This window comes from Croceibacterium xixiisoli, assembly GCF_009827305.1.
Taxonomy (GTDB): Bacteria; Pseudomonadota; Alphaproteobacteria; order Sphingomonadales; family Sphingomonadaceae; genus Croceibacterium_C; species Croceibacterium_C xixiisoli.
Genome location: NZ_WTYJ01000001.1, coordinates 282634 through 736744 on the forward strand (window position 1 = coordinate 282634; position 454111 = coordinate 736744).

A 454111-nucleotide genomic window follows, 5' to 3' on the forward strand; every position below is an offset into this window, starting at 1 on the left:
GGACTGGCCATGCGGCACGATTGGCCATAACTTGTCCAGATCGGCGCCCAGCAGCGGCGATTCCATCGTGCGGCGGCGGGCGTTCATCCAGTTGACGTTGCCGCGCACGGTGTTGATTTCACCATTGTGCGCGATCAGCCGGAACGGCTGCGCCAGACGCCAGCTGGGGAAGGTGTTGGTCGAAAAGCGCTGGTGCACCAGACCGATGGCCGAAACGCAATCCGCATCGCGCAGATCGTCGTAGAAGCTGCCGACCTGGGTGGCCAGCAGCAGACCCTTGTACACCACCGTCCGGCTGGAGAAGCTGGGCATGTAGAGTTCGGTCAGCGACGGCATGCCGTGCTTTTCGGCTAGCGCTTCCAGCGGGTTCTGCGTCTGCTTGCGGATCACGATCAGCTTGCGTTCGAACGCGTCCTGATCGGGGCAATTGTCGCCACGCGCGATGAAGCACTGGCGGATCACCGGCATGGAGGCGAGCACCGCCTTGCCCAGACCTTCCTGGCAGGTCGGCACATCGCGCCAGCCGATCAGCGTCTGGCCTTCCTTGGCGATGAACTTTTCAAACTGTTCGGTGATGAAATCACGCGCGGCGCTATCCTGTGGCAGGAAGCACATGGCCACGGCATAATCGCCCGGCTGCGGCAGGGTCAGCCCCGCACCATCCGCCCATTTGCGGTACAGCGGATCGGGGATCTGCATCAGAATACCGGCGCCGTCACCGAGCAGCGGATCAGAACCGACCGCGCCACGGTGATCAAGATTGGCCAGAATTTCCAGAGCCTGGGTTACGATCGCGTGGGTTTTGACGCCTTTAATATGGGCAAGAAAGCCTACACCGCAGGAATCGTGTTCGTTACGCGAATCATAAAGCCCTTGTGCTTCCGGGTATCCGTTCAATGTCGTCTTCCTGTCTCCGCCCCACCAAAAATCGCACCTCGCGACCGGTCTAGCACGGCAACGAAGCGCGACTCATCACTCTGGAAGGGCATTCAAAAATGTCGCGAGGGTCCCCCATGGCGACAGGAAGCTGTTTTTGCAAGATCGCGCTGCGCCATAGCCCGTCAAAAGGACTGCAGCGTGACACTCATGCAGCACCGCTCAAACGGCGCAGGGTTTCCAGCGCGCCGCGCAGGGCATTTTCGGATTCCGCGCTGTGTTCGCGCGGATTGCCGGGATTGGCAGAACGCGGCGGATCGAACAGGCGGCCGGTGTGGGTGGGGACAGCCTGATCATCATCACCGCTGGTCGGGGCGCGGAACGACTGGCGCGAATTTTCGCTGTCATTGCCGAATGGGCTGCCGAAATCGTCGTCATCGGTGTCCGGCTGTTTGGCGCGGACGAATTCCTGCAGCCGTGCGGTGAAGGCATTTCCTGAATTGAGAAGCGATCCGAGACGGCCTTCGCCCTGGCTGTCTTCTGCAGCACGACCACCCGGTGCCGGCTCGGCACTGTTCATGGCGTTCTTGAGAAATGGCAGGCTGAACGATTCGACGAAGGCCTGCGCGTCATCCTCATCATCGTCATGATCATGGGCGGCAAAGCTGCGGAAATAGCTGGGCGGCTCCGCCTGGCGCAGCGCGCTATCGTATTCATCCGCTTCGGCAAAATCGGTCAGGTCGAACGGGCGTTCCCCCGCATCGGCCACGGAACCGCCCAGCGCCTGTTCGGGCCCGTCGGAAAATTCGCGCGGCAGATCGCTCGGGAAGGACAGGGGCTGGGCTGGTGCGGGGCTGGCCGGCTTGGGCGAACCACCGAAATAGGCGGCCATGGCCTGCGCAGCCTCTTCGGCGGCAGCGGCTTCGACGTCGTCGACCAGGGCAGAGGTACCGGCGAGCGAAATCGGCGGAATGGCGGTGGCAACTGCGGCGCTCGCCGTGCGTCCGGCCAGTTCACGCCGGCGCGCGATCGATGCAGCAAGGCGGTCGACCAGTTGCCTGGTTGCCATATCGTTCAGCGAAGACGGGGTGCTTTCCTCGGAATCGCGTGCGGTCATTGAAACATCCTCTTGCCAGGCGGTCTCTGCCGGCATGGTATTGCCATCAAACTCAGGAGAATCGCGCAACTCTGCGACGACATCAGCCTGTGGCGCGACGTCCGGCGCATTGGCGAAGGGCGGCATCGACATGTCGTGCTGATCGTTCATCATACGGTTTGTATCGTCACCGGCGGGAACATCGTCCGCCAGACCCAGCCCGAACCCGATCCGGTCGTCATGCATATGGCTGTCCGGGCCGGCTTCACCGGGGAGCGGCACGGCGTCGAAGAACTGCGATCGGGGCGCGGCATCCTGCATGGCCAGCGGCCGCTTCCGCCCGGTCGATCCATCGCCGTCGAATCCGTCCTCGCCCAGTTCTTCATGGGCGCTGATTGGCTTGCGCCCGGTGTCAGAGGGGCGCAGCCGTGCCAGCATGGCGGGATCGGTGCTGTTTGAGACAATCCGCCGGGCGATGGCAAATCCGCCTGCTGCCCCAGCCAGGGCGGCGATGATGGCGATCACCCCACGCGTCGTGAAATCGATGGGAGGGGCAAGCGGCGAGAAGACACTGGCAATGCCTGTCGCCTCGAACACGGAAACATAGAGCGCAGCGGGCAGGATCAGGCTGCCCAGGCCCAGCAGCACGCCGAACCAGATAGCTACGACAAGCGGGAAGGCCGGGTGTCTGGTGACCGTTTGCTTCGTGACAGGCGACTTTGTCGATGCTGTCATCTTGGTGATGAGCTTGTCGATGACGGTCATTCCTACCCCTGTATCTGCTCCGCAAGGCCCAACCGGGTGCCGCTCAGGCGGCAGCCGCAGGCAGGCGACGGTTTCCATCCTGTTTTGACAGGACTTGGTAAACGTCCTGATAACGCCGGACGTTCCGGGCCCAATCGTGGTTCTGCGCCACATGTTTACGGGCTGTATCACGGATGGACGCCCATTCGCCACGCCTTGCCAGCAGTCCCGCGAGCGCGTCTGCGCAGTCTTCGGGCGAATCGGCGGTAAACAAGGTTCCGGTTACGCCATCGGTGATCAGTTCGCGGTGCCCGCCCACATCCGATGCTGCAACCAGCCGACCCTGGGCCATGGCCTCCAGTGGCTTCAAAGGCGTGACCAGATCGGTCAGGCGGCTGGCCTTGCGGGGATAAGCCATGATGTCGCACAGCGAATAATAGCGCTCCACTTCAGCATGTGGGACGCGCCCGACAAAGCGAATCGCATCAGCCGCCGGCGATGCCTTGGCCTGCGCAGCCAGTGCGGCCTCCATCGGGCCGCCGCCGACCATCAGCAGACGCGCCCCGGGCTGTTTTCGCAACAGGCTGGGCATGGCGGCGATCAGATCGTCCAGCCCTTCGTAATCATAGAAGCTGCCGATGAAGCCGATGACCGGTCCGTCACCCAAGCCCAGTTCGGCCGCCAGCGCCGCGTCGCGGGCGAGCGGATCACCGAACAGCGTCAGATCGACGCCATTGGGCATTATGCCGATCTTGCCCGGCGGCACACCGCGGTCGATCAGATCGTCGCGCAGCCCGCTGCAGATCGTCATCACCGCATCGGCACCGGCCACCACCCGGTTTTCCAGGCTGCGGGTCAGGCGGTAGCGCAGCGATCCTTCGTGTGTGGTCAGGTTGCCGACGGCGGCATCTTCCCAGAAGGCGCGGATTTCATAGACCAGCGGAATATTCAGCCGGCGGCTGGCGCGCAAGGCGGCCAGGCCGCAGAGCGCGGGCGAATGGGCGTGCAGCACATCCGGGCGCCAGCTGTGCGCGAGCTTGACGATCGCATCGGCCAGCAGCTGGATCTCACGCCATTCGCGCAGGCCCGTGGGCCCATTGGCGGTGCCGCGCGTGCGGTGGAATGTCAGCCCCTCGGCGGTTTCCTGATCCGGGCCGGCGGCCGTGTGGCGCAGCGAGGTGATCCCGCGAATCTCCAGCCCGTCCGCCTCCTGCGCCTTGAGTATCGCGCGGGTACGGAACGCATAGCCGCTGTGCAGCGGGAGCGAATGGTCGAGAACGTGCAGGATCCTGTTCATCATCTGGTGTTTTGCCACAGCAAGCTTAACGCCGCGTCAACCGCGCTCTGCCAATAGGGTACCACCGGCTGCAGGAACGGGCCCCGCCTTGATCGACTATTTCACACTCGCGCTGACACATGGTCTGATGCTGATCGCCATCTGGCGGTTGGCGTTCCGCGCGGATCTGGATGCCGATGACGGGACGGACAGCCCGCGCGCAAAACCATGGATGCGCGGGCGCCCTGCCAGCGCAGGAGAACGCGCTGCCACCGCGCGGGAGCGCACGGACGATGCTTGATCTCGCGCTGCTCGGTTTCATCGGCATCCTGCTGCTGATGGGTTTCAAGCGCCCGTTCTTCTGGGTGCTGACCTATATCTATATCGACATCGTCGTCCCGCAGAAGATCGGCTGGGGCCTGGTGCAGACGTTTCAGCTGTCGATGATCGCCTTTGTCGCGGCGTTCTGCGGCTGGGTGTTTCTCGATTCGAAAAAGGGCAGCCGCTTCACCATGGTGCAGGGGCTGATCGTCGTGCTGCTGCTCTATTGCGGCATGACCACGGTGATGGCCGCCTATCCCGAAGCGGCCTGGGCCAAATGGAACTGGGTGTGGAAGGCGCTGATCTTTGCCGCCTTCCTGCCGCTGACCCTGCGCACACGGTTGCGGATCGAGGCGGCGGCGCTCATCATGGTACTGGCGATCGCGACCATCATCATCAATGGCGGGATCAAGACTGTCGGTGGTGGCGGTGGCTATGGCACGCTGCGGCTGCTGGTGCAGGAAGATTCGGGCCTGTACGAAGGGTCGATCCTGTCGACGGCGGCGATCGCAACCATTCCCGTGGCGCTGTGGCTGGCCCGGCATGGCACGATCTTCAAGCCAGACTGGCGCGTCTGGGGATTTACCGCCGGGCTGGTGTTCGCCTGCCTGCTGATCCCGGTCGGCACTTCGGCCCGCACCGGGCTGATCTGCATCGGGGTGATGCTGATCATGATCATGCGGTCGGTGAAGAACCGCGCGCTCTATGCCGCGGGGGCCGGGCTGGCGCTGATGGTGGCGATTCCCTTCCTGCCGGCCAGCTTCACCGAACGCATGGGCACCATCCAGAACTATCAGGGGGATCAGTCCGCATCGACCCGGGTGGAAGTGTGGAAATGGACCTATCACTACGCCCTCGCCAATCCGCTGGGCGGCGGGTTCGATGCCTATCTGGGCAACAGCTTCACCTACAACACCCGCAAGGTGACCGGCACCCCGCCCAATGTGACCGTCACCTATGAAGAGGTGGTGGAAAATTCGCGCGCCTATCATTCCTCCTATTTCGAAATGCTGGGCGAACAGGGCTGGCCGGGCCTGTTCATCTGGTTGCTGCTGCAGGGCACTGGAGTGTGGCAGATGGAGCGGCTGCGCTGGCGTTTCGCCGCGCGCGAAGGGGGCAAGGAAGGCTGGCAATGGGGCCTGGCCACGGCGCTGCAGCAGGCACAGATCATCTATCTGGTCGGGGCGGCCTTTGTCGGCATCGCGTTCCAGCCTTTCATCTTCATGCTGATCGGCCTGCAATGCGCCTTGTGGAGCTATGTCCAGAGGGTCGAATACGCCCCGCGCAAGGCCAATTTCCATCGCGGGGCGGTCGCAGGTGAAGGGGGTCCGGCCGGCGCCGATTGAGGCGTCCGGCATGGCTCGACTTCGGCTGCGCTGCGCGCAATAAGGCGCGCGATGGGAACGCAGCCGGCACTCAGCATTGTCGAGATCCTCGGGATCGCCACCAGCATCAGCCTGCTGGCCGGCTGGCGGCTTTACTTCGTGGTGCTGGTCACCGGCATTGCCATGCGCACGGGACTGGTGCCCCTGCCCGAACACCTCGCTTCGCTGCAGGTGCTCGGCAATCCCTGGATCATGGCCGTGGCGGCGATCGGGGCGTTCTGCGAATTCTTCACCGACAAGATCGCCTGGATGGACAGTGCGTGGGACGCGGTGCACACGCTGCTGCGCCCGGTGGGCGGGGCGCTGCTGGCCATGGCGGTCATCGATCCGGCCGATCCGACGACCCAGGTGCTGGCCGTGCTGCTGGGCGGTGGCGGCGCGCTGTTGTCGCATACCGGCAAGGCCGGGGTACGGGCGATCGTCAACACCAGCCCCGAACCGATCAGCAATGTCGGGGTGTCCCTGATAGAGGATGGTTTGATCGGCGTGCTGATGGTGCTGGCCTTCACCTTCCCGGTGCTGGCCGCGCTGGTGGCGCTGTTCATGGCCGGACTGGCCATCGCGCTGATTTTCATCGCCCGCCGGGTGGTGCGCCGCCTGATGGGCACCCCCCGTAAACGCCCACCCGATCAACCCATCTGACCGGGTAGGTTGGCTGACCGGCATCGCGCCCTGATGGCGGATGCCGGTGTCACCGCAATCAGGCGGGTTTGGCCGCGCGGCTGTGGGTGCGCATCCAGTCTTCGACAACGGGTGCGATGCGGTTGCGCCATTTGCTGCCGTTGAAGATGCCATAATGGCCGACATCGGCCGCCAGCAGATATTGCTTCTTCGCTTCGGGCAGTTCCGGCGTCAGATCCAGCGCGGCGCGGGTCTGGCCGATGCCGGAAATATCGTCCCGCTCCCCCTCGATCGCCAGCAGCGCGGTGTCGCGGATGGCGCCCAGGTCGATCGGCTTGCCGCGATGGACGAAGACGCCGCGCGGCAGCGAATGTTCCTGGAACACATGCTCGATGGTCTGCAGGTAGAATTCCGCCGTCATGTCGCAGACGGACAGATATTCATCATAGAACTTCTTGGTCGATGCCGCGCCTTCCTGATCGCCCATGGTGAGATGCTTGAACATCTCGTAATGGCTCATCATGTGGCTCTGCAGGTTCATCGAAATGAACCCGGCAAGCTGCAGGAAACCGGGATAGACCTGCCGGCCCGCCCCCGGATTGTTGAACGGCACGGTGGCGATGACATTGTTCTTGAACCACGAAAGCGGCCTGTTCATCGCCACATCGTTGACGCTGGTCGGGCTGGCGCGGGTGTCGATCGGCCCGCCCATCATCGTCAGACTGGCGGGGCGGCACGGATCCTGTTCCGCGCCCATCACGGCGGCGGCGGCAAAGGCCGGCACCGACGGCTGGCACACCGCCAGCACATGGGTATCCTCGCCGATGAACTGCAGAAATTCGATCAGATAATCGATGTAATCGTCCAGATCGAACTGCCCGACGGAGGTGGGCACCATGCGGGCATCAGCCCAGTCGGTGATCCACACCTCCTGATTTTCCACCATCCGTGCCACGGTACCGCGCAGCAGCGTGGCATAGTGTCCGCTCATCGGTGCGACCACGAGCAGCTTGGGCGCATCGGCGGGCAAGCCTTCGCGGCGGAAATGGCGCAGCGCGCCGAATGGCTTGTGCAGCACCACCGTTTCGGTGACGGGCCAGGCCTTGCCGTCCATCTGGGCTTCGGTGATGTTGAATTCCGGCTTGCCGCGATCTTCATAGAGATGGCTGAAAACATTCAGCGCGCTGGCGACCATCGGGCCGAGCCCGAAATAGCCCATCGGCAGGGTCGGGTTCGACAGCAATTGCGCCCCGATCGCGGCCCATTTGCTGGCGCTGCCGAGAAGCGAGCGTTGCATTTCATAGGCTTGGTACAGCACGATGTGTTTCCCTTGTGACTGCTGTGGCCCGCCGTTACCGGCGTGGCGACCTTGCTGGCCGATGTGGTGATTACCATGCTGCAATGCAACAAAACAGTTTCGGTGCCAATCCGCTTCATTCGGCGGCGCTGATCGGCTAACCGCGCGCCATGGCTCGTGCACCCTCAAAACCTCAGGTCGAACCCGCAACCTCGCTGGGGCCGCTGGCAATGATTTTCCGCGCCGCGCGGCGCTACCCCGGAATGGTGGTGCTGGCTGGCTGCGCGCTGGTGGTGACGGCGGCGGCGACGCTGGCGATTCCGGCCGGTTTCCGCCTGATCATCGACCGGGGTTTTGCCGAAGGCAGCAATCCGGAAGAAATCGGCCGCTGGTTCCGCTATCTGCTGCTGATCGTCCTGGTGCTGGCCGCCGGCACAGCCTGCCGGTTCTATTTCGTCAGCATTCTGGGCGAACGGGTGGTGGCCGATATCCGGCAACAAGTGCAGGACAATCTGCTGCGGCTGTCGCCGGGTTTCTTCGAGGAAAACAGCCCAAGCGAGATTTCATCGCGCATGACGGCCGATACCGGCCAGATCGAACAGGTGGTGGGCACGACCATTTCGGTCGCCCTGCGCAATGCGATCATGGCCGTGGGTGGCACCGTCTATCTGCTGTTCCTGGCCCCGCAGTTGACCCTGCTGCTGGTGTTCGCGGTGCCGCTGGTGCTGATCCCGATCGTGCTGTTCGGGCGCAAGCTGCGCAAGCTGTCGCGCGAAAGCCAGGACCGGGTGGCCGAAATCGGCGCCCAAACGACCGAAGTGCTCGGCGCCATGAAAGTGGTCCAGGGTTTCAACCAGGAACCGCGTGAACGTGCGCGCTTCAGCGCCGCTGTCGAACACACATTCGCCACCGCACGCCGGCGCATCACGCTGCGTGCGGTGATGACCGGGGTGGTGATTCTGTTCGTGTTCGGTTCGATCACCGCGCTGATGTGGCGCGGCGCGCTGCAGGTCGCCGAAGGCACGCTGTCGGGCGGCACGATCGCTGCCTTCGTGGTGACCGGGGTGCTGGTGGCCGGGGCGCTGGGTTCGCTGACGGAGGTCTATGGCGATCTGCTGCGCGGCGCCGGTGCCGCCAGCCGACTGGCCGAACTGCTGCATGAAAAGCCGGCGATTGCCGCGCCGGCCCGCCCGCTCGACCTGCCGGTGCCGCCGCGCGGGGCGCTGGCGTTCCAGGGGGTGACCTTCCGTTACCCCACCCGGCCCGAAGCCGCCGCGATCACCGATTTCACCCTGACGATCGAGCCGGGCGAAACCGTGGCCATCGTCGGCCGTTCGGGGGCGGGGAAATCGACCATCTTCCAGCTGGCGGAACGTTTCTATGATCCGCAGGCCGGCACCATTCGCATGGATGGCGTGCCGCTGGTGCAGGCTGACCCTGCTGCCGTGCGCCAGCGCATGGCGCTGGTCCCGCAGGAAGGGATCCTGTTTGCCGCCAATGCGCGGGACAATCTGCGCTATGGCGCGTGGGACGCATCCGAAGAGGAAATCTGGGAGGCTGCACGGGCCGCCAATGCCCATGATTTCCTGCGTGCGCTGCCGCAGGGGCTGGACACGTTCCTGGGCGAAGGCGGGGCGCGGCTTTCGGGCGGGCAGCGGCAACGGCTGGCCATCGCCCGCGCGCTGCTGCGCGATGCACCGATCCTGCTGCTGGATGAGGCGACCAGCGCGCTCGACGCGGAAAGCGAACGGCTGGTGCAGCAGGCGCTGCAAACGCTGATGCAGGGCCGCACCACGCTGGTGATCGCCCATCGCCTGGCCACCGTTCGTGCGGCGGACCGGATCGTGGTGATGGATGCCGGCCGCATCGTCGAACAGGGCCGTCATGCCGATCTGGTGGCGGCCGGCGGCCTCTATGCGCGCCTCGCCTCGCTGCAATTCGACGAGACGCTGATCTAGCGCGCGTCATGGACAACAGGGATCAAACGCTGGCGGAACTCGGCTGGACCCGCTTTTTCAGCGAACAGCTGTCCGCCGAAGAGGCGGAGCACTGCAGCCCCTTTCGTGTGATGGCGGTCCATCGCGGGGCCATCGATGTTGCGGGCGAAAGGGGCACGCTGTCGGTATCACCCTATATTCCCGGCGCCCTGCCGACCGACAACCATCCGACGGTGGGGGATTGGCTGCTGATCGACCGCGCCACCGCGCAGCCGGTGCGGGTGCTGGATCGCATGAACCTGTTCAAGCGGCGCGCGCCTGGCGATCCCCGCCGCGAACAGATGATCGCCGCCAATATCGACACGCTGTTCATTGTTGCTTCCTGCAATCAGGATTTCAGCGTTCCCCGGCTCGAACGCTATCTGGTGCTGGCGCGGGAAGTGGGCGTGCCCCCGGTGGTGGTGCTGACCAAGATCGATCTGACCGACACGCCCGAAGATTTCGCCGCCGCCGCCCGCGCGATCGAACCGGGCCTGCGGGTCGAAACCGTCCATGGCCGCGATCCGGCCAGCGCTGCGGGTCTGGCCGCCTATTGCGGCCTGGGGCAGACCGTTGCGCTGCTGGGCAGTTCGGGCGTGGGCAAATCCACGCTGGTCAACACGCTGCGCGGGTCGGACAGCATCGCCACCCAGGCCATTCGCGCCAGCGATGACACCGGCCGCCACACCACCACCGTGCGCCAGATGCACCGGCTGGATCACGGCGGCTGGCTGCTCGACACCCCCGGCATGCGCGAATTGCAACTGGCAGAGGCGGATACCGGCATTGCCGAGGTGTTCGACGATCTGATCGAGATTGCGCAGGATTGCCGCTTTTCCAATTGCGCCCATGATCGTGAACCCGGCTGCGCCGTGCGCGCCGCCATCGCCGATGGCACGGTCAGCCAGGAACGCTACACCCGCTGGCGCGAACTGACCGCCGAAAACACCGTCACCCCCACCTATCCCAAACGCCGCCGCTGAATTGCCCGGCGCCCGTTTTTTGCCCAGGATTTTACCCATGCTGACCACCATCATCCCCACCGCCGTCTTCAAGGATAATCTCGCCCAATTGCCGGCGATCGATGGCCTGCAGCGCGTCGATCTGGTGGATGGCAGCGGGGCGGTGGTCGCCAGCATTGAAAACCAGCCGGGCAAGCAGGGCTCGCTGGCGGTGTACAGCTATCTCCAGCAGGCCTTCGGCACGCTCGACGCAGCTGCTGCCGATCATGGCCTGGCGATCTTTGCCGAACATACAGCCGACGCCCGCAACCGCCCGGGCGCCCACCCCAATGTCGATCGCTTGCTGGCTGTCGCTGAGGGCGGTGAAACGCTGGGCATCGAAGTGGTGCCGGAAGATGCGTCAATTGCCTGACACAGATGCCAAACGGCTGCGCGCCTTGCAGGATGCCTTGATCACCGGTGAAGCATCGGCCGATGCCCCGCCGTTTCGATTTTGAGGCATTCAAGGCGCGCAAGCGGGCCGAGTGGCAGGGCGGGTAACACACTGAGCGGTCTGCAGCGGGCCTGATCGCCGCGGTCGCCTGGGCTGCCCCAAATCGACCAAGTAACAATTGAAACCGACGAGCGGTCTTGGCACGGCGGTCGGCGGCGCTATTGCTCGCCGATTGACTGACCGGGGTTTGCGCCACGCCTGAGCGCGCCCCGGCCGAAAATGTCCCACGGACTTTCGTGAAGAAGGAAAGGTCGCCCCTCATGATCCGCCCCATCCTCGCTGCCGGTGTTTCCGCTTTGGTGCTGGCGCTGGCCCAGCCCGCGCTGGCCCAGAATGCGCCAGCCGCCGCCCCGGATGCTGCCGCCACCCCGGCCACCCCGACGATGAATTTCGGCACCTGGGGTTTCGATCCCGCCTCGCTCGATGCAGCGGTGAAGCCGGGCGCGGATTTCAACCAGTATGTCAATGGCAAGTGGATCCGCGACAATCCGATCCCGCCCGAATATTCCCGCTTCGGCGCGTTCAACCTGCTGAATGAAAAGTCGGTGGCGGATGTCGAGGCCCTGGTGCAGGAACTGGTCGCGTCCAAGCCTGCTGCCGGCACGCAGCAGCGCCGCATCGTCGATGCCTATCAGTCCTTCCTCGATACCGCAGCGATCGACGCGGCCGGCCTTGCCCCGGCCAAGCCCTATCTGGACCGGATATCCGCTGCACGGGATCTGACCGCCCTGGCAAAGCTGTTTGCCGAACCGGGCATGCCGGGCATGATCGGCGCCGGTGTCACCGTCGATTCCAAGGATCCCAACAGCTATATTGTGTCGATCGGTTTCGATGGCATGGGCCTGCCCGATCGCGATTATTATCTGGAGGACAGCCCGCGGAACCTGGAAATCCGCGCCAAGTACAAGGAATATCTGACCTTCCTGCTGGGCAAGGCCGGCTCCGCCAATCCGCAGGCCGATGCCGAAGCGGTCTATGCTTTTGAGCATGAGGTGGCGAAGCTGGAATGGGATCGCACGCTGCTGCGCAATCCCGAACTGCTGTACAACAAGCTGGACCGTGCCGAAGTGCTGGCGCTCGACAGCGGCTTCCCCATGGCGGAACTGCTGGCGGCGGGCGGCTTTGCCGATGTGACCACCTTCCTGGTACCGCAGTTGCCCCCGTCGGCGGAAAAGGCGCAGGAACTGGGCCTGTCGGCCGAAGACCAGGAAAAACTGGGCGGCGGCGCGCCGGAAATGATGCGGCTGCTTGGGCGTACCGATCTGGCGACGCTGAAGGCCTTCATGGCCGCTCGGTTCCTCAGCAACAATGCGTCGGTGCTGCCGAGCGAAATCGATCAGGCCAATTTCGCCTTCTACGGCACCTTTCTCAATGGTCAGGAAGAACAGCGCCCGCGCTGGAAGCGCGCCATCGCCGCGACCGAGGGGCAATTGGGCGAACAGATCGGCGCGCTCTATGTCGAACGGCATTTCTCCCCCGCCAGCAAGGCGGCGATGGATGAGCTGGTTGCCAATTTGCGCAAGGCACTGGGCGCCAGCCTGCAGGAAAACAGCTGGATGACCCCGGAAACCAAGCGGGAAGCGATGGCCAAGCTGGAATCCTTCATGCCCAAAATCGGTTATCCGGCGGAGTTCGAAACCTATGAGGGGCTGGAAGTGCGCGCGGGCGATCCGCTCGGCAACCGTATCCGCTCCACCGCCTGGAACATTGCCGACAACCGCGCCAAGCTGGGCAAGCCGGTTGATCGCAGCGAATGGTTCATGCTGCCGCAGACGGTGAACGCCTATTACAATCCCGATTTCAACGAAATCGTCTTCCCGGCGGCCATTCTGCAGCCACCGTTCTTCGCAGCGTCAGCCGATCCAGCGGTCAATTACGGCGGCATCGGCGCGGTGATCGGCCATGAAATGGGCCATGGCTTCGACGATCAGGGCGCAAAGAGCGATGCCACCGGCACGCTGCGCAACTGGTGGCAGGAAGAAGATCTCGCCCATTTCAGCAGCCTGGGGGACAGGCTGGCCGCGCAATACAGCAGCTATTGCCCCTATGACGATGGTACCACCTGCGTGAACGGCCGCTTCACCCTGGGCGAAAACATCGGCGATGTCGGCGGGCTCAGCCTTGCCTATCGCGCCTACCGCATGTCGCTCAATGGCCAGGAAGCGCCGGTGATCGACGGGCTGACCGGCGATCAGCGCTTTTTCCTCGCCTGGGCACAGGTGTGGCGTTCCACCCAGCGCGAAGCCGCCGGGCGTCAGCGGCTGCTGACCGATCCGCACAGCCCGGAAGAATTCCGGGTCAATGGTGCGGTCCGCAATCAGGATGCCTGGTACAAGGCATTCAATGTGCAGCCCGGCGATGCGCTCTATCTGGCGCCGGAAGAGCGCGTGCATATCTGGTAAAGTGACACCGCCCGATCGGGTAAGGGACAAGGCGGCGGGGTGGCTTCACTTCGCCGCTTTTTCCTTGCCCGGCGCCGCTGCGCTCATTCCACAGGCGGTTCATTCTCCCACGCGGTGGCCCGCCCCTGCGGAACCATCCGCCCCTGCTGGGATTGTCCCTCTGTTGCAGCCAGAAGGATGCGTCATGGGCCTGGTATTTCTGATCGTTGTGGGGGGCGTCCTTGGATGGCTCGCCGCAATCGTCACGAGATCCGAAAGCCTGGGGGGCATCCTGCGCAACGTGCTTGCCGGCATCGCCGGCGCATGTCTGGCCGGTCTGGTTATCAACCCCCTGGTCGGGGCGGGTAGCCTGCTTGAAGGTGGTTACAGCGTCAGCGCCCTGCTGATTTCCCTGCTGGGGTCCATCCTCCTGCTCGTGCTGGTCAATCTCTGGCGCGGGGGTGTGCCCAACATGGTGCGCCCGCCGCATAGAACGAACGAGGCAGACTATCGGAAGAGGTCTGACGTTACAGCACAAGGGGAAGGTCAATGAAGAAGCTTATCACAATCGCATCGGCATCGCTGCTCGGCCTGGGTCTGGCCGCTTGCGACAGCCCGGCAGAAAACGCCGTGGAAGACCAGGCAGACGCAATGGAAGAAAATGCAGAGGCCCAGGCTGACGCGATGCAGGATGCCGGCCAGATCACCGAAGCGCAGGCTGATGCCATGGAAGATGAGGCCGAAGCCAATGCAGACGCCATGAAGAACAATGTCGATGCCGTCGACCCTGCCGGCCCGGCGTCGGCCACTCCGGCAACGACTCCGACGACCACGCCGTAATCGGGCGGTTCCGTCAGGAACAGACAATGGGCCGGGTTGCCGCAAGGCGTCCCGGCCCTTCTCTTTTGCGCGTTCAGGTCGGCCTTGCCCCGGATGGTCGCCCGCCGCGCAGATGATATTCCTGCGTACCGCGGTGCAGCACATCATCCACATCGATCAATGCGGCATTGGCATAGGTAAAGCCGGGCGCCAGGCTGCGATAGAGCCGGTCGAAATCCCGTTCCACCGTCTGGTGATAAAGATCGGCGAAGCTGTCGATCACGAAATAGGTCGGCTGCAGATCGGAGATGACATAATCCGTACGCATCACACGATCGACATTGAGCATGATGCGGTTGGGTGACTGGCCATCAAGCGCAAACACCGCTTCCTGCGGGCCGGACAGGATGCCGGCGCCGTAGATGCGCAGCCCCTCTGCCTCTTGAATCAGGCCAAATTCCACCGTGTACCAATAGAGTGCGCCGAGCGCCTTGAGCCGGTTGTACCGCATGGCTTTCCACCCGGCCCGGCCATATTCCTGCATGTAATCGGCAAACACCGGATCGGTCAGCATCGGGACATGGCCGAACACATCGTGAAACACATCGGGTTCTTCGATGTAATCGAAGCTGGCGCGGGTGCGGATGAAATTGCCGGCCGGGAAGCGGCGGTTGGCCAGATGCCAGAAGAACACATGATCGGGGATCAGCATGGGCACTGGCACCACGCTCCACCCGGTCAGCGCGCCGAGTTCGGCGGAGAGGCGGGCAAATTCCGGCACGCCGCCGCGATCCAGCCGCAGCTTCTCCAGCCCGGTCATGAAGGCGGAACAGGCCCGGCCGGGCAGGATATCCGTCTGCCGGGCGTAAAGAGCATCCCAGATGGCGTGATCGTCGGGCGAATATTGCCGCTGGGCAGCCTCCACCCAATCTTCCGCCAGATGGGCGGGGCGGCGGAGCGGCGCGGTGAAGACCCCCTCCGAAACCTGGGGCAGGATGCCGAAATTCTCGGTCAGGGCGATGGGCGTGGCCATGGTTTCAGGCGAAACAATACCACGGCGCCTGCCCCGGATCAAACCGGGCGCTCTGCCGGCGTCAGTTCGGACTGGGTGCGGGCGCGAGTGGCTCGGTCGCTGCCGTGTCGCCGGGCGCCGGCGCCGTTCCATCGGCGGCGGGTGCTTCCAGCGTCTCTTCGGGCAGGCGCTGCGAATCGAGCATGGCGGCGGCTTCATCCAGCGCGCGGGCTTCGCCTACGGTCACTCCGCCCGGGCCTGGATCGGCATCATTGCTGCAGCCTGCCAGCAACAGGGGCAGCATGGCGACCGCCAGCAGCTTTGCGGCCAGCTGGGGTGTGGCGGGTTGGCGCGATGCACAACCCGCCACGGAAAAATGGCGAAACGCCTGGATCAACGGGCAGCTTCGGCAGCGCGCGTGGCCGATTCTGCGGCTGCGGCGGCCGCTTCGGCGTCGGCAGCGGCTGCAACGGCAGCGTCAGCGGCCACTTCGGTCGAATCCTCAGACGTCGTGTCTTCGGTCGGGGCAGCCGATGCGGCGGTCGCGGCATTGGCGACGGCGTCTGCGTCCGAGACCGGTGCGGGCGTGCCGGCCATGGCTTCGTCTGCGGGCATTTCGACATTGTCGGCCATTGCTTCCGACGAAGCATCGGTGGTGTCGCCGCAGGCTGCCAGGGTCAGGGCGGCCGATGCGGCCAGGGCGGTGAAGGCGAGCTTCTTCATGGTGGGCGAATTCCTCTAGAGGCGCTGCTGCGCCGGTTGAATGCAGCGTCGGCCCGGGGCCGCATCTGCTGCGCGCGGGAGGTTAGCCGACCCTGCCGCGCAGGGGAATTGCAAAACCGTGCTGTCTTCGGTTCACCCGGCGGCCGTGATCTGCCACAGACCGGTCGATGGATGAACTGCTGACCGATAACGCCGCGCCGCGTGCCGCTCTGCGCCGCATTTTCGGTTTCGATGCCTTTCGCGGGGTACAGGAACAGGTCGTCACGCGCGTGCTGGGTGGGCAGTCCACGCTGGCGGTGATGCCCACCGGGGCGGGCAAATCGCTGACCTATCAATTGCCGGCCGTCATGCTGCCGGGCACCTGCGTGGTGGTGTCCCCCTTGATCGCGTTGATGCATGATCAGCTGCGTGCGGCCCGCGCCAATGGCATTCGCGCGGCCACGCTGACCAGCGCGGACGCCGACTGGCGCGAAACCATGGACCGCTATCGCGCGGGCGAGCTGGATCTGCTCTACATCGCCCCGGAACGCGCCAGCCAGCCGCAGTTCCGCGATCTGCTGCAGCAATCGCCGGTGGCCTTGTTTGCTGTCGATGAAGCGCATTGCGTGTCCGAATGGGGGCATGATTTCCGCCCTGATTACCGCCAGCTGCGCCCGCTGCTCGATTCCTTCCCCGATGTGCCGCGCCTGGCGCTGACCGCCACGGCCGATGCGCATACCCGCGCCGATATTCTGACCCAGCTGGGCATCGGCGATGACGGGCTGATCGTTGCCGGGTTCGACCGGCCCAACATCCAGTACAATATTCTCCACCGGGACAATGGCCTGCGTCAGCTGACGCAATTGCTGACCAAGCATGCCGGGCCGGGGATCATCTATGCCTCCACCCGGCGCAAGGTGGAGGAATTGTCCGAACGGCTGGCGGCGGTCACCCGGCGCGAAGTGCGCCCCTATCACGCCGGGCTTTCATCAGAGGATCGGGCTGCCAATCAGGCGGCCTTCGTTGCCAGTGAAAACATGGTGATGGTGGCGACGATCGCCTTCGGCATGGGCATCGACAAGCCCGACGTGCGGTTTGTGGCCCATGCCGGCGTGCCCAAATCGATCGAGGCCTATTATCAGGAAACCGGCCGCGCCGGGCGCGATGGCGATCCGGCGGTGGCGGTGATGCTGTGGTCCGCCGGCGATTTCGCCTTTGCGCGGCAGCGGCTGGGCGAGCTGGAGGAGCGGCGCCAGCCGGGCGAGAGGGCGCGACTGGATGCGCTGGCCGGGCTGGTGGAAACACCCGCCTGCCGCCGGGCGCAGCTGCTGCGCCATTTTGGCGAGAACCCGCCCGAAACCTGCGGCAATTGCGACAATTGCCTGGATCCGCCGCGCGTGATCGAGGTGACGGAACTGGCCCGCAAGCTGCTGTCTGCCGCCTATCGCACCGGGCAGAGTTTCGGTTTCGGCCATTTGCAGAAAGTGTTGACCGGCGCCGATGACGAACGCGTGCGGCAGCGCGGGCATGACCAGCTGAGCGTGTTCGGCATTGTCGAGGCGGAAGAGGCGCGCCTGCTGCAGCCGCTGGCGCGGGCGCTGCAGGCGCGCGGATGCCTGGTGACGACCGAGCATGGCGGGCTGGCCCTGGGGGCGGATGCGCGCGCGATCCTGAAGGGGGAAATGCCGGTGGTGATTGCCCGGCCGCCTGGCGGGGGCAAATCGCGCGGCCGCGATCGCGGGGCCAATCCGGACGGCGATCCGCTGTTTGAAGCGTTGCGCGCATTGCGGCGCGATCTGGCGGCAGAGGCGGATGTGCCACCCTATGTGGTGTTTCATGATGCAACGCTGCGCGAAATGGCATCGCGCAAACCGCGCGATCTGGATGAAATGGGCACCATCAGCGGCATCGGCGTGCGCAAGCTGGAAGCCTATGGTGAGGCGTTTCTCGAGGTGATCGCCCGCCACTGAGCGGCCCCCATGAATGGGGCGGCCACCACAACCGGTGCAGCCGACGGGAAGGGGGTGCAGACCCGCCGGCTGCGCCCGCCACAGGGGCGGGCAGGCATCATGCGCCGAAACGCACATGCCCATCTTGCCTGGGCCATCGGCCCGGATCGTTGTTTCAAAACCCGCTCTGAAAAATCGTTCATCGGAGCTGCCGTGCCGCGCCTGGGGCAGAGGGACTGGGGGGTACTGGACCCGGCGCAGCATCGGCATCTCCGATACGGTCCGGCTCTGCAGTGTGGGCCTGAGGGGGGAGGCTGACACCGCGATGCGAGCCCGGCCCGCACCCGCAAGATGGGTGCCCGCACCCCCATTACAAGGCCCGTTGCGCGGAATCATTTTTCGATATAATAATGATATCATATTTATATCAGGAGGAGGATCGCGATGTCTGACGGCAGAACCGCCATGACCCCCAGCCAGGAACGGCCGGCACACAGCTTCAATGGTTATCTGGCGCTGCTGCTGGGGCTGGCCATGGTGGTGTTCGTGGTGTGGCGCATCATCAGCTTCAATCTTTACGGGCCCAGCGCGATAGGTGGGGTGATGGTGGTGCTGGCTGCAGTGGTGGCTCTGCTGATCATGCCGGGGTTCTTCATGATCCAGCCCAACACATCGGCCGTGATCACGCTGTTTGGTGCCTATCGCGGAACAGACCGGACGGCCGGGCTGCGCTGGGTGTGGCCGTGGATGATCCGGCGCAAGGTTTCTGTCCGGGCGCACAATCTCCATTCGGAAAAGGTGAAGATCAACGATCTGCGCGGCAATCCGATTGAAATGGCATGCAATGTCGTCTGGCGCGTGCGCGACACGGCGCAGGCGGTGTTCGATGTGGATGATTACAAGGAATTCGTGAACATCCAGATCGATGCCGGCCTGCGCACGGTCGGTTCGCGTCACCCCTATGACGATATCGAGGAAGGGGAGGTGACGCTGCGTTCCAATGGTGAACAGATCAATCATGAACTGCGCGTCGAACTCAACGATCGGCTGGCCGCGGCCGGCATCCATGTGGACGAAGCGGGGCTGACCCATCTGGCCTATGCCCCGGAAATCGCCGGCGCGATGCTGCGCCGGCAGCAGGCAGAGGCGGTGATCGCCGCCCGGGCCAAGCTGGTGATGGGGGCGGTCAGCATGGTCGACATGGCGCTGGCCAAGCTGTCGCAGGATCAGATCGTCGAACTGGACGATGAACGCCGCGCGGCCATGGTCAGCAATCTGATGGTGGTGTTATGCGGAGAGCGGGAGGTGAACCCCGTGGTCAATGCCGGCACGCTATACCAGTGAACTGCGCAGCCGATAGCGATTGCGCCTGACCCATGCCGCAATCCGACAAGAAGGCTTTTGCCCTGCGGCTCGACCCCGCGCTGCACGCGGCGATCGAGCGGCTGGCGGCGCAGGATCTGCGATCGGTCAATGCAGAGATCGAAGTGCTGCTGCGCGAAGCCCTGGCCCGGCGGGGGATAACGCTGGCGGCCGCCCGCGGTGCCCGGCGTGGCCGGCCGCCGGGCGGAGGCGGGGAACAGGCTTAGCGGCTCGTTAACCCCGGCCGCCTATAGCGGGCCTCATGCATGATTCTGCCTCGCATCTGCCGGCCCGCCGTTTCACGCTCCTGTCCGGGGCGATTGCCGCCCTGGCGGTGGCGGTTATTCCGGCAGGCGGCGTGCTGGCGCAGGATCGGGCACGCCCCTTCACCGTGATCGAGACCGGGCGCAGCTTCGACCGGTTGCAGCAGGCGGTGGATGCCATCGGAAACGGCCAGGGCACGATCGCGATCGCACCGGGCCGTTACAACCAGTGTGCGGTGCAGGAAGCAGGGGAAATCGCCTATCTCGCGACCGAGCCGGGCGCGGCGGTGTTCGACAGCACGATCTGCGAAGGCAAGGCGGCGCTGGTGCTGCGCGGGCGCAATGCCGATGTGGCCGGGCTGGTGTTCCAGAACATGCATGTGCCCGAATACAATGGCGCCGGCATCCGGCTGGAACGCGGCAATCTGACCGTGGCGCAGAGCTGGTTTCGTGACAGCCAGCAGGGCATCCTGACCGCCGCCGACAGCAATGGCCAGATCGTGGTCGATCGGTCCACCTTCACCCGGCTGGGCACCTGCGAGGGATCGGGCGGCTGTGCCCATTCGATCTACACCGGCGATTACGGCCATCTGCGCGTGACCCGCAGCCGGTTTGAAGAGGGGCAGGGCGGCCATTATGTGAAGAGCCGTGCGGCCCGGGTGGATATCGCCAGTTCCAGTTTCGACGATGCGCGCGGGGCGCAGACCAATTACATGATCGACTTGCCCGGCGGCGCCGTGGGTCAGATCAGCAACAACCGTTTCGTCCAGGGGCAGAGCAAGGAAAACTTCTCCGCCTTCATCGCCGTCGCGGCGGAAGGGCGCGCCCACCCCAGCACCGGGTTGGCGATCGTGTCGAACGATGCGCGGCTGGCCCCCGGGGTGAACCGCGAAACGGCCTTCGTGGCCGATTGGTCGGGCGATCAGCTGGCGTTGGGCAGCAATGATCTGGGCCCGGGCCTGCGCACATTCGAGCGCCGCTGATCGGGTGCAAGCGGCCGGAGGTCGGCCCGCTTAAACAAGCCGAACAATTTCCTGCAGAGTGACAGGCAGCCGGCAAAACGGACTGAGTGCCTCCGTTATTAACCTCAAAGTTAATTGATAATATTTGTAAAATTTCAAATATTGCAGCGCGTGGTACTGGCTGGTTACAGCTTGTTAAGTACCCCTTCCTACATGGTTAGCCGTTCAATGGGGGTTATCCGATGGGGTTGCGGCAGGCTTTTTCTCGATTGGTTCAGGACAGGTCGGGTGCCACGCTGCCGATGATGGCGGTCGGGCTGATCCCGGCGCTCGCGGCAATTGGTTCTGCGGTCGATGTCGGGCGGATCTATATGGTCCGCGCTCAGATGCAGGCCGGGGTGGATGCCGGCGCCATGGCCGGGGCGCGCTCCTTCGGCCTGACCGACCAGCGCGTGGAGCAGGTCGACAATTACTTTTACGCCAATGTCCCCACCGGATATCTCGGCAGCGCCGAAATGGATCCGGCATCGGATTTCCAGACGGTCCAAGGCGTCAACCGGGTGAAGGTGGACGCGGTCACCGATCTGCCGATGGCCTTCATGAAAATCTTCGGCTTCGGCACGGTGCAGATCGCCGTCACGGCCACCGCCGAGATGCAGCCCAAGCCGCTCGAAGTGATGGTGGTGCTGGATAACACCGGTTCGATGGAGGAAAAGGTTCCCGAGGGCACGACGCGTATTTACGCGCTTCAGCAGGCCATGCTCGATTTCAACAACATCCTGCATCAGGGTCAGGACAGCCGGGCTGACCTGGCCATGGGCTATGTCACCTATACGGTTACGACCAATGTGGGCGCGGTTCTGAACAAATACAAAATCCCGGTCGCTCAGCGTGACGGTTTTACCAATGTTGCAGCCTATGGCGGCGATCCGGCCCTTGGGTGGATGGGGTGCGTGGAAAACGATCCGACCGTGAGGGATTTGGGCACCGATCCGACCACCATCACGCCGGGCGCCTTCGATGTGGACAAGGTTTTGCCGGGGGAGGATGGCCGACCTGGCGTCAGACCCTATCATTTCCCGCCTTCGGCGCAGACAAAAACGGGAATGGGTGGCTGGTTCATTACGCCGCAATTGCCGGCGAACTATCAGCCCATTCATACCAGATCCGAAAAAGGCAACGGTCGCCGCAACAATCTTTACCGTTTGCAGCCGCTCAACGCGACAGGCACATTGGGGCAAACATTGGCGAATACGGCTGCCTATCGCCAGCATTTCTATGATTATTATATCGGGCTGAACTACCAGAATTCCAGTCAGACTGACGATGTCATTGTTCGTGAATCGGATGGCGGCTATTACAAGCCGGGCGATGCCGCCGCCTGGAAGGTTGATTATTCACGCATTCCCTACATGACCTCCACGACTTACTGGGACACACCCAACGGCAACTACGGATATCCCGCGCAGGGGCGCAATCTGGGAATGCCCACTCCGAACTGGCAATGCCCCAGCGAGGCGATGGACATTCAGTATGGGCGCTTGAAGAAGGATTATGATGATTACATCAACGTGGACAATCATGCGTTGATGCCCGCGTCGGGCACACTGCATCATATCGGTATGTTGTGGGGATATCGGTTGCTGACCCGCGACGACATATTCACCCGAACCAATCCCGTCCCGTCGGAAGAACCGATCAAGGCGCTCGTCTTCATGACCGATGGCGAAACCCAGGCTGCTGGCGAAAGCGCGTGGTACGGCGCTTATGGCGCCTTGCGTGACAGGCGGATCAGCACGTCCGACACCGCCGGTGCCTTCAAGAATCAGGTCATGCGCCGCTTCGCGCGGGTGTGCGAGAATGCCAAGCGGGACAATATCCGAGTTTACATCGTTTCACTGATGAAGGGGAGCGATGACGCCAATCCGGTCTTTCGTGCCTGTGCCGGCTCCAACTATCTGCAGACCAGTAACCAGACGCAGATCCAGAACGCTTTCCGCCAGATCGCGGTCGATCTGGTCGATCTCCACCTGACACAGTGAGGGGCGCCATGTTTCGCAGATTGCGCAGGGATACGCGCGGCGTATCGGCGGTGGAATTCGCCATGCTGGCGCCGGTCATGATCATGCTGATCACCGGCACGATCGAGGCCGGGCATTACATGATGGTCAAGACGGCGCTGGAAGGGGCGGTGAATACTGCCGCGCGCGACAGTGTTGCACGGATGACGCTGGATGAGGACGCCCGCGACACGCGCATGCGGGCGCGCATCACCGATCTGATGTCCCCCTATCAGACGGCGCAGGGGCATTCGATGTCGATTGCCACCACGGTCTACAAGACCGTGGGAGACTCCTATCCGGAGGCGTTTGAGGATCTGAACGAAAACGGCGTCTATGACGAAGGCGAACCGTTTCATGACCGCAACGGCAATGGCGTGCGTGATGACAGTGTACCGGTGGCAGGGAGGCTGGGCGATGTCGGGGATGTCGTGCGCTTCACCGTGGTCTATCCGATTGAACCCTATTTTGCGCTGATGCGTCCGATCTTCGGCGAGCGCATGGACATGCGCACCAGCATCGTCACCCGCAACGAACCGGAAAAAGGGGTGGCGACACCATGATGCGCTTTCGATCTCTGCGCGCCCTGCGCCGTTCCACCCGCGCGGTATCCGCCGTGGAATTCGCCCTGGCGCTGCCGCTGTTCATCGCCGTGATCGGTTCGGGAATGGAAATCACCTGGCTGATCCTGACGCATATGAAGGTCCAGCGGCTGGCGAACATGTCGGCCGATCTGGTGGCGCGGAACGGGGCGTCGGAAAACCCCCTGTCCGAAGTGCAGATCTACGACATCATGTCTGCGATGGATGTCGCGGCGGCCCCGCTCGACGTTCGTGGCAATGGCCGGCTAATCATATCGGCGGTGCTCGGTGAAGATTCCAACAATGATGGCCAGCCTGATGTGAACCGGATCAAATGGCAGCGCTTCGATGGCGGCCTGACCGCCGCGCCGCGCGTGATCGGCTGCGTCGGCAGCAGCACCGTTGCGGCATCGATCGGGCGACAGCTCAGGCTGGCGGAACCCCTGTTCCATGCACAGGTCAGCTACAGCTATCAGCCGTTCTTCACCGGTGAGATGATGCGCTGGTTCGATATTCCCACCACCATCACCCGCACCGCCAGCTATCGCGGGCGCGGCGCGATCTATCACCCGGTGCTGAGCGTCGAAGGCTTCCCGGCCAAGAGCAATTGCACCTCTGCCAACGGGCTGTAACTGCCAAGGGGCAGCCCCGCCGCCGATCAGATCAGCAGGTGCCCGGCGTGATCGCGCTTGGTATCCAGATAGCGGCTGTTGTGCGGATTGGCCGGCAGTTGATGGGGCACGCGTTCAGCCACGGTCACGCCGGCTGATTCCAGCACGGCAACTTTCTGCGGGTTGTTGGTCAGCAGCCGGATGGATCGGGCCCCGATCAGCCGCAGCATCGCCGCGGCCACGCCGAAATCGCGGGCTTCCTCGGGCAGGCCAAGCCGGCGGTTCGCTTCCAGCGTGTCGAACCCCTGATCCTGCAGGCGATAGGCCCGCAGCTTGTTGATCAGGCCGATCCCGCGCCCTTCCTGCCGCAGATAGAGCAGCACGCCCCAACCACCATTGGCCGCTTCGCGCGCCATCGCAGCCAGCCCGGCGTCCAGCTGCGGCCCGCAATCGCATTTCAGGCTGCCCAGGATATCGCCGGTCAGGCATTCGGAATGCAGCCGCACCAGCGGCTGGCGGTCGCCGTTCTGGCTGCCGATGATCAGCGCGACATGTTCGCGCGTGTCGTTGATGCTGCGGAAGGCGATGATCTCCGCCTCCTCGCTCGCCGCGATCGGCAGGCGCGCGCGGGTGGCGATCACCAGCTGTTCGGGGTCGCGCAGCGCCGCCGAATCGCCCGCGGCAAAGGGCAGCGGCTCGCTGACCGAAACGGGATCGACCAGGAAGGCGGGCAGGATGCCGGCGATCCGGGCCAGTTCCATCGCCTCGGCCGCTTCGGCCCGCCAGGGCAACGGTTCGGCAGTGAAGGGCCCCTTCAGCGGCCAGGACAGATCCAGCGTCGGATCGGCAATCGCCTGGGCGGTGGTCAGATCGATCGGGAATGTCGCACCGATCAGCACCGGTGATGCCGAATCGGTGGCCGGTTTCTGATTGCCCAGCTTCAGTGTCGCGGCGCGCGCGGCAGAAATGAGCATGCGCCGCGATTGCACATCGCCCGGTGCCGTTTCCACCGGCAGCAGCAGGGGCGCCGATGCGCCATCGGGAACGGCGATCAGCGGCCAGCCATGGCGCAACCCGTCAACGGCCTGGGCGGCGCGGCGGGCCGGGGGCGCGGGCGGAAGCGGGACGGGGCTGCCCGAACTCAGAGTGTAAACTCCGTGATCAGGGGCACGTGGTCGGACGGCTGGGTCCAGTCGCGGGCATCCTCGATCACGCGGTGACCGGTCGCCTGCCGCGCCAGATCGGGGGAGGCCCACATGTGATCGAGCCGCCGCCCGCGGTCGCCCACGCGCCAATCCTTCGCGCGATAGCTCCACCAGGAATAATAGCGGTCGGGCGCGCGGATGTGCTCGCGACCAATATCGGTCCAGCCATGCGCATCCTTGAACCGCTGCAAGGTTTCGACCTCGATCGGGGTGTGGCTGACCACCTTGAGCAGCTGTTTGTGATTCCACACATCCGATTCGAGCGGCGCGACATTGAAATCGCCGACGATCAGCGTGGGGCGGTCGATCTTGCCGGCCCATTGGGTCATGCGTTCGAGGAAATCGAGCTTCTGCCCGAACTTCGGGTTGATCAGGCGGTCGGGTTCGTCGCCGCCGGCCGGAATATAGACATTCTCGATAATCACATTGCCGCCCGGACCGAGCAGTTCGACGCCGACATGGCGGGCTTCACCATTGTCCTGCCAGTCGTGGCGGGAAAAGGGTTTCAGCGGAATGCGGCTGACCGTGGCGACGCCGTGATATCCCTTCTGCCCGTGCACGGCGAAATGTTCGTACCCGAGCGCACGGAAGGTTTCATAGGGGAACTGCGGTTCCTGGCATTTTATTTCCTGCAGGCACAGCACATCGGGTGCTTGTTCCGTCAGGAATTTCTCCACCAGCGGCGCGCGCAGGCGAACGGAGTTGATGTTCCAGCTGGCGACAGAAATCGTGGGTGTGACCATGGCGGGGAGATAGGCGGCGATGCCCCGGGCGGCAAGCACGCAGGCGAGGTGATTCGCCAAGCGCCGGAGAATCGAAAACCCCCGTCCCGGGGGCATTGGGACGGGGGTTCCGTTAAGCGTTCGTCACGCCTTGCAAGCCGGCATGTGAGCGTATGGGGCAACAGGGGGGAAACCCACTCGCTCGCTGACTTGCCCAAGCACACTATGACCAGACGGCTTGCTGGTAAATGAATGAGGAACTACGCCCCGTCGCAGCCCATAAACGCCTGGGCGCTGAACCGGTCATCCCGGGCGACGATTGGCGGGCCGCGGGTCGCGATAACGGAAAGTGCTGTCAGGAACGGACAGGCCATACTGATGATTGGACAGCCGCACTGTGGTGCGCTGATTCTGTGCATCCAGCGCCACCCAGCTGCTCAGTTCCAACCCGCCGGGCGCACCGGCCTTGGTCACGAACACCAGGGTAATGATGCCATATTCCGGTTTGGACGGATCGCGCACCTCGATGCTGTAGACGCCGGCATTTCCGGTCGGCAGCAGCTTGCCGAAGCGTTTCACATCGCGATTGGGATCGAGCAGGGCACCGAGCGGAGAATTGCTGATCGGCCAGCGCTGCAGCTGCTGCACGTCATAATCCGCCAGCGTCAGCGACTTGCCGTCGGACACGACCAGCATGTTGACGCCGCGCGCATATTCGAACCGGATCTTGCCCGGCTGTTTCAGTGTCAGCACGCCGCTGACGGTCTGGCCGTTGCGATCGGTCTGGGTGAAGTTCGCGCGCATGGTAGTGATGCCGCGCAGGGCGGCAACCACGCGATCAAGCGGATCCGCCTGGGCGGCGGCCGGGGGCGCGAAAAGAATGGCTGCGCCCGGCACGGCCAGGGCGAGCGCTCCGGCGGTGGCGGCGCGGAGCGGAAGGGCGGAGATGAGCTTGATCAAACGCATGCTCCGACGCCTATTGCACAAGTATTGAACCAACGGTGAACCCGGCCCGGTGGCCGGGTTCATGTTATCCGCAGTCTGCTTACTTGATCTTGCCTTCCTTGAACTCGACATGCTTGCGCACGACCGGGTCATACTTGCGGAAGGTCATCTTTTCGGTCGTGTTGCGCGGATTCTTCTTGGTCACGTAGAAGAAGCCGGTGTCGGCCGTCGAGTTCAGACGGATCTTGATGGTTGCTGGCTTCGCCATGGTCTCAGTTCCAGATTCGCTATGGGCCGGTAGCCCGAAAATAACACGGGCGACGCGCGCGGCGCCGCCCTACCGGCGGGCCAATGCGATAGGACACCGCAAAAGTCAATGCTCGCCCGCACCCCTTTGGCAGCAGGCCGGCGGGCTTACCAGTCCACCTTGCCGCGTCCCGCCTTCACGGTGGAGCGCCGGGTTTTGGCATCCACGCGGCGGGCTTTCGCTGCCTTGGACGGTTTTGTCGGGCGGCGCTTTTTCGGAACGATCAGGGCCTCCCGGATCATGTCGATCAGCCGATCGCGCACTTCCTGACGGTTGAACAGCTGGGACCGTGCGCCCTCGCTCCGCAACACCAGCACGCCGTCGCGTGTCATCCGCGATCCGGCAATTTCCGCCAGCCGATGCTTGACCACATCGGGCAGATTGGGGGTCCGCGCGACATCGAATCGCAGCATCACCGCGCTGTCGGTCGTGTTCACATGCTGGCCGCCCGGCCCGGAAGAACGGGTGAAGGATTCTTCCAGCTCATCGCTGTCGATGGCGATATAGCGGGTGATCGGAATGGCTACCATCGATCCGGCACCGAATCATGCGTGAAGGAGTGGCCCGAAACCGGCAGGGAATTGTCCTTCCGCGTCATGTCCGGGCCACCACGTCAGCCATGGCGAATCAATCTTCGCTGTCCGCTGCCTGATCGGCCACGTCCGGTTCGGCAAAACCGCCTGCCGGTTCGGCAAAGCCCAACGCGCGCATGTCGGCGGGCAGAATCGCATGGGCGATCACGGGCTCCTTGCCCTCCCGCTCGATCCGCAGGCCGGCGGCGTGCAGCATGGTGCGCTTGATCCGCGCGCCATCGGGGCCCTTGGGGCCGGCACCATAGACCGGATCGCCCAGCAGCGGGATGCCGATGCCGCTGGCGGCATGGACGCGAATCTGATGGGTGCGGCCGGTTTCGGGGCGGAATGCCACCAGTGCCAGCCCGGCTTGCACTTCGATCAATTGCCAGTGGGTAACGGCCGGCTTGCCCTTTTTGGCCGGAATCATCCGCCAGCCGGCCTCTGCGCTGCTGATCTTGCTCAGCGACAGCGCCACGGTGCCTTCGGTCTGTTCGGGCACGCCCGCCAGCACGCCGTAATAAAGCTTGCTGACCTGCCGTTCCTCGAACGCGCGGGAAAAGCGGGTCAGCGCCTTGGGGTTGCGGGCCAGCAGCAGGCAGCCGGAGGTATCGGTATCGAGCCGATGCACGGCCACCGGTTCACGCTGGAACCCCAGCCGGAGCGAGGGGAACTGCGCATCGAGCGAAGGACCACCGGCGCGCGGCTGTTCCACCGGCAGGCCACCGGGCTTGTTGATCACCAGGGCTTCGGCATCTTCGAACAGGATCGGTATCATGACAGGGCCTCTGCAATTCGCCGCAAAGCTTCTGCCAGAACGGCTTCGTCGGCGGCGAAGCTGATCCGGAACCCGTCTTTCCCGCCAAACGCGCTGGCGGCGACAACCGCCACCCCATGTTCGAGCAAATGCAGCGCCAGCGCATTGTCATCCCCGAACCGGTCCATCAGCGGGGTGGCATCGATAAAGCAGTAGAATGCGCCATCGGGCTGCGGCGTCGACAGGCCGGGGATGGCGTTGATCGCCGTCACCACCAGATCGCGCCGGATGCGGAACCGTTCGCGCCATTGCACCAAGAAATCCTGCGGCCCTTCGAAGGCGGCGGCGGCGGCGGCCTGGCTGATGGAGGTCGGGTTGCCGCTGGCATTGCTCTGCAACCGGCCCATCGCCTCGATCAGCCAGGCAGGGCCCGTGGCAACACCGATGCGGAAGCCGGTCATCGCATGGCTTTTGGAAACGCCGGACACGGTCAGCACGCGATCGGCCAGATCGGGGCAGACGGCGGCAAAGCTGCTGTGCGGTTCGTCCGAATAGATCAGCGGGGAATAGATATCGTCTGCCAGCACCAGCACCTGCGGATGGCGGCGCAGCACATCGCCGATCCCTTCCAGCAGCTTGCGCGGATAGACCGCGCCGGTGGGGTTGCCCGGGCTGTTGAGCAGTAGCCATTGGGTGCTGGGGGTGATCAGCGCTTCCAGATCGGCGGGATCGAAACGGAACCCGTGATGGGCATGGGTGATCAGCGGCACCACGCTGCCCCCGGCAAAGCGCACCATCTGCGGATAGCTGACCCACCAGGGGCTGGGCACGATCACCTCGTCCCCCGGACTCACCGTGGCGGCAAAGGCTTCGAAAATGGCCTGCTTGCCCCCGGCGGTGACGATGATGCTGGCCGGATCGGCGGTGATGCCCAGATCACGCTGGAAATGCAGCGCTGCCGCCCGCTTCAGTCGGGCGGTGCCGGTGACCGGAGTGTAGCGCGTATCGCCGGCATCGAGCGCTGCCTTGGCGGCATCGATCACATGCGCGGGCGTGGGGAAATCGGGTTCGCCCACGGACAGCGAAATGATGTCCCGCCCGGCTTCACGCAGTTCCGTCGCGCGATCGGTCATGGCGGTGGTCGGGGATGCCTGGATCCGCTTCAGCGACTGGCTCAGATGTTGGTGGCTCATGATATCACCTCGGCGCGCATCAGCCCGCGCACGGCATTGCCGAGGAAGAAGCCCCCGGCCAGATTGGCTGTCTGCAGATCGTCCAGCGTCAGTTCCGCCTCCACCGCACGGCCATCTTCCAGCATCTGCCAGCGCAGCACGCCCGGCAGCAGCCCCAGATGCGCGGGCGGGGTCAGCAGTGTTCCGTCGCGTTCGATGAAGATATTGGTGAAGCTGCCTTCGGTTACCAGCCCATCGGGCCGCACCAGCAACGCCTCCCCCGCGTCCTGTGCCTTGGCCACGGCCAGCGCCTGTTCGTAGAAACTGCGGTCGGTGGTCTTGTGGCGCAGGCGCCAGTCACCCGAAACCACGGGCAGCGGCAGGGCGATGCAGCGGATCGGCCCGTCGGCCGGGGCGGGCAGGGGCACGCTTTCCAGCGCCGTTTCGCCGCTGCGCGCCAGCAGCAGCCGCACCTTGGCCGGCTGATCCAGTTCGAAGCACAGCGCCTGGATGCGGTTGCGAATATCGTGCCGGTCGAAGGCGAAGCCCAGTTCGCCCGCGCTCGTCTTCATCCGTTCGAGATGCTGTTCCAGCAGCGGAATGCCGTCGGCCGGGTCGAAGCGCATCGATTCGATCAGATCATGTCCACCGGCCGCGCCGCGGGCAAAGCCGCCCTTCACCAGACATTCGCGCCATTCGGACAAGGCTTCGCTGTCGGCCACGATCGCGCCGCCCACGCCCAGCACCGCCTTGTGCCGCTGATTTTCCCCCGGGGTCAGGTGAATGGTGCGGATCGCCACGTTGAAGGCCGCATCGCCATTGCCGTCGATCCGCCCGATCGCACCGCAATAGGGCCCGCGTGCATCGCGTTCGACCTCGTCGATCAGTTCCATCGCGCGGATCTTGGGCGCCCCGGTGATCGAACCGCAGGGGAACAGCGCGTGGATCATGTCCATCGCGCCCAGCCCGTCCTGCAATTGCGCCCGCACCGTGGTCACCATGGTGTGCACGGTGGGATAGGTTTCGACTTCGAACGGTTGTTCCACCTGCACCGATCCGGCCACGGCCACGCGGCTCAGATCATTGCGCATCAGATCCACGATCATCAGGTTTTCGGCCCGGTCCTTGACCGATGCGGCCAGTTCCTGCGCCAGGGCGGCGTCTTCCTGATCGGTCCGGCCGCGCGGGCGGGTGCCCTTCATCGGCTTGCACTTGGCTGCCCGGCCGCGCAGGCTGAAGAACAGTTCGGGGCTGAAGCTGAGCAGCCAGTTGCCGCCGTCGAAGATCAGCCCGCCATAGCCGGCGTTGGAACCGGGGCGCATGGCGGCATAGAGCGCCACCGGATCGCCGCGCGCCGGCCCGGCCAGCGGCATGGTCAGATTGGCCTGATAGATATCGCCCGCATGGATCGCATCCTGCAGCCGGTCGAACACATCGCAATAGCCGCCGATCGACAGCTGCGGTTCCAGCGGCCCGATGCTGGCAGGGCCGTCGGCGCTGTCGCCCGCCCGTGTGGCCAGCCATTGGGGCACATCGGCTGCCGCAATGGTCTGCACGGCGTCGAACAGGCCGAACCACACCAGCGGGCCGGTGCTGCCGCTGCGGCCCGATGCCAGCGGTTCCAGCTTTGCTTCCAGCGCCAGCCCGGCTTCATAGGTCAGATAACCGGCCAGCGTGCCGCCGCTTTCGCGCCGCGCCGCCTCTGCTGCGGCCAGCACCGGGGCGACATCTTCGGGCCGGTGGGCGATGAACAGCGCGCGCGGGTTTTCGAACAATTGCGCGTCGCTGGCGCCCTGCGCGCGCGCATCGTCAAGCAATACGAAGGGTTCGGTGGGTTCAGCTCCGGCCATTCGCCCCGCTCTATAGCCAAAATGCCATCTGTCCATGTCCTGCTGTGCTTTGCCCCGCCGCTATCGCTTGACCGGGCGGCTGCTGCTGCGCCAGATCGGCGCCGGTATCGACCTGGTGCGGGAGTGACGAATGGGCGAGATTTTCCTTGGCCTGGGCAGCAATGGTGAACGGCAGGTCCTCAATCTGAAGCGGTCCAATCGTCACGGGCTGATCGCTGGTGCCACCGGTACCGGCAAGACGGTGACGCTGCAGGGCATTGCCGAAAATTTCTCTGCAGCCGGCGTGCCGGTATTCGTGGCCGATGTGAAGGGTGATCTGGCGGGCATTTCCATGGCCGGATCGCCGGCGTTCAAGAATGCGGCGGCGCTGGAATCGCGGGCCAGGGAACTGGGCATCGATGATTATGCCTATGCCGACAATCCAGCGGTGTTCTGGGATCTCTATGGCGAACAGGGCCATCCGATCCGCACCACCATCAGCGAGATGGGGCCGCTGCTGCTGGCCCGGCTGCTCAATCTGAACGACACGCAGGAAGGCGTGCTCAACATCGTCTTCCGCTATGCCGATGAACAGGGCCTGCTGTTGCTCGACATGGCCGACCTGCAGGCGATGCTGGCCTATACGGCGGAAAATGCCGCAGAACTGACCACCCGTTATGGCAATGTCAGCAAGCAGTCGGTCGGCGCGATCCAGCGGCAACTGCTCAGCCTCGACAGCCAGGGCGGGGCGATGTTCTTCGGCGAACCGGCGCTGGAAATCGAGGATTTCCTGAAGGTCGATGATCAGGGGCGCGGCTATATCAATGTGCTCGCCGCCGATCGGCTGATGCGCAGTCCGAAGCTTTACGCCACCTTCCTGCTGTGGCTGCTGGCCGAATTGTTCGAAGTGCTGCCCGAAGTGGGCGATCCGGAAAAGCCGAAACTGGTGTTCTTTTTCGATGAGGCGCACCTGTTGTTCGACGATGCGCCCAAGGCGCTGCAGGACAAGATCGAACAGGTCGTGCGCCTGATCCGGTCCAAGGGCGTGGGGGTCTATTTCGTTACCCAGAACCCGATCGACGTGCCGGAGGAAGTGGGCGGCCAGCTCGGCAACCGGGTGCAACATGCGCTGCGTGCCTTCACCCCGCGCGACAAGAAGGCGATCAAGGCGGCGGCGCAGACCTTCCGCATCAATCCCGATCTCGATGTCGAAACCGCGATCACCGAATTGAAGGTGGGTGAAGCGCTGGTGTCCACCCTGCTGGATGACGGTGCCCCCTCGATCGTGCAGCGCACGCTGATCGCCCCGCCGCGTTCGCGGCTTGGCCCGGTCACGCCGAAGGAACGCGCGATCATCCAGTCGATCAGCCCCTTCGCCGGCAAGTATGACACGGTGGTCGACCGGGAAAGCGCCTTTGAGGTGATCCAGCAGAAGATCGCCGATGCCGCCGCCACCGCGCAGGAAGTGGAGGCGGAAGGGCGCGAAGAAGTCGGCCGGCGCGAACGCAAATCGACCTCGATGTGGGATGGGTTGGGTGGTCAGGTGGCCAAGGCTGCCGTCGGCGCCGCCGCATCGAGCGCGGGCACCATTATCGCGGCCAAGGTGCGCGGCAAGACATCCACCTCCAGCCCGGTCACCCGCGCCTCCACCGCAGCGGCCGGCACGGTGGCGGAAAAGATCGGCAAGGCGATCGGCATTCCGGGGCTGGGCAGCTTTGCCCGCAATCTGATTGGCGGGTTGATGCGCTGAGCCCCCTATAACTGCGGGTAACTGCGGGCTCAGCGCGGCATTATTCCAGCGGCAGGCGGATCTCTGCCAGCAGGCCCTGCACCGTGCCATCTGCGGTGCGGCGGTTGGCCAGCACCAGCGTGCCGCCATGCTGTTCGGCGATCGCGCGGGCCAGCGTCAGGCCCAGCCCGGCGCCGCCGGTTTCGCGATTGCGCGATGCCTCGCCCCGGGCGAAGGGTTCGAACATGGCGGCAATGTCATCATCGGCAATGCCACAGCCGTCGTCTTCCACCTTGATCACCGCCATGTCGCCTTCGCGAGCGAGCGAGATCCGCGCGCTGCCGGCATAGCGCAGGGCATTTTCCACCAGATTGCGGATCGCCCGGCGCAGCGATGTCGCGCGCAGCGCCAGCGCCATGCGCGGGGTGTCGCCCAGCTCCACCGGCTTGCCCATGTCTTCATATTCTTCGATCACGGAGGCGACCAGCGCGGCCAGATCGGTGCGTTCCAGCGTGCCGGTGGGCCGGCCGATGCGGGCGAGCGAGAGAATATCGTCGAGCGTGCGGGTGATGTTTTCGATCGTGCCGGCCATCCGGTCGCGCTCGATCGGATCTTCGACCGATTCGATGCGCACGCGCAGGGCGGCCAGCGGGGTCTTCAGATCATGCCCGATCGCGCCCAGCATCACGTCCTTTTCATTGATCAGCGCGGCGATGCGCCCTTCCATGGCGTTGTGCGCCACGATCAGCCGGCGGGTATCTTCCGGGCCTTCCGGTTCAAGCTGCCCTTCGGTGGCGCGGGTTTCGGCAAAGGTTTCCAGCCGCCTGGTCAGCGCCGCGATCGGCCGGGTGATGCGCCGCAGCAGCAGCGCCAGCCCGCCGACCAGCACGATATAGAGCAGCAGGGTCTGGATCAGCAGGGAACCGAGGTGGCGCGGCTGGCTGCTTTCCAGCGGTACCCGCGCCACGGAAAAACCGGTTTCGCCGGCGCGGCGCAGGCCGGCCACCAGCATCGGGCCGTTCGCCCATTCGGGCGGATCGCGCCACAGGCGCCGTTCGCGCAGCCGCCCCTGCACATAGCTGTCGGCAGAGGCCATCCGCTTGATCACCACCAGATCGACCGGATCGATACCCTGTTCCAGCAGCACCGCGCGCAGGGTTTCTTCCCGCTTGGTATCGCGTTTCTCGCCCGCGCGGACCGGGCTGACCGGCGTGCGTTCGACGCGCAGCCGCAGCCAGCGGCGCTTGCTTTCATCGCCGGGGAAACGCGAATCGCGCTGCCGGTAATCGATGCGCGGATCGGCCACCAGTTGAAAGGCCAGCCCATTGGCGGCCTGCAGATCACGCCGCTGTTCGGCGGCGCGATATTGCAGCACGACAGACAGGGTTTGCGCCACCAGCAGCGCCAGCGCCACCGACAGCAGCATCTGCCCCAGCAGGCTGCGGGGTATCAGGAACTGCGTGATCCGTCGCACTAGCCTTGCTCTGCCCCTCTGTCCGTGTTGGTCCGCCGAACATCGGCGGCCAGCCGGTAACCGCCGCCCCATACGGTCTGGATCAGCTTGGGGTCGCGGCTGTCGGTTTCCATCTTGCGCCGCAGCCGGCTGATCTGGTTGTCGACCGCGCGATCGAACAGATGCGCCTCCCGCCCCTGCACCATGTCGAGCAGGCGATCGCGATCCAGCACCTGGCGCGGGTGGTCGAGGAAGGCGACCAGCAGGCGGAATTCGGCGGAGGAAATCGGCACCACCGTCCCTTCGGGATCGGTCAGCCGGCGCTTCAGCGGGTTCAGGTGCCAGCCTTCGAATTCATAGCAGGCGTCTTCTTCGGGCGCGGGCGGCGGTTTGACCGCCCGGCGCAGCACGCTGCGGATGCGGGCGACCAGTTCGCGCGGTTCGAAGGGTTTGACGACATAATCATCGGCGCCGATTTCCAGCCCGACGATCCGGTCGGTCGCTTCGCCGCGCGCGGTCAGCATGATGGTGGGGATATCCTTCGCCTCCACCAGATGGCGGCACAGCGACAATCCGTCCTCGCCGGGCATCATGATGTCCAGCAGCACCAGATCGGGCACGTCTTCCAGCAGGGCGGAACGGGCCTTGGCCGCATCTTCCACCGCACGCACGGCAAAACCCTGGCGGGTGAGATACTCCGCCAGGGGTTCGCGCAGGCTGGCTTCGTCGTCGACCAGCAACAGCCTGATTTGGTTTGTGTCGTTCACGGGCAGCTTAGCTGGCGCTCGGCGCAGGTCGGGGCGCACGCTCACCACGCGGGCCGCGTTCCGGGCGTTCGGGCCGGGCCGCCTTGCGCTCGGCCTGCGTCAGCACGCCGTTGCGATCGGTGTCCGCCTGGTCGAACCGTGCCAACGCGGCAGCCACGAATTCGGCCTGGGTCATGCCGTCCTTGGCACCCGGGCCGGGGCCAAACATGCCGAACCCGCCGCCGCGATGACCGCGTCCACGCCGCCTTTCGGCGCGCTGGCCCGGTTCACCCTGCGGGCGTGCTTCGGCACGTTCCGGGCGTTCGGGGCGGGTGGTGAATTCGGCGAAGCTGATGGCGCCGTTCTTGTCCGCGTCCAGCCGGTCGAACCGGGCGCGCTGGCGCACCTCACGATCGGCGGCATCGATCTTGCCATCCTTGTTGGCATCCATGCGGGCGAAGGTGGCGGTGGCGCGTTCCTGCACCTGCGCGCGGGTGATGTCGGCGCCCGGCGCGGGGCGGGCGGGGGCAGGCCCTTGAGCGAATGCTGCGCCGCCGGCCATGAGGGTGGCACCGGCAGCCAGCGAAAGAATGATGATCTTGCGCATTACCAAAGAACTCCGTTGGGTTCGTTAGAACAACGGGGCGCCGTCCAGAAGGGGGGAGGAGGAGGTTCGGCGCCCCGTTGCCCTTGAAATGGGTTCTAAACCCGCAATGTCGCAGGGGTTTGCCGTGATCGGGGAAAAGTGTCGCAAAGTGTCGCGTCCGGCGCCAGTCGTTCATCTGGCGGCAAAATCCGGCGTTACCGGCCCCGTAACAGCGCCTCGATGCAGGGAATCAGCGTGGCCGGTGCTGCGTGTCGAGCCCGGCGGTGATGAAAATCGCCTCGGCAAAATCGGCCACATCGGCCGTGTGCCACACCCCCGGCGGATTGATGGCGTATTGCCCCGGTCCCAGCTTGGTGCGGCGCACTTCGTCATCGATCTGCTGGATCAACGTGATCTGCCCGGCGGTGCAGATTACCACCTCTGCTCCCGCCGGATGCATCTCCCAGCCGGTCCAGTCTTCGGTGAAGCGATAGGATGACACCAGCCGCCCTTCCGCTCCGTCCGCCGCATGGCGCTGCGCATAATCGCCATACCAGTCCATCGCCCGCTCATCGCGCGGGAAGGCGGGCTGGGCCACGGCGGTGGCACCCAGTCCCAGATGGATCGGGAAATCCTCCAGCCGGGGCGGGGTGCCGCTCATCAGATCGCCGCGCAGGCGGTTTCGAGCCAGGCCAGCGCTTCGCCTTCCAGCAGCGGCGCCAGCAATTGGCGGACATCGGCGTGATAGGCATTGAGCCAGGCCGCGCCTTCGGCCCCCAGCAGATCGCGATCGATCAGCGTGGTGTCGATCGGCACGAAGGTCAGCGTTTCGAACCCCAGCGCCGCATGTTCGGCCCCACCAATGCCGCGCGGTTCGACCAGCACCAGATTTTCGATGCGGATGCCATATTCGCCGGCTTTGTAATATCCCGGCTCATTGGACAGGATCATGCCCGACAGCAGTTCCTGATCGGTGCCGGCCTGGCCGCCGCGTGATTTGGCGATCCGCTGCGGCCCTTCGTGCACCGCCAGGAAGGCGCCCACGCCATGGCCGGTGCCATGGGCATAATCCACGCCCGCCTGCCACAGATATTGCCGCGCCAGCACGTCCAGCTGGGCGCCGCTGGTGCCCGGCGGGAAGCTCTGCCGCGCCAGGGCGATATGGCCCAGCAGCACGCGGGTGAAGCGGTCCTTCTGCTCGATGCTGGGTGCATGCGTGCCATCGGCCGAACCGATCCACACCGTGCGGGTGATATCGGTGGTGCCGTCGCGATATTGCCCGCCCGAATCGACCAGATAGATGCTGCCCGGATCGATCCGCAGATTGCTGGCTTCATCGACCCGGTAATGCGGGATGGCGGCATGGGGCCCGGCGGCCGAAATGGTGTCGAACGACAGATCGACCAGCAACCCGGTTTCCTCGCGGAAAGCCTGCAGCCGGGCGGCGGCGGACAGTTCGCTTTCGCTGCCGTGGGGCGCGGCTACCGACAGCCAGTGCAGGAATTTGACCACCGCTGCGCCGTCGCGTGCCTGCGCGTCGCGCTGGCCCTGCTGTTCCACCGGGTTCTTGCGCGCCTTGGGCAGGATGGTGGGATCGCGTTCGGCCACCACATTGGCCCCGGCGGCAGACAGCGCCTGGATGATCGCCGCCACGCCGAAGGCCGGATCGACCGCCACGGTCTTCCCACTGAATTCCGCCAGCGCCGCTTCGAATTCTCCGCGCGGGCGCACGCGCACGGCATTGCCCAGATGCTGCAACAGTTCGGGTGTGGTCTTTTCCGGGGCGATGAACAGATCGGCGGTGCCATCGGCACGGGCAATGGCGAAGGCCAGCGCCACCGGCGTGCGGTCGACATCGGCGCCGCGGATGTTCAGCAGCCAGGCGACCGAATCGAGTGCGGAAATCACCGCCGCGTCGAATTCCTTGTCCTTCAGCCATTCGGCGACATCGGCGCGCTTTTCCGCGCTGCTGCGCCCGGCCAGCGCATCATCCTGCACGAAGGCCACAGCGGGGGAGGGGGCGGGTTGGTCTTCCCACACCGCATCAATCGGATTGCCATCGACCGGCACCAGTTCCCCGCCGGCGGCGGCGATGCGTTTCGATGCGGCATGCACCCAGCCGGCAGTGTGCAGCCAGGGATCATAGCCGATCCGGGCGCCAGCGGCGGCATTCTTCGCCAGCCATGCGCCGATATCGTCCTGAGGGATGGATCGGTAATCGAACAGGCGTTCATCCACCTGATCGCGTACCTGGATGGTGTAGCGGCCATCGACGAAGATCGCCGCCTTGTCCGCCAGCACGGCTGCGGCGCCGGCCGAACCGGCAAAACCGGTCAGCCAGGCCAGCCGTTGGGCATAGGCGCCGACATATTCGCTCAGATGTTCGTCAGCGATCGGAATCACGAAACCATCGAGCTTGCGGCGCGCCAGTTCCTTCCTCAGCGCATCCAGTCGGGCTTCGTGAGTTTGCATCAGCATGTTGCGGTCCTTTCTCCGCCACCATAGATGCGGGGGATGGACGATACCACCATCAAGGCTCAGCCTGCCGCATCCGCCCCTCTTTCCGCACCTGTGGCGAAGAAGCAGGCGTCCAGCGTCACCCATCACAACATCACCGTCACCGATGATTACGCCTGGCTGCGCGATGCCGGCTATCCGGATGTGTCTAACCCCGAAATCCTGACCCATCTGGAGGCGGAAAACGCCTGGTTCGAAAGCGCCATGGCACCGCAGCAGGGGCGGATCGACGCGCTGTTCACCGAAATGCGCGCCCGCATCAAGGAAGCGGACAAGTCCGTCCCGCAGAAGGATGGCGATTTCCTCTATTGGATCGAATTCGAAGAGGGCGCCGAATACAAGAAATGGTGGCGCCGTCCGGTCGGCGCGCCCGATGATGGCAGCGCCGATTTCCTGATGCTGGACGAAAATGCGCTGGCCGAAGGGAAGGACTATTTCCGCCTCGGCGCGATTTCGACCACCCGCGATGGCCGGCTGCTCGCCTATGCGGTGGATGACAATGGCTCCGAACGGTTCACCGCGCGCATTCTCGATCTGACCACCGGGCAGCATTTGGCCGATGAAATCCCCGGCACGCTCTCGGGCCTGATCTGGGTCGCCGATGACAAGGGGCTGATCTATTCGCTGGCCAATGAACAATGGCGCACGGACAATGCCCGGCTCCACTGGCTGGGCCAGCCGATCGATCAGGACGTGGAGCTGTTCCATGAAGATGACGAAGGTTTCCGCGTGTCCGCCGGGCTTTCCGCCAATGAAAAATGGGTGGTCATCGGCACGGGCGACCATGAAACATCCGAAGCCTGGCTGATTCCCGCCGCCGATCCGCTGGCGACGCCGCTGCTGGTGCGCGCGCGGGAAAAGGGCGTGGAATATGACGTCGATGAACGTGACGGCGTGCTCTACATCCACACCAATGACGACCATGAAAACTTCCGCCTGGCCACCGCGCCGCTGGCGCAACCGAGCGAATGGTCGACGCTGATCGCCGGGTCGGACGAATTCTACCTGACCGGTGTCGAACTGTTCCGCGATTTCTATGTCGTCGACGGCCGGCTGGGCGGGCTCGATCAGATCCAGATCCGCTATTACGACGATCCCGCGCGGATAGAGCCGATCACCTTCCCGGAAGAAAGCTATACCGCCGGCATGGGCAACAATCCCGAATGGGATCAGCAGGTGCTGCGCGTGTCCTATGAAAGCATGATCAGCCCGGCCAGCAGCTATGATTACGACGTGGCCACCGGCGGGCTGACGCTGCTCAAGCGGCAGGAAATCCCCTCCGGCTACGATCGCGATCTCTACGCCACCGAACGGCTGGAGATCATTGCGCGCGACGGCACGTCGATCCCGGTCAGTGTGATGTATCGCAAGGATAGAAAGCGGGAAGGCCCGCTGCATCTCTATGGCTATGGCGCCTATGGCATCTCCATCCCGCCGGGCTTTTCCACCACCCGGCTCAGCCTGGTCGATCGCGGATTCGCCTACGCCATCGCGCATATTCGTGGCGGCGACGATCTGGGGCGGGCCTGGTACAAGGCGGGCAAGCTGGAACGGCGCACCAACGCCTTCAACGATTTCGTCGATGTCGCGCGCGGGCTGGTCGAACGCAATTACACCGTTCCGGGGCGGATCAGCATTTCCGGCGGGTCCGCTGGCGGCGAACTGATGGGGGCGGTGATCAATTCCGATCCCGATCTGTGGGGCGCGGTCGTGGCCCATGTCCCCTTCGTCGATGTACTGGCGACCATGCTGGATGCCTCGCTGCCGCTGACCCCGGGCGAATGGCCCGAATGGGGCAATCCGATCGAGGATCCGGCCGCCTTCGACCTGATCCGCAGCTACAGCCCCTATGACAATGTCAGCGCCCAGGCTTACCCGCCGCTGCTGGTGACGGCCGGGCTCAACGATCCGCGCGTCACCTATTGGGAACCGGCCAAATGGGTTGCGCGCCTGCGTGAGCTGAAGACCGACGACAATGTGCTGCTGCTCAAGACCAATATGGGCGCGGGCCATGGCGGCAAGTCCGGCCGGTTCGAAAGCCTGAAGGAAACGGCGGAGGAATTCGCCTTCATCCTGTGGCAGCTCGGCATCGATCAGTGAGCAGCCGCTTTTCCCTCTCCTTCACCGCACAGCCTGACGACATCGACGTCAACGGCCATGTGAACAATGCGGTGTGGGTGCGGTGGATGGAAGATCTCGCCACTGCGCACTGGATGGCGGATGCCGATCCGGCGCATGTGGAGGCCTATGTCTGGGTCGTGACCCGGCACGAGATCGACTATCGCGGCAATATCGGCCCGGACGAAACGGTGGAGGGGGTAACCGAAATCCGCGAGCCCCCCACCGGCGCCCGCTTTACCCGCCATATCCGCTTCACCGACAATTCCGGGCGCGAGCTGGTGCGCGCGCAGACGCAATGGGCGATGATCGATCGCGCCAACGGCCGGATCATGCGGGTCCCGGCCGAGGTGGCGGCCCCGTTTCTGCCGGAATAGCGGTGGGCGGCGATTCAGAACGCGCCCATTTACAACACCCGCTCAGCCTGAGCCCGTCGAAGGCCACGCGCCGACATTGGCGAGCAGGTCCGTGGCGCAACCGTTGGTGGCTGTCCTTCGACGGGCTCAGGACGAGCGGATGAGGAGCTGACCGGTTCGGGGAAGTGTCCGGTCACCCACCAACCCACCTCCGCTCAACCGATTGCCTGATCCACTGGCAGCAGCTTGTAGCCCAGCTCATGCGCCACCGCCGGATAGACCACATGGCCGTCATGCACATTCAGCCCGGCGGCCAGATGCGGATCGGTGCGCAGCGCCGTGCGCCAGCCAAGCCCGGCGATCTGCAGCGCATGGGGCAGGGTGACATTGTTCAGCGCATAGGTGCTGGTGCGCGCCACGGCGCCCGGCATGTTGGCGACGCAATAATGCACCACGCCATCGACCACATAGGTCGGATCGTCATGGGTGGTGGCGCGGCTGGTTTCGAAGCAGCCACCCTGATCGATCGCGACATCCACCAGCACCGCGCCGGACTTCATCGATCGCACCATGTCTTCGGTCACCAGCTTGGGCGCCGCCGCACCGGGGATCAGCACCGCGCCGATCACCAGATCGGCTTCGGCGACCGCCTCTTCCAGATTGGCGTGATTGGAAAAACGCGTCTTGGCGCGGCTTTCGAAATGGGTGCCGACGCGTTCCAGCACATCGGGGCTGCGGTCCATGATGGTGACATCGGCGCCAAGCCCGGTGGCCATCTGCGCGGCGTTGAAGCCCACCACACCGCCGCCGATCACCAGCACCTTGCCCGGCATCACCCCCGGCACACCGCCCAGCAGCACGCCACGCCCGCCATGCACCTTTTCCAGCGCGGTCGCGCCGGCCTGGATGCTCATGCGCCCGGCCACCTGGCTCATGGGTTTGAGCAGCGGCAGCGTGCCGCCCGGGCCGGTGACGGTTTCATAGGCGATCGCGGTTACCCCGCTGTTGACCAGATCGGCGGTCTGTTCGGGGTCGGGGGCCAGATGGAGATAGGTGTAGAGAATCTGCCCGGCATGCAGCTGCGCGCGCTCTTCGGCTTGCGGTTCCTTGACCTTCACCACCATTTCGCATTCGCGGAAGATCTCGGCCGCCGTATCCACGATTGTGGCACCGGCGGCAAGGTATTGATCATCGCGCGCGCCGATACCCATGCCGGCGCCGGTTTCGACCCACAGCTGGTGCCCGTGGCGGACCAGTTCGCGCACGCTTTCCGGCGTCAGGCCGACACGATATTCGCGGTTCTTGATCTCTTTCGGGCAGCCGATCAGCATGGTCATCATCCCTTTGTCGTATCGTTTGAAACCTGTTTGCCCGATTCCCGGCCTTTTGGAAACGGCAGACCGGGCCGGGCCGTTCCCCCGCATCAAGCCCGGATCATGCCGCGCGCGGGCTCAGCAGGCCAGCGCCCATTCGCTGGTGATCCCGATTGCCGCCAGGAAGGCCGGATCATGGCTGACGATCAGCAGGCCGCCGTCATATTCCGCCAGAGCCGCTTCCAGCGCTTCGATGGCTGCCAGATCGAGATGATTGGTCGGTTCATCCAGCATCAGCAGCCAGGGCGGATGGGCGCCGCCCATGGCGCAGGCGAGCCCGGCGCGTAGTCGCTCTCCACCTGACAATGTGCCCACCAGTTGCAGCGCGTCGCGATTGCGAAACGCGAAACGGGCGCAGGCGGCATGGGCCGCCTCTGCATCCAGATCCGGATGCAGGCGGCGGAAATTGGCGACGATGCTGTGTGCCGGGTCGAGCAGGCCGACATGCTGATCCAGCAGGGCAATGCGCCCCTCCGCGCGTTGCAGCCTGCCGCCATCGGCTTGCGCCTGGCCCGCCGCCAGCCGCAGCAGCGTGCTCTTGCCCGCGCCATTGGGCCCGGTCAGCGCCACCCGCTCTGCCCCGCGCAGGGCGAAGCTCCAGGGGCCCAGCAGGCGGCCGGGCTCCTCCACAGCCAGCCCATTTTGGCTGGCTCCCTTGCCGGCGGCAATGGTTACATCGTCCAGCGTCAGCAGGGCGGCACCCGATGGAACCTGTGCTGACGGCAGATGCATGGTCAGCGGGGCGATCACCTCCACCCTGGCGCGCGCGGCATCGCTGCGGGCTTCCGCCTCTTCCAGCAGCCGGGTGGATGTTCGTTCCCCCTGCGCGCCGCTGTTTTCCGCCCGTTCGGCCATGCGGCCCAGCAGGATGCGGGGTTCGGATTTCTTCGCCGCAAAGGCGCGTCCGGCCTTGTCGCGCCGGTCCTTGGCTTCGCGCCGGTACTGGGCGTCGCGCTGTTCCCCGCGCAGGGCGGTCTGTGCGCGGTCGCGTTCCTGCTCCGCGCGGGCAAGACGGGCATCGCGCAGCGCGGCGAATTCGGACCAGCCGCCACTGACGATATGGGTGCCGATCGGGGTGATCTCGACAATGCGGTCCATGGTTTCCAGCAGCGTGCGATCATGGCTGGCGATCAGCACGGCGCCCGGCCATTCGGCCAGCACGGCCTGCACCATGGCCCGCCCGGCAGCATCGAGATTGTTGGTCGGTTCATCCAGCAGCAGCAGATCGGGCTGCGCGATGATCAGCCCGGCCAGGCCCAGGCGCATGCGCTCCCCGCCGCTGAAACTGTCGATCGGGCGGGTGAGCAGACCATCGGCCGCCAGACCGAGCCGGTCGAGTGTCGCCGCTATGCGCGCTTCCAGCGTCCAGTCTGCAGCGTCGAAATCCGCCGCGCTGCCGGCGCCTTGGGTGATGCGGTCCAGCACGGCCAGTGGTTCAGCCAGGCCCAGCGCGTCGGCGGCGCTCAGATCCTCGGGCCAGTCCTGCCGCAACAGGCCGACTGTGCCACTGCAGGCGATGCTGCCGGCGGCGGGCAGACCCTGCCCGGCAATCTGCCGCAGCAGGGTGGATTTACCGGAACCGTTGCGGCCAACCAGACCCACTCGCTCCCCGGCGGAGAGCGACAGCGACAGGTCGGAAAATAAGCGGGTGCCTTCAGGCGTGGTGACGGAAAGCGAATCGATCGTGAGCAGGGCAGACATGGGATACCGTGATGACAGCAGGGACGATGGGCGTGTTGGCGATCGTCCTGATGTTCACGGTGGCTGCTCCTTGCTGCTTGAGGGGGCAATTTAGGGGGCGGCGGCGCAAATGCAACCGCCGCCCTGCCTGGCGATTATTGCGTCTTGAACAGCGTCAGATCGATGGAATCGCCCACCGCCTTGAGCCCGGCGTCGCTGCCATGCAGGAAATCCCCCATGTGATAGCCATTGCGCATGGCGCGCGGATCAACCGGATCGGCAAAGGCGGTATCGAACCGGACAATCCCGTCGAAGGCGCCGGAATTCAGGATCCAGTGGTTGATCGCCTGCCGTGCGGCTTCGCCCGCCTCGGTCCAGTAACCGGCACCCTTGTAGGGTCCGATCGGTGATGCGATCACCTTGATCCCCTTTTCATGTGCGCGGGCGATGATCTGCTTATAGCCGGCGATCATCTGTTCCACGTCGATCTGCGGCTGATCCAGCCCCGGCAGTTGCGGTTGGCTGGGGCCGCGTGCGCCATAACGGTTGCCGATGTCGTTCACCCCTTCGAACAGGATGATGTAGCGGACATTGGGCAGGCTCAGCACGTCTTCGTCGAAACGGGCCAGCGCCGCTTCCCCCATGCCCGGGCTCAGCACGCGATTGCCGCTTATCCCGGCATTGGCGACCGCCCAGTTCTGCCCGGCGGCATGCAGCCGGTTGGCCAGCACATCGGGCCAGCGGCGATTGGCTCCGGCGGTGGAGCCGACCCCGTCAGTGATCGAATCACCAAAGGCAACTATTGTGCCGGGGGAGGTGGCGGAATCGACCTCAACCGTGGTCAGGAAGGCGCGGTATTGCGCCCGAGCCACCGGCTGGAACGACTTGCCGACAAAATTGCCCGGGGGCGAAACGGCCAGTTCGTCCAGCCCGGTCAGATGGCAGGTGCAGGGCCCGGTCGATCGGGGCAGATAGATGTCCACCCGGATGCGCGACAGGGCCGGCAGCGGCAGGTTCACCGTGTCACTGACGAAGGGCGATCCCCGCGGGATCACCGCGCTGCCCCGGCCGCCAAACTGGAGCATATGGGCAGAGCCGGCGATTTCGGCCCCCTTGTCATCGATCCGCACGACCCGTGCCTGGCCGATTTCCAGCGGCCCGGGGCCATAGCGGTTGCTGAACCGCAGCCGCAGCCTGTCCCCACCGGCACTGACCCGCAGCACCTGGGTGATCGTGGCATTGTTCCATGAACCGGCGGCAAACTGCCCCTCGCTGGCAATCGGGGCATGGGGTGCCGCCGTCCAGGCGGCGACCCAGCGCGCCTGCGCCGGGGTGGCAAGCGCGGCGATTGCGGCCGCAGCGGCCATGAAAAATCGGACCATCGGCATCATCCCTCCCCGCGCGAATGTCTGTCGGCAGGCCATCCTGGCCGATCCGCCCCGCGCCTGGCTTCGTTTATTTCCTGTCAGAGCGGGTTGCCGTCGCGATCGCGGTAGATCTCGCGCCGGCCGACATGGTTGGACGGGCCGACCAGGCCATCCTCTTCCATGCGTTCGATCCATTTGGCTGCCGTGTTGTAGCCCACGCCCATCTGCCGCTGCAGCCAGCTGCCCGACGCCTTCTGCGCTTCGAACACGATCTGGCACGCCTGGCGATATTTGCGTTCTTCGGGATTGTCCGACGCGGTCAGATCATCCTCATACAGATACCCGCCGTCCTCCGGCTCTTCGGTGACCGAATCGATATAAACCGGCGATCCCTGGCCGCGCCAGTGATCGGCCACGGCCTCCACCTCCTCGTCGCTGACGAAGGGGCCATGCACGCGCTTGAGCGCCCCGCTCGACGGCTTGTAGAGCATGTCGCCCTTGCCCAGCAGCTGTTCAGCGCCCTGTTCGCCCAGGATGGTGCGGCTGTCGATTCGGCTGGTCACGTGGAAGCTGACGCGGGTGGGCAGGTTGGCCTTGATGACGCCGGTGATCACATCGACGCTGGGGCGCTGCGTGGCCATGATCAGATGGATGCCGGCGGCGCGGCTCTTCTGGCTCAGCCGCTGGATCAGCACCTCGATTTCCTTGCCGATGGTCACCATCAGATCGGCCAGTTCGTCGACGATCAGCACGATCTGGGGCAGCACTTCGTAATCGAGCTGTTCCTCCACGGCCAGCTCGTCACCCGTTTCCGGATCGAACCCGGTCTGCACCCGACGGCCGAGCGGCTTGCCCTTGGCCTTGGCGGCTTTGACGCGTTCGTTGAAGCCGGTCAGATTGCGCGCGCCGATGCTGCTCATCATGCGATAGCGGCGCTCCATTTCCTCGACCGCCCATTTCAGCGCCCGAACCGATTTCTGCGGTTCGGTCACCACGGGGGACAGGAGATGCGGAATATCGTCGTAGCTCTTGAGCTCCAGCACCTTGGGATCGATCAGGATCAGGCGGCATTCGCTGGGGGTGAAGCGATAGAGCAGCGACAGCAGGATGGCATTGAGCCCGACCGACTTACCCGAACCCGTGGTACCGGCGACCAGCAGGTGAGGCATGGCCGCCAGATCGGCCACGATCGGCTCGCCCGCGATATCCTTGCCCAGGATGATCGGCAGCCCGCCCTTGTTGTCGGCAAAGGCGGCGCAGGCCACCAGCTCGCGGAAACTGACCATCTGCCGGTCCGCATTGGGCAGTTCGATGCCCATCACCGTCTTGCCCGGAATGGACGACACGCGGGCGCTGATCGCGCTCATGTTGCGGGCAATGTCTTCGGCCAGGCCGATTACCCGGCTGGCCTTGATCCCCGGCGCCGGTTCCAACTCGTACATCGTAACCACCGGGCCCATGCGGACGGCGGTGATTTCGCCCTTCACGTTGAAATCGTCGAGCACATTTTCGAGCAGGCGGGCGTTCCGTTCCAGCGCCAGCTTGTCCAGCTTGGGCGCATTGTCGACCGGGATTTCTTCCAGCAGGTCAATGCCGGGCAGTTCGAAATCGGCGAACATGTCCTTCTGCTTGGCCGGTGACGCTTGCGCCGGACGCGGGGGGCGAGACGGATCGGTAATTTCGGGCGTGCGGCGATTGCTCTCCACCGGTTCGCTCTCGATCACCTCCGATGCGTTGTCAGCGCGTGGCGTGCGCTCCTTGCGCGCACGTGGCGCGCGCACCGGCGCGTCATCTTCGTCATCATTGCGGCGCGCAGAACGCCGCAATGTGCCCGGCAATGTCAGCAACTGGGCCCAATCGAGCGCGAACACCCGGCCTGCCAGACCCAGCCCGCCCAGCAGCAAGGCGCAGGCGCTCACCAGCACCGCCCAGCTCTGTGCCGCCTCCGGCAACAGCCCGGCAACGCCCTCTATCGCCCGCGCGCCCAGCAGCCCGGAAAGCCCGCCCAGCGATGCCGGCAGGCCGCTGCCCGCCTGGTCGAAAGCCAGCGACATGAAGGTGGCCAGCATCAGCATCGCCAGCAGCAGCAACCCCACGGTGCGCCACCAGCGGGCTCCCTCCGGCACCTCCTCATGATCGGCCTGGCGCCACAATTTGCGTGCGAAAGCATAGAGTAACGGCACCAGCAGCACGGATACGATGCCGAAGGCGACCAGCGCACTGTCAGCCACCCAGGCGCCCGCGCGGCCCATCCAGTTGGACACTTGATCGCCGGCAGCGGTGGAAGGAGACGGGTCCGTCTGGCTGTAGGACACCAGCGACAGGGCCAGGAACACCATGGCCGCAAACAGCAGCGCGGATGCCAGCAACTGCCCGGCACGACCCAGCGCCCGGCGGAAAGTCGCCCGCCAGTCTGCCGGATACGCCTTGACGATGGCGCGCGATGCCATGTGTTTTTCCCCTGAGTTCGTAGGGCGCCATAATCGCTGCCGGGCGCCGCCCCGTCAAGAATCCCGACAGGCCAGCCCGTCGATCGCCGCCCAACCGTGCCCGCGGAGCCGCCGGGCGCTGACCGGCGTCATCCCACCCAGTGCGATCACCGGCATCTGCGCGCGCCGCGCCAACAGCCTGAAACGCAGCACGCCCAGAGTTTTGCCACCCGGATGCGATCGCGTCGGGAATACCGGGGACAGCAGGATCGCCGCGGCACCAGTCCGATTGGCGGTGGCAATGTCCGGCAAACCATGCGCGGTCGCCAGCCGGTTGGTGGAGGGAAGAGGTGGGCCATAGCTGCCATGCGCACCCCAGCGCCGCGCCTGTTGCGGGGTTCCAGCCAGAAACACGGCAATCCCCCGCGCCGCGCATATCCGCGCAAGCATTTGAAAACGCGCCCGGCGTTGCGCATCGGGCAAATGGTAATGGCGAAAGATGAAGCCCGCCCCGCGCGGCAGGCGGCGCAGCGCCCGTTCCAGCCCGGCATCATTGCGCGCATCGGAAATCAGCCACAGATCGGGCAGGGATAGAGACGGGGTCTGGCGCCGGAGCATGGCATCGCTATAGGCGCCTGCCATGAAAAGCGCAGCCTCCTCGCTCGAACAGGTCCGCGAAGGGATCACTCATGCCTGCAGCATCGCCGGGCGCCGTCCGAACGATGTGACGCTTGTGGCGATCAGCAAGACCCAGCCGATCGACGCGATTGCCCGCCTGCTGGAGCAGGGGCAGCGCGTGTTTGGCGAAAATCGCGTGCAGGAAGCCGAAGCCAAATGGCCGGAACTGTGCGAACGCTGGGATGATGTCGATCTGCATCTGGTGGGGCAGTTGCAGTCCAACAAGGCGGATGACGCAGTCGCCCTGTTCGATTGCATCCATTCGCTCGACCGGCCCAGCCTGGTGACGGCGCTGGCCCGCGCGATGGACAAGGCCGGGCGGCAGGTGCCGTGTTTCGTGCAGGTGAATATCGGCGAAGAAGAGCAGAAGGGCGGCTGTGCGATTGCCGATCTGCCGGCGTTGCTGGATCAGGCGCGGCAGGCCGATGTTCCGGTGATCGGGCTGATGGGCGTGCCGCCGCTCGATATCGAACCGGCGCCGTTCTTCGCCTTCCTGGACAAGCTGGCCAGCGATAACGGGCTGGCCGGGCGCAGTTATGGCATGAGCGGGGATTATGAAACCGCGATCATGCTGGGCGCCACCCATGTGCGGGTCGGCACCGCGCTGTTCGGCGCGCGCGGCTAATGGACGGACGCCATCCCTGCGAACAGGGGACGGCGTCAAACGATCAGGCGGTGTGAAGCACGCCGCGATAGGCGGTATCTTCCAGCGTCTGGCCAGCGCCGCGCGCCACGCAGTTGAGCGGATCGTCGGCACGGAACACTGGCAGGCCTGTTTCATCGGCCAACACCAGTTCCAGCCCCTGCAGCAGCGATCCGCCGCCGGTCAGCACAATGCCGCGTTCGATGATGTCGGCGGCGATTTCCGGGGCGGTGATTTCCAGCGCCCGGCGCACGGTTTCCACGATCTGGCCGACCGATTCGGACAGCGCCTCCACCACTTCACCCTGGGTGATGATCTTTTCGGTGGGCACGCCACGCACCACGTCGCGGCCGCGAATGCGCGCGTCCATCTGCGGTGCGTCGGGCATGATCGTGGCGGCGCCGATTTCCTTCTTCACCCGTTCCGCTGTTGCTTCCCCGATGACGAGATTGTGATTGCGGCGCACGAAAGCGGCGATGGCATCATCCATCTGGTCGCCGCCGGTCCGGGCCGACAATGTAACGGCCATGCCGCCGACCGAGAGCACGCCGACCTCGGTCGATCCGCCGCCGATATCGACCACCATCGATCCAACCGGTTCGATCACCGGCAGATCGGCGCCGATGGCCGCCGCCATGGCTTCATCGATCAGGAAGACCTTGCGCGCGCCGGCGTTGGATGCTGCATCGCGGATCGCGCGGCGTTCCACGCTGGTCGATCCGGCGGGCACGCAGATCACGATTTCCGGGCTGCCGCGCATCCGCAGGCCGACATTGGTGCGCGCCTTGGCGATGAAATGCTTGAGCATTTCTTCCGCGATTTCCAGATCGGCGATCACCCCGTGGCGCAGCGGGCGGATGGTTTCGACCTTGTCCGGCGTCTTGCCCATCATCAGCTTGGCATCGTCGCCCACGGCACGAACGCGCTTGATGCCGTCGATGTTTTCCAGCGTCACGACCGAAGGTTCAGCCAGCGCGATACCATGACCCTTTACATAGACGACGGTGTTCGCCGTGCCGAGATCAATGGCCAAATCTGCTGTCTGAAGCGGAAGGAAACTCAGGAAAGACATTCGATACTACCTGCTGATGTAACGCGCCGGTGCGTTGTTGTGGCGATTGGTGCCGGTTGCTGTCTGCCAGATTAACAAGTGGCGGGATCGGGCGGGACGTCGATGACAGGTGCAATGCCCCCGCCAGAGTGAGCCGTGCCTGATCGGGCCCAACGTCTGATCAGGCTGCTTCGGCCTCCGCCGTTTCGCTCGCGGCCTTTAGCAGGGCTTCCTTGACCTGCGCCAGCCGTGATTTGGATGTCACCTTTCCACCCAAGAGATCAGTGACATAAAAAGAGTCGACCACCCGTTCGCCGAACTGGGTGATATGCGCCGAATTGACCATCAGACTGCATTCGAACAGCGTACGCGCCAGCCGGTTGAGCAGCGCAGGCCGATCGCGGGCATTGACCTCTATCACCGTGAAGCTGCGCGACGCGTCATTGTCGACGAACACTTCGGGCTGCACATCGAAGCTGGCCGCGCGGGGGCGGGCAAGCGGACGCTTGGCCAATTGCGGCACCAGTTCGATGCGGTTGGCGATGGCATCGCGGATGGAGATCTTGAGTCGTTCCAGCTGCTGATCTTCGCGGAACGGCTGGCCGACCGGATCCTGCACCAGGAAATTGTCCACCGCCTTGCCCGCATGGGTGGTGTGGATGCGCGCATCGATGATGTTCGCGCCGGCCAGATGGATAGCGCCGGCAATGCGATAGAACAGGCCCGGATGGTCATCGCCGATAACGGTCACGAGGGTGGCGCCGCGTTTGGGATAATAATGCGCGTGAATGCTCAGCCGGTCCTGCAACTGCTTGGCTGCGGCGTAATGCGGCAGGTTCAGCGCAATCACGTCTTCGGGTTCGGACAGCCAGAATTCATCGTCGAACCGGCTGTCGAGCTCATCGATCAGATGGCTCAGATCGCCGAGCATCTCGGCCACGCGAGCACGCTTGGCCGCCACGCGATGGGGCCGGCCATGGGCATTGTCACCCAGCCGCATGCGTTCTTCGGCGGCGAGATAGAGATCGCCGAGCAGCTGGCGTTTCCAGCTGTTCCAGATTCCCGGCCCGACGGCGCGGATATCGACGATAGTCAGCACCATCAGATGTCGCATCCGTTCCAGATTCTGCACCTGGGCGACGAAATCGTCGATTGTTTTGGGATCAGCCAGATCACGCTTGAAGGCCGTCGCGCTCATCAGCAGATGATAGCGAACCAGCCAGCTGACGAGCTGGGTTTCCGCTTCGTCCAGACCGAAACGGGGGCAGAGCGTCAGGGCTATATCGGCCCCCAGTTCCGAATGATCGCCGCCGCGCCCCTTGGCGATGTCATGCAGCAGGGTGGCGACATAGAGCACCCGGCGGCTGGCCAGCTTGGGGATCAGTTCGGTGGCGAGCGGGTGATCCTGCGTCAGTTCGCCGCGTTCGATCCGGCCCAGTAGGCCGATGGCGCGGATCGTATGTTCGTCCACCGTATAATGGTGGTACATGTCATACTGCATCTGCGCGTTGACCTTGCCGAAATCCGGCACGAAACGGCCGAAAACTCCGGATTCATTCATCCAGCGCAGTGCCGTTTCCGCGTCCCGCCGCCCGGTCAGCAATTTCAGGAACAGGGCGTTGGCGCGCGGATCCTTGCGCAGCTGGTTGTCCACCAGCGTGGCATCGCGTCGGATCACCCGCATGGTGGCCGGGTGGATTTCAAGCCCTTCTTCCTCGACGATCTGGAAGATTTCAATCAGGCGCACGGGATCTTGCGCGAACCAGCCATCGGTCGGCGCGCGCAGCCGCCCGTCCATCACGCGATAACCCTTGTAGTCGCGGGCGCGGCGGCGGAACGCGGCCAGCAGGCCGGTGGGCCGGCGGCGTTCGGCCATCTGTTCATCGATATGGGCCAGAAATACGCCGGTCAGATGGCCGACATGCTGCGCCTGCATGAAATAGAACTGCATGAAGCGTTCGACCGCGCTCTTGCCCGGACGATCGGCGAAATGCATGCGGGTGGCCACCTCGCGCTGCAGGTCGAAAGTCAGCCGGTCTTCGGCGCGCTTGGTGATGGTGTGCAGATGGCATCGCACCGCCAGCATGAAGTTTTCCGCCCGGCGAAAGCTGCGATATTCCTTGGTGGTGAGCAGGCCGACCTCGACCAGATCAGCCGCGCTGCGCACCCGGTGAACATATTTGCCGATCCAATACAGCGTCTGCAGATCGCGCAGCCCGCCCTTGCCGTCCTTCACATTGGGTTCAACGACATAGCGGCTATCGCCCATCCGCTTGTGCCGGGCATTGCGTTCTTCCAGCTTCTCGGCGACGAATTTGGCGCCCGAACCGGCCACGACTTCGCCCCAGAAGCGCTGGCTGGTTTCATCGAACAGCGCCTCGTCACCCCAGAGGTAACGCCCTTCCAGCAGGGCGGTGCGGATCGTCAGATCGCTCTTCGCCATGCGGACCATTTCATCGACGGAACGGCTGGACTGGCCGACCTTGAGGCCCAGATCCCACAGGTAATACAGCAGCGCCTCGATCACCTGTTCGCACCAGGCGGTGTTGCGCGCCGGGGTGATGAAGGCGATGTCGACATCGGAATGCGGCGCCATCTCGCCCCGGCCATAGCCGCCGACGGCGATCAGCGTCAGCCGTTCGCCGCTGGACCGGTTGCCCACGGGATAGACATCGCTGATCACATGATCGTGCAGCACGCGGATCAGCTGGTCGATCAGGAAGGCATAGCCGCTGGTGATCTCATGCCCGGCGGATGGTTTTTCCTCCAGCCGCTGTTCCAGTTCGCGCCGCCCATCCTCCAGCGCCTGGCGAACCAGCGCGAGCACATCGGCGCGGGCTTTTTGCGCGCCCTTTTCCCCCACGACCCCGGCAATCGCTTCGGCGAGGCGGCGGCGATCGATCACGGCGCGCTGGTTGGGGATTCTGAGAACGCTCACCCTATCCACATAGAACCTGCACCGCAGGTTGCAATCATCGCCCGGTTGCCGACTGCCCCTTTGCCATGGGCGCCGTTCCGTGCCAAAGGCGGCGCCTCAAGCGGGAGCATGCCTGACGATGTTGGACCTGATAGCCGCCGGTGCCGGTGAAGTGATCCGGTGGGAAGACCTTGGCCTGAGAAACGGCATCGATCTCGGCTTTTTCACCCTGCGGTTCTATTCGCTGGCCTATCTCGCGGGGATTTTTCTCGGCTATTGGCATTTGTCGCGGATGATCCGGGAACCTGGCAGCCCGATGGCGCAGCGTCATGCTGACGACCTGTTTTTCTATTGCACGCTGGGCATCATCATCGGTGGCCGGCTGGGCTATGCCACCTTCTACCAGCCGGAACTGTGGGGCAGCACCGACATCTTCAAGCTGTGGGAAGGTGGGATGAGCTTCCACGGCGGGCTGATCGGCACCACGCTGGCGATGATCTTCGTCAGCTGGCGCAACAAGCTGAGCCTGATCCGCGTGGGCGATTATGTCTCGGTCAATGTCGGGTTCGGCATGCTGTTCGGCCGTCTGGCCAATTTCGTGAACGGCGAACTGTGGGGCCGCCCGGCCGGCCCGGACGTGCCCTGGGCGATGATCTTCCCCTCCGATCCGCTGGGCCTGCCGCGCCACCCGAGCCAGCTGTATGAAGCCGGCTTGGAAGGTTTGCTGGTGATGGTGGTGATGCTGGCGCTGTTCTGGCGCACGACCGCCCGGTTCCGGCCCGGCCTGCTGGTCGGCGTGTTCGTGACCCTAATCTCGCTGGGCCGCTTCACGGCGGAGTTCTTCCGTTCGCCCGATGTGCAGCTGGCAGAATTCGCGGCGCGTACCGGGCTGAACATGGGGCAATGGCTCACCATTCCGCTGATCCTGGCGGGTCTGGGGCTGGTGGTGTGGGCGCTTATGCGTCCGCCGCTCGTGGCCACCACGCCGCCGCCCGCCCCAGAACCCTCCTCAGCATGACCGCCTCGTCGCCGGGGAAACCCGGCGATCCGCGGCTGCAGGCCAATCTGGGCGATGTGTTCCGCCGGCTGATCGCCAACACCGGACCGATCAGCCTGATGCATTACATCGCCGAATCCAATGCCCGCTATTATGCAGGCAAGGACCCGCTGGGGGTCTCCGGCGATTTCATCACGGCGCCGGAAATCAGCCAGATGTTCGGCGAAATGATCGGGTTGTGGCTCGCCGATCTGCATGGCCGCGCCGGATATTCCGGGCTGATCCATTATGTCGAGCTGGGGCCTGGGCGCGGCACGCTGGCGGCGGATGCGCTGCGGGTGATGCGCCGGTTCGGCCTGGATCCGCAGGTCCATCTCGTCGAAGGATCACCAGCCCTGCGCGCGGCGCAGCGCCAGGCGGTGCCGCAGGCGCAGTTTCATGACGATCTGTCCGATGTGCCCGATGATGCGCCGCTGCTGATCGTGGCCAATGAATTCCTCGACGCGCTGCCGGTGCGCCAGCTGGTTCGGGCAGAGGCAGGCTGGCGCGAACGCATGGTGGCGCTGAAGGATGGCGAATTCGTCTACGCCGCCGGATCGCTGCCGATGGATGCCGCCGTGCCCGACCATCGGCGCGAGGCGCCGATCGGTTCGATCATCGAAACCAGCCCCGCCGCTGCAACGGTGGTGGGGGAAGTCTCCGCCCGGCTGGTGGCGCAGGGCGGGGCCGCGTTGTTCATCGACTATGGCTATGCCGAGGAACGCTTCGGATCGAGCTTACAGGCCGTGCGCGCGCATGAGAAAGTCGATCCCTTCGCCGCTCCGGGCGAGGCGGACCTGACTACGCTGGTCGATTTCGCCGCCGCCGCAGAAGTAGCCCAGGCAAAGGGCGCGCGCTGGCTGGGTACCAATGGCCAGGGCGCCTGGCTGCGCGCTCTGGGCATCGAACAGCGGGCGCAGACGCTGACAGCGGGTGCGCCGGACCAGGCTGAGGCGATCGGCGTGGCGCTGAGCCGGCTGGCGGCCGATGATCAGATGGGCGAATTGTTCAAGGTGATGGGGCTGGTGGCGCCGGGATGGCCCGATGGGGCGGGGTTTGCCTGATTAAAGCGGGGGCGTGGCGCGCCCACCCCCGGCCCCTCCCGCAAGCGGGAGGGGAGCGAGATTTGGTCTGCGTAGCGGGGTGGGCCGAAGAAGCCGGAATTTTGCGCGTTCTGGATGGTCGTCTTGGTTCAATTCAGTTGCAGGGCCGCGTCGTGATCCTGTCCGGGTCCGAGGATGCGATGCACAAAGATGCCATGCTGCTCAACGGAATACAGAATCCCGTATCCCTTGTGGGATCGCCGCCTGATGCCGTGCTGTTCGTAGCGCGGCACCAGCGGGAAAGCGCGGGGGATTTCGGCAAGGCGCTTTATGGTATCACGCAGTTCGCCAACGAATGAGATGGCGCGCGCAGGGTTGTCTTTTTCTATATGGTTGGCGATGCTCTGGAGATCACGTCTGGCCCGCGAGGACAGGGTGATTGTCATCGGTTTGCGTTGCCATTCGCCTTCTGAATGTCGGTGACGAGCGTTTCAAAAACCTCGTCGAGATCGTGACCGCCCCCATTTTTCATTTCCTGAAGGCTTTCGTCTATCGACGCATCAAGATCCCTGAGCCAGCGTTCTTCATGGGCGATCGTGTTCTGGTCACGGCGGATCAGGTCGCGCACATAGTCGCTGATGCTGGCGTATTGGCCGTTTTCGATGCGGTCCTGCACGAAGTCCCGCATGGGATCAGGAAGCGATATGTTCATGGTAGCCATGGGGCAAAACCTCCGAGAGGCTATCATATGGCAAAAATTGCCATGATTTTCAATCTGGGTTGTTGTTGATCTGGACAGGCGGAAATTGAGCATTGTTCGGGCGCGGGGGTGGGCTGTTGTGGCGGACGTCAGCCCCGCCTCAGGCTGAAAGCGCGGCCTTGGCGATTGTCAGTTCGCAGATCATTCCGTCCGGTTCGAAGCTTCGTTGCCAACTGCCTTGCAACTGGCCGGTTATGCTCATTTCCACCAGGCGCGAACCGAAGCCATTGCTGACATCCTGCGGCGGGGGTGGGCCGCCGCTTTCCTGCCAGCGCAGGAGCAGCATGTCCGGGTTATCATCCCCGCCATCCCGAATGGTCAGGTCGATCACGCCGTCTTCGGCCGACAGCGCGCCATATTTGGCCGAATTGGTAGCCAGTTCGTGGAACACCAGCGCCAGCGGGGTGGCGGCGCGGGCGGCGATGGTGACGTCATCGCCATGCACGCGAACGCGCGATTCCCCGCCGCTGCCATAGGGAATGAACAGATCGTCCAGCATGCCATGCAGGCTGTTGCGGCGTTGCCCCTCGTCCGGACGGACATAGTCATGCGCCCGGCCCAGCGCGCGAATGGAGCCGTTCACTTCTTCGCTGAAGGCGCGGAATTCCGGCTGCTTGCGCGCGGAGAGGGAGATCAGCGCGGCCACAACGGCGAAGATGTTCTTGATCCGGTGGGATAATTCGCGCGCCAGCAGGTCGCGATGTTCGGCCAGGCGATGGATATCGTCGATATCGGTTGCTGTTCCGAACCAGCGGACGATTGCGCCGCTGTCATCCCGCACCGGTTCGGCGCGGGTCATCATCCAGCGATAGCTGCCATCGGCCCGGCGCACGCGATGTTCGCATTCATAGGGCTGCCCGCTGGCGAGCGAGGCCTGCCACAGGCTGTAGGAGCGATCGAAATCTTCAGGGTGGACGTGCGTGCCATAAAGATAGGTGGCACTGCCGGTGAATTCGATCAGCCGGCGGTTGAAGTAATCGATATTGCCCTGATTGTCGCAAGACCAGGCGATGGCCGGCATGGAATCGGCCAGCGCCCGCAACTGGTGCGTGCTGCGCTGTTCCAGCCGCGCCGTATCCAGCTCGTCACGCCGGCTCCACAGCCGCCGCATTGCGGCCTGGGCCAGCACCGTCAGCGCATTGCGCTGCAGATCGGTCAGCCCTGCGGGGCGCGGATCGGTGTCGATCACGCACAGTGCCCCCAGCGCCGCCCCTTCGGCAGACAGCAGCGGCTGGCCGGCGTAAAAGCGGATATGCGGTTCGCCGGTCACCAGCGGATTGGTGGAAAATCGGCCATCCTGCGTGGCATCGGGCACCTCCATCACGGCGGCCTGCATCATCGCATGGGCGCAGAAGGATGTGCTGCGTGGGGTTTCTTCCACCGCTATCCCCACCCGGGCCAGAAACCGCTGCCGATCCTGTTCGACCAGTGTGATCATGGCGATCGGCGCATGGCACAGATCGGCCACCAGCCGCACGATCGCGGTCAGTTCGTCATCATCGGCCAGCGCATCGGGATCGTGTTTGCGCAGCACTGCCACGCGCTCATCATCCCGTGACCAGGAAGCGATGGGCGTGGCCAGTCCAGGCCAAGGGGAAGGATCGGGGGTTTTCAAATATGCTCTCCGTCCGGTGCAGTAGATTATTACAGTTCAATGCGGAAGCAAAAGCGATGCGGTGACAGGGAACAGATTTCCGCTGCAACCGGTTTCCGCCAATTGCAGCAGGCGCTATGTTCGTCCGCGAGAGGAAGCCGCCATGAAAGCAACGCCGGAATTCGATTTCGCCCTGGGTGACGATGCGGAGATGATCCGTGACACCGTGGCCCGCTTTGCCGATGAAGAGGTGGCGCCGCTGGCCGAGGTGACGGATCGTGAAGACCGCTTTCCCCGCGCGCTGTGGCCGGCGATGGGTGATCTGGGGCTGCATGGCATTACCGTGGCGGCTGAGGATGGCGGGCTGGGGCTCGACTATCTGGAACATGTGCTGGCGATCGAGGAAGTGAGCCGAGCTAGCGCCTCCATCGGGCTGTCCTATGGGGCGCATTCCAATCTGTGCATCAACCAGATCGCGCGCTGGGGCACGGCCGAACAGAAGGCCCGCCATCTGCCCGCGCTGATCGATGGCCGCCATGTCGGGGCCCTGGCGATGAGCGAGCCCGGCGCCGGATCGGATGTCGTATCCATGAAGCTGCGCGCCGACCGCACCGACGGCGGCTGGCGGCTGAATGGCACCAAATTCTGGATCACCAATGGGCATGAGGCCGATGTGCTGGTGGTCTATGCCAAGACCGACCCTGCCGCCGGATCGAAGGGGATCACCGCCTTCCTGATCGAGCGCGATTTTGCCGGATATCGGCCGGGTCAGAAAATCGGCAAGCTGGGTATGCGCGGATCGCCGACCAGCGAACTGGTGTTCGAGGATTGCCATGTGCCCGACAGCCATGTGCTGGGCGCCGTCGGCGGCGGGGTGAAGGTGCTGATGAGCGGGCTGGATTATGAACGCGCGGTGCTGGCCGGCGTGCAGATCGGCATCATGCAGGCCTGCCTGGATGTCGTGATCCCCTATCTGCGCGAACGGCAGCAGTTCGGCCAACCGATCGGCAGCTTCCAACTGATGCAGGCGAAGGTGGCGGATATGTATGTCGCGCTGCAATCGGCGCGGGCCTATACCTATGCCGTCGCGCGTGCCTGTTCCGCCGGGCAGACCACGCGCTTCGATGCGGCGGGCGCGATCCTGCTGGCGAGCGAGAATGCATTTCGCGTGGCCGGGGAGGCGGTGCAGGCGCTGGGCGGGGCGGGTTACACCACCGATTGGCCGGTCGAACGCTATTTGCGCGATGCCAAGCTGCTGGACATCGGCGCCGGAACAAACGAGATCAGGCGCATGCTGATCGGGCGTGAGCTGATCGGCCTTTAATGAACAAGCCCCGGCACAACAGGGGCGTGGCCAATATGGGGGAATGATGCTGCGGAAATTGGCTCTCGCATGCAGTGCGCTGATCGGTCTGGCGGCCATGCCGGCGCAGGCGCGCACGGACCGGATCACCGTGCATGGCGTTTCGCTGGAAGGAAATCTGGAGGGGAACTCACCCGATCGCCAGGTGCTGGTGTTCCTGCCGCCCAGCTATGACAGCGCATCGGACCGGCGTTTTCCGGTGGTCTATTTTCTGCATGGCTATTTCGCCGATGCCGACAAATATGATGCGCAGGTGCAGTTCCAGCAGGCGGTGGATGAAGCCGCTGCTGCCGGCAACGAGATGATCGTGGTGGTTCCCGATGCCTTCACCAAGTTCAAGGGCGCGATGTACAGCACATCGGTGACCACCGGCGATTTTGAAGGCTTCGTGGCGCGCGATCTGGTCGGCCATATCGATGGCACCTATCGCACGCTGGCACAGCCGGAAAGCCGGGGCCTGTCGGGCCATTCGATGGGCGGTTACGGTACGCTGAAGATCGCGATGAAGCATCCGGGCGTGTTTTCCAGCATCTATGCCATGGCGCCCTGCTGCCTGGCGCCATCGCCGATCACGGCGGAACAGGCGCAGGCGGCGTCGCAGCTGACCGATGCCCAGATCGCCACCGCCGGTTTCGGCGAAGCGGCCGCTGCTGCATCGCTGGCGGCATGGGCACCCGATCCGCACAATCCGCCCAACTTCATTGCCGCCGGGCCGGATGATGCCCTGCGCACCGCGCGGCTGCATGCCAATTCGCCGCTGGTGCTGTTGCCGCAATATGTGCCGGTGCTCAAGGCGTTGACGGGCATTGCCATCGATGTCGGCGACAAGGATTTCCTGCTGAAGGATGACACCTGGATGCATGAGGAACTGACCCGGTTCGGGGTGGCCCATGATTGGGAAATCTTCGATGGTGATCACGGCAGCGGCGTGACGCCGCGGTTCCGCAGTGAGCTGCTGCCGTTCTTCCAGCGCCACCTGAAGCGCTGAACAATTGATATAAAACAAGCGTTTGTTGCGCATCAAAAAGAGGGAAGATGTCGATGTTGAAGAGATGGATAGCCGGTTCCGCCCTGCTGCTGGGCGTGCTGGCCGCGCCGGTGCAGGCACAGAATATCACCGCCCCGGCGCCGCCGGTGCCGGCCGGGATCACCGTGGAAGCGGTGAAGGTTCCGGGCCCGAGCCTGGAAGGCAATCTGGAAGGCAATGCCACCGAACGCGAAGCGATGGTCGTGCTGCCGCCGAGTTATGGCAAGGAACCCAACCGCCGCTATCGCGTGGTCTATTACCTGCATGGCTTTGCCATCGATGCGCGCAATTTCTTCAACTTCATGCATGTGCCCGAAGCGGTCGCCCATTCGGCGACGCGCGGTGAAGAATTCATCGTCGTCATTCCCGACACGCTGACCAAGATGGGCGGCAGCATGTATGCCAGCTCCGTCACGACCGGCGATTTCCGTGCCTTCATCGCCAAGGATCTGGTCGGCTATATCGACAGCCATTATCGCACTATCGCCAATCGTGGCGGGCGCGGGCTGGCCGGCCATTCGATGGGCGGCCACGGCACCTGGGTCGTCGGCATGAGCTACCCCGATGTGTTCGCCGGGCTCTATGCGCAGAATGCCTGCTGCATCAGCCCGCGCACCGAAACCGTGGAATCGGCGCAGGCGATGGCTGCCGTGCCGTTCGATCATGTCGATGCCGCCGGCTTCGGCATGCGCGCCGGGCTCGCCTCCGCCGTGGCCTGGGCCCCCAATCCGCAGAACCCGCCCTATTATGTCGACTTCCCCATTCGCGATGGCGCGGTCGATCCGCTGGTGATCGCCAAATGGGCAAACAATTCGCCGGTCGCGATGGTCCCGGCCCATGTCACTGCCCTGCGCAGCTTCCGTGCGATCGGGCATGACGTCGGCGACAAGGACAGCCTGCTTCGCGATGACACGATGATGCATGAAGAACTCAACCGCTTCGGCATCAAGCATGACTGGGCCGTCTATGATGGCGACCACACCAACCGGATCGGCCAACGGTTCGATGAAGTGGTGCTGCCCTTCTTCGCTCGCATCCTGGACAAGGAATGATCGCAAGATGAGCGCACCGGTCCTCTCCAGCGCGCTCGACCGTGACAGCCCGGACAGCCGGGCACGGTCGGCGCACAATCGCGCGCTGGCAGAGGATCTGCGCAATCGGGTGGCCGCCGCCGCGCGTGGCGGCCCCGAAGACAGCCGGCAGCGGCATGTCGCCCGGGGCAAGCTGTTGCCGCGCGACCGGGTCGAACATTTGCTCGATCCGGCATCGCCCTTCCTCGAAATCGGGCAGCTGGCGGCGAACGGGCTTTATTCCGATGAAGTGCCAGGCGCCGGGGTGATCGCCGGGATCGGCCGGGTTTCCGGGCGATTGTGCATGGTGCTGGCCAATGATGCGACGGTGAAGGGCGGTACCTATTTCCCGCTGACCGTGAAGAAGCATCTGCGGGCGCAGGAAATCGCGCAGGAAAACCGCCTGCCTTGCCTCTATCTGGTGGACAGCGGCGGGGCCAATCTGCCGCATCAGGCGGAGGTGTTCCCCGATCGCGACCATTTCGGGCGCATCTTCTACAATCAGGCGACTATGTCCGCCCGGCGCATTCCGCAGATCGCCTGCGTCATGGGCAGTTGCACCGCGGGTGGGGCCTATGTCCCGGCGATGAGCGACGAGACGGTGATTGTGCGCGTTCAGGGCACGATCTTCCTGGCCGGGCCGCCGCTGGTGAAGGCAGCCACAGGCGAAGAGATCAGCGCGGAAGATCTGGGCGGGGGAGATCTGCATGCGCGCAAATCGGGCGTGGTCGATCATCTGGCGGATAGCGATGCCCATGCGCTGACCATCCTGCGGGACATCGTCAGCAATCTGGGCGCGCGCAGCCCGGCGGTGATCGAGCGCCGCGATCCCGAACCGCCCCGCTATGCCGCCGAAGATCTCTATGCGATCATTCCGGAAGATGTGCGGGCGCCCTATGATGTGCATGAGGTGATCGCCCGGTTAACCGATGGCAGCCGGTTTCAGGAATTCAAGCCGCTGTTCGGCAGCACGCTGGTGTGCGGTTTTGCCCATATCTGGGGCATGCCGGTGGCCATTCTGGCCAACAATGGCGTGCTGTTTTCCGAAAGCGCGCAGAAGGGCGCCCATTTCATCGAACTGGCGTGCCAGCGCGGCATTCCGCTGCTGTTCCTGCAGAATATCTCCGGCTTTATGGTTGGCGGCAAATATGAGGCGGAAGGGATCGCCAAGCATGGCGCCAAGCTGGTCACCGCCGTTGCCACCGCGCAGGTGCCCAAGATTACGGTGGTGATTGGCGGCAGTTTCGGCGCCGGCAATTACGGCATGTGCGGGCGGGCCTATTCCCCCCGCTTCCTGTTCACCTGGCCCAATGCCCGGATCAGCGTGATGGGCGGGGAACAGGCCGCCAGCGTTCTCGCCACCGTGCATCGCGATGCGGGCAATTGGTCGGCGGAAGAGGAAGAAGCGTTCAAGGCGCCGATCCGGCAGAAATATGAAAGCGAAGGCAATCCCTATTACGCCACGGCGCGTTTGTGGGATGACGGGGTGATCGATCCGGCGCAGACCCGCGATCTGCTGGGGCTGGCGCTGGGCGCCTGCCTGGAAGCACCGATCGCAGACACGTCGCAGTTCGGGGTGTTCCGCATGTGATGCATGGTGCGGATCCGGGGGGGATCCGCAATTCGGGGCCAGCGGCCATCCACCGCGCAGTCTGGCGGCGCTTGATTTGTTGCGCGATTCCCGCTTTCGCTCCCGGAGTGTCACACGGCAATCAGGATCGCCCGCTATCCTGGATTGCCCGGGCGCGGGCGCGCCCTTCAGGAAAGAATTACCATGGCCGAACTCAACGCCGATATTCACGACCAGATCTCGCAACTGGGCGAAGAGGGCAATATCCGCGCCGACTCCGGCGATTACACCCGTGCGCTGGGCCTGTTCGGGCAGGCCTGGGAATTGCTGCCCGAACCGAAGAAGGATTGGGAAGCCGCCACCTGGGTATTGGGCGCGATCGGTGACATCAGTTTCCTGAACGGCGATTATGCCGCCGCGCGTGATGCGCTGCGCGGATCGCTGGAATGCCCGGATGGGTTGGGCAATCCGTTCCTGCATCTGCGGTTGGGCCAGGCCCTGTTCGAACTGGGCGAGGAAGATGCAGCCGCTGACGAATTGATGCGCGCCTATATGGCCGGCGGGGATGACATCTATGAAGATGACGATCCCAAATATCTGGCCTTCCTGCGCACCCGCGCGGATATCGACTGAGCGATCACCCGGTTCAGCGGGCAGGTGGGCCCTCCATGGCATAGCCGTGGAGAAACATGTCCACCGCTTCGCCGACTTCGCGGTCGATCGCCTCGGCCGAAATATCGGGGTCAAGCCCCCACATGCTGTGCATGAACAGGCGATAGATGCACAGATGGTGCAGCTGCGCCGAGGCGCGCAGACTGTCGACCGGGCGCAGTCTGCCGGCGGTGATCTGCCCATCGAGATAGGCGGCCAGCACCTTGTGCCGGCGCAGCGGCGCATGTTCGTAGAAAATCCGGCCGATTTCGGGGAAGCGCGACGCCTCCGCAATGACCAGGCGGAACAGCGTGGCGATATTGGATGACAGCATGGTGCGGAGGAATTCCGTGCCATAGCCCAGCAGTGTCTGACGCAGGTCGGCTTCGGGCTTGAGCGCGCTGATCGGGCTGAAATCACGGATCCAGACCTCCAGCGCCTCGGCAAACAGCTCTTCCTTGGACGAAAAATAGCTCCACAGCGTGGTCTTGGATCCGCCCAGTTCCGCCGCAATCGCCGACATGCTGGTCGCGCCATAGCCATATTCGGTGAAATGCCGCTGCGCCACCGCCACTATGGCGGCGCGCCGTTCCTGCCGCCGCGCCGCGCGCTTGCATTCGATCGGGTCGGTTTTGGCCTGCATGATAAAAAATGTACTCTCCAGTACGGTACCCTTGACTCAATCCCGGCTCAGGCGCAAGGGCGCAATCGTACTGAGGAGTACGGTTGAGTGACACAGAGACTCGTCCTGATATCGGTGCTGGCGCTGGCCGCCTGTGCGCCCGTGCCGGGGGAAATCGCCCGGCTGCAGCCCGTTGAAAACCTGGCCGCGCGGCACAGCCTGGCCACCACCGCGCCCGCCGCATGGCCGGGCCGGATCTGGTGGACCGATTATGGCGATCCGCAGCTGGCGGCATTGATCGAGGAAGCACGGGCCGGGTCGCCCGATATTGCCGCGGCGACAGCCCGAATGCGCCAGGCCGATGCGCTGGCCCGGCAGGCAGGTGCGGCTTTGCTGCCCACGTTGGGGGTTGCAGCCGATGTCGGGCTGAACAAGCAGAGCTATAACAATGGCATCCCGGCCGATTTCGTCCCCAAGGGCTGGAATGATACCGGCCGCCTCTCGATCAATGCCGGTTTCGATCCCGATCTCTGGGGCCGCAACCGCGCCGCGCTGGCCGCCGCTACGTCGCAGGCTCAGGCTGCGGCGGTCGACCGGGAACAGGCATTGCTCATGCTGTCGACCGGGATTGCCGGCGCCTATGCCGATCTGGCGCAGCTGTTTTCGCAACGCGATCTGGCCGAACGGACGCTGGCCATTCGCGATGAGGCGGTGAAGCTGACTGGCGACCGCGTGACCATCGGACTCGACAATCGCGGGGTGATGCAACTGGCGGAATCGCGCCAGTCCAGTGCGCGCATGGAACTGGCCGCCACCGATGAAGCGATCGCTCTGACCCGCAACCGCCTGGCGGCCTTGATCGGCGCTGGTCCGGATCGCGGGCGCGCCATCACGGCACCCGAGATCGCCGCCTTCCAGCCGCATGGCCTTCCAGCGCAGATTGCGCTCGATCTGGTCGGGCGCCGGCCCGATATCGTTTCGGCGCGGCTGCGGGCAGAGGCGGCCACGGCGCAAATCCGCAGCGCGCGGGCGGCATTCTATCCCAATATCAACATCGCCGGGCTGTTCGGGCTGCAATCGCTGGGGCTGAGCAATCTGTTCGATGGCGGATCGACCTATGGCTCGGTCGGGCCGGCCTTGAGCCTGCCGCTGTTCAATCGCGGGGCGCTGACCGGGCAATTGCGCGGGGCGGAGGCCGGGTCGGATCTGGCGGTGGCCAATTACGACGCCACGCTGGTGGCCGCCGTGCGCGAAGCGGCCGACGCTGCGGCGTCGATCGGCAGCCTGGAACAGCAGCTGGCCCATGCGAAGACCGCGCTGGCCGGCGCCAATGGCGCGCATGACATCACGCTGCAACGCTATCGCGGCGGGCTGGGCACCTATCTGGACGTGCTGGCGGCCGAAGATGCGGTGATCGCCGCCCGCCGCGCGGTCGCGGATCTGCAGGTGCGCGCCTTCACCCTCGATATTGCTCTGGTCCGCGCGCTGGGCGGCGGATTTGCGGAAGCTTCCCTTCATCAGGCGCAGATCGCGCAAACAGGACATGATCATGGCTGATCAGACAATCCCATCGGGCAATGCGGACGCGACGGAAACCGGCGCGAATTCGGGGCTGCGGCGCCGGCTGTTCATCATCTTCGCGGTGGTGCTGACGCTGGCCGCTGCCATCGTGCTGATCTGGCAGCTGGCCTTTGCCGGCGGGTCGGTATCGACCGACAATGCCTATGTGAATGCAGAGGTGGCGCAGATTACCCCGGCGGTGGCCGGGCCGGTGGCGCAGGTGCTGGTGCAGAACACCGCCGAGGTGAAGGCCGGCGATGTGCTGGTGCGGATCGATGATGCCGATGCGCGGATCGCCTTGGCGCGGGCCGAGGCGGAGCTGGCCCGGGCTGAACGTGGCTATCGCAACACCGCGCAGACCGGCGAATCGTTGCTGGCGACGGCCGATGCGCGGGCATCGGATATTGGCGCGGCCCAGGCGCAATTGCGCGTGTCGCAGGCCAATTTCGACCGGGCGAAGGTGGATTACGATCGGCGCAAGACATTGTCGGAAACGGGCGCAGTGTCGGGCGATGAGCTGACCGCGGCGACCAATGCGCTGCGCAATGCCCAGGCCAGCCTGGCGCTGGCGCAGGCGCAGGTGACGCAGGCCCAGGCCAATCGCAGCGCCGCCCAGCGGCAGGCATCGGCCAGCCTGGCGCTGACCCGGGGCACGACCGAACAGTCGAGCCCGGAAGTGCTGGCCGCGCGGGCCGCGCGGGATCAGGCGCAGCTGGATCTGGACCGGACCGTGATCCGCGCGCCCTTCGATGGCGTCATCGCCCAGCGACAGGTGCAGGTGGGGCAGCGCGTTGCGGCGGGAACCCCGATGATGACGCTGGTTCCGCTGAACCGGCTCTATGTCGATGCCAATTTCAAGGAAGGCCAGTTGCGCAATGTGCGCCCCGGGCAGACGGCGGAAATCACGTCTGACCTCTATGGCGGCGATGTGGTCTATCATGGCCGCGTGGTCGGGCTGGGCGGGGGAACCGGTTCGGCCTTCGCGCTGATCCCGGCGCAGAATGCCACCGGCAACTGGATCAAGGTGGTGCAGCGCCTACCCGTGCGGATCGAGCTCGATCCCAGGGAACTGGCCGCCCACCCGCTGCGGGTAGGCCTGTCCATGGATGTGCGTGTGGATGTTCGCGCGGATGTGAGCGGCAAGTGAGCCGCGCCGTCACAGGCAAGGCTGCCGGCCCTGCCACCCGGCCTGATCATGCAGAACCGGAACCGCTGTCCGGCGCGCGGCTGGCGATGGCGGCGCTGGTGCTGGGGCTGGCCAATTTCATGGTGCTGCTCGATTCGACCATTGCCAATGTCAGCCTCGCCCATATTTCCGGCAGCCTGGGCGTATCGTCGAGCCAGGGGACGTGGATCATCACCTCCTACGCCGTGTCCGAAGCGATCTGCGTGCCGCTTACCGGCTGGCTGGCCGGGCGGTTCGGCACTGTGCGCACCTTCACCTTTGCGCTGAGCGGCTTCACGCTCTTTTCGGTGCTGTGCGGCCTTTCATCCACGCTGGGCATGCTGATCGCCTGCCGTGTGGCGCAGGGATTGTGCGGCGGGCCGCTCATGCCGCTGTCGCAAACGCTGCTGCTGCGGATCTTCCCGCGGGAGAAAGCGGGTCTGGCGATGTCGGTCGCCGCGATGACCACCATCGTCGCGCCGATTCTGGGGCCAATCCTGGGTGGCACGATCAGCGACGAATGGTCCTGGCCATGGATCTTCTTCATCAATCTGCCGCCGGCTGCGCTGTGCCTGTTCGGGGTGATGACCCTGCTGCGCCGCTATGAAACGCCCACCTTCCTGCGCCGGGTCGATCTGGTCGGACTGGCGATGCTGGTGTTCTGGGTCGGCTGTTTCCAGATCATGCTCGATCTTGGGCGCGAACATGACTGGTTCGGATCGCCGATTATCATCGGCCTGGCGGTGGCGGCCGGCATCGGCTTCGTCGCCTTCCTGATCTGGGAACTGACCGATGATCAGCCGATCGTGGATTTGCGGGTGCTGCGCCATCGCGGGCTGGCCCCGGCCACCATTGCGCTCTCCATCGGCTTCGGCACCATCTATTCCTCGGTCGTGGTGGTGCCGATGTATCTGCAATCGGTGATGGGCTACACCTCCACCTGGTCCGGCTATGCCATGTCGGCGATGGGCATGTTCGCCATTTTGCTGGCCCCGATTGCCGGGCGATCGGGCAAATGGATCGATATGAGGATCACCGCCTGTTTCGGCCTGATGTGGCTGGGGGTCGTGTCCTATTTCCGCGCGGAATGGAGCGTCGGGCTGGAATTCTGGTCTTACACCTGGCCGCAATTGCTGCAGGGGCTGGGTACGCCGTTCTTCATGATCGGGCTGATGACGCTGGGGCTGGCGACGGTGCCGCCGCGCGATACCGCATCGGCGGCCGGGCTGATGGCTTTCGTGCGCACGCTGGCGACCGCGCTTGCCACCTCGATCATCACCACCCAATGGGCCGATGGCACGCAGGAAGCGCGCGCGCATCTGACCGGGCTGGGCACGCAGGATAGCAGCTTCATGGATCAGATGATGGCCATGGGCATGAGCCTGCAACAGGCGCGCGGCGCGCTGGCGCAGCTGTTGGAGCAGCAGGGGGCGGCGATTGCCGCGAACCATCTGTTCATGGAAACGGCGGTGCTGTGCATTCTGGCGGCCCAGCTGATCTGGCTGATCCCCAAGCCGAAAATGGGCGCCCGTCCGGCAGCGCCCAGCCATTGAGGCAGAGGGTGTGCGGGCGGGGCTGGTGTCAGCCCCGCCCGCCCGCCATCATTTCGCGGCGGCGTCGATTTCCGGACCCCAGGGATCCTTCAGCGCCACGGCCTGGCCATTGCCGGCAAAATCCAGGATCTCATCCTTCGCGCGGTCATAAGCCGGCCAGACCGGCAGGCTGGCGCCATTGGGATTTCCGGTCTTCACGAAATTGACCAGATAGGCGCTGACCGTGCGGCCCACGCCATTGTCGCGTGCGGTGGTGCGATCTTCATATTTGATCGCCTGGGTATCGAAGAAGAAGGGGATCTCGCTGGCATGGCCGGCCCCTTCCTGTGCCGGGGCCCCCGCCGGTGCGGCGGGCGGGTTTTCCGCGACATAGGAGAAACGATAGGCATAGACCGGCACGCCCTGGCCCGAAATGACCCCGGCCATGCTGCGCGCCCCGCCGACCATCACCCCGGTGCGCCCGCCGATATCGGCGCTGGTGGCGCCAATCATCATCGGCACGCGGCGGAACTGGCCAGCGCGATAGGCGGCGCCGGCATCCACCGCCACCTTGCCATCGGCGAAGGGGCTGGCGAAGGTGCGGGGGCCGGCAGACGGTGCAAACAGCGCCATCATGCTGAGCCCGTCGGTCACCTGATCGGCGCTGAGCGCGCGCAATTTGGTCAGCGCCTGCGGATCGCTGGCGGCAATGCCGAATTTTCGCGCGAAGGCATCGCCCACCGCCTCGGTCGTGGCGAGCGTGGACCCGCCCATGCCGCCGCCATCGCCGCCGGACATGACCACGGCCCGCTGAAACAGGCCCTCCGTCTGCGGAGATGTGACCAGCGCATGGACCGACATGCCGCCCGCGCTTTCGCCGATGATGGTGATATTGTCCGGATCGCCGCCGAACGCCGCGATATTCTCGCGCAGCCAGCGCAGCGCGGCGAGCTGATCCATATAGCCATAATTGCCGAGCGCGCCCTTATCCGCATCGGCACTGGTGAGCGCGGGATGGGCGAAGGTGCCGAACCGGCCGACGCGGTAATTGGCGCTGACGAACAGCACGCCCTGCTTGGCCAGTTCCGCGCCGGAATAGGTGGGCGGGGATGCGCCGCCATTCACGAAGCCGCCGCCATAAATCCAGAACACCACCGGCAGCTTGCCCGTGGCGCCGGCCGGGCGCCAGACATTGGCATAGAGGCAATCTTCCGCCGGCGGCGTGCCGAGCGGTGCGGCATCGCTGGGGAAGGGGATCTGCATGCAATCATTGCCATAGCTGCCGGCATCGCGAACGCCGGTCCAATGCGCGGCCGGCTGCGGCGCGCGCCAGCGCAGATCGCCCACCGGCGGCGCGGCAAAGGGAATACCTTTCCAGCTGATCACGCCATCTTCGGCGCGGCCCTGCAACTGGCCGCTGTCGATGGTGACCTGCGTTTGCTGAGTGTCTTGGGCCAGGGCCGGGGCGGCCAGGCAGGCGACGGAGGTCAGCGCCGCCAGAGGCAGGATATTGCGCATTGTCGTTCCACTCCCTTTGGCACGGCCGGGGATGTCCCGGTCCGTGCGCATTGCGGCGGATATGGCTCAATACGCGATGGAGCGAAAGCGATTGGTGGGGCGGATCCGGCTTGGTGACTATCGCTCTGGTGGCGACTGGCCGGGGCGCTTGGGCCACAGTGCCGAGTGAATGAAGCCTCGAAGGAACCGCTCAGATCGGCCAGGTCTCACGCCGGTAGGCGGAATCCCAGAACATCCATTCGTAGCGCGTGGCGTTGCGGAAGGCGGTCGCCATGACGGCGCGGGTTGCCGGGGTGGCGTTGTCGGCGGCCTCGTCCACCAGCGCGCGAACGCGATCGGTTGCTTCACCGAAGGAGGGAGCGGCGTAGGTGTCGATCCATGCTGCGTACGGATTGGGAGAGGCAGCCCGCGGCTTGATCTCGCAGCCGACTTCCCAATAAACCCAGAAGCAGGGGAGGATGCCCGCGATCAGTTCCTCGTAGCTGCGCGTTGCGGCAAGGCTGGCGAGGTAGTTGGTGTAGCCAAGGCATGCGGGCGTCGCCTCAGCCTGCCGAACCATTTCGGGGGTGACGCCGAACTGTACGAAAAAGGCCTGGTGCAGCGCCTCTTCCACCTGCACCGCGACCTTGGCCCCGTCCGAGAATTCGAGGCGTCCCGCAGACGTGGGCGCGCGCGCGGCCGCGATCGCCAGCACGCGGGCATATTCGGCAAGGTATAGGCTGTCCTGCAGCATGTAATGCCGGAAGCTTTCGGGCGGCAGCGAGCCATCGGCAAGCTCCGCAAGGAAGGGCTGGGCCAGGATCGCACGGCGCAGCGGGGCAATTTCCTGCCAGATCGTGTCGCAGAAGCTCATGGGCTGGTAGTCCTTAGAAGCGGCGTGTGGCGCCGACGCCGAACTGGCGGCCGGGGTTGATCGTGAAGCTGTCGAACGGGCCGTTGGGGCCAAGGCCGAGGAGCAGCGGCAGTTGCTGCTGGCCGAAAGCCGAGATCGCCCAGCGCTTGTCGAAGAGATTCTTCGCCCAGATCTCCAGGCCCCACGGACCGAGATCGATACCGACCCGGCCGTCCACCGAAGTGTAGCCCGGGGTGTGCAGGATATTGTCGATCTCGAAGTCCACGCGCGAAACATAGGCGACGCTGAGGCGCGCATCGACCTTGGCGGGTCCGGCGTCGCCCTGCCAGCCAATGCCTCCGTTCAGCGTCCAGTCGGGCGCATTGGGCGTGCGCTTGCCAGTCAGGTCGACGATCAGCGGTTCGCCGGGTTCGGACGTGGGGTTTGGTGTGGTGTAGTGGCCCACACGGCTGCGCGTCCATGCGGCGGCGCCATCGACGCGGAAGCCGAGACCGAGTTCGGCCTGCGCCGAGGCCTCGAGCCCGTGGACGTTGACCTTCGGCACAGAGAGGACCACCGAATTGCCGAGGAAAACGGTGTTCTGGAAATTGCTGTAGTCGGTGACGAAGCCTGCCAGCGCCAGGCGAACGCGCCCGTCGGCCAAGCGGGCCTTGATGCCGGCTTCCAGCGATTCGACGGTTTCGGCCGCGAAATTGGCGGTCCAGATGTCCGATGCACCGGGAAGCGGGTTGAAGCCCCCCGACTTGAAGCCGATGCTGCCGGTGACATAGGCGGTGAAGTCCTGCGTCGGATGCCAGGCGAGCGAGACCTTCGGCTGCCACTTGTCGAAAATCTGCGCTCGGCGGGCATAGGTCGTCGCGGTTTCGGTGCCGACCGTATCCTCCTTGCGATCGTCGCGGTCATAACGAATGCCCAGCGTCGCTTCGAGCGTGGGCAGCACATCATAGTTGGCCTGGGCGAAGAGGCCGATCTGATTGGACCGCGTCTCGGCGCGCTGCGGTTCGGCGCCGAACAGCAACGGGCCGAGATCGTCGGTCCGGTCGCGCTCAAGCCGCTGGAAGAAGAAGCCCGCGTGCCACCGCAGCGGCCCGGCCGCTTGCGAGGTCAGGCGCAATTCGCTGGTCCATGCCTCGATATCGACCGGTTGAGAGATGGGCTGGATACCGTCCGGGAACAGCGGCAGGCCGTCCAGCGTGACGGGGGTATCGGGGCGGAAGTCCAGTTCCTCCACGAAGTCCTTGTGGTAATGGTCGTAACCGCCCGACCAGCTGAGCATTAATGTGTCGCCCAGTTCCTGCTCGATGGTCGCCTGCGCGCCCCACCAATTGCGCGACGCGCGGCCCTCGAAATCGCCCTGGGGGTCGGTCAGGATCGCACCCGAGAGGCGGCCGCCATTGCGCCCGGTCACATTCTCTGACGAGATATACGCCGCGCCGCCTTCTTCATTCGCCCAGCCGAAGCGCAGCTTGAGCGCGCTTGTCTCGGAAAGCGCGATATTGGCTTTCAGGCGCAGGTTTCGGCTGGTGAACCCGTCCACCTTCTTGCCGAGATAGCTGTTGCGGATGAACCCGTCGCTGTCGCGGAAGGATCCGGCGAGGCGCAGTTGCACCCTGTCCGATACGGGTGCGTTGATCACACCGTCCGCTGTCCAGGTGAAACCGTTACCCACCCCGACCGACGCCATGCCGCCTGCCACCTCGGTGGGGTCGTTCGTGGCAATGTTCACCGCGCCGCCCGATGCCGATCGGCCGAAGAGCGCGCCCTGGGGGCCTTTCAGAATTTCCACGCGCGCCACGTCATAGGTGCGCAGCGTGAATAGCTCGGAATCGGGCAGGGCCAGCCCGTCCACCACATAGGCGATCGACGGCGACTGATTGCGGTTGGTGGAAACGCCGCGCACCGTGATCATGTTGGTGCCGGGGTCCTGATCGTTGATCATGAACACGCCGGGCGTTTCGGCGATGAAGTCGTCGATGGTGGTCAGTCTGCGGCGGGCGATGTCGTCCGGCGTAAACACGGTCACGCTATCGGGCACCGCGATCTGCGCCTCGGGCCGACCGCGCGCGGTGACGATGATGGCGTCTTCAGCGGGCGCTTCCTCAGCATAGGTCGGGGTGGGCATGGCCATGAAAAGGCCAGCGCCGAGTAGCGTGAAAACCGCAGGCGAACGAGTGCCTTCGCTTCGCATGGTCCCTATTCCTCCGCCGGCATGAACCGGATCAGGTTCGCGGGTTTGCAGACTGGACGCTGGAATGCGCCGCGATCCGCCTCTCAGCCCTGACAGCGCCAGGACACCCCGTGGGTTGATGATGTGGGCGCGCGCTTAGGAAAACGGTGCGCCCACGTCAATCACAGCCGACAGCCGTGTGGTGCGTGCGCTGTGGCGATCATGTTGCCATGTCGAGCACTTCAGGTCGGGTGTTGGCCAGAAATGCCGCCGATATTCCGGACTTGGCACAATCCGCCAATAGGGCCGCATAGCTGCCAGGAACACCGGCTCGCGATCTTCCTTCAGCAACTACGCAGTCCTCATTCCTCCGGAAGGCGACGCTTCCCCAAACCGAAGAAACCCGCCCCCTCGCAGCCTCTCAAACGTCCAGATTGGCGACGTTCAGCGCGTTCTGCTGGATGAAGTCGCGGCGGGGTTCGACCACGTCGCCCATCAGGCGGGTGAAGATCTCGTCGGTGACGTCCGCGTCTTCGACCTTGACCTGCAGCAGCACGCGATTGTCCGGGTCCAGCGTGGTTTCCCACAGCTGTTCGGCGTTCATTTCGCCCAGGCCCTTGTAACGGGAAATCGACAGGCCCTTGCGGCCATTGGCCATCACCGCCGCCAGCAGCTGGCTGGGCAGGGTGATCATGCCGTCGCCGGCGACGGCGCGGGTGGCGGGGGCGTTTTCTTCCTCGGCCGGGGTGTCTTCGGTGGCGACGGGTTCTGGCTCAGGCTCGGGCTCTGCCGTGCCGCGCGTCAGGCGCGATGGCGCGGCGTAGATATCGCCCATGTCCTGGGTCAGCTTGTGCAGCTTGCGCGCCTCGGCGCCGACCACGAAGCCGGCGTCGATCAGATGGGTGTCGGTGACCCCACGCCACAGCCTGTCGAACCGCAGCGTACCATCATCGGTGACGCGGGCGGACCAGGCCGCTTCGCTGTCACCCAATTGCAGCTGGGCCGCCGCGCGGGTGAGGGCTTCATTGCGCTGCTCGGTCGTGAAATCGGGATCGAGCGCGCGGGCCAAGGCTGCCGCTTCGATCACCACGGGATCATATTTGCGCGGCACGAAGCCCATCAGGCTCTTCAGCCGCAGCGCTTCATCCACCAGCGCCTGCAGATCGGGGCCGCTGCGCGCGCCGTGGGTGGTTTCCAGGATGCGGCCCTGCAGGCCGGCCTCCACCAGATAGCGATCAAGCGCGGGCTGATCCTTGAGATAGACCTCGCTGCGGCCCTTGCTGACCTTGAACAGCGGCGGCTGGGCGATGAACAGATGCCCGGCCTTGATGATTTCGGGCATCTGGCGATGGAAGAAGGTCAGCAGCAGCGTGCGGATATGCGCGCCATCGACGTCAGCGTCGGTCATGATGACGATCTTGTGATAGCGTAGCTTGTCCAGCGTGAATTCGTCACGCAGGCCCGTGCCCATCGCCTGGATCAGCGTGCCGACTTCCTTCGATCCGATGATCCGGTCAAACCGGGCGCGTTCCACGTTCAGGATCTTGCCGCGCAGGGGCAGGATCGCCTGATACTGGCTGTCACGCCCGCTCTTGGCTGAACCGCCGGCGGAATCACCTTCGACCAGGAACAGTTCGCACAGCGAGGGATCGCGCTCGCGGCAATCGGAGAGTTTGCCCGGCAGGCTGGCGATATCCATCGCGCCCTTGCGGCGGGTAAGCTCGCGCGCCCGCTTGGCGGCTTCGCGCGCGGCGGCAGCCTCGATGATCTTCTGAACGATTTCCTTGCCGTTGGCCGGGTTTTCTTCCAGCCATTCGGTGATCTTCTCACCGATCAGGCTTTCCAGTGGCTGGCGCACTTCGGAACTGACCAGCTTGTCTTTCGTCTGGCTGCTGAATTTGGGATCGGGCAGTTTCACGCTGACGATGGCGGTCAGGCCTTCGCGCATATCCTCGCCGGTCAGCTGGACCTTTTCCTTCTTCATCTGGCCCGTCGTTGCCGCGTAATTGTTCAGCGTGCGGGTCAGCGCGGCGCGGAAGGCGGCCAGATGGGTGCCGCCATCCCGCTGCGGGATGTTGTTGGTGAAACACAGCACGTTTTCATAGTAGCTGTCGTTCCATTCCAGCGCGACATCGATGCCAATCCCTTCCTTTTCCGCGGAAACGGAAATGGGATCGGAAATCAGCGCCTGTTTGTTGCGGTCGAGATATTTCACGAAGGCCGCAATGCCGCCTTCGTAATAGAGATCATGCTCGACCGGCTCATCATGCCGGAGATCGCGCAGCAGGATGTGGACGCCCGAATTGAGGAAGGCCAGTTCGCGATAGCGGTGTTCCAGCTTCTCGAAATCGAATTCGGTGACGTTCTTGAAGGTTTCGGTCGATGCCTGGAAGGTGACGCGCGTCCCCTTCTTGCCCGGGGCATCGCCCTTAACCACCAGCGGGCCGACGGCATCGCCGTTTTCGAACCGCATCCAATGTTCCTTGCCATCGCGCCAGATGGTCAGTTCCAGCCATTCGGACAGCGCGTTCACCACCGACACGCCCACGCCGTGCAGGCCGCCCGATACCTTGTAGGCATTGTCTTCGCTGGTGTTTTCGAACTTACCGCCGGCGTGCAGCTGGGTCATGATAACCTCTGCGGCAGACACGCCTTCTTCCTTGTGGATGTCCACCGGAATGCCGCGGCCATTGTCTTCCACCGAAACGGAACCATCGGGGTTCAGTTCGATCAACACCAGATCGCAATGGCCGGCCAGCGCCTCGTCAATCGCGTTGTCGGACACTTCGAACACCATGTGGTGCAGGCCCGATCCGTCATCCGTATCGCCAATGTACATGCCAGGGCGCTTGCGCACGGCGTCCAGGCCTTTGAGGACCTTGATCGATTCCGCGCCATAGCTGTTCTGATTGACAGCCGGGGTGCTGGCGGGAGTGCTGGATGCTGGGGTGGCGTCGGAGGGCGTGTTTTCGGGTGTCGTCGTCATGCACAGCATATAGGCACAAGCCGGCGATAGCCCAAGCGAAATGGGCAGCTTGTACACAGATGCCACCCGCTGATGCCGCAACGAAAAACGGCCGCCCGATGGGCGGCCGTCTGATCATTCATATCGGCTGTCGTGGATCAGAAAGTCCAGGCCATCGGCAGCGGATAGGAACCAGCATTTTCGACATATGCGTTGAAAACGCGCTTGAAAAAATTGACCATGGTGTCCTCCTTGTTGGTCGGGCACCTTACGAAAGCATCCTGGTGTTCTGTTGTTTGACCGCCCTATGATGTGCGCAAGATAATTAGGCAAATGCGAAAACATCTATCGCTGTTGCAGATTATGCAACACCATGAGGCGGTCGTTAATTATCTGTTATCGTTGGCAATCAGAGGGCGCTGGCAACCTGCACCGGGGCGCCGGTGTAGGCCAGCTGGCCCTGCACGGCGGTGCGGGCTTCAGCCTTGCAATCTTCCCAGGACTGCATCGCCTTCAGGTCGCGGATGTTGGGGCGCTTGCACACCGAATTGACGGCGGCGGAAATGCGGGCTTCCAGCGTGGCGCTGCCAGCGGCGCTCGACAGGTTCAGGTCGGCGAAGGGCACGGTCACGGTGGCGGGAGCTTCGGCAGCAGCGGCAGGAGCGGCGGCGAGGGCGAAGAGAGCGGCGATTACGAACTTGCGCATGTGAAAATCCTTCGGCTGTTTGTGGCAGCCTTTCGCGATCATCCCGTTTTTTGTTGTGCCATCTTTGTGTGCGCTGCAGCAAAATGCTGCAATCGCGAAAAATGCTCCGGGTGTTGCGCATTATGCAATCATGCCGTCACAATGATGCAATCTTCTGCCGATCAGCAGTGCAGAAGAGGAATTTTGCGCTTTTTACGCTCTGCAGCGGCTGGACAGCCATCCGGCGAAACGCCTAACGCCCCCGCATGGACGCCCAGAACATTCCCGATTCCATCCTCATTGTCGATTTCGGCAGCCAGGTCACCCAGCTCATCGCCCGCCGTGTGCGCGAAGCCGGTGTCTATTCCGAAATCGCCCCCTTCACTATGGCGGAAGAAGCCTTCCACCGGATGAAGCCCAAGGGCATCATCCTGTCCGGATCGCCCGCCAGCGTGCCCGAAGACGGCAGCCCGCGCCCGCCGCAGGTGCTGCTTGACAGCGGCGTGCCGATTCTCGGCATTTGCTATGGCCAGCAGGTCATGACCCATCAGCTTGGCGGTGAAGTCCGCCCCGGCCATGAAACCGGCGAAGGCGGCGAATTCGGCCGCGCCTTCCTGACCGTGACCGAGGATTGCGCCCTGTTCAACGGGCTGTGGCAGGTCGGCGAACGCCACCAGGTGTGGATGAGCCATGGGGACAAGGTTACCCGCTTTGCCGAAGGTTTCCGCATCGTCGCCACCAGCGATGGCGCCCCCTTCGCCGTGATCGCCGATGAAGCGCGCAAATATTACGGCACCCAGTTCCACCCCGAAGTGGTCCACACGCCCGACGGCGGCAAGCTGCTGGCCAATTTCGTGCGTCATGTCTGCGGCTGCGCCGGCGACTGGACCATGGCCGAATTCCGCAAGACCAAGATCGAGGAAATCCGCCGCCAGGTCGGCAGCGGGCGCGTGATCTGCGGCCTTTCGGGCGGGGTCGACAGCGCGGTGGCCGCAGTGCTGATCCATGAAGCGATCGGCGATCAGCTGACCTGCGTTTTCGTCGATCACGGGCTGATGCGCCTGAACGAGGCAGAGCAGGTCGTCACGCTGTTCCGCGATCATTACAATATCCCGCTGGTCCATCTGGACGCGGAGGAAAAGTTCCTCGCCGGTCTGGCCGGGGTCACCGATCCCGAAGCCAAGCGCAAGTTCATTGGCAAGGCCTTCATCGATCTGTTCGAGGAAGAGGCGAAGAAGATCGGCGGCGCCGATTTCCTCGCGCAGGGCACGCTCTATCCCGATGTCATCGAATCGGTGTCCTTCACCGGTGGGCCTTCGGTCACGATCAAGAGCCACCACAATGTGGGCGGTCTGCCCGAACGGATGAACATGCAGCTGGTCGAACCGCTGCGCGAACTGTTCAAGGATGAAGTCCGCGTGCTGGGCCGTGAACTGGGCCTGCCGGAAATCTTCGTCGGCCGTCACCCGTTCCCCGGGCCTGGCCTGGCGATCCGCATCCCGGGCGAAGTGACCAAGGAACGCTGCGACATTCTGCGCAAGGCCGATGCCGTCTATCTGGACGAAATCCGCAAGGCCGGCCTCTATGACGCCATCTGGCAAGCCTTCGCCGTGCTGCTGCCCGTGCGCACCGTGGGGGTGATGGGTGATCACCGCACCTATGACAGCGTCTGCGCCCTGCGCGCCGTGACCAGCACCGACGGTATGACGGCGGATATCTATCCGTTCGATCCGTCGTTCCTGTCCAGCGTCTCCACGCGGATCGTGAATGAAGTGCAGGGCATCAACCGCGTGGTCTATGATTTTACCAGCAAGCCGCCGGGCACGATCGAGTGGGAATGAGCCGCGCAGGAGCGAGGCGTTTATCTAAGCGGTTGATGCCCGTTATCTAATGTTCGCCTGATAGCTGGTGGCCATTAGCGAGACATGCGCTTCCAGAGGTGGTCGTAATTCAAACGCCTGTGGTTCCCTGGCGAAGTTCCACAGGCGCATAAGCCGCCAATCTTTCTTGCGTTCAGTTGCCACTGCCAGTTCATTACGCGTGATATGAAACGGCGTCCGTTCCCAACCGTTGGTTGTTTTAACTTCGATCAATCTGTCGCTGCCGTCGGTGTCGAAGCTCAGAATGTCATAGCCTGCACCATCGCCATCGACATGCGAAACCCAGCGGATACGCTTGGCGAGATCGGTTCGACCGGCGGCAAGCAGCTGGGCATGTTCATGAGAAAGAACGCGCTCTTCGCCTGCACGACCTAAGGCCCGGTTGCGGGCATCGCGCTCTGCCACATCATACTTTCTGGCGATGGCGGCCATTTGTTCGAGTTCGGCTGGCGGCGGGGTGTTGCTGTGCGTCGGAGGGGGGCCGATCCAGAGGAGCCCCTGTTCGTGCAGTGTCGATGACGATGGCTGCATTGCAATTCGCGCCGCTGGCGCGAGCCATTCTGGATGATGATTGAGCCAGCGTACTACTGCGTCAACGAGCGTTGCCTGGAAGTTGAAGGCCGGTTTGTAGCCTGAAATCCAGTCTTCCCCGAGGCCTTTGAGCACAGCGCTGATGTTCTGATGCTTGTATTCTATCGAGCCACGAGGACGATCGATTGCCGCCTGCAGTCGGCGGTTATGTTCGGCCTTGCTGTATGGGCGGCCGCTTAGATCATTGGCCAGCATGGCAAAATAGTCAGCCACGATTGCATCGTTCTGCGCGTCTGACCAATTACCTGCCATGGTGACTGGCCGAATTCACGACAACAACTGCGCCGGAATGCCAAGCACCGGCCCCGCATCGGCCAGTCGCACATCGAACGTATACAGGGTAGCGCCATGCTCCGACGCGACGGCAAGATGCAATGCATCGCCGGCACGCAGCCCCAGGCTGTGCTGATCGGCACATCTGGCAGCCATCCGAAACTGCGCGCCGGTAACGCTCAGCACGGTGAAACTGTCCGTGATCAGCCTGTTGAACATGGCGAGCGCCGCCGCGCGCTGCTCCAGATCTATCTGCCCTGTCCGCAGCTTGATGGCCATGGCGGAAGACATTTCGGTGATCGTCCAGTCACTGATCAGCAGTTGTTCCGGATCCTGTTCCGCCAGCCAGGCTTGGGCACGCGGTGTCATCGCCTCATTGGAGAGCGACGCGACGATCAGGGACGTGTCGAGATAGAGCATCAGTAGCGATCATCGTCGCGCATCGAGCGGACAAGATCGGCAGCATCCCGAGATTGCGGGGGCATCGCTGCCGTCACGGCGCGCAGCAAGGCGGCATCGATCGGCTTGCGCGGACTGGTCACGGTGGTGAGCCGCGCAACCGCCCTGCCCCGGCGGGTGATATCGATCGAATCGCCGGCTTCGACGCGGTCGAGCAATTCGCTCAGATGCGCCTTTGCTTCCGCCAGATTGATCGCATCCATTGCACGCTCCTGACCATGTAGCTGGTCATATAGCCGATCCGGCCGCGCAATTCCATCTGTCACGCCTCAAAACGGGCGAGCGGGTGGGGCGGGGTGCGTTTCAGGAACAGGGTCAGCGCCAGACCGGTCAGCGCGGCCCACAGGCACAATCGATACCCGTCGGCGATGGCCAGCACATGTGCCTCGCGGCTGACCGTCGCCGCCAGGGTGGCCAGGCTTTCACCCTTCACGAGCGCGGCCAGGCGCGGCAGGTCGATATGCAGGCCGATCGCGGTCGCATGGGCGGCTTCCTGTTTGCGCAGGAAGGTCGATACCATGGCCAGCCCGAATTCCGGCCCGACGATCCGCACGATCTGGATATAGGCGGCCAGATTGACGAGCTCTTCCCGCCGGGAATTGGCGATGGCGAGCGCGATGAATGTCAGCAGCACCGCGCCATTGCCCGCGCCGATCAGCGCGCTGGCCAGGGCAAAATCATCGCCGCGCCACAAATGGGTAACATCGGCCCCCAGCCAGCACCCGGCCATCACCAGCACGAATCCGCCCGCCAGTGTCAGGCGCAGATAGCCCCGGCGAATGGTCCAGATGCTGAGCGGGATCACCGCGATCTGCACCGCATCGATCCAGAACAGCGCGGCGCCCGACTGCACCGCCTTGAGGTGGCCGATGGTGGCCAGGAAGCCGGGGATCAGCAGCGATGTGGCCACGGTGGTAAAGGCGAAGCAGAGGGATATCGCGAGCGCGAGGAAGACATTGTGCTTCAGCATCGTATCGGGATGCGCAAAGGGCAGCGGAGACAGGAACTGCCAGATCACCGCCCCGGCCAGCAGGATCAGCCCGCCCGCCAGCAGTACCACGATGACGCCGGATTCCAGCCAGTCGAGCCGGTTGCCCTGATCCAGCCCGGTAAAGATCAGCGTCAGCCCCAGGCAGAACATCGCCACCTCCCCCTTGTTGGTGCGGGCCCAAAGGCTGTCTTTCATCGGCTGGCGGGCAAAACTGACATGGGCCAGCAGCAGGAACGCGACGCCAAGGGCAGTGCCCAGCCAATAGATCGCCTGCCAGCCGAGCGTTTCGACCATCCATCCGCTGGATGACACGCCGCCATGCAGGGCAAAGGTCAGCCGGGCGGAATAAAGCCCCAGGGCGATCAGCCAATAGCGCGGTGGCAGATTGGCGAAGATCAGCGCCAGAGCGGCCGGCACGAAGCAACCCAGCGCCACGCCCATTGTCAGATGCAGCGCAAACACCATCCAGGGCGCGGTCGCCAGCGGGGCCAGTAAAGTGGAAAGGACGAAGGCTCCGCCCGCCATGCCCAGAACTGGCCTGGGGCCGAAGATCGCCACCGCCATGGGGATGGCCGGGGCAGTGATCAGCTGGGCGGCATTGGTGATGGTGCTCAGCCAGGCGCCTTCATCGATGCTCAGCCCATAGGCGCCCCGGATGTCGGCCAGGGCGATCCCGAAACTGCGGGTGAACAGGCTGGTCATCAGCGCGCCCAGCACCATGGTGATCGCGGCGCCGATGGGCCAGGATCGGGCCGGGGCGGACAGCATGGGCGCGCTGAACAGGCCGACCCGCCGGATGGCGCCGGTCGATGTCACCGGGTGATGATCCGCGTGGTGGCGGACATGCCGGCCCGCAGGCGCGCGGCGAGTGGCTGATCCGGCAGCAGGTCGATCCGCAGCGGCACGCGCTGGGTGACCTTGGTGAAATTGCCGGTGGCATTGTCGGCCGGGATGGCGGCGAAGGTGGCGCCGCTGGCCGGGGCCAGCCGGGATACGCGGCCATGCAGCACCTCACCGGGGTAGCTGTCGATGGTGATATCCACCTGCTGGCCCGGCGCGATCCGCGAAAGCTGGGTCTCCTTGTAATTGGCGACCACATAGGGCGGCGTCTCCGGCACGAAATTGGCCACCGCCGTGCCCGGTGCCAGCAGGCTGCCGGGCTGCACATGCCGCTGGCCGACGATCCCGTCGGCCGGTGCGATGATGCGGGTGAAGGACAGCGCGATCCGGGCCCGGGCCAGTTCCGCCCGCGCGGCCAGCACATCGGCCTGGCGCTGTTCGCGCGTGCCGGCCAGCACATCGAGCTGGCGGTTCTGCAATTCGACGGCGGCAACACTGCCCGCCTGGGCGGCGCGGATGGCGCCCGCATTGGCCCGGGCGCTGTCCGCCTCCTGCCCGGTGACGGCGCCGGTGCTGGCAAGGGCGGCGAAGCGCTGATCGTCCGCTTCGGCCAGCTGCAATTTGCTGCTGTCGCTCCGGGCATTGGCGCGGGCCTGGGCAACCATGGCGCGCTGGGCGGCCAATTCGTTCGCCAGATTGTCCAGCGTGGCCTGCGCCCGCGCCAGCGCGGCCTCGGCCCGCAACACATCGGCGCGAAACTCCTCATCCTCCAGCTGCACCAGCAATTGCCCTTTGCGGACATGCTGGAAGTCGGAAAACGCCACCGTGCGCACATAGCCGGCCGCGCGCGAATCGAGCACCACGGCATCATTCTGGATGGAGGCATTGTCGGTAACCTGGATGGCCCGGTCCGCCTCGAACCGGCCCCATTGGCCGGCAATCACACCGATCGCGATGAGGACCAGAGCGATGATGATCCAGGGGGCGAGGCGGATCCAGCCGGGTTGGGGGGTGGCGGTGTCGGGAGCGGGCGGTAGGGAGGACATAGGGCTTGTTCCGGGGCGCAAGGGGGTCAGACACCGCCGCCGAGGGCGCGCACCAGCGCGACATCAAGCTCGAAACGGCGGGTTTGCAGGCGATTGACGGTCGATCGGGTGGCGATGACCATGTTTTCGGCCGACAGGACGTTGATGTAGTTGAGCAGGCCGCCGCGATAGCGGGCGGAGGCGGCGGTATAGGCCGTTTCGGCAGCCTCCTGCGCCGCGAGCGCATGGGCCAGCTGATCCTCCAGCGAGCGCAGGCTGGCCACGATCCGGGCGGTTTCGCCCAGCGCATGCAGCAGCGTCTGGTTGTAGACAACGACCGCCTCATCATAATCGGCTCTGGCTCCGCGATATTCGGCCTGCAGCGCCCCGCCGTGGAAAATCGGCAGATGGATCGCCGGGCCGGCGCTGCCCGCGATCGAACCGGCATCGAAAATATGATCCAGCCCCAGGATCTGGGGCCCGATAAAGGCCGACAGATTGATGCTGGGGTAGAATCCGGCCCTGGCCTGATCGATGGCCGCCGCTTGTGCTTCGACACGCAACCGCGCCGCGCGCAGATCGGGGCGCCTGCCGATCAGATCGGCCGGGATTTGCGAAGGCAGGCCAAAACCGGGAAGCTCCGGTTCCGCCGGCCTGCCGATGCGCAGCCCCTGATCCGGCCCCTGGCCGGTCAGTTCGGCGATTTCCAGCCGGGTCAGGGCGATGGCCTCTGTGGCTTGAACCAGTTCGAGCCGTGCGGTTTCGGCGGCGCTGCGGGCCTGGGCTTCGGATGCGAGCGTCTCCAGCCCCTGTTCGCGGCGCTGCGTGACCAGCTGTGCCGTTCGGTCACGCGCGTCCAGCGTGGCGCGGGCGAGCGCTTCTTCCCGCATTTCACCCAGCAATCCGGCATAGCTGCCGGCAATCGCAGTGGTCAGCAGCAGGCGCGCCTGCGCCCCTTCGGCTCTGGCCGCTTCCGCCGCGGATGATGCGGCGGCGATTGCGGCCCGGTTGCGGCCGAAGAAATCCAGCGTCCAGTCCAGGCTGAGCCGAACGGCGGCGGCATCGTTCACCCCCTTGGGCACCCCGCTATAGGGGACGCCATTCCAATAGCTGGCCTTGGCCTGGGCGAAGGAGGCACCGGCATCGATCTGCGGCGCATTGGCGGACCGGGCGTTGGAGATGCGTGCCTCGGCCCGGCGGATGCGCGCCTCCGCCACAGCCAGCGTTGGAGCATGGGCAATGCCCTGCGCGATCAGCGCGTCCAGCTGGCTGTCGCCATAGCGATGCCACCATTCGTCGGTCGGCCATTCAGCCAGCGGAGCGGCCAGCGCCTGATCGGCATCGAACTGCTGCGGCTCTATCACGCGCTGCGCCGGGTCCAGCTGGGGCACGGCAACACAGCCGCTCAGCAAAAGGGGTGCCAGAAGGCGCAGGGTTCGGCCAAGGTATGGAGTTGCGGCCTCATCCGGAGCGCTGTTTGCTCGCAAACCATGGGCCGTCCACGCTGAAAACCTGTGCGGGGAACGGGCGGTCCACCCGGTATGGCGATGCATGGTCGATCCGTATATTCGATGAATTGAGGGGAATGCTGGCCGATATCTTCTTGGCCCGCTGCAGCAAAACACCGTCTTGGTTTCTCATCATGCCGTTTGGGTATAATGGGATGGCGAAGGAGCTACCGGGGTGGACGTCAAGAAACTGCGCTATTTCGTCACGGTGGCCAGCGAGCGCAGCTTCACCGCCGCGGCCGCCCGGCTCAACATGAGCCAGCCGCCGCTGAGCCGGCGCATCCAGGAAATCGAGGAACAGCTCGGGGTGCCGCTGTTCAATCGTGACAGCCGGCCACTCACGCTCACGCCGGCCGGGCGGCTGTTTCACGAACAGGCGCTGCAGGTGCTGCAGCGGGTGGACGAAATGGCCGGCACGATGAAGCGTTTCGTGCAGGCGGAACGCCCTCGCTTCGTGCTGGGGCTGATCCCGTCAGGCTTTCACGATCGCTTGCCGGAGGTGATCCGCCGCTATCAGCAGCTGGCGCCCGATATCGATTTTGTCCTGAGCGAGATGAGCAGCCTGGAACAGGTGCTGGCGTTGAAGGAGGGGCGGATCGATGCGGGGCTGGGGCGCATGCGGGTCGAGGATGCGGGCATCCAGCGGGAGGTTCTGCGGGAAGAAGAGGTGCTGGCCGCCATGCCGCCGGCCCAGTCTGCTGAGGGTCAGGCCGGCGATCCGGTCAGCCTTGCAGAGGTCGCCCGCCATCGGGTGATCCTCTATCCCCGCGATCCCCGGCCCAGCTATGCCGACTCCATTGTGTCGATCTTCCGCGATGTCGGCATCCAGCTCGATCGCCCGATCGAAGTGCGCGAAGTCCAGACCGCGCTGATCATGGTCGCCGCCGGAATGGGCGCTTGCCTGATCCCCGCTTCGGCGCGCCGACTGGTGCATCCCGAAGTGATCTGCCGCCCGATCCGCCCGGCCGTCACATCCCCGGTCGTGCTCAGCCATCGTCGCGACGACACCTCACCGCAACTGGCGATGTTCATCCGCACCCTGGCTGAACTCTATGGCGAATGGGGCTATGCCAGCCCGATCCTGACGGATTGGCAATAGCGGCTTTCCAGAATGCGCGACTGGCAAAAACCCGTGGCTGGCCTATGCCGCCCGATGACGCCAGTCGCGGCCGGTCAGCAAGAGTTTGTGCGTGTTGGAAAATTCGAATGGGATCGATCGTGCCACGCCCGGGGAACATGCGGTGACACGCGCCTTTCCCCCTGCCGCCAGCTGGACCTCCGCCCTGATCGCCGCGGTGATCGGCTTTGGCGGGACGGTCGCCCTGATTGTGCAGGCGATGCGGGCGCTGGGGGCCAGCGTCGAACAGACCGGATCATCGATCACCGCGCTGTGCCTGGGCATTGCCGTGGTCGGCGCCCTCCTGTCCTTGCGCTTGCGCATGCCGATCGTGCTGGCGTGGTCCACGCCCGGGGCGGCGCTGCTGGCGGCGGGCGTGCCGGGCACCAGCTGGTCCGATGCGGTGGGCGCCTTCATCATCAGCGGGCTGATGATGGTGCTGCTCGGCGCGATTCCGGCACTGGGGCGCTTGGCGGAGAAAATTCCCGCCTCGGTCGCATCGGGCATGCTGGCGGGGATCCTGCTGCCGTTCTGCCTGGCGCTGTTTCAGGTCGCCAATGCCGATCCGCTGTTGACCGGCGTGGTGGTGGGGGTGTTCCTGATCGCCCGGCTGCGCCTGCCGCTCTATGCCCTGCTGCTGGTGCTGGTGGCTGTGGCCGCGCTGACGCTGCTGCGGGGGCAGGTGTCGGCCCTGCCCGATGGCGCGGTGTTCGGCGTGCTGGCGCCCGTCGTCCCCTCGCTCAGCCTGGCCAGGGTGATGAGCATTGCCGTGCCGCTGTTCCTGGTCACGCTGATGGCGCAGAATCTGCCCGGCCTCGTGGTGTTGCGCAGTTCCGGCTATGATCCGGGCGCCAGTCCGCTGCTGATCGGGACCGGGCTGGCGACCGCGGTGCTGGCCCCGTTCGGCGCGCATGCGGTCAATCTGGCCGCGATCACCGCGGCGCTCTGCACCAGCGATCAGGCCCACCCGGATCGCGCGCGGCGCTGGGTGGTCGGCATGCTCTATGCCGGCTGCTACCTGTTGCTTGCGTTGTTTGCACCGTTGCTGGTGCGGTTCTTCCTGGCCTTGCCGCATGATGTGATCGCCGCGCTGGCCGGGGTGTCAGTGATCCCGGCCCTGATCGGCAGCCTGGAAACCGCGCTGGCGCAAAAGGGCGAACAGGATGCGGCGATCGTCACCTTCCTGGCGGCAGGTTCCGGGTTGACGCTGTTCGGCCTGGGCGGCGCGTTCTGGGGCCTGATCGCCGGCGTGCTGGCGATCATGGCCAAATCGCTGTTGCAGCGGAAGGGTGCGACAGGCAGCTAGGTGCTGCACATGGGGCCAACGCAAAATGCGGGCCGTTGGGAGAGAGATTGATGAGGGTCTGGCTGGCTGCAGCGCTGATGCTGGGAGTTCCTGCGGGGGCGCAGGGGCAATCGAGCACAGCGCAGACCGAACCCGAGGTCACGATCAGGGATTGTCCGGAAAATCGCTATTGCACGCCCGAACGACAGGCAGAACGGCGGCGCGTGTACGACAATGCCGAAGCTGAGGCGCTGGCACGTCGGCAAGCGACCTTGCGACGGGTCAGCTTTATCGATCGCAATGGGAAGGACATGGTCTCGATTGGTTTTGTCCGGGAGCCTGGGCGGACCCCCTATGTCGAAGTGCATACGCCGCGATTTGACAATGGAATCGAACCGGAACCGCTTCTCGCCAGTCTTTCAGACAGCAATTGGCGGCGCATTGATGCGTTGCTTTGGGAATTCCGGCAGTTGCCCAAGCCATCGCAGTTGCAGGACGATAGCGGAGTCATTCGGGTGTGTGCTGACGGCCTGGGCGTTTTCATCGAGACAGTGGATGAATTGCCCGCAAAGCGCGCATTCGGCCAGCCTTGGGCTGGCGTGCGAGTTGAACGGCAGGCCGACCACAGTTGTAACGGCGGCGCAATGATCGTCTATGCTGGCATACTGGCTGATCTGGCATTCGATCATTTCCCGGAATGCCAGAGTTTGCCTGACGTTAGATATGGTGCGTCAAACACCTTGAGACTGTGTCACAGTTTCTTAGGGGATCGGTTAGCTGCTGCAGAAGCCTATCACTTCATGAAGCAGCATGGCTATTTCGAGAAGTTACCGGCGGGACAGGATCAGGGAACCCTGTTCGCTGACGCGTCATCAGACAGTTTCGCGCGATTCCGTGACGAGATCGGCGAACGCAGCGTCAACCTGTGGAAGGTGCATGGGCTGCATGCCGACAAGGTCGAGATGATTGCCAATCTAACCGAGCATTTCTGGGGTGCTGCGGCGCGCGAACTGGGCGGAAATGAAGATGCCGGCAGCATGCGGGTCGCGGAGATGACCCTGCAAATGGTTCGAACGGACAGCGGATTTCGTATTCATTCCTACACGATCGGAGAAAGCCGGCTGATCCATTTCGAGGAGTAACAAGCCAAATCCAGCCGCGATGTCTCAACGTTTGACGAAGCCCTGATCGGTCAGGGTCATCTGATCCAGATCGAGCCCGAACCGCGTGGCGCCTTGGCGTGCGGCGGCGGCAACCTGTTGCAGGGCGGCCGGATCGCTGGCGGCGTGCGCGATGGCCGATTCCATCAGCGCCCCCTGGATCAGGCAGGATTCGGCAATCTCCTGCTTCGCGCTGTCGGGTATTCCCTCGACGCCCAACTGCTCCATGGCCCGCGCCGCCTGCTGGCGCACGGCGGCGACCTGGGTGGTGGTCGGTTCTGCGGCTTGTCCGTTCACCGCGCTCCACGCCATGATCCAATAGGCGGTATAGGCATCGGCCACATCATTGGTCGAAAGCCCCAGGGCGCGCAGCGGCGGGGTCATCCCCGCGATCAGATCCTGCGAAGCGAACAGCTGTTCCAGCTGGGTGGCCTGCGCCGCATCCACTTCGCGGGTCTTGCTGACCATCTGTGCCTGCACCGCCCGGCGGGTTTCGGCCGAAGGGGTGAAGCGGAAACCGGCAGCATCGGCCGGTGTGCGGCTTTGGCTGGCACGGGGCACCGCCGCGTTGTTGCCGGAAGCGCCAGACCCCTCGCGGGCAGCCTCCATCACGGCATCTTCCATGGCGTAGATGCCCATGCCGGTCATATCCACGGCGGCACCGGCATCCCAGTCCTGAGCGCCTGCCGGCATGGCAAAAAGCATGAGCGATGCGAACGCGACATATGATCTTTTCATGCGACCTCCGGCGTTGATCCGTTGAGGGATCATAACCCGGTCCGGGCGATGGCGCAGCCGGGCAAGCTCGGTTGAGGCCACTTGCCATCGCGTATTCGGCGCAAATCGTCGCAGTCACCCGCTCCTATGCCGCGCCAGATGCAGCCGGTCCTCCAAAGTCGAACACAACACGGCCAGCACCATGCCGATCACCGCGCCGGCCAGCGTGTCCGCCACCCGTTCGGGCACCATGGCGGTGCCGTGCACATGCGGGGCGGCCAGGAAGGTCATCAGCAGGGCCATCGGCGTCACCAGGATCTGGCCGAAGGCGTAATTGCTGCCGATCACGATCTCCGTCACCAACTGGATCACCACCAACAGGCCGATCACCGCCCAGACGGAGGGGGATTGCGCCAATATCGCCCAGACGATCAGGGCGCCGACCATGGTGCCGGCCATGCGTTGCAGCGCGCGGTTCATGCTGATGTGCAGATGGGTGCCCTGCATCACGGCCACCGCGCCCATGGCGGCCCAGGCCGGGTGGGCGGCGCCGGCGGCGTACACCGCAAAGGCGGCGATGCCCGCGCCCAGCGCGATTCGCGCCGCCACCAGCAGATGGCGGGGCAGGGGCCAGACCGGGTCGGCGGGGAAGGGGGCATCGGGCGATGCCTGCTGCCGCCAGCGTTCGGTCGCCGCGCACACGGTCCAGGCCAGCAGCGCGGCGGCGCCGGTGGCGGCGGTGCGCTGGGCGATCACGCCCCAGGATTCCATCGATCCCGGGGCACCCATGCAGGCGCTGGCGGCAAAGATGAAGATCAGCGATCCGGGCGGGCCGAACTGCCCGCGCGTGGCGATGAAGAAGAACGCGCCGGATGCCAGCGCCAGCAGGGCCAGCTGCAACACCGGGCCCGCTCCGGCCATCACGGCGGCGGACATCAGCAGCACGGCCAGCGTCTGCACCAGCGCGGCATGCAGCACGATCCGTTCCCGCCGCCCGGCCGGGGCGAAACGGCCGAACAATGATGCCAGCGCGCCCAGCGCGGCAAAGCCGATCAGATGTGGCCAGGGGGATAGATGCGCCAGCGGCAGGGCAATGGCCACGGTCAGCGCCGATTGCACCCCGGCGAGCGCGGCATTGCGCAGCGATGGCTGGCGCGCCACCACCATGCTTTCCCGCAATTGACCTGACCCGAGCAGGTGACGCGCGGCATCCAGCCGCCGGGTTGCGGGCTTTGATGAGGGGTCCTTCACGCCTCCTTCCCCTCGGCTTCGATGGCGGCGAGCCGCGCATCGATCCGCGCAAAATGCGCGAGCATGTCGGACAGGTCCGCGTCGGCAAGATCGGCCAGCATCACCTCTTCCCCGCGCAGCAGGGCGGCCCGGATCTCCGCCACGCGCTGCTCGCCCAGTGGCGTGAGATGCACCAGCCGGGCGCGGGCATCGCTGGCCGACACGCGCCGTTCGACCAGCCCCTGCCGCGTCAGAATGTCGAGCAGCCGCACCAGGCTGGATCCGTCGATCCCCACCAGCGCGGCCAGTTCCTTCTGTGTCAGCCCGCCTCCCGTTTCATGCAGATGCACCAACGGCACCCACGTCGCATCGGTCAGCCCAGCCGCCGCCAGATGCGCATCGATCGCCCGGCGCCAGCGGCGGGCGAGCAGGGAAAAGCGCATGCCGAAACGGGCGCGAGGGGAATCGGGAGGTACTGTCATACAGGCCATATAGATTATTTAATTTGATTTGCAATTCAAAGTAATTTGCTTGGATTGTGTGGCTCGATGCAATCGCATAGCTTCGCCTCATGCGCTTAATCCCTGCGATCTGCCTCGCTTCCGCCCTGATCCTGCCGGCGTGTTCCGGCCAATCCGATTTTCCGGAGGAACCGCTGGCAGAGGCGCGGCAGAGGCAGGGCGCCAATGTCACCCGCGAATTGCGCCAGGCGGGCGAGGCGGAGGTGCCGCCGGCATCGGTGCTGCAGCTGGTGCATTACCCCTCCGCCGTGGGTGACATCTCCGGCTATCTTTCCCCGCCGCCCGCCGACGGATCGCGCTGGCCCGCGATCATCTGGATCAGCGGCGGTGATCTTTCGATCGGGGATGTCTTTTGGCAGAGCCAGCCGGCAGACAATGACCAGTCGGCCAGCGTGTTTCGCGATGCAGGGATCGCGACTTTCTATCCCTCGCTCCGCGGCCTGAACGGCAATCCCGGCCAGAATGAGGGTTTTTATGGGGAGGTGGATGATGTCATCGCCGCTACCCGCTGGCTGCGCCAGCAGCCGGGGATTGATCCGGACCGCATCTATCTGGGCGGGCACAGCAGCGGCGCGACTTTGGTCTTGCTCGCGGCGGAAATGGCCGATGAATGGCAGGGCGTCTTCGCCTTCGGCCCGGTGACCGATCCGCGTCTGTATGGGGAGAATGTGCCTGTGCCCATTGCCGAGGATGACAGCCAAGGCGCGCTGCTGCGCCAGCCGCTGGCCTGGCTGAAGGATATCCGTTCGCCCACCTTCGTCATCGAAGGCACCGGGCAGGGCAATATCGACGAACTGCAGACGATGGCGGCGGCGAGCAGCAATCCGCACCTGCATTTCGTCGAAGCGCCCGATTGCGATCACTTTTCCGTGCTGCAACCGGTCAGCCGACTGGTGGCGCAGGCGATCAGCGCCAATCAAACCGCGTCGCTGGCCCAGTCTGGCGCGCTGGCGCATCGCTGCCAATGACGGACACAGCATCTCTGGTCGATCTGCCTGCCTATTGCGCGCGCATCGGCTATCGCATCCCCGAACATGGCCCGCTGGAACCCACGCTCGATGTGCTGCGCGTGCTCCATGCCCTGCATCCGGCGGCAATCACCTTCGAGGCGGTGGATGTGCTGCTTGATCGCGGGGTCGATCTGGCGCCGGCAGCGGTGGACGCGAAGCTGATCGGGGCCGGGCGCGGCGGCTATTGCTACGAACAGAACGGGCTGCTGCTGCGCGTGCTGCGGCAGATCGGCTTTTCGGTTGAAGGGCTGCTCGCGCGGGTCAGCTGGATGGCGCCGCCGGAAACGCCGTTGCGGCCGCTCACGCATATGGCGCTGCGGGTGACGATCGATGGCGTGCCCTGGCTGGCCGATGTCGGTTTCGGCGGCTGCGCACCCACATCGCCGCTGCAGCTGGACAGCGATGAACCGCAACCGACCGCGCATGAAACCTTCCGCTTGCAGCGGGTCGAGGGCGATTATCAGCTGGAGGTGCTGCTGGGTGACCAATGGCACAGCATGTACCGCACCGACGGGCTGCGCCAGCATGCGGTCGATTACGAACTGCCCAATTGGTACACCGCCACCCACCCCACATCGCGCTTCCGCCACCGGCTGATCGTCAGCCGCGTCACCCCGCAGGAACGGTCCTCACTGGCCGGTGCACGGCTGACCGTGCGCACGCCCGATGGCGGCAGCATCCGAAGCTGGCTCGATGCCGCCGGGATCGAACACGCGCTTCGGGATCGCTTCGGCCTGCCGGTGGCAGCAGACTGGGCGCCGATGATCGCTCGCGCGGCGCAGGATCGGGAAGACGCATAAATCCGGGCAGGGATCGATGGGGGAGAACTCCGATCAATCTGCGGGCGGAGATCGAGATCCTGCGGCTGCATCACAAGATCGATACGCTGCTGATTGCCCGGCTTGACGAACTGGCGGCGCAGCAGGCGGAGATTATCGCCCGCCTGCCGCGATGATTGCTACCAGGCGAAACCGGCCTTCACCGCCCGCTTTTCCGCCGCAGTGCTCTTGCGCCCCAGCACTTCATTGCGGTGCGGATAGCGGCCGAAGCGCGCGATCATCGCATAATGCGAGCGGGCGAAGGGCGCGCCATAGAGCGGGCCGAGCGCGGTGAAATAGCGCAGGCTGAGCAAATGATCGGCAATGTTTTCGCTGTGCATCAGCGGCATGGCCAGGAATTGCCGTTCGCGCGGGGTCAGCGCCTTGTCCCACCCCCGCCGCAGCACGCCATGGGTGATGGCCCGCGCCAGCGGATCGGTGGCGAAGGCCTGCGCCGTGCCGCGATGCAGATTGCGCGGCAACTGGTCGAACAGCAGCACAGCGGCCAGTGCGGTGTGTGGGTCGCTCAGGAAATCGGTGGCTGGGCTCGATTTCAGCATCGCCAGATCCCGTTCGAACCTCTGCCGCAGCATATCGTCCACTTCTGGCCCGGAACCGAACCAGTCGGCCGGGCGCAGCTTGTGGAACCAGAAATGCAGCAGTTCAGCCGCCCAGCGGCGTTGTACCGGGGCGGCCAAACTCAGTCAGCCTTGGTGTAGGGGACGAAATCCTGCAGGAAGACTGCGCCGGACACGAAGCCGTTGTAGCGATCGACCGTGCGCGTCACGTCATGGCGGCAAAGCTGGCTGCCGAACCGTTCGATGATCGGCACGTCATTGCCGTTCAGCGAATTGGGATTGTTCACCCGCGCGACATAGATCGTTTTTCCTGCGTCATAGACCAGCCCGACGCGATCGATCACCTGCAGGCGATTGTCGCGCATGGCGGGAATGCAGGATACCGGTGTGCCGGCCACGCGCCCTTCGAGCATCTGCGCCAGCCGTGCTTCGCCACGTTCGGCGACCGATTGGGCCGATGCCGCCAACGGAGCGGCCAGCATGGTCATGCCGGCAAGGCCCAGGGCGATTGATTTCATCACTTTGTTTTTCATTGCCACTCTCCAGTGCAGGGCACTTCCATCGCACAAACAGGCTGAACCGAGCCTTGCTGGCGAGGAGCCGTGTTGACGAACAGGCAATGCTTAGGCGGTGATGACCGCCCGTTTCCGCAATCAGGCGACGCTGGCGTCGCCCGGAGCAGGCAAATCACCGGTGCTGGCTTCGTCGATGCCGCGTTCGGCCGGGCCGCCCTTCAGCACGAAACGGCGATCGCAATAGCCGCAATCAACATAGCCGGTTTCATCGATCTGCAGATAGACGCGCGGATGCCCCAGGGCCGCCGGGCGATAGCTGGTGCCACCGCGAATGGCACCAGCGCCGTCACAGGATACCCGTGCGGTGGTGACGATGGTCGTTTCCGGGTTGAATGCCGGATCGGCGGCGCGGGCTGCAGGCGAAGTGGTCATCGCCCGCGCTTCTATCGCTGGGCCGCGATTCCCGCAACATGCCAGCTGCGCCTGCTCTGTGATGGGCGCCGGGTGTGGCCGATGGCCCACGCATCACAGCCCCCTTTACCTGCGGCGCGCGCAAGCGCAGTAGGCGCGCCATGAACGACACGCCCATCGCCATCGAAATCAGCGACCTGGTCAAGCAATATGCCGCCGCCGGCGATGCCCCGCCGAAACGGGCCTTGAAGGGCGTCAGCCTGACCATTCCCGAAGGCGGTATCTTCGGCCTGCTCGGCCCCAATGGCGCCGGCAAGTCCACCATGATCAACATCATGGCCGGGCTGGTGGTCAAGACATCGGGCACGGTTCGCATCTGGGGCCATGATATCGATCACGATCCGCGCAATGCGAAGCTGTCGATCGGCATCGTCCCGCAGGAAATCGTCTTCGATCCCTTCTTCACCCCTTACGAGGTGCTGGAAAACCAGAGCGGCATGTATGGCATCGCCCGCGCCCTGCGCCGGTCCGACGAATTGCTGCGCGCCGTGCATCTGGCGGACAAGCGGGATGCCTATGCCCGCACGCTGTCGGGCGGGATGAAGCGCCGGCTGCTGATCGCCAAGGCCATGGTGCATTCGCCGCCGATCCTGGTGCTGGATGAACCGACCGCAGGGGTGGATGTGGAACTGCGCCGCCAGCTGTGGGAACTGGTCAGCGAGTTGAACGCCGAAGGGGTAACGGTGGTGCTGACCACCCATTATCTGGAGGAAGCGGAACAGCTGTGTGACCGGATCGCCATCATCAACCATGGCGAAGTCGTGACCAACAAACCGACCCGCGAACTTGTGGGGATGATGCGCGAAAAGATCGTCTCGATCACGGTTGATCGCGACATCGCCATACCGCCGGCGGCCGAGGCGTTCCTGCGCAGCGAAAAGGTGGCCGACCGGGTGCTGGAAGTCACCTATGACAAGGACCGGACCAGCGCCGGGCAGGTGCTGGCGCTGGTGCAGCAGCAGGGCTATGCGATCGAGGATGTGACCACGCGGGAAGCCGATCTGGAAGATGTCTTCGTCAAGCTGACCAGCGCGGTGCAGCAGAACGGCTGATTCTTCGCCTCTTTTCATTGGCGCGCGGGCGCGTCATGACAGGGGCATGACGGAATTCAGCACAGACGTTCTCATCATCGGATCCGGTGCCGCCGGGCTGACCGCCGCGCTGACGCTGGCGCAGCAATGCCGTGTCACCGTGCTGGCCAAGGGGCCGCTGACCAGCGGATCGACCGCCTGGGCCCAGGGTGGCATTGCCGCCGTGCTGGATGCCGGCGATACCTTTGCCGAACATATCACCGACACCATGATCGCCGGCGCCGGGCTCAACCGGCGTGAAACGGTCGAATTCGTGGTCGAACGCGCGCCCGAAGCGATCCATCGGCTGGCCGATCTGGGCGTGCCGTTCAACACCGACGGGCCCAATCTGCATCTCACCCGCGAAGGCGGCCATTCGCACCGCCGCATCGTGCATGTCGATGATGCCACCGGCTGGGCAGTGCAGGCCGCGCTGCTCAAGGCGGCGGAAGAAAATCCCAACATCACCCTGCTGCCGGATCGATCCTGCATCGATCTGGTGACCGGCCGGCATGAAGAACGCTATTCGGGTTCGGGGCGCGTCTGGGGCGCCTATGCGCTCAACAGCGTGACTGGGGCTGTCGAAACCTTCACCGCGCGCGCCACGATCCTGGCATCGGGCGGGGCGGGCCGCGTCTATCAGTTCAGCACCGCACCGCGCGGCGCCACCGGGGATGGCATCGCCATGGCCTGGCGGGCGGGGGCGCGGGTGTCCAACATGGAAATGATGCAGTTCCACCCGACCTGCCTGTACAATCTGGACGTGAAGAACTTCCTGATCACCGAAGCGGTGCGGGGTGAGGGCGGTCAGCTGATCAATCCGCGCACCGGCAAGCGGTTCATGGAATTCTACGATTCCGAACGGATGGAACTGGCCCCGCGCGATGTCGTCGCCCGTGCCATTGATTCTGAAATCAAGCGCTTCGGCCTCGATTATGTCCATCTCGACATCAGCCATATGCCGGCCGATTTCGTGCGCGGGCATTTCCCCACCATCCATGAAAAGCTGCTCGGCCTGGGAATCGATATGACGACCCAGCCGATCCCGGTCGTGCCGGCGCAGCATTACACTTGCGGGGGGGTGTTGATCGATCTGGCCGGGCGGACCGATCTGCCCGGTCTGTGGGCGGCGGGCGAATGCACCGAAAGCGGGCTGCATGGCGCCAATCGCCTCGCATCGAACTCGCTGCTCGAATGCTTCGTCTTCGGCGAAGCGGCGGCCAAGGACATTCTGGCGCAGTGGCAGGGGCTCAATACCCCGCCCGCGATCCGCGCCTGGGATGAAAGCCGGGTGGCGGAACCCGATGAAGAGGTGATCATCAAGCAGAACTGGACGGAAATCCGCCGGTTCATGTGGAACTATGTCGGCATCGTGCGCACCACCAAGCGGCTGGAGCGCGCGGCCCACCGGATCAAGCTGCTGGATGACGAGATCGAGGACTATTACGGCCATTTCCGCGTCACCACCGATCTGATCGAGCTGCGCAATCTGTTGCAATGCGCCGAATTGATCGTGCGCAGCGCGCTGAAGCGGCACGAAAGCCGCGGGCTGCATTTCACGCTCGATTATCCGCAGACCAAAACGGAGGCGCGCGACACGGTCCTGGTGCCCTGATCACCATCAATCGATCGCCTGATCGCAGAGCGTGCTCATTCCGATTGACGATGTAAGAATGATTCGCAATATCATGTTCCATGTGGAAAGGTATGGCGATGCATTCGAAATATGTCTCCGTGCGGGCGTACTGATCCGTGGCGATATGGCAGGACCAAGCGCCGATCTTGTTTCGCCGCCCGCTGACCACCAGCTGCGGCAGCAATTGCGCGGGCAAGGGCGGCTGTCGCGGGCTCGGCGGCCTTGGACTGGCGCTCAGCCTCGCCCGGCAGGATAGGCCCTGCCCCATGCCCAAACCTTCGCGAATGGATAATGCCATGCTGCTGACGATCCCCAACGTCCTGACTGCAGATGTCGCCCGGACGGTGCGCGATCGCGTCAATGCGAGCCGTACCCTGAATGTGCCGCTGGACATGCATCAGCGCGGGGCAGCGGAAACGGGCCAGACACATGACGATGGTTGGCTCGTCCGTTCGATCCAGGCGGAACTCACGACCGCGCTGATGGACAATGCCGCCTTCCTGTCGGCAGCGCTGCCGCATTCCTTGCAGGAACCGCGGTTCGAACGCTGTTGCGTGGGCGAAGTGCCCGGCCCGCATCGTCGCCCCCTTGCAACCACAACGGGCGGCCCGCGCGGGGATCTGACCGCCACGCTGTTTCTCACAGATCCGGAAGAATATGACGGCGGGGAGTTGGAGGTGGAGGGCAGCTTCGGCCGGCTCGGTTTCCGCCTGCCGGCTGGTCATATGGTGCTGTTCCCGACCGACAGCCGCCATCGCACCACTCCGGTCACGCGCGGAGAACGCGTGTCATGCAGTTTCGCGGTCCAATCCCTGGTGGGTGACCATTCGGCGCGCGAGACCTTGTATGATCTCGATCGGACGGTGCAGGCGCTGGGGGCGGAACGCGGCAAGGGCGATGTCCATGTGCTGCGTTTGGCAGGTATTCACTACAGCCTGGTGCGTCGCTGGGCCGAAGCGTGAACGGATTGTAACGAGTTCGCCCGCTCTGCCCATCACTGGGTAGCCCTGCGAAACCGAAGATACAGAAAACAAACGACATGTCGTTCCGGGCCCGGATGCAGGTCGCCCGAAGGCTGCGCAATGGGTTGAATTAGCCCCAGACCGCAGCAAATCCCGGCGTCGCGCATGTGGCAGTTTTTTTCATCAGCTCATTTTCTGGCTTGCGGTCCGCGCCAACCCAGCTTTGCCCGCGCGCCGCACTGTATTGGGTGGGTAAGGCACCGACGACATGGCTGGGTTTTGCGTTCAATTGCGCACCAACACTCTTGCCAGCGAGTCGATGGCGATTCACTATGGGTATGGCGGCATTGCTCGGGGTACCCACAAGACCTAGATTTATTCGCGGCGGGAACGAGGTTTCCAGCAGGCGGGAGTCAAGGGCTGTGTCGGGTCTTTCGGCACGGCCCCGGCAACAAGCGGGGGAAAAGTTTCTCACCGCTCAGGCATGCAAAAGAGTAGGCTGGTTTTTCGCCCGCTGATTCGAACACATGCAGAACATCAGCTGTGGTCCGCCATGCCGGGCCGTATCGAACAGGGGTTGCGCACTATGGATTTTCGGAACGGGGACGATGCGGCAATGAGCCTTGGCGACAGCGATGTGGCGACACCGGTGATGGTGGCGAATCCGGAACAGGATACGGCTATGGGCATGGGTCAAAAGGATGCGGGCAGTGATGGTCTCGTGGCTGCGGGCGCCGCTGGCGCCATGGCCAAGGCGATGACGGCCGCTGCGCCGAAATCGGATTCCAAGACGGTCAATCCGCGCCGCTTCACCATCCGCACCAACACCGACCGCGATGCGCTGCTGACCGATTTCGGCAAGGACACGCTGATCGATCGCTATCTGCTGCCGGGTGAGAACTTCCAGGATCTGTTTGCGCGCGTCGCCGATTGCTATTCCGATGATGAAGAGCATGCGCAGCGGATCTATGATTACATTTCCAGCCTCTGGTTCATGCCCGCCACGCCGGTGCTGTCCAATGGCGGCACCAATCGCGGCCTGCCGATCAGCTGCTATCTCAATTCGGTCGACGACAGCCTGGAAGGCATCGTCAACACTTGGAATGAAAACGTCTGGCTCGCCTCGCGCGGCGGCGGCATCGGCACCTATTGGGGCAATGTGCGGGGGATCGGCGAACCGGTTGGCCTGAACGGCAAGACCAGCGGCATCATCCCCTTCGTGCGCGTGATGGACAGCCTGACGCTGGCGATCAGCCAGGGCTCGCTGCGGCGCGGTTCGGCGGCCTGCTATCTCGATGTCAGCCACCCGGAAATCGAGGAATTCCTCGAAATCCGCAAACCTTCGGGCGATTTCAACCGCAAGGCGCTGAACCTGCACCATGGCGTGCTGCTGACCGATGATTTCATGGAAGCGGTCCGTGCGGGCAAGAGCTTCCAGCTCAAATCGCCCAAGGACGGTTCCGTGCGCGGCGAAGTCGATGCGCGCAGCCTGTTCCAGAAGCTGGTCGAAACCCGCCTCGCCACGGGCGAACCCTATATCGTGTTCTCCGACACGGTGAACCGCATGATGCCCAGCCATCACCGCGAACTGGGCCTCAAGGTTTCCACCTCCAACCTCTGTTCCGAAATCACCCTGCCGACCGGGCGCGACCATCTGGGCAATGACCGTACCGCGGTCTGCTGCCTCTCGTCGCTCAACCTGGAAAAATGGGAAGAATGGAACGGCGACAAGCGCTTCATCGAAGATGTGATGCGCTTCCTGGACAATGTCCTGCAGGATTATATCGACCGCGCGCCAGAAGAAATGGCCCGCGCCCGCTATTCCGCCATGCGCGAACGCAGCGTCGGCATGGGCGTGATGGGTTTCCACTCCTTCCTTCAGATGAAGAACATCGGCTTCGAAAGCCCGATGGCGAAGGTGTGGAACCTCAAGATGTTCAAGCACATTCACCAGAAGGCGAATGAGGCGTCGATGGTGCTGGCCGAAGAACGCGGTGCCTGCCCCGACGCGGAAGATGTCGGTGTGATGGAACGCTTCAGCTGCAAGATGGCGATCGCACCGACCGCGTCGATCAGCATTATCTGCGGCGGCACCAGCGCCTGCATCGAACCGATCCCGGCCAATATCTACACCCACAAGACCCTGTCGGGATCCTTCGTGGTGAAGAACCCCTATCTGGAAAAGCTGCTGCGCAAGAAATCCAAGGATTCCACCAATGTGTGGAACTCCATCCTGGAGAAGGGCGGATCGGTCCAGCATCTCGATTTCCTGACGGTGGAGGAAAAGGCCACCTTCAAGACCAGCTTCGAAATCGATCAGCGCTGGCTGCTCGAATTCGCGGCCGATCGCACCCCCTTCATCGATCAGGCGCAGAGCCTGAACCTGTTCATCCCGGCCGATGTCGACAAATGGGATCTGATGATGCTCCATTTCCAGGCATGGGAACGCGGCATCAAATCGCTCTATTACCTCCGGTCGAAGAGCGTGCAGCGCGCCGGTTTCGCCGGTGGCGTGGAAGCGGACAACACCCCCGACGCGGCCAGGTTCGAACTGGCGACCGCCGACGGGCAGACCGATTACGAGGAATGCCTCGCCTGCCAGTAAGGCGGATGTGCGGAACACCCGGCGGGTCGGCGATTGCCGGCCCGCTTTTTCATGTGCACCGGGCCCGCCACCGGATGGGAATGCTAAACAATCCTTAAGCAGATCAGTGGCATGGTCGCCGCATGAGCAATCGCGACCGCATCCAGAACGGGCAATACGGTACCACACCGATCGGGCTGGCCAGCTATGTTGCGGTCTATATTCTGCAACTGGCCTGGCTGGCGGCGGGCGCGTTTCTCTACTGGCGCGCCACCTGGCCCAGCAGCTGCCTGCCGCATGATCTGATGCAGGTCTATGTCTGTTCCGAAGAGCTGGCGCAGAAACGCGGCTGGGCCGAAACGGGCCTGGCCATCTGGCTGTGGATCACCCCCCCGATGGTGCTGCTGACAGTGTTCCGCTGGTTCAAACGCCCGAAACGGTGATTTGCGGCTTGATAGACGCTGCGTTCTGGCAAGTTTGCGACGTGACGCTGGGTGGTCCGACCCACCAATCCGATCAGCCAATCCATCCGTCGCAAAGCGCCTTTATCCCCGCCGAATCATCAATTCCGGCCTTCGAATTGCCGCGATATCTGCCTATGGAGGTCGTTCGAAATTTGCCGGAGACCACCAGATGTCGTTGCTCGAAGCTCGCAAGACCTACAAGCCCTTCGAATACCCCTGGGCTTACGAGTTCTGGAAGCGTCAGCAGCAGATCCACTGGATGCCCGAAGAAGTGCCGCTGGGCGAAGACTGCCGCGACTGGGCGCAGAAGCTGTCCGCGCATGAACGCAATCTGCTGACGCAGATCTTCCGCTTCTTCACCCAGGCCGATGTCGAGGTGCAGGATTGCTACCACGAAAAATATGGCCGGGTGTTCAAGCCGACCGAGATCAAGATGATGCTGGCGGCGTTTTCCAACATGGAAACCGTGCACATCGCCGCCTATTCCCACCTGCTCGACACCATCGGCATGCCGGAAAGCGAATATGGCATGTTCCTCGAATATGAGGAGATGAAGGCCAAGCACGATTACCTGCAGGAATTCGGCGTCGATTCGGATGAGGATATCGCCCGCACGCTGGCGATGTTCGGCGGCTTCACCGAAGGGCTGCAGCTGTTCGCCAGCTTCGCCATGCTGATGAACTTCCCGCGCTTCAACAAGATGAAGGGCATGGGGCAGATCGTCAGCTGGTCGGTGCGCGACGAATCGCTGCATTGCGAAGGCATCACCCGCCTGTTCCACGCCTTCTGCGCGGAACGCGGCTGCCTGACCAAGGCGGTGAAGGAAGACATCATCGATGCCTGCCAGAAAACCGTGCGGCTGGAAGATGCCTTTATCGATTTGGCGTTCGAGGCCGGCCCTGTACCGGGCATGACGGCCAAGGAAATCAAGCGTTACATCCGCTATATTGCCGATTGGCGCCTGGGCCAGCTGGGGCTGCCCTCCGTCTATATGGTCGAAGATCACCCGCTGCCCTGGCTCACCCCGCTGCTCAACGGCGTGGAGCATGCCAATTTCTTCGAAACCCGCGCCACCGAATATTCCAAGGGCGCCACGCGCGGCAATTGGCAGGATGTGTGGTCCAGCTTCGACGCGCGCAACAAGGCCAAGACCGCGCCCGCCAACGAGGTGTCGAACGAAGGCGAACCCGACATGTTCGGCGTGACAGGCATCCAGGCGGCAGAGTAAACCGCCCCCGCCCGGAGCGGCCGAATCTGAAAGGGGATCGGGATATGCGTGCTATGCATTGTCTGGCGGTGGCGGGGCTCGCGGCTGCGCTGGCCGCGATCCCCGTGGTCGCCGCCGGTCAGGATGCCCCCGTCCGCACCCCGCCCGATCTGTCGCGTTTCCTCTCCTTCGAATCGCAGATGGAACCGGCGGAGCTGGATCAGGCGGTGCGCGAAGCCTCCGCCCATCCGCTCGGCAGCATGGAAAACCCGATCCGCGCCGAAGGGCCGCCGGGGCAGCGCGCCTATCTCGAACGCCTGCGCTGTGGCGATGGCACCGCGCCCGCCTTCAAACGGCAGGGCAGCGGCGGGCCGTCACCCTTTGGCGGGGTGATCGATTATTACGCCGTGCAGTGCCAGGAACAGATGATCCAGTCGCTGGTCATGGACATGTATCACCCCGGCTATCGCGAACGGCGGCCGGTGCCCGGTTTCACCATCCGGCCGGCCGAATAGGCGCGTCTTGCCAGGGCGGAACCTTGACGCCCTTACCACCGTTCCCATGTCGGAAAGATACCGATCGGGAGCATCCCCATGCGTAACGCAAGCGAAGTCGCCGCCATGTCCTGCCCAGTCTGCCGCGTGCCCCTGGCGATGAGCGACCGGCAGGGGATAGAAATCGATTATTGCCCGCAATGCCGGGGCGTCTGGCTCGATCGCGGCGAACTCGACAAGATCATCGAACGCAGCGTGCCGCAGGCGGTGCCCTATACCGAACAGCCGGCGCAGCGCGCGCCGCAGCCCTCCGCACCGTTGCATGGCAGCGGCAATGGCGATCCATGGCGTGCCAGCAACATGACCCATGGCGGCTATGGCCATGGCGATCACGACGGCTATCGCAGCAAGCCGCACAAGAAGCGCAAGAGCTGGCTGGAAGAAATCTTCGACTGATTCTGCCCTGCTGGGCGTCTATTTGCCCACGAACATGAAACCCGCCGCCGCCATGATGCAGGCGAAGGCGGCGGCATGGCGCCAGCTGAGCGCTTCGCCCAACACCGTCACCATGAAGATGCCGAACACCGTCAGGGCAATGGCTTCCTGCGCCACCTTCAACTGGCCGGCAGACCAGCCATCGGCAAAACCGATGCGATTGGCTGGCACGGCCAGGCAATATTCCACCCCGGCCAGCAGCCAGCTGATCAGGATCACCCAACCCATCGGGCGCGCATTGGCCACCTCCGGCCCGCCCTTCAGGTGCCAATACCAGGCGGCGGTCATGAAGATGTTCGACAGCGTCAGGAGGATCAGCGTGGGCATGGCGGCTGTCTTGCCCTGACGCGCGCCGGCGGCAAGCGGGAAATTGCCGGTCCGATCATGGAACCGGTTCATGGATCGCGATGTTGCGCAGCATAGGGCGACCTGCAACATTGCTGCGCTCGCCCCGACCAAGAAGGAGAAGGCCCATGCCCGCGATGTCCACCCTTACCCGGATTGCCCTGCCGCTGCTGGCGGTATTGCCGCTTGCCGCCTGTGGCAGCAGCGAGCCGGAGCCCGCCAATCTGGAACCGGATATCGAGGATATCAGCGGTGGCGAAATGGTCGTTACCGAAGAAACCCCGGCGGTGCCGGTCGATCTGCCCGAAACGCCGATGACGCCGGCGCCGGACGCAGCGCCCGACGCTTCGGCCAGCGCAACGACGGCTCCCTAAGCGCGGGGATCAAGGGGTGGCGCGGCGGTGGCCGCCTGTCAGCACCAATTGCCGCGCCGGCCACCCCATTCTTCTGCCAGGCCTTCGCGCACCAATATGGCGCCGATACTCTCACCCCCACGCGTGACGATGCGCAGCAACCGGTCATAACGGTCGCGATCCCGCCCACTGGTTTCCAGGGTAAAGGGGCCTTGGTTCAGCAATTCCTGCAGCCGCGCCGTGGCCCGCGCGCCCAGTTCCGCCTCGGCCGCGCAGCCCGGTCGCCCGGTTTCCGGCGTGTTGATATCGGCGATGCGGATCTTGTCCCCCTGATACCAGAACGTATCGCCATCGACGATGCAATCGATCCGGGGCGATCGGCTGCACCGGACAAAGCTCGCCTGTTCGCTATCGGCAGAGGGCGCCATCTCCGGGGCGGAATCGGGGATGACCATATGCGGCAGGGTGATGCTGAAACGGTCTGGAAACAGCAGCATGGCGACCATCAGCATGACGCCCATCAGCAGCATGACGGGGTGGAAGGGGGCAGTGGTGCGGCGGCGCGGCGCAGCTTTGCGCCGTCCGGCCCGGCGGGGCGCGGCGGAACTCATGGGATCTCCGGGGATCGGCATGGTCAACGCAGGTTCAGCGCCGGACCAGCATGTTGCGGGGCACCAGCAGAGGCTATGGCCGTTGCGGTGTGTCGGGCCCGCTATTCAGCTGTGGCCGATGATGGGAGTATCCAATGAAGATCTATGCCCGGTCCCGCGCCGTTCTGCCGTTTTTGGTCGGTGGGCTGTTGCTGGCGGCACCCGCTGCCGCCTGGGCCTGCTCCCCGGCGCCTGGCTATGCGGTGCCGACCAATCTGGAACTGGCGGGGCAGGCCGATACGATCCTGCTGGCGCAAGTCACCGGCAGCACCGGTGATCCGGATGATCCGTCAGCGGCCGGCATCACCATCCACCCGATCGCGGCGATCGAGGGCAGTCTGCCCGATGGGGATATCTCCCTGTCCGGCATGCATCTGACCCGGGAAAGCGGCGCCCCGGGGCTGCTGAGCAACCCCTATGATTTTACGGAAGCGCACCCGTCGGCCTTTTCCGGCGCCTGCATCCGGCGCGAATTCCCTGCCGGCACGACCGTGCTGTTTTTCCTGAACCTGCCGACCAATGGCGCATGGCAGCCTGCCGGCGGCCCCTTCAGCCGTTGGGCTGAAGATGTCCCCGCGCCCGATGCGCCCTGGGTCCGGCTGGCGGAAACCTATGCCCGCGCCGCGCGCCTGCCCGATGAACAGCGCGTGCCCATGCTGGAGGCGGCACGCGATGCCCTGCTCTCGCAGGAAGATGATCCGGTCGCGCAATTGATGGCTGCCGATATCACCCGGCAGCTGGCGGGCCCCAACAAGCCCTTGAGAGAGGCCCTGCCGTCCGTCGACTGACGCGGGAATTCAGGCCCGGCAACGGGAACCATCCTGCCGGGCCGATCGTCCATCCGTTGGACTTCAGAGCGGTTTTCGATCCGATTGCATCGGATCGCCGCTCTAATTCCCTTTGTTTGCCGCGATTTCCGAGTCAGCAGGTGATTCCACCTGCTTAGAAATCGCTCTAGTGAAAGGAACTTCTCATGCGGGATACGACCATCGAAGACCGTCGGAACGAACTTCGCACCCTGCTCGCCAATATTGACGCGCATCCGGAACGCGACTGGACGGAAGAACGCAAACGCATCCTCGTCCTCAAGCAGATGGTTGCAGACGAAGACGCAAAGGTCTGACCAAAGACCGGGGCGCCGGGCCGGTTGCGGCCCGGTTCCCTCAATCCTCGGCCGTCTCCCTGTCCACCGGATAAGGGGGCAGCGGCACCAGGGAAGTGAACTGCTCGGTCAGCGGCTTTTCGCTCAATCGGGGCCAGTCGATCTTTTCCACCGGCACCTCGACATGCGGCAAGCGGTCCAGCAAATCGCGGATCAGCGTCAGCCGCCCATGCCGCTGATTGTTGTAATCCACCACTGTCCACGGCGCATGGCGGGTATGGGTGGCGGCGAACATCGCCTCGCGCGCGATCGTGTAATCGGCATAGCGGCTGCGCGCGGCGGCATCGATGGGTGACAGCTTCCAGCGCTTGAGCGGATCGGCGATCCGTTCGGCGAAGCGTTCCTCCTGGCTCTCCTGGCTGCAGCTGAGCCAGTATTTGAACAAATGGATGCCATCTTCCACCAGCATCTGTTCGAAGATCGGCGCCTGATCCAGAAACGTCTGTACCTGCTCGTCGCTGGCAAAACCCATCACCCGTTCCACCCCGGCGCGGTTGTACCAGCTGCGATCGAACAGCACGATCTCGCCGGCTGCGGGCAGATGCGGCACATAGCGCTGGAAATACCATTGGCTGGATTCCCGTTCGTTCGGCTTGGGCAGGGCCACCACCCGGCACTGGCGCGGGTTCAGCCTTTCGCTGATCGCCTGGATCGTGCCGCCCTTGCCGGCGGTATCCCGCCCTTCCAGCAGCACGCAGATCCGTTCGCCCCGCGCATTGGCCCAGCGCGCCATGGAAACCAGTTCCAGCTCAAGCGGCTCGATCAGCGATTCATAGAGTTTGCGCTTCATGCCCGGCTCCGTTCTGCCTCGTGGGAACTGGCGAGCCTACATTGTTGCGCTTCACAGTGCGAGACGCCGCTTTGCAGCGCCCGGCGGACCGGCTAAGGCCCCGGGCATGAGCGCCACCCAGGACAAACAGATGCTCGCCAAGGCGGAAACGCTGATCGAGGCCCTGCCCTATCTCCAGCGTTATGCTGGCCGCAGTTTCGTGGTCAAATATGGCGGTCACGCCATGGGCGATCCGGAGGCGGCGCGCGATTTCGCCGAAGATATCGTCCTGCTGCAAACGGTCGGGATCAATCCCGTGGTCGTGCATGGCGGCGGGCCGCAGATCGGCGCGATGCTCAAGACGCTGGGCGTCGAAAGCACTTTCATCGATGGGCTGCGCGTCACGGACAAGCGCACCGCCGAAGTGGCCGAAATGGTCCTGTCGGGTTCGATCAACAAGGAACTGGTCAGCTGGATCGCGCAGGCCGGCGGCAAGGCGATCGGCATTTCAGGCAAGGACGCCGGGCTGGTCACCGCCAGCAAGGTCAGCCGCACGGCCAAGGATCCGGACAGCAATATCGAACGCGTGGTCGATCTGGGCTTCGTGGGCGAACCGGAAGAGGTGGACATCACCATCCTCGAAACCGTCAGCCGGGCCGGCATCGTCCCGGTCATTGCGCCGATTGGCGTCGGGCGGGACGGACACACCTACAACATCAATGCCGATACCATGGCCGGCGCGATCGCGGCGGCGCTGGGTGCGGCGCGGCTCTTTTTGCTGACCGATGTTCCCGGGGTGCTGGACAAGCAGGGCGAACTGCTGACCGATCTGACCCCGGCCGGCATCGCCCGGCTCAAGGCCGATGGCACCATCAGCGGCGGCATGATTCCCAAGCTGGAAACTTGCACCCGCGCGGTGGAGGCCGGCTGTGAGGCGGCGGTCGTGCTCGATGGCCGGGTCGGCCATGCGATGCTGCTGGAATTCTTCACCAGTCGCGGCGCAGGCACTCTCGTCCGCGCAGGTTGAACGACGCTTGAAGCAAACCCGCCCGCCCGTTTAGGGTGCAGGGCGCAGAATAAGGCCAGTCATCGGTGTTGATCCAGACTCTCGTTCAAATCATCGGCTATCTGATCTCTGTGATCATGGTGCTGGTGATCGTCCAGTTCATCGTCAGCCTGCTGGTGGCGTTCAATGTGGTCAGCTTCCACAATCAATATGTCGCGGCGATCTATCGCGCGATCAATGTGCTGCTCGATCCCTTGCTGACTCCGATCCGGCGGGTGCTGCCTGATACCGGGGCGATCGATTTTTCCCCGCTGGCGCTGATCGTGGTGCTGAATATCATCAACATCATTCTGGGCAGCCTGATCTGATGTTGCGGTCGGCCAGGCGTGCGGCGGCGATATCCCTCCTGCTGCTGACGCTGGCCGGATGCGCTTCAGGGCCCAAGCCCCGCAATGGCCCGCCCTTGCGGCAGACGGCCAATGCCAGCGCGGTGATCGCGCGCGAATTCGGCTTTGCCCGGGCGGCGCAGGATCGCGGTCTGTGGGTGGCCTTCAGCGAATTTTCCGCACCCGATGCAGTGGTGTTCGTGCCCGATCGCGCCCGTGCACAGGATTGGGTGAAGCGCCGGGCAGAACCGGCGCAGCGGCCCCGCTGGCAACCGCATTCGGTGTGGAGCAGCTGCGATGGCTCGCTGGCGGTGACGCATGGCGGCTGGCAGGCGGGCGAGGCCGGGGCGCAGGGTCGCCAGGGTCAATATGTCGTGGTCTGGCGGCGCGATGGTTCGGGTGGCACCTATCGCTGGGTGCTGGAACTCGATGGTGCGCTGGCTCAGCCTTTGATCGCGCCCGAAATGATCACCGCACAGGCGGCCAGTTGTGTCCGGATCGACGAGGACGGCGCCGGCCGGATGCCGCCGCCCCGCAAGGGCGCCCAGGGCAGTCGCAACAATCCGACGGGGCCGGGTGAGGATCCGCTGGTCGCGCGTGATGGATCGCTGTCGGTCAGCTTGGAAAGTGCGGCAGGCGGCGGGCAGAATGTCCGGGTGATGTTCATGCGCGACGGCGCCCCGCAAGAGGTGCTGTCCGTCCAACTGGCCGGCAGCGGCATGGGGGCGCGATGATCGAACTGTTCCTGTCTGCCTTCGTCACGCTGTTCGTGGTGATCGATCCGCCCGGCTGCGCGCCGATCTATGCCGGTCTCACCAGCGGCGCCAGCCCGCAGCAGCGCCGGGCCATGGCGCTGCGCGCCTGTATGGTGGCCGGGGCGATCCTGGTGGTCTTCTGCCTCTTCGGGCAGCAATTGCTGGGCGCGCTGCATATCGAACTCAACAGTTTCCGCATCGCCGGCGGCATCATGCTGTTCATGATCGCGATCGACATGGTGTTCGAAAAACGCACCCAACGGCGCGAAGAACGCGCGGAAAAGATCATCGGCACGCCTGAGGTGGAAGATGTCTCGATCTTCCCCATGGCCATGCCGATGCTGGCCGGGCCGGGCGCGATTGCCTCGGTCATGCTGCTGCAGAGCACGGCCGATGGTCCGATGGGCACGGTGGTGGTGCTGTCGGCACTGGCATCGGTGCTGCTGCTCACCCTGCTGGCGCTGGTCGCGGCCAGCCCGCTGATGCGGATCTTCGGCGCGCGGGTGGAGGCGGTGATCACCCGGCTGCTGGGCGTGCTGCTGGCCGCGCTGGCCGCACAATATGTCGTCGATGGCCTGCGCGGCGCCTTCGGCGTCTGATCGTCGTTCCGCTTACTGCAGCGTCACTCGTTCCTCATCGGGGTCGCCCCGGCCGAAGAACTGCATCAGCTGCACCAGCAATTCGCAGCGCGTGGGCAGGTCATTGGCTTCCAGCAACGCCTGCTTGGCCGCTGCGTCGAAGGGCGCGATCTGGCTCATGCCATTGACCAGCGCCACGTCATCCAGCCGGGCGACCGAATCCCATTCGACCGAATAGCCCTGCCGATCGGCAAAACGGCGCGATTCCTGTTCCAGCCCGGCGCGCTCGATCATGCTGAGCACTTCGTCCTCGGGCTCGGGCAACAGCTCTGCTTCGATCTGGCGAAACGGCGTGGTGACAGCAATCTCGCGCAGCATCCGGAACCGTGATTCGCCGGTCAGGATGATATTGTAACGCCCGTCCTCCAGCGCCTCGACATCTTCAATCCGGCCGATGCAGCCGACATCGAACAGCGGGGCACCCTCGCGCGCGGATTGCGGCTGGATCATCGCGATCTTGCGGTCGCGCGCCAGCGCGGAACCGACCAGTTCACGATATCTCGGCTCGAAGATATGCAGCGGCAGCTGCAGGCCGGGGAACACGATGGCCCCGGCCAGCGGAAAGATCGACAGGCGGGTGATTTGCGCCATGCCGATCAGCCGAACAGCAGCAGGGACAGCCGCCGCCGCTGGGCGGATACCCAGGGATCTTCCATGCCCACCGCCTCGAAAATCTGCAGCAGCTTGGTCCGTGCGGCCGCCTCGTTCCAAGCCGGATCGGTGCCGACCATATGCAGCAGCACATCGGCTGCTTCGTCGCGGGCGCCCGCGGCAAATGCGGCCTGGGCGAAGGCGAACTGCGCCTCCATATCCGCCGGGCGTTCGGCGGCGGCGGCACGCAGATTCTGCAATTCGCCGGCATCCACGCCGCTTTCGGCCAGGGCCAGCGCGCTGGCAGCCTTGGCGATCGCCGGATCCTTGCGCAATTCCTCGGGCAGGGCGCTGAGCACGGTCTGCGCATCCTCCGGGCGGCCGACCGCGATCAGCGCCCGAATCAGGCCCGAATGTACTGCCAGATCCTCATCCGCCATCTGCGCCAGCTGACCGAAGATCGACACGGCACGTTCACCATCGCCTTCCGCCAGGGCTTCCTCACCCATGGCGATCAGCGGGGCGATATCCGGCGCCGCTTCTGCTTCGCCGCCGGCCGATACAGGCAGTTGGGCCAGCAACTGATCCAGCATCTGCTTCAGCTGCGATTCGGTTCGCGCAGACGTCAGATCGGCCACCGGCTGCCCCTGGAACATGGCATAGACGGTGGGGATGGATTTGACCTGGAACTGGCTGGCGATGAATTGTTCCTCATCGACATTCAGCTTGGCCAGGATCACGCCCTTGTCCGCATATTCGGCGGCGACCTTTTCCAGCACCGGGGTCAGCGCCTTGCACGGCCCGCACCATTCGGCCCAGAAGTCGAGGATGACCAGCTTGTCGCGCGAAGGTTCGACCACATTCTTGCGGAAACGGTCGACTGCCTTCTGCTCTTCCAGATTCAAGCCCATGCTGGCCAAGGGAACGCTCCTCTCATGACATTAATGCGCGCCAATGTGGCGGTTTGCGCGGATTTGTGAAGGGTGAAGCACAATCTTCGCTTTATGTGATTTTTCTTCTTGCCGACCCCCAGGACCGATGCTAGTGGCGCGCCTCCCCACCGGAACACTCCGGTAAACGCCAAGTGAGCGGGCGTAGCTCAGGGGTAGAGCACAACCTTGCCAAGGTTGGGGTCGAGGGTTCGAATCCCTTCGCCCGCTCCATCGGCTTTCATAATGGAAGCCTCGCAAGCCGTTGGGATGACGGCCCTGCACATGTCCATAACCCTTGATCTCCCTTTGGAGATCACTTTCTTTCGAAGAAGGCGGCTGTTTTTGCCACACTGCCCTCTGGCATCGGCTTTTTTCTGGTCTGAATATAGCCGGCCTCGGCCATCACTTCCGCAACCAGCGTGCCAGCCCAGGATGTCGTGTCGTGGCCTCCGTATTGCGAGCCAAGAGCTGCGCTGAGCATGGGGTCAACGCCAGCCATCGCAGGATGCCCCTCAGTCGATGCCTTTATTGCCGCCTGCTTGCCTTTATCTGACCTGATGATTTGCTCGATTTCCTGAATGATAGGGTGATCTCGCGGAAGTCCCCCGCCAGTACGAACCAGGAGATCGTGTTCGAGCATCAAATCGATTATTGCTTGGCCTGCCGGCGTCCCACTCGTGCGGGCATTATGGAACAGAGTTTCGCGCTTTTCAGGAGATAGAGCCTCAATTTTTTCTTTAGTCCATATCATCATGTTCACCCTGAAAGGCTAATTGATCAGAACTGCCAGATCTTACGCATTTTCGATAGACGCAGAAAAATTAATCCAGCGCATCCGAAACACAACATCCATCGCGGCTGATATTCAGGTCCAATGGTGTTTGGCTCACCACCATCCAAATCCATTATCTTTATTTCACACTAACGACCCATCTCGTACCTGGGCAAGCTGCTGCACCCGGCGCCGAAGTTCAGGCAGCACTTCCTGTTCGAACCACGGGTTCTTGGTCATCCATCCGCGCGATCGCCAGGATGGATGCGGCAGCGGAAAATATTCCGGCAGATAATCGCGGAAGGCGCGCACCCGATCGGTCATGCGGCCCGATCCCAGCACATGATCCTGCGCATAGGTGCCCACCAGCAGGGTCATCTCTATGCGCGGCAGCTGTTCCAGCAACGCCTCACGCCACAGGGGCGCGCATTCCCGGCGCGGCGGGGCATCGCCGCCGCTTGCCGCCCGCCCGGGATAACACAGGCCCATGGGGATGATGGCCACGCGCGCCGGATCCTGAAAATCCGCCTCGGCAATCCCCATCCAGCGGCGCAACTGCTCCCCCGATGCGTCGCTGAACGGAATGCCGCTGTCATGCGCGCGTGTACCCGGTGCCTGCCCGGCGATCAGCAGCCGGGCCGTGGCGGAAGCTTGCAACACAGGCTTGGCCCCCAGCGGCAGATCGGCACAGGCCTGGCAGGCGCGAACCTCCTCCAGCAAAATCCGGAGCCGCTCGGGCGAAGCGCCATCCTGGGGTGATGCGGGCAGCGGTGTTCGCGACGTCGGCATCGATCGCATATAGGAAGGCAACAGCCCGTGCGAAGACAAGCGCTCGAATTGCCGCCGGTTGCGCCAGCCATCACCCTCCACCGGTGCTCCTCGTCAAGCCGCCGCCGCGATCCCGGCCGCCACGCGTCGGTCGAAGCTGTCCCACACGCTGTTCCAGTCGCCCTTGGTGGCGACCTTGGAATATTCCGTCGCCCGCGCCTCGAAGAAATTGGCGTGTTCCACCCCGTTCAGCAGCGGCTGCAACCAGGGCAGCGGATGATCGCTGATGTTGTAGATCGGCTTCAATCCCAGCTGCCGCAACCGCCAGTCCGCCACGAAGCGGACATAGGCCTTGATGTCGGCGGCGGTCATCCCTTCCACCGGGCCCATCTCGAACACCAGATCGACGAAGGCCTCTTCGATCCGCACCGTCGTCTGGCAACTGTCATGGATGTCCTGAATCACCGACGGCGTCAGGCAATCGCGTTCGGCGCAGAATGTGTGGAACAGCTGCATGATCCCTTCGCAATGGAGCGTTTCGTCGCGCACGCTCCAGGTCACGATCTGCCCCATGCCCTTCATCTTGTTGAAGCGGGGGAAGTTCAACAGCATCGCAAAGCTGGCGAACAGCTGCAGCCCTTCGGTAAACCCGCCGAACATCGCCAGGGTGCGGGCGATATCCTCGTCGCTGTCCACCCCGAAGGTGGCCAGATAGTCATGCTTGTCCTTCATCTCCTTATATTCCAGGAACATCGCATATTCGCTCTCGGGCATGCCGATGGTGTCCAGCAGATGGCTGTAGGCCGCGATATGGACGGTCTCCATATTGCTGAAGGCGGTCAGCATCATCTTGATCTCGGTCGGCTTGAACACCCGGCCATATTTCTCGTGATAGCAGTCCTGCACCTCCACATCGGCCTGGGTGAAGAAGCGGAAGATCTGCGTCAGCAGATTGCGCTCATGCGGCAGCAGCTTGTTGGCCCAGTCGCGGCAATCCTCGCTCAACGGCACCTCTTCGGGCAGCCAGTGCATCTGCTGCTGCTTTTTCCAGAAGTCGAAGGCCCATGGATATTCGAAAGGCTTGTAGATCTTGCTGGCGTTGAGAAGCGGCATCGCCTGTCTCCGGAATGGGATGGTGTCCGGCCCCGCACCAATCCAGGCTGGCGGATCGATGCGGAACCGGACGGGATCCCATGGCTAGGGCGGGATCACCGCCCCATCCTGCACAAAACGATCAAAACACCACATCTTGCCATGATTCGCTGATCGGAATACCTGATGTGGTATCATGCCCATCCAGCACACCGATCCGGACATGGCCGTTTTCACCGCCGGGCAGACGCGCGGCATCGCCGGTTTCGCCGCGCGGGACATCCTGTGCGCCAGCGATGCTTTGGGGTGGACCCGGCTGCATGTCTCGCATCAGCGGGAATTGCCTTTCAGCGGCTGGTTTGCCGAAAGCGCGGATCATCTGTTCGTGCTGCACCGGCAGGGCACGGCGCTGGTCGATCTGTCCTGCGGGCCCACCCGCCTCAGCGGCGCGGTCGGGCCGGGCGCCATGTCGGTCCTGCCCGGCGGGGTGAAGATCAGGCTGCGGCTGCATGGCCCGCTGGAAACCGTGCATCTGTCGCTGCGGGGCGGGGGTGCGCCCTCCGCCGATAACGGCGCTCGGCCCACTCCCACACCCACTCCGGCGCCGGCTCTGGGTCAGGCCAATCCGGCGCTGTTCCAGCTGACCGATATTGCCGCCGACATGATGTATGTCGGTTGTGGTGACGGGCTGGCCGGCAGCGTTGCCCGCATGCTGTCGGCAGAGCTGGCCGATATGCCGCACCGGCACCCCGCAGCACGCTTCACCGCCCGCCAGTTTCACGATGTCTATCGCTTCATCCGCCAGCATCTGGATCAGCCGCTGCGGCTGGAAGATCTGGCGCTGGTCGCCTGCACGAGCACCGTCCACTTCGCCCGGCGTTTCCGTGAAGCGACCGGCTGGTCACCGCACCAGTTCCTGATCGGGCTGCGGCTGGCGGTGGCGCGCGGCCTGCTCAGGGGCGCGGATCCGATCGCCCAGATCGCTGCCCAATGCGGCTTCTCGCATCAGGAACACATGACCCGGCTGTTCCGCCAATGGCTGGGCATCACCCCGGCGGCCTGGCGGCGGCGTATCGCCTGCGCCGGTTGATTGCTGCCTAGAGCGATTTCCAAGCAGGTGGAATCACCTGCTGACTCGGAAATCGCGGCAAACAAAGAAAATAGAGCGGAGATCCGATGCAATCGGATCGGAACCCGCTCTAAGCGCTTAAACGCTGCTGCCATCGGTCGCACCCGCCCGGCCGCGCCGCCAATAGGGGACCACCAGCTGGTCGCCTCTCGCGATGCCGGCCTGCTTGCAGAGGTAATCGCGGATCGCCTGCGCGGCGGTGAACTCGGCCCCAACCCAGGCAAAGCGGCGGATGTCGTTGGGCGGCAGGGATATCGCCCGGATGGCGTTCAGCAACAGCTCGGTGGTTCCTGCCGCCGCGCCATCGCGATGGAGCCATTGCAGCGCAACACCGGGCGGCGGCTGCAGCGCTTGTTGTTCTGCGGCATCGGCGATTTCGATCACGATCTGGCCGTGCGCATCTGTCGCCATGGCTTCGATCATGCGGCCGATGGCCGGCAGGGCAGTCTCGTCCCCGGCAATCAGGTGCCAATCCGCCGGAGCCAGTCCACGCCCGCCGGGGCCCAGAATGCCGACCATGTCCCCGGGTTGCGCCGCAGCGGCCCAGCTGCCGCCGGGGCCGCCATCGTCATGCAGCACGAAATCGATATCGATCCGCCCGGCCACCGAATCGATGGCGCGGATCGTGTATTTGCGGTTCACCGGCTTGCAATCGACCTGGCGCACGCGTGCCTTGCCGCCGCTTTCCAGGGTCAACCATTCCGTCCGCGATGCGCCCGGGGGCGGGATCAGCAGGCCGATATGCAGATGCGCTTCGGTGGCGAAGGCCTCAAGGTGGCTGCCGGCAAAGCGCACCCGTCGCATATGCGGGGACAATGCTTGCGTGCCCATGACGCGCAAGGCAGTGAAGCGATTGAGGTCCGCTACCGCCGGGGGTGAGTCACCAGCCGTGTCGGACGGGGTAGCCATAGGGCGGCCCTTGCACATATGCGAATGGTTCGCAACATGTGCGCGCTGTGGTTGCTAGCTCAGCCTTGCAGCATTTGTCCAATCCGGCCCTGCCAATATTCGGCCTCCTCGCGGTGGGCGAAATCGCACATCTCCGCCACCGGCCATTGCGGCAGGCGCCACCGCAGGATCGGATAGGGGCCATCCTCGCTGTCGCGCATGATCAATTCGGGCGGCTGCATGCCGGCGAAGGGGTAGCAATCCCGGCGGCGATACACCGGCCCGCGCATGATGCGGGTGATCTCGCGCCGCTCTGCATCGATCCTTAGCTCGGTCGCGCTGGACAGGCCGATCAGGATGAAAACGCAGCCGATCACCGGCGGCACCGCGATGCACAGCACCACCACCAGCAGCGTAGGTGACCACTGGCTCCAGTCGGCATGGATGATGAAGGGAGCCGGGATCACGGTGGCGATCCCCAGGCCCAGAAACACGGCAAATATGCGAAGCATCAGCGGCAGCGGCTTCTGCAGGACGATGATGCTGTGCCGATCCTCGCTGATCATGCCCGCCTGATAGCAGGCAAAGGTAAGCGAATTGCCTTCTCAGGCTGGTTCGGCGGCGATCACATAATCATGCCCATGGCTGATGCTGCCCTCGCGCGCGATATGGTCCAGCGCCGCTTGGCGCAGTGTCTCGCCACTGGCGCGCAGCGCGCGGGCCAGATTGCGGTCGGCCAGTCCTTCCAGCCGGGGCAGGCACATGTCGATCTGGCTGTTCACGAACCGCGCCTTGTAACGGATCGGAAAGCGCTGCGCCGCCAGCACCTTGAAACCTGACGCCTCCAGATGATCGGCCACCCATTCGGCCGGATATTCGCGATAGGGCTGATCGTCGCTCAGCAGCAGGCAGGAATCGCGATAGCGGCCAATCTGCCGCACCAGCCTGGCCGCCGGGTCATCGGCCGGTTGGTTCACATAGGGCGCCAGGCCGATGAAATAGAGCCGGCTGCCGGTCAGCGGCCGCAGCCGGGCCAGCAGTCGGTGCTGATAGAAGGGGGCAAAACCCTCGATTGCGCCCAGCAGATAATCGGCCAGCACCGTGTCATAGCGCTCATCGGCCAGCAGCGCGGGATCGGCCCAATTGCCCAGCACGATCCGGTCCTGTGGTCGCCGTACCCGCTCCACCGCATCGCGCACCTGCATGGCATGGCGCTGCGCCCCGCTGACGGCGGTCCAGCGCTCGGTCGTCAGCCCCGCCACCCAGCCTATCGAATTGGTACCGGTGCCGGCATCCAGCAGGCTGCCCCAGGGGCGGTCACCCTGCAGGCTTTCGATATAGCGAAACAGGGCGGACGGCTTGCGTGCTGATGCAATTGCCGGGGCCGGGGTGGCAGTCATGCAAATCCTTCAAAAAGGGGGAGGGCGCGATTGCGCGCGCCCTCCAACCTCATTCACCGATCAGAAGTTGGTGCGCAAACCGAACACCACATTCCGGCCCCGCAGTGGCGACGCGTTCTTGATGAAGGATGCGTGGTTGAACGCCAGCTCATTGGTCAGATTGGTGCCGCGCACGAACAGTTCGGCATTGGCGACCGGGCCCAGATCGGTGCGCCAGGCCAGCGTGGCATTGACCATGTTATACCCCGGCGTGCGGGTTTCGAACTCGGCGATGTCGCCCTGTTCGAACACGCGGTAATATTCGACATCGCCATGCAGCGGGCCCCACTGGCCATCGGCGCGGGCCCCCAGCCGGGCGGCCGGAATGCGCGGCAGATTGCCCAGATCGTCCTTCAGCTTGGCGCGGACATAATCGCCAAACACGGTGACGCCGAAATCGGGGGTGATTTGCTGGCGGATTTCGCCATCCACGCCCGTGAAGGTGGCGTCGGCGGCGGTGTAGCGGATCAGGCGGAAATCCTCGAACTGATCCAGCGTGTTGGCGAAGATGTAATTGTCGAATTCCTGGTGATAGGCGCCCACGGTGAAGGTGGTGTTGCCCGCCGTCTTGCGGAATGTCAGATCCACCGACTTGCCGGTTTCGGTCTCCAGCGTGGCCGTGCCCAGCTCATAGGTGTTGGTCGCCAGATGCACGCCGCGGGCATAGAGTTCCTGCACATTGGGTGCGCGCTGCGACCGGGCGAGCGACAGGGCCAGCGAATAATCGCCGCCGATATCCCACACCGCCGCACCGGAAAAGGAGAACGGCCGGTGATCCACCCTGCGATCCAGCGTGGTTTCGATCGTCTGCCATTCCTGCCGTGCGGCCAGTTCGAACCGGACCGGGCCCGCCTGCAGCGTTTCCATCAGGAACACCGCAGTGTTGCTGGTTTCGCTTTCCGGCAGGAAGGCTTCGGTGCCGATTGCGCTGAAATCGCTGCCCGAATGCTGGAACCCGATGACCCCGCGCAGGCCGGCGATGGGCTTGTGCGCGATTTCCAGCCGCAGATCATGCGCGGTATTTTTGAAGGTGGTGGCCACTTCATCATGCTCGATTTCGTCATGCACGTAATCGGTGAAGGACAGCCGCAGCCGTGCGCGTTCGATGCCGGGCAGGACATCGCGATATTCGCCGCGAATGTCGAACCGGTCGCTGCGCAGCTTCACGAAGGGGATTTCGTCATGTTCATGCTCATGATCGTGGTCGTGATCATGGTCGCCATCGTCATGGCTGTGCGATCCGCAATGCAGGCTGCTGCCATGCGGATGGCAGGATTCATAATCATGTGAATGGCCTGGCAGGCCGTATTCGCTGTTCTGCCTGGTGTAGGCCACACCCAGATAGCCCTGCGATCCCACCCAGGATGCGCCCGCGCTGAAGGTGGATGTTTCGTTGTAGGATCCATCGACATGCCGTTCGCCGAAGCTGTTGGGCACGCGGTAATCGTCCGAACTGCGGTGGACGCCTTCCACATGGAACGCCAGCGGGCCGACCCCGGCGGTGAGCCCGCCGACCAGCGACCGTTCGCTGTCGCCCGTGCCGATCCGCCCTTCGGCCACGCCGGTCAGGCCGTTTTCCGGCATGGTCGTGGGCACCTTGTCATCCAGCAGATTGATCGCCCCGCCGATCGCACTGCCGCCGAACAGCAGGGCGGACGGGCCGCGCAGAACCTCGATCCCGCGCAGCAGCAGCGGTTCGGTGGTGATCGCGTGATCAGGGGAAATCGCGGCGGCATCCTGGATATTGGACCCGTCGGACAGCGCCTGCACGCGCGGCGAAGTCTGCCCGCGCACCACCGGCCGGCTCGCCCCGCCGCCGAAATTGTCCGAATTCACGCCCGGCAGCCCGGCCAGCGTATCGCCCAGCGTCGCCTGCCGGCGGTGGACCAGATCGTCCTGCGTCAGCGTGATCACCGGGGTCGCGGTTTCGCTTGCCGTCTGGTTGAGCGCCGTCGCCGTGACGACAATGGGGGCTTCACCCTCGCGCGTCGCATCTTCGGCATGGGCGAACTGCGGGATCATGGCCGATGCGGAAACGGCGGAGAGGAGAAGAACACGAATTTTCACAAATGGCCCCTTTGAAACATCAGGTGACGGCCTCATATGATACAGTATAACATCGCTCAAGGGGCAATATCGATGAATGGCGTGAATCCTGCAAACCGTGACAAATTGGCCAATCGACGGACAAATATGGTCGAAGGCGCTGCGGTTTCCGCTTCGCTGTTGTGTTTGCTGCACTGCATTGCCCTGCCGCTCCTGCTGTTGCTGCTGCCGGGCATGCTGGGGCTGTTCGCCCAGTCGGAAGCGTTCCATTTTGCCGCGCTGGCGCTGGTTATCCCCTCTGCTCTCGCCGCCTTCGCGCTGGGTTACCGCCGCCATCGCAAATTGCTGCCGCCCCTGCTTGGCGTGATCGGCGTCGCCAGCCTGGTCGCAGCGCTGCTGCCGGGGCAGGCGGAGGGGGCCGAAACCCTGATCACGGTCATGGGCAGCGCGCTGCTGGTCGCCGGCCATGCGCTGAACTGGCGCCTTCGTGCGCAGGCAGCGCGTTCTCCTGCGCACTGATACGCAGGTCTGGCGCGAACCCTCCCGATAAACTACCTGTAGGGGTAACGAGGATAACGACAATCATTTCAAGGTAGAACGATGGCGGCACCCAATATTCTGATCGTGGAGGACGATCCGCCCATCCGCACGCTGACCGCCCGCGCCCTACAGGAAAACGGCTACAACGTCCGCATGGTCGGCACCGCCCCGCAGATGTGGGATGCGCTGCGTGCAGCCCCGGCCGATCTGCTGCTGCTGGATGTGATGTTGCCCGGTACATCGGGCATAGATCTGTGCCGCGAAGTGCGCCGCACCAGCGATGTGCCGATCATCTTCGTGTCGGCCAAAGGCAGCGAGATCGACCGGGTCATCGGCCTGGAAATGGGCGCGGATGACTATCTGGCGAAGCCCTTCGGCGTGCGCGAGCTGATCGCCCGGGTGCGGTCCGTCCTGCGCCGCCATTCGGTGGAGGGCGCCCCGGTCGATCGCAATCGGGGGGAACTGCATTTCAACGGCTGGGTCGCCAATCTGCCCCGCCGCCAGCTGACTTCCCCCGATGGTGCCGCCGTGGAATTGACCGGCGCGGAATTCGATCTGCTGGTCACGCTGTGCGACAATGCCCAGCGCGTGCTGGCGCGTGAGCGGTTGATCGAACTGTCGCGCACGCGGCTGGGGGACAGCTCGGATCGCAGCATCGATGTGCTGGTCAGCCGGCTACGGCGCAAGCTTTCGACTGAAACCGAACCCGCCCCGATCATCACCGTGCGCGGTGTGGGCTACATGATGAATGTGCCGGTGGAACGTTTTTGAAGCATCTGCACGACAATGCCATGGGGCTGGTGGGCCAGATCGTCGCGATCCTGTTCGTGACGATCCTGCTCGACAGCGCCGCCAGCACATTCCTCTATGAACGCGCCAGCCAGTTTTCCATTGATGGCGACAAGGCGCGCCGCCTGTCCGAACATCTGGTGTTGTCCGCCCGGCTGATCGAAAAGGCGCCTGAAGCCGAACGCAAGACCGTTGCCGAGGAACTGACCACCACCCGCTACCATCTGGTGTGGACGGAAAATCAGCCCAGGGTTCCCCATATTTCCCCCCTGCTGACCTTCATCAGCCGCCAGGTGGTTGAATGGGAACCGGAACTGCGCAACCGCAATCTCAAGCTCTATCTGCGCACGGCCGATGAAAACAGCTCGATCGTTGGCGCCATGCGGCTGCGTGATGGCAGCTGGCTCAGTTTCAGCGCCAAGGATCATATCCATCAGCTGGATCTCACCTTCGGCCGGATCATCGCCTCGCTGGTGCCGGCTGTCGCGCTGATCGTGCTGGGCAGCATCATGATCCGCCAGACGCTGAGACCGATGCGCGAAGTGGCGGTGGCGGCCGAAACGATTGGGGAGGGGGTGTTCAAGCCGATTCCGGTGCGCGGGCCGAAGGAAGTGCGGGAGGTGGTGAGCGCCTTCAACAGCATGCAGGAACGGATCGACCAGCTGATTTCCGATCGCATGCTCGCCCTGGCGGCCGTGGGCCATGATTTCCGTACGCCGCTGGCGCGGCTGCGCCTGCGCGCCGATGCCATCGGCAATGAGGAAATCAGCCACGATATCGAACAGGATATCGGGGAGATGGAGCAGATGATCGACAGCTTGCTCGCCTATCTTTCCGGGGAGGAAGCGACCGAGGCGGAGCCCGTTTCGCTCAACGATCTGGCGGTGCTCTGCGCCACGCTGATCGATACGGCCAGCGATCAGGGCTTCGATGCGATCTATGACGGGCCTGACCATTTCGCTGCCCTGTTGCGCCCGCTGGCGATCAAGCGGGCCCTGTCCAACCTGATCAACAATGCGCTGCATTTCGGCAGCCAGGTGGAACTCCGGCTCAGCACGGCCGACGGCGTCATTTCGATGGAGGTCAGCGATGATGGCCCCGGCATTCCGGAGGAACATCGCGAACATGTGCTGACGCCTTTCGTGCGGTTGGACGTGGCCCGGTCGCGCAACACCGAAGGATTCGGGCTGGGTTTGCCGATCGTGGACCGGATCGGTCGCTTCCATGGCGGCCGATTGACCCTGGGGGACAGTCATCTCGGTGGGTTGAGCGCCCGGCTCGACATACCGATTCAGCAGCAATAATTCGTTACAAGCACGCTGCGCCGCAGCAAAGTTCCTGTCCGATATATGTGAAATCAAACTCGGAGGAGTGATTTCATGAACGAACTGATCGGACGCGTTTTTGACTTTGAAAAGCTCGTCTTCCCGAGCCGCAACGATCTTTACGCCAAGCTCGTCGCCAACGGCCAGAGCCCTAAGGCGCTGATGATTTCCTGCGCCGACAGCCGCGTCGTGCCGGAACAGATCATGCAGGCCGATCCGGGTGACCTGTTCGTCTGCCGCAACGCCGGCAACATCGTTCCCGCCTTCGCCACCCAGAATGGCGGCGTGTCCTCTACCGTGGAATATGCGGTTGCGGCGCTGGGCGTGCGCGACATCATCGTGTGCGGCCATTCGGACTGCGGCGCGATGAAGGCGCTGATGAACCCGCACATGCTCGAAGGTATGCCGAATGTCGCGGCCTGGCTGCGTCACAGCCATGCTGCCGAACATGTCGTGCGCACCGGCTACAAGGATCTCGACGGCGCCGAACAGATCCGCGCTGCCAGCCTGGAAAACATCGTGGTCCAGCTCGCCCACCTGCGCACCCACCCCTCGGTTGCCGCTGGCATCGCGCGCGGTGAAATCTCGCTGCACGGCTGGTTCGTGGACATTCACAATGGCGTGATGCTGGGCCTGGATGGCTCAACCGGCCAGTTTGTCCAGCTGAGCGCGGATGATGAACTGCCCGTGGCCCTGCCGGCCAGCGAACGCCTGGCGATGAACCAGGTCCGGGTCGAGCTGGAAGCTGCTCAGTGACAGCACAGGGTGTCGCTGCGGGGCCGCGCCTCGCAACTGACACCCTGTTGAGGGATTTCACGGCATCGATCGTGGTGTTCCTGGTGGCGATGCCCCTGTGCATGGGCATCGCCGTCGCTTCCGGCCTGCCGCCGGAAAAGGGCCTGATTACCGGCATCATCGGCGGCATCGTCGTCGGTTGGCTGGCCGGTTCCCCCCTGCAGGTCAGCGGCCCGGCGGCCGGGCTTGCGGTCATCGTTTTCGAACTGATCAGCACTCAGGGCATCGCCGCGCTGGGCCCGATTCTGATCATTGCCGGCATCATTCAGTTTGCAGCCGGTTCCTTCCGGCTCGGCGGCTGGTTCCGGGCGATATCGCCCGCCGTGGTGCATGGCATGTTGGCCGGCATCGGGGTGATGATCGTGATCGGCCAGTTTCATGTGCTGTTCGATGCCGAACCGCTGGCCAATGGTATCGAGAACATCATCGCCATGCCCGGGCGCGTTCTGGGTCTGGATGCCACGAATCCGACCGCCAATGAAATGGCCCTGGTGGTCGCCGGCATCACCATCGTCATCATGCTCGGCTGGGAAAAATGGCGCCCGCCATCGCTGCGCCTGATCCCCGGCGCGCTGCTCGGAGTGATGGCCGGCACGCTGACCGCCATGGTGTTCCAGATGGATGTGGCGCGGGTCGCGGTGCCGGATTCGATCATCGCCGCCATCGATCCACCGGATGGTGGCATGCTGGCGCTGTTTGGCGATCCGGCGATCCTGGCCGCTGGTCTGGCCATCGCCTTCCTCGCCAGCGCCGAAACGCTGCTGTCGGCGGCGGCGGTGGACAAGATGCAGAATGGCGCCCGCAGCGATTACAACAAGGAATTGCGCGCCCAGGGCGTGGGCAATCTGCTCTGCGGCGCGGCCGGCGCCCTGCCGATGACCGGGGTGATCGTTCGCTCATCCGCCAATGTGCAGGCCGGGGCGGTGACCCGCCTGTCGGCGATCCTGCATGGTTGCTGGATCCTGGGCTTCGTGGTGGCGCTGCCCTTCGTCATGCGGGAAATCCCGATGGCGGTGCTCGGCGCGGTGCTGGTGGTGACGGGCTGGCGGCTGGTGAATCTGGACCATGCGACAGAGATGTTCCGCCATCACGGCTGGTTTCCGGTGGTGATCTGGGCGACCACGCTGATCCTGGTGGTGGCGGTCGATCTGCTGACCGGCGTGCTGGTGGGAATCGCCTTTTCGCTGGTCGAACTGGTGCCGCATTGGCCGCGCCTGCGGCTCAATGTCGATCAGCAAGAACATGATGATGAAACGCGCATCAGCCTCGCCGGCTCTGCCACATTTGTGCAGTTGCCCAAGCTCAGCGATGCGCTCGACAAGGTTCGGACGGACCGCAAGGTGACGGTCGATTGCGGCGAACTGGCCGGAATGGATCACAGCTGCGCGGAACTGATCCGCGACTGGGCTGATCGGCTCAACGCCCAGCAGTGTCAGGTGACATTGCTGGGGGTGGACGATCGCATGCAGAAGCTTTCCACCTGATGTGACGTGCCAGGCTGATCCAGCCGGTCAGCAGGGCGCCCATGTCAGGAAGAAATGGATGGGCCGTACTGTCGCAAGGCAGGGCGGCCCATCTTCATAAGAACAAGCTTCGCAGGAGGGCGGGTGCGGATCGGGCCAAGGCCCGTTTCGCACCCGTTTTCGCGATCAGCCGTCGCTGTTTTCCAGCTCTGTCCCGTCCAGCGTGACGATATGCAGCAGATTGGTTGCGCCCGGCTGGCCGAACGGCACCCCGGCCATCACCAGCACACGCGCGCCAGCCTTGCCGAAACCATGGCGCAGCGCCATCCGCTTGCCCTTGCCGATCATCTCTTCGAAACTGCCGATATCCTTAGTGGCCACGGCATGGGTCCCCCACAGCAAGGATACCCGCCGGGCGACCTCCATCGAGGGGGTCAGCACCATCACCGGCACCGCAGGGCGTTCGCGCGACACGCGCCGGGCGGACGATCCGCTCCAGGTGAACACCACGATCGCATTCAGATCGACCGTGTCGGCAATGGTCATGCAGGCATGGCTCAGCGCATCGGCCACTGTCGGGTCGGGCCGCGCATCCAGCCAGCGCACGCGCTGCTTGTATTCCTCGTCCCGTTCCACCTGGCCGGCGATGGCATTCATCATCAGCACGGCTTCCTCGGGCCAGGCGCCGGCGGCGGTTTCCGCGCTCAGCATCACCGCATCCACCCCGTCATAGACGGCATTGGCCACGTCGGACACTTCGGCGCGGGTCGGGGCCGGGCTCTCGATCATCGATTCCAGCATCTGCGTGGCCACGATCACCGGCTTGCCCGCCAGGCGCGTGGCCTTGACGATCTTCTTCTGCAGTGGCGGCACTTCTTCCGGGTTCAGCTCGACGCCCAGATCGCCACGCGCGACCATGATCCCGTCCGATGCGGCGATGATCTCGGCCAGCCGGCGCACGGCCTGCGGCTTTTCGATCTTGGCGCACAGCGAGGCTCCGCCGGTGCCGATCAGCTCGCGCGCCTCGATCAGATCTTCGGGCCGCTGCACGAAACTCAGTCCGATCCAGTCGGCCCCCTGTTCCACGGCAAAGGCCAGATCGCGCCGATCCTTTTCGGTCAGTGCCGGGATCGGCACTTCCACATCGGGCACATTCACGCCCTTGCGGTCCGAAATCACCCCGCCCACTTCGGCCTGGCACAGGATCTGTTCGGGCCGCGCATCGACCACGCGCAGGCGGATCTTGCCATCATTGATCAACAGGCGCTGGCCCTTGTCCAGCAGGTTGAACAGTTCGGGATGCGGCAGGAACACGCGGGTTGCGTCGCCGGGGGTCGGGTCACGGTCGAAGGCGAAGCGTGCGCCATGGCCGATGATGGCCTGCCCATCGGCAAAGGTGCCCACACGCAGCTTCGGGCCCTGCAGATCACACAGGATGGCGATCGGGCGGTTGAACTGTTTTTCCAGCGCGCGCACGGTGGCGAAATTCCGGGCATGGAATTCATGGTCGCCATGGCTCATGTTGAAACGGAACGCATCGGCCCCGGCGCGGAACAGCCGTCGCATCACATCGGGGTCGCAGCTGGTCGGGCCAATGGTCGCGAGGATCTTGACCTTGCGGTTGCGGGGATCGAATTTTGCCATGACGGTGCGTTATTCCACGCTGGTATGACAACACAAGGATAGATGATGAACGAAACAACCGATCCGCTGGCCAGCCTGCCCGATGATGTGGCCGCGGCGGCATTCCGCCGGCTGGTCACGCATCTGCAGCACCGGCACGATGCGCAGAATATCGATCTGATGGGGCTGGCCGGCTTCTGCCGCAATTGCCTGGCCGATTGGATCCGCGATGCCGGTTATCCAGGTGACAAGGATGAAGCCCGCGCCCTGATCCACGGCATGCCGATGGCCGAATGGAAGGCGCAATTCCAGACAGATGCCACGCCCGCACAGCTGGCGCGCATGGAAAAAAGCCTGCTGCGCAACCGCTGATTGCCCCGCTGGCTGCCGCGATAAACCGCTGCGGCGGCGGAAAGTTTTCCCCGCCCGGGCCGCACCGGCTTCACCCGCAGGGGAAGCCTCGCTAACGAGCGGCCCACGCTATTCAAACCCAGATTCACCCCAGGTGATTCACTTCAATACCGGAGCTTATTTTCATGGCTGAAACCGCTGACGACCGCCTGCGCCTGCTGATCGAGCGGGTCGAACGTCTTGAAGAAGAAAAGAAGGGCATCTCGGACGACATCCGCGACGTCTACGCCGAAGCCAAGGGCACCGGCTATGATCCCAAGATCATGCGCCAGATCGTGCGCCTGCGCAAAATGAAGCCCGACGATCGCGCCGAAATGGAAGCGATTCTGGACACCTACAAGGCCGCGCTCGGCATCGGCTGACGCTGTGCCGCGATGACCGGGGGAACGGTTCGGCCCGGCAGATGATTGATCTGGCGTTACGCAACGCAGGATCATCCCATGACCGAACAGCCGACCGTTCCTCAGGCCCATGTAGAGGAAATCGATGAAGAGCCCCGGCTTCCGGGGCATGAGACCGGGCTCGATCCGCAGCCCGAATGGCAACCGCGCTACCCCGGTTCGGGCCGGCTGAAGGGCAAGGTGGCGATCGTCACCGGCGGAGACAGCGGCATCGGCCGCGCAGTGGCCGTACTGTTTGCCCGCGAAGGGGCGAAGGTCGCGATTGCCTATCTCGAAGAAGACGATGACGCCCGCATCACCGCCGATGCGATCCGCCAGGAAGGCAGCGAGGCGCTGCTGTTTGCCGGCGATCTGGGCGATCCGGCCCGCGCCGCCCGGCTGATCGATGCCGTGATCTCCAAATGGGGCCGGCTCGATGTGCTGGTGAACAATGCCGGGGAACAGCATCCGGACAAGGACATCACCGATATCACGGTCGAACAGCTGCAACGCACGTTCCAGACCAATATCTTTTCCATGTTCTATCTGGTGCAGGCGGCGCGACCGCATTTGCAGAGCGGTGCGGCCATCATCAATTGCACCAGCGTCACCATGTATCAGGGCAGCAAGGAACTGCTTGATTATTCCTCCACCAAGGGGGCGATCACCGCCTTTACCCGCTCACTCAGCGAAAATCTGATTGGTGAGGGCATTCGCGTGAACGCCGTGGCGCCCGGGCCGATCTGGACTCCGCTCAACCCCTGCGGCGGGGCTAGCCCGGAAAAACTGGAAAATTTCGGGGAAAATACGCCCATGGGCCGTCCCGGCCAGCCCAATGAGGTGGCCCCGGCATTTCTCTTCCTCGCCTGCGATGATTCATCCTATATGTCGGGGCAGGTTCTGCACCCGAACGGAGGAACGATCGTCAATGGCTAGTCCCTGGAGCCGCGAAGACGGCGGCGTAATTGTCTCGACCACCCCGACCATCGAAGGTCGCCCGGTGCAGGATTACCTTGGCCTGGTTACGGGGGAGGTGATCGTGGGCGCCAATCTGTTCCGCGATATCTTCGCCTCGATCACCGATCTGGTCGGTGGCCGATCGGGCAAATATGAAGAGGTGCTGGCCCGCGCGCGGCGCGAAGCCATCCAGGAAATGACCTCTCAGGCCGCGCAGCTGGGCGGCAATGCCGTGGTCGGCGTGGATATCGATTATGAAGTGCTCGGCAGCAATGGATCGATGCTGATGGTCAGCGTCAGCGGCACGGCGGTGCGGCTCTGACCATCCGGGTCGATCGGTTGGGGACGGGTGATGACGCGCAGTACCGCGCGCTCAATTGCCTGTTCGCCGATGTGTTCGATGATCGGGAATCCTATCTCTCGGACCCGCCGTATGATGATTACGTCGCCCGCCTGCTGGCCATGCCGCATGTGGTGGCGCTGATCGCGCGTGACGACGCGGGCACTCTGATCGGCGGCCTGGTGGGTTATGAACTGCCCAAGCTCGAACAGCGTCGCAGCGAATTCTACATCTATGATCTGGCGGTGGTGGAAAACCATCGGCGGCGCGGCGTGGCCACCGCATTGATCGAGGCGATGCGGGCGGTGGCCCGCGCAGCCGGCGGATGGGCCGTTTTCGTCCAGGGCGACTATGGCGATGATGCCGCGCTGGCGCTCTATGACAAGCTTGGTGAACGGGAGGCGGTGCTGCATTTCGATATCGCGCCGTGATCGCGGTGGCAGGTTGCGTGCCACAGCTGATTGCCTGCCGCGCCTGCCTTCGCTAGGGCTATGGCCACAGAAAACAGATAGCCAGACAAGCGAAAAAAGCGAAACCCATGGCAGGCCATTCCAAGTTCAAGAACATCATGCACCGCAAGGGCGCGCAGGACAAAAAACGTTCGGCGGCCTTCTCCAAGCTCTCCCGCGAAATCACCGTGGCGGCCAAATCGGGCATGCCCGATCCCGACATGAACCCGCGTCTGCGGCTCGCGGTCAACAACGCCCGCGCCCTGTCCATGCCCAAGGACAATATCCAGCGCGCAATCGACAAGGCATCGGCCAATGACGGCGATGACTATGAAGAAATCCGCTACGAAGGCTATGGCCCGGGCGGCGTGGCGCTGATTGTCGAGGCGCTGACCGACAATCGCAACCGTACGGCGACCAATATCCGCACTGCTTTCAGCAAGAATGGCGGCAACCTGGCCGCTACCGGCGCGGTCAGCCATGGCTTCGAACGCAAGGGCCTGATCGAATATCCGGCCGCTGCGGGTGATGAGGAAAAGGTTCTCGAAGCCGCGATCGAAGCCGGTGCCGACGATGTCGAAAGCAGCGAGGACGGCCACACCATCTGGACCGCGATGGAAGCGCTGCACGAAGTATCAGGCGCACTGGAAAAGGTACTGGGTGAACCAGAAAGCGTGAAGCTGGCGTGGAAACCCAATCTGACCGTCGATGTCGCCGAAGGCGACGCGCAGACCCTGTTCAAGCTGGTCGACGCGCTGGAAGATGATGACGACGTTCAGACCGTGTGGGGCAATTACGAAGTGTCCGACGCGGTGATGGAAAAGCTCGGCTGATGCCGAACCACTCCCGCTGGCGGGAGTGGGCGGCATGCTGATCCTCGGTCTCGATCCTTCGCTCACCTGCACCGGCTGGGGCGTGGTGCGGAGCGTGGGATCCCGGCTGACCCACATTGCCCATGGGCAGGTGCCGACCGATGCCGGCACCCCCATGGCCGCGCGGCTGCATCATTTGCATGATGCGATCGCCGCCGTGATCGGCACCTATGCGCCTGATCGCGCCGCGGTGGAGGAAGTCTTCGTCAACAAGAACCCGGCCTCCACGCTGAAACTGGCCCAGGCGCGCGGCGCCGTGCTGGCCGCCTGCGGGCGCTGCTCACTGCCCGTGGCCGAACATGCCACCAGACTGGTGAAGAAGGCCGTGGTCGGCACCGGCCGCGCCGAAAAGGCGCAGGTCCAGGCGATGCTGAAAATCCTGCTGCCCGGCGTAAAGGTCACCGGCGCCGACGCCGCCGATGCGCTGGCCGTGGCCATCGCCCACGCTCATCTGGGTGGGGGCGGCTAACACCCAACCGGCGCCCTAAAGCCCCTCCGTCGCCCAGGCGAAGGCCAGGGCCGCTCACAATCAGGGCGCTGCACGCTCCCCCGCTTGCCTTGAGCCCGTCGAAGGGCCGCCACAACGCTCCCATCCGCATGGTGGCCATCACCGGAAATTCTCGGCATACCCTTCTGCATTCGGGCAGCGTGAGAAGATTATGACCAAGATTTCCGTTTACGGCATCCCCAATTGCGACACCGTCAAGAAGGCGCGCAAATGGCTCGATGACCAGGGCGTCGCCTACCAGTTCCACGATTACAAGAAACAGGGCACCGATCCTGAGCAACTGGCCCGATGGGTGGAGGCGAAAGGCTGGGAAGTGGTGCTCAACCGTCGCGGCACGACCTTCCGCCAGCTCGACGATGCGGACAAGGCCGATATCGACGCCGCCAAGGCCGTCACCATCATGGCCGCGCATCCTTCAACCATCAAACGGCCCGTGGTCGAACATCCGGGCGGATTGCTGGTGGGGTTTGACGCAGCCGAATGGCAGGCGGCACTGGGCTGATCTAACGTCAGCTTTCCGAATTCGGGCGCGCGCAAGGATAACGCATGCAGCACTGGAAATACCCGGCCGCGCTGTTGGCGGCTCTCGTTGGCGCAGCTTTCGCCCATGGCCCCGCCGCCGCCCAGGCCGGTTTCGTCTGTGGGAAGGCCATCACTCCCACGGAAAAGGCGATCTGCGGCGATGCCGAGATTGCGGCGTCGGATCGGGCGATGAGCATGGCCTATGCCGCACTTGCGGAACGGGCCGATCGTTCACTGGAGCCGGTGCTGCGCAAGGATTAGAATGATTTCCTCGACATCCGCTCTCAGGCCTTCGAAAGCCCGCGCGCCAATGAAGCCCTGCGGCAGGAACGCCTGCGCAATGAAACCGCCGAACGCGCCGAACTCCTGAACTGGATTTCCACTACGCCTGCCCGCTCGCTGATCGGCAATTGGTACAATGCCTGGGGCGCGATCACGGTGACGCAGGGTGCGTCCGGCCGGCTGAATGTGGAACTCGACGTGGCCGATCAGGCCAATGGCAGCTGGGTCTGCAGCTTTGCCGGCGAAGTGGAACAGGCCGGCCCGGGCGAAGCCCGTTATGAAGGGGAGGGTGGCCCACTGGTAATCCGGCTGGATGGCGCCGCGCTCAACATTCCCACCCCATTCTGTGATGCCAGCACATCGGGCGGGTTCGGCTCTGCGCAGGGCCATTATTTCCAGGTCAACGCCGAATAGGCATTCTCTGCCGTCGGTGGTCAGAGCACCCGCGAACGGAAGCGCGGCGAAGGCACCCAGCAGGTGGCTCGTTTGCCGAACAGACGATAACGGTTGCGCGCGATCAGGCGATACACCGGGTCGCGCAAACCTGCCGGGATGACCCGCAGCACGCCGGCCAGGCGCCAGGGAAAACCCAGTCCTTCGTAAATCGCCAGCACCGCATCGCTGTCCTTGTGCACGCGCGGTCCGTCGATCACCAGAATGCTGGTCGGATCGGCAGGGTCCAGGCCATGCTGGCGGAACAGCGCAGCACCCACATCGCTCTGCATCGATGCCAGATGAAACCGTTCTGCTTTGTCGTGCGTCAGGATGAATTGGGCATTGGCCGAACACAGCACGCATTCGGCATCGAACAGCACGATCGGGCCCCCAGGCAAGGAAGTAGGCAGGCTGGCAGGGGGTGAATGTTCGGCCATGCGCGCGCCTTCGGTCAGCTGAGGTAGAAATCCTTGGCGCGCAGCGGTTCGGGCACCGGATCGCCCAGATGCACGGCCAGGCTGATTTCCGCTGCCCGACAGATCGCATCCAGCGGCAGGCCATTGGGCGTGGTGCCGAACGGATGGCTCAGTTCCTCGGTCACTTCGGCCAGACCCAGGAACACATAACCCACAATGCCGACGAAGAACGGCGTCAGCCAGCCGGCCGGGGTCACCAGCGCCAGCGGCAGCAGCAGGCAATAGAGATAGGTCGTGCGATAGATCAGCAGCGAATAGACATAGGGCAGCGGCGTCTTGACGATGCGTTCGGCCCCGGCCTGCTGCAGCGTGATGCTGCCCAGCCGTTCGGCCAGCGCCTTGGCCCCGAACCCGTCCAGCCGCCCGGCCTGGCGCGCCTGCGCCAGCAGCGCATTGATGCGGTCCAGCACGGCGCAGGGCGGATGCGGCGCGGTCAGGAACTCGGCGCCCAGTTCGCGGGCGCGGGGATCATCCACCACTTGGCGCAGATGCACGCGGTGCAGATGCATGAAGGCCAGCATCAACCGGATCACCCGTTCGCGGTCGACGGGTTCGGGCAGGAACAGTTCCGCTTCACGGGCGAAGCTGCGCACATCGGCCAGCAATCCGCCCCACAGCTTGCGCGATTCCCACCACCGGTCATAGGCGGCGTTGTTGCGGAACCCCAAGAACAGCGACAGCGCGATACCGAATACGGTGAAGGCCACCCCGTCGATATCGGGAAATCCGGTGATCTGATCATGCAGCCACACCATGAAGCCGGCATAGATCATCAGCGCGATGACCTTGGGCCCCACCGCGGTGATGATCGATCCGCGCACGGCAAAGGCCAGTTCGCGCCAGCTGGGCTTGTCGCGCAGGATCATGGCAGGTCAGCCGGCTGCCGTGACCGTCACGATGTAGTTCAGCGACAGATCGCCGGACAGATGCAGGCCCTTCAGCGGCGAAAAGCCGATGCCCTGCGGCGTGCCCATGGTCAGCCCGGCATCAGCCAGCAGATCGGCCAGTTCGTCCGGGGTAATGAAATCGTCCCAGTGATGGGTGCCGCGCGGAATCGCACCGAAGGTTTCGGCTGCCTGGATCATCAGCAGGCGCGACATGGCGGTGCGGTTGGGGGTGGACAGGATCATCAGCCCGCCCGGCGCCAGCCTGGCGCGAAGCGCGGCGACGAAATCCGCCTTGTCGGCGACATGTTCGATCACTTCCATCGATGTGACCAGATCGAAGGTGCCGATATCCTGCGCGCCGACTTCGCCGGCGATATAGCGGATATCCAGCCCGGCGCCTTCAGCATGGGCGGCGGCCGCCTGCGCATTTTCAGGCGCCGCATCGATCCCGGTCACGTCACCACCCAGCCGCGCCAGCGGTTCGCACAACAGGCCTGCGCCGCAGCCGACATCCAGCGCGCTCTTGCCCGCCAGCGGCTTAAGATGGTGATCATCGATGTGCCAGTGCCGGTCGATCGCTTCGCGAATGAACCGCAGCCGGACGGGGTTCAGCCGGTGCAACATGGCGGATGATCCCTTCGGATCCCACCACTCGGCGGCCAGCCTGCCAAAATGCGCGGCTTCATCCGGGCGAATTGTGGCATTGGCGAGAATTGCGTTCGCGGTAGTTGCATCACCCATGCCATCCCCCTAACAGCGCGCACAGCCCGGCACCAGCAGGAGAGTATCGTTGGCGCGCATAGTGATGAAATTCGGTGGAACCTCCATGGCAGGGACCGAGCGGATTCGCCGCGTGGCCTCCATCGTGCGCCGCCAGCAGGCGGCGGGCCATGAAGTGGCCGTGGTGGTGTCGGCCATGGCTGGCGAAACCGACCGGCTGGTGAATTTCTGCCGCGAAGCCAACCCGCTTTATGATCCGGCCGAATATGACGTGGTGGTCGCCAGCGGCGAACAGGTGACCAGCGGGCTGCTGGCGCTGACGCTGCAGGCCATGGGTTGCAAGGCGCGCAGCTGGCTCGGCTGGCAAATGCCGATCCACACTGTCGAAGCCCATGCCAAGGCGCGCGTCACCGCCATCGATTCCGATGCGCTGGTCGCCTCCATGCAGGCAGGCGAAATCGCTGTGATCCCCGGTTTCCAGGGTCTTTCTGCCGACAACCGCATCACCACGCTGGGCCGTGGCGGATCGGATACGTCGGCCGTGGCTGTTGCCGCCGCGATCGGCGCCGACCGCTGCGATATCTACACCGACGTGGACGGGGTCTACACCACCGACCCGCGCATCGTGTCGCGGGCGCGCAAGCTCAACCATGTCACCTATGAAGAGATGCTCGAACTGGCATCCGTGGGTGCCAAGGTGTTGCAGACCCGTTCGGTCAGCCTGGCGATGAAGGAAAATGTTCGCGTCCAGGTGCTCAGCAGTTTCATCGGCGACGATGCTGTTCCCGCGGATGAGCTCCCCGGAACGATGATCGTCTCTGACGAGGAAATGGAAGGATTGGACATGGAACGCCAGCTCGTCACCGGTATCGCGCTCGACAAGAATGAAGCCAAGCTGATCCTCACCCGCGTGCCTGACCGGCCGGGTGCGGTGTCGACCATCTTTGCCCCGCTCGCCGATGCATCGATCAATGTCGACATGATCATCCAGAACGTCGGCCGCGACAAGGGTGAGACCGACGTCACCTTCACCGTACCGTTGGCCGATCTCGCCCGGGCGCAGGCCCTGCTGGAAGACAAGCGCGATGAAATCGGCTTCAACCGCATCATCACCGACAGCGATGTCGCCAAGATCAGCGTCGTCGGCGTCGGCATGAAGAGCCACGCTGGCGTTGCCGCCACCATGTTCAAGGCGCTGGCTGACCGCGGGATCAATATCCAGGCGATCTCCACCAGCGAAATCAAGGTTTCAGTGCTGATCGAAGAAGCCGAAACGGAATTGGCCGTGCGCGTGCTGCACACCGCCTACGGCCTCGACGCCGAAGACGAAGCCGCCTGATTGGTCGGTCCGGCTGCCCGCGAGGCGACCGGATGAAGACATGAAAAAACCCCGCGCCGCTCACCAGCGGCGCGGGGTTTTCTTTGGACTGCCAGATCAGTTCAAATCGAACCGGTCGGCGTTCATCACCTTCGTCCAGGCGGCCACGAAATCGCTAGCGAATTTGGCCCCGGCATCGGCTGCAGCATAGACTTCGGACAGGGCGCGCAGTTCCGAATTGGAACCGAAGGCCAGATCCGTCCGTGTCGCGGTCCAGCGCTGTTCGCCGCTGGCCCGATCATTGCCGGCAAACACCTCATCCCCATCGTCGGACAGCTGTTTCCACGCGGTGTTCATGTCCAGCAGATTGACGAAGAAGTCGTTGGACAGCACGCCGGGCCGATCGGTCAGCACGCCGTTTGTCGATCCGCCATGGTTGACGCCCAACACCCGCAAACCGCCGACCAGCACGGTCATTTCCGGCGCGCTCAGCCCCAGCAATTGTGCCCGGTCGACCAGCAGTTCCTCGGTCGGAATGCTGAAGCGCACCTGCTGGTAATTGCGGAAGCCGTCGATACGCGGCTCCAGCACGTCGAAACCGTCGGCATCGGTCTGGTCCTGGCTCGCATCGGTTCGCCCGGCGGTGAAGGGCACGGTCACATTGTGCCCGCCCGCCTCAGCGGCCAGTTCCAGCCCCACGGTGCCGCCCAGTACGATCAGATCGGCCAGGCTGACTTTGCGCGCGCCTGCTCCGGCATCGAAATCGGCCTTGATCGCCTCATAGGCGGCCAGCACCTTGGCCAGTCGGGCGGGTTCATTCACCTCCCAATCCTTCTGCGGGGCCAGGCGAATGCGCGCACCATTGGCGCCGCCGCGATGGTCGGACCCGCGATAGGTGGAGGCAGAGGCCCAGGCCGTGCCGACCAGTTCCGCCACGCTCAGCCCGGCATCGCGCAATTTGCCCTTCAACGCCGCGATATCGGCGGCATTGATCGGTTCGTAATCGGCTGCGGGAATCGGATCCTGCCACAGCAGATCCTCTGCCGGCACATCCGGGCCCAGATAACGGATCTTGGGCCCCATGTCTCGGTGGCACAGCTTGAACCATGCCCGGGCGAAAGCATCGGCGAAGGCATCCGGATTGTCGCGGAAATGCTCGCTGATGCGGCGGTATTCGGGGTCGGTCTTCAGTGCGATATCCGCCGTGGTCATCATCGTCGGCAGGCGCCGTTCGGGGCTGTGCGCACCGGGGGCCAGATCCTGTGGCTGCTGGTCGATCGGCTGCCACTGCTTGGCCCCGGCCGGGCTGCGCACCAACTCATATTCGTAATCCAGCAGCATGTGGAAGAAGCTCATGTCCCAGGTGATCGGGGTCGGTGTCCACGCGCCTTCGATCCCGCTGGTGATCGTGTGATCGCCAATGCCGCTCTCATGCCCGCTCTGCCAGCCCAGGCCCTGCTGGGCGATATCGGCGCCTTCCGGCTCCGCCCCCACCAGCGACGCATCGCCGGCACCATGGGCCTTGCCGAAGGTGTGGCCACCGGCGGTCAGCGCCACGGTTTCTTCATCGTTCATGCCCATCCGGGCGAAGGTTTCGCGAATATCGCGCGCCGATTGCAGCGCATCGGGATTGCCGCCGGGCCCTTCGGGATTCACATAGATCAGGCCCATCTGGATCGCCGCCAGCGGCTCTTCCAGGGCCATGTTCTTGTCCGGCTGGATGCGGGTTTCATTGCCGTCCTGGCCGACCCATTGCTCTTCGGTGCCCCAATAGACGTCCTGTTCGGGCTCCCACACATCGGCCCGGCCACCGCCGAAGCCGAACACCGGCCCGCCCATCGATTCGATCGCCACATTGCCGGCCAGGATCAGCAGATCCGCCCAGCTCAGCGATGCGCCATATTTCTGCTTGATCGGCCACAGCAGCCGCCGGGCCTTGTCCAGATTGGCATTGTCGGGCCAAGAATTGAGCGGGGCAAACCGCTGCTGCCCGGCGCTGGCGCCGCCGCGCCCGTCACCGGTGCGATAGGTGCCCGCACTGTGCCAGGCCATGCGGATGAAGAACGGGCCATAATGGCCGTAATCCGCCGGCCACCACGGCTGGCTGTCGGTCATCAGCGCATGCAGGTCGGCCTTCACTGCGGCCAGATCGAGCGCCTTGAACGCCTTGGCATAATCGAAATCCGCGCCCATCGGGTCGCCGCTCGCGCCCTTCTGGCGCAGGATCGACAGCGACAGATGGTTGGGCCACCAGTCCCGATTGGTCCGCCCCAGCAATGTGCTGCGGGCCGCCTTTTCCTGCATCGGGCATCCGCTCAGCGGATCCGCACCGGTCTTTGCATCCATCTTGCCTCTCCTCAAATTTGGCTGCTGCAACTCTATGATGGCGGTTGATCAGGAAAAAGCGATGAACTTCTGTCACTATGAGCAGGAAAATCGATCAGTCGTTCCGCACAAGTCCCTATCATCGTCACTCCCGCTTGCCGTGCCGCCGCGCGCAAACTAAGCGCGCGCGATGACAGCCTATCCCAAGACCGCCGCCCTGATGCGCCGTGGCGCAGAATTCCTCGGCTCCGAACACGCCATCCTGTGTGGCGCGATGAGCTGGGTTTCCGAACGCAACCTCGTCGCGGCGATCAGCAATGCCGGTGGTTTCGGCGTGATTGCTTGCGGGGCGATGACACCGGACCTGCTCGATGCGGAAATCGCCGGGACGAAGGCACTGACGGACAAGCCCTTCGGCGTGAACCTGATCACCATGCACCCCGATCTTTTCGATCTGATCGCGGTCTGCGGCCGCCACGGCGTCACCCATGTGGTGCTGGCCGGCGGCATTCCGCCCAAGGGCAGCGTGGAAGCGATCAAGGAATTCGGCGCGAAGGTGATCGTGTTCGCCCCCACCCTGGCCCTGGCGAAGAAACTGCTGCGGTCCGGCGGCGATGCGCTGGTGATCGAAGGGATGGAGGCCGGCGGCCACATCGGCCCGGTCGCCACCGGCGTGCTGGCGCAGGAATTCCTGCCCGCCCTGGCGGAAGAGTTCGTGGTGTTCGTGGCCGGCGGCATCGGCCGTGGCGAAGCGATCGCCGGCTTCCTGGAAATGGGCGCATCCGGCGTGCAGCTGGGCACCCGCTTTGCCTGCGCCACCGAATCGATCGCCCATCCCGATTTCAAGAAGGCCTTCTTCCGCGCCAACGCCCGCGATGCCGTCGCCAGCGTGCAGGTCGATCCGCGCCTGCCGGTGATCCCGGTGCGCGCGCTGAAGAACAAGGGCACCGAACATTTCACCGCCAAGCAGCGCGAAGTGGCTGCCCTGCTCGATGCGGGCGAGGTCGAAATGGGTGATGCCCAGCTGCAGATCGAACGCTATTGGGCCGGCGCCCTGCGCCGCGCCGCGATCGATGGCGACATCGAAAACGGCAGCTTGATGGCCGGCCAGTCGGTCGGCATGGTCACCAGCGAAGAACCCGTGGCCGTCATCATGGATCGCCTGCTGGCCGAAAGCGAAGCCGCGCTTAGCCGTCGTTGATGCCATGAATACGCCCGCTGCCAATGATGCGCCCTTTGGCGAAGCATTGGCACGGGCGGTCGTGGATCACCTGCGTGCCAGCCGCTATGCGGGCCCGCTTGGCGCGCTGGTCCGTACCCATCGCGATTACACCGGCCACGGGCTGTTCCATGATCGCGACACCGGCAGCTGGTTCCTCGCCCGCTCGCAGGACGGCCTGCCCGATCCGACCCCGCTGCTGAGCTTCCCCGACGCCGACCGCTTCACCGTCTGGCTGGCGCGGCAGAGCGATGCCAGCCTGTCAGGCCATGCCGCCAATCCGGATATCGAGGATGCCATTGGCTTTGCCCGCGATCCGGGCAATCAGCGGATCACGCGCGATCTGCTGCTATCCGACACAGCTTAGCCGCGCACAACCCGCTTGCCTCCCCTTCAGAGTGGGGGAACAACGGCGCCATGTCTGCCTTCCACCTGATTCTGGTCAACAATCTGATCCAGAACATTACCAATTTCACCGTGTGGTTCGCGCTGGTTTTCTGGGCATTCCTGGAAACGCAGTCCGTCTTCGTCACGGGCATGATCGGTGGCATCTATCTGCTGATGACGGCAGGGGGCGCTGTGTGGTTTGGCAGCCTGGTCGATCATCATCGCAAGCGGGCGATCATGCTCGTATCCAGCGCCGTGTCTTTTCTGTTCTATGCTGCGGCGCTGGCGCTCGTGCTGCTGGTTCCGCCGGCCGCCTTTGCCGATGTGGCGGGCCCGTCGTTGTGGGCGCTGGTGTTTGTCGTCATGCTGGGGGTGACGGCGGGCAATCTGCGGATGATCGCGCTGCCCACGCTGGTCACGGCGATGATCCCGGCAGACCGGCGGGACAAGGCCAATGGCCTCGTGGGCATGGTCAGCGGTATCGGTTTTGTCGTTACCTCCGCTATCAGCGGCTTTCTCGTTGCCTGGGGTGGGATGCAGGCGACGCTGGTCATGGCTCTGCTGCTCACTGCTGTGGCGTTCGTCCACATGCTCTGGTTGCGGGTCAACGAACCCGCGCCGGGTCTGGATGGCGATGGGCAGGGGCGCCGGGTCGATCTGCGCGGCACGATCCGCGTGGTGGCGGGCGTGCCGGGGCTCTTCGCGCTGATCGCCTTTTCCTGCTTCAACAATCTGCTGGGCGGCGTGTTCATGGCGCTGATGGATGGATATGGGCTGTCGCTGATGCAGGTGGAACAATGGGGCTTGCTCTGGGCTGTGGTCTCCTGCGCCTTCATCGTCAGCGGGCTGGTGATCGCGCGCTATGGCCTTGGCCGCCGGCCGCTGCGTGTGTTGTTGCTGGCCAACCTCATCGTCTGGGCGGTGGCTTCGGTCTTCACCCTGCAATCGTCGGTCTGGGCGCTGGGGATCGCCTGCTTCATCTGGCTGTTCCTCAATCCCTTTGCAGAGGCAGCCGAACAGACCACGCTGCAGCAGGTCGTGCCCTTTGAACGGCAGGGGCGCGTGTTCGGCTTTGCCCAGTCGATTGAACAGGCGGCGTCCCCGCTGACTGCCTTCATCATCGGGCCGCTGACGCAGTTTCTGGTCATTCCCTGGATCACCGGGGGCGGGGGAACGCGGTTGATCGGCGCATGGTACGGCACTGGGCCGGAACGCGGGATGGCGCTGGTGTTCAGCATCACCGGCTTGATCGGTGTTCTGGTTACCCTGGCTGCGTTCCGGACCCGATCCTATCGCATGCTGTCGCAAACCTATGCTGCGCAGCATGATCGGCAGATGACAGACCCTTCACCGACCAAATGAAGGGTCATGCTGTTGGCGGGTTACGCCAGCGCCGCCCACAGCATCCACACGCCAACCACCACAAACAGGCTGGCGGCGATCATGCGCACCGTGGCGAGGGAGATCTTTTCCACCAGCTTCTGGCCCAGCAGCACGGCGGGCACATTGGCCAGCATCATGCCGAAGGTGGTGCCGGCGGTCACCGCCAGCACGGACTGGAACTGCGCGCCCAGCGCCACCGTGGCGATCTGCGTCTTGTCGCCGATTTCCACGAAGAAGAAGGTGATCAGCGTGGTCAGGAATGCCCCGCGTGAACTGCGCGGCTTTTCTTCTTCATCCAGTCTGTCGGGGATCAGCGTCCACAGGCCCATGGCGATGAAGGATGCGGCCACCAGAATGCGGAACCACTGCCCGTCGAACCAAGCGGCGGCCTGCTGCCCCACCAGCGCGGCGATGGCGTGATTGGCCAGGGTGGCGCCCAGAATGCCCAGAATGATTGGCACCGGGCGGCGGAAACGGGTTGCCAGCACAATGGCCAGCAGCATCGTCTTGTCGCCGATTTCGGCGAGCGCAACGATCGCGGTAGAGGTAAGAAAGGCTTCCATCGGAAATTCCAGCCGGGCGAAACTGACGCAACAGCACCTCGCCCCTCGCCCGGCCGGCGGTGGCATGGCGCCATTGGTCTCGCCGAGACGGTAAAACCGCCTTTCCGCGCCATGGCCTCTCGGCCAAGTATGTTGACGACGGAACCCGCCCGGTTCGGCGGTGGGCTACTCCCCAGATGACCCGCCGCCCCTAGGCCATCGGCGGGCAGGGTGCAATCCCGTACCAATCCTCCCCAGCTGGCTGGGGAGGGACTTTCGGGTTCTATCCCGCCAATGCCAGCAACACGTCCCGCGTCAGCTCGGGCCGGTCTGCCATCACGAAATGGCTGCAATCGGTCTCATGATAATCCCATCCTTCGGCCTTGGCCTGCGCGGCAAATCGCGGAAAGGGCGTGGGCTGATACCCGGTGGCAAAGATATAGGCGCGGCGGGGAATCTTGGCCTCCTCCCCGGTCAGCGTCACCGCCTCCAGCAGGGTCAACAGCGGATGATATCCCACCATGTCCGGCACCACGGTGAAATCGATAGAGCCGATCGGATCGACATAGCCAGGCTTGGTCTTCTGCGAATCGATATACCAATTGTGCTCATATTCGCCGGTAATATCCCACAGCGACTGGCCATCGGCGGGCAGGAAGGCATCGATATAGCAGATCGCATCGATCCGCGCGCCCAGCCGGGCGGCCGTGCCGGTGATCACCATCCCGCCATAGGAATGCCCGGCCAGGATGAACCGGTCGAACCCGGCCTCGGCAATCTGGTCGCACACATCGTCGATATGATCGCTCAGCGTGATGCCGGGATGCAGCTCATCCTGCCGCGTGCCCAGCCCGCGCAGCTTGCACACCAGCACCCGATGCCCCGCCGCCTGCAGATCGGCCCGCGTGCGCATGTAGGATTGGCTGCCGCCCCAGGCGCCATGAACGAGTACGTAATCGGCCAAGATGATGCTCCTCTGATCCCTGCCGATTGCTCCGAATCGGCGCCTTATCCGGACAGCTATAGGCCCGGTCCGGGCGCAGGGGGCAATGCTCTGGCTGACTGCCGAACACCTTACTCCACCGGCACCTCATGCCGTGGCATCGGCAGCAACAGCCCGATCAGCGGCAACACCAGCATTCCCGCGCCGGACAGCATCAGCGCGGCGGCCACGCCATGCCCATCGGCAAAATGGCCCCACAACCAGCTGCCCAGCGCAATCCCGCCAAAGGTCAGGCTGCTGACCAAGGCTGTGATCCGGCCCACCAGCGGGCGGGGGGACCACAATTGCCCGGCCACCGAAAATCCCGATAGCGCCTGCACCCAGCTCGCCCCGCTTATTGTCAGCAGCACCAGCATCGCCGCCAGCCCGGGCTGCAGCGCCACCCCGATACAGCCGGCGCCATAGATCATGCCGGCCGCGCGGATGATCGCTTCGCTGGAATGGCGCGCCCGAAACCAGGTGCTGCTCGCCGCCCCGATCACCGCGCCCAGCCCCAATGCACCGAGCAGCAGGCCGAAGGTGACGGCCCCGCGCCCCAGCAGGTCGCTGGCCACCAGCGGCATCAGTGCCCAGGCGGCGCTGCCGGTCAGGGTGAAGGTCAGTGCCCGCAACATGATCGTGCGGATTTCCACCGATCGGCGGGCGAAGCGGAACCCTTCGGCAATCGCCGAAACGAATGTCGGGCGCGCGGCCGCATCGGGCTGCGGCGCCTGCCGCCAGCGCCACAGCACCGCGATCACCGCCAGATAGCTCAGCGCATTGGCGGCAAAGGCCGCCTCGGCGCCGCCCGCGGCCACGATCGCGCCGCCCACAGCCGGGCCCAGGCTGCGCGCGACATTGAACGCCAGTATGTTCAGCGCCACCGCCGCCGCCAGTTCGGCCCGGGGCACGATGCTGCCGATCGATGCCGCCAGCGCCGGATTGAAACAGGCGACCCCGCAGGCCAGCAGCGCGGTCAGCCCGATCACCACCGCTGGCGCCACCACCCCGGCCAGGCTGAACAGCGCCAGCAATACGGACAGCACCAGCATTGCGATCTGCGCGGTCAGCATCACCCGCCGCCGGTCGAACATGTCGGCCCAGGCCCCGGCGGGCAGGGCCAGCAGCATGATCGGCAGATTGGTCGCGCTCTGCACCAGCGCCACGACATCGGCGGATTGCCCCGTAGCCGTCATTTGCCACGCCGCGCCCACCGACTGGATCGCATTGCCGAAATTGGACAGCAGGCTGCTGCCCAGGATCAGCAGGAATGTCCGGTATCGCAGCGGCGAAAGGGTGGTGCTGCTCATTGTTTGTCCCCGCTCCCTTGCGCGCCTTTCCGGCGCGTCTCAGGCCTCTCTGGCTCAGGCCGGGGGCAGGTGCAACGATCCTCATCACGCACAAAAAAGGGGGAGAGACCTCGCGGTCTCTCCCCCTCTTGTTCAAGCTCGAAAGCGTTGCGCGGATTAACGCGCGGTACGCCAGCCGGCCTGGTACGTATCGCGAGCCACCTGTGCATAGGGGACCGGCGAAACGACGGCGCGGACGTTGAGCTGCTTGTGCGGTTCGACGGTGGTCTTGGAAGTACCGCCGTTTTCTTCGCCCCACACAACGTGCAGTTCGGTGCCTTCGGGGATTTCGTGATCGACGGTCGCCAGCGACAGAGCCTTCTTTTCGTTGAAGGAATAGCCGGTGAACAGCGACAGACCAACGGTGTTGCCGCCAGCGTCCACGACGGCGTCGTAGTTGCTGTTGGCATAGTTGGCGAGCGGCAGGTCGAAGAACTTGTACTGTTCGCCTTCCGGTTCAAACAGGGAAGAAACGATCTTCTGGATGTCTTCCTTGTTCCATTCCAGCGTAACCTTCTTCCGCTGTTCGGCCGGGTCGAGCTTCTTCAGCGCGTCGGCGCCGATGAAGTCGTGGTCGAACTTGACGAACGGGCCATAGCCCAGTTCCCACGGGTTCAGGTAATAGTCTTCGATCTTTTCGCCGACGAAGGAACCGCCGATGGCGCCGGTTGCTTCATAGCTGTCTGCGCCGAGCCATTCGCGGAAATCCTTCAGCTCGTCGCCGGTGTAGATTGCCGGCAGCGGGGAGGGGATCCAGCCCGATTCAAGGGTGTTCGACGGGTAAGCGCGCGAACCAACGGCGATCAGGCCGAATTCTTCACCAGCCTTGAGGATTTCATCACGGATGTAATCCTGCTCTTCATACGGGCCCCAGATTTCGAGACCCGGCGAACCGGCCATGCCATGGCGCAGCGTGCGCACGGTCTTGTTGCCGATCTTCATTTCGCTCATGTTGAAGAACTTGAGCTTTTCGAGCGGCGCACCGTTCAGCTTTTCGATCACGTCCCATGCGCGCGGGCCCTGGATCTGGAAGCGCCACGAGATACGGTTGACCGGCTTGCCCATCGGGCGGCTGGGCGAACGCGGATCGTTGATGATCTCAACGTCGTACTTGCCCTTTTCAGCCTGGAAACGCAGCCAGTTTGCAGCCGGTGCACGGCCGACGTAAACGAATTCTTCTTCTGCCAGCCAGAAGATGATGCCGTCGCCGATCACATGGCCATACGGCGTGGTCGGAACGTACTGCTTCGCCTTGTTGACTTCCCAACCCTTGGAAGAGTTGATCATGGTGTCGGACAGCAGCTTATGCGCGTCCGGGCCCTTGATGTAGAGGTCGAACATGTGGTGCGACTGGTCGAACAGGACGGCAGAATGCTGCCATGCCCACTGTTCGCTGCGCCAGTTGGAGAATTCCGGTGCTACAACCGGGTACACATAGGCACCGATCTGCGAATTGCGCAGGTGGGTGACGATATCGGGGGTATTCTGCAGAATCTGCTCAAGGTTTTCGGCCATACAAACGTCCTCTCTTTTGTGACTGACTCACACTGGAAAATTTGTATGCGTCACATACAATATCTGGCAGGGCCTGCAACCCATAAGAACCACTCGGGACAAGGAAAATCGCAATGCATGTGGAAGCGCTTGATCACGTCAACATCATCACCGACCGGCTTGACGAAACGGCTGAATTCTATGGCTCTTTGCTCAGTCTGGAACGCCGCGACGCCCCTCCGCCGCTCACGCCGCAGACCGCGACATGGATGTATGACGAAGGCAATCGCGCGATAATCCACATCAATTCCGTCGACTGCGAAAGGGCTTATGATCGCGAAGTTCAGCCCGGTTCGCTGACCGGCGCGCTGCACCATGTGGCCCTGAAATGTGTCGGCTATGACGAGACTTTGCAGCGGCTCAAGGATCGCGGAATGGACTACCAGACGAATCTGGTCGCCGCGATCGGCCTGCGCCAGATCTTCACCGCCGATCCCAACAATATCCTGCTCGAACTCAACTTCTTCGGCGATTGATTCGCCTTCTCGAAAAGAGCGAACCGACCGCCCCGCCTCCCCACCCGGCCACCAAAGATATCGTTGCGATAGTGCCCGGGTGGGAGGCGGGGCGGAGTTGTTTCAGAGCGCGGTACTGACTGCGCGCCCTATTCCGGCACCCCGCCCGCCGTGGTCGTGCGGTACATTTCCCGCCGGTGGCCGTCGTAATCATTGGGCCCCAGATGCAGCACGCTGCGGTTGTCCCACATCGCCACCATGCCTTCTTCCCAGCGCAGCCGGCAGGTGAACCCGTGCTGGGTCATGTGCTGCACCAGGAAATCCAGGATCGGCTTGGCCTCGAAACTGGTCATCCCTTCGATCCCGACGGCGTAGTTCTCATCGATATAGAGCGATTCCTCACCGGTTTCCGGGTGGGTCCGCACCAGCGGGTGATAATGCCCGGTGATCCCTTCCTTGAACCGTTCGGGATCGGCAAAGCTGATCGCCTTGCCCAGCAGCTTTTCCTGCGTGGCGTAATTGTTGGCGGCCGACATATGCACGCGCAGCGGGCGCAGCATATCGCGATAGGTCTTGCTCAGATGGCGATAGGCCAGCGCGCAATTGGTCCACACCGTGTCGCCGCCATAGGGCGGAATTTCCACCGCCCGCAAAGACGTCACGCTCGGCGGCTCGGCCAGGAACGGGCTATCGGTGTGCCACCCGCCGCCGAAGATCGCCGCCGCCTTGCTGTCGGCTTCCTTGATGATCGGGTGGACATCGCGGTGCCCGGCCACGCCCTTGGTATAGGCGTCCACGGCAAATGGGCCCAGCCGCGCGGCAAAGGCTTCATGTTCGGCATGGGTCAGATGCTGATCGCGCAGATAGATCATCTTGTGATGCCACAGCGCCCGCTTGAAATCCTCGAACGCCTCGTCCGACAGATCGGGCAGGCGCACGCCGGCCACCTCTGCGCCCAGCGCATTGGTCAGCGGGCGCACCTCGAAATGCCGGCTTTCGAACGGATGATTGGCGAATTCGCCGCTCGGGCTGACACGCACTTCCCACATATCACTACAGCTCCGCTTGCGCCGCGATCCGCGGTGCGGTTTCTTTCAGGAACATTGCCACCATTGCGGCGCCCAAGGCCAGCGCAATGCAGATCAGGAACACGCTTTGCAGCCCGAACCCGTCGGCCAGCGCGCCGGCCAACGGTGGCAGCACCACCCCGCCGAAGAACTCGGCCGTGCCCATGGTCAGGCCAATGGCCGTCGCGGCCAGCGCGGGGCTGACGCTTTCGGTTGGCACGGTCGCGCAATAGAGTGGGGCGATGCCCAGCGGCAGCCAGCCGAGCAGGATGGCCGCGCCCAGCAGTATCGGATCGCCCGGCAGCATCAGCAGCGCGATAGGGCATCCCATGCCGGCCAGCGCCGCCCCCACCATCACCGGCTTGCGCCCGATCCTGTCCGACACGAAGGGCAGGCCGATCCCGCCCACGATCCCGGCCACCCCGCCCATGGCGATCACCGATCCGGCAGTCTGCGGGCTCAATCCCTTCACATCGGTCAGATACACCGCCAGGAAGGTGTTCTGCAGCACCAGCCAGGCGGTGAACATCGCCGCCACCGCCAGCGCCACGCGCATGTTGCTGATCGTCAGCAATTGCCCGATTGCATCGATGAAACTTCCTTGGTCGCCCTTCTCGGCATCCGCTGCGGCCAGCACGGCCGCGCGCGGCTCATCGCGCTTCAAGACGAATGCAATGCCCAGCGCCAGCAGCAGGCCGGGCACGATCGACAGCAGCATGGTCATGCGCCAGCCGTAATCTTCCGCCAACTGCGTCGCCACGATCGGCCCCAGAATGCCGGCAATGCCGAAGGCGCCGACCATCTGCATGAAACCCATCGCCACCCCGCGCCGTTCGGGCGCGCTGGTTTGTGCAATCACTGCCTGGCTGATCGGCACCATCGGTCCTTCGGCCAGCCCCAGCATCGCCCGCGCGCCAAACAGCACCGCGAAACTCATCGCCAGCCCGCCCGCGCCTGACCCTAAGGAAAACAGTACGGTGCAGATGATCAGGATCAGCTTGCGCTGCCCGGTCTGGTCGGCAATCCGCCCGCCGAAGAAAGCCGACAGCGCAATCGCGCCGGACAATGCCGCCGCCAGCAGGCCCAGCTGCTGATTGCTCAGCTGCAGATCGGCCACGATATAGGGGGACAGATAGGCGACCGTCAGCCGGTCGAACGCCACCACGCCATTGGCCAGCGTCAGCAGCAGCAGCACACTCACTTCATAGCCGCCGCTGCGCGCGCGCGGCTTTCCTCCTGTCACGTCCATCGCCTCTCATCCCCTCTCCGCCATCCGGTGCCCCCATCGCTTTGCGTATGCGGGGCACCGGGTGGATCCTGCTGGCGTCAGTCCAGTTCGATCACCGTCTTGCCGAAACTGTCCGGGCCCCAGGCATGGGCATAGGCATCCTTTGCCTGCTCGAAGCCGAAGCGCGCGCCGATTTCCGGATCGATCCCATTGGCATCGATCGCCGCATTCAGCCGTCGGGCCATGGCCGCCGATCCGACGAAGATGCCGCGCAGCGAACCGCCGCTCATCATCAACGCGCGCGGGTTGGGCCCGCCATCGGGGGACAGCACGCCGATGAAGGCCACCTCGCCCTGGCTGCGCAGCGCCGCCATCGATTGTTCGGCAGTGCCGGCGCCGCCGACCTCGATCACCTTGTCCACGCCGCCCAGCGCATGGGCCACATGCTGGCCCCATTCCGGGGTGGTGCGGTAATTGATCAGATGGACTGCACCCAGATCGCCGATCCGCGCCAGCTTCTCGTCGCTCGATGATGTCGCCACCACCTCGCAGCCGCCCGCGCGGGCCAGCTGCAGCGCCAGCATCGACACGCCGCCGCTGCCCAGCACCAGCACCCGCATCCCGGGCAGCAGGGCGCGCGGCCCTTCATACAGCGCGTTCCACGCCGTCACCCCGGCGCAGGGCAGGGTCGCAGCCTGCGCGAAATCGAGTGAACGGGCGATCGGCACCACCCCGCTTTCGGGCAGCACCACCAGTTCCGCCAGCATGCCGGGCGCTGTGCCGTCACCCAGCGCCGGGCCCATGCGCGGCGGGCCTTCCACCCAATAAGGGAAAAACGAACTCTGCACCCGGTCGCCGGTTTTCACCGCCGTCACGCCCGGGCCCACGCCCACCACTTCGCCCGCACCATCGGACAGCGGCACCGCCGGGTTCTTCAGCGCTCCGCCGAAATATTTGCCTGCCGCCACGGCGAAATCGCGATAATTGATCGAACAGGCGCGGATACGCACCAGCACTTCACCGGGGCCGGGTTCGGGATCGGGCAGCGTCACCAGTTGCAGCGTGTCGAAACCATCGGATCCGGCGGGCAGTTGCCATGCGCGCATTGTCATATTCTCCAGTCAATCAGCAAGGAATCAGGTCAGATCGGTCAGCGGGTTCCAGGCCACTTCCCACACATGTCCGTCGGGATCGGCGAAATATCCGGAATATCCACCCCAGAACACGTCTTGCGCCGGCTTGATCACCGTGGCGCCGGCGGCCACCGCCTGGGCGAACACCGCGTCCACGCCGGCCTTGTCCGGCTCATTATGCGCCAGCGTGATGCCCGAAAAACCGCTGCCCGCTGCGCCGATACCGGCATCCTTGGCCAGTTCCTCACGCGGGAACAGTGCCAGCCAGCTGCCTTCCATGGGGAAGAACACCACCCCGGCGTCGGGGTCGTATTCATGCGGCTGCAGCCCCAGCCCTTCACGATAGAATGCCAGCGACCGTTCCAGATCGGCGACCCCCAGCGTGACCAGGCTGATCTTGGGCTTCATCCTCAGCGGTCCCCGCTCCAGGTGCGCAGGCCGGGGGCGGTGCGGTCTTCGCTCCTCAGCGCGGCGGCCATCGCCGGGCGGGCTGTCACCCGCTCGCGCCAGTCCACCAGCCGCGGATAGAGGCCGGCCACATCCTTGTCCGGGAACATCCGTTCCACCATCATCCCGCAGTGGGAATAGAAATTGATGTCGGCCAGGGTGTAGCTGTTGCCGGCCAGCCAGGCGGTCTCGCCCAGCTGGGCTTCCACCTTGGCCAGCGCATAATCGATCTTGTCGGATGCGTTCTGCAGATCGGCCTCGGAAAAGCCGGATCGCGCGGTCATCCATTTCTTGCGCTGGTCGGGCAGGGGCACATGCTCCATCAGCTTTTCGAATTCGCCATTGTCGATATTGCGCGCGATCACGCCCACCAGCCGGTGCCAGCCATGCATGGACACATGGTTCATCACATGTTCGTCGACGAATTTGTTCCAGTACCGCATCCGCGCCGCGCCTTCCGCGTCGCGCGGGCGCAGCGGGCCAGATTCGGGCTGCGCATCGGGGAAGGCGTCTTCCAGATATTCGTTGATCACCGTGGTGTGGGTAATGATCACCCCATCATGGTCCAGCACCGGAACCTGGCCTTCGGCATTGATCGCCTTGAACCAGTCGGAATGCTGTTCGAACTTGTGCAGGTCGACATAGATGCTCTCGTAATCGAGGCCCTTTTCCTTCAGCGGCGCCATCGATTTCAGCGAATTGGCCAGCGGTTCGGCGTGATAATATTTCAGAGCCATCCGATCATCCTGTTCCCGATTGTATGATTATGTGTGTCGGCGCGTGCGGGTCAGACCTCCAGGCTTTCCAACACGCCGCCATCCACGGCCCAGTCCTGCCCGGTCACATGGCTGGCCGCGTCGGACAGCAGGAAGGCGGCCACTTCGGCCAGTTCTTCCGATGAACCCATGCGCCGTTGTGGCACGCGTGCGGCGATCTTGCCCTGCTGTTCGGCAGGGATGCGGTCCAGCGCTTCGGTGTGGATGAAGCCGGGCAGGATGCAATTGGCGCGGATGCCATGCGGGGCCATTTCCACCGCGATCGCGCGGGTCAGCCCCAGCACCCCATGCTTGGACGCGACATAGGCCGGGTTCATCGCCATGCCGCGCTTGCTGCCCATGCTCCCGGTCACCAGGATCACGCCCTTCTTGGCCGCGATCATGCCGGGCAGCACTTTCTGGATGGCCCAGAACACGCTGGTCAGATTGACGCGGATCGTTTCTTCGAAAACATCGGCCGGGAAATCGACCGCCGGGGTAAAGCCGCCGGTCAGCCCGGCATTGGCGAACAACCCGTGGATCGGGCCGTTCTGTTCTACCGCAGCATCCAGCGCCGCTTCCAGCTGCGCTTTGTCGCCCACATCGGCCGTGGCCCAGGCGGTGCGCCCGCCCAGTTCCTGCTTGGCGGCTTCCAGCGGATCGGACCGGCGGGCGATCAGCGTCACGGCGGCGCCGCGCTGGGCCAGCATCTTGGCGCTCACCAGTCCGATGCCGCTCGATGCCCCGGTCACGACAATATGCTGGCCGCCAAAATCCATGCTGTGTTCCTCTTCCCATCCGCTCCGGCGCGGGCCCGTGCGGGCTGTTCCCGCATCAGGCCGCACCATGATCGCGGCATTGGTGCCTCACGGCTGCCGATGTCGCAAGCCCTGCATGGGGGGCGGTGGGATAGCGGCGGCAGATTGCGCTGCCGCCGCCCGATCAGGCGCTCAGGTCAGGCCCAGCAGCTTGGCCGCATTGTCCTTCAGAATGCCCGGCATCACCTCTTCGCGGAAACCGACTTCCTTGGCCGTGGCGATCCATTTGTCCGGGTGGATCAGCGGGAAATCGCTGCCGAACAGCATTTTGTGCTTCAGCTGGGTGTTGGCGTACTGGATCACCTGCTTGGGGAAATATTTCGGGCTCCAGCCCGACAGGTCGATGAACACATTGTTCTTGTGCAGCGCCATGGACAGGCTCTCATCAACCCAGGGCCAGCTCGGATGCGCCAGGATGATCTTCATGTCGGGGAAATCCACCGCCACATCGTCGATCAGCATCGGCTGCCCATATTTCAGCCGCATCCCGCCGCCGCCCGGCATGCCGGTGCCCATGCCCGAATGGCCGGTGTGGAAAATCGCCGGCAGGCCATATTCGGCGATCACTTCATAGATCGGATAGGCCATGCGATCGGCCGGGTGAGCGTTCTGGGCGATGCCGTGGAACTTGAAGCCTTTCACGCCATAGTTTTCGATCAGGTCGCGCGCTTCGCGGGCGCCATATTTGCCCTTGTGCGGATCGATGCTGGCAAAGGCGATGCAGATGTCGTCATTCTTCAGCGCCTGTTCGGCCACTTCGTAATTCGACACCCGCTTGGCGCCCATGCCGCTCTCGCAATCGACGGTGAACAGCACCAGCGCGATCTGCGTTTCGCGATACAGCTCGATGATTTCCGGCATCTTGGGCCGTTCGCGCGGCGCCTTGAAATAAGCGCTGGCGGCATCGAAATACTGGCCCATCACCGGATCTTCGGGATCGTGGCAGGAAATTTCGGCATGCACGTGAACGTCGATGGCGCGGATCTTGGAAAGGTCGATAGGCACGGTCGGTCCTTGGAAAATTGACGCGGTCAGCCCCGGCATTCCGGTGGCGGTTTCTCTCCCTAGCACCACCGACGCCGCTCTGGCACCCAATCCCGACACAAGCTTGCTGATTTCAATATTGCGCGATGCCGCGCGATGCGTCATTCCTGAGCGGTCAGAAGAGCGCGAGCCCGCGTTATGACCCTGGCTTGAGCTATGCTTTTGCTAAGACAGGATATTTCCATGACAACCAAACTGCCCAGCCGTGCCGACCATGTCGGTTCCTTCCTGCGCCCCAAATCCGTCATCGACGCCCGTGAAGCCCGCGCCGCCGGGCGCATCAGCGCCGAAGAACTGCGCGCCATCGAAGATGCCGCGATTGCCGAACTGACCACCTGGCAGGAAGGCCTCGGCCTCAAGGCGATCACCGATGGCGAATTCCGCCGCTATTTCTTCCATACCGATTTCCTGCTCCAACTGACCGGGGTGGAAGAACACGGCGGCATCGCCAAGGCGTTCAAGAACGACACCGGCAAGGATGTTCATTTCGCCCCGCCCAAGATGGTGGTCGTCGGCAAGGTCGAACATGAAAAGCCGATCCAGCTGCGCGATTACGATTTCCTCGCCGCGCATACCAAGCAGACGGCCAAGGTGGCGATCCCCAGCCCGACCATGCTGCACTTCCGCGCCGGGCGGGCCGGCATTCCCGAAGACGTCTATCCCACCATGGACGGGTTCTACGCCGATATCGCCGCCGCCTATCGGGATGAGGTTGACAGTCTCGCCGCCGCCGGTTGCCGCTACATCCAGATGGATGACACCAATCTGGCCTATCTGTGCGACGACACCCACCGCGCCGATGCGCTGGCACGCGGCGTCGATCCGGACGATACGCCGCGCCAATATGCCAAGCTGATCAATGAAAGCTTCGCCTCTGCCCCGGCCGACATGATCAAGGCGGTGCATCTGTGCCGCGGCAATTTCCGCAGCAGCTGGGCGGCCGAAGGCGGCTATGAGCCGGTCGCCGAAATCATGTTCAACGAACTCGATATCGATGCCTTCTTCCTCGAATATGATGATCCCCGCTCGGGCGATTTCGCTCCGCTGCGCTTCCTGCCCAAGGGCAAGACCGTGGTGCTGGGCCTCATCACCACCAAGCTGGGGGAACTGGAAACCAAGGACGATATCAAGCGCCGTATCGATGAAGCGGCCAAGTTCGCCCCGATCGAACAGCTGGCGCTCAGCCCGCAATGCGGCTTCGCCAGCACGGTGCATGGCAATGATATTTCCGTCGAACAGCAGGCCGCCAAGATCCGCCTGACGGTGGAGGTTGCCGAAGAAGTCTGGGGCTGATCGCCGCTCCAAAACCAAAAAGGGCGGCCCGTCGGGGCCGCCCTTTTCTTTTCCCCTGTTGCCCTCCCGTCAGAAGTTCTTGCGCACCGACAGCGCCCATTCGCGCGGGCGGCCCGGCTGGCCGGTCACGATCCCGCCACCCGCACCGGTCAGGTCGAAATTGGTCAGGAAGTAGTATTCCTTGAACAGATTGGTGACCTCCAGCGAGACACTGAGATCCTCATCCGCATTGCGCCAGGTCAGCCGCGCATTGGCCAGCGTGTAGCCATCGATCAGATTGTTCGGCCCGTTGACGGCATTGCTGAAGGTGTCGGACTGATAGTTGGCATCAAACCGCGGCGTCAGCGATCCGGAATTGCCCAGATCCACCTCATATTGCACCCCGATCGCCCATTTCCATTCGGCGGTATAGGGCGAAATCATCGACAGCTGCACGCCGGTCGGTCCACCGGCGCCGGGGTTGATCTCCTGATACTGGAAATCGAGATAGCTGACCGACGCATCGATCAGCAGGCCGCTGTCGAACGGATCGATGGTGGTTTCCAGCTCGAAACCCTTGATATGCGCGTCGCCGGCATTGGCGGGCAGGGCGCAGGGGCCCGGGCCACCGAACTGCGGGCAGGAATTCAGCGACAGCTGGATATCCTTGTAGTCGGAGAAGAACGCCGCACCGTTCAGGCGGACCGAATTGTCGAACAGATTGCTCTTGAAGCCCACTTCATAGGCGGTCAGCGTTTCCGCCCCGAAGGATTGCACCTGCGCCGGGTTGAACGGCCGCGGATTGATCCCGCCGCCCTTGAAGCCGGTGGAAACCTGCGCATAGGTCATCAGCGCCTCGCTCCAGCGGTATTGCAGGTTCAGGCGATAATCGACGCGATCCCCGTCATAGGCGCCCGATTCCCCGTCCAGCGCACCCAGGAACGGGTTGACCGTGCCGTCGCGATTGCGGCGGGCGAAGGTGTAATCCTTGTGTTCCTTGGTGTAGCGGATGCCGGCATTGACGGTCAGATCGTCGATGAATTCCCACGACGCATTGGCGAAGGCGGCAATCGTGTCGGCATTGACCGGGTCATTGCCCTGGAACTGGAGCGGATAGACCGGCACATAGCGCAGATCCTGGAACGTCGCATAGACGGACCGCTGATCCAGATAGAACCCGCCGATCGTCCAGTTCAGCGTGTTGTCCAGCATCGCGCCATTGAGCCGGAGTTCCTGCGTGAAGCCCCAATAGGTCAGATCGCCGAACCCGTTGGAATGCGACAGCGGCGACAGATCGTCGTCATTGTTGAACTGCAGCCGGTAATCGCGATAGCTGGTGATGGACTGGAACTGCAGATCGTCGGTCAGATCGATATCGATGTTCGCGGCAATGCCCCAATTGTCGAGCTTGGTCCGGCCATCGCCGCGCGTCTGTACCATCGGCGTGCCATCGGCGATGCCTCCGGTAAACGTCCCCTCGGGCGAGAAGTAGGAGGCGTAATTGCAATAACGGCCGCAGATGAAGCGGTTGTCCAGCGGCACGGCCGGCGAATCCGTGCGAATATTGGGGCTGTTGTTGTTGGACAGCAGCAGCACGCCGGCGGCATTGGTGTTGTCGCTGTGCGAATAGTCGCCGGTCAGATTGATATCGATGGTGTTGGTCGGCTGATACCGCAGCTGGATGCGCCCGGCCTGGTAATTCACCTCGCCATCGCGGGCCACGCGGCAATCGCCGCTGGTCTGCGGCTGCACCCCGCCGACGGCCGGGTTCAGCGCCGACCCCGGCGGGTTGACGCAACCGAAATCGAGCCGGTCGACATAGCCTTCCTGCTTCTTGGCCACCCCGGCGATGCGCACCGCCAGATTGTCGGTCAGTCCGAAATCGGCGCTCGCGCGCAGGTCGATGCGGTTGCGGCTGCCATAGGCGGCGGCCACGCTGCCGGTGTTGTTGCCTTGGGGGCGCTGGGAATAGAGCTTCACCGCGCCGCCGATGGAATTCTTGCCCGCCAGCGTGCCCTGCGGTCCGCGCAGCACTTCGACGCGTTCGAGATCGAGCAGATCGAAGATCGCGCCGGTCAGCGTCGCATAATAGACGTCATCGACGTAAAGGCCCACGCCCGGTTCCAGCGCCGGGTTGAAATCGGCCTGGCCGACGCCGCGAATCGACGCCGCGAGCGAGGGGCCGAAGGCCGCGCCCTGCGGCTTGAGCGACACATTCGGCGCCTGGGCGGTGATTTGCGAGATATCGGTCTGGCTGCGCGCGGTCAGCATTTCGGAATTCACCGCCGTGATGGCGATCGGCGTATCCTGCAGCCGCTGTTCGCGAAACTGTGCCGTCACGATGATTTCGTTGCTGGGGCGCTCTGCCTCGGCCTCTGCTGCTACCGGCTCAGCCGGCGCTTCCTGCGCGGCGAGCGGGGCCGCCAGCGCCAGCGTGCCGAGCGATACGCCGGCGGTGAGAAATGGACGCACGAACCCAGGGCGCAAAACACGCATCAGACTTCCTCCTGATCCCAAACCTCACGGCTTCTTTTCTTGAGCCGTTGAAGGGAAACTGTGCCTGTCGCGCGCAAAAACGCAATGCAGAGGACGTCGAATTTATCGTAACAACTGTTAGAACCGGTCATGTGTTGCCATTTGGCGACATGTGACCGGTCCAATAGTTCTAAAATATTATTATTTCAGGCGGAAAACCTTGCGCGCATTGTCTTCCATCAGCAATTTCTTGTGCGCCGGGCTGATTGCCATCCGATCGTAAGATGCCACCTCATCGCTGCTCTGCTGATAGGGGTAATCCATTGCATAGAGCACGCGATCCGGGCCCAGCACCTCCATGCAGAACTTGATCGCCGGCTCCCACCCGCAACCGCTGGTGGTGATCCAGATGTTGTTCTGGAAATAATAGCTGACCGGATGCTTCAGCTTCACCGGCGGCTGCCCGCCGCGCAATCCCGCGCGATTGTCGGCGTTCCCCTGCATCCAGTCGAAGCGATAGAGATGGAGTGGCAGGCATTCACCCAGATGGCCGATCACCAGCCGCAGCTTGGGGAACCGGTCGAACGCGCCGGAAAAAATCAGCCCCATGGTGTGCAGCCACACATCATGCGGAAACCCGCCCAGCGCGCCGAAGAAGCCGCGCGTTTCATAATGCTGCCCGTTGAAGGGCGCGGTCGGGTGAATATACAACGCCCCGTCCATCGCCTCGATCGCTTCCAGGATCGGCCAATAATCCTGCTCGTCGATATAATGGCCCTGCCAGTGCGAATTGAGCACCGCGCCGTTCAGCCCCAGCGTCCCGATCGCGCGCTCGATCTCGCGCACCGATCCGGCCACATCGCGCGGGTCGAAGGCGGCCAGCGCGGAAAAGCGGTCGGGGTGGCGGGCGCAGGCATCGGCAGCAATGTCATTGGCCTCGCGCGCCAGCGGGGTGCCTTCGCCGGGGCGGACCACCTGCACACCGGGCGCGGTCAGCAGCAGCAACTGCCGGTCGATGCCCATTTCATCCATATGCGCCAGCCGCAGATCGCCCAGATCCTGCAGCATGTCCTGCAGGCTGGGCATATTGGCGAACATGCCGGCCATCTTCAGCGAATCGTCATGCGGCGCCTCGCCGCTGTTCAGATAGTCCACCTGCGCTTTCACCAGCGCGGGGAAGGTCCAGGCCTCTTCGGTGGCGATCCGCTTGTAGGGCGTGTCGCGGTTCACATGCCCGGCGCGCGGGGCCAGGCCGATCCGCGTCCGCTGGCTGAAATCTTCCTTGAAATGACCTTTCAGGCCCTTCTCGCTGCCATCTTCCATCGTGCCCATTCCTTCTCCCAACATTCACATCAATTGTCCGCCAGGCGGGCGCAGCTTCTCGTGGCCGGCCTCAGCCTGCGGTCGGACAATCATCAGAAAAAAGGCGCGCTGTCCGGGGACAGCGCGCCTTGCGATCCGCTATTCCTGCCCGGCGAGCAGGGCGCCGAACTTGGGATGGGCAAAGTGCATCGGCACATCGTGGCGATAGGGCCAGGTCTGGCGATATTCTTCCGCCGGCAGCAGGCGGTCGGGGCCGACCGGATCTTCGGGATAGAGCTTGGCGGCCGGCTGCAGATGGCTGGTGGTATGGGCCCAACCCTGCTCGTAATCGCCCTGCCACTGCATCTTGTAATCCAGCCGCTGGATCTTCCACACGCCGTCTTCACGGATGTAGTCATTTTCGTAGATGCCGGCTTCCATGAACTGCTGCGGCATGATCTCTTCGCGGGTGTCCTGGAAATCATCGTGCCAGCCACCGAACAGGAGGCCGCGGAAACGGCCCTTGGCGGTCTGCCGGTCGGGCGCGACGGTGATGATGTCCTGCATCTGGAAATGGTCGAGCAGCAGGCCGTTGACCGGGCCCGGCTTGCCACCGGTGAAACGCCCGGCGATCCAGTCGCCATACAGCCGCTTTACGCCGGCATGGCCGACATATTCGCCGGACAGGAACACCACCACGCCGTCGTCGGAAAACAGATTGGCCACGTCGTCGGGGCGGTTGAAATCGATATAGTATCCATAGGCCCAATGCAGGCGGCGAATGGCATTGATATCTTCCATTTCACCCACGCGATGTTCCAGCGCGGCCAGACGGCTTTCCAGATCACTCATACTCGACTCTCCCTGTAATCTTTGGCAGCAACCCTAACGAACGAGACTATTTTGGCGAGAGGAAATTCAGACATGAGCAATCAAACCGGCCCATGGCAGGGGCGTGTCGCCTTCGTGACCGGCGCGGTCACCGGCATCGGCCTGGGTGTCGCGCAGGCCTTCGCCGACGCGGGCATGCGGCTGGCGCTCAGCTACCGTAATGAAGATGACAAGGCCCGCACGGCCCAATGGTTTGCGGGCAAGGGTTATGAACAGCCGCTCTTCATCAAGCTGGATGTTACCGATCGCGATGGCTTTGCCGCCGCCGCGCAGCAGGTGGTCGATCATTTCGGCGAAGTGCATGTGCTGGTGAACAATGCCGGCGTGTCGGTGTTCGGCCCCACGGACGAGGCGAGCTATGCCGATTACGACTGGATCATGGGCGTCAATTTCGGCGGCGTGGTCAATGGGCTGGTGTCGTTCCTGCCGCATCTCAAGGCCAGCCAGGGCCGCCGCCATGTCGTCAATGTCGCCAGCATGGCCGCCTTCCTGCCGGGGCCGCAGGCGGGCATCTACACCGCCAGCAAATTCGCCGTGCGCGGGCTTACGGAAAGCCTGCGCTACAATCTCGCCCCGCATGGCATCGGCTGTTCGCTGTGCTGCCCGGCGCTGACCCGCACCAATGCCTGGACCAGCGCGCTCAAGCGCCCGGACGGCATCGGCAACAGCGGTTTCCCCGAAACCAGCCAGGCACAGCTCGAACAATTCGGCACCGCGTTCGAGGAAGGGATGGATCCCTATGAGGTCGGCAGCAAGATCCTGGCCGGCATGACCGCGCAGGACGGGCTTATCCTGACCCACCCCGAACACGGCCCGGATTTTGAGGAAATCCATGAAAGGACCATGGCCGCCCTGCCGCAGGAAGATGCCCCCGAAGGACGGCTGCGGATCGAACAGCTGCGCCGCGAGGCCATGAAGGCGGCGGAACAGGGCCTGGTGATCGAACTGGACGATCTCACCTGATTTCAGGCCTGCCTGTCGCAGGCAGCATGTCGAAGCTGCGGTGGACGGCCGGCCTTGCCGTGCTATCCCCCGCAACGGGAAGAGCAGTGGAGGCGAACATGTGTGATATCGATCATCTGGCGGAAATGAAGCCGACCGGTAAGGGCTTCAACCGGCGTCAATTCGGCGCGATGGGCATGGCGGCGGGGCTCGCGGCCTGCGCTCCGATCGAAGGCGGCAATGCGGCTGCGGCCGGCGGGCTCAGCGAAAAGAATGTCAGCTTCCCGGCCCCGGGCGGCACGATGGATGCGTTTTTCGTCCATCCGGGCAGCGGCAAGCACCCCGCGATCATCATCTGGCCGGACATCGCCGGCCTGCGCGATGCCTTTAAGGTGATGGCCCGCCGGCTGGCAGGTTCCGGCTATGCCGTGCTGGTGGTCAATCCCTATTATCGCGATCAGCCGGCGCCGCAGTTCGCCGATTTCGACGATTGGCGCGCGCAGGGCGGCATGGAGAAGGTCGGCCCCTGGCGCGCGAAGAACGATGCCAAGGGCGTGCAGGATACGGCCAGGGCCGTGGTCGCCTGGCTCGACACCCAGGGCGCAGTGGATACCGCCAAGGGTATCGGCAACCAGGGCTATTGCATGGGCGGTCCCTACACCGTGTGGACGGCGGCCGCCGTTCCCACCCGTGTGAAGGCGGCGGCATCTTTCCATGGCGGCGGGTTGGTCGGGGATGCGGCCGATGCGCCGATCAACCTGCTCAAGAACACCCAGGCCAGCTATCTGATCGCCATCGCCAAGAACGACGATGCCCGCGCCCCGACCGAAAAGGATGCACTGCGCGCTGCCGCGCAGCAGGCCGGGCGCAAGGCGGAGGTGGAGGTCTATCCGGCCGATCACGGCTGGTGCGTGCTGGATTCCCCGGTTTACGATCAGGTGCAGGCCGATCGTGCCTGGGGCCGGATGCTGGCTGTTTATTCTGAAGCGCTCTGATCTCGGCGTCTCTCACCAGAAATCCGGGGCGGGGCCTTTTGGCTCCGCCCCGTTACTTTTGCAAATACTGCAGATTCCGTGACTTGATGGCGATTTGCGCTATGTTTCTCGCATGAGATGCGGCTGTGTACAGGGCAAATCTATAAATCAACCTGTCCCTGAATCATGTCATCTCGCCGGATTTTCGCCACAATTGCGGCACCAATCCCTATTTGGATCTTTGTAATGACAAATCCCAAGGAGAAATGTCATGAAAAAGGTCGCTTTTCTTATCGCTTCGGGTCTGATGTTCAGTGCTGCTTCGGTCAGCGCGCAGGATGCTGCGCCGCCGCCGGCTGACACGGCAACCGATGCCGCCGCTCCGGCCGATACCGCAACTGATGCCGCTGCAGACACGGCAACCGATGCAGCAGCACCGGCAACTGCAGCTCCGGCTGATCCGGCTGCGGCAACCTTCACCGAGGATCAGATCCAGAGCTATGCCAGCGCGCTGGTGAAGATTCAGGAAGTCAGCGGCGACGCCACGCTGGATGATGCCGGCAAGCAGGCCAAGATGGTAGCCATCGTGAACGAAGTGGGTCTGGACCCGCAGACCTTCAACGCGATCGGTCAGGCAACCCAGACCAATCCGGATATCCAGAGCAAGGTTCAGGCCGCCGTCTCGACCGCACAGTCGACCCAGCCGAGCTAAGCTGAACAGTTCCCAGGCTCACGCCGGAACGCCCTCGCAGAGCAATCTGCGGGGGCGTTTGTTTTGCATCGTGCTTTGTTGTGCGTCGTCCGGGGGGGGGGGGCGGCTCAGCCCAGCCAGTAACAATTGGCGCGCATCTCGATGCTGACGCGGGGCGGGGCATCATCGGGCACGATCGGCGAATCAAACGCCACATGCGGAATGCATTGCGCCGCGCTGCTATCGCTGTCGCTGGTCTTGAACACGATCACCTCGTCCGGGGTCATGTTGCTGAACCAGATCCAGCGATGGCCCGGATCATGTGCCACCACATAGCCTTCGAAACTGAATTCAGGCGCGCCGCCCGGAGGGTCGAAAATCGCATCGGCCTTGATCAGTTCCTGCCCCGCGATGCTGCGCCAGTCGCACAGCGCCAGCGGCACATCCTGCGGCGCGCCGCTGATCGCGCGCCAGACATTGTACTGCGCGCTGCGGATCACCGGCCGATCCTGCGGGGCGGATTGCGCGCGGAACCGGGCGCCGGTTTCGGGCGACACATCGACATGGGCAAACCGGGCAGGATGCGAATTGTCGCTGCTGCCGGTCTTCCCGCTGCGTTCCGAAAACCGCAGGATGCCGCGCGGGGTGATCGACGTGACATCGCAGCCCGTGATCCGTTTCAGCAGGCTGTCGAGTTCGGGCAGGTGGATCCGGGCGATCTGATCCTGATCGGCCCAGTCCGCCACCGCGCTCGGCGCGCTCGTCAGCAGACAGCCTTCGCGATCCAGCGACAGATCGTGCCCGCGCATATCGGTGATGGTCATGTCCACCGGCGCCAGCACGATCGTGTCCTTCTCATGCGCATTGGCATAATAGCGCGGCCTTTCCCCTGTATCTGCGACATAGGCGATGGGCGCGCGCACTGTGGTCATGCCGTTTCAAACTCCTCCGTGTCGATCGTCGGCCTGATCGCGTCGTGATAACGGTGGCCGGTTATGGTCTGATGGTTGATCAGCGCACCCGCTTCGTCAAGCACCGCCGCATCCACCACCAAATTGCCGGCGTTGAAATTGTCTTCCAGATGGCGAAGGCTGGTGGTGCCCGGGATCACATGCAGATGCTCCCCGCGTGACAGCACCCAGGCCAGTGACAGCTGGGCAGGGGTGATGCCGGCCCGGGCTGCCAGCGCATCGAACTTTTCGATCTGGACCAGGTTCTTGGGCCAGTTTTCGGCGCTGAAGCGCGGCATGTTGCGGCGCAGATCCTTTTCTTCCAGCGTGGCGGGATCCTTGAATTCCCCGCCCAGCGCACCGCGCGCCACCGGGCTGAAGGCCACCAAAGGAATGCCCAGTTCGCGCGTGGTTTCCAGCACGCCCAGTTCGACATTGCGGGTCCAGGGCGAATATTCGGTCTGCACCGCGCCCACCGGATGGGCGGCATGGGCTTCGCGGATATGCGCGCTCGACCATTCCGATACGCCATAGGCGCTGATCTTGCCGGCCTCGATCGCGCGGGTGAAGGCGCCCACCGAATCGGCGATCGGCACCTTGGGGTCGAACCGGTGCATGTAATAGAGTTCGATATGATCGGTGCCGAGCAGTTGCAGGCTCTGCTCGATCGCGGCGGTGATCTGTTCCGGGCTGCAATCGATCCCGCGCTTGGGCCCGTCGACCACGATGCCGGTCTTGGACGCCAGGAAAAACTCGTCGCGGCGGCCCTTCAGCGCTTCACCGATCAGCGCCTCGTTCTTGCCCGCGCCATAGATGCGCGCGGTGTCGAGATGGTTGTAGCCCAGATCCAGCGCGTGGTTGAGCAGCGCCACGCAATCCTCATGCGCGGGCGGGGTGCCATAGGCCCAGGAGATATTCATGCAGCCCAGGCCCACGGGGTGCAGCTGTTTTCCGGCGATGGTGCGGGTCGTCATGCGCTTGCTCCTGCAAAGATCCGCTGTTGCGGATGGTCAGGCAGGCACGGGCGCTGCAACTCTGGCGCCCGGATCGCCTGCCCCTTTTGAATTGGCTCGCCCGTGTCGGGCGTCGGGTTGTTCCCCGAAGGGAAATGGCCGGCGCATCACGGATGCGCCGGCCATGTGTCAGATCAGGACCAGCCGTCCTGGGCTTCCAGGCTGGCGGCCAGTTCGCCGATCACGCGATAGCAATCGAGCACGCTGGCGATCGAGCTGTTGGGTTCGCGCCCTTCGCGGATCGCAGCCACGAATTCGCGGTCCTGCAATTCGATGCCATTGGTGGAAACCGCCACCTTCGACACGTCGATCACCTCTTCCTTGCCGGTGACCAGATCGTCGTAACGGGCGATATAGGTCGCCGTATCGCCGATATAGCGGAAGAACGTGCCCAGCGGGCCGTCATTGTTGAACGACAGCGACAGGGTGCAGATCGCGCCTGTTTCGGATTTCAGCTGGATCGACATGTCCATGGCGATGCCCAGCACCGGATGCTTGGGGCCCTGCACCACATTGGCGGTCACGATCTTGCCGGCCTGATAGGCGAACAGATCGATCGTGTGCGCGGCGTGGTGCCACAGCAGGTGGTCGGTCCAGCTGCGGGCTTCGCCCTTGGCATTGATGTTGGTGCGGCGGAAGAAATAGGTCTGCACGTCCATCTGCTGGATGTTCAGTTCGCCGGCCGCGATCTTGTTGTGCACATACTGGTGGCTCGGGTTGAAGCGGCGGGTATGGCCCACCATGCAGACCAGCCCGGTTTCCTGCTGCTTGGCCACCACGGCCTGCGCATCTTCCCAGCTGTCGGACAGGGGGATTTCCACCTGCACATGCTTGCCGGCATTCATGCAGGCGATCGCCTGTTCGGCGTGCATCTGGGTCGGGGTGCACAGGATCACCGCGTCGACATCGTCACGCTCCAGCGCTTCGGACAATTCCGTGCCCGAATGCTTGGCGCCATACTTTGCGGCGACTTGCGCGGCCTGTTCGGCGCGGCGGGAAATGACGGAGGTGATTTCCACCCCATCGACATTCTTCAGACCATCGAGGTGCTTTTCGCCAAAGGCGCCGGCACCGACAAGGGCAATACGCATGAAGATTTCCTCTGCTGTTATGCTCTGCGCATGCAGGCGCAACTGGCGGTCTGCAAGCGCACGGGAATGGGTTCTGGTTCGGTTGCCAGCCCGCTGCGGCGGGCTGTTGAACGAAGGGGCCCGCCGCGGCAGGCCCCATGACATGTTCCCCGCCCCGGATGATCCAGGGCAGGGGGACAGGAAATCAGGCGTCGACCGTGGAGCGTACCGAAGGCGGCGCAGCGCCAATGCCTTCGGGCTGCAGGATCAGGGCGCCCAGCGCGGTGTTGGATGCCGGGATGTGGTAGAAGCGATAGAGTTCTTCCACCTTTTCGCCCAGCGCGCCCCGCATGATCAGCCACATGACCAGCTCGATGCCTTCCGAACCGGCTTCGCGCAGATATTCGATATGCGGCTTGTGGCGGACCTTTTCGGGATCGTTGATCAGGTCTTCGATGAAGGCCAGATCGAATTCCTTGTTGATCAGGCCGGCGCGCGGGCCCTGCAACTGGTGGCTCATGCCGCCCGTGCCCCAGACCTGCACATTCAGATCTTCGGGGAAGCTTTCCACGGCGGCGCGGATCGATTCGCCCAGCGAATAGCAGCGGTTGCCCGACGGCGGCGGATAGGTGACGACATTCACGGCCAGCGGGATCACGCGGCACGGCCAGGCTTCGGGTTCGCCGAAGATCATGGACAGCGGCACGGTGCAGCCATGGTCGACGTCCATGGAATTCATGATCGTCATGTCGAATTCGTCCAGGATCAGGCTCTGGGCGATATGCCAGGCCAGATCCGGGTGGCCGATCACGTCGGGCACGGGGCGCGGGCCCCATCCTTCGTCGGCCGGCTTGAAGCTTTCGGCGCAACCGATGGCGAAGGTCGGGATGATGTTCATGTCGAAGGCCGATGCGTGGTCATTATAGACCAGGATCACGACATCCGGGGTGTTGTCCGGCTTCGCGTTCCATTCCTTGATCGGGCCATAGCCGGTGAACACCGGGCCCCAGTAATCATTGCCGGCGGTGCCGGTCTGCATCGCCGCGCCCAGCGCGGGAATGTGGCTGGACGTGATACCAGCGGTAATCCGGGCCATCTCAGAAGCCTCCCTTGATCGAACGGACACCTTCGGGCGAACGGCCGCCGTCGAGCATCATCTGTGCATATTCTTCCTGCGTCATGCCGGTCATCGAACCGGCGGCGAACTGGAAGCTCTTCTTGTCGGTCGAAAACAGCTTCGACAGGAAATAGATATTGCCGCCTTCATCGATCATCGCGTTGTAATCGCGGGCGATGATGGCCTTCTTCGCGGCATCGGTCAGCGGCCATTCGTCCAGATAGGCCTGCTCATCCGCCAGGAAGCGTTCGCGGTTTTCCGCCTTCATCAGGCTCATCGCGAACTGGTTCACATTGTAACCCTGGCGGGCACGCTTGGCAGTGAACACGCGCGTTCCGGGAATATCCTCGAATTCGGCGAGGTATTCGTGGATGTCGATCCTCTTCTTGTCGCTCATTGGTTTTTCCATTCGTAAGTCAGCGGCGCCTCGCGAAACGCGAAGCGGTCGATATGGCGTTCGATCACGCCGCGCAGCTCTTCGTTGCGGGCCAGATCGCCGGTGGTCAGGGTGATGGCGATGCCGCCCGGGCGGGCGGTCATCACCGCATTCTCGAGCTCCGAAAACGGAAACACGCCCATCGCCGCATCATCCAGCCAGCTGGTCGCCATCTTGTGGCTCCAGTGCTTCACCAGCTGCTGGATGTAACGCTCCGGCTTTTCGCAGGGTGCGAAGCCGGTGGCGGTGGAGGCGGTTTCCGCGGCGTTCACAATCCCCGGTCTTTCAGCTTGGCGTCCAGGCGGGGGAACACTTTGCGGACATTGCCTTCGAAGATCGCGTGGCGTTCCTCGTCGGTGATGTCCAGCGCATCGACATACCGCTTGGTGTCATCGAAATACTGGCCGGTGGTCGGGTCGATCCCGCGCACCGCGCCCACCATTTCACTGCCGAACAGGATGTTCTTGTTGTCGATCACATCGGCCAGCAGGTTCACGCCGGGCTGGTGATAGACGCAGGTGTCGAAGAAGATGTTGTTCATCAGATGGGTGTCGAGCGCCGGCTTTTTCAGCATGTCGGCCAGGCCGCGATACCGCCCCCAGTGATAGGGAACCGCGCCGCCGCCATGCGGAATGATGAAGCGCAGCGTCGGGAAATCCTTGAACAGATCGCCTTCCAGCAATTGCATGAAGGCCACCGTGTCGGCCGCGATGTAATAGCCGCCGGTCGCATGCATCGCCGGGTTGCAGCTACCCGACACATGGATCATCGCCGGCACGTCCAGTTCCACCATCTTTTCGTAGAACGGGTACCAGTATTTGTCGGTCAGCGGCGGATGGGTGAAGTGCCCGCCGCCCGGATCGGGGTTCAGATTGCAGCCGATGAAGCCCAGCTCGTTGACGCAGCGTTCCAGCTCGGCAATCGAATTGCTCATGTCCGCCTTCGGGCTCTGCGGCAGCATGCACACGCCGACGAAGGTTTCCGGGAACATGGCGACAACCCGCGCGATCAGATCGTTGCAGCGGGTGGCCCATTCCTTGGCCACGGCCTCGTCACCGAAATGCGGCGCCATGGCCGATGCGCGGGGGGAAAAGATCGTCAGATCCGCGCCCCGTTCCTTGATCAGGCGCAGCTGGTTGTCTTCGATCGTCTGGCGAATCTCGGCATCGCTGATTTCGGGATAGGGCGGCGGCGTGGTGCCGGCCTTGAAGGCGGCCTTCTGCTCTTCACGCCAGGCGTCATGCCCCTTGGGCAGAACCGTGTAATGGCCGTGGCAATCGATAATCAGCGACATGCTTCAGATCTCTCCCTTGAAGCCCGGTGACCGGGTAATGATATCCAGTTTCGCCTGCAGGCCGTCGGGAACCGGCGAAACGCCAAGATCTCCCAGGGCCTGCTGCCAGTTGACCGTATTTTCGGTCATCATCGGTGAAATTCCAAGGCCTTGCAGCGTATTGGCGGATTCGTGCATTTCCGCCGCGCGGCGCAGCCCATGGTGCAGCATGCGGTCCAGATTGTAATCGGCCCGCTCGGCCCAGCCGATCTGCTTCTCGCTGGCATCTAGCGATGCCAGAACCTCGTCCAGCACGCCGGCGCGGGTGGCGCCCAGCACCATCTCGGCGGTCAGCGCTTCCAGACCCTTGACCATCACCGACCGGATCATCTTGATCGCGCTGGCACGGCCGATTTCGTCGCCGACCACGCGCGTGCGGGCAAAACCCAGTGCCTTGATGAGCCGTTCGGCCTCGATGGCATCCGGCCCGGCGATCAGCAGCGGCACATTCAGCCCTGCCGGATCGACCGGCGCCATCACCGCCACATCGACATAACGCGCGCCGGCTGCGGCCAGAATGGCGGCGGCTTCGCGCTTGGTATCGGGCGCGACCGAATTCATGTCGCACCACAGTGTTCCGGCGGGCAGCATCGCAGCGTAATCGCGCGCCACCGGAATGGCGGAATCGGCGGTCACCAGCGACAGCACGATGTCCGCATCCGTCAGCGCGGCGGCGGCATCCTCACCCGGAACCACAGCCAGACCGGCCATCAGCGCGCGCCGCGCAGGGGCAATGTCCCAGCCGCGTGCATGGCCATTCCACTGCCCGGCGGCGGCAAAGGTGGATCCGGCCTCGCCGAAGCCGATCAGCGCCACGCGGGGGGCGGTAAAGGGGGGGATCTGTTCTGACATCCTCTTGGCGCGACGCTTACCGAATGTATGTGTTACTTACAAGTTGGCGCAGCCGTTCTGGCAAGTTGGCCCAGCCCCTCCGGCAAGTTGGCGCAGCCGCTCCGGCAAGTGGGCGGAACCGTCTGTGGCAAGGCCACAATTCCTGTCAGACCCTTGACGGATGCAGTGCCCCCGGTCCACCGGGCTCCCGAGCATCCAGCAAAAGGGAGTCGGATACATGACCGGTGTCGTCGTCCAGAATATTCAGCGTGCGGACAAGGAAGTTGTTGAGGGGCTGGGTGCCTGCGGCGTTGCCACGGTGCATGAATCGCAGGATCGCACCGGCCTGCTCGCCAGCTATATGCGCCCGATCTATTCCGGTGCGCGCATCGGCGCCTCGGCGGTCACCATTTCCGTCCCCCCGGGCGACAATTACATGGTCCATGCCGCCATCGAACAGTGCCAGGCCGGCGACATCCTGCTGATCGCGCCCACCAGCCCCTGCGAAGACGGCTATTTCGGCGATCTGCTCGCCACCTCGGCGCAGGCGCGCGGGGTCAAGGGCCTGATCATCGACGCCGGCATCCGCGACGTGCGCGATCTGACCGAAATGAACTTCCCCGTCTGGGCCAAGCGCGTGTTCGCGCAGGGCACGATCAAGGCCTCGCTCGGCAGCGTCAACGTGCCGGTCGTCTGCGCCGGCGCCTATATCAATCCGGGCGATGTGATCGTGGCCGATGATGACGGCGTCTGCGTCGTCCGCCGCGAAGACGCGGAAAAGGTTCTGGAGAAGGCACGCGCCCGTGAAGCCAATGAAGGCAGCAAGCGCGAACGCCTGGCCTCCGGCGAACTCGGGCTCGACATGTATGGCTTTCGTCAGAAGCTGGTCGACATGGGCCTCAAGTGGATCTGATCTGATCCATTCCGCCGCCGCGTGATCGCGGCGGCGTTTCTTTGGGAAAAGGATGGAATTGATGGTTCAGACCTCTGCACCGGTGATGTGGATGCGGGGCGGCACATCGAAAGGCGGCTATTTCCTCGCCACCGATCTGCCCGCCGATACCGCCGAACGCGATGCCTTCCTGCTACGCGTCATGGGCAGTCCCGATCCGCGCCAGATCGATGGCATGGGCGGTGCCGATCCGCTGACCAGCAAGGTCGCGGTGGTGAAGAAATCCGAACGCGACGGGATCGATGTCGATTACCTGTTCCTGCAGGTCTTCGTCGATCAGGCGATCGTCACCGATGCGCAGAACTGCGGCAATATCCTGGCCGGCATCGGCCCCTTCGCGATCGAGCGCGGGCTGGTGCAGCCGACCGGCGATGAAACGCTGGTCTCCATCTATATGGACAACACCGGCCAGGCTGCGGTCGCCACGGTCGAAACCCCGGGCGGGGTGGTCAATTATGCTGGCAACGCACGGATCGACGGCGTGCCCGGCACCCATGCGCCGGTGCCGCTGGAATTCCGCGATACGGCCGGGTCGTCCTGCGGCGCGCTGCTGCCCACCGGCAATGCGGTAGACACGATCGAGGGCGTGGCCTGCACGCTGATCGACAACGGCATGCCCTGCATCGTGTTCAAGGCCGAAGATGTCGGCGCGACCGGCTATGAAACCCGTGAAGAGCTCGAATCCGATGCCTTCGCCGGCCTGCGCACGAAGATAGAGGCGATCCGCCTCGCCGCCGGTCCGCTGATGAACCTGGGCGATGTGAAGGAAAAAAGCGTCCCCAAGATGATGCTCGTCGCCCCGCCCCAGGATGGCGGCGCGGTCTGCGTGCGCAGCTTCATCCCGCATCGTGCCCATGCCACCATCGGCGTGCTCGCGGCGGTGACCGTGGCCACGGCCTGCCTGACCGAAGGGTCACCGGCGGCCGATGTCGCCAGCATTCCCGATGGCCAGCGCAAGACGCTCAGCGTCGAACATCCCACCGGGGAAATGACCTGCGTGCTGCAACTGGGCGATGATGGCCAGGTCGCCAGCGCGGCCCTGCTGCGCACCGCGCGCAAGCTGATGGACGGGGTCGTCTTCGTCTGATTTTCATGACGGGGCCGGTCCGCCGGCCCCGGTTTTCAGCGCGCCTGTGCCGGTGCCCAGCTGGCGCGCGCTTTACCAGGGAGAGCATCATGTCCGATCGCATCACCAGCTGGCATTCCAGCCCCTCCAAGCCCAGCTACACCCCGCCGGCCGGCGCCGTGGACGCCCATTGCCATGTGTTCGGCCCGATGGCGCAATTCCCCTTCAGCGCGAAGGCGAAATATCTTCCCGAAGATGCCGGCCCGGACAAGCTGTTCGCGCTGCGCGATCATCTCGGTTTTGCCAAGAATGTCATCGTTCAGGCCAGCTGCCACGGCACCGACAATTCGGCGACGCTGGACGCCATCGCCAAATCGGGTGGCAAGGCGCGCGGCGTGGCCGTGGTCGATCCGGCCATTTCCGATGAAGAACTGCAGGCGCTGCATGATGGCGGCATGCGCGGCATCCGCTTCAACTTCCTCAAGCGGCTGGTCGATGATGCGCCGAAGGACAAGTTCCTCGAAGTCAGCCGTCGCCTGCCCGCCGGCTGGCATGTGGTGATCTATTTCGAGGCGGACATTCTGGAAGAACTGCTGCCCTTCATGGCCGCGATCCCCGTGCCGCTGGTGATCGACCACATGGGCCGCCCCGATGTCTCGCAGGGCCCTGACGGTCCGGACATGAAGGCCTTCCGCGCGCTGCTCGACAGCCGGGATGACATCTACTTCAAACCGACCTGCCCCGATCGTCTGGATGCCGGTGGCGACCCGTGGAACGATTTCGCCGCCGCGGTCGCCCCGCTGGTGGCCGACTATCCCGATCGCTGCATCTGGGGCACCGATTGGCCGCACCCCAACATGCAGGACAATATTCCCGACGATGGTCACCTGGTCGACATGATCCCCCGGATCGCCCCGACCGAAGAACTGCAGCGCAAGCTGCTCATCGACAATCCGGAACGGCTCTACTGGGCTGACTGACCGGCGGTGACATCACGATGACGGGGCGGCCAGCGGTTCGCCCCGTTTTTCGTGCCCATGCGCAGGCAGCGCGTGGAAATGCGCAGGCAGGGCGCGCTCCTGCGCAGGCAGGGCGCGCTCCTGCGCAGGTGGGGCGTGCCTCAATCCTGCCGTCCGCGCCATCCGCGCCACAGCACGCTGATCCCGAAACCGACCCCCGCCAGCACCAGCGCCGCCCCCGCCACAGACGCCAGCGCCGTCGCCACCGCCCCGGTCAGCGCCAGGATGATCTGGATAAATATGTCGAGAATACCGCGCATGGACTGAGCGGTCTAAAGCAAAGCCCGCCGGTGCCCGAACGAAATCGTCGCGGGCACGGCGGGCCGTGCGTCCTGTCGGACTTGATCGATCGGGCGGCCGCCTGGGCAGCCGCCCGTTGCAATCAGCCTTCGACCACCGAACGGACGAAGTCGACCGTCTGGCGGGTGGCAGCAGCGAACTCCGTTTCCGTCGCCTTGAAGGCGCCGAAGCGGGAGAATTCGACCGGCTTCATGCCTTCGAATTCATAGGCCTGGCGGAAGCTGGGCAGCTTCAGCAGCTTTTCCAGGCTCGCCTTGTTGGGTTCGCGGTTGATGGCATTGGCATCGAACGGGCCCAGCGCGTCGACGTTTTCCATCAGCTGCGCGATGTAGCTCGGCGGGCAGGTGTAGACCATGTCGCTGCCGGCGAAGTCCTGCACGTGGCGGCTGACCATCTGGCCGGTGCGGTCATCCTTTTCGACGCGCATGGAGCACTGCAGCATCTTGGACGGGTGGTTGTTGTCCTTGCCCCAGTGGTATGCGCGCTTCAGCACGGCTTCTTCGCCATCCCGGATTTCCGGCAGCGTCAGCTCGATGCCGCGCAGCTTGGCTTCATTGGTCCAATCGCTCAGTTGGCCCAGGCGGCTGGACATGTGGGTGATGACCGAACGCCAGCGGCTCAGATCCACGCCATTCGCGCGGGCGCGCTGCAGGCCGGCCGTCACTGCTGCCATGCAGCGCATGTACTGCGGCACGGTGAAGCTGGTGGTGTTGTTGGTGCTGATGCCGAGAGCGGTCAGCTCTTCGATGACCTCATAGCCTTCCTTGCTGCCCGGGATCTTGACCATGACGTTTTCGCCCTGTGCGGCGATGGTCAGGCCCTGGGCCAGCATCTTTTCGCCATCGGTCACGAAGCGCGGATCGACCTGGCCGGACAGATAGCCGAAGCGGCCGTTCGACTTGTCATAGACCGGACGGATCGCTTCTGCGCCCTGACGGACCAGATCCAGATAGGCGGCCCAATACACGCCTTCGACATCCAGCGCGGTGTCGGCGGCGGCGATTTCCTTGATCCGCTTGGTCCAGCCCTGCGGGTCCAGCCTGATCGCCTGCAGCGACAGCGGCGGGTTGGTGGTCACGCCGCCAAAGCCCATCGTGCCGTTTTCGGCGATGGTCTTTTCATTGTACATCCAGTCGATCTGGGCTGCCCAGTCGCTTTCTAGACCGGCGGGTGCCTTGGCCAGGGTTTCGGTACGCCAGCTCGGGAAGATCAGCGGGCTGCTGTCCCACCAGATTTCGCCTTCGGGATTGGTCGCGGCGAGCGCTTCGATCACGTGGGATTTTTCGATCACTTGGTCTGACATATGCCCCTCCGGGAGCTGTGCTGAGATGACCCGCGATTGGGCCAGTCCTGGGTTTGCGGATTCTGTTTTGCCGCCCTTTCGCACCATGGCGGCGCGGGGTCAATTTGCCGGTCATCGCAAATTTGCCCTCACGCCATCCAAAGGTGCGATATTGCCCTCCATCATCACCACTTTGATAAAGTCACAATTGGACTGATTGTCGAATTACGGCGAAATTTCCCCTGAAATGTGGCATGTAGGCCGCACTTGCTGGCTCCATTTGTCGTTCTTGCAAAACATGCAATCGGGGCAATGGCGCATTTGTTCTGCCCTTGCTAAGGGGCGCCAGTTTTTGATCGGACAAGCCATGACTACCCGCACCCGCCTTTATTCACTGGAAGAACTGAACGACATTCCCGGAACCCGCGTGTTCACGGCATTGCGCAGTCGCCAGGCCTACCACCTCCACAAATTCTGCATGTCGCTGATGGATGCGACGAATCGTGACGCCTTCAAGGCAGATGAAGCCGCCTATTTGGATCGTTTCCGCATGAGCGTGGAACAGAAGCAGGCCGTGCTCGATCGCGATTTCAACAAGTTGATCGATCTGGGCGGGAATATCTATTTCCTCGTCAAGCTGTCGAACACCGACGGCTGGAGCGCGCAGCGCGCCGTGGGTTCGATGACCGATATGACGCCGGATGAATATGCGGCGATGATGCGTGCGGGCGGCCGCTCGATCCAGGGCAACCGTTCGATCCGGGGGAAGAACTGACATGGCAAAGATTACCGCTGGTATTGCCACCAGCCACGTGCCGGCCATCGGCGCCGCATTCGATATGGACAAGACCCAGGAAGAATACTGGAAACCGGTATTCGACGGCTATGAATGGGTGAAGGAATTCCAGAAGACGGAAGACCCCGATGTGGTCATCCTTTGCTACAACGATCACGCCAGCGCGATGATGCTGGATGTCGTGCCGACCTTCGCACTGGGTTGCGCCGAAGAATTCGAACCAGCTGACGAAGGATGGGGCGCCCGTCCGGTCCCGACCGTGGTCGGGGATCCGGTGTTCGCTTCGCATCTGGCCGAACAGCTGGTGATCGATGAATTCGATCTCACGCTGATGAACCACATGGACGTGGATCACGGCCTGACGGTTCCGCTCTCGCTGATGTTCGGCAAGGTGCCCGAATGGCCGGTGCGCGTGATTCCGCTGGCGATCAACGTCACCCAGTTCCCGACCCCTTCGGCCGAACGCTGCTGGCAGCTGGGCGCGGCGATCCGCGATGCGGTGAAGTCCTATCCCGCCGGCCTCAATGTGCAGATCTGGGGCACGGGCGGCATGAGCCACCAGCTGCAGGGCCCGCGCGCCGGCCTCATCAATCCGGAATTCGACAACGCATTCCTGGACAAGCTGTCGGACCGTACCGACGAATTGCGCAAGATCACCCGTTTGGAATTCGTCCGCGAATCCGGCACCGAAGGGATCGAACTGATCATGTGGCTGATCATGCGCGCCGCGCTGGGTGACAAGGTGGAAGAACTCCACCGTTTCTACCACGTTCCGGCATCGAACACGGCCGTTGGCCATATCGTGTTCCGCCCGGTCGACTGATCGTTTCGATCTGATCCGGCGAATTCAAAAAAGCGCCCGTCTCTCCGCAGAGACGGGCGCTTTTTTGCGTCGGACAACTGCCGAGATTTACTGCGTTTCGCGAAGTTCCTCGGCCATATTGTCCAGATGCTTGCGTTCGGCGTCGCCCTGTTCGCGCAATTTGTCGGCCTCTGCCTTCACGGCCGCCTCATCCGGCGCGCTCTGCGCCAGCGATTCCTGCAGATCCGCCTCGGCATCATAGCTTTCCTCGATGGCATCCGCCTGATCCTTGACCTCGCGCTCGGCCTCGCTCTGCTGGCAGGCGGAAACCATCAGGCCCAGGGCTGCCGCCGCGATCAGGGCGGTGTGTCGTGAAGCGCGCATGAAATCATTCTCCTCCGGATATCGGGCATGTTTGCCCTGTTCCAACGCATGAGAATGGCAGTGGGTCCGGGGGGGTAAATCTTGCTTCAGCGGGCCAGTCGGGTGTTGATCCAGCGGCGCACCGGAATGTCGTAGAACCATGCCAGGACCAGGCTGAGCGCCAACAGGATCATGATGGCCACCATCCCGCCTGCCGGGCCGAAATCGCCGATCTGTTCCCCCAGCATGCCATAGGACAGCCGGGCAAACGGGATCACCATGTGGATCACGTAAACCGGGTAGGACACCATGCCCAGCAGGACATAGGGCGCAAGGAAGCGCGGTTCACTGTTCAGTGCCACGATGCACACCAGCGGAAAGGCCAGCGTTACGCAGGCCATATCCTTGATCCATCCCCACTCGGCGGGCAGCGCCAGCAGGGCGGCGGTTGCCAGCAGCAACAGTACAGGGGGCAGTTGCAGCCGGGGCAGGCGGCCCATCCGATGCAGCTTCATCAGCGCCACGCCGGCAAAGAAGGACAGCACCACCCGCAGAAATCCGATTTCCGGCCGTGTCCAGTTGTAGCCGAAATCGAGCGTGCCAGCCTCTATCGTCAGCAGGGCCAGCGCAACGCCTGCCAGCCCTGCCACCATCAGCACCCGGGGCAGCGTCAACACCCGATGCAGCAGGGCGTACAGCAGATTGACCGTGACTTCCCAGAACAGCGACCAGGAAGGCAGATTGAGTGGGAAAAGATCATGACGCGGCGCGGGGAAGGGATTGGGCAGCATCAGCACGCCTATCACCAGCACAGGCATCAGCTGCGCCAGCGACCATCGGGATTGGCCCATCAGTATGTCGAACAGGATGACCGACGCCCCCAGGCACAGCCCCAGCAGATAGAGCGGCATCAGCCGGATCATCCGCGCCTGCATGAAGCGCCAGGTGCTGAGCCCTTCGGCCAGCTTCTGATCATAGGCGGCCGCGATAACGACGCCGCTGATGAGGAAGAACAGATCGACCGCCAGATGCGCGCTTTCGAACCACCAGGGGCCAAGCATGTTGCGGTAATGGAAAGTCACCACCGCGATCGCGGCAAGGCCGCGCATCCCGTCGATCGTGTGCCAGATGTGCCGGCCCTGCGCCACACCGGCCGCAAGAACCTGCTCGGCAGGCGCTGCCGTACCGGCGGCAGGCGGCACTGCCACGCCCATCGCGCTCAGGCTCCCGTTCTCACCCATGTCGAGAGCCTCGCGCCCGATCAGCGGTATTCGACGCGCCAGTCGCGCAGGTCGACATGGCCGATGCCGGAAATCGGTTCGGTGCCGATGGCCACCCCGGTGAACCATTCATCACCCTTCACCAGGCCCTTTTCCATCAGCCAGCGGGTGGCGTGCAGCATGTCGATCCGGCCCTTGTGGCTGTCCTTCCCCCCGACGAGCGAGAAGGTGCAGAATTCCTCGTTCAGCGCCACCTGCCAGGCATTGCCATCCGGGTCGGTATAGGTGCCGATCTGCTTGCCGGTATCGACGAACTTCTTGGTTCTGTCGGAAACATGCAGGAACCATCCCACTTCCAGACCCTTGGATTCGGCATCTTCGGGATCGGACCGCAGGAAGAATTCGGTCAGCAGCGTGGCTTCGCCGAAACGGAACGATCCGTCCCAATCATAGGTGATAGCGAGGGCGCTGATGTCCTTGACCTGACGGGCGGGGATCGGCTGTTCCGGGCGTCCGTCGTCATAATTGCCAAATCCGATGTGGTTGTAACCCCAGACGCCCACGCCATTTCGTGGCGTAAACGGTGGCCAGCGCCAGTACAGCGATGTGTTGCCGGGGAAGGCTTTCATATCCACCGAAACCGTATCGGCGACGCTGCCCCATGGGCGCATCAGCCGGCTGTTTTCGACACCCCAGGGCTGCACGAAAGCATAGTAATTGCCCTGGGTATAAGTACGCTGGCTTTTCAGCTTCACGCGGCCATCGGATGGCACATGGCCGACGATGGCGACAAAGGCGGAAATGGCGGCAACAAGCACGAATACGGCGACCAGCGGCCACAGGATGATCGGTCGACGTAATCTTTTCATGCGCTTGTCCTTGTCATCGCCTGTCGTGATGCATGGTGCGCGGATCGGGGTTTTCGCTCCGGCGGCGCACACATCATGACGGGTTCCTGAGGGAAGAGCCGCGACATATCGGTCACAGACAGGCTTGGCCAGCCTGAAAGCGGGCACCGTCCGACCGCTTGCCCCTTGTTGCGCCGCAGTAAGGCCGCTAAGGGCCCGCCATAATTTCCCCTACCGAAAGCACATTCTTATGAGCCTGCGCAACGTGGCGATCATCGCCCACGTCGATCACGGCAAGACGACGCTCGTTGATCAGCTGTTCCGTCAGTCCGGTACTTTTCGTGAAAATCAGCGCGTTGAAGAACGCGCCATGGATTCCAACGATCTCGAAAAGGAACGCGGAATCACGATCCTTGCCAAATGCACCAGCGTTGAATGGCAGGGGCACCGGATCAACATCGTCGATACGCCCGGCCACGCCGATTTCGGTGCGGAAGTGGAACGGATCCTGTCCATGGTCGACGGCGTCATCCTGCTGGTGGATTCGGCCGAAGGTCCGATGCCGCAGACCAAGTTCGTCACCGGCAAGGCGCTGGGCCTGGGCCTGAAGCCGATCGTGGTGGTGAACAAGATCGACCGCCCCGACGGGCGCCCGGTCGAAGTGCTGGACGAAGTGTTCGATCTGTTCGTCAGCCTGGACGCCAATGACGAACAGCTCGATTTCCCGGTTCTCTACGCGTCGGGCCGTTCGGGCTATGCCGGCGAAACCGATGATGTGCGCGAAGGCGATCTGACCCCGCTGTTCAAGAAGATCGTCAGCCATGTGCCGTCGCCGGATCTTGATCCGGAAGGCGAATTCGCGATGCTGGCAACCCTGCTCGATCGTGACAGCTTCCTGGGTCGTATCCTCACCGGCCGTATCGAAAGCGGCCGCCTGGAAGTCGGCATGCCGATCAAGGCGCTGGACGTGAACGGCACGCAGGTCGAAGTCGGCCGCGCGACCAAGATCTTCGCATTCGAAGGCCTGGAACGCGTTCCCGTGCTGCATGCAGAGGCAGGCGACATCGTCGCCATTGCCGGCCTCACGGTCGCCACCGTGTCGAACACGCTGTGCAGCCCGACGGTCAGCACGCCGATCCACGCGCAGCCGATCGATCCGCCGACCCTGTCGATGACCTTTGCCGTGAACGACAGCCCCTACGCGGGCCGTGAAGGCGACAAGGTGCAGAGCCGTGTGATCCGTGACCGTCTGGAACGCGAAGCGGAAACCAATGTCGCCATCCGCATCACCGAAAGCGCCGACAAGGATGCCTTCGACGTGGCCGGCCGTGGCGAACTGCAACTGGGCGTTCTGATCGAAAACATGCGCCGCGAAGGCTTCGAACTGTCGATCAGCCGCCCGCGCGTGCTGTTCCAGCAGGGTGAATCGGGCCGCGAAGAACCTTATGAAACCGTCGTTGTTGACGTGGACGAGGAATTCTCCGGCACGGTTGTCGAAAAGATGGCCCTGCGCAAGGCAGAGATGACCGACATGCGCCAGAGCGGCGCGGGCAAGACCCGCCTGACCTTCTCGGCCCCCAGCCGCGGCCTGATCGGCTATCACGGTGAATTCCTGTCCGACACGCGCGGCACGGGTGTGATGAACCGCCTGTTCGAAAAATACGGCCCCTACAAGGGCCAGATCAGCGGCCGCCAGAACGGCGTGCTGATCTCCATGGAACAGGGTGAAGCCATTCCTTACGCGCTGAATGCGCTGGAAGAACGTGGCGTGCTGTTCGTCAGCCCGGGCGAAAAGCTCTATGAAGGCATGATCATCGGCGAAAACGCCAAGCCGCAGGATCTTGAGGTCAACCCGCTCAAGTCCAAGCAGCTGACCAACTTCCGCGCCAGCGGCAAGGACGAAGGCATCCGCCTGACCCCGCCGCGCCGCATGACGCTGGAACAGGCGATCGCCTATATTCAGGACGACGAGCTGGTCGAAGTGACCCCGCAGAACGTGCGTCTGCGCAAGCGTTACCTTGATCCGAATGCCCGCAAGCGCGCCAAGCGTACCGACGGCTGATTGCTTCAGGCAATTTTGACACATGTGAACGGCGGGCCTCTGGTCCGCCGTTTTCGTTTGATAGATGCAAATGTCCTGCGCCTGATGTATCTTTTTGCCCGTGCTTCGCGTGCCGTCGTCGGGGAGATCGAACATGCGTCATGGGAAATCATTGCTGGCCGCACTGTTGGCCTGTGGGCTGCTTGCTCCCGCGCCAGCACTGGCCCGGGTCGAACAACCGCTCGCCCGTTATGAAACGGCGCTGTGTCCGGGCGTGTTTGGCCTGACCTTGGAAACGGCTGAGATCGTGATTGATCGCATCCGGCACAATGCGCTGGGACTGGGCCTGAAGCTGGATCAGTCCGAACAATGCCAGGCCAATCTGATCGTGGCCTTTGTCGAAGACGGGCAGGGCTATATCCAGCAACTTGCCGCCGATCAGCCCAGCGCCTTCGGCACGATGTCGCTGGCGGAAAAGCGGGCGCTGACCCAGGCAACCGGCCCGGTGCGCACGCTGCAGACCACCCAGACCCAGACGCGCGATGGCATGCCTGTAGTGCGGCAGGAAAACCTGACCCAGATCCCGCAGACGACCATGTGGATGGCCCATTCGCGGATTTACACGCCCATCCGGCGGGATATCCGATCAACCATGGTGCTGATCGATCGCGATGCTGCGGCCAACATCGATCTGTCCCGGCTGGCCGATTACGCCACCGTCCGCGGGCTGGCGGAACAGCACCCGCCAGTTGCTGCGGATGGATCGATCCTTACCCTGTTCGACAGCCCGGAAACGGCACCGGCAACGCTCAGCGGAACGGACAGGGCCTATCTGGCCAGCCTGTATGGCAGCATACCGAACCTGCCCGCTTCGGCCCATCTGGCGCGTTTTGCGCGCGAACGGACCGAAGCGGAATAGCCGTTACTTATTCGGGGTGATCCGCAGGATCGCGCCCTTGGTCTCATCGGTCAGCACATACACGCTGCCATCGGGCGCCACGCGCACATCGCGCAACCGCTGGCCCAGATCGCCCAGCATCGCTTCCTGCGTAACCTGGCCATCGGTGCCCACTTCGGCGCGGATCAGCGTGCGGTTCATCATGGCGATCAGCAGATTGCCGTCCCAACCGGGAAACAGCGTGCCATCATAGACGTCCAGATTGCCGGGATTGGCCGAATTGGGGATCCAGGCAATGACCGGATCGGTCATGCCCGGGGCATCCTTGACCGCCTTGGCCGGCTCGCCATTGTAATGCTTGCCCTGCGTCACATCCATCCAGCCGTAATTGGCGCCGCGGGTGATGCGGTTGAGCTCGTCGCCGCCGCGCGGGCCGAATTCGGTGGACCAGATCGTGCCGTCGCGCGCGTCCACGGTCATGCCGGTGGGGTTGCGATGGCCGAGCGACCAGATTTCCGGGCGCCAGCCCTGCTGCCCGGCAAAGGGATTGTCGGTCGGCGCGGTACCATCGTCACGCAGGCGCAGGATCTTGCCGAAATCGCTGGCCGGGTTCTGCGACATTTCGCCGTAATTGCGGTCTCCGCTGGCGACATAGAGATAGCCGTCCGGGCCAAAGACCATGCGTGCGCCATAGCTGCCGAAGGTCGGACCCTGGCCGCAGCAGCGCTGCGGCAGCGGCGCCGCGCCATACCATTCGGCGGCATAGATTTCCTGCACATCGCTCAGCGCATGGCCGCCGTCCCAGCGGGCGCGGATGATTGACAGGGTCGAATCCGACTGCACCGTCACCGGGGCCCCGTCCTTGGTGCGGGCCTTGCTGTAGGACAGATAGATCAGCTGATTGTTGGCGAAGTCCGGATGCAGCACCACATCGGTCAGCCCGGCGATGCCGAAGGCGAAGACCGGCGGCAGGCCGTCAATCGGGGTAGGGTCCAGCGTGCCGTCGGCGGCCAGAATCCGCAGCCGGCCCGGTCGCTCGGTCACCAGTGCGCGGCCATCGGGCAGGAACGCGATCGACCAGGGATGATCGAGATCGCGGGTCAGCACCTCGACATGCAGGGCGGCCTTTTCCGTGGTGAAATCCCACGGGCCGGCGCCCAGTTCGCTCGACTGCATGGGGCCGCGTGCTGCCGGTGCCGGAGTGGGTGCCGGAGTCGTCGCGGGCGTTGCAGCCGGCGCCGCATCCTGTGCTGCTGCGATGGTCGGCAAACCTGCCAGAACCATAGCCAATGCCATCGCTGACACGATCCGTTTCATGTTCGCCCACTCCCCTGTCCATGTTGATTTTGTCCCCTTTAGGCGGGGACGCGCGAACGCACAATCTCCGCCGCCGGGATGCGGCGGGTAATCATGTGCGTCGCAGCTGTTGATTGCGGCATCTCCCGCCGGAAATGCCGGCCTGGATCAGGCAGCTTCCTGCTTGGCGGAAAAGCGTCCGTATTTGCGGAACCGGGTCATCCAGCGATCAAGGAACAGATCCAGCGGGCGCGGGGTGATGCCGAAGGCTTCCAGCCCGGCATGCTGGCCCGATGCCACATTGCCGGCCTTCAGCAGGTTCCACTGATCAGTGCTCATCGGCGTACCGGGCAAGGCCGCAAAGATCGAAGACAGCGCATCGGGCACGGCGATGAAGCTGCGGCTCCGCCCCTGTCCACTGGCGATCTTCTCATGCAGTTGCAGCATGGTCAGCTGTTCCGGCCCGGCGATTTCGTAGGTCTTGCCGGCATGCTGGCCCGCATCGGCGAGCGACAGGGCGACCGCCATGGCTGCATCGTCGACCCACACCGGCTGCAGCTTCGCTTCCGGGCCGAACACCGGCACGGCGGGCAGGGCGCGGATCAGGCCGGCGAACATGTTCAGGAAATTGTCGCCTTCACCGAACAGGATGGTGGGACGAATCAGCGTCGCCGCCGGGAAGGCCGCCCGAACCAACGCCTCACCTTCGCCCTTCGAACGGGCATAGCCGCTGTCAGACGTCGCATCGGCGCCGACGGCCGACACATGGACAAAGGCCTTTACCCCCGCCGCCGTGGCGGCCGCAGCGGCCTTGCCCGCACCTTCCGCCTGGACGGCCCACTGATCCGCGCCGAAGCTGCCGACCAGATAGGCGGCGGCATCGGCGCCATGCATCACGGCCGCCAGTGTGGCGGGCTTGGTGACGTCACAGGCGACAAACTGGATCTGCCCCAGATTGGCCAGCGGCTTCAGAAAGAATGCCTTCTCCGGATGCCGATCGGCAATCCGCAGTCGTGCACCGCGACGCAGCAGTTCCTGCGCGATGTTGCGGCCCAGGAATCCACCGCCGCCAATCAGCACGACCAGCTTGTTTTCGAGCGATTCGAGATGGGGCATGTTCTTCCAATCCAGCCATTGCGGCGCCATTCGGCCATTGCGGATTGCCATGCCGCAAGGGGCGTTTCGCTTCAAGATGGCGTTCGCATCCGAATGCGAAGAGAAAGTGAAACGAGCCGTTGACAGCCCATAAGCCCTCCGTTAGAGGCGCCCTCCTACCCGGCGAGCTGGTGGTTCTTACCAGATCGCTCCCGTGCCCAGATGGCGGAATTGGTAGACGCACCGTCTTCAGGTGGCGGCGATCGCAAGGTCGTGGAGGTTCGAGTCCTCTTCTGGGCACCATTTACTTGAGCCGGCGCATGGTCAGTTCAACTGACCGCCTCACGGCCTGGATAATTCCGCCGCCTGGCTGAACTTTCCTTTGATCTCATGATCATGCAGCGCCGTTATGGCACAATTCCGTGCCGCATCTGCTGAAATATTCGACTGGCCATGCTGGAAGGGCGTTTCAGCCATGCGAAGCGGGCAATTCCCGTTCCGGGCTGGCCCAGTGCGCCCTGCATGGTACGGACGACCTCTCACCCGCAGTATGTGTGTTCATAACCGGGTGGAGCGCGGCAAGGCATTGGCCGGCCTGCGATGGATATGAGAACAAGGGAAGCACCATGAAAAAAATCACCCTGGCCATTTGCGCAGCCCTGGCCGCAATCGGACTGCCTTCGGTCGCCAGCGCCAATGGGCTGACCGTGGAAGCCAATGGCGCCCGCGCGCAGGGGGAATGGGGCGCGGAGCTGGGCGCGGGTTACAATCTGTCGTTCCAGGGCTTTACCCTGCGCCCGATAGGCGGCGTGTTCGTGCACAGCGGCGATCATGACGGTTACGAATGGCAGAATGTCGGCGGCGGTCAGTCGCGGTGCCGCAATCTCGGCAATGGGCAACTGGCCGATGATGATCGGTGCGAAAGCGGCCGGGATGTCAGCCTGTACGGCCGGCTGGAGGCAACCTACACGCTGGTGGGCACGACCGAATTCGGCGTTGGTGCGCGGATCAGCGGCGATGAGCCCCGGGTTTATGGCACGCTCAGCTTCCCGGTGCTGCCGCGTATCCGCGTGAAGGCCAATGCCGGCGACCGTTATTACGCGCTGGGCCTGCGCGCAGACCTGTGACCTTCTGGGGCGTGGGCTTCGGCTGAAACCCACGCCCCCGATCCGGTCAGGAATCAGAACCCCGTGCGCAGTTCCACGGTGAAGCTGCGCGGGGCGCCGACGTTGACGGTCGTGCCGTTGATGGCGCCGGTGTAGTAAGTGGCGTCGAACAGATTGCGCACATTCGCCATCAGCTGGAAATTGTCGTTCAGCTTCACCCGTGCGCCCAGATCAACCAGCGTATAGGCTGGCAGATAGAACTGGTTGCTGTTGATCCCCTGACGCCGGCTGACATGGGTGGCGCCGGCATTGATCGAAAATCCGCCCAGCACATCGGCCAGATCGTAGGTGGCGAACAGGCCCAGCGCATTTTCCGGCGCATTGGGCACGGTGTTGCCGGCAAAGCTGTTGTCGTTCACATATTTGATCGAAAACAGATGGTTCCAGTTGAAGGTCAGCCGCAACGCATCGACCGGATTGGCATCCAGTGAAAATTCGATCCCCTTGCTGCGCTGCAGCCCGGACAGGCGGTTGAAACCGGGATGATCGGGGTCGGCCATGGTCAGATTGTCGCGGTCCAGCTGGAACACGGCGATCGTCGCGATCGATTTTGCCGGCCGGATATCCAGCTTGATCCCGCCTTCGAACTGTTCGCCGCGTTCGGGATCGAACGGATCGCCGGCGAAATCGGTGCCCGATTGCGGCACGAAGCTGCGGGTGTAGCTCAGATAAGGGGAAATGAATGGCGTCGGCCGCCAGACGAGCCCGGCCTGCGGCGTCCAGGCCTCTGCCACCTGCCGCCGCACGCGGGCGCCGTTCAGCGTGTTGTCGTCCGTGACATGATCATAGCGCAGCCCGCCCAGCACGACCCAGTTCTGCCCGATCTCGATCACGTTCTGGATATAGACGCCGGTGCTCTGGAACAGGCTGCCATAAGGGGAATTGACCGTGCGCGTGCCATTGGCCGGGCGGCTGTCCAGATAGGCTGGATCATAGATATTGATCGACGAAAACTGATAGCGTTCATTGGTGCGGGTGTTGTTGAACCGTTCCACCTCACCGCCGAACACCAGCTTGTGCGTCAGCGGGCCGGTGGTGATTTCGCCGGCCAGTTCCAGCCGGGCGAGCGTTCCGTTCAGATCGGCGTTCCAATCCCCGATCTGGCGCGGCAGCAGGCCATTGGCATCGACCGGCGTATTGTCCGGAATGGCCCAGATATACACGCGGTCTTCTTCCTGATCGGAATGGACCACATCGGCGCGCAGCTGCCATTTGTCGCCCAGTTCCTGCCGCAGCGACAGCGACAGATTGATATCCTGGAACTTGTTGGTGCCGAATTTCTCCCCGAAGAAGGCGGAGCGGGGCACATCGGCGAAATCATATTTGCGGCCATTGGCGGCGGTGAAGCGGCCATCGGTCTGATAGGCCATGACAGTGCCGCGATCGCCGACGCGTTCATCAGTGAACCAGGATGCGCGCGCCGTCAGCACCGTGGTGGGGGACAGGCGGACGTCGAAGGCGCCGGTAACGCCGCCGGATTCGCTTTCCACCACATCGCGGAAACTGCCGGCATTTTCATACATGCCCTGGATGCGGTAATTCACCCCATCGACCAGCGGGCCGGTGGCATCCACGGTGGCCTGGTAATAATCGAAGCTGCCGGCGCGCAGCCGCAGCGTGGTGGAGGCATCGTCCTGCGGCGTGCGGCTGACGATATTGAGCACCCCGCCCGGCTGGAGCGCGCCATAGAGGATGGAGGCGGACCCGCGCAGCAGCTCGATCCGCTCGATATCATAGAGCGGCACCTGGCCATATTTGCGATAGCGCAGCCCATCGCGGAAATAATTGCTGCCATTGGCCATCTGGAACCCGCGGGAGGAGAAGAATTCCCCCGCATTGCCGAAATTGTCCGTGCCCCCGACCGTGCCGATGTAACGCAGCGCGTCCGAGAGCGAGCGCGCGGCGGATTCCTGGATCACCGCATCGGACACCTGCTGAATGGTAAAGGGGGTCTGCATGGTGCTCAGCGGCACGCGCGTGGCCACCGATGCGGCGGCGCGATCCGCTTCGCCCAGGACGATGATGGTATTGTCGTCCTCCGTCTCATCCTGGGCTTGCTCTTGGGCGAAAACAACGGCGGGCAGGGCGCAGGCGGCCAGGCCGGCAACCGAACGCAGCAGAAATGTCCTCATGATGATCCCTCTGTCTTGATTGTATTATGATGTTTTCGAGCCGCTGACGCGGAGGCTTAGGTTTTGCCGCTGACGCGGCGGTGACTGAGCAGGGCGGACAGGGCGATGCCCGCGCAGATCAGGCCGTATCCAGGCCCGGCGGCGAGTGCCGACAGCGTCATTTCGGTGCCTGCCACCGACGCCAGCGTCAGCGGCACCAGCAGCACGGCACCCGCGCCGGTAAGCAGCAGGATCCGCTGCCAGGCCGTCAGCGGGTCCGCGCGGGCGAGCAGCAGGCCGCCGGCCAGCCACAGGGCCAGAAACAGCCAGAGTTCGCTGGCGATCACCCGGCCGGACAGCAGATCCTGGCTGGCGAGGAAATGCAGCCCGCCCAGGGGCACAAACAGATCAGCCGTCGCAGGCAGGCGAGCCAGCGCGTGGAGCACGGCAATGCCGGTCAGCGCCAGCAGCAGCCCGCCCATCACCGCCGCATTGGCCCGCTCCATCCCGATCACCGCTTGCGGATCTTTCGGGTGGCGTTTGCGCCGTTCGCGTTCGGCCCAGATGAACATGCCCGATGCGGTCACGGCGGTGCAGACGAAGCCGAACAGCAGATAGAGCAGCTCACCCACCGGTGGCGCGAAATAGCCGTAATGAAGCGGGCGCATCATCGCCAGCACGCGGCGCCCGGCGCCCTGATCGGTCCGGTCTACCGTCTGCAGATGGCGCCCGCTGTCGGCATCGAACACCAGCATGGTCTGGCCGCGCTGCACCAGTCGGTAACCGGGCAGATCGCCCTGCACGCGGATGGTGGATCCGGCCACGCCGCGATTGGTCATATTGATGTGGCTGGGGCGGAAATCGGGGCGCAGATCCGTCGCGCGGCGCAGAATTTCCGCAATCGGCAGCGGCTTGCCCGGCCCTTCGCCCTGGATCTCGATCGGGTTGGCGCTCGATGCGCGGATGCCGATCAGGCTTTCCAGTCCCAGCCAGGCGCCGGTCAGGGCGATGATGATGTGGAACGGCAGGCCCCAGACGCTGCCGAATTTGTGCAGATCGGCCCAGGCCTTGCGCCGGTGTGAACCCAGCCGCAGGTGAAACAGGTCGCGGCGGATCTGGCGCCAATGAAACACCAGCCCGGCCACGATCGACACGAACATCGTCACGCCCAGCGCGCCGACGATCCAGCGGCCCTTGCCCCCCATGAACAGCCCGGCATGCAGCCTTTGGATGAAATCGGCGAAATCGGATTCCAGTTCGGGCCGCACCGCACCGGTTTCGGGATGCACCCAGAAACGCTGTTCCTTGCCGCCGGGCTTTTCCACCACGACGCTGTATTGATGGATCGAATAGATATCCTGCGGGAAGGCGACGACATTGACGCGGATGCCGGTTGTGGCCTGCTGCGCCATGGCCCGGTCGAATGCGGCCAGGGCGCCGTCCGGGCCCAGATTGTCGCGCCCTTCCACCCGCACCAACTCCGGATTGGACAGCGCCTTGAGCGGGAATTTGTACACCACCAGCGTGCCGGTCAGGCAGATGACGAACAGCAGCCAGCCGGTCAGCAGCCCGGTCCAGGAATGGATCGCATAGGCCTTGCGCTGGGTGCTCATGGCCGCAAACCCGGCGCGCATCCGCCAATGATATTGTCGCTGTTCCGCATACAGACGCCCGTCATTCCCCTGCGGACGGCGCTGCCCCTGCTGCAACGCCTGCCCGAACGGGTGCCGGTGGTCCTGCGGATGTCAGGCCATCAAGTTAATTACGGTAACGAACCATTTTGTAACGTTGTTACATGCTGAATTGCAGCAGTCAGCCAGCCGGCAGCGGCGGCAGGCCGCGGATCATGTCCGATGCCTTTTCCGCGATCATGATGCAGGGGGCATTGGTGTTGCCGCGAATGACATTGGGCATCACCGATGCATCGGCCACGCGCAGCCCGGCAATGCCGCGCACGCGCAGTTCCGCATCCACCACCGCGCCGGGGCCGGTGCCCATGGCGCAGGTGCTGGTCGGATGGCCGCCGCTCATCACCGTGGCGCGGTTCCAGGCATCGATCGCCTCGTCATCCTGCGCGTCCGGGCTGGGGCCGAGCTCCGCCTGCACCAGCGCGCTGGCGGCCGGGGTGGCGAAGAAGCGGCGGATGATCCGGATCGCTTCGCGCAGTCTTACCCGGTCGCTTTCTTCCTGCAGGAAATTGGTCAGCACGGCGGGCTTTTCGGTCGGATCGGCCGAACGGAGCGAGACGGTGCCGGTGCTGGCCGGATTGAGCAGCAGCGCCCCGGCGGTGAACTGATGCCCGGCCCCCTTGCGCCAGCCGGGGAACCACGGGCGGGCGAGGAAGGAGGTATGGCTGACCTGCATCTGCAGATCGGGCCGGGGCTGATCGGCGGTCGAGCGCAGGAAACCCTGGATCGACAGCGGGCTGTAATTGCAATTGCCGGTGCCGAACAGCTGCCATTCGATCACGCTGCGCGCCAGCCGGTCCAGCCGCAGCTGGCTATCGAAGGTGATCGGGCCGCTGGCTTCATACATGGACAGCGCCATGGCGTGATCCTGCAGGTTGGAGCCGACGCCGGGCAGATCGGTCAGCACATCGATACCCTGTTCGCGCAATTGCGCGGCTGGGCCCACGCCGGACAGCATCAGCAGATGGGGCGAATTGAATGCCCCGCCGCACAGGATCACTTCCCGCCGGGCATGGATCACATGGACGGCATCGCCGCGCCGCACTTCGATGCCATGGGCGCGGCCATCGCGGATCAGCACGCGGGTGACCAGCGCATCGGTTTCCACCCGTAGATTGCTGCGCGACTTGGCCGGATCGAGATAGGCGCGTGCCGTGCTGTGGCGCCGCCCCTTGCTCACCGACACATCGGGCAGGCCGAAACCTTCGGGCCGGGCGACGTTGAAATCATCCGATTGGGGATAGCCGAGCTGGCCCGCCGCGCGGCGAAACGCCGGGGTCAGCAGCGGATCGCTGGTCAGGGAAGACACCGCCAGCGGGCCGGACCCGCCATGTTCGGGGCCTTCGCCACGCCAGTTGCTTTCCGCGCGTTTGTAATAGGGCAGCACATCGGCATAGCCCCAGCCGCTGAGCCCGGCATCGCGCCAGCCGTCATAATCCGCCGCAGCGCCACGGATATACATCGTGCCATTGACCGAGGAACAACCGCCCAGCAGCTTGCCGCGCGGGAAGGGCAGCGGGCGATTGTCGAGATAGGGTTCCGGCTCGGTCATATATTGCCAGCCGAATTGGGGCATCATCGATGCCGTCATCCAGGCCAGCGGCATGTCGATCATCGTGTGATCATGGTGCCCGCCCGCCTCGATCAGCGCCACTGTGCTGGCGGGATCCTCACTCAGCCGGGCGGCCAGCACGCAGCCCGAACTGCCGGCACCGACAACGATGAAATCAACCTCGTCCACGTTTCGCTCATCCCATAGCGGGCGGGGCCGGCCTGTGCCTCCCGCCATCCTGTTGCGTGGCGGTCATTGGCGCCGCCGCAGGGTTGCATAAAGGCTAAGCCGGAACGGGTCAAAAGCTAACGATCGTTACGGTTCCGGTTGAACCCGCCGCGAAATCGGGCATTACCTGCACACCCGCCGCCGGAATGCCGGACCGGCGCACAGAACACAATTTGGGACAGGATCAGCATGGAAGACATCTTCGCGCCGAAGTTCGAATTCGCCTTTGAAGTGCGGCTGCGGTTCCGCCCGCTGCCCAAGGTGGTCAACATGCCCACCGGCGGCGATCGCGGCATGGTGGCGCTGGATGGCGGCGAATTCGAAGGGCCGAATATCTCCGGCATCGCGCTGCCTTACAGCGGTGGCGATTTCTGCCTGTTCCGCACCGACGGCGTGCTGGTGGGCGATGCCCGCTATATGCTGCAGGAACAGGATGGCAGCGTCTTCATGCTCAACACCCGCGCCTATATCTGGGGCCGCAGTGACGAGGTGATGCAGAAGTTCGAACGCATCGCCCATGGGCTGAGCACCGAGGAGGTGACCCCGGACGAGGTGTATTTCCGTACCTCCACCATGTTCGAAGCCCCGGTGGGCAAGCATGACTGGTTGGCCAAGCATGTGTTTGTCGGGATCGGCCGGCGCACGCAGGAAGGCAATGCCATCCGCTATTACAAGGTGCTCTGACCGCCCGGTCACAAGGGGAGCCACGGCCATGATCGACACCAGCATACTGTTCACCCCGGTCACCATCGGCAGCGTGACCGTGCCCAACCGCTTCGTGCTGCCCGGCATGCAGCGCGGCTGGTGCAAGGATGGCGCGCCGGAGGATCGGCTGGACGATTATTATCGCCGTCGGGTGGAAGGCGGAGTGGGGCTGATCATCAGCGAATCGCTGGCGGTCGATCATCCATCCTCCACCCAGACGGACATGTTCGCCCGGCTGGACGGCGACACGGTGGAGGCGTGGAGACGCACGGTCGGCACAGTGCGCGATGCCGGCGGGGCGATGATCCTGCAGCTGTGGCACGAAGGGGCGCTGCGCAAGGAAGGCGGCGACAGCCGCTGGTCGCAGCACCCCACGCTCAGTCCCTCCGGCCTGGCCTTTGCCGACAAGCGCGTGGGGCAGGTGGCCAGCGGCGATGATCTGGCGGCGATCCGCGATGGCTTCATCCGCAGTGCCATTCTGGCGAAACAGGCCGGAGCCAATGGGGTGGAGGTGCATGGCGCGCATGGCTATCTGCTCGATCAGTTTCTCTGGCCCGTCACCAACCGCCGCGATGATGGCTATGGCGGGGATGACATGCGGGATCGGGTGCGCCTGCCGGCCGAAATCATCGCCGGCATCCGCGCCGAATGCGGGCCGGATTTCCTGATCTCTTTCCGCTTTTCGCAATGGAAAGAGGCGGATTTCGAGGCGCGGGTGGCACCGGGGCCGGATGATCTGGCGTTGATGGTTACCGCGCTGCGCGATGCCGGTGCCGATGTGCTGCACGCCTCCACCCGGCGGTTCTGGCAGCCCGAATGGGCGGGATCGGATCTGAACCTGGCCGGCTGGGCCAAACAGCTGAGCGGATTGCCCGCGATCACGGTGGGCAGCATAGGGCTCAACACCGATGTCATGTCGACCTTCTTCGGGGAAGAGGTGGAGGGGCGCGTCGAACGCGGCGTGGCCGAACTGGTCCGGCGGCTGTCGGCCGGGGAATTCGATCTGGCCGCGATCGGCCGCAGTCTGATCGCCGATCCGGACTGGGTGCTGAAAATCCGCGACGGGAATTTCGATGCCGTGCGGATCTTCACCCGCGACGATCTGTCGCTGCCCGATGCCGACATGGGGCTGGTGGGCGAAGCGCACGGACGGAACTAACCCCCGGCGATCGCCCGCAGCACCGCCGCTGAGCCAATGCCGATCACCACGGTCGGCAGCAGCGACAGCCGTGTGGCGGCGATCGCCGTCAGCGCCAGCGCGGCCAGATCGGCCGGGCGACCGGTGGCATAATGCGGCGCCAGCACGGCGATCAGCACCGCGCCGGGGGCGGTATCCATCACGCTCTGCATCCGGACGGACAGCTGCCGCCCGCCGAGCAGCAGATAGCCGGTGATCCGCGTGGCATAGGTGGCTCCGGCCATCAGCAGGATTGCCGCCAGCGTCATGGGCGCAATCGGCCAGCCTTGGGTGAGCGCGTCCATGTTCAAACCCTCCGTCCGGCGATCAGCCAGGCGGTGATGACCCCAGTCAGGGCGCCAGCCGGAACATACCAGGCGCCGGGAATGGTCGCATAGACGGTACCGGCCACCAGCGCGCAGGCGGCCCAGGGTAGCGCGGTGGCCGCCCCCTTCCACATGCCGCGCAGCAGCACGAAGAACACCGCCGGAAATGCCATGTCGAAACCGAAGCGGGTGACATCGCCCAGCACCGGCCCGATCATCGCACCAAGGGCCGTGAACACCACCCAGCTGAGATAAAGCCCGATCGAGAGGCTGAGATAATAGGGCAGGCTGAAGACCACCGCACGGCCCTCCCGCTGGCGCGCCTTCGCATCGGTCAGCGCCATGGCCCAGCTTTCATCGCACATCAGGAACAGCATCGGCAGCACCTTGCGGCGCGGCAGATGGCGCAGGAACGGCGCCAGCGTGGCGCCCATCAGAATGTGGCGGCTGTTCACCAGCAGCGTCACCGCCAGGATCAGCAGCAGATGCGGTGGCGATGTCCACAGGCCGACGGCGGCAAATTCGGACCCGCCGCCGAAATTCAGCCCGGTCATCAGCGGCACTTCGGCAAAGGCAAAACCTTTGGTCCGCGCCTGCGCGCCAAGCACCAGGGCGAAGGGGACGAAGCCGATCATCACCGGCAGCGATGCCTTGATCCCGCGGCGGATTTCCGCGTTACGCGCGCGGTTCGGCAGGGCGTTTTGGACCGGGCAGGGCTCGGCTGGAGGAGAGAGGGGGGACAGGGCCGTCATGGGCGGCGCATATATCCCCCGGATCGTGGCATGTGCTTGCGAAGATGCGCATACAGTATAAATAAATGGCATAAATAACCAATATGTACGGAAATAGCGGCATATGATGCCAATAACTCTCGACCGGATCGATCGCCGAATTCTCGCGGCCCTCCAACGCGACGGCCGACTGACCAATGTGGAACTGGCGCGCGAGGTCGGCCTGTCCCCCTCACCCTGTTTGCGCCGGGTGCGCTTGCTCGAAGAGGCGGGGGTGATCGATCGCTATGTCGCGCTGCTCAATGCCGAAAAGATTGGTTACGGGATGAGCGTGTTCGTCCGCATCTGGCTCAAGGGGCAGGATAAGGACACGGTGCAGGGTTTCATCGATGCGGTGCAGCAGCTGGGGCAGATCGTCGAATGCCATCAGTTGGCCGGCGATTGCGATTTTCTGCTGCGGGTGGTGGCGGAAAATCTGGAAGCCTATCGCCGGTTCCAGTCCGAACATCTGGCCCGTATCGCTGGGATTTCCAGCCTGAAAACCGACATTCCGCTGCTGAATGTCAAAAGCCGGACGGAGCTGCCGGTGCTGCCCGGCTGATCAACGGATGGGGTCTTGCTGGCATCCGTGTCAATTGCGCCACCAAGTGTGGAGACTGTGTGGAGACGGTCAGTTTTCGGATGACACGGGTGCGTTTCGGGCGCATGCGCGCGCCATGTCCCCCACCTCCAACACGGTTGCCGGAACCCGGCCGGACAAGCGCCTGCTGCTCTCGATTCACGATGTCGGGCCGCGCTTTTCGGACGAGATCGAACGGCTGGCGGACCGGCTGTCCGCGCTGGCGGGGGAAGCGCGCTTTGCCATGCTGGTGGTGCCCGAGCATTGGGGCGGCACCCGGCTGGCCGATGATCCGGCCTTCCAGGTGCGGCTGCGCCGCTGGGCCGAACAGGGCGTGGAAATGTTCGTCCATGGCTGGTTTCACAAGGATGCCGCGCAGCACAGCGGGGCCGACGCCTTCAAGGCGCAGTTCATGACTGCGGGGGAGGGGGAATTCCTCAATCTGTCGCGCGAAGAGGCGACCCGCCGCATGGCTGAGGGGCGTGCGCTGATCGAAGATGTGATCGGCCGACCCTGCGCCGGCTTCATCGCCCCCGCCTGGCTCTATGGTGATGGGGCGCGGCAGGCGCTGCGCGATTGCGATTTTGCCATGGCAGAGGATCATTTCCGCGTCTGGCGGCCGCAGGATGATGCGGTGCTGGCACGCGGGCCGGTGATTACCTGGGCCAGTCGGTCCGGCCCGCGCACCGCGTCTTCGCTGTTCTTTGCCGGGCTGGCGCGTTTTGGCCTGCGGGCGATGCCCAATGTGCGGATTGCGGTGCATCCCGGCGATGTCACCAAACAGTCCATTCTGACCTCTATCGATCGCACGGTGCGCGCCTTCCTGCCCAGCCATGTGCCCAGCCGCTACGCATCGCTGCTGGCATCGGCCTGAACGGCATTCCCCATGCGTATTGTTATTCCGATCCACAGTTTCGAACCCGGCGGTGTCGAACGCACCGGGCTCAATCTCGCGGCCGAATGGCAGCGTGCGGGCGAGGATGTGGTGGTGGTGCTGGGCCGCGATGCCGGGGCCACCCGGCCAACCGCGCCGCAGCTGAACTATGTCACCCGGCCCGAACCGATCGCCACCCATTGGTGGGAAACGCCGTGGATGATCTGGTGCCTGTTCCTGTGGCTGCGCAGCAACAGGGCCGATGTGCTGTTCTGCGCCGGCAACACCTATGGCATCGTCTGCGTGATGATGAAGCTGCTGCTCGGCCGACGCTGCCCGCCGGTGATCGCGAAGATGAGCAATGATCTGGAACGGCGGGAGATGCCCGCCTTGGGGCGCCGGTTCTATCATCTGTGGCTGCGCATCCAGGGGCGGCATTTTGATCTGGTCGTCGGCATGGCGGAACCGATGCGGGACGAGATTGCCGAGTTCATGGCGGTGCCGCAAAACCGTATCACTGTCATTCATGATCCTTCGCTCACAGGGCCCCAGTTCGCGCGCCTGTCGCGCATGGAACGTCCCGCAAGGCGGAGCGATGGCATGCATGTGGTTTCGATCGGGCGGCTGTGGTCGCAGAAGAATTACGGCGTGCTGCTGCAGGCTTTCGCGCAGGTCCGCCGCCCGGCCGACCGGCTGACCATCGTCGGCGAAGGCCCGGAACGGCCCCGGCTTGAACGGCTGGTTGCCGAATTGGGCATCGCTGATGCGGTCGATCTGCCCGGCCACGTTCATGATACCGCGCCCCTGCTGGAACAGGGCGATATCTTCGCGCTGTCGTCTGATTACGAAGGCGTTCCGGCGGTCATCATAGAGGCGCTGGCGGCGGCCATGCCGATCGTCACCACCGATTGCAGCCGCAGCATGGCCAGCCTCGTTGGCCATGGAAAGCATGGCTTGCTGGTTCGCGTGGGCGATGTGGCGCAGTTTGCAGACAAGCTTGACGCCGCCCGTGAATTTGTGGTGTGCGCGCCAAGTACACGGGCAGTTGCCGAACAATTCGTTTTGGATCGCGCAGCCAGCACCTATTTAGCCGCGATGCATGAACTGTCAGATCGCGATGATGCGTCGGCACACAAGGTCCGCCCGGACTTGCCGGCCCGTAAGTCGAGCCGGGCATAGGATTGGTTTGCGAGATATCACCGATCATGAATCCACCCGCTTCCGATACGCCCGGCACCGCGATGCCGATCGCGCCAGAGCCGATTGAGCTCAAGGTGCAGGACAAGATGCGCCTGCCTGGCTGGGCGACCATTTTCTCCGGTTTGCTGTCCGTGGCGATGATCGTTGCCGTGGCGCTGCAGGTCAGCAAGCTCGACACGGCCGAACTGATCGAAATGGTGCCGGAATCGCCGCTGTTCTGGCTGGTGTTCCCGATTTTCTATCTGGTCGGTCCGGGGTGTGAGTGGATCATCTTCCGCCGGCTATGGAATATTCCCGGCGTGTCCGGCTTCGTCGCCCTGATGCGCAAGCTGATCTACAATGAATTGCTGCTGGGCTATCTGGGCGAAGCCTATTTCTACACCTGGGCACGCCGCCGCACGGAAATGACCGCCGCGCCCTTCGGTGCAGTCAAGGATGTGGCGATTCTGTCCGCCCTTACCGGCAACTTCGTCACCCTGGGTCTGCTGATCGTCCTGTGGCCGTTCATCCGCCTGACGGAACTGGGCGTGGATACCCAGACCGTCGTGCTCTCGCTCGGCTTCATCCTGCTGCTCTCGATCGGCCTGATGGCTTTCCGCCGGCGCATCTTCTCCCTCCCGGCAGAAGAACTGCGCTATATCACTGTCATGCATCTGGTGCGCATTGCCGCGCAGACGGCGCTATCGGCGCTGCTGTGGCATATCGTGCTGCCTGATGTACCGGTGATCTGGTGGCTCTATCTGGCGACCATCCGCCTGCTGATTTCGCGCCTGCCCTTTGTGCCGAACAAGGACGTGGTGTTTGCCGGGCTGGCGGTGTTCATGCTGGGCGAAGATGTGGCCATCTCTTCCCTGATGACCATGATGGCCGGGCTTTTTCTGGTCGTTCATCTTCTGGTCGGGGCCATTCTGGCATTGACCGATCTTGCCCAGATGGAGAGATCTAAATGAAGAAACTGGCCGTCCTGGCGGCGCTGCCTCTGCTTGTCGGTGCTGGAAACCTGCAGACCTCCCCCGAATTGGGGCAGGCGGAAGGGCGTTGCCGGGCCAATGAAAGAGGTCCGGCGTTCCTGGTGCGTGCGGTTGGTCTGAAAGACCGCGTGGGCTGGCTGAAGGTGGAAGTGTACCCGTCAAACGATGATGACTGGCTGGCGGATGACAATGTCCTGCTCAACGCCGGCAAGACGTTCCGCCGGCTGGAAGTGCCCGTGCCGCAGAGCGGTACGCCGGAACTGTGCATCCGCGTGCCCTCTGCCGGCACGTACAGCGTGCTGCTGCTGCATGACCGGGATATGGACCACAAGTTCAAGTGGCAAGTCGATGGCGTCGGCTTCGCGTCCAACCCGCGGCTCGGCTTCAGCCAGCCCAAGGCGGAAAAGGCGCGCGCCACCGCTGGCAGCAGCCCGACGCGGATTTCGATCACGCTGAACTATCGTCGCGGCCTCGGCATGCGTCCGATCAGCAGCTGACGGGCTGCACCATGCGGATCGTCGATGTCTGCGGTTTCTACACCCCGCATGGCGGCGGTGTGCGGACCTATATCGAACAGAAAATCCGCATCACGCCGCAACTGGGGCATGATCTGACGGTCGTGATTCCAGGCCCGGAGGCAAAGGTGATAGAGCGCGGGCCGGGCGCACGGATGGTGATGATCCCTAGCCCGCGTTTCTTCCTCGACCGGAAATACTATTATTTCGAACATGCCGATTCCATCTGGAAGGCGCTGGATGACGCGCGCCCGGATGTGGTGGAGGTATCATCCCCCTGGCGCAGCCCGAGCATGGTCGCGCGCTGGGACGGCAATGTGCCGCTCTCGCTGGTGATGCATGCCGATCCGATGTCGGCCTATGCCTATCGCTGGCTGTCACCCCTGCTGCGGCGGGAACGGATCGAGCGGCTGTTCTATCAGTTTCAGGACCACATGCGCGAAATGGGCCAGGTCTATGACCGGGTGGTGTGCGCCAGCCATGAATTCGCCGACCGTCTGACCCACGCCGGAGTGGATAATGTGGTGACCATCCCCATGGGGGTGGAGCCCAATCTGTTTTCGCCTCAGCTGCGTGATGAGGAATTGCGCACCGAACTGCTGCGCCATTGCAATCTGCCACCCGAAGCGCGGCTGTTGCTGGGGGTCGGGCGGCTGAGCAATGAAAAGCGCTGGCCGATGGTGATCGATGCCGTGCAGCTTGCCAGCCAGTCGGCCCCGTTGGGGCTGGTGATTTTTGGCAAGGGGAAGGTGCGGGCCAAGGTTCAGGCCCATATCGCCGGCAATCCGCATGTGCGCCTTTTCGAACCGGAAACCGATCGGCACAAATTCGCCCGGATCGTGGCCAGCTGCGATGCGCTGATCCATGGCTGCGACGCCGAAACATTCTGCATGGCGGCGGCCGAGGCGCGGGCCAGCGGCATACCGGTAATCGTGCCCGATCTGGGTGGTGCCGCCGATCATGGGCGCGATGGTTCGGGGCTGCATTACCGTGCAGCCAGTGCCACGAGCGCGGCCGACGCGATCCTGACCTTGCTGAAAACGCCGGAGCTGCAGCGGCCGGAAGCGCGGTCCATGTCGATCGATGATCATTTCCGCGCGCTCTACGCCGAATATGCCACCATCCAGGCCCGCCCTCGCCGCAGCGCCGCCTGATCCCTGCAGGCTTGCGCCGCGCAGTCATCATGCGGCATGGGTAAGCCGCTGAAAGGATCTGCACATGGCCGGGTTTGAAGTGATCACGACGGAACAACGCGGGGCGGTGCTGCTGATCACGCTGAACCGGCCGCAGGCGCTCAATGCGCTGAATGCGCAGGTTCTCGAAGAACTGATTGCGGCCTTCGCCGATTACGAAGCCGATGATGGGCTGCGCTGCGCCGTGGTGACCGGCGCGGGGGAAAAAGCCTTCGCCGCCGGTGCCGATATCAAGGAAATGGCCGACCGACCGATGGTCGATTTCTATACCGCGGACATGTTCGCCCGCTGGCAGAGTCATGTGGTCAAGGCCGTACGCAAGCCATGGATCGCGGCGGTGAACGGTTTTGCCCTGGGCGGCGGCTGCGAAGTGGCGATGATGGCCGATTTCATCATCGCATCGGACAGGGCGAAATTCGGCCAGCCCGAGGTGCGCCTGGGTGTACCACCCGGCATGGGCGGCACCCAGCGGCTGACCCGTGCCGTGGGCAAGGCCAAGGCGATGGAAATGATCCTGACCGGCCGGATGATCGATGCGCAGGAAGCGGAACGCGCCGGGCTGGTGGCCCGGGTCGTTGCGCCCGAAGAACTGCTGGATGATGCGCTGGCGACGGCCGCCACGATCGCGGCCATGCCGCCGCTGGCGGTGCTGGCTTGCAAGGAACTGGTCAATGCCGCGTTCGAAATGCCGCTGGAGCAGGGCATCGTGCACGAACGGCGGCTGTTTCAGCTGATGACGGCCACCGCCGACAAGCAGGAAGGCATGGCCGCCTTCGTCGAAAAGCGGCCGGGCGTTTTCACCGGCCGCTGATCGCGATCAGGCTGGCCGTGTGATCAGGCAGCTCTCGCTGGCGCTGAAATCGACGTCTGCCAGCGACGCTGCCAGTGCGCATTGGCCCGGGTTGATCACATCGCCGGTCACGGTCACGCTGCCCTGGCGCGGGATCACCAGCAGCGCGCCGGGATAATGCGCCGCGACATCGGCGGGCGGTGCGCCTTCGATCTTGTCGAGCCGGAAATAAGGCCCTTCGACCAGCGTCGCATTGCCGCTGGCAGGCACCATGCGGTGCAGCGCGGGATCGTGCGGCTTGCCCTGCGACACCTTGATGCCCTGTTCCAGATGCAGCTCGCGCGGGCGGCCGTAATCGAACAGGCGATAGGTGATGTCCGAATTCTGCTGGATCTCGATGATGCTGACCCCGCCACCGATCGCATGCACGGTGTTGGCCGGGATATAGAAGAAATCCCCCGGCGTGACCGGGTGCCACACCAGCATATCCTCGATCGACCCGTCCAGCGCGGCCGCGCGCATGGTTTCGGCATCCAGATCGTCATGGAAACCCACCCCCAGCACAGCGCCGGGTTCCGCATCGATCACCAGCCAGCATTCTTCCTTGCCCTGCTTGCCGATGCCCGCTGCTTCGGTCTGGCTGTCCGACGGGTGCACCTGCACAGACAGTTTTTCGGAAGTGAAGATGTATTTCACCAGCAGCTGCGGCAGTTCGGCCGGGGGCTCGAACCAGATTTCGCCGATCCGCTGGCCTTCGGGTGCTGTGAAGGGCGCGGGCAGCACATCCTTTCCCCAGGGCTTCTCGACAGTCTTGGTGGTCAGCAGCATGGGTCCGGCGTCCGTGATGGTTGCGATTCTGCCTATGGCAATGGCTTCCGGCGGCGCAGATTGCAAAATTTAACCGGCGCGCCGGGATGATTTTGACGCATCCGAAGGGGAACTCGCTGGTCGACCTGGTCCGGGCCGGCAGGATGTGACCGTCCGCCACTCCTTTTCCAAAATATGCGGCATGGCGGGGCTGGCCCTTGGCTATGCGACGTCAAGGATGCGATGGCTCGTCTTCGTCGCCGTGCCCGATGCCAACGCCCTGCAGAAAGCGATGGCAGAATGGAACATTTCCATCCGCGGGGCCTATGGCGTGGCGAACAATTACTCGCGCGTCAGCACCGCAAGCTGGAAGATGTCGCCCGTTACACTGCTGCCCTTCCGCAGGTGATGGATATTCTGCGGGCGTAAGCGGTTCACGCGTTACGGTAACAGTTGCGAAAATGCAGCGTTTCACTGCCTCTTGCAGGGCAGATGATACGCAGGATTGACAAATCCCCTGTGCTTGGGACATCTGCGAACCGCAGGCCGTGCTTTGAACAAGCAAAAAAAGGCCCACCCGTCGGGGGACGAGTGGGCCAAGAGCACCCGGCACTGCGAACTAATAGTGCTGGGCTGAGGAGCTCAGAATGTCATTTTCGCCCCGACGCGGAACTGCCGCGGTTCGACGATTCGGCTGTTGCGGCCCTCAATGCCGTCAGCCGGTTCACCAGGCAGGCGTGTGACGTAGAAATAATCGATATCGTCGCCTTCTGAATCGAACACATTCAGCACTTCGCCGTAGAGTTCGAGGCCGGTCAGGCCACCCAGATTGCGCGGGGTCCAGGCGCCGCGCAGATTGACGAGCGCGGTCTGTTGGCCGCGCTGCGAATTGTCTTCGATCAGCGCATGCGGCCCCAGATAACGCAACCGCGCCGCCGCATTGAATTCCGGGAAGATCGCTGAAACACCCAGCTCTCCGGCGGCTTCCAATGCGCCGGGAACGTAGTTTTCGCCCTCGGGCAGGCCGACGAAGCGGGCATGCGATGCCGTCCATACGCCATCAATGGCCAGCCAGCTCAGCGGCTTCCAGAAGGCGGTCAACTCATAACCATGACGCTTGCTTGGATCGCTGGGCTCGACCGCGCCAGCATCGCCGACATAGATCAGCTCGCTGGCGATCTGGCTCCACCAATACACCCCGCTCAGGATCAGGCCGCCATGCTCGATCCGGCCGCCCACTTCCTTGAAATTGCCCTTCACCAGCCCGGGGGCGGGGTCATCGGGGTTGGTCACGCCACGCGCGTCGTTGGAATGGAAGCCTTCGCCATAATTGGCATAGAGCGCCACGCCGTCGAAGACCTGGTAATTGGCGCCGATCTTGGGGGTGAAGATGCTGTCCTTCACCACCCCGCTCCAGCTGCTTTCGCCTTCCAGCGCGCGGGTGCTGAAGCGATAGAAATCGCCGCGTGCGCCGCCGATCAGCATCAGCCGTTCGACCGGTTTCCAGATCGCCTCGGCATAAACGCCGACAGAGCTTTCGTTGACGGCGAAGGCGCCAACGGTGAATTCCTTCACCCCCTCGATGGTTTCATCCAGCCCGACGCGGCCGATATCGTCAACCCGGCCTTCGACGCCTGCCCGCAGCGATAGCGTTTCGCCCAGGCGGACCGTGCGTTCCAGCCGGCCGCCATAGGTCCACAGCTGGTCATACTGGCGCAGCTGATCGCCATTGACCGGGTCTTCCAGGAAATAGGTGAAGTTCGACAGCAGGCTCCAGTCGTAATGCTGGAGATAGGCATTCACCCGCCAATCGTCCGAATCGTAGTTCAGCGCAAAGATCTGCCGTTCGGTATTGCCGCGCAACGTGCGGTCCAGCGTGCCGTAACGATCATCCACCAGCGTGCCGACGGCGCGTTCGGGCAGCTGTTCGGTCGGCGCCCAGCTGGCGTCGAACACGGTCGCCGATGCGCGCAGCGTGCCATCGCCCAGCGGCAGCGAATATTTGAGATAGCCGGAATAGCCGGCGAAATCTTCGGGCAGCGACCAGGGGCCGTTGTTGAACTTTGCCTGGCCCACCAGCACCAGATCGCCGCCGCCGACCTGGGTGGAACCGCCGGCCACGAAGCGGCGATAGCCATAGGATCCCACTTCAGCCAAAGCGAAGGGATCCATCCGGTCATGGGTGGTGATAAAGGTCGATCCCACGAAGCTGAAATCGCCCGCATCGGCGCGATAGGGCCCCTTGCGGTAATCGACGCGCTGCACGGTTTCGGGGATCAGCCCGTTGACGTCCAGATAGCCCTGGCCGTGGCCATGGGTGCGGAAGTTCATCGGCACGCCATCCATGGTTACAGACAGATCGGTGCCGTGATCGAGGTTAAAACCGCGCAGGAAAAACTGATTGGCCTTGCCGCCGCCCGAATGCTGGGTTGCGATCAGGCCCGGGGTCGCTTCCAGCAGTTCGCCGGGGCGCAGCAGCGGGCGAACCTCCAGATCCGCGCCGGCCACGCCACCTTCGCTGGCAGCGCCAGCTATGCCGATCCGGCGTTCGCCTCGGCCGTAAACGATGATGACGTTGTCATCATTGCCGGCAGCGGTGTTCCTTGCCTCGCCTGCCGCCTCGTTGCTCCCCGAGGCCGGCTGATCCGCATCGTCGCTGCCCCTCGCCAACCGGGCCCGGGCATGGGCTGGTACCGCCATGAGGCACAGGGCCGCCATGGTGCTGGCAGTGATTGCGGTGCCGTAACGGCTCAGGGATTGCGTAGTCGTGGTCATTGCTGTCACCATGGATCGACGGTGCGGTTCGCCAAGCCAAGTAAATTACGGTAATTGCCCCGTTACACAGCGTTACACCGCAGAAATCCGGGCTTTTTTAAAGGATCGAGAATTGGCCACTGGCCCGTCTGACGCAGAAAAAGACGCCTATGCGATGGAAATCGCCCGGTTGCGCGCGCATCGCGTGGCTGGCGAAGCAGGGCGCGTGCGCGAATTGTTCGACTATCTGGCCGAACGCGGGGGGGAAGGCATCCCCGCGACTCAGCCGGAGATTGCCGAGGCGGTGTTCGGCCAGTCGGCTACCGACGCCGATGACGCCACCGTCCGAGTCTATGTCCATCGTCTGCGCAAGCGGTTGGAAGATTTCTACGCCAGCGATGAAAGCGGCAGCCGGCGACTCGAAATACCCAGCGGCACCTATGCGCTGCGTTTCGCCCAGGAATTCGCCGTTTCCGAACCGATCGAACCCGACATCGTGGTTCCGGTCGCCGCGCCGGTCTTCCCGCGCCGGCTGGTGATTGCGGGTGCGGCGATCATGCTGGTTGTGCTGGTGGGCGTGTTTTTCATCGGGCGATGGCAGGGCATCAAGTCCCATGCGCCGGTCAATGCACTGTGGCAGCCCTTCGTCGAATCGCGTCGGCCGACGCTGATCGTGCTCGGCGACTATTATATCTACGGCGAAATCGATCCGGTCCGGCCTGACGAGGGGCGGCTGATTCGCGATTTCCGCGTCAATTCGGCCAATGATCTGGTGGTGATGCAGGAACTGCACCCCGATCGCTTCGGCCAATCGGAAGATGTCGGGCTCAATTACCTGCCGTTCTCCTCCGCCTATGGGCTGCGTGCGGTCATTCCCGTGCTGGCGCGCGAAGGGCGGCAGATCAGCGTGATCCCCGCCTCCGAACTGCAGCCCGACATGCTCAATTATTTCGACGTCATCTATGTGGGCTTGTTCAGTGGACTGAAGCTGCTGGAAGATGAAACCTTTACCGGATCGCATTTCGAACTGGGCGAAACCTATGACGAGCTGATCGATCGTCGCGACGGCAAGGTCTACACCAGCCAGGAAGCACGCCGGCTGGCATCCTCTGCCTATTATCATGATTACGGCTACGTCGCCCGCTACCGCACACCCAGCGGCGCGCTGGTCGCCATTCTGGCCGGTTCGCGCGACACGGGCCTGCGCGGCATTGCGCCGACCGTGGCGGTTCCCGATCTGCCCGCACAGGTTGCCGATCTGGCCGGCGGCGGCGATTTCGAAGCGCTGTACCAGATCACCGGGCAGCAGGGCGCAGACCTGTCCGACAGACTGGTCTACGCTGGCAAACGCCCCTGACGAAACCCAGCGCGCGGCGGCGCCCGACAGGTTGCCGCCGCCGCCGCGCTTTCCGTCGGCATTAGCTTGCCATTCACCCATGGCGACCTACATTGCCTGTGGAGAAAGGCCCGGTGCATGAGCGAAAATCGCGAACCTGAGAACAATGGCAATCCCTGGATGAAGAGCCTGCTGATGTGGGGCGGGATTTTCTTGGCCCTGCTGGTGGTGGTTTCCATCGTGGGTGGCCCCCGTGAAACGGCGGGCACGCAGCTGAAATATTCCGATTTCCGCTCCAAGGTTGCCGAAGGCAGCGTGGAAGAGGTGCAGATCGGACCGGATCGGATCACCGGCCGGCTGAAGAATGACGAAACCTTCGTCACCCTTCCGGTAGCCGGCGACACCAATCTGACCGAGCTGCTGGAGCAGAACAACGTCCGCTTCTCCGGCATCGCGCCGCAGCAGCAGAGCATGCTGTTCATGATCCTGATCCAGTCGCTGCCGTTCCTGCTGATCCTGGGCGTGGCGTTCTTCGCCCTGCGCCAGGTGCAGAAGGGTGGCGGATCGGGCGCCATGGGCTTTGGCAAATCCAAGGCCAAGCTGCTGACCGAAAAGCAGGGCCGGGTGACGTTCGATGATGTCGCCGGCATCGACGAAGCGCGTGAAGAGCTGGAAGAAATCGTCGAATTCCTGCGCGATCCGCAGCGTTTTTCCAAGCTGGGCGGCCAGATTCCCAAGGGCGCGCTGCTGGTCGGCTCGCCCGGTACCGGCAAGACGCTGCTTGCCCGCGCCATCGCGGGTGAGGCGCGCGTGCCGTTCTTCACCATTTCGGGTTCGGACTTCGTCGAAATGTTCGTCGGCGTCGGCGCCAGCCGCGTGCGCGACATGTTCGAACAGGCGAAGAAGAATGCGCCCTGCATCGTCTTCATCGACGAAATCGATGCCGTCGGCCGCCACCGTGGCCATGGTCTGGGCAATTCGAACGACGAACGCGAACAGACGCTCAATCAGCTGCTGGTGGAAATGGATGGTTTTGAGGCCAATGAAGGTATCATCATCATCGCTGCCACCAACCGCCCCGACGTGCTCGATCCCGCGCTGTTGCGCCCCGGCCGTTTCGACCGTCAGGTCGTGGTGCCTGTGCCCGACATCGAGGGGCGGGAGAAGATCCTGGCTGTCCACATGAAGAAGGTTCCGCTGGCCCCCGACGTAAACCCGCGCACCATTGCGCGCGGCACGCCCGGCTTTTCGGGTGCAGATCTGGCCAATCTGGTCAATGAAGCGGCGCTGCTGGCTGCCCGGCGTTCCAAGCGTCTGGTTGCGATGCAGGAATTCGAAGACGCCAAGGACAAGGTGATGATGGGGGCGGAACGCCGTTCCATGGTCATGACCGAGGACGAGAAGAAGATGACCGCCTATCACGAGGCGGGCCATGCCATCGTCGCCGTGCATGAACCGGCATCGGATCCGATCCACAAGGCCACCATCATCCCGCGCGGTCGCGCGCTGGGCATGGTGATGCGCCTGCCGGAACGGGACAGCTATTCCTATCATCGCGACAAGATGCACGCCAATCTGGCGGTCAGCATGGGTGGCCGCGTGGCGGAAGAAATCATCTTTGGCCATGACAAGGTGTCGAGCGGCGCCAGCGGCGACATCCAATATGCCACCGGCCTGGCCCGCAACATGGTCACCAAATGGGGCATGTCCGAAAAGCTCGGCCCGCTGCAATATGAAGACCAACAGGAAGGCTATCTGGGCATGGGCGGCTCGCAGCGCCTGATGACTTCCGGCGATACCAGCAAGCTGATCGATGCCGAGATCCGCGCCCTGGTGGAAGGCGGATATCAGCGCGCCAGCGATCTGCTGACCGAACACCAGGACCAGTTGCATCTGCTGGCCCAGGCCCTGCTCGAATATGAAACGCTGACCGGTGACGACATCAAGCAGTTGCTGGAAGACGGCCGGATCGATCGCCCGGAACGCCCGAGCGGCCCGATCAAGATTCAGCCGGTACATGGCTCCGCCATTCCCAAGGCGGGCAAGCGCTTCGGCGGGGAAGCCCCTCAGGGCGCCTGATCCCCAACCGCGATTACAAGAAGGGCCGCCTGACCGATGGGTCAGGCGGCCCTTCTTGTTGGGGTCACCACACCGGCCGAAAGCCCTCCAGCTCGCGCGGATCGAAGGCGCAGATGCCGCTTTCGCCGTTCCAGCCACAGGGGTAAAACCCCGCCTGCACTACGCAGAATATTGCCTCCAGCACCGGGTCATTGTCCGCTTCGTTCACATGGCGGCCCAGCGATACCGATTGCAGCAGTTCGAACAGATCATAGGCGATGGTCAGCCAGAACTCTTCGAACGGGGTGATCGTCTTGCGCAGCTGGCTGATCTTCAGCGCCTGCTCGAACTCGCCGCAGCCGCTCCAGATGGCGTCAGCTTCCGCCTCTATCAGCACCCGGCCCTCAGCGGCAGCCGGTGCGGAATAGAACGGCGACAGCGCCGCATTGATGACATCGCGCCAGATCCGATAGCCAGGCGGCAAATCCTGCGCATTCTCCAGCAGCATTGCCCGCTCGATATCTGCGATCAGCTCGGCACCCGGCGGCAACAGTGTCGGATCCTGCGCGCCCAGCAGGCGTTCGCTGGCGAACGATCGCACCGGGGCGAGGGTGAAGTCGCGATCGGTCAAACCGTCTGCCTCACCCGGCGATCTCGGCCAGCTTGCGCTCCACGGCGGTCCACAGCTGGGCAAAGCCGCGCGCGGCGGGCGAAGAAGGGGCGAAGCTGCCGACCGGCGCCTGGCGCACGGCGCATTGTTCGATCGCGCTGGCCAGCGGCACCACCGGCCAGTCCGGATGCTCGGCGCGCGCATCGCGGTGCAGCCCGCGCCGCAGATCGATCATCGACAGCACCGGCAGGATCGGCGGATGCACCTTGGCATGGGTGCGTATTTCCCGCCGCACCAGTTCGAATGCACGGGCAGACAGTGGGGAGGGTGGCAGCGGCACGATCACGCAATCGGCTGCGCGGACCACCTGGGCGCTGATCTCGTTCAGCACCGGCGGGCAATCCAGGATGATGCGGTCATATCGCTTGGTCAGGCTCTCCGCCAGATTGGCCAGCCGCTTGCGCTTGCCCAGCCGGGCGAACAGCGAATCGAGTTCGCGCAGCGATTCATCGGCGGGCAGCAGGTCCAGCTTGGGGGTGCTGGTCTTGCAGATCAGCGTATCGGGATCGGCATCCTTGGAAAACACACTGCCTGCGCCGCTGCCGCCCTGCGGCGCCACGCCGAACAGATAGCCCGATCCACCTGCGGCATCGAGATCCCACAGCAAGGTCTTGCGGCGGGATACGGCGGCCGAACACCAGGCAAGATTGGCGGAAATGGTGGTTTTCCCAACCCCGCCCTTCACGCTGTACACCGCAATCACCGCCATGCCGGCCATCCTCCTTGTCCCATATCCCACCATCGCCGATCTGACCGAAGGCGCAAGGGGGCAGGTTGGTGTGTCACAGATGGAAGCCGGTAAGGCGGCTCAAACAGGTCTTCGATCAGCCGTGACCCAAAAGAAAAGGGGCCACCCTTGCAGGCAGCCCCCTTGCTGTATCGATCAGCGAAACCGGCGATCAGCCGTCGTAATCGCCACCGATCGAGGTCGAGCGGGCCGGTGCCGCGGCCGACAGGCGCATGGCTTCGGCCGACTGGCTCAGCGAACCGATTTCATCAGCTTCATCTTCTTCGTCCGGCAGCACGCGCTGCAGCGACTGCACGACGCTTTCATGCAGATTGCGCGGGCGCACGGTCTGTTCGGCGATTTCACGCAGCGCCACGACCGGGTTCTTGTCGCGATCGCGGTCGAGCGTCAGTTCGGCGCCACCGGAAATCTCCCGCGCGCGCTGAGCGGCCAGCAGGACGAGATCGAAACGGTTGGGGATCTTGTCGACACAATCTTCGACTGTAACGCGCGCCATGGGCACTCCGTAATCAGCGGTTTTCCGGAAAGAGCGCCATCTATGGCCAGATGGCGCCAGAGTCAAGTTTTTGCCCGGCTGCGCCTCGATCTGCACTGCGACTGAATTTGATATATGCAAGAATCTCGTGCGATCTGATATGCTGATCCACATGACACACAGCTTATGGAGAAACTTCCTCAGCAACCTGTGGGACGATGCGCATAGCAATCGTGCGTTCTGGCAGACTTCGACACTATGGGAACAGAGCATGTCCAATGACTGGGACCTGTGGATGGCCGATGACGAGGATGTTCGCGAACAGAACATGCGCGCCTTTGATCTGCAGGCCACGGATTCAGCCGCCGCGTTCGACATGTACCGGGAACTGGCAGGCAGGGGCTCGGTCTGGGCAATGCAGCAAGCCGGGCGCCATCTTGAATTCGGCTGGGGGACAGAGCGGGATTTAGCAGCGGCCGAAAACTTCTATGATCAGGCACTGATGGCCGGATCGTGGACCGCCACATTGCGGCTAGCCAGGCTGCTGTGCAATCATCGCATCAATGAAACATGGGTGGCCATCCTGCAGGACGGCGTGGATTCCGGCTTCCTACCGTCCAGCTTCTGGCTGGGCTGGCTGCAGTACGAACGATCTCCGCGCAAGAGGACCGCCCGCGCCGTCCGGCCGCTGATCGAACAGGCAGCAGCAGGCGGTCATCCCGGCGCCAGACTGGTGCTCGCACGCTGGAAAATGCGGGGCCGGTTCGGCTGGCGCGAGATGCGGCAGGGTGCCCAGGAATTCCGGACGTTGCTGGGGCAGCATATGGACGGAACACTGAGAAACGGTGACGATGCCGCCGATATGGCTGTGGCGTGACAGCCCCAATCTGCAGCAATCAATCGTCGTACTGGCTGCCTTGGTAATCCCCTTCGGCCAGATCGCTGAAGCGGGTGATCTTGGCTTCGAACTTCATCCGCACCTTGCCCGTGGAACCATGGCGCTGCTTGGCCACGATCAGTTCGGCCAGGCCGAACACACGCTCCATTTCGGCGGCCCAGGCATTGTGCGCCTCATGCGTTTTGGCATCGTCGCTCTCGATCGGGCGCTTGGGCTCGCGCGATGCGACATAATAATCTTCGCGGAACACGAACCACACCATGTCGGCGTCCTGTTCGATCGATCCCGATTCGCGCAGGTCGGACAGCATCGGGCGCTTGTCTTCGCGCTGTTCCACCGCACGGCTCAGCTGCGACAGGGCGATCACCGGCACGCTCAATTCCTTGGCCAGGGTTTTCAGACCACGGCTGATCTCGGAAATTTCGTTCACGCGATTGTCCTGCGCGCGGCCGGAACCCTGCAGCAGCTGCAGATAGTCGACGATGATCAGGCCGATATCATGCCGCCGCTTCAGCCGCCGGGCGCGGGTGCGCAGCGCGCCGATGGACAGGGCCGGCGTATCGTCGATGAACAGCGGCAATTCGGCCAGTCTCTGGCTGGCATAGGACAATTCGTGAAACTCATCGCGGCTGATCTTGCCCATGCGCAGCGATTCGCTGGAAATGCCGGCCTGTTCGGCCAGGATACGCGTGGCCAGCTGGTCGCTGGACATTTCCAGGCTGAAGAAGGCGACCGGCGCCCCCACCGATTTGTCCGCCGCGATGCCGTGGGTCTTGGTGTCTTCCAGAAACCGGGATGCGCAGTTGAAGGCGATGTTGGTCACCAGCGATGTCTTGCCCATGCCCGGGCGGCCGGCCAGGATGATAAGGTCGGAATCGTGCAACCCGCCGACCTTGTCATTCACTGAGGTGAGGCCGGTGGTCTTGCCGGACACATGGCCGCCGGAATTCAGCGCGATCTCGATCATGCCCAGCGCCTTGCGCGTGGCGCCGCCGAAACTGTCCGCCTCATTGGTGCCGGCGGCACCTTCGGCCACTTCGAACAGCCGTGCTTCGGCCACTTCGATCTGGCGCATCGGCTCGACCGCCTCGCTGGTGTCCAGCGCGTCTTCCACCAGCGTGCGGCCGACCTTCACCAGCTCGCGCAGCAGCGCCAGATCATAGATCTGCTGGGCAATTTCGCGCGGGGCGAGCAGGCCCTGCCCATCCGCCGTCAGCCGGGCGAGATAGGACGTACCGCCCAGTTCCGCCATGGCCGGATCGCTTTCGAAAAACGGCTTCAGCGTCACCGGGGTGACGACCATCTGCTTGTCCGTCTGCACGCCGATCCGATCGAAGATCCGCCCGTGCAGCGGCTCGAAGAAATGTTCGGGCCGCAGGTGAACGGGCAATTCTTCCAGCACGCGATTGTCGATCAGCACCGCACCCAGAAACGCGGCCTCCGCCTCCGGATTGGAAGGCAGTGCGCGGACAGGTGCGGCATCGGCGGTGCTGGGCGATTCGGGGCGAAGCAGAAGATCGTTGTTCGGCATCACGGCCTGATGCGCGCAGATGCAGGCGGCGGCAAGGCAGGCGGGACGCATGGACCCTGTGGAAAGCGGGGATGACAAGTTTCGCATTTGCGAAACCGCCCGCGCTCTGCGAAAGCAAGCCGGTCATGGTCAACCGCATTGCCTCTATCGTGCTGGATGAAGCCACTATTTTGTGGCGCAATCCCGATGTGGAGCAGGAACGCGCCATCGCCCTGCGCGATCTGGAAGATGACAACAGCTTTGCCCCGCTGCGCGCCACCGAACATGGTCATGTCGGCCCTTGGGCGCTGCAACTGGCGGTGCGGGATGGGCGGCTTGTGCTGGCGGTGCAGGATGGCAACGGCGCCGATGCCGGGACGATCGGGATCGGTCTGGCCCGGTTCCGCCGCGACGTGCGCGAATATTTCGCCATCTGCGATTCCTATTACAAGGCGGTGCGCAAGGCATCGGCGCAGGAAATCGAAACCATCGACATGGCACGCCGGGCGATCCACGACAGGGCCACGCGCCATCTGCTCGAAGCGCTGGAGGAAAAGGTCGAAACCGATTTCGCCACAGCGCGCAGGCTGTTCACGCTCATCTGCGTGCTGCATATCAAGGCCTGATTCTCAGCCTGCATCCTGAATTCTCGATTGGGGGTATCGCCGGCATGATCCGGAAGAGGAGTTTTTCCTGGCCCAGGCGCATTGCCGCGCTGTTGTTGCTGACACTGCTGGTGGTCGCGGGCTGGGTCTGGTGGCAGGTCCAGCACTGGCAGCCGCCGCAAGACCGGTTTCCGGTGCAGGGTGTGCTGATCGGTGCGCGCGACGGGGCGGCCGATTTCAATGGCTACAAGGCGGTCGGCGCCAGCTTCGTCTATCTGGAGGCGAGCGCAGGCGCGCGCGCGCGCGATGGCGCCTTTGCCCGCAATCTGCCGCTCGCACGCCGGAGCGCGCTGCGGGTCGGCGCGCTGCATTATTATGATCCCTGCATCCCGGCCGAGCGGCAGGCGGCGAATTTCGTCACCATCGTGCCCCGTGACGCGGGCCTTTTGCCGCCCGCCATCGCCCTGACCAAGCTCGCCACGGCCTGCGCCAACCCGGTCAGCGAAGCGGCGGTGGAAAGCGAACTGACCACTTTCCTCAACCAGGTGGAAGGCCATGTGGGCCAGCCCGCCGTGCTGAAGATCTCGCCCGAATTCGAAGAGCATTACGGCATCGCCAGCCGGATCGAACGCAATCTGTGGCTCGATCGTGACTGGTTTGAACCCGGTTACGCCGGCCGTCCCTGGACGATCTGGACGGCCAACAGCAGCTTCGCCAGCGAAGCCAGCGACGAACCGCTGCGCTGGCTGGCGCTGCGTCCATAAACACCCCGCAGGGCAGAGGCGCTGTTGGCCGCTGCCCTGCGGATCCCGATCAGCCGAGAACCTGGTCGAACGCCTGTTCGAGCCGCGCCACGCTGGCGGGCACATCCTTCAGCTTGTCCAGTCCGAACAGGCCGAGGCGGAAGCTGCGGTAATCGGCGCCTTCATCCACCATCAGCGGCACGCCGGCCGCGATCTGCAGGCCCAGCGCGGCGAATTTCTTGCCGTTCTGGATTTCGGGATCATCGGTGTAGCACACCACCACACCCGGTGCGGCAAAGCCATCGGCGGCAACCGAGGCGACGCCATGCTTGGCCAGCAGCGCGCGCACGGCATTGCCCTGTTCCCACTGCGCAGCGGCGAGCTTGTCGAAACCGATCGCGGCGGTTTCCTGCATTGCGGCGTGGAAGGTGCGCAGCGCGTCCGTCGGCATGGTGGCGTGGTAAGCATGGCCGCCGTTCAGATAGGCTTCCATGATGGTGTTCCACTTGCCCAGATCGATGGCGAAGCTTGTCGACTGGCTGGCGCGGCTGCGTTCCAGCGCGGCTTCGTTCAGCATCACCAGCCCGGCCGATGGCGGGGCGGACCAGCCCTTTTGCGGGGCCGAGATCAGTACGTCGACGCCGGTTGCCTTCATGTCCACCCAGACGCAGCCCGATGCCACGCAATCCAGCACCATCAACCCGCCATGTTCATGCACGGCATCGGCCAGGGCGCGGATGTAATCGTCGGGCAGGATCATGCCCGATGCGGTTTCGACATGCGGCGCGAACACCACCTCGGGCTTGTCGGCACGGATGCGGGCGACGACTTCGTCGATCGGGGCTGGCGCGAACGGCGCCTGCCGGCCTTCGCCCTGACGGCGCGCCTTCATCACGATTTCTTCGGCCGGGATCGATCCGGCTTCGAAGATCTGCGTCCAGCGATAGGAGAAGAAACCGTTGCGCACCACCAGCACCTTGCGCCCGGTGGCGAACTGGCGGGCGACCGCTTCCATGCCATAGGTGCCGCCGCCGGGGACGACTACGGCGCGATCTGCCTTGTACACGCCGCACAGCGTTTCATGGATATCGCGCATCACCTGCTGGAAGGCGATGCTCATGTGGTTGAGCGAACGGTCGGTAAAGACGACCGAGAATTCGAGCAGGCCTTCAGGATCAATATCGTTACGCAGCGCAGGCATGGGAATCTCCTCTCTGTCAGGACCCGTGCCCTGCCTGTCCGTGCCAGTCAAACCGGCAATGGTGGATTGTGGCAGAACCCCGCCGCGCGGGGCACTATTGCGGGGTGAAGAAACGTTCCACGATATGGGGTGCCGGGCGGGTCGGACGCAGCGTCTCGGCATCGATGCAGCACCAGCTGGACCGGATTTCCGCCACCACGTCCTCGCCGCGCTGGATCAGCGTTTCGTAGAAGGCGCGGGCGCCCTGAACCTTTTCCAGAATGACCCGGGCGACAACACTGTCGCCCAGGAATGTCGGCCGGCGATAGGTGATCTCATGCTTGAGAGCGACCCACAGATGCCGGGTCACCGCCTCTGCCGGGGCAAAGGCGCGCCAGTGATCGATCACTGCTTCCTGCACCCAGGTCAGGTAAGACGCGTTGTTCACGTGACCCATGAAATCGATATCCGCCTCGGCGACGCGGATGGGGTAGATATAGGGCGGCGAGTTACTCACATTCATGTAAATAACACGCCGCCCTTGTGAAGGGAAGCCTTAACCCTCCAGCCATTCGGCCAGCGATGCCAGGCAATCGCGGGCCAGCAGCTTGCTGCGTTCCGGGCTCCAGCCCTGTTCCGGATCGGGCAGTTCGGCATTGTCCTTGAACGGCATTTCCAGCGTCATGGCGCAGGCGCCAAAGCGTTCGGCCAGCTGGTTGGTGCTCATGCTCAGATTGGCGGTGCCGGGGCGGGCCACCGGATAGCCGATCTTCGTTTGGAAATCCGGGCTGCGGCGATCCAGGATCGCGCGATAGCGGTTGTATTCTTCGCCCAGCGTGTCCGTCCATGACGGGATGCCTTCGAACCCGGCGATGAAATTGGCGGCAATGGCTTCGTCGCCATGGACGTCGATGGCAAAGCGGACGCCGGTTTCATCCATCGCATTGCGCAGCGCCAGCACTTCGGGCGATTTTTCGGCGCTGGGTTCATGCCATTCGCGGTTGAGATTGATGCCGGCAGCATTGGTGCGAAGATGGCCGCGAAACGATCCATCGGGGTTGGCATTGGGCACCACATGGATGCGGCAGCGGGCGCGCAGCACGCGGGCAATCGGGTCGGCCGGATCGCACAGCGTTTCCAGCGCCCCTTCCATCCACCATTCGGCCATGCTTTCGCCCGGGTGCTGGCGCGCGAACAGCCACACGGGCACATCGCCTTCGCCCATTTCCAGGCAATCGATCGGCCGGCCGTCCAGTGTCTGGCCCAGGCAGCGATATTCCACCCCTTCGCTGGCCGTGGCTTCGGAAATCAGATCGTGATGGCGTTCCAGCGAATAGGGCGCGAAATAAGCGAACCAGGCGATGTCGGATGCCGGGGCATAGCGGATGGTCAGCGTGCCATTGGCTTCGCCGGCATCGAATTCGCTGTCGGTACGACCCCAATATTCGCGATCTTCGGAAACGCAGGCGCGGTAATCGGTCCAGCCACCGGGATAGGCCGATTCGTTCAGTCCTGTGATCTTCAGTTCCAGTTCCCGCCCGGCGGCGCCGGACACGCGGAAATGAAACCACTGGAAAAATTCCGACTGATGATCCCGCGGGATGGTCAGCGTGGCCTGTGCGCCGTCAATGGCGGTCACTGCGATATTGCCGCTGTCGAAAACGGCATCGATCCTGATGTTGGTCATTTGACCTGGATAGTCTCTCCGGACTGTCCGGGGAAGCCGCTGAACAGCGCATCGGCCAGCCGATTGGCGGCCTGCTGCCGATCGGCATAGGCGTTGTCCGCCGATGCACTGAAGCTGGCGCGCCCTTCCCACAGGGTCTGGCCATTGCCATTGTCGCGAATGGCGACACCCATTTCGGTGTCGATCCGATCCTTGGGCCGGCCGGACAGATCCAGCCCCAGGCCAAGACCCAGCCCCGATCCGAAACTGCCGGTCGATCCGCCGACACCCACGCTGACCGGGCCCCGGCCGCGCTGTGGCTGCGCCACTGATCGGCCGACCCGCAGTTCGGCCACCTGGGCTGCCTGCGCCAGCGGCACCACGCGATAGCCCAGCTGGCCCAGTTCGGCGGCGACGGCATTCTGATAGGCAGAAAATTCCAGGCTGTCCCCCGGCTGGCCGGGCGCGGCGCGTACGGCAATCGTGCCCAGGCTCAGCCGATTCGGCGCGTCCCCCGTGAATCGGGTCACCTCGACCGGGGAAACATAGCTGGTGGCGCAGCCGCCAAGCAGCGCCAGCGGGGCGAGAACGGTGATAATCCGCATGACAATCCTACTCCCCAATTATAGTGGTGAACCTGCGCCCCGGCCCCTTGCGGCTGTGTGAACGGGCGTAACGCAGACGTCAAAAAAGCGCCGCAAAGCTTGACTCATCGGGTCCGGCCACTTAACGGCGCCAGCTTGAAATTCAGGTCCCCGGTCAGTGTCGGGTGCCTCGCAATCTGGAAGTGAACCATGAAGATCGTCAACAGCCTGAAGTCGCTGAAGGGTCGCCACCGCGACAACCGCGTGATCCGTCGCCGCGGGCGCATCTATGTCATCAACAAGACCAACCGCCGCTTCAAGGCGCGTCAGGGCTGATCTGATTCGCTGATCGGGGCCGTTTGCGGCCCCCTCAGCGAAACGGCATCGCCGTGCACCGGCCCGCCCCCGCATAGGGGTGCGGGCCGATGGCATTTGTGGGTCGGACGAAGGGCAGGACGGAATATGACGCAGCAGGTTCAGGCGGTGGTGTTCGATCTTGGCCGCGTGGTCATCGAATGGAATCTGCGGCATCTGTTTGCCAAGCTGATCGCGGATCCGGCGGAACTGGACTGGTTCCTGGCGAATGTCGTGACCGAACAATGGCATTTCCAGCATGATGAGGGCCGGCCCCTGCCGGACATGCTGGCCGAACGCTGTGCCGAATTTCCCGATCATGCCCCTTTAATCCACGCCTATGCTGCGCGGTTCCTAGAAACGATCCCCCACCGCATCCCCGGCACGGACCGCTTGATCGAACGGCTGGCCGCGCGCGGCGTACCGCTGTTCGCCCTGACCAATTTCGGGGAAGAATTCTGGCACATGTTCCGGCCCGCCGAACCGCTGCTGGATCATTTCCGCGACATCGTGGTCTCGGGCGTGGAACGCACGGCCAAGCCCGAAGCGCGAATCTATGAAATCGCCGAACAGCGTTTCGGCCACACCGGTGGCGCGCTGTTCTTCACCGACGACAACGCCGCCAACATCACCGCCGCCCGCGCCCGTGGCTGGCAGGCGGAACTGTTCACCGATGCGGATACGCTGGAACGGCAATTGCAGGCGCTGGGCCTGCTGGACTGAGCGGACTCGACCGTCGTGCCTGCCATTCGACGAGCTAGGGCGAGCGGAGGTAGGTAACAGCCCCCCAAGCACCCGCACCCGCTCGTGCTGAGCTTGTCGAAGCACAGCCACCAGCCTTGCTCACGCTGAACGATCAACTCACCGGCGCCCGCCGGCGATAACTCAGCGCTTCGGCCACATGCATCCGGCGCACCGTTTCCGATCCGTCGAGATCGGCAATGGTCCGGCTGGTCCGCAACACGCGGGTATAGCCGCGCGCGGACAGGCGCATGGCTTCGGCGGCCTGCATCAGCAGGGCGCGGCCGGCCTCGTCCGGCGTGGCGTGGGTTTCCAGCGCATCGCCTTCCAGTTCGGCGTTGGAGCGGACGCCGCGCGCGGCCTGAATGGTGCGGGCGGCGGCTACGCGGGCGGCCACTTCGGCCGATCCTTCGGCGGGTGCGGGCAGGGCCAGGTCGATGGCGCGGACCGGGTCGACCTCCACATGCAGATCGATGCGGTCGAGCAGCGGGCCCGATACCTTGCCCTGGTAATCGACGGCGCAGCGCGGGGCGCGGCTGCAGGCGAGCGAGGCGTCGCCCAGATGGCCGCAGCGGCATGGGTTCATCGCCGCGATCAGCTGCACCCGTGCGGGATAGGTGACATGGGCATTGGCGCGCGCGACATCGACCTTGCCGGTTTCGAGCGGCTGGCGCAGCGAATCGAGCACCGCGCGCTGGAATTCGGGCAATTCATCCAGGAACAGCACGCCCAGATGCGCCATGCTCACCTCGCCCGGGCGCACCCGAATGCCGCCGCCGGTCAGCGCGGCCATGGAGGCGGAGTGATGCGGTGCGCGGAACGGTCGGGTGCGGCTGAGACGGCCGCTCTCCAGCGTGCCCGCGACAGAGGCGACCATGCTCACCTCCAGCGCTTCGGCCGGGGACAGCGGCGGCAATATGCCGGGCAGGCAGCTGGCGAGCAGGCTCTTGCCCGCGCCGGGCGGTCCGGTCATCAGCAGATTGTGCCCGCCGGCCGCCGCGATTTCGAGCGCGCGGCGGGCGGTTTCCTGCCCCTTCACCTGGCGCAGATCAGGGCCGGGCGCAGCCGGTTCCACCTCGCCCGGTTCTGGTTGCGCCAGCTGGTTGGTGCCCTTGAGATGGTTGAGCAGGCTGATCAGATCGGGCGCCGCGAGCACGGAGATATCGCTGGCCCAGCGCGCCTCGGCCCCCTGGGCTGCCGGGCAGATCAGCCCCTTGTCGGTGCTGCTGGCATGGATCGCGGCGAGCAGCACGCCGGGGGAGGGGACCACGCGCCCGTCGAGCGCGAGTTCACCGACCGCGCAATAATCGCTCAGCTGTTCGGCATCGGTCACGCCCATTGCGGCCAGCAGCGCCAGCGCGATCGGCAGATCGTAATGGCTGCCTTCCTTGGGCAGATCGGCGGGCGAAAGATTGATCGTGATCCGCTTGGGTGGCAGCGACAGCCCCATGGCCGACAGCGCCGCCTGGACCCGCTCGCGGCTTTCGCCCACCGCCTTGTCCGGCAGGCCGACGATGGCGAAGCGCGGCAGGCCAGCGGCCAGCTGGCATTGCACCTCCACCGGGCGGGCCTCCAGACCCAGATAGGCGACGGTCGAAACCAGCGCGACCAATGGCAATCCCCCTTTGTGCCCCAATGCCTGCGCCGGCTTACCCCGCGTTAGCAATTGTATGTGATAGCGGGGCCGCAACGCTTGTCGAGCGGCTGTTTTGGGCCGGTTTTCGCCTGAAAATCGCACCGGGAGCGCGGCATGGTTAAAATGGCGTAAACCGCAATCCTTCAATCCGGGAAAATTGTTTCGGCTGCATTGCGCCTGCCATGCACCGGATCGCATCCCTCTTCGCCCTGCTCATGGCGGCATTCGTTACCCTGGCGCCCTTGCCGGCGGCGGCGTTGACCGATGATGGCGGCACTGGGGTCTATGTGATCGTCGAAACCACCTATTATCCCGGTGGCGGGCGCAGCCCCTATGTCACGACCGAATATGTCTCGGTGGAATATGCCGATGCCCATTTCGGCCTGCCCCAGCCGACCACAGCCGTCAGCGCGCAGCGCTTCGTCATTCCCCGGCCGGAACGGCAGGCGCGCCAGCCGGTCGCGACCTATGGCCCGTTCCGCGTGCTGGATGATGGCACCGCCGCGCTGGCCGGGATCACCGATGAACGGTCCCCGGCGGCTTTTGCGGCGATGATGCGCGATTATCCGGCGCTGACCATGCTCGAATTCCACGATTGCCCGGGCACCTATGACGATCGGGCGAATCTGCGGCTCGGCCGGATGATTCGCGACGCCGGGCTCGATGTGCATGTGCCGGCCACCGGCTCGGTTCGTTCGGGCGCGGTGGAGCTGGTCTTGGCTGGGCGCACGCTGACCATCGATGATGGAGCCCGATTCGCCGTGCATGCCTGGCTGGATGATCTGGGCCGCGAAGCCGGCGATTACGCCCCCGATTCGGAAGAGCATCGCAAATATCTGGCCTATTATTCCGAAGTCGGCATGGGCGAAGAAGAGGCGAAGGCCTTCTACGCCATGACCAATTCGGTCAGCTTCAACAGTGCCTTGTGGCTGGGTGGCGCGGAAATGCGCGGCTGGGTGCGCAAGGCGCAGGATGCCGCGGCGCCGGCCATGGCCGTTCCCGCTCCGTCGGATCTGGCGCTCGCCGCATTTGATACCTCCATTCCCGCGGAACTGGCCGCTTACGCAGATGATTTTTCTGTGGCACAGGCGCCGCTCGACGCGAATATTCACCCTGTGGCATCGCCCGTTACGGCGGCGCCGCAGATCGCCTATCTTGACTTGGACCTGCTGCTCAACTAACCGCGCCGCATGTTCAGGCCGCCCGTGCGGGCGGCTGTTTTTGTTTTCTTGAGGATTGAAACCATGAAGCGCACTTTCCAGCCGAGCAACCTCGTGCGTAAGCGCCGCCACGGCTTCTTCGCGCGCAAGGCGACTCCGGGTGGCCGCAACGTGCTGCGCGCCCGTCGCGCCCGTGGCCGCAAGAAGCTGAGCGCCTGATCTCCGAATCGGGGGCATCCCCCATTTCGGTACTGACACGCCGCGCGGATTTTCTCGCGGCCAACCGGGGCCTGCGTATAGCACGCCCCGGTTTTGTCTTGCTGGCCCTCGCCAATGGCGGGCTGGGCACGCGCTACGGCATCACCGTGACGAAGAAGATCGGCAATGCCGTCGTCCGCAACCGGATGAAGCGCCGATTCCGCGCCCTGCTGCGCGATGCGCTGCCGGCTGAGGGTCTGCCCGATCATGATCACGTGTTGATCGGCCGGGAAGGTGGAGTGGAGCGCGACTTTGCGCTGCTGCGGCAGGAACTGTCCGTTGCCCTGCGCCGCGCTGCCGATGGCAAGGGCGATCCGCCCCGCCGCAGCGGCGGCCGCAACAAGCCCCGTAAGGGCCAGCGCGCGGATCCCCGTAGTGGCTCCGGTGCTCCTGGCAGTGTCCCGGCCCCATGAAGCAGCTCCTGATCGCCATCGCCCGGCTGTGGCAGATCGGCCCGTCACGCATTCTGCCGCCGTCCTGCCGTTATCAGCCCAGCTGCAGCGCCTATGCGATAGAAGCCCTTGAACGCTACGGCGCGATGAAGGGTGGATGGATTGCGGCCAAGCGGCTAATGCGCTGCCACCCTTGGGGCGGTCATGGCTATGACCCGGTGCCCTGAGGCCCGAAATTGACCCGACACCGACGCGGTTTCAACCCGGATTGCTGACGCCGGACCGCATGGAATGCACTTAGGAACTTCATCTTGAACAACCAGCGCAACATAATCATCTTCTGCGTGCTGAGCCTGCTGATGGTGTTCGGTTCCAATTTCCTCGTCGAAAAATTCTACCCGCAGCCGGCAACGCCTGTCCGCAATGCGCAAGCTGCCGCGCAGGACGATCAGACGCCCGGCGCGGCCAGGCATTCGCGCGATGGCGGTCTGGTCGATCCGATCGAGCTGGCGCAGGAAAAGCGCGACCTGGTTACCGCGCTCGCCACCCCGGGCCGGATCGCCATCGACGCCCCCGAAGTGGCCGGTTCGATCAACCCGGTCGGCGCGCGGATCGATGATGTCGTGCTCAAGACCCATCGCGAAACGGTCGAGAAGGACAGCGGCCCGGTCCGCATCTTCTCCCCTGATGGCACGCCCGCGCAACAGTTTGCGCAGTTCGGCTGGGTCGGCAACAATGTCGCCCTGCCGACGGGGCAGACGGTGTGGCAGGTCGAAGGCAGCAGACTGGCACCGGGTCAGCCGGTCACGCTGCGCTGGAACAATGGTCAGGGCCTGCTGTTCACCATCCGCTACAGCATCGATGAATTCTACATGATGACCGTCGATCAGACGGTCGCCAACACCGGTACGGGTGCGGTCTCGCTGCAACCCTATGGCTTCATCAACCGCACCAGCCGCACCGCCAGCACTGACAGCTTCAACCTGCATTCGGGCCCGATCGGTGACTTCGATGCGAAGGTGAATTTCGATCTCGATTATGATGATGTCGATGAAACCGGTGTGGCGACGCCCGAAGGGCGGATGCGCTGGGTTGGTTTCACCGATATCTACTGGCTTTCGGCCATGATCCCGCAGGCCAATGCCCAGGCGAGCGGCGATTTCCGCGCGCTGGGCCATGCCGCCTACCGCGCGGACATGATCTATGACGCGGTCAACGTAGGTGCCGGCAAGCAGATCACGCGCACCACGCAGCTGTTCGTCGGCGCGAAGGAAAGCGCGGTCCTCGATCGGTATGAGAATGCCGGCGTGCCGCGCTTCGGTCTCGCGATCGACTGGGGCTGGTTCCGCTGGTTCATGTATCCGATCTTCTGGCTGCTCAATCAGCTCTATGCCCTTTCCGGCAATTTCGGCGTGGCGATCATCCTGCTGACCGTGGTCGTCAAAGCGCTGATCTTCCCGATCGCGCAGCGCGGCATGGCCAGCATGGCCGGCATGCGCGCCATCCAGCCCAAGATGAAGGCGCTGCAGGATCGGTACAAGGATGACCGGGTCAAGCTGCAGCAGGAAATGAGCAAGCTTTACAAGGAAGAGAAGGTCAATCCGCTGGCCGGCTGTCTGCCGATGCTGCTGCCGATCCCGATCTTCTTCGCCCTGTACAAGACGCTGCTGGTGGCGATCGAAATGCGCCACAAGCCGTTCGTGCTGTGGATCCGCGATCTCTCCGCGCCCGATCCGGCCACCATTCTGAACCTGTTCGGCCTGCTCGACTTCACCCCGCCGTCTTTCCTGGCGATCGGTGTGCTGGCGCTGATGCTGGGCGTCACCATGTGGCTGCAGTTCAAGCTGAACCCGCAGGCGATGGATCCCGTCCAGCAGCAGATGTTCACGCTGATGCCCTGGGTGCTGATGTTCATCATGGCGCCGTTTGCCGCCGGCCTGCTGCTGTACTGGATCACCTCCAACATCCTGACGATCGCGCAGCAGAAATATCTCTATTCCCGCCATCCGCAGCTCAAGGCGCAGATGGCCAAGGAACGGGAAGACAAGGCACGTGCGGCTGCACGTGAGAAGGCCAAGGGGTGACCGAGACGAACGACATCGAAGAAGAGGCGCGCAAGCTGTTTTCGGGGCGGGTGGATTTCCTCCTTTCCGCCCCCAAGCTTGAATTCCTGCCCGAACCCGATTTCCCGGAAATCGCCTTTTCCGGCCGTTCCAATGTCGGCAAGAGCTCGCTGATCAATGCGGTGACCAACCGCCGCGCCATCGCGCGCACCTCGGTCACCCCGGGGCGCACACAGGAACTCAATTTCTTCGAAATCGGCGAACCCACGCGGTTTCGGCTGGTGGACATGCCCGGCTACGGTTTTGCCAAGGCGCCGATCAAGGTGGTCGAACGCTGGAAACAGCTGGTCCGCACCTATTTGCGCGGGCGCGTCGTGCTCAAGCGTACGCTGGTGCTGATCGACAGCCGCCACGGCATCAAGCCGCCGGATGAAGAGATGATGTCCATGCTGGACGAAGCCGCCGTGGGGTACCGGCTGGTGATGACCAAGGCGGACAAGGTGAAGGCCAGCGAACTGGCGGCCACCCTGGCCCAGGTGGAGGCCGCTGCGCGCAAGCACACCGCCGCCTTCCCGGTGATTCACGTGACCAGCAGTGAAAAGGGCATGGGCATCGCCGAACTGCGCGCGGCCATCCTGAACGATATCGACGCCTGACAGCGTATTTCGGGGCGCGTTGGCCGCCCCGCAGTGCGTATTTTTTCTTGGGCGCGCCGTGGCACGGCTTGCGGCATGCCAGCTCTGCGGATGCGTTATTGCAACGCATTTGCATTTATGTAAGCTCTTTTCCCCTTGAACGCGTTCAAGCGGGAGGAACAAGCTTATGTACAAATTCGTCGACAGGCCGGTGAACCGGCTCACCATGTCGGGGCGCTTCCTGCTGTGGGCCACGCGTGCATGGTCAGCGGCGATTGCTTCGGGTATATGCCCGCCGCAGGCGTTGCTGTCGGGCTTTTCCAGTGTGGGTGCGGTGCAGGGTTTGCGCGACTTTCACATCGGCATGGCCCTGCTCAACCGCGATGCTTCGAGAGAGATCGCGGTCGCGCCGCTGAACTGCCCGCGCATAGCGGAAGATGAGGCCGTATTGTTGCAACTGTGGCACAATCTGGCACTGGGCGACGTCGATGCGATGCGCGCGACGCTCGGGCTGATTGCGCCGGACCATCTGGTGCCCCCGATCGCCCGCGCGATCACTGCGGTCGCCGCCCAATTGATCGCCGCCGGCTTCGTGCTCGACGGCCTGATACAAGAGACGTTTGAGGAAGATACGCAATGAGTGACCCTATCGCCGAAGTGGCGACTCTCGAGCCCTCGGCCGCACTGACCGTCGAAACGGTCTGCTCTGTTCGTCACTGGAACGAACATCTGTTCAGCTTCACCATCACCCGCCCGGCATCCTTCCGGTTCCGTTCGGGCGAATTCGTGATGATCGGCCTGCAGGGTGAGAAGAAGCCGCTGCTGCGCGCCTATTCGATCGCCAGCCCGGCCTATGCCGAAGAAATCGAATTCCTCTCGATCAAGGTGCCCGATGGCCCGCTGACCTCCCGCCTGCAGCTGATCCAGCCGGGCGACCAGATCTATCTGGGCCGCAAGCCGACCGGCACGCTGGTGACCGATGCGCTGCTGCCGGGCAAGCGGCTGTTCCTGCTGGCCACCGGCACGGGCCTCGCGCCGTTCCTCAGCCTGATCCGCGATCCGGACGTCTATGAGCTGTTCGAACAGGTCATCGTGGTCCACAGCGTCCGCCGCGTCAGCGATCTGGCCTTCCGCGAAGAGCTGGAAAGTCAGCTCGCCGGTGATCCGCTGGTGCAGGACGAAGCGCTGCTGCAGCTGCATTATTTCCCCACCGTCACGCAGGAAGAATTCCGCACCACGGGGCGGATCGGCGTGCATGTCGAAAACGGCCAGCTGTTTCAGCATCCGGTCAAGGGCGCGCCCAATTTCGATCCGGAAACCGACCGCATCATGCTGTGCGGCAGCATGGCCTTCAACCGCGAATTCCAGGCCATGTTCACCGCGCTGGGCTTCACCGAAGGGTCGAACAACAAGCCGGGCGAATTCGTGATCGAGCGCGCCTTCGTCGATTGATGCTATGCTGGTGTTCAGCCTCGACAGGTCGGGGCTGAATGCCTAGCATCGGTGGCTTCTGAACAGGCACGCGCCGATATCCGGTCGCCAATTGCCGGATCTGCGGGGGCAGTGTGAAGCTGATTATCGGTAACAAGAATTATTCCAGCTGGTCCTTGCGCGGCTGGCTGGCGGCCAAGCAATCCGGCCTGCATTTCGAAGAACTGACCGTCCATATCGACGGGGACGATTGGGCCGCGATGAAGCGCGGTGACGAAAAGTTCCAGCCTTCCGCCGGCAAGGTGCCGGTGCTGTGGGACGGCGATGTGGTGGTGTGGGATTCGCTCGCCATCATGGAGTACCTTGCGGACAAGGTCGGACGGGACCGGTTCTGGCCGAAAGATCCGGCCGCGCGCGGCATGGCCCGGGCGATGGTGGCGGAAATGCACAGCTCCTATCTGCCGCTGCGCCGCCAGTGCCCGATGAACATTCGCGGGCGGATCGGCGGGATCGAAGTGACCGACGATATGCGCGACAACATGATCCGCATCCTGGGCCTGTGGGCAGAGGCGCGCGCGCGCTTCGGCAAATCCGGCCCGTTCCTGTTCGGCACCTTCGGCGCGGCGGATATCTTCTACGCCCCGGTCGTCAGCCGCTTCGTCACCTATGGCATCGGCGTCCCCGGTTTCGCTCAGGCCTATATGCAGGCGGTGTGGGAACATGACTGGATGCAGGAATGGATCCATGCTGCCGAGGATGAGGAATGGACCATTTCGCAATTCGAAGTGGCGCCCACCGCTTGAGCAGCTTGAGCCCGAATGTCATCGATCTGGCCGAACGGCTGATCGCCTGCGCCAGCGTCACCCCCGCGCGCGGATCGGTGTTCGACACGCTGGAAGGCATGCTGCAGCCGCTCGGCTTTGCCGTGCATCGCTTCATTGCCGGCGGCGAAGCCGGCGCGGATGAGGAAGAGGGCGGACCGGTCGAAAACCTGTTCGCCATTCGTCAGGGCCCGCCCGGATCGCGCCATCTGGCCTTTGCCGGCCATGTCGATGTGGTGCCGCCCGGTGATGGCTGGACCAGCGATGCCTTCGCGCCCGAACGGCGCGGCAATCTGCTCTATGGTCGCGGCGCGGTGGACATGAAGGGTGCGATTGCCGCCATGGTCGCTGCCGTGGCCGATATCCCGGCCAATGCCGGCACGCTCAGCTTCATCATCACCGGCGATGAGGAAGGTCCGGCCGTGCACGGCACCCGCGCGCTGATCGATCTGATGCGCGCCCGTGGCGAAGTACCCGATCTTTGCCTGGTCGGTGAACCCACCTCGGTCACCCGATTGGGGGACATGATGAAGATCGGCCGGCGCGGCTCGGTCAATATCTTCCTGGAGGTTGCGGGCACCCAGGGCCATGTCGCCTATCCGCATCTGGCCGACAATCCCGCCCCCCGGCTGGTGGCGCTGCTGGCCGAACTCGATGCACTGGAACTGGATCAGGGCACCAACTGGTTCCAGCCCTCCAATCTGGAAATCACCGACATCGCCATCGGCAATCCGGCGCACAATGTCATTCCGGGTGCCGCCCGCGCGCGCATCTCGATCCGCTTCAACGATCTGCACACCGGGGCCGAGCTGGGCCGCCGGGTGACGGAGATTGCCGCGCGCCATGGCGGCACGGCCCGCCCGATCATCTCGGGCGAACCCTTCCTCACCCCGCCGGGCGATTTTTCGCGCATGGTGGCTGGCGCCATCACGGCGGAAACCGGGCTGGTCCCCGAAGCCTCGACCAGCGGCGGCACATCGGATGCGCGCTTCCTCAAGGCGTTGTGCCCGGTGATCGAATTCGGCCTGCTCAACGCCACGATGCACAAGCGCGATGAAGCGGTCGCGATCGAGGATCTCGAAGCCTTGGTGCGGATCTATCGCCGAATCGTGCACGCTGCCTTCGAATAAGGGGGTAGCCTTGGGGCGCGGAGCCGGGCACCATTGCCCCCGCGTCATCCGCCTGGGCGGTCCGCACGGGATCGCGCAGACGGCGAACAACAGAACAAAGGGAGTGCCGCGCCTATGAGCAGCGACGCAGCCGACATCGCCCGCGAAGCCGCGCCCGCCGGTCACGGCCGGCTGCAATGGCGGATCCTGATCGGTTTCGTCCTGGGCCTCGCCTCCGGCCTGCTGGTCTACAGTTTCGCCCCCGGCGCGCCCTGGATCGAAACCCTGGTCAGCTATGTCACCGGGCCGATCGGGCAGATATTCCTGAGGCTGCTCTTCATGCTGGTGATCCCGCTGCTGTTCAGCGCGCTGGTGGTCGGCATCGCCGAAATGGGGGAAATCCGCACGCTCGGCAGCGTCGGGCTGCGCACGCTGATCTACACCATCATCGTCTCCTCCATCGCCGTGCTGGTCAGCCTGGCCTGCGTCAATCTGCTGCGCCCGGGGGACGGGGTCGATCCCGAAGCGGCGCGTGAATTGCTGGAACAGGGCGGCAAGACCGCCGCCGGCATCGTGCAGGCTTCGGCCGAAAGCGATGTCGGGGTGAATCAGGTCGTGGCCATCGTGCCCAACAATGTCATCGCGGCGATGAGCTCGAACGACATTCTGGCGGTGATGTTCTTCGCCTTGTTCTTCGGCATCGGCATGCTCTTGGTGCAGAGCCCGCGCACCGCACAGCTCAAGGATGTGATCGAAGGCGTCTTCGAAGTGGCGATGCGGCTGATCGGTGTCGTCATCCAGCTCGCGCCGATCGCGATCTTCTGCTTCATGTTCAACCTCTCGGCGCAATTCGGCTGGGATCTGCTGTTCAAGCTGGCGGCGTTTGTGGGCGTCGTGCTGCTGGCGCTGGGCATCCAGATGTTCGGCGTGTTCCCCGCGGTCCTCGCCTTTGTCGCGAAGAAAAGCCCGATCGCCTTCTTCCGCGAAACGCGTGAAGCCAGCGTCATGGCCTTCTCCACCGCCAGTTCCAACGCCACCCTGCCCACCGCGCTGCGCATTGCCGAAGACCAGCTGAAGCTGCCCTCGCGCATATCGCGCTTCGTGCTGACCATCGGCGCCACCGCCAATCAGAACGGCACCGCCATGTTCGAAGGGGTGACGGTGATCTTCCTCGCCCAGTTCTTCGGCGTGGATCTGTCGTTTCAGGATCAGCTGTTCGTCATGCTGGTTTGCATTCTGGCCGGCATCGGCACGGCCGGAGTGCCCGGCGGATCGCTGCCGGTAATCGCCCTGATCCTGGGGGGTGTGGGGGTCGATCCGCAGGGGATCGGGCTCATCCTGGGCGTGGATCGCTTCCTCGACATGTGTCGCACCACGCTCAATGTGGTGGGCGATCTGGTCGCCGCGCAGGTTATTTCGTCAACGAGCGCTGCTTCGTTGCCTTCGGGGGATCCAGAACCTTCGCCTTGAAGGCGCAGAGTTCCTCCACCCGGCAGCGCCAGCATTCCGGGGTGCGCGCCTTGCAGGTGTAACGGCCATGCAGGATCAGCCAGTGATGGGCATGCAGGCGGAAGGGCTGGGGCACCCGCTTTTCCAGCTTCGCCTCGACCTGATCCGGGTTCTTGCCGGGCGCCAGCCCGGTGCGATTGCCCACGCGGAAGATATGCGTATCCACGGCGAAGGTTTCCTGCCCGAACCAGCAGTTCAGCACGACATTGGCGGTCTTGCGGCCAACCCCGGGCAGCTTGACCAGATCGTCGCGATTGTCCGGCACCTCGCTGCCGAAATCATCGATCAGCATCTGCGACAGGGCGATGACGTTCTTCGCCTTGGAATTGAACAGGCCGATCGTCTTGACGTGATCCTTCAGCCCCTCTTCCCCCAGCGCGACCATCTGTTCGGGGGTGGTCACCTCCGCAAACAGCCGGCGGGTGGCCTTGTTCACCCCGACATCGGTCGCCTGCGCAGACAGGGCGACCGCCACCACCAGTTGGAAGGCATTGCCATATTCCAGCTCGGTTTCAGGATGCGGATTGTCTTCGGCCAATATGCTGAAAAACTGAAAGATCTGATCCTTCTTCAAAGGCCCAAAACCTGCTCCATCCGATAACGGCCGGCGTCCTGCCCGATCATCCAGGTCGCGCCCTTGACCGCACCATGGGCAAAGATCATCCGGTCTTCGGCGCTGTGCGACAGGGTGACGCGTTCCTGCTCCCCGGCCAGGATCACCGCATGTTCGCCCGCCACCGTGCCACCGCGCAGCGCGGCAAAGCCGATCGCGCCCGGCGCCCGCGCACCGGTATGGCCATCGCGACCGCTTTCCTTGTTGTCGGCCAGGGTGATGCCCCGGCCGGCGGCGGCGGCTTCACCCAGCAGCAGCGCGGTGCCCGATGGCGCATCCACCTTCATCCGGTGGTGCATCTCGACGATCTCGATATCCCAGTCGGCATCCAGCCGGGCGGCCGCTTCGCGCACCAGATGCGCCAACAGGGTCACGCCCAGCGATGTATTGCCGGTCTGCAGCACCGGAATGGCGCGCGCGGCATTGTCGATCGCGACATGGTGTTCTTCGCCCAGGCCCGTGGTGCCGATCAGGATCGGCACGCCTGCGCCGATGGCGGCATGCAGATTGCCGGTCAGCGCCAGCGGGGAACTGAAATCGACCAGCGCGTCGCTGCTGTCCGCCACGCTGGCGACATCGTCGCCCTTGTCCGCCGCGCCGCTGACTTCATGCCCTGCGGCGGTGATGGCACGCGTCAGCGCCTGCCCCATGCGGCCGGCGCCGCCAATGATCCCGATCCGTGCCATGCGCACCCCCGTTTGCCGAATTGTGTGATTGCTGCCGGGATAGACAGCACAATCGCTGCCGACAATGCATGTAAACGCGGAAAATGCGGCGCAGCTTGCCCTGCGCCACGCGATAATGCGAAGTAGCGGGCACATCCGCCTGGCTCGTCAGGCCGTCCATTCGTCCTGAGGAGCAGCCGTGTCGGGCCCGATTCGCAACATCGTCATCTTGTCCGGGGCCGGCATCAGTGCCGAAAGCGGCCTGCGCACCTTCCGCGCATCGGATGGATTGTGGGAAGATCACCATGTGGAAGACATCGCCACCCCGGAAGGGTTCCGGCGCGATCCTGCGCTGGTGCAGCGCTTCTATGATGATCGGCGCGCCCAGGTTCGCGCGGCGCAGCCCAATCCCGCCCATGTTGCACTCGCCCGGCTGGATCGGGAATGGTCCGGCAACCTGCTGATCGTCACCCAGAACATCGATGATCTGCATGAAAGGGCCGGTGCTGCCCGCGTGCTGCATATCCATGGCGAAGCGCTCTCCGCCTGGTGCACCGCCTGCGATGCCCGGCATCGCTGGAACGATCCCCTGTCCGATACACCGCCATGCCCGGCCTGCGGAACAACAGCGCTGCGCCCGGACATCGTCTGGTTTGGGGAGATTCCCTATCGCATGGATGACATCATCGATGCGATCGACCGCGCCGATCTGTTCGTGTCGATCGGCACCTCGGGCGCGGTCTATCCGGCGGCGGGCTTCGTGCAGCAGGCCGGGGCAGCGGGCGTGCGCACGCTGGAACTCAATCTGGAACGCAGCCAAGGCTCGCAATGGTTCGACGAATCGCGCCTCGGCCCGGCCAGCACGCTGGTGCCGCAATGGGTCGATGAAATGCTAGCTAGCTGATTCGCCGCAGGCCTTGCAGGCCGGATCGGCGGCAATGGCGAAGCTGCGCATGCTCGGCGCCAACCCATCCAGCAGATGCAGCTTCCCCCATTGCGCATCGCCCAGTCCGCCCGGCCGGCCACCGGTTTCGGCGAGCAGCAGACGGATCGCCTGCATCGCGGCAAAGCTGGCGGTCCAGCCGGCCATGGCGCCCAGCATGCCGTCGGCGGCGCAGGTGTCGCAATCATCGGCATCGAAGGCATCGCCGACATAGCAGCGATAACAGGCCTGGCCCGGCAGATGCCCGGCAAAGGCACCGACCTGCCCCTGGAACCGGCCCACGGCGGCGGACAGCAGCGGCGTGCCCAGCGCTACGCAGGCGTCGGACACCGCCAACCGGGTGGCGAAATTGTCGCAGCCATCCAGCACCAGATCGACCCCGCCCAGCAGCGTCGCGGCATTGTCGGGGGTCAGCCGCTGATCATGGGCGATAACCGTCAGCGCCGGGTCGAAGGCACGCACCCAATCGGCCGCGCGCGCGGCCTTGGACTGGCCGATATCGTCCGGGGTGAAGATCGTCTGGCGCTGCAGATTGGTTTCATCGACCACATCGCTGTCGATCAGCACCAGCGTGCCGATGCCGGCGGCCGCCAGATATTGCAGCGCCGGTGATCCGATGCCGCCCACCCCCATCAGCGCCACGCGCGCCTGGGCCAGCACCGCCTGCCCCGCGCCGCCCAGTTCGGGCAGCACGATATGGCGGGCGAAGCGATTCAGGCGATTGGCGGGGAGGGGGGAGAGGGGCGTGCTCATGCACACGCCCTAGAGCGATTTCCAGCCGGGTGGAATCACCTGCTGACTCGGAAATCGCGGCAAACAAAAGAGATGGAGCGGCGATCCGATGCAATCGGAACGCCGCTCCAGCAGCAATTGCGGGCAGGGCAAAACCCCACCTGCCAATGCGTGATCAGCTTTCCAGCTGGCGCAGCAGGCTGCGCACGTCGCCATCCATGTCGGAATCGCGCTTGCGCAGATCCTCGATCAGGCGAACGGCGTGGATCACCGTGGAATGGTCGCGGCCGCCGAACTTGCGGCCGATTTCCGGATAGGATCGCGGCGTCAGCACCTTGGCCAGATACATCGCCACCTGGCGCGGGCGAACGACCGCACGGGCGCGGCGCTTGCTCGACATTTCGGAACGGTCGATGCGATAGAACTGGCACACGGTGCGCTGGATCTCGTCGATCGTGATACGCTTGCGATTGGCCGAAAGAATATCGGTCAGCTGGTCTTCGGCCAGCTGCAGCGTCACATCCTGCCCGGTCAGCTGGGCATAGGCGATCAGCTTGTTGAGGCCGCCCACCAGTTCGCGGACATTGCGGTTGATCGTGCGGGCCAGGAATTCGATCACATCCCCCGGCACCGCCAGCGGGGCAAAGCGGGTCAGCTTCGATTCGAGGATGGCGCGGCGCAGTTCGATATCGGCGGGTTGGATATCGGCCACCAAACCCATCGACAGGCGGCTCAGCAGGCGCGGTTCCACCCCGTCGAGCGCCTGGGGCGCACGGTCGGCGGCAAACACCAGCCGCTTGCCTTCGGCCAGCAGCGCATCGATCGTGTAGAGCAGTTCTTCCTGCGCGCTCGCCTTGCCGATGATGAACTGGATGTCATCGACCAGCAGCAGGTCGAACCCGCGCAGCCTCGCCTTGAACTCGATCATCTCATTGCTTTTCAGCGCCTGGACGAATTCGACCATGAAGCGTTCGGCCGAACAGTAGAAGATCCGCGTGCGCGGATGTTCCTGCAGATAGGCATGGGCGATCGCGTGCAGCAGATGCGTCTTGCCCTGGCCGGTCGCCGCCTTGAGATAGAGCGGGGAAAACTGCGGCTTTTCCGTCTTCGCCATGCGTTCGGCGGCATTCTTCGCCAGCACATTGGTGGTGCCCGAAACGAAGGAGGAAAAGGTCAGGCTCGGGTCGAGCCCGATCGAAGAGGTGAAGCCTTCGCTGCCGATCGATTCCAGTGGCTGCGGCGCGTCATTGGCGGCGCGATGGCCGAAGCCGTCTTCGCCGCGCAAATCCAGATCCGCCAGCTTGCGACGGCCGGGGTGAACGCCGATTCGCACCTGGCGCACTTCGGCGCGGGCGATCTTCCAGGCCAGCGACAGCCGGTCATGGAATCGCTCCTGCACCCAATTGGCGGAAAACTCGGTCGGCAGGAACAGGTCGAGCGTGCCGGTCTCGGCACAGAAGCTGCCCAGCTGGATCGGGCGAATCCACTGGTTGAACAGCTGCTGCCCCAGATCCTTGCGCAGGCCCAGGCTGATGTCGGACCAGTCGGCTGCCAGATTCGCGGCTTCCTGTTCGCGCAATTCGTCCATCATCACCTCGCTTGCGGCAGAGGCAAAACGGCCAGTCTGCGGTCCCTTACGAATCATCGACGAATTTCCTCACTCACCCCAAAGGCGCTCCACGGATTTCAATGTCCGGAAGGGAGGCAAAACCTCCCCGTCACTGGCACCGCATAGGGCGTCAGATCATTCCGTTCAGATTCGTCTGTGTGGCGGCCGGGGGGCGATTGCCCCCGACCGGAGTCAGTTATCTCTGGCAGGCCGAAAGGGGCAAGAGCGGCAGGGTAAAAAAAATGAAATATAGCGGCTTGACTCAAGTTAAGCCCGCAGGACTGCATTCAAGTAATTGTATTGTAAGAATTAGTTATCTTACAGAATGGCGAATCACGGGAAATCCAATCGCTTCCGTGACATGCTTGTGGTCGCACTGCTGACACATATGTCAGAGGTGAAGCAGACGTAAAAAAAGCCAGCGGGAATCCCGCTGGCTCGTTCTAACTTCGTTCTGTCCGGGCGAACCCGGGACCGAATCAGAGTGCTGCGACTCGCTTGCTGAGTCGGCTCATCTTGCGTGCCACGGTGTTCTTGTGGAGCACGCCACGGGCAACGCCGCGGGCCATTTCCGGCTGGGCGCTCTTCAGCGCGGCAGCGGCTTCATCCTTGTTGCCTTCGGCGAGGGCCGTTTCGACCTTCTTCACGAAGCTGCGGATACGGCTCAGGCGCGAACCGTTGATTTCTGCGCGCTTCTCGTTCCGACGGATGCGCTTGCGTGCTTGCGGCGTGTTGGCCATGTCTGTCCTCGTCTCGGGCCGTGGCAGCGGCCGCCTGTAAACTTTGCGTGATCGCGGGATTGGCGGTTACCCGCCGGAAAGCGCGCCCCTTAACGGTGGGGGGGCGAATCGTCAAGCAAATGGCTCACCTTTGGCACTTCGGGCAGAACCAGGTGCTGCGCCCGCCCTGCACGATCCGCGCGATCGTTCCGCCATCCCCGGTCAGGCAATTGTCCCCCTCGCGCCCATAGACGGCGAATCGTGTCGCGAAATAGCCCAACTCCCCATCGGGGCGGGCAAAGTCGCGCAGCGTCGATCCGCCATCGGCGATCGATTGTTCCAGCACATTGCGGATCGCCGGGATCAGCCGCCCAATCGCCGCGCGCGACACCGTGCCCCCGGCGCGCCGGGGATCGATCCGGGCGTGGTGCAGCGCTTCGCAGACATAGATATTGCCCAATCCCGCCACGATCCGCTGATCCAGCAGCAGCAGCTTGATCGCCTGCTTTCGCCCCGCCAGCTCATCGGTCAGATGCGCCACGGTCAGTCCGGGGCCCAGCGGTTCGGGGCCCATGGCGGCAAAGGCCGGCCATTGGTCCAGCGCCTCACTGTCGACCAGCGCGACATAGCCGAAGCGGCGCGGATCGTTCAGCGCCAGCCGGTGGCCGGCCGCCTCCATGACCAGATGGTCATGCTTGGCAATGGTTTCTGGATCGATTCGCCAGCGCCCGCTCATCCCCAGGTGGAAGATCATGGTCTGGCCGCGATCGGTGTGGATCAGGCCATATTTGGCCCGCCGCCCCAGCCCCGAAACGACGGCGCCGGTCAGCGCCTGCCCCAGCCCGTCGGGGAAGGGGAAGCGCAGATCCGCCCGGTTCAGCGTCACGCGGTCGATCCGCGCGCCATCCAGTATATGCGCCAGACCGCGCACGGTGGTTTCGACTTCGGGCAGTTCAGGCATGGGATCGCCTGCCTAGCGTGCGTTGATGATAATGTCATCGCCAGCGCGCGCCCGCTGGGTTAGGGCCGCTGTGTGACCCCGCAAAGCCGCCAGATCCGTGCCTTTCTCCTGCTCGGGATGGTGATGGTGCTGTGGGCCGGCAATTCCATCGTCGGCCGCGCGGTTCGTTTCGATGTCCCGCCGCTCACGCTCGCCTTCATCCGCTGGACCGGCGCCTCGCTGTTGCTGCTGCCCTTCGCCATCGGCCCGCTGCGCCGCGATTGGTCAGCCATACTGGCGGGCTGGAAACCGGTGCTGCTGCTCGGGGCGCTGGGCGTGGGCGCCTTCAACGCGCTGCTCTATTCCGGCCTGCGCGAAACCCCGGCCACCAATGCGCTGCTGCTGCAGGCGGCCACGCCCGCGCTGGTGGTCGCCTTCGATCGGATATTCTTCGGCGTGCGCAGTCCGCTGCTGCAGAATCTCGGCGTCGCCGCCTCGATCCTGGGGGTCGCGATGATCGTCTTCCAGGGCAATCTTGCCCGCGCCGCCGCGCTCAATTTCGGCGGCGGGGATGTGCTGATCCTGGGCAGCGTGCTGGTCTGGTCGCTCTATATGGTGCTGCTGCGCTGGCGGCCCGATATCTCGCCGATCAGCTTCGTGGCCGCGACCTTCTTCATCGGCGTTCTCGCCATGGCGCCCTTCGCCGCGTGGGACTGGCTGTCGGGCAACCACATCCGCTGGAGCGTGAAGGTCGTGGGCGCCTTTGCCTATGTCGCGGTGCTGCCCTCCATCGTCTCTTATTTCATCTTCAATTCGGCGGCGCATGTGCTGGGGCCGGCGCGGGCGGGGCAGACCATCACGCTGATGCCGATCTTCGGGGCCTTCCTGTCGGCCGCGCTGCTGGGCGAAGATTTGCATGGCTATCACTTTGTCGGCATGGCGCTGATCCTGTCCGGTATCGGACTGTCGATCCTGGCCATGCGGCAGCAAACGCGCGCTGGCCCTGCTGTCGGGTCATCGCTAGAGGAGCGGGCATGAACGATCAGGTATCCTTCGGCTACGAAGAAGTCGCACCCGATGAGAAGACCCGCCGTGTCGGCGCGGTGTTCTCCAATGTGGCCAAGAAATACGACATCATGAACGATGCCATGTCCGGCGGCATGCATCGCCTGTGGAAGGACCGCTTCGTCAAGCGGGTGAAGCCGCAACCGGGCGAAGCCATCCTGGACATGGCCGGCGGCACGGGCGACATCGCCTTCCGCATGGCGGCAGCCGGCGCCTCGGTCACGGTGTCGGATATCAATCAGGACATGCTGGACGTGGGCGTCGAACGCGCCATGGAACGCGGCATCGATGGGCTGGTCTGGTCGTGCCAGAATGCGGAGGAACTCAGCTTCTCCTCCCGCACCTTCGACGCCTACACCATCGCTTTCGGCATCCGCAACGTCACCCGTATCGACCATGCCCTGGCCGAAGCGCATCGCGTGCTGAAGTTCGGCGGGCGGTTCTACTGCCTCGAATTCTCGGCCACCGAATGGCCGGGCTTCAAGGAAGTCTATGACGTCTATTCGCACAAGCTCGTGCCCAGGATCGGCCAGGCGATCGCCGGTGACGCCGACAGCTATCGCTATCTGATCGAATCGATCCGCCGTTTCCCGTCCATGCCCGCGTTTGAGGGGATGATCCGCAATGCCGGCTTCGTGAACACCCGCGTGGAACCGATCCTGGGCGGGCTGGTGGCGATCCATTCCGGCTGGAAGGTCTGACCCGGCCTCTCAGGGTTCGGGGAATTCTCGCTCATGACGCGTCCGATCACGCATCTCTACCGGCTGTGGAAATGGGGCCGCACACTCGCCCGCCATGGCGCGCTGCGCGGCATCGAAGCCGATCCCAACGTGCCGGCCCCGGTGCGCCGCTTCGTGCGCGCCGCGCGCTTCGGCACGCGCCAGCCGGAACGGCCCGACTATGCTGCCGCCTTCCGCGCCATCGGTCCGGCTGCCATCAAGTTGGGGCAGACTCTGGCCACCCGGCCCGATATCGTCGGCGATGAGGCGGCGCACAATCTGCTCAGCCTGCAGGACAGCCTGCCCCCGGTCCCGTTCGAGGATATCGCGCAGCAGATCGAACGCAGCTTCCAGGCGCCGATCGATCGGATCTTCGCCTCGATCGATCCGGTCCCGGTCGGCGCCGCTTCCATTGCGCAGGTCCATCGCGGCGTCACCACCGATGGCCGCACCGTGGCGATCAAGGTGCTGCGTCCCGGCATTCGGGAACAGTTCGCCCGCGATATCCAGACCTATGAATGGGCCGCCGCCCATCTGGAGGCGGTCGGCGGTGAAGCAGTGCGGCTGCGCCCGCGCCTGACCATTGCCAATTTCAAGCGCTGGACCAATCGCGAACTCGATCTGCGGCGCGAAGCGGCCTCGGCCTCCGAACTCGCCGCCGTCATGCGCGGCGTGCATGGCTATGCCATCCCCTTCATCGACTGGGATCGTACCAATGGCCGGGTGATGACGATCGAATGGATCGACGGCATCAAGGTCAGCGATATCGCCGGGCTGCGCGCAGCCGGGATCGATCTGCCCGATCTGGCCCGGCGGCTGGTGTTGGCCTTCCTGACCCAGGCGATCAGCGCCGGTTTCTTCCATGCGGACATGCATCAGGGGAATCTGTTCGTCCGCGCCGATGGCACCATCGTGGCCATCGATTTCGGCATCATGGGCCGGATCGATACCCGGGCCCGCCAATGGCTGGCCGAAATCCTTTATGGCCTGACCACGGGCAATTACCGCCGCGTCGCCGAAATCCATTTTGAGGCGCAATATGTGCCCAGCTATCATTCGGTCGACGAATTCGCCACGGCCCTGCGCGCGGTGGGCGAACCGATGCGCGGCAAGCCGGTCAGCGAACTTTCGGTCGGGCAGATGCTCGACAGCCTGTTCGCCATCACCCGCGAATTCGACATGCAGACCCAGCCGCATCTGCTGCTGCTGCAGAAAACCATGGTCATGGTCGAAGGGATCGCCACCCAGCTCGATCCGCAGATCAATCTGTGGGACGTGGCCGCCCCCTTCGTGCGCGACTGGATCCGTGACGAGCTGGGGCCGGAGGCGATGATCGCAGACCGGATCCGCCGCGATACCGATACACTGCTGCGCATCCCCGAACTGATCCGCCGCATCGAAGAAAAATACCCGCCCAAGGGTGGCGCGCCCGAAGCCCCGCCCTTGCCGGAGGTGGATCTGATCGTAGGTGCCCCGCGCGACGAAGGCGAGGGGCGTCGCTGGCCCGGCTATGTCGCGGCGGCGCTGGGCGGTGCGGCGCTCAGCTGGCTGGCAGCTTATGCCGGCTGGCTTGCCTGATTCCCCCGCCGCGCCGGCCATGCGCAACCCCTTGGTGCTTCATCGTATGATGGATGGGCTGCGCGGGCTGCTGTCCGGCTGGAACAGCCTGGCCCATCCGCTGCGCAACCTGCCGCGCTGGGCCGTGCTGCTGGTGCTCGCGGTCGCGGCCGGGTCGCTGGCCTGGAGCGCGATCACGGTCACCGAATTTCACGCCCAGCAACGCGTGATGCAGACCAAGGCAGCCAAGAGCGGCTATGGCGATCTGCGACTGTATGAAGACATTCTCAAACGGGTGAAGGCAGGCGAAAACTACTATTCCGCCGCGCTGGATCAGCAGCGCAAGCACAATTACCCGACCAGCCCCTTCGTCACCGTGCGTCAGCCGACTCTGGCGCTGGGCGCGGCCTGGTTCGGTCTGCCCGGCTGGCGCGCCATCGCGATCGGTGTGCTGTTCGCCAATATCCTGGTCTGGATGGGCGCGCTCGGCCGGCGGGTCACAATCCTTGAAAAAGTCGCCATGGCGATGGCGATCTTCATCTTCGGCATCGTCGCCTTCTACGCCCGGATCGGCCTGATCCATGAAATGATCGCCGGCCTGTTCCTCTCGCTGGCACTGGGGCTCTATCGCCCGCGTTTCGGCTGGGTGCTCAGCCTGATCGTCCTGTCGGCCGCGCTGGCGGTGCGCGAAATGGTGCTGCCCTTCCTGCTGCTGTGGGCGGTGTTCGCCGTGCTGGAACGGCGCTGGCGCGAACTGGCGGGCATGGGCATTGTGCTGGTTCTTTTCACCATCGGCATGGTGCTCCATGCGCAGGAAGTCATGGCCTATCGCCTGCCCGGCGATCTGCCATCCCCGGGCTGGAACGGCGCGCTGGGGCCAAAACTGGTGCTGACCAGCCTTACCCAGCTGTCCTTCCTGCTCACCTTGCCGCCGGCATGGGGCGGCGTGCTGGCCCTGCTGCCGATCCTGGGCTGGATCGGGCTGGGCGGGCGCATCGGGCTGTTTTCCACCCTGTGGTTCCTGGGCATGGCGCTGGCCATGTCGCTGTTCGCCCGGCCCAACAATTTCTACTGGGTGGTCCTGCTGCTGCCTGCCTATCTTACGGGGATAGTGCTGGTTCCGCGCGCGCTTTATGATCTCGTGCTCGCCCTGCTGGGCCGGCGGGAAGTGCGCGAACCGGCGTTGGAGAAGGCACCATGACGCAATCGCGTATTCTACTGGTGATCGGCGGCGGCATCGCCGCCTACAAGGCGTGCGAACTGGTCCGGCTGATCCGCCGCAATGGCGCCGATGTCACCTGCGTCCTCACCGATGGCGGCGCGCAATTTGTCACGCCCATGAGCCTGGCGGCGCTGTCCGGCAATCCGGTCCACACCTCCTTGTGGGATCTGCAGAGCGAGACGGAAATCGGCCATATCCAGCTCAGCCGCGCGGCCGATCTTGTGGTCGTCTGCCCCGCCACGGCCGATCTGCTGGCCAGGATGACCGCCGGCCTCGCTGATGATCTGGCCACCACCCTGCTGCTGGCGACGGACAAGCCGGTGCTGGCGGTTCCCGCCATGAATGTGCGCATGTGGCAGCATGCCGCCACGCAGCGCAACATCGCCTGGCTCCGGCAATCCGGGGTGGAGGTGATGCGACCGGACGAAGGGCCGATGGCCTGCGGCGAATTCGGCCCCGGCCGCCTGCCCGAACCCGATGCGATCTGGGACCGGATTTCCCATCTGCTCGCTGCAGGTCCGGCCGGAACGGTCACCGCCGACCCGCTGAGCGGGCAACCGGATTTTGATGAAGGCGTGCAGCATCGCCCGCTGTTCGGTCGACATATCCTCGTCACCGCCGGGCCGACCCATGAACCGATCGATCCGGTGCGCTACATCGCCAACCGGTCCAGCGGCAAACAGGGCTTCGCCATTGCGGAGGCTGCCGCTGCCGCCGGCGCACGAGTCACGCTGGTCGCCGGGCCGGTCACGCTGGCAACGCCGCCGGGTGTCGATCGGATCGATGTCGAAAGCGCGCGCGAAATGGCCGATGCCGTCGCCGCCGCGCTGCCGGCCGATGCGGCGGTGATGGTCGCCGCCGTCGCCGACTGGCGCGCGCGCGATTATGCGGCGGACAAGATCAAGAAGGATGGCGGGCAGTTGGCCCCGCTGCCGCTGGCGGAAAATCCGGATATTCTCGCCACGCTGGCCGCCCGGCCCGATCGCCCCCGGCTGGTGGTTGGTTTCGCCGCCGAAACAAGCGATGTCGTCGCCCATGCCATGGCCAAGCGGGTGCGCAAGGGGGCGGACTGGATCGTCGCCAATGACGTATCGGGCGATGTCATGGGCGGGGCGGACAACACCGTGCATCTGATCCGCGCCGATGGGGTGGAAAACTGGCCGACCCTGTCGAAGGCCGATGTCGCCCGCCGGCTGATCGAACATATCGGGGAAGAGCTTGCCAATGACTGATCGCGTACCCGTCCGCATCCGCCGCCTGCCGCATGGGGCGGGGCTGGCCCTGCCGGCTTATGCCACCCCGGGCGCAGCCGGCATGGATGTGCTGGCGGCGGAAGATCTGCTGCTTGCCCCCGGCGCCCGCCACGCGCTGGCGACCGGCTTCGCGCTCGCGATTCCGGAGGATTACGAAATCCAGGTGCGCCCGCGTTCGGGCCTCGCACTCAAGCATGGCATCAGCATGCCCAACACCCCCGGCACGATCGACAGCGATTATCGCGGGGAACTCAAGATCATCCTGATCAACCATGGCGCCGAAGCCTTCACCATCGCCCGCGGTGACCGTGTGGCGCAGCTGGTGCTGGCCCCGGTGGTTCGCGCCGCCTGGGAAGAGGTTGAGGAACTGGATGATACCGCACGCGGCACCGGCGGCTTCGGATCGACCGGCGGCCACGCCACGCTCGGCTGAGACGGGCCAAGCGGGGGAAGGGGGCGCCACACCACGGCGCCCCCGTCTCACATCACTTCAGGCCCAGCGCCTCGGCAATCGCCTTCCACGACACCAGCTTGAAGTTCTGCGCATGCGGGGCGTTGTGCCCATCCTGCGCCACGAACAGCCCGTCGGGATAGTTCGGGCCGAAATTGCCGGACGCGATCTCGATACCGTCGGTCTCCTCGGTCGCACCGAAGGCGCCGGCGCCCACGCGGAACCGGCCCACCGGCGTCACCTCGGGCAGGCGGAACACGGCATAGGCATTGTCCCCCTGGCTCGATGCCACCAGGAAACGGGCATTCGCGCCGGACCAGATCGCCAGCCCTTCGACATCGGCCACCAGCTGCTGGTTGTCGACGGGGGCGACGATACTGCCGGTGCTTTCACCAGGGCGGAACCGCCAGATGCCGGCATCTTCTTCCCCGACATAGAGCGTGCCATCGCTGGGATCGACCACGCAGCCTTCGGCCTGGGTCGGCACCTTCATGCGCCGCTCGAATGTGCCGGTCAGCTTCCCGTCAAAACCCAGCTTCACCTCATGAATGGTGCCGTCCTTGATCACCGAATAGGCGTGGATACCGTCATCCTTGACGCCCAGGCACAGGCCATAACCTTCGCCCGCACCGCCGGGCACCACGCCCATCAGATCCAGCGTGCCGGTGCCGGTGTTCAGCTGATAGATCTGCAGCTGCGAATGGGCCCGATCGTTGCGGTCGCTGGCGACCACGATCACCCGGTCGTCGGGCAGGGACGCCAGATCGACATTGTTGAGCAGCCCGCCCTCGACAAAGCTCTTCACCGTGCCATCCAGCCCATAGACATAGAGCCCGGCCTTCTTGTCGGTGGCCACGATCAGGCTGGCTTCGGGGTCGCCGGCATTGTGCCAGATCGCCGGATCATCGGCGGCATCGGCATTGGCGGTGCCCACCGGCACGGTTTCGGCCGTGGCGGTCACATTGACCGCCGGCAGGCCGGCGATGGCCGGGGCGGCGGTGGTGGCGCAACCGGCCAGGGTGGTTGCCAGCACGGCAAGGCTGGCTGCAGCCAGGCAGGATCGGGACAGGAACATGGGGCCTCCGTTGTTTGCCGGCTGGCTAAAACTGCTGTGTGTCAAATCGCGGGCACAAATGTTGCAGGCGCAAGACAGTGGGCCACTGCGGCAAAAATGCCAGCATGGCCTGGGGCCGACGGAAAAGAGCGGACCCTGGGGCCCGCTCTTGTGTATTTTCAAAGCTCTACCGGCGATCAGCGGCGACGGTTGTCCCGCTTGACGGGCTGGTCTTCCGGCCGCACCGAAATGCGGGTGGTCTCGCCCGAATTGCCGGGGAAGTCGGTGAACATCGCTTCCACCAGATTCGGCACCAGATATTGCATCCGGTTGGATGTCGACAGCGCCTCGGCCCGGCCTTCGAACAGGCGCTGACCATCGGCCTTGCGGTCGATCTTCATCTCGATCCCGCTGGTGTAGATGGTGTAGCTGGAAATATCCCGGTCGAAGAACGGATCCTGCCAGCCATAACCCCAGGCGCGGTTGGGGAAGTAGCCGCGGCCACCCCATCCACCGCCCCAGCCGCCCCAACCGCCGGGGCGGAAGCCGTACCAGCTGGAATAGAACGGATCGCGGAAACCGGTGGACTGGATGCGTTCGCGCCCCTTGTCCACACCATAATCGAACCGGACGATCAGGGTCGCACTGTCGGCCGATGCGGCCGGGCGATAACCCAGCTTTTCCATCTGCTGCGCGACGAAGCCGGCGTATTGGGAAAATTCCAGCCCCCCGGCCAGCGCCGGATCATCCGCCACCACGGCAAAGGTCTGGCCCTGCGGCGCCGGCAGCTGCGATTGGAAGCGGGACACATCGGCATTGAAATTCGATGCACAGGCAGACAGGCCCAGCGCCGCCAGCGGCAACACCGCCAGCTTCATGCCGGTCGCCAATCGGGTGGCCCCCAGTTTTTTCAACAATTCCATGGTGCAGTCTCCAAATCGGACTGGCTGTGCTGTTCTTCCGCTAACCGGCGCACCGCCGCCATTTCATGCATCTTCCATAAACATGGGGTGCTGAATGCGGCTTGAATAGAGTTCTGAAATAAATTGTTACAAATCAAGGTGTTGATTTATATCAAGCTGAAATAGCGCGGGCGGCCCATGGGGCCGCCCGCAAACATCTGATGAAACAACGTATTACAGTGTGCCGTCAGCGCAGCAGCCCCAGCGATCGATAGGCTGCCGCCAGCGTCGGCCCCGCAATCTCGCGCGCCTGGGCCGCGCCACGTGCCAGAATGGCATCCAGCGCTTCCCGATCGTTCAGCAATTCGTTGAACCGGGTCGTGATGGGGGACAGGGTTTCCACCACCAGCTCGGCCAGCGCCGGCTTGAACACGCCGAAGCCCTGGCCGCCATATTCGGCCAGCACCTCGGCCTGGCTGCGATCGGCCAGCGTGGCGAAGATGGCAACCAGGTTCAGCGCTTCGGGGCGACCGTCCAGCCCCTCGGTGTCCGATGGCAGGGCATCGGCATCCGATTTCGCCTTCTTGATCTTCTTCACCATGGTGTCGGCATCATCGGACAGATTGATCCGGCTCATGTCCGACGGGTCGGATTTGCTCATCTTGGCCGTGCCGTCGCGCAGCGACATGATCCGCGCGGCCTGCGGCGGGATGATCGGTTCGGGCTGGATAAACACCGGCGCATCCTCGCTGGCGAAGTCATTGTTGAACTTCTGCGCAATGTCGCGTGCCAGCTCCAGATGCTGCTTCTGATCCTCGCCCACCGGCACATGGGTCGCCTGATACAGCAGCACGTCGGCCGCCTGCAGCACCGGATAGGTGAACAGCGCGGCGCTGGCGCCTTCGCGGTTCTTGCCGGACTTGTCCTTGAACTGGGTCATGCGGCTCAACCAGCCCATGCGGGCGGTCCCGTTCAGCAGCCATTGCAGTTCGGAATGCGCCGGCACCTGCGCCTGGTTGAACAGCACGGACCGGTCCGCATCGATCCCGCAGGCGACCAGCGCAGCGGCCATTTCCAGCGTCGCCCGGCGCAGCTCTGCGGGCACATGCGGCATGGAAATGGCGTGCAGATCGGCCAGGAAGAACAGGCATTGCGCCCCCTCTTCCATGCTGTCCTGCATCCGCACCCAATTGCGGATGGCGCCAAGATAATTGCCGAGGTGGAGGGAACCGGTGGGCTGGATGCCGGAAACGATACGCATGGGCGTGCCTTTCGAATGTCGTGTCGATGATATGTCTGTCAGAACCGGCAGCGGACGCGCGCCGGGGAGGCCTCAGGCAGAGGCGGTGCCACACCATGGGCCGGGCCATCGCCAGGCCTCCTGATCGCGCGGCGACCAGGTGGCAGGGCCCGTGGACAGAAGGATTGCAGAACGGTCCATCGCCGGCGCGCATATCACAAAGCAGCGGTTTGGAGCAATTTCTATGCAGGTGGAATCACTTGCTGACTCGGAAATTGCGGTAAACAAACGAAAATAGAGCGGCGATTCGAGGCGACCGGATCGGAATCTGCTCTGGGCGGCGTGGACAAATTAGCAATCGTCTGGTTTCGCCCCAGTTCTCGCCATTCCGGTGCGCGCTGGCCGTGCCGGAAAACCGCCATCCCTTTCGTTCCCGTCGTGCTGACCCCAACGGCAGGGGCCGGGACAATTCTGCCGTTCCCGGCAATCGCGGGGAATGACTGCTCTCGCCGAAACTTGTCAGTTCCTGCCGGACTGACCTGAGATAGCGATGGTGGAAAGGTCAGTTGCCGGATCGACGAACACGCCATGCTGCTTGCGCTCCGAATAGCGATCGACAAGCTGCTGCGCGTGCGGGCGCATCAGGACAGTGAAGCGCACCAGCTCCTCCATCACATCCACGATACGGTCGTAATAGCTCGACGCCTTCATGCGGCCCGCTTCGTCAAATTCCTTGTATGCCATCGCCACGGATGACTGGTTGGGGATGGTGAACATCCGCATCCAGCGGCCCAGCAGGCGCAGCGTGTTGACCGCGTTGAACGACTGCGACCCACCAGACACCTGCATGACCGCAAGCGTGCGTCCCTGCGTCGGCCGCATCCCTTTCATCTCCAGCGGCAGATGGTCGATCTGCGCCTTCATGACGCCGGTAATCTGCCCATGGCGTTCCGGGCTGCACCACACCTGACCTTCGGACCACATCGAAAGCTCGCGCAGTTCATGGACGGCAGGATGATCGTCTCCCGCTATCTGGTCGGGCAGAGGCAGCGTCGAGGGATCGAAGATCCGGGTGTCCGCGCCGAACAGACGCAGAAGCCGTGCGGCCTCCTCGACGGCAAACCGGGAGAAGGACCGCTCACGCAGGCTGCCATAGAGCAGCAGGATACGCGGCGCGGGGTCCAGCGCGCCCAGCCCCGAGGCGGGCCGCTGGTGGATAAAGGCGGGATCGAGCGCCGGCAGGCTGTCGGCGTCATGGAGATTACGAAGAGGCATTCAGGCAAATCCGATGCGCAAGGCGAGAGCCGCAAGGGTGATGAGCAGGACGGGAACCGTGAGCGTGACGCCCACCCGGAAGTAATAGCCCCACCCGATCCTGATCCCCTTCTGGCCGAGAACGTGGAGCCACAGCAGGGTCGCAAGCGAGCCAATGGGCGTGAGCTTGGGTCCGAGGTCGCAGCCGATCACATTGGCGTAGATCATGGCTTCCTTCACCGCGCCCGTGGCATGCGCGGCGTCGATCGACAGCGCCCCCACCAGTACGGTCGGCATGTTGTTCATTACCGACGACAAGGCCGCCGCGATCATGCCGGTTCCCAGCGCCGCGCCCCACACGCCGCCCTTGGCGGTCTGATCGAGCAGTGCGGCGAGGTGGTCGGTCATCCCGGCATTTCGCAGGCCATAGACGACCAAATACATGCCGAGGGAGAAGATCACGACCTGCCACGGCGCTTCGCGCACGACCTTGCGGGTCTGGATCACATGCCCCTTGCCCGCAATCGCAAGCAGCAGGATTGCGCCGGCAGCGGCGACGGCGCTGACAGGCACTCCCAGCGGTTCGAGCAGGAAGAAACCAAGCAGCAGCAGCGCCAGCACGACCCACCCGGCGCGGAAGGTCGCGGCATCTTGGATCGCCTCACCTGGTGCGCGCAGCGCCGCCACGTCATAGGTCGCCGGAATGTCGCGCCGGAAAAACAGCATCAGCACGCCCAGCGTCGCGGCGATCGCCGCCAGATCGACCGGCACCATGACGCTCGCATATTCGCCAAAGCCCAGACCAAAGAAGTCGGCTGACACGATGTTGACGAGGTTCGAGACGACCAGTGGCAGGCTTGCCGTATCGGCGATGAACCCGGCAGCCATGACGAAGGCGAGTGTGGCTTTGTCGCCATATCCCAGCGCCCGCAGCATGGCGATGACGATCGGCGTCAGTATCAGCGCCGCGCCGTCATTAGCGAAGAGGGACGAAACGGCCGCGCCCAGCAGCACCACCAGCGCGAACAGGCGGCGACCATTGCCGTTGCCCCATCGGGCGACATGGAGCGCGGCCCACTCGAAAAATCCAGCTTCATCAAGTAGCAGGCTGATGATGATGATCGCGACGAACGCAGCCGTCGCGTTCCAGACGATGCCCCACACCACCGGCACATCCGACAGTGACACAACGCCGAGAAGCAGCGCTACCACCGCGCCGCCCAGCGCGCTCCACCCGATGCCAAGACCCTTGGGCTGCCAGATGACAACCGTGATCGTGGCAACGAATATGAGGACAGCGAGCAGCATCAGGCGATGCGCTGGCCCGAGGCGTCCACCACCTGTTCACCATCTTCCTTCGCGAACGCGCCGAGCTGGCCGGTGGGCAGCAGATCAAGCACGTCTTCGGAAGGACGGCACAGCTTCACGCCCAGAGGCGAGACGACCAGAGGCCGGTTGATGAGGATCGGGTGCGCCATCATTGCATCGACCAGCGCGGCATCCGACAATGTGGTGTCGCCCAGGCCCAACTCTGCATAGGGCGTTCCCTTCTCGCGCAGTAGGGCGCGCGGGCCGATCCCGGCGCGGTCTATCAGTTCGATCAGCAATGCGCGCGAAGGCGGGGTTTTCAGATATTCGATGACATGGGGTTCGATGCCCGCGTTACGGATCATCGCCAGCGTGTTGCGCGAGGTGCCGCATTCCGGGTTGTGATAGATGATGATGTCGATTGCCACGATAAATCCTTCAGCAGCAAGTGAGTTCAGCAATGAGCGGCTCGCAAAGTTCGGGGCGGCCCTGACAGCAATCCTTCGCAAGGAAGAGCATCAGGCTTTTCAACGCGCTGATGTTCGCCCGCTGGATTTGCTGACGTCCACGCTTTTCCGAGAGGACAAGCCCGGCCTTCGCGAGCACAGCCAAGTGGGTCGAGAATGTGCTTTGGGTCAGCCCTGACGCCTCAACCAGTTGTCCGGTCGACAGGCCGTCAGGTTCGTGGCGAACAAGAAGGCGAAAGGCATCAAGCCGTGTGGGGTGCGCCAGCGCACCTAGAATTTCGAGAGAGACATCGGTTTCCATACATCGGAATTATCCGATGGGATTGGCGCGGTCAAGATGCATCGGAATTTTCCGATAAATTCCCGAACGCCGTTTATCCTGGGGCAAAGCGTTCTCACGAAGGGCAGGTTTCGGCTAAGACTGCCATCCATGGCCGCGATAATGAATGACTTAACTTGGTCGCAAGCCGACGCCGAGAATGCGGCCAGAAGGGCAGCTATCGCCTCTTGGCTGACCAAAGGCCGTCAGGGCAGGAATCCACCCTTTGCAGACGTAACAGGGTTGTCGGCTTACGCCGAAAACCAGACAACGGAACTTGTCTCTCCCGCCTTGGGAGCCCCTATTCCGCCAGATCGACCGGCTTGGCCGGGCGCTTGCGACGCAGCTGGCCGATCAGATCCTTGTCGATCGCGCCGGAAAACCACGCCACCGCCAGGAACAGCAGCCCGCCGGAGATCACCAGCACGGCCAGCGAACCGGCCCGTTCCAGGAAATTGCCGGTGTAATAATCGCCCATCAGCGGGGTCAGATACCACAGCAGCACGCTCATCGCGGCGGTCGCCAGCACCTGCCGCAACACTCGCCCGCCGAGCTTGGCCGTGGCATGGTACCAGCCGCGCCGGTGCAGGATGATATAGAGCGTCAGCACATTCAACGTGGAGGTGAAGGCGGTTGCGCCTGCCAGCCCGACGATGCCGAAACGCGGCACGACGATGAAATTGATGCCGATGTTCATAGCCAGCACGCCCACCGCGATCCACACCGGGGTGCGCGTATCCTCGCGGCTGAAGAATGCCGGCTGGAACACCTTGACCAGCACATAGGATGGCAGGCCGATTACCAGGGCGATCACGATATTGGCCATCACCGCGCCATCGGCATCGGTCATCCGCCCGCCCACGAAGAAGGCGGAAACGAAGGCCGGGGCGCAGATCGCCAGCGCGGCGGCAGCCGGCAGCGTCAGCAGCAGCGCCATTTCCACCGCATTGGTCTGCAGCCTCTGCGCTTCCTTCAGATCGCCGCCATGGATCTGGCGCGCCAGCATCGGCAGGATCGCGGTGCCCAGCGCAATGCCCACGATACCCAGCGGCATCTGGTTCAGCCGGTCGGCATATTTGAGCAGCGTAAGCGAACCCTGTTCCAGGCTGGTGGCGAAGAATGTGTCGACGAACTGGCTGATCTGGTAAACGCCCGCGCCGAATGTGGCGGGCAGGATCAGCATGCCCAGCCGGCGTACCTCGGGCGTGAAATGCGGGCGGGTGATTTTCAGCTGCACCCCGGCCCGGCGCGTGGCCCAGGCCATATAGATCAGCTGGGCGACACCGGCCACGGGCACGGCAATCGCCTGCGTCCAGGCCACGGCCACGTCGCTGCCGCCATTCTGCTGCTGGACATAGCCGGTGATGATCCCTGCGATCAGCACGATGTTCAGCAGCACGGGCACGAAGGCGCCGGGCGCGAATTTGGAATGGGCGTTCATCAGGCCGGACAGCATCGCCACCAGGCTGACCAGCGCCAGATAGGGGAAGGTTATCTGGCTCAGCACGACGGCCAGCTCATATTTGCCCGGCACATCGCGATATTCGCTCGCCAGCAGCCAGACGATGCCGGGCATGGCGATCATCGCGATCGCGGAAAAGCCCAGCAGCACCCAGATGAACACCGCCAGCACATCGCTGGCGAAACGGTCGGCCGCATCCTCGCCCTCGCTGGCCAGATGCCGCGTGTACATCGGCACGAAGGCCACCGAAAACGCGCCTTCGGCAAACAGCCGGCGAAACGTGTTGGGCAGGATGAAGGCCAGCTGGAACGCGTCGGCCGCCATTCCGGCGCCCAGCACGCGTGCCAGCAGGATATCACGAACGAAGCCGAAGACGCGGCTGACAGCTGTCAGCCCGCCGATCGTGCCTACATTGCGAACGAGGCTCACGGCCTGACGCTCATCGGGCTAAGGCCCTGTTGGCCGGTCTGCGACCTGATCAGTTCACAGCAGCCGGGTTTTCGCCCGCCTGCTCGCTCTGCGCCTGCAGCTGCTGCATGTAGAGGCCGGCGAAATCGATCGGATCCAGCATCAGCGGCGCAAAACCGGCATCGCGCACGGCATCGGCCACGATGCGGCGTGCGAAGGGGAACAGGATGCGCGGCGCTTCGGCGAAGCTGAAGGCGTGCTTCTGTTCTTCGGGCATGTTGCGCATGCCGACCAGGCCGCAATAGGCCAGCTCGACGATATAGAGCGTGCCCTGCTCGACCCGGGCGGTGGCGGAAATCTTCAGTTCCACCTCGGTCACTTCTTCATTCAGCGGGCGGGCGCCAATGTTGAACTGCACGTCCAGCTCGGGCTGCGCATTCCACTGGAAGCTTTCGGGTGCCTTGGGATTCTCGACCGACAGATCCTTCACATACTGCTGCAGCAGTCCCGCGACGGGCTGGGTGTCGGCGCCGTTGCCGGCATGACCATTGTCGAGATTGGTGAGGACGTTGCCTTCGTCGGCCATGGTGGGTGTCTTCCGCCTTGATGTGAAAGGCGGGACGCGCCCGCCTCGAAGAATGGCTCGGGCGACTAGCACCGGCGCGGTCGGGCCGCAATGTCTGGCTAAAAATCCCTGCGCGTCGGGGATCGGAAGTGTCGGATTGCTGTTGTTCATTTGAAATTCGCCCCCATTTCGGGCAGAATTGGTTTTTAACCGTCGGCATCTGCTGGCGAAACGATAATCGGGACAGTTCTTGTGATCTTGGAAATCGTCATCCTGGCCATGATCGCGGCCTTCCTTGGCCTCCGGCTCTATTCGGTGCTCGGCCGCCGTGCGGAGCATGAGGAAGAGCCGGTACCGACCCGGTTCGATCGGCCGGATGCCGCCCCCATGCCGCGTCCCAAGGCGACCACGCCGGAAACGCCGCGGCCGGATCGCGAACTGATCGGCTTTTCGCCGGCCATCGAACGCGGGCTGCAGGCGATCAGCGCCGCCGATCGCCGTTTCGATCTCATGGGCTTTCTGGAAGGGGCCCGGGGCGCCTATGGCATGATCCTGGAAGCCTTCTGGCGCGGCGATCGCGAAGAACTGCGCTCGCTGTGCGACGATGATGTCTATGCCGGCTTCGCCGCCGCCATCGACGCGCGCGAAGCTGCCGGTGAAAAGCTGGAAAACCGCCTGATCCGGATCGAGGACATTACGGTCCATTCGGCGGAACTGGTCGGCCGCACGGCCCGCATCGCGGTGCGCTTCGTGGCCGATATCGCCGCCGTCACCTATGATCGCGATGGCCACATGATCGCCGGCTCGCTCGACGATGCCGTCGAAACCCGCGACGTCTGGACCTTCTCGCGCAATGTCGATGCTGCGGGGCCGGACTGGCTGCTCGACGAAACCGACGAAGGTTGATCCGCTTCATGCCGGTGGGGGGCAGGCAAGCAAGGCTGCAGACAATCCGCGCGCTGTGCGTCGCGGCAGGTCTTGCCGCGATTGCCGCCTGCGCCTCGGTCGTTCCGTCCGCCAATCGTCCGGAAACACCCTCCGCCCCACCCCCCAGCGGGGCCACCGCTTTGCTGATGGGCGTGCGTGAAGGGCCCTCGGTCGCCAGCCTGCGCCTGACGGAAGATGATGCCGGCTCCGCGCTGGCTTCCTTCGTGGAAAGCTGTCCGAAACTGCTCCGCCGAACGGACGCCAGCGGCCTGACCCAGAAAGAAGACTGGCAGCTCGTGTGCAGTGAAGCGGCCAACTGGCCCTATCACGACGCGCGCCGCTTCTTCGCCGAACGATTCGAAACCGTCCGCGTGGGCGATGGGCGCGGCTTTGCCACCGGCTATTACGAACCGGAAATTTCCGGCGTCCGCACCCGGCAGCCGGGCTTCAACGTGCCGGTCTATCGCATGCCGGATGATCTGGTCCGCGCCAGGCCGCAGGATCTGCCTGAAAGCGAACGCGGCGACCGCATGCCGCTCGGCCGCTATGATCGCAGCGGCAAGTTCGTCCCCTATTACACCCGCAAGGAAATCGAAGAGGGCGCGCTGGCCAACAAGGGGCTGGAAATCGCCTGGGCCGCCGACACGGTCGAATTCTTCTTCCTGCAGATCCAGGGCTCCGGCCGCCTGATCACCCCCGATGGGCAGGTGATCCGGATCGGCTATGCCGGCCAGAACGGGCGCGGCTACACCGGCATCGGCGGCGTCATGCGCGAACAGGGTCTGCTCGGCGATGGTCCGGGGCAATATCCCGGATCGATGCAGGGCATCATGGCCTATCTGCGCGAACACCCTTTCGAAGGGCGCGAACTCATGCGGATGAACGAAAGCTGGGTGTTCTTCCGTGAACTGACCGGTGACGGGCCGCTTGGCGCGCTCGAAGTGCCGGTGCGCCCGCAAAGCTCGGTCGCGGCCGATCCCGCCTATGTGCCGCTCGGCGCGCCGATCTTCCTGTCGACCGACCGCAGCGAAGCCAATGGCCTGTGGATCGCGCAGGATACCGGCGGCGCGATCAAGGGTGCCAACCGCTTTGACACCTTCTGGGGTGCCGGCGAACAGGCGCGCACCACGGCCGGGGGGATGAGCGCGCGGGGCGATGCCCTGCTGCTGCTGCCGCGCGGAACGCTCGAACGCCTGCGCCGGCGATGAAAACCCCGCGCGGGCTCAGCGCGGAGGAGGCGGAGCTGTGGGCCCGCCTGGCCCGCACGGTCACCCCGCTCAAGCATCGCGCACTCGCGCGCGCCCCGGCCAAGCCCGTCCTGCCGCCGGCCCCGCTGGTCTTCGATCCGCCGGCGGCCCCGGCCAAGAAGCTGCGTGGACGCGTGCCGCCCGCCCGGGTCGCACCCGTGGTCGCGCCACCTCCCGCACCCGCTCCGGGCCTGGATTCGCATTGGGAACGCCGGCTGGACAAGGCGACGATGGATCCCGATTTCACGCTGGATCTGCATGGCCACACGCTCGACCAGGCGCATCGCCGGCTCGACATGGGGCTGATGCAGGCCAAGGCGATGGGCGCCCGGCTGGTGTTGCTGATCACCGGCAAATCCCGCCCGGTCGAAGCCGCCGATCGCGGCGAACGGCGCGGCGCCATCCGCGCCAAGGTGATCGACTGGCTCGCCGCCGGCCCGCATGGCAGCGATATCGTCGCCGTCCGCAAGGCGCACCGCCGCCATGGCGGCGAAGGCGCGCTCTATCTGGTGCTCAAGCGGCGGCGCTGATGCTCACCGAGGCCGAGATCGATGCGCGGCTACCGGTTTGGACCGCCTTGTCCGATCTGTTCCTCGACACCGAATTGTCGGATGCGGCTTATCGCCAGATCGCATCGGTGCTGCGCGGTTCCGGCTTCACGCCGGACGAATTGCGCGGCATTCTGGAGCAGGAGGTCGCCCCGGCCTTTGCTGCCAATCTGTTCTCGCCGGCGGGCGATTGGGCCGGCTGGACGCCGGATTCGGTGCGCGAGGTGGTGACCGCTTCGCTCGATCGCGGTGCCCTGTGTTCGCTGTCCGCGCGGATCAGCCGGCGGCTGTTACGCGACCATTTGCGGACGGAATGGTTGCGGATTTCGCCATTGCTGGAACAGGCTTCGGGGGCTGAGCCACGAAGCTGACTACGCCAGTTCAATGGGGATTGTGGGCGTTTCCACGGCGATCTCGCGAAACACATCCAGATAGTTTCGTGTGCCGACCCGTTTGGTCAGCCGCGCCAGTTCGCCCGAATGCGCGAAGATCAGACGGACTTCGCCGGGCCAGCCCGGTCCGCCGTGAAGGGCGTCCCAGAAGGCATCCAGATTGCGTCCGAACAGGCTCGCCTCTTGCGGCTCGGTTGCATCGACATAGCGCTGCCAGAAGTCATCGGTGCTCGTCACCCCGGCGCAATCGATGACCACACTGCGCATGTGGTTACAGCCCCAATTCGCTCAATCCCGGATGATCGGCCGGGCGCACGCCCTGGGGCCAGTGGAACAGCCGGTCCGCCTCCCCGATCGGCAGATCATTGATCGATGCGATCCGCCGCGCCATCAGCCCGGCCTCGTCGAATTCCCAGTTCTCGTTTCCGTAAGACCGGTACCACTGGCCGCTGTCATCGCGCCATTCATAGGCGAAGCGGGCGGCGATGCGGTTATCGTGAAACGCCCACACCTCCTTGATCAGGCGATACTCCAGTTCGCGCAGCCATTTCTGCCGCAGGAACTCGGCGATCTGCACGCGCCCGGTAATGAACTCGCTGCGGTTCCGCCACACGCTGCCCTCGGTATAGGCCAGCGCCACCTTGTCGGGGTCGCGCCCGTTCCAGGCATCTTCCGCCATGCGCGCCTTCTGGGCGGCGGTTTCGGCGGTGAAGGGCGGCAGCGGGGGGCGGGACATAGGGCATCCTGTCAGCGGGAATGGGATCGCCAGACTGGCGCAGCCGGCCGCCATGCTCAACCCCTCAGATGACAGCAGGGGCGGCAGCCTTCCGGCAACCGCCCCTGCCAATACCACGCGCTTCTTCGGATCAGGCCGCCTGAGCCACCTCATCCACCGCTTCGTTGCGGATCAGGTAATCGAAGGCGGACAGTGCAGCCTTCGATCCTTCGCCCATGGCGATGATGATCTGCTTGAACGGCACGGTGGTGCAATCCCCGGCGGCGAAGATGCCCGGCAGGCTGGTCGCCGCATGGGTGTCGATCACGATCTCGCCGAACTTGGACAATTCGATACCGCTGTCCTTCAGCCATTCGGTGTTGGGCACCAGCCCGATCTGGACGAACACGCCTTCCAGATCGACGCGGTGTTCCGCGCCGGTTTCGCGATTCTTGTACACCAGGCCGTTCACCCGCTCGCCATCGCCAGTCACCTCGGTGCTCTGCGCCGACAGCAGGATGTCGACATTGCTCATGCTGCGCAGCTTGTCCTGCAGCACCTGATCGGCGCGCAGCTTGCTGTCGAATTCGACCAGCGTCACATGGCCGACGATATTGGCCAGGTCGATCGCCGCTTCCACGCCGCTGTTGCCGCCGCCGATCACCGCCACGCGCTTGCCCTTGAACAGCGGGCCATCGCAATGCGGGCAATAGGCGACACCGCGGTTGCGGTATTCGAATTCGCCCGGCACGCCCAGATTGCGCCAGCGGGCCCCGGTCGACAGGATCAGCGTGCGCGCCTTCAGGCTCGCCCCGTTTTCGAACTGCACCTCATGCAGTCCGCCGGGTCGTGCCGCCGGGATCAGCTTGGTCGCGGTCTGCAGGTTCATCACATCGATGGCATATTCACCCACATGCGCTTCCAACTGCGCGGCCAGCTTGGGCCCTTCGGTATAGGGCACGGAAATGAAGTTCTCGATCCCCACCGTGTCCAGCACCTGCCCGCCGAACCGTTCGGCCGCGATGCCCGTGGAAAAGCCCTTGCGCGCGGTATAGATCGACGCGGCCGCACCGGCCGGGCCGCCGCCCACCACCAGCACTTCGAACGGCTTCTTGTCGGCCAGCTTGGCCGCAGCGCGGGCGCCGGCATTGCCGTCCAGCTTGGACAGGATTTCTTCCACGCCCATCTTGCCGCTGGCGAACATCTCGCCGTTCAGGAAGGTGGCCGGCACCGCCATCACATTGCGCCGGTCCACCTCTTCCTGGAACGTGCCGCCTTCGATCAGCGTGGCGTGAATGCGCGGATTGTTCAGCGCCATCAGCGTCAACGCCTGCACCACGTCGGGGCAGTTGTGGCATGACAGGGAGAAATACATCTCGAACTCGTAATCGCCTTCCAGCCCGGCGATCTGGTCGATCACCTCCTGCTCCACCTTGGGCGGGTGGCCACCGGCCCACAGCAGGGCCAGCACCAGGCTGGTGAATTCATGGCCCATCGGCAGGCCGGCGAAACGGACCCATTTGCCTGCGTCGGATGCGCGGCGGATCACGAAGCTGGGCTTGCGTTCATGGGTGCCGTCGAAGCTGGCCGAAACCTTGTCGCTCAGCGCGGCGATTTCCTCGATCAGTTCGCGGGTCTGGGCGGATTTGGCATCGTCGCCCAGCGAGGCGACGAGCTCGATCGGCTCGCGCAGCATGGCGAGATATTGGGAGAGCTGTTGCGTCATCGTGGCGTCGAGCATGTGAAATTCCCTGAAAAACGATGAAATGGGTTCGGACGATAAATGCACCGGACATAAAAATGGCCCGGGGCTTTGGAGAAAGCCCCGGGCCACACGGCCCGCTCAATGCGGCGGGCGCGAAATGCGGAGCTTAGATCTTGCCGACGAGGTCGAGCGAGGGAGCAAGCGTTTCACCGCCTTCTTCCCATGCGGCCGGGCAGACTTCACCCGGATGCGAACGGACATACTGGGCGGCCTTGATCTTGCGGACCAGTTCCACAGCATTGCGGCCGACGCCTTCGGAGGTGATTTCGACCAGCTGGATCACGCCATCGGGATCGACCACGAAGGTGGCGCGATCGGCCAGGCCGGAATCTTCACGCAGCACGCCGAAGTTCTTGGACAGGGTGTGCAGCTGGTCGCCCAGGAAGGCGTAATCGATCTTGCCGATCTTGTCGGACGTGTCGTGCCAGGCCTTGTGGCTGAAATGGGTGTCGGTCGAAACGCCGAACACTTCGACGCCCAGGCCCTGCAGCGTTGCATACTGCTTGCCCAGATCTTCCAGTTCGGTCGGGCAGACGAAGGTGAAGTCTGCCGGGTAGAAGAAGAACACGGCCCACTTGCCGGCCAGATCGCCTTCGGTGACGTCGAAGAAGTCCTTGCCCTTCTGGAAGGCGGTTGCCTTGAACGGCTTGATGGTGCTGCCGATAATACCCATGCGGAAAAATCCCTCTCGAGGTTGGTTGAAACTGACGAGAAGGGAGATAGGCGGCGCCGGCCCGATGTGCCAGCGAGGAGTCTCGATTTGTTTGATAGAATAAATCAATCAAATCGGATTGATCGAAATCAACGATCAGATGTTGCATTTCAATGACGAACCGAGCCTGCGCCGATTTCAGGCAAAAAGCGCGGGCCCGGCGCGTTCATGCGCAGGCAGCGCGCGCTCCTGCGCAGGCAGCGCGTCAGCCGATCTGCCCGCGATGCAGCAATTTGTGGTCCGCCAGCACCAGCGCCATCATCGCCTCGACCACCGGCGTACCGCGAATGCCGACGCAGGGATCATGCCGTCCCTTGGTCGCCAGCTGCGTCGCGGTGCCCTCGCGGGTGATGGTTTCCTGCGGGATCAGGATCGAACTCGTCGGCTTGAACCCTACACGCACCACCACCGGCTGCCCCGTGGCAATCCCCCCGGCGATGCCGCCGGCATGGTTGGCGGTGAATTCCGGCTTGCCGTCCGCGCCGGGCCGCATGGGGTCGGCATTGTCTTCCCCGCGCAGCCGGGCGGCGGCAAATCCGTCCCCGATTTCAACGGCCTTGACCGCATTGATGCCCATCATCGCGGCCGCCAGATCGGCGTCCAGCTTGCCATAGAGCGGGGCGCCCCAACCGGCGGGCACGCCCGTGGCAATGCATTCCACCACCGCGCCCAGGCTCGATCCATCCAGCCGCGCCTTGTCGACCAGCTCGGCCCAGCGTTCGGCTGCGGCGGCATCGGGGCAGAAAAACGGATTGGCGCGGATTTGCGCCGCGTCGAAATTGGCCGGATCGATCGCATCCCCGCCGATTTCCGTCACATAGGCCAGAATGGTGACCTCGGGGATCACCAGCCGCGCCACCGCGCCCGCCGCCACCCGCGCCGCCGTCTCCCGCGCACTGCTCCGCCCACCACCGCGATAATCGCGGAAGCCATATTTGGCGTCATAGGCGTAATCGGCATGGCCGGGCCGGTAAGCCAGCGCCACATCGGAATAGTCCTTCGACCGCTGATCGGTGTTCTCGATCATCAGGCTGATCGGCGTGCCGGTGGTCTTCCCTTCGAACACGCCGGACAGGATCTTGACCTCATCGGCCTCGCGCCGCTGGGTGGTGAACTTGCTCGTCCCCGGCTTGCGCGCATCCAGAAACGGCTGGATCGCCGCCTCGTCCAGCTCCAGCCCCGGCGGGCACCCATCGACCACGGCGCCCAGCGCCGGCCCATGGCTTTCGCCCCAGGTGGTGAAACGGAAAACGCGGCCGAATGTGTTGACGCTCATGCCCGGTGCCTTGGCGCAATTGGGCATCGCTGTCCATCATCGGCGCGGTCTGGCTGGCGATAGTGGCTGGCCAAACCCGCCGCGCTGCGGCAGGAACAGAACATGATCGCGAAGCTCAAAGGCCTGCTTGACGAAACCGGTGTCGACTGGGCGATAATCGACGTCCAGGGCGTCGGCTATCTGGTCCATTGTTCGTCCAGAACCCTCACTGCCTTGGGTAATGTGGGGGAAGCCTGCACCGTGTTTACCGATCTGCAGGTCAGCGAAAACGACATGCGCCTGCTCGGTTTTGCCGAAGCGGCAGAGCGGGACTGGTTCCGCCTGCTGACGTTGGTGCAGGGTGTGGGCAGCAAGGTGGCGCTGGCGATTCTGTCCGTGCTGACCCCCGGCGAATTGCGCAATGCCTGCGCTGCGCAGGATGCCGCCACCGTGGCCCGCGCCAATGGCGTCGGACCCAAGCTGGCCGGGCGGATCGTCAATGAATTGAAGGATCGGGCCGGCGCCATGCCCGGTGGCGGCGGGGCGGGCTTTGCCGCCGTGGCCGTGTCCCAGGCCGGCTCGGCCAGCGCCGATGCTGTCTCGGCCCTGCAAAATCTCGGCTTCAAACCGGCCATCGCCGCCGCTGCTGTGGCGCAGGCCCAAGCCGATCTGGGGGAGGATGCCGGGCTGAACGATCTGGTGCGCATCGCGCTGAAGAAGGCAACCGGGTGAACTGATGCAAGACATGAATTTCGCCGGGGGGTGAAGTTTCGCGGGGGCCAAACGGAGAGAGTTCTTGGCTGATAATCAGGATTTTACCGCACGCATGCTGGCCGCTTTTCCGGCCAGCAATCCGGCGCCGGAACCGCTGGCGCGCTTCTTCGCCTGGCAGCAGGCGCAGGGGCTCACGCGCCCGTCGCAGCGCGGCAATGGCGAATATGGCCTGATCGTCGAAGGGCAGGAACGGACCAGCCTGATCACGGTCGAACCCGAACGCGATTTCATGAAATACTGGACCGGCAATGACGATCCGGCGCTGGCCGACCGGGTGGTGGTGTTCTTCCGTATTGGCGGGGATGGCAGCCATGCCGGGCTGTGGATGGATGATGCGGGGCAGCAGCATATCGTTGCGCTGGGGTCGGGGTCAGGCTCCACCCTGTCGGGTATCATGGCCAGCGATCCGGTCGATTTCCTGCGCCTGCTGGCGATCGGTTACGAGGAATTGTGCTGGCCGGAAGCCTATGATCAGAGCCCGGCAGAAATTTTTGCCGATGAGTATCTGGCCGATGCCGATGATCCGGGCTTCGAACAGGAAGATTTCCCCGATCCCGAACCGGAACAGCTGCGCGCTTTCCTGGCGGACAGGTTCGGCGTGACCGTGCCGGAAACGGCGGCAGAGATCATCACCACGCCGATCGCGGAAATGGATGTCGATGACAGCGACGATCCGTTCTGGCGCTGGGTGGATTCCGTGCGCAAATGATCCCTGCCCACCTGCCATGTCACCCTGCCCTTGTTTCGGCAGGGTCTTTACCGGTAGCGGGGAAGGCGTGAGCTCCAACCCCGATCTGTCCCCGCAACGGCAACCCGAAGATGTCGATGCCGCGCTGCGCCCCAAATCGCTCGACGAATTCGTCGGCCAGGCCGCCGCGCGCGAGAACATGCGCGTCTTCATCGAAGCCGCGCGGGGGCGGGGCGAAGCGATGGATCATGTGCTGTTCTACGGGCCGCCGGGGCTGGGCAAGACCACGCTGGCGCAGATCGTGGCCAAGGAACTGGGCGTGGGCTTCCGCGCCACCAGTGGGCCGGTGATCGCCCGCGCCGGCGATCTGGCCGCGCTGCTGACCAATCTCGAACCGCATGACGTGCTGTTCATCGATGAAATCCACCGTCTCAATCCCGTGGTGGAAGAGGTGCTCTATCCCGCGATGGAAGACCGCGCGCTGGATATCATCATTGGGGAGGGCCCCTCGGCGCGCAGCGTGCGGATCGATCTGCCGCCCTTCACCCTGGTCGGCGCAACGACACGACAGGGGCTGCTGACGACGCCACTGCGCGATCGCTTCGGCATTCCCGTGCGGCTGATCTTCTATACGGAGGCGGAACTGACGCTGGTGGTGCGGCGCGCGGCGGGCCTGCTGGGCATGGCGATCGATGAAAGCGGGGCGCGGGAAATTGCCCGCCGTTCACGCGGCACCCCGCGTGTGGCCGGGCGCCTGCTGCGCCGGGTGCGCGATTTCGCCCATGTCGCAGGCGCACCCCGGGTGACGGCAGAAATCGCCGACGCCTCGCTGACCCGGCTGGAGGTCGATTCGCTTGGACTCGACGCGATGGACCGGCGCTATTTGACGATGATTGCCGATATTTATCAGGGTGGCCCAGTCGGCGTCGAAACGCTCGCCGCCGGCCTCGCCGAGCCACGCGATACGGTGGAAGAGGTCGTGGAGCCCTATCTGATCCAGCTGGGTCTGATCGCGCGCACCGCTCGCGGCCGTTGCCTCAATGCGGGGGGGTGGAAACATCTGGGACTCGCACCGCCGGCCGGAGGGCAGGGTGGCCTGTTCGACGGTACGGAGGGGTGATTTGGAGGTGATCGGGGACGATTTGCCTTGGTGAATCACCCGGCAATGGTTCCATAGTGGGACAGGACCCTTCCGTTAGGGCGCTGTTAACGATATTTCTGCGTTTCAGCAGACCAAATCATGCGGAAGTCGATTGCCGTAACGTCTCATTCGCGTGTTCTGTGACAATAACGGAAAGCACCACGCTCATCTGATCGGCAGCGTGCCCGCCAACACGAAGAGAGATTGCCCATGTCGGTACGTATGGCCCTTGCAAAATTGTCCGCGATTGCCGCCGGCGGGGCGATCGTCGGGGGCGGCGCGGTCCATGTGGCCGAACCGCAGTCGGTCCAGGTCGATTACAAGTCGGTGAAAGAAGTGAAGCGCACCCCGGTGCGAGCCACGCCTGCGCCCACCCCGCGCCGCGCCGAACGCGTCGTGCGGACGGAACCGCGCGAAGTGCGCCGCATCCGCCGCGTGATCGACTGCGTACCGCCGATGCAGCTGGGCGATTGCGGCGAAGGCCCTGATGGTGCGGCACAGTGCTGCATCGCCGAACAGCAGATGGCCATGCTGCCCCTGCCGCTTCCCCCCATGCCCCAGGCTCCGGTCGGTGGCGGCGGTGGCGGTCAGCCTATCATCGTGGGCGGATCGGGCGGCTTCGGTGGTTTCGGGGGCGGCTTTGTCGGCGGCTTCTTCGGTGGTGGCGGCGGTGGCGGCAATGCCAGCGTGGACATTTCCACCACCACGACCACCTCTGGCGGTAACACCCCGGATATCGACATCGATATCGGCATCACCAGCACCACCGGTGCCGTGACGACCAGCACCGGCAGCGTCAGCACCAGCAGCGGGAGTGTCAGCACCAGCACGGGCAGCGTAAGCACCTCGACCGGGGCAGTCACCACCACGACCACCACTTCGTCGGGCAATGTGAGCACGAGCACGTCGACATCCTCGTCCACGTCTTCGTCGACTTCGACATCCACCTCGACCTCGTCATCCACCAGCACCTCAACGTCGACCTCGACCTCCACCACGTCGGGTACGAAGCCGGGAACGACGACCACCAGCACCACCAGCAATGGCGGAACCCCGGTTCCGGCCCCGCCGATGTTGCTGCTGTTCGGTGCTGGTGCCGTCGCCGTCTTCGCACGCCGCCGCATCCAGGGCGGCAAGCCGCAGCTTGCCTGACGGGGCTTTTCGCCTTCGATCGTTTCTGACGGCATGAAAAAGCCGGCCGCTCCTGAGGGAACGGCCGGCTTTTTCATGCAAACCTTGCCATCAGCCCCGCCGTGGCGGGGCAGTGCGGATCAGGCGGCCAGCTTGCGCAGCACATACTGCAGGATGCCGCCATTGCGGTAATATTCCATCTCATTGGCGGTATCGATCCGGCACTTGGCGATGAAGGTGAAACCGGTGCCATCCGGGCGGCTTACCAGCACCGGTACATCCTGCCCCGGCGTCAGATTGGCCAGGCCGGTGATGGTGAAGCTGTCGTTGCCCGTCAGCCCCAGCGTATCGCGCGTGTCACCCTCGTGGAACTGCAGCGGCAGCACGCCCATGCCGACCAGATTGGACCGGTGGATGCGTTCGAAGCTTTCGACGATGACCATCCGCACGCCCAGCAGATTGGTGCCCTTGGCGGCCCAGTCGCGGCTGGAACCCGTGCCATATTCCTTGCCGCCGATCACCACCAGCGGGGTGCCATCGGCCTTGTGCTTCATGGCCGCATCGTAAATGGCCATGGTTTCCCCGTTGTAGGCGGTCATGCCGCCTTCCACGCCGGGCACCATTTCGTTGCGAATACGGATATTGGCGAAGGTGCCGCGCATCATGACTTCATGATTGCCGCGCCGTGACCCATAGGAATTGAAGTCCGCCTTCGATACCTGGTTTTCCAGCAGATAGATGCCGGCCGGGCTGTCTGCCTTGATCGAACCGGCCGGGCTGATGTGATCGGTGGTCACCGAATCGCCCAGGATCGCCAGCGGCATGGCCTCGATGATGTCGAGCACCGGGGCCGGCGTCATGGTCAGTCCTTCGAAATAGGGCGGGTTGGCCACATAGGTGCTGCCCGGGCGCCACTGATAGGTGTCGGATCCGGTCACATCGATCGCCTGCCAGTGTTCGTCACCCTTGTAGACATCGGCATAGCGCGCCTGGAACATTTCCCGGTCGATGCAGCCGTTCATCAACTCGGTGACTTCCTGATTGCTGGGCCAGATGTCGCGCAGGAACACATCGGCCCCGTCATTGTCCTGACCGATCGGTGTGGTGGTGAAATCCTCGGTCACCGTACCTTTCAGCGCATAGGCCACCACCAGCGGCGGACTGGCCAGGAAATTGGCCCGCACATCGGGGCTGACGCGCCCTTCGAAGTTGCGGTTACCCGACAGCACGCTGGCGGCAATAATGTCATTGCTGTTGATCGCCTGGCTGATCGGCGGCGCCAGCGGGCCGGAATTGCCGATGCAGGTGGTGCACCCATAGCCGACCAGATCGAACCCGACCGCGTCGAGATGTTCCTGCAGCCCGGCTTTTTCGAGATAGTCGGTCACCACCTGCGATCCGGGGGCCAGGCTGGTCTTGACCCAGGGCTTGGGCTTCAGCCCGCGCTCATGCGCCTTCTTGGCCACCAGCCCGGCGGCCACCAGCACGCTGGGGTTGGATGTATTGGTGCAGCTGGTAATGGCGGCAATCACCACGTCGCCATCGCCGATATCATGGCCTTCGCCATCGACGGGCACGCGGCGCGGTTCGGCCTTGCCATACAGCTTGTGCAACTCGTCATTGAACAGATCGTCGACCTCGGTCAGCACCACCTTGTCCTGCGGGCGCTTGGGCCCGGCGAGAGAGGGCACGACGGTGCCGACATCGAGTTCCAGCGTCTTGGTGAAAATCGGTTCGTGATCAGGGGTGAACCACATGCCCTGTTCGCGTGAATAGGCTTCCACCAGCGCGATCTGGTTTTCGTCGCGGCCGGTCAGGCGCAGATAATCCAGCGTCTTGTGGTCGATCCCGAAGAATCCGCAGGTGGCACCATATTCGGGCGCCATATTGGCGATGGTCGCACGGTCGGCCAGGCTCAGGGTCGAAACGCCCGGGCCATAGAATTCCACGAACCGGCCGACCACGCCCACCGCGCGCAGCATCTGGACGCAGGTCAGCACCAGATCGGTCGCGGTCACGCCTTCGGCCAGCGTGCCCGTCAGCTTGAAGCCGACCACTTCGGGGATCAGCATCGAAACCGGCTGCCCCAGCATCGCCGCCTCGGCCTCGATCCCGCCCACGCCCCAGCCCAGCACGCCCAGGCCGTTGATCATGGTGGTGTGGCTGTCGGTGCCGACGCAGGTATCGGGATAGGCGACCAATTCGCCGTTCTGGTCCATGCTCGACCAGACACCCGCGCCAATATGCTCCAGGTTCACCTGGTGGCAGATGCCGGTGCCCGGGGGCACGGCCTTGAAATTGTCGAGGCTCTTGGCACCCCATTTCAGGAAGTCGTACCGCTCCGCATTGCGGGCGTATTCCAGTTCCATGTTCTTTTCGAACGCCTTAGGGTGGCCGAACTCGTCCACCATCACCGAATGGTCGATCACCAGATGCACGGGAACCAGCGGGTTGATCTTGCTGGTGTCGCCGCCCAGCTTGGCAATGGCATCGCGCATGGCGGCCAGATCGACGACGCAGGGCACGCCGGTGAAATCCTGCATCAGCACGCGCGCGGGGCGATACTGGATTTCCTCCCCGGTATCAGGGTTCTTCTGCCAATCGGCCAGTGCCTGGATATCGGCCTGCGATACAGTGAAGCCACCGTCTTCGAAGCGCAGCAGATTTTCCAGCAGTACTTTCATCGAAAACGGCAGGCGGCTGATGTCACCGATTTTCTGCGCGGCCTTCTTGAGCGAATAATAGGCGTAGGTCTTGCCACCTACCTCCAGGTTGCTCCGCGTTCCGAGCGTATCTTGGCCGGCTTGCGTCATCTTGGCTGGGTCCTTTCTGTCCGCGTCAGGCTCTCTTCGCAGGTGCAATAAAGTGCCCGTTTACCGGGGAAGTGTGGTCTCCGTGCCGCAAGATCAAGGGCAAGTTCGCCCGGAGCGGAAGTTATGAAGTTTTAGTCTTGCGAATGCCTAGCGATAGTCTAGTGGCCCGATCCGCCCGTTGGCGGGCGCAGGGACAAAGCCATGTCGCAGTCGTTTGAAAAATCACAAAAGTTCAATTCCATGAATGCCGGCGTCATCGCGGCGGCCATGGCCGTGGTGTTGTGCTTTGTGACGGCGATCTTTTTGTCGCGCTGACGCTGTTCTGGCGCGCAAGTCTGGTCGGATCGGCTCTCGCGCGATAGCTATGCGATCATGAACGGGCAGCACAGATGTTAGGCGGCGGCGAACCCCGGCGTGAACCCTTGCGGGTCGGCGTGATGGCCGTGGCGTTGGTGGTTGCAGCCTTCACCGGCGCGGCCCTGGGGATGGCGTGGCAGAAATTCGACGCTGGCGATTCCGCTGCACAAAACCAGGCCGCATCCGCCCAGGCAACACCAGCCGGTCAGAACTGATCCGCGTCAGGGCGCGGTTGTCTTGCGCCGGGTGGTGATCCAGCATCCCAGCACGATCAGCCCGGCTCCGGTCACCAGCGGCCAGGTCAGCGGTTCGGCAAAGGCGATCCAGCCCACCAGGGCGGCCCACAGAAATGCGCTGTATTCCAGCGGTACCAGCGCCTGCGCCTCTGCACGGCCATAGGCCCAGGACAGCAGCATGGCGGCCAGCACCGACAGCAGCGCCGCCATGGCGATGGCCTGCCACACCGCGCCTGCCGGCCAGATGGCCAGCCACGGCGCCAGCGGCAACAGCACGGCTCCGACCACCAGATTCTGAAACGCGGCCACTTCAAAGGGGTGCGCCAGCAGCGCCTGTTGCCGCTGCAGGATCAGGTTCCAGGCATAGAGCAGGGCAGACAGCAGCAGGGCAGCGATACCCCAGGCCTGATCCGTACCCGCATCCGACGTGGTGATCCGGCCGCCGGCAATGATCATCACGCCGATCAGCCCGATCAGCGATGCCCCGATCGCCTGCAAATCAATCCGTTCCCCCAGCAGCACAGCCGCCAGACAGAGCGCCAGCAAGGGGGCGGACAGGCCAAGGGCAATCGCTTCGGCCAGCGGCAAGCGCGCAACGCCCCAGAAGAAGGTGAAGGCCATCCCTGCCATCACCATGCCGCGCAGCAGATGGATTTTCAGAACTTTGGCAGGTGGCCGGCGCGCACCATGCAGCAGCCAGGCCCCGCCAGCCAAAACAATGCCGAACCCGCTGCGCCAAAGCAGCGCGCTATAGGCGCCGACCGCCAGCGTCGCGAATTTGGCGAAGCCGTCCATCGTCGAAAACAGGCCCACGCCCAACAGGGCGGCAAGGAAGGGCAGCAGGGCACGCTTGTCAGCCATGGGCGCGCCCTAGGCCGATTCTCGCCGCGATGGAAACTGCCGTCGCGGTGACCATTCAGGCGGCAATTTTCGCCCATGCAACAATTCGCCACAAAGCACGGATTTGCGCCGGAACCAGACCGGAACTGCGCCGTTGCGGGACGTAAATATCACAGCAACTTACCCGATTCATGCACGAGCAAGGCCGTTGGCTTGATAGCGTGTCATGAAACAGGCAAAATCCGCGCAGACGACGCGAATATGCGGCATTTCAAATATTCAGCATCGCAACAGCATGCGCAGCGAACAGGGCGACGTACGATGAAGCTTTCAATTCGGAATTCCTGGCCGGTGATCCTGGCCGCGCTTGCCGCGCCGATCGCCGCGCAGGATCTCCGTTCCGAGCGGGTGCTCGAAGATGATGCGGTGGAGGCGGTTTCCTCCCCTGTCAGCGAGGCATTCAGCGATCTGGCCGTGACGCAGCCCACCTATCCCGCCGTCATGCAATGGAATGTGGACAGTGCCCGGGCGCTTTTGCGCTATGCGGAGGGGATCGGCGCAGAAGGGCTGATTCCGGCGGACTATCAGGTCACGCAGCTGCGCAGTGCCATTGATGCTGGCGAGGGGGCGCAGCTGGACGAACAGGCCAGCCGTACTTTCACCTGGCTGGTGGAAGATCTGCGCGATGGGCGCACGCCCATGTCCGCCCGCCGGCAATGGTTCGTGGTCGATCCCGATGCGGATCTGCTGCCCACCGGCCGGCTGATGCAGGATGCGCTGACCAGCGACGATGTGGCCGCCACCCTGTCCGGCCTCAACCCGACCCACCCTGATTACGCTGCCCTGCGTGAAGCGCTGGCCAGCGCTGGCAATGATACCCGCCGCAAGAATGCGATTCGCGCCAATATGGATCGCTGGCGCTGGCTCGCGCGCGATCTGGGCGGGCAGTATCTGATCACCAATGTGCCCGAATATCAGCTGCGCCTGACGGTCAATGACCAGATCATCCGCACCTATCGCACGGTCGTCGGCAAGCCGGGCCGCACGGCCACGCCGCAGCTGGCGGAAACCGTGTCGGGCGTGGTGTTCAACCCGACCTGGACCGTGCCGCAATCGATCGTGAAGGGGGAAGGGCTGGGCGCGCGCGTGCTCAACAATCCCACCTGGGCGCGCAACAACGGCTACCGCGCCACGCGCGGCGCCAATGGCTATGTCAGCGTCGTGCAGCAGCCGGGCCCGGGCAATTCGCTGGGCATGATGAAGCTCGACATGCCAAACCCGCATGCGATCTTCCTGCATGACACGCCCTCGCGTCATCTGTTCAACAATGATAATCGTGCGCTCAGCCATGGCTGCATCCGCACCGAACGCGCGCTGGAACTGGCGATGACAATCGCCATCCTGGGCCAGGGCGCGACCCGCGAAGAAGCGGTCGATATCTCCCGCTCGGGCAAATACACCCGCGTGCCGGTGGTCAAGACGATGCCCGTCTACATCACCTATTTCACGATGGGCCGTGACATCGACGGCAATCTGCGCAGCTTCAACGACATCTATGGTCGTGATGCGCCGGTGCTCGCCAGCTTCAACGCCGCCCGCGTGGGCAACCGCGCCCGTGTCACCAGTGAAGAAGCGGTCGAGATCGTCGACGATCTGCAGACCACCTGATGTTCCTGCAGCCGGCCGGATCGTTCCGGCCGGCTGTTGCAGGCTCAGCTATGATCAGGTGATGCCGAGCTGTTCGGCATAGAGCAAGCGCCCGCCGGACAGGTGCCACAGCGCTTCGCGAAAATCCTCCGGCCCCATCGCAAAGCAGCCGTTCGAACGGCCCAGCCGCCCCCAGCGCGCCACATGTTCGGGCGTCGCATAGCTGGCCGCATGCATCACGATGGCGCGCGGCAGGGCATTGGAATTGTCCGCATCCAGCCCACCCAGCCGGATCGAGGTGCCATAGCGACCGGTGTACCATTCCCACGAGATATAGGCGCCCCGGCTGGTGCAGAGCGATCCGTCGACATTCGAAAAATTCTTCAGCCAGCCATCATGTTCCGGGTCCGATCCGGTCCCATGAGTCACCAGGAAACTGCGGACGGTGCCGTTTTCCAGATTGGCGAAATGGAACCGGGGAATGGACGAATGCACGCCGAAATCGGCGATCCCGGCGATGTCGCGTCGCCACAGCACGTCGCCTGCGCGTTCGACTTCGCGCTTGGCGATGTCGAGAATGCGGCGGGTACGCTCGTCAGGCGCGGCCTGTGCGGCCACGCGCAGCGGCAGGGCCAGTGCGGCGGCGCCAGCGGTGGAGGCGGCAAGGAAATCACGGCGGTTCATGGGCAGGGGCATAACCGCTTCATGCCAGCAATTGAATAGCCGCGCGATGAACGTACGGTTCCGGCGCAGGGATCACCCTGCCGCGCGGATCGCGTCGATCGCCTTGCGGCTGGCCGCGACATAGGCGCCCTGGGCGTGGCGATGGGTGCCGACGAAATGGATGAAGGCCGTATCGGGCTTCAGCGTTTCGCCCCAGTAGTTGGGATAACGATCAACCGGCAGCAGCACCTGGTTCGATTCATTGGCCAGCACGAAATTGGACGTGATCTGCTCCGTGCCCCAGATATGCGTGTCGGCCGGGCCTATCATCCGTTCCATTTCCGCCAGGAAGGCGGCGGCCAGCCTCCGGTCCGGCCCCATGGCGGAAAATCCGGCAAAGCCTGAACAGCCGCGCACATAGCGCCAGCCGCGTTCATCGGGGATCATCCCCAGCCGCGATTCGACCCGGCGCTGCACATGGCCTTCGCCCGGTCCTTCGGGATAGAGTTGCCGGGCGATCTCAGCCGTGGGCAGCACGCCGATTTCGGCGTCGTGCCCGCCCAGCAGGATGAAGCTGTGGTTGCGGGCAATGGCGCCCGCCACTTCATCCACCGGCCCGGTGGTCACCGTGTCGCTGTCCAGTTGCACCCAATATTCGCTGTCGCGCCGGTCCAGGATGGTCAGCAGCCGTTCCCAGGTGCCCCCTTTGGGGAAGGGGCCGCGCATCACGCTGTCCAGTCGGATCAGTTCGGGATCGCCGCAATGATGCGCCAGCACCGCGCGGTCCTGCGCGGTCAGCGTGCCGTCATCCAGAATGACGATGCGGCCGCGCCGCAGATGGTGCCACAGGGATTTGACCGCCACCAGATAGGGCAGCAGCACCGCCGTGCCCATCATGGAAAACAGCACCAGCCCGTCATTGCGCGGCTGGATTGGCGGCGTTTCGAGGATATCGGCGATGGCATCCGCATGGCGGGCGGCTTCGATCTGGCTGCGCCAGCGATGCGGCAGGAACCGGTGTATCGTCATGCCGCCATCCTTAGCATGCGGGGGTTAAGCGAAAGTATGCCGGATCCCGCCTCGCGCGATCAATGGCCGATCAGCAGGGTATCGCCCTGCATTTCCACCGGACCGATGCGGCTGAGGAAGGATTGGCCGAGCAGCGATGTGGTCAGCCCGGCCGGGACGATAACCGCATCGATCCGCTCCGCTGCCAGATCGCCCATCTGCACCTGATCGATCACGATGGCCTTGCCCATCACCGTCCCACTCGCCCCGCGGCCGACCGGCACGATCTCGTCCTCGTTCCAGTCGAACCCCAGCGCCGCCGCATCTGCGCCGGTCAGGGCGATCACGCTGGCGCCGGTATCGACCAGCATTTCCACCGCACGGCCATCGATGGTGACAGGGGCGTAGAAATGCCCGTTTTCCGACCGTGGCAGGGTCACGGCGCCTGCTGGCCCCTGTGGCGCATCGGTCCTGGCCGTCACAGCCGGCTCACTGGTGGCCACTGGCTGGCTGGCGGGCGGATCCTTCCCGGCCACCCAACCCAGGGCGCCGGCAGCGGCAACCAGTGCCAATATGGCGTTCGTCTTCATGCCCGCCAGGCTAGCGGATCAGGCTTAACCCGCCGTAAAGTCGCAGGCAGGTGAACAGCCTATTCGGCCGCCTGCACTTCTTCCGTAACGGCCTTCCCCGCGTCGGACATGTCCGCTTCGATCTGCGCCGCGCGCTGTTCCACCAGCGCCACGATGTGATCGAGCATATTGGCGTCCTGCACATGGTGATCGGTCACGCCGGACAGATAGACCATATGCTTGCCGTTGCCGCCGCCGGTGATCCCGATATCGGTCTCGCGCGCCTCGCCCGGGCCATTGACCACGCAGCCCAGCACGGACAGCGACAGCGGCGTCTTGATATGCTGCAGCCGGGCTTCCAGCGCCTGCACCGTGCGGATCACATCGAACCCCTGCCGCGCGCAGGACGGGCAGGATACCACCCGCACGCCGCGCGTGCGCAGGCCCAGCGCCTTGAGCATTTCGAACCCGACGCGCACTTCCTCTTCCGGTTCGGCCGACAGCGAAACGCGGATCGTGTCGCCGATCCCAGCCCACAGCAGATTGCCCATCCCGATCGAGGATTTCACCGTCCCGCCGATCAGCCCGCCGGCCTCGGTAATGCCCAGATGCAGCGGGCAATCCACCGCATCGGCCAGCCCGTTGTAGGCGGCCACGGCCAGGAACACGTCGCTGGCCTTCACCGCCACCTTGTATTCGTGGAAATCGTGATCCTGCAGCAGCTTGATATGGTCGAGCGCGCTTTCCACCAGCGCTTCGGGGCAGGGCTCGCCGTATTTTTCCAGCAGATCCTTTTCCAGGCTGCCGGCGTTCACGCCGATCCGGATGGCGCAGCCATTGGCCTTGGCCGCGCGGACCACTTCGGCCACGCGGTCGGATGATCCGATATTGCCCGGGTTGATCCGCAGGCAGGCCGCGCCCGCATCGGCGGCTTCCAGCGCGCGCTTATAATGGAAATGAATATCCGCCACGATCGGGATGTTCGCCGCGCGGACGATCTCTCCCAGCGCCGCGGTGCTTTCCACATCTGGGCAGGATACGCGGATGATATCGGCCCCGGCATCCTCGCACCGGCGGATCTGGTCGATCGTCGCGCGCGCGTCGGATGTCAGCGTGTTGGTCATGGTCTGCACCGTGATCGGGGCATCGCCACCAACGGGCACATTGCCGACCATGATCTGGCGGCTCTTGCGGCGCTCGATATCGCGCCAGGGACGAATGGAGGACATGGCGGCCCCTATACGCCCTTCCTGCGTCAGGGAAAAGTCATGCGCTGCATTGATCCGTCACCCGGGGGCAAAAGCCCGCAGCCATGGCGCAATTTCGCATTGGCCGCTTTCGGGTGCGGGCGATTTGGTGCATTGCGCCAGGGGCCTGCTCCATGGCCGGTTCCGCCGGTGCCGGGGCTGGTCTGCGGCCGTCCCCGCCGCCCGGAATTCTGCCGATGCCGCATCAGAGCGAATCACTGCTGTTTCTCGGTTTCGTGCTGCTGGCCTTCGCGCTGGCCAGCGTGATGCTGTTCCGTCGGCTCGGGCTGGGGGCGACGCTGGGTTATCTGGTCGCCGGGGCGATGATCGGGCCACATGTCTTCGGCTTGGCCGGGGGTGCGCAGGCAATGATGCATTTCGCCGAATTCGGCATCGTCATGCTGCTGTTCGTGGTCGGGCTGGAACTCAATCCCACCCGGCTGTGGCGCATGCGGCGCGATATCTTCGGCGTCGGCACGCTGCAGGTGGTGGCCTGCGGGCTGGCGATCACCGGCGTGATCCTGCTGTTTACCGGTTTCAGCCCCGCCGCCGCGCTCGCGCTGGGCTTGCCGCTGGCGCTCTCGTCCACCGCCCAGGTGCTGCCGATGCTGCAATCGGCCGGCCGGCTGCAGACCCCGCTGGGCGAACGGGCCTTTGCGATCCTGCTGTTTCAGGATCTGTCGATCATCCCGCTGATCACCATCGTTGCCGCGCTCAGCCGCAACCCGGCGCACGCGCAGGGGCCCGAAGGCTGGGTGCTGGCACTGATGACGCTGGCCGCCATCGCCGGGCTGATCGCGGCGGGCCGCTTCGTTATTCGCCCGTTGTTCAGCCTCATCGGCCGGCTGGGCGAACGCGAATTGTTCGTCATGGCGGCGCTCCTCACCGTGGTGGCCAGTGCCGCGCTGATGGAACTGCTGGGCCTTTCCACCGCGCTTGGCGCCTTCATCGCCGGGGTGATGCTGGCCGATTCGCCCTATCGGCATGAGCTGGAGGCGGATGTCGAACCCTTCCGCTCGATCCTGCTCGGCCTGTTCTTCGTCTCCGTGGGCATGATGCTGGATCTGCACGCCATTGCCGAACGCCCGCTGTTCGTGATCGGCATGGCCCTGGGGCTGATCGTGGTGAAGGTGGCGGTGATCTTCGCCATTGGCCGCTTGTTCGGCATGGCCTGGCGCGCCGCCTTCGCGCTTGGCCTGCTGCTCAGCCAGGGCGGCGAATTCGGCTTCGTGCTGTTTGCCCAGGCACAATCGGCGCTCCTGATCGATGCGGAGGCGGCCAGCCTGTTTTCCGCCGTCGTTACCTTCTCCATGGCGACGACCCCCTTCCTGATGATGGCCACGCGCCGCATCCGCGCGGCGCCGGCTTCCGCGCCCGGGGAACGGGACGGCCCGGTCGATGAAGGCGCCCGCGCGCTGGTGGTCGGCTTCGGCCGCTTCGGGCAGACGGTGGCACAGACGCTGATGGCCGGCGGCATATCCGTCACCCTGATCGACAGCGATGTGGAAATGATCGACGTCGCCGGCGATTTCGGGGCCACGGTCTATTTCGGGGATGGCATGCGGATCGATCTGCTGCGCCAGGCCGGGGCCGGCAATGCGCAGGCGATCCTGTTCTGCACCGATGGCGATCAGGTCGATGCCGGTTTCACCCACGCTGTCCACGCCGCCTTCCCGCAGGCGGCGATCTATGTGCGCGGCTTCGATCGCCGCAGCCTGCTGCGCCTGCATGATGCCCCGGTGGAAAATGTCACCCGCGAAGTGCTGGAATCGGCGATGAGCATGGCGCGGCTGGCGCTGGATCGGCTGGGCCTGAGCGTGGAGGAAATCGACCGGGCGGAAATGATCTATCGCACCCATGATCAGGATCGGCTCGATCGCCAGATCGATAGCGGCGATCTGCACGCCGCGCGGGAGATTATCCTGACGAAGCCGGAAATTCAGGCCGAACGGCGCTGATCAACCCAGCGACAATTCGTACAGAAATTCATCGTCGCGCTTGTTGCCCACCCAGAAATCCAGGTCGGCGACATGGGCAAAGCCGTGCCGGGCATAGAACCGCTGGGCCCCGGTGTTTTCGCTATAGACGGACAGCTGGATCGCATCGGCGCCCCAGCCGCGTGCTTCGGCCTGGACCCATTGCATCAGTGCTGCACCGATCCCCAGCCCGGTGGTGTCGGCGCCGCAATACAGTTGGCTCAGCATGACGGGACCCGCCGGCTGGGGGGCGGGGCGTTCGGGAAATCCTTCGCCCAGCACGATCAGCGCATAGCCGGCGATCTGCCCGTCGCGTTCGGCCAGGCAGATCCGCTTTTTCGGATCGGCCAGATGCGCGCGATAGCTGGCCTGGCTGCGTGCTTGCGCCAGAAATGCCGCCAGATCTTCGGCGGCGTACAGCGTGCCGAAGGCCGCGACGAAGGCATCGCGCGCAAATTGCGCCAGCGTTTCGGTATCGGCCAGGGTCGCCAGGCGCAGAGTGGTCGGGCTGGTCACGAAAACTTGTCTTTCTTGCGATTGCCGAAGCGCATGTTGCGTTCCAGCCGGGCGCGCAGCGCGGCATAGAACGCTTCCAGAAACGCGCGTTCGTCGCCGGCGCCGCTGGTCCAGCCGATCTTGATGCAGATCGCATCCATCACCTTGCGCATGGCTTCGGGCTGGTTGTTGCGCAGCACGCTTTCCAGCACCTGCAGCTCGTGTTCGCCATAGACCGACAGCTCGGCATCGCCGAACTGATAGGCTGGCGTCACGGTCGCCGCCGGAACGCCCTGCGCCGATACGGACATCGCATCGGGCAGCTTGCGCCGGTCGGTTTCCACCACCCAGGTGCCGGCAACCAGATCGCCGGCGCGCAGATTGTCGCGGTTGAAACAGGGGAACAGCAGGAAAATCGCCAGCCAGGCGAACAGCAGCAGATTGATCACCCCGCCTGCCGCCTGCCCGGTGATCAGCAGCATGACGGGGATGAACACCTCCACATCGCGCAGCAGATTGCGTGCGATCACCGCTTCGGCCGTCAACCGGCCGCCGCCGCGCGCCACCACTCTTATGCCCAGCGCCCGCTTGCCCGGGGTCGCCCCGCGCGGTCCCAGTTCGAACCACAGGAAATAGCCGAACCGGGCGAAGAACAGGAACAGCAGCACGATCACGGCCAGCAGTTCGATGCCCGGCGCAGCGCCCTCCCCAACCGAAAACGTCCCCACGCCGATCGCGATCGCAGCGATCAGGAACAGGATCACGGCCACGATCATCAGGGCCAGATCCAGCAGCAGTGCACCGGCGCGGGCGCTGCGGCTGGCAATGGTCAGCGGCAGCGACAGCCCCTCGGCCGTGGTCAGTTGCCGGGCGCGACCCTCGGGGCTCTGGCGTTTCACCTTGCTCATGCGATGGTCGCGCTCCGGCGGCGCAGCACGGTGAAATAGGTGATCCAGAACAGCAGCATCATGCTCCCGACTGCGGCGCGTGCGGGCGCGGGTTGCAACAGCTGGCGGGCATAGCCTTCCAGCAGTCCGGCAATGGCCAGCATCACCACCACGCCCACCATCACCGTGGCCGCACGCCGGCCGCTGCTTTCCGCTGCGACCAGCACCGACTGGCTGCCGGGGAAGGCCATGGACCGGCCGATATGCAGGCCGGCGGCACCCGCCAGCAGGATCGCCAGCAATTCGGTGGTGCCGTGGATCGACAGCCAGGCCGCGAATTCCCAGCCCAGACCGGCATCGACGAACAGCCACATCATCGCCCCCAGCACGGCGGTGTTGTACACCAGCAGCAGCACGGTGGGGATGCCGAAGGCGAAGCCGAGCGCGAAGGCCAGGATGGAAACCGCGCTGTTGTTGGAAAACAGATAGGTGGCAAACACGGTCAGCCCTTCGGCGTCATTCTGGCCTGAAAGGCTGGCCGCCAGCGCCTCCCGCGTGGCGCCGGGCGCCCGCCCGCTGCTCATCTCGCCCGGGATCAGCCGGTGATACCATTCGACATCGCGCGCCACCAGCAACCAGCCGACCATGGTGCCGGCGACCATCACCGCCAGGGCGATGCAGATTTCCAGCCACAGGGCGCGCACCGCCTCGCTCCAGCCGCCGGCCAGGAAGCGGCGGAACCAGCCGGGAAAGCCGTCGCGCGGGCCATAGATCTGGAACCAGGCGCGCCGCACCAGCGATTCTAGATAGCCCAGCGTACCCGCGTCCAGCGTGGTTTCGCGCGCCACCGCCAGGCTTGATGCGGCTTGCCGATACAGCACCGGCAGCGCCAGCAGATCGTCATCGGAAATCCGCCGTGGGCGACCTTTTTCCAGCGCCACGACAATCGCTTCCAACCGCCGCCAGTCGGTCTCGCGTTCCAGCCGGAACCGGTCGGATCGCAGGGATGCGGCTTCGATATCGGGGGGCGAGATGTCCTCGGCCCGGCCGAAGAAGGGAAACAGAGCCATCAGCCGATCGCCTCCGCGCGCTTGGTTTGGAGATAGCGGTCGATCAGGCTGTAACCGATCGATTGCCACGGCGCCTCGATCACATCCACGCCCAGCCGGCGCAGGCGCTTGAGCACCAGCGCCCGCTGGCGCGCCAGCCCATCGGCCGAAACGGCGGTGGCGATATCGGTCAGGTCGCGGGGCGGGGCATGGGCCAGTTCGGCCAGCTCGGAATCGACCATGGTGACGAAGATCACCAGATGATGACGCACCAGCCGCTCGACGCTTTCGACCATGATTTCGGCAGAGGTCGGATCGGAAAAATCGGAAAACAGCACGATCAGCGACCGACGGCGCAGCTTGGCCGTCAGCGTTGCCAGGCCCAGCGTGAAATTCGGTTCGCGCGGCACATAATCCAACCCGGCGGCCGCCGATTGCAGCCGGTGAAAACCGCGCGTGTCGGATACGAAGGGGGTCATCAGCTGCGGCTTGTCGGCAAAACCGAACAGCGCCACCTTGTCGCCACCCTTCAGGGCGACGAAGCCGGCGGTCAGCGCGGCCGATACCGCCCGGTCGATCCGCGCCAGCCCATCCACCGGCTCGCACATCGCCTGGCCACAATCGAAGGCAAACACGATCTGGTTGTCGCGTTCGGATTCGTTTTCCCGCGCGTAAAGCCTGGTGTGGCGGGCGCTGGCCTTCCAGTCGATCCGGCGCCGGTCCATGCCGGGCTCATATTCGGACAGGGCTTCGAACTGGGTGCCTTCGCCGCGAATGCGCCGGGCGATCATGCCGAACTGCGAATCGCGCAGAAAGTGCTGCAGCTGCGGGGACCGCACCGGTGACAGATCGGGCCATACGCGCACCTCGCGCTCCAGCTCCTGCCGGGTCTGCCGCCAGGCCAGCCCCAGCGGGCCGGGCCAGCGCAGCGCGATTTCATGCACGATCCCGGTGCCGCGCCGCTGCGGGGTGATCGTCACGCTGCCGCTGCGCCGGTCGCCCCCGCTGCCCTGATGCAGGGGGAAGGTGCGCAGCCCATCGGTGCCCAGCCGCTGATCGAACCCCATGGCGATTTCCGGCTGCCCGGCGGGCGGGCGGGTGTAATCGGCCTGCACCGTCAGCAGCAGATCCTGCCCCACTTCGGTATCGCTGGGCACGTGCAGCTGCACATCGCGCAGCCCGGCGGCCATCAGCCCGTCGATCACGACCAGCCCCAGCAGACCGGCCGCCAATACGGGCGCGATATACCACACGCCCGGCGCGGTCGCGGCAATCAGCACGGCCACCGGCGCCATCAGCACCAGCAGGATCAGCGCCCGGGCGGTGGGGACGATCGGTGCGCGCACGGGCTTATTTCGGCGCCTCGGTCTGTTCGATCAGCCCGGTCACCAGCTGTTCGATCTGGCGGCCTTCGATTTCGGCGGCCGGGCTCAGCACCAGCCGGTGGCGCAGCGTCGAAACGGCCAGCGCCTTCACATCGTCGGGCAGCACATAGTCGCGGCCATGCAGGGCCGCGCGGGCGCGGGCGGCATTGGCCAGCAGCACGGCGGCGCGCGGCGATGCGCCATTGGCGATATCCGGGTTGCCGCGCGTCGCCCGCACCAGCGCCACGATATAGGCCACCACTTCCTCGGCCAGGGTCACGGTCTTGACCGCTTCCTGCGCGGCGCTGATCGCGGCCGCATCGGCCACCATGGAAACGCCGAAATCGCCGGCCTTGGGCGGGCCGCTGCGCGTGCCGAAACGGGTGACGATCTTCGCCTCTTCCTCGGCGCTGGGATAGGGTACCAGCAGCTTGAACAGGAACCGGTCCAGCTGCGCTTCGGGCAGCGGATAGACGCCCTGGTTCTCGATCGGGTTCTGCGTCGCCACCACCATGAACCGGGGGGACAGCGCATGCGATTCGCCGTCCAGCGTCACGCGCCGTTCCTGCATTGCCTCCAGCAATGCAGCCTGGGTCTTGGGCGGGGTGCGGTTGATTTCATCGGCCAGCAGCAGTTCGCGGAAGATCGGCCCGCGCGTCAGGGTGAACTGGCTGGTCTGGAAATTGAACAGGTTGGAACCCAGGATATCGCCGGGCAGCAGATCCGGGGTGAACTGGATCCGGCCGAATTCCAGCCCGGTCGCCGCGGCAAAGCTCTGCGCCAGGAATGTCTTGGCGGTGCCCGGCGGGCCTTCCAGCAGCACATGACCCTGCGCGATCAGGGCGATCAGCAGATGTTCGACCGTCTCATCCTGACCAACGATCGCCTTGGCGATTTCGGTCCGGATCGCGCCCGCCAGGCTCCGGGCTTCCTCCAGCGACATGCTCATTTGTCCAGGGTCCTTTCGACTTTCCTCAGTGCGGCCGCAGCGCGCAGCAATTCTGTGGGGGTACGGGCGCGGTGCAGGGCTTCTGCGGCGCTGGAATAGTCTCGCCCATGGCCCCGCTGCTCCATCGCCCAGGCAATCGCGACGTCGCGCAGCTGCGGATCGGGCTCGCGAATGCCCAGCGCGTTGGCCATGCGCTGGGAAACCATATTGGCATAGGGTGGGCCGAGCAGATGGATACGGCGCGCCCGCACCACCAGCGCGGCCCCATTGCGGGCCAGCTGCCGCTTGCCCATGACAGCGGTCAGCGCCTCGGCCACCGGCGGCCCGAACCGCAGCATCCCGCGCCAGGCGATCACCAGCGCGGCGAACAGCAGGCACAGCGTCGCGGCCAGGAAAGGCGGCTTGATCGCCAGCGTCAGCAGATTGTCATTCCTGGCAAGCCCGGCGGTATAAAGGTCGAACGCGATGTCGATCTCATACCCATCCATGGTGGTTTCGATCAGATCCATCGCCAGCTCGGCGCGTTTCGGGTCGGCCAGGCCATAATTGTTCATCAGATCGGGTTCGGACACGATCACCAGCGGCCACAGGTTTTCATCGACATCGTCATCCGCATGCGGGCCGACACCGGCGGCATCTTCCAGCATCGGATAGCTGCCGTAATTGTCCCAATAGGCCGCCACCGGGGCGCCGTTCTTGCCGGTCACGACCAGGGGGACGAGATCGGCCGCGGCCATGTGCTGGATCGTTTCGGGTTCGGGGAAGGCACCCGAAAGTCCCAGCCCGCGCCAGCCCGCATCCTTGCCGGGTTCGATCGTCAGACCGGCAATGCCGTCCAGTTCGGATGCCCATTCCGGCACATGCGAAGACACCAGCATCACCCACCCCCGTTTCGACAGGGACAGGGCCGTCTGCGGCGCGGCCATGGCGGCCCATTTCGGCACGACCAGAATGGTCGGCCCGGTATGGCGCCGGTCATTGATGATCTGCCAGATTTCTGCGGCATCGGCATCATGCGACGGGGTCATCACCAGCAACGACTGGGCCACCCGGTGGTCGCCCGAAGCCATCACCGGGGATGCATCGGTCAATTCTTCCTTGCTGCTGGCCAGATGCACGGTGTGCCCGCGCCGTTCGACCAGATCGACCAGCGCGGCATAGCCGTTCAGCCCGTTGGAACGGGCGTGGCCGTTGCGCATCATGCCTTCGTTGCCATCGTCCCAGCCGGCACCGATGGCATAGAGCAGCAACAGGAAGGCGGCCGTGCCTGCCGCCAGCAGGATCAGCACCGCGCGGGCGCTGAAGGGATTGCCGGGCCGCGCCATCAGCTATGCGCCGCCGGTGCGGCCAGGGCGAAGGCGGAATAGGCGTCGCGGGCGGCCAGCCAATCGTCCTGCGACAGTGTGCGCAGCGCAAACAGGCTGCGTTCCACCCGGTCGGCAATCACGCCAAAGCCCGTGCGCGCGGCTTCGGACAGGACCGGCAGCACGGCGATTTCGCGCGCAGTGCTCGACGGTTCGAGCAGATCGGGCCGCGCCTCGCGGATCTGGCTGACGCTGCGGCGCAGCAGCAGATGCGTCGCCTCGTCATAGCGGCCCTCTGCGGCCAGGCGGTCGGCATCTTCCAGCAACAGGCTGGCTGCGGCGCTGTCCGGCACCCAGGCCGGTTCTTCCGCATCGTCTTTCGGTGGCCGCACGGTCAATGGGGCCAGCAGGCGCCACAGCAGCAGCCCGACCAGCAGCACGACGATCCCGATGGCGATCCAGGTGATGGCCTGCGCCGAAACGCCGATCATCTTCCCCAGCTCCATCAGCGGGGTGAACAGCCATTCCAGCCATTCCATCACCTTGCCCAGCCATTCGGGCGGCGGTTCCTGCTTGGGGGGTTCTATCGGCGCGAACTGGATATCGCTGTTGGCACGCATGGCCTGCCAGTCGCGGACAAAGTCCGCGCCATTTGCCGATGCAACCTCAGTTTCCCCGGATCTTTCCGCCACATCGCCTTTGGTGGCACGGCTTGGACCGCCGCGCAACTCGCATTGCTGGCGGTCACACACCCGATCCGGGGCAGATCAGCCGCGTGCGCGGGCCTGCGGATAGGTGCCCAGAACGCGCATGTGCTTGCAGTAAAAGGCCAGTTCTTCCAGCGCGCGGTCCACCGCAGGGGTGCCCGGTGCGCCCTCGATATCGGCATAAAACGTCGTTGCGGCAAAGCTCGCACCGCGCTGATAGCTTTCCAGCTTGGTCATGTTCACGCCATTGGTGGCAAAGCCGCCCAGCGCCTTGAACAGGGCGGAAGGCACATTGCGCACTTCGAAGATGAAGGTCGTCATGGCCCGCTGATCGGCCAGCACGCCCGGATCCAGCGCGTCGCGGGCCAGGATGACGAAACGCGTGGTGTTGTCTTCCGTGTCTTCCACCCGCTGGTCGATGATCTCCAACCCATACAGATCTGCCGCCAGGGCCGGGGCGATCGCCGCGATCTCCGGATCGCCCAGTTCCTTGACATGTGCGGCCGCGCCGGCCGTGTCGGCATGGCTCAGCGGCACGATATTGCGCTGCGCCAGATAATGACGCGACTGGCCCAGGGCGTGTACATGGCTGAACGCCGCCTTGAACGGTCCCTTGCCGATCGCCATCAGAGCGTGATGGATCGGCATGAAATATTCGCCGACGATGGACAGCCCGCTTTCCGGCAGCAGGAAATGGATATCGGCCACACGTCCGGCCTGCGAATTTTCGATCGGTATCATCGCGCAATCGACCGCGCCCGATGTCACCGCATCCAGCGCATCGGCAAAGCTGAAGCAGGGCAGCGGCAGGCAATCGGGCGCCCATTCCAGCGCGGCCCGGTGGGAATTGGCGCCGGGGGCGCCCTGAAACGATATGGCTTGGGCCGGATTGGCGAGCGCGGTTTCGCGCATCTGGTCGACCAACTGGCGGGCGGGGGCGGGGAAGCTGTCCATGGCGCGCAGCCGGTAGAGACGGGGCGCGCGGCGGACAAGTCACTATCGAGCCATAATCGCAACACTATCGGACTTGCACGGATGGCAACCCGCCACTAGAGCGGCCCGCAATACGGGAAATTCTGGCAGAAACTCCACGATGCAAGATCGCTTCAACACCATCGCCGGCTGGACTTTGTTCTCCGGCGTCGTCGCCCTCGGACTATCGATCGTCAGCGGAATGTATTTCCAGGCTGACCGGCCGCACGCGCCGGAAACGGAAGGCTACCCGATCGAAGCCGCGGCAGAAGAAGGCGGGGCTGATTCCGGCCCGGGCCTGGCCGAACTGCTCGCCACCGGCGATGCGGCTGCCGGTGAAAAGGTTTTCGCCAAATGCGTGTCTTGCCACACGATCAATCAGGGTGGCGCCAATGGCATCGGCCCGAATCTGTGGCACACGATGGGTGAAACCATCGGTACCGGCAAGGGCGGCTTTGCTTTCTCCGGCGCGCTTTCCGGTCATGGCGGCGCCTGGACCTTTGAAAACATGGACGCCTGGCTGAAAAGCCCGAAGGCGTTCGCCAGCGGCACCAAGATGAGCTTCGCGGGTCTGTCCAATCCGGCCGACCGTGCGAACGTCATGCTTTATCTGCTTGCCAATGGCGGCGGTCCGGCCCTGCCGACGCCGGCTGCGGCTCCTGCCGCTGAAGAGGGTGCGGCTGCGGACGCCCCTGCTGCCGAAGGCGCAGAAGGCGCTGCACCGGCTGAAGGTGCTGCTCCTGCCGAAGGCGCAGAGGCTGCACCGGCTGCTGGCGAAACCCCGGCCGCCTGACCGGTTTCCTTTCCGTATAAACAAAATGGGCCCCGGTTCTTCGTGAACCGGGGCCCATTTTGTTTGGTGATTCGGCAAGCGTGCTGGCGGGTGACGATTCGGTCAACCGCTATGCCAGGCCATCCTCTTCCGTTTCCATGGTGTCACGGCCCTTGAATCCCTGCGCCACCACATACCATTCCGACGAATCCTTGCGGCTGGCAGGCGGCTTGGCGTGTTTGACCGTGCGGAAATGCTTTTTCAGCAAGGTCAGCAGGTCGGTATCCGTGCCTCCGGCCAGCACCTTGGCCAGGAAGGCCCCGCCCGGTTCCAGCGTCTCGATCGCGAACCAGGCGGCCGATTCGACCAGCCCCATGGTGCGCAGATGGTCGGTCTGCTTGTGGCCCACGGTGTTGGCGGCCATGTCCGACAGCACCAGATCGGGCGGACCATCCAGCGCCGCCTGCAGCTGCGCCGGGGCGGCATCGGCCATGAAATCCATCTGCAGCAAGGTCACGCCCTCGATCGGATCTGTTTCCAGCAGATCGATGCCGACGATCGCCGCGCGTGGGGCGCGCTTGCGCACCACCTGGCTCCAGCCGCCCGGCGCCACGCCCAGATCGACCACGCGATGCGTGCCTTTCAGAAAGGCGAATCGTTCATCCAGTTCGATCAGCTTGTAGGCGGCGCGGCTGCGATACCCTTCTGCCTTCGCCTGCCGCACATAGGGGTCGTTCAACTGGCGCGACAGCCAGCGCGCCGAAGATGCCGTCCGCTTGCGGTTGGCTTTCAGCCGCTTCTCGGGCTCTTTTCCGGAACCTCTCATCGACGTTTCTGCCTGATCTTGCGCAGCGTGGCCTGCGCCAGCATGCCTTCTGCATCGGCGGTCATCATGGCGCGCAATATCCCTTCGCGAATGCCTCTGTCTGCAACGCCCAGCCGGGTGGCGGGCCAGATATCCAGTATCGATTCCAGAATGGCACAGCCGGCCACCACCAGATCGGCCCGTTCCTGCCCGATGCAGGGCAATTGCCGCCGCTCGGCCGGGGCCATTCCCGAAAGCCGGGTGGCGATGCCGCGCATCGCGTCGCTCGGCACGATCAGCCCGTCGATCGCCCGGCGATCATATTGCGGCAGGTCCAGATGCAGGCTGGCCAGGGTCGTCACCGTGCCGCTGGTGCCCAGCAGCCGCAGGTCGGGCGTGCGCTGATCGGCGATCCGTTCGGCAAAGGGGGCGAAGCTCTCGCTCACCAGTCGGCGCATTTCCTGGTAACGGGCCATGCGATGGGCTGCATCGCCCTCTTCCCCGCCCACGGTCTCGCTCAGCGACACCACACCCCAGGGCACGCTCTGCCAGTCCATGATGCGCGGTACGGGCGCGCCCGGTTCGATCAGCACCAGTTCGGTGGAACCGCCGCCGATGTCGAAGATCACCGCCGGGCCGATGCCGTCTTCCAGCAGGATGTGGCACCCCAGTACCGCCAGCCGCGCCTCTTCCCCGGCGGAAATGATATCCAGCTGGATACCGGTTTCCTGCCGCACGCGTTCGATGAATTCCGCGCCATTGCTGGCCCGGCGGCATGCCTCGGTCGCGACGGAACGGGCCAGATGGACATTGCGCTTGCGCAGCTTGTCGGCACAAATCCGCAACGCGCCCACTGCACGATCCATTGCCCGTTCGCTCAATTCGCCGGTTTGCGCCAGGCCTTCGCCCAGCCGGACGACCCGGCTGAAGGCGTCGATCACCACGAAGCTGTCGTCCGCCGGGCGCGCGATCAGCAGCCGGCAGTTGTTCGTACCCAGATCGATCGCAGCATAGGACTGGCGCGTCTGGCTATGCGCGGCCCGCCGCCAGGGGCCGTTCGCCGTTCCGCCATCGCCAGCCGTTTGGCCGTTCCACCGGGGGGACGGATCCGCCTGCCGACCATTCCTGCCGGCCGGCTTGGACTTGTTTCCGTTTGAAAAACCCCGGCTTTCCGGCGGGTCGATGTCCGCCATGATGTGCCAACACTCACTTATCATTATACCCGCCATACTGGCGGAACTTGGCACCCAAGCTAGCGAAGGGCAGGCGGATCGGCAAGGTGTGCTGCGGAAAGAAGCCAACAGCCTGCCGTCGCGGGGCGGGGCGGCGGTGAAAAAATTGCGCGGCACTGGCGAATTCGTCCCAGCTATCGCTTGACCCCCACGACCCTGCGGGCTAGGGGCGCGCTTCCGTTGCCCCGTCGTCTAAAGGTAAGACTACGGACTCTGACTCCGTCAATCGAGGTTCGAATCCTCGCGGGGCATCCACCTACCTTCCATTTCCGATCTGATCGCCAAATGTGTGGCGACGTCATTATGCCGTCGGTCACGCTGGTGGAACCGGTCTGGACCTGCGGTGATCCGACGGCAGGACGGCTGAAACGAGCTCTAACGCTGTCCGACAGGGGCCGGTGACTGACGCTGTGTGACGTCCGGCCCGGTGGGTGACGCATCGCCGGCCGGGGTCTTGGCGGCTTCCTGCAGCGCTTCCTGCGCAAAACCGCCCGCTTCGTCGGCTGGGGGCAGTCGCTCATGCTGGCGCGCCTCGGTGGCGGCATCTTCCAGCACCTCACGGGCGGCGGGGCTGCTCTGTGCCGCGGCGCCTTCCAACTGCTCGGCGATGTCTTCGGCCGGAACGGATTCCTGTTTTTCCTCACTGCACGCAGGCAAGACGAAGGCCAGGACGGCGACGAGAACGGCTTTGCGCATGATCTAAGCTCCTGATGGCAGCTTTCAAACCAGTCTGCGCTGCCGGACCGGCTTTAGAACGACCTTGATCAGCGGCTGTTCCAGCAATTGATCGGCATGGGGCAGCCCTTGCCCTCGGCTGCCGACGGCATCAGGAATTTTTGGCCCTTTTGCTTCGATAGAATTGCGCCTGGGTCACGCGCAGGCCATGCAGGCCTGCCTGTTCGATGGATCGCCGCCAGCCAATGAATTCCTCCAGCGAGATGGAATAACGCACCAGCGCTTCGTCGAGGGAAAGAAGCCCTCCATTGACCGCATAAACGACTTGAGCCTTGCGCGCCGGCACCCAGCGGGAAATCGTCCGCGATGGCAGGGTTGCAATCGTCAGCATCTCCCCATGCGGCCCCATCACTTCGTGCGGCCTGGCTGGCTCGACGCCTGACATGATTCCCTCCGATCTGGTGTTGCAGGGCGGAAGCTGGCTGTTTGTGATTACCAAATTGTAACGTTGAATGGTAAATGTCACATAAAAATGTTACATATTGCACTGCAGCATTTTTCGGCCGCCGATTTTCTGCCGGATGTGAGGGAGTGTGCAGAAATGTTCATGCCGATGATCTGCCGTCTGATCGGGCATCGGCGGAATCGCAAGCGGGTCTGGCATGACGGGTTGAACTATCGCTCGCGTTGCGCCCGTTGCGAATTGCCCATGCTGCGCCAGGGCGGCGGCTGGGCTCTGTTCGATCCCGCCGTCCATGATGATGATCGGCGTTCCACGAGAGATGTCGATTCCTGACCCCGCCGCTTGGACCGAGATCAGTTGAGCAGCCGGCAATGCGCGACCATATCCTTGCGCTCGGGCAACCAGACGAAGCAGATCACCGCCTTGTTGTCCTTCTGCAGGATGAAATTGTAGTCATTGCCATTGCTGTATTGCTGATAGGTGTGGGATGAGATCTGCCAGCCTTCGGTGATATATTCGCTCATAGATTTGGGCGCTGCCGTCCACAGCACGCCATTGTCCTGCGCTGCCACCGGAACCGCTGCAGCCAGCAGCGTCGCTGCCATGGCCATCATCGCACCAGATCGCTTCATTATGATCTCCTTCGGACCCGTTCTGAAAAATGTCTGTGCCTGATGGTAGCCGGGCAGACCCGACAGACAAGCTTTCACGCAGCCGTGGGGCGGACTGCCGCCGCTGGCCTTGTCACGCAGCCGGTGACCGCGCATTGGTCCTGCAACATTGGCGTGGTCTGGCGTGTATGATGCGCAGGCAGCGCGTTCCCGTGCGCACTCTGGGCGTGGTCCGGCGCGCCCAATGCGATCGATCGAGCGGAGAAAGTCTTTCATGCCCACCCCCGTTGTCCGCTTCCTGTCCTGCCTTGCCGTATTCGCGCTGCTGCTGCTTTCGCCGCTCGCCGCCCACGCCCAGGCAGACGCCGACACCGCCGCTTCGCTGCAGCGGATAGAGGCGGATGTCAGCGCGATCGAAGCCCAGCGCGCGACCCCCATGGAAGATGTCGACCGTATCCTGATACGCGGAAAACTGGCGACAATCCGCCAGTCTGCCACGGCCGTCGCAGAACAACTCGAAGCGCAGCTGACCGAACTCGACGCCCGCCTCGCCGAACTCGCCCCCCCGCCCGAAGGCACCCCCGAAGCACCCGAGGTGACCAGCCAGCGCAAGCAATTGACCGGCGAACGCTCCGCCATCGACGCAGAAGCCAAGCGGGCGCGCCTGCTCGAAGTGGAAGCCGGGCAGATCGTGACGGATATGCAGAGGGAGGATGCCGAACAATTCGGCGTGCGCATGTCGCAACGGGTCGAATCCCCGGTCATGCCCGGTTTCTGGGCTGGTGTGGTGGCATCGTTCGATGAAGATATCGGCCGAATTCAGCAGTTTCTCGCCGATGGGCAGCGGCAGGCGCAACAGGAAGGGCAAAAGCGCGGCGTTTGGTTTGCGCTGTTTGGTGCCCTGATCGCTGCCGGGCTGGTCGGGCCGGGACGCATCATCGCCCTGCGGCTGGGCGAGCGCCGGCTGATCGGCGATGATCCCACCCCACGTCGGCGGCGATCGGCCTACGCGCTGTTTCGCGTGTTTATCGGCACCATGGCCCCGCTGCTCGCCGCCGTGGCGCTGGTGGTGGGGGCCCAGCTTTCCAATCTGACCCCGCCGAACTGGGACAGCCTGCTCAAGGCCTTCATCGCCTCCACCGGCTTTGCCGCCTTCACCGCCGCCGTGCTCGGAGCGCTGCTGATGCGCAGCCGACCCAGCCTGCGGATTGCCCCGCTGCCCGATTCCATCGCGGACCGGCTGCGCCCGCTCTCGTGGATCATGGCCAGCATCACCTTCCTGGGCGGCATGGTCGATGCGTTCAATGCCGCTGTCGGTGCGAGCGAGGCTGCGCTGGCGGCCACGATCGTCGTCGAAACCACGGGCAGTATCCTGCTGATTGCCGGGGCTTTGCTGGCATTCGGTCGGTTTCGCGCTGCCGAGGCGGATCGCCATGAACCCACCGCAGCCGGCGCCGGCTTCGGCGCTTTTGCTCTGGTGCTGTGGATCGTCGTGATCGCGGCCTCGGTGGCACTGATCGCCGGCTTTGCCGAATTCAGCCTGCTGCTGATGACCATGATCGTGCTGGGGATCGTCATCAGCGCAGCCACCTATCTGCTGATGAATGCGGCGGATGATTTTGCCACCGCTGTCTTCAACCGGGAAAGCCGGCTGGGCCGCGCGCTGGTGCGCGGCGTGGGCGTGCGCGGCAGTGCGATCGACCAGTTCGGGGTGCTGCTGTCGGGCGCGCTGCGGCTGACGCTGGCCTTTGTCGCGCTGCTGTTGCTGCTGGCACCGTTCGGCGCGGGCGGCGGGGTCGGCTCTACCATTGAGCAGGTCATTTCGGTTGCCGATGGCATCACCATTGGCGGCGTCTCGATCTCCCCCGGTGCCATCTTCCGTGGCGCAGCAGTGCTGTTCATCGGGCTCACGCTGGTGCGGGCCTTCATGGCCTGGCTGGACAATCGCTATCTGCCCGCCACCGATCTGGATGGATCGGGCCGCAATTCGGTCAGCCTGGTGGCGCGCTATGTCGGTATTGCGCTGGCGGTGATCTGGGCGCTGGCTTCGCTCGGCATCGGGGTGGAACGGATCGCCCTGCTGCTTTCCGCGCTTTCGGTCGGGATTGGTTTCGGCCTGCAGGCGATCACGCAGAACTTCATTTCCGGCCTGATCCTGCTGGCGGAACGACCGATCAAGATTGGCGACATCATCAAGGTCGGCAATGACGAAGGTGATGTGAAGCGCATCAGCGTGCGTTCGACCGAAATCGGCCTGCCCGATCATTCGACGCTGATCGTCCCCAATTCCGAACTGATCACCAAGACGGTGCTGAACAAGACCCTGTCCAATCCGCTCGGCCGCGTGCAAATCCAGTTTTCCGTACCCATCGACGCCGATACGGATGAAGTCGAGCGGTTGCTGCTCGAAAGTTTTGTCGAGGAATCGGCCATTTTGCATGAGCCGCAGCCATCGGTCTTCGTGGATTCCATTGTCGATGGGCGGACCGTGTTCAACAGCTTCGCCCATGTCGTCAGCCCGCGAAACGCCTATGGCGCGCGCAGCAGTGTGCTCAAATCCTTCATGCGCAAGCTGCGGGCGGCCGACATAGAGATCGGCACTGCCCCGCAATGGCCGGGGCCGCTGTTCTGGGGGCAGGAGCCGCCCAGCAAGCCGACGGCGTGATCAGCTTTCCGGCCGGGGATGGTCGTAGATCACGGGTTTCTGCTCTTCCTCCTCGCTGGTGATCAGGCGAGAGCCGCGCTGATAGGTGAAATAGCGCCAGACCCATTTGGCGCTCACGATCATGCGGTTTTCAAAGCCGGACAGCAGATAGACGTGGATGATCGCCCACAGCAGCCAGGCAATCCCGCCCTTCATCCGGCTGTGGCCCCAATCGAACACGGCGGCATTGCGCCCGATGATGGCGGTGTTGCCGCGATCGCGGAAGCGGAAGGCCGGCAAGGGTTCGCCGGTTTGCAAGCGTTTCCGCAAGGCGCGGCCGAGATGGTTGCCCTGCTGCTGAGCTACCTGAGCCAGCCCTGGCAGGGGCTTGTCAGTCGCCGGATCGATCAGCAGCGCACTGTCCCCCAGCACGAATACGCCTTCGATTCCTTTGGCTGAGAGATCATCATTGACGGCAACACGCCCGGCGCGGTCCCCTTCGACCCCCAGCCATTCCGCCACGGGGGAGGCCTTGATGCCTGCGCCCCAGATCACGGTGCCGGCAGGAAGCACCTCTTCGCCGATGCGCACGGTGCCCGGGCCGATTTCTTCCACCGCGCTATTGCAGCGGATTTCGATACCCATGCCGGTCAGCCGTTCCTGCGCATAGCGGCCCAGTTCCTCGGGAAAGGTGGACAGAATATGGGGACCGGTCTCGACCAGAATAGTCCGCGCCCGGGCGGGGTCGATGTGATGGAAGTCATTCGCCAGCGTGTTGCGCGTCAGTTCCGCGATGGCGCCAGCCATTTCCACGCCGGTCGGGCCCCCGCCGACCACCACGCTGGTCATTAGCGCCTGCTGCCGTTCCGGGTCGCTTTCCTGCTCGGCCCGTTCGAAGGCATAGAGCAAGCGGCTGCGCAGCCGGCGAGCATCCTCCACCGTCTTCAGCCCGGGGGCGTGTTCTTCCCACTCGGGATTGCCGAAATAATTGAAACTGCTGCCGGTCGCCAGCACCAGCGCATCATAAGGCACGCGGCCGCCGTCGCGCAGGCAGAGTTCCTGCGCGGGCAAATCCACCCCGGTCAGCTCGCCGAGCAGTACTTTGACGTTCTTGTGCCGGCGCAACAGGCGGCGGATGGGCTGGGCTATGTCAGCCGGTGAGAGGGCCGCCGTGGCAACCTGGTAAAGCAGGGGAACGAACAGGTGATAATTACGCCGGTCGATGATCGTCACATCGGCATCCGATGATCCAAGCGCCCTGGCGCAGGCGAGCCCGGCGAAGCCTGCTCCCACAATGACAATTCGCTCCGCCATCAGGGCATCCGGCCGATCATTTGCGTTCCGGAAGGGGGCATCCATGTTCTCCTGATTGGCGGATGTATCTGTTGGCAACCGAGGGTCGCAGATGCGGTTCCTCAACAACGGAGCCGTGCGACGACAGAAACTCCGGAAAAGGAGCAGCTTTGCATGATGTTTCAAGGTGCAGGCGGCGGCAGAGAAATGTTTCGATTTCCAAATGAATATATGAACCAAACTTCTGCTCCCCGGTTTGAGGATTACAATCGGGAGCATGCCATGCCAGTTGATGACGAAGACGATATTCTCTCAGCCATTCACCACCCGCAAATCTCGCTGACTGGCCAGGTAAACGATCAGATGGTGGTGTCGCTGATCGATCAGCTGCGGAAAGTCGAAGCCGGGCACGGCCTGGTCGCGATCGAAATGACAACATTGGGCGGCGATGCCGATATGGCGCGGCGGTTGGTTGTGGAAATCGATCTGGCCCGGCAGCGGCTCCAATCAAGGCGATTGATCTTCCTGGGCAAATCGCTGGTCTATTCGGCCGGCGTAACCGTGATGTCCGCCTTCCCTCTGCGCGATCGCTTCCTGCTGGAGGGGACCATGCTGCTGATCCACGGCAGGCAGATGGACAAGACCGTCCAGCTTTCCGGCCCTGTCAGGGAAAATCTGGCTCAGCTGCGCGCGCTCTGCCATCAGATCGAAACCGGCATACACCTCGAAGAAGAGGGCTTCGGCCGACTGATCGAGCACAGCCGACTGTCGATGGATCAACTGTTGGAAAAGGCCTTGTACAATTGGTACGTGCCAGCCGAAGAAGCCCTGCAGCTGGATCTGATTGGCGGCGTGGTGGATCTGTCGGGGCAGTGCAGGCATCATTAGCCAAGGGTCGCATTGCATGGTTTTCTCGCGCCGGCTTGCGCGCCACCCAACTCGCGATAGAACCGGCGCATGGACGATCAGCATCAGGGCACCGATCCGGCGCCTTCCCCCGCCTATGAACCTGCTTCCGCCCGGCTTCTAAGCCCAGGGCGCGTGGCCACGGCGGCGGTGGTCGTGGTGGCCATCGTCGGGCTGGCGCTGCTGGCGGTGGAACTGACCCGGTTCTTCATGCTGGTCTTTGCCGCCGTGGTGCTGGCAGCGATCTTTGACGCCATTGCCAGTTGGCTGTGCCGGATTTCGGGCATGCGCCGGTCGATCGCCCTGCTGCTGTCCGTCATCGGCATCATCCTGGTGTTCGTGGCCGCCTTCACCCTGTTCGGTTCGCAGATGGCGAATGAGATCGACACAATCCGGGAAACCGTGCCTCAAGCGCTGCGGAGCGTCGAAGGTTTCCTGGAACGCTATGGCTGGGGGGACAAGGTGCGCGATCTGGCGCAGGTCGGCAGCGATGACATGTCGCGGCTGGTGACGCAGGCGGGCGGTTATGCGCTGGCGGCGGGCAGTGGCATGGCGGATTTCCTGCTGGTGCTGGTCGGCGCGATTTTCCTGGCGGGTGATCCGGCCACCTATCGCCGGGGCTTGCTGTTTCTGATCCCGGCCAAGGCGGAAGACACTGCCGCGCTGGCGCTGGACGATGCCTCCAACGGTTTGCGCGGATGGATGATCGGACAGGCGGTATCATCGCTGGTGGTTGCGGCGCTGACCTGGGCCGGTCTGGCGCTGTTGGGCGTGCCGGCATCGGGCGGGCTGGGGCTAATTGCGGGTCTGCTGGATGTCATTCCCATGGTCGGGCCGGTCATTGCCGGGGTGCCCGCCGTGTTGCTGGCCTTCACCGTATCGCCGATGACGGCGCTGTGGACGCTGGTGCTGTTCCTGGTGATCCAGCAGTTGCAGGGCAATTTCCTGCAGCCGATGATCCAGAAACACGCCGTGGACGTGCCGCCGGCCGTGCTGTTGTTCGCCGTGTTCGCCGCCGGCCTGATGTTCGGTTTCCTGGGCGTGTTGCTGTCGGGACCGCTGACCGTGGTGTTCTATGTGATGGTGCAGCGCATCTATGTTCGCACCATATTGGGCAAGCCGATCCGGGTGGCGGGCAAGGACTGACGCCGCTTACTTCCCGGTCGCGCTGCGCCAGTCGAGCCCGAAACGGGCGAGGTATTTGCGCAGCCGGTCTGCATCATTGGCGCTGGTCCGCTTGGCCAGCGACGCGCTGAACAGCGTTCGGCCGGCTTCGGACAGGGACCGGCAACTGCGGCACACGCGGATCACCTCGGCCAGCTGCACCCGGTCGAACAGGTCCAGATCGGCGAGCGCGGCCGTGTCCAGCACATCGTCCAGAATGGCGGTGCCATCGCGCGCCTGCGATTGCCACAGCCGCCGCAGTCGGGTGATCTCGGCCTCCACCCCATCCACATCAATGCGGCCATGCGGGCTGAGTGTGGCCATACGGGTGACGCTCGCGGCCAGATCGCGGAAATTGCCGGACCAGGATGCCTCGGGCGATGTGGCAAAGGCCACATAGCGCTGGCGCGCCTCCCGGTTGAAGCCGGCCAGATCGCCTTCGCGTTCGGCGAAGCGGTCCAGCTCGTAATCCAGATTGGGTTCGACATCTTCCCGCCGGTCGGCAAGACCGGGCAGGCGGAAGGTCCAGAGGTTGAGCCGGGCAAACAGATCGTCGCGGAACAGCCCTGCGGCCACGGCATCGCCTAGGTCGCGATTGGTTCCGGCGATCAGCTGGAAATCGGAACTGACTTCCGTGTCGGCGCCGACCGGCAGGAAGCGCTTGTCCTCTATCGCGCGCAGGATCATCGCCTGTTCGTCCAGCCCCAGTTCCCCGATTTCATCCAGGAACAGCATGCCCTTGTCGGCAGCGCGCAGCAGCCCTGGCCGGTCCGCCACGGCCCCGGTGAAGGCGCCCTTGCGGTGGCCGAACAGGGCGGACATGGCGCTGTCGCCCTTCAGCGTGGCGCAGTTCACCTCCACGAATGGCCCGGCAATCTGATGCTGCATGCGCTTCAGTTCGTGGATGCGCCGCGCCAGCTGGCTCTTGCCCGCACCCGTTGGGCCCAGCAGCAGGACAGGCGCGCGCGACCGCAGCGCGACCCGTTCGATTTCCTCGATCATCCGGTTGAAGGCCGGGTTGCGCGTGGCGATGCCCGATTTCAGGAAGGATGAGCTTTCGGCACTGGCGGCAGCAAAGCGGGTGGCGATGCTGTCATAGCGCGACAGATCCAGATCGATCACATCCCAACTGCCCACCGCATCGGCCGCATTGCGGCGGGGGGATGTCTGCAGCAGGCGGCCGGGCAGATAGCGTGCCTCCGTCAGCAGGAACAGGCAGATCTGCGCCACATGGGTGCCGGTGGTGATGTGGATCAGATAGTCTTCGCTGTCCGGATCGAAGGGTTCCGCGCGGGCGAAGTCCAGCAGCCTGCCATACACCTCCTCAAAATCCCACGGATTGCGGAATTCCAGTAACCGGCATTCGACATGTGTTTCCGGGGAGACGGAAGTGATGTCTTCCGCCACCTGATCGGCCAGCCGCTGATGCGCGGGGCCGTGCAGCAGGATGAAGCGATCGACCCGCAGATCTTCATGCATGACCACCCCGACACTGGGGCGCCATTTGTTCCAGCGGGATGGACCGAATTTGGCGGCATCGAGCGTGGAGCCGAGAAATCCGATGACGGTGGCGGGTCTCATGACTATCCTGTAGGATAAATCACGATCTCAAGCGATCATAAATTTCCAATGCTGATGACGGGCATGGAATCCGTCGACCGCACCGAAATCAAAAATAATAACAACTATTCAATGGTATGTGATTTTCTTTCCTCGCTCCGCCAGCAATTGGCACGCCACCTGCAATGCTTGTCGCGTCTGCTCCGGTGACATTTCGACCGGGCAGGCAGCGGATCGGTGAAGGGCGGCCGGAATAGGCTGGCCGCCCGCAACCGAAACAACCGCTGATGGAATGAAGGAATTCGAACATGGCGAACAAGAGCCTCTTTGCTTCTGCGGTCGCGAAGCTGCTGCCTGCAGCAGATCGGGTGAACCGCGCAGGTGGCATCGCCTATGGTTATGGCAGCGAACATCTGCTGGCGCAGATGGCCGCGACCGGCACGCTGAGCGACGGCTTCTATGGCTCCGGCCAGGATCAGCTGGCGCAAGTGCTCGACGCGGCCCGCCAGTGCGATCCGCATTTCGTGGCCCAGGCGGCGCTCTATGCCCGACAGGCCGGCAAGATGAAGGATATGCCGGCGTTGCTGGCGGCCTTCCTGACGCTGGCCGATCCGGATCTGGCGGTGCGGGTGTTTCCGCGCGTGATCGACAATGGCCGCATGCTGCGCAGTTTCGTGCAGATCATGCGATCGGGTCAGGTCGGGCGGACATCGCTGGGCACGCGGCCGAAGCGGCTGGTGCAGAACTGGCTGGAACAGGCCAGCATGCGCCAGCTGATGCAGGCAGCGACCGGCAAGGATCCGAGCCTGGCCGATGTGATCAAGATGGTGCACCCGCGCCCCGCCGATGAAAGCCGCAAGGCGTTCTACGGCTGGCTGATCGGGCGGCCCTATGATCTGGCGGCCCTGCCGGCAGAGATTGCCGATTTCGAAGCGTGGAAGCGTGATCCGTCACGTCCGCTGCCCGATGTGCCGTTCGAATGGCTGACCGCCTTCCCGTTGACGGGGGAACAATGGGCCGTGCTGGCCACCCGCATGGGTTGGCAGGCGCTGCGCATGAACCTCAACACGCTGGCCCGTCATGGTGCCTTTGCCGTGGCGGGGGTGACGGAACAGGTGGCTGCGCGGCTGGAAGATGCCGATGCCATCGCCCGTGCCCATGTGCTGCCCTATCAAGTGATGGTGGCGCTGGGCCAGGTGGGTGAAGGTGTACCGCTGCGGGTGCAGGCGGCGCTGGAAACGGCGCTCGATCATGCGCTGGCATCGGTCCCGGCCTTCGCCGGCGAGGTGGTGGTGTGCCCCGACGTATCCGGTTCCATGGTGTCGCCCGTGACCGGTTATCGCCAGGGTGCGGTATCCAAGGTGCGCTGCATCGATGTTGCCGCCCTGGTCGCGGCGGTGGTGCTGCGGTCCAGCCACCAGGCGCGGGTGATGCCGTTCGAGGTGGATGTGGTTCCGCTGGAGCTCGATCCGTTTGCGCGGGTCGCGGTGAATGCGGCGCGGCTGGCTGCGGTGGGCGGGGGCGGCACGAATGTGTCGGCACCGCTGGCCCGGCTGAACCGTGAACAGGCCACGCCCGATCTGGTGATCATCGTTTCGGACAATGAAAGCTGGGTCGACAACTGCCGCCACGGCGCCACGCAGGTGATGAAGGAATGGAAATGGCTGAAGCAGCGCAACCGCAATGCCAAGCTCGTGTGCATCGATATCCAGCCCTATGGCACCAGTCAGGCGCCGGACCGGCCGGAGATCATGAATATCGGCGGATTTTCGGATGACGTCTTCACGACGATCGCCCGCTTTGCCCAAGGCGCCAACCCGGCGGGCAAAACGGAAAACTGGGTCGATCGCGTGAAGCAGATGGAGGTTTGAACAGACAGCTTTGGGTCACGGCGAATGCCGGGATGGACTACATTTGGTAATGCGCAGGCCGCGGGTTCGAATCCCGCTCGCCCGGAAACGGGCGGTAGCTCAGCGGTAGAGCAGCGGCCCTTCGGGGATGTCCATACCAACCCTCGTCGCCGTGACCCATGGCGAAGATGACGACACAATTCGGCGCGGCGAATGCCGGTCGGGACTACATCCTGTAACGATGGGCCTTGGGCCAGTCTCGATCATTTCTCGTCGCCGCGCCGTGGCGTTTCAGTCCGGGCGAATGCTGGTGGGACTACATTGTCACCAGAGAAGGCCTGACGAGTCAAAGCGCCCCCGGCTGGCACCAGGCCTGGATGCTGCCGGGGGAGATGCGGGTTCGAATCCCGCCGACGACACGTAGCTTAAGGGCCGCGTCTCACCGCTCTTGTCGCTCGGGCTGGAATGTTCAGACGTTTCATCGATCAACAGATTGCAGAATTTTCCATGGCGAATGCCGGCAGGACTACATCGGTAACGGCCTTCGGGCTGAGCGGTTCGAACCCGCTCCGGATCCATCCCATGGGTGATCCGGATGTCCTGCCAAACCTTGTCGCCATGACCGATTGCGCCGGCGAATACTGGCGGGACTACAGGGAGAGCATCTGCCGCAAGGCAGCAGGTCGGTGGTTCAAATCCACCTCCGAACGATCGGCAACGGTCCGCCGGGTAGCTCAGCAAATTGTCTCGCCATCCCTCGTCGCCGTGCCAGTATGATTTTTTGAAGGAGGTCAGTCATGACCGATACGACTTACGATGTGATGCAGCCCGAAGGGGGCAAGCCGGTGAAGATGTGGACGCGCGGCGTGCCTGTAGAGGATGGCGCTCGGGCCCAGCTGTCGCGGGCGGCGAAGATGCCGTTCATCTTCAAGCATGTGGCCGCCATGCCCGATGTGCATGTGGGTATCGGTGCCACGGTGGGATCGGTGATCCCGACCAAGGGCGCGGTGATTCCGGCTGCCGTGGGCGTGGATATCGGCTGCGGCATGATGGCCGCGCGCACATCCCTGATGGCCTCGGACCTGCCCGACAATCTCGATGCGATCCGTTCGGCGATCGAGGCTGCCGTACCGCATGGCCGGAGCGTCGGACGGGGCAAGCGCGATGCCGGTGCCTGGGGCAACCCCCCGACCGATATCGTCGATGCCTGGGCCACGCTGGCGACGCGCTTTCAGCGGATTGCGGACAAATATCCGCGCCTGCGTAACGTGAACCATCTGGTTCACCTCGGCACGCTGGGGACCGGCAACCACTTCATCGAACTGTGCCTGGATCAGGACCAGCGCGTGTGGGTGATGCTGCATTCCGGATCGCGTGGGGTGGGCAATGCCATCGGCACCTATTTCATCGAACTGGCCAAGCAGGATATGCGGAAATGGCACATCAACCTGCCGGATCAGGATCTGGCCTATTTCCCGGAAGGGACCGATCATTTCGATGATTATGTCGAAGCGGTCGGCTGGGCCCAGGATTTTGCCGCGCTCAACCGGCGCATGATGATGACCAAGGTCATCGCTGCGCTGCGCGGGCAGATTGCCAAGCCGTTCGATGCGGAGATGGAGGCGGTGAACTGCCACCACAACTATGTGACGCGCGAACACCATTTTGGTGAAAACGTGCTGGTGACCCGCAAGGGCGCCGTGCGCGCCGCCAAGGGTGTGCTGGGGATCATTCCGGGTTCGATGGGCGCCAAAAGCTTCATCGTGCGCGGGCTGGGCAATGCGGAAAGCTTCGACAGCTGTTCGCATGGTGCGGGCCGGGTGATGAGCCGTACCGCCGCCAAGAAGCTGGTCACGCTGGATGAACATATCGCCGACACGGCCGGTGTGTCCTGCCGCAAGGATGAAAGCGTGATCGATGAAACTCCGCGAGCCTACAAGCCGATCGAAGCCGTGATGGCCGCCCAGGCCGATCTGGTGGAGATTGTCCACACGCTGAAGCAGGTGGTGTGCGTGAAGGGGTAGCCCCCTTCACGCATTCCCGACATCGAGACGAACAATGCAACAGGTGAATGGGGACAGCATCGGCCCGGATGTGCGGGCAGAGATCGAGCGGCGGCTGGCCGCGATCGAGGCGCAGGAGGACGTGCGCTTTCTGCTGGCGATCGAATCCGGCTCGCGGGCTTGGGGATTCCCTTCGCCCGATAGCGATTACGATATCCGTTTCATCCATGTGCACCGGCGCGACTGGTATCTCTCGCTGATGCCGGGGCGCGATGTGATCGAACGGCCGATCGTCGATGAGATCGATCTGAACGGCTGGGATATCCGCAAGGCGCTGAACCTGCTGTTCAAATCCAACGCCGTCGTCAGCGAATGGATGGAAAGCCCGATCCATTATCGGCCGGTGCATCCGGTGATGGCGCGGGTCAGCGCGCTGGCGGACCGGCTGCTCGTGCCGCGCGCCATGGCCTGGCACTATGCCAAGCTGGCCACCAATGCGGCCAAGGACTGGCTGGATAGCGACGCTCCGGTGCCGGTGAAGAAGTACTTCTACGCGCTGCGGCCGGCGCTCTGCATTCGGCATATGCGGCTGCATGGCGGACGACCACCGATGAATTTGCAGCAATTGGTGGCCACGACGGAACTGACTCCGTCGCTGACCGGGATGATCGAAGATTTGGTCGCGGCCAAGGCGGTACCAGAGAAAAGAGCAATGGCGCGCGCATGCCCGCTGTGGATGCGCTGATCCGGGATGAAGTGTCGCGGGTGGGCGATCTGCCGGCGGGCACGGTGTCTGATGCGGATGTCGCGGAAGCCCAGGCGATTTTTCGCGATCTGGTGAATATGGAATGGTGTGATGATTGAGATAGATGGCAGTGAAGGCGAAGGCGGCGGGCAGATCGTGCGCAACGCCTGCGCCCTGGCGCTGGTGACGGGGCAGAGCTTCCGCATCCGCAATGTGCGCGGCAAGCGGTCCAAACCGGGGCTGATGCGCCAGCATTTGACAGCGGTCGAGGCGGCGGCGGCGATTGGCGCGGCCGAATGCACAGGGCTGGCGGTTGGATCATCGGAGATCAGCTTCGCGCCGGGAAAGGTGACGCCGGGGGAGTATCATTTCGCCGTAGGCACGGCCGGTTCGACCGGGCTGGTGCTGCAGACCGTGCTGATCCCTCTGCTGCTGGCTGGCGGCCCCTCCCGGCTGGTGATCGAGGGCGGTACGCATGCCATGCAGGCACCGCCGTTCGAATTTCTCGACCAAGTATTCCTGCCGGTGATCAACCGGATGGGCCCGCAGGTGCAGGCTCGGCTGGCCCGCCACGGCTTCTATCCGCGCGGCGGCGGGCGGATCGAGGTAGATATCACCCCAGCGCCGCTGCAGCCGGTCGACTGCCTGGACCGTGGCGCGCTGCAGAGCGTGCGGGCGCGGGCGCTGGTGGCCGGGCTGGACCAGGAAATCGGCCAGCGCGAACTGAAAACGGCGGGCAGCAAGCTGGCCTGGGCGCAGGAGCTTCTGGTGCTGGATGCCATTCCCGCCGAATACGGGCCGGGCAACGCCCTGCTGCTGGAGGCGACGTTCGAGCACGGTTGTGAAATCGTGAGCGGTTTCGGGCGGGTTGGCCTGTCGGCGGAACATTTGGCGAAAGATGCCGCAGGGCGCATGGCCGGCTTGCTGAAATCAGCCGCCTTTGCCGGGCCCTATCTGGCGGATCAGCTGTTGCTGCCCTTTGCCCTGGCAGGTGGGGGCACTTTCAGCACGGTGAAGCCGAGCCAGCACAGCCTGACGGCGGCCGATATCATCGCGCGTTTTACCGGACGCCGGTGGAGATTCGCCCAGCAGGCCGATGGCTGCTTCCATGCGCGCCTGAGCTGAAAACAAAACGGGGGCCCGTTCGATGGAACGGGCCCCCGCAATGTCATTCGATCGGAAGCGATCAGAACTTGGCGAGCGCGCCAACCATCAGCTGATGGCGCGATGCGCGGATGCCGGTTTCTTCGTCGGCGATGTTGATGTCGCCATAGTTGGAATAGCGGTATTCCAGGCGCAGGCCGAAGTTGGCGAACTGCTTTTCAACGCCGCCGCCAACGCGGAAGCCGCTCTGCGCGTCGCTGTCTTCAAAATCGCCCAGTTCATACTTCACGCGGGCGTTGGTATAGCCGGCCTTTGCATAAACCAGCGTGCCTTCCGACACTTCATAACCGGCGCGGATGCCGCCATAGATGTCGTGGCCGGCGCTGATCTTGGCGCCGTCGAAGCCTTCGCTGACTTCCGAATCCGACAGTTCGACTTCCAGGCCGATCACGGTGCGGTCTTCGAAGTGGTAGTCGTAACCGGCGATCACGCCGTAAGCGACATTGCCCTTGTTTTCGGTTTCGTCGCCTGCTTCGACCGACACGCGGTCATAGCCGGCGATCACGCCGATGTAGGGGCCGGTGTGAGCGAGGGCCGGGGTTGCAACGGCGGCAGCAGCGACGGCTGCGAGAAGTGCGATCTTCTTCATGTTCTTGTCTTTCCTGTTGGCGATCCCGCAGGCGCGATGGGGGCTCCCCCAATGAAGGAGGTGAAGGCGCCTTGTGTTGCGGGGAGGGGGATGGCGGGCCGAGGTCCGCCTGTCAGAACCAGGGCCCATCTGGATGACGGGCCCCGATCAGAATACAATCAGAACTTGGCCAGAACGCCGGCAACCACCTGATGGCGCGACATGTCGACGCCCGAGCTCAGGTCGTCGAAGCGAACGTCGCCATATTCCGAATAGCGGTATTCGAGGCGTACGGCGAAGCCCTGGAACTGCTGTTCAGCGCCGGCGCCGAGGCGGAAACCGCTCTGGCCTTCGCTGATGTTCAGGCTGCCGGTTTCCACTTTCACGCGGGCGTTGGTGTAACCACCCTTGGCGTAGATCAGCGTGCCTTCGGCAGCTTCGAAACCGGCGCGCACCCCGGCGTAGATGTCATGACCGGCCTTGATCGCATCGCCCGAGTAACGCTGCGAAACTTCCGAATCGGACAGTTCGGCTTCCACGCCGAGGACCAGGCCGCTGTCCATATGCACGTCGTAACCGGCGATGATGCCGTACATGACGTCGCCCTTGCTTTCGCTTTCGTTACCAAGGTCGAGCGAGACGGAATCGTAACCGCCAATGATGCCGACATAGGGACCAGTGTGGGCCAGCGCCGGAGTGGCGATGACAGCAGCGGTGGCGGCTGCGAGCAGTGCGATCTTCTTCATTTTTCTAGCTTCCTGCAGAACAATGGGGCGGCTTTCGTCGAAGCCTTGCCCGGGTCTGTAGGGGCTGATGTGACATGTAGGGAACAAAAGATGTCACGATTTGAGGATTTGAAGCAACATGCGTTGCTGATATGCAACATTCACCTTGCGCCATCGTTGCGAGAGGGCAACGCACTGTGCGTCTTTGCGCTTCGGCAAGTGTTGCGCTTATAGGATGGCTGCAGTCCAGCCGCTTGGCGATGACAGGGCGAGTTTTGGGAGAGAGTTTTGAGCAGCGAAAATCCCCCGATCGAGGGTGAAGGCGATCTGACCGATCGCAAGTTCTACGGCGCCGATCAGGAAGCCGAATTTGTCGAAGCCGCGCCGACATCAACCCCGCAGACTCGCCACCCGGCCTATCGCCTGGCCTTTGGCGATACCGAATTCCTGCTGCGTGAAGAGCTGCGCCCGGTGCGGTTCCAGCTGGAACTGCTGAAGCCGGAAATGCTGCTGGATGAAGCGCGGGTCGGATCGACGCTGGTCATGTACGGATCGGCGCGCATCCCCTCGCCGGCAACGGCACAGGCGCTGCTCGACGGGGCAAAGAACGCCGCCGTCGAAGATCAGCTGGTGGCCGAACGGCTGGCCGAGAAAGCCAAATATTACCAAGAAGCGCTGAACCTGGCCAAGATCGTCGGGGAAAAGGCGATCATCGAAGACGGCAAGCGTCAGTTCGTCGTCTGTTCGGGCGGTGGGCCCTCGATCATGGAAGCGGCCAATCGCGGCGCGTCGGAGGCGGGATCGGAATCGATCGGGCTCAACATCGTGCTGCCGCATGAACAGGCGCCCAATACTTATGTGACGCCCTATCTGTCATTCCAGTTCCATTATTTCGCGCTGCGAAAGATGCATTTCCTGATGCGGGCGAAGGCGGTGGCGGTGTTCCCGGGTGGGTTCGGCACTTTCGACGAATTCTTCGAACTGCTGACGCTGATCCAGACGGGCAAGATGAAGCCGATCCCCGTGCTGCTGTTCGGCAAGGAATTCTGGACACGGGTGATCGATTTCGGCGCTCTGGCGCGCGAAGGGGTGATTTCCCCCGCCGATCTGGATCTGTTCACCTGGTGCGAAACGGCGGATGAGGCCTGGGGCCATATCGCGGATTTCTACAAGCTGGAACGCTGATCTGGTGAAAGATCGGGGCGGCGGGCCGGTTCAGCGAACCGCCTGATGCCCCATCGGCCCGTGGCCGGCGCCAAAGCCCGGCGCCGCGCGCAGGGCTGCCCGAACGAAAATGCGCGCTTTCGTGATCGCCTCATCCATGTCTAGCCCGGCCCCAAGCTGGGTGGCAATGGCACTGGCGAGGGTACAGCCCGTGCCATGGGTGTGGCGGGTGACGATGCGGTCCGAATGCCACAACCGATCAGGCTGGCCGGGGCGCACCAGCCGATCTTCCACCACCGGGCCTTCCGCGTCGCCGCCCTTGGCCAGGAAGCTGATGCCACGCCGGACCATAGCCTCGCCGCCGCCCAGCGCATCCAATTCGGGCACATTGGGCGTGGTCAGCGTGGCCAGCGCCATCAGCCGTTCGAAGGCGGCGATGGTATCGGCATCGGCCAGCACAGATCCGCTGGTGGCCACCATCACCGGGTCGAACACCACGGGCAGGTTCAGCCCTTCCAGCCGATCAGCCAGCGCATGGGCGATGGCCGGGGACCCGAGCATGCCGATCTTCACGGCGTCGGCGCCGATGTCGCTGAGGCAAGAATCGATCTGCGCGCCGACCATCTGCGCGGAAAGTGCCTCCACCGCCTGAACCCCGGTGGTGTTCTGCGCGGTGATCGCGGTGATGGCGGTCATGGCATACCCGCCCAGCATGGTGACGGTGCGGATATCGGCCTGGATCCCGGCGCCGCCGGAACTGTCCGAACCGGCGATGATCAGGACACGGGGCGGGGCCGGCGAAAGGGCCGGAACAGGGGTTTCACTCATCAGTCTTGTTTGAATCGTCGCTGGGTGGAAGGGGGATGGGCGTCGAGCCAGCGCTTGGCGCGCGTCGGTCGGTCGGTCAGTTCACCCGCGCAATTGGGGCAGCGATCATCCAGCGCATCGGCGCATTCGGCGCAAAAGGTGCATTCCATGCTGCAGATGAAAGCCCCTGGCGATTGCGGCGGCAGATCGACGCCGCAGCGTTCGCAATCCGGGCGCATTTCCAGGCTCATGCGGCGGCCTTCACGGCGGCGCATATATCGTCGACCACCTTTTCCACCAGCACGGCATCATCGCCTTCGGCCATGACGCGAATCTTGGGTTCGGTGCCCGATTTGCGGATTACCACCCGGCCATTGCCGGCTAGCGCGGCTTCACCGGCGGCGATCGCTTCCTGCACGGCCAGCGTTTCCAGCGGATTGCTGCCGTCATAAACGACATTCTTCAGGAATTGCGGCACCGGATCGAACAGATGCAGCAATTCGCTGGCCCGCTTGCCCGATGTGACGAGCGCCGCCAGCACCTGCAGCGCGGCGACGCAGCCATCGCCGGTGGTGGCGTGATCGATCAGGATCATATGGCCCGATTGTTCGCCGCCGACATTGTACCCGCCCGCACGCATGGCTTCGAGCACGTAACGGTCGCCCACCTTGGTGCGGACCAGATCCAGCCCGACACCGTTGAGCAGCCGTTCCAGCCCCAGGTTCGACATCACGGTTGCCACCACGCCGCCGCCGCGCAATTCGCCGGTTGCGGCCATGCGGGTGCCGATCAGGCCCATGATCTGGTCGCCATCGACCACCTGGCCCTTCTCATCGACGACGATCAGCCGATCGGCGTCGCCATCCAGCGCGATACCGATATCGGCGCCTTCTTCCACCACCCGCGCGCAGATCGCATCGGTGGAGGTGGAGCCCACGCCGTCGTTGATATTGGTGCCATTGGGTGAAACGCCCATCGCCACCACTTCGGCGCCCAGTTCCCAGATCGCGGTGGGGGCAACATTGTAGGCCGCGCCATGGGCGCAATCGACCACGATCTTCAGCCCGTCGAGCCTTATATGCGCCGGCAGCGATTGCTTGATGGCGTGGATATAACGCCCGCGCGCATCCTCGATCCGGCGAGCGCGGCCGATGGCATCGCCTTGCGCCAGCGGCTGATCTTCAAGCAACGCGCGCTCGATCGCCTCTTCATCCGCGTCGGACAGCTTGAAGCCATCCGGGCCGAACAGCTTGATGCCATTGTCGGCATAGGGGTTGTGGCTGGCGCTGATCATCACGCCCAGATCGGCGCGCATTTCGCGGGTCAGCAGCGCCACGGCCGGGGACGGCAGCGGACCGGTCATGATGACATCCATGCCCACGCTGGTAAAACCGGCGGTCAGGGCGGTTTCCATCATATAGCCTGACAGGCGGGTGTCCTTGCCGATCACCACCCGGTGCTTGTGCGATCCGCGCAGGAAATGGCGGCCGGCGGCCTGACCCACTTTCATGGCGGTGGCGGCGGTCAGCACGCCGGCATTGGCGCGGCCCCTGATGCCGTCGGTCCCGAAATAGCTGCGTCCCATGCGGTCTCCGGATCAAATTGCCCAAATCGGCCCAATCTGGCGTCCCGATTGCCATGGCCGGTTGCGCCGCTAATGTCACCCCACAGGAGCATCAATGGCAAAAGGCGAAAATTCCGCATCCCCGCCGCTCATCACCCTGCCGGCCGGCTGGACCTTCGCCGCGCTGGCCGCCGGTCTGGCGCTTGGCTGGCTGCTGGCGGGCACGACGGTGATCGATCCGGTGCTGTCGGTCACCCGCCCGATCGGCAATCTCTGGCTGCGGGCATTGCAGATGACGATCATCCCGCTGGTGGCCGCCCTGCTGGTGATGGGAATTTCCGGCCTGGTGGCGACGGCCCGCGCCGGGCGCATGGCGCGGCGCACGCTGCTGATGTTCTTTGTCGTGCTGCTGGGCGGCACTTTGCTGACCGCGCTGGCGATGCCGTCGCTGCTGGATTGGCTACCGGTCCCCGAAAGCGCGCGCATGGCGCTGGCCGGCGGGCCTTCCACCCCGCAGGCTGTGCCGGGGATCGGCGATTTCATCGAAGCGCTGATTGCCCCCAATGTCATCGCCGCTGCGGCCGAAACCGCGATGCTGCCGCTGATCATCTTCTTCACCCTGTTTGCGCTCGCCATCACGCGGCTGGCGGCCGAACAGCGCGATCTGCTGATCCAGCTGTTCCGGGCGTTGGCCCATGCCATGCTGGTGATCATCGGCTGGGTGTTGCGGATTGCCCCGATCGGCGTGTTCGCCCTGGCGCTGGGCGTGGCCGCGCAGAGCGGCGGCGGGGCGATTGCCGCACTGACGCATTATGTGGCGCTGGTCGCCGCATTTGGCCTGGCGGTGATGCTGGCCGCCTATGGCGTGGCGGTGGGTTGGGCGCGATTGCCGCTGCTGCGCTTTGCGCGGGCGGTGTTCCCGGCGCAGGCGGTGGCGCTGTCCACGCAAAGCTCGCTCGCCAGCCTGCCGGCCATGCTGACATCCTGTCGCGATCTGGGCGTGCGGGCGACGACGGCAGATTTCGTCCTGCCGCTAGCGGTGGCGATTTTTCGCGCGACCAGCCCGGCGATGAATCTGGCGGTGGCGATCTATGTCGCGAAGCTGACCGGAACCGCGATCACCCCGGCAACGCTGGCTGCCGGGGTGGCAGTCGCCATGGTCACGACGGTGGGTTCGGTCAGTCTGCCGGGAACCGTTACTTTCGTCACCTCAATTGGTCCCATCGCGCTTGCAATGGGCGTGCCTGTAGAACCGCTGGCATTATTGGTTGCCGTCGAAATGTTGCCCGACATTATGCGAACAGTTGGCAATGTGACTATGGATGTTGCCGTCACTGCTTCAGTAGATGCCCGAGTAGAGCGTGATCCGAAAGTTGAGAACTGATCTCAATAACTAAATGTGAGAATCAATCGCAACTGCAACGCGTGACTGTTGTGTGCGTTGCGTGCATGGACCGCTCAGCGATTCTGAACCAGGAAGGATTACTCGCATGGCATTCGAACTCACCCCGCTGCCCTATGACAGCGAAGCTCTGGCGCCGGCGATCTCTGCCGAGACGCTCAGCTTCCATCATGGCAAGCACCACAAGACCTATGTCGACAAGACGAACGCCGCCATCGAAGGCACTGAACTTGACGGCAAGTCGCTGGAAGACGTGATCCGCGCTTCGCGCGGCAGCAACCAGGGCCTGTTCAACAACTCGGCCCAGGTGTGGAACCACAGCTTCTACTGGGCCTCGCTTGCCCCGACCAGCACTGGCCCCTCGGGCGATCTGGCCGACAAGATCGACGAAGCTTTCGGCAGCGTCGAAGAACTCAAGACCAAGCTGGCCGAACGCGGCGTTGGCCACTTCGCCAGCGGCTGGGTGTGGCTGGCCGAAAAGGACGGCAAGCTGTCGATCGAAGAAACCCATGATGCCGATACGCTGGCAGACAGCGGCTTCAACCCGCTGCTGACCTTCGACGTGTGGGAACACGCCTATTACCTCGATCACCAGAACCTGCGTCCGGCCTATCTGAAGGCCGTGATCGAAGGTCACGCAAACTGGGATTTCGCCGCTGAAAACCTAGCACGCGGCACGGCCTGGACCTACCCGGCCTGATCCTGAACCGCTGAATGGAAAGGCCCGGCCTGCCACTGCGGCAGGCCGGGCCTTTTCTTTGCCTCTTTACTGCGCCAGGCTGATGCTGGCGGTTCCGGTGGCATGCACCGGCAGATACAGCCCTTCGCCGGCGGCGGAGATGCTGCCGGTCTGCACATCGTCGATCCGGCTGGTGATGATCAGCCCGCGTTCGCGCCTGCTGGCGATGGCGCGGGAAACCTTGTTCAGCAGCTTGTCATAATCGCGGTCGAAATTCTGCCCCAGTTCCCCGGCCACAATGGCGCTGACGGTGCGGGTGTTGACCAGATCGATCAGCAGGTCGGTGCCGATGGAATCCGTCGCGCCGGTTACCGTCAGATCGGTGAAATCGACCCTGCGGCTGTTGGCGGCATTCACTGGCCGTGCCGTCAGCCACACCGTGCCATGCGCCGGATCATCGCCAGCTTCTGCGGCGGAAAACTTCAGCCCCACGGCGATCTTGCCGCTCTCGGTTCCATAGATGGTCACCTGTTCGAACCTGGCCGTTACCGGCCCCATGCCGGGGATGATGAAGGGGCGCTGTGCACGCCTGGCCAGCGCGCGCGCCAATATGGGTTCGAGCACGGCATAATCGGCAACCACTGGCAGGGCGAAGCGGAACTGCCCGGCGGGCGCCGCCATCTGCTGCACGGCGGGCAGGGCGGTGGCGGGCGGATCGTCCGGCTTGATGCCGACAAAGGTTGCCGTGCGGGCAGAAAGGCCCAGCTTCACCGTCAGTTTCCGCCCGTCCAGCTGATATCCGCCGAAACTCAGCCCGGTGGGTACCACCTGCATCCACACCGCCGGATTCTGGCGGTTGAGTTCCAGCGTAGTGAAGGCCGCCTGCCAGGCGCGATCAATCTGCTGGCGTACGGGCAGGGCGGCGATTTCCTGCGCCAGCTGGCGTTCCACCTGGGTCATCACCGCCTGCAGCTTGCGGTCGGCGGCGCTGGTGAATTCGATCCGCTGGCCGAGGAACTGGATATGCGGCGCGTCGGTCCAGTCATAGCTGATGTCGGCCTTGCCGCGCAGCTGCCAGTCCGGCGTCAGATCCAGCCGCACGACCGCGCGCACGCGGGCATCCGCCGTGGCGGTTTCCTGCTTCAGCACCCCGCCGACATCGCGCGCCTGCACCTGCGCATGCAGCGGCATGGTGACGATGATATCCTGCCCCCGGCCTGACAGCGTCAGCCGCCCGCGCGTGACGTGGCCGACGATGTCGCAGCGGATATTGGGCGTCTTGATATGGGTGATCAGCATATCGACCCGTTTTGACGGGACGCAGACCTGATCCGGTTTGTTGATGTCCCACAGCTGGCGCGGGATTTCGTGTTCCAGCCGCGCGGCCAGCCGGCCCAGATCGGCCTGCACCGGCACCGCGATCACCGAATTCTGAGGTTCGATGACGAAGCGATCCTGCGCGCGGGGCGGCGGCTCGTTGTTCACCTTGCTGCCGCAACCCGCCAAAACCAGACCCAGGCTCAGGATGAGCGTGGCGATCAGTGGCGGTATCCGCGGTGCAGCCATTCAGTCGTCTTCCGCAAGCTGCAGCAAATTGCTGGTGAACAAAGGTTCGCCAAACATGAAGCCGATCAGATTGGGTCGGCCCAGGTGATCGATCAATGCCGTAATCGTAAGCAGGATCGGTACGGACAACAACGCACCAGTCACGCCCCAGATCCAGCTGAAATAGCTGAGCGCGAGCAGGATCATCACCGGGTTCATGGTGAATTTCGCCCCCAGGATCGTCGGGGTCACCACATTGGATTCCACCGCGTGCAGGCCCAGATAGGCGGCCGCCGGAATCAGGCCCACCAGCGGCGCATCGGCGGTGCCCAGGCCGAACAGCGTCAGCAGCGCCAGCATGATCAGCGGCCCCACATAAGGCAGGAAGTTCAGCAGTGCGGCCAGCCCGCCCCACATGATCGGCGCATCGATCCCCAGCAACCAGGCGCCGAAGGCCACCACCAGCCCGACGCAGGCATTGATCAGGCCCACGGTCAGAATATAGGCGGCCACCCGGTCCTGCACCGCGCGCATCACCCGCGCCGCCTTCACGCTGGTGCCGAAATGCTGCCGTTCCAGCAGCAGCCGGCGACGCAGCCGCACGCGGGCTTCGATCATGAAAAACGCCATCAGGAAGGTCAGCAAGACCTCCAGGATCACACTAGGCGTGGCAAAGGCGAGCTGTTCCAGCACGGATGGTCCGGCCAGCACCACCAGTTGGTCGTCGCCATCGCCCGTGATGCCGACCACCTGTTTGTTGAGCTCGGAAATCCAGGACAGATTGCCCTGCAGCTGATGAAAATGTTCGCCGATCCGGTTGACCATGGCTGGCACGGCATCCAGCAGGGTCACGGCCGGGCGCAGCACCGCCGTCAGCGCCAGCGACAGCGCGCCCAGAAACACCAGCAGCGCCAGCAGCGAGGCGAGGAAATTGGGAATGCCGATCTGCGCCATCCGGTCCGCAATCGGGGACAGCACGATGGTCAGCACGATGGCGGTAACCAGGGGCAGGAACACCACCGAACCGATCGACAGCACGAAGGGCAGGGCCAGGAACAGCCCGGTCGACAGCAGCAGCACCAGCACGGAAATCAGCCGCAGTTCCTGCGCGGCCAGCGCGGCTTTCACATCCTGCGCCGTCTGGGCGCCGGGCATGGCATCGGGTGACGCGGAATGATCGGTGGCTTCGTCTTCCGATGCGCGGTGCGAACTCATTGCGCGGCCTTGAACCCCAGGATGGAAAGCCGCCCCATGGGCCCTTGCCGGGCTGCTAGCAAGTGATCCCTATCGCGTCGGTTCGCTTACGCCGCGCCCGGCCACCACTTCGTCGAGTTCTTTCAAAATCGCGCGGTGTGCCTCGGTATCCTTGGATGAGCGGACTGGCATCGATCCATCGTCGATCATCGCGGCCAGGGCGGCACGTGCGCGGCCCACCCGGCTCTTGATCGTACCCACGGCGCAACCGCAGATTTCAGCCGCTTCCTCATAGGAAAAACCGCCCGCGCCGACCAGCAGCAGCGCTTCGCGCCGTTCTGCTGGCAGCGTCAGCAATGCCCGATGCATGTCGGACAGGTGCATCGGTTCTTCCTGCGCAGCTGGCGCGGTCAGAATGCGTTCGGCGACAGTTTCATCATATTCGCCCCGGAACCGGTTGCGGCGCATATCTGTAAGATAGGCATTGCGCAGAATGACGAAGGTCCAGGCACGCATGCTGGTGCCCGGTTCAAACCGGTCCTGCGCGGCCCATGCCTTGAGCAGGGTTTCCTGTACCAAATCGTCGGCCATGTCGGGCCTGCCGCACAGGCCGCGAGCGAAGGCGCGCAGATGAGGGATGACTTCGGTCAGCTGCCGTTTGAAAGCCCGCTTGTCGGAATCGCTGCGTGTGCCAGGTTCGGCGGTGTCGTTATCGCTCATTTGCCGCCATCATCCAGCTTGGCGAGCAAATCCTTGAACATGTCGGGAATGGGTTCATCGACCACGGAATTGTACAATTGCTTCAAGCCGGAAGCCCACTCGGGTTCCCGCTGATCGGTTTTGGCCGGCTTGCTGATTGCCTTTTCTTCGGTTTCGGCAACCTTGGCATCCTGGTTCGTGGCGGGATTGGTGCCGTTCACTGCGCTGACGTCCCCGGCTTCATCATTGTTTTCCAAACTGTTCATCAGATCTGCGTCATCGCCCCCGTAGTCCGCAACAAAGATGCAGCGTTTGCTATGCCGTAACGAACAAAGCTTTTCGAGCGCTGATGTGGAACGAAAACCCCCGCCTGTGGTTCCCGCTTCACGCATTCAATCGTCGAACTTTCTTCGGCGAGCGATTTTCGATCGGCTGCGGGTTGCATCATGCTGCTTCGGGTAGCATCGTCCAGCAGGCGACATGACAGGTGGATTCTTCAGCGTGCATCCGGGGGCAGGTTTGACGGCGGGGCGGCGGCAGTGACCGCACCGGATACGGCCCGCAGGCGCCGCGTCAGTGCTTGGCTGACGCGCTATCCCCGCGCTACGCCTGTGGCAATCTTCCTCCTGATTGCCGCCATCACCATTCTGGGCATCTTCGCGATCGAATGGGGGGAAGGGGAAACTGCCTCCGCCGATCTGCGCAGTCGGGCGAACAATATCGCCAGCGGGCTTGAACGCCGATCGGATGCCAGCAGCGCCTATCTGCGGGCAGGGGCGGCCTTGCTCGCGTCAGTCGATCGGGTGGAGCCCGCCAGCTTCCGCAGGTTCGTCAGCGAATTGCGGCTCGATTCCGATTTTCGCGGTGCCGAGGGGATCGGCTGGGGCATGATCGTCCGGCGCGGCGGAGAAGGCGCCTTTGGCGAACTGATGCTGGCGGAAAACAACATTGCTGTCGGCGTGCGTCCGGCGATTGCCGCGCCGCAGTCTTTTGCCGTGCCGGTCACCATTATCGAACCCGATTCCACCGCCAATCGCAATGCGCTGGGTTTCGACATGTATTCCGATCCGGTGCGGCGGGCCGCGATGGATCAGGCCGCCAGAACCTTGCGGCCGGTCGCCAGCAGCAAGGTCATGCTGGTGCGGGGCGACAACAGCGAAACCACCAATGCGGGTTTCCTGATCTATATGCCCGTGTTTGAGGCTTCACCTGGCCGGCCACGGTTGCGAGGCTATATTTTCAGCCCCTTCGACGCGCAGGATTTTCTTGCCTCCGCGCTGGAAGTGCAGGGGGCGGAAAGTCTCGCGGTCAAGCTGTACAGCGGCTCGAGCCCTTCCGCGCCATTGCTGGCATCGATCAACAGTGCCGAGGATGGGCGCAAGCGCGTGGTCCAGCGGGTCAATGTCGGTGGCCAGGAATGGCGACTGGAAGTGAGTTCGCGCGACAGCAGGATGCTGTCCGGCCTTTCCATGCTGACGCTGATCTTCGGCGCGCTGGTAGCCGGTCTGTTGATGGTCGTGGTGCGCATGCTGACGCGGCAGGCACAGGATGACGAGCGCCGACTGGCCCAGTTTGAGGAACAGGCGTCGATCCGCAATTCGCTGACCCGTGAGCTCAATCATCGGGTCAAGAATTCGCTCGCCAGCGTGCTGTCCATCATTGCGCTTACCCGTCGGCGTTCCAAGACGCTGGATGAATTCGCCGACGGTCTGGACGGGCGCATTCGGGCGCTGTCGGCCACCCATGATTTGCTGACCCAATCGGACTGGGGCACGACCCCGGTCCGTGCCGTGGTTGAAACCGAACTGCGGCCCTATGCCAATGCCAGCGATCACGAAATCGTGCTGAACGGACCGGAGATCTCGCTCGCCCCCAATGATGCGCTGTCGCTTGGTCTGGCAACGCATGAACTGGCGACCAACGCCGCCAAATATGGCGCGCTGAGCCAGGCTGGCGGCACGGTGTCGGTCAGCTGGGAACTGGTTGGCGAGGGTAAGGCGCGGATCGTGTGGAAGGAAAGCGGCGGCCCGCCGGTGCCGGAACAGCGCGGGCGCGGCTTCGGCACCGACCTGATCGAACGCGTCGTCGCCAATGAGCTGAAAACGCCGGTGGAGTTGGATTTCCCGCCAGATGGTGTGCGCTGCGTACTGCAGGTCTTGGTGCGCGAACACGGCGAATTCGCCATCCGCGCGGGCAAGTAATCTGACGCTTGCCAATTGGCTCCGGCGTATGCGGCTGGTGGACGCTCTGTATCTGACGTTATACAGCACGGGACATGATCCTGATCCGTCTCCGAAATCTGCTTCTCCCGCTGTTTGCCATCACCTTGCTGACCGCCTGTGCGGCGGAGGAGGATACGCAAGGCCCGGTGGTGTTGGCAGCGGCGAGCATGCAACAGGCGATGGACGATGTTGGCGCGGCCTGGGTGGCGCAGGGGCATGCCGCTCCAGTCGTTTCCACGGCCGCATCCTCAGCATTGGCGCGCCAGATCGAACAGGGTGCACCAGCCGATCTGTTCATTTCGGCTGACGAAAAGTGGATGGATCATCTTCAGCGGACGGGCCTGCTCCGCACGGGCACGCGCGGCAATATAGCCGGCAATGTGCTGGTGCTGATAGGCCGGAAAAATGGTGGCACAAGTGCAATCGAACTGGTGCCGGGCGCGCTGAAGGCAGCACTGGCGGATGGAAGGCTGTCGATGGCTGAGCCCGGCAGCGTGCCCGCCGGTCGCTATGGCAAGGCCGCCCTGGAAGCGTTGGGGTTGTGGGCGGAGGTGGCACCACAGATTACGCCGGCCGAAAACGTTCGCGCCGCGCTGGCGCTGGTACAACGGGGAGAGGCGTCGCTGGGTATCGTCTATGCCAGCGACGCACGGACCACGCCCGATCTGCCCGTTCGGGCGGCCTTCCCGCAAACCAGCCATACGCCCATCCTCTATCCGGCGGCGATAATTGGCGCGTCCAGCCATCCCGATGCGGCGGCGTTCCGGGCCTTCCTGTCCGGGCCGGAGGCGGCCGCGATCCTGGCCCGCCACGGGTTTACCCCGGTTCCTTCCTCGCAGCCATGATCCGGCCCGCATGAACAGCGCCCTGGGTGCAAGCGAATGGGCGATCGTCGTTCTGTCGCTGAAGGTCAGCCTGGTGGCGGTGATGCTGGTGCTGCCGGTCGCCTATGCGCTGGGCTGGCTGCTGGCGCGGCGGCGCTTTCCAGGCATGCTGCTGCTCGACGGGCTGGTCAATCTGCCGCTGGTCCTGCCCCCGGTGGTGACCGGCTGGCTGTTGCTGCTGCTGTTCGGGCGCAATGGCGCGATCGGCGGCTGGCTGGAAAACCAGTTTGGCGTGGTGCTGGTGTTTCGCTGGACCGGGGCTGCATTGGCGGCGGCGGTGATGGCGCTACCCTTGATGGTCCGCGCGATGCGCTTGTCGATCGAGGCGGTGGATCGGCGGCTGGTCGGCGCGGCGCGCACGCTGGGGGCCAGCCGCTGGTACGCCTTTCGCACCATCACCCTGCCGCTCAGCGCGCCGGGCATTCTGGCCGCTGCGGTGCTGGGCTTTGCCCGGTCGCTGGGCGAATTCGGCGCCACCGTCACCTTCGCCAGTAATATTGCCGGGGAAACCCGCACTCTGCCGCTGGCGATCTACACCGGCTTGCAGGCCCCGGGTGGGGAAGCACTGGTGACGCGGCTGGCGATCATTTCCGTCGTGCTGTCGCTCGGCGCTCTGCTGGCCAGCGAGTTGCTGGCCCGGCGCATGATGGGGCGGGGTGGCCATGTCCTTTGACGTTCACCTGAACCATGCGTTCGGCGATCGGCATATTGCGCTGAGGCTGCAATCCGATGCGCGACTGACGGCGCTGGTCGGCCCCTCCGGCGCGGGCAAGACCACGGTGCTGAACGCCATTGCCGGGCTGTTGCGGCCCTACAGCGGACGCATTGCCGTGAACGGGCAATTGCTGTTCGACAGCGCAACAGGCGTGAACCAGCCCCCCGAAGCGCGGCGGGCCGGCTATGCCTTTCAGGACGGGCGGCTGTTTCCGCATATGCGGGTTGCCGCCAATCTGGCCTATGGCGAACGTCTGGCACCGTCGGCGGATCGCTGGATCAGCAATGCCGAAGTAATCGATTTGCTCGGCATCGACCATCTGCTGACCCGTTTTCCGGCCCATCTTTCCGGGGGGGAGGTGCGCCGGGTGGCGATCGGCCGGGCGCTGCTGTCCGCCCCGCGCTTCCTGTTGCTGGATGAACCGCTGTCATCGCTCGATGCGGCGCGGGCGGAAGAAATCGCCCGGCTGATCGAACGGATTCGCGATCAGTTGGCCATTCCGATCTTGCTGGTCAGCCATGACCATGCGGAAGTCACGCGGCTGGCGGGCGAAGTGGTTACGCTCGTCTGACGCTACAGCATCGCCTTGACCGGCGGATCATTCTCTTCTGCGATCCGATCCCCCTTCCACAGCCGGTGCAGCCGGTCGCCGAGAAGGTCGCCCGGGCCGGTGGTGAATTGCGGATGGCCGAAATGGCCCATCACCTCTGCCTGCCGGGCCAGTGCTTCTCGATCCTGCGCGACCACGGGGCGCAGAAATAGCCGGATCGCCGCCTGTTTCAGCCAGCCCGGCGCCAGCCCGCGCGGGGTGGTGAAGCAGGCGAATGGCATAAAGCTGTCATTGGTAGATGGGGTGAAGAAAGCGGTGACGCACAGCGTCAGCCGCTTCGTCCCCTCCCACCGGGCCTGCACAATGGTGGGCGGGTAATAACGCGATATGCTGCGCGATCGGTCGCGCTCCAGGAAGCGGGACATCAGCCCCAGATCCGGCTGATCCTGTTCGATCACCATGTCGATGCTGTCGCCATGGCTGCGCACCTGCAGCGACACCGGCAGCCGCCGGTCGCGATGGCGGATATAGCCGTGGTGCAGATGGCTGGTGTGGAACGGATCCATTACATTTTCAATCGCGTCATAGGCCCGCCCGCGCCAAACGCCCTGTTGCCACCAGAAATGATCGAGCGCCGGATCGCCTATGTCGGGCGGCAGCACGGGTTCCGGCCCGGCCTTGTCCGACAGGGCCAGGAAAATGCCGCCATGCCGTTCGATAACGCGGATTGGCGCGGCCGACAGGCGGGCCGTGTCCACGCCCTCCAGCGTGCAGCCCGGCACGGCCACGCAGGCACCCGACGCGGCAAAACGCCAACCGTGATAGGGGCATTCCAATCCCCCATCGACCACCCGCCCCAGGGAGAGCGGATAGTTGCGATGCGGGCAGCGATCCACCAGCGCGCCGATGCCGGCTTCGGTGCGGAACAGGGCGATCGGCACGCCGGCCAGTTGGATTTGCCGCACTTGCCCGGCGCGCAGCTGGCGCGAAATCGCCACCAGATGCCAGGCATCGCGCACGGCGTCGGGCAGGGTCATCATGCCAGGCTTTCCCCGTTCCATTCGATATCGGCGGTGGTCATCGTGCTGGTGCTCTGGCCGTGCCGCAATCCGGCCAGGGCGAAGGCGCAACCATCGACCAGCGCGCCCAGCATGGGCCGGCGATCTCCCGCCCGGCCGATGGCGTCCTGCCCAGTGCGCAGGGCGGCGATCCACGGCTTCAACCGTCCGCGCTGGATGGCATTGGCCAGGCCGAAAGACAGCATCGCCGGCAGCAGATGCAATTGCCCCGGCTCTGCCAGTGCAGGTTCACTTGCGGTGCCGGCAATCGCGCGCGCCAGATCGCCCTGCCCGGCCAGAAAATGGACCCCACTGGTGGCGCGCGGATTGCATTCGATCAGCCAGGCCTGACCGGCGGCGTCGATCATCACGTCGCAGGCCAATTGCCCGCTGATCGCGCCATGCACGGCCAGCCGGCGGGCAAAGCCCAGCAGCATGGCGTGCTGTGCCGGGCTGAGCGGGGCGAAGGCGATGCTGGCGCCGCCCTTCAGCCGCCAGTCCGAATGATAGGCGGCAAAGGCAGTCACCTGGCCATCACGCGCCACGGCGTAGAAGCTGGCCTCCATGCCGGTCACCTTGCGCTGGGCGATCCAGGGGAGGCCGGGCAGGATGTCGATCTGATGCAGGCGTGCGGGGGCCGGGCCGATCAGGGCCGCCTCTCCGAAACGGCTGAAGCAGGGTTTGAACACCCAGGCGCTGCTGTCGCCTGCAAAACGGGCAAGATCGGCCTTGTTGGTGATCAGATGGGTTTCGGGAACGGGCAGGCCCAGCTCTGCCAGCAACAGGGCGAAGCCATGCTTGTCGTGCAATTGCCGCAGCCGGGGCAGGTGTGGCTGGAACAGGCAGGCGTCCAGCCGATCCTGCAGCGCCGGGGCGGCGAGATGAAACGCCTCTTCGCAGGTCGGCAGGATCAGGCGCGGCTGCACCTGATCGACCAGATCCAGCACGCGTTGGCGGAAGTGCTGCGGTTCACGGACCGGGCTGGGGTAGCGGTGCAGGCGCTGTACGGCGCGGGACCAGCGGCTGATCCGCGCCGGGGTGCAATCGGCCATATGCACCTCCCACCCGGCGGCGTGGAAATCGCGCGCCAGATCCAGCGCGCTGGCGGCGCGGGCACCGGTGATCAGGACGCGATCAGCCATTCCGCCACTCCACTCTGCTGCGCTTGGGGCCGGTGTCCGGTATGAAATCATGGGCTGGCTGAACCGGCACGGGCAAGCCCAGTCGCGCGCGCAGCTGCTCAGCCGCGAGATCGGCATGGTCCCGATCATGATCGGCGTGGAAATGCAGGGTCACACCCTCTCTGCCTGCCACCGCACGCCATCGGGTTTGCGGGCCTACCAGCGCATCCATGGTGTCGATCACCTGTCCCGGTGTGATGACCCGCCCGGGATAGCGCCAGATCTGCTGCACCCGGCCCATTGGCGGGGCAATCACCCGCCCGGCGAAGCCACAGGGGCAGGTTTGATCGGCCAGTTCCAGATAATCGTCCCCGCGCACGCGCACGATCGGTTGGCTGTGCCGCCGCAGATCGGTGATGATCGGGCGGAAACCCGGTGTGCCGTCCACCGGGCTCAGTTCGATATCCAGGCTGTGATCGTTCAGATGCAGCGCTCCCTGTGGGCAGGCAGCGCCCAGAAACCCTTCGGTCGCCTGGTAGATTGACCGGGGGCGCAGGCGGAAATGCGATTCCACCCAGTCAGCCTCGGCCCGGCTCATCGGCTCGCTGCCGTAGAAGAGATGGTGCAGGGTGGGCAGCGGCCCCTTTGCTGCATGCGCCATGGCCAGCAGACGGTGCGGTGGGGCGATCAGGATGGTCGGGCGCCAGGCCTGCAGCGCAACCCATGTCTGATCTGCCGCATGGTCGAGCGGGAAATGGGCGAAGGCGAAGCGCCCGCGCGACACATCGCTGTAAAGCGCGCTGTTGCTGCGCAGATGCAGCGCCAGCCGCTGGCGTTTCATCAGCGCCGCCAGCGGCAGCAGGCGCGCCAGGCTCTGGCCAATGTAGTCCGCCCGTTCCGCCGCATCGGCGATGAACAGCCCGCGCTGGCCCGCCGTGCCGCTGGAATACCCGACAGCGATGTCGCTAGGCCGGGGATGATCGGCCATCTGCCTGATCTGCGCCTCGGTAAGTCCCAGGCTGTTCCACTGCCCGTAATCGCGGCGGATTTCCGCCACATCGACGATCGGCACATCTTCCAGCCGCCCGCCGGCATGGGCCTGCAGCGCAGGCGTGCGGCGCAGGGCCGGTTGCAGCGCGCGCCATTGCTGCTGGCGATGGCGCTGCAGCCGCGTGGGCGACAGGCGCATGGCGCGCCGGGTCCGCCACCAGGAGGCGAGGATGCGTTCAGTTCCCATCACTGCCGCCCTGTTCGAACCGTGCAGCGGCTTGCGCGCAATGGGATGGCAGGATCACCAGATCGCGATTGCGGACATGGGCCTGATGGAGCCGGTCCAGCGTGGTCCGATACATGGGCGTGTCGCCCAGCAACGCCGTGGTCAGGCGCGGGGGCGGGCGGCGTTGCTCGATTGCCCGGGCAGACCAGACCGCATCGGCGGCAAGCAGCAGATATCGGTCGTCCTGCGTCCGCAGCGCCAGCCCCCAATGCCCGGGGCAATGGCCGGGCAGTTCCACCGCCAGCAGGCTGCCGTCGCCCAGAATGTCGCGGCCGGAGGTGAAGGGGGTAAACGCATCGGGCAGCAGGATTTCGGGTGCCTGTTCAAAGAATTGCGCCTGCTCATCGCAGGCTGGCGGCACCAGCCCGGCCAGCAGACCCTGCCGCACCCGGCGGAAACGGCCCGGTCGGCGCAGATTGTCCAGCCCGGCCCGCGCGCAATAGAGCGGCAGTCCCGCCAGATGCCGCAGCCCGGCGACATGGTCGCCATGGAAATGCGATATGATAACCCCGCTGATGTCCGCCGGATCCACGCCCTGGGCGGCGATCCATTGCCGCCATTCCAGTTCCGGCCCGATGGAAACCGGCGTCGTCCAGCGATAAAGCCGTTCGGGGAAGCTGTGCGTTTCGGCGATGAAGGCCGGGTCATATCCGGTGTCGAACAGCAGAATGCCGCGTTCCGGGTGGTGGATCACCCCGACCATGGCGGGGAAATCCACCGAACAGCGGCTGCCGCCCCGGATCGTCATCGCTTCGGAATGACGGCATGATCCGCGCGCCAGCCAGCGGAACCCCACGCGCTTCATCACAATTCCCCCATTGCGGCGCGCCGCTGCGCGTCTTCGATCAGCGTCGCCAGCGCATCATGGCGCGGGGCATAGCCGATCAGGCGTCGGGCCGGTTCCGGATCGAATGTCTGGGAATAACCGAGCGTTGCCAGCGTGTAACGGGTCAGCACGGGCTCGCCTGGCCGGTTCAGCAGGCGCGCGGTGCCTTCCATTCCCGTCGCCATCACCCGCGCCAGCCCGCGCGGCAGATGCACCAGCTTCGGGGCGCAGCCCAGCGCCCGTGCCAGGCTTGTGGCGATGTCGCGCACGCTGGCGGGAACCCCGCCGGAGATATTGATTGCCTCGCCGGCGATCTGCGGCGCGGCGTCTTCTGCCAGCATCACCGCATCTGCCGCATCACGCAGATCGGTCAGCTCGATCAGCGCCCGCCCGCCACCCGGCAGCGGCATGGCCCGGCGGCGCGCCAATTGCGCCAAGCGCGGCAGGATCACCTCATCCCCTTCGCCCACCAGCGCGCGCGGGCGCAGGGCGCAGCAGGCGAGATGATCGTCGTTGGCCGCGATCACCAGCCGCTCGGCGGCCAGCTTGGTGCGGGCATAGGCGTTGAGCGGTGGATCTGCCGGGGCGTCCTGCGGCCCGATCAACAGCCGGTCTTTGAATGTGGCGAAGATCGAGGGGGAGGAGATATAGACGAAGCGCCGGCAATCCGACTGGCGGGCCAGATCGATCAGCCGCTGGGTTACCACCACATTGGCGCGTTCGAAGTTTTCCGCCGGGCCCCAGCTGGCCGACAGCGCGGCGGCGTGGATGATGGTGTCGCAGCCGCCCACCAGCTGGCGCAGGCTGCGATCATCCGCCTCCACCAGATCGAGCGGAATGAAATGCGCGCCGGTGCCAGCAAACCTAGCCCCGCGTTCGGCCGACCGCCCGGTGGCCCGCACGCGATCCCCCCGCTCCAGCGCGGCGCGGACCAGCGCCTGGCCCAGCCCGCCGGTGGCGCCGGTGATCAGCATCCGGCGTGCCGTCATGTCCGCAGCACCATGGCGCCGGCGCTGATCCCGGCCGCCGTGCCGAGCAGCAGCACATTCATGCCCGGCACGATCCGGCCGCTGTCCAGCGCATGGGCAAGGGCCGTGGGGATGGAGGCGGCGATCTGGTTGCCGTGATCGGCGAAGATATCGATCACCCGGTCCATCCGTGGCGCGAACAGCCGGCGGACATGTTCGACCCCGGGGGCGCTGGCCTGATGGCAGATCACCACGTCGAGATCATCCCTGGTCAGTTGCGCCTGTTCCAGCGCGGCGGCGATGGTGGCGGGCAGGCAGCGGGCGGCCGCCTTGAAGATACCGAAGGCATCCATTTCAAAACGCGATCCGGCCAGCAGTGCGTCATAGCCGTCTTCCACCCGCAGCCGGGTGCCGCCCGCGCGCAGCTGCGCCAGGGCGTGGCCGGCGCCATGGGTGGCGAAATGCAGCCCACGCACCCCTCGCCCGCTGCTCGGGGCCGCCTCCAGCGCGACGGCCGCCGCGCCATCGCCGAAGATCGACCGGGTCTTGGGATTGGCAGGGTCGAGCCCGGCGGAGGCGATATCGGCGGAAAAGACCAGCACCCGCCGCCAGCGGCCCAATGCGATCCCCATCGCCGCCATGTCCAGCGCGACCAGGAAGGACAGGCAGGTCTGGTTGACGTCGAAAGCGGCAATGCCCGATTTTCCGAGCCCGAGCCGGTGCTGCACCAGCGCGGCGGTGGAGGGGATGGGCTGTTCCATCACTCCGCACCCGCCGATGATCACATCGATCGCATGCGGATCCCAGCCCGCCGCCGCAATCGCGTCAGCCGCCGCAGTGGCAGCCATCATCGAACTGGTTTCGTCCGCTGCGGCAATCCGGCGGGTGGCGATGCCGAATTCGGCCTGCGTCCATCCGCTTGCCTGCCCATGCCGCGCGTCGAGCTCTGTCGAAGTCAGCACCTGTCGCGGGCGATAGGTGCCCCAGCCAGCCAGTGTGAATTCCATCGCAACCATCGCTTTCCACCTTTGCACAGGCTTTGGATGGCACGAAATTATACAATGATCAATTTAAAAATATACATCGTTCAATTTGTTTATGGTGGCGCACCTTGCATCAGCAGCACGCCAAATCCCGGCAACACATCGCCATCGCCGGGGTTGACCGCCAGCAATCGCCGCCCCTTCGTGAAACCGGCCGGAAGCGCCACATCGTCGGGGCCGAGGTTGAAGGCGCAGCGGATGGCCTGCGCCCCTTCGCTCCGTTCGAAGGCCAGCATCTGCCCATGGGTGTGCAGCATGCCGAAGGTGCCGGTGCGCAGCGCCGCGTGGCTGCGGCGGAAGCGGAGCATTCGGCGGGTGAAGGAAAGGAGCGATGCCTCATCGCCATCCTGCACAGCGACGGCGCGGGCGCGGTTGGCTGCGCTCAGCGGCAGCCACGGCGTGGCTTCGGTAAATCCGCCATGGGCTGTGTCGGTCCAGGGCATCGGGGTGCGCACCCCGTCGCGGGACAGGGTCAGCGGCCAATTGGCGATCGCTTCGGGATCCTGCAGCAGTTCGAAGGGGATTTCGTCCTGCTCCAGCCCGAGCTCTTCGCCTTCGAACAGGATCGGATTGCCGCGCAGGCACAGCAGCAGCGCCATCTTCACGCGGGCAAAGGCGTCGCGATGCTCCGGCGCGCACCAGCGTGAGACGGCGCGGGGGGCGTCGTGGTTCTCGAACGCCCAGCTGGGCCAGCCTTCGCCCTTGTCGCCGGGCCATTGCGCCATGGTTTCCGCGATCAGCCGGGGGGTGAGTTCGGGGCTGTAGAGAAAATCGAAGCCATAGGCGCTGTTCAGGCGGTCATTGCCGTGCGTGTAGGCCCTCATTTCGGCCTGGGCGTTGTCCCCGCCGATTTCCGCCATGGTGAAAATGGCGCCGTAGCTGTCGCACAGCGCGCGCACGCGTTCGGCGAACAGCGGCATGCCGGGCTGCGACTGGCTGTGCAGCTTGATCTGATAATCGAACGGGCGCGAACGCAGCCGGCCGGTGTCGGGCGCGGGCGGATTGTTGCGCAATTGTGGATCATGCATCGCATGGTTCAGCGCATCCAGCCGGAAACCATCGACGCCGTGATCCAGCCAGAACCGCGCCGCCGCCAGCAGCGCGTCCTGCACCGCCGGAGTGTGGAGATTGAGTTGAGGCTGTTCCTTGAGGAAGCTGTGCATGTAATATTGCCGCCGGCGCCCGTCCCAGGTCCAGGCCGGGCCGCCGAACACCGATTGCCAGTTGTTGGGCGGGGTGCCGTCGTCCTTCGGATCGGCCCAGACATACCAGTCTGCCCGTTCATTGCTGCGATCTGCCCGGCTCTGGGCAAACCAGCCGTGCTGGTCGGAGGTATGGGCATAGACCTGATCGATCAGCACCTTCAGCCCCAGCGCATGGGCGCGGGCCACCAGCGCATCGAAATCCGCCAGCGTGCCGAACATCGGATCGACCCCGCAATAATCGGCCACGTCATAGCCGAAATCGCGCATGGGGGAGGGGAAGAAGGGGCAGATCCACACCGCATCGATCCCCAGATCGGCCACATGATCCAGCCGTGCGGTGATCCCCGGCAGATCGCCGATTCCGTCGCCATTGCTGTCCTGGAAACTGCGCGGATAGATTTCGTAAATGGTCGCGCCGCGCCACCAGGGCGCACCGGAAGAAGCCTCGGTACTGCTCATCGATCGGGTGCTCCCTGTTGCCGCCGGACGATAGCATGATTTTACAGACAGAGGAGCAAAAGCCGCCGGTATTGCGCTTGCGTTTCCGCCGACCTGCCTTAGTCTTGGTGGCAGCGCAGCAGACCGGTCGATGCTGCGCTGACGCCTGATTTTCGGCGGAAGAACAACGGCCGGGACGCGTAGGAGAGGACAGGCAAACGGGTGCGTTTCGCTCTGGCGCGCCCCCTTCCAGGAGAACGGCCCCTCATGTCCGATCCAGCGATATCTGACCCAGTCCGGCAGGCCGAAAAAATCGACGATCTGATCATCGATGTGCTGCGCCACCGCGTCGGCAAGGATGAACGCGCGGCCAAGCCGCATGACTGGTACACCGCCAGCGTGCTCGCCCTGCGCGACAAGATCATCGATGCCTGGATGGAATCGACCCGGCGGACCTATGATGCGGGCAGCAAGCGGGTCTATTACCTCAGCCTGGAATTCCTGATCGGGCGGTTGCTGCGCGATGCGCTGAACAACATGCAGCTGACGGGCGAGATGGAAGAGGCGCTGCGCAACCAGGGTTTCGACCTGGCGGTGCTGGAGGAACTGGAGCCCGATGCCGCGCTCGGCAATGGTGGGCTTGGCCGGCTGGCCGCCTGCTTCATGGAAAGCCTCGCCAGCCTGGATATCCCTGCCTATGGCTATGGCATCCGCTATGTGAACGGCATGTTCCGCCAGCGGATCGCCGATGGCTGGCAGGTGGAACTGCCGGAAACCTGGCTGAGCCATGGCAATCCCTGGGAATTCGACCGGCGCGAGGGCGCCTATCGCATCGGGTTCGGCGGCGAAGTCAGCGAGGATGGCGATGGCGTCGTCTGGAAACCGGGCGAAGAGATAGAAGCCAGCGCTGTCGATACCCCGGTGGTCGGCTGGCGCGGCAAGCGGGTCAACACGCTGCGGCTGTGGACCGCCCATGCGCTCGATCCGATCCAGCTGGCCGCCTTCAATGCCGGCGACCACATCGGCGCGCTGGCGGGGGAAGCGCGGGCGGACAGCCTGGTGCGGGTGCTCTATCCGGCGGATTCGACCCCGGCCGGGCAGGAGCTGCGCCTGCGGCAGGAATTCTTCTTCTCCTCCGCCTCCATCCAGGACATCGTCCGGCGGCATGTGCAGTATCAGGGCGATATCCGCACGCTGCCCGATCATGCGGCGATCCAGCTGAACGACACCCACCCGGCGGTGGCCGTGGCCGAACTGATGCGGTTGCTGGTCGATATCCACGGGCTGGAATTCGACGAGGCGTGGGACATTACCCGCCGCACCGTTGCCTATACCAATCACACTCTGCTGCCCGAAGCACTGGAAAGCTGGCCGCTGCCGCTGTTCGAACGGCTGCTGCCGCGCCACATGCAGATCGTCTATGCGATCAATTCCCGTGTCCTGCGCGAAGCGCGCAAGGCGGGCATGAGTGATCAGCAGATCGCGGCGATTTCCCTGATCGATGAAAATGGCGAACGGCGCGTGCGGATGGCCAATCTGGCCTTCACCGGCGCGCATTCGGTCAATGGCGTGGCCGCGCTGCATACCGATCTTATGAAGACCACGGTTTTTGCCGATCTCCACGCGCTGTACCCGGATCGGATCAACAACAAGACCAATGGCGTCACCCCGCGCCGCTGGCTGCAGCAATGCAATCCCGGCCTGACATCGGTGATCCGCGACGCGATCGGCGATGGTTTTCTCGACGATACGGAAAGGCTGGCGGATCTCAACGCGCTGGCCGGGGATGCGGTGTTGGGCGAACGCATTGCCGAGGCGAAGCGGAGCAACAAGCTGGCGCTGGCGCAGCATCTGCGCGATCTGACCGGCATTCGGCTGAACCCCGATGCCATGTTCGATGTGCAGATCAAGCGCATCCATGAATACAAGCGCCAGCTGCTCAATCTGATCGAGACCGTTGCGCTGTATGACCAGATTCGCAGCCATCCCGAACGCGACTGGGTGCCCCGGGTAAAGATTTTCGGCGGCAAGGCGGCATCAAGTTATCACAATGCCAAGCTGGTCATCAAACTGGCCAATGACATCGCCCGGCGGGTCAATTCCGATCCTTCGGTCAGCGGCCTGCTGAAGGTCGTGTTCGTGCCCAATTACAATGTCTCTCTGGCAGAGCGGATCATTCCGGCGGCCGATCTGTCCGAACAGATTTCCACCGCCGGGATGGAAGCGTCCGGCACCGGGAACATGAAATTCGCGCTCAACGGCGCGCTGACCATCGGCACGTTGGATGGCGCCAACATAGAGATCAAGGATCACGTCGGCGACGAGAACATCATTATCTTCGGCCTGACCGCGGACGAGGTGGCGCAACGCCGTGCGAACGGCTACAACCCACGCGAAGTCATTGAAGGATCAGCTGAATTGCAACAGGCGCTCAGCGCAATTGCATCCGGGGTGTTCTCTCCTGACGATCCATCCCGCTACACGGGCCTGATCAACGGCATCTATGACCATGACTGGTTCATGGTCGCGGCCGATTTCGATTCCTATGCCGCCGCGCAGCGCGATGCCGATGTCCGCTGGAGTGATCCGGCGGTGTGGCGCGAACAGGCGATCCGCAACATCGCCAATGTCGGCTGGTTCTCTTCCGATCGGACGATCGGCGAATATGCCAGCCAGATCTGGGGCGTGCGTTGAAACCGCCGGGATCGGCACTCGATGCGCTGCTGGCAGGCACGCATGCCGATCCCTTTTCCCTGTTGGGCCCGCATGCCGGGCCGGAGGGCACCTTCGTAAGGGCGATCCTGCCCGGCGCGGAGGAGGTGGTGGTCTTTGCCCTGTCCGGCGAAGAGATCGGCGCCATGGGCCGGATCGACCCGCGCGGCCTGTTCGAAGGCCATGTGACGGGCGCGCCGCAGCCGATCCGTTACCGCTGCCGCGCGGCAGGGGCGGAATGGTGGGTGGGCGATGCCTACAGCTTCGGCCCGGTGCTGGGCCCGCTCGATGATCTGCTGATCGCGCAGGGCACGCATTTGCGCCTGTTCGACAAGCTGGGCGCGCATCTGATCGATCATGAAGGGGCCGCCGGCGTGCATTTTGCCGTCTGGGCCCCCAATGCCAGCCTGGTGTCCGTGGTCGGCGATTTCAACGACTGGAATGCGGCGCGCCATCCCATGCGGCTGCGGCAGGATATCGGGACCTGGGAAATCTTCGTGCCCGATATCGCCGAAGGCCGCGCCTACAAATATCGCATCATCTGCGCCGATGGCACCGAATTGCCGCTGAAAGCCGATCCCTTTGCCTTCGCGTCCGAAGTGCGGCCCAGCACCGCATCGCTGACCGCGCGACCGGCCAAGCCCGACTGGGGCGATGCCGATCACCGGGCTTTCTGGTCCTCGGTCGATCCCCGGCGCCAGCCGATTTCCATCTATGAGGTGCATCCCGGTTCCTGGCAGCAGGATGACAGCGGCTGGTTCCTGACCTGGGACGCAATGGCCGAGCGGCTGATCCCCTATGTGGTGGAAATGGGCTTCACCCATATCGAATTCCTGCCGGTCAACGAACATCCCTATGATCCCAGCTGGGGCTATCAGGCGACCGGACTCTATGCCCCGTCATCGCGTTTCGGCGGGCCCGATGGCTTCGCCCGCTTCATCGACGGCGCGCATAGGGCGGGCATCAGCGTGCTGATCGACTGGGTGCCCGCGCATTTCCCCACCGATGCCCATGGCCTGGCCCATTTCGACGGCACGGCGCTGTATGAACATGAAGATCCGCGGCTGGGTTTCCACCCCGACTGGAACACCGCGATCTACAATTTCGGGCGCCGCGAAGTGGCCGCCTTCCTGCTCAACAATGCGTTGTTCTGGGCCGAACGCTACCATGTGGACGGGCTGCGCGTGGATGCGGTCGCATCGATGCTGTACCGCGATTATTCGCGCCAGGATGGCGAATGGATCCCCAATGCCGATGGCGGGCGGGAAAACTGGGAAGCGGTCGAATTCCTCCAGGCGATGAACCGCGCGGTCTATGGCGCCCACCCCGGCATCATCACCATGGCCGAGGAATCCACCTCCTGGCCCGGGGTGACCCAGCCGGCCTATTACCACGGCGCCCGCACCAGCCTGGGCTTCGGGTTCAAATGGAACATGGGCTTCATGCACGATACGCTCGCCTATATGGCGCGCGATCCCGTGCACCGGCGGCACCATCATGACGAAATCACCTTCGGCCTGGTCTATGCCTTCAGCGAGAATTTCGTCCTGCCGCTCAGCCATGACGAGGTGGTGCATGGCAAGGGCAGCCTGCTGAACAAGATGAGCGGCGATGATTGGCAGAAATTCGCCAATCTGCGCGCCTATTACGCCATGATGTGGGGCTATCCGGGCAAGAAGTTGCTGTTCATGGGCCAGGAGTTCGCCCAGCGCCGTGAATGGAGCGAGGCGCGCCCGCTCGATTGGGAATTGCTCGATGCGCCGGCCCATGCCGGGGTGCAGGCGCTGATCCGCGATCTCAACCACGCCTATCGCAATGTGCCCGCGCTGCATGCGCGCGATTGCGAGGATGACGGTTTCGAATGGCTGATCGTCGATGATCGCGAAAATTCGGTGTTCGCCTGGTTGCGCAAGGCACCCGGCAGCGCGCCGGTGGCGGTGATCGCCAATATGACGCCCAGGGTGCATCATAATTACCGCATTTCCCTGCCGCATGATGGGCAATGGAATGAAATCATCAACAGCGATGGCGCGCTTTATGGTGGCAGCGGGCAGGGCAATTGGGGGGCGGTGACGGTCACCGGCCAGCAGGCCAGCCTGACGCTGCCACCCTTGGCGACGATCATGCTGCAGTTTTCGGATTGAAGACCAGCGGGCCGCGCATGGCCTGCCAGGAAAGGGGTGCAGGATGAGAGATACTCGGGGTCAGCCGCTGGCACGCGACGCCATGGCCTATGTGCTGGCCGGTGGGCGCGGCAGCCGCCTGAGCGAGCTGACCGACAACCGCGCCAAGCCGGCGGTCTATTTCGGCGGCGTGTCGCGGATCATCGATTTCGCCCTGTCGAATGCGATCAATTCGGGCATCCGCCGCATCGGGGTGGCCACCCAGTACAAGGCGCATTCGCTGATCCGCCACATGCAGCGGGCGTGGAATTTCATGCGCCCGGAACGCAATGAAAGCTTCGACATCCTGCCCGCGTCGCAGCGCGTGTCCGAACATCAGTGGTATGAAGGCACGGCCGATGCGGTGTTCCAGAACATCGACATCATCGCCGGCCATGCGCCGAAATACATGGTCATCCTGGCGGGCGACCATGTGTACAAGATGGATTACGAACTGATGCTGCAGCAGCACGTCAATTCGGGCGCAGACGTCACCATCGGTTGCCTGGTCGTGCCCCGGCAGGAAGCGACCGGTTTCGGCGTGATGCATGTCGATACCGACGATGTGATCACCGCCTTCATCGAAAAGCCGGCCGATCCCCCCGGCATTCCGGGCCAGCCGGACATGGCGCTGGCCAGCATGGGCATCTATGTGTTCGACACGGATTTCCTGTTCGAACAATTGCGGCGCGATGCGGCGGACATGGAATCCGGGCGCGATTTCGGCGGCGACATCATTCCCTATATCGTCAAGCACGGCAAAGCGGTTGCCCATCGCTTCACCAGCAGCTGCATCCGCGCGGCGGACGAGATCGAGGAATATTGGCGGGATGTCGGCACGCTGGACGCCTATTTCGATGCCAATATCGATCTGACCGACGTGGTCCCCCGGCTCAATCTCTATGACCGGGACTGGCCGATCTGGACCGACCAGATCGTCGCCGCACCGGCCAAATTCGTCCATGATGAGGAAGGTCGCCGGGGCCAGGCGATATCGTCGCTGATTTCGCAGGATTGCATCGTGTCCGGCGCGCTGGCGAAACGCAGCCTGCTGTTCACCGGGGTCAAGATGGGCAGTTTTTCCAGCGTCGAGGAAGGGGTGATCCTGCCCTATTGCAACATCGGGCGCGGCGCGCGGCTGAAGAAGGTGATCCTCGATTCCGGTGTCCGCATCCCCGAAGGGCTGGTGGTGGGTGAAGATCCGGAACTCGATGCCCGCCGGTTCCGCCGCACCGACAATGGTGTTTGCCTGATCAACAAGGACATGATCGCGAAGCTGACATGACCCTGTCCGTGCTGCAGGTGGCATCCGAAGCGGTGCCGCTGATCAAGACCGGCGGCTTGGCCGATGTGGTGGGGGCCCTGCCGCAGGCGGTTGCGCCCCACGGCATTGCCATGACCACGCTGCTGCCCGGATACCCACGGGTGCTGGCGGCCGCCGGCAAGCTGCGCACGCTGCACAAATATGATGATCTGTTCGGCGCGAAGGCGCGGGTTGGCGCGGCCTTGCTGGAGGATGGTCTGCGTCTGCTGGTGCTGGATGCGCCCGAATTGTTTGCGCGCGAAGGCGGCCCCTATGCCGATGCTGCCGGGCACGACTGGCCGGACAATTGGCGCCGGTTCGCTGCCCTGGGGCGCGCGGCGGCCGATCTGGCCACGGGAGCAGGGCGCACCAAGGGTTTTGACCTGCTGCATGCGCATGACTGGCAGGCGGCCATGGCGCCCAGTTTTCTGCGCTATGATGCGGCGGCCGATGGGATGCCGCGCCCGCCATCGGTGCTGACCATCCACAACATCGCCTTCCAGGGGCATTATGGCGCGGATGTGTTTCCAGCGCTCGGCCTGCCGCCGGAAGCCTGGTCGATCGACGGGGTGGAATTCCACGGCGGCATCAGCCTGCTGAAGGGCGGGCTGGTATCCTGCGACGCGATCACCACCGTCAGCCCCAGCTATGCGCGGGAAATCCAGACCGCCGAATTCGGCATGGGGCTGGAAGGGGTGATCCGCGCGCGGGCCGACCGGGTGCATGGCATCTTGAACGGGATCGACCGGCGCGACTGGCACCCGCGCCATGACGCGGCGCTCGCCGCGCGGTTCGGCAAGCAGACCATCGCCCGGCGCAGCGCCAACAAGCGCGCCATCGAAAAAGAGTTCGCGCTGGAGGAAGGCGATGGTCCGCTGTTCGTGATCATCAGCCGGCTGACCTGGCAGAAGGGCACCGATGTGCTGCTGGAATGCATCGATCATCTGGTCGGGCTGGGCGGGCGGCTGGCGGTGCTGGGATCGGGCGATCGCGATCTGGAACAGGGGCTGCAGGCCGCCGCCGCGCGCCATCCGGGCCGGGTCGGCGTGCGGATCGGTTATGATGAGGCACTCTCCCACCTGCTGCAGGGTGGCGGCGACGCGATCCTTATCCCATCGCGCTTCGAACCCTGCGGGCTGACCCAGCTGTATGGCCTGGCCTATGGCTGCGTGCCGATCGTGGCGGCCACCGGCGGGCTGGCCGATACGGTGATCGATGCCAATCCGGCGGCGCTGGATCAGGGGGTGGCCACCGGTATCGTCTTTGCCGGGCTGCGTTATGACACGCTGGCCATGGCGATCACCCGGACGGTGGAGCTCTATCGCCAGCCGGCCCGCTGGCAGCAGGTGCAGCGCAACGGCATGGCGGCCGATTTCGGCTGGTCGCGCAGCGGCGCGGCCTATGCCGATCTTTACCGCCAATTGCTGGGCGAGGGCGCATGACCATGCGACTGGGGGCATATGCGGGCCCCCAGGGCACGGATTTCGCGGTGCGCGCGCCACGGGCCGAGGGTGTGACGTTGTGCCTGTTCGATGGCGAGCGGGAAGAGGCGCAGTTGCCGATGGTGCGGCAGGGGGATGACTGGCTGGTTCAGGCCCCCGGCGATGCCACCGGCCGGCATTATGGCTATCGCGCAGACGGCCGCTGGGCACCCGAAGCTGGGCTGTGGTTCGATCCGGCCAAGCTGCTGGTCGATCCCTATGCGGTGGAACTGGACCGGCGGTTCCAATATTCAGCGGCGCTGGCCGAATATGGGCAGGATACGGCGGCGTTGGTGCCAAAAGCGCGGGTCGTGGGGCTGCTGCCCGATGTGCTGCGCCGCCCGCCGCGCTTCACCCCCGGCGGGCTGATCTACGAACTGAATGTGCGCGGCTTCACGCAATTGCACCCCGATGTTCCGCCCGAATTGCGTGGCACGGTGGCGGCGCTGGCGCATCCGGTGATCCTCGACCATCTGCGCCGCTTGCATGTCAGCGCGGTGGAACTGATGCCGATCATCGCCTGGATCGATGAACGGCATCTGCCCCCGCTCGGCCTCAGCAATGCCTGGGGTTACAATCCGGTGGCGCCGATGGCGCTCGACCCTGGATTGTGCCCCGGCGGCGTTGCAGAGTTGCGCGATACGGTGGCCGCCCTGCATGCGACGGGCATCGGCGTGATCCTGGATGTGGTGCTCAACCACACGGGCGAAAGCGATATCGCCGGGCCTGTGCTCAGTCTGCGTGGGCTGGACAATGCCGCCTATGGTCATGATGCCGAGGGGCGGCTGATCAATGACACCGGCTGCGGCAACACGCTCGATTTCACCAATCCGGCGGTGCGCGCGCTGGCGCTGGCGAGCCTGCGCCATTTCGTGCGCCATTGCGGGGTGGATGGGTTTCGCTTCGATCTGGCCCCGGTGCTGGCGCGCGGGCCGGGTTTCGATCCGCAGGCGCCGTTCTTTGCCGAACTGGCCGCCGATCCCTGGCTGGCCGACCGGGTGATGATTGCCGAACCGTGGGATATCGGGCCGGGCGGCTATCAGCTGGGGCATTTCCCCGCCCATTGGCTGGAATGGAACGACCGTTTTCGCGACGATGTCCGCCGTTTCTGGCGTGGCGATGGCGGGATCGGGGTGCTGGCCACAAGGCTGGCCGGATCGGCCGATATCTTCGGGGCCCATTGCCGCAGCGTCAATTTCCTCGCCGCCCATGACGGCTTCACCCTGGCCGATACGGTGGCTTACGAACAGCGGCACAATTGGGCCAATGGGGAGGACAATCGCGACGGCCATGGCGACAATTTCAGCTGGAACAATGGCGTGGAGGGGCCGAGCGATGATCCGCAGGTGATCGCGCGCCGGGGCGCGGATCTGCGGGCGCTGCTGGGCACGCTGTTCGCCTCCACCGGCACCATCCTGCTGACGGCGGGGGATGAATTCGGCCGCAGCCAGCAGGGCAACAACAATGCCTATGCGCAGGACAATCCGATCGGCTGGGTCGATTGGGCCGGGCGCGACCGCGATCTGGAAGATCATGTCGCTGGCCTGGCGGCGGCGCGGGCGGGCCGGGTGGAACTGTATCAGGCCTTTCCGCAGAATGGGCAATGGACCGATCTGGCCGGGCATGCGCTGGACGCTGAGGGCTGGAATGATCCGCAGGCGGCGGGTTTCCGGTTCCGGGCCGGCAGGCCGGGGGTGAAGGATGAAATCTCGGTCGATCGCGTGGCGCGCACGGCTGGCCGTTGCATGACGGAATCGGCCAGCTATGGGGCAGGGGACGACTCACTCCCACAGGAATGACCATGACAACAAGCGCTTCGCACAGTTCGGTGGCAGAGATCGCGGATCATGCCGCCCATGCGGCGGAGGGGGCGCATGGCTTCGATGTCACCCCGATCGTGATCCTGCTGCTGGCCGCCGTGATCGCGGTGCCGCTGTTCAAGCGGATCGGGCTGGGTTCGGTGCTCGGCTATCTGGCGGCGGGGCTGGCGATCGGGCCGTTCGGCCTGGGCTTTTTCACCGATGCGGAATCGATCCTGCATGTCGCCGAACTGGGCGTGGTGATGTTCCTGTTCATCATCGGGCTGGAAATGCAGCCTTCGCGGCTCTGGGCCATGCGGGGGGAGATTTTCGGGCTGGGCGCGGCGCAGGTCGGGCTGGCGATTGCGCTGCTGATCTGTGTCGGCCTGGCGCTGGGCTATCCGGTGGCGCAGAGCTTTGTTGCCGGCACCGGCTTCGTGCTGACCTCCACCGCCATCGTGATGCAGATGCTGGAAGAACGGCGCGCGATGACGCTGCCGCATGGCCGACCGGCTGACCAGCGTGGGCATCGGCATCGCCGCCATTGTCGGGCTGATCCTTGCCGGGCGCTATCTGCTCGATCCGCTGTTCCGCCTGCTGGGCAAGGCGAAAGCGCGCGAAGTGATGACCGCTGCCGCCCTGCTGGTGGTGCTGGGCGCCGCGCTGGCGATGCAGGAAGCCGGGCTTTCCATGGCGATGGGCGCCTTCCTGGCCGGGGTGCTGCTGTCCGAATCCTCTTTCCGGCATCAACTGGAAGCGGATGTGGAGCCCTTCCGCGGCATTCTGTTGGGCCTGTTTTTCCTGGGCGTCGGCATGGCGCTGAACCTGACGGTGGTGGCCGACAACTGGCAGCTGATCCTGATCAGCGTGGCTGCCTATATGGTGCTGAAGATGGGCGCGATCTACACCGTCGCCCGCCTGTTCCGCGCCGGCAAGCGCGAAGCGATCGAACGCGCGGTGATCATGGCGCAGGGTGGGGAGTTCGCCTTCGTGCTCTATGCCACGGCGGCGCGGGTGGGCATCATCGATGCCGAAGCCAACGCCATGCTGACCGCGATCATCATCGTGTCCATGGTGCTGACCCCGATCATGACCATCCTGCATGATCGTTTCGTGCCGCGCGCCAAGCCGTCTCAGGAAGGGGTGGATGCGGTCGATGATCTGTCTGCCAGCGCGCTGCTGATCGGGTTTGGCCGCTTCGGCCAGATCGCCAGCCAGCCGCTGATCGGCCATGGCTGTTCGATCTCGATCATCGATACCGATACCGATGCGATCCGCCGGGCGGCCGATTTCGGCTTCAAGGTTTATTATGGCGATGGCACCCGGCTGGATATCCTTCACGCCGCCGGCGCCCATCATGCACAGCTGGTGATCGTGGCGGTCGACGATGCCGCCAATGCGACGAAGATCGTCGAACTGATCAAGGCGGAATTTCCGCTGGTGCCGGTGTTGGCCCGCGCGACCACGCGCCAGCACGCGGTCGAGCTGCTGCACGCCGGAGCCGATTACCAGATTCGCGAAACCCTCGAATCAGCGCTGGCACTGGCCGCCCGCGCGCTGGAGGAAATGAACGTGGATCAGGATGAGATCGCCGATGTGATCGATGACGTCCGCCGTCGCGATGGCGAGCGGCTGGAAATGGAGATGACCGGCGGCGTTTATGCGTCCCGCCATCTGCTTCACGGCAATATGATGAAGCCTCAGTCGGGCAGCAATTGAAGAATATTGCCCGTTTGATCGGTTCATTGACGATTCATTGCAGGCATCGGGCAAAATGCCGCTTGCCAAGCCGCGCGTTTGACGGCATCAAACGTTCAGGAGCTCGGGAACAGCAAAAGCCGTCCATTCGAGGCTCCAGGGAGAGGGTGTTGGTGTTCTGCACGCTTCGCGCGTGCGCCAAATTCGGCCAGTGCAGCTTAGCTGTGCTGGCCGTTTGTGCATTTGAACCAGCCAATCGGGCGTGATTGAAGCGCGCCCCGGCCCGTGATAGGCGCGGATCATGTCCTCCTGCGATAGCTGTATCGTGCGCAACAGCGCCATTTGTGCCGCGCTCGATTCTGCGGAGGTCGAGGCGCTCAATACCCTCGGCCGTCGCCGGCGCCTGGCTGCGGGGGAATCGATCATCTGGGAAGGCGATGAATCGGTGCTGGTCGCCAATGTCATCGAAGGCGTGCTGAAACTGTCCGCCGGCACGGAGGATGGCCGCGAACAGATCGTCGGCGTGGTCTATCCGTCAGACTTCATCGGCCGCCCGTTTGGCGGGACCACGCGCCATTCGGTCACGGCGTTGACCGATGCCAATGTCTGCGTGTTCTCGCGTGCCGATTTCGACAGCTTTGCGCAGGATCATCCGGCGCTGGAACACAAGCTGCTGAAGCGCACGCTGACCGAACTGGAACGCACGCGCGACTGGATGGTGCTGCTCGGCCGCAAGAATGCGGAAGAAAAGGTCGCCACCTTCCTGCTCGATATCTCCGCCCGGCTGGTGGAGCCTGGGTGCGAGGCGCCGAGCGGGGTGCCCCTGGGCAATTTCGACCTGCCGTTTTCGCGCCAGCAGGTGGCCGATATCCTGGGCCTGACCATCGAAACTGTCAGCCGGCAGATGACCAAGCTCAAGCGCGATGGCGTGATCGACCTGCCATCCCGCCGGGCGGTGATCATCCGCGATCGGACCACGCTGGAAGATCTGGCTGGGTAGCGGGACGCGCTTTCAGCAGGCGCGCCCCGTTTCATTACTTCAGAACCGCAGCGCCAGCCCGGCGCTGAGCACCCAGGGGTCGAGTGTGTGCTCGGTCTCGATCACCTTGGTGCTGCCGGCGTACCAGCGCGCCGTGGTGGCGATGAAATAGCGTTTGGCATCCAGGCTGACCGCCAGCCAGCTGTCATTGATCGGCACGTCGATCCCCGCTTGCAGGGCCAGCCCGAGTTCATTGGAAAGGGTCGTACGATCTGCCCCCAACGCGACGGCGGCGGCGCCGGGTTTTTCATCGATGAACAGGAACAGCGCCGGCCCCGCGCCGACATAGGGGGAAATGCCCCCGGCATTGAGGTGATATTTCAGCGTCAGCGTGGCGGGGATCAGCTTGGCATCGGACACCAGCTCGGCCCCGGGCACCCCGGCGGTGGCATCGACATCGTGCTGGGTGACGCAACAGATGGTTTCGACCGACAGTGCCGGGGTCAGGAAATATTCCACCGCAATCGTGGGCACGACATTGTCATTGGCCTTCGTGCGGATGGTGGAGGGCAGGCCCACCAGATCCAGATTGACCTGATCGATCTTGCCATCCGGCAGCACGGCGCTGCCCAGCAGTTTGATCTGCAGCTGGCCGGCATCCTCGCCGGTCCTGGCCAGCGCGGGTGTGGCGAGCATTGCTGCCAGGGCGAGGGCGGCGGTGGTGATATGGCTGCGCATGATGGGCGTCTCCCGATGCCGCCGCCTTGCCCGTTGCAAGGCGATCCTGTGCGGCCTGCCCCGCTTCGGCCCGGCCAAGCGCCAGATCATTGATCGGACGCAAAAATCTGCGGCGGAATGTTTCACGCTGACGGCCTGATCTTTTGACCGCGATCAATGATTGGCGGGGGTGCCGGGGCCCACTGGCGACAGAGTTCAAAAGGGGCACCGACTCATGGAAGCTTTACTGACCCGTGCCGGGGTTTGGTTCGTTCTGGCCATCGCCGCCGTTTCGGCGGTCGCCCTGGCGCAGGACCAGGGATATGCCGTGCATATGGCGATCGTCGCCATGGCGGCACTGATCGGACTGGGCGTGACCGCCAGTTCGGCCGATGTCGGCGCCATTTTGCGCGGCGCGATCCACACCCCGGTCGATCCGTCACGCTATGATGATGATCCGGTGCGCTGGGGCGTGCTGGCCACGGTGTTCTGGGGCATTGTCGGCTTCCTGGCCGGGGTGTTCATCGCGCTGCAACTGGCCATTCCTGCGCTCAATCTGGAACCCTGGCTCAATTTCGGGCGCGTGCGGCCGCTGCATACCTCTGCCGTGATCTTTGCCTTTGGCGGCAATGCGCTGATCGCCAGTTCCTTCTACGTCGTGCAGCGCACCTGCCGCGCGCGGCTGGCCTTCCCGCAGCTCGCCCGTTTCGTGTTCTGGGGGTACCAGCTGTTCATCGTGCTGGCGGCCACCGGCTATCTGCTCGGCGTTACCCAGTCGAAGGAATATGCCGAACCGGAATGGTATGTGGACTGGTGGCTGACCGCCGTCTGGGTCGCCTATCTGATCGTCTTCGTCGGCACGATCGTGAAGCGGGCCGAACCGCATATCTATGTCGCCAACTGGTTCTACCTCGCCTTCATCCTGACGGTGGCGATGCTGCATATCGTCAACAATCTGGACATGCCGGTCAGCCTGTTCGGTTCGAAGAGCTATCCGCTGTTCGCCGGGGTGCAGGGCGCGCTGGTGCAGTGGTGGTATGGGCACAACGCGGTCGGGTTCTTCCTGACGGCGGGCTTCCTGGCGATGATGTATTACTTCGTGCCCAAGCAGGCCGAACGGCCGATCTACAGCTATCGCCTGTCGATCATCCACTTCTGGGCGCTGATCTTCCTCTATATCTGGGCGGGGCCCCACCATCTGCATTACACCGCGCTGCCCGACTGGGCGCAGACGCTGGGCATGGTGTTTTCGATCATGCTGTGGATGCCCAGCTGGGGCGGCATGATCAACGGGCTGATGACGCTGAACGGCGCCTGGGACAAGGTCCGCACCGATCCGATCATCCGCATGTTCGTGATCAGCCTGGCGTTTTACGGCATGAGCACCTTCGAAGGGCCGATGCTGTCGATCAAGGCGGTCAACAGCCTGTCGCATTACACCGACTGGACCATCGGCCACGTCCATTCCGGCGCGCTGGGCTGGAACGGCATGATCACCTTTGCCGTCATCTATTTCCTGGTGCCGCGCCTGTGGCAGCGGGACCGGCTCTACAGCCTGCGCATGGTCAACTGGCACTTCTGGCTCGCGACCGTGGGGATCGTTTTCTACGCCGCCAGCATGTGGGTGGCCGGGATCACCCAGGGCCTGATGTGGCGGGAATATGGGGCTGACGGCTATCTGGTGAACAGCTTCGTCGAAACCGTCAGCGCGCTGCATCTGATGTATCTGCTGCGGGCCTTCGGGGGCGGGCTCTACCTCGCCGGCGGGGTGATCATGGTCATCAATGTCTGGGCCACCATCGCCGGCCGCCGGCGGATCGAAGCCCCGCTGAGCGACGCTGCCTACGATCCGCAGGCCGACCGCCCGATCACCGCAGTTCCGGCCGAGTAGGACCAAAGCCATGAGCATCACCGAACAACACAAGAAGCTGGAACGCAATGTCACCCTGCTGGGCGTTGGCGCGCTGGTCGCGGTCGCCATCGGCGGCATCGTGGAGATCGCGCCGCTGTTCTGGATCGACAACACGATCGAGCAGGTGGAGGGCATGCGGCCCTACACCCCGCTGGAGCAGGCCGGGCGCGACATCTATGTCCGCGAAGGCTGCTATGCCTGTCATAGCCAGATGATCCGGCCGTTCCGGGACGAGGTGGAACGCTATGGCCATTACAGCCTGGCGGCGGAAAGCATGTATGATCGCCCGTTCCAGTGGGGATCGAAGCGCACCGGCCCCGATTTGGCGCGCGTGGGCAATCGCTATTCGGATGAATGGCATGTCCAGCATCTGAAGAACCCGCAGAGCGTGGTGCCCGACAGCATCATGCCCACCTATGGCTTCCTGGCGGACACCGCGCTGGAGGTGCCCGATCCGGCCGGCAATCTGCAGGCGCTGCGCCGGGTCGGCACGCCCTATTCCAGCCGTGACCTGGAAATGGCCGCCGCCGATCTGCGCGCGCAGGCCAATCCTGATCTGGATGCGGCGGATCTGCGGGAACGTTACCCCAAGGCGCAGATCCGCGATTTCGATGGCGATCCCAAACGGCTGACCGAAATGGATGCGCTGGTCGCCTATCTCCAGGTGCTGGGCACGCTGGTCGATGTGAATGACGCCGCCGCGCAGGAACAGCTGGCGGGGGAGAAGGGCCGGTGAGCGACCATTCCACCTATGACGCGCTGCGCCATCTGGCGGACAGCTGGGGCCTGCTGGCGATGTTCGCGGTGTTTCTGACGCTGGCGCTGTGGCCGTTCCGGCCCGGTGCGCGGCGGCACAATCACGATGCGGCAAACCTGATCTTCAAGGACGATAGCGATGGCGAATAAGCGCATCGATGAAGCGACCGGCACCGAAACCGTCGGCCATGAATGGGATGGCATCGAAGAACTCGATACCCCCATGCCGCGCTGGTGGCTGTGGACCTTTTACGCCACGATTTTCTGGGCACTGGTCTATGTCATCCTCTATCCGGCCTGGCCCCTGATCGAAAAGGGCACCGAAGGCGTGCTCGGCTGGACCAGCCGGGGCGAACTGGCGCAGGATCTGGCGCTGGAAGGCGAACGAAAGGCCCCGATCCTGGCCGCGCTGGCGCATGTGCCGATCGAACGCCTGCCTGCAGACAGCGTCCGGATGCGCGCCGCGATTGCCGGCGGGCGCGCCGCCTTCAAGGTCAATTGCGTGCAGTGCCACGGGGATGGGGCCGCCGGTTTCAAGGGCTATCCCAATCTCAATGATGATGACTGGCTGTGGGGCGGCGATCTCAAGGCGATCGAACAGACGCTGCTGCACGGCATCCGCCAGCCGGGCGATGATGCCACCCACGCCAGCCTGATGCCGGCCTTCGGCCGTGACGGGATTTTCACCCCGCAGCAGATCGATCAGGTGGCCGGCCATGTGCTGTCCTTCACCGGCAAGGCGCGCAGCACAGCTGAAGGCGCGCAGCTCTATGCCGACAATTGCGCCGCCTGCCATGGCCCGGCGGGCGAAGGAAACCGGCTGTTCGGCGCCCCGAAGCTGGCCGATGCCATCTGGCTTTACGGTGGATCGCGGGCTGAGGTGGAACAGCAGATTTCCGCGCCGCGCCATGGGGTGATGCCCAGCTGGCAGGGGAGGCTCGATCCGGTGACGATCAAGATGCTGGCCGCCTATGTCCATTCGCTGGGCGGTGGGGAGGACTTCGTCGACAACGCTGCTGAGGCGGAAGCGCCCGATGCGCAGCCCTGACGTTCCGGCGGATCAGCTCTTCACACGGCAGGTGACCGTCCATCCCAAGCGGATCGACGGTCGCTTCCGCCGGTTCAAATGGCTGATCATGGCCGTGACCCTGGCCATTTATTACGGCACGCCCTGGATCCGCTGGGATCGCGGCGCCTATGCCCCGGATCAGGCGGTGCTGGTCGATGTCGCCGGGCGCCGGTTCTACATGTTCGATATCGAGATCTGGCCGCAGGAATTCTATTTCGTGGCCGGGTTGCTGATCATGGCCGGGATCGGCCTGTTCCTGGTCACCAGTGCGGTCGGGCGGGCCTGGTGCGGCTATTCCTGCCCACAGACGGTGTGGACCGATCTGTTCCAGCATGTCGATCGCTTCGTCGATGGCGATCGCAACGCCCGCATGCGGCTGGACGCGGCGCCGTGGGGCCCGGCGAAGCTGGCGCGGCGCCTGTCCAAATGGTCGATCTATCTGGTCATCAGTTTCTGGACCGGCGGCGCCTGGATCCTGTATTTCGCCGATGCCCCCACGCTGGTGCGCGCATTCTGGGGTGGGGATGCCGCGCCGATTGCCTATGCCACGGTGGCGGTGCTGACCTTCACCACCTTCATCTTCGGCGGTTTCATGCGCGAACAGGTGTGCATCTACATGTGCCCCTGGCCGCGCATCCAGGCAGCGATGACCGACGAAAAATCGCTGATCGTCACCTACAAGGACTGGCGCGGGGAGAAGCGCGGCAGCCTGAAGAAGGCGGAACGCAATCCCGGCCAGTTCGGCGATTGCATCGACTGCAATCAGTGCGTGGCGGTGTGCCCGACCGGTTGGGACATCCGCAAGGGGCCGGATATTTCCTGCATCACCTGCGCGCTCTGCATCGATGCCTGCGACCGGGTGATGACCGAAGTGGGCCGGCCCACCGGGCTGATCGCCTATGCCACGCTGGAAGATTGCGACCGGGAACGGGCGGGCGCGGCGCCCAATCCGGTGCGCAAGGCGCTGCTGCGCCCGCGCACAGTCATCTACTTCCTGGGCTGGGGCGGGATCGGGCTGGCGCTTTTGTTCGCGCTCGGCACGCGCAGCCATCTCGACATCTCGGTCGCGGCCGATCGCAATCCGCCCTTCATGCTGATGAGCGACGGCAGCATCCGCAACGCCTACACCGTCAAGCTGCGCAATATGGAAAGCCGCCCGCGCGCGCTGCGCGTTGCGATCGAAGGCCTGCCCGATGCGCGGATGTGGTCGGATCAGATGGGCCGCGCCGATGCCGTGACCACGCTGGATGTGGAGGTGCCGCCGGACACCACCCACCCGCTGCGGCTCTATCTGGCGGCCCCGGCCGGTGCGCCGTCGCGCGATTTCACCTTCACCGTCACGGCCCTGGATCCACAGGGCGAAACCGACAGCAGCAAGGCGCGCTTTGCCGCGCCCGGAGACAGCGAATGACCGGAGACAGGCCATGAACAGGCAGCAGGGCATCCGCCGCAGGGTCTTCACCGGGCGGCACATGACGGCGATCCTGGTCGCCTTCTTCGGGGTGGTGATCGCGGTGAACATCACCATGGCCCGCTTCGCCACCGGCAGCTTCGGCGGGATCGTGGTCGAAAATTCCTACGTCGCCAGCCAGCAGTTCAACGGCTGGCTGCAACAGGCGGAACAGCAGCGGCAATGGGGCTGGGGCGCGCTGACCGCCTGGCGCCCCGATGGGCGGCTGATGGTCACGGTCACCGGCGCCCCGGCGGATGTGACGGTCCATGCCACCGCCCGCCATCCGCTCGGCCGGATGCCCGATCAGGCGCTCGATTTCGAACCCCAGGGCGGTGGCCGCTTCCTGTCTCGCAGCGCTCTGCCCGAAGGCCGCTGGACGCTGCGGCTGCAACTGGCCGCCGGCGCGCGCGAGTGGAAGCGGGAGGAGGAACTGCGATGACACCTTCCTTGAATCCCGGCGCGACCCCGGCATTGCAAGATGTCCGCCCGCTGGAAACAACCGTGCTGGCGGTGCCCGGCATGCATTGCGCCGGTTGCATGAACAAGGTCGAACGCGGGCTGGCCGCTTTGCCCGGCGTGGCCGAAGCACGGGTCAATCTGTCGCTGCGCATGGTTACGGTCAGCCATGATCCGCAATTGCGCGGCAAGGGCCTGGTCGATGCGCTGGCCGATCTGGGTTTCGAGGCACAGCCGCGCCGCGAAGAGATCGTGCGACCGGCCTCAGCCGTGCGTCCGCTGCTCGCCCCGCTGGCGGTGGCCGGATTTGGCAGCATGAATGTGATGCTGCTGGCGGTCAGCGTGTGGTCCGGGGCGGATGGATCGACCCGCTCGCTGTTCCACTGGATAAGCGCGCTGATCGCGATCCCCGCGATTGCCTATGCCGGGCAGCCGTTCTTCCGTTCCGCCTGGCGCGCGGTGCGGCGCGGCACCACCAATATGGATGTGCCGATTTCGCTGGGTGTGCTGATCGCCACCGGGCTCAGCCTGTATGAAACCATCATGGGCGGGCGCCATGCCTGGTTCGATGGCGCGCTGATGCTGCTCACTTTCCTGCTGGCCGGGCGGGCACTGGATGCGATGATGCGCGACCGCGCGCGCCAGGGGGTGGATGCGATGCTGTCGCAGGCAGCCCAGGGCGCCATGGTGGTCGGCGGCCAGGGCGAACTGCAATGGTGCGATGCGGACCAGCTTCTGCCAGGCGCTGTCATGCGCGTGGCCGCCGGGGAGCGGCTGGCGGCGGATGGTGAAATCATCACAGGAAACAGCCGGTTCGACCAGTCGCTGCTGACCGGCGAAAGCGCGCCGGTGCTGGCCGGGCGCGGCGATCCGGTGCTGGCGGGCACGCTCAATCTGGATGCTCCGGTCGATGTGCGGGTCAGCCATGCGGGCCGCGATACCACGCTGGCGGAAATCGCCCGGCTGATGGAAGCGAGCATGCAGAACCGCAGCCGCTATGTTCGTATCGCCGACCGGGCGGCCAGCTATTACGCGCCGGCCGTTCATGCGCTGGCGGCCATGGCGGTCATCGGCTGGCTGATCGCCGGGGCCGGGATCTATCAGGCGCTGGTGATCGGCGTGGCGGTGCTGATCATCACCTGCCCCTGCGCGCTGGGGCTGGCGGTGCCGGTGGCGCAGGTTGTCGCCAGCGGATCGCTGATGCGTGCCGGGATCATGGTCAAGGATGGGTCCGCGCTCGAACGCATGGCCGGGATCGACCGCGCCCTGCTGGACAAGACCGGTACGCTGACCCTCGGTCGGCCGGTGCCGGATCCGGTCATCATGGCCTTGCTGCCCGATCATGCTGCTGGCGTGGCGCTGGCGCTCGCCTCCCACAGCCGCCATCCGCTGTCCCGCGCGCTGGCCATGGCGCTGACGGCAGCCGGGCACCGCGTGGCCGTGATCCACGATGTCGAGGAACGTGCGGGGGAAGGGGTTTTCGCCCGCGCCGATGGCCGGTCGGTGGCCTTGCGCCGCCCCGACGATGCCAATGGCATGGCGATGTTGCTCGACATCGCCGGCGAACCTGCCTGGCTGATCCCGTGTGCCGACCGGCTGCGGCCGGATGCCGTCGAGGCGCTGGACCAGCTGGCGGGCATGGGCATATCCTGCTCGATCCTGTCAGGCGACAACGTCGGCGCCGTCAGCGATGTGGCGCGGGCCACCGGGCTGACCGCGCAGGCCAGCGCCCGCCCGGCGGACAAGCAGGATGCGATCCACCGGCTGCAGGGTGCCGGGCATAATGTGCTGATGGTCGGCGACGGGCTGAACGATGGCCCGGCGCTGGCCGCCGCCAACGCCTCGCTTGCGCCGGGCAGCGCCAGCGAAGTGGGGCTGCAGGCCGCCGACATGGTGTTCGTGCAGGATTCGCTGCTCGCCCTGCCGCGCGCCATCCGCGTGGCGCGCGCCACGCTGCGGATCGTGCGGCAGAATTTCGTGCTCGCCATCGGTTACAATGTGCTGGCCGTGCCGCTGGCCATGGCCGGCATGGTCACCCCGCTGGTGGCGGCGCTGGCGATGTCGGGCAGTTCGCTGATCGTGATCGGCAATTCGCTGCGTCTGGCAAGGATCGGCAAATGACCGGGCTGCTGTTTCTGATTCCCGTCGCGCTGCTGCTGGGCGGGCTCGGGCTGGCGGCGTTTTTCTGGGCGCTGCGCGATGGCCAGTTCGACGATCCCGATGGCGCAGCGGCGCGGATCCTGATCGAAGAGGATGAGGCGGCATGATCGCCTTTGGCCCGCTGGCGGCGATGGCGGCGCTGATCCCGGCGATGACCGGCCCCTTGCCGGCCGATGCGCGATCCTGGCTGGTGCTGCCGCTGTGCAGCGGCGGCAGTGTCAGCATGCCGATCGACCGGACAGCCCCGCCGGCGGATGGTTCCGGCCCCTGTTGCGCCAAGGGTTGCCATGCGGGCGATCAGCGCAAGAAGCGGTTTGATCGAAAACAATGAGCGGGGCGGATGCCCGTGCGACAGCATCGGCATGTGGCCTTATCATGCTGATCTGCTGGCAACCCCGGTGCCCCGTTATACGAGCTACCCGACGGCTGCCGAATTCACCCCCGATCTGGAACCGGGCGCCTTTGCCGATGCGGTCGCAACCGCGACCGATGATGTCTCGCTCTATATCCATATCCCGTTTTGCGAGAAGATCTGCTGGTATTGCGGCTGCAACACCGGCGCGGCCAATCGGGCGCAGCGACTGGCCAGCTATCTCGAGGCGCTGCATCGGGAAATCGCGCGGGTGGCGGCGCTGCTGCCGGCCAGCGCACGCGTGCGGCGGATCGCCTTTGGCGGGGGCAGTCCCAATGCGCTGACGCCGACCGATTTCCTGCGGCTCTATCAGCAATTGCTCACGCATTTCCCGATCGAAGATCCGCTGGTTTCGATCGAACTCGATCCCCGCACGCTGACCGAAGAATGGGGCGCGGTGATTGCCGGGATTGGGGCCAGCCATGCCAGCATGGGCGTGCAGACCTTCGCCCCGCAGCTGCAGCAGGCGATCGGGCGGGTGCAGCCGCTGGCGATGATCGAGGCGGGAGTGCGCATCCTGCGTGATGCCGGCATCACATCGATGAATTTCGATCTGATGTATGGCCTGCCGGGCCAGACCCTGGATGATCTGACACAGGCGCTGGACCTGTCCTGCCGCTTCGGGGCGGAACGGATCGCGCTGTTCGGCTATGCCCATGTCCCGCATCTGATCCCGCGCCAGCGGCGCATCGATGCCACGGCCTTGCCGGGGGCGGAGGAACGGTTCCGCATGGCCTGGCACGGGTTTTCGCAGCTGCAGGGGGCGGGCTATCAACCGGTCGGCTTCGACCATTTCGCCCTGCCGGGCGATCCGCTGGCCCAGGCGCTGCAGTCCGGCCGGCTGCGGCGCAATTTCCAGGGATTTACGGACGATCGTGCGCCGGCGCTGATCGGGCTGGGCGCCTCCGCGATCAGCAGCTTCCCCGGCCTGCTGGCGCAGAATGAAAAGAACCCGGGCCGTTACCGCATGATGCTCTCGCAAGATCAGCTGCCGGTGGCGCTGGGGATCGTGCGCGGCATCGAAGACCGGCGGCGCGGGGCGATCATCGAGGAATTGCTGTGTCGCAACCGTGCGCGGGTGGATCGCGCCGTGCTGGAAAGCGCCTGGGACCGGCTGGCACCCTATGTCGAAACGGGATTGTGCGAAATGGACAATGGCGCACTGGTGATCCTGCCCCACGGCCTGCCCTATGCGCGCAGCATTGCCGCCGCCTTCGACCCCTATCGCAGCCATTCCCCCCGGCGGTTCAGTTCGGCGGTGTAGAACCCGTCGCGAAGGGAAGAACGGGGCAGGCGGGTGGCCTGCCCCGTTCTTGCATCAGCGGCGCGCCAGTTCGGCAATCAGCGCCGGGGCGGGGTAGATCGTCTCCAGCGCTTCCTGCACGGCGGCGGTCGAAACCACCACGGTGCGGTTGAGCACCGGATCATAGCCGTAATTGCCGCCCAGCGAATGGATGTTGCCGTCGAAGGCGGCGCCGATCACCGTGCCGTCGCGGTCGATCACCGGGCTGCCGGAATTGCCGCCGATGATGTCATTGGTGGTGACGAAATCATAGGCCACAGTCGGATCGATCTGTTCCCGATGCGCGGCAAACCCGGGCGCCAGGTCGAACGGCGCATTGCCGGTCGCCCGTTCGAACGTGCCGCCCAGCGTGGTGGCGATCGGAACCTCATTGCCGCGTTCGGTCCAGCCCCTCACCCGGCCATAGCTGATCCGCAGGGTGAAGGTGGCATCGGGATAGAGCGCATCGCCATAGGCGGCGAAACGCGCATCGGACAGCTTGGCCCCGGCGGCGGCCAGCGGGCCCTGATAGGCTTCGTTCACCTGCTGGCGCAGGTCACGCTCCCGCTGTTCCAGGCGCAGCGCGTACTGGATCATCGGATCATCCGACGCCTCGACCGCAGCCAGCCCGCCTTCCCAGAGCTGCCGACGATAGGCGGCATCGCCCAGCCGGCTGTTGGTCACCAGCCGTTCGGCCAGCTGTTCCGGGCTGTCCTGCCCGAGCAGCAGGCGCGTATCGGCATCGTCGGGACCGAGATATTCGCGTGCCTTCGACAGGCTCCAGGAAAGCTGCAGCTGTTCCAGCCAGGGATAGACCGGGCGCTGATCCAGTACCTGCTTTTCCACCAGCGGCAGGGCGCTGTCGGTATAGCCGGGCAGACGTTCGGCATTGGGCTTGCTGCGTTCCTTCGCGGCGATCACGATCGACTGGGCATAGCTGTAAAGATCGCTCTGCGGCGTGATGAAGCGATAGGGTAGATAGAGCGCGCGATAGGATTCCACCGCCTTGCTCACATCGGCCCAAGGGTCGCCGATCGCGGCATTGCCGGCGCTGCGGCTGCGAAGTTCGGTTTCGGCCGTGGCAAGCTTGCCGGTGAAGGCGGGGTCATGCAGCGCGGTGGTGCGGCCGATATAGACCTTGAGCGAATTTTCGATGCCGGACAGCAAATCCAGCCCTTCGCGCTGGCGTTCCTCGCTCACTTCCATCGCGCTGATCAGCCGCCCGCGCAGTTCGGACAGGATGGCGACCGTCATCGGCAGGCGCACTTCACGCTCGAAAGCGAACTGGCTCTGGGTCCACAGGCGCGAGGTCGAACCCGGATTGCCGACCACGAAAGTGATCTCGTCCGCCTTGGGCGCGCGCGGGTTCCACTGCAGATGCGCCTCGGGCTTGACCGGCTGGCCCTTGTCATAGGCGCGCAGGAAGCTGGCATCGAGCGAGTAGCGCGGGAAATTGAAATTGTCGGGATCGCCGCCGAAGGTCGCGGCGCGGTCCTCGGGTGCCCAGACCAGCCGGACGTCGGAATATTTGCGATAGCGATAGAGCTTGTACTGCCCGCCGCCGAACAGGGTGACGACCTGGCAACGCGTGCTTTCCCGGTCGGTGCAGTTTTCCGCCTCGATCCCGGCAATCGCGGCATCGCGGGCGCGGGTCAGCGCTTCACCGGTCTTGCCGCTATAGGCGGCCTGGACCGTGCCGGTGACATCGGTGATGGCGGTAACGACTTCGGCCTGCTGGCCGGGGCAGGGCTTTTCCTCTTCCCGGCGGTTGGCGGTGAAGCCGGCTTCGAGCAGATCGGCCGCGCTGGTGGAATTGTCATACAGGCAGCTGGCGACGCAGTGATGATTGGTCAGGATCAGCCCGGTGTCGGATACGAAGCTGGCAGAACATCCGCCCGTCAACCGCACCGAAGACTGGCGCGCATGGTCGAGCCATGCCTGATCGGGGGCCCAGCCATAAGTCTGCTGCACCTGTGCGGTCGGGAAACCGTCGAAGGTCCACATGCCTTCCTCGGCCATGGCCGGCGCGGTTATCGCGGAAGAAAGCAGGAGGCCGGTGGCGATGGTGAGGACAGTGTTGCGATGGGTCATGGCAGGTTTCCGGTCCAGTTGACGCGTGGCGATGCGTTCCGTTGGATCTGAGTCTCAGATCCGAAACATGCGCCATAGCTCCGGACAGGTTTCATATGCAACTGGGGGAATGAAACAGTGTATCATGGGGTGGCAGCCGAGCCACTGCCATCCCATGGAGATCGTCGGAGATTGAATGGGCCTAAGCCCGCACCATCGCGCTGTTTTCCAGCAGTACGGTGGCGGCGGCGGTGTTGGAAATCGGGACGTGGTAATTGCTCGCCAGTTCACGCACCGATCCGCGCATGGCGCCGCGTGCGGCCAGCCAGTTGAGGATCTCCACGCCCTGGCTGCCGGCCAGTTCCACGATGTCGAGCGTGTCATGCTGCAGCATGGCCTCGGGATCGGGGGCCAGATTGCGCAGGCAGAACTTGTCATAGTCGACATTGATATGCCCGGCCCGTTCACCGTCGAGCTGGTGGGACAATCCGCCTGTCCCCATCACCACCACGCGTTCGGGGCCGGTCCAGCTTTCGATGGCACGCCCCACCGCGCGGCCTAGTTCCAGCGCGCGGCGCGGGCTGGGCAGGGGGTGCTGCACGGTGTTGAGGGAGATCGGCACCACCTTCACCGGCCAGGCATCGGTGTCGGGCCAGCACAGTTCGAAGGGTACGGCCACGGCATGGTCGAGCAGCATGGACTGGCAGGTGACCGGATCGAATTCCTGTTCCACCACGGTTTCGATGATATGCCATGACAGATCCGGCGCGCCGGTGAAGGGCTTGAAGCCGGACAGGCCCCATCCTTCATCCTCATGCTGGTAATCTGCCGCGGCGCCGATGGCGAAGGTGGGCATCTGGTCCAGGAAGAAGTTGAGCCCGTGGTCGTTGTAGAACACCACCGCCACATCGGGCCGCGTCTGCGCCAGCCAGCGGTGGATCGGCGCGAAGCCATCGAAGAAGGGCTTCCAATAGGGATCCTGCTGTTGCCCGCGCGCGATGGCCAGGCCAATGCCGGGCACATGGCTGGTGAAGATGCCGCCGACGATATCGCTCATGCCGCCACCCTCCGGTCCGTGACCGCGTGGGACAGCAAAACGGCGCGGAATTCCTCCACGCTCATGCCGGTCTGCAGCGCGCCCAGATCCTGCACATTGAGGCCGAAGATCCCCGCCAGCTTGGCCAGGTAATAGACATTGCCCCCGGCCGCGATCAGCCCGGGCACATCGCGGCTGCGCACGGCGCGGCGCTGGTCTTCGCTCAGGCCGAAGCGGTCCATGTAGCCCGCCTCGTCGGCGCGGAACGCCATGCGGTTGCTTTCGCTGTTGAAGGAAAAGCACATGGCGTTGAGCGGATAACCGCGCTGGGCCGCATCCCCGTCGAAGATCGGGGTGCCGGGAATGGTTCGGGCAGGGGCGCGCTGCCCCGCCGCTGCTGCTGCAATAGTCATGGTTCGGCCTTTCTCCTCAGCCCATGGAGAAAGACTATGGCGCGTGGCTGCGCCCTGCATTGCGGCAGATCAAATCACGCCGGAACCGGCAAGATCTCAGGACGGCAGGCGCAATTCCCCGGCCAGGGCATTGCCGAGCAGGCCGAAAAACCGCTGGCCGTTGCGGCATTTGTCCACCTGCCATTCGGGGTGCCATTGCACCGCCAGCACCGGTTCGGACGGGGCGGCAAAGGCTTCCACCAGCCCGTCATCCAAAGCGAAGGCTTCGGCGCGCAGCCCCGTGCCGAGCCGATCGACCCCTTCCTGATGGACGGATGTGACATCGATCCGCAGGTTCGGCACATCGGCGGCCAGATGCCCACCGGCCACCAGTTCCACGCCGTGGCGATTGGCGAACTGATCCTCGTAATCGATGTCCCCGCCATGGTGATCGCCGCCCAGGCCGCAGGTCAGCGTGCCGCCATAGAGCACGTTGAGTTCCTGCATGCCGCGGCAGATGCCGAACACCGGGCGGTTCTTTTCGATCATGTGGCTGGCCAGGCGGAACGCGGCTTCGTCCCGGCGTTCGTCGAACGGGCGTTCGATCTCGCAGGCGCTGCCATAGCGATGCGGCGCGACATTGGATCGCGATCCTGTCAGCAGCAGGCCATCGAGCCGCGAGGCCAGCGCCGCTGCTTCGAAGGAATCGGGCAGGGCCGGCACGAGCACCGGGATGGCGCCGCTGTAGCGGGCAACCGGCTCTATGAAACGCGTCGCAACAGCCTGCACCGGCCGCTGGGCGAATTCATTGCAGCACATGATACCTACCAGGGGGCGCAAGCTCATCCCAAACTCCATCTCAGCCGGCTACCGCTTCTCCAGTGGTCTGGAAAGAGGTGCGGCCAGCACGATTCTGGTGCTACCGCCATTTGTCTATCAAAACGATAGATAAAGCATTGTCCTTTGCCAAGTCCAGCTTTCAGCCCGGATGTGACCTGCCGTTTGCGGGCATCGGCGTGACCTTGGAGCAGCTTGGCTGTACATAGGCTGAGTGACCGGCGATAACCGGGCTTCACACCGGGAATTTCCCTGCCCAACGCGCATCCACGGTCGCTTCAGGCCCCTGCTACGCGGGCATGAAGTAAAAATTGATTTGTCAATCAAAACGGTCGAGATACTGATGCCGCGCGCCCTGGCCGAACTCCTCGGCACCATGGAAGGTGATGGATGAATTTTCACAAACTGATCGCTGCCGGTCTTGCCCTGGCCATGGTTCCCGCACTGGCCGCCTGTTCGGGCGGCAATGATGCGGAAGCCGGCACCGTCATCACCAATGTTTCCTACGATCCGACGCGCGAACTCTATCAGGCCATCAACCCCGCCTTTGCCGCCGACTGGAAGGCGAAGACCGGCGAAACCGTGTCTTTCCGCATGAGCCATGGCGGTTCGGGCAAGCAGAGCCGATCGGTGATCGACGGGCTGGATGCCGATGTCGTCACCCTCGCGCTTGCCTATGATATCGATGTGATCGCCGAGCGGACCAAGCGTCTGCCGGCGCAATGGCAGGCTGCCCTGCCGGACAATTCTTCCCCCTATACCTCGACCATCGTGTTCCTGGTGCGCAAGGGCAATCCGAAGGGGATTCGCGACTGGGCCGATCTGCTGAAGCCGGGCATTCAGGTGGTTACCCCCAACCCCAAGACCAGCGGTGGTGCGCGGTGGAATTTCCTGGCCGCATGGGCCTATGGCAAGAAGGCCGGCGGCAGCGATGCGGCGGCCGAACAATATGTCCGCCAGCTCTATGCCCAGGTTCCGGTGCTGGACAGCGGCGCGCGTGGATCGACGACCACCTTCGCCGAACGCGGCATTGGTGACGTGCTGATCGCGTGGGAGAATGAGGCGTTTCTGGCCGTCAACGAACTGGGCGAAGGCAAGTTCGATATCGTTGTGCCGTCGATTTCCGTGCTGGCCGAACCGCCGGTTGCGGTGGTGACGGAGAATGCCAAGAAGCACGGCACCGAAGCGGTGGTGCAGGCCTATCTCGAATATCTCTACACGCCCGAAGCGCAAACCGCGATTGCCCGCAATTATTATCGCCCGCGCAATCCGGAAGTGGCCGCGCAGTTCAAGGATCAGTTCCCGGAACTCGAACTGGTCACGATCGACAGCGCCTTTGGCGGCTGGACCGCTGCGCAAAAGCGGTTCTTTGACGATGGCGGGGTGTTCGACCGTATTTCTGCCCGGAAGTGATGCTTCTTCCGCTGCACCGCTGATACCCCGTTCACGCTTTCAAGCAGGCCACTGCAGATGACCAGCCCGCCCGTCCGGCCGCCGCGCCGCCGCAATGTCATACCCGGCTTCGGCCTGACCTTCGGGATCAGCGCGCTGTGGCTCAGCATCATCGTGCTGATCCCGCTGGCGACGATCTTCCTGCGTTCGGCGCATATGGGCCTCGAACAATTCATCGCCGTGGGCCTCTCCCCCCGCGCGCTGGAGGCCTATCGCCTCAGCTTCGGCACGGCGGCGGCGGCGGGCGTGGTCAATGCCATCTTCGGCGTGGTCGTGGCCTGGGTGCTGGTGCGCTATGACTTCATCGGCAAGCGGCTGGTCGGCGCCATCGTCGATCTGCCCTTCGCCCTGCCGACAGCGGTGGCGGGCATCGCGCTGACCGCAATCTATGCCCCCAATGGCTGGATCGGCCAGCTGTTCGATCCGCTGGGCATTCGTATCGCCTTCACCCCGATCGGCATCACCATCGCGCTGATCTTCATCGGCCTGCCCTTCGTGGTCCGCTCGGTCGAACCGGTGCTGGCGGATCTGGGCCGCGATGTGGAAGAAGCCGCCGCCACGCTGGGCGCCAGCCGGTGGCAGACCTTCAGCCGCGTCATCCTGCCGGCCATCGGCCCGGCGCTGCTGACCGGCTTCGCGCTCACCTTTGCGCGCGGCGTTGGCGAATATGGATCGGTGATCTTCATCGCCGGCAATATCCAGGGCAGCACCGAAATCGCGCCGCTGCTGATCGTCACCCAGCTCGAACAATATAATTACGACGGCGCCACGGCGATTGCCGTGGTCATGCTGCTGGTATCCTTCGGCGTGCTGCTGGGGATCAATCTGTCGCAGGTCGCCAGCCGGCGGAGGATGGGCGCATGAACCGCAATCCCGTCAGCGAAAGCCGCTTCGCACGTGCGGCCCTGATCACCATCGCGCTTCTGTTCCTGGCGCTCTTCATCCTGCTGCCGCTGTTCGCGGTGTTTTCGGAGGCTTTGAAGGAAGGCTTCGACGATTTCGCCGAAGCGGTCAGCACGCCCGATGCGCTGGCGGCCATCCGGCTGACGCTGATCGTCGCGGCCATCAGCGTGCCGTTGAACATGGTGTTCGGGGTGGCGGCCAGCTGGGCGATCACCAAGTTCGATTTTCGCGGCAAGGGTTTCCTGATCACGCTGATCGATCTGCCCTTTTCCGTTTCCCCGGTGGTATCCGGCCTGATTTTCGTGCTGCTGTTCGGCGCCAATGGCTATCTTGGGCCCTGGTTGGCCGAACATGATGTGCGCATCATCTTCGCCGTGCCGGGCATCGTGCTGGCCACGGTGTTCATCACCTTCCCCTTCGTCGCGCGCGAACTGATCCCATTGATGATGGAACAGGGCAAGGAAGATGAGGAGGCGGCGATTTCCCTGGGCGCCAGTGGGTGGCAGACCTTCTGGCATGTGACGCTGCCCAATATCCGCTGGGCGCTGCTTTACGGCGTATTGCTGTGCAATGCGCGGGCGATGGGCGAATTCGGCGCCGTTTCGGTGGTGTCGGGCCATATTCGCGGCATCACCAACACCATGCCGCTGCATGTGGAAATCCTGTACAATGAATATGATTTCGTGGGCGCCTTTGCCGTCGCATCGCTGCTGGCCGGCCTCGCGCTGGTGACACTGGTGATCAAGACCGTGCTCGAATGGCGTTTCAATCTCCACCACGCGGGGGCAAGACATTGATCAGCGTTGAAAATATCCGCAAGCAGTTCGGTGGATTTGCCGCCCTTGGCGGAGTGGACCTGCAGATCGCAAAGGGCGAATTCGTCGCGCTGCTCGGTCCTTCGGGTTCGGGCAAGACCACGCTGCTGCGCGTGATCGCGGGTCTGGAATTCCAGGATTCGGGCGTGGTCCGGTTCGACGGGGAAGATGTCTCCGACAGGCCGGTGGCGGAGCGCGGCGTGGGCTTCGTGTTCCAGCACTATGCGCTGTTCCGCCATATGAAGGTGGCGGACAATGTCTCCTTCGGCCTCTCTGTGCGCAAGCGCGGGGAACGCCCCTCCGCCCGCGAACGGCGCGAACGCGCGGATGAATTGCTGCGGCTGGTGCATCTGGAGGGGCTGGGCGATCGGTATCCAGCGCAATTGTCCGGCGGTCAGCGGCAGCGCGTGGCCCTGGCCCGCGCCCTGGCGATCCAGCCGCAACTGCTGCTGCTGGATGAACCCTTCGGCGCGCTGGATGCCAAGGTGCGCAAGGATCTGCGCCGCTGGCTGCGCGAACTGCACAGCCAGATGGGGCTGACCTCGATTTTCGTGACCCATGATCAGGAAGAGGCGCTGGAACTGGCCGACCGCGTGGTGGTGTTGAACAAGGGCGCCATCGAACAGATCGGCACGCCCGAACAGGTCTATACGCAGCCGGCCACGCCCTTCGTGGCCAGCTTCGTGGGGGAAAACACCGTTCTGCCCGGCGGCGTGCATGTGCGCCCGCATGATCTGGAGATCACCACCGATGGCGGCCATGCCGTGGTGGTCGACAATGTCTTCCGCAAGGGCGGCGTATGGCGGATCGAAGGCATGCTGCAGGGCACCGACACGCTGGTGGAATTGGATCTGGATGCTGCTCAGGCTGCTCCGGAAACGGGTAGTACCATCCACGTCCGCCCGATCCGGGCCAGCAATTTCACCGGCTGATCTTCACCTCCCGTCGCACCAGCGAAGACTGGTGCCGCTCTCAGCCTGGCACCACAACAGGCTAAAACCGGTTCCCACCCGGCCGCGCCCTGCCTATGACCCATGCCGATGCTCAGCAGACGATCGGCAATACGGGAAATGGGCGGGATCGCCTTGGCGGGTGCCCTGCCTTTGGTGCTGGGCGGCGCTCCGGCGATGGCGCGCGGCACGCGCCTTCCGCCCCGCCTGCGCTTGGGTGATACGGTCGGGCTGATCGCCCCGGCCGGTTTCAGCGATGATGCCGCTGCGCTCGATGCGATCCGCCACACCATCACCGGCATGGGGCTGGTGCCGAAGATGGGCCGCCATGTGCTGGAACGCCACGGCTATCTCGCCGGCACCGATCAGCAGCGCGCCGATGATATCCACGCGATGTTCGCCGATGAGGAGGTGCGCGGTATCTTCGCCATTCGCGGCGGCTGGGGCTGTGCCCGGCTGTTGCCGCTGCTCGACTGGGATCTGATCCGGTCGAACCCCAAGCTGCTGATCGGCTATAGCGACATCACCGCGCTCCATCTCGCCTTTGCCCGTCGTGCGGGTTTCCCGACCATCCATGCGCCCAATGCCTCCGGGCGCTGGCTGAAAACCAGCTGGGAAAGCCTGTGGCGCCTGGCCTTCACCGGCGAAACCCCGCTGCTCGGTGCGGGTGACGCAGGGGTTTCCACCGGCGATCTGCCGGTCACCACCATTCGGCCGGGGCTGGCCAGCGGGCGCCTGCTCGGCGGCAATCTGACCGTGCTGACCACGCTGATGGGCACCCCCTGGCTGCCCGATTTCGATGGTGCGATCCTGTTTCTGGAAGATGTGGCGGAGGCGGAATATCGGGTGGACCGCATGCTCAGCCAGCTGGCGCTGTCGGGCGTGCTGAGGCGGCTTTCCGGCGTGGTGTTCGGCCAGTGCACGCGCTGCAGTTCCGGGGTGGGCGATTATATCGGCTTCACCCTGCCGCAGCTGTTCGGACAGTACTTTGCCCCGCTCGGCATTCCTGCCTTCAGCGGTGCCAATATCGGCCATCTGAGCAATCAGCTGAGTCTGCCGTTCGGTGCGCAGGTGGAAATGGATGCGACGGCAGGGACGATCCGCCTGCTCGAACCGGTGGTTCGCTGACCGGCGGGCTGAAACACCGCCTGTAACCCCTGTTAACGCCGTCTTTTACGGTAATTTACGTTGTTGGACATCTCCCACATTGCAATCACGCCTGCGGACGGGGCGGCTTCTGGTGGCCCCATGGGGTCGATTGGGGGTTGCGCATGTTCGGGGATCAGAAGGGCGGCGGTGAGCTGGTCGAAGCTCCGCGCCCGGCAACGGCGCGTGACGCAAAGCCCAAGCGCAAGAACCCACAGCAGACGTCGTTTGTTGCGCAGCTCCACAAATGGGCCGGGCTGACTCTCGGCATTATCCTCGTCATCTGCGGTCTTACGGGCAGCTATCTCGCCTTCTATCCCGAAATCGAACGTGCCACGATCGCGCCCCTGCGCCTCTCACCTGGGGTGCAGCCGGAAAGCTATGAGGCGGTGTATCAGGCCCTGAGCAAGGTCGGTTCGCCCGCTGAAGGGCGCTGGAACATCGAACTGCCCGAAGACGGCGGCGTCATCACCAGCCGCTATGGCCGGCGTGGCAGCCCCAACCGGATGGTCACGCTCGACCCGGCCACGCTGCAGGTGGTGCATGATGTCGAATGGGGCAGCACGGTTTCCACCTGGGTCTATGAACTGCATTACCGCCTGCTGATGGGCCGTTCCGGCGCGACCTTCATGGGCATCGTCGCGCTGTCGCTGATGGTCATGATGATCGCTGGCATCGTGCTGTGGTGGCGTTCCGGCCGCAATGTCGCCGCGCGCCTCAAATATCACGCCAACGGCACCTCCGAACGCAAGATCTATGATGTCCACCGCCTGTCCGGGGTGGTGGGAGCAGTGTTCCTGCTGCTGATCCTGGCGACCGCTGCGGCGATGAGCCTGCCCGATCAGGTGAAACCGATCCTCAGCGCATTTTCTCCGATCGAAAAATCGCCCGAGCCTGAATCCTCGCCCGCACTGGGCCGCCCGCGCATCCCGCTGGATCGCGCATTGGCGATCGTGCGGCAGGATATGCCCGGGGTCGATATCCGCTGGGTGCAGGTGCCGGCAGAGGAAACCGCGCCCTACGCCATCCGTTTCCGCGATCCGGGTGAACTCAATCGCCGCTTTCCCAAGAGCTATGTCTGGCTCGACCAATATGATGGCCGGGTGCTGGCGGTGCAGCGCGAAACGCAGGGCACGGCGTCCAACCGCATCCTCAACCTGTTCTACCCGCTGCACAGCGGCCAGGCCCTCGGCATCGGGGGGCGCGCGCTGGTGGCCCTGATCGGGCTGTTTCCACTGATCCTGTTCGTGACCGGCGTGATCCGCTGGCGCGGCAAGGCTTCCCGGCTCTCTGCATACAAGCGCAGCACTGCTGCCGCTGCGGCACGCCGCACCGCAAAATCCTAAATCTGGCCTGAATCTGGAGTGATTTCCTTGACCAATACCCGCTTCGGCGTGCGCACCCTGTTGACCGCCACCGCCCTGAGTTCCGCCGCATTGGCCATGCCTGCCCTGGGGCAGAGCAGCACTGCGCAGGCGGAGGAAGATGATGCGGCCATCATCGTGCTCGGCGCGCGGGAGATTGCGCTCGACAGCAAATCCGAAACGGGTTCTCGCCTTGGCCTGACCGTCCGAGAAACCCCAGCCACCATCGACGTGCTGACCCAGGAACGCTTCCTCGAACGTGGCCTGCGCACCTCCAACGAAGCGCTCAACAGCGCGCCGGGCGTTACGGCAATCGATACCGGCGGCTCGCCGGGCACCGTGTCGATGCGTGGTTTTGGCGGCAATTCCGTGTCGCAGAACTATGATGGCGTGCATCAGCCGTCCACCATGACATCGCGCAATTACGACAGCTTCGCGTTTGACCGGATAGAAATTCTCAAGGGACCGTCCTCGGTTCTTTACGGGGAAGGCGCAGTCGGCGGTTCGATCAATTTCGTCCCCAAGAAACCGATGCTGGATCGCGCCGCAGTGGCAGGGATCGCGCAATATGGCAGCCTGAACACCTTCCGCGTCGCGGGCGATGTGAACCTGCCGCTCAGCGAACAGGTCGGGGTGCGGGCCGTGGTCAGCTATGCGGGAACCGACGGTCTGATCGATCGCGCGGAGGCGGAAAGCCTGTCCGCCAATCTGGGCATCATGTTCCAGCCGACCGATCGGCTCAGCCTGTTTGTGGCGGCGGAATATTTCTGGAAAGATGATGGTGCCATTTATTGGGGTACGCCGCTGGTTTCGACCGGTGTGGCGCGCGATCCCAGCGATCTGATTTCCACCCCCAATGGCCGGGTGCTCGATCTGGCACTGCGCAACACCAATCTGCAGTATGATGACGCGAAGGTCATTTCGCACAGCACCTGGTTCCGCTCCCAATTGAACTGGCAGATCAACGACGTCTGGTCGCTGCGCAATGATCTGTCCTACAATGGCGGCGAACGCCTCTGGCGCGATGCGGAAGGATACAGCTTCTCACTCACCGGATCCGGCGCACCCCGCATTGCCCGGCGTGCGACCTACATCCTCAATCCGCTAGCCTTCTGGCATGAACGTCTGGCGCTTTCTTCCGACGGCAATCTGTTCGGCAATCGCAACCGGTTCCTGATCGGGGCTGAGCACAGCGAGAACGAACATACGAGCATCCGCCGCTTTGGTCAGAGCGTGCCGGTGGACCCTTATGATTTTGACCCCGGTCTTTTCCCCGAAATCGACAAGAAAACCTTTGTCGGCGCGGGGAATTTCACCGATGCCGGGGCATTGATCAAAATCGACGCGGTGTTCGCTGAAAACGCCTTCAACATCACGGACAAGCTGCTGTTCGTGCTGGGCGGCCGTTACGAGGATATGTCGCTGCTGCGCACGATCACGGATTACAATCCCGTCAATTTCAGCAGCTTTGAAACCAGCTACAACCCATTCTCGTACCGCGCTGGCCTGGTTTATGATCTGGCGAACAAGACGCAGCTCTATGCCCAATATTCGCGTTCGGCTGCACCGGTTGGCACGCTGGTGCTGCTCAACCTGGCCAATTCGAAATTCGAACTGACCAAGGGCGAAACGATAGAGGGCGGGGTCAAAAGCTCCTTCCTCAACGACAAGGTCAGCGTTACCCTGTCGGGGTTCTGGATCCGTGAAGACGACATCATCACGCGTGATCCGATCGATCCGACCATTGCGATCCAGGGTGGTTCCCAGTCCACCTATGGGGCGGAGCTGGCCTTTTCCGCTGCGCTCACATCGCAATTCCGCATCGACGGCAATGTGTCGCTGATCGACGCGAAATATGATGAATTGCTGGAAGCCGGCGGCGTCAACCGGGCAGGCAACACGCCGCCCAATGTGGCCGAACGAATCATCAACCTGTTTGCGGTCTATGAATTCCCACAGGTGCCGTTCAAGCTGACGGCCGGTCTGCGCAACCAGGGCAGTACCTTCGGCGATACGGCCAATCTGGTTCGCGTGGATGGATACACCATCTTTGACGCGTCCATCGGCTATCGCTTCAGCTTCGGCGAACTCACCGTGCGCGGCCGTAACCTGACCGATCGCCTCTATATCGAACGGGCAGGGACCAGCAGCGTCTATATCGGTGCGCCCCGTACCGTCGATGTCACCTTCCAGACGAAGTTCTGATCATGCTCGAAGCCGTCAACGTCACCAAGGAATTCGGCCCCAATCGCGCGCTGAACGGCGTGTCACTGCGTGTCGAGGCCGGCGAAATCTATTGTCTTCTCGGCGCCAATGGCGCCGGGAAGACCACGCTGATCAATCTGTTCCTCAATTTTCATCAGCCCACTTCCGGGTCGGTGTGGATCAACGGTCGCGATGTCGCGAGTGCGCCGATCGATACCAAGCGGGATGTCGCCTATATTCCCGAACAGGTCATGCTCTATGGCATGCTTACGGGCCTGGAAAATCTCGATTATTTCGCTGCGCTCGCCACCGGGCAGCGCCAGCCCAAGGATCATCTGGTCGCGCTGCTGGCAGAGGCCGGCCTGCCTGCCGATGCGGTGGACCGGCGCGTGTCGAATTATTCGAAGGGGATGCGGCAGAAGGTCGGCATTGCCATTGCCCTAGCCAAGAATGCCCGCGCCCTGCTGCTCGATGAGCCGACCTCCGGCCTCGATCCGTCCGCCGCCAATGAATTTTCCCAATTGCTGGTGCGCGCGCAGGAACGCGGGGTGGCGATCCTGACTACCACGCATGATCTGTTCCATGCCAAGCAGACCGGCACCCGCGTCGGCATCATGAAGCGCGGCAATCTGATGAGCGAACTCGACAGCGCCGATGTCAGCCACAATGATCTGGAGGCGCTTTACCTCCAGCATATGAGGGACTGACATGCTGGGGCTGATTGCGCGCAAGGAATTCCGCGAATTCGTCCGCGACGGGCGGATGATCTGGGCGGGCGGCCTGATGGTCGTGCTGCTGATCACATCCGTCCTGCTCGGCTGGCAGCAGCAGGCGGCCGTGCAGGCCGAGCGCGTCGCCAGCCAGGAACTGGATTATGACGCCTGGCTCAATCAGGGGCCACGCCATCCGCACAATGCCGCCGACCAGGGCATGCATGTGTTCAAGCCATCGCCGCCGCTCAGCATCATCGATCCCGGCATCGATCCCTTCGTCGGGTCAACCATCTGGTTGCAGGCGCACCGGCAGGGCGAAACCAAGTTCCGCCCTGCGCAGGATGCCACCGGGCTCAAGCGCTTCGGCAATCTGTCACCGGCCTGGATCGTGCAGGTGCTGGCCCCGCTGCTGATCATCATCCTGGGCTTCAGCGCCTTTGCCACCGAACGCGAACAGGGCACGTTGCGCCAGTTGCTCAGCATGGGCGTGGCGGGGCGGCAATTGATGTGGGGGAAGGCGCTCGCGCTCGTCCTGGCGCTGGGCGTGCTGATCGTGCCGGGCGCCCTGCTGGCGCTGGGCGCCTTGGCGGGCGGGGCCAGCGGCGATGTGTTGCTGCGGTTCGCGCTGCTGTGCCTTGGCTATGCGCTGTATCTTGGCGCCGTGATCTTCATCGTGCTGGGCGTTTCGGCCATGTGTCGCCATTCGCGCACCGCGCTGTTCGTGCTGTTGGCGCTGTGGATCGGCGCTGTGCTGATCGCGCCGCGCACCATTGCCGATGTCGCGACCCGGACTTTCCCCAGCCCGTCGCGGGTCGGTTTCGATGAGGCCTTGTCGGCGGATCTGGATGGCGCGTCCGAAAAGGAATGGATGCGCAATTTCAATGTGTCGTCCGCCTGGGATCCCAAGCTGCCGCTGAGTCAATGGGGCAAGGCCCTGCAGGTGGATGACCATTCCGGTTACGGCGTGCTCGATGATCATTTCGGCCGGCTGTGGGACACGTTCGAGCGGCAGCAGAAATTGCAGGAGGCGGCCGGTGTGGTCGCGCCGGTCGTGGCTTTGCGGGCCTTTTCGATGGCCGTTTCCGGCACGGACTTCTCCCACCATCGCCATTTTTCGAACCAGGCGGAAAAACAGCGTCGCTTGTTGCAGGAAGTGGTCAGCCACGATCTGATCGAACATGCCGATCCGCTGGGCGATCGCCATTTCAGCTACAAGGCTGGACCCGAGCTCTGGGCCAAGGTGCCGCGCTTCACTTATGATCCGCCAGGCGTGGGCTTCGCGCTGCGGAAACATTGGCTCAGCCTCGCCGTGCTGATCGCGATCTTTCTCGCCAGCCTCCTCTTCGCGCGTACCGCTGTGACGCGGCGGTTGTCGGCATGATCGAAGGACCAACAAGCATGTCGAGGCGCGGAACGCTGGCGCTGGTCGTGCGGCAGGAATGGCGCATGCTGATCGCCGACCGATCGCTGCTGCTGGTGCTGGGCCTGCTGGTGGCGCTGATCACCTATGGCTTTGCCAATGGCCTGGCCGAAGTGCGCACGCGCGATGCCATGGTGGAATCCGTGCTGCAGGCAGAGGCGAAGGCCGGCCGTTCGCAGCTCGAAAGGTTTGATCGGATCGCCAGCGGGCAGGAATTGCCGAGCCCGTTCAACAATCCGGCGAACCCGGCCATCGCCGGCAATGGTTCCGGTCGTCAGGCGGTGCTGCCGAGTGCCGCGCTGGCGCCGATCGCGATTGGCCAGTCGGACATGATGCCCAATTCCTATCGCATCGGCACCCGCAGCAAAGTCGAATTCATGTATGACAGTGAAATCGAAAGCCCATGGAACCTGCTCAGCGGCCATTTCGATCTGTCCTTCGTCATCGTGTTCCTGCTGCCGCTGCTGATCTTTGCGCTGACCTTCAACCTGCTGTCGTCAGAGCGGGAAAGCGGCACCGAACGCATGCTGCTGTCGCAGCCACTCGGGCTCGGCACGCTCGCCTTGGGAAAGCTGATCCCGCGCGCCGCACCATTGCTGGCTGTCGCCGCATTGCTGCCGATCCTGCTGCTGCTTGCCTTCCGGTCAGAGGCCTGGGGCGCTGGGTGGTTGCTGTTCGGCTGGGCAGCGTTGGTGCTGGCCTATGGCCTGTTCTGGTTTGCGCTGGCCTTTGCCATCAACACGCTGCGGCGATCGTCATCCGCCAATGCCCTGATGCTGATCGCCGGCTGGACAATACTCGTGCTGGTGATGCCGGTCATGCTCAACCTGCTGGTGGAGCGGCTGCATCCAGCGCCGTCACGCACGGAACTGTCGATCCAGACCCGGGCCATCCAGGCGGACAATCTGCGCCGTTACGATGATCTGTTCAGCGGCGATTACCGCTATATCGACGAGCCGGAATCGCTGCAGGCGAAGGACGGGAAGATCGAAATTCCGGCGCGTACCATGGCCAGTTTCCTCGCCCGACGGGATATGGACAAGCGGGTTGATGGCCTGCTCGACGGTTTCGACCAGTCGCTGGCCGGGCAGCAGGCGGCTGCGGACCGGCTGTCTTTCCTTTCGCCGGCTGTGCTCGCCTATGAAGGGCTGACCGTGCTCGCCGGCACCGATGGCCAGCGCTATCTGACCTTCCGGCAGGATGTCAGCCAGTTTCACGATGGCTGGCGCGCCCGGTTCGAACCGCTGATCATGAACGGAGTGGCCATCACGCGGCCCGATCTGGAAAATCTGCCCCGTTGGCAGGCCCCGCCCCATGATCGGCGTGGCGCAGCGCGGGCTTTGGGCTGGTATGTCGCCGTCATGGCCCTCTGCGCCCTGGTCGCCGGCGTTCTGGGGTGCTGGCGCCTGCGGAGATATACAGTCGCGTGAAACGCCGGTTTTCGGCGGGTTTACGTCCTGTACACTCCGTCAGGCTAACCCGACATCATGTCACCAACGCAGCGTATCTGGCTCTGGACCGCCTTTTCCGTAACGGTAACCCTGATTCCGATGTCGGTGATGACGCGCCTGCCGGGGCTGGGCATTCCCTTGCCCTATTGGATTTTCGCCCTGTTGTGTTCGGGCGTGACCTCTTTCTTCGTGGCCCACAAGCTGATCCATCAGGGGGAACGGCTGCGGATATTGCATGCTGAACTGGTGGTGGCGCATGAAAAACTGGGCCGGATCGCGATGTCGGATTCGCTGACCCAGGTCCTGAACCGGGGTGCCTTTCTCGATCATGTGAAGCGGCGCCATGCGGGTGGTGACGGGTGGTTGCTGCTGGTCGACGCCGACCACTTCAAATCGATCAACGATCGTTTCGGGCATGAGGCGGGCGATGACGCCCTGCAGTCGATCGTCGGCATCATGCGGCAGGTGGTACGGACGGAGGATCCGATCGGTCGCCTCGGTGGGGAAGAATTCGGCATCTATCTGTCCGGCATGACGGAACAGGATGCCATTATGATCGCGGAGCGCATCCGCCAGCGGATCGAGCAGGCCGATTTGACCGATCGGCTGGGAAATTCCATACCGCTCAGTGTCAGTATCGGGGTGACCCGCATGGACCCGATGGACAAGGTCCGCGACAGTTTGCGGCTGGCGGACAATGCCATGTATCAGGCCAAACACAACGGCCGCAATCAGGTGATCCTGTCCAACTGATCGGCTTGCATCCCCCCGGCGTGGCGTCGCGCCAGATTTTTTCACATCATGGCGAAGGGTTTCATCCGGCCCGCCGTTAACGCCCTGACCGTGCCGTCGATTGCTGACCCAAGGGTGAGCCAGCTGGCGCGGAATCTGTGCAACACAGGCTGGTGGATGTGACCGAAACGATGAAAAATCAGCAAATTATCGATGGAGAGGCGGCATCACTTGCGCCTGCTTCTTTCCTGGCCTCGCCTGTTTCGGGGGTGCTTTCCATCGATCCGAAACGCAACTGCTTGGGCAAGGTGCTGATCGTGGATGGCGATGGCGATACCCGTTTCGCCATCGGCGAATTTCTCGATTTTCATGGGTTTTCGGTGTTCGAGGCCGATAGCGCTGCTGCGGTGCGCGGTCTGATTGCGGATGTTTCCCCCGATGTGGTGATCGTCGATGTGCTGGTTCCCGGCGGTGACGGGCTGTCGATCGTGCGCGAATTGTCCAATCAGGGCAGCATGTCGGTGATCATGCTGTCGGCGCTGGCCAGCGATATCGACCGGATCGTCGGGCTGGAGGCGGGGGCGGATGACTATCTGGCCAAGCCGGTGTCGCTGCGCGAACTGCTGGCCCGCATCCGCGCCGTACGCCGCCGTATCACCCGTATGGCCGAGCCTGCTTCCCCTTCGGAAGAGGGCGTCTATCGTTTCGCCGGCTGGTGCATGAATGTGGCCAGCCGCACGCTCAATGCGCCCAGCGGCGCGCGCATTCCGCTGTCCGATGGCGAATTCTCGCTGTTGCGCGCCTTTGTCGAACGGCCGCAGCGGGTGCTGTCGCGCGATCAACTGCTCGATTTCGCCCGTGGTCCGGATAGCGATGCCTATGACCGGGCCATCGATACGCAGATCAGCCGGCTGCGGCGCAAGCTGGACGGTCATTCACACAACGAGCTGATCAAGACCATTCGCAATGAAGGCTACATGTTTTCCAGCCGTGTCGAGAAAATGTAATCCGCGATGCGTTCTGCATTTCGGCTGAAAAATGCAGAAAAAGTGCAGGGATATTGATGGGGTACGCAATGCGAATTGCAGCTTGGAGTTCGCATTTCATGGTTCGGGCAGAACAGAAGGGGGCTTGGGTGAACGGCGCAGGCATGATCCTTTTGCGCCCCGCAGGCACCCCGATGCCGATCTTGTCGGTTAATTTGCGCCGTCCTTGCGCAATCTTTACCCAACGGCGGCCTTCCACGCGCCATAGCATTTTTGGTCGATCCGCCCCTGTGAGCAGATGGGATCGTTCGGTTCGCCGGAGTTGGCCTATGACGCCAGAATTGCCCGATGATGAGTTGATGGCGCGGATCGCGCGGGGCGACGTCTTTGCCTATACCGCGCTGGTTCAGCGTCATTTGCCGCGCGTCTACCGCACCGCCCATCGCATGTTGCATGACCCGAGCGAGGCGGAGGATGTGGCCCAGGACAGCTTCGCCAGATTGTGGCAGAATGCGCCGCGCTGGAACGGTGGCGGCGCCGGCGTGGCGGCCTGGCTGCGCCGGGTTTGCGCCAATCTGTGTTTCGATCGTTTGCGGCAGAGAGGGCGCTGGTCCTCCGATGAGGCGCCCGACCTGGCTGACCCGGCAGCCGGGGCGGACCGGACCGCAGCCCAGGCCGAAATTGCCGACATGATCGAGGTCGGCCTGCGGGCACTCTCCGATGCGCATCGCGCGGCCATTGTGCTGACTTATTACGAAGAATATTCGAACCGCATGGCGGCGGAAATCCTGCAACTGGATATCAAGGCGTTTGAATCGCTGCTGTTCCGCGCGCGCAAGAAGCTGGCGGTGCTGCTGACGCAGGGTGGGGTGCTGGCCCAGGATCTGGAGCTGTTCGCATGAATGCGGGCGTGACCGATCTGCAACTCGAAAGCTTCCTGGCGGCGCGCAAGGATCCGCCGGTTCCGGCCGATCTGGCGCGGCGGATTGTCGTGTCGACCGCCCATCTGCCGCAATGCGATCCGATGGATGTTCCGGTAGCATCCGCTGCCAGAGCCGTGCCGCTGGCAGCGCCTGTTCGCCGTCGCCGTTGGGCCGGCTTTTCGGCGGGTGCGGCCATGGCGGCCAGCCTGGCGCTGGCGATTTTCGCGCAAGCCCCAACCGGCCCGGCGAAAGCGGATCGATTGGGCAGCCGGCCTGATGGCGAGCAACTGGCCATTGTCGAGCCTGCATCGGCTCCGACGGCAGAGCCCCTCGCCACGCCTGCGCCCGCCATCGCTGCTCCTGCTATGACCGCCCCTGTGATGGTGGCGCGCGCACAACCTGCCGCTGCGGATCAGCAGCAGGCGCAACCGGTTCAGCTTGCCGAGGCGCCGACTGCAGCCGTTGCCATTGGGGCGGTTGCTGCGCCGCAGGCACCATCCAACGATGCGGCCCCCGTGCAATTGGCACGCGGCTGGCACAGGGACGATGTCCGGGAATTTGCCCTGGCAGGCAACGCCGCCCCTGCAGAACAAGTCTATGGCCCGGTGCAGGACGATGATCGCCTCGGTATGGTCTATGGCCCCTCGGGCACAGCCTCCGCCACGGTCAGCCTGGGCATTCGCGGCCGTTAGAGCAACTTCGAAGCAGGGGGAATCACCTGCTGACCCGGAAATTGCGACAAACAAGCAGACGCAGAACGGTTCCGATTGTTTTCGCGCCAGCCGCTGCACGGTTTGATGCGGTGGTGATGCAGGCCTGCATCAATCCCTGACACGCAAACGACATAATCGACACCGGGCTTCGCAGGCTTGGATGCTGCGGCGTTCCCAACCGTAAATTCCGTTTGCCAGCGGTTGGGCCTGCCATCCTACCCGGGTTCTTGCAGCTTGGGCGTGTCCGGCTGTGGCGCCGGCTGGCAACGCTTGGCGGCGCTTGCCGCTGCTTGGCGGCGAGCGGCAAAGTGCGGAAAAATTCCCGTCAAATTTGTCCCTGAGATCGCGGCTTCGAGATGCGGCCGGCCCTGTGCCGCGCACGAGAATCATAAACGTGAGGGAGATTGATGATGGGAATTCACCGCAATTGGCGTGCGCGTGCCGGCAACAGGCTCATGCTGTCCTGTGCCTCGCTGGCCGTGATCGGGGCGCTGGTGCAGCCCGCTGCTGCGCAGGACAACAGCGCCGAGCAGGACAGCCAGGTAGCGCCGGCAATCGTCGTCACTGGGTCGCGCATCGTGCGGCCCGATTATTCGTCGAACAGCCCGACTATTTCGGTCGATGATGCGCTGCTGCAGAATTCAGGTACCGCCGCGCTGGAAACCAATCTGAACAAGCTGCCGCAATTCGTGCCGGCCCAGACGCCGACCGCAGGCGCGGATATCCAGCCGACCGCCACCAACACCCCCGGCGCGGCAACGGTCTCGCTGCGCGGGATCGGTTCCAACCGCAATCTGGTGCTGCTCGATGGTCGCCGGATCACCCCCAGCAATGCATCGGGCGTGGTCGATATCTCGACGATTCCCAGCGCGGCGATCGAACGGGTGGAAATCATTTCCGGCGGTGCATCGGCTACCTATGGCGCGGACGCCGTCGCCGGTGTCACCAACTTCATTCTGAAGAAGAATTTCCAGGGCCTGGAAATGGATGGCCAGATGGGGATGACCCAGCATGGCGATGGCTTCGAATATCAGATCTCGGGCATCATGGGCGCCGATTTCGATGACAAGCGCGGCAATATCAGCCTGTCGATGTCCATGAACACCCGCGAAGCCAGCTATCAGCGCGATCGCAAATGGTACCGCGATCTCTGGGCGGATGAAAACATCGCTGGCACGCAATATTTCATCGATCGGCCGGGCGTCAATTTCGGCTACAGCAATCTGCCCACCACGCTGAACGGCATGTTCCCGGGTTCCACCCTGCCGGGCGGCGGCGTGACGGTGTACACCAATCCTGACGGCACGCCCTTCGTCAACGGATCGTGGACCGACAGCAGCGGCATCTATCATCCTTATTTCGAAGGTTTCGACCAGGCTGTCGATGGTTATGACTACAAGCTCAACGCCAATGGCGTGATGACGCAGAACAACACCGACAGCTATCTGATCCTGCCGCTGACCCGGTACAATTTCTTCGCCAACGGCAATTATGAAATCAACGACTGGGTCGGTGTCTTCGCCCAAGCGATGTACAGCAATGTGAATACCTACACCCGCAACGAACCCGGCCCGATCACCTCGGGGTGGAGCGTGTTCATCGATCCAACCACGCTGTCGGCGGATCAATTGCCGGACGATCTGTGGACGCTGCTCAACAGCCGGCCCGATGCGGATGCTCCGTTCGAACTGCGCACGCTGATGCCGGGCAATCGCGAAACCTATACCGATGTATCGACCTTCAACATGCAGGCCGGGCTGCGGGGCAAGATCCCCGGCACGGACTGGACCTGGGAAACCTTCGTCAGCCATGGGGAATCGCAGACCTACACGCTGCAGACGGGGATCTATTCGCTCGAACGGCTGCGCACCGTGCTCAATTCGGGCAATTTCGGTCAGGGCTTCTCGCAGACCGGCAATGCCGCAGGCGGTGGCTTCGGCGCCAGCACGGCCACCTGCACCAGCGGGCTCAATTTCTTTGTCATCCCCGAAGGCGGCTATTCGCAGGATTGCCTTGATGCCGTGACGGCGGATCTCAAGACCCGGTCCAAGCTGCGGCAGACGATCGTGGAGGCCAATTTCCAGGGTGAACTGTTCAGCCTGCCGGCCGGCGGCGTGCGTGCGGCGGTCGGTGCGTCCTATCGCGAACAGGAATATCAGTTCATCAACGATACGCTCACCAGCGACGGCACATCCTTCCTGGATCAGGCGCTCGGTATTTACCCCAGCGCGGATTCCTACGGCTATTTCGATGTGCAGGAAGCCTATGCCGAGCTGCTGATCCCGGTGCTGGCCGATCTGCCGGCGATCAAATCATTCAGCCTGGAACTGGGGGGTCGTGTGTCGAAATACAGCACCACCGGCACCAGCTATACCTACAAGGCGCTGGGCGATTGGGAGGTCAATGACTGGCTGCGCGTTCGCGGCGGCTACAACCGCGCAGAACGTGCGCCCAATATTGGCGAACTCTATCTGTCGTCGCAGCAGACGTTCGGCGTGAACTATGCGGGCGATCCCTGCTCGCTGGCCAATCCGCTGGCCTGGTCGGCCAATCCGGACAACGCCAATGGCGCACAGGTGCGCGCCGTTTGCGAAGTGCTGATGGATCGTTCGGGCAGCGATACCGCAAAGACCGAATATTACGATGGTACGCAGGACAACTCCACCTTCGGCTATGCTTGGCCGACACTGGTGGGCAATGCCAATCTGACCACCGAGAAGGCCGATACCTGGACGCTGGGCATGGTCGTCCGCTCGCCCTTCAGTTCTCCCGCCCTGTCGGGCCTGCGGCTGTCGGTCGACTGGTTCGATATCAATGTGAAGGATGCGATCGCGCCGCTGACGGTGGCCACAGCGCTGCAACAGTGCCTGGATCCGCAGTTCAACCCGCTGGTGCTGACCGATGCCGATGCGGCTGCCAGCACGCAGTTCTGCCAGGACATCAACCGCAACCAGACCGGTTCACTGGGCAATGTTCTGATAACCTATACCAACAGTGGTCGGTTCAATGTGCAGGGCATCGATGCGCAGCTCGATTGGGGCATGCCGGTCGGTCCGGGACGGTTGAGCGCCAATGTCGTGCTGAACTATCTACTCAAGTACAAGAGCTCGTCGCTGCCAACCCTGCCGATGGTCGATTATGTCGGCACTTTCGGAACCACCGAAAATGGCCTCAACACCGGGGTCTATGAATATCGCGTCCTGACCAGCCTCAATTATCAGCTCGGCAAGTTCGGCCTCGGGCTGCAGTGGCAGCATCTGCCCTCGATCGAGGATGCGGCAGAGGCCACGACGGCCGGTGGCACCACCACCGTGGGGGCGGCCGCCTACAACATCTTCCATCTCAACGGAAATGTGTCGGTGACGGACAATCTGAACCTGCGCTTCGGCGTGGACAATCTGTTCGACAAGGCGCCGCCGCTGACAAACTACAACCCGGCGAACAGCGCGTCGCTCACCAATGGGCTGTTGTCGGGCGGTTCCTATTCGACCGGATATTACGACACCAACGGCCGGCGCTTCTGGGTCGGTGCCAATGTGAAGTTCTGATCCCCTGATCAACAGGGGGCAGCCACCGGAAGGCGTCGCGATCCGATTTTCCCCCGGATCGCGGCACCCGCCCTTCGGATCGCGATAACAGAACACAAAACCTCTGCCGGGTGCGCGGGTCTGGCTACAGATCGCCCGCATCCGGCAGGCCTTTGTCTGCGGCACCCAAATCGGCGAACCGCGCCAGCAGCCAGGCCGTGGCCGGGCCGGGTGGGCAATCGCTGCGCCAGATGCCGGAAAACCCATAGGTGCCGCCCGGATCGTCGGGCATGATCAGGCGGATCAGCGTTCCGGCCACCAGATCGCCCTCGATCATCGGCAAGGGCATATTGCCCCAGCCGATCCCTTCGCGCAGCAGCGCATGCTTGGTCGCCAGATCGGCCAGTCGCCAGGTCTTCGGGCTCAGCACGGCGAAATCCTGCCCTTCGGTCAGATCGGATCGGTCGGTCAGCACCAATTGCAGATAATCGCGCCCTGCGCCGCTGGCGATGCTTGCCATCCGCCCCAGCGGGTGATCGGGCGCTGCCACCGGCACCATGGATACAGAGCCTACCCTGTGCCGCTCGATCCCCGGCACGCCGGCACAGAGCGGGCCCGATATGCCCAGGCCAGCGCGGCCATCCAGCACCATGGCGGTGACCGCACCCAGAGTTTCGGCATGCAGGCGCAACTGCACGCTGGGGTAATGGCCAGCAAATTCGCGCAGGATCTGCCCCAGCCGCTGGCTGGGCATCATCACGTCGACCGCCAGATCGATCTCTGCTTCCAGCCCGTCATGCAGCGCCTTCACCTTGGCCCGCAGCAGATCCACATCCTGCGCGATCGATCGCGCCTCCGCCAGCACGGCCCGCCCGGCTTCGGTCAGCTGTGGCCGGCGCGTGCCTTCGCGGTCGAACAGCTGCAGCCCCAGCTGCGCTTCGAGATTGCCGATGCCATAGCTGATGACGGACACCGCGCGGTTCAGCCGCCGCCCTGCTCCGGCAAAGCTGCCAGCATCCACCACGGCCAGAAAAATGCCCAGCTGGTCCAGCGTCGGCGTACCGGGTCCGATCATCGGGTGATGCGCAGCTTTTCAATTTTGTCGAACATAATGCCTGATTTTATCGCTCTGTTTGGAAATGTGAGCAAGGCCTATCTCCGACCTCAGCAAGCAGACACGCCCGCCAACATGGGCCCGGATATGGAGAAATGACGATGATCGAACTGCGCCCCTTCGAAAGCCTTGGTGGTGACAATCACGGCTGGCTGGATGCCAAGCATCACTTTTCTTTCGCCAATTATCAGGATCCGCAGCGCATCCACTGGGGCAATCTGCGGGTGTGGAATGATGACACGATCCAGCCGCACACCGGTTTTCCCCCGCATCCCCACCGCGACATGGAAATCATCACCTATGTCCGCAAAGGCGCGATCACCCATGAAGACAGCCTGGGCAACAAGGGTCGGACCGAAGCAGGTGACGTCCAGGTGATGAGCGCTGGCACCGGCATCCGCCATTCGGAATACAATCGGGAAGATGAGGTGACGCAGATTTTCCAGATCTGGATCATCCCCACCCGCGAAGGCGATGCACCGGCCTGGGGTGCCAAGCCCTTCCCCAAGGGTGATCGCGCCGGGAACTTCGTCACCCTCGCCTCCGGCTATGACAATGACGACGATGCCCTGCCGATCCGCACCAATGCCCGTGTGCTGGGCGCCACGATCAGGGCGGGGGACACGGTGGAATATCCGATCGGCCGCGATCGGAAGGCCTATCTGGTTCCGGCAACCGGTGCGATCCGGATCGACGATGTCGAAGCAAAGGCGCGTGATGGTGTGGCGATCAGCGATCTCGACACCATCCGCATCACCGCGATCGAAGACAGCGAGATCGTGCTGGTCGACGCGGCCTGACCCTGCAGCCATCGCCCGTGGAACCACCGTTCTGCGGGCGACGGTTTGATTCCAACATCCGCTCGGCCTGAGCTCGTCGAAGGCCAGCCGCCGACGTGCCCCTTTGCGCTGACATGGTGCCTACCCTTCGACGAGCTCAGTGTGAGCGGAAGTGGAGAGATTACCTATTCCCGCTGATCTTCCAGCGCAAAGGCGCACACCAAATCGACCGCAGACAGGCTCTGCGAAACCCATTCTTCCATCACATCGCGTAACATGGGCGTGACGGCAACATAGAGGCCGGGCGGGGTGGACAGTTCCACCAGCCCTAGATCGCGCGCGCCATGCAGCACATTGCGCACATGCACGCGGGACACGGCACATTGTTCGGCCACCTGGGAATAGAAACCGGGCCCGGTTCGCCCATCGGGCTTGCCGCGCGTTTCGCGGAACATATGCGCCATGATCCGGATGCCGGCGGTCGCCTGCAGGAAATATTCCGCTGCGACATTGTTTTTCACCAGCGTGCCGGCGAGTTCCAGGGTACGCAGTCCCGCCACGCGATAGGCGCGTTGATAGGCCGGATCTTTGGCGATCGCGGCCTCATAGCGCGCATCGCCATTCAGCATGTGCAGCGGCTGATGAAACACCTTCAGCCATTCACGGTCGAGCGCCAGCGCCAATTCGCTGGCCTTGAGAATCCGCACGCGCCGGTCGCCGCTGGCACGCTTGGTTTCCAGCAGGCCGTCACCCTCCATGGATGTCACCAGATTGCTGATCCGCCGGGCAGATGTCAGATGCATGGAGACCAGTGCCCCGCGCAGCCGCTCGACCGTCAGCCAGCTTTCCGGAACATCGGGATGCTGCGCAAAATCCAGCCCGACCGCTGCCATGAAGGCCACGGCGCGATCATATTCCATCAGTCTGCGGACCAGCAGCGTGGTGTCGCCATACAGCGTGGCAATCCCATCCATCAGGCTGGCGAAGGCCAGGTCGAACTGCGGGTGATTGCGGATGGCGTCAGCCGATCGAAAGGGGATGCCGTCCCCCGCTAAACGGGCGGAAATCTCGTTGGAATTCATGCGTATCAGGCGGCCCGGCAATATTGTTGTTGGTCAGACGGATATAGTCACGTGAATGTAACGGGAATCCAACCAATTTGTTTCGTTGTGTGACCGACCTAGCTGCACCTAACCATTGCCGACGATTGGGGGGCAAGGCGGACGATCCGCAGGTTGCAGGGGCAGACCGCCCCCCGGCGCAGGGGGTATGTACATGTTCGAAGCAGCCATGGGTCGCGTCTTCCATCAGGTGGACATGCAGGACGATGTCCTTGATCTCGCGCCCTTTCTGATGCCCCGGGACATGCCGCTGCGCAGCGGCTTTCAGGTCGGCACGGCCATGGCCGCCGCCATGCTGGTGGCGCTGGTCCATCCGCAAGCTGCCCGTGCGCAGGCCGTTGATGCCTGCGGCGCGCTCGATACCTCGGGCCATGTTACATGTTCGGGGGATGGCAATCCCTATGATGATGGTATCACCTATCAGGCGCCGGCTGCCGGCGATGCCTTCGTCGATCTGTCGGTGGTGCTCGCCGATGATTTCGCCATGGCGGTGCCAGCGGGCCTGGCTGCGCCGGCGATCGATCTGGCCGCAAACGGCTCTGCATCGCTGACTTTGGATGCTGAGTTCGGCGCCAGCATCGTCAGCGAAGTTCATGGCAGCCCGGCCCTGCGCGCCCGATCTGCGGCAGGCGATGTCCTGATCAATGCGCCCTCGGTCACCACCCATGGCGACGATGCCCGTGCCATCGATGCCCGATCGCTGGAAGGCGGCACGGTGCATGTCATCGCTGACGGTCCGGTTGCCACCACCGGGCTGCGATCGCGCGGAATCACGGCCATTTCAACCGGGGGCGATGTCGGCATTTCCGCTGGCGATGTGGGCACCACGGGCGATTATGCCGATGGCATCATCGCGATGGGCGACAATGTCGAACTGCTGATCGGCGGCGATGTCCGCACGCAGGGCAGCGCTGCCTATGGCGCCTATGTCCGGGCACAGAATGGCACGGCGCATGTGCGCGTCGACGGTTCGGTCAGCACCGCAGGCAATGGGGCGAAGGGGATCGATGCCCAGGCAACCGATGGGGTTTCGGTTATCGGCAGCGGAACGGTCGCAACCCAAGGTTATATCGGAACTGCGGTGATCGCGCGCACTGACAATGGCGATGCGCTGGTCGATCTGGCGCGGGTATCTGCCGAGGGGCCTGGTGCCAGTGCGGTGCATGCTCAGTCCAACACCGGCAATGCCACCATTCGTGTCGATCAGGCGCTCAGTGTCAGCGATCATTTCGCCACCCTTGATGTCCACGGCGGTCAAAGCGCACATGTTGAGGTCGCCGATTGGGTGGCAGCCTATGGCGAACGGGCCGTTGCCATCAATGTCTACAGCTATGGCACAGTCAGCGCCGCAGTGCAGGATGTGCTGGCAGTCGGCAATGGCGCGACGGCCATCGATGCACAGGGTTATAGCGTTGAGTTGGCCATCGGCGGGACAATCCATGCGCAAAGCGATGATGGTGACGCGACGGGGGCGGCGGTCACTGTCAAAGCCGGCAACAGCTATTACGGCGCCAGCAGCGCCAACGTCACGATCGTCAATGATGGCGTGATCAGCGCCGCCGGCCAGGGAATGGGGGCATTGAGGGTTGATTCCGCCGGTTCGGTCGAAATCAGTGGCAATGGTTCCGTGACGACCGCAGGCAACCAGGCTGCTGCGGTCCATATCGATGCGCTGGGCGATGTTTCGATTGCGCTGGGCAATGTTGAAACCGGCGGTGCGTTCTCTGACGGTATTGCCGCAAAGGCCGCTGGTGACGTGAGGCTGTCGATCGGGTCAGCCCGTGTAGGGGGTGTCCGATCAAACGCGATCAACATTTCCGCGCTGGGCGACATCACCGCGCAGATCGGTGATGTTGAGGCAGGCCACCTTGCCTCGACCGGCATGATATTGGATGCGCGGAACATCCAACTGTCCCTTGCTGGTGATTTGTCTGCGGATCGCGCGTTTGGTCATCGCAGCCGGGGTGCGGGTGCCCGCCTCTCCGCTATCGAGCACACTGATGCCAGCCTTGGCTCAGTCAGTGTCGTGGGGGAGGAAGGCATCGGGGTTTCGATTGTCAGCCAAACGCTTGATCTGGATTTCGGGACATTGTCGGTCACCGGTGAATTCATGGCTGGCATTCAAGCCGATATTTCAGACAACGCTGCCGTAAGCGGGCGGAGCCTGTTTGCCGGTGGAAAGGGCTCCCGCGGGCTGAAAGTCATCAGCAACAACCATCTTGATGTCGATATTGATACTGTAAGTGTATCCGGAGAGACCGTGCAGGGAGTGGAAGCAATCGCCCGCACTGCCAGCATCATAATGAATGAAGGAAGTTTGAAAGGTAACGGCAACACAATACTGGATGTCACGTCTTTTCTGCAATCAGCAATTCAAGTCGGAAATATGGATGTTTGGGGTGACAACAGTAGAGCGGTAATGGCTGTCGCCGGAGGCGGCATTGATCTTGGTCTGAACGGCAATATCACCTCAAGCGGGCTTCAGAGCCCTGTGTCTGACGGCGTTGATGAAGATGATCGGTCAAATCGGGCTTGGGGCGTCGTAACGGCGCGTAGCCTTTTTGAGGATGTTGCCATTACAAATTCTGGCAAGTTGGTTGCCAGTGGCAATTTCAATGGCGGGATTACCGCCATTGGACGTGACATTTTCATCAGTGGGCCCGGGTCAGTCACCACTCATGGCTATGGCGCTACAGCTATTTATGCTGGCGGTGGCTTTGGTCCGACCAGGGCAGAAACTGGCAGCGCCGACATTTCAATGGCGGAGGTCAACACCAGCGGCGAAAACGCTGTTGCTGTTCATGCGCGCGCTGTTGGACATGTGGTGATCGATGTCGACAGCATCACCGTCACAGGGGATTATTCCCATGCTGTGCTCGTCGATGCCGTGGGCGGGGCTGATATCCGTGTCGGCAACCTCGCTGCGCTCGGCTACGATGGCCGGGGCGTCGATCTGCTTGGTCAGGGGGCAGGCAGATTTTCTGTCGACATCGACAGGCTCATCGTGGCTGGCGGAGCAGGGGTAATGGCCGTTGCACCGGAAGGCGACGTCGATATCCGCGTCGGCGAACTGATGCAGAGTGGCGACACATTCCAGAGCGCGGTCTACGCGGCAGGACGCGCAGTGACAGTCGGCTTGGGCGAGCTGCGCACGCAAGGCAGCAATCTCACCGCGGAACCTCTCACCGCCGTTCTGGCGCTGGGTACCGAAAGCGTCGATATCGAGGTCCATACGCTCGATGCCAGGCAGTCAGGGCGCGATGGTTTGGCTGCGGCTGCCGTCGGCACGGCGTCTGTGACAATTACCGATGGCGGATCGATCAACACCGGCGGCAACGCCATCGCGCTCAGTGCCGGCCGCTCCGGACGGGTGGTCAATGGCGGCTCCATTTCCACATTCGGCCATTATGCGCGCGGCATTGTCGCCCAATCTGCCGGTTCGCTCGATATCATCGGCGGCAACATCAGCACGCAGGGGCATTATTCCAACGGCATCACCGCCCTGGCTCTTGATTCGCTCGCCATCACCTCCACGGTCATCGTGACCGAAGGGGTGGCCAGCAACGCCATCGATGCGGGCAGCGGCGGCGATATTCGCATCTCTGTCGGCGATCTCAATGTGTCCGGCTATGGCTCGCAAGCCGTCCGGGCGGAAGCTGGCGGTGATATTGCCATCGACATCGGCGGTGTCGTTCTCGGCAGCGCGCATCAGCCGCTCTATGACGCCGTGCCGGTCGGTGACGGCGGGCGTCTGTCGGATGTGTCGCGCGGAACCATTACCGCCAATGCCATGGGCAGCGCATCCGTCACCCACAATGGCGCGATCATAACCACGGGCATTCGCGAAGGCGGAATGTCGGTGCGCGGCGAACAGGGCGTTACCGTCAGCGGCAATGGCAGCGTTTCCACCCGGGGCACCAACGCCACCGGCGTCTATGCCGCTGCCAATGCCGGCCTGGCCTCGGTCGAAATCGGCGATGTGCGCACGCGCGGGCGTGATGCCTTTGGCGTGCTGGTGCGATCCTATGGCGCGGGCGAAGCGACGGTCGATAGTGTGACGACGCGCGGCCAGGGGTCGCATGGCGTGGTGGTGGAAGGGGCCATGTTCGCCTCCGCCAAGGCGGGGACGGTCGTCACCCGGGGCGACAATGCCAATGGCGTCGTCGCGCACAGCTATGGCGATGCCTATGCGGCGGCCGAATCCATCACCGTCACCGGGGAAGGGGCGATCGGCCTGGATGTCGCGAGCTATGGCAGCGGTGATGTGGAGGCGGTTGTCGGCACCGTTCGCGCGCATCATGGGCGCGGTGTGGGTGCCTATGCCAGCAATGGTTCGGCCACGATCACGGCCGGCCGGGTGATCCAGTCCGGGCCGACCGGGGCAGAAGGCATTCTCGCGCTCGGCACCACTGGCGCGGCGATCACCTTCGGTTCGGTCAGCAGCAATGGTGCCGCTGACAATGACGCCGGCTTTACCGCCGCCGTGGCAGGGGGCTCCACCACCGGAGATGTCACCATTCGCGGCGATCGGGTCAGCACCCGGGGGGATGGGCGCCATGGCGTGGTCGGCCGCAGCGATTCCGGCGCGATCGTCGCCCAAGTGGCCAGCGTCACCACCATTGGCGAAGCATCGGCCTTCCATCTCGATACCGCAGGCGATGTGTCGCTCACCACGCAGCGGGCCATCAGCGACGGCGCGGAATCGACCGTGTTCCTGCGCGGCGATGATGTGAATGTCGTGGCCGGGGGAATCCACGCCAATGGCGCAGAAGGCGCAACAGCCCTGCGGGTGCTGGCCAGCGGCGATGCCGATGTCCGCGTGCAACTGGTGCAGGCCAATGGTGCCGACCGCACGGGCGTGCTGCTGGCGGCCGATGGATTTGCGGCGCTGACGGTCGATGCCGATGGCGGCATTCTGGCCGGCGGCGATGCGGTTGTCCTCAATGCCGACGCCGGTTCCAGCCTGCGCAATGACGGCACGATCATGGGCGGCAGCGGCTTTGCCCTGCGCGCCTATGGCGGGGCGGTGAGCGTGGACAATCGCGGCCTGATCGCCGGCGCCCTGGCGCTGACCGAAGGGGCCGATCTGATCACCAACACCGGCGTGCTGCAACTGACCGCGGGAACGGATCTGGGCGCAGGCAATGACCGGATCGTCAACAATGGCGCCGTCATTCTGGCCGGCGATGTCGATTTCGGCGCCGGCAATGACAGCTTGGTCAACAACGGCGTGCTCGTGCTGGGCAGCAGCGGCATGTCCACCTTCGCCGTCGCGCCGATGGCGCGCACGCTGATCGGCCTGGAAAGCTTCGGCAATACCGCACTGATCGATCTGCGCGACGATATCGTGGGTGATGTGCTGACCATTTCCGGCAGCTTTGCCGGCAGCGGCAACAGCACACTGGGGCTGGACGTGGCCTTCGGTCAGCAGGTGGCGGCCGATCGTCTCGTCATCGGTGGCGCGGCCACGGGCAGCACCACCATTGCCCTCTCCATCAGCGGCACGCCGCAACTGGGCCTGGGGCCGGTGCTGGTGCAGACCGGTGCCGGATCATCGGCCGATGCCTTCGCGCTCGATCCGGAGGCAGCGGTTGCTGGCCTGATCGAACACGGGCTGGTGTTCGATGCCGGCAATGGCCGCTTCACCCTCGCCACCGCGCCTTCGGCCACCGCCTACCGCCTGCTCAATCTGACCGAGGCTGCCCAGTCGCTGTGGCTGACGACGGCGGATACGATCACCGCGCAACTGGACAGCATGCGCCAGGCCGGATCGGCCAAACCCGGCCTGTGGTATGCGATGCATCATTCCGGCATGCGTCGCCACGAAGCCGGCAGCTTCGATGCCTTCGGCTTCGAACAGCAGGCGGACATCGGCTATCGCCAGAATGTCACCGGCGGCCAGTTCGGCTTCGACAGCGGCGGGGACGGCTTCGGTTTCGGTGTGACGGCGGGTTATGCCAAATCCAGCGTCAACTTCCTGGCCGGGCCCGAACGGCTGGATATCGAATCCTGGAACATCGGCGCCTATGCCCGCTATGTGGGTGACCTGCTGTTCGCCAATGCGCTGGTGAAATACGACTTCTACGATATCGATTCCAATCTGGGCACCGCAGGCAAGGCGGCGACCGATGGCAAGGGTTATGGCGCGCAGGGCGAAGCAGGCCTGCGTTTCGTGGCGGGCGGGCTCAGCATCGAACCGGTCGTCGGCCTGTCGTGGCAACATGTGGAGGCCGATGCGCTGGTCCTGCCGCTGCGGATCGATTTCGATGATCGCGAAGGCGGCCGCGCCAGTGCCGGGTTGCGGCTGGTCGGCACGCAAACGCTGGGCAGCGATGGCGATACCCAGCTGCGTTATTATCTGCGCGGCGATGTGGTGCAGCCCTTTGCCGGCAGCGGCATCACCGGCTTCTCCGACGCGTCGGACAATGTCGCCTTCCTCGATGAACGGATCGGCACCTATGGTTCGGCACGGTTGGGCCTGTCCTTCACCCAGGGCGCGCTGACCGGCTTTGTCGAAGGGGAAGGGCGCTTCAGCAGCGAATACCGTGGCGGCGGGGGCCGGGTGGGTCTACGGATCGGCTTCTGATGTCTTCCAAAACCAGCACCGAGACACCGACAGACCAGAACACCCATCTTTCGGTGTCGCGCGGGCTGGCCGGCTGGCTGACCCAGCATGCCACCAGCCTGGCCTTCAGCTGTTATCAGAGCGGGCAATTGTTCCTGGTCGGCGTGCTGCCCAATGGCAGCGTGTCCTTCAACCAGCAGAAATTCAGCCGTGCCATGGGCCTGTGCTGGCAACCGGCGGGCCGGCTCTATCTCGGCGCGCTGGATCAGGTCTGGCGGCTGGAAAACATGCTGCGCCCGGGCGAACTGGGCAATCAGCATTTCGATCGGGTGCTGGTGCCGCGCAATGCCCAGACCACCGGCGATGTCGATATCCATGAACTCGGCGTCGATCGGGATGGCCATGTCGTCTTCGTCAACACCCGCTACAGCTGCCTCGCCACGCTGGACCCGCGGCACAGCTTCCGCCCGCTGTGGAAACCGCCCTTCATCTCCCGCCTCGCTCCGGAAGATCGCTGCCATCTCAACGGTCTCGCCATGGCCGATGGCGCCCCGCGTTATGTCACCGCCGTCAGCCGCAGCGATGTGGTCGATGGCTGGCGCGAACGGCGGAACGAAGGTGGCCTGCTGATCGATGTGACCAGCAACGCCATCGTCACCGATCAGCTGTCCATGCCGCACAGCCCGCGCATTGCCGGTGACGGCAGCGTGGTGCTGCTCGATTCCGGCTGGGGCCGGATCTGCCGGGTCGATCCGGCCAGCGGCACGCGTCAGACGATCGCCTTCTGTCCCGGCTTCCTGCGCGGGATGGCGCTGCATGATGGTTTCGCCATCGTCACCGTATCCAAACCGCGCAACGGCACCTTTTCCGGCCTCGCGCTCGATACCGAACTGGCCGATCGCGATGCCGTGCCCTGGTGCGGGGTGCTGATCGTGGATCTGGCGACGGGCGACATCGTCGAATGGATCCGGCTGGAAGGCTTCATCACCGAATTGTTCGACGTCGCCGCCATGCCGGGCGTGCGCTGCCCGATGGCGCTGGGACCCGGCACGCTGGAAATGCAGAACACCATCAGTTTCGAACCGCTGGCCTGAACCAGCGGTTCGGATTTCAGCAGGCGATCTTCATCTTGCTGGCCAGATGGCGCTCTTCCGGGCGCAGCGTCAGCACGGATACGCCCTTGGCTGTCACCGCCACCGTGTGTTCGAACTGGGCGGACAGCGATCCATCGCGCGTCACGACGGTCCAGCCATCATCCTCGGTCTGCACTCCACGCCGCCCGCGGTTGAGCATCGGCTCGATGGTGAAGGTCATCCCTTCGCGCATCACCAGCCCCGTGCCGGCCTTGCCGAAATGCAGGATTTGCGGATCCTCATGCATTTCCTGGCCAATGCCATGGCCGCAATATTCGCGCACCACGGAATAGCCATTGCGCTTGGCATGGCGTTCGATCGCCGCGCCGATATCCCCCAGCCGGGCCCCGGGGCGCACGGTCTGGATGCCCATCCACATCGCTTCATAGGTGGATTGCACCAGCCGCCGCGCGGCGGGCTCCACCTCGCCGACCAGATAGGTCTTGCTGGAATCGGCGATGTAGCCATCCTTTTCCAGCGTGATGTCGAAATTCACGATATCCCCGTCACGCAGCACATCGGCGGATGAGGGCACGCCGTGGCACACCACATTGTTCACCGATGAATTCAGCACGAAGCCATAGCCATATTGGCCCTTGCTCGCCGGGCGGGATTGCAGTTCGTCCACGATGAAGCGTTCGACCATGGTGTCGATATCCAGCGTCGATTTGCCGATCAGCGGGGTGCGGTCGATCAGGCCGAACACCGATGCCAGCAACCGGCCGGATTGCGCCATCAGCGCCAGTTCCTCCGGCGTTTTGGTCATGCGTCGATCAATCCTGCCGGTGGCATCACCACCCCGGCGGAACTGAATTCCCGCTCCATGATCTGCGCCAAGCTGAGCGTGGGATTGGTTTCACTCAGCATGCCGATCTTGATCCAATAGGCGGCCTGCGCATTGATCGACCGGCACGAAACCCTGCTCGCGCGCCGCAACTGATCGTGCAGATCATCCTCTATGTTCACGATGCCCATGCTTGTTCCATATATGATTCGTATATGAATCATATATGGCGAGGGTCGCGTGAAGCCAAGCCGCGTTCGCTGGAATCAATAATTCCACTGCACCTGCGTGCGGATCAGATCGCCCGTGGCGCGGCCGGTGCGGCGTTCGTCCGCCTCCAGCCGTTTCATATTCGCATAGGCGACGGTCAGTTCCAGCGCGTCGAAGATCTGCCATTCCACGCCCAGTTCGATCTCGTCGGTTTCCAGGCGCGGGGCATTGGTGCTGGCCTTCCAGCCGCCGCGATAGGTCTGCCAACGGCCATAGGGCATGATCCGGCCGATGCCGAAATCGCCGGCATTGATCATGAATTGCACATAGCCGCCGCTGGCCCGCATCGACCGGATTTCCTGCAGCCCGGTGTCATATTGCGGGGCCAGGCCCCAGTTCCATTCCGCCTGCAGGCCGAAGGGCTGGGGATAGAGCACGGCATGCACGCCATAGCGGTTGTCGGTGAAATCGGTGTCGGTCACGCCGCCGGTGCGTATTTCAGGGCGCACATTGTTCAGCATCACCGCGCCGCCCAGTTCCAGCACCTGGCCGGAAAAACCGCCGCCCAGGCCGTCCAGCTCGATCGGCCAGGTGGCCATCGCAAACTTCGCCAGCCCCCGGTTCTGTTCCGGCCGGTTGACGCCCTGTCCGTTGTAAGCGGCCAGGCCAAAGGCGCCGTAATTGCCGAACAGCTTCTGCCCATCCTCTTCCAGCCGATCCCAGATCGCCTGTACATGGGCCGGGGTGTAATACACTGCGATGCCCAGATCGCGCTCGCTCGGCATGGCGCTGTTGATCGCATCCGACCGGTCGAGCGTGATCCGGTTGGAGGATGATTGCAGGTTTTCCCACCCGAACGGCACCTTGCTCTGTCCCAGCCGCACGCGGAATTCATGCCCCTGGTCCAGGAACACATCGACATAGGCATCGCGCAGCTGGCCAAAACTTTCGCGCCGTTCGCCATTCGACTGGCCGGTGACGGCGGTGGCAAAATCGGTCTGGAAATAGAGCGCGATGTTGTTGGTAACATTGCCTTCCAGCACCAGCCGGGCCCGACGCAGCGAAAAGCCGCCATCTTCATTGATCGACCCATCATGCACCGAACGCAGGCGTGACTGGCCCGCCGGGGCGGTGTCATCGCCGTCGATGAAGGCGTTGTAGCGCATCTGGGTATAGCCGCGCAGCTTCAGCCGCTCATACCAGGCCTTCGCCCCGGCAGGCTCCGCGCTGGCAAGCTGCGGAGCAGCGGCCGCTGTGGGGGCGGAAGCCGCTGGCGCCGGACTCGTCGTAGCTGCTGCGAGGGCGGGCGCAGCGGCTGCGGGTGTGGCAACGGCAACCGATGTGGCGGGCGCTTGCCCAGGCGCCGGAGTGGTTGCAGCGGCATCCGCCACCCGCGCGGCCTTCAACGCATCGATCTCTGCCTTCAGTTCCAAAATCTGGCGTTGCAGATCCTCGACCGTCTGCGCCGCAGCCGAAACGGGGGCCAGCAGCGCGGCGCATGCCAGTGCGGTGGGGGGCAAATAACGCATAAGTTCTTGGCAGGCCTGCAACAGAAAGGGATTATGTCATTACCATGACAGCGATCGTCTGGCCCAATATGAATTTTTTATGACGGTTACGTGACATATTCAGGTGTAATTTTTGTCAAATCTGGGTCAGCTGCTTCCGAACATCACTCATGGGGCAGGGCTGGGATGATCGGCGTCAGTGGCCAGCCTGACTGACCAAAACGCCCGACCGTGCCATCACTGCGATGAAGCCGCAGCGGCGCCCATTGGGGTGAAGCAAATCGGCGATAGGCTCTGCTTGATAACGGAGAACCTGCTTGCTCACCCTGTTCATGGCCACAGCCGCACTCGCCTCTGCCCCGCAGTCCCAGCAAATCCCGCTGCCCGAAATTCCGGGCGGACGGCTGCAGATCGAACAGGGATCGCACAGCACCGATCCGGCGGAACGGGTGACCGCCGCCCGCGATGCGGCCAGCGCCAGCCTGGGTCGTCTGCTGGTCGATACCCCGGCATCGAGCATGGCGATGGGCGATGTCACGCTCGCCATCGTGGCCGGGCGTTTTTCCGGCGATCCGCAGTTCGTCCATGGCTGGCTCGCGGTCGGATCCGGTACAGCCCTGTGCCATATGATCCTGCCCAATGATCCGCAGGCCCTTTCCGCCATGCGCCCGGCCATGGACCGCTGCCATGCAGCGCTGCAATCGCTTCCCGCCCCAACCGCGCCAGCGCCCGCCGCCAATCGGGCCGCCACTCCAGCGGCAAATGCGCCGGCCCAGCCAGCGGGCAATCTGGCGCAGGCGCTGGAGCAGGTGCCACCGGCGAACCGGCCGGTGGCGATCGTGCTGCGCAGTTCGACCAGCTTCATGGGGGGCATGGTCATGCCGACCACACAGCCCTGGATGCTGTTCGCCAATGGCTGGGCCACCGATTGCACCGCTTGGGATCCCGCCGTGACCCCGCCCGAACCCGCCGCGCTGGAACCCTTGCGATGCAGCATGGCGCGCTGGCGCAAGGGGGCGGATGGCTATGCCTTCGCCGAAGATGATGGCAGCTGGGACAAGGCCGCGCCATCCAACCTGACCCCGTTCCGGCCCGGCCAGACGGTGGAGGTGGATCTGGTCAACAAATCCGGCGCAGGCACGGCCGTCGGCGCGCCGGGGCTGGCCGTCAGCTCGCTGACCTCCGGCATGCTGCGCATGACTGCCGCCGGCCGCATCGAAGTGGGCAGCTGGACAGCGGTGACCGTGTCAGGCGCCAATGTCGGCGGCGGCAGCTCGCGCAGCCGTGGCCCGGCGGCGGGCAGCTATCACCTTGACGGCCATCTGATCGCCATCGCCGATGCGCAGGGCGGCATAAGGCGCGGCTTCATCGCCGAGGATCGCGGAACGGGCGGGCCGTATATCTATCTGAACGGAGATCTGTTCTGGCCCAGGCGGGGGCGTTGATGCGAGCATAGGGCTGAGGAAGTGGTGCGCTTAGGTGACTCGAATACCGAATATAAAATATTGAATGTAAAGGGGTAAGATATAAGGTAAGTAAAAAGTACCCCCATTTATACCCCCAAATGCAGCGGCCGAGGGCGAATAGCTCTGAACGGAAATTCAACGACAAGCGTTAAATTTTCGGGTTCAATGTCCGCGAAGCGAAAGCGTCCCAGCGCGTTCTAAAGCCTGAACAACTTGGCCGCCATGATTGCTAGTTCCTCTTCGGCGGCGTCCTCCAGTTTCCAGTAATGGTCCAGATGGCGTTCCCAGGTGCGTTGCCACATGCCCTTGGGGCGAAAGGCTAGTGCGCCCACGCCCTGATCTGCACCCAACTTGCGCTGCAACTTAAACAGCCGCTCGCTCGCCTGATCATGCTTTGCTAACCGCTGGACCTGATACCCCAGCCGCCACGCCTGCCTAGATGCGAAACGATCACCGCCCGGCGGCAGGTAGAGCTTGCCCACCCGAATGTGGCGAAAGGGGCAGATCATCCACCAGCGCTTCCCCCCATAATTTGGATTGGTATGGCAAAGGCCCACCCTCTGCTGCACCTGCTCGGCGTCGTCGCCTTTGCCTCGCGTGTAAGACAATTTCAGTCGCTCAGCACCCGGCTCATCCATGATGGCTTCATAGCTAATCGACCCAGAGGGTTCGCCGCCGCGCGACCATGACAGGCTCCCTCGGACCACACGGCCATCGCTGGCCCGGCCAGTCCGCAGCATCCAGGCCAGATCAATACGCAGGGAAGAATCGGCCGTGGGCCTGCCACCCTGTCTTCCTGATCCCCAACCGCCCATATCAGTCTCCTTTGCCCGAATTTGCGCGCGCAGATTTTCCTAAATCATCAGTCTTTTTTATCCTCTCATGGGGTTCGCCCATTTTTGTTACTTTCGCTGCCAGTTTCCCGTTGCTGGCGGAAATGCGTTTGCCCTTGGCTGTGCGTGGCCCGGTGGATAGCCCGCCATGCAATCTGCATCGTCCGGATCGGTAAATATCGCGCCGCTGGCAAAGCGTTCCCGCCCGCGTCTTAGCACCGCAAATGTCATCTTGCGGCCGGCCACACAGCCCTTTTGCCAATTGTGTCGCCATCTGCTCGGCGTCCATCATATCCTCCTATATTCTGCCCAAACGCTGAGGAGAGGCACTGATCAAACTGGCACAACCTCTATTCGCAGGAGTTTCGTGTATTGCGTCATTGGGGTTTTTGTGAGTTTCAGGCTGCCAGATGAGTTTCGACGCGACCGAAATGGGCTACCAGCGCCGTTGCAGTTACGAGGGCGGTTAATGGTGCCCAATCTGCCTGCCACCAGCCGATCGGCGCTCCACTTGTCCCCACCCCCCATGGTGTAGCTATATGTGTGGCGAAATCCGGAACGCAGCGTTTTGGCGGAAAACGGTCATTTCCCGATTTTACTGTGGCGAAATCCGACACCGCTTGTGCCTGCACAACACTCACTAGCGGGACTTCCGTATCGGAATCCAATACCGGCAAACGGCCTTGGTCCCGTGACTTCCGATAAGCCTTCAACGTCTTCAGGCCTCGCTCCATACGTAAGTGAGCCTTAGTGCCGGGTGCTGGCTCCACCTTTTCAAAGTCACACCCCGGCCCCTTTCGGCCTGGTCCTGCTGCCCAGGTTAGGCTCCAGCATCTGGCTCGGGAAGTTTCCGCAGCCTTGACCGTGAAGTGCGCCTCTTGCGTTAATTTGATGAAGCCCATGGCGACCAGATCATCAAACGCCCGGCTTGCTGCCGTCAGATCAGCCACCCCCATGCGGTGCGCACCGTCCCTTACGCTGAGATAGAGGCTACCATTGTTTTCACCATTGTAGAGCATCCCTAGTTCCACCAGAAGCGCCCGGGCATTGGGGGTAAGGCTGCGATAGGCATTGCTGTTCAAAATGCGGTAGTCCAGCCGGACAAATCGGCTGGTATTGTTCCGCCCGGTCGCGTTCACTCGATTGCGATTTCGTCGTTTGCCCATTTGGCATTACCCTTCGCCATCAATCAGCGCGCGAAGCGATGTTGCCGGGATGATGGTGCGCTTGCCGATCTTGCGGGCTTCCAGCCGCCCCTCTGCGATCAACTGATAAAGGCGAGTGCGCCCCAGCGAAGAAACCTGGCAAGCCTCATTGACGGAGTAAGCCAAGGGCTGAGGCACGATAATTGCGGCATTCATAAGAAAGTCTCCGTTCATCTGTGAACGAGACAATCCTATGCCGACTACCAGCGGACATTCAGCCTGGTCGGGCCAGTTTGGGCCGAAAATCTCGGGTGCTTAGTTTTCGGCCGATCGCAAACGTCGCAATATCGCGTTCACAACTGGCTGCACCGTTCCTCTGCCTGGTTCCGTCTTGTTGTTTACATTCATGCGTGCAAACACCGCGTCAATGATGGTGGATTGGCCGTCATGTCCTTCGCCGTCGGGAATGCCATTTTCGTGGATGTAGATGGCCAACTCCTCTGCGAAATCAGGCCACCAACTTGCCGGCGGGCGACCACCGCCACGTGGCCGAGAAAACGAGGCAGGTTCTGCTTCTTTCTTAGGTGACAGAAGCAATTTCGATAACTGCGGTAAAAAATTCGCATCGACCTCCAGTCCAATCACGGTGCCTGTGCCGTTCTGTCCCCAACCGCTCCTGTTCCCCTCAAGCATGAACTGAAAATCGCCAGCTAACCAATCTATCTCCCTTCTGATTGGCACGCTTGTTGCGAAACCTTCCCAAAAACTCTTGGGGACCAGCAGCATACCATCAGCGTCATAATGGGGAGGCATCGCTGGCTCTGGCTCTGGCTCGAAATCAAAGCTGTAATCCCATTCCTCGGTCAGCAAACTTGCCCGCGATGGCAACTGTCCTAAGCGCAATCGCCTAAGCAAAGCGTCGCTCGCGGCTCGCCAGCAAGTCTCTTCATTTGCGTAGTAGTTGCTGGCCTCATACTGCTTTTGCAGCGCTTCGAACGCGGTAAAGACAGGAACCCAGCAGGGAACAAGCGCGCTCATCCACAGCGTCTTGCGCAAAGAATTTCGGGTTGTTTAACCACCCCCCGCATCAGTCGATTTCCAGCTTCGGCAACGCCCGCACGATCGCCATAGTTTCCAGGCTGACAGTGATCACGCGCTGGAACAGCAGTAGCGGATAGGCCGGATCCCCCACCGTCTCTGTCGCATAGCGATTGGCATCATTCACAATGCCGCTGGCCTTATCGGTTTTCACGCTCTGGCGCTCCATCGCCCATTCCAGCGCCGGTTTGCCGTTCACCACATAATCATAGGCTTCCAGCGGAATGCCGGTCATGGTGATATGCGGGTTATAGATCACGGTGGCCTTGTCGGTGTTCGGCCGCTTGCCGCCAAACTTCATTTTTTCAACGCGATAGAATTTCACCGGGTCAGGGATATTGGCCAGCCGCAGATCGCCCTGGGCAATGGTCACGGGGTAAGGCTCCACCTTGTCAAAATCGCAATGCAGGTCACCCAGTCGCTTGCCCGCTGCCACAAAGGCCCAAAAATCCGCCGCCTGCTTTACCGCCGGAATGCGAGGCAATTGTTTGGAGAGATTATCGGCAAACCGGCTGCGGTATTCTTCCGAATGCAGCAGGCCATAGACATAGTGGAACAGATCATCCTTGCTTATCGCCTCACCAGGATAGGCCGCCTGAAAATACGCCAGCCCTTCATCGGTGATGGCATCGCGGCGTTGCAGGCCGGGTTGGACATCAGCCAGATAGTCAGCTTGCCGGTCGTCACCGATTTCGACAGCATTGGCTTCGTAAAGGTAGCGAGGGAAACATTGCGACCCGTCGATGTCAGCCATGTGCAGGCTCGGTATCATCGACGTGATCATGGCACTAAACGGCAGTTTGTCACCTACGCCTGATACGCAGATAACCCGGTTTTCCGCATGCCCGCCCATCGGAAAGATACGGGGTATCTGGTTCACATAAGCATTAAGCTGACGATGATAATAAACCCAGACTTTGTTGAAGGGGCGGTAGAGGCTTGGCGTGATGCAATTGTCATCGAAGGCGAAAGATTTGCCCTTTGCAAACTCGTTTTTGAGGCTTCTATTCCAACTAATCTTGGCAGGATCATTGTCGATAAAATCGTTCACCAGTTCGCCCCGTGCGCGACGATCGGCATGGGGATGCAGGGCATCAAATCGGGTTAGTTCCGCGTTGTAGAAGCCGATCATTGCGCGCATGTTGTGTGCCACCGCATCACGGCTGGCATTGTAGCACCATGTATCCCGGTTAGTTTCCAAACCTCTCGAATAGTTCGCAAACAACACTGCACCCGTCTGGTCGTCCTTGTCGCCCAGTGCCAGATAACGATCAAAAGTCTTATCGCGCTGCCCCAGCCAATCTCCATGCTCATCGGGGATAATAGTTTGCCAGCCGCCCGCGCGGGTGAGCCCGCTGATGCTGCCAAAACGGCCGACAATAGACAGCTTGCCCTCTCGGGTCAGGTAGTCGCCAATATCGTGGAAGCGGATTTGCCCATTTTCCGTTGCTGCGGGGTTCTTTACCAGCAGAGCGATCGCCACCGGGGTTCGGCTGCCTTGTCCGAAAACATTGTCTTTTTCCTTACGGCGTGTCTCACCAGAGGTTCGGGCATTACCTCGCAGATGGAACACGTGGATGCTGGCAAATTCTTCCACCAGACATTGCCGCAATCCATCCGCGGTATTAGCGTCCAGCCATCCTGCGTTGGATACAAATGCCACGATGCCCGCATTGCCTATCCGGTCACTGGCCCAGCGGATGGCGCGGATATAGCTGTCATAAAGCGCATTTTTGTTGGTGGCGCTGGACCGCGCGGCATAGGTTTCCCTGATCCGGCCATCCAGCCAGGGGTAGTCCACATTGGCGGCGTTATCGTTCGCGCTGCCTTGCCCGACCGAATAGGGCGGATTGCCCATAATGACGCGAATATCCAGGGCCTTTTGCCGAATCCGCCGGTTTTCATTATCCGGCATCAGCGTATCCATCGCTCTTGCCTCCAGATCGTCCACCCTCTTCTCATACAGCTGGAAGGTATCGGTTAGGCAAATACCGCCGAACGGCTGGTAGTCCCCGCCGGAAATCGAATGATAGACTGCCTCGATGTTGATGGCCGCAATATAATAGGCCAACAGCACAATCTCATTTGCGTGGATTTCATGCTGGTACTTATGCGCCAGCTCATCAGGTTTTATCAGGCCCGATTGCAGCAACCGGGTGATAAAGGTGCCGGTGCCGGTGAACGGGTCCATGATATGCACCCCCCTGCTGCCCAGGGTCTGGCCAAATTCGCTTTGCAGCACCTCATTCACCGAATGGATAATGAAATCCACCACCTCCACCGGGGTATAAACAATGCCCAGCCGCTCGGTCATCCGGGGGAAGGCATTGCGGAAGAACTTGTCATACAGTTCCACCACGATCTTCTGCTTGGCCCCGGCATCGCTAATGCCCTTGGCCCGGCGGTGAACGCTGGCGTAGAATTTGTTGAGGCTGTCGCGTTCCTTGTCCAGATGATGTTCGTTCAGCGCAGTCAGCACGCTTTCCATCGCCCGTGACACGGGGTTGTTCTGCGCAAAGGAATAGCCGTCAAACAGCGCATCAAACACTGGGCGAGTGATCAGATGTTGCGCCAGCATTTCGATCGCTTCACCGGCCGAAATGCTGTCATTCAGATCGTCACGGATTTCGGCCAGGAAATCATCAAAGGCCTGTTTTTCCGCCGTGCCCGGCTGCTGCACCAGCGCCGTAATGCGGGTGATATGCGTCTGGGCAATACGGGCAATATCGCCGGCCCAATCTTCCCAATAATCCCGCCGCCCGCATTTCTTAACGATCTTCGCCATGATCGCGCGGGAAAACTCATCAAATACGAAAGCGGCCTGGCCTTCACCGCCTTCGCGCGGCTGGCTGTCGCCATCGCCGCGTTCCCCGTCATCGCCCGCTGCGCCGCCCTGGCCAATCCCGGCACCTGTCTTTGCGGCTTTCTTGCTGGCTGGCAGGCTGTTGCTGACCGCGATCACCTCGATCTTGTCGCTGATATCAACGCCCAGATCAGCCTGGTTCAACCGCGCATCAAACCGCTCATCATGGCTGCGCAAGGCGTTCAGAATCTGCCACACCACCTTGTAGCGTTCATTGTCATTCAGCGCCTCTTCCGGCGACATTCCGGCCGGCACGCCGATCGGCAGGATCACATAACCCATGTTCTTGCCCGGCGCGCGGCGCATCACACGGCCCACCGACTGCACCACATCAATCTGGCTCTTGCGCGGGTGCATGAACAGGATGGCATCCAGCGCGGGCACATCCACCCCTTCTGACAGGCAGCGAGCGTTGGACAGGATGCGCGCCACCCGATCGCCCGCATCGTCCTTCAACCAGTCCAGATGGGTGCTGCGTTCCTTGGCGCCCATGGTGCCATCCACATGGCGCAGCTGACATTCCAGCAGGGCGGCATCGCCCATTGCTTCATGCCCTTCATCCGATGCCAGATATTCGCTCACCACATTGGCAAACTCGGTCCGCACCAGCTGCGAAGATTTGATATCCTTGCAGAATGCCAGCGCCCGCCGCATCGGCAGTGGATCAGTCAGCAGTTCCGCCGCCAGCCCGACCTTGGTCAGCGCCTTGTAACAGCCGATGATCTTGGTCGCGTCATCCAGCTTCAATTCGCTGGTCCCATCCGCCAGCCGGTGCTGCACACCCGTGCTGACCATGCCTTCATCCACGGCCAGCACCAGCACCTTGTAATCGGTCAGCAGGCCATTCTCCACGGCCCAGCCGAACCCGCGCGTGAACAGCTCTTCGCCATACAGCGCTGCGTCATCCATGGATGCCAGCTCTGCCGATGCCTCACTCGCCTTGGCCTTCACCGCATCGCCATACACGCGCGGCGTTGCCGTCATGTAGATGCGCTTGGCCCCTCCGATGTATTCCTGATTATGGATCTTGACGAAGTTGCTCTCGTCCTCACCCGCCAGCGTGGCCCCGGTGGTGCGGTGCGCCTCATCGCAGATCATCAGATCAAACTGCGCCAGCCCATGCTGTTTTTGCGCGTCGCTGATCACTTGGATCGATTGATAGGTGGAAAACACCACGGTCATCCGGTCTGGCGCCGGATCTTGCGCGCGGCTGGCCAGCTTCGCCGCATTGGTCGTCGCCGGATAATCCAGATCGTGCAGTTCCACCTCTGCCACGTCATCGGCATCGCGGCGGCGCTTGCCAACCTGCACATCTGAACACACCGCGAAGGATCGCAGCGGCGTTGCGCTGTCGATGGTCCATTCCCGGATAGTCTGGCTCATTAACGCCAGCGATGGCACCAGCACCAGTACATTCCTGCCCGGCCCCGCCATCGTCTCGGCAATCTTCAGCCCGGTGAAGGTCTTGCCGGTGCCGCAGGCCATGATCAGCTTACCGCGATCCGCTTCTGCCAGCCCTTCCTGCACAGCAGTCAGCGCATCCAGCTGATGCGGCCGCAATTCCTTGGGCGCGGCCAATTTGATTTCATCCCGCTGGAACCATGCCGCCCAATCAATCGGGCTTCCCTCTAGCCGATCCATCCCGATGCGGGTGACATTCAGATCATCCAGCAGGGCTTCTGCATTGCTGCTCCAGGCCGTGCCGGTGGTTTCGATCACCAGGCCGCGCGAATATCGCCTGGTGCCAGCACTGGCCAGAAAGCTGTCAATATCGCCCTTCTGGATGCGATAGCCTTCCGCATAGAACTTGCACTGGATGGCACAGAAGCTGTCCTCCCCCCGGAGCTTGGCCACCAGATCAACACCGATATCGGTGCCCTTAACTTCCTGCAGTTTCGCCCAGTCGGCAAAGCTCCAGATTTCCTCATATTCCTGCACCATGCCCGGGTCATTGCGGAGAAAGGCCACGGCTAGCCGCTCGAAATAGGTGCCCTTGCCCCGTTCATCCTTCGCAGCCGCGCGGTATTGCCCTAGAAGCTGGCGAAGTGGTGTAGTCATGGTATCCCCTCAATTGCAGGCAGGACCCTATCGCAGCTTGCTTTGATCGCAAACCATTCAAGCCAGCCCCATCCTGCGCCCGTAAGCGATGGTCGCGTTAATCTAAGGCGTCTGCTACTTGATCTACGATTGTTTGGGTGCGTTCATCTGCCACCATCTCAGCCCATTCGCTGCACATTGCCTGCCAGAGAACATCTCCACCGCAAAACAGCCTGTTAGCCGCAGAGAGTACCCATTCATGATGATCAGCAAGCGTCATAGCATTTTGGCAAGCGTCCGAAACAGAAGCCAGATCGCGTCCGACGCGTGTCCAAACATGGCGCCAGTTTTGCACTCGCAAATCTTCAAAAACAACACGCTCTGGCGCATCTTCTCCAGGCAAGAGGGTGCAGCCTACGGCATCTCCTTGGTCTCCATCTAAAAACACTCGCGTGGGTCGAGGAAACCTATTTGCCGAAACCATTTGCCCAAGCGCGATGCCTAGGTTTGCTGCGCCAAACGGAATAATTGAACAGCGAACAAACAGTTGCGGAGCTTTGCGACTTAGAATTTCCGCTAACCAAGTAGCAGCTCTATTGTCTTCAACGTAAAGTTCGCATTCTGGATGGTTTTCGTCGTCCATTTTGGTCATTGCGAACTGAGGGCTAACACCGTTCACAATTTCTTTCCGGCCACCAGTTTCTAAAATGTATATTCTCGCTGAAAGCGGAAGCTCCTCAAGAATATACGGTGAATGAGTACTAAGGATAATTTGGCATTCTCGATCACGCGCTGCTGTTGCTAGATCACGCATCAGTCGTCTTTGCGCTCTTGGATGTAATGAAGACTCAATTTCGTCGATCAGTACAAGGCCGTACCTTGGAAGCTGCTTGGCAAGCAATTCCATCGTGGTAATTTCGCCAGATCCTTGATGAAACCCTGAGTATGTCTTCCCGGCTTTAGACAGGACGGGTATCTCGCGCGTGGAGTCAATCGTCGAAAGTGCCATTTTCGCAAGATCGTAATCACGGCACATAATCTGTGAAAGTCGTGACACTTGATCAGCGGTGAATGGAGTGGAGTTTCCCTCCAGATGCTTGTTTTTTGCGATGCGTGCATAGCCGACACGAGTGCCTACTGGTTGCAGGCGACTTAAATCAATGTGAAGAACGTCGCGTTTAGGTCGTTCTGGTTGCCCTAGCCATCTGGTAGTTGGCTTTCGGACGGAATGGTCCAAGTGCTGGTCACCTTGTTTATAGGCATATCGAACACGCAAATCTTGCTCAGTGTCCCAAGCTGTTTCCGGGAAAAACTCTGAAGGAAAGAATGTACGGCCAGCGCTATTGGGAGACTGATAAGTGCAAGCTGCTGCTTGCAATATTGTGCTTTTCCCAGAGCCGTTTTCTCCGACGATAGCTACAATCGGAAAGTCCAACGAGATGCGCTGCTCGGTCCAGCCGCGGATGTTGCGTATCTCAAGCCATTCCAGCCATTTAGGCCAACCGTTTTGGTTCCGCCATCTCGTTTCTAAACGGCGCATTTCATTGCTGAGTGCCATTGCTCAACCTCTTCTCGGCCGGACGCCGCCCCAAGCGTGTCGCTGCGCATAGAGCGATAGAAAATGGCGATTAATTTGTCGAATTGAAAATTAATGAGGTAATTGCCTCGCTCAAATGCGCCCTTGGCGCGATAGCTTCTTAGGGGAAGACCGCTGTCAGCGTGATTCAATCGTCCCTAGCGTGAAATTCATATCTATCTTGTATTCTACAAGGTCACCCGCATTCACATGTCGCCTGCGATGGCTGCTGGCATCGACGATCGCCTGTGGTCGCTGGACGATGTTGTTGCAAAGTTCGACGCTATGGCTCCAGCGCCCCGCAAAGCGCGGCCCCTATAAAAAGTGAGACCAAATTCAAACTGACACACTGCCGTGCTCTGTCAGGCCGCGTCTTTCGGATTAAACGTCAACACCTCGCCGCCTTTGCGCAACTGGTCAAGATAATCGCCCCACCACTGCGCCATATGCACGCGTTCCTGCCAATGTTGCCCTCGTGCGTAGGTGCCTCGCACCGCATCGCTATGTCCATGGGCAAGGGCGCGCTCGATAGCGTCAATGTGCCATTTGCCGCTTTCATTTAGAAGTGTAGAAGCGGTCGCCCGTAATCCATGCGCCGTGATCTCATCTTGACCCCAGCCCATGCGCCTGAAAGCCTGATTAACGGTGTTCTCGCTAATAGGTTTCAGATGAGACCGCTCACCAGGAAACATAAGATCATAATTGCCTGTCAATGGCCGTAATTCTGACAGCAACGCGATAGTCTGCCGTGATAACGGTACGCTATGCGGGCGGCGCAACTTGGTCCTTTCGGCTGGGACATGCCAAATCGAATTCTCCCAATCGACCTCGCTCCAGCGTGCCCAGCGCAGTTCGCCTGGGCGTGTAAACACATGCGGCAGCAGTTGCATGGCGATCCTAACCGGTCGTGATCCGCCATAGCAATCTAGATCGCGAAGGAAGGCGCCAAGCTTCGCCGGGTCCAGAATCGCAGCGCGGTGCTTCACCACAGGCGTCGCCAGCGCTCCGCCCAGCAATGCGGCGGGGTCTGTTTCGCAGAGCGCATGGGCCACGCCGTGGCGAAATACGCGGCTGGCCAGCGCGCGCGTCCGGCGGGCAGTTTCGCGGTGACCCTTGTTCTCCAGCTTCTTCAGGACTGTCAGCAACTCAGCCGGCTTGATCTCGGCAATCGGCCTGGCGGATATCGGTGCCAGCAGCGATAGGCACCATCGCGCCTTGTCTATCGTCGCGGCGGCTTTGCCGTTCGCAACCAGTTGCACCGCAATGAAATCGTCCGCCACGGATTGAAACGTATTGGCCGCACTTGTCCTGGTGGCAATCTTGGCCATTTTCTTTTCATGCGCTGGATCATTCCCAGCCGCTACGCTCTCGCGCGCCGTATCGCGGGCTTTGCGGGCATCGCCCAGCCGCACGGCAGGGTAGGCACCAAATGACAGCAGCTTCTCCAAACCTGCTACGCGAAACTTGAAGCGCCAGAACTTTCCGCCGGCTGGTGTCACATACAGGTACAGGCCCCCGCTATCAGCCAGCTTGTAAGGCTTCTGAGCCGGCTTGGCATTGCGGATTGCCACATCGGTGAGCGCCATAGGAAAGAACCCCTTAACCGGATGCCGGGGGTATCCTGCCAGGGGTGTTCACGATACCCCCAGATATACCCCGAGATTGAGGGTATCTGTCAGCGAACACGTATGAACACTGGCGGATACGTCTCCGCTAAATATCGCTGATTTTCCGGGGTTTCAAGGACGTGATCGAACGTCTGTGAACAGGGGAATGGTGCCGCTTAGGTGACTCGAACACCTGACCCCATCATTACGAATGATGTGCTCTACCAACTGAGCTAAAGCGGCTTACCCCTGGTTCAGAGGTCTGCGACGGGCTGCCCGATTGCGAGAATCCGCAGCGTGCCAGTGCAGGACGCGGCCTGTAGCGGGAAATCCGCCCGTTGCAAACCCGCGCTCCGCCAAAAATTTCATTCGTTCAGCGGGGCGGTCATCCGACCAGCTGTTCCAGTCTCTCGCTTGCTTCCAGCCACGCCGCCTCTGCCTGCTTCAGCGCATCGGTCAGCTCGGTGCGGCGGCGGCTCAGGTCGCCCAGCTTCTGCGCCTCTGCAGCTGCCTTGCCGGATGTGGAATCGACGATTGCCTTGTCCACCTTGGCCAGATCGCCCTCTACCCGGCCCATGGCCCGTTCGGCCTCGGTCACGGCCTTCTGCGCTTCCTTCAGCTTTTCGCGCGGCACGTGGACGCGCTTGGCGGCCGGCTTGTCCTGGCCCTTGGCCTGCGCGCGCGCATCGCCGACGGGCTTCGCCTGCTTCCGGCCCAGGATATAATCGATGTAATCCTGGATGCTGCCTGGATATTCCTCGGCCGTACCATGGTCCACCAGCACCAGCCGGTCTGCCGTCAGTTCCACCATATGCCGGTCATGGCTGATCATGATCACCGCGCCGGTGTAATCGTTCAGCGCCTGCACCAGCGCTTCGCGCGCGTCCACGTCAAGGTGGTTGGTCGGTTCGTCCAGGATCAGCATATGCGGCGCGTCGCGGGTGATCAGCGCCAGCGCCAGCCGCGCGCGTTCGCCGCCGGACAGCTTGGCCACCTTGCTGGTGGCAAGATGACCGGAAAATCCGAACCGGCCCAGCTGGGCGCGTACCGCGCCGGGGGATTTGCCCTCCATCGCGCGCGTCATATGCGCCAGTGGGGTTTCATCGGATGCCAGCTCTTCGACCTGATACTGCGTGAAATAGCCCACGCGCATCTTGCCAGATGACTGCATCGCCCCGTCCATCGGCGCCAGCTGCGCGGCCAGCAACCGGGCCAGCGTGGTCTTGCCATTGCCGTTGCGGCCCAGCAGGGCGATCCGGTCATCCGGGTCGATACGCAGGTTCAGCCGCTTCAGGATCGGGGTTTCGCCATAACCGACCGTCGCCAGATCCAGCGTGATCAGCGGCGGGCGCAGCTCATCGGGATCGGGGAAGGCGAAGCTGAGGCTGGGATCTTCCATCAGCGCGGTGATCGGCTGCATCTTGGCCAGCATCTTGGCGCGGGACTGGGCCTGCTTCGCGGTGGAGGCGCGGGCGCTGTTGCGGGCGACATAATCCTGCAGCCGCGCACGCTGCGCATCCTGCGATGCCCGCGCTGCGGCCAGCTGGGCCGCGCGTTCGGCGCGCTGCCGTTCGAAGGAATCATAATTGCCGGGATAAAGCGCCAGCTTGCCGCCCTGCAGATGCAGGATGATGTCGACGACATTGTTCAGCAGATCGCGTTCATGGCTGATGATGATCAGCGTGCCGGAATAGGATTTGAGGAAGTTTTCCAGCCACAGCGTCGCTTCGAGATCGAGGTGGTTGGACGGTTCGTCCAGCAGCAGCAGGTCAGGCCCGGAAAACAGCAGCGCGGCCAGGGCGACGCGCATTTTCCACCCGCCGGAAAAACTGTCCAGCGGCTGGGCCTGCATCTCCTCGTCAAAACCCAGCCCGATCAGGATGCGCGCCGCGCGCGACGGGGCGGAATAGGCATCGATCGCCAGCAGGCGCTCATGCACATCACCCAGGCGATCGGGATCGGTGCAGGTTTCGGATTCGGCCAGCAGCTCCGTGCGTTCCTTGTCCGCGGCCAGCACGGCTTCGAACGGGGTCTGCGTGCCGGTCGGCGCTTCCTGCGCGATATAGCCCAGCGTCGCGCGGCGCGGCATGTCCACGCTGCCATTGTCGGGTTCCAGCTGGCCGATCAGCACCTTCATCAGGGTCGATTTGCCCGCGCCATTGCGGCCGATCAGGCCGACCCGCGCGCCGGTGGGAATGGCGGCGGTGGCGCCGTCGATGATGGTGTTGCCGCCCAGACGGACGGTGATGTTCTGGATCGTGATCATGTCACCGGCGCGCCTAGAGCATCGCGCGGCAAAGTGGGACCGGTTTTGCGAAAAAAGCACTGCGGCCCGAAAAGCAGCCCCAGCCTGCATCACATCCTGCGTCATAGTCTTCGGCACGTCACATTCGCTTTCTAGCCGGCTGCCGCGCGCAAAGGGCCGCGCCCGCCGGGTGAGAATGCGTGCTGGGCATCAGCAACAGGGACCGCTGGTTTATCGATCGGGTGCTGCCGCATGCGGCGGCGTACCATCGGCAGGCCATGCGCTGGGCTCTCGATGCCGATGCCGCCGGCGAAATCGTCCAGGAAGCCTATACTCGCATGATCGCCCTGCCGCATTGGGCCGGGGTTATTGCGCCCAAGGCCTATATGATGCTGCTGGTGCGCAACATCGGGATCGACCGGTTGCGCCATGCGCGGGTGGTGCCGTTCGACAAGGGCGGCGATGCCGCGCTGTTCGATGTGGCGGACGAAGCCCCCGATGCTTTTGACCAGATGGCGGCCCGCAGAGAGCTGGAGGCAGTGCGTCAGGCAGTGGCCGGTTTGCCGCCGAAATGCCGCCAAGTGGTCGAAATGCGCAAATTCGAAGAAATTTCTCCAACCGAGATAGCGGAACGGCTGGGCATATCCGTCTCTACGGTCGAGAAGCATCTCGTTAAGGGGATGCGCATTGTCATGGAGGCCATCGGTTCGGCCCGGGGCGAGGATGACGGACGGAATTTTCAGGAAGAGCAATGTGGAGCGGGCGCAGGCGGAAGCCGCGACCTGGCTGGCCCGGCTGGACGCCGGATCGGCTGATCCTGCTGCGTCCGAAGACCGGATCGCATTCGAAGCTTGGCGCGACGCAGATCCGCTCCATCGCGTAGCCTACGCCCAGGCGGTCGCCGCGTGGGAGGCGATCGGCCGTGCGCGCCTGCCGGAGAGTGATCAGCGCCAGATCGAACCGGTGGCGCAGGCGGAAGCAACGCCGTCCTTCTCCCGCCGGTCGCTGATGCGGGCGGCGGCGCTCGCCCTGCCGCTGGCGATTGGCGGCGGCTTTGCCTGGCAGATGATGACGGGCCCGGCCTATGCCGCCACGGCCGTGGGGGAACAGCGCCGGTTCCACCCGGTACCGGGGCTCACCGTGATGCTCAACACCAGCAGCAGCATCCGCTGGCAGATGCGCGATGAATATTGCGAGCTGTGGCTGGATACGGGGGAGGCGGCGCTGCTGCTGCCGGGCGAGCGGCTGAAGCATGTGCTGCTCCATTGCGGCGATCACACGCTGATGCTGGGGGCGGGGGAATACAACATCCGTCGTCGCGATGGCCAGGCGGGAGAGGTGCTGGTGATGTCCGGCGCCGCGCGGGTGGCTGCTGCCACGCCCGCCGGCCCCGCAGCGCGCGCCAGTGGCGGACAGATCCTGCATCTGACCCCGGTTGCCACCGATGTCAGCACCGCACCGGCGCAGGCGGTCGATGCCGCATCGGCCTGGCGTCGGGGGGAAGTGGTGTTCAGCGGCGAAACGCTGGGCACCGCGATTGCCGAGTACAACCGCTATCTGGATCGCCCACTGGTCATCACCGATCCTGCGGTCCGGGCGCTGCGGATCGGTGGCCGGTTCGAAACGCTGCAGCCCGACAGTTTCCTCACTGCGATCAGTTCCACTTTCGGCCTGCAGGTGAAGCCGGGGGATGGCGTCATCGTGATCGAAAGAAATTCTTCCGGACAATAGCGGGCGCGAAGGGCCTGATCGTCTCTGCTGGTGAACGGCCGAACGGGCCGACCATCCAATCGATCAGGGGATCACCCATGCGACCGCGCCGCGTCTGTTCCGCCCTTCTGCTTGCCACCAGCATGTTTGCTGCCGTTCCCGCCCTGGCCCAGCCCGCCGCACCAACGCCGGCACCGGCACAGGCGCAGCAGGAACGCAAGCGGTTCGATATCCCCGCCGGGCCGGCTTCCGCCGCGCTCAACCGCTTTTCCAGCCAGGCCGGGGTGGAGATCGTCTATCCCTTCGATGCCGTGGCCAGCCATTCGGTCGGCGCGGTTTCCGGCACCATGACCGCGCGCGAAGCCCTGGGCCGCCTGCTGCAAACCCTGCCGCTCGGCATTGCCAGCGACAATGGCCGCATGATCACCCTGCGCGCGCGGCAGACGGCAGCGGTGGGGGCAACAGCGACGCCGGTTTCACAGACGGAAATCGTGGTGACAGGTCCGCGCAGCGCGCTCGACCGCGCGATCGAGGCGGAACGGGGGGCAGACAATCTGACCAATGTCGTTTCGGCTGAGGACGTCGGCCAGTTTGCCGATCAGAATGTCGCCGAATCGTTGCAGCGCCTGCCCGGCGTGACCGTGGGCCGCTCGGAAGGGGAAGGGCGCAGCGTATCCGTGCGCGGCCTGCCCTCGCAGTTCACGGCCGTCACCATCGACGGGGTCCGTCTCGGTACCTCGAATGGCGATACGGCCAGCGTCTCGCTCGATTCTGTGTCCGGCGAACAATTGCAGCAGATAGAGATCACCAAATCGGTACTGCCCAGTCAGGACGCCGATACGATCGGTGGCGCCATCAATCTGCGCACATTGTCTGCCTTCACCGGGCGGGAAAACATGCAGATCCGCGTCGATGGCTATTATGGCGAAGTGGTGGACAAGCTCGGGGAACAGGTCTCCGCCAATCTTACCCGCCGGTTTTTCGAAGATCGCCTGGGCCTGGGCGTCTCGCTCGCCTATTCGCGGCGCCCGATCCAGGGCACGGAAATCGAAGGCGATGCCGGGCTGGACGGCGTGGTCGCGCTGGAGGGGGATGGCCCGGAATATCTGCGCCACAATGAGGTGATCCAGGTCACCGAAACGGGGGAGCGGACCCGCTGGAACGCCTCGGCCAATCTCGAATTCCGGCCGAGCGAGGGGGCCGAACTGTTCCTGCGCGGCACCTACAGCCGGCTGCGCGACGATGATCTGAGCTTTCAGGACATCTGGGTGATCGAGAATTCCGAAGACGACAAGATCCTGGAAGTACGCCCGGGCGGCGGGCTGTTCGATGATGTCGAAAACGAACGGCGGATGTTCTTCCAGAATATCACCGATCAGATCGCCAGCCTCTCCACCGGCGGCAGCCTCAGCATCGGCGGCTGGGATCTGGGCGTTCAGGGCGATTGGTCGCTGTCCCGCTTTTCCAACCCCAATGCCCTGCGCGGGCGCTTCCGGGCCGAAGAACTGCTGGTCGATCTCGACAGCGATCGCGACGGCTTCAACCTGACCCCGGCGGTGGGCGATGATGGCGATGGCGGCGATCCGTTCGATCCGGGCAGCTATCAGTTCAACCAGTTGCTCTATGTGCAGGAACAGCGGCGCGACGAAATCTGGGGTGCGCGGCTGGATCTGGGCCGTGATGCCGGATTCCTGGGCGCCAATGGCCGCATCGATCTCGGCGCCCGCGCGCGCTGGCGCACCAAATCCAACGATCGGGAAGAATTCACCGGCAACCCGCGCAATTTCGGCGTGCGCCGGACAATGGAAGATACCGATCTGTTCGACATCGCCGGGCCTGGTTATGCCGGCTTCTTCCCCACGGCCGATGCCGGCTATGCCCTGTTTCTGGAAGCGCGCGATGCGCTGCTGGCCACCAATCCGGCCTATCAGCGCGAAGATCTGTCCGCCTCGGGCGACTATTCGGTCGGGGAAGATGTCTTTGCCGGTTATGCCCAGCTGACCATCAGCCAGACAGACAGGCTGCGGATCGTCACCGGCCTGCGCGTGGAACAAACCCGCTCTGACAGTCAGGGCTATTTCACCGAATTCGACGGCAGCGGGCGCGGGCCTGATGGCGTGGCCAACAGCGGGGAAATCCGCGATCTGGGCACGGTCTCCAACGAATACACCAACTGGTTCCCCGGCCTGCATCTGCGCTGGGAACCGGCAGACGATGTCGTGGTGCGCGGATCGTGGAACCGGGGCATCCAGCGGCCCGATTTCAACGATCGGGTCAACCGCATGCGGGTGCAGTTCGCCACCGATGATCCGGATAATCGTGATCTGTTTGCCGGCAATCCCTATCTCGATCCGCTGACCGCCGATTCCTTCGATTTTTCGGCGGCCTGGTATCCCAATCGCGGCACCGCGCTGCAGGCGGCGATGTTCTTCAAGCGGATCGACAATTTCTTCTTCGATTTTTCCGGTGATGGATCGGATCTGTCGCTGCTGCCGCTGCGCCTGCCCGATGGGGTCGGCACCGATTTCGAATCCATCGAAACCACGCTCAATGGCGAAACGGCCAAGGTGTTCGGCGTCGAACTGTCCTGGACGCAGGCCTATGCCGATCTGCCGGGCATATTGTCGGGCCTTTTCACCCAGACCAATGTGACCTGGGCCGATTCCGAATCCACCGCCAATGTCCGCGCTGGCGAAGTCTTCGCCCTGCCGGGCCAGCGTGATCTGGTCGGCAATGCCTCGCTCGGCTGGGAAGACGATGGATTGTCGCTGCGGGTGTCGGCCAATTACCGGGGCAAGGCGCTGGTGGTGCTGGCCGGCAATGTGGAAGAGGATGTGTTCGATCGCCCGACCGTGCAGGTGGATTTCAACCTGCGCTATGATCTGACCGACAGCCTGCGGCTTTATTTCGATGCCGCCAATCTCAACAATGCCCGCGACATCGAGTATTACCGGGGGGAAAGCGGCGGGCTGTTCTACACCAATGCCGCCTTCGGCCGGACCTTCAAGCTGGGCCTGCGCGCGCAATTCTGATCTGTCACCACGGGGCCATATGGTTGCCTGACGGCTGCGGCGCTGCCACAGAAGCGCCGCAGTCGCCCTGATCGAGGGGCAATCAGAAGGATCAGCCATGTCAGACGCGCGTGCCATCGGTCGGGTTGCCGGGATCGATTTCGGCACCACCAACTCGGTCGTCGCGCTCAGCGGCGCGGGCAATGATGCCCAACTGGTCGGGTTCGATGCGCCGGACGGGCGGACATCGGTGTTCCGTTCGGCCCTGTGCTTCTGGCAGGAAAGCGGCGTGCGCGGGCTGGCGCATGAAGCCGGTCCCTGGGCGATTGCCGAATTCCTCGATTATCCGCAGGGCTGCCGTTTCCTGCAATCCTTCAAATCGGTGGCCGCCAATCCCCGCTTCGAAAGCGCCAGCCTGTTTGAAAAGCGGCTGAAATTCGAAGAGCTGGGGCAGGTGTTCCTCGATCATCTGATCCATCATGCCGGCGATGCGCTCAAGCAATTGCCCGAACGGATCATGATCGGCCGCCCGGTGCGCTATGTCGGGCAGAGCCCGGATGTGGCGCTGGCACGGCGGCGCTACGATGCGATGTTCGCCATGCTCGGGCGCGAAATCCACTATGTCTATGAACCGCTCGGCGCGGCCTACAGCTATGCCTCCCGCCTGGCCGAACCGGCCAATCTGCTGGTGGCGGATTTCGGCGGCGGCACCAGCGATTTTTCCATCGTCCGCGTGGACGCGCCCGGCGCCGCACGCCGCTGCATTCCGCTCGGCTCCGCCGGTATCGGCATCGCCGGTGACCGGTTCGATTACCGGATCATGGACAAATTGGTGCTGCCCATGCTGGGCAAGGGCAGCAATTACCGCTCCTTCGACAAGGTGCTGCCGATATCGGACGGGCATTTCACCGATTTCGGGGACTGGTCGCGGCTGGCGCTGATGCGCAACCGGCGGACGCTGGACGAACTGGCGCGGCTGCAACGCGCGGCACTCGATCCCGAAGCGATCGGGCGGATGATCGCTGTGGTCGAACATGAACTGGGCTATCCGCTCTATGAAGCGGTCGGTCAGCTCAAGCGGCAATTGTCTTCGGCAGAGGCAGCGACATTCCGCTTCGACAGTGATGAACTGTCGATCGAGGCAGAGGTGACCCGCGCCGATTTCGAACAATGGATCGCGCCCGATCTGGATCGGATCGCGGCCACGGTGGATGAAGCGCTGGAACGGGCGCGTGTGTCGGCCGATCAGATCGACCGGGTTTTCGTCACCGGCGGATCATCGCTGATCCCGGCCGTGCGGCGCCTGTTCGAAAGCCGGTTCGGCGCAGAGCGGATCGACAGCGGGGAAGAACTGACCTCCATCGCGCATGGTCTGGCGCTGATCGGGAACGAACCCGATCTGCGCGACTGGACGATCGAGGAAAACGAACTGGCGTAACGGAGGCGCTCAGCCCTCTTCTTTGGGCTTGAGCGTGATCCACACATCCACCGGGGCGGCGAATTTGCCCGGTGCGGGCTTGCCCACATCGATGCGCTCGGCCTGCACCAGTTCGCCGGTTTCCAGCGTGAAGCTGGCCCAGGGCTTGGGCATCCGGTTGAAGCTCATTTTCTGCACCGGGCGCCCGGTGACGGTGTTCATGATCGTTGCGATAATAGCCATGTCCCGGCTCCTAATCGGCGGTGGGCCGGCTTGTCGACCGGGGCGCGATGACAAACCCACAGGCCAGTTCGGGCTCAGCCGTATCGTCGGGAACATGACGCCGGGATCAGCGCTTATCGGTCATGAGCCGCAAACCCCGCCAGCGCGCGACATCCACCGAACAGGCTGACACTCTGACAGATATTGCCATGCCCGACGCGCGGCAGACGGCCGAGGATGCCGGACTGCGCTATATGGGCGATGATGGCCCGGGCATCACCCGCCGCAAGCAGGGCAAGGGCTTCTGCTATCGTGACGCGAAGGGCGCGGTCATTCGTGATGAGAAGGTGCTGGCCCGCATCCGCAGCCTGGTGATCCCGCCCGCATGGCAGGATGTGTGGATCTGCCCCCGGGCCAATGGGCATATCCAGGCCACGGGCCGCGATCTGCGCGGGCGCAAGCAATATCGCTATCACCCCAAATTCCGCGAAATCCGCGACAGCAACAAATTCGACCATATGATCGAATTCGCCACCGCTCTGCCGGCTATCCGCGCCCGGATCGATGCCGATCTGTCCCGCCGGGGCCTGCCGCGAGACAAGGTGCTGGCCACGATCGTGCGCCTGCTCGAAACCACCATGATCCGCGTCGGCAATGTCGATTACGCAAAGCAGAACCAGAGCTATGGGCTGACGACGCTGAAGGACAAGCATGTCTCGATCAGCGGCGGCGAACTGCGGTTCCAGTTCAAGGGCAAGAGCGGCAAGGAATGGCGCCTGCGCATCCATGACCGGCGGATCGCCCGGATCGTGAAGGCCAGCCAGGATCTGCCGGGCCAGCAGCTGTTCCAATATATCGATGCCGACGGGGACAGGCGTGAAGTCTGTTCGGATGACATCAACGCCTATCTGAAACAGATTTCAGCGGCTGATTTCACCACCAAGCATTTCCGCACCTGGAACGGCACGGTGCTGGCCGCCGCCGCGCTGGCGCAATGCGATCCGGCGGAAAGCGAAGCGGCCGCCAAGCGCGCCATCCGCCAGGTGGTGGAGGGGGTGGCGCAGCGTTTGGGCAATACGCCCGCCGTCTGCCGCAAATGCTACATCCATCCCGATGTGTTCGACAGTTATGCGCAAGGCGCGCTGACCTTGCCGAGGAGCCGGCGCGCAGGCTTCAGCGCCGAAGAGGCCGGCGTGCTTGTCTGGCTGAAAAATAGGTCTGCCGAGCGGGCGAAGGCGGCCTGAATCCAGCCGCCTCCGCTCCATTCCAGGCTTACTGCGCCAGGCTCAATTCGACCATGACCGGGTTTTCCTCCGATCCGTCACCAAAGATGGAAACGACATAATCGCGCCCACCACGGGTTTTCTGCCCTTCTGCCTTCAATCCAAATTCGGCATCGGACAGACCGGTGTCATCAGCCTCTGCGCGGAAACTGGTGCAGGTGGCGCGGGACAGGCTGGTGGCCAGATCGGGATCCAGCTGCCCCTTCCACCCCGTCAGTGTGCTGGCAGGATCGGACAGGACGAAGGCCTTGGACTTGATCGTGCCATCGGCGGCCCAGCTGTAGATCGCGCCGTCATTGGACAGCACGGAACAGGCGCGGCCATCGCGGCTGCAGTGGAGCGTGCCACGCTCGCTGCCACCCGGTCCCTGGTCGGACAATTGCTGGCGCTGCGGTTCGGTCAGCACATGGCCGAGCGGGAACTGACCCTTGTCGAAAGACACGCAATTCTGCTGCGCAAACGCGGCGGAGGGCACCAGCATCGCTGCCATGATCATGCAAATCTTGGTCTTCACATCCATCTCCCTGAACATCACTCAGCCGCAGAAGGCGCGGGTAATACGGCCCGTATCCGGATCGGTTTCAATGGTTGCGCGGTCGGCGCGAAAATCCTCCGTCACCGCATCGCCGGGCCGGATCTGCCTGATCGTCCGGGCGCCGGTGAACTGGCTGGCTGCACCATCATTGATGCGCGTTTGCCCCACCAGCGTGCCGATCACGGCTTCGCGGCACAGCCCGGTACCCGCACCCGCCGGGGCGCTCGCCACATCATCCGTCGCGGTGCTGGTCTGGCAACCGGCCAGCAACAGGGCGGCGGGGCAGGCGATCTGAAACATCAGGCGCATCGTGTCATATCCTTGCAAGTGATGCCCATAAGACGGAACCGCACAGCCGATGCCGGATCATTCATCCAGGAAATAATCCCCGCAATCCGCGCCCGGCATGTCGATTTCATAGCGCAGGCTCTGCGGGTCGTAGCGGAGGCTGCGGTTGACGCTGCAGGCGGCATCCTGCGCTTCAGCCGCTTCCTCGGCAGTCAGCACGCGATCGGGCAATTGCCGTTGTTTCGCCAGCAGGCCGGGCTGGGCCACGGCATGGCTCTGATACAGCAGCACCGGCCAGTCGCCGCGATGGCTGGTATCGAGATGGAGCAGCGCCTCGAACTTGTAGCTGTCGTGGCACACATTCTGCCGGGGCACCTGGTCCGCTTCGGAAAAACACGCACGGATCAGCTTGTCGGCGGCCAGCGGCAGCGACAGGACAGGGCGCGCCTCGCCATGATCAGTCGCGGGATTGTCGACCCGGAACAGATGCAGCCAGTTGTCGCTCGCGCCACCGCCGGAATAGCCCCGACGGCGCTGCAGCTGAACACCGAGCAGCCAGGATTGCGCTTCCTGGCCCGCTTGCGGCAGGCTGATGAACATCGGCCAGGCGCTGAGCTCGTCCTGCGCGCCGATCTCGATCGGCAGGGCGATCTCATGCGCCTGTCCCTCGATCTCGAACCGCATGCGCACCGGCCCCTCGCCATCGCGCAGCACGGAATAAAGGATCGGCGTATTGGGAATGCCAAACACGCCCCCATCGCGCGGCGTGGGCAGGTCTTCCCCTTGCGTCAGATGGGCGAACAGATGGCCGGACTGGTCCTTTTCGGCAAAGCTGCTGGGCGCGGCCTGGGCGGCGCTTGCGAAAAGCGCGAGAGAAAAGGCCGCGGCGGCAAGGAAGGATTTGCGCATCAATCTATACTCCCGTGCACTGCGGTTCGCGCACGTCCAGCCCCTGCACCCGGGCGCCTTCGCTCGCGGGTGTCAGCAGGATTTGCTGCACGCAGGTGGACACAACATGATGTGATCGTTCGCGGCTGCACAGCGTGGCGGCGGGATCGTCCCCGGCCAGCTGGCTCGGCCCGCAGCGATAACCGGCCTTTTCCAGCGCCGCCCTGGCTTCGTCCAGCGGCATGCCCGGCTTCACCAGCCCGGCCACCTCTTCCGACAGGTCGGCATGAGTTTCGGCGGCACAACCGGCCAGCGCCAGCGATGACAGGGACAGCAAACTTGCCAGCAACGGCAATGGTCGGATCATTCGGATACTCGGAAAACCTCAGGCCATGGCCGGAGTTTTCCAAGTTTTGCCGGGCTTGTCACCCCTCGTCGCCAAACGGAAAAGGAAGAGTTCTATCAACCTGGCCCGGTCGACACCAATCGGGCAGGCGTGGTCACTGCCTGTGCGGATAGGGTCGGAATGTGAAGAGAGTGGAGGCCCGAGCCGGAATCGAACCGGCGTGCGAGGATTTGCAGTCCTCTACGTAACCACTCCGCCATCGGGCCGGAGCGGGCGCACTAGCGAAAGCTGGTCGATGACGCAACGCCCATTTCAAACATATGCCAATTGCGCGGCCTATTGCTTGCCCGTCATTCACGCAACGGTTAGCGTCCGCACCAGATTTCGAAGAATTGGTAGATTCCGAAGGATTGGTAATGGCCGACAATGAAGTGAAGATGCAGCGCATCGCCGGGCATAGCGAGGATCGGTTCCTCGGCTCCGATGTGTTTGAAAGTGGCGGGCGCAATCTGCCGCCTCCGCGCCGGGGCGGCACGGTGCGCGAAGATGCGCGCGATATCGATATCTATCATCAGTGCGATGTGGTGGTGATCGGCGGCGGGCCGGCCGGCTGCGCCGCTGCCTGGGCCGCCGCGAAGGCTGGGGCCGATGTCACGCTGGTGGAACGCTACAACCATCTGGGCGGGCTTTCGACTGGCGGCATGGTAATGTGGATCGACCGCATGACCGATTGGCAGGGCAATCATGTCATCCAGGGTTTCGCGCGCGAATTCATCGAACGCATGCCCGCCGATGCCGTTGCCGGACCGCCGCGGATCGACTGGGGCTCCACCGACAAGGGCAAGGCCGCCTATTGGGGGCAGCGGACCACAGCGTTCCACGGTATCGTCTGCTGGGCGCCGACGATCGATCCCGAACGGATGAAGCTCAACAATCAGGAAATGCTGCTCGAAGCCGGCGTGCGCATCGTCTTCCACGCCTGGGCCGCGCGCCCGCTGGTGGAACATGGCGTGGCCAAGGGCGTCATTTTCGAAAGCAAGGCCGGGCGAAATGCGCTGCTGGCCAAGGTGGTCATCGACACCACCGGTGACGGGGACATGTTCGCCCGCGCCGGCGCCGATTTCGACACCGATATCGAGGAAGGCGACGTCCACCATTCGATGAACACCGGCTGGGTGCTGGGCGGCGTCGACATGGACCGCTGGATCGATTGGAAGGTCCACAATCCCGATCAGCTGCGCCAGTTCATGGATCGCGGGCGCGAAGAACTCGGCTTCTTCCAGACGCCCTATGTCAGCTGGCGTTCGGACATCGCCCTGTTCCTCGGCCCGCGCCAGTCCGGCCTGTCGGCGCTGGACGTGGACGATATGACGGAGGTGGAAATCCGCAGCCATCGTTTGATGGAGGGGCATTGCCACTTCTTCCGCAAGCATGCCCCCGGCTTCGACAATGCCTACAGCCTGCAGAGCGGCAACCAGCTCGGCGTGCGCCATACCCGCCGCCTGGCCGGTATCGGCCGGATCGAGCGCAAGGATTGGGCCAATGGCGTGCCGGCGGCGGACGAAGTGGGCATCAGCCCCTCGCTCAGCCCCAAATTCCCGGTGCTTTCCGTACCCTATGGTGCGATTGTGCCGCGTTCGCTCGACGGGCTGCTCGTGGGCGGGCGGCATATTTCCTGCGACGCGAACAGCCACGGTTTCATGCGCGAAATCCCGCAATGCTGGATGACGGGCCATGCAGCGGGCGCAGCGGCGGCAGTCGCGGCCAATCGCGGGGTGCAGCCGCGCGAAGTCGATGTGAACGAAGTGCGTGCGCTGCTGCGGTCACAGGGCGCGCATCTCAGCGATGATGCGGCGGTGGCTGCCGCAGGTCAGGCGAGCGTCGCGGCTGAATAAGCCGCAAGGTCAGGCCAGACAGAAAGGGCGCCGCCGGTCATGCCGGCGGCGCCCTTTTCGTGTCAGCGCTGCGTAGTGCTGCAGGTCAGGACATCAATCCTCCAGCGGCAGCAGCACACCCCCGGTGCTGAGCGGCTGCACCGCCTTGCGGAATGTGCCGAGATAGCCGGTGGCCGGCATCACATAGCCCGGCCCATTGCGCGTCGCGAGTTCGGCGGCGGATACGGCCATGTCGATGCTGCGGTTCTGCACGCTGATGGTGATCTCGTCACCATCGCGAATCTTGCCGATCGGTCCGCCGGTCGCCGCCTCGGGCGAAACTTCGGCCACGGTCAGTCCCTTCAGGCACAGGCCCGACAGCTGGCCATCGGTGACGAAGGCGGTCGTCTTGGCCAGGCCTGCAGCATCGAGAGCGAACAGCACGGCGCTGGCGCCGCCGCCCATGGCCGGGCCGCCCTTCAGCCCCTGATTGCGACATACGACCACGTCGCCCGCCACCACCTGGCCTTCGGCAATCGCGTTCATGCATTCGGCGCCGGTTTCGAACACGCGGGCCGGGCCGGTGAATTCTTCCGGCCGCGAACCATCGCGAATACCCAGGCGGACGACGGCGGAATCGGCAAAGCTGCCCTTCAGAATGGCAATCGCCGGGCCCACGCCAACCGGATCGCTGACCGGCTTGATCACATCGGGGCCGGGGATTTCATAACCGGCCAGGTTTTCGGCCAGGGTCTTGCCGGTCACCGTCATTACGGAGGTATCGATCCGGTCTTCCAACCGCTTCAGGATCGCGCGCGCGCCGCCCGAATCTTCGAACTCCTCGATCCGGATGGCGCCGGTCGGGCGCACGGCAGACAGCACGGGCACGTCGCTCATCTCTTCCCACAGGGCAAAGATGTCGAGATCCAGCTCACCTTCGATGGCGGTCGCCTGCAGATGCTTGATCGCATTAATCGAACCCGAAACACCCAGCACGGTGGCGATGGCATTGCGGAAGGCGCCCGGCGTCAGGATCTGGCGCGGGCGCAGATCTTCCTGCACCATTTCCACGATCCGCCGGGCGGCGGCGCGGGCATTGTCCTGCATCTTGGGGCTGTTGCCGCGCACCGGCGCATGGCCGGGCAGGGCCATGCCCAGTGCTTCGACCACGCAATGCATGGTGTTGGCCGTCGCCATGCCGGCGCAGACGCCCGGGCCCACGATGGCGTTTTCCGCCATATCCGCCACCGGGAACTTCGGCTTGGCGCCAAACCGTTCGCCCACCGCGCCGGACCAGACATCTTCCACATCCACCGGCTCACCGTCGATCTCGCCTGCCTGCTGATAACCGCCGATCACCAGAATGGTCGGCAGGTTCAGCCTTGCGGCAGCCATCAGATGGCCCGGCGGGGTCTTGTCGCAACTGGTCAGGCAGATCATCCCGTCCAGCAGCGCGGCTTCCACCTGCACTTCGATGTCATTGGCGATGATGTCGCGCCCGGCCAGAATGTAGGAACCGGACTTGGCCGCGCCGGTGATGAAGTCCGACGGGGCGGCGGTGCGCACTTCGAACGGCACACCGCCGGCCTTGCGGATTTCTTCCTTCACGATTTTGGCGATGCCATCGAGATGGGCATAACAGATCGCCAGCTCGGAACTGCTGTTCACCACGGCAATCTTGGGCTTTTCCATGTCCTCGGCCGACAGGCCCAGCGCCTTCCAATTGGCGCGGCGACCCGGGGTATTGGCGGCGATACTACGCAAAGTCATTCTATGTGCTCCGTTCAGGCGGATGCCAGCTTGCCGGCTTCGGCTTCCCTGGCCGCTTCTGCTTCCTGTTCCTTACCCAGCCGCTTGGCGAAGAAGGACAGCGCCACGATCCCGACAACCACGCCGGCCAGGCACAGCCCGGTGGCCAGATAGCCGTCGAGCACGGCCTGGCGGTCCTCCAGGAACAGCCGCGAACCGATGATCGGGGCTGCCACGGCGGCAAACTTGGCCATGAAGCTGGCCCAGCCGCCACCCGTCGAACGGATGGAGCTGGGGTAATAGATGCTGGTGATCGAAATCACCGCTGCATGGCCGATACCGATGGTGACGGAACCGAGCAGCAGGATGGGGATGAAGGACGGACCGCCCACCAGCAGGCCGGAACCGATGATCACGGCCAGCGGGATACCGATCAGGGGCGCCAGGGCGATCCAGATCGGGCCCTTCTTTTCGGTGAAGGCCAGCAGGGCCACACCGCCCACGGCGCCCAGAATGGCGCCCACCGATCCCAGATTGGTGGCGGTGGAAAGAGAGATGTCCAGCTTTTCCATGAACAGCACGCCGAAGCTGGATTTCAGATAGATCGCGAAAGAGGAGAAGAAGTACGTGATCCAGATGATCGGGGTGATGAACAGCAGCGATCCCTTGAACAGCTGCGATGTCTTCGACCAGGGCGAACCGCCGGCCACGTCCTTCTTTTCATCCGATAGAATCAGCTGGGTATAACGCTGGCTGAGCACATCGGGGGAAAAGCGCGCCAGCAACGGCATCACCTTGTCGATCGCCTTACCCTTGGCCACCATCCAGCGGGCGGATTCCGGCAGGGTGAACTGCAACAGCACAGCCAGCGCCAGCGTCGCAGCGCCGCAGCTGAAGAACACCATGTGCCAGGTATAGCCCAGGTGCAGCACCAGGAAATTGGTCACCTGCCCGGCCACTGCGCCACCCAGGCTGAAGCCGAGCATGATGATCGTCACCGATGTCGCGCGCAGCGATTTGGGCATGGCTTCGATGTTCAGCGACCATGCCGGGGCCAGCAGCCCGCCGATCGTCAACCCGCCGAAGAAGCGCAGCACGATCAGCAGTTCAGCCGTCGTGGCGTAGCCGGTGACGAAGGTCAGGATCGCGCTCAGCAGGGTGCAGAGCAGAATCACCGGGCGCCGGCCGAACACGTCGGCCAGATAGGATCCCACCAGCGATCCGATCATCTGCCCCAGGAAGGCAGCGGAACTGACATAGCCCATCATTTCCGGCCGCAGCGACATCTCGTCGCGAATGTAGGGCAGGGTATAGGTGATCAGGGCGAAATCGAGCCCGTCGAAGAATGTCACCAGACAGGAAAGGAAGATCAGCCACTTGTGAAAGGGGGTGATTTTCAGCCCGCCGAGAAAGCCGGCGACGTCGAGCGTCGGGCCTCCTGCCTGTGCCTGGTCGGCCATCGTGATACGTCCTCTCCGAATGGTATTTTCGGCGACGCTAATCAAAATTGCGTAGAACTGCTATGTTTTTTGCGCGTTTTCGTATTCGTGAAAATTGCGTGAAAAATTCTGACTTTATTGCGAATGACTCGCGATTTTCTCGCGGTGCCCGAACGCAAAACAGGCGGCGGTGCCACGCACCGCCGCCTGTCTGAACTGCTTCCAAATATGCCTCTGCCGGCGCTCAGGCGGCGGTCGCATTGACTCCCATGGATGCCAGGTAGCGCTTCACATTGCGTGCGGCCTGCCGCAGCCGCTGTTCGTTTTCGACCATGGCAATGCGGACATAGCCTTCGCCATCCTCGCCATAGCCGACACCCGGTGCCACGGCGACATCGGCATGGGTCAGCAACTGTTTGGAAAATTCCAGACTGCCCATGTGCTTCAACGCCGGCGGCAATGGCGCCCAGGCGAACATTGATGCCGGCGGCGGCGGAATGTCCCATCCGGCCCGGCCGAAGGCTTCGACCATTACATCGCGGCGCTTGTGATAAAGCTCGCGATTCTTGTCGACGATATCCTGCGGGCCATTGATGGCGGCAACGGCTGCCGCCTGGATCGGGGTGAAGGCGCCATAATCGATATAGCTCTTTACCCGGGTCAGCGCCGCAATCAGCGTCTGGTTGCCGACGGCAAAGCCGATACGCCAGCCGGCCATGGAAAATGTCTTGGACAGGCTGGTGAATTCCACCGCCACATCCATCGCACCCTTGGCCTGCAGTATGGACGGGGTCGGCTTGCCGTTGAAATAGAGTTCCGAATAGGCAAGGTCGGACAGCACCCAGACCTTGTTCTCCTTCGCCCAGTCGACCAGCCGCTGGTAGAATGCCAGATCCACCACTTCGGCCGTCGGGTTGGACGGATAGTTGACGATCAGCACGGTAGGGCGGGGCACGGTGAAGCGCATCGCCTTTTCCAGCGAATCCCAATAGCGTTCATCGGGCGTGGTCGGCACAGACCGGATCGTTGCGCCGGCGATGATGAAGCCGAAGGTGTGGATAGGATAGCTGGGATTGGGCGCCAGAATGGTGTCGCCGGGGGCGGTGATCGCGGTGGCCAGGCTGGCGAGGCCTTCCTTCGAACCCAGCGTCACCACCACTTCTGCATCGGGATCCAGATCCACGCCCCAGCGGCGCTGGTAATAGCTGGCCTGCGCGCGGCGCAGGCCGGGGATGCCCTTCGACTGGGAATAGCCATGGGCGTCCGGATTCTGTGCCACTTCGCACAGCTTGTCGATCACATGCTGTGGAGGGGGCAGGTCGGGGTTGCCCATGCCAAGATCGATGATGTCCCGCCCGCTCGCTCGCGCCGCGGCCCGCATCGCATTGACTTCGGCAATGACATAGGGGGGCAGACGCTTGATGCGGTAAAAATCGGTATCCATGACCTTGAATCATTCCAGTTCCGGCGGCGGGATGCGCGCGCGGTGCATGCAATTGTGACGGAATCGGCGGTTGCACGCAATCATATGCATCGCGGTTCAAGCATTTCGCTAACTTTTGCCGCATTTGCAGTTATAGATCGTACCATGGCGGACAGCGACGAACAGGGCCGCAATGCGGCCGATATCTTTACGGAGATGATGCGCATTCAGGGGGACGCGGCGCGACAGATGCTGTCGGCCTTTGCCCCTGGCGTGGCCGATGCTTTGCCGAATGATGCGGTGCTCGATCAGTGGGGCAAATCGGCCCGGCAGTTGCAGCACATGTGGCTGAACTTCCATGAGCCCAGGGACGCGCCGGAAATGGTGGCGCCGCTCTTTGCCGATCCGTCGCAATGGATGGTCCTGCTGCAGGGCATCTATCAGCAGATGCCGCTGCTCAATCCCCAGCGGCAGCAACGCCTGTGGGAAGAAGGCGTCGCCTTGTGGGAGGATATTCTCGGCCAGTTCAGCGCCCAGGCACAGGACGATGCCGAACTGGTCACTGAACCGACATTGCCACGCAAGGATCGCCGCTTTGCCGATGCCGCCTGGCGGCAGCAGCCGGTGTTCGCCCTGATCCACCAGACCTATCTGCTGCTGGCCGAACGCATCCGCGAATCCATTGACGAGGTTGAAGGGATCGCGCCGCAGGAACGCGAACAGCTGCGTTTCGCCACCAGCAATGTGCTTGACGCCATGAGCCCGGCCAATTTCCCGCTGATGAACCCCGTGGTGCTCGAACGCACGCTCGAAACCCAGGGCGAAAATCTGGTCAAGGGAATGGAGCGCGCTGCGGCCGATCTTGAACGCGGGCAACTGACCCATACCGATGTCGGTGCGTTCCGGCTGGGGGAAAACATCGCCTGCACCCCGGGCAAGGTCATCCTGGAAACCGAACTCTATCAGCTGATCCAGTATTCCCCGGCCACCGATCAGGTGCTGGCCACTCCACTGGTCATCTTTCCGCCCTGGATCAACCGGTTCTACATTCTCGATCTCAACCCGAAGAAGAGCTTCGTCAAATGGGCGGTGGATCAGGGGCTCACCGTGTTCATGGTCAGCTGGCGTTCGGCGGATGAGAGCCTGGCTCATGTGACCTGGGACGATTACATCCGCGCCCAGATGTCCGTGATCGATACCGTGTGCGAACGGTTGAAAGTGCCCGCCGTCCATACCGTCGGCTATTGCGTGGCCGGAACCACGCTGGCGGCGACGCTTGCGGTGCTGGCGCGGCGGGGGGAAGCGGACAAGGTTGCCAGCGCGACCTTTTTGACCGCGCAGGTCGATTTCGAACGCGCGGGCGAATTGCGCGTGTTCATCGATGACAAGCAGCTCGATTTCATCCGCCAGGCCAGCAAGGGTGGCTATCTCGACGGGCGCTATATGGCGGCGACGTTCAACATGCTGCGCGGCGCGGATCTGATCTGGAACTATGTCGTGAATCACTATCTGCTGGGGGAGGACTACAGCGCCTTCGACCTGCTGTACTGGAACGGCGACGTCACCAATCTGCCGGCGCTCTGGCATGAGTCCTATCTGCGCGATCTCTATCGCGACAATCTGCTGGTGGTGCCCGATGCGCTGAGCGCCGATGGCACGCCGATCGACCTGACGCGTGTTGCCACGCCCGCCTATATCCAGGCAGGGCGCGAAGATCACATTTCGCCGCCGGACAGCGTGTTTCGCATGACCACCCAGCTCGGTGGCCCGATCCGCTTCGTGCTGGCGGGCAGCGGGCATATCGCTGGGGTGGTAAACCCGCCGGCGGCCCAGAAATACCAATATTGGATCGGCCCGGAAAAGGCCGCATCGTTGGCGGATTTCGTTGCGGGCGCGACCGAGCATCCCGGCAGCTGGTGGACCGACTGGATCGGCTGGATCGACAGTCTGGACGGCACGCGGGTAAAGGCGAATGGCAAGCGCGCGCCCGGCGGCAAGGGCGACCGGGTGATAGAGGATGCACCCGGGCGATATGTAGCAACCAGATAAATGATTTAGTTTCATAATCGGATCATTGTGCGGTGCACAAAAAATCTTGACTCTCTCGCAGTGCAACCTATTTTGTGCGATGCAGCATTTGTCCGCATGGCTGCGCTGGAAGAGTATCTGAATATGGCCGATAAGCCTGTTACGACCGCCCAGGGCGCAAAGAAAACCGGGAATGAGCCGTCTGCTGTCAAGCTGGATGCCACCCCGAAGCCGGTGGTTCACGTTCCGCCGGTCGAATCCGTTTCCGCCCCGGCTGCTGCCCCCGTTACCTCGGCGCCCAAGCCGGCAATTGCTGCAGCGCAGATTAAGGCCGCAGCACCGGCCAAGGCTCCGCGCGCGGCGAAGGCCGCACCTGCGCCCAAGCCAGCTGTGGCAGCCAAGAAGCTGCCGGCGGCCAAGCCGGTTGCAACGCCCAAGGTGGCCGCTGCTCCGGCAGTCGCGCCCCAAGCGCCCCTAGAATCCGCGGCTGCGCAAGCAACCGCACCGACAGCGAAGCCGGCTCCTGTGGCAGCCTTCGCACCCAACGCACCCGCACGTGCAACCGCCTCGAAGGAACAGACCATGAGCACCGCTTTCAACACCACCACCACCCCGACCGGTTTCGCCGCCGTCAATGACTCGGTCAACGAACTGCAGACCCGCGCCAAGGCTGCCTATGAAAAGGGCACCGAAGCCGTTGGCGAAGCCACCGAATTCGCCAAGGGCAATGTCGAAGCTCTGGTCGAAAGCGGCAAGATCCTCGCCGGTGGCGTGCAGGACCTGGGCAAGAGCTACGTGGAAGAAGCCAAGTCGGCCTATGAAACCATGACCATTGACCTTAAGGAAATGGCTGCTGTGAAGAGCCCGACCGAGCTGTTCCAGCTGCAGAGCAAGATCCTGCGCCGCAATTTTGACTCGCTGGTCGCCACCAGCTCGAAGAATTCGGAAGCCCTGGTCAAGCTGGCCGGCGACGCATTCGCCCCGATCTCGGGCCGCGTGAACGTTGCCGCTGAAAAGCTGACCAAGACTGCCTGATCGCTACACTACGCGTCCGCCGCGCATCCTCTCCCGCGCGGCGGGTTCGTCGGGCCGGGTGGCATTGCCACCCGGCCCGTTGCGTTTAATGTCTTCGCCACGGGTTGTGCCATAGGCAAGGGCAGTGGTGTCCGCGATGCGGCTGGGGCCTGTTCCCGTGCCGCGATTTGCCCTATGACAGGTTTTTAACCACCCATCTTGCAGTGGTACGGATCGTCACGATATTCAAAGGCCAATGGAACGGATGTCTTCCGATACGCACGCTGTTGCACTGCCCGCCCGCGCATCTGATGATGAACGCGGCAACGGGTCGGGCGATGATGGTCAGGGCCATGTCGGTCTGGCCACCCGCACGCGTGCAAAGCCGAAAAAACCCAGCCAGTACAAAGTCCTGATGCTCAATGACGATTATACTCCAATGGAGTTCGTCGTCGTGGTGCTGAAACGCTTCTTCCGCATGGATATGGAACAGGCGACCCGGGTGATGCTGCATGTGCATCAGCGCGGTGTGGGGGTGTGTGGGGTCTTCCCGCTCGAAGTGGCTGAAACCAAGGTGAACCAGGTGATGGATTGCGCGCGGGAGAATCAGCACCCGCTGCAATGCACGCTGGAAAAGGCCTGACCCATCCCGCTTTGCGCGCCTGTCGCGACGGTCGGCGCATATTGGGGGTGTGACCCTGCCGGTGAGTGTGCTTATAGCCGGGCCATGCCATCGTTCTGCCTGAGCTGGTTCACACCTTGAAATTCATCACCGCCCTCGATCGTTATATCCTGCGCCTGGTGCTGCTGCCGATGTTCGGTGTGTTTGCGCTGGCGGCATCGTTGCTGATGCTGGAAAAAATGCTGCGGCTGTTCGAATTCGTGTCGTCCGAAGGCGGCCCGATCGGCGTGGTGTTCCGGATGCTTGTCAATCTGGTGCCCGAATATGCCAGCCTGGCGATCCCGCTGGGCCTGATGCTCGGCATTCTCTTCGCCTTTCGCAAGCTGGCGACCAGCAGCGAACTCGACGTGATGCGCGCCGTCGGCTGGAGCTACACGCGTCTGCTGCGGGTGCCGTATCTCATCACCTTCGTCTTGGTGGCGGTGAATTTCGCGATCGTTGGCTATCTCCAGCCGCTGGCGCGCTACGGCTATGAGGAACTGGATTACGAATTGCGATCGGGCGCGCTGGGCGCGGCGATCAAGGTCGGCGAATTCACGACGCTGGAAGATCGCGTCGCCCTGCGGGTCGAAGAAAGCCATGATGACGGCCGCCGCCTGGTGGGCATCTTCGCCCGTATTGCGGAACCGGGCGGGCAGGTGCTGTCCATTTCCGCGCGCGAAGGGCGTTTCCTGGCGAACAAGGAAAACCGCAACACGATCATCTTCCGCCTGCTGGATGGCACCATCGTTCAGGATATTCCCGGCAAGGTGCCGCGCGTACTGAGCTTCTCCCAGCACGATCTGCCGATCGATCTGCCCGCGATCGAGCGCTTTCGCGAACGCGGCGACGAAAGCCGCGAATATCTGTTGCCGGAATTGATGCGCATCGGCTGGAGCAAGGATTCTACCGCCGAACAGCGCGATGCCGGTCAGGCAAATTTCAATTACCGCATGGTCGAAGTGGTGATGATGCTGATGCTGCCCTTGCTGGCATTGTCGCTCGCCATTCCGCCCAAACGCTCGACCTCTGCCCTCGGGGTGTTCGTTTCGATCGTGGTCGTGGTCGCCTATCACAAGGTCAATCAATACGGGCAGTCGGTGGCGGAACTCGGCCGGGTTGATCCGTTGCTGGCGCTGTGGGGGCCCTTCGTGCTGCTCACGCTGATGATTGCCTGGATGTATTATCAGGTCGCCTTCGTGCCCGGTGGTCAGGCAATCGGGGCCTTGGAAAATGGCTATGCCTGGCTGGCCAAGCGGGTGAAGGCGCTGACCAGGCGGCGCGATCCGGCGGCAAATGCGGCTGACGCGCAGGAGGCTGCGGCCGATGTTTGATTTCTTCCCCTCGCGTTCGCTGACCATCTATCTGGCCAAGACTTTCGTCTCCCGCATCCTGGCGGTGCTGTTGATGCTGGTGCTGGTGCTGCAGATGCTCGATCTGCTGTCCGAAAGCGGCAATATTCTGGCCCAGCCCGGCAATGGGGAGGCGGAACTGATGCGCTATGTCGGGCTGCGCCTGCCGCAACTCATTGCGCGTTTCCTGCCCTACGCCATCCTGCTGGCGACCATCATCACCCTGGCCGGCCTCAGCCAGAACAGCGAAGTGGTGGCGATGAAGGCGGCGGGCCTGTCCGCGCATCAGATTCTGGCGCCGCTGTTGCTTTCGGCGCTGGCCTTCTCGCTGTTTTCCTTCGCTTTCAACGAACGCGTGGTAACCCGCGCCAATGGCACTCTGAAGGCCTGGGTGGATGCCGATTACGGTCCCATTCCGGATGATCCGACGCTGAGGTCGAACCTCTATCTCAGCGATGGCCAGAATATCGTGCGCGCCGCCCGGGTCACCGGGGAAGGGCGCAACACGGTGCTGCATGACGTCACCTATTACCTGCGCGACGACAACGACATGATCGTTCGGGAAATGCGCGGGCTGCAGGCGCGCTACGTTGGGCCCGGCTGGATGCTCGACGGCGCCCGCCAGTTCGACGTCGGCCCTGCCGCCCAGACCACGTTGACCGAACCGGTGCTGATCGCGCGCGATCTGAACCTGGCGCAGCTGGATTTCCGCAGGGTCGATGCCGATGCGGAAACCCTGCCGCAACTTGCCGCCTCGATTGACGAACTCAAGGCTGCCGGTCGCCGCACCAGCGAGCTTGAGGGCAAATGGTGGCACAAGATTTCCGGCCCGCTGTCGGCCGTGCTGATGCCGCTGCTGGGTGCCGTCGCCGGTTTCGGCCTGGCGCGCTCGGGGCAGTTGCTGGCCCGGTCGATAATCGGCATGACGCTCGGCTTTGCCTATTTCGTGGTCGACAATGCGGCGCTGGCGATGGGCAGCTTCGGCGGATATCCGCCGCTGATCGCCGCCTGGGCGCCCTTCGTGCTGTTCTTCCTGCTTGGTGAAACGGTCCTGATCCGGACCGAGGAATAATCCAGAGCGGGCCGCACGGGCGGCCCGCTTCCGGTCATCGCCTCAATGGCGGCCCATGGTGCTGCGAGCGATCCGTACCACCAGCGGCATCATCCCCTTGTGATCCGCCCGCTGCAGCGTGGAATCGCTGCCCAAGCGCGCAGCGATGCGGCGATGCGCCTCTCCCAGGGAGTGATAGGGCAGGCTGGGCAGCATATGGTGCAGCGCGTGATAGCGCAGGCCCACCGGGGCCCACAGGCCGGCCATGATGCCCGGCGGCGGTACATTGACCGAATCCAGATATTGCGCCGTCACCGTCATGGCCTCACCGTCATTTTCCCATAGATGCGCCACCAGCGTGCGCAACTGGTTAAACACCGCCACTGCCGATGCCACGCCCAGCGCGATCAGCAGCGGGCGCCAGCCAAAGGCGAAGATGCTGCCGATCAGGGCGATCGCCCAAGCGCTGCAGGCCAGTTCCTGAATCAGGAAACGGCGCTTCATCTCGCCTTCTGCCGGGCGGCGGCGAAAGGCGGGATTGATCGCGAGGGAGGAAAACCGTTCCCACGTCAGCGTGCGCAGCGGCGGGATCAGCAGGCCCAGCGGGGTCAGGATGGCGAAACGGATCACCAGCGCCGGCGGTGCCAGCAGCGCCACCAGCAGGAACACCGGCAGCGACCAGGGCTTCATCAGCGCCAGCGGCAGATATTCGGGATCTTCGCCCGTGCCATAGCGGGTGCGGGCATGGTGCAGCGGATGCACGCCTTCGTACATGAAGGACGGCGTCAGCATCGGCACGCCGACCAGCGCGTTCCACGCCGTGCGGAACCCGGGCAGCGCGTCGCGATGCATGTGGGAAATCTCGTGAATGAACAGCAGCGCGCGATAGAGCGTCAGCACGGACAGCACGCCCAGAGCCAGCGCCAGCCAGACATTGTCGACCAGAATCGTGCCGGCCAGCGCAGCATAACCGACCAGCGCCGAACCGATCATGTCCGGCCAGTAGATTTCCGGCCGGGCGCGGGCGATGTCGCGGGTCAGTTCCGCTGCGGCGCGCAGCATCGGCTTGTCATCGGGAATCGCGGAAAGCTGCACGCGCGCTAAGGCCTCGGGTGCACCCGGCACGGCGTCGATGGATTGCAAGGCTGGCATCAAGATAGCTTTCCGAAATGTCCCACAGGGCTGCAGCGCCCTCTATCACAAGTGATCCACGTTTGCGCGGGTCGCTTGACATTGTCCCCCAAGCATAGACAGGACAAACAGCGCATGAACAAAGGCGGCATCGTGGCAGACAGGAAGATAGAAATTGCACCGGTCACCAGCAAGGGTGATCTCAATGCGTTCATAGATCTTGCCTATCGGCTGAACGGGAATGATCCGAACTGGGTGCCGCCGCTGCGCACCGACATGGTCGAATTGCTGACCCCGGGCAAGAACCCGTTTCACGAACATGCCCGCATGCAGCTGTTCCTGGCGCGCGCCGATGGCCGGGTCGTCGGCCGCATCTCCGCCCATATCGACGAACTGGCGCTGGCCCAGCCGGCCGAACGCGGCATGGGCCCGGGCACCGGCAACTGGGGCCTGCTCGAAGCTGAGGATGAAGCGACCACCCACGCGCTGATCGCGCGGGCGGAACAATGGCTGCGCGATGAAGGAATGACCCGCGTTCTCGCGCCGATCAGCCTGTCGATCTGGGAAGAACCCGGCCTGCAGACGCTCGGTTTCGATCACCCGCCGATGGTGATGATGGGCCACAATTCCCCGCTTTATCAGGCGTGGATCGAACAGCTGGGTTACGAAACCGCCAAACGCCTGCTGACCTACGATCTGCGCGTCGACAATGGTTTCCCCGAACTGATCAACCGCATCGTCGCCAGCGGTGAACGCAACAAGCGTATCCATGTCCGCAAGGTGGACAAATCACGCTTCGCCGAAGATGCGGCGATCATCATTGATATCCTCAATGATGCCTGGTCGGAAAACTGGGGCTTCGTGCCCTTCACGGAAACCGAAAAGGCCTACGCCGGGGAAAAGCTGAAACCGATCATCATCGAAAGCGCGAACATGATCGCGGAGGTCGATGGCGAACCGATCGCCTTCATGCTGGCGCTGCCCGATCTGAACGAAAAGCTGAAAGGCATGAAGGGCAGCCTTTATCCCTTCAATTGGGCCAAGCTGCTGCTGTGGCTGCGCAACCCTCAGTGCAACGGCTTCCGCGTGCCGCTGATGGGTGTGAAGAAGCAGTGGCAGAATTCGCGCCTGGCCAGCCAGATCGCCTTCATGATGATCGAATATATCCGCCGGGTAGCGGTCAGCCAGTATGGCATCAAGCGGGCGGAAATCGGCTGGGTGCTGGAAGACAATCAGGGCATGGTAGCCATTGCCGATGCGATCGACAGCAAGGTGAACCGCGAATATCGGATATATTCCAAGGTGCTGTGAACAATCGGCATTTCTCGTTGAAATTGTAATCAAACGGGAACCTGTCCGGCCTATGTCCCGTTGCTTTGATGGCGGGCTGATCCGTCCCGGGGATTGGGCATGCTTGGTCTGTGGCGCGATACTCATGCGAAGAAATCGCTCGACCGCGTGCTCATCGTGGAAGACGATGCCCTGCTCGCCATGGCGATAGAGGAAGCGCTGGCAGACGCCGGCGTCCAGCATGTCACCACCTGCGCTACCGCCGACGAAGCGCTCCATGCGCTGGACGCGGTCGATGCCATTGTGCTGGACGTGCATCTGGCCGATCGCGACGATGGCTGGGCGCTGGCCGAACTCGTCGCCATGCTTGGTTCTCCCCGGCCACGGATCGTCTTTTCCACCGGCACGCCGGAAGATATTCCCGCTCGCATCGCGGAAATGGGCCCGGTCTTTGCGAAGCCTTATAATCCTGCCCTGCTGGTGAAGGCTTTGATGGGCGAACCCCACACCGGGCTGATCGCGCGCTGGCGCGGCGGGGCCGGCTGACCCAATCCTTCTGACAATCGTGATTGCTGCGGCGCGCCGCTGATCGCGACTTCGTGCGCGGCTGCTCCGTCCCGTTCGATCCAAAAAAGAAGGCCCCTGCCAGGGGGGGCAGGGGCCATTCCGGGATCGTGTCACCAACCGCTTGGACGGGAGGGGGTCGGCGGTGACATGGGTAGAATGACCGACCCGAATTTGGGTTCCCAGGGGTGCCGATTTTTTTGGGTTCACGTATTTTTGCGTAGTCGGGCTTGTGCCTTTTGCCGTCGACCACGATATTTGCTGCCACAGATGGAACTGCATGCGTGCCCATGCGTTGGGCATTGAGTTTCACGGGAAGGGGTATTTGATGTCTTTAGGTGCCGAGGTCGCTGCACACCTGCCGTTCCTGCGCCGGTATGCGCGTGCCCTTACAGGGTCGCAGACCACGGGCGACGCGTTCGTCCGCGCCACGCTGGAAGCAGCGCTCGCCGATCAGGAGCTGGCGCAAAGCCTTCGCGAAGGCCGGGTGCCGCTCTACACCGCCTTCAACCAACTGTGGTCCAGCGCCCATGTCGAAGTGGATGCCGATGGCGTTTCCGACGGCGGGCACGAAGCCGCCGCGCAGGATCAGCTGCGCCGCATCACACCGCGCAACCGTCAGGCGCTGTTGCTGACCACGGTCGAGGATTTCTCCGCTGCGGACGCGGCCCGGATCATGGGCACCGACACCGATGAGGTGAACAGTCTGGTCAATGAAGCGATCGCGGAAATCGAACGCGAAAGCGCCACCAGCGTGCTGATCATCGAAGATGAACCGCTGATCTCGATGCAGTTGGAAGATCTCGTCCGCTCGCTCGGCCACGATATCTGCGGCACCGCCGCCACCCGCACACAGGCCCGCGAAATCGCGCAGCAGAGCCAGCCGGGTCTGGTGCTGGCCGATATCCAGCTGGCAGACGGGTCTTCGGGCCTTGATGCCGTCGAAGATATTCTGGCGATCGGTTCGGTGCCGGTGATCTTCATCACCGCCTATCCCGAACGGCTGCTCACGGGCGACCGTCCGGAACCGACCTATCTGGTCACCAAGCCGTTCCAGGAAGATACGGTGCGCGCGGCGATCAGCCAGGCGCTGTTCTTCGGTTCGGGCGGGCCAGTCAGCTGATCGTCGTCGATCCAACAATCTGAATACCGAACGGGGCAGGCTGAAAAGTCTGCCCCGTTCCGGTTTTACAGGGTCGCAGGATGCTTTAAGGCTCCCTGCATGGCCCGGCTCAAGATCAAGCTTCAGCTCTATTGCGGCGATGAAATCGCCATGGGCCCGGGCAAGGCCGATCTGCTCGATGCGATTGCCGCCACCGGGTCGATCTCCGGCGCGGCGCGCAGCCTGGGGATGAGCTATCGCCGGGGCTGGCTGCTGGTCGATGTCATGAACCGCTGCTTTGCCGCGCCACTGGTCGACACCCAGCCCGGTGGCGGGAAGGGCGCGGGCGCGCGCCTGACCGAAGCGGGTCAGGCGGCATTGGCATCCTATCGCGGATTGTCGGCACGGCTGGAAAGCGATGTGCCCTGCGCCGATTTCACCCTGCTGGAACAGGCGATCCGTGCGCAGCCTCTGCCCCCCGCCAGCCCCTCGGCCGGCTAGAGGGCAGGGCGCAAAAGCTTACGGCGCGATCAGCACCTTGCACTCGCCACTGCGGCGTTTCAGCGTTTCGAACACATCGGGCGTATCATCCAGCGTGATCGTCCCGCTGACCAGCAGTCGCGGTTCGGCGGCGCCGGCATTCAGCGCTGCCAGCGACGCTTCATATTCCGGCACCGTGAAAAATGCGCTGGTCACCAGCCGCACTTCCTTGCCCAGCATGGCGAAGCTGTTGAAGGTATCGGGCTTCGTGCACAGGCCCAGCAGCAATATGGTGCCGCGCGGCTTTACCTGATCCACCGCCTGGGCGATCAGCCCCGGCATGCCGACGCATTCGAACACGATGTCGGCCTTGCCGCCCAGCGCCGCCTCGGCACTGGCAACCGGGTTCTCCGGATCGACCACGAACACGTCCGCGCCCATGCCCTGGGCACGCTGTTCCTGGAAGCTGGAGATATCCTGCACCGCCACCCGCGCTGCGCCCAACCGCCGGGCCCAGAACGCCACGGCCAGCCCGATCGGCCCGGCCCCCAGGATCAGCACCTTGTCGCCGGTCTTCATACCCGACAGATTGACGCCATGCAGCGCCACCGCCAGCGGTTCGATGATCGCCCCATCGGCCAGCGAGACATCGGTGCCCAGCTTGATGCACTGGTTGGGCCGGGTCAGCGCATATTCGGCATAGCCGCCGCCCTGCAGCGAAAACTGGCTGCACCATTGCACCTCGCCCTTGCGGCAATGTTCGCAATGGCCGCAGCTGATCAGCGGAATGACGGATACCAGATCGCCGGTCTTGAGCCCGGTTACCTCCGAACCCATCCCTACCACTTCGCCGGCAAATTCATGGCCCAGCACGTCGCCCGCCTGGCAGCCATAGGCAGCATCCTCGGTCATGTGCAGGTCGCTGCCGCATATGCCGCAGCGCCCCACCTTGACCACCACCTGATCCGCGTCGGGCGTCGGGTCGGCCAGGTTTTCCAGCTTCAGCGGCTGATGCAGCGCCTGAAATGTGGCGGCTTTCATGCCTGGTTTTCCTTCCGCGCCATCGTCATTCAGCGCCCATCCGCAGCACGGGCTTCACCACCTGGCCGCTTTCGCTGGCCTCGATCGCCTCGTTGATCTGGTCGAAATCGAAATAGCCGATCAGCCGTTCGAACGGGAATTTCCCGTCCACATGATAGGCGATCAGTTCGGGCAGGAAGGTGACGAGATCGCTGTCCCCGCCCAGAATGCCCATCACCCGGCGGCCGCCACCCATGAAAGCAGCTTCGTTGAACACCACATTGTCGGCCGGGTCGGACGCGCCGACCATGCCGCAGATGCCCATTGGCGCCAGCAGGCCCCAGGCATCCTGGATGATGCTGTTGATGCCCGTGGTGTCGAAGGCATAGCCCAGGCCCTGAGGCACCAGTTCGCGGATCTTGCCGATCGCATCGTCGCGCCCGTTGAAGGCATGGGTCGCACCCAGTTCCAGCGCCAGCTGCAGCCGGGAATCATGCACATCGACCGCGATGATCGGGTTCGCCCCGGCAATCTTGGCCGCCATGATCGCGGCCATGCCCACGGTGCCGGTGCCGAACACGGCAATCGGCAGGCCCGCGCGCACCTTCATGCTGTTCAGCACCGCTCCTGCGCCGGTCATCAGGCCGCAGCCGATCGGCGCCAGCCGGTCCAGCGGGATATCGGCCGCAATGTCGGGCACCTTCACCACATTGCGCTGATGCGCGATGGCGTGGGTGGCAAAGGTCGACTGGCCGAAGAAATTGGCGTTTATCGGCTGATCGCCGGCAAACATCGTCGGCGTGCCATCGGCGCGCGTGCCGGACCAGTTGTGGGGGAAGAACTGATAGCAATAGGTGGGCGCATCCGCATCGCAGCTGGGGCAGGCGCCGCAACTGTTGAAGCTCATCACCACCCGGTCGCCGGGCTTGGCCACGGTCACCGCGCTGCCGACTTCCTCGACGATACCGGCGCCCTCATGGCCCAGCACCACCGGCAGCGGCACGGGCAGCTGTTTGTCACGCACGGCCAGGTCGGTGTGGCAAATGCCACAGGCCACCACGCGCACCCGCAGCTCGTCGGGGCGCAGCGCGTCGAGCGTCACATCCTCGATCGCGAAGGGGTGGTCATGGCCGCGGCAGATCGCCGCCTTTGCTGCTGTGGTCATTGCGGTCTTCCTCTCAACCGGGAATTGGGGCACGGACTCGGGCGGCGATGGACAATCTCCGCCCGGCCATGTGCGTTTTCATACCCTGCCGTGGCAAGGGTGTTCCTGTGAATATGGTCAATCCAGCGGCTTGATCGGCCCCAGCTGCATGCCGCCGTCGATCATCACATGGGCCCCGGTGATATAGCTTCCGGCATCGCTCGCCAGCAGCAGGGCCAGCGGCTTGACCTGATAGGTTTCGGCCATTCGGCCCACCGGCACCAGCTCATCCCAGGCCTTCTTGGCGGCCGGGTTTTTCTTCACCCAGCCATCGCCGATATTGGTCACGAAGGGCCCGGGCGCGATGGCATTCACGCGGATACCATAGGCGGCCAGCTCATAGGCGGAATGGCGCATGAAATGCTTCACCCCGGCCTTGGCCGCCATATAGGGCACGCCCACGATGGCCTCGTTCACTTCGGCGGCGTTGGAACTGGTGATCACGATCGATCCGCCCCGGCGCCCGCCGCGCCCTTCATTGGCCTTCATCACCCGCGCCGCCTCGCGCACGGTGTGAAACACCCCGTTCAGATTGATGCCGATCGATCGGTACCAGCGGTCGGGGTCATAGACATCGATCTGGCCATCGGGGTTGCGCGCGCCTTCCGGCGTCCAGAAGCCATTGCCGACATCCAGCCCGGCATTGGCAAAGGCGATGTCGCACCCGCCATAGGCCGCCACATGATCGTCGAACACCTTGGCCACCTGGTCCAGCTTGGACACGTCGCACACACCGAACCGCGCCTCATACCCTTCGGCCGACAGGCGCTGGGCTTCGCGCGCGGCCCCTTCGGCATCGATATCGGTCAGCGTCACCTTCGCGCCGGCTTCGGCCATGGCTTCGGCATAGGCCAGGCCCAGCCCGCTGGCGGCCCCGGTCACCAGGGCGGAACGGCCTTTGACGTCAAACTGATCGAGTGTCTTCATGCGATGTCATTCTCCCATGGGGCGGTTTCGGCTGTTCGCCGGCGCTGCGCCACCGCGCGCCATCTTTCCGCAAAGCCGGGCCCATTACCAGCCGCAACAGCCCGCTGCTGCTTACAGATAGAGCTTCGGATTGATCGGAATGCCCTGTTCCTTGCAGTAGGTTTCGTAGTGATTCATCATCCACCACACATCGGTGGTTTCGATCAGCACGGCATTCTCGTCATAGAATTCGATCGGCCCTTCCATCCATCCGAACAGCTTCACGCCATCGGGATGTTCGGTCACCAGCGTATGCGCCTCGCCTGGCACTTCCAGGATCAGCCCGCCGGGCGTCGCCACCCAGTCATATTCCAGATATCGCACCGACCCTTCCAGCACGACCATGCTGATCGTGCCGCGATGGAAATGGGTGCCGATCGTGCCCGGGCCCTTCACCCACAGGATGTTGGAAAACAGATTGCGCCGCACGTCGAATGCCAGATGCTTGATCGCGGCGGTCTCGCCAAACGGCACCCAGGGGCTGTCGGCATCGGTCTGCGCATCGACATAGCGGCCGCCGGGGGAATGACGTTTCACCAGCGAACTGTAGTTGAACGGAACCTCGACGATGGCTTTCTTCGTCGACGGCGGGGCCTTCATCTGCGTGGCCATGTTGTAACCTCTCGATTGGTCGGGTGTCAGCGGATCAGGCTGTCCAGATAATCATCGGCAATGCCGACGGATTTGTAGTGGGCGCGGGCATCGGCCATGTAATCGAACACATCGTAATGCCCGATCGTGCGGCCTTCCTCGTCCAGCCACATCAGCGGGCCGGATACGACGAAGAACACGCGCATGGGTTCGGGGTGGTCATAGGCCACCAGCGTGTGGCTCTCGCCCGGCGTCTCATAGATGAAATCGCCGGCCGTGGCGGTCCAGCTGTGTTCCAGATAGCCCCATTTGCCACTGATCGTGTAGGCCCAGATCGGCTGGGGATGGTAATGCCGGTTCACCAGCCCGGCGGCTTTGGAATAGAGCACATCGGCCCACATATTGCGCGAAGGGCTGATCCAGACGGGCTTGGAACTCACCGTCTCGCTCATCGGCACCCAATAGCGTTCATCGCCTTCGGTGATCTTGGGCATGTAGCTTTCGGGCAGCGATCCCGGGCGGAACGCCTCCGGGATCGGTTTGATATCGCGCCAGAATTCCTTGGTGGCGGCTTCAGCCATCTTTTCTCTCCTCGACCGGCAGTTTCCGGTCGTTTCCCGTGTCGATGGGGGCCGGCGTTGCGGCCCCCATCCATCATTGCCATCGGCTCAGAAGTTGAAGCCAAGCCGGGCATACCATTCGGCCGGACGGCTGTAGGTGCCGTAGATTACGCCACCACCCAACTGGGCCTGGCCGGTAATGAGGTAGCGTTCATTGGTCAGGTTCGTTCCGCCCACCGACAGGTTCCAATTGTCGCTCTCGGGCTTGTAGGTGACGCTGGCGTTGACGATGTCGGTTGACGGACGCAGCAGCAGGATCGTGCCTTCGGTGTCGTTGCGCATGCCCGTGGTGTGGGTCCAGTCGGCCAGGAACACGATCGAACCGCCACCGATGGGGAATTCCAGTCGCGGTGCGATGTTGAACTTCCAGTCGGGCGCCTTGGGCAGGGCTGCCCCGGCAAACACGCCTTCCTGAATGGGGTTCGGCGCCACCTGGGCCTGGGCGGCGACGCGGGTGTAATAGGCGTCGATGTAGCCAACAGAGGCGGTGACGGTGAAGAAATCGGTCGGCGCGGCCTGGGCTTCCACTTCGAAGCCCTTGATCCGCGCGTCACCGGCATTCTTCACGGTCGGCGAAACGCCTTCCTGGAAATTCAGCTGAATGCCCTTGTACTCGGTGGTGAAGGCGGCAAGGTTCAGCATCAGCGTGCGATCGATCAGCGTCGATTTGACGCCCACTTCCCAGGTGTCGGCCTGTTCTTCGTTGAATGTCGGCGCCAGCGGCAGCGGGTTGGAAAGGCGGGTGGTCCAGCCGCCGGTCTTATAGCCCTGGCTGAACGAACCATAGACCATCACATCGTCGGTCGGGTACAATTGCGCCCCGGCCTTGAAGGTGAAGTTTTCAAACTCCTGCTTGTTCGGGGTCAGCGGGTAATAGCGGAACGGTTCGCTCGGGATCGGGAAGCCGAGCAGTTGGGCGCAGGCGGCGGTCGGCAACCCGGTTGCAGGGTCGCGATCCATGCAGCCGGCCAGCTTGTAATTGGCGCCGTTCAGATCGGACTGGGCCCCGACATAACCCTTGTCCTCACGCGTCCAACGGCCGCCCAGCGTAAAGCCGATCAGTTCGCTGACGCGCCAGTCGATCTGGCCGAAAGCGGCATAGGCGGTGGTGTCGATCTTGCCCGGGCCATCGACCTGCAGCAGGCCGCCGGCAAAGGTCACGAAATCGCGCAGATCGCCCTTTTCGTTGAAGACATAGCCGCCCAGCACGAAGTTCAGGCTGTTGTCCAGGAACGACCCGGTCAGCTGCAGTTCCTGGCTCCATTGTTCCTGGTTCACATTGAAGCTGGTCTGCAGGATCGGCAGCGGCGAATTGTCGAGATCGACCCCGGCCGCAAAGTCCAGCTTGCGGAAGGATGAAATCGATTTGACCATCAGATCGTCGGTCAGATCATATTCCAGATCCAGCGTGACGCCGCCCTGCTTGAGGTTGGAGAAATTGTTGCCCGTGGCATAGCTGACGTCGATATCGTCATTGACCCACCGGTCATCCCAGGGTGCGACATTGTTCAGGGGATTGCCGTCGACATTCAGGCTGCCCAGGCCTGCCAGCGTCTGATAGCCGGCGGTGCTGTTGCGCGGGCCACAGATGTTGGTGAAGCCCATGGTTGCAAGCTGCTCGGGCGTGGAACCGATGCAGGTGTTATAAAGATAGGCAAAGAAATAGGCCGGGCTGTCACCCAGCGTATCCAGCACCGTGTTGGCGGTCGAATTCTGGTCGATCTTGGTGAAATCGCCGGTCAGCGTGGCGCGGAAGGCGCCGCCATCATCCCAGCGCAGCTTGCCACGCAGGCTCCAGGTGTTGTCGCCGCCCTGGCTGTCATCGGTCTGGTATCCGGCGGCGGGGAACAGGGTGAAGGCATCGGTCGCGCCGACAAAACCCGGATAGGCTTCGCGCTTCTGGAAACCGTCGCGGCTCAGAATGCCGAAGGCGAGAGAGGATGACAGGCCATCGGTGATCGGCAGTTCGACCATGCCGCGCACCTGCATCCGGTCATAGCTGCCGACGGTAATGTCACCGGTCACGCGGAATTCGTCGCCCGGATTGCGGGTCACGATGGAAATCGCGCCGCCCACGGAATTGCGCCCGAACAGCGTGCCCTGCGGGCCTTTGAGCACTTCGATCCGCTCGACATCCAGCAGATCCTGATTGGCGCCGATCGAACGGCCCAGATAGACGCCGTCCAGATAGACGCCGACGGCCGGATCGATGTTGAAGGCGAAATCGCTTGATCCGATCCCGCGGATGGTGGCGCCCAGCACCGCGCTCGATCCGGAAAACGGCGTGGAGGCGTCCAGCGTCACGTTGGGGGTGATGGCCGACAGCGCCGAAACATCGCCGATGGCGCGTTCGGTCAGCTGTTCCGCGCCGAAGGCGCTGATGGCGATTGGCACATCCTGCACATCTTCGGCGCGCTTCTGCGCAGTCACCACGATCTGATTGAGGCCGCCGGTGCTTTCCTGCGCGGCTTCATCCTGTGCGGCGGCTGGCATGGCAATGGCGCAGGCGAGTGCGGAAAGTGAAATGGACGCCAGCGAAAAGCGAATTGGTTTCATGGCTCTTCTCCCTGTCTGTCTTGCAGACTTTATCGGCAGGCGGTCTTCCGCCTTGCCGGATCAGGATAAGAGGGGGCGTGACAGCCCGCTTGCACATCGGCGCAGGCCATTTGGACAATGGCGCAAGCGCATGGGCGGGGTGATTATCCTCCGGCGCTGTGCCCCATTCGCCACGCCCGGGGGGAAACCCCGAATTTCTGGCGGAAACAGCGCGTGAAATAGGCGCTGTCGTTGAATCCGTGGCTGAATGCCGCCTCGGTGATGCTCAGCGTGGGATCGGCCAGCAGCTTTTCGGCCGCCCGTTCCAGCCGGCGGTCGAGAATCGCCGCAGAGGGTGTTGTGCCCATTTCGGCAAAGATGTTTTGTACCGTGCGGGCCGATGTGCCCAGCTCGCGGGCGATGGTGTTGGTACACAGATCGGGGTCGGACAGGCAGGATTCGATCAGCGCATAGGCGCGCCAGCGCTGCCCGCGATTGGCGGTGTGATCGCCATGCTGGCTGTCGCCCTGAATGGCCATGGCCGCCAGATCGTAAAACACGCGATTGATCCCGCTTTCCCATTCCGGACCGCCCTGCGCGCTATCGGCCTGGCGCCACATGGAATGCAGGAAATCGTTGAATACCCGCGCGGCGGGGGTTGTGCCGCAAATGCGCCGGGCCATCCGGTCGTTCAGGTCGGGCACGCGTTTGGCCAGCTCGTGATGGGGGAATTCCACCACCATCATCTCATGCGGGCTCAATTCGAAGCGATAGTTTTCATGCGGCGAACCGATCACGAAATCGCCGACTTCCAGCTGGGTTTCGCGGTCCCCCTGATAATGCCTGCCGCTGCCGCGCAGTTGCACATGCATGATCACCCGCTCTTCATTGCCATACAGCGCCCGGCGCAGCACATTGGCGGCGATCGACCGCGTGCGGATCATGGCCATCTGGCCCAGGCTCCAGCACAGCATCTCGCCTTCGAACATCTGGCTTTCCGCCTGCACCGATGTGCCGCGGAATGCATCTTCGGCCACAGCGTTCCAGTACCGCAGCCGATCCCCCGGTGCGATTCCCCGCGTGGCGTATTTTGCAACGACGCCCGTCATCACCATCTCTCCCCGGGCCGCAGTGCACAAACGGCGGGCCCGTTTTGCGTGGGGATCCGTTCGCCCTGCTCACCCGGGGGTGCCCCGGTGAGTGGCGCCTTCTCCTCTCACCGGGCTAACGAACACAAGACGGCAACAAAATGCAAGCCAATCCGAAAGGATCGGCTTGCCCTTGAGATCAGGCGGGGATTGCGCCGTTCCGCTTGGCCAGCACCGCCGGTGCTGTTTCGCGCAGGAACGTCGCCACAACGCCGCTGATCAGCGCCAGCACGATCAGCATCCAGAGGAAGGAATTGGGACCGAACATATCGTTCAGCTTGCCGGCCAGCGGCGGCCCCGCGACCCCCCCGATGATCTCGCACGAACCCATGGCCAGCCCCAGCACCGTGGCATGGTGGCGCGGATCGAAGGATTCGGACGGGATTGTCGCCATGAAGATCGGGAAGATGCCGTTTACGGCCCAGCCGACGAAGAAGATCGCGGCCAGCACCACCGGCGAACCGGTGAAATATATCGCTGCCAGCGGGCCGACCACGGATAGGAATGGCAGGATCACCATCACCGGCTTGCGCCCGATCCTGTCGGACAGGCCGGAAATCACGATGCTGTAGATGGCTGCTGCAATGCCCAGCGAACCCATCAGCCAGCTCATGGTTTCGCCATCCATGCCCCGGTGATCCTGCAGATACAGCGGCATGAACGACCAGGTAATCACGAAATGGCCGACCATCAATATGCCGACCGTTACCGATACCCACATGTTGCGATGTTTCAGCGCCTCCGGAATGGTCATTCCGGCTTCCTGCTGCGTCGGCTTGGGCAGGGGGGCGGGCTCCTTCAGCAGGAACCAGATGATCATCGCGCTGATGATACCGGGCGCACCTGCCAGGAAAAACGCCTCGCGCCAGCCGAAAGCGGCGGCAAAGGCAACCAGGATCACCGGCGCGGCGAAGCTGCCCAGCAGGTTGGACCCCAGGTTCTGCGCCACGCCCTGCGCCAATCCGCGATATTGCGGCGATACTTCGCTCGCCACCATGGCATGGCTGATCGGCATCACGCCGCCTTCGGCCGCACCCATCAGCAGGCGGGCACCCAGCAGCAGGGCAAAGGTGGTGGCCAGCCCGGTCAGAAACGAACAGGCGGAAAAGGCGATGGTCGAAAAGATCAGCAGCAGCTTGCGCTTGCCGAGTGAATCCGAAAGCTTGCCGACGAAAAAGGCCGCAATAGCCCAGGTGAAGCTCAGGCCGCCGGCGATGATCCCGATCTGGGTATCGGTCAGCCCCAGTTCCGGCTTCACCTGCGGCATCAGCACATTCAGCGCCTGCCGGTCGAAGAACACGATCCCGAAATTGAGGCTCAGCAGAACGACCAGCAGGATCTGGTAACCGGACGAATTCTTCGTCCAGTTGCCCTGCTGCAGATTGGCGCTTGGATGCATGGGACTCTCCCCCGCCGCGCCATCTTGTGGCGCGGTCGTTATGTTATCGCTGGATGATCAGATGAAGGGGCGCACCGGGTCGCTGCCGTCCCAGTTCTGGCTCGCTTCCCAGAAACGGGTGAAGGTTTCGTCCATGCCCGGCGTCACCGGCAGCAGTTCCAGGAAACCCCATTCGGCGCCCGTGCCATTGTCCAGATAGACGACTTCGCCGCCGGTCGGCACCGATGCGCGGAACGCTTCCTGATATCCGCGGGCCTGATATTCCAGGCTGGCCGCATCCACATCGCGGCTGGCGATGCCGAAATGGTGATAGCCGTAACCGCGCTTGGCGATGGTCTCGGAATAGACGCTGGGATTGTTGTCCAGCGGCTGGATCAGTTCGATCAGCATGTGCCCGGCAAACCCCATGGCCAGCGTGATGTCCGCCGTGCTTTCGCTGCCGCGATAGTTCTGGCCCGGCACCAGGAAGTGATCCAGCACGAAGAACGGCCCGGCCTTCATATCGGCCACGAAACGCGCAATCGATTCCTGCAGATTTTCCACGACGAAGGCGGTCTGTGCAATGCCGCCCATCGGCTGGCCGTAACCCAGTTTATCGGTCATCAATCTCTCCCATCCGGCTGTCTGCCGCAATTCGCCGCATGGCTCGCCAATCGGCAGGGCAATGTCAATCATGGCGTGTGGGCGCAGCTGTGATAATGGTCGGGCGCCGAACGGAAAAAGCAGAAAAGGGACAGGATATGGCAACGCAGATCAAGGCGACGGCGCCGCGCAGCGACGCGGAATGGACCGCCCGGCTGGAACTGGCCGCCTGCTATCGCATCTTCGACATGATGGGCTGGTCGGAATCGATCTACAACCACATCACCCTGCGCGTGCCGGGTGAAGACGCCTTCCTGATCAATCCCTATGGCCTGCTTTGGTCCGAAGTCACCGCGTCAAATCTGGTCAAGATCGATCACGAGGGGAACAAGCTTTGCGACAGCCCCTATCCGGTGAACAAGGCCGGCTTCACCCAGCACGGGCTGTTCCACGCCCATTGCGACTGGGCCCATGCCATCGTCCACACCCACACGCCCGATACCATGGCGGTCTGTTCCAGCGCCGATGGCCTCACGCCGACCAATTTCTACGCCTGCTTCTTCGAAGGGGGCGTCGCCTATCATGATTTCGAAGGCATCACCGTCCGCGCGGAAGAGGGCGTGCGCCTGCTCGAAAACCTGGGCGACAAGCGTGTGCTGCTGCTGCGCAACCATGGCCCGGTGGTGCTGGGCGAAACCCTGTATGAGATGTTCTTCAACTATTACATGCTGCAGCGCGCCTGCGAAATTCAGGTCAAGACCTGCGCGCTCGGCAATCCGATCCGCGTCCCTCCGGAAGTGATCGCAATCCATCAGCGGGACCGGGATGAGGTGGCGCTCAAGGATTTTGGCCGTGCCGATTTCGAAGCCTGGGTGCGCAAGCTGGACACGATCGACACTGGCTGGCGCGACTGAAACCTTTTGGATAGCTGACCTCAAGGGTTTAAGGCCCCGCCATGCCCAGCATGACCGTCAACGAACGGCCGATCCGTTTTGACATGGATCCCGAAACCCCGCTGCTGTGGGCGCTGCGCGATGCCGCCAATCTCACTGGCACCAAATATGGCTGCGGCAATGGCGATTGCGGCGCCTGCATGGTGCTGGTCGATGGGGAGGCGTTGCGCAGCTGCCTGATCACCATTGCGGAGGCGGAGGGGCGGCAGATCACCACCATAGAGGGGCTCTCGCGCGATCGATCGCACCCGGTGCAGCAGGCGATGGTTGCCGAACAGGCGATCCAGTGCGGCTTCTGCACCCCGGGCATCGTCATCGCTGCCGCCGCCCTGATCGCGCGCAATGCCGATCCCAGCGATGCCGATATCAAGCAGGCGATCCCCAATCTCTGCCGCTGCGGAGTCTATCCCCGGCTGATCGCGGCGGTTAAGCGCGCCGGACGCGTGGCGCGCCGGGTGGAACGGATCAGTGCTGCTCCGGCGCCGGGTATCGATGCCCGCGACGCGGCGGCATCGGTGCCGGCGATGCGCCCCGCCGATGAAGACTCTCGCTGATCACCTCGCTGACCACAAGGACACAGGAACACACCATGCAGGCCACCATCTGGCACAATCCGAAATGCGGCACCTCGCGCAAGGTGCTGGCCCTGCTGGAAGAACGCGACGATGTGCAACTGACCGTCGTCGAATATTTGAAGGATCCGCCCACGGCGGAAAAGCTGGCGCAACTCTATCGCGATGCCGGCATGGCCGCGCGCGATGGCCTGCGGCTGCGCGGCACCGATGCGGCAGAACGCGGCCTGACCCAGGCCGATGATGCGACCGTGATTGCCGCCATGGTGGCCGAACCGATCCTGATCGAACGCCCGCTGGTGGAAACCGAACAGGGCGTGCGTCTTTGTCGACCAATGGAGCGGGTGGAGGAAATTCTCTGACGACCTGTGGGTCTGTTGGGGGATTTGGCCGCGATTTACTTGCAATGATTGACCGGATTTGCCACTCGTGCGGCGATCCAGAATGCCGGGCGTGCTGCCTGTTGCAATTGAGGGGGCGCGTTCCAGTCCATGAGTGTCAATGAGTTGACCGCGGAAAGCCGGGGCTTCCGCCTCGCCAAACGCCTGGGGCGTGCGATGGGTCCGGCCGGCGTGTTTCTGAAGGGGTTTATCGAACGGCCACGCATGGTCGGTTCGATCATCCCATCCTCGAAGGCGACGATCAATGCCATGCTGGCCCCGGTCGACTGGGCCAATTGCAAGCTGTTCGTCGAATATGGTCCGGGCGTGGGCACCTTCTGCCAGCCCGTGCTCGATCGCCTGCCGCGCGATGGCGAACTGGTGGTGATCGACACCAACCCGATGTTCATCGACTATCTCAAGCGGACCATCACCGACAGCCGGTTCCATGCCGTGCTCGGCTCGGCAGAGGATGTGGAAGCGATCGTCCGCTCCTTCGGCCATGAAAAGGCCGATTACGTGCTTTCGGGCCTGCCGTTCTCGACCCTGCCGGAAGGGGTTGCACCGGCGATTGCCGCCGCCACCTATCGCGTCATCCGCACCGGTGGCGCTTTCCTGACCTATCAGTTCAGCACCGTGGCGCGGCAATATACCGCGCGCCATTTCGAACGGGTCAACACCGGGCTGGAATGGTGGAACATTCCCCCTTGCTTCCTGTCCTGGGGCTGGAAAGAAGACCAGGCCGCCTGAAACTATTGGGCCGCCTGAGGGCATTCATTCACCGATGACCCAGATCATCCAGTTCCTGCAGGCGCTGGATGTCATCGGCATGGGCAGCGATCATGTTGTCCAGCACGGCGCGGGTAATCGGGAAATGATCGCCCTGCCGGCTCCACTCCGCTTCCTCCATCAGCTCGAAGGCTGACCAGCGCACACCCGTTTCCACGCCCAGCGCATCCAGCTTGCCCAGCAGATCGCGCATGGCATGGGCGAATTCCTCCTCCCAGTCACCGAACAGCGGGGCACAGATCACCGGCTGATCGGCTCGGATTCGCGCCTGCAGCTGCGCGAGCGATGCCTCGCCATGGCGTCGCAGCAGCGCCAGCAGCCTGGCCGGCTGCTGCCCCGGATCATCGATCAGCAGGGCGAACAGCGGGCCGGAATTGTCCTGCTCAGCCAAAGATGTCGTCGACATTGTTCTGGGTGCCGCCAGACAGCTGGCGGTGGGCGGCGGCAATCGCGGCCACGAACACCAGCGTCGCGATGGCCGATACGATGCCCGATGCGATACCGCTGGTGATTACGCCCACGCTTGGCCCCAGCGCCAGGAACACCACCGAAAACACCACGCCAACCAGGATCGATGCCACGAAATAGACCAGCACGATCAGCACGAAGAACAGGAACAGCCGCGAACTGTTGCCTTTGGTCAGCTGCCAGCTGCGGCGCAGCGCGCTGACCGGATTGCGGATCTGCTCGATCGCGATGGTCGCCCCGGTCAGCGAACATTTGATCATGGCATAGACCATCAGCACGAACACCGCGGCAAAGCAGATGCCCACTGCAACTCCGTTTCCGGTGGCGGCACCAATTCCCACCACCACGGCGGCAATCAGGCCCAGGCCAAATGTCAGGATCAGATAGGCGCCGATCGCCGGCAGCAGGCCGCCCAGCCCGGCGCGCAGAGCTTCGCCCACGGTTGGTTTGCTGTCGGTCCGCAACAGCGTCAGCAAGGTCAGATAACCGATGATCTGCGCCACGAACGACAGCAGGAACAGCCACCAGAAGCCGGAATAGAAATCCATCACCATCTGCTGCATCTGCTGCTGGTTTTCCAGCGCGCCGGCAAAATCGGGCATGACGAAGGTCATCGCCAGGCCCGGCAGGAAGAAGAATATCCCGGCCACGATCAGCAGCACCTCGCGGTTCGCACCAATCATGGCAGTGGCATCGCGCCACGCCAGGTTCATATCCAGCTTCATTCGATTTTCCTCTGCACGCAGCAATCAGGCTTGATAACCGGCTTTGCAGACGGCACGCAATCAAGCGATGGAACCTATCAGCGATTTCTGGCCGGAACAGAACCTCGAATGGCGGCGCAGCCTTGCCCCGGTCGCCTATCGCGACGCCCTTGCCGAACAGGAAGCGCGCAATATCGCGCTTTCCGCGGGCGATGCGCGGGAACTGATCTGGCTGCTCGAACATCCGCCCGTCTACACGGCGGGCACCAGCGCCATGGCATCGGATCTGATCGACCCACGCTTCGACGTCGTCGAAACCGGGCGGGGCGGGCGCTACACCTATCACGGGCCGGGGCAGCGGATCGGCTATGTCCTGCTCGATCTGACGAAGCGCGGGCGCGATGTGCGCTGCTTCGTCCATGGGCTTGAAAAATGGGTCATCGCCACCCTCGCGGATTTCGGGGTGGAAAGCTGGTCGGCCGAAGGGCGCGTGGGCATCTGGACGCGCGACATTGACGGCAGCGAGGCAAAGATCGGCGCGATCGGCGTGCGCGTGCGCCGCTGGATCACCATGCATGGCTTTGCCGTCAACATCGATCCCGATCTGGGCCATTTCGGCGGCATCGTGCCCTGCGGCATTGCCGAATATGGCGTCACCAGCCTGGCCCGGCTCGGCATTTCGGTTGGACCGGACGAATGGGATGCGGCATTGAGGCGCCGGGCCGGGGATTTCCTCGACCGCCTGTCCCAGCCGGAGTGTAGCCTGTGAACCGCCGCCTGTCCGTTGCCGTCCCGGCCCTGCTGCTGGTCCTCGCCGCCTGCGACAGCAAGGAAGCCGCCACCGGCGAAGCCGTGCAATCGGAAGAGGTGCTGCCCGGCACCATCAATGACGAGATGATCCCGCTCGATGAGCTGACCTCGCAGCCGCCGATCCAGGATCCCAGCCTGATCCCCCCGTCCGAAGGCGGACCCACGCCGCGCGCCATCCCCACCGCTGCCGCCACCCCGGGGGCAGATCCGGCGGCAGAGGCCACGCCTGCGGCAGAACCGTCCGCCGCCGTCACTCCGCCCGCGGCTCCGGCGACAGAATAGCTCAGGGGATGGAGGCCAGCAGCCGGCGCGCCTGCGCCAGATGCGGCTGGTCCAGCATCCGCCCGTCCAGCTGCACCACGCCTGCGCCCTGCGCTTGGTCGAACGCCGCGACGATCGCCCGCGCCGCCGCGATCTGCTCCTCGCCGGGCGTATAGGCAGCGTTGATCACCGGCACCTGCGCCGGGTGGATCGCCAGCATCCCGGCAAAGCCGTCGGCGAAGGAGGCGGCGGCCTGTCGTTCCAGCCCGGCCATGTCGCGGAAATCGGCATGCAGCGTATCCACCGGCAACACGGCGCAGCCATGCGCGGTCAGCAGCACCTGCGTGCGCACCCAGCGGAACGCATCGGTCCATTCCCCCGTCGCATCCCGCTTGCGCGCCGCCCCGATCGCAGCGGACAGATCCTCTGCGCCCCAAGTCAGCCCGGCCAGGCGCGGCAGATCGGCATCCAGATAGCTCGGAATGGTCAGCGCAGCGGCCGGCGTCTCGCTCACCAGCGGCAACAGCTGCGTGGAACCGACGGCCAGGTCATGCTCAGCCTCCAGCGCCTCCAGCGCCGCGCCCACCTCGCGCAATTGCGCCGGCCCGGCCGCCTTGGGCAGCATGATCCCATCCGGCCGCCCGGCGATCACCCCGGCCAGATCATCGCGCCACAGCGGCGTATCGACCGCATTGATCCGCACCCAGCGCCCGAAACCGCTCCCGCTTGCCGGATGATCGGTCAGCCATTCCGCTGCCAGCCCGCGCGCCGCCGCTTTGCGCGCCGGGTCGACCGCATCTTCCAGATCGACGATTACCACGTCTGCGCCATAGCCGGCGACCTTGCCCAGCTTGATCTCGCTATCGCCCGGGGCAAACAGCCATGATCGACCTGCCATGCACAACTCCCATATCTCCGCCACCGATCTATAGCCTTGCCCGGCACCATGGCTAGAGAGGGGGATGAATACCCCCGCCCAACCCGAGTCGCCCTCTCCGCTGCTGGCCCGGCTGCTGCCGCTGGCCGCGCTGCTGATCGGCAATGCGGCGCTGGCCATGGGCCCATGGTTCGTGCGCATGGCGGATACCGGCCCGGTCGCCACCGGCTTCTGGCGCATCGGCCTGGCCCTGCCGGTCCTGGCGCTGCTGGCGCTGGCCAATGGGCAGCAACTTCACGGCCTGCCGCGCCGCACCGTGCTGGCGGTGATGGCCGGCGGGGTGTTCTTCGGGCTGGATATCGCCAGCTGGCACATCGGCATCGGCATGACCCGGCTGGCCAATGCCACGCTGTTCGGCAATGCCGGCAGCCTGGTCCTGATGGTCTGGGGCTTCATCGCCTGGCGCCGCCTGCCGCGCGGGCAGGAATGGCCCGCTCTGGCCGCCGCGTTGATCGGCGCCGCCGTGCTGATGGGCCGGTCCTTCGAAATCTCCCCCCGCACGCTGATGGGCGATTTGTTCTGCCTGACCGCCGGCATGCTCTACGCCGGCTATCTGCTGATCCTGCAGGACGCCCGAAAAGGTTTGGGTAGCTGGAGCCTGCTGACCTGGTCGTGCCTCGGCAGCGTGCCCGTGCTGTTGATCATTGCGCTGCTGCGGAACGAAGCGATCATGCCCACCAGCTGGACGCCGGTGATCGGCCTCGCCATCAGCAGCCAGCTGATCGGGCAGGGGATGCTGGTCTACGCCCTGCGCCATTTCTCCCCGCTGGTCATCGGCATCGCCCTGCTGTGCCAGCCAGCGGTGGCCGCCATGGCCGGCTGGATCAGCTTCGGCGAAGTGCTGACCGGCGTGGATCTGCTCGGGATCGCCCTGGTCGGTTCGGCACTGGTGCTGGCCAAGGTAACGCCTCGCGGAGCACGCGGGGCACGCGCGAAGGCGGATTAGGCCGTTCTTGCCTTCACCCCACCGGCACGAACCCCTGCTCGGTCAGCTCCATCGTCGCCAGGTCCATCCCCATGCCCTGCGCCCCGCTGCGCGCGACGTCACCGAGCATCGCGGTCATCTGCGCGTCACCCTCGGCCCGCGTGACTCCTGCATCCAGCAGCAGCGCATGGACCAGCAGCGCCTCGGCAAACTGCTGCTTGTCTGCGTCCCCGGCGGTGGTGATCGCCGGCAGGCTGGCGAGTGCGCGCGCAGCCTGCCCGCTCACGGCCTGGGCCTTGGCCGGGCTGAAATTGTTATTGTGACCCTGCGATGTCTGCCAGGCGACAATCCAGTACAGCGCCAGAGCATCGGCGACATTGTCGACCCGCATGCCGAAAGTGGCAAGCTCGGGCTCGAACGCGGCGATGACGTCGTTCTGCGTCAGCACCCGCCCCAGATCCTCGCCGGCCGCCGCATTGCGCTGCCGCGTGTCCGCAACGAAGGCCGCGATATTCGCGCGCCGGCGTTCCAATGACGGTTGATAGGTCAGCGCCGCCGCATCCACCGACGGGGTTGTGGGCGGTGTGCGGGGTGATGGTTGCCTGTCACGAGGCGACGTTTGTTCGCGCGGCGTCGGCCGCTCCCCGTCAAAATCACCCCGCAGCGCCAGGCCCAGCGTATCGGTACCGGCGATCGAAGGGGTAATGGTGGCCCAGCCCATGCTCTGCGCGGCGGCTGGCGCCGCGATCGTCATGGCCACGGCAAAGAACGGCAGAAAACGAAGCATGCATCGCTCCCGTCTCATAAGAACCTTCTGCGGTTTTAGAGCGCCTGCCGTGCAGGGACAACGAACTGGGTGCTCGGCTCATAGGGAACAATCGCTCGCCCGGACTGATTCCGGCATTGCGTATCTAAGAACACTGCGCGGGATCGATCACCAGTTCGAGCCGGCGCCCACCCTTGGCGGACATTGCGGGCGACCGATGCAGCACGGCCGGCGGGTCCAGCAGCATCCGGCCCTTGAAAACCCCCACCGAACCGGTCGGCACCTCGCAGATTGCGTCCTGCCCCGCGACGCAGCACCACTGCCGCCCGGGCCCGACATAGGTGCATGTCAGCCTCAGCGTGATGTCGTCGGCATGGAACTGGCAACATGCGTCCGCCTCCACCACCTCGAGCCTTACATGGAGCCGGTCTTCGCCCGTCAGCGCCGCATGCCGTTTCACCAGCAATTCGATATCCTGAGACAGCAGCCCGATCGCGGTTTCCGAATATCCTGCCGCGCGCAAGGCGCCGCAGATCGAACCACCCGCGTCGATTTCCACCGACAGATTGTCCAGCCTGGCCAGGTCCAGTTCCTGCAGCGCCGCCCGCAACGGATCGGACATGCGCCGCCACCAGATCGCCAGTGCGGCATCAGGTCGGGCAATCCGGTCGAGAGAGGCGCGATCCGGCACGATCGGAACCAGTCGTTCCATCTTGAAGGCTGTCATAGGGGGCGACCGGTCAATGGGTTGCTTTAGCGATCCGCCGATGGTGGCCAGCAGAACACCAGCACTGCGGATTCGAGAGAGGGCAGCGCCCTGCGGCGGCGGGCAGCGCCAAACGCCATTCGCACCGCCGTACGACGTCAAGCCTCAGGGCTGATAGGGCAGGGACGATTGGTGCAGGATGATCCGCACCTTCCCGTCTTCGCATTTCTTGAACACGAAGCTCTTGTTCACGAAGATGTGGCTGTCATCGGCACCGATGAAATGCACATTGCATTGCACGATCGCCAAATCGCCATGCAGGATGTGATCTTCCTTGCTGTACCACACCTTCACCCACGGCTTCAGCTTGAAGCCCTTGTCATCGGGGAAGCTTTCATCCCCGCCGGTGAAATAGGCCAGCGCGCCTTCGCCGGTGGGGCGGAAGGTCTGCGCCCCATAGGTCAGCGTGGGTTTGAACAGCACCTTGCCATTGTCGTAATCGTAATTGTCGCTCAGAACCCTGGTCGCAAACGCCCGGGCATCGCCGCCCTCGGCATGAACCTTGCCAACCGCGACCACATTGTCGCACCAGGTCTGCAGCGCGTCATGCACCATGTCTTCGGTAAACATCTCGACCCTTTCCTGTGTCGTTATCCGACACCGCCTTCCATCCGCCAAATCATCGGGCTGGCGGCGATGTCATGCCCTCGGCTATTGAATGTAATGATATATCGTCAAATTGATTTTTGTGACGTTCTGTTGCTGCAGAGTATGGGCGACGCATCGGCTCGGCCGAACGCATATCTGCCAGCTTGCCGCCGTGCGCCCTCAGTATAGAGTGGCGCCATGATCGAGGTTTTCATCCTGACGCACCAGCACCCGAACTGCGCTGAAAAGAGCATGGGGGTTTTCCATTCGGCTGCTGCGGCCGAAGAGCATGTCAGAATGGCCCGGTTGCAGCCAGCCTACCACGATTGCCCAGACGGGTTCGGTATCGAAACCCGCGTGCTCGACAGGCAATTTTGCTTCACCAACGACAGCAACGCCCCGCTCACCCTGATCGTCGAGCCCTGGGCTTCGTCACAGATCATCGAACCGGGCTGCGTGGTGGAAATCCATTATCCCAGTAGCGATGCCGGGGCGGATTTCTCCCACGCTGACCACGAAGGTGATACGATCACCTTCTGGTGTGAAGGAAGCACCTATGCGCTGGTCGTGAATAGGGAGAGGGTTCTGGTCTGATCTGGCTGCCATAACCTGGTGTTATGGCAACCCACATCAATGGCCGCCGATCACCCGGCTATGCTGACGGATTCCACCAGCTTGCGATAGTTCTCCAGATCCTTGTCGAAATAGTGAATTTCGGGCGCTTCGTAGGATATCATGTACAATGTGCCATTGGATATCGCCGCGAAGGCTTCACCATTGCGGCGCAATTCGTCGGTGCCCACGAACTGATAGGTGAACTTCACCCCATCCACGCCGCCCAGCTTTGCCGGGGTGGATGATGTGGTGGTGAAGATCGCCACGTCATTGGCAATCCGCTTCGTGCTTTCCAGCAACTGCGGAATTTCGACCGCCAGCATATTGGCCTGGAACTGCGGCAGCGGCCGGTTCCGCTTGTCCACTTCGCGCAGCAGCGGTTCATTCGCCGGCACGGTGTAGAAGATGACGTCATTCAGCATTTCGCCGTCCATCGTCCAGCGCTCGGCAAATTTGCCGGGGCGATAGCTCAGCTTGTTCCAATCCGTCGTCGGGGTCAGGGCCATGCCGGACCGGGCAACTTCCACCCGCTCGCCCGCGCCCATCAGCTTGTGGGCCCAGCCGGGTGCCGAAAATGTCAGGGCAGCGGCCGCCAGAGCAGGAGCAATCCATTTGTACATCATTCAGGCTCCAATCAAACTGCGCAGCATGGGCGCATCGCCTGTGTCAGGCTGGTGTTCCAGAAAGGTGGAAAGGGCGGCTTTGCCCTCGGGCATCTGCCCCGTGCGCAGCAGCGACAGACCCAGTCCGCGCCAGGCGGCAACCAGGGCAGGGTCCTTTTCGATAGCCTCGCGATACAGCGGTATCGCGTTCTGCAGATCGCGCGGGTGGCCCCGGCCGCGATACAGTTCGGCCCGCGCATACAGCAGGTCGGGCGTCAATTGCTCACCCCCGGCCAGCCGTGTGATGATGTAATCGGTCCCGCCAAAATCATTCAGCTTCAGCTGATCTTCCAGGAATGTCTGGCGCCAGGGGGCCAGGGCGGCCCGGTAATTCGCTGCGCCGTCAAAATCGCCGCCCGGCACGCGATTGGCCAGCTGGCTGAGATAATCCGCCCTTTGCAGATTGGTCGGGTGAGACGCGAAAAACGCGACATTGTCGTACCGGCCCGATCGCCGCTTGCGCCCTTCGGCCGACTGGTCGGCCTCGTTCATCACGGCGCGCCACACATCCGACGCCGCGCTCGGGCGATAACCGGCATGCGCCATATAGGCGAAGCCCAGCACGTTGGCGTCGGTTTCCTGCTTGCGCTCGAACCGCGCGATCCCGCCATAGATGTTCAGCCGCAGGTCGGTGTATTGATAGGTGGCATTCGTGCTGCCCAGACTGATCGCCAGCGCGCCCACCACGGCAGCCCAGGCCGCCAGATCGCTTCCGGCCCGGCGGTTCTTGAAACCCTGCAGCGTGTGCCGCTGTTCGAAATGGGCAAATTCATGGCCCAAGACGGAGGCAAGCTCGGCTTCATTGCGCATCCGCAGCAACAGGCCGCTGTTTACCAGCATCATGCCATTGGCATACATGCTCGCATTGAACGAAGGGGACCGGGTGACATACAGCCGCACGCTGTTGCAACGCACATCGCCGATGATCCGGCACAACACGCCGCGCACGAACGCGTTCAGAGCGGGATCACGGATCACCAGCTCGCTGTCGACCATCGCGCGCTCGATCTCGTCCGATTCACGCCACAGGCCGCGCTCGTCCTCGCCTTGGGGTTGATAAGCGCCGGTCCAGCTCGGGATGGTGAAATCCTCGGCGGCGCTGGCGACGGACGGGGCAGCCAGACACAATCCGGCCGCCACCAGATGCCTGAGCGGGCGCATCAATTGGCCGCCGCAGCCGGGCTCGCCAGCGGGAAGTCCTCAAGCAGCTGGCTCATGCGCCGCGCGGCACCATCGGGCGTGCGCACATCGCCACCCATCTGCTTGTCCGCATTGATCCACAGAATGTCGCCGGTCTTCAGATCGACCAGCCCGGCATAGCCGGCGTGAACCCCGGACTGAACACCCACACCGCCCAGCGCGGCAAAGACCTGCAGCACCTTGCGTCCCGTCGATCCGTAATGATCGGTGGTGGTCAGAAACAGCGCGTAATCGGCCCCTTCCGCACCCGGCAGATTGCGGACACCCGGGCCAAGCGACCAGTCGAACTGGGAATTGCGATTGTCGCGCTTCTTGGTTTCCAGCCGGTTGCCGACGAAAAACTGATAGTTGATCACGGAATCGGCCACCGAATTGAACAGCGCCTGATACTGGTTCAGCAGCCGTCCCTGCTCACCGCTGATTTCCGGCGGAGCGATCACGGAATGCCCCAGCGCCTGCTGCGAATTCACCAGCGCCGCATCCAGAAACTGGCGCGCCTGATCGTTCCAGTCAGCACGCGGTTCGAACAGGCCACCGGTCGACTGCTCGCCCACGGTCACGCGCGGGCGATACACGATCACCCGAACCGCTTCCCGATCGACCACTGCAAAATCCGGACGCACCGCGCTGCGTTCTTGCGCCTGCGCCGAAACGGCCGATACGCTCACGCATGCGCCAGCCAATGCCAGCGCCAAATACTTCCTGTTCATATGCCCCACCCCTGTTGCAGGCGCGCTTCTATTCAACAGTGTTTGGGAGTCAATATTTCTTGTCGGGCACCGTTCCGTTTTTGGACGATACAGGAAATATAAGACGGGATTGTAATAAATCCATTACCTGGCCAATCGACCGCCGCCATCGAAGGTTGTTGTAATACCGGATAAAATATTGCCTGGTCTTGTTGGTCAGCGCTTGCGCCTGCACTATTCCGGCATTTCCGGACAGCCCACTTGCAGCGCTGTTCGGGTCGAGTCATCTGCGGGAAAGAAGCATTCGAGCGTCAGTTCGGCGAGCGTGACGTCAGTAGCGCTTCCAAAGATCATGGTCGTGGAAATAAAGCTGAGGTTTAGGCCCTCACTTGCACCGCGCAGAACTAGAGGCACGGCGATGGACTCACCGTGCCCGAGAGGGCGAAGGCTCGCCGGGGCTGGCAAAGCGCGTAGTTCGTCATGGAGTGCTGCCAGCACCGGATCGCACGCACGGTCAACCTCTTCACGCAGCCGCGTCAGCACATGATGCCGCCACTCCGGGAGGTTGATGATGCGGGGCGCCATTCCCCCAGGATGAAGGCTCACCCGCAACACGTTTACCGGCGGTTGCAGAAGCGCCGGAGCTACGTCCGTCAACAGTGCGCTGGCAGCATCGTTCGCCAGCACGAGGTTCCAGTGCCGGTCAACCGCCAGCGCCGGATAGGGCATATGCCCGCGCAGTACGGCATCGACGGCCTGCCGGGCGGCCGCCATGTCAGGCTCGTCGATCGAACGCTCCGAATAGATCGGCGCATATCCGCCCGCCACGAGCAGCCTGTTCCGCTCGCGCAGTGGCAACGCCAGAGGCTCTGCAAGACGGAGTAGCAAATCGCGGCTAGCCATGGCGCGGCCGCTCTCGACAAAGCTGAGGTGTCGGGTGGATACTGCAGCCTCCCCGGCAAGGTCGATCTGGCTCAGCTGCCGCCGCCCCCGCCAATCGCGCAATATATCTCCGACATTCTGAACCTGCGTTGCCATGGGGACATCTTCTATCATCTGGCTGTGCCGAAGCCATTACCTGCGAGGTAATCGCATTGCTCCGGGTGACGCGTCACTTTGCCGACCTTAGCAGAGGAGACCGACAATGACCGATTCACATGCCATCGCCCGCGCCTATATCGAATTGTGGAATGACGTCGATGATGCATCACGCCGCGACCTCCTTTCCAAAGCCTGGAGCGCGGATGCACGTTATATTGATCCGATGATGCAGGGCGCGGGGCATGACGGCATTGCCGCGATGATCGGCAAAGCGCACGCGCAGTTCCCAAGCCACAGATTCACTTTGGTCGGCACGCCAGACGGGCACGGCAATTTCGTGCGCTTTTCCTGGACGCTGGCCCCCGACGGTGGCGCGATCGTCGCCGCAGGCACCGATGTCGTGCGCCTGAACGCACAGGGCCGCATCGGCGAGGTCATCGGCTTTCTTGATGGGGGCGCGGCATGACTTCGGCTTTCGTCGCGCGTGGCTCTGGTCACGGCCTGTTCGTGCGCGATTGGGGAAGCGGCCCGCCAGTGCTCTTCCTGGCCGGCTGGGCAATGGACTCGCGCATCTGGGGTGAGACGATGCTTCGGCTGAATGCTGCAGGCCTGCGCACCGTCGCCTATGACCGGCGGGGCCATGGCCGATCGACCGATTGGGGCGGTTACGACTATGATGCCCTTGCCGACGATCTTGCAACGGTGATCGAGTCTCTGCATCTGCGCGACCTTACGATAGTCGCCCATTCGGGCGCAGGCGGAGAGGCCATGCGCTATCTGGCGCGACACGGAAGCGAGCGGGTTTCCCGGCTTGTGCTGGTCGGCGCGACCGGGCCGCGCATTATGGCTGCGCCGGGAGAGCAGGGCGTGACACCGCAGCAGCTTGATTTCCTGTGCGCGCGGCTTGCAGCAGATCTTTCAGGATGGATCGACGATAATATCCAGCCTTTCGCTCCCGGTTCACCTTCTCGCGTAAACGATTGGATGGCGGCCATGGTCATGGACTGTTCGCGGCGCGCAGTGGTGCAGTTTCAGCGCACGATTGCGGAGGCCGACCTGACTGCTGACGCCGCTGCGATTGATGTGCCGGTGCTCATCCTTCATGGAGACCGCGACGCTTCCGCAGCAATCGACGCCAGTGCTCGACGCTATGCAGAAATCATCCCGCATGCCACGCTTCAGGTTTACGCCGGGGTGGCACACGGCGTGATGGTGACGGATGCGGCGCGCCTCGCCGCCGATATCGCCCAGCGGATCGCACGATGAGCGAGGCCTATGAGACCTATGTCATAACTTTCCACGTCCGGCCGGATCAGTTGCAGCGCTTCCGGGCTTTGCTCGATCCAGTGCTGGACGCCATGCGCCACGAGACGACTTTCGTATACGCAGCTTTGCACATCGATCCTGACCGGCCGAACCAATTTCAGCTTCACGAGACATGGTCGAATCGAGAGGACGTGTTGCAGGTCCAGCTGCACCGCCCGTACCGGGCAAACTGGCACGCTGCGCTCGACGAACTGCTGGAACATCCGCGCAAGATCGAGATATGGCAGCAATTATGGTCGGCCTCAGCTGAGGCCGATGCATGACCATGCTTGTTTTGGCAGGGCTCGGTGCAAGATCTCGAATCGTCTCGACATCAGTCACCCGAACTCGTCTCGGCCAATGCTTGAAAGTCCCGATTTCTCGAGCACTCGCCGTTCACCTACAAAAGTCGAATGATCGAAATGGCTCAAATTGGTCCATTTCCATTTCCATTTTGATCTGCAATCCCAAAACGGACCTCACGCCAAACCAACCCGGCAGCCCAGGCCGCCGGGCTTCACTCATCCCCTCAGACCCGGCTCAAATCGCCCTGACCCACGGTGCCGCTGGCCATTTCCAGCATCCGGTCCAGGCTCTTCTTCGCCGCCAGCCGCAGCCCTTCCTCGATTTCCACGCGCGGGGTCAGGTCGCGCAGGGAAAGGTACAGTTTCTCCATCGTGTTCAGCGCCATATAGGGGCAGATGTTGCAGTTGCAGTTGCCGTCCGCACCCGGGGCGCCGATGAAGTTCTTGTTGGGCAGCGCCTTCTGCATCTGGTGGATGATATGCGGCTCGGTCGCCACGATCAGCGTGTCTTCCACCATCGTCTTGGCATAGTTCAGAATGCCGCTGGTCGAACCGACATAATCGGCATGGTCGATGATGGTCGGCGGGCATTCCGGGTGGGCCGCGATCGGCGCGCCGGGGTTTTCCGCCTGCAGCTTCAGCAGTTCCTTCTCGCTGAAGGCTTCATGCACGATGCACACGCCCGGCCAGAGCAGCATGTCGCGGTCGAATTTGCGGTTCAGATAACCGCCCAGATGCCGGTCCGGGCCGAAGATGATCTTCTGGTCGCGCGGGATCTGGCTGATGATCGTCTCGGCGCTCGAACTGGTGACGATGATGTCGCTCAGCGCCTTCACTTCGGTGGAGCAGTTGATGTAGGTCAGCGCGATGTGATCGGGGTGGCGTTCGCGGAAGGCGCGGAACTTCTGCGGCGGGCAGGAATCTTCCAGCGAACAGCCGGCATCCACATCGGGCAGCACCACGATCTTGTTGGGTGACAGGATCTTGGCCGTGTCGGCCATGAACTTTACCCCGCAGAACGCGATCACCTCGGCATCGGTGTCGGCCGCCTTGCGGCTCAGTTCCAGGGAATCGCCGACGAAATCGGCCAGATCCTGCAGTTCCGGCCGCTGATAATAATGCGCCAGAATCACCGCCTTGCGTTCCTTGCGCAGGCGTTCGATTTCGGCGCGCAGGTCCTGGCCGGTGGGGATCTTGGTCTCAACGCTCATTGGGCGGTACTTTCCTCTCCGTCGAAGCGGACATTCACGGTGACTTTGCCATAACCGGCAACCTGCAGCGGTATAGTCAGGTTCTGGCGAATTGCATCCTTTGCCGCAGACCGGGCCAGACCCACCAGCACGGGGTTGGCCGCCTGTTTCACCGCTTCCTGTTCGGCCAGCACGGTGTTGTCGCGGGTCAGCTTGTTCTGCGCGTCGCTGGTGATCCAGATTCCTTCCCGCAGATATTGCGCGCGTCCTTCGTCCAGGTTCGGCCGGCCGACCAGGATCTGCGGCAATTGCACATCCAGCGTGGTGGTCTGCGCATTCCAGTCCAGCCGTGAGGCATCGATCTTGGACAGATCCAGCGTGTAATCTACCCGCGCCGGGATCACGGCGATCTGGCGGCTGCGGATCGTGCCGAAAAACCTGGTGTCCTCGCTCGATACCACGGGCGAAAGCTGGGCCGAAAACACCGTCAGCTGGTTCTGCTTCTCGAACGCCAGCAGGGTGGTGGCCAGCGGATCGCCATGGTCCTCGGGGCCGAAGGCGCGCCAGGCCAGCCAGGCGGACAGCGCCAGCATGATGATGAACAGCAGCCAGGGCAACGCCTGCACCCGCGCCAGCGATCGCTCGCGCGCTGCGATGGGCGTGTCGGCTTTTGGCCTGTCTGCTCGCGGAGTATCGACTGGGGGCGGTTCGCGATGCAGCGCGGGGCGGTGGCCGGTGTCGGTGCCGGATGTCAGGCGTTTGTCGTCCATACGTCCTCCATACGCGTAACCAGACCGCGCTGTTCCAGATCGATCAGATGCGCCTTTACCGATTGTGCCGCGGCAGACCACAGCGCTTCCGGCACGCTCTTGTACATCAGCGGCACCAGTGAACCGATCGGCTGGGCCACACCGTCCAGCAGGCGCAGGATCTGCTTTTCCCGCTGGCGCCGATGGCCGATCATCCCGCGCACCAGCTGCCGGGGCTTGGTCACCGCCGGGCCATGCGCCGGGTAATAGATGCGGTCTTCGCGTTCATACAGCCGTTCCAGGCTGGCGAGGTAATCGGCCATGTCGCCATCGGGCGGCGAAACCACGCTGGTGGACCAGCCCATCACATGATCCCCGGTGAACAGCGCGCCGCTTTCCTCCAGCGCGAAACACAGGTGGTTCGATGTATGGCCGGGCGTCGCAATCGCGGTCAGCGTCCAGCCGGGGCCACGGATGCTCTCGCCATCCTGCAGCACCCGGTCGGGCGCATAATCCTGGTCGAACGGCGCATCGGCGCGCGGCTCGTCGCTGGTGATGGACAGCGGAGCGCAACCGATCACCGGCGCCCCGGTCAGCGCCGCCAGCGGCGCGGCCGCCGGCGAATGGTCGCGATGGGTATGGGTGCAGGCAATCGCCAGCACCGGCGCGCCATCGATCGCGGCGATCAGCGCAGCCAGATGCTCGGCCAGGTCGGGCCCCGGATCGATCACCGCCAGCCCCTCGCGCGTGCCGACCAGATAGGTCTGCGTCCCGGTATAGGTGAAGGGCGATCCATTGGGCGCCAGAACGCGGCGAACCAGCGGTTCGATCGTTTCGACAAGCCCGGTGGGCCAGGGTTTGGGCGGCATGGCCATGGGCGCGCATATGGGGATGCCGCGCCCACAAGTCGAGCCGTGCTCGACTACGCCAGGGATTCACCAATTGCGTGCGAATAGTGTCGCGGGCGAAAGGGGTGGGGCGCTGGCCCTAGAACGCCATCACCGCCGCGCCCAGCCGGTCGCGCAACCGGTGGACGGCGGTCGGCTGCATGCTGAACCGGCCGCGCCAGGCCATGTCGAGCCGTTCGATGCGGGCATAAAAGCGCGCGGTCCGCTCACTCAGATCCAGCAGATGCGCTGGCAGCAGCGCCAGCTGCTGACCATCACTGGCGGCCTGCGGTGGTGCCAGCCGGCCATAACGGCGCAACTGGAACTCGCTCAATTCGCCGGAAAAATACGCCCGCTGGTTCAGCAACCAGGCAATCGCATGCATCATCCGCGTGGTGGTGCGCAGCGCCTCGCACGACAGGGCCACACGCGCCAGATCCTCGTTCAGGCTGGTGGTTTCCAGCCGGCCGGACAGGTCGAAGGCGGACCGTGTCTCATCGGCCAGCAGCAGCGCCTCGCAATAGAGCGTTTCGATGATTGTGGGGCTGAGATCGGCGGTGTCGGGCATGGTCGCCCCCAGATAGGCCAAGGGCCGACTCCGGACCAGATGGGCGGGGCCGAATCGGCGCTGATCTTGTCCCACTGTCCCGTAATTGAGCGGGATGGAAATCAGGCGATGATATCGGGCGTCAGATAATCTTCGACGATGGCGATCTGATCGCGCAGCCGCAACTTGCGTTTCTTGAGTCTGGCAATCTGCAGCTGATCGGGCGAATTTGCAGACGAAAGGGCTGAAATCGCTGCGTCAAGATCACGATGCTCGATCCGCAAGGCAGACAGGCGCTTGCGCATCTCCTCTTCCGTCACCGCAATCCCCTTACACTGCCAGAAACCAGCCACCACCTTCATCGACCGCTTCGCCGCAGGTGGTATTTGCTCCCCATAGTCTATTATGTTTTTATGACAATCGCGCGGCTCATCCTGCGTGTTGAGTCGCTGCAGGGGGTTTTCCAAACAGGGGAAATCCAAAGCAGAGGAGTATGCGTATGGAATCTTCGCATGTCGCCGCCCTTCAGTCGAAACATGATGGGCTGGAACGCCGTCTTCACGATGAAATGAGCCGGCCGAATCCCGACACTGCGCTGGTCCAGTCGATCAAGAAGCAGAAGCTGAAAATCAAGGAAGAGATCGCTCTGCACTGATCGCAATCGGGTACTGCGGCCGAAAGGCGAATTTGCGCTTTCCGGCCGTGGTGCCGTTCCCAACCTGAACGATTTGCTATAGGCAAGCTGCATGTCAGCTGCCGCCGCCGCCCGCCTCATCCTGATCCAGCTTCATGAAGTCATGGCTTCCCGGCTTCACGCTCAGGGGAAGCTCAATCAGGTCGTCGACATCATCGGCAACGCGCTCGATAGCGAAGTGTGCTCGATCTACCTGCTGCGCGAAGGGATGCTGGAACTCTTCGCCACGCGCGGCCTCAACCAGGCCGCCGTCCACGTCACCCGGCTGGGCGTGGGGGAAGGGCTGACCGGCACCATCGCCCAGAACATCGAAACGCTGAACCTGGCCGAAGCGGCCACCCACCCGGAATTCCAGTACCGCCCGGAAACCGGCGAAGAAAAATTCCACTCCTTTGCCGGCGTGCCGATCGTCCGGCGCGAACGCGCCATCGGCGTGCTGACGGTGCAGCACACCGATCCGCGCCGTTACGAGGAAATCGAGATCGAGGCGCTGCAGACGGTCGCCATGGTGCTGGCCGAACTGATCCACAACGCCGGTCTCGTCGATGGGGAAGCGGCCGGCGACGATGCTTCCACCCTCTCGGGCCAGGAACTGATGACCGGGCTGCAGCTGGTCAAGGGGCTGGGCCGGGGGCAGGCCGTGTTCCACCAGCCGCGCATCGTCATCGAACAGACCGTCGCCGAAGATACAGAGGCGGAACGCCAGCGGCTCTATCTCGCCTTCGACAAGATGCGCGAACAGATCGACCAGATGGCCAACCAGGCCGAATTCGGGGTCGAGGGTGAGCATGAACAGGTGCTCGAAACCTACAAGATGTTCGCTTACGATGAAGGCTGGAGCCGCCGCATCAATGAAGCGATCGATTCCGGCCTGACGGCGGAGGCGGCGATCGAGCGGGTGCAGCAGCGCACCCGCATGCGCATGCGCGAAATTCAGGATCCGCTGCTCGCGGACCGGATGCACGATCTGGAAGATCTCGCCAACCGGCTGCTGCGTATCGTCTCAGGCCAGCTCGGCACGGCGGCCAGTTCCGGCCTGCGTGGTGACAGCATCCTGATCGCCAAGAATCTCGGGCCCGCCGAACTGCTCGAATATGACAAGCGCCGGCTGAAGGGCGTCGTGCTCGAAGAAGGCTCGCTCACCGCCCATGTGGTGATCGTGGCGCGGGCGATGGGCATTCCGGTGCTCGGCCGGGTGCGCAATGCGCGCGGTATGATCCGGGATGGCGATGAATTGCTGCTCGATGGCGATATCGGCCAGCTGGCGATCCGCCCCAACCAGGCCGTGCTCGATGCCTTCGATGCCCGCTATGCCCGCAACCGGGAAAAACAGGCCGTCTATGCGCGGATGCGCGATGTCGAACCCTTTACCAGCGACGGCACGCGGATAGAGGTGATGATCAACGCGGGCCTGCGCGACGATATCCCGATGCTCAGCCTCAGCGGCGCGGACGGGATCGGCCTGTTCCGCACCGAATTCCAGTTCCTCGTGTCCGCCGCCCTGCCGCAGCGGGATCGGCAGGCGCGGCTCTATCGCGATGTGCTGGAAGCGGCGGGGGACAAGCCGGTCATCTTCCGCACGGTCGATATCGGCGGTGACAAGTCGCTGCCCTATCTGCGCGTGGAAACCGGGCGGGAAGATGAAAATCCTGCCATGGGCTGGCGCGCGCTGCGGCTCGCGCTCGAACGCGAAGGCCTGCTCAAGGTGCAGGCGCGCGCTCTGCTGGAAGCTGCGGCCGGGCGCACGCTCAACGTCATGTTCCCGCTCGTCTCCGAACCCTGGGAATTCTACCAGGCGCGCGCCGTCTTCGAACGGCAGCTCGCCTTCCTTCATGGCCAGAAACGCAAGCTGCCCGAAGCGATCCATTACGGTGTCATGCTCGAAGTGCCCGCACTGGCCGAAATGCTCGATCAGCTGCTGCCGGAACTGTCCTTCATTTCCATCGGCACCAATGATCTGACGCAGTTCCTGTTCGCGGCCGATCGCGCCAATCCCAAGCTGGCCGAACGCTATGACTGGGTCAGTCCCTCGATCCTGCGCTTTCTGGCCCGTGTGGTTGCCACCACCGCCGGCCATGATGTAAAGCTGGGCGTCTGCGGGGAAATGGGCGGCCGCCGACTGGAAGCGCTGGCCCTGCTCGGGCTCGGGTTCCGGCGCCTGTCGATCACCCCGGCGGCGGTCGGGCCGATCAAGGAACTGGTCAGCCGGATCAATCTGGCCGAACTCCAGCGGGATATGGCCGGCTGGATCGCCTCGCCCCCTGTGGACATGCGCAGCACGCTGCGCGCATGGGCCGAACAGCGCGGCATGGAAGTGGAATGACGCATCGCAGCGTGAAAGCGCCTTGACTTGGGCCCCTGGCCCATTGTGTTAGGCATAATTGTTGGGTCGCAAAGGGGCCGGCGCGGGCTGGGTAGAGAATGTCGGATCACACGCAAGACAATGAACCGGCCGGTACCGCAGGGATCGGCGCCAGGCTGAAGGCCGCGCGGGAGGCGCAGGGCCTCAGCATGCAGCAGCTGGCCGAAGAAACGCGCATTCCCCAGCGCCATCTCGAAGCGATGGAGGATGATCGCTTCATCGCCCTGCCGGGCCGCACCTATGCGCTCGGTTTTGCCCGCACCTATGCCAAGCTGGTCGAACTCGACCCGGAACAGGTCGCGGAAGAAGTCCGCATCCAGCTCAACCGCAACGCCCCGCCCGAACCGGTGCGGTCCCCCGCCTTCGAACCCGGCGATCCCACCCGCGTGCCTTCGCGCGGATTGCTCTGGCTGGTCGTTCTGGCCGTGGTGGTTGCGTTGGGCCTCGCCATTGCCTTCCTGCCCAGCCTCTTCGCTCCGGCCGGCGAATTGCCCAGCCTGCTCGCCGATCAGGAACAGACCGAAACCGCAACCCCCGCCGCCGGCGCCACTCCGGCGGCTGCGGCAACGGCTGCGCCGACCGGGCCGGTGGTCTTCACCGCGCTTGAGGCTGATGTCTGGGTCAAATTCTATGACGGGCAGGGCACGCAGCTGATGCAGAAACAGATGGCCAAGGGGGAAACCTATACGGTGCCCGCCGATGCCCAGGGCCCGCAGCTGTGGACCGGCCGGCCCGATGCGCTTTCCATCACCGTGGGCGGGCGCGCTGTGCCCAAGCTGTCGGATACGCAGCGGATCATGCGCGACATTCCCATCACGCCGCAGGCGCTGCTGGCGCGGGGGCAGGCAACGCCTGCGCCTGTCTCCACACAATCTCCACAATAGGATGTAAAATTACCGCAAGAGAGTGCTCGACAGCGGAATCCCATCTTGGCACAAGCCATTCCGGTCTGTTCAGCCGGGGTTCGCCTCTGCCGCGCCAGATTGGGGGGATGCCGTATCAGGGGGTACGGGGGATCGCTTCCAAGGGAGTTCGCATACAATGGTGACCAGGTACAATTTGGCAGTCAGAGCGCAGCAGCGGCCCTCGCGGTTTCGGCTGACCCTGACGGGGCTGGTCCTGGCCGGTTTCGGACTGGGGGCCGTGCTGCCGACGGCGGCGGCGGCGCAGGACGAAGCCCGTATTCGCAAGGTGGAAGCGGAAATCCGCGCGCTGCAGCGGGCTGTTTTTCCCAATGGCGACAATCGCTTCTTTACGCCTGAGGTGATCACGCCCAACGGCGCGCAGACCACGCAGCCGCAGATCGGCACCCCGTCGACCACCGCGATCAGCGATATTCTCGTCCGGTTGGATGCGCTCGAAACACAGGTCGCCCGTCTGACCGCGCTGAGCGAGGAAAACGACAACCAGCTCAATCAGATGCGCAACCAGATCGCCGCGCTGACCAATGCCCAGGCCAGCGTTCCGCCGGCTCTGAACCCGGCACCGAGCGGCGTGATCGCGCCGCCCGCCGGCACCCCGACACCCACACCGCGTCCGGCACCCACGCCCGCGCCCACTCCGGCCCCCGCCGCAGCGGCGCCCACGGCTGCGCGCCTCGCGGCGGTGCAGGCCATTGCCAAGCCGGCCACCGGCGATGCCGGCGATGATGAATACACCTATGGGTTCCGCCTGTGGGAAGCCAAGCTCTATCCCGAAGCGCAGCAGCAGCTGGCCCTGTTCACCGAACGCTACCCCAGCCATTCGCGGATCAGCTTCGGTCGCAATCTGCTCGGCCGCGCCTTCCTCGATGATGGCAAGCCGCGCGAAGCGGCTACACACTTCTTCAACAATTACCAGGCTGACAAGCAGGGCGCCCGCGCGGCGGACAGCCTGCTTTATCTGGCGTCGTCGATGATTTCGCTCAACGACACCAATCGCGCCTGCATCGCCCTGGCCGAATTCGGCGAAACCTACCCGTTGCTCGCCACCGGGCGCCTCAAGGCAGATTATGACGCCAACCGCGCCAGGGTCCGCTGCAGCTGACCGGGCTGACCGCACGCCGGACGATGCGTTCCGGCGTGCGCTCGCGGAATTGTGGCCCGAAGCCGGGCTGATCGGCCTCGCCGTATCGGGCGGGGCGGACAGTCTGGCGATGCTGCTGCTCGCCCACGCCACCATCCCCGGCCGCTTCGAAGTCGCCACCGTCGATCACCGCCTGCGCCCGGCCGGCGCCGATGAATGCGCCTTCGTCGCGCAGCTGTGCGCAGCGCGCGGTATCTCCTGCGCCATCCTGCCCATCTCCGTGCCCGCTGATGGCAATGTCATGGCCGCCGCCCGCACCGCGCGCTACGCCGCGCTCGCCCATTGGGCCCAAGCGCGCGGCCTCGGCGCCATCGCCACCGCCCATCACATCGACGATCAGGCAGAAACCCTATTGATGCGCCTGTCCCACGCCAGCGGCGTCGCTGGCCTGGCCGGAATTCGCCGGCGCGGCGTGGTGCCGGGCAGCGATCTGCCGCTGCTGCGCCCCTTGCTGACCCTGCGCCGCGCCGATTGCGAAGACGTCGTGGCGCGGGCGGGGATCGATCCGGTGCAGGATCCCAGCAATGACAATCCCGCCTACAGCCGGGTCCGCATCCGCCAGGCGCTGCGCACGCTCGATGGCCTTGATGCCGTCAGCCTTGCCGCCTCGGCCACGAACCTAGCCGATGCGGAGGATGTACTGGCCTGGGCGACGGATCGCGAATGGGCCGAGCGGGTCACGATCGAAGCGGGAATCTTGCGCTATCGCCCCGGCGCGCCGCGGGCCGTCATGCTGCGAGTGCTGGACCGTGCCGTGCGGCAGCAGGGCGCGCTCGCGCGGTGGCAGGGCGCGCCCGCGCGGGGGCAGGGCGTGGCGCGCGTGCTCGATCGGCTGCTGCGGGGGGAGGATGCCAATATCGCCGGTGTCCTGATCCGCATCGTCGGTCAGGACTGGCTGTTTGCTCCGGAACCGCCCCGCAAATCTGGATCAGCTGGCGAGTGATCCACCCACGCCGGTCGTCTGGCCGCGCGTGATGATCACCTTGTCGCCCTTCTTGGCAATCGCGAACAGGCGGGACACGAACTCGTTCGGCGTCCCGATGCACCCATGGCTGGCAAAGCCCCGCTCCACCTCGGAACCGCCATGGATCGCAATCCCGTCCCAGGTCAGGCGCAGCGTCCAGGGCATCGGCGCATCGCCGTATTTCTCTGAAACATTGTGCCTTTCCTTGCTCAGGATCGGAAACACGCCCAGCGGCGTCGGGTGATTGTCGGTGCCCAGCATCACTGCCGTCGCCCCGATTTCATAACCGCCCCGGAACACCGACAACACCCGCGCATCCAGATCGACCGTCATCACCAGCGGCCCATCGGGCACGCCTTCGTCGTCCCAATGCCATTCGCCATATTTTATCGGCCCGGTAATCGGCAGCACGCGTTTGATAACAAACGGATCGTCCGTCGTGGGGGAGGGGGAGGGCGTCGCCTCGGCCGTCGCACCCGCCGGCGCTCCCGGCGCGTCAACGCTGGCCAGCTCCACCGGCGCCGGCTCGCTCGGCCGCATGGCCTTGCCCGCCATCACGCCCACCAGCAACAGCGCCAGAATACCCAGCGTGGCCCCGCCAATCCATTTCGTCATCGGTGTCATGCTTCAACCATGCCGCAATAATGGTGAATATCCAGCATAGCCCACCCCCTGTCCCGTGGCGAGACGGACAGGGCGCAGGCGCCAGAATGCTCAACCATGGGCGCCAAATTGATTGGCGATGGCCGTGGTGATCCGGCGCGACAGCGTATAGGCGCGCTCGATCGGTTCGATGAAATCGCGCCGGATCGCTTGGTACCCGTCATCACTTCCGTCCGGATAATCAGCGGCTTCGGTCAGATCGAAATCGCCGATCTGGGGGAAGCTGGTGGGGAAGGCGCGGCGCAATTCGGCCAGCGCTTCCTCCACGCGCAGGGTGAACACCATTTCAAGCACATCATCGCGGCTGATATCGTTGACCCGGCTGAACATGGGAATCGATACCGCCCGCAGGAACATGTGCTGGAACAGCGTCAGCCGCAGAGCCTGACACACGCCGATCGCCCGGCGAACAGCCTCCCGGTTCCGCATCGGCGATTCGTCGGGCAGCAGTTCCAGCAGCCGGTGCAGCTTCAGCGCATCCACTCGCAACCGGGACGCGAGCCGGCGGAACACGCCGATCCGGTCGTCCTTCACCAGATATTCGGCCAGCGCCTCACACGCTTCGCTCAGATGGTCTTCCATCCCGCGATAGGGGCGGCTGGCCCAATAAGCGGAATTGAACAATTCGCCGAAGGCGGCGACGGTCTTGATGCTGGCCAGCGCATTGGCAGACCGGACCAGCCGGATCAGCTGCCGGCCGCGCTCGCTGCCGCGCAGCAGCTGGGCGAGCTCGTCATAATTGCCATCTGCCGCCGTGCCGATCCCGGCGATCACATTCACGGGATAGCCAAGCTGCTGCAACACGGCATTGTGCGGGATCGCGCGGATCTGCCGCAGGCTCATCTCCCGGTCGGCATTGATGTCGGACTGCCTGCGTGACACGCGGCTGCCGGTGGAATTCAGTAGCCCCAGCCCGAAGGCGGTGACCGCCCGGCTATAGGTGCGGCTTTCCAGATGCTGATGCTGGTGATCACGCACCGCGCGATAGAAATCCAGGCTCAGATCGGTCCGGCGATAGAACTGGTCAGCCGGGGCCTGCGGATCGGTTTCCGCCGGGCGCGCCTCGGCGATGCGGGTCAGCGTGGCCAGCGCCAGTTCGGGCGTGGCAAAATACAGATAGCCGTCACCACCCTGGAAACTGACCTCTGGCTCCAGCCGGATGCCCGCGCGCACGAACCGCCGCCGCGCCCAGGGGCTCAGCGGCCAGGCCAGTCGGTCGGCGAAACTGCCGGGATGGGCCCCACGGCCCATGCTTTCGCCATGGGTGTCAAAAATCAGCGCGGCGACATCGCTCAGCCCATTGGTTTCCATTGCCTGGGCGAGCCGCCCCTGCAGCCGCTCGATCGCCAGGCTGGCGGGCACCTGCCCCACGAAGCGCCCGGCATCGGAAAATCCGGTCTGCACCGAAACCCGCCCGCGCACACGGGCATAGGCGCGGTATTCCTCTTCCTCCAGCAAGGCGTCGAGGAAGCGGCCACCATGTTCCAGCGCGGTCTCGGTCTCGAACAGCGGAGAGACATCGACCTTGTCGGCCACGCCGAACAGCTTGGCGAAATAGAGCGCCGCCAGCACGGTGGCCGGTTCTTCGCATTCGGCCACCAGCATGCGGATTGGCGCATCGGCATCGATATGCGACAGAATCTGCGCCATCGCCACGAACTGGCGGATGGCGGTGCTGCTTTCGATCGCCAGGCTGGCGAAATTCACCCGCAGCGGCGTCACCTCGGCAATGGCATTGCGCAGGTGCACGATCGCGCCCTTGCTGGCCAGGTCCAGCGATCCTTCCGGGTCGAGCCGGCGGCGCACGGCATTGTGCAACTGCTTGGCATTCACGCGGAAATGGATCCAGCCCATGCCCAGGCCATCGGCGCGCATGGCTGCCGCGAGCGTCTTCAACGCCACCGCGCGCGGTCGCTGCGATGTCGCAGCCTCCGCCTCCAGCGCGTCGATATAGCGGGCGAGCGACAGCAGCTTGCGCGGATCGCGCGCGGTCAGGCGATTGGCGGCCACCGACAGCGCCGCCGGGTCGGAAAGATCGGCGGAAAAATCCTCCGCCCGTTCCTGGGCATAGCTGGCCGCATGCTGCAGTTCGGACAGCAGCGGGTGCTTGCCGTCGATCCTGCCCAGCGCCTCAGCATAACGGGCCAGGCGCTGCGCCTTTTCCGCCAGCCGGAAACCGATCGAGACATGCCAGCGGATATCGGTCCGCCCGTCCATGTCATAGCCGACCCAACTGGCGAAGCGGAACGGCAGGGGCTGCAGGCGCAGCCAGTCCGCCGGCCATTCTCGCGCCGCATGGCTCAGCAATCCGGATACGATCCGGTCGCGGGCATCCTGCGCATTGGCGATGGCGGCCATGGCCTGCTGATGTTCGTAATCCAGTGTGATCGCTGGCCTGGCGCCAGCTGTCGCGCTCGCCGGATCGATCGCGATCTCGCCATCGCTGGCGGCCGCATGCGCAACCGCATCGGTTTCCGCCGGGCTGAGCAGGAAGGTCGGGTGGGCGGTGAACACGGCATGCAGCTGCGGGCGTTCCCAGCGCATGCGAAAGGCAGCAAAATCCGCCTCTTCGAACAATTCCGCCAGCGCCGCATCATTGGCGGCGGGGGCCACCGGGGCGGTCATGCTGCGCAGCCGGTCGGCGCGATGCTGCAGCGCTTCGCCTTCCAGCTGCGCGATCATCGCCTCGCAATCGTCCAGCGTCAGATCGCCGCGTTCCAGCAGCCGCGACAGTTCCAGCGACAGCTGGAACACCGGGTTGAAAATCGGGGTCTGCGCCGTGTCGGCATGCAGGGCCTGCAATCGGCCCAGCAGGTCGGCAACGGTCTTCATGCCGGGGCTTTCACGCTGGCGGCCGCGCGGGCCAGGCCTTCGATTTCCTCCGGCGATGCCCCTTTGGGCGCCACCCAGCTGCCGCCGACACACAGGACGGGATCGATCGCCAGCCAGTCGGGTGCGCTTTCTGCCGTAATACCGCCGGTGGGGCAGAACAGGCATTGGCCGAACGGACCGGCCAGCGCCTTCAGTGCCGGAATGCCGCCTGCCGCCACGGCCGGGAAGAACTTGAAATGGTTCAGCCCCAGCTCGATTCCGCGCATTATGTCGCCCGCGCTCGACACGCCGGGCAGG

Annotated in this window: 436 protein-coding genes, 5 tRNA genes, 3 pseudogenes and 2 riboswitches (2 of these 446 running past the window's edge); of the genes and pseudogenes, 219 read left to right on the forward strand and 225 right to left on the reverse strand. The window is 63.8% G+C overall.

Translation table 11 applies throughout. From position 1 onward, the window contains the following. The 3 genes from gltB to GRI97_RS01355 form a co-directional block, all read right to left on the reverse strand. Window positions 1–897, reverse strand: the 5' end (the start) of a protein-coding gene (gene gltB, locus GRI97_RS01345; protein WP_161389351.1) for a glutamate synthase large subunit. Its footprint begins 3747 nt before the window's first position; 897 of the gene's 4644 nt are visible here — the first part of the coding sequence; its start codon is at window positions 895–897; its stop codon lies beyond the left edge, outside the window. A gap of 187 nt (window positions 898–1084) precedes the next feature. Further along, complete coding sequence (locus GRI97_RS01350; RefSeq protein WP_161389352.1) at window positions 1085–2737, reverse strand: hypothetical protein; 1653 nt, start codon at window positions 2735–2737, stop codon at window positions 1085–1087. A 43-nt stretch (window positions 2738–2780) separates the two neighbouring features. Continuing rightward, the gene (locus GRI97_RS01355; RefSeq protein ID WP_161390754.1) at window positions 2781–4013 is read right to left on the reverse strand and encodes a TIGR04063 family PEP-CTERM/XrtA system glycosyltransferase; all 1233 of its coding nucleotides are present in this window, start codon (window positions 4011–4013) and stop codon (window positions 2781–2783) included. Between the two features lie 88 nt (window positions 4014–4101). On the opposite strand from GRI97_RS01355, the gene GRI97_RS01360 reads away from it, so the two are divergent. Genes GRI97_RS01360 through GRI97_RS01370 form a run of 3 tightly spaced genes read left to right on the forward strand, consistent with a single transcriptional unit; the run spans window position 4102 to window position 6340 of the window. After that, entirely contained in the window at window positions 4102–4293 is a 192-nt protein-coding gene (locus GRI97_RS01360; RefSeq protein ID WP_161389353.1) for a hypothetical protein, read from the forward strand. Continuing rightward, on the forward strand, window positions 4286–5659 hold the full coding sequence (locus GRI97_RS01365; protein WP_161389354.1) for a putative O-glycosylation ligase, exosortase A system-associated: 1374 nt from the start codon (window positions 4286–4288) through the stop codon (window positions 5657–5659). The genes GRI97_RS01360 and GRI97_RS01365 overlap by 8 nt, the downstream gene beginning before the upstream one ends. Window positions 5660–5710: 51 nt before the next feature. Beyond that, window positions 5711–6340, forward strand: a complete 630-nt coding sequence (locus GRI97_RS01370; RefSeq protein ID WP_161389355.1) for a DUF4126 domain-containing protein — start codon at window positions 5711–5713, stop codon at window positions 6338–6340. 58 nt (window positions 6341–6398) lie between these two features. Here the strand turns inward: GRI97_RS01370 and GRI97_RS01375 are convergent, their stop codons facing one another. Further along, window positions 6399–7637, reverse strand: coding sequence for a polyhydroxyalkanoate depolymerase (locus tag GRI97_RS01375; protein ID WP_161389356.1), 1239 nt, complete (start codon window positions 7635–7637; stop codon window positions 6399–6401). Window positions 7638–7786: 149 nt separating this feature from the next. On the opposite strand from GRI97_RS01375, the gene GRI97_RS01380 reads away from it, so the two are divergent. The 6 genes from GRI97_RS01380 (at window position 7787) to GRI97_RS01405 (ending at window position 14268) form a co-directional block, all read left to right on the forward strand. Beyond that, window positions 7787–9574 (forward strand): ABC transporter transmembrane domain-containing protein, encoded by a 1788-nt coding sequence (locus tag GRI97_RS01380; protein ID WP_161389357.1) that lies wholly within the window; start codon window positions 7787–7789, stop codon window positions 9572–9574. A gap of 8 nt (window positions 9575–9582) precedes the next feature. Continuing rightward, the gene (rsgA, locus tag GRI97_RS01385) at window positions 9583–10575 is read left to right on the forward strand and encodes a ribosome small subunit-dependent GTPase A (protein WP_161389358.1); all 993 of its coding nucleotides are present in this window, start codon (window positions 9583–9585) and stop codon (window positions 10573–10575) included. Between the two features lie 37 nt (window positions 10576–10612). After that, on the forward strand, window positions 10613–10966 hold the full coding sequence (locus GRI97_RS01390) for a DUF2322 family protein (protein WP_161389359.1): 354 nt from the start codon (window positions 10613–10615) through the stop codon (window positions 10964–10966). Window positions 10967–11307: 341 nt separating this feature from the next. Further along, window positions 11308–13449, forward strand: a complete 2142-nt coding sequence (locus tag GRI97_RS01395) for a M13 family metallopeptidase (RefSeq protein ID WP_161389360.1) — start codon at window positions 11308–11310, stop codon at window positions 13447–13449. A 184-nt stretch (window positions 13450–13633) separates the two neighbouring features. Continuing rightward, window positions 13634–13981, forward strand: a complete 348-nt coding sequence (locus tag GRI97_RS01400) for a GlsB/YeaQ/YmgE family stress response membrane protein (protein ID WP_202392544.1) — start codon at window positions 13634–13636, stop codon at window positions 13979–13981. Beyond that, a complete protein-coding gene (locus GRI97_RS01405; protein WP_161389361.1) occupies window positions 13978–14268 on the forward strand; it encodes a hypothetical protein in 291 nt (96 codons plus the stop codon). Before GRI97_RS01400 ends, GRI97_RS01405 begins: the two co-directional genes overlap by 4 nt. Window positions 14269–14341: 73 nt before the next feature. Here GRI97_RS01405 and phhA read toward each other — a convergent pair whose 3' ends face one another. The 3 genes from phhA to GRI97_RS01420 all read right to left on the reverse strand — a co-directional run bounded on the left by phhA (window position 14342) and on the right by GRI97_RS01420 (window position 15982). Further along, window positions 14342–15280, reverse strand: coding sequence for a phenylalanine 4-monooxygenase (phhA, locus tag GRI97_RS01410; protein WP_161389362.1), 939 nt, complete (start codon window positions 15278–15280; stop codon window positions 14342–14344). Window positions 15281–15341: 61 nt separating this feature from the next. Next, the gene (locus GRI97_RS01415) at window positions 15342–15656 is read right to left on the reverse strand and encodes a hypothetical protein (RefSeq protein ID WP_235917569.1); all 315 of its coding nucleotides are present in this window, start codon (window positions 15654–15656) and stop codon (window positions 15342–15344) included. Next, the gene (locus tag GRI97_RS01420) at window positions 15653–15982 is read right to left on the reverse strand and encodes a hypothetical protein (protein WP_161389363.1); all 330 of its coding nucleotides are present in this window, start codon (window positions 15980–15982) and stop codon (window positions 15653–15655) included. The genes GRI97_RS01415 and GRI97_RS01420 overlap by 4 nt, the downstream gene beginning before the upstream one ends. A gap of 167 nt (window positions 15983–16149) precedes the next feature. Here GRI97_RS01420 and recQ point away from each other — a divergent pair, with 167 nt between their 5' ends. The 7 genes from recQ (at window position 16150) to GRI97_RS01455 (ending at window position 23770) form a co-directional block, all read left to right on the forward strand. Beyond that, window positions 16150–17931 carry a DNA helicase RecQ gene (gene recQ / locus GRI97_RS01425; protein WP_161389364.1) on the forward strand — a complete coding sequence of 594 codons (1782 nt, stop codon included), beginning with the start codon at window positions 16150–16152 and terminating at the stop codon, window positions 17929–17931. 423 nt (window positions 17932–18354) lie between these two features. Next, entirely contained in the window at window positions 18355–19254 is a 900-nt protein-coding gene (locus GRI97_RS01430) for an SPFH domain-containing protein (protein ID WP_161389365.1), read from the forward strand. Window positions 19255–19286: 32 nt separating this feature from the next. Beyond that, window positions 19287–19499 carry a toxin-antitoxin system HicB family antitoxin gene (locus tag GRI97_RS01435; protein ID WP_161389366.1) on the forward strand — a complete coding sequence of 71 codons (213 nt, stop codon included), beginning with the start codon at window positions 19287–19289 and terminating at the stop codon, window positions 19497–19499. 35 nt (window positions 19500–19534) lie between these two features. Next, the gene (locus tag GRI97_RS01440) at window positions 19535–20518 is read left to right on the forward strand and encodes a right-handed parallel beta-helix repeat-containing protein (protein WP_161389367.1); all 984 of its coding nucleotides are present in this window, start codon (window positions 19535–19537) and stop codon (window positions 20516–20518) included. A gap of 248 nt (window positions 20519–20766) precedes the next feature. Beyond that, window positions 20767–22539: a TadE/TadG family type IV pilus assembly protein gene (locus tag GRI97_RS01445; protein ID WP_161389368.1), complete on the forward strand. Its 1773-nt coding sequence runs from the start codon at window positions 20767–20769 to the stop codon at window positions 22537–22539. 8 nt (window positions 22540–22547) lie between these two features. Continuing rightward, window positions 22548–23120, forward strand: coding sequence for a TadE/TadG family type IV pilus assembly protein (locus GRI97_RS01450; RefSeq protein ID WP_161389369.1), 573 nt, complete (start codon window positions 22548–22550; stop codon window positions 23118–23120). Continuing rightward, the gene (locus GRI97_RS01455) at window positions 23117–23770 is read left to right on the forward strand and encodes a TadE/TadG family type IV pilus assembly protein (protein ID WP_161389370.1); all 654 of its coding nucleotides are present in this window, start codon (window positions 23117–23119) and stop codon (window positions 23768–23770) included. The genes GRI97_RS01450 and GRI97_RS01455 overlap by 4 nt, the downstream gene beginning before the upstream one ends. Before the next feature lie 26 nt (window positions 23771–23796). On the opposite strand, the gene ribA is transcribed toward GRI97_RS01455, so the two are convergent. The 8 genes from ribA to pabB form a co-directional block, all read right to left on the reverse strand. Beyond that, window positions 23797–24822 (reverse strand): GTP cyclohydrolase II, encoded by a 1026-nt coding sequence (ribA, locus tag GRI97_RS01460; RefSeq protein WP_235917570.1) that lies wholly within the window; start codon window positions 24820–24822, stop codon window positions 23797–23799. A 68-nt stretch (window positions 24823–24890) separates the two neighbouring features. Further along, window positions 24891–25697 carry an exodeoxyribonuclease III gene (locus GRI97_RS18515; RefSeq protein WP_235917670.1) on the reverse strand — a complete coding sequence of 269 codons (807 nt, stop codon included), beginning with the start codon at window positions 25695–25697 and terminating at the stop codon, window positions 24891–24893. 282 nt (window positions 25698–25979) lie between these two features. Continuing rightward, window positions 25980–26642 carry a LolA family protein gene (locus GRI97_RS01465; RefSeq protein WP_161389372.1) on the reverse strand — a complete coding sequence of 221 codons (663 nt, stop codon included), beginning with the start codon at window positions 26640–26642 and terminating at the stop codon, window positions 25980–25982. 79 nt (window positions 26643–26721) lie between these two features. Next, on the reverse strand, window positions 26722–26889 hold the full coding sequence (gene rpmG / locus GRI97_RS01470) for a 50S ribosomal protein L33 (RefSeq protein WP_039097412.1): 168 nt from the start codon (window positions 26887–26889) through the stop codon (window positions 26722–26724). Window positions 26890–27035: 146 nt separating this feature from the next. Next, window positions 27036–27458, reverse strand: coding sequence for an alternative ribosome rescue aminoacyl-tRNA hydrolase ArfB (gene arfB / locus GRI97_RS01475; RefSeq protein WP_161389373.1), 423 nt, complete (start codon window positions 27456–27458; stop codon window positions 27036–27038). Between the two features lie 97 nt (window positions 27459–27555). Next, window positions 27556–28278: an RluA family pseudouridine synthase gene (locus GRI97_RS01480; protein ID WP_161389374.1), complete on the reverse strand. Its 723-nt coding sequence runs from the start codon at window positions 28276–28278 to the stop codon at window positions 27556–27558. Further along, on the reverse strand, window positions 28275–29450 hold the full coding sequence (locus tag GRI97_RS01485) for a pyridoxal phosphate-dependent aminotransferase (RefSeq protein WP_235917571.1): 1176 nt from the start codon (window positions 29448–29450) through the stop codon (window positions 28275–28277). The genes GRI97_RS01480 and GRI97_RS01485 overlap by 4 nt, the downstream gene beginning before the upstream one ends. Continuing rightward, window positions 29447–31279, reverse strand: a complete 1833-nt coding sequence (gene pabB, locus GRI97_RS01490) for an aminodeoxychorismate synthase component I (RefSeq protein ID WP_161389375.1) — start codon at window positions 31277–31279, stop codon at window positions 29447–29449. The genes GRI97_RS01485 and pabB overlap by 4 nt, the downstream gene beginning before the upstream one ends. 130 nt (window positions 31280–31409) lie before the next feature. Between pabB and GRI97_RS01495 the strand changes: the two genes are divergently transcribed. Then, the gene (locus GRI97_RS01495) at window positions 31410–33008 is read left to right on the forward strand and encodes a helicase HerA-like domain-containing protein (protein ID WP_161389376.1); all 1599 of its coding nucleotides are present in this window, start codon (window positions 31410–31412) and stop codon (window positions 33006–33008) included. Window positions 33009–33048: 40 nt separating this feature from the next. Here GRI97_RS01495 and GRI97_RS01500 read toward each other — a convergent pair whose 3' ends face one another. From GRI97_RS01500 to GRI97_RS01520, 5 genes are all read right to left on the reverse strand, one after another. Further along, window positions 33049–34461, reverse strand: coding sequence for a sensor histidine kinase (locus GRI97_RS01500; protein WP_328598474.1), 1413 nt, complete (start codon window positions 34459–34461; stop codon window positions 33049–33051). Continuing rightward, the gene (locus GRI97_RS01505; RefSeq protein ID WP_161389377.1) at window positions 34461–35207 is read right to left on the reverse strand and encodes a response regulator; all 747 of its coding nucleotides are present in this window, start codon (window positions 35205–35207) and stop codon (window positions 34461–34463) included. Before GRI97_RS01505 ends, GRI97_RS01500 begins: the two co-directional genes overlap by 1 nt. A gap of 7 nt (window positions 35208–35214) precedes the next feature. Then, window positions 35215–35793, reverse strand: a complete 579-nt coding sequence (locus GRI97_RS01510) for an EF-hand domain-containing protein (protein WP_161389378.1) — start codon at window positions 35791–35793, stop codon at window positions 35215–35217. Between the two features lie 229 nt (window positions 35794–36022). Further along, complete coding sequence (locus GRI97_RS01515) at window positions 36023–36433, reverse strand: cupin domain-containing protein (RefSeq protein ID WP_161389379.1); 411 nt, start codon at window positions 36431–36433, stop codon at window positions 36023–36025. Next, window positions 36433–38250, reverse strand: coding sequence for an aminopeptidase P family protein (locus GRI97_RS01520; RefSeq protein WP_235917572.1), 1818 nt, complete (start codon window positions 38248–38250; stop codon window positions 36433–36435). Before GRI97_RS01520 ends, GRI97_RS01515 begins: the two co-directional genes overlap by 1 nt. A 27-nt stretch (window positions 38251–38277) precedes the next feature. Between GRI97_RS01520 and GRI97_RS01525 the strand changes: the two genes are divergently transcribed. Together GRI97_RS01525 and GRI97_RS01530 are read left to right on the forward strand one after the other, a co-directional pair. After that, the gene (locus tag GRI97_RS01525; protein WP_161389380.1) at window positions 38278–40389 is read left to right on the forward strand and encodes a S9 family peptidase; all 2112 of its coding nucleotides are present in this window, start codon (window positions 38278–38280) and stop codon (window positions 40387–40389) included. Beyond that, complete coding sequence (locus GRI97_RS01530; protein ID WP_161389381.1) at window positions 40386–40784, forward strand: acyl-CoA thioesterase; 399 nt, start codon at window positions 40386–40388, stop codon at window positions 40782–40784. The genes GRI97_RS01525 and GRI97_RS01530 overlap by 4 nt, the downstream gene beginning before the upstream one ends. Window positions 40785–40978: 194 nt before the next feature. Here the strand turns inward: GRI97_RS01530 and ald are convergent, their stop codons facing one another. From ald to GRI97_RS01555, 5 genes are all read right to left on the reverse strand, one after another. Then, window positions 40979–42094, reverse strand: coding sequence for an alanine dehydrogenase (gene ald, locus GRI97_RS01535; RefSeq protein ID WP_161389382.1), 1116 nt, complete (start codon window positions 42092–42094; stop codon window positions 40979–40981). A 120-nt stretch (window positions 42095–42214) separates the two neighbouring features. Further along, window positions 42215–43837: an ABC-F family ATP-binding cassette domain-containing protein gene (locus GRI97_RS01540; RefSeq protein WP_161389383.1), complete on the reverse strand. Its 1623-nt coding sequence runs from the start codon at window positions 43835–43837 to the stop codon at window positions 42215–42217. 134 nt (window positions 43838–43971) lie between these two features. Then, window positions 43972–45198, reverse strand: a complete 1227-nt coding sequence (locus tag GRI97_RS01545) for an SGNH/GDSL hydrolase family protein (protein ID WP_161389384.1) — start codon at window positions 45196–45198, stop codon at window positions 43972–43974. An 83-nt stretch (window positions 45199–45281) separates the two neighbouring features. After that, complete coding sequence (locus GRI97_RS01550; RefSeq protein WP_161389385.1) at window positions 45282–47633, reverse strand: FtsK/SpoIIIE family DNA translocase; 2352 nt, start codon at window positions 47631–47633, stop codon at window positions 45282–45284. Between the two features lie 54 nt (window positions 47634–47687). Continuing rightward, window positions 47688–48254: a thiamine phosphate synthase gene (locus GRI97_RS01555; RefSeq protein ID WP_161389386.1), complete on the reverse strand. Its 567-nt coding sequence runs from the start codon at window positions 48252–48254 to the stop codon at window positions 47688–47690. On the opposite strand from GRI97_RS01555, the gene GRI97_RS01560 reads away from it, so the two are divergent. Continuing rightward, window positions 48253–48915, forward strand: coding sequence for a YggS family pyridoxal phosphate-dependent enzyme (locus tag GRI97_RS01560; RefSeq protein WP_161389387.1), 663 nt, complete (start codon window positions 48253–48255; stop codon window positions 48913–48915). The genes GRI97_RS01555 and GRI97_RS01560 overlap by 2 nt on opposite strands. Before the next feature lie 43 nt (window positions 48916–48958). Here the strand turns inward: GRI97_RS01560 and GRI97_RS01565 are convergent, their stop codons facing one another. After that, entirely contained in the window at window positions 48959–50005 is a 1047-nt protein-coding gene (locus GRI97_RS01565) for a rod shape-determining protein (protein WP_161389388.1), read from the reverse strand. Between the two features lie 160 nt (window positions 50006–50165). Continuing rightward, window positions 50166–52922, reverse strand: coding sequence for a [protein-PII] uridylyltransferase (locus GRI97_RS01570; protein WP_161389389.1), 2757 nt, complete (start codon window positions 52920–52922; stop codon window positions 50166–50168). Between the two features lie 118 nt (window positions 52923–53040). Between GRI97_RS01570 and lgt the strand changes: the two genes are divergently transcribed. Next, window positions 53041–53919 (forward strand): prolipoprotein diacylglyceryl transferase, encoded by an 879-nt coding sequence (gene lgt, locus GRI97_RS01575; protein ID WP_202392545.1) that lies wholly within the window; start codon window positions 53041–53043, stop codon window positions 53917–53919. Beyond that, a complete protein-coding gene (locus tag GRI97_RS01580; protein WP_161389390.1) occupies window positions 53916–55001 on the forward strand; it encodes a class I SAM-dependent methyltransferase in 1086 nt (361 codons plus the stop codon). The genes lgt and GRI97_RS01580 overlap by 4 nt, the downstream gene beginning before the upstream one ends. Window positions 55002–55129: 128 nt before the next feature. Here the strand turns inward: GRI97_RS01580 and GRI97_RS01585 are convergent, their stop codons facing one another. From GRI97_RS01585 to GRI97_RS01595, 3 genes are all read right to left on the reverse strand, one after another. Next, complete coding sequence (locus GRI97_RS01585) at window positions 55130–55426, reverse strand: type II toxin-antitoxin system RelE/ParE family toxin (RefSeq protein ID WP_161389391.1); 297 nt, start codon at window positions 55424–55426, stop codon at window positions 55130–55132. After that, the gene (locus tag GRI97_RS01590) at window positions 55423–55692 is read right to left on the reverse strand and encodes a type II toxin-antitoxin system ParD family antitoxin (RefSeq protein WP_328598475.1); all 270 of its coding nucleotides are present in this window, start codon (window positions 55690–55692) and stop codon (window positions 55423–55425) included. Before GRI97_RS01590 ends, GRI97_RS01585 begins: the two co-directional genes overlap by 4 nt. Before the next feature lie 148 nt (window positions 55693–55840). Next, complete coding sequence (locus tag GRI97_RS01595) at window positions 55841–57280, reverse strand: PAS domain-containing protein (protein ID WP_328598476.1); 1440 nt, start codon at window positions 57278–57280, stop codon at window positions 55841–55843. Between the two features lie 217 nt (window positions 57281–57497). On the opposite strand from GRI97_RS01595, the gene GRI97_RS01600 reads away from it, so the two are divergent. The 5 genes from GRI97_RS01600 to GRI97_RS01620 all read left to right on the forward strand — a co-directional run bounded on the left by GRI97_RS01600 (window position 57498) and on the right by GRI97_RS01620 (window position 62997). Beyond that, window positions 57498–58658, forward strand: a complete 1161-nt coding sequence (locus GRI97_RS01600; RefSeq protein ID WP_161389393.1) for an acyl-CoA dehydrogenase family protein — start codon at window positions 57498–57500, stop codon at window positions 58656–58658. 46 nt (window positions 58659–58704) lie between these two features. Next, a complete protein-coding gene (locus tag GRI97_RS01605; RefSeq protein ID WP_161389394.1) occupies window positions 58705–59685 on the forward strand; it encodes an alpha/beta hydrolase in 981 nt (326 codons plus the stop codon). Window positions 59686–59738: 53 nt separating this feature from the next. Beyond that, window positions 59739–60776 carry an alpha/beta hydrolase gene (locus tag GRI97_RS01610; RefSeq protein ID WP_235917574.1) on the forward strand — a complete coding sequence of 346 codons (1038 nt, stop codon included), beginning with the start codon at window positions 59739–59741 and terminating at the stop codon, window positions 60774–60776. Window positions 60777–60783: 7 nt separating this feature from the next. Continuing rightward, entirely contained in the window at window positions 60784–62385 is a 1602-nt protein-coding gene (locus tag GRI97_RS01615; protein ID WP_161389396.1) for a carboxyl transferase domain-containing protein, read from the forward strand. Between the two features lie 183 nt (window positions 62386–62568). Next, entirely contained in the window at window positions 62569–62997 is a 429-nt protein-coding gene (locus tag GRI97_RS01620) for a tetratricopeptide repeat protein (RefSeq protein WP_161389397.1), read from the forward strand. A 13-nt stretch (window positions 62998–63010) separates the two neighbouring features. Here GRI97_RS01620 and GRI97_RS01625 read toward each other — a convergent pair whose 3' ends face one another. Then, window positions 63011–63658 carry a TetR/AcrR family transcriptional regulator gene (locus tag GRI97_RS01625; protein ID WP_161389398.1) on the reverse strand — a complete coding sequence of 216 codons (648 nt, stop codon included), beginning with the start codon at window positions 63656–63658 and terminating at the stop codon, window positions 63011–63013. 87 nt (window positions 63659–63745) lie between these two features. On the opposite strand from GRI97_RS01625, the gene GRI97_RS01630 reads away from it, so the two are divergent. Genes GRI97_RS01630 through GRI97_RS01640 form a run of 3 tightly spaced genes read left to right on the forward strand, consistent with a single transcriptional unit; the run spans window position 63746 to window position 67915 of the window. Then, window positions 63746–65194 carry an efflux transporter outer membrane subunit gene (locus tag GRI97_RS01630; protein ID WP_161389399.1) on the forward strand — a complete coding sequence of 483 codons (1449 nt, stop codon included), beginning with the start codon at window positions 63746–63748 and terminating at the stop codon, window positions 65192–65194. After that, entirely contained in the window at window positions 65187–66344 is a 1158-nt protein-coding gene (locus GRI97_RS01635; RefSeq protein ID WP_161389400.1) for an HlyD family secretion protein, read from the forward strand. The genes GRI97_RS01630 and GRI97_RS01635 overlap by 8 nt, the downstream gene beginning before the upstream one ends. Then, window positions 66341–67915, forward strand: a complete 1575-nt coding sequence (locus tag GRI97_RS01640) for a DHA2 family efflux MFS transporter permease subunit (RefSeq protein ID WP_328598477.1) — start codon at window positions 66341–66343, stop codon at window positions 67913–67915. Before GRI97_RS01635 ends, GRI97_RS01640 begins: the two co-directional genes overlap by 4 nt. 48 nt (window positions 67916–67963) lie before the next feature. Here the strand turns inward: GRI97_RS01640 and GRI97_RS01645 are convergent, their stop codons facing one another. From GRI97_RS01645 to GRI97_RS01665, 5 genes are all read right to left on the reverse strand, one after another. Further along, window positions 67964–69412, reverse strand: a complete 1449-nt coding sequence (locus GRI97_RS01645) for a carboxylesterase/lipase family protein (RefSeq protein ID WP_161389401.1) — start codon at window positions 69410–69412, stop codon at window positions 67964–67966. 190 nt (window positions 69413–69602) lie between these two features. Further along, window positions 69603–70265 carry a thiaminase II gene (gene tenA / locus GRI97_RS01650; protein ID WP_161389402.1) on the reverse strand — a complete coding sequence of 221 codons (663 nt, stop codon included), beginning with the start codon at window positions 70263–70265 and terminating at the stop codon, window positions 69603–69605. A 13-nt stretch (window positions 70266–70278) separates the two neighbouring features. Next, window positions 70279–72393: a TonB-dependent receptor gene (locus GRI97_RS01655; protein ID WP_161389403.1), complete on the reverse strand. Its 2115-nt coding sequence runs from the start codon at window positions 72391–72393 to the stop codon at window positions 70279–70281. A gap of 51 nt (window positions 72394–72444) precedes the next feature. Continuing rightward, window positions 72445–72574: riboswitch (TPP riboswitch) on the reverse strand. A gap of 279 nt (window positions 72575–72853) precedes the next feature. After that, a complete protein-coding gene (gyrB, locus tag GRI97_RS01660) occupies window positions 72854–75427 on the reverse strand; it encodes a DNA topoisomerase (ATP-hydrolyzing) subunit B (RefSeq protein ID WP_161389404.1) in 2574 nt (857 codons plus the stop codon). A 379-nt stretch (window positions 75428–75806) separates the two neighbouring features. Continuing rightward, window positions 75807–76103: a UrcA family protein gene (locus GRI97_RS01665; RefSeq protein WP_161389405.1), complete on the reverse strand. Its 297-nt coding sequence runs from the start codon at window positions 76101–76103 to the stop codon at window positions 75807–75809. Window positions 76104–76348: 245 nt separating this feature from the next. Here GRI97_RS01665 and guaA point away from each other — a divergent pair, with 245 nt between their 5' ends. Next, window positions 76349–77923, forward strand: coding sequence for a glutamine-hydrolyzing GMP synthase (gene guaA / locus GRI97_RS01670; RefSeq protein WP_161389406.1), 1575 nt, complete (start codon window positions 76349–76351; stop codon window positions 77921–77923). A gap of 42 nt (window positions 77924–77965) precedes the next feature. On the opposite strand, the gene GRI97_RS01675 is transcribed toward guaA, so the two are convergent. Genes GRI97_RS01675 through GRI97_RS01700 form a run of 6 tightly spaced genes read right to left on the reverse strand, consistent with a single transcriptional unit; the run spans window position 77966 to window position 83694 of the window. Continuing rightward, the gene (locus GRI97_RS01675) at window positions 77966–78805 is read right to left on the reverse strand and encodes a DUF3883 domain-containing protein (RefSeq protein WP_161389407.1); all 840 of its coding nucleotides are present in this window, start codon (window positions 78803–78805) and stop codon (window positions 77966–77968) included. Window positions 78806–78820: 15 nt separating this feature from the next. Beyond that, entirely contained in the window at window positions 78821–79246 is a 426-nt protein-coding gene (locus GRI97_RS01680) for a type II toxin-antitoxin system VapC family toxin (protein ID WP_161389408.1), read from the reverse strand. Continuing rightward, a complete protein-coding gene (locus tag GRI97_RS01685; protein WP_161389409.1) occupies window positions 79246–79488 on the reverse strand; it encodes a type II toxin-antitoxin system Phd/YefM family antitoxin in 243 nt (80 codons plus the stop codon). Before GRI97_RS01685 ends, GRI97_RS01680 begins: the two co-directional genes overlap by 1 nt. A 59-nt stretch (window positions 79489–79547) precedes the next feature. Beyond that, window positions 79548–81092, reverse strand: a complete 1545-nt coding sequence (locus GRI97_RS01690) for an MFS transporter (protein WP_161389410.1) — start codon at window positions 81090–81092, stop codon at window positions 79548–79550. Next, on the reverse strand, window positions 81089–82162 hold the full coding sequence (locus GRI97_RS01695) for an HlyD family secretion protein (protein WP_161389411.1): 1074 nt from the start codon (window positions 82160–82162) through the stop codon (window positions 81089–81091). Before GRI97_RS01695 ends, GRI97_RS01690 begins: the two co-directional genes overlap by 4 nt. 26 nt (window positions 82163–82188) lie before the next feature. After that, on the reverse strand, window positions 82189–83694 hold the full coding sequence (locus tag GRI97_RS01700) for an efflux transporter outer membrane subunit (protein WP_268891142.1): 1506 nt from the start codon (window positions 83692–83694) through the stop codon (window positions 82189–82191). 130 nt (window positions 83695–83824) lie between these two features. Between GRI97_RS01700 and GRI97_RS01705 the strand changes: the two genes are divergently transcribed. The 3 genes from GRI97_RS01705 (at window position 83825) to GRI97_RS01715 (ending at window position 87193) form a co-directional block, all read left to right on the forward strand. Further along, window positions 83825–84748, forward strand: a complete 924-nt coding sequence (locus GRI97_RS01705) for a LysR family transcriptional regulator (RefSeq protein WP_328598478.1) — start codon at window positions 83825–83827, stop codon at window positions 84746–84748. Between the two features lie 91 nt (window positions 84749–84839). Next, on the forward strand, window positions 84840–86072 hold the full coding sequence (locus tag GRI97_RS01710) for a benzoate/H(+) symporter BenE family transporter (RefSeq protein WP_328598479.1): 1233 nt from the start codon (window positions 84840–84842) through the stop codon (window positions 86070–86072). 50 nt (window positions 86073–86122) lie between these two features. Then, on the forward strand, window positions 86123–87193 hold the full coding sequence (locus GRI97_RS01715) for a hypothetical protein (protein WP_161389413.1): 1071 nt from the start codon (window positions 86123–86125) through the stop codon (window positions 87191–87193). 24 nt (window positions 87194–87217) lie between these two features. Here GRI97_RS01715 and GRI97_RS01720 read toward each other — a convergent pair whose 3' ends face one another. The 3 genes from GRI97_RS01720 to GRI97_RS01730 all read right to left on the reverse strand — a co-directional run bounded on the left by GRI97_RS01720 (window position 87218) and on the right by GRI97_RS01730 (window position 89640). Next, on the reverse strand, window positions 87218–87949 hold the full coding sequence (locus GRI97_RS01720) for a DUF6683 family protein (protein ID WP_161389414.1): 732 nt from the start codon (window positions 87947–87949) through the stop codon (window positions 87218–87220). A gap of 114 nt (window positions 87950–88063) precedes the next feature. Beyond that, a complete protein-coding gene (locus GRI97_RS18855; protein WP_202392547.1) occupies window positions 88064–89179 on the reverse strand; it encodes an FUSC family protein in 1116 nt (371 codons plus the stop codon). Beyond that, on the reverse strand, window positions 89176–89640 hold the full coding sequence (locus GRI97_RS01730; protein ID WP_161389415.1) for a MarR family winged helix-turn-helix transcriptional regulator: 465 nt from the start codon (window positions 89638–89640) through the stop codon (window positions 89176–89178). The genes GRI97_RS18855 and GRI97_RS01730 overlap by 4 nt, the downstream gene beginning before the upstream one ends. An 89-nt stretch (window positions 89641–89729) precedes the next feature. On the opposite strand from GRI97_RS01730, the gene GRI97_RS01735 reads away from it, so the two are divergent. Beyond that, window positions 89730–90647, forward strand: a complete 918-nt coding sequence (locus GRI97_RS01735) for an alpha/beta hydrolase family protein (RefSeq protein ID WP_161389416.1) — start codon at window positions 89730–89732, stop codon at window positions 90645–90647. Continuing rightward, on the forward strand, window positions 90644–91489 hold the full coding sequence (locus GRI97_RS01740) for an arylamine N-acetyltransferase family protein (protein ID WP_161389417.1): 846 nt from the start codon (window positions 90644–90646) through the stop codon (window positions 91487–91489). The genes GRI97_RS01735 and GRI97_RS01740 overlap by 4 nt, the downstream gene beginning before the upstream one ends. Window positions 91490–91647: 158 nt before the next feature. Here the strand turns inward: GRI97_RS01740 and GRI97_RS01745 are convergent, their stop codons facing one another. The 3 genes from GRI97_RS01745 to GRI97_RS01755 form a co-directional block, all read right to left on the reverse strand. Next, window positions 91648–92205 (reverse strand): DUF924 family protein, encoded by a 558-nt coding sequence (locus tag GRI97_RS01745; protein ID WP_235917575.1) that lies wholly within the window; start codon window positions 92203–92205, stop codon window positions 91648–91650. Between the two features lie 2 nt (window positions 92206–92207). Next, entirely contained in the window at window positions 92208–92603 is a 396-nt protein-coding gene (locus GRI97_RS01750; protein ID WP_161389418.1) for a hypothetical protein, read from the reverse strand. Between the two features lie 135 nt (window positions 92604–92738). Then, complete coding sequence (locus GRI97_RS01755) at window positions 92739–93032, reverse strand: zinc-finger domain-containing protein (RefSeq protein WP_161389419.1); 294 nt, start codon at window positions 93030–93032, stop codon at window positions 92739–92741. Between the two features lie 140 nt (window positions 93033–93172). On the opposite strand from GRI97_RS01755, the gene GRI97_RS01760 reads away from it, so the two are divergent. The 8 genes from GRI97_RS01760 (at window position 93173) to GRI97_RS01795 (ending at window position 101944) form a co-directional block, all read left to right on the forward strand. After that, a complete protein-coding gene (locus GRI97_RS01760) occupies window positions 93173–94123 on the forward strand; it encodes an ABC transporter ATP-binding protein (RefSeq protein WP_161389420.1) in 951 nt (316 codons plus the stop codon). Between the two features lie 46 nt (window positions 94124–94169). Beyond that, on the forward strand, window positions 94170–95756 hold the full coding sequence (nadB, locus tag GRI97_RS01765; RefSeq protein WP_161389421.1) for an L-aspartate oxidase: 1587 nt from the start codon (window positions 94170–94172) through the stop codon (window positions 95754–95756). A 137-nt stretch (window positions 95757–95893) separates the two neighbouring features. Then, window positions 95894–96739, forward strand: coding sequence for a 2OG-Fe(II) oxygenase (locus tag GRI97_RS18860; protein ID WP_161389422.1), 846 nt, complete (start codon window positions 95894–95896; stop codon window positions 96737–96739). Between the two features lie 652 nt (window positions 96740–97391). Next, window positions 97392–99344 carry a ribonucleoside-diphosphate reductase subunit alpha gene (locus GRI97_RS01775; protein WP_377019604.1) on the forward strand — a complete coding sequence of 651 codons (1953 nt, stop codon included), beginning with the start codon at window positions 97392–97394 and terminating at the stop codon, window positions 99342–99344. Window positions 99345–99466: 122 nt separating this feature from the next. After that, on the forward strand, window positions 99467–99766 hold the full coding sequence (locus GRI97_RS01780; protein ID WP_161389423.1) for a hypothetical protein: 300 nt from the start codon (window positions 99467–99469) through the stop codon (window positions 99764–99766). A 190-nt stretch (window positions 99767–99956) separates the two neighbouring features. Then, on the forward strand, window positions 99957–101015 hold the full coding sequence (locus tag GRI97_RS01785) for a ribonucleotide-diphosphate reductase subunit beta (protein WP_161389424.1): 1059 nt from the start codon (window positions 99957–99959) through the stop codon (window positions 101013–101015). 44 nt (window positions 101016–101059) lie between these two features. Further along, window positions 101060–101509 carry a hypothetical protein gene (locus GRI97_RS01790; protein ID WP_161389425.1) on the forward strand — a complete coding sequence of 150 codons (450 nt, stop codon included), beginning with the start codon at window positions 101060–101062 and terminating at the stop codon, window positions 101507–101509. Between the two features lie 78 nt (window positions 101510–101587). Next, on the forward strand, window positions 101588–101944 hold the full coding sequence (locus GRI97_RS01795) for a TFIIB-type zinc ribbon-containing protein (RefSeq protein WP_202392548.1): 357 nt from the start codon (window positions 101588–101590) through the stop codon (window positions 101942–101944). A gap of 18 nt (window positions 101945–101962) precedes the next feature. Here GRI97_RS01795 and GRI97_RS01800 read toward each other — a convergent pair whose 3' ends face one another. Continuing rightward, complete coding sequence (locus tag GRI97_RS01800) at window positions 101963–102310, reverse strand: DMT family protein (RefSeq protein ID WP_161390767.1); 348 nt, start codon at window positions 102308–102310, stop codon at window positions 101963–101965. A 146-nt stretch (window positions 102311–102456) separates the two neighbouring features. Between GRI97_RS01800 and GRI97_RS01805 the strand changes: the two genes are divergently transcribed. Then, window positions 102457–102702 carry a hypothetical protein gene (locus tag GRI97_RS01805; protein WP_235917576.1) on the forward strand — a complete coding sequence of 82 codons (246 nt, stop codon included), beginning with the start codon at window positions 102457–102459 and terminating at the stop codon, window positions 102700–102702. A 38-nt stretch (window positions 102703–102740) separates the two neighbouring features. On the opposite strand, the gene GRI97_RS01810 is transcribed toward GRI97_RS01805, so the two are convergent. Then, window positions 102741–103292, reverse strand: a complete 552-nt coding sequence (locus GRI97_RS01810) for a thermonuclease family protein (RefSeq protein ID WP_235917577.1) — start codon at window positions 103290–103292, stop codon at window positions 102741–102743. A gap of 134 nt (window positions 103293–103426) precedes the next feature. Here GRI97_RS01810 and GRI97_RS01815 point away from each other — a divergent pair, with 134 nt between their 5' ends. Together GRI97_RS01815 and GRI97_RS18320 are read left to right on the forward strand one after the other, a co-directional pair. Beyond that, entirely contained in the window at window positions 103427–104119 is a 693-nt protein-coding gene (locus tag GRI97_RS01815; RefSeq protein ID WP_161389426.1) for a hypothetical protein, read from the forward strand. A 185-nt stretch (window positions 104120–104304) separates the two neighbouring features. Beyond that, window positions 104305–104454, forward strand: a complete 150-nt coding sequence (locus GRI97_RS18320; RefSeq protein WP_202392549.1) for a hypothetical protein — start codon at window positions 104305–104307, stop codon at window positions 104452–104454. 40 nt (window positions 104455–104494) lie between these two features. Here the strand turns inward: GRI97_RS18320 and ppk2 are convergent, their stop codons facing one another. Next, a complete protein-coding gene (gene ppk2 / locus GRI97_RS01820) occupies window positions 104495–105283 on the reverse strand; it encodes a polyphosphate kinase 2 (protein ID WP_161389427.1) in 789 nt (262 codons plus the stop codon). A 106-nt stretch (window positions 105284–105389) separates the two neighbouring features. Between ppk2 and argB the strand changes: the two genes are divergently transcribed. From argB to GRI97_RS01840, 4 genes are all read left to right on the forward strand, one after another. Next, on the forward strand, window positions 105390–106289 hold the full coding sequence (argB, locus tag GRI97_RS01825) for an acetylglutamate kinase (protein WP_161389428.1): 900 nt from the start codon (window positions 105390–105392) through the stop codon (window positions 106287–106289). A gap of 65 nt (window positions 106290–106354) precedes the next feature. Further along, window positions 106355–106636, forward strand: coding sequence for a YggT family protein (locus GRI97_RS01830; protein WP_161389429.1), 282 nt, complete (start codon window positions 106355–106357; stop codon window positions 106634–106636). After that, the gene (locus GRI97_RS01835; protein WP_161389430.1) at window positions 106636–107388 is read left to right on the forward strand and encodes a Cif family virulence factor; all 753 of its coding nucleotides are present in this window, start codon (window positions 106636–106638) and stop codon (window positions 107386–107388) included. Before GRI97_RS01830 ends, GRI97_RS01835 begins: the two co-directional genes overlap by 1 nt. Beyond that, window positions 107385–108008, forward strand: coding sequence for a MarC family protein (locus GRI97_RS01840; protein ID WP_161389431.1), 624 nt, complete (start codon window positions 107385–107387; stop codon window positions 108006–108008). Before GRI97_RS01835 ends, GRI97_RS01840 begins: the two co-directional genes overlap by 4 nt. 12 nt (window positions 108009–108020) lie before the next feature. On the opposite strand, the gene GRI97_RS01845 is transcribed toward GRI97_RS01840, so the two are convergent. Together GRI97_RS01845 and trxA are read right to left on the reverse strand one after the other, a co-directional pair. Further along, on the reverse strand, window positions 108021–108638 hold the full coding sequence (locus GRI97_RS01845; protein WP_161389432.1) for an LON peptidase substrate-binding domain-containing protein: 618 nt from the start codon (window positions 108636–108638) through the stop codon (window positions 108021–108023). Window positions 108639–108643: 5 nt separating this feature from the next. Then, entirely contained in the window at window positions 108644–109549 is a 906-nt protein-coding gene (trxA, locus tag GRI97_RS01850; protein ID WP_161389433.1) for a thioredoxin, read from the reverse strand. Between the two features lie 177 nt (window positions 109550–109726). Here trxA and GRI97_RS01855 point away from each other — a divergent pair. Next, window positions 109727–109801 (forward strand) — tRNA-Gly (locus GRI97_RS01855). 82 nt (window positions 109802–109883) lie between these two features. Here the strand turns inward: GRI97_RS01855 and GRI97_RS01860 are convergent. From GRI97_RS01860 to GRI97_RS01870, 3 genes are all read right to left on the reverse strand, one after another. Further along, window positions 109884–110324, reverse strand: coding sequence for a hypothetical protein (locus GRI97_RS01860; RefSeq protein ID WP_161389434.1), 441 nt, complete (start codon window positions 110322–110324; stop codon window positions 109884–109886). Window positions 110325–110486: 162 nt separating this feature from the next. Continuing rightward, a complete protein-coding gene (locus tag GRI97_RS01865) occupies window positions 110487–111131 on the reverse strand; it encodes a uracil-DNA glycosylase family protein (RefSeq protein WP_161389435.1) in 645 nt (214 codons plus the stop codon). A gap of 93 nt (window positions 111132–111224) precedes the next feature. Then, window positions 111225–112223 (reverse strand): ribonucleotide-diphosphate reductase subunit beta, encoded by a 999-nt coding sequence (locus GRI97_RS01870; RefSeq protein WP_161389436.1) that lies wholly within the window; start codon window positions 112221–112223, stop codon window positions 111225–111227. 175 nt (window positions 112224–112398) lie between these two features. On the opposite strand from GRI97_RS01870, the gene GRI97_RS01875 reads away from it, so the two are divergent. After that, complete coding sequence (locus GRI97_RS01875; protein WP_161389437.1) at window positions 112399–113292, forward strand: helix-turn-helix domain-containing protein; 894 nt, start codon at window positions 112399–112401, stop codon at window positions 113290–113292. Window positions 113293–113409: 117 nt separating this feature from the next. Here the strand turns inward: GRI97_RS01875 and GRI97_RS01880 are convergent, their stop codons facing one another. Genes GRI97_RS01880 through GRI97_RS01895 form a run of 4 tightly spaced genes read right to left on the reverse strand, consistent with a single transcriptional unit; the run spans window position 113410 to window position 117725 of the window. Further along, window positions 113410–114240: a siderophore-interacting protein gene (locus GRI97_RS01880; RefSeq protein WP_161389438.1), complete on the reverse strand. Its 831-nt coding sequence runs from the start codon at window positions 114238–114240 to the stop codon at window positions 113410–113412. A gap of 59 nt (window positions 114241–114299) precedes the next feature. After that, window positions 114300–114785, reverse strand: coding sequence for a hypothetical protein (locus tag GRI97_RS01885; protein WP_161389439.1), 486 nt, complete (start codon window positions 114783–114785; stop codon window positions 114300–114302). A 39-nt stretch (window positions 114786–114824) separates the two neighbouring features. After that, window positions 114825–115619, reverse strand: coding sequence for a class I SAM-dependent methyltransferase (locus GRI97_RS01890; RefSeq protein WP_202392550.1), 795 nt, complete (start codon window positions 115617–115619; stop codon window positions 114825–114827). A gap of 60 nt (window positions 115620–115679) precedes the next feature. Continuing rightward, window positions 115680–117725 (reverse strand): TonB-dependent receptor domain-containing protein, encoded by a 2046-nt coding sequence (locus GRI97_RS01895; RefSeq protein ID WP_328598480.1) that lies wholly within the window; start codon window positions 117723–117725, stop codon window positions 115680–115682. A gap of 126 nt (window positions 117726–117851) precedes the next feature. Between GRI97_RS01895 and GRI97_RS01900 the strand changes: the two genes are divergently transcribed. The 5 genes from GRI97_RS01900 to GRI97_RS01920 all read left to right on the forward strand — a co-directional run bounded on the left by GRI97_RS01900 (window position 117852) and on the right by GRI97_RS01920 (window position 122637). Then, window positions 117852–118223 (forward strand): MerC domain-containing protein, encoded by a 372-nt coding sequence (locus GRI97_RS01900; RefSeq protein ID WP_161389441.1) that lies wholly within the window; start codon window positions 117852–117854, stop codon window positions 118221–118223. Between the two features lie 81 nt (window positions 118224–118304). Continuing rightward, window positions 118305–119015, forward strand: a complete 711-nt coding sequence (locus GRI97_RS01905) for a response regulator (protein ID WP_161389442.1) — start codon at window positions 118305–118307, stop codon at window positions 119013–119015. Further along, window positions 119012–120337: an ATP-binding protein gene (locus GRI97_RS01910; protein ID WP_235917578.1), complete on the forward strand. Its 1326-nt coding sequence runs from the start codon at window positions 119012–119014 to the stop codon at window positions 120335–120337. Before GRI97_RS01905 ends, GRI97_RS01910 begins: the two co-directional genes overlap by 4 nt. Before the next feature lie 75 nt (window positions 120338–120412). Further along, on the forward strand, window positions 120413–121114 hold the full coding sequence (locus tag GRI97_RS01915; RefSeq protein ID WP_161389443.1) for a carbonic anhydrase: 702 nt from the start codon (window positions 120413–120415) through the stop codon (window positions 121112–121114). A 47-nt stretch (window positions 121115–121161) separates the two neighbouring features. Continuing rightward, on the forward strand, window positions 121162–122637 hold the full coding sequence (locus tag GRI97_RS01920) for a SulP family inorganic anion transporter (RefSeq protein ID WP_268891144.1): 1476 nt from the start codon (window positions 121162–121164) through the stop codon (window positions 122635–122637). Window positions 122638–122802: 165 nt separating this feature from the next. Here GRI97_RS01920 and pyk read toward each other — a convergent pair whose 3' ends face one another. Continuing rightward, the gene (pyk, locus tag GRI97_RS01925) at window positions 122803–124260 is read right to left on the reverse strand and encodes a pyruvate kinase (protein ID WP_161389444.1); all 1458 of its coding nucleotides are present in this window, start codon (window positions 124258–124260) and stop codon (window positions 122803–122805) included. A 45-nt stretch (window positions 124261–124305) separates the two neighbouring features. On the opposite strand from pyk, the gene GRI97_RS01930 reads away from it, so the two are divergent. The 10 genes from GRI97_RS01930 to GRI97_RS18330 all read left to right on the forward strand — a co-directional run bounded on the left by GRI97_RS01930 (window position 124306) and on the right by GRI97_RS18330 (window position 129374). Then, window positions 124306–124611 (forward strand): DUF1244 domain-containing protein, encoded by a 306-nt coding sequence (locus GRI97_RS01930; RefSeq protein WP_161389445.1) that lies wholly within the window; start codon window positions 124306–124308, stop codon window positions 124609–124611. A 164-nt stretch (window positions 124612–124775) separates the two neighbouring features. Continuing rightward, the gene (locus GRI97_RS01935) at window positions 124776–125012 is read left to right on the forward strand and encodes a DUF2312 domain-containing protein (protein WP_161389446.1); all 237 of its coding nucleotides are present in this window, start codon (window positions 124776–124778) and stop codon (window positions 125010–125012) included. Window positions 125013–125090: 78 nt separating this feature from the next. Continuing rightward, window positions 125091–125966, forward strand: a complete 876-nt coding sequence (locus GRI97_RS01940) for an SDR family oxidoreductase (RefSeq protein WP_161389447.1) — start codon at window positions 125091–125093, stop codon at window positions 125964–125966. After that, a complete protein-coding gene (locus GRI97_RS01945) occupies window positions 125959–126309 on the forward strand; it encodes a YbjQ family protein (protein WP_161389448.1) in 351 nt (116 codons plus the stop codon). Before GRI97_RS01940 ends, GRI97_RS01945 begins: the two co-directional genes overlap by 8 nt. Beyond that, entirely contained in the window at window positions 126306–126758 is a 453-nt protein-coding gene (locus GRI97_RS01950) for a GNAT family N-acetyltransferase (RefSeq protein WP_202392624.1), read from the forward strand. Before GRI97_RS01945 ends, GRI97_RS01950 begins: the two co-directional genes overlap by 4 nt. Before the next feature lie 107 nt (window positions 126759–126865). Then, on the forward strand, window positions 126866–127609 hold the full coding sequence (locus tag GRI97_RS01955; protein WP_161389449.1) for a YebC/PmpR family DNA-binding transcriptional regulator: 744 nt from the start codon (window positions 126866–126868) through the stop codon (window positions 127607–127609). A gap of 34 nt (window positions 127610–127643) precedes the next feature. Next, window positions 127644–128117 carry a crossover junction endodeoxyribonuclease RuvC gene (gene ruvC / locus GRI97_RS01960; protein ID WP_161389450.1) on the forward strand — a complete coding sequence of 158 codons (474 nt, stop codon included), beginning with the start codon at window positions 127644–127646 and terminating at the stop codon, window positions 128115–128117. A 190-nt stretch (window positions 128118–128307) separates the two neighbouring features. After that, the gene (locus tag GRI97_RS01965) at window positions 128308–128658 is read left to right on the forward strand and encodes an ArsC family reductase (protein ID WP_161389451.1); all 351 of its coding nucleotides are present in this window, start codon (window positions 128308–128310) and stop codon (window positions 128656–128658) included. Window positions 128659–128702: 44 nt separating this feature from the next. Further along, on the forward strand, window positions 128703–128939 hold the full coding sequence (locus GRI97_RS18325) for a lysozyme inhibitor LprI family protein (protein WP_202392551.1): 237 nt from the start codon (window positions 128703–128705) through the stop codon (window positions 128937–128939). A gap of 177 nt (window positions 128940–129116) precedes the next feature. After that, window positions 129117–129374, forward strand: coding sequence for a hypothetical protein (locus GRI97_RS18330; RefSeq protein WP_202392552.1), 258 nt, complete (start codon window positions 129117–129119; stop codon window positions 129372–129374). Between the two features lie 20 nt (window positions 129375–129394). Here GRI97_RS18330 and GRI97_RS01975 read toward each other — a convergent pair whose 3' ends face one another. The 3 genes from GRI97_RS01975 to ubiG are packed head-to-tail and all read right to left on the reverse strand — an operon-like array spanning window position 129395 to window position 131499. After that, complete coding sequence (locus GRI97_RS01975) at window positions 129395–129832, reverse strand: thiol-disulfide oxidoreductase DCC family protein (protein ID WP_161389452.1); 438 nt, start codon at window positions 129830–129832, stop codon at window positions 129395–129397. 14 nt (window positions 129833–129846) lie between these two features. Further along, window positions 129847–130737: a bestrophin family protein gene (locus GRI97_RS01980; RefSeq protein WP_161389453.1), complete on the reverse strand. Its 891-nt coding sequence runs from the start codon at window positions 130735–130737 to the stop codon at window positions 129847–129849. 6 nt (window positions 130738–130743) lie between these two features. Next, the gene (ubiG, locus tag GRI97_RS01985; protein WP_161389454.1) at window positions 130744–131499 is read right to left on the reverse strand and encodes a bifunctional 2-polyprenyl-6-hydroxyphenol methylase/3-demethylubiquinol 3-O-methyltransferase UbiG; all 756 of its coding nucleotides are present in this window, start codon (window positions 131497–131499) and stop codon (window positions 130744–130746) included. A gap of 49 nt (window positions 131500–131548) precedes the next feature. Between ubiG and GRI97_RS01990 the strand changes: the two genes are divergently transcribed. Then, window positions 131549–132817, forward strand: coding sequence for an aspartate kinase (locus tag GRI97_RS01990; protein WP_161389455.1), 1269 nt, complete (start codon window positions 131549–131551; stop codon window positions 132815–132817). 96 nt (window positions 132818–132913) lie between these two features. Here GRI97_RS01990 and katG read toward each other — a convergent pair whose 3' ends face one another. Then, a complete protein-coding gene (gene katG / locus GRI97_RS01995; protein WP_161389456.1) occupies window positions 132914–135142 on the reverse strand; it encodes a catalase/peroxidase HPI in 2229 nt (742 codons plus the stop codon). Window positions 135143–135311: 169 nt separating this feature from the next. Here katG and GRI97_RS02000 point away from each other — a divergent pair, with 169 nt between their 5' ends. From GRI97_RS02000 to GRI97_RS02010, 3 genes are read left to right on the forward strand one after another with little or no spacing between them, the layout of a single operon-like run. Then, a complete protein-coding gene (locus GRI97_RS02000) occupies window positions 135312–136322 on the forward strand; it encodes an NAD(P)H-dependent flavin oxidoreductase (protein WP_161389457.1) in 1011 nt (336 codons plus the stop codon). A 4-nt stretch (window positions 136323–136326) separates the two neighbouring features. Then, window positions 136327–136707, forward strand: a complete 381-nt coding sequence (locus GRI97_RS02005) for a hypothetical protein (protein ID WP_161389458.1) — start codon at window positions 136327–136329, stop codon at window positions 136705–136707. A 50-nt stretch (window positions 136708–136757) separates the two neighbouring features. Next, complete coding sequence (locus GRI97_RS02010; RefSeq protein WP_161389459.1) at window positions 136758–138089, forward strand: MFS transporter; 1332 nt, start codon at window positions 136758–136760, stop codon at window positions 138087–138089. Window positions 138090–138109: 20 nt separating this feature from the next. On the opposite strand, the gene GRI97_RS02015 is transcribed toward GRI97_RS02010, so the two are convergent. The 4 genes from GRI97_RS02015 to ligM form a co-directional block, all read right to left on the reverse strand. After that, the gene (locus GRI97_RS02015; protein WP_161389460.1) at window positions 138110–138673 is read right to left on the reverse strand and encodes a TMEM165/GDT1 family protein; all 564 of its coding nucleotides are present in this window, start codon (window positions 138671–138673) and stop codon (window positions 138110–138112) included. 3 nt (window positions 138674–138676) lie between these two features. Continuing rightward, window positions 138677–138860, reverse strand: a riboswitch (yybP-ykoY riboswitch). Window positions 138861–138935: 75 nt separating this feature from the next. Further along, entirely contained in the window at window positions 138936–139616 is a 681-nt protein-coding gene (locus GRI97_RS02020) for an alpha/beta fold hydrolase (protein WP_161389461.1), read from the reverse strand. A gap of 110 nt (window positions 139617–139726) precedes the next feature. Then, a complete protein-coding gene (locus tag GRI97_RS02025; protein ID WP_161389462.1) occupies window positions 139727–140944 on the reverse strand; it encodes an MFS transporter in 1218 nt (405 codons plus the stop codon). 156 nt (window positions 140945–141100) lie between these two features. Continuing rightward, window positions 141101–142498: a vanillate/3-O-methylgallate O-demethylase gene (gene ligM / locus GRI97_RS02030; protein WP_161389463.1), complete on the reverse strand. Its 1398-nt coding sequence runs from the start codon at window positions 142496–142498 to the stop codon at window positions 141101–141103. Between the two features lie 113 nt (window positions 142499–142611). On the opposite strand from ligM, the gene GRI97_RS02035 reads away from it, so the two are divergent. Next, the gene (locus GRI97_RS02035; protein WP_161389464.1) at window positions 142612–143013 is read left to right on the forward strand and encodes a VOC family protein; all 402 of its coding nucleotides are present in this window, start codon (window positions 142612–142614) and stop codon (window positions 143011–143013) included. Window positions 143014–143141: 128 nt separating this feature from the next. On the opposite strand, the gene GRI97_RS02040 is transcribed toward GRI97_RS02035, so the two are convergent. From GRI97_RS02040 to GRI97_RS02070, 7 genes are all read right to left on the reverse strand, one after another. After that, entirely contained in the window at window positions 143142–144041 is a 900-nt protein-coding gene (locus GRI97_RS02040; RefSeq protein WP_161389465.1) for a TauD/TfdA dioxygenase family protein, read from the reverse strand. 4 nt (window positions 144042–144045) lie between these two features. Then, entirely contained in the window at window positions 144046–145308 is a 1263-nt protein-coding gene (locus GRI97_RS02045) for an MFS transporter (protein ID WP_161389466.1), read from the reverse strand. A gap of 77 nt (window positions 145309–145385) precedes the next feature. Further along, on the reverse strand, window positions 145386–146399 hold the full coding sequence (locus GRI97_RS02050; RefSeq protein ID WP_161389467.1) for a zinc-dependent alcohol dehydrogenase family protein: 1014 nt from the start codon (window positions 146397–146399) through the stop codon (window positions 145386–145388). A 24-nt stretch (window positions 146400–146423) separates the two neighbouring features. Further along, entirely contained in the window at window positions 146424–146828 is a 405-nt protein-coding gene (locus GRI97_RS02055; RefSeq protein ID WP_161389468.1) for a VOC family protein, read from the reverse strand. A 2-nt stretch (window positions 146829–146830) separates the two neighbouring features. Then, on the reverse strand, window positions 146831–147604 hold the full coding sequence (locus GRI97_RS02060) for a glutathione S-transferase family protein (RefSeq protein ID WP_161389469.1): 774 nt from the start codon (window positions 147602–147604) through the stop codon (window positions 146831–146833). Window positions 147605–147654: 50 nt separating this feature from the next. Beyond that, window positions 147655–148401, reverse strand: coding sequence for an SDR family NAD(P)-dependent oxidoreductase (locus tag GRI97_RS02065; protein WP_161389470.1), 747 nt, complete (start codon window positions 148399–148401; stop codon window positions 147655–147657). A 171-nt stretch (window positions 148402–148572) separates the two neighbouring features. Then, complete coding sequence (locus tag GRI97_RS02070) at window positions 148573–149445, reverse strand: amidohydrolase family protein (RefSeq protein WP_328598482.1); 873 nt, start codon at window positions 149443–149445, stop codon at window positions 148573–148575. A 222-nt stretch (window positions 149446–149667) separates the two neighbouring features. Here GRI97_RS02070 and GRI97_RS02075 point away from each other — a divergent pair, with 222 nt between their 5' ends. Then, a complete protein-coding gene (locus tag GRI97_RS02075) occupies window positions 149668–150777 on the forward strand; it encodes a 5-methyltetrahydropteroyltriglutamate--homocysteine S-methyltransferase (RefSeq protein ID WP_161389471.1) in 1110 nt (369 codons plus the stop codon). A gap of 69 nt (window positions 150778–150846) precedes the next feature. On the opposite strand, the gene GRI97_RS02080 is transcribed toward GRI97_RS02075, so the two are convergent. From GRI97_RS02080 to GRI97_RS02090, 3 genes are all read right to left on the reverse strand, one after another. After that, on the reverse strand, window positions 150847–153252 hold the full coding sequence (locus tag GRI97_RS02080; protein WP_161389472.1) for a TonB-dependent receptor: 2406 nt from the start codon (window positions 153250–153252) through the stop codon (window positions 150847–150849). A gap of 180 nt (window positions 153253–153432) precedes the next feature. Further along, a complete protein-coding gene (locus GRI97_RS02085; RefSeq protein ID WP_161389473.1) occupies window positions 153433–154578 on the reverse strand; it encodes an amidohydrolase family protein in 1146 nt (381 codons plus the stop codon). A 114-nt stretch (window positions 154579–154692) separates the two neighbouring features. Continuing rightward, window positions 154693–155385: a nuclear transport factor 2 family protein gene (locus GRI97_RS02090; RefSeq protein WP_161389474.1), complete on the reverse strand. Its 693-nt coding sequence runs from the start codon at window positions 155383–155385 to the stop codon at window positions 154693–154695. A gap of 72 nt (window positions 155386–155457) precedes the next feature. Here GRI97_RS02090 and GRI97_RS02095 point away from each other — a divergent pair, with 72 nt between their 5' ends. The 3 genes from GRI97_RS02095 to GRI97_RS02105 all read left to right on the forward strand — a co-directional run bounded on the left by GRI97_RS02095 (window position 155458) and on the right by GRI97_RS02105 (window position 158052). Continuing rightward, complete coding sequence (locus tag GRI97_RS02095) at window positions 155458–156387, forward strand: SDR family oxidoreductase (protein ID WP_161389475.1); 930 nt, start codon at window positions 155458–155460, stop codon at window positions 156385–156387. Between the two features lie 26 nt (window positions 156388–156413). Continuing rightward, entirely contained in the window at window positions 156414–157361 is a 948-nt protein-coding gene (locus GRI97_RS02100) for a dienelactone hydrolase family protein (protein WP_328598483.1), read from the forward strand. A 250-nt stretch (window positions 157362–157611) separates the two neighbouring features. Next, window positions 157612–158052 (forward strand): DUF4168 domain-containing protein, encoded by a 441-nt coding sequence (locus GRI97_RS02105; RefSeq protein ID WP_161389476.1) that lies wholly within the window; start codon window positions 157612–157614, stop codon window positions 158050–158052. A gap of 107 nt (window positions 158053–158159) precedes the next feature. Here GRI97_RS02105 and GRI97_RS02110 read toward each other — a convergent pair whose 3' ends face one another. The 8 genes from GRI97_RS02110 to GRI97_RS02145 all read right to left on the reverse strand — a co-directional run bounded on the left by GRI97_RS02110 (window position 158160) and on the right by GRI97_RS02145 (window position 164802). Next, window positions 158160–158963: a CmcJ/NvfI family oxidoreductase gene (locus GRI97_RS02110; protein WP_161389477.1), complete on the reverse strand. Its 804-nt coding sequence runs from the start codon at window positions 158961–158963 to the stop codon at window positions 158160–158162. Then, window positions 158960–159955 (reverse strand): aldo/keto reductase, encoded by a 996-nt coding sequence (locus GRI97_RS02115; protein WP_161389478.1) that lies wholly within the window; start codon window positions 159953–159955, stop codon window positions 158960–158962. Before GRI97_RS02115 ends, GRI97_RS02110 begins: the two co-directional genes overlap by 4 nt. Window positions 159956–160128: 173 nt before the next feature. Further along, window positions 160129–161085, reverse strand: a complete 957-nt coding sequence (locus GRI97_RS02120; protein ID WP_161389479.1) for a Gfo/Idh/MocA family oxidoreductase — start codon at window positions 161083–161085, stop codon at window positions 160129–160131. A gap of 184 nt (window positions 161086–161269) precedes the next feature. Beyond that, the gene (locus GRI97_RS02125) at window positions 161270–162160 is read right to left on the reverse strand and encodes a class III extradiol dioxygenase subunit beta (protein WP_161389480.1); all 891 of its coding nucleotides are present in this window, start codon (window positions 162158–162160) and stop codon (window positions 161270–161272) included. Between the two features lies 1 nt (window position 162161). Next, window positions 162162–162578 carry a protocatechuate 4,5-dioxygenase subunit alpha gene (gene ligA / locus GRI97_RS02130; RefSeq protein ID WP_161389481.1) on the reverse strand — a complete coding sequence of 139 codons (417 nt, stop codon included), beginning with the start codon at window positions 162576–162578 and terminating at the stop codon, window positions 162162–162164. Then, complete coding sequence (locus GRI97_RS02135; RefSeq protein WP_161389482.1) at window positions 162575–162889, reverse strand: DUF2218 domain-containing protein; 315 nt, start codon at window positions 162887–162889, stop codon at window positions 162575–162577. The genes ligA (GRI97_RS02130) and GRI97_RS02135 overlap by 4 nt, the downstream gene beginning before the upstream one ends. Continuing rightward, window positions 162886–163911 (reverse strand): amidohydrolase family protein, encoded by a 1026-nt coding sequence (locus tag GRI97_RS02140; protein ID WP_161389483.1) that lies wholly within the window; start codon window positions 163909–163911, stop codon window positions 162886–162888. Before GRI97_RS02140 ends, GRI97_RS02135 begins: the two co-directional genes overlap by 4 nt. Window positions 163912–163914: 3 nt before the next feature. After that, on the reverse strand, window positions 163915–164802 hold the full coding sequence (locus GRI97_RS02145; RefSeq protein WP_161389484.1) for an NAD(P)-dependent oxidoreductase: 888 nt from the start codon (window positions 164800–164802) through the stop codon (window positions 163915–163917). Between the two features lie 217 nt (window positions 164803–165019). Between GRI97_RS02145 and GRI97_RS02150 the strand changes: the two genes are divergently transcribed. The 3 genes from GRI97_RS02150 to GRI97_RS02160 all read left to right on the forward strand — a co-directional run bounded on the left by GRI97_RS02150 (window position 165020) and on the right by GRI97_RS02160 (window position 167779). Next, window positions 165020–165694, forward strand: coding sequence for a 4-carboxy-4-hydroxy-2-oxoadipate aldolase/oxaloacetate decarboxylase (locus GRI97_RS02150; RefSeq protein ID WP_161389485.1), 675 nt, complete (start codon window positions 165020–165022; stop codon window positions 165692–165694). 61 nt (window positions 165695–165755) lie between these two features. Continuing rightward, on the forward strand, window positions 165756–166820 hold the full coding sequence (locus tag GRI97_RS02155; protein WP_161389486.1) for a 4-oxalomesaconate tautomerase: 1065 nt from the start codon (window positions 165756–165758) through the stop codon (window positions 166818–166820). An 89-nt stretch (window positions 166821–166909) separates the two neighbouring features. Next, entirely contained in the window at window positions 166910–167779 is an 870-nt protein-coding gene (locus GRI97_RS02160; protein WP_161389487.1) for an amidohydrolase family protein, read from the forward strand. Between the two features lie 140 nt (window positions 167780–167919). Here the strand turns inward: GRI97_RS02160 and GRI97_RS02165 are convergent, their stop codons facing one another. Together GRI97_RS02165 and GRI97_RS02170 are read right to left on the reverse strand one after the other, a co-directional pair. Continuing rightward, the gene (locus GRI97_RS02165; protein ID WP_161389488.1) at window positions 167920–168078 is read right to left on the reverse strand and encodes a hypothetical protein; all 159 of its coding nucleotides are present in this window, start codon (window positions 168076–168078) and stop codon (window positions 167920–167922) included. A 122-nt stretch (window positions 168079–168200) separates the two neighbouring features. Then, the gene (locus tag GRI97_RS02170) at window positions 168201–169421 is read right to left on the reverse strand and encodes a transaldolase family protein (RefSeq protein WP_161389489.1); all 1221 of its coding nucleotides are present in this window, start codon (window positions 169419–169421) and stop codon (window positions 168201–168203) included. A 346-nt stretch (window positions 169422–169767) separates the two neighbouring features. Between GRI97_RS02170 and ligA (GRI97_RS02175) the strand changes: the two genes are divergently transcribed. Both ligA (GRI97_RS02175) and GRI97_RS02180 read left to right on the forward strand, forming a co-directional pair. Continuing rightward, on the forward strand, window positions 169768–170175 hold the full coding sequence (gene ligA, locus GRI97_RS02175) for a protocatechuate 4,5-dioxygenase subunit alpha (protein ID WP_161389490.1): 408 nt from the start codon (window positions 169768–169770) through the stop codon (window positions 170173–170175). A 1-nt stretch (window position 170176) separates the two neighbouring features. Beyond that, window positions 170177–171019 (forward strand): class III extradiol dioxygenase subunit beta, encoded by an 843-nt coding sequence (locus GRI97_RS02180; protein ID WP_161389491.1) that lies wholly within the window; start codon window positions 170177–170179, stop codon window positions 171017–171019. An 87-nt stretch (window positions 171020–171106) separates the two neighbouring features. Here the strand turns inward: GRI97_RS02180 and GRI97_RS02185 are convergent, their stop codons facing one another. The 3 genes from GRI97_RS02185 to GRI97_RS02195 form a co-directional block, all read right to left on the reverse strand. Continuing rightward, window positions 171107–171382: a hypothetical protein gene (locus GRI97_RS02185; protein WP_161389492.1), complete on the reverse strand. Its 276-nt coding sequence runs from the start codon at window positions 171380–171382 to the stop codon at window positions 171107–171109. 86 nt (window positions 171383–171468) lie between these two features. Further along, window positions 171469–172602 carry an acyltransferase family protein gene (locus GRI97_RS02190; protein ID WP_161389493.1) on the reverse strand — a complete coding sequence of 378 codons (1134 nt, stop codon included), beginning with the start codon at window positions 172600–172602 and terminating at the stop codon, window positions 171469–171471. Between the two features lie 20 nt (window positions 172603–172622). After that, entirely contained in the window at window positions 172623–173450 is an 828-nt protein-coding gene (locus GRI97_RS02195) for a hypothetical protein (protein WP_161389494.1), read from the reverse strand. A gap of 229 nt (window positions 173451–173679) precedes the next feature. Between GRI97_RS02195 and typA the strand changes: the two genes are divergently transcribed. Both typA and GRI97_RS02205 read left to right on the forward strand, forming a co-directional pair. Beyond that, window positions 173680–175491 (forward strand): translational GTPase TypA, encoded by a 1812-nt coding sequence (gene typA, locus GRI97_RS02200; protein ID WP_161389495.1) that lies wholly within the window; start codon window positions 173680–173682, stop codon window positions 175489–175491. Window positions 175492–175624: 133 nt separating this feature from the next. Further along, entirely contained in the window at window positions 175625–176389 is a 765-nt protein-coding gene (locus GRI97_RS02205; RefSeq protein ID WP_161389496.1) for a hypothetical protein, read from the forward strand. Between the two features lie 3 nt (window positions 176390–176392). On the opposite strand, the gene GRI97_RS02210 is transcribed toward GRI97_RS02205, so the two are convergent. Both GRI97_RS02210 and GRI97_RS02215 read right to left on the reverse strand, forming a co-directional pair. Further along, window positions 176393–177685, reverse strand: coding sequence for a PQQ-dependent sugar dehydrogenase (locus GRI97_RS02210; RefSeq protein ID WP_161389497.1), 1293 nt, complete (start codon window positions 177683–177685; stop codon window positions 176393–176395). Window positions 177686–177832: 147 nt separating this feature from the next. Then, window positions 177833–178831 carry a complex I NDUFA9 subunit family protein gene (locus tag GRI97_RS02215; RefSeq protein WP_328598484.1) on the reverse strand — a complete coding sequence of 333 codons (999 nt, stop codon included), beginning with the start codon at window positions 178829–178831 and terminating at the stop codon, window positions 177833–177835. A 144-nt stretch (window positions 178832–178975) separates the two neighbouring features. Here GRI97_RS02215 and GRI97_RS02220 point away from each other — a divergent pair. Further along, a tRNA-Leu gene (locus GRI97_RS02220) sits at window positions 178976–179062 on the forward strand. Window positions 179063–179101: 39 nt separating this feature from the next. On the opposite strand, the gene GRI97_RS18755 is transcribed toward GRI97_RS02220, so the two are convergent. Then, the gene (locus GRI97_RS18755; protein ID WP_268891146.1) at window positions 179102–179236 is read right to left on the reverse strand and encodes a hypothetical protein; all 135 of its coding nucleotides are present in this window, start codon (window positions 179234–179236) and stop codon (window positions 179102–179104) included. A 149-nt stretch (window positions 179237–179385) separates the two neighbouring features. Between GRI97_RS18755 and GRI97_RS02225 the strand changes: the two genes are divergently transcribed. Further along, window positions 179386–179886, forward strand: a complete 501-nt coding sequence (locus tag GRI97_RS02225; protein WP_235917579.1) for a hypothetical protein — start codon at window positions 179386–179388, stop codon at window positions 179884–179886. Window positions 179887–179939: 53 nt separating this feature from the next. Here GRI97_RS02225 and GRI97_RS02230 read toward each other — a convergent pair whose 3' ends face one another. From GRI97_RS02230 to GRI97_RS02240, 3 genes are all read right to left on the reverse strand, one after another. Further along, window positions 179940–182057 carry a TonB-dependent siderophore receptor gene (locus tag GRI97_RS02230; protein ID WP_161389498.1) on the reverse strand — a complete coding sequence of 706 codons (2118 nt, stop codon included), beginning with the start codon at window positions 182055–182057 and terminating at the stop codon, window positions 179940–179942. A 56-nt stretch (window positions 182058–182113) separates the two neighbouring features. Then, a complete protein-coding gene (locus GRI97_RS02235; RefSeq protein ID WP_161389499.1) occupies window positions 182114–183649 on the reverse strand; it encodes a PepSY-associated TM helix domain-containing protein in 1536 nt (511 codons plus the stop codon). 199 nt (window positions 183650–183848) lie between these two features. Then, entirely contained in the window at window positions 183849–185465 is a 1617-nt protein-coding gene (locus GRI97_RS02240) for a GMC family oxidoreductase (protein WP_161389500.1), read from the reverse strand. Between the two features lie 228 nt (window positions 185466–185693). Between GRI97_RS02240 and GRI97_RS02245 the strand changes: the two genes are divergently transcribed. Further along, window positions 185694–186188 carry a DUF3237 domain-containing protein gene (locus GRI97_RS02245; protein WP_161389501.1) on the forward strand — a complete coding sequence of 165 codons (495 nt, stop codon included), beginning with the start codon at window positions 185694–185696 and terminating at the stop codon, window positions 186186–186188. Between the two features lie 28 nt (window positions 186189–186216). Next, window positions 186217–187368 carry an oxidoreductase gene (locus tag GRI97_RS02250; RefSeq protein ID WP_161389502.1) on the forward strand — a complete coding sequence of 384 codons (1152 nt, stop codon included), beginning with the start codon at window positions 186217–186219 and terminating at the stop codon, window positions 187366–187368. Here GRI97_RS02250 and GRI97_RS02255 read toward each other — a convergent pair. After that, window positions 187365–187691: an AzlD family protein gene (locus tag GRI97_RS02255; protein ID WP_202392555.1), complete on the reverse strand. Its 327-nt coding sequence runs from the start codon at window positions 187689–187691 to the stop codon at window positions 187365–187367. The genes GRI97_RS02250 and GRI97_RS02255 overlap by 4 nt on opposite strands. A 2-nt stretch (window positions 187692–187693) precedes the next feature. Beyond that, complete coding sequence (locus GRI97_RS02260) at window positions 187694–188464, reverse strand: AzlC family ABC transporter permease (RefSeq protein ID WP_161389503.1); 771 nt, start codon at window positions 188462–188464, stop codon at window positions 187694–187696. Window positions 188465–188567: 103 nt separating this feature from the next. On the opposite strand from GRI97_RS02260, the gene GRI97_RS02265 reads away from it, so the two are divergent. From GRI97_RS02265 to GRI97_RS02295, 7 genes are all read left to right on the forward strand, one after another. Further along, window positions 188568–189044, forward strand: coding sequence for an Lrp/AsnC family transcriptional regulator (locus tag GRI97_RS02265; protein ID WP_235917581.1), 477 nt, complete (start codon window positions 188568–188570; stop codon window positions 189042–189044). 115 nt (window positions 189045–189159) lie between these two features. Continuing rightward, window positions 189160–189936, forward strand: a complete 777-nt coding sequence (locus GRI97_RS02270) for a DUF2334 domain-containing protein (protein ID WP_161389504.1) — start codon at window positions 189160–189162, stop codon at window positions 189934–189936. 12 nt (window positions 189937–189948) lie between these two features. Beyond that, entirely contained in the window at window positions 189949–191115 is a 1167-nt protein-coding gene (locus tag GRI97_RS02275) for a glycosyltransferase (RefSeq protein WP_161389505.1), read from the forward strand. 26 nt (window positions 191116–191141) lie between these two features. Then, window positions 191142–192086, forward strand: a complete 945-nt coding sequence (locus GRI97_RS02280) for a hypothetical protein (protein ID WP_235917582.1) — start codon at window positions 191142–191144, stop codon at window positions 192084–192086. After that, window positions 192083–192604 (forward strand): DUF2141 domain-containing protein, encoded by a 522-nt coding sequence (locus GRI97_RS02285; RefSeq protein ID WP_161389506.1) that lies wholly within the window; start codon window positions 192083–192085, stop codon window positions 192602–192604. The genes GRI97_RS02280 and GRI97_RS02285 overlap by 4 nt, the downstream gene beginning before the upstream one ends. Before the next feature lie 11 nt (window positions 192605–192615). Then, window positions 192616–193776, forward strand: coding sequence for a glycosyltransferase (locus GRI97_RS02290; RefSeq protein ID WP_161389507.1), 1161 nt, complete (start codon window positions 192616–192618; stop codon window positions 193774–193776). A gap of 64 nt (window positions 193777–193840) precedes the next feature. Then, window positions 193841–194626 carry an enoyl-CoA hydratase-related protein gene (locus GRI97_RS02295; protein ID WP_161389508.1) on the forward strand — a complete coding sequence of 262 codons (786 nt, stop codon included), beginning with the start codon at window positions 193841–193843 and terminating at the stop codon, window positions 194624–194626. A 6-nt stretch (window positions 194627–194632) separates the two neighbouring features. Here GRI97_RS02295 and GRI97_RS02300 read toward each other — a convergent pair whose 3' ends face one another. After that, entirely contained in the window at window positions 194633–195433 is an 801-nt protein-coding gene (locus tag GRI97_RS02300; RefSeq protein ID WP_161389509.1) for a class I mannose-6-phosphate isomerase, read from the reverse strand. A 181-nt stretch (window positions 195434–195614) separates the two neighbouring features. Between GRI97_RS02300 and GRI97_RS02305 the strand changes: the two genes are divergently transcribed. Then, window positions 195615–195821: a hypothetical protein gene (locus GRI97_RS02305; RefSeq protein WP_161389510.1), complete on the forward strand. Its 207-nt coding sequence runs from the start codon at window positions 195615–195617 to the stop codon at window positions 195819–195821. Between the two features lie 233 nt (window positions 195822–196054). Here the strand turns inward: GRI97_RS02305 and GRI97_RS02310 are convergent, their stop codons facing one another. Next, window positions 196055–198187 carry a TonB-dependent receptor gene (locus GRI97_RS02310; protein ID WP_161389511.1) on the reverse strand — a complete coding sequence of 711 codons (2133 nt, stop codon included), beginning with the start codon at window positions 198185–198187 and terminating at the stop codon, window positions 196055–196057. 112 nt (window positions 198188–198299) lie between these two features. Here GRI97_RS02310 and GRI97_RS02315 point away from each other — a divergent pair, with 112 nt between their 5' ends. Next, window positions 198300–199523, forward strand: coding sequence for a helix-turn-helix domain-containing protein (locus GRI97_RS02315; protein ID WP_161389512.1), 1224 nt, complete (start codon window positions 198300–198302; stop codon window positions 199521–199523). Between the two features lie 117 nt (window positions 199524–199640). Beyond that, window positions 199641–201581 carry an ATP-dependent zinc metalloprotease FtsH gene (ftsH, locus tag GRI97_RS02320; protein WP_161389513.1) on the forward strand — a complete coding sequence of 647 codons (1941 nt, stop codon included), beginning with the start codon at window positions 199641–199643 and terminating at the stop codon, window positions 201579–201581. Between the two features lie 64 nt (window positions 201582–201645). On the opposite strand, the gene GRI97_RS02325 is transcribed toward ftsH, so the two are convergent. The 3 genes from GRI97_RS02325 to rpoZ form a co-directional block, all read right to left on the reverse strand. Then, window positions 201646–202191: a hypothetical protein gene (locus GRI97_RS02325; protein ID WP_161389514.1), complete on the reverse strand. Its 546-nt coding sequence runs from the start codon at window positions 202189–202191 to the stop codon at window positions 201646–201648. A gap of 10 nt (window positions 202192–202201) precedes the next feature. After that, on the reverse strand, window positions 202202–202939 hold the full coding sequence (locus GRI97_RS02330; protein WP_161389515.1) for a ParA family protein: 738 nt from the start codon (window positions 202937–202939) through the stop codon (window positions 202202–202204). 190 nt (window positions 202940–203129) lie between these two features. Beyond that, window positions 203130–203474 (reverse strand): DNA-directed RNA polymerase subunit omega, encoded by a 345-nt coding sequence (gene rpoZ / locus GRI97_RS02335; protein WP_161389516.1) that lies wholly within the window; start codon window positions 203472–203474, stop codon window positions 203130–203132. 70 nt (window positions 203475–203544) lie between these two features. Here rpoZ and GRI97_RS02340 point away from each other — a divergent pair, with 70 nt between their 5' ends. Beyond that, on the forward strand, window positions 203545–204330 hold the full coding sequence (locus GRI97_RS02340; RefSeq protein ID WP_161389517.1) for a tetratricopeptide repeat protein: 786 nt from the start codon (window positions 203545–203547) through the stop codon (window positions 204328–204330). Window positions 204331–204349: 19 nt separating this feature from the next. Here GRI97_RS02340 and GRI97_RS02345 read toward each other — a convergent pair whose 3' ends face one another. Then, a complete protein-coding gene (locus tag GRI97_RS02345; protein ID WP_161390781.1) occupies window positions 204350–205882 on the reverse strand; it encodes a replicative DNA helicase in 1533 nt (510 codons plus the stop codon). A gap of 125 nt (window positions 205883–206007) precedes the next feature. On the opposite strand from GRI97_RS02345, the gene GRI97_RS02350 reads away from it, so the two are divergent. Further along, window positions 206008–206487 carry a UPF0262 family protein gene (locus GRI97_RS02350; protein WP_377019607.1) on the forward strand — a complete coding sequence of 160 codons (480 nt, stop codon included), beginning with the start codon at window positions 206008–206010 and terminating at the stop codon, window positions 206485–206487. Window positions 206488–206531: 44 nt separating this feature from the next. Beyond that, the gene (locus GRI97_RS02355) at window positions 206532–207230 is read left to right on the forward strand and encodes a glycoside hydrolase family 25 protein (RefSeq protein ID WP_161389519.1); all 699 of its coding nucleotides are present in this window, start codon (window positions 206532–206534) and stop codon (window positions 207228–207230) included. A 49-nt stretch (window positions 207231–207279) separates the two neighbouring features. Here the strand turns inward: GRI97_RS02355 and GRI97_RS02360 are convergent, their stop codons facing one another. From GRI97_RS02360 to GRI97_RS02375, 4 genes are all read right to left on the reverse strand, one after another. Then, a complete protein-coding gene (locus GRI97_RS02360) occupies window positions 207280–208410 on the reverse strand; it encodes an aminotransferase class V-fold PLP-dependent enzyme (protein ID WP_161389520.1) in 1131 nt (376 codons plus the stop codon). Window positions 208411–208504: 94 nt separating this feature from the next. Further along, window positions 208505–208912, reverse strand: a complete 408-nt coding sequence (locus tag GRI97_RS02365; RefSeq protein ID WP_161389521.1) for an acyl-CoA thioesterase — start codon at window positions 208910–208912, stop codon at window positions 208505–208507. A gap of 33 nt (window positions 208913–208945) precedes the next feature. Continuing rightward, window positions 208946–210076, reverse strand: coding sequence for a M14 family metallopeptidase (locus GRI97_RS02370; RefSeq protein WP_161389522.1), 1131 nt, complete (start codon window positions 210074–210076; stop codon window positions 208946–208948). Continuing rightward, window positions 210073–210660, reverse strand: coding sequence for a DUF4136 domain-containing protein (locus GRI97_RS02375; RefSeq protein WP_161389523.1), 588 nt, complete (start codon window positions 210658–210660; stop codon window positions 210073–210075). Before GRI97_RS02375 ends, GRI97_RS02370 begins: the two co-directional genes overlap by 4 nt. A gap of 189 nt (window positions 210661–210849) precedes the next feature. Between GRI97_RS02375 and ykgO the strand changes: the two genes are divergently transcribed. Next, window positions 210850–210975, forward strand: coding sequence for a type B 50S ribosomal protein L36 (gene ykgO / locus GRI97_RS02380; protein WP_066482602.1), 126 nt, complete (start codon window positions 210850–210852; stop codon window positions 210973–210975). A gap of 126 nt (window positions 210976–211101) precedes the next feature. Further along, a complete protein-coding gene (locus GRI97_RS02385; protein ID WP_161389524.1) occupies window positions 211102–211716 on the forward strand; it encodes an HAD-IA family hydrolase in 615 nt (204 codons plus the stop codon). A 133-nt stretch (window positions 211717–211849) separates the two neighbouring features. Here the strand turns inward: GRI97_RS02385 and GRI97_RS02390 are convergent, their stop codons facing one another. After that, the gene (locus GRI97_RS02390) at window positions 211850–213346 is read right to left on the reverse strand and encodes a YifB family Mg chelatase-like AAA ATPase (protein ID WP_161389525.1); all 1497 of its coding nucleotides are present in this window, start codon (window positions 213344–213346) and stop codon (window positions 211850–211852) included. 206 nt (window positions 213347–213552) lie between these two features. On the opposite strand from GRI97_RS02390, the gene GRI97_RS02395 reads away from it, so the two are divergent. The 11 genes from GRI97_RS02395 to GRI97_RS02445 all read left to right on the forward strand — a co-directional run bounded on the left by GRI97_RS02395 (window position 213553) and on the right by GRI97_RS02445 (window position 222709). Beyond that, window positions 213553–214551: an alpha/beta hydrolase gene (locus GRI97_RS02395; protein ID WP_161389526.1), complete on the forward strand. Its 999-nt coding sequence runs from the start codon at window positions 213553–213555 to the stop codon at window positions 214549–214551. A 63-nt stretch (window positions 214552–214614) separates the two neighbouring features. Beyond that, window positions 214615–214749: a 50S ribosomal protein L34 gene (gene rpmH, locus GRI97_RS02400; protein ID WP_161389527.1), complete on the forward strand. Its 135-nt coding sequence runs from the start codon at window positions 214615–214617 to the stop codon at window positions 214747–214749. A gap of 32 nt (window positions 214750–214781) precedes the next feature. Then, window positions 214782–215201, forward strand: coding sequence for a ribonuclease P protein component (gene rnpA, locus GRI97_RS02405; RefSeq protein ID WP_161390782.1), 420 nt, complete (start codon window positions 214782–214784; stop codon window positions 215199–215201). Next, on the forward strand, window positions 215198–215407 hold the full coding sequence (yidD, locus tag GRI97_RS02410) for a membrane protein insertion efficiency factor YidD (RefSeq protein WP_161389528.1): 210 nt from the start codon (window positions 215198–215200) through the stop codon (window positions 215405–215407). The genes rnpA and yidD overlap by 4 nt, the downstream gene beginning before the upstream one ends. Window positions 215408–215491: 84 nt before the next feature. Next, window positions 215492–217264 carry a membrane protein insertase YidC gene (gene yidC / locus GRI97_RS02415; protein WP_161389529.1) on the forward strand — a complete coding sequence of 591 codons (1773 nt, stop codon included), beginning with the start codon at window positions 215492–215494 and terminating at the stop codon, window positions 217262–217264. Next, complete coding sequence (gene yihA / locus GRI97_RS02420) at window positions 217261–217899, forward strand: ribosome biogenesis GTP-binding protein YihA/YsxC (protein ID WP_161389530.1); 639 nt, start codon at window positions 217261–217263, stop codon at window positions 217897–217899. The genes yidC and yihA overlap by 4 nt, the downstream gene beginning before the upstream one ends. 166 nt (window positions 217900–218065) lie before the next feature. Next, window positions 218066–218518, forward strand: a complete 453-nt coding sequence (locus GRI97_RS02425) for a hypothetical protein (RefSeq protein WP_161389531.1) — start codon at window positions 218066–218068, stop codon at window positions 218516–218518. Further along, window positions 218515–219330 (forward strand): ferredoxin--NADP reductase, encoded by an 816-nt coding sequence (locus GRI97_RS02430; RefSeq protein WP_161389532.1) that lies wholly within the window; start codon window positions 218515–218517, stop codon window positions 219328–219330. The genes GRI97_RS02425 and GRI97_RS02430 overlap by 4 nt, the downstream gene beginning before the upstream one ends. A gap of 113 nt (window positions 219331–219443) precedes the next feature. After that, complete coding sequence (locus tag GRI97_RS02435; protein ID WP_161389533.1) at window positions 219444–220112, forward strand: glutathione S-transferase family protein; 669 nt, start codon at window positions 219444–219446, stop codon at window positions 220110–220112. Window positions 220113–220117: 5 nt separating this feature from the next. Further along, a complete protein-coding gene (gene dapE, locus GRI97_RS02440; RefSeq protein WP_407924083.1) occupies window positions 220118–221260 on the forward strand; it encodes a succinyl-diaminopimelate desuccinylase in 1143 nt (380 codons plus the stop codon). A gap of 114 nt (window positions 221261–221374) precedes the next feature. Then, a complete protein-coding gene (locus GRI97_RS02445) occupies window positions 221375–222709 on the forward strand; it encodes a dicarboxylate/amino acid:cation symporter (RefSeq protein ID WP_161389535.1) in 1335 nt (444 codons plus the stop codon). Here GRI97_RS02445 and nth read toward each other — a convergent pair. After that, entirely contained in the window at window positions 222651–223322 is a 672-nt protein-coding gene (gene nth / locus GRI97_RS02450) for an endonuclease III (RefSeq protein WP_161389536.1), read from the reverse strand. The two genes, GRI97_RS02445 and nth, sit on opposite strands and share 59 nt — an antisense overlap. Next, window positions 223319–224047, reverse strand: a complete 729-nt coding sequence (dapB, locus tag GRI97_RS02455; protein WP_161389537.1) for a 4-hydroxy-tetrahydrodipicolinate reductase — start codon at window positions 224045–224047, stop codon at window positions 223319–223321. The genes nth and dapB overlap by 4 nt, the downstream gene beginning before the upstream one ends. A 178-nt stretch (window positions 224048–224225) precedes the next feature. Between dapB and GRI97_RS02460 the strand changes: the two genes are divergently transcribed. Further along, entirely contained in the window at window positions 224226–224930 is a 705-nt protein-coding gene (locus tag GRI97_RS02460; protein WP_161389538.1) for an NAD-dependent deacylase, read from the forward strand. Here GRI97_RS02460 and GRI97_RS02465 read toward each other — a convergent pair. From GRI97_RS02465 to mutM, 4 genes are all read right to left on the reverse strand, one after another. Continuing rightward, window positions 224919–225722 (reverse strand): HesA/MoeB/ThiF family protein, encoded by an 804-nt coding sequence (locus GRI97_RS02465; RefSeq protein WP_161389539.1) that lies wholly within the window; start codon window positions 225720–225722, stop codon window positions 224919–224921. The two genes, GRI97_RS02460 and GRI97_RS02465, sit on opposite strands and share 12 nt — an antisense overlap. Window positions 225723–225876: 154 nt before the next feature. Then, the gene (gene dnaA, locus GRI97_RS02470) at window positions 225877–227292 is read right to left on the reverse strand and encodes a chromosomal replication initiator protein DnaA (protein WP_377019610.1); all 1416 of its coding nucleotides are present in this window, start codon (window positions 227290–227292) and stop codon (window positions 225877–225879) included. Between the two features lie 497 nt (window positions 227293–227789). Continuing rightward, window positions 227790–228050, reverse strand: a complete 261-nt coding sequence (gene rpsT, locus GRI97_RS02475; protein WP_161389540.1) for a 30S ribosomal protein S20 — start codon at window positions 228048–228050, stop codon at window positions 227790–227792. A 124-nt stretch (window positions 228051–228174) separates the two neighbouring features. Continuing rightward, entirely contained in the window at window positions 228175–228990 is an 816-nt protein-coding gene (mutM, locus tag GRI97_RS02480; protein WP_161389541.1) for a bifunctional DNA-formamidopyrimidine glycosylase/DNA-(apurinic or apyrimidinic site) lyase, read from the reverse strand. A gap of 72 nt (window positions 228991–229062) precedes the next feature. On the opposite strand from mutM, the gene GRI97_RS02485 reads away from it, so the two are divergent. The 6 genes from GRI97_RS02485 to dut are packed head-to-tail and all read left to right on the forward strand — an operon-like array spanning window position 229063 to window position 235218. Then, entirely contained in the window at window positions 229063–230007 is a 945-nt protein-coding gene (locus GRI97_RS02485) for a DMT family transporter (protein ID WP_328598485.1), read from the forward strand. Further along, window positions 230004–230735 carry a class I SAM-dependent methyltransferase gene (locus GRI97_RS02490; protein WP_161389542.1) on the forward strand — a complete coding sequence of 244 codons (732 nt, stop codon included), beginning with the start codon at window positions 230004–230006 and terminating at the stop codon, window positions 230733–230735. The genes GRI97_RS02485 and GRI97_RS02490 overlap by 4 nt, the downstream gene beginning before the upstream one ends. Before the next feature lie 33 nt (window positions 230736–230768). Then, window positions 230769–232331 carry a 2-polyprenylphenol 6-hydroxylase gene (gene ubiB, locus GRI97_RS02495; protein WP_161389543.1) on the forward strand — a complete coding sequence of 521 codons (1563 nt, stop codon included), beginning with the start codon at window positions 230769–230771 and terminating at the stop codon, window positions 232329–232331. A gap of 34 nt (window positions 232332–232365) precedes the next feature. After that, complete coding sequence (locus tag GRI97_RS02500) at window positions 232366–233511, forward strand: hypothetical protein (RefSeq protein WP_235917583.1); 1146 nt, start codon at window positions 232366–232368, stop codon at window positions 233509–233511. After that, on the forward strand, window positions 233508–234764 hold the full coding sequence (locus GRI97_RS02505) for a bifunctional phosphopantothenoylcysteine decarboxylase/phosphopantothenate synthase (RefSeq protein WP_161389545.1): 1257 nt from the start codon (window positions 233508–233510) through the stop codon (window positions 234762–234764). Before GRI97_RS02500 ends, GRI97_RS02505 begins: the two co-directional genes overlap by 4 nt. Then, complete coding sequence (gene dut, locus GRI97_RS02510) at window positions 234757–235218, forward strand: dUTP diphosphatase (protein ID WP_161389546.1); 462 nt, start codon at window positions 234757–234759, stop codon at window positions 235216–235218. Before GRI97_RS02505 ends, dut begins: the two co-directional genes overlap by 8 nt. Window positions 235219–235270: 52 nt before the next feature. Here dut and GRI97_RS02515 read toward each other — a convergent pair whose 3' ends face one another. The 9 genes from GRI97_RS02515 to secB form a co-directional block, all read right to left on the reverse strand. After that, complete coding sequence (locus GRI97_RS02515; RefSeq protein WP_161389547.1) at window positions 235271–236311, reverse strand: phytase; 1041 nt, start codon at window positions 236309–236311, stop codon at window positions 235271–235273. Window positions 236312–236487: 176 nt separating this feature from the next. Beyond that, complete coding sequence (locus GRI97_RS02520) at window positions 236488–237213, reverse strand: DUF4136 domain-containing protein (RefSeq protein ID WP_377018654.1); 726 nt, start codon at window positions 237211–237213, stop codon at window positions 236488–236490. A 226-nt stretch (window positions 237214–237439) separates the two neighbouring features. Continuing rightward, entirely contained in the window at window positions 237440–238453 is a 1014-nt protein-coding gene (gene trpS, locus GRI97_RS02525; protein WP_161389548.1) for a tryptophan--tRNA ligase, read from the reverse strand. Between the two features lie 498 nt (window positions 238454–238951). Further along, the gene (gene arsH / locus GRI97_RS02530) at window positions 238952–239707 is read right to left on the reverse strand and encodes an arsenical resistance protein ArsH (protein WP_161389549.1); all 756 of its coding nucleotides are present in this window, start codon (window positions 239705–239707) and stop codon (window positions 238952–238954) included. Further along, window positions 239708–240994, reverse strand: a complete 1287-nt coding sequence (locus GRI97_RS02535) for an arsenic transporter (RefSeq protein ID WP_161389550.1) — start codon at window positions 240992–240994, stop codon at window positions 239708–239710. Continuing rightward, window positions 240994–241422 carry an arsenate reductase (glutaredoxin) gene (arsC, locus tag GRI97_RS02540; protein ID WP_328598486.1) on the reverse strand — a complete coding sequence of 143 codons (429 nt, stop codon included), beginning with the start codon at window positions 241420–241422 and terminating at the stop codon, window positions 240994–240996. Before arsC ends, GRI97_RS02535 begins: the two co-directional genes overlap by 1 nt. A 10-nt stretch (window positions 241423–241432) precedes the next feature. Further along, entirely contained in the window at window positions 241433–241762 is a 330-nt protein-coding gene (locus GRI97_RS02545) for an ArsR/SmtB family transcription factor (RefSeq protein WP_161389551.1), read from the reverse strand. Between the two features lie 319 nt (window positions 241763–242081). Further along, on the reverse strand, window positions 242082–243671 hold the full coding sequence (gene murJ / locus GRI97_RS02550; protein ID WP_161389552.1) for a murein biosynthesis integral membrane protein MurJ: 1590 nt from the start codon (window positions 243669–243671) through the stop codon (window positions 242082–242084). 49 nt (window positions 243672–243720) lie between these two features. Beyond that, on the reverse strand, window positions 243721–244236 hold the full coding sequence (secB, locus tag GRI97_RS02555) for a protein-export chaperone SecB (RefSeq protein WP_161389553.1): 516 nt from the start codon (window positions 244234–244236) through the stop codon (window positions 243721–243723). Window positions 244237–244467: 231 nt separating this feature from the next. On the opposite strand from secB, the gene GRI97_RS02560 reads away from it, so the two are divergent. Genes GRI97_RS02560 through GRI97_RS02575 form a run of 4 tightly spaced genes read left to right on the forward strand, consistent with a single transcriptional unit; the run spans window position 244468 to window position 247308 of the window. Further along, window positions 244468–245121 carry a Tim44/TimA family putative adaptor protein gene (locus GRI97_RS02560; protein WP_161389554.1) on the forward strand — a complete coding sequence of 218 codons (654 nt, stop codon included), beginning with the start codon at window positions 244468–244470 and terminating at the stop codon, window positions 245119–245121. 8 nt (window positions 245122–245129) lie between these two features. Continuing rightward, entirely contained in the window at window positions 245130–246350 is a 1221-nt protein-coding gene (mltA, locus tag GRI97_RS02565; RefSeq protein ID WP_161390787.1) for a murein transglycosylase A, read from the forward strand. Next, the gene (locus tag GRI97_RS02570; RefSeq protein ID WP_161389555.1) at window positions 246347–246919 is read left to right on the forward strand and encodes a Smr/MutS family protein; all 573 of its coding nucleotides are present in this window, start codon (window positions 246347–246349) and stop codon (window positions 246917–246919) included. The genes mltA and GRI97_RS02570 overlap by 4 nt, the downstream gene beginning before the upstream one ends. Beyond that, window positions 246919–247308, forward strand: a complete 390-nt coding sequence (locus GRI97_RS02575; RefSeq protein ID WP_161389556.1) for a DUF7079 family protein — start codon at window positions 246919–246921, stop codon at window positions 247306–247308. Before GRI97_RS02570 ends, GRI97_RS02575 begins: the two co-directional genes overlap by 1 nt. Here GRI97_RS02575 and GRI97_RS02580 read toward each other — a convergent pair whose 3' ends face one another. The 5 genes from GRI97_RS02580 to aroC form a co-directional block, all read right to left on the reverse strand. Continuing rightward, window positions 247309–247596, reverse strand: a complete 288-nt coding sequence (locus GRI97_RS02580; protein ID WP_161389557.1) for a barstar family protein — start codon at window positions 247594–247596, stop codon at window positions 247309–247311. A gap of 4 nt (window positions 247597–247600) precedes the next feature. Beyond that, window positions 247601–248065, reverse strand: coding sequence for a nuclear transport factor 2 family protein (locus GRI97_RS02585; RefSeq protein ID WP_161389558.1), 465 nt, complete (start codon window positions 248063–248065; stop codon window positions 247601–247603). A 130-nt stretch (window positions 248066–248195) separates the two neighbouring features. After that, a complete protein-coding gene (ahpF, locus tag GRI97_RS02590) occupies window positions 248196–249785 on the reverse strand; it encodes an alkyl hydroperoxide reductase subunit F (RefSeq protein ID WP_161389559.1) in 1590 nt (529 codons plus the stop codon). 130 nt (window positions 249786–249915) lie between these two features. Continuing rightward, on the reverse strand, window positions 249916–250482 hold the full coding sequence (gene ahpC / locus GRI97_RS02595) for an alkyl hydroperoxide reductase subunit C (RefSeq protein ID WP_161389560.1): 567 nt from the start codon (window positions 250480–250482) through the stop codon (window positions 249916–249918). Between the two features lie 244 nt (window positions 250483–250726). Continuing rightward, window positions 250727–251797, reverse strand: coding sequence for a chorismate synthase (aroC, locus tag GRI97_RS02600; protein WP_161389561.1), 1071 nt, complete (start codon window positions 251795–251797; stop codon window positions 250727–250729). A 102-nt stretch (window positions 251798–251899) separates the two neighbouring features. On the opposite strand from aroC, the gene ruvA reads away from it, so the two are divergent. The 4 genes from ruvA (at window position 251900) to GRI97_RS02620 (ending at window position 255531) form a co-directional block, all read left to right on the forward strand. Continuing rightward, a complete protein-coding gene (gene ruvA, locus GRI97_RS02605; protein WP_161389562.1) occupies window positions 251900–252508 on the forward strand; it encodes a Holliday junction branch migration protein RuvA in 609 nt (202 codons plus the stop codon). Between the two features lie 64 nt (window positions 252509–252572). Further along, a complete protein-coding gene (locus GRI97_RS02610) occupies window positions 252573–253259 on the forward strand; it encodes a hypothetical protein (protein WP_161389563.1) in 687 nt (228 codons plus the stop codon). Between the two features lie 67 nt (window positions 253260–253326). Further along, a complete protein-coding gene (ruvB, locus tag GRI97_RS02615) occupies window positions 253327–254358 on the forward strand; it encodes a Holliday junction branch migration DNA helicase RuvB (protein ID WP_161389564.1) in 1032 nt (343 codons plus the stop codon). Between the two features lie 243 nt (window positions 254359–254601). Next, window positions 254602–255531, forward strand: coding sequence for a PEP-CTERM sorting domain-containing protein (locus tag GRI97_RS02620; RefSeq protein ID WP_235917584.1), 930 nt, complete (start codon window positions 254602–254604; stop codon window positions 255529–255531). 119 nt (window positions 255532–255650) lie between these two features. Here GRI97_RS02620 and acnA read toward each other — a convergent pair whose 3' ends face one another. Then, on the reverse strand, window positions 255651–258323 hold the full coding sequence (gene acnA, locus GRI97_RS02625; protein WP_161389566.1) for an aconitate hydratase AcnA: 2673 nt from the start codon (window positions 258321–258323) through the stop codon (window positions 255651–255653). Between the two features lie 389 nt (window positions 258324–258712). Between acnA and GRI97_RS02630 the strand changes: the two genes are divergently transcribed. Further along, on the forward strand, window positions 258713–258895 hold the full coding sequence (locus GRI97_RS02630; protein WP_161389567.1) for a hypothetical protein: 183 nt from the start codon (window positions 258713–258715) through the stop codon (window positions 258893–258895). 6 nt (window positions 258896–258901) lie between these two features. Here GRI97_RS02630 and GRI97_RS02635 read toward each other — a convergent pair whose 3' ends face one another. Next, the gene (locus GRI97_RS02635) at window positions 258902–259777 is read right to left on the reverse strand and encodes a DMT family transporter (protein WP_161389568.1); all 876 of its coding nucleotides are present in this window, start codon (window positions 259775–259777) and stop codon (window positions 258902–258904) included. 300 nt (window positions 259778–260077) lie between these two features. Between GRI97_RS02635 and GRI97_RS02640 the strand changes: the two genes are divergently transcribed. Continuing rightward, the gene (locus GRI97_RS02640) at window positions 260078–261424 is read left to right on the forward strand and encodes a L,D-transpeptidase family protein (protein WP_161389569.1); all 1347 of its coding nucleotides are present in this window, start codon (window positions 260078–260080) and stop codon (window positions 261422–261424) included. A 54-nt stretch (window positions 261425–261478) separates the two neighbouring features. On the opposite strand, the gene GRI97_RS02645 is transcribed toward GRI97_RS02640, so the two are convergent. From GRI97_RS02645 to ispG, 4 genes are all read right to left on the reverse strand, one after another. Continuing rightward, window positions 261479–262087, reverse strand: a complete 609-nt coding sequence (locus GRI97_RS02645) for a murein L,D-transpeptidase catalytic domain-containing protein (RefSeq protein WP_161389570.1) — start codon at window positions 262085–262087, stop codon at window positions 261479–261481. A gap of 72 nt (window positions 262088–262159) precedes the next feature. Then, entirely contained in the window at window positions 262160–263095 is a 936-nt protein-coding gene (locus GRI97_RS02650; RefSeq protein ID WP_161389571.1) for a hypothetical protein, read from the reverse strand. 59 nt (window positions 263096–263154) lie between these two features. Beyond that, complete coding sequence (locus GRI97_RS02655) at window positions 263155–263664, reverse strand: retropepsin-like aspartic protease family protein (protein ID WP_161389572.1); 510 nt, start codon at window positions 263662–263664, stop codon at window positions 263155–263157. Window positions 263665–263723: 59 nt separating this feature from the next. Next, window positions 263724–264872 (reverse strand): flavodoxin-dependent (E)-4-hydroxy-3-methylbut-2-enyl-diphosphate synthase, encoded by a 1149-nt coding sequence (ispG, locus tag GRI97_RS02660; RefSeq protein ID WP_161389573.1) that lies wholly within the window; start codon window positions 264870–264872, stop codon window positions 263724–263726. Window positions 264873–265087: 215 nt separating this feature from the next. On the opposite strand from ispG, the gene GRI97_RS02665 reads away from it, so the two are divergent. After that, window positions 265088–266848 carry a cation:proton antiporter domain-containing protein gene (locus GRI97_RS02665; protein WP_161390788.1) on the forward strand — a complete coding sequence of 587 codons (1761 nt, stop codon included), beginning with the start codon at window positions 265088–265090 and terminating at the stop codon, window positions 266846–266848. Here GRI97_RS02665 and GRI97_RS02670 read toward each other — a convergent pair whose 3' ends face one another. The 8 genes from GRI97_RS02670 to GRI97_RS02705 all read right to left on the reverse strand — a co-directional run bounded on the left by GRI97_RS02670 (window position 266849) and on the right by GRI97_RS02705 (window position 274575). Beyond that, on the reverse strand, window positions 266849–267382 hold the full coding sequence (locus tag GRI97_RS02670; protein WP_328598487.1) for a GNAT family N-acetyltransferase: 534 nt from the start codon (window positions 267380–267382) through the stop codon (window positions 266849–266851). It abuts the gene before it with no gap. After that, a complete protein-coding gene (locus GRI97_RS02675; RefSeq protein WP_161389574.1) occupies window positions 267379–268269 on the reverse strand; it encodes an RDD family protein in 891 nt (296 codons plus the stop codon). Before GRI97_RS02675 ends, GRI97_RS02670 begins: the two co-directional genes overlap by 4 nt. Next, window positions 268266–269318 (reverse strand): stage II sporulation protein M, encoded by a 1053-nt coding sequence (locus GRI97_RS02680; protein WP_161389575.1) that lies wholly within the window; start codon window positions 269316–269318, stop codon window positions 268266–268268. The genes GRI97_RS02675 and GRI97_RS02680 overlap by 4 nt, the downstream gene beginning before the upstream one ends. Next, on the reverse strand, window positions 269318–270643 hold the full coding sequence (locus GRI97_RS02685; RefSeq protein WP_377018668.1) for a DUF58 domain-containing protein: 1326 nt from the start codon (window positions 270641–270643) through the stop codon (window positions 269318–269320). Before GRI97_RS02685 ends, GRI97_RS02680 begins: the two co-directional genes overlap by 1 nt. 4 nt (window positions 270644–270647) lie before the next feature. Next, a complete protein-coding gene (locus GRI97_RS02690; protein WP_377019612.1) occupies window positions 270648–271604 on the reverse strand; it encodes an AAA family ATPase in 957 nt (318 codons plus the stop codon). Window positions 271605–271606: 2 nt separating this feature from the next. After that, on the reverse strand, window positions 271607–272935 hold the full coding sequence (locus GRI97_RS02695) for a DUF4350 domain-containing protein (RefSeq protein WP_161389577.1): 1329 nt from the start codon (window positions 272933–272935) through the stop codon (window positions 271607–271609). Further along, the gene (locus GRI97_RS02700) at window positions 272935–273534 is read right to left on the reverse strand and encodes a hypothetical protein (protein WP_161389578.1); all 600 of its coding nucleotides are present in this window, start codon (window positions 273532–273534) and stop codon (window positions 272935–272937) included. Before GRI97_RS02700 ends, GRI97_RS02695 begins: the two co-directional genes overlap by 1 nt. A 147-nt stretch (window positions 273535–273681) precedes the next feature. Further along, window positions 273682–274575 (reverse strand): prephenate dehydratase, encoded by an 894-nt coding sequence (locus tag GRI97_RS02705; RefSeq protein WP_161389579.1) that lies wholly within the window; start codon window positions 274573–274575, stop codon window positions 273682–273684. A gap of 139 nt (window positions 274576–274714) precedes the next feature. Here GRI97_RS02705 and GRI97_RS02710 point away from each other — a divergent pair, with 139 nt between their 5' ends. Next, entirely contained in the window at window positions 274715–275386 is a 672-nt protein-coding gene (locus GRI97_RS02710) for a c-type cytochrome (protein WP_161389580.1), read from the forward strand. Window positions 275387–275495: 109 nt separating this feature from the next. On the opposite strand, the gene GRI97_RS02715 is transcribed toward GRI97_RS02710, so the two are convergent. After that, window positions 275496–276191, reverse strand: a complete 696-nt coding sequence (locus GRI97_RS02715; RefSeq protein ID WP_161389581.1) for an RlmE family RNA methyltransferase — start codon at window positions 276189–276191, stop codon at window positions 275496–275498. Continuing rightward, entirely contained in the window at window positions 276188–277363 is a 1176-nt protein-coding gene (locus GRI97_RS02720) for a Ppx/GppA phosphatase family protein (RefSeq protein ID WP_161389582.1), read from the reverse strand. Before GRI97_RS02720 ends, GRI97_RS02715 begins: the two co-directional genes overlap by 4 nt. A 220-nt stretch (window positions 277364–277583) precedes the next feature. Between GRI97_RS02720 and GRI97_RS02725 the strand changes: the two genes are divergently transcribed. Then, window positions 277584–277657, forward strand: a tRNA-Gln gene (locus GRI97_RS02725). A 120-nt stretch (window positions 277658–277777) separates the two neighbouring features. Here the strand turns inward: GRI97_RS02725 and GRI97_RS02730 are convergent. Continuing rightward, window positions 277778–278098, reverse strand: coding sequence for a hypothetical protein (locus tag GRI97_RS02730; protein WP_161389583.1), 321 nt, complete (start codon window positions 278096–278098; stop codon window positions 277778–277780). Between the two features lie 130 nt (window positions 278099–278228). Continuing rightward, window positions 278229–278522, reverse strand: a complete 294-nt coding sequence (sciP, locus tag GRI97_RS02735; protein ID WP_161390791.1) for a CtrA inhibitor SciP — start codon at window positions 278520–278522, stop codon at window positions 278229–278231. Between the two features lie 162 nt (window positions 278523–278684). Between sciP and GRI97_RS02740 the strand changes: the two genes are divergently transcribed. Continuing rightward, window positions 278685–278873 (forward strand): hypothetical protein, encoded by a 189-nt coding sequence (locus tag GRI97_RS02740; RefSeq protein WP_235917585.1) that lies wholly within the window; start codon window positions 278685–278687, stop codon window positions 278871–278873. A 20-nt stretch (window positions 278874–278893) separates the two neighbouring features. Here the strand turns inward: GRI97_RS02740 and GRI97_RS02745 are convergent, their stop codons facing one another. Then, window positions 278894–279172, reverse strand: a complete 279-nt coding sequence (locus GRI97_RS02745) for a hypothetical protein (protein WP_161389585.1) — start codon at window positions 279170–279172, stop codon at window positions 278894–278896. Between the two features lie 253 nt (window positions 279173–279425). Between GRI97_RS02745 and GRI97_RS02750 the strand changes: the two genes are divergently transcribed. Next, on the forward strand, window positions 279426–281816 hold the full coding sequence (locus GRI97_RS02750; protein ID WP_161389586.1) for a DUF3772 domain-containing protein: 2391 nt from the start codon (window positions 279426–279428) through the stop codon (window positions 281814–281816). Here GRI97_RS02750 and GRI97_RS02755 read toward each other — a convergent pair whose 3' ends face one another. After that, on the reverse strand, window positions 281817–283109 hold the full coding sequence (locus GRI97_RS02755) for an NAD(P)/FAD-dependent oxidoreductase (protein ID WP_161389587.1): 1293 nt from the start codon (window positions 283107–283109) through the stop codon (window positions 281817–281819). A 261-nt stretch (window positions 283110–283370) separates the two neighbouring features. Here GRI97_RS02755 and GRI97_RS02760 point away from each other — a divergent pair, with 261 nt between their 5' ends. Both GRI97_RS02760 and GRI97_RS02765 read left to right on the forward strand, forming a co-directional pair. After that, window positions 283371–283976, forward strand: coding sequence for a peptidase S14 (locus GRI97_RS02760; RefSeq protein WP_161389588.1), 606 nt, complete (start codon window positions 283371–283373; stop codon window positions 283974–283976). 69 nt (window positions 283977–284045) lie between these two features. Beyond that, window positions 284046–285140 carry an AI-2E family transporter gene (locus GRI97_RS02765; protein WP_161389589.1) on the forward strand — a complete coding sequence of 365 codons (1095 nt, stop codon included), beginning with the start codon at window positions 284046–284048 and terminating at the stop codon, window positions 285138–285140. A gap of 6 nt (window positions 285141–285146) precedes the next feature. Here the strand turns inward: GRI97_RS02765 and rtcR are convergent, their stop codons facing one another. Beyond that, window positions 285147–286739 (reverse strand): RNA repair transcriptional activator RtcR, encoded by a 1593-nt coding sequence (gene rtcR, locus GRI97_RS02770; protein WP_161389590.1) that lies wholly within the window; start codon window positions 286737–286739, stop codon window positions 285147–285149. A 287-nt stretch (window positions 286740–287026) separates the two neighbouring features. Here rtcR and GRI97_RS02775 point away from each other — a divergent pair, with 287 nt between their 5' ends. The 5 genes from GRI97_RS02775 to rtcA all read left to right on the forward strand — a co-directional run bounded on the left by GRI97_RS02775 (window position 287027) and on the right by rtcA (window position 292441). Beyond that, window positions 287027–288589, forward strand: a complete 1563-nt coding sequence (locus tag GRI97_RS02775; RefSeq protein WP_161389591.1) for a vWA domain-containing protein — start codon at window positions 287027–287029, stop codon at window positions 288587–288589. Window positions 288590–289365: 776 nt separating this feature from the next. Further along, on the forward strand, window positions 289366–290592 hold the full coding sequence (locus tag GRI97_RS02785; RefSeq protein WP_161389593.1) for an RtcB family protein: 1227 nt from the start codon (window positions 289366–289368) through the stop codon (window positions 290590–290592). A 43-nt stretch (window positions 290593–290635) separates the two neighbouring features. Further along, the gene (locus GRI97_RS02790; RefSeq protein ID WP_161389594.1) at window positions 290636–291316 is read left to right on the forward strand and encodes a nucleotidyltransferase domain-containing protein; all 681 of its coding nucleotides are present in this window, start codon (window positions 290636–290638) and stop codon (window positions 291314–291316) included. After that, complete coding sequence (locus GRI97_RS02795) at window positions 291295–291435, forward strand: hypothetical protein (protein WP_161389595.1); 141 nt, start codon at window positions 291295–291297, stop codon at window positions 291433–291435. The genes GRI97_RS02790 and GRI97_RS02795 overlap by 22 nt, the downstream gene beginning before the upstream one ends. Continuing rightward, entirely contained in the window at window positions 291428–292441 is a 1014-nt protein-coding gene (gene rtcA, locus GRI97_RS02800) for an RNA 3'-terminal phosphate cyclase (protein ID WP_161389596.1), read from the forward strand. Before GRI97_RS02795 ends, rtcA begins: the two co-directional genes overlap by 8 nt. Window positions 292442–292502: 61 nt before the next feature. Here rtcA and GRI97_RS02805 read toward each other — a convergent pair whose 3' ends face one another. After that, window positions 292503–293069: an outer membrane protein gene (locus GRI97_RS02805; RefSeq protein ID WP_161389597.1), complete on the reverse strand. Its 567-nt coding sequence runs from the start codon at window positions 293067–293069 to the stop codon at window positions 292503–292505. 158 nt (window positions 293070–293227) lie between these two features. Then, on the reverse strand, window positions 293228–293794 hold the full coding sequence (locus tag GRI97_RS02810) for an outer membrane protein (protein WP_161389598.1): 567 nt from the start codon (window positions 293792–293794) through the stop codon (window positions 293228–293230). Between the two features lie 267 nt (window positions 293795–294061). Here GRI97_RS02810 and GRI97_RS02815 point away from each other — a divergent pair, with 267 nt between their 5' ends. Further along, window positions 294062–294958 (forward strand): LOG family protein, encoded by an 897-nt coding sequence (locus GRI97_RS02815; RefSeq protein WP_202392557.1) that lies wholly within the window; start codon window positions 294062–294064, stop codon window positions 294956–294958. 30 nt (window positions 294959–294988) lie between these two features. Here the strand turns inward: GRI97_RS02815 and thiD are convergent, their stop codons facing one another. The 3 genes from thiD to glmM are packed head-to-tail and all read right to left on the reverse strand — an operon-like array spanning window position 294989 to window position 297329. Next, window positions 294989–295765: a bifunctional hydroxymethylpyrimidine kinase/phosphomethylpyrimidine kinase gene (gene thiD, locus GRI97_RS02820; RefSeq protein WP_161389599.1), complete on the reverse strand. Its 777-nt coding sequence runs from the start codon at window positions 295763–295765 to the stop codon at window positions 294989–294991. After that, window positions 295765–295995, reverse strand: a complete 231-nt coding sequence (locus tag GRI97_RS02825) for a DUF1272 domain-containing protein (RefSeq protein WP_161389600.1) — start codon at window positions 295993–295995, stop codon at window positions 295765–295767. The genes thiD and GRI97_RS02825 overlap by 1 nt, the downstream gene beginning before the upstream one ends. Continuing rightward, complete coding sequence (gene glmM / locus GRI97_RS02830) at window positions 295992–297329, reverse strand: phosphoglucosamine mutase (protein WP_161389601.1); 1338 nt, start codon at window positions 297327–297329, stop codon at window positions 295992–295994. Before glmM ends, GRI97_RS02825 begins: the two co-directional genes overlap by 4 nt. 94 nt (window positions 297330–297423) lie before the next feature. On the opposite strand from glmM, the gene GRI97_RS02835 reads away from it, so the two are divergent. Further along, entirely contained in the window at window positions 297424–298692 is a 1269-nt protein-coding gene (locus GRI97_RS02835; protein WP_161389602.1) for a dicarboxylate/amino acid:cation symporter, read from the forward strand. Between the two features lie 106 nt (window positions 298693–298798). Further along, window positions 298799–299410, forward strand: coding sequence for a superoxide dismutase (locus GRI97_RS02840; RefSeq protein ID WP_161389603.1), 612 nt, complete (start codon window positions 298799–298801; stop codon window positions 299408–299410). Between the two features lie 66 nt (window positions 299411–299476). On the opposite strand, the gene GRI97_RS02845 is transcribed toward GRI97_RS02840, so the two are convergent. The 4 genes from GRI97_RS02845 to GRI97_RS02860 all read right to left on the reverse strand — a co-directional run bounded on the left by GRI97_RS02845 (window position 299477) and on the right by GRI97_RS02860 (window position 303093). Further along, complete coding sequence (locus GRI97_RS02845) at window positions 299477–300955, reverse strand: DUF4403 family protein (RefSeq protein WP_161389604.1); 1479 nt, start codon at window positions 300953–300955, stop codon at window positions 299477–299479. Beyond that, entirely contained in the window at window positions 300956–302149 is a 1194-nt protein-coding gene (locus GRI97_RS02850) for an AI-2E family transporter (RefSeq protein WP_235917587.1), read from the reverse strand. It abuts the gene before it with no gap. 69 nt (window positions 302150–302218) lie between these two features. Then, on the reverse strand, window positions 302219–302848 hold the full coding sequence (locus GRI97_RS02855) for a sigma-70 family RNA polymerase sigma factor (RefSeq protein ID WP_161389605.1): 630 nt from the start codon (window positions 302846–302848) through the stop codon (window positions 302219–302221). After that, window positions 302845–303093 carry a NepR family anti-sigma factor gene (locus GRI97_RS02860; protein WP_161389606.1) on the reverse strand — a complete coding sequence of 83 codons (249 nt, stop codon included), beginning with the start codon at window positions 303091–303093 and terminating at the stop codon, window positions 302845–302847. The genes GRI97_RS02855 and GRI97_RS02860 overlap by 4 nt, the downstream gene beginning before the upstream one ends. A gap of 345 nt (window positions 303094–303438) precedes the next feature. On the opposite strand from GRI97_RS02860, the gene GRI97_RS02865 reads away from it, so the two are divergent. The 4 genes and pseudogenes from GRI97_RS02865 to GRI97_RS02880 form a co-directional block, all read left to right on the forward strand. Next, window positions 303439–305028 (forward strand): CHASE domain-containing protein, encoded by a 1590-nt coding sequence (locus GRI97_RS02865; protein WP_328598488.1) that lies wholly within the window; start codon window positions 303439–303441, stop codon window positions 305026–305028. A gap of 74 nt (window positions 305029–305102) precedes the next feature. Further along, window positions 305103–305894 (forward strand): molybdate ABC transporter substrate-binding protein, encoded by a 792-nt coding sequence (gene modA, locus GRI97_RS02870; protein ID WP_161389608.1) that lies wholly within the window; start codon window positions 305103–305105, stop codon window positions 305892–305894. Between the two features lie 10 nt (window positions 305895–305904). After that, window positions 305905–306606 (forward strand): molybdate ABC transporter permease subunit, encoded by a 702-nt coding sequence (gene modB / locus GRI97_RS02875; protein ID WP_161389609.1) that lies wholly within the window; start codon window positions 305905–305907, stop codon window positions 306604–306606. Window positions 306607–306673: 67 nt separating this feature from the next. Then, window positions 306674–307219 (forward strand): annotated as a pseudogene (locus GRI97_RS02880) (ATP-binding cassette domain-containing protein); the annotation flags it as partial. Window positions 307220–307221: 2 nt separating this feature from the next. Here GRI97_RS02880 and GRI97_RS02885 read toward each other — a convergent pair. From GRI97_RS02885 to GRI97_RS02915, 7 genes are all read right to left on the reverse strand, one after another. After that, complete coding sequence (locus tag GRI97_RS02885; RefSeq protein ID WP_161389611.1) at window positions 307222–308238, reverse strand: aromatic ring-hydroxylating oxygenase subunit alpha; 1017 nt, start codon at window positions 308236–308238, stop codon at window positions 307222–307224. Continuing rightward, the gene (locus GRI97_RS02890) at window positions 308235–309398 is read right to left on the reverse strand and encodes an ATP-grasp domain-containing protein (protein WP_161389612.1); all 1164 of its coding nucleotides are present in this window, start codon (window positions 309396–309398) and stop codon (window positions 308235–308237) included. The genes GRI97_RS02885 and GRI97_RS02890 overlap by 4 nt, the downstream gene beginning before the upstream one ends. Continuing rightward, the gene (locus tag GRI97_RS02895; protein WP_161389613.1) at window positions 309391–310614 is read right to left on the reverse strand and encodes a hypothetical protein; all 1224 of its coding nucleotides are present in this window, start codon (window positions 310612–310614) and stop codon (window positions 309391–309393) included. The genes GRI97_RS02890 and GRI97_RS02895 overlap by 8 nt, the downstream gene beginning before the upstream one ends. Then, window positions 310604–311458 (reverse strand): MBL fold metallo-hydrolase, encoded by an 855-nt coding sequence (locus GRI97_RS02900; RefSeq protein ID WP_161389614.1) that lies wholly within the window; start codon window positions 311456–311458, stop codon window positions 310604–310606. Before GRI97_RS02900 ends, GRI97_RS02895 begins: the two co-directional genes overlap by 11 nt. Then, the gene (locus GRI97_RS02905) at window positions 311458–312468 is read right to left on the reverse strand and encodes an NAD-dependent epimerase/dehydratase family protein (RefSeq protein WP_161389615.1); all 1011 of its coding nucleotides are present in this window, start codon (window positions 312466–312468) and stop codon (window positions 311458–311460) included. Before GRI97_RS02905 ends, GRI97_RS02900 begins: the two co-directional genes overlap by 1 nt. Further along, window positions 312465–313454 (reverse strand): 3-oxoacyl-[acyl-carrier-protein] synthase III C-terminal domain-containing protein, encoded by a 990-nt coding sequence (locus GRI97_RS02910; RefSeq protein WP_202392558.1) that lies wholly within the window; start codon window positions 313452–313454, stop codon window positions 312465–312467. Before GRI97_RS02910 ends, GRI97_RS02905 begins: the two co-directional genes overlap by 4 nt. A gap of 89 nt (window positions 313455–313543) precedes the next feature. Then, window positions 313544–315154: an alpha-amylase family glycosyl hydrolase gene (locus tag GRI97_RS02915; protein ID WP_161389617.1), complete on the reverse strand. Its 1611-nt coding sequence runs from the start codon at window positions 315152–315154 to the stop codon at window positions 313544–313546. A 246-nt stretch (window positions 315155–315400) separates the two neighbouring features. Between GRI97_RS02915 and GRI97_RS02920 the strand changes: the two genes are divergently transcribed. From GRI97_RS02920 to GRI97_RS02950, 8 genes and pseudogenes are all read left to right on the forward strand, one after another. Then, window positions 315401–317827 carry a glycogen/starch/alpha-glucan phosphorylase gene (locus GRI97_RS02920; protein ID WP_161389618.1) on the forward strand — a complete coding sequence of 809 codons (2427 nt, stop codon included), beginning with the start codon at window positions 315401–315403 and terminating at the stop codon, window positions 317825–317827. Next, entirely contained in the window at window positions 317824–319989 is a 2166-nt protein-coding gene (gene glgB, locus GRI97_RS02925) for a 1,4-alpha-glucan branching protein GlgB (protein ID WP_161389619.1), read from the forward strand. Before GRI97_RS02920 ends, glgB begins: the two co-directional genes overlap by 4 nt. Before the next feature lie 43 nt (window positions 319990–320032). After that, window positions 320033–321292, forward strand: a complete 1260-nt coding sequence (gene glgC, locus GRI97_RS02930) for a glucose-1-phosphate adenylyltransferase (RefSeq protein ID WP_161389620.1) — start codon at window positions 320033–320035, stop codon at window positions 321290–321292. Continuing rightward, on the forward strand, window positions 321289–322752 hold the full coding sequence (gene glgA / locus GRI97_RS02935; protein ID WP_161389621.1) for a glycogen synthase GlgA: 1464 nt from the start codon (window positions 321289–321291) through the stop codon (window positions 322750–322752). The genes glgC and glgA overlap by 4 nt, the downstream gene beginning before the upstream one ends. Then, the gene (gene glgX, locus GRI97_RS02940; protein ID WP_161389622.1) at window positions 322749–324590 is read left to right on the forward strand and encodes a glycogen debranching protein GlgX; all 1842 of its coding nucleotides are present in this window, start codon (window positions 322749–322751) and stop codon (window positions 324588–324590) included. The genes glgA and glgX overlap by 4 nt, the downstream gene beginning before the upstream one ends. 2 nt (window positions 324591–324592) lie before the next feature. Beyond that, window positions 324593–325018, forward strand: a pseudogene (locus GRI97_RS18960) (cation:proton antiporter domain-containing protein); the annotation flags it as partial. Between the two features lie 73 nt (window positions 325019–325091). After that, entirely contained in the window at window positions 325092–326309 is a 1218-nt protein-coding gene (locus GRI97_RS18765; protein ID WP_202392559.1) for a cation:proton antiporter domain-containing protein, read from the forward strand. A 280-nt stretch (window positions 326310–326589) separates the two neighbouring features. Next, entirely contained in the window at window positions 326590–327288 is a 699-nt protein-coding gene (locus GRI97_RS02950; protein ID WP_161389623.1) for a Crp/Fnr family transcriptional regulator, read from the forward strand. 39 nt (window positions 327289–327327) lie between these two features. On the opposite strand, the gene GRI97_RS02955 is transcribed toward GRI97_RS02950, so the two are convergent. Continuing rightward, window positions 327328–328005: an OmpW family outer membrane protein gene (locus GRI97_RS02955; protein ID WP_161389624.1), complete on the reverse strand. Its 678-nt coding sequence runs from the start codon at window positions 328003–328005 to the stop codon at window positions 327328–327330. 214 nt (window positions 328006–328219) lie between these two features. Here GRI97_RS02955 and ccoN point away from each other — a divergent pair, with 214 nt between their 5' ends. From ccoN to hemN, 10 genes are read left to right on the forward strand one after another with little or no spacing between them, the layout of a single operon-like run. Beyond that, complete coding sequence (ccoN, locus tag GRI97_RS02960) at window positions 328220–329875, forward strand: cytochrome-c oxidase, cbb3-type subunit I (RefSeq protein ID WP_161389625.1); 1656 nt, start codon at window positions 328220–328222, stop codon at window positions 329873–329875. A gap of 10 nt (window positions 329876–329885) precedes the next feature. Then, entirely contained in the window at window positions 329886–330632 is a 747-nt protein-coding gene (ccoO, locus tag GRI97_RS02965) for a cytochrome-c oxidase, cbb3-type subunit II (protein WP_161389626.1), read from the forward strand. Beyond that, window positions 330629–330802 carry a cbb3-type cytochrome c oxidase subunit 3 gene (locus tag GRI97_RS02970; RefSeq protein ID WP_161389627.1) on the forward strand — a complete coding sequence of 58 codons (174 nt, stop codon included), beginning with the start codon at window positions 330629–330631 and terminating at the stop codon, window positions 330800–330802. Before ccoO ends, GRI97_RS02970 begins: the two co-directional genes overlap by 4 nt. Continuing rightward, on the forward strand, window positions 330792–331700 hold the full coding sequence (ccoP, locus tag GRI97_RS02975; protein ID WP_161389628.1) for a cytochrome-c oxidase, cbb3-type subunit III: 909 nt from the start codon (window positions 330792–330794) through the stop codon (window positions 331698–331700). Before GRI97_RS02970 ends, ccoP begins: the two co-directional genes overlap by 11 nt. Then, entirely contained in the window at window positions 331687–333132 is a 1446-nt protein-coding gene (gene ccoG, locus GRI97_RS02980) for a cytochrome c oxidase accessory protein CcoG (protein WP_161389629.1), read from the forward strand. The genes ccoP and ccoG overlap by 14 nt, the downstream gene beginning before the upstream one ends. Window positions 333133–333145: 13 nt before the next feature. Further along, a complete protein-coding gene (locus tag GRI97_RS02985; protein WP_161389630.1) occupies window positions 333146–333613 on the forward strand; it encodes a FixH family protein in 468 nt (155 codons plus the stop codon). Beyond that, a complete protein-coding gene (locus tag GRI97_RS02990; protein WP_161389631.1) occupies window positions 333610–335751 on the forward strand; it encodes a heavy metal translocating P-type ATPase in 2142 nt (713 codons plus the stop codon). The genes GRI97_RS02985 and GRI97_RS02990 overlap by 4 nt, the downstream gene beginning before the upstream one ends. Continuing rightward, a complete protein-coding gene (gene ccoS, locus GRI97_RS02995; protein WP_161389632.1) occupies window positions 335748–335897 on the forward strand; it encodes a cbb3-type cytochrome oxidase assembly protein CcoS in 150 nt (49 codons plus the stop codon). Before GRI97_RS02990 ends, ccoS begins: the two co-directional genes overlap by 4 nt. Then, window positions 335894–336121 carry a hypothetical protein gene (locus tag GRI97_RS03000; protein WP_161389633.1) on the forward strand — a complete coding sequence of 76 codons (228 nt, stop codon included), beginning with the start codon at window positions 335894–335896 and terminating at the stop codon, window positions 336119–336121. The genes ccoS and GRI97_RS03000 overlap by 4 nt, the downstream gene beginning before the upstream one ends. Before the next feature lie 31 nt (window positions 336122–336152). Beyond that, window positions 336153–337466, forward strand: coding sequence for an oxygen-independent coproporphyrinogen III oxidase (gene hemN / locus GRI97_RS03005; protein WP_161389634.1), 1314 nt, complete (start codon window positions 336153–336155; stop codon window positions 337464–337466). 54 nt (window positions 337467–337520) lie between these two features. Here the strand turns inward: hemN and GRI97_RS03010 are convergent, their stop codons facing one another. The 4 genes from GRI97_RS03010 to GRI97_RS03025 form a co-directional block, all read right to left on the reverse strand. Next, window positions 337521–339575, reverse strand: a complete 2055-nt coding sequence (locus tag GRI97_RS03010) for a S46 family peptidase (RefSeq protein WP_161389635.1) — start codon at window positions 339573–339575, stop codon at window positions 337521–337523. A gap of 181 nt (window positions 339576–339756) precedes the next feature. Beyond that, a complete protein-coding gene (locus GRI97_RS03015) occupies window positions 339757–340611 on the reverse strand; it encodes a class III extradiol dioxygenase family protein (protein WP_161389636.1) in 855 nt (284 codons plus the stop codon). Then, a complete protein-coding gene (locus tag GRI97_RS03020) occupies window positions 340608–341003 on the reverse strand; it encodes a protocatechuate 4,5-dioxygenase subunit alpha (RefSeq protein ID WP_161389637.1) in 396 nt (131 codons plus the stop codon). The genes GRI97_RS03015 and GRI97_RS03020 overlap by 4 nt, the downstream gene beginning before the upstream one ends. 96 nt (window positions 341004–341099) lie before the next feature. Further along, window positions 341100–341828, reverse strand: a complete 729-nt coding sequence (locus tag GRI97_RS03025; RefSeq protein WP_202392560.1) for a gamma-glutamyl-gamma-aminobutyrate hydrolase family protein — start codon at window positions 341826–341828, stop codon at window positions 341100–341102. Window positions 341829–342209: 381 nt separating this feature from the next. Here GRI97_RS03025 and GRI97_RS03030 point away from each other — a divergent pair, with 381 nt between their 5' ends. The 15 genes from GRI97_RS03030 (at window position 342210) to GRI97_RS03100 (ending at window position 361140) form a co-directional block, all read left to right on the forward strand. Then, window positions 342210–343232, forward strand: a complete 1023-nt coding sequence (locus GRI97_RS03030; RefSeq protein WP_161389639.1) for a sulfate ABC transporter substrate-binding protein — start codon at window positions 342210–342212, stop codon at window positions 343230–343232. Window positions 343233–343289: 57 nt separating this feature from the next. Continuing rightward, complete coding sequence (gene cysT, locus GRI97_RS03035; RefSeq protein ID WP_161389640.1) at window positions 343290–344135, forward strand: sulfate ABC transporter permease subunit CysT; 846 nt, start codon at window positions 343290–343292, stop codon at window positions 344133–344135. After that, window positions 344132–344971, forward strand: coding sequence for a sulfate ABC transporter permease subunit CysW (cysW, locus tag GRI97_RS03040; RefSeq protein ID WP_161389641.1), 840 nt, complete (start codon window positions 344132–344134; stop codon window positions 344969–344971). Before cysT ends, cysW begins: the two co-directional genes overlap by 4 nt. Continuing rightward, the gene (locus GRI97_RS03045) at window positions 344968–345921 is read left to right on the forward strand and encodes a sulfate/molybdate ABC transporter ATP-binding protein (protein ID WP_235917588.1); all 954 of its coding nucleotides are present in this window, start codon (window positions 344968–344970) and stop codon (window positions 345919–345921) included. The genes cysW and GRI97_RS03045 overlap by 4 nt, the downstream gene beginning before the upstream one ends. Before the next feature lie 138 nt (window positions 345922–346059). After that, window positions 346060–347067 (forward strand): S66 peptidase family protein, encoded by a 1008-nt coding sequence (locus tag GRI97_RS03050; protein ID WP_377018695.1) that lies wholly within the window; start codon window positions 346060–346062, stop codon window positions 347065–347067. Between the two features lie 143 nt (window positions 347068–347210). Beyond that, on the forward strand, window positions 347211–348431 hold the full coding sequence (locus GRI97_RS03055) for a PepSY-associated TM helix domain-containing protein (RefSeq protein WP_161389644.1): 1221 nt from the start codon (window positions 347211–347213) through the stop codon (window positions 348429–348431). A gap of 27 nt (window positions 348432–348458) precedes the next feature. Further along, window positions 348459–350654, forward strand: coding sequence for a TonB-dependent receptor (locus GRI97_RS03060; protein WP_161389645.1), 2196 nt, complete (start codon window positions 348459–348461; stop codon window positions 350652–350654). Between the two features lie 2 nt (window positions 350655–350656). Continuing rightward, complete coding sequence (locus GRI97_RS03065) at window positions 350657–351361, forward strand: ABC transporter ATP-binding protein (protein WP_161389646.1); 705 nt, start codon at window positions 350657–350659, stop codon at window positions 351359–351361. A gap of 1 nt (window position 351362) precedes the next feature. Further along, on the forward strand, window positions 351363–352748 hold the full coding sequence (locus GRI97_RS03070) for an ABC transporter permease subunit (RefSeq protein WP_161389647.1): 1386 nt from the start codon (window positions 351363–351365) through the stop codon (window positions 352746–352748). A 17-nt stretch (window positions 352749–352765) separates the two neighbouring features. After that, window positions 352766–354217: an ABC transporter permease subunit gene (locus GRI97_RS03075; RefSeq protein WP_161389648.1), complete on the forward strand. Its 1452-nt coding sequence runs from the start codon at window positions 352766–352768 to the stop codon at window positions 354215–354217. 57 nt (window positions 354218–354274) lie between these two features. Next, on the forward strand, window positions 354275–354991 hold the full coding sequence (locus GRI97_RS03080; protein WP_161389649.1) for a GGDEF domain-containing protein: 717 nt from the start codon (window positions 354275–354277) through the stop codon (window positions 354989–354991). A gap of 287 nt (window positions 354992–355278) precedes the next feature. After that, window positions 355279–355977 (forward strand): response regulator transcription factor, encoded by a 699-nt coding sequence (locus GRI97_RS03085; RefSeq protein ID WP_328598522.1) that lies wholly within the window; start codon window positions 355279–355281, stop codon window positions 355975–355977. 308 nt (window positions 355978–356285) lie between these two features. Beyond that, on the forward strand, window positions 356286–356858 hold the full coding sequence (locus tag GRI97_RS03090) for a sigma-70 family RNA polymerase sigma factor (RefSeq protein WP_161389651.1): 573 nt from the start codon (window positions 356286–356288) through the stop codon (window positions 356856–356858). Window positions 356859–356866: 8 nt separating this feature from the next. After that, the gene (locus GRI97_RS03095; protein WP_161389652.1) at window positions 356867–357571 is read left to right on the forward strand and encodes a hypothetical protein; all 705 of its coding nucleotides are present in this window, start codon (window positions 356867–356869) and stop codon (window positions 357569–357571) included. A 428-nt stretch (window positions 357572–357999) separates the two neighbouring features. Further along, on the forward strand, window positions 358000–361140 hold the full coding sequence (locus tag GRI97_RS03100; RefSeq protein WP_161389653.1) for a TonB-dependent receptor plug domain-containing protein: 3141 nt from the start codon (window positions 358000–358002) through the stop codon (window positions 361138–361140). A gap of 124 nt (window positions 361141–361264) precedes the next feature. Here the strand turns inward: GRI97_RS03100 and GRI97_RS03105 are convergent, their stop codons facing one another. Then, window positions 361265–362194, reverse strand: coding sequence for a LysR family transcriptional regulator (locus GRI97_RS03105; RefSeq protein WP_161389654.1), 930 nt, complete (start codon window positions 362192–362194; stop codon window positions 361265–361267). A gap of 140 nt (window positions 362195–362334) precedes the next feature. Between GRI97_RS03105 and GRI97_RS03110 the strand changes: the two genes are divergently transcribed. Then, on the forward strand, window positions 362335–363033 hold the full coding sequence (locus GRI97_RS03110) for a pirin family protein (RefSeq protein WP_161389655.1): 699 nt from the start codon (window positions 362335–362337) through the stop codon (window positions 363031–363033). Window positions 363034–363197: 164 nt separating this feature from the next. On the opposite strand, the gene GRI97_RS03115 is transcribed toward GRI97_RS03110, so the two are convergent. Further along, window positions 363198–364094, reverse strand: coding sequence for a hypothetical protein (locus GRI97_RS03115; RefSeq protein ID WP_161389656.1), 897 nt, complete (start codon window positions 364092–364094; stop codon window positions 363198–363200). Window positions 364095–364287: 193 nt separating this feature from the next. Here GRI97_RS03115 and GRI97_RS03120 point away from each other — a divergent pair, with 193 nt between their 5' ends. Beyond that, the gene (locus GRI97_RS03120; protein ID WP_161389657.1) at window positions 364288–370719 is read left to right on the forward strand and encodes an autotransporter outer membrane beta-barrel domain-containing protein; all 6432 of its coding nucleotides are present in this window, start codon (window positions 364288–364290) and stop codon (window positions 370717–370719) included. Then, a complete protein-coding gene (locus GRI97_RS03125; protein WP_161389658.1) occupies window positions 370719–371792 on the forward strand; it encodes a TIGR03032 family protein in 1074 nt (357 codons plus the stop codon). Before GRI97_RS03120 ends, GRI97_RS03125 begins: the two co-directional genes overlap by 1 nt. Window positions 371793–371808: 16 nt before the next feature. Here the strand turns inward: GRI97_RS03125 and map are convergent, their stop codons facing one another. The 3 genes from map to GRI97_RS03140 all read right to left on the reverse strand — a co-directional run bounded on the left by map (window position 371809) and on the right by GRI97_RS03140 (window position 374354). Continuing rightward, window positions 371809–372597 (reverse strand): type I methionyl aminopeptidase, encoded by a 789-nt coding sequence (gene map, locus GRI97_RS03130; RefSeq protein ID WP_161389659.1) that lies wholly within the window; start codon window positions 372595–372597, stop codon window positions 371809–371811. After that, window positions 372594–372806 (reverse strand): ParD-like family protein, encoded by a 213-nt coding sequence (locus GRI97_RS03135; RefSeq protein ID WP_161389660.1) that lies wholly within the window; start codon window positions 372804–372806, stop codon window positions 372594–372596. The genes map and GRI97_RS03135 overlap by 4 nt, the downstream gene beginning before the upstream one ends. A 75-nt stretch (window positions 372807–372881) precedes the next feature. Continuing rightward, entirely contained in the window at window positions 372882–374354 is a 1473-nt protein-coding gene (locus GRI97_RS03140) for a porin (RefSeq protein ID WP_161389661.1), read from the reverse strand. 311 nt (window positions 374355–374665) lie between these two features. On the opposite strand from GRI97_RS03140, the gene GRI97_RS03145 reads away from it, so the two are divergent. Then, window positions 374666–375778, forward strand: coding sequence for a hypothetical protein (locus GRI97_RS03145; RefSeq protein ID WP_161389662.1), 1113 nt, complete (start codon window positions 374666–374668; stop codon window positions 375776–375778). A 218-nt stretch (window positions 375779–375996) separates the two neighbouring features. Here the strand turns inward: GRI97_RS03145 and GRI97_RS03150 are convergent, their stop codons facing one another. The 7 genes from GRI97_RS03150 to GRI97_RS03180 form a co-directional block, all read right to left on the reverse strand. Continuing rightward, entirely contained in the window at window positions 375997–376614 is a 618-nt protein-coding gene (locus GRI97_RS03150) for a hypothetical protein (RefSeq protein WP_161389663.1), read from the reverse strand. Between the two features lies 1 nt (window position 376615). Then, a complete protein-coding gene (locus GRI97_RS18340; protein ID WP_202392561.1) occupies window positions 376616–376921 on the reverse strand; it encodes an HGGxSTG domain-containing protein in 306 nt (101 codons plus the stop codon). Window positions 376922–377030: 109 nt separating this feature from the next. Beyond that, window positions 377031–377798, reverse strand: a complete 768-nt coding sequence (locus tag GRI97_RS03160; protein WP_161389664.1) for a hypothetical protein — start codon at window positions 377796–377798, stop codon at window positions 377031–377033. Between the two features lie 6 nt (window positions 377799–377804). Further along, window positions 377805–377993: a helix-turn-helix domain-containing protein gene (locus GRI97_RS03165; RefSeq protein ID WP_161389665.1), complete on the reverse strand. Its 189-nt coding sequence runs from the start codon at window positions 377991–377993 to the stop codon at window positions 377805–377807. A gap of 99 nt (window positions 377994–378092) precedes the next feature. Next, the gene (locus tag GRI97_RS03170; protein WP_161389666.1) at window positions 378093–378833 is read right to left on the reverse strand and encodes a hypothetical protein; all 741 of its coding nucleotides are present in this window, start codon (window positions 378831–378833) and stop codon (window positions 378093–378095) included. A 31-nt stretch (window positions 378834–378864) separates the two neighbouring features. Next, window positions 378865–383796 carry a DEAD/DEAH box helicase gene (locus tag GRI97_RS03175; protein ID WP_161389667.1) on the reverse strand — a complete coding sequence of 1644 codons (4932 nt, stop codon included), beginning with the start codon at window positions 383794–383796 and terminating at the stop codon, window positions 378865–378867. 97 nt (window positions 383797–383893) lie between these two features. Next, entirely contained in the window at window positions 383894–385333 is a 1440-nt protein-coding gene (locus tag GRI97_RS03180; protein WP_161389668.1) for an ATP-dependent nuclease, read from the reverse strand. 228 nt (window positions 385334–385561) lie between these two features. Here GRI97_RS03180 and GRI97_RS19000 point away from each other — a divergent pair. After that, window positions 385562–385679, forward strand: a pseudogene (locus GRI97_RS19000) (IS1 family transposase); the annotation flags it as partial. Window positions 385680–385713: 34 nt separating this feature from the next. Here the strand turns inward: GRI97_RS19000 and GRI97_RS03185 are convergent. From GRI97_RS03185 to GRI97_RS03195, 3 genes are all read right to left on the reverse strand, one after another. Next, a complete protein-coding gene (locus GRI97_RS03185; protein ID WP_161389669.1) occupies window positions 385714–386937 on the reverse strand; it encodes a tyrosine-type recombinase/integrase in 1224 nt (407 codons plus the stop codon). Window positions 386938–387125: 188 nt separating this feature from the next. Beyond that, a tRNA-Thr gene (locus tag GRI97_RS03190) sits at window positions 387126–387201 on the reverse strand. A gap of 142 nt (window positions 387202–387343) precedes the next feature. Continuing rightward, window positions 387344–389224, reverse strand: coding sequence for an ABC-F family ATP-binding cassette domain-containing protein (locus GRI97_RS03195; protein WP_161389670.1), 1881 nt, complete (start codon window positions 389222–389224; stop codon window positions 387344–387346). Between the two features lie 221 nt (window positions 389225–389445). Here GRI97_RS03195 and GRI97_RS03200 point away from each other — a divergent pair, with 221 nt between their 5' ends. From GRI97_RS03200 to GRI97_RS03215, 4 genes are all read left to right on the forward strand, one after another. Next, the gene (locus GRI97_RS03200; RefSeq protein WP_328598523.1) at window positions 389446–390018 is read left to right on the forward strand and encodes an RNA polymerase sigma factor; all 573 of its coding nucleotides are present in this window, start codon (window positions 389446–389448) and stop codon (window positions 390016–390018) included. Then, the gene (locus tag GRI97_RS03205; protein WP_161389672.1) at window positions 389927–390934 is read left to right on the forward strand and encodes a FecR family protein; all 1008 of its coding nucleotides are present in this window, start codon (window positions 389927–389929) and stop codon (window positions 390932–390934) included. The genes GRI97_RS03200 and GRI97_RS03205 overlap by 92 nt, the downstream gene beginning before the upstream one ends. Before the next feature lie 122 nt (window positions 390935–391056). Next, window positions 391057–393945, forward strand: coding sequence for a TonB-dependent receptor (locus GRI97_RS03210; RefSeq protein WP_161389673.1), 2889 nt, complete (start codon window positions 391057–391059; stop codon window positions 393943–393945). Window positions 393946–394042: 97 nt separating this feature from the next. Continuing rightward, entirely contained in the window at window positions 394043–395362 is a 1320-nt protein-coding gene (locus GRI97_RS03215) for an Hsp70 family protein (protein WP_161389674.1), read from the forward strand. 9 nt (window positions 395363–395371) lie between these two features. Here GRI97_RS03215 and GRI97_RS03220 read toward each other — a convergent pair whose 3' ends face one another. Next, window positions 395372–395584 carry a hypothetical protein gene (locus tag GRI97_RS03220; RefSeq protein ID WP_161389675.1) on the reverse strand — a complete coding sequence of 71 codons (213 nt, stop codon included), beginning with the start codon at window positions 395582–395584 and terminating at the stop codon, window positions 395372–395374. 122 nt (window positions 395585–395706) lie between these two features. Here GRI97_RS03220 and GRI97_RS03225 point away from each other — a divergent pair, with 122 nt between their 5' ends. Next, complete coding sequence (locus GRI97_RS03225; RefSeq protein WP_235917590.1) at window positions 395707–396807, forward strand: DNA topoisomerase IB; 1101 nt, start codon at window positions 395707–395709, stop codon at window positions 396805–396807. 28 nt (window positions 396808–396835) lie between these two features. On the opposite strand, the gene GRI97_RS03230 is transcribed toward GRI97_RS03225, so the two are convergent. The 5 genes from GRI97_RS03230 to GRI97_RS03250 form a co-directional block, all read right to left on the reverse strand. Next, entirely contained in the window at window positions 396836–397360 is a 525-nt protein-coding gene (locus tag GRI97_RS03230) for a hypothetical protein (protein WP_161389676.1), read from the reverse strand. A gap of 21 nt (window positions 397361–397381) precedes the next feature. Continuing rightward, window positions 397382–397690, reverse strand: coding sequence for an I78 family peptidase inhibitor (locus tag GRI97_RS03235; protein WP_161389677.1), 309 nt, complete (start codon window positions 397688–397690; stop codon window positions 397382–397384). A gap of 57 nt (window positions 397691–397747) precedes the next feature. Further along, a complete protein-coding gene (locus GRI97_RS03240; protein WP_161389678.1) occupies window positions 397748–398578 on the reverse strand; it encodes a hypothetical protein in 831 nt (276 codons plus the stop codon). Between the two features lie 4 nt (window positions 398579–398582). Beyond that, window positions 398583–398906 (reverse strand): hypothetical protein, encoded by a 324-nt coding sequence (locus GRI97_RS03245; protein ID WP_161389679.1) that lies wholly within the window; start codon window positions 398904–398906, stop codon window positions 398583–398585. Between the two features lie 189 nt (window positions 398907–399095). After that, window positions 399096–399169: transfer RNA gene (locus GRI97_RS03250), tRNA-Cys, on the reverse strand. Window positions 399170–399319: 150 nt separating this feature from the next. Here GRI97_RS03250 and GRI97_RS03255 point away from each other — a divergent pair. Continuing rightward, window positions 399320–400798, forward strand: a complete 1479-nt coding sequence (locus tag GRI97_RS03255) for an FAD-dependent oxidoreductase (protein WP_161389680.1) — start codon at window positions 399320–399322, stop codon at window positions 400796–400798. Between the two features lie 93 nt (window positions 400799–400891). Here GRI97_RS03255 and GRI97_RS03260 read toward each other — a convergent pair whose 3' ends face one another. The 3 genes from GRI97_RS03260 to GRI97_RS03270 all read right to left on the reverse strand — a co-directional run bounded on the left by GRI97_RS03260 (window position 400892) and on the right by GRI97_RS03270 (window position 405409). Further along, complete coding sequence (locus GRI97_RS03260) at window positions 400892–402547, reverse strand: dihydroxy-acid dehydratase (RefSeq protein ID WP_161389681.1); 1656 nt, start codon at window positions 402545–402547, stop codon at window positions 400892–400894. A 14-nt stretch (window positions 402548–402561) separates the two neighbouring features. Continuing rightward, window positions 402562–403986, reverse strand: coding sequence for an MFS transporter (locus GRI97_RS03265; RefSeq protein ID WP_161389682.1), 1425 nt, complete (start codon window positions 403984–403986; stop codon window positions 402562–402564). Window positions 403987–404209: 223 nt separating this feature from the next. Further along, window positions 404210–405409 (reverse strand): LL-diaminopimelate aminotransferase, encoded by a 1200-nt coding sequence (locus GRI97_RS03270; protein ID WP_161389683.1) that lies wholly within the window; start codon window positions 405407–405409, stop codon window positions 404210–404212. 144 nt (window positions 405410–405553) lie between these two features. Between GRI97_RS03270 and GRI97_RS03275 the strand changes: the two genes are divergently transcribed. From GRI97_RS03275 to lptG, 5 genes are all read left to right on the forward strand, one after another. Then, window positions 405554–407437: a PHA/PHB synthase family protein gene (locus tag GRI97_RS03275; RefSeq protein ID WP_161389684.1), complete on the forward strand. Its 1884-nt coding sequence runs from the start codon at window positions 405554–405556 to the stop codon at window positions 407435–407437. Window positions 407438–407998: 561 nt separating this feature from the next. Continuing rightward, window positions 407999–408451 (forward strand): phasin family protein, encoded by a 453-nt coding sequence (locus tag GRI97_RS03280; protein WP_161389685.1) that lies wholly within the window; start codon window positions 407999–408001, stop codon window positions 408449–408451. A gap of 244 nt (window positions 408452–408695) precedes the next feature. Continuing rightward, window positions 408696–409073: an ATP-dependent Clp protease adapter ClpS gene (clpS, locus tag GRI97_RS03285; protein ID WP_161389686.1), complete on the forward strand. Its 378-nt coding sequence runs from the start codon at window positions 408696–408698 to the stop codon at window positions 409071–409073. Window positions 409074–409189: 116 nt separating this feature from the next. Next, window positions 409190–410425 carry an LptF/LptG family permease gene (locus GRI97_RS03290; protein WP_161389687.1) on the forward strand — a complete coding sequence of 412 codons (1236 nt, stop codon included), beginning with the start codon at window positions 409190–409192 and terminating at the stop codon, window positions 410423–410425. Continuing rightward, complete coding sequence (gene lptG / locus GRI97_RS03295; protein ID WP_161389688.1) at window positions 410418–411515, forward strand: LPS export ABC transporter permease LptG; 1098 nt, start codon at window positions 410418–410420, stop codon at window positions 411513–411515. The genes GRI97_RS03290 and lptG overlap by 8 nt, the downstream gene beginning before the upstream one ends. 42 nt (window positions 411516–411557) lie before the next feature. Here lptG and GRI97_RS03300 read toward each other — a convergent pair whose 3' ends face one another. After that, a complete protein-coding gene (locus GRI97_RS03300; RefSeq protein ID WP_161389689.1) occupies window positions 411558–412646 on the reverse strand; it encodes a fatty acid desaturase family protein in 1089 nt (362 codons plus the stop codon). A gap of 114 nt (window positions 412647–412760) precedes the next feature. Here GRI97_RS03300 and GRI97_RS03305 point away from each other — a divergent pair, with 114 nt between their 5' ends. The 4 genes from GRI97_RS03305 (at window position 412761) to GRI97_RS03320 (ending at window position 416082) form a co-directional block, all read left to right on the forward strand. Further along, entirely contained in the window at window positions 412761–413936 is a 1176-nt protein-coding gene (locus GRI97_RS03305) for a GNAT family protein (protein WP_202392563.1), read from the forward strand. A gap of 99 nt (window positions 413937–414035) precedes the next feature. Next, window positions 414036–414461 (forward strand): response regulator, encoded by a 426-nt coding sequence (locus tag GRI97_RS03310; protein ID WP_161389690.1) that lies wholly within the window; start codon window positions 414036–414038, stop codon window positions 414459–414461. 346 nt (window positions 414462–414807) lie between these two features. Further along, window positions 414808–415602: a response regulator gene (locus GRI97_RS03315; RefSeq protein ID WP_161389691.1), complete on the forward strand. Its 795-nt coding sequence runs from the start codon at window positions 414808–414810 to the stop codon at window positions 415600–415602. Window positions 415603–415701: 99 nt separating this feature from the next. Continuing rightward, window positions 415702–416082: a winged helix-turn-helix domain-containing protein gene (locus GRI97_RS03320; protein WP_161389692.1), complete on the forward strand. Its 381-nt coding sequence runs from the start codon at window positions 415702–415704 to the stop codon at window positions 416080–416082. 18 nt (window positions 416083–416100) lie between these two features. On the opposite strand, the gene GRI97_RS03325 is transcribed toward GRI97_RS03320, so the two are convergent. From GRI97_RS03325 to GRI97_RS03365, 9 genes are all read right to left on the reverse strand, one after another. Next, complete coding sequence (locus GRI97_RS03325; RefSeq protein ID WP_161389693.1) at window positions 416101–417102, reverse strand: alcohol dehydrogenase catalytic domain-containing protein; 1002 nt, start codon at window positions 417100–417102, stop codon at window positions 416101–416103. A gap of 25 nt (window positions 417103–417127) precedes the next feature. Further along, window positions 417128–418246, reverse strand: a complete 1119-nt coding sequence (locus GRI97_RS03330; RefSeq protein WP_161389694.1) for an NAD(P)-dependent alcohol dehydrogenase — start codon at window positions 418244–418246, stop codon at window positions 417128–417130. A gap of 117 nt (window positions 418247–418363) precedes the next feature. Next, a complete protein-coding gene (locus GRI97_RS03335; protein WP_161389695.1) occupies window positions 418364–419212 on the reverse strand; it encodes an SDR family oxidoreductase in 849 nt (282 codons plus the stop codon). Window positions 419213–419323: 111 nt separating this feature from the next. Next, window positions 419324–419863 carry a 2,4'-dihydroxyacetophenone dioxygenase family protein gene (locus GRI97_RS03340; protein WP_161389696.1) on the reverse strand — a complete coding sequence of 180 codons (540 nt, stop codon included), beginning with the start codon at window positions 419861–419863 and terminating at the stop codon, window positions 419324–419326. A gap of 26 nt (window positions 419864–419889) precedes the next feature. Beyond that, entirely contained in the window at window positions 419890–420423 is a 534-nt protein-coding gene (locus GRI97_RS03345; protein WP_161389697.1) for a 2,4'-dihydroxyacetophenone dioxygenase family protein, read from the reverse strand. Between the two features lie 87 nt (window positions 420424–420510). Next, window positions 420511–423018 carry a TonB-dependent receptor gene (locus tag GRI97_RS03350; protein ID WP_161389698.1) on the reverse strand — a complete coding sequence of 836 codons (2508 nt, stop codon included), beginning with the start codon at window positions 423016–423018 and terminating at the stop codon, window positions 420511–420513. 143 nt (window positions 423019–423161) lie between these two features. Next, on the reverse strand, window positions 423162–424106 hold the full coding sequence (locus GRI97_RS03355; protein ID WP_161389699.1) for an AraC family transcriptional regulator: 945 nt from the start codon (window positions 424104–424106) through the stop codon (window positions 423162–423164). 178 nt (window positions 424107–424284) lie between these two features. Further along, window positions 424285–425544, reverse strand: coding sequence for an MFS transporter (locus tag GRI97_RS03360; protein ID WP_161389700.1), 1260 nt, complete (start codon window positions 425542–425544; stop codon window positions 424285–424287). A gap of 57 nt (window positions 425545–425601) precedes the next feature. Next, the gene (locus tag GRI97_RS03365; protein WP_161389701.1) at window positions 425602–426147 is read right to left on the reverse strand and encodes a VOC family protein; all 546 of its coding nucleotides are present in this window, start codon (window positions 426145–426147) and stop codon (window positions 425602–425604) included. A 137-nt stretch (window positions 426148–426284) separates the two neighbouring features. Here GRI97_RS03365 and GRI97_RS03370 point away from each other — a divergent pair, with 137 nt between their 5' ends. The 4 genes from GRI97_RS03370 to GRI97_RS03385 all read left to right on the forward strand — a co-directional run bounded on the left by GRI97_RS03370 (window position 426285) and on the right by GRI97_RS03385 (window position 428781). Further along, entirely contained in the window at window positions 426285–427040 is a 756-nt protein-coding gene (locus GRI97_RS03370) for a class II aldolase/adducin family protein (protein ID WP_161389702.1), read from the forward strand. Between the two features lie 41 nt (window positions 427041–427081). Continuing rightward, window positions 427082–427633, forward strand: a complete 552-nt coding sequence (locus tag GRI97_RS03375) for a (2Fe-2S)-binding protein (protein WP_161389703.1) — start codon at window positions 427082–427084, stop codon at window positions 427631–427633. A gap of 35 nt (window positions 427634–427668) precedes the next feature. Continuing rightward, window positions 427669–428013 carry an arsenate reductase family protein gene (locus GRI97_RS03380; RefSeq protein WP_161389704.1) on the forward strand — a complete coding sequence of 115 codons (345 nt, stop codon included), beginning with the start codon at window positions 427669–427671 and terminating at the stop codon, window positions 428011–428013. Window positions 428014–428142: 129 nt separating this feature from the next. After that, on the forward strand, window positions 428143–428781 hold the full coding sequence (locus GRI97_RS03385) for a class I SAM-dependent methyltransferase (RefSeq protein WP_161389705.1): 639 nt from the start codon (window positions 428143–428145) through the stop codon (window positions 428779–428781). A gap of 28 nt (window positions 428782–428809) precedes the next feature. On the opposite strand, the gene GRI97_RS03390 is transcribed toward GRI97_RS03385, so the two are convergent. After that, window positions 428810–429226: a hypothetical protein gene (locus GRI97_RS03390; protein ID WP_161389706.1), complete on the reverse strand. Its 417-nt coding sequence runs from the start codon at window positions 429224–429226 to the stop codon at window positions 428810–428812. Beyond that, complete coding sequence (locus tag GRI97_RS03395) at window positions 429204–430013, reverse strand: hypothetical protein (protein WP_161389707.1); 810 nt, start codon at window positions 430011–430013, stop codon at window positions 429204–429206. Before GRI97_RS03395 ends, GRI97_RS03390 begins: the two co-directional genes overlap by 23 nt. Before the next feature lie 67 nt (window positions 430014–430080). Here GRI97_RS03395 and lipB point away from each other — a divergent pair, with 67 nt between their 5' ends. Both lipB and GRI97_RS03405 read left to right on the forward strand, forming a co-directional pair. Further along, a complete protein-coding gene (gene lipB / locus GRI97_RS03400) occupies window positions 430081–430761 on the forward strand; it encodes a lipoyl(octanoyl) transferase LipB (RefSeq protein WP_161389708.1) in 681 nt (226 codons plus the stop codon). After that, window positions 430758–431084, forward strand: coding sequence for a hypothetical protein (locus GRI97_RS03405; RefSeq protein WP_161389709.1), 327 nt, complete (start codon window positions 430758–430760; stop codon window positions 431082–431084). Before lipB ends, GRI97_RS03405 begins: the two co-directional genes overlap by 4 nt. Window position 431085: 1 nt before the next feature. Here the strand turns inward: GRI97_RS03405 and GRI97_RS03410 are convergent, their stop codons facing one another. After that, entirely contained in the window at window positions 431086–431961 is an 876-nt protein-coding gene (locus GRI97_RS03410; protein WP_161389710.1) for an HpcH/HpaI aldolase/citrate lyase family protein, read from the reverse strand. Between the two features lie 64 nt (window positions 431962–432025). On the opposite strand from GRI97_RS03410, the gene GRI97_RS03415 reads away from it, so the two are divergent. Continuing rightward, entirely contained in the window at window positions 432026–432946 is a 921-nt protein-coding gene (locus GRI97_RS03415) for a DMT family transporter (RefSeq protein WP_161389711.1), read from the forward strand. A gap of 13 nt (window positions 432947–432959) precedes the next feature. On the opposite strand, the gene GRI97_RS03420 is transcribed toward GRI97_RS03415, so the two are convergent. The 3 genes from GRI97_RS03420 to GRI97_RS03430 all read right to left on the reverse strand — a co-directional run bounded on the left by GRI97_RS03420 (window position 432960) and on the right by GRI97_RS03430 (window position 435027). Further along, a complete protein-coding gene (locus GRI97_RS03420) occupies window positions 432960–433712 on the reverse strand; it encodes a DUF6683 family protein (RefSeq protein ID WP_161389712.1) in 753 nt (250 codons plus the stop codon). A gap of 124 nt (window positions 433713–433836) precedes the next feature. Beyond that, complete coding sequence (locus GRI97_RS03425) at window positions 433837–434418, reverse strand: DUF1826 domain-containing protein (protein WP_161389713.1); 582 nt, start codon at window positions 434416–434418, stop codon at window positions 433837–433839. Window positions 434419–434562: 144 nt separating this feature from the next. Beyond that, window positions 434563–435027, reverse strand: a complete 465-nt coding sequence (locus tag GRI97_RS03430; protein WP_161389714.1) for a hypothetical protein — start codon at window positions 435025–435027, stop codon at window positions 434563–434565. Between the two features lie 216 nt (window positions 435028–435243). Here GRI97_RS03430 and GRI97_RS03435 point away from each other — a divergent pair, with 216 nt between their 5' ends. Next, entirely contained in the window at window positions 435244–435639 is a 396-nt protein-coding gene (locus GRI97_RS03435) for a hypothetical protein (RefSeq protein ID WP_161389715.1), read from the forward strand. Between the two features lie 50 nt (window positions 435640–435689). On the opposite strand, the gene GRI97_RS03440 is transcribed toward GRI97_RS03435, so the two are convergent. The 4 genes from GRI97_RS03440 to GRI97_RS03455 form a co-directional block, all read right to left on the reverse strand. Beyond that, window positions 435690–436280 carry a hypothetical protein gene (locus GRI97_RS03440; RefSeq protein WP_161389716.1) on the reverse strand — a complete coding sequence of 197 codons (591 nt, stop codon included), beginning with the start codon at window positions 436278–436280 and terminating at the stop codon, window positions 435690–435692. A gap of 3 nt (window positions 436281–436283) precedes the next feature. Further along, window positions 436284–437483 (reverse strand): M48 family metallopeptidase, encoded by a 1200-nt coding sequence (locus GRI97_RS03445; protein ID WP_161389717.1) that lies wholly within the window; start codon window positions 437481–437483, stop codon window positions 436284–436286. Further along, complete coding sequence (locus GRI97_RS03450; RefSeq protein ID WP_161389718.1) at window positions 437483–438232, reverse strand: hypothetical protein; 750 nt, start codon at window positions 438230–438232, stop codon at window positions 437483–437485. The genes GRI97_RS03445 and GRI97_RS03450 overlap by 1 nt, the downstream gene beginning before the upstream one ends. A 213-nt stretch (window positions 438233–438445) precedes the next feature. Further along, the gene (locus GRI97_RS03455; protein ID WP_161389719.1) at window positions 438446–439249 is read right to left on the reverse strand and encodes a helix-turn-helix domain-containing protein; all 804 of its coding nucleotides are present in this window, start codon (window positions 439247–439249) and stop codon (window positions 438446–438448) included. A gap of 106 nt (window positions 439250–439355) precedes the next feature. On the opposite strand from GRI97_RS03455, the gene GRI97_RS03460 reads away from it, so the two are divergent. The 3 genes from GRI97_RS03460 to GRI97_RS03470 are packed head-to-tail and all read left to right on the forward strand — an operon-like array spanning window position 439356 to window position 440841. Then, the gene (locus GRI97_RS03460; protein ID WP_161389720.1) at window positions 439356–439718 is read left to right on the forward strand and encodes a nuclear transport factor 2 family protein; all 363 of its coding nucleotides are present in this window, start codon (window positions 439356–439358) and stop codon (window positions 439716–439718) included. Continuing rightward, window positions 439715–440518, forward strand: a complete 804-nt coding sequence (locus GRI97_RS03465; RefSeq protein ID WP_161389721.1) for an alpha/beta fold hydrolase — start codon at window positions 439715–439717, stop codon at window positions 440516–440518. The genes GRI97_RS03460 and GRI97_RS03465 overlap by 4 nt, the downstream gene beginning before the upstream one ends. Next, window positions 440515–440841 carry a putative quinol monooxygenase gene (locus tag GRI97_RS03470; protein WP_161389722.1) on the forward strand — a complete coding sequence of 109 codons (327 nt, stop codon included), beginning with the start codon at window positions 440515–440517 and terminating at the stop codon, window positions 440839–440841. Before GRI97_RS03465 ends, GRI97_RS03470 begins: the two co-directional genes overlap by 4 nt. Before the next feature lie 245 nt (window positions 440842–441086). Here the strand turns inward: GRI97_RS03470 and nadA are convergent, their stop codons facing one another. The 5 genes from nadA to GRI97_RS03495 form a co-directional block, all read right to left on the reverse strand. Beyond that, window positions 441087–442073 (reverse strand): quinolinate synthase NadA, encoded by a 987-nt coding sequence (gene nadA / locus GRI97_RS03475; protein ID WP_161389723.1) that lies wholly within the window; start codon window positions 442071–442073, stop codon window positions 441087–441089. Continuing rightward, entirely contained in the window at window positions 442070–442822 is a 753-nt protein-coding gene (locus tag GRI97_RS03480) for a DUF4230 domain-containing protein (protein ID WP_161389724.1), read from the reverse strand. The genes nadA and GRI97_RS03480 overlap by 4 nt, the downstream gene beginning before the upstream one ends. Then, window positions 442804–443676, reverse strand: a complete 873-nt coding sequence (locus GRI97_RS03485) for an MBL fold metallo-hydrolase (RefSeq protein WP_161389725.1) — start codon at window positions 443674–443676, stop codon at window positions 442804–442806. The genes GRI97_RS03480 and GRI97_RS03485 overlap by 19 nt, the downstream gene beginning before the upstream one ends. A 112-nt stretch (window positions 443677–443788) precedes the next feature. Then, window positions 443789–444277 (reverse strand): DUF1465 family protein, encoded by a 489-nt coding sequence (locus tag GRI97_RS03490; RefSeq protein ID WP_328598489.1) that lies wholly within the window; start codon window positions 444275–444277, stop codon window positions 443789–443791. Window positions 444278–444357: 80 nt separating this feature from the next. Next, entirely contained in the window at window positions 444358–444555 is a 198-nt protein-coding gene (locus GRI97_RS03495) for a YdcH family protein (protein ID WP_161390797.1), read from the reverse strand. 179 nt (window positions 444556–444734) lie between these two features. On the opposite strand from GRI97_RS03495, the gene GRI97_RS03500 reads away from it, so the two are divergent. The 5 genes from GRI97_RS03500 to tilS all read left to right on the forward strand — a co-directional run bounded on the left by GRI97_RS03500 (window position 444735) and on the right by tilS (window position 450298). Further along, window positions 444735–444890, forward strand: coding sequence for a YdcH family protein (locus GRI97_RS03500; protein WP_161389726.1), 156 nt, complete (start codon window positions 444735–444737; stop codon window positions 444888–444890). 91 nt (window positions 444891–444981) lie between these two features. Beyond that, window positions 444982–447252, forward strand: coding sequence for a phosphoenolpyruvate--protein phosphotransferase (ptsP, locus tag GRI97_RS03505; RefSeq protein ID WP_161389727.1), 2271 nt, complete (start codon window positions 444982–444984; stop codon window positions 447250–447252). A 98-nt stretch (window positions 447253–447350) separates the two neighbouring features. Beyond that, a complete protein-coding gene (locus GRI97_RS03510) occupies window positions 447351–448175 on the forward strand; it encodes a helix-turn-helix domain-containing protein (RefSeq protein ID WP_161389728.1) in 825 nt (274 codons plus the stop codon). Window positions 448176–448332: 157 nt separating this feature from the next. Next, the gene (locus tag GRI97_RS03515; RefSeq protein WP_235917591.1) at window positions 448333–449316 is read left to right on the forward strand and encodes a tetratricopeptide repeat protein; all 984 of its coding nucleotides are present in this window, start codon (window positions 448333–448335) and stop codon (window positions 449314–449316) included. Next, window positions 449282–450298 (forward strand): tRNA lysidine(34) synthetase TilS, encoded by a 1017-nt coding sequence (gene tilS / locus GRI97_RS03520; protein ID WP_161389729.1) that lies wholly within the window; start codon window positions 449282–449284, stop codon window positions 450296–450298. The genes GRI97_RS03515 and tilS overlap by 35 nt, the downstream gene beginning before the upstream one ends. On the opposite strand, the gene GRI97_RS03525 is transcribed toward tilS, so the two are convergent. The 3 genes from GRI97_RS03525 to eda all read right to left on the reverse strand — a co-directional run. Beyond that, the gene (locus tag GRI97_RS03525; RefSeq protein WP_235917592.1) at window positions 450284–450934 is read right to left on the reverse strand and encodes a L,D-transpeptidase family protein; all 651 of its coding nucleotides are present in this window, start codon (window positions 450932–450934) and stop codon (window positions 450284–450286) included. The two genes, tilS and GRI97_RS03525, sit on opposite strands and share 15 nt — an antisense overlap. 99 nt (window positions 450935–451033) lie before the next feature. Beyond that, entirely contained in the window at window positions 451034–453814 is a 2781-nt protein-coding gene (locus GRI97_RS03530) for a phosphoenolpyruvate carboxylase (RefSeq protein WP_161389731.1), read from the reverse strand. Further along, window positions 453811–454111: the end of a bifunctional 4-hydroxy-2-oxoglutarate aldolase/2-dehydro-3-deoxy-phosphogluconate aldolase gene (gene eda, locus GRI97_RS03535; RefSeq protein ID WP_161389732.1), read on the reverse strand. It continues 314 nt past the right edge of the window; only the last 301 of its 615 coding nucleotides appear in the window; its start codon lies beyond the right edge, outside the window — the gene reads right to left on this strand; the stop codon is at window positions 453811–453813. Before eda ends, GRI97_RS03530 begins: the two co-directional genes overlap by 4 nt.

Excerpts from the sequence above, each read along its gene's own strand:
- GRI97_RS01350 (WP_161389352.1), bottom strand. The coding sequence starts at position 2,737 with ATGACCGTCATCGACAAGCTCATCACCAAGATGACAGCATCGACAAAG.
- GRI97_RS01355 (WP_161390754.1), bottom strand. The coding sequence starts at position 4,013 with ATGAACAGGATCCTGCACGTTCTCGACCATTCGCTCCCGCTGCACAGC.
- GRI97_RS01365 (WP_161389354.1), top strand. The coding sequence starts at position 4,286 with ATGCTTGATCTCGCGCTGCTCGGTTTCATCGGCATCCTGCTGCTGATG.
- GRI97_RS01370 (WP_161389355.1), top strand. The coding sequence starts at position 5,711 with ATGGGAACGCAGCCGGCACTCAGCATTGTCGAGATCCTCGGGATCGCC.
- GRI97_RS01380 (WP_161389357.1), top strand. The coding sequence starts at position 7,787 with ATGGCTCGTGCACCCTCAAAACCTCAGGTCGAACCCGCAACCTCGCTG.
- rsgA (WP_161389358.1), top strand. The coding sequence starts at position 9,583 with ATGGACAACAGGGATCAAACGCTGGCGGAACTCGGCTGGACCCGCTTT.
- GRI97_RS01390 (WP_161389359.1), top strand. The coding sequence starts at position 10,613 with ATGCTGACCACCATCATCCCCACCGCCGTCTTCAAGGATAATCTCGCC.
- GRI97_RS01395 (WP_161389360.1), top strand. The coding sequence starts at position 11,308 with ATGATCCGCCCCATCCTCGCTGCCGGTGTTTCCGCTTTGGTGCTGGCG.
- GRI97_RS01400 (WP_202392544.1), top strand. The coding sequence starts at position 13,634 with ATGGGCCTGGTATTTCTGATCGTTGTGGGGGGCGTCCTTGGATGGCTC.
- GRI97_RS01405 (WP_161389361.1), top strand. The coding sequence starts at position 13,978 with ATGAAGAAGCTTATCACAATCGCATCGGCATCGCTGCTCGGCCTGGGT.
- phhA (WP_161389362.1), bottom strand. The coding sequence starts at position 15,280 with ATGGCCACGCCCATCGCCCTGACCGAGAATTTCGGCATCCTGCCCCAG.
- GRI97_RS01420 (WP_161389363.1), bottom strand. The coding sequence starts at position 15,982 with ATGAAGAAGCTCGCCTTCACCGCCCTGGCCGCATCGGCCGCCCTGACC.
- recQ (WP_161389364.1), top strand. The coding sequence starts at position 16,150 with ATGGATGAACTGCTGACCGATAACGCCGCGCCGCGTGCCGCTCTGCGC.
- GRI97_RS01430 (WP_161389365.1), top strand. The coding sequence starts at position 18,355 with ATGTCTGACGGCAGAACCGCCATGACCCCCAGCCAGGAACGGCCGGCA.
- GRI97_RS01435 (WP_161389366.1), top strand. The coding sequence starts at position 19,287 with ATGCCGCAATCCGACAAGAAGGCTTTTGCCCTGCGGCTCGACCCCGCG.
- GRI97_RS01440 (WP_161389367.1), top strand. The coding sequence starts at position 19,535 with ATGCATGATTCTGCCTCGCATCTGCCGGCCCGCCGTTTCACGCTCCTG.
- GRI97_RS01450 (WP_161389369.1), top strand. The coding sequence starts at position 22,548 with ATGTTTCGCAGATTGCGCAGGGATACGCGCGGCGTATCGGCGGTGGAA.
- GRI97_RS01455 (WP_161389370.1), top strand. The coding sequence starts at position 23,117 with ATGATGCGCTTTCGATCTCTGCGCGCCCTGCGCCGTTCCACCCGCGCG.
- GRI97_RS18515 (WP_235917670.1), bottom strand. The coding sequence starts at position 25,697 with ATGGTCACACCCACGATTTCTGTCGCCAGCTGGAACATCAACTCCGTT.
- GRI97_RS01465 (WP_161389372.1), bottom strand. The coding sequence starts at position 26,642 with ATGCGTTTGATCAAGCTCATCTCCGCCCTTCCGCTCCGCGCCGCCACC.
- rpmG (WP_039097412.1), bottom strand. The coding sequence starts at position 26,889 with ATGGCGAAGCCAGCAACCATCAAGATCCGTCTGAACTCGACGGCCGAC.
- arfB (WP_161389373.1), bottom strand. The coding sequence starts at position 27,458 with ATGGTAGCCATTCCGATCACCCGCTATATCGCCATCGACAGCGATGAG.
- GRI97_RS01480 (WP_161389374.1), bottom strand. The coding sequence starts at position 28,278 with ATGATACCGATCCTGTTCGAAGATGCCGAAGCCCTGGTGATCAACAAG.
- GRI97_RS01485 (WP_235917571.1), bottom strand. The coding sequence starts at position 29,450 with ATGAGCCACCAACATCTGAGCCAGTCGCTGAAGCGGATCCAGGCATCC.
- pabB (WP_161389375.1), bottom strand. The coding sequence starts at position 31,279 with ATGGCCGGAGCTGAACCCACCGAACCCTTCGTATTGCTTGACGATGCG.
- GRI97_RS01495 (WP_161389376.1), top strand. The coding sequence starts at position 31,410 with ATGGGCGAGATTTTCCTTGGCCTGGGCAGCAATGGTGAACGGCAGGTC.
- GRI97_RS01510 (WP_161389378.1), bottom strand. The coding sequence starts at position 35,793 with ATGCGCAAGATCATCATTCTTTCGCTGGCTGCCGGTGCCACCCTCATG.
- GRI97_RS01515 (WP_161389379.1), bottom strand. The coding sequence starts at position 36,433 with ATGAGCGGCACCCCGCCCCGGCTGGAGGATTTCCCGATCCATCTGGGA.
- GRI97_RS01520 (WP_235917572.1), bottom strand. The coding sequence starts at position 38,250 with ATGCTGATGCAAACTCACGAAGCCCGACTGGATGCGCTGAGGAAGGAA.
- GRI97_RS01525 (WP_161389380.1), top strand. The coding sequence starts at position 38,278 with ATGCGGGGGATGGACGATACCACCATCAAGGCTCAGCCTGCCGCATCC.
- ald (WP_161389382.1), bottom strand. The coding sequence starts at position 42,094 with ATGCTGATCGGCTGCCCGAAAGAGATCAAGAACCGCGAATATCGTGTC.
- GRI97_RS01540 (WP_161389383.1), bottom strand. The coding sequence starts at position 43,837 with ATGTCTGCCCTGCTCACGATCGATTCGCTTTCCGTCACCACGCCTGAA.
- GRI97_RS01545 (WP_161389384.1), bottom strand. The coding sequence starts at position 45,198 with ATGGTCCGATTTTTCATGGCCGCTGCGGCCGCAATCGCCGCGCTTGCC.
- GRI97_RS01550 (WP_161389385.1), bottom strand. The coding sequence starts at position 47,633 with ATGGCATCGCGCGCCATCGTCAAGGCGTATCCGGCAGACTGGCGGGCG.
- GRI97_RS01560 (WP_161389387.1), top strand. The coding sequence starts at position 48,253 with ATGAAAAGCGCAGCCTCCTCGCTCGAACAGGTCCGCGAAGGGATCACT.
- GRI97_RS01555 (WP_161389386.1), bottom strand. The coding sequence starts at position 48,254 with ATGGCAGGCGCCTATAGCGATGCCATGCTCCGGCGCCAGACCCCGTCT.
- GRI97_RS01565 (WP_161389388.1), bottom strand. The coding sequence starts at position 50,005 with ATGTCTTTCCTGAGTTTCCTTCCGCTTCAGACAGCAGATTTGGCCATT.
- lgt (WP_202392545.1), top strand. The coding sequence starts at position 53,041 with ATGTTGGACCTGATAGCCGCCGGTGCCGGTGAAGTGATCCGGTGGGAA.
- GRI97_RS01580 (WP_161389390.1), top strand. The coding sequence starts at position 53,916 with ATGACCGCCTCGTCGCCGGGGAAACCCGGCGATCCGCGGCTGCAGGCC.
- GRI97_RS01585 (WP_161389391.1), bottom strand. The coding sequence starts at position 55,426 with ATGACAATCACCCTGTCCTCGCGGGCCAGACGTGATCTCCAGAGCATC.
- GRI97_RS01590 (WP_328598475.1), bottom strand. The coding sequence starts at position 55,692 with ATGAACATATCGCTTCCTGATCCCATGCGGGACTTCGTGCAGGACCGC.
- GRI97_RS01600 (WP_161389393.1), top strand. The coding sequence starts at position 57,498 with ATGAAAGCAACGCCGGAATTCGATTTCGCCCTGGGTGACGATGCGGAG.
- GRI97_RS01605 (WP_161389394.1), top strand. The coding sequence starts at position 58,705 with ATGCTGCGGAAATTGGCTCTCGCATGCAGTGCGCTGATCGGTCTGGCG.
- GRI97_RS01610 (WP_235917574.1), top strand. The coding sequence starts at position 59,739 with ATGTTGAAGAGATGGATAGCCGGTTCCGCCCTGCTGCTGGGCGTGCTG.
- GRI97_RS01615 (WP_161389396.1), top strand. The coding sequence starts at position 60,784 with ATGAGCGCACCGGTCCTCTCCAGCGCGCTCGACCGTGACAGCCCGGAC.
- GRI97_RS01620 (WP_161389397.1), top strand. The coding sequence starts at position 62,569 with ATGGCCGAACTCAACGCCGATATTCACGACCAGATCTCGCAACTGGGC.
- GRI97_RS01625 (WP_161389398.1), bottom strand. The coding sequence starts at position 63,658 with ATGCAGGCCAAAACCGACCCGATCGAATGCAAGCGCGCGGCGCGGCGG.
- GRI97_RS01635 (WP_161389400.1), top strand. The coding sequence starts at position 65,187 with ATGGCTGATCAGACAATCCCATCGGGCAATGCGGACGCGACGGAAACC.
- GRI97_RS01645 (WP_161389401.1), bottom strand. The coding sequence starts at position 69,412 with ATGCGCAATATCCTGCCTCTGGCGGCGCTGACCTCCGTCGCCTGCCTG.
- tenA (WP_161389402.1), bottom strand. The coding sequence starts at position 70,265 with ATGAGCTTCTGCGACACGATCTGGCAGGAAATTGCCCCGCTGCGCCGT.
- GRI97_RS01655 (WP_161389403.1), bottom strand. The coding sequence starts at position 72,393 with ATGGCCATGCCCACCCCGACCTATGCTGAGGAAGCGCCCGCTGAAGAC.
- gyrB (WP_161389404.1), bottom strand. The coding sequence starts at position 75,427 with ATGCTGTGCATGACGACGACACCCGAAAACACGCCCTCCGACGCCACC.
- GRI97_RS01665 (WP_161389405.1), bottom strand. The coding sequence starts at position 76,103 with ATGCGCAAGTTCGTAATCGCCGCTCTCTTCGCCCTCGCCGCCGCTCCT.
- guaA (WP_161389406.1), top strand. The coding sequence starts at position 76,349 with ATGGACGCCCAGAACATTCCCGATTCCATCCTCATTGTCGATTTCGGC.
- GRI97_RS01675 (WP_161389407.1), bottom strand. The coding sequence starts at position 78,805 with ATGGCAGGTAATTGGTCAGACGCGCAGAACGATGCAATCGTGGCTGAC.
- GRI97_RS01680 (WP_161389408.1), bottom strand. The coding sequence starts at position 79,246 with ATGCTCTATCTCGACACGTCCCTGATCGTCGCGTCGCTCTCCAATGAG.
- GRI97_RS01685 (WP_161389409.1), bottom strand. The coding sequence starts at position 79,488 with ATGGATGCGATCAATCTGGCGGAAGCAAAGGCGCATCTGAGCGAATTG.
- GRI97_RS01695 (WP_161389411.1), bottom strand. The coding sequence starts at position 82,162 with ATGTCCTCCCTACCGCCCGCTCCCGACACCGCCACCCCCCAACCCGGC.
- GRI97_RS01700 (WP_268891142.1), bottom strand. The coding sequence starts at position 83,694 with ATGCATCGCCATACCGGGTGGACCGCCCGTTCCCCGCACAGGTTTTCA.
- GRI97_RS01715 (WP_161389413.1), top strand. The coding sequence starts at position 86,123 with ATGAGGGTCTGGCTGGCTGCAGCGCTGATGCTGGGAGTTCCTGCGGGG.
- GRI97_RS01720 (WP_161389414.1), bottom strand. The coding sequence starts at position 87,949 with ATGAAAAGATCATATGTCGCGTTCGCATCGCTCATGCTTTTTGCCATG.
- GRI97_RS01730 (WP_161389415.1), bottom strand. The coding sequence starts at position 89,640 with ATGACAGTACCTCCCGATTCCCCTCGCGCCCGTTTCGGCATGCGCTTT.
- GRI97_RS01735 (WP_161389416.1), top strand. The coding sequence starts at position 89,730 with ATGCGCTTAATCCCTGCGATCTGCCTCGCTTCCGCCCTGATCCTGCCG.
- GRI97_RS01740 (WP_161389417.1), top strand. The coding sequence starts at position 90,644 with ATGACGGACACAGCATCTCTGGTCGATCTGCCTGCCTATTGCGCGCGC.
- GRI97_RS01750 (WP_161389418.1), bottom strand. The coding sequence starts at position 92,603 with ATGAAATCAATCGCCCTGGGCCTTGCCGGCATGACCATGCTGGCCGCT.
- GRI97_RS01755 (WP_161389419.1), bottom strand. The coding sequence starts at position 93,032 with ATGACCACTTCGCCTGCAGCCCGCGCCGCCGATCCGGCATTCAACCCG.
- GRI97_RS01760 (WP_161389420.1), top strand. The coding sequence starts at position 93,173 with ATGAACGACACGCCCATCGCCATCGAAATCAGCGACCTGGTCAAGCAA.
- nadB (WP_161389421.1), top strand. The coding sequence starts at position 94,170 with ATGACGGAATTCAGCACAGACGTTCTCATCATCGGATCCGGTGCCGCC.
- GRI97_RS01775 (WP_377019604.1), top strand. The coding sequence starts at position 97,392 with ATGGTGGCGAATCCGGAACAGGATACGGCTATGGGCATGGGTCAAAAG.
- GRI97_RS01780 (WP_161389423.1), top strand. The coding sequence starts at position 99,467 with ATGAGCAATCGCGACCGCATCCAGAACGGGCAATACGGTACCACACCG.
- GRI97_RS01785 (WP_161389424.1), top strand. The coding sequence starts at position 99,957 with ATGTCGTTGCTCGAAGCTCGCAAGACCTACAAGCCCTTCGAATACCCC.
- GRI97_RS01790 (WP_161389425.1), top strand. The coding sequence starts at position 101,060 with ATGCGTGCTATGCATTGTCTGGCGGTGGCGGGGCTCGCGGCTGCGCTG.
- GRI97_RS01795 (WP_202392548.1), top strand. The coding sequence starts at position 101,588 with ATGCGTAACGCAAGCGAAGTCGCCGCCATGTCCTGCCCAGTCTGCCGC.
- GRI97_RS01800 (WP_161390767.1), bottom strand. The coding sequence starts at position 102,310 with ATGCCCACGCTGATCCTCCTGACGCTGTCGAACATCTTCATGACCGCC.
- GRI97_RS01805 (WP_235917576.1), top strand. The coding sequence starts at position 102,457 with ATGCCCGCGATGTCCACCCTTACCCGGATTGCCCTGCCGCTGCTGGCG.
- GRI97_RS01810 (WP_235917577.1), bottom strand. The coding sequence starts at position 103,292 with ATGAGTTCCGCCGCGCCCCGCCGGGCCGGACGGCGCAAAGCTGCGCCG.
- GRI97_RS01815 (WP_161389426.1), top strand. The coding sequence starts at position 103,427 with ATGAAGATCTATGCCCGGTCCCGCGCCGTTCTGCCGTTTTTGGTCGGT.
- GRI97_RS18320 (WP_202392549.1), top strand. The coding sequence starts at position 104,305 with ATGCGGGATACGACCATCGAAGACCGTCGGAACGAACTTCGCACCCTG.
- ppk2 (WP_161389427.1), bottom strand. The coding sequence starts at position 105,283 with ATGAAGCGCAAACTCTATGAATCGCTGATCGAGCCGCTTGAGCTGGAA.
- argB (WP_161389428.1), top strand. The coding sequence starts at position 105,390 with ATGAGCGCCACCCAGGACAAACAGATGCTCGCCAAGGCGGAAACGCTG.
- GRI97_RS01835 (WP_161389430.1), top strand. The coding sequence starts at position 106,636 with ATGTTGCGGTCGGCCAGGCGTGCGGCGGCGATATCCCTCCTGCTGCTG.
- GRI97_RS01840 (WP_161389431.1), top strand. The coding sequence starts at position 107,385 with ATGATCGAACTGTTCCTGTCTGCCTTCGTCACGCTGTTCGTGGTGATC.
- GRI97_RS01845 (WP_161389432.1), bottom strand. The coding sequence starts at position 108,638 with ATGGCGCAAATCACCCGCCTGTCGATCTTTCCGCTGGCCGGGGCCATC.
- trxA (WP_161389433.1), bottom strand. The coding sequence starts at position 109,549 with ATGGGCTTGAATCTGGAAGAGCAGAAGGCAGTCGACCGTTTCCGCAAG.
- GRI97_RS01860 (WP_161389434.1), bottom strand. The coding sequence starts at position 110,324 with ATGATGATATGGACTAAAGAAAAAATTGAGGCTCTATCTCCTGAAAAG.
- GRI97_RS01865 (WP_161389435.1), bottom strand. The coding sequence starts at position 111,131 with ATGCCGACGTCGCGAACACCGCTGCCCGCATCACCCCAGGATGGCGCT.
- GRI97_RS01870 (WP_161389436.1), bottom strand. The coding sequence starts at position 112,223 with ATGCCGCTTCTCAACGCCAGCAAGATCTACAAGCCTTTCGAATATCCA.
- GRI97_RS01875 (WP_161389437.1), top strand. The coding sequence starts at position 112,399 with ATGCCCATCCAGCACACCGATCCGGACATGGCCGTTTTCACCGCCGGG.
- GRI97_RS01880 (WP_161389438.1), bottom strand. The coding sequence starts at position 114,240 with ATGGCTACCCCGTCCGACACGGCTGGTGACTCACCCCCGGCGGTAGCG.
- GRI97_RS01885 (WP_161389439.1), bottom strand. The coding sequence starts at position 114,785 with ATGATCAGCGAGGATCGGCACAGCATCATCGTCCTGCAGAAGCCGCTG.
- GRI97_RS01890 (WP_202392550.1), bottom strand. The coding sequence starts at position 115,619 with ATGACTGCCACCCCGGCCCCGGCAATTGCATCAGCACGCAAGCCGTCC.
- GRI97_RS01900 (WP_161389441.1), top strand. The coding sequence starts at position 117,852 with ATGGTCGAAGGCGCTGCGGTTTCCGCTTCGCTGTTGTGTTTGCTGCAC.
- GRI97_RS01905 (WP_161389442.1), top strand. The coding sequence starts at position 118,305 with ATGGCGGCACCCAATATTCTGATCGTGGAGGACGATCCGCCCATCCGC.
- GRI97_RS01915 (WP_161389443.1), top strand. The coding sequence starts at position 120,413 with ATGAACGAACTGATCGGACGCGTTTTTGACTTTGAAAAGCTCGTCTTC.
- pyk (WP_161389444.1), bottom strand. The coding sequence starts at position 124,260 with ATGGCAAAATTCGATCCCCGCAACCGCAAGGTCAAGATCCTCGCGACC.
- GRI97_RS01930 (WP_161389445.1), top strand. The coding sequence starts at position 124,306 with ATGAACGAAACAACCGATCCGCTGGCCAGCCTGCCCGATGATGTGGCC.
- GRI97_RS01935 (WP_161389446.1), top strand. The coding sequence starts at position 124,776 with ATGGCTGAAACCGCTGACGACCGCCTGCGCCTGCTGATCGAGCGGGTC.
- GRI97_RS01940 (WP_161389447.1), top strand. The coding sequence starts at position 125,091 with ATGACCGAACAGCCGACCGTTCCTCAGGCCCATGTAGAGGAAATCGAT.
- GRI97_RS01945 (WP_161389448.1), top strand. The coding sequence starts at position 125,959 with ATGGCTAGTCCCTGGAGCCGCGAAGACGGCGGCGTAATTGTCTCGACC.
- GRI97_RS01955 (WP_161389449.1), top strand. The coding sequence starts at position 126,866 with ATGGCAGGCCATTCCAAGTTCAAGAACATCATGCACCGCAAGGGCGCG.
- ruvC (WP_161389450.1), top strand. The coding sequence starts at position 127,644 with ATGCTGATCCTCGGTCTCGATCCTTCGCTCACCTGCACCGGCTGGGGC.
- GRI97_RS01965 (WP_161389451.1), top strand. The coding sequence starts at position 128,308 with ATGACCAAGATTTCCGTTTACGGCATCCCCAATTGCGACACCGTCAAG.
- GRI97_RS18325 (WP_202392551.1), top strand. The coding sequence starts at position 128,703 with ATGCAGCACTGGAAATACCCGGCCGCGCTGTTGGCGGCTCTCGTTGGC.
- GRI97_RS01975 (WP_161389452.1), bottom strand. The coding sequence starts at position 129,832 with ATGGCCGAACATTCACCCCCTGCCAGCCTGCCTACTTCCTTGCCTGGG.
- GRI97_RS01980 (WP_161389453.1), bottom strand. The coding sequence starts at position 130,737 with ATGATCCTGCGCGACAAGCCCAGCTGGCGCGAACTGGCCTTTGCCGTG.
- ubiG (WP_161389454.1), bottom strand. The coding sequence starts at position 131,499 with ATGGGTGATGCAACTACCGCGAACGCAATTCTCGCCAATGCCACAATT.
- katG (WP_161389456.1), bottom strand. The coding sequence starts at position 135,142 with ATGGATGCAAAGACCGGTGCGGATCCGCTGAGCGGATGCCCGATGCAG.
- GRI97_RS02000 (WP_161389457.1), top strand. The coding sequence starts at position 135,312 with ATGACAGCCTATCCCAAGACCGCCGCCCTGATGCGCCGTGGCGCAGAA.
- GRI97_RS02005 (WP_161389458.1), top strand. The coding sequence starts at position 136,327 with ATGAATACGCCCGCTGCCAATGATGCGCCCTTTGGCGAAGCATTGGCA.
- GRI97_RS02010 (WP_161389459.1), top strand. The coding sequence starts at position 136,758 with ATGTCTGCCTTCCACCTGATTCTGGTCAACAATCTGATCCAGAACATT.
- GRI97_RS02015 (WP_161389460.1), bottom strand. The coding sequence starts at position 138,673 with ATGGAAGCCTTTCTTACCTCTACCGCGATCGTTGCGCTCGCCGAAATC.
- GRI97_RS02025 (WP_161389462.1), bottom strand. The coding sequence starts at position 140,944 with ATGAGCAGCACCACCCTTTCGCCGCTGCGATACCGGACATTCCTGCTG.
- ligM (WP_161389463.1), bottom strand. The coding sequence starts at position 142,498 with ATGGCCGAAAACCTTGAGCAGATTCTGCAGAATACCCCCGATATCGTC.
- GRI97_RS02035 (WP_161389464.1), top strand. The coding sequence starts at position 142,612 with ATGCATGTGGAAGCGCTTGATCACGTCAACATCATCACCGACCGGCTT.
- GRI97_RS02040 (WP_161389465.1), bottom strand. The coding sequence starts at position 144,041 with ATGTGGGAAGTGCGTGTCAGCCCGAGCGGCGAATTCGCCAATCATCCG.
- GRI97_RS02045 (WP_161389466.1), bottom strand. The coding sequence starts at position 145,308 with ATGGACGTGACAGGAGGAAAGCCGCGCGCGCGCAGCGGCGGCTATGAA.
- GRI97_RS02050 (WP_161389467.1), bottom strand. The coding sequence starts at position 146,399 with ATGACAATGCGCGCATGGCAACTGCCCGCCGGATCCGATGGTTTCGAC.
- GRI97_RS02055 (WP_161389468.1), bottom strand. The coding sequence starts at position 146,828 with ATGAAGCCCAAGATCAGCCTGGTCACGCTGGGGGTCGCCGATCTGGAA.
- GRI97_RS02060 (WP_161389469.1), bottom strand. The coding sequence starts at position 147,604 with ATGGCTCTGAAATATTATCACGCCGAACCGCTGGCCAATTCGCTGAAA.
- GRI97_RS02065 (WP_161389470.1), bottom strand. The coding sequence starts at position 148,401 with ATGGATTTTGGCGGCCAGCATATTGTCGTGACCGGGGCATCGAGCGGC.
- GRI97_RS02075 (WP_161389471.1), top strand. The coding sequence starts at position 149,668 with ATGACAACCAAACTGCCCAGCCGTGCCGACCATGTCGGTTCCTTCCTG.
- GRI97_RS02080 (WP_161389472.1), bottom strand. The coding sequence starts at position 153,252 with ATGCGTGTTTTGCGCCCTGGGTTCGTGCGTCCATTTCTCACCGCCGGC.
- GRI97_RS02085 (WP_161389473.1), bottom strand. The coding sequence starts at position 154,578 with ATGTTGGGAGAAGGAATGGGCACGATGGAAGATGGCAGCGAGAAGGGC.
- GRI97_RS02090 (WP_161389474.1), bottom strand. The coding sequence starts at position 155,385 with ATGAGTGATCTGGAAAGCCGTCTGGCCGCGCTGGAACATCGCGTGGGT.
- GRI97_RS02095 (WP_161389475.1), top strand. The coding sequence starts at position 155,458 with ATGAGCAATCAAACCGGCCCATGGCAGGGGCGTGTCGCCTTCGTGACC.
- GRI97_RS02100 (WP_328598483.1), top strand. The coding sequence starts at position 156,414 with ATGTCGAAGCTGCGGTGGACGGCCGGCCTTGCCGTGCTATCCCCCGCA.
- GRI97_RS02105 (WP_161389476.1), top strand. The coding sequence starts at position 157,612 with ATGAAAAAGGTCGCTTTTCTTATCGCTTCGGGTCTGATGTTCAGTGCT.
- GRI97_RS02110 (WP_161389477.1), bottom strand. The coding sequence starts at position 158,963 with ATGACCACAGTGCGCGCGCCCATCGCCTATGTCGCAGATACAGGGGAA.
- GRI97_RS02115 (WP_161389478.1), bottom strand. The coding sequence starts at position 159,955 with ATGACGACCCGCACCATCGCCGGAAAACAGCTGCACCCCGTGGGCCTG.
- GRI97_RS02120 (WP_161389479.1), bottom strand. The coding sequence starts at position 161,085 with ATGCGTATTGCCCTTGTCGGTGCCGGCGCCTTTGGCGAAAAGCACCTC.
- GRI97_RS02125 (WP_161389480.1), bottom strand. The coding sequence starts at position 162,160 with ATGGCCCGGATTACCGCTGGTATCACGTCCAGCCACATTCCCGCGCTG.
- ligA (WP_161389481.1), bottom strand. The coding sequence starts at position 162,578 with ATGAGCGACAAGAAGAGGATCGACATCCACGAATACCTCGCCGAATTC.
- GRI97_RS02140 (WP_161389483.1), bottom strand. The coding sequence starts at position 163,911 with ATGTCGCTGATTATCGATTGCCACGGCCATTACACGGTTCTGCCCAAG.
- GRI97_RS02145 (WP_161389484.1), bottom strand. The coding sequence starts at position 164,802 with ATGTCAGAACAGATCCCCCCCTTTACCGCCCCCCGCGTGGCGCTGATC.
- GRI97_RS02150 (WP_161389485.1), top strand. The coding sequence starts at position 165,020 with ATGACCGGTGTCGTCGTCCAGAATATTCAGCGTGCGGACAAGGAAGTT.
- GRI97_RS02155 (WP_161389486.1), top strand. The coding sequence starts at position 165,756 with ATGGTTCAGACCTCTGCACCGGTGATGTGGATGCGGGGCGGCACATCG.
- GRI97_RS02160 (WP_161389487.1), top strand. The coding sequence starts at position 166,910 with ATGTCCGATCGCATCACCAGCTGGCATTCCAGCCCCTCCAAGCCCAGC.
- GRI97_RS02165 (WP_161389488.1), bottom strand. The coding sequence starts at position 168,078 with ATGCGCGGTATTCTCGACATATTTATCCAGATCATCCTGGCGCTGACC.
- GRI97_RS02170 (WP_161389489.1), bottom strand. The coding sequence starts at position 169,421 with ATGTCAGACCAAGTGATCGAAAAATCCCACGTGATCGAAGCGCTCGCC.
- ligA (WP_161389490.1), top strand. The coding sequence starts at position 169,768 with ATGACTACCCGCACCCGCCTTTATTCACTGGAAGAACTGAACGACATT.
- GRI97_RS02180 (WP_161389491.1), top strand. The coding sequence starts at position 170,177 with ATGGCAAAGATTACCGCTGGTATTGCCACCAGCCACGTGCCGGCCATC.
- GRI97_RS02185 (WP_161389492.1), bottom strand. The coding sequence starts at position 171,382 with ATGCGCGCTTCACGACACACCGCCCTGATCGCGGCGGCAGCCCTGGGC.
- GRI97_RS02190 (WP_161389493.1), bottom strand. The coding sequence starts at position 172,602 with ATGGGTGAGAACGGGAGCCTGAGCGCGATGGGCGTGGCAGTGCCGCCT.
- GRI97_RS02195 (WP_161389494.1), bottom strand. The coding sequence starts at position 173,450 with ATGAAAAGATTACGTCGACCGATCATCCTGTGGCCGCTGGTCGCCGTA.
- typA (WP_161389495.1), top strand. The coding sequence starts at position 173,680 with ATGAGCCTGCGCAACGTGGCGATCATCGCCCACGTCGATCACGGCAAG.
- GRI97_RS02205 (WP_161389496.1), top strand. The coding sequence starts at position 175,625 with ATGCGTCATGGGAAATCATTGCTGGCCGCACTGTTGGCCTGTGGGCTG.
- GRI97_RS02210 (WP_161389497.1), bottom strand. The coding sequence starts at position 177,685 with ATGAAACGGATCGTGTCAGCGATGGCATTGGCTATGGTTCTGGCAGGT.
- GRI97_RS02215 (WP_328598484.1), bottom strand. The coding sequence starts at position 178,831 with ATGGCAATCCGCAATGGCCGAATGGCGCCGCAATGGCTGGATTGGAAG.
- GRI97_RS18755 (WP_268891146.1), bottom strand. The coding sequence starts at position 179,236 with ATGGCTGAAACGCCCTTCCAGCATGGCCAGTCGAATATTTCAGCAGAT.
- GRI97_RS02225 (WP_235917579.1), top strand. The coding sequence starts at position 179,386 with ATGAAAAAAATCACCCTGGCCATTTGCGCAGCCCTGGCCGCAATCGGA.
- GRI97_RS02230 (WP_161389498.1), bottom strand. The coding sequence starts at position 182,057 with ATGAGGACATTTCTGCTGCGTTCGGTTGCCGGCCTGGCCGCCTGCGCC.
- GRI97_RS02235 (WP_161389499.1), bottom strand. The coding sequence starts at position 183,649 with ATGAGCACCCAGCGCAAGGCCTATGCGATCCATTCCTGGACCGGGCTG.
- GRI97_RS02245 (WP_161389501.1), top strand. The coding sequence starts at position 185,694 with ATGGAAGACATCTTCGCGCCGAAGTTCGAATTCGCCTTTGAAGTGCGG.
- GRI97_RS02250 (WP_161389502.1), top strand. The coding sequence starts at position 186,217 with ATGATCGACACCAGCATACTGTTCACCCCGGTCACCATCGGCAGCGTG.
- GRI97_RS02255 (WP_202392555.1), bottom strand. The coding sequence starts at position 187,691 with ATGGACGCGCTCACCCAAGGCTGGCCGATTGCGCCCATGACGCTGGCG.
- GRI97_RS02260 (WP_161389503.1), bottom strand. The coding sequence starts at position 188,464 with ATGACGGCCCTGTCCCCCCTCTCTCCTCCAGCCGAGCCCTGCCCGGTC.
- GRI97_RS02265 (WP_235917581.1), top strand. The coding sequence starts at position 188,568 with ATGATGCCAATAACTCTCGACCGGATCGATCGCCGAATTCTCGCGGCC.
- GRI97_RS02270 (WP_161389504.1), top strand. The coding sequence starts at position 189,160 with ATGTCCCCCACCTCCAACACGGTTGCCGGAACCCGGCCGGACAAGCGC.
- GRI97_RS02275 (WP_161389505.1), top strand. The coding sequence starts at position 189,949 with ATGCGTATTGTTATTCCGATCCACAGTTTCGAACCCGGCGGTGTCGAA.
- GRI97_RS02280 (WP_235917582.1), top strand. The coding sequence starts at position 191,142 with ATGAATCCACCCGCTTCCGATACGCCCGGCACCGCGATGCCGATCGCG.
- GRI97_RS02285 (WP_161389506.1), top strand. The coding sequence starts at position 192,083 with ATGAAGAAACTGGCCGTCCTGGCGGCGCTGCCTCTGCTTGTCGGTGCT.
- GRI97_RS02290 (WP_161389507.1), top strand. The coding sequence starts at position 192,616 with ATGCGGATCGTCGATGTCTGCGGTTTCTACACCCCGCATGGCGGCGGT.
- GRI97_RS02295 (WP_161389508.1), top strand. The coding sequence starts at position 193,841 with ATGGCCGGGTTTGAAGTGATCACGACGGAACAACGCGGGGCGGTGCTG.
- GRI97_RS02300 (WP_161389509.1), bottom strand. The coding sequence starts at position 195,433 with ATGCTGCTGACCACCAAGACTGTCGAGAAGCCCTGGGGAAAGGATGTG.
- GRI97_RS02305 (WP_161389510.1), top strand. The coding sequence starts at position 195,615 with ATGGCGGGGCTGGCCCTTGGCTATGCGACGTCAAGGATGCGATGGCTC.
- GRI97_RS02310 (WP_161389511.1), bottom strand. The coding sequence starts at position 198,187 with ATGACCACGACTACGCAATCCCTGAGCCGTTACGGCACCGCAATCACT.
- ftsH (WP_161389513.1), top strand. The coding sequence starts at position 199,641 with ATGAGCGAAAATCGCGAACCTGAGAACAATGGCAATCCCTGGATGAAG.
- GRI97_RS02330 (WP_161389515.1), bottom strand. The coding sequence starts at position 202,939 with ATGGCGGTGATTGCGGTGTACAGCGTGAAGGGCGGGGTTGGGAAAACC.
- rpoZ (WP_161389516.1), bottom strand. The coding sequence starts at position 203,474 with ATGGCGCGCGTTACAGTCGAAGATTGTGTCGACAAGATCCCCAACCGT.
- GRI97_RS02345 (WP_161390781.1), bottom strand. The coding sequence starts at position 205,882 with ATGCCGAACAACGATCTTCTGCTTCGCCCCGAATCGCCCAGCACCGCC.
- GRI97_RS02350 (WP_377019607.1), top strand. The coding sequence starts at position 206,008 with ATGGTCAACCGCATTGCCTCTATCGTGCTGGATGAAGCCACTATTTTG.
- GRI97_RS02355 (WP_161389519.1), top strand. The coding sequence starts at position 206,532 with ATGATCCGGAAGAGGAGTTTTTCCTGGCCCAGGCGCATTGCCGCGCTG.
- GRI97_RS02360 (WP_161389520.1), bottom strand. The coding sequence starts at position 208,410 with ATGCCTGCGCTGCGTAACGATATTGATCCTGAAGGCCTGCTCGAATTC.
- GRI97_RS02365 (WP_161389521.1), bottom strand. The coding sequence starts at position 208,912 with ATGAATGTGAGTAACTCGCCGCCCTATATCTACCCCATCCGCGTCGCC.
- GRI97_RS02370 (WP_161389522.1), bottom strand. The coding sequence starts at position 210,076 with ATGACCAACATCAGGATCGATGCCGTTTTCGACAGCGGCAATATCGCA.
- GRI97_RS02375 (WP_161389523.1), bottom strand. The coding sequence starts at position 210,660 with ATGCGGATTATCACCGTTCTCGCCCCGCTGGCGCTGCTTGGCGGCTGC.
- ykgO (WP_066482602.1), top strand. The coding sequence starts at position 210,850 with ATGAAGATCGTCAACAGCCTGAAGTCGCTGAAGGGTCGCCACCGCGAC.
- GRI97_RS02385 (WP_161389524.1), top strand. The coding sequence starts at position 211,102 with ATGACGCAGCAGGTTCAGGCGGTGGTGTTCGATCTTGGCCGCGTGGTC.
- GRI97_RS02395 (WP_161389526.1), top strand. The coding sequence starts at position 213,553 with ATGCACCGGATCGCATCCCTCTTCGCCCTGCTCATGGCGGCATTCGTT.
- rpmH (WP_161389527.1), top strand. The coding sequence starts at position 214,615 with ATGAAGCGCACTTTCCAGCCGAGCAACCTCGTGCGTAAGCGCCGCCAC.
- yidD (WP_161389528.1), top strand. The coding sequence starts at position 215,198 with ATGAAGCAGCTCCTGATCGCCATCGCCCGGCTGTGGCAGATCGGCCCG.
- GRI97_RS02425 (WP_161389531.1), top strand. The coding sequence starts at position 218,066 with ATGTACAAATTCGTCGACAGGCCGGTGAACCGGCTCACCATGTCGGGG.
- GRI97_RS02430 (WP_161389532.1), top strand. The coding sequence starts at position 218,515 with ATGAGTGACCCTATCGCCGAAGTGGCGACTCTCGAGCCCTCGGCCGCA.
- GRI97_RS02445 (WP_161389535.1), top strand. The coding sequence starts at position 221,375 with ATGAGCAGCGACGCAGCCGACATCGCCCGCGAAGCCGCGCCCGCCGGT.
- dapB (WP_161389537.1), bottom strand. The coding sequence starts at position 224,047 with ATGGCACGGATCGGGATCATTGGCGGCGCCGGCCGCATGGGGCAGGCG.
- GRI97_RS02465 (WP_161389539.1), bottom strand. The coding sequence starts at position 225,722 with ATGAGCACGCCCCTCTCCCCCCTCCCCGCCAATCGCCTGAATCGCTTC.
- dnaA (WP_377019610.1), bottom strand. The coding sequence starts at position 227,292 with ATGATGGACGAATTGCGCGAACAGGAAGCCGCGAATCTGGCAGCCGAC.
- rpsT (WP_161389540.1), bottom strand. The coding sequence starts at position 228,050 with ATGGCCAACACGCCGCAAGCACGCAAGCGCATCCGTCGGAACGAGAAG.
- mutM (WP_161389541.1), bottom strand. The coding sequence starts at position 228,990 with ATGCCTGAACTGCCCGAAGTCGAAACCACCGTGCGCGGTCTGGCGCAT.
- GRI97_RS02490 (WP_161389542.1), top strand. The coding sequence starts at position 230,004 with ATGAACGATCAGGTATCCTTCGGCTACGAAGAAGTCGCACCCGATGAG.
- ubiB (WP_161389543.1), top strand. The coding sequence starts at position 230,769 with ATGACGCGTCCGATCACGCATCTCTACCGGCTGTGGAAATGGGGCCGC.
- GRI97_RS02505 (WP_161389545.1), top strand. The coding sequence starts at position 233,508 with ATGACGCAATCGCGTATTCTACTGGTGATCGGCGGCGGCATCGCCGCC.
- dut (WP_161389546.1), top strand. The coding sequence starts at position 234,757 with ATGACTGATCGCGTACCCGTCCGCATCCGCCGCCTGCCGCATGGGGCG.
- GRI97_RS02515 (WP_161389547.1), bottom strand. The coding sequence starts at position 236,311 with ATGTTCCTGTCCCGATCCTGCCTGGCTGCAGCCAGCCTTGCCGTGCTG.
- GRI97_RS02520 (WP_377018654.1), bottom strand. The coding sequence starts at position 237,213 with ATGGAATTGTTGAAAAAACTGGGGGCCACCCGATTGGCGACCGGCATG.
- trpS (WP_161389548.1), bottom strand. The coding sequence starts at position 238,453 with ATGCGTATCGTTTCCGGCATCCAGCCCACCGGTTCCCTCCACCTCGGC.
- arsH (WP_161389549.1), bottom strand. The coding sequence starts at position 239,707 with ATGCCTCTTCGTAATCTCCATGACGCCGACAGCCTGCCGGCGCTCGAT.
- GRI97_RS02535 (WP_161389550.1), bottom strand. The coding sequence starts at position 240,994 with ATGCTGCTCGCTGTCCTCATATTCGTTGCCACGATCACGGTTGTCATC.
- GRI97_RS02545 (WP_161389551.1), bottom strand. The coding sequence starts at position 241,762 with ATGGAAACCGATGTCTCTCTCGAAATTCTAGGTGCGCTGGCGCACCCC.
- secB (WP_161389553.1), bottom strand. The coding sequence starts at position 244,236 with ATGGCCGACGAAGGCAACGTCCTCACCAATCTCGACAATGGTCATGCC.
- mltA (WP_161390787.1), top strand. The coding sequence starts at position 245,130 with ATGCCGGTGGGGGGCAGGCAAGCAAGGCTGCAGACAATCCGCGCGCTG.
- GRI97_RS02570 (WP_161389555.1), top strand. The coding sequence starts at position 246,347 with ATGAAAACCCCGCGCGGGCTCAGCGCGGAGGAGGCGGAGCTGTGGGCC.
- GRI97_RS02575 (WP_161389556.1), top strand. The coding sequence starts at position 246,919 with ATGCTCACCGAGGCCGAGATCGATGCGCGGCTACCGGTTTGGACCGCC.
- GRI97_RS02580 (WP_161389557.1), bottom strand. The coding sequence starts at position 247,596 with ATGCGCAGTGTGGTCATCGATTGCGCCGGGGTGACGAGCACCGATGAC.
- GRI97_RS02585 (WP_161389558.1), bottom strand. The coding sequence starts at position 248,065 with ATGTCCCGCCCCCCGCTGCCGCCCTTCACCGCCGAAACCGCCGCCCAG.
- ahpF (WP_161389559.1), bottom strand. The coding sequence starts at position 249,785 with ATGCTCGACGCCACGATGACGCAACAGCTCTCCCAATATCTCGCCATG.
- ahpC (WP_161389560.1), bottom strand. The coding sequence starts at position 250,482 with ATGGGTATTATCGGCAGCACCATCAAGCCGTTCAAGGCAACCGCCTTC.
- aroC (WP_161389561.1), bottom strand. The coding sequence starts at position 251,797 with ATGAGCGTCAACACATTCGGCCGCGTTTTCCGTTTCACCACCTGGGGC.
- ruvA (WP_161389562.1), top strand. The coding sequence starts at position 251,900 with ATGATCGCGAAGCTCAAAGGCCTGCTTGACGAAACCGGTGTCGACTGG.
- GRI97_RS02620 (WP_235917584.1), top strand. The coding sequence starts at position 254,602 with ATGGCCCTTGCAAAATTGTCCGCGATTGCCGCCGGCGGGGCGATCGTC.
- acnA (WP_161389566.1), bottom strand. The coding sequence starts at position 258,323 with ATGACGCAAGCCGGCCAAGATACGCTCGGAACGCGGAGCAACCTGGAG.
- GRI97_RS02630 (WP_161389567.1), top strand. The coding sequence starts at position 258,713 with ATGTTAGGCGGCGGCGAACCCCGGCGTGAACCCTTGCGGGTCGGCGTG.
- GRI97_RS02635 (WP_161389568.1), bottom strand. The coding sequence starts at position 259,777 with ATGGCTGACAAGCGTGCCCTGCTGCCCTTCCTTGCCGCCCTGTTGGGC.
- GRI97_RS02640 (WP_161389569.1), top strand. The coding sequence starts at position 260,078 with ATGAAGCTTTCAATTCGGAATTCCTGGCCGGTGATCCTGGCCGCGCTT.
- GRI97_RS02645 (WP_161389570.1), bottom strand. The coding sequence starts at position 262,087 with ATGAACCGCCGTGATTTCCTTGCCGCCTCCACCGCTGGCGCCGCCGCA.
- GRI97_RS02650 (WP_161389571.1), bottom strand. The coding sequence starts at position 263,095 with ATGACGATACACCGGTTCCTGCCGCATCGCTGGCGCAGCCAGATCGAA.
- GRI97_RS02655 (WP_161389572.1), bottom strand. The coding sequence starts at position 263,664 with ATGAAGACGAACGCCATATTGGCACTGGTTGCCGCTGCCGGCGCCCTG.
- ispG (WP_161389573.1), bottom strand. The coding sequence starts at position 264,872 with ATGTCCTCCATTCGTCCCTGGCGCGATATCGAGCGCCGCAAGAGCCGC.
- GRI97_RS02665 (WP_161390788.1), top strand. The coding sequence starts at position 265,088 with ATGCCGCATCAGAGCGAATCACTGCTGTTTCTCGGTTTCGTGCTGCTG.
- GRI97_RS02675 (WP_161389574.1), bottom strand. The coding sequence starts at position 268,269 with ATGAGCAAGGTGAAACGCCAGAGCCCCGAGGGTCGCGCCCGGCAACTG.
- GRI97_RS02680 (WP_161389575.1), bottom strand. The coding sequence starts at position 269,318 with ATGGCTCTGTTTCCCTTCTTCGGCCGGGCCGAGGACATCTCGCCCCCC.
- GRI97_RS02690 (WP_377019612.1), bottom strand. The coding sequence starts at position 271,604 with ATGTCGCTGGAGGAAGCCCGGAGCCTGGCGGGCGCGATCCGGACCGAA.
- GRI97_RS02695 (WP_161389577.1), bottom strand. The coding sequence starts at position 272,935 with ATGGCGCGGCCCGGCAATCCCTTCAGCGCCCGCGCGGTGCTGATCCTG.
- GRI97_RS02700 (WP_161389578.1), bottom strand. The coding sequence starts at position 273,534 with ATGCGTGCCAACAGCGATATCCAGTTCGCGCCGATAGAACCCCCCAAG.
- GRI97_RS02705 (WP_161389579.1), bottom strand. The coding sequence starts at position 274,575 with ATGGACAGCTTCCCCGCCCCCGCCCGCCAGTTGGTCGACCAGATGCGC.
- GRI97_RS02710 (WP_161389580.1), top strand. The coding sequence starts at position 274,715 with ATGCAAGATCGCTTCAACACCATCGCCGGCTGGACTTTGTTCTCCGGC.
- GRI97_RS02715 (WP_161389581.1), bottom strand. The coding sequence starts at position 276,191 with ATGAGAGGTTCCGGAAAAGAGCCCGAGAAGCGGCTGAAAGCCAACCGC.
- GRI97_RS02720 (WP_161389582.1), bottom strand. The coding sequence starts at position 277,363 with ATGGCGGACATCGACCCGCCGGAAAGCCGGGGTTTTTCAAACGGAAAC.
- GRI97_RS02730 (WP_161389583.1), bottom strand. The coding sequence starts at position 278,098 with ATGCGCAAAGCCGTTCTCGTCGCCGTCCTGGCCTTCGTCTTGCCTGCG.
- sciP (WP_161390791.1), bottom strand. The coding sequence starts at position 278,522 with ATGTCAGGCGTCGAGCCAGCCAGGCCGCACGAAGTGATGGGGCCGCAT.
- GRI97_RS02740 (WP_235917585.1), top strand. The coding sequence starts at position 278,685 with ATGCCGATGATCTGCCGTCTGATCGGGCATCGGCGGAATCGCAAGCGG.
- GRI97_RS02745 (WP_161389585.1), bottom strand. The coding sequence starts at position 279,172 with ATGAAGCGATCTGGTGCGATGATGGCCATGGCAGCGACGCTGCTGGCT.
- GRI97_RS02750 (WP_161389586.1), top strand. The coding sequence starts at position 279,426 with ATGCCCACCCCCGTTGTCCGCTTCCTGTCCTGCCTTGCCGTATTCGCG.
- GRI97_RS02755 (WP_161389587.1), bottom strand. The coding sequence starts at position 283,109 with ATGGCGGAGCGAATTGTCATTGTGGGAGCAGGCTTCGCCGGGCTCGCC.
- GRI97_RS02760 (WP_161389588.1), top strand. The coding sequence starts at position 283,371 with ATGCCAGTTGATGACGAAGACGATATTCTCTCAGCCATTCACCACCCG.
- GRI97_RS02765 (WP_161389589.1), top strand. The coding sequence starts at position 284,046 with ATGGACGATCAGCATCAGGGCACCGATCCGGCGCCTTCCCCCGCCTAT.
- rtcR (WP_161389590.1), bottom strand. The coding sequence starts at position 286,739 with ATGAGACCCGCCACCGTCATCGGATTTCTCGGCTCCACGCTCGATGCC.
- GRI97_RS02775 (WP_161389591.1), top strand. The coding sequence starts at position 287,027 with ATGGCGAACAAGAGCCTCTTTGCTTCTGCGGTCGCGAAGCTGCTGCCT.
- GRI97_RS02785 (WP_161389593.1), top strand. The coding sequence starts at position 289,366 with ATGACCGATACGACTTACGATGTGATGCAGCCCGAAGGGGGCAAGCCG.
- GRI97_RS02795 (WP_161389595.1), top strand. The coding sequence starts at position 291,295 with ATGCCCGCTGTGGATGCGCTGATCCGGGATGAAGTGTCGCGGGTGGGC.
- rtcA (WP_161389596.1), top strand. The coding sequence starts at position 291,428 with ATGATTGAGATAGATGGCAGTGAAGGCGAAGGCGGCGGGCAGATCGTG.
- GRI97_RS02805 (WP_161389597.1), bottom strand. The coding sequence starts at position 293,069 with ATGAAGAAGATCGCACTTCTCGCAGCCGTCGCTGCTGCCGCCGTTGCA.
- GRI97_RS02810 (WP_161389598.1), bottom strand. The coding sequence starts at position 293,794 with ATGAAGAAGATCGCACTGCTCGCAGCCGCCACCGCTGCTGTCATCGCC.
- thiD (WP_161389599.1), bottom strand. The coding sequence starts at position 295,765 with ATGAGTGAAACCCCTGTTCCGGCCCTTTCGCCGGCCCCGCCCCGTGTC.
- GRI97_RS02825 (WP_161389600.1), bottom strand. The coding sequence starts at position 295,995 with ATGAGCCTGGAAATGCGCCCGGATTGCGAACGCTGCGGCGTCGATCTG.
- glmM (WP_161389601.1), bottom strand. The coding sequence starts at position 297,329 with ATGGGACGCAGCTATTTCGGGACCGACGGCATCAGGGGCCGCGCCAAT.
- GRI97_RS02835 (WP_161389602.1), top strand. The coding sequence starts at position 297,424 with ATGGCAAAAGGCGAAAATTCCGCATCCCCGCCGCTCATCACCCTGCCG.
- GRI97_RS02840 (WP_161389603.1), top strand. The coding sequence starts at position 298,799 with ATGGCATTCGAACTCACCCCGCTGCCCTATGACAGCGAAGCTCTGGCG.
- GRI97_RS02845 (WP_161389604.1), bottom strand. The coding sequence starts at position 300,955 with ATGGCTGCACCGCGGATACCGCCACTGATCGCCACGCTCATCCTGAGC.
- GRI97_RS02850 (WP_235917587.1), bottom strand. The coding sequence starts at position 302,149 with ATGAGTTCGCACCGCGCATCGGAAGACGAAGCCACCGATCATTCCGCG.
- GRI97_RS02855 (WP_161389605.1), bottom strand. The coding sequence starts at position 302,848 with ATGAGCGATAACGACACCGCCGAACCTGGCACACGCAGCGATTCCGAC.
- GRI97_RS02860 (WP_161389606.1), bottom strand. The coding sequence starts at position 303,093 with ATGAACAGTTTGGAAAACAATGATGAAGCCGGGGACGTCAGCGCAGTG.
- modA (WP_161389608.1), top strand. The coding sequence starts at position 305,103 with ATGATCCTGATCCGTCTCCGAAATCTGCTTCTCCCGCTGTTTGCCATC.
- modB (WP_161389609.1), top strand. The coding sequence starts at position 305,905 with ATGAACAGCGCCCTGGGTGCAAGCGAATGGGCGATCGTCGTTCTGTCG.
- GRI97_RS02885 (WP_161389611.1), bottom strand. The coding sequence starts at position 308,238 with ATGATGACCCTGCCCGACGCCGTGCGCGATGCCTGGCATCTGGTGGCG.
- GRI97_RS02890 (WP_161389612.1), bottom strand. The coding sequence starts at position 309,398 with ATGGCTGATCGCGTCCTGATCACCGGTGCCCGCGCCGCCAGCGCGCTG.
- GRI97_RS02895 (WP_161389613.1), bottom strand. The coding sequence starts at position 310,614 with ATGGGAACTGAACGCATCCTCGCCTCCTGGTGGCGGACCCGGCGCGCC.
- GRI97_RS02900 (WP_161389614.1), bottom strand. The coding sequence starts at position 311,458 with ATGAAGCGCGTGGGGTTCCGCTGGCTGGCGCGCGGATCATGCCGTCAT.
- GRI97_RS02905 (WP_161389615.1), bottom strand. The coding sequence starts at position 312,468 with ATGACGGCACGCCGGATGCTGATCACCGGCGCCACCGGCGGGCTGGGC.
- GRI97_RS02910 (WP_202392558.1), bottom strand. The coding sequence starts at position 313,454 with ATGGAATTCACACTGGCTGGCTGGGGCACCTATCGCCCGCGACAGGTG.
- GRI97_RS02915 (WP_161389617.1), bottom strand. The coding sequence starts at position 315,154 with ATGAGCAGTACCGAGGCTTCTTCCGGTGCGCCCTGGTGGCGCGGCGCG.
- GRI97_RS02920 (WP_161389618.1), top strand. The coding sequence starts at position 315,401 with ATGTCCGATCCAGCGATATCTGACCCAGTCCGGCAGGCCGAAAAAATC.
- glgC (WP_161389620.1), top strand. The coding sequence starts at position 320,033 with ATGAGAGATACTCGGGGTCAGCCGCTGGCACGCGACGCCATGGCCTAT.
- glgA (WP_161389621.1), top strand. The coding sequence starts at position 321,289 with ATGACCCTGTCCGTGCTGCAGGTGGCATCCGAAGCGGTGCCGCTGATC.
- glgX (WP_161389622.1), top strand. The coding sequence starts at position 322,749 with ATGACCATGCGACTGGGGGCATATGCGGGCCCCCAGGGCACGGATTTC.
- GRI97_RS18765 (WP_202392559.1), top strand. The coding sequence starts at position 325,092 with ATGGCCGACCGGCTGACCAGCGTGGGCATCGGCATCGCCGCCATTGTC.
- GRI97_RS02950 (WP_161389623.1), top strand. The coding sequence starts at position 326,590 with ATGTCCTCCTGCGATAGCTGTATCGTGCGCAACAGCGCCATTTGTGCC.
- GRI97_RS02955 (WP_161389624.1), bottom strand. The coding sequence starts at position 328,005 with ATGCGCAGCCATATCACCACCGCCGCCCTCGCCCTGGCAGCAATGCTC.
- ccoN (WP_161389625.1), top strand. The coding sequence starts at position 328,220 with ATGGAAGCTTTACTGACCCGTGCCGGGGTTTGGTTCGTTCTGGCCATC.
- ccoO (WP_161389626.1), top strand. The coding sequence starts at position 329,886 with ATGAGCATCACCGAACAACACAAGAAGCTGGAACGCAATGTCACCCTG.
- ccoP (WP_161389628.1), top strand. The coding sequence starts at position 330,792 with ATGGCGAATAAGCGCATCGATGAAGCGACCGGCACCGAAACCGTCGGC.
- ccoG (WP_161389629.1), top strand. The coding sequence starts at position 331,687 with ATGCGCAGCCCTGACGTTCCGGCGGATCAGCTCTTCACACGGCAGGTG.
- GRI97_RS02985 (WP_161389630.1), top strand. The coding sequence starts at position 333,146 with ATGAACAGGCAGCAGGGCATCCGCCGCAGGGTCTTCACCGGGCGGCAC.
- GRI97_RS02990 (WP_161389631.1), top strand. The coding sequence starts at position 333,610 with ATGACACCTTCCTTGAATCCCGGCGCGACCCCGGCATTGCAAGATGTC.
- ccoS (WP_161389632.1), top strand. The coding sequence starts at position 335,748 with ATGACCGGGCTGCTGTTTCTGATTCCCGTCGCGCTGCTGCTGGGCGGG.
- GRI97_RS03000 (WP_161389633.1), top strand. The coding sequence starts at position 335,894 with ATGATCGCCTTTGGCCCGCTGGCGGCGATGGCGGCGCTGATCCCGGCG.
- hemN (WP_161389634.1), top strand. The coding sequence starts at position 336,153 with ATGTGGCCTTATCATGCTGATCTGCTGGCAACCCCGGTGCCCCGTTAT.
- GRI97_RS03010 (WP_161389635.1), bottom strand. The coding sequence starts at position 339,575 with ATGACCCATCGCAACACTGTCCTCACCATCGCCACCGGCCTCCTGCTT.
- GRI97_RS03015 (WP_161389636.1), bottom strand. The coding sequence starts at position 340,611 with ATGAGCGATATCGTCGGCGGCATCTTCACCAGCCATGTGCCCGGCATT.
- GRI97_RS03020 (WP_161389637.1), bottom strand. The coding sequence starts at position 341,003 with ATGACTATTGCAGCAGCAGCGGCGGGGCAGCGCGCCCCTGCCCGAACC.
- GRI97_RS03025 (WP_202392560.1), bottom strand. The coding sequence starts at position 341,828 with ATGAGCTTGCGCCCCCTGGTAGGTATCATGTGCTGCAATGAATTCGCC.
- GRI97_RS03030 (WP_161389639.1), top strand. The coding sequence starts at position 342,210 with ATGAATTTTCACAAACTGATCGCTGCCGGTCTTGCCCTGGCCATGGTT.
- cysT (WP_161389640.1), top strand. The coding sequence starts at position 343,290 with ATGACCAGCCCGCCCGTCCGGCCGCCGCGCCGCCGCAATGTCATACCC.
- cysW (WP_161389641.1), top strand. The coding sequence starts at position 344,132 with ATGAACCGCAATCCCGTCAGCGAAAGCCGCTTCGCACGTGCGGCCCTG.
- GRI97_RS03050 (WP_377018695.1), top strand. The coding sequence starts at position 346,060 with ATGGGCGGGATCGCCTTGGCGGGTGCCCTGCCTTTGGTGCTGGGCGGC.
- GRI97_RS03055 (WP_161389644.1), top strand. The coding sequence starts at position 347,211 with ATGTTCGGGGATCAGAAGGGCGGCGGTGAGCTGGTCGAAGCTCCGCGC.
- GRI97_RS03065 (WP_161389646.1), top strand. The coding sequence starts at position 350,657 with ATGCTCGAAGCCGTCAACGTCACCAAGGAATTCGGCCCCAATCGCGCG.
- GRI97_RS03070 (WP_161389647.1), top strand. The coding sequence starts at position 351,363 with ATGCTGGGGCTGATTGCGCGCAAGGAATTCCGCGAATTCGTCCGCGAC.
- GRI97_RS03075 (WP_161389648.1), top strand. The coding sequence starts at position 352,766 with ATGTCGAGGCGCGGAACGCTGGCGCTGGTCGTGCGGCAGGAATGGCGC.
- GRI97_RS03080 (WP_161389649.1), top strand. The coding sequence starts at position 354,275 with ATGTCACCAACGCAGCGTATCTGGCTCTGGACCGCCTTTTCCGTAACG.
- GRI97_RS03090 (WP_161389651.1), top strand. The coding sequence starts at position 356,286 with ATGACGCCAGAATTGCCCGATGATGAGTTGATGGCGCGGATCGCGCGG.
- GRI97_RS03100 (WP_161389653.1), top strand. The coding sequence starts at position 358,000 with ATGATGGGAATTCACCGCAATTGGCGTGCGCGTGCCGGCAACAGGCTC.
- GRI97_RS03105 (WP_161389654.1), bottom strand. The coding sequence starts at position 362,194 with ATGATCGGACCCGGTACGCCGACGCTGGACCAGCTGGGCATTTTTCTG.
- GRI97_RS03110 (WP_161389655.1), top strand. The coding sequence starts at position 362,335 with ATGATCGAACTGCGCCCCTTCGAAAGCCTTGGTGGTGACAATCACGGC.
- GRI97_RS03115 (WP_161389656.1), bottom strand. The coding sequence starts at position 364,094 with ATGAATTCCAACGAGATTTCCGCCCGTTTAGCGGGGGACGGCATCCCC.
- GRI97_RS03120 (WP_161389657.1), top strand. The coding sequence starts at position 364,288 with ATGTTCGAAGCAGCCATGGGTCGCGTCTTCCATCAGGTGGACATGCAG.
- GRI97_RS03125 (WP_161389658.1), top strand. The coding sequence starts at position 370,719 with ATGTCTTCCAAAACCAGCACCGAGACACCGACAGACCAGAACACCCAT.
- map (WP_161389659.1), bottom strand. The coding sequence starts at position 372,597 with ATGACCAAAACGCCGGAGGAACTGGCGCTGATGGCGCAATCCGGCCGG.
- GRI97_RS03135 (WP_161389660.1), bottom strand. The coding sequence starts at position 372,806 with ATGGGCATCGTGAACATAGAGGATGATCTGCACGATCAGTTGCGGCGC.
- GRI97_RS03140 (WP_161389661.1), bottom strand. The coding sequence starts at position 374,354 with ATGCGTTATTTGCCCCCCACCGCACTGGCATGCGCCGCGCTGCTGGCC.
- GRI97_RS03145 (WP_161389662.1), top strand. The coding sequence starts at position 374,666 with ATGGCCACAGCCGCACTCGCCTCTGCCCCGCAGTCCCAGCAAATCCCG.
- GRI97_RS03150 (WP_161389663.1), bottom strand. The coding sequence starts at position 376,614 with ATGGGCGGTTGGGGATCAGGAAGACAGGGTGGCAGGCCCACGGCCGAT.
- GRI97_RS18340 (WP_202392561.1), bottom strand. The coding sequence starts at position 376,921 with ATGGACGCCGAGCAGATGGCGACACAATTGGCAAAAGGGCTGTGTGGC.
- GRI97_RS03160 (WP_161389664.1), bottom strand. The coding sequence starts at position 377,798 with ATGGGCAAACGACGAAATCGCAATCGAGTGAACGCGACCGGGCGGAAC.
- GRI97_RS03165 (WP_161389665.1), bottom strand. The coding sequence starts at position 377,993 with ATGAATGCCGCAATTATCGTGCCTCAGCCCTTGGCTTACTCCGTCAAT.
- GRI97_RS03175 (WP_161389667.1), bottom strand. The coding sequence starts at position 383,796 with ATGACTACACCACTTCGCCAGCTTCTAGGGCAATACCGCGCGGCTGCG.
- GRI97_RS03180 (WP_161389668.1), bottom strand. The coding sequence starts at position 385,333 with ATGGCACTCAGCAATGAAATGCGCCGTTTAGAAACGAGATGGCGGAAC.
- GRI97_RS03185 (WP_161389669.1), bottom strand. The coding sequence starts at position 386,937 with ATGGCGCTCACCGATGTGGCAATCCGCAATGCCAAGCCGGCTCAGAAG.
- GRI97_RS03195 (WP_161389670.1), bottom strand. The coding sequence starts at position 389,224 with ATGATCACGATCCAGAACATCACCGTCCGTCTGGGCGGCAACACCATC.
- GRI97_RS03205 (WP_161389672.1), top strand. The coding sequence starts at position 389,927 with ATGACGGACGGAATTTTCAGGAAGAGCAATGTGGAGCGGGCGCAGGCG.
- GRI97_RS03210 (WP_161389673.1), top strand. The coding sequence starts at position 391,057 with ATGTTTGCTGCCGTTCCCGCCCTGGCCCAGCCCGCCGCACCAACGCCG.
- GRI97_RS03215 (WP_161389674.1), top strand. The coding sequence starts at position 394,043 with ATGTCAGACGCGCGTGCCATCGGTCGGGTTGCCGGGATCGATTTCGGC.
- GRI97_RS03220 (WP_161389675.1), bottom strand. The coding sequence starts at position 395,584 with ATGGCTATTATCGCAACGATCATGAACACCGTCACCGGGCGCCCGGTG.
- GRI97_RS03225 (WP_235917590.1), top strand. The coding sequence starts at position 395,707 with ATGAGCCGCAAACCCCGCCAGCGCGCGACATCCACCGAACAGGCTGAC.
- GRI97_RS03235 (WP_161389677.1), bottom strand. The coding sequence starts at position 397,690 with ATGCGCCTGATGTTTCAGATCGCCTGCCCCGCCGCCCTGTTGCTGGCC.
- GRI97_RS03240 (WP_161389678.1), bottom strand. The coding sequence starts at position 398,578 with ATGCGCAAATCCTTCCTTGCCGCCGCGGCCTTTTCTCTCGCGCTTTTC.
- GRI97_RS03255 (WP_161389680.1), top strand. The coding sequence starts at position 399,320 with ATGGCCGACAATGAAGTGAAGATGCAGCGCATCGCCGGGCATAGCGAG.
- GRI97_RS03260 (WP_161389681.1), bottom strand. The coding sequence starts at position 402,547 with ATGACTTTGCGTAGTATCGCCGCCAATACCCCGGGTCGCCGCGCCAAT.
- GRI97_RS03265 (WP_161389682.1), bottom strand. The coding sequence starts at position 403,986 with ATGGCCGACCAGGCACAGGCAGGAGGCCCGACGCTCGACGTCGCCGGC.
- GRI97_RS03270 (WP_161389683.1), bottom strand. The coding sequence starts at position 405,409 with ATGGATACCGATTTTTACCGCATCAAGCGTCTGCCCCCCTATGTCATT.
- GRI97_RS03275 (WP_161389684.1), top strand. The coding sequence starts at position 405,554 with ATGGCGGACAGCGACGAACAGGGCCGCAATGCGGCCGATATCTTTACG.
- GRI97_RS03280 (WP_161389685.1), top strand. The coding sequence starts at position 407,999 with ATGAGCACCGCTTTCAACACCACCACCACCCCGACCGGTTTCGCCGCC.
- clpS (WP_161389686.1), top strand. The coding sequence starts at position 408,696 with ATGTCTTCCGATACGCACGCTGTTGCACTGCCCGCCCGCGCATCTGAT.
- lptG (WP_161389688.1), top strand. The coding sequence starts at position 410,418 with ATGTTTGATTTCTTCCCCTCGCGTTCGCTGACCATCTATCTGGCCAAG.
- GRI97_RS03300 (WP_161389689.1), bottom strand. The coding sequence starts at position 412,646 with ATGCCAGCCTTGCAATCCATCGACGCCGTGCCGGGTGCACCCGAGGCC.
- GRI97_RS03305 (WP_202392563.1), top strand. The coding sequence starts at position 412,761 with ATGAACAAAGGCGGCATCGTGGCAGACAGGAAGATAGAAATTGCACCG.
- GRI97_RS03310 (WP_161389690.1), top strand. The coding sequence starts at position 414,036 with ATGCTTGGTCTGTGGCGCGATACTCATGCGAAGAAATCGCTCGACCGC.
- GRI97_RS03315 (WP_161389691.1), top strand. The coding sequence starts at position 414,808 with ATGTCTTTAGGTGCCGAGGTCGCTGCACACCTGCCGTTCCTGCGCCGG.
- GRI97_RS03320 (WP_161389692.1), top strand. The coding sequence starts at position 415,702 with ATGGCCCGGCTCAAGATCAAGCTTCAGCTCTATTGCGGCGATGAAATC.
- GRI97_RS03325 (WP_161389693.1), bottom strand. The coding sequence starts at position 417,102 with ATGAAAGCCGCCACATTTCAGGCGCTGCATCAGCCGCTGAAGCTGGAA.
- GRI97_RS03330 (WP_161389694.1), bottom strand. The coding sequence starts at position 418,246 with ATGACCACAGCAGCAAAGGCGGCGATCTGCCGCGGCCATGACCACCCC.
- GRI97_RS03335 (WP_161389695.1), bottom strand. The coding sequence starts at position 419,212 with ATGAAGACACTCGATCAGTTTGACGTCAAAGGCCGTTCCGCCCTGGTG.
- GRI97_RS03340 (WP_161389696.1), bottom strand. The coding sequence starts at position 419,863 with ATGGCCACGCAGATGAAGGCCCCGCCGTCGACGAAGAAAGCCATCGTC.
- GRI97_RS03345 (WP_161389697.1), bottom strand. The coding sequence starts at position 420,423 with ATGGCTGAAGCCGCCACCAAGGAATTCTGGCGCGATATCAAACCGATC.
- GRI97_RS03350 (WP_161389698.1), bottom strand. The coding sequence starts at position 423,018 with ATGAAACCAATTCGCTTTTCGCTGGCGTCCATTTCACTTTCCGCACTC.
- GRI97_RS03355 (WP_161389699.1), bottom strand. The coding sequence starts at position 424,106 with ATGACGGGCGTCGTTGCAAAATACGCCACGCGGGGAATCGCACCGGGG.
- GRI97_RS03360 (WP_161389700.1), bottom strand. The coding sequence starts at position 425,544 with ATGCATCCAAGCGCCAATCTGCAGCAGGGCAACTGGACGAAGAATTCG.
- GRI97_RS03365 (WP_161389701.1), bottom strand. The coding sequence starts at position 426,147 with ATGACCGATAAACTGGGTTACGGCCAGCCGATGGGCGGCATTGCACAG.
- GRI97_RS03370 (WP_161389702.1), top strand. The coding sequence starts at position 426,285 with ATGGCAACGCAGATCAAGGCGACGGCGCCGCGCAGCGACGCGGAATGG.
- GRI97_RS03375 (WP_161389703.1), top strand. The coding sequence starts at position 427,082 with ATGCCCAGCATGACCGTCAACGAACGGCCGATCCGTTTTGACATGGAT.
- GRI97_RS03380 (WP_161389704.1), top strand. The coding sequence starts at position 427,669 with ATGCAGGCCACCATCTGGCACAATCCGAAATGCGGCACCTCGCGCAAG.
- GRI97_RS03385 (WP_161389705.1), top strand. The coding sequence starts at position 428,143 with ATGAGTGTCAATGAGTTGACCGCGGAAAGCCGGGGCTTCCGCCTCGCC.
- GRI97_RS03390 (WP_161389706.1), bottom strand. The coding sequence starts at position 429,226 with ATGTCGACGACATCTTTGGCTGAGCAGGACAATTCCGGCCCGCTGTTC.
- GRI97_RS03395 (WP_161389707.1), bottom strand. The coding sequence starts at position 430,013 with ATGAAGCTGGATATGAACCTGGCGTGGCGCGATGCCACTGCCATGATT.
- lipB (WP_161389708.1), top strand. The coding sequence starts at position 430,081 with ATGGAACCTATCAGCGATTTCTGGCCGGAACAGAACCTCGAATGGCGG.
- GRI97_RS03410 (WP_161389710.1), bottom strand. The coding sequence starts at position 431,961 with ATGGCAGGTCGATCATGGCTGTTTGCCCCGGGCGATAGCGAGATCAAG.
- GRI97_RS03415 (WP_161389711.1), top strand. The coding sequence starts at position 432,026 with ATGAATACCCCCGCCCAACCCGAGTCGCCCTCTCCGCTGCTGGCCCGG.
- GRI97_RS03420 (WP_161389712.1), bottom strand. The coding sequence starts at position 433,712 with ATGCTTCGTTTTCTGCCGTTCTTTGCCGTGGCCATGACGATCGCGGCG.
- GRI97_RS03425 (WP_161389713.1), bottom strand. The coding sequence starts at position 434,418 with ATGACAGCCTTCAAGATGGAACGACTGGTTCCGATCGTGCCGGATCGC.
- GRI97_RS03430 (WP_161389714.1), bottom strand. The coding sequence starts at position 435,027 with ATGTTTACCGAAGACATGGTGCATGACGCGCTGCAGACCTGGTGCGAC.
- GRI97_RS03435 (WP_161389715.1), top strand. The coding sequence starts at position 435,244 with ATGATCGAGGTTTTCATCCTGACGCACCAGCACCCGAACTGCGCTGAA.
- GRI97_RS03440 (WP_161389716.1), bottom strand. The coding sequence starts at position 436,280 with ATGTACAAATGGATTGCTCCTGCTCTGGCGGCCGCTGCCCTGACATTT.
- GRI97_RS03445 (WP_161389717.1), bottom strand. The coding sequence starts at position 437,483 with ATGCGCCCGCTCAGGCATCTGGTGGCGGCCGGATTGTGTCTGGCTGCC.
- GRI97_RS03450 (WP_161389718.1), bottom strand. The coding sequence starts at position 438,232 with ATGAACAGGAAGTATTTGGCGCTGGCATTGGCTGGCGCATGCGTGAGC.
- GRI97_RS03455 (WP_161389719.1), bottom strand. The coding sequence starts at position 439,249 with ATGGCAACGCAGGTTCAGAATGTCGGAGATATATTGCGCGATTGGCGG.
- GRI97_RS03460 (WP_161389720.1), top strand. The coding sequence starts at position 439,356 with ATGACCGATTCACATGCCATCGCCCGCGCCTATATCGAATTGTGGAAT.
- GRI97_RS03465 (WP_161389721.1), top strand. The coding sequence starts at position 439,715 with ATGACTTCGGCTTTCGTCGCGCGTGGCTCTGGTCACGGCCTGTTCGTG.
- GRI97_RS03470 (WP_161389722.1), top strand. The coding sequence starts at position 440,515 with ATGAGCGAGGCCTATGAGACCTATGTCATAACTTTCCACGTCCGGCCG.
- nadA (WP_161389723.1), bottom strand. The coding sequence starts at position 442,073 with ATGAGCGTTGAGACCAAGATCCCCACCGGCCAGGACCTGCGCGCCGAA.
- GRI97_RS03480 (WP_161389724.1), bottom strand. The coding sequence starts at position 442,822 with ATGGACGACAAACGCCTGACATCCGGCACCGACACCGGCCACCGCCCC.
- GRI97_RS03485 (WP_161389725.1), bottom strand. The coding sequence starts at position 443,676 with ATGGCCATGCCGCCCAAACCCTGGCCCACCGGGCTTGTCGAAACGATC.
- GRI97_RS03500 (WP_161389726.1), top strand. The coding sequence starts at position 444,735 with ATGGAATCTTCGCATGTCGCCGCCCTTCAGTCGAAACATGATGGGCTG.
- ptsP (WP_161389727.1), top strand. The coding sequence starts at position 444,982 with ATGTCAGCTGCCGCCGCCGCCCGCCTCATCCTGATCCAGCTTCATGAA.
- GRI97_RS03510 (WP_161389728.1), top strand. The coding sequence starts at position 447,351 with ATGTCGGATCACACGCAAGACAATGAACCGGCCGGTACCGCAGGGATC.
- GRI97_RS03515 (WP_235917591.1), top strand. The coding sequence starts at position 448,333 with ATGGTGACCAGGTACAATTTGGCAGTCAGAGCGCAGCAGCGGCCCTCG.
- tilS (WP_161389729.1), top strand. The coding sequence starts at position 449,282 with ATGACGCCAACCGCGCCAGGGTCCGCTGCAGCTGACCGGGCTGACCGC.
- GRI97_RS03525 (WP_235917592.1), bottom strand. The coding sequence starts at position 450,934 with ATGACGAAATGGATTGGCGGGGCCACGCTGGGTATTCTGGCGCTGTTG.
- GRI97_RS03530 (WP_161389731.1), bottom strand. The coding sequence starts at position 453,814 with ATGAAGACCGTTGCCGACCTGCTGGGCCGATTGCAGGCCCTGCATGCC.